Source organism: Acidianus brierleyi (genome assembly GCF_003201835.2).
GTDB classification, from domain to species: Archaea; Thermoproteota; Thermoprotei_A; order Sulfolobales; family Sulfolobaceae; genus Aramenus; species Aramenus brierleyi.
Map to the genome: position 1 here is coordinate 634386 of NZ_CP029289.2, position 461373 is coordinate 1095758.

440 protein-coding genes and 50 pseudogenes (1 of these 490 cut by a window edge) are annotated in these 461373 nt (G+C 32.1%); 250 read left to right on the forward strand and 240 right to left on the reverse strand.

What is annotated here, in order from left to right; genetic code table 11:
* The first annotated feature begins 81 nt into the window (after positions 1 to 81).
* Positions 82 to 300, forward strand: coding sequence for a helix-turn-helix transcriptional regulator (locus DFR85_RS19105; protein WP_110269666.1), 219 nt, complete (start codon positions 82 to 84; stop codon positions 298 to 300).
* A gap of 74 nt (positions 301 to 374) precedes the next feature.
* Positions 375 to 836 carry a hypothetical protein gene (locus tag DFR85_RS19110; protein ID WP_110269667.1) on the forward strand — a complete coding sequence of 154 codons (462 nt, stop codon included), beginning with the start codon at positions 375 to 377 and terminating at the stop codon, positions 834 to 836.
* Positions 837 to 1274: 438 nt separating this feature from the next.
* On the opposite strand, the pseudogene DFR85_RS19120 reads toward DFR85_RS19110, so the two are convergent.
* Positions 1275 to 1577, reverse strand: a pseudogene (locus DFR85_RS19120) (type II toxin-antitoxin system RelE family toxin).
* Positions 1578 to 1904: 327 nt separating this feature from the next.
* Complete coding sequence (locus DFR85_RS19125; protein ID WP_210433954.1) at positions 1905 to 2186, reverse strand: type II toxin-antitoxin system RelE family toxin; 282 nt, start codon at positions 2184 to 2186, stop codon at positions 1905 to 1907.
* A gap of 204 nt (positions 2187 to 2390) precedes the next feature.
* On the opposite strand from DFR85_RS19125, the gene DFR85_RS19130 reads away from it, so the two are divergent.
* Together DFR85_RS19130 and DFR85_RS19135 are read left to right on the forward strand one after the other, a co-directional pair.
* The gene (locus DFR85_RS19130) at positions 2391 to 3575 is read left to right on the forward strand and encodes an Nre family DNA repair protein (RefSeq protein WP_110271770.1); all 1185 of its coding nucleotides are present in this window, start codon (positions 2391 to 2393) and stop codon (positions 3573 to 3575) included.
* Positions 3572 to 4342, forward strand: a complete 771-nt coding sequence (locus tag DFR85_RS19135) for an SPL family radical SAM protein (RefSeq protein ID WP_432417923.1) — start codon at positions 3572 to 3574, stop codon at positions 4340 to 4342. The genes DFR85_RS19130 and DFR85_RS19135 overlap by 4 nt, the downstream gene beginning before the upstream one ends.
* Here DFR85_RS19135 and DFR85_RS19140 read toward each other — a convergent pair.
* Complete coding sequence (locus tag DFR85_RS19140; RefSeq protein ID WP_110269670.1) at positions 4334 to 5170, reverse strand: hypothetical protein; 837 nt, start codon at positions 5168 to 5170, stop codon at positions 4334 to 4336. The genes DFR85_RS19135 and DFR85_RS19140 overlap by 9 nt on opposite strands.
* Before the next feature lie 450 nt (positions 5171 to 5620).
* On the opposite strand from DFR85_RS19140, the gene DFR85_RS19145 reads away from it, so the two are divergent.
* On the forward strand, positions 5621 to 6265 hold the full coding sequence (locus DFR85_RS19145; RefSeq protein WP_110269671.1) for a helix-turn-helix domain-containing protein: 645 nt from the start codon (positions 5621 to 5623) through the stop codon (positions 6263 to 6265).
* Here the strand turns inward: DFR85_RS19145 and DFR85_RS19150 are convergent.
* A complete protein-coding gene (locus DFR85_RS19150) occupies positions 6253 to 7665 on the reverse strand; it encodes an APC family permease (protein WP_110269672.1) in 1413 nt (470 codons plus the stop codon). The genes DFR85_RS19145 and DFR85_RS19150 overlap by 13 nt on opposite strands.
* 87 nt (positions 7666 to 7752) lie before the next feature.
* Between DFR85_RS19150 and DFR85_RS19155 the strand changes: the two genes are divergently transcribed.
* The 5 genes from DFR85_RS19155 (at position 7753) to DFR85_RS19175 (ending at position 11791) form a co-directional block, all read left to right on the forward strand.
* Positions 7753 to 8970, forward strand: a complete 1218-nt coding sequence (locus tag DFR85_RS19155; RefSeq protein ID WP_110269673.1) for an FAD-binding oxidoreductase — start codon at positions 7753 to 7755, stop codon at positions 8968 to 8970.
* Complete coding sequence (locus tag DFR85_RS19160; protein WP_110269674.1) at positions 8967 to 9842, forward strand: DUF1177 family protein; 876 nt, start codon at positions 8967 to 8969, stop codon at positions 9840 to 9842. Before DFR85_RS19155 ends, DFR85_RS19160 begins: the two co-directional genes overlap by 4 nt.
* A 124-nt stretch (positions 9843 to 9966) precedes the next feature.
* Positions 9967 to 10314 carry an adenine nucleotide alpha hydrolase family protein gene (locus tag DFR85_RS19165; protein WP_110269675.1) on the forward strand — a complete coding sequence of 116 codons (348 nt, stop codon included), beginning with the start codon at positions 9967 to 9969 and terminating at the stop codon, positions 10312 to 10314.
* Positions 10311 to 11525 carry an FAD-dependent oxidoreductase gene (locus DFR85_RS19170; protein WP_110269676.1) on the forward strand — a complete coding sequence of 405 codons (1215 nt, stop codon included), beginning with the start codon at positions 10311 to 10313 and terminating at the stop codon, positions 11523 to 11525. The genes DFR85_RS19165 and DFR85_RS19170 overlap by 4 nt, the downstream gene beginning before the upstream one ends.
* Positions 11522 to 11791, forward strand: a complete 270-nt coding sequence (locus DFR85_RS19175) for a ferredoxin family protein (protein WP_110271771.1) — start codon at positions 11522 to 11524, stop codon at positions 11789 to 11791. Before DFR85_RS19170 ends, DFR85_RS19175 begins: the two co-directional genes overlap by 4 nt.
* 3 nt (positions 11792 to 11794) lie before the next feature.
* On the opposite strand, the gene DFR85_RS19180 is transcribed toward DFR85_RS19175, so the two are convergent.
* A complete protein-coding gene (locus tag DFR85_RS19180; protein ID WP_110269677.1) occupies positions 11795 to 14059 on the reverse strand; it encodes an MMPL family transporter in 2265 nt (754 codons plus the stop codon).
* Between the two features lie 279 nt (positions 14060 to 14338).
* On the opposite strand from DFR85_RS19180, the gene DFR85_RS19185 reads away from it, so the two are divergent.
* The 5 genes from DFR85_RS19185 (at position 14339) to DFR85_RS19205 (ending at position 19661) form a co-directional block, all read left to right on the forward strand.
* The gene (locus DFR85_RS19185) at positions 14339 to 15910 is read left to right on the forward strand and encodes a thiamine pyrophosphate-requiring protein (RefSeq protein WP_110269678.1); all 1572 of its coding nucleotides are present in this window, start codon (positions 14339 to 14341) and stop codon (positions 15908 to 15910) included.
* A 24-nt stretch (positions 15911 to 15934) separates the two neighbouring features.
* A complete protein-coding gene (locus DFR85_RS19190; protein WP_110269679.1) occupies positions 15935 to 16291 on the forward strand; it encodes a HEPN domain-containing protein in 357 nt (118 codons plus the stop codon).
* Positions 16254 to 16661, forward strand: coding sequence for a nucleotidyltransferase domain-containing protein (locus tag DFR85_RS19195; protein WP_110269680.1), 408 nt, complete (start codon positions 16254 to 16256; stop codon positions 16659 to 16661). The genes DFR85_RS19190 and DFR85_RS19195 overlap by 38 nt, the downstream gene beginning before the upstream one ends.
* Before the next feature lie 360 nt (positions 16662 to 17021).
* The gene (locus DFR85_RS19200) at positions 17022 to 18395 is read left to right on the forward strand and encodes a TldD/PmbA family protein (RefSeq protein ID WP_110269681.1); all 1374 of its coding nucleotides are present in this window, start codon (positions 17022 to 17024) and stop codon (positions 18393 to 18395) included.
* Positions 18396 to 19661 carry a TldD/PmbA family protein gene (locus DFR85_RS19205; protein ID WP_110269682.1) on the forward strand — a complete coding sequence of 422 codons (1266 nt, stop codon included), beginning with the start codon at positions 18396 to 18398 and terminating at the stop codon, positions 19659 to 19661.
* Positions 19662 to 19678: 17 nt separating this feature from the next.
* Here the strand turns inward: DFR85_RS19205 and DFR85_RS19210 are convergent, their stop codons facing one another.
* The 3 genes from DFR85_RS19210 to DFR85_RS19220 all read right to left on the reverse strand — a co-directional run bounded on the left by DFR85_RS19210 (position 19679) and on the right by DFR85_RS19220 (position 22353).
* The gene (locus DFR85_RS19210) at positions 19679 to 20176 is read right to left on the reverse strand and encodes a TQO small subunit DoxA domain-containing protein (RefSeq protein ID WP_110269683.1); all 498 of its coding nucleotides are present in this window, start codon (positions 20174 to 20176) and stop codon (positions 19679 to 19681) included.
* A gap of 5 nt (positions 20177 to 20181) precedes the next feature.
* Entirely contained in the window at positions 20182 to 20709 is a 528-nt protein-coding gene (locus DFR85_RS19215; RefSeq protein ID WP_110269684.1) for a TQO small subunit DoxD, read from the reverse strand.
* Positions 20710 to 20922: 213 nt separating this feature from the next.
* Positions 20923 to 22353: an APC family permease gene (locus DFR85_RS19220; protein WP_110269685.1), complete on the reverse strand. Its 1431-nt coding sequence runs from the start codon at positions 22351 to 22353 to the stop codon at positions 20923 to 20925.
* Positions 22354 to 22459: 106 nt separating this feature from the next.
* On the opposite strand from DFR85_RS19220, the pseudogene DFR85_RS19225 reads away from it, so the two are divergent.
* Positions 22460 to 23350 (forward strand): annotated as a pseudogene (locus DFR85_RS19225) (IS5 family transposase).
* Positions 23351 to 23669: 319 nt separating this feature from the next.
* On the opposite strand, the gene DFR85_RS31765 reads toward DFR85_RS19225, so the two are convergent.
* The gene (locus tag DFR85_RS31765; RefSeq protein ID WP_246252989.1) at positions 23670 to 23906 is read right to left on the reverse strand and encodes a hypothetical protein; all 237 of its coding nucleotides are present in this window, start codon (positions 23904 to 23906) and stop codon (positions 23670 to 23672) included.
* Between the two features lie 616 nt (positions 23907 to 24522).
* Between DFR85_RS31765 and DFR85_RS19235 the strand changes: the two are divergent.
* Positions 24523 to 25570: pseudogene (locus tag DFR85_RS19235) on the forward strand (IS110 family RNA-guided transposase).
* A 96-nt stretch (positions 25571 to 25666) separates the two neighbouring features.
* On the opposite strand, the gene DFR85_RS19240 reads toward DFR85_RS19235, so the two are convergent.
* The 6 genes from DFR85_RS19240 to DFR85_RS19265 form a co-directional block, all read right to left on the reverse strand.
* Entirely contained in the window at positions 25667 to 25873 is a 207-nt protein-coding gene (locus DFR85_RS19240) for an AbrB/MazE/SpoVT family DNA-binding domain-containing protein (protein WP_110269686.1), read from the reverse strand.
* A 142-nt stretch (positions 25874 to 26015) separates the two neighbouring features.
* Positions 26016 to 26552, reverse strand: coding sequence for a TorD/DmsD family molecular chaperone (locus DFR85_RS19245; protein ID WP_110269687.1), 537 nt, complete (start codon positions 26550 to 26552; stop codon positions 26016 to 26018).
* A gap of 2 nt (positions 26553 to 26554) precedes the next feature.
* Positions 26555 to 27985 (reverse strand): 4Fe-4S binding protein, encoded by a 1431-nt coding sequence (locus tag DFR85_RS19250; RefSeq protein WP_110269688.1) that lies wholly within the window; start codon positions 27983 to 27985, stop codon positions 26555 to 26557.
* 6 nt (positions 27986 to 27991) lie between these two features.
* Positions 27992 to 29389 carry an NrfD/PsrC family molybdoenzyme membrane anchor subunit gene (nrfD, locus tag DFR85_RS19255; RefSeq protein WP_110269689.1) on the reverse strand — a complete coding sequence of 466 codons (1398 nt, stop codon included), beginning with the start codon at positions 29387 to 29389 and terminating at the stop codon, positions 27992 to 27994.
* Positions 29386 to 30105 carry a 4Fe-4S dicluster domain-containing protein gene (locus tag DFR85_RS19260; RefSeq protein ID WP_110271772.1) on the reverse strand — a complete coding sequence of 240 codons (720 nt, stop codon included), beginning with the start codon at positions 30103 to 30105 and terminating at the stop codon, positions 29386 to 29388. Before DFR85_RS19260 ends, nrfD begins: the two co-directional genes overlap by 4 nt.
* A gap of 36 nt (positions 30106 to 30141) precedes the next feature.
* Positions 30142 to 33249, reverse strand: coding sequence for a molybdopterin-dependent oxidoreductase (locus DFR85_RS19265; protein ID WP_110269690.1), 3108 nt, complete (start codon positions 33247 to 33249; stop codon positions 30142 to 30144).
* 609 nt (positions 33250 to 33858) lie between these two features.
* On the opposite strand from DFR85_RS19265, the gene DFR85_RS19270 reads away from it, so the two are divergent.
* The gene (locus tag DFR85_RS19270; RefSeq protein WP_162582616.1) at positions 33859 to 34479 is read left to right on the forward strand and encodes an SAM-dependent methyltransferase; all 621 of its coding nucleotides are present in this window, start codon (positions 33859 to 33861) and stop codon (positions 34477 to 34479) included.
* A gap of 8 nt (positions 34480 to 34487) precedes the next feature.
* Here DFR85_RS19270 and DFR85_RS19275 read toward each other — a convergent pair whose 3' ends face one another.
* Positions 34488 to 35435: a radical SAM protein gene (locus tag DFR85_RS19275; RefSeq protein WP_110269692.1), complete on the reverse strand. Its 948-nt coding sequence runs from the start codon at positions 35433 to 35435 to the stop codon at positions 34488 to 34490.
* 407 nt (positions 35436 to 35842) lie between these two features.
* On the opposite strand from DFR85_RS19275, the gene DFR85_RS19280 reads away from it, so the two are divergent.
* The gene (locus tag DFR85_RS19280) at positions 35843 to 36280 is read left to right on the forward strand and encodes an aldose 1-epimerase (RefSeq protein ID WP_281351084.1); all 438 of its coding nucleotides are present in this window, start codon (positions 35843 to 35845) and stop codon (positions 36278 to 36280) included.
* On the opposite strand, the gene DFR85_RS19285 is transcribed toward DFR85_RS19280, so the two are convergent.
* Positions 36277 to 37410, reverse strand: a complete 1134-nt coding sequence (locus tag DFR85_RS19285; protein WP_110269693.1) for an SLAC1 family transporter — start codon at positions 37408 to 37410, stop codon at positions 36277 to 36279. The two genes, DFR85_RS19280 and DFR85_RS19285, sit on opposite strands and share 4 nt — an antisense overlap.
* Positions 37411 to 37602: 192 nt before the next feature.
* On the opposite strand from DFR85_RS19285, the pseudogene DFR85_RS19290 reads away from it, so the two are divergent.
* From DFR85_RS19290 to DFR85_RS19325, 8 genes and pseudogenes are all read left to right on the forward strand, one after another.
* Positions 37603 to 38479, forward strand: a pseudogene (locus DFR85_RS19290) (IS5 family transposase).
* A gap of 735 nt (positions 38480 to 39214) precedes the next feature.
* Positions 39215 to 39484: a PqqD family protein gene (locus DFR85_RS19295; RefSeq protein WP_110269694.1), complete on the forward strand. Its 270-nt coding sequence runs from the start codon at positions 39215 to 39217 to the stop codon at positions 39482 to 39484.
* Positions 39481 to 40452 (forward strand): radical SAM protein, encoded by a 972-nt coding sequence (locus DFR85_RS19300; RefSeq protein ID WP_110269695.1) that lies wholly within the window; start codon positions 39481 to 39483, stop codon positions 40450 to 40452. The genes DFR85_RS19295 and DFR85_RS19300 overlap by 4 nt, the downstream gene beginning before the upstream one ends.
* Before the next feature lies 1 nt (position 40453).
* Positions 40454 to 41305: a prenyltransferase gene (locus tag DFR85_RS19305; RefSeq protein ID WP_162582618.1), complete on the forward strand. Its 852-nt coding sequence runs from the start codon at positions 40454 to 40456 to the stop codon at positions 41303 to 41305.
* A gap of 89 nt (positions 41306 to 41394) precedes the next feature.
* Positions 41395 to 42306 (forward strand): radical SAM protein, encoded by a 912-nt coding sequence (locus tag DFR85_RS19310; RefSeq protein ID WP_281351085.1) that lies wholly within the window; start codon positions 41395 to 41397, stop codon positions 42304 to 42306.
* 75 nt (positions 42307 to 42381) lie between these two features.
* On the forward strand, positions 42382 to 43512 hold the full coding sequence (locus DFR85_RS19315) for an ABC transporter substrate-binding protein (RefSeq protein WP_162582620.1): 1131 nt from the start codon (positions 42382 to 42384) through the stop codon (positions 43510 to 43512).
* Positions 43506 to 44555 carry a FecCD family ABC transporter permease gene (locus DFR85_RS19320; protein ID WP_110269699.1) on the forward strand — a complete coding sequence of 350 codons (1050 nt, stop codon included), beginning with the start codon at positions 43506 to 43508 and terminating at the stop codon, positions 44553 to 44555. The genes DFR85_RS19315 and DFR85_RS19320 overlap by 7 nt, the downstream gene beginning before the upstream one ends.
* Positions 44527 to 45282 carry an ABC transporter ATP-binding protein gene (locus tag DFR85_RS19325; protein ID WP_110269700.1) on the forward strand — a complete coding sequence of 252 codons (756 nt, stop codon included), beginning with the start codon at positions 44527 to 44529 and terminating at the stop codon, positions 45280 to 45282. The genes DFR85_RS19320 and DFR85_RS19325 overlap by 29 nt, the downstream gene beginning before the upstream one ends.
* A 4-nt stretch (positions 45283 to 45286) precedes the next feature.
* Here DFR85_RS19325 and DFR85_RS19330 read toward each other — a convergent pair.
* Positions 45287 to 46369, reverse strand: a pseudogene (locus DFR85_RS19330) (HoxN/HupN/NixA family nickel/cobalt transporter).
* Between the two features lie 166 nt (positions 46370 to 46535).
* Here DFR85_RS19330 and DFR85_RS19335 point away from each other — a divergent pair.
* The gene (locus DFR85_RS19335; protein WP_110269701.1) at positions 46536 to 47207 is read left to right on the forward strand and encodes a class I SAM-dependent methyltransferase; all 672 of its coding nucleotides are present in this window, start codon (positions 46536 to 46538) and stop codon (positions 47205 to 47207) included.
* Here DFR85_RS19335 and DFR85_RS19340 read toward each other — a convergent pair.
* Entirely contained in the window at positions 47200 to 47904 is a 705-nt protein-coding gene (locus DFR85_RS19340; protein ID WP_110269702.1) for an SRPBCC family protein, read from the reverse strand. The two genes, DFR85_RS19335 and DFR85_RS19340, sit on opposite strands and share 8 nt — an antisense overlap.
* Before the next feature lie 223 nt (positions 47905 to 48127).
* Here DFR85_RS19340 and DFR85_RS19345 point away from each other — a divergent pair, with 223 nt between their 5' ends.
* On the forward strand, positions 48128 to 48373 hold the full coding sequence (locus DFR85_RS19345) for a hypothetical protein (protein ID WP_162582622.1): 246 nt from the start codon (positions 48128 to 48130) through the stop codon (positions 48371 to 48373).
* On the opposite strand, the gene DFR85_RS19350 is transcribed toward DFR85_RS19345, so the two are convergent.
* From DFR85_RS19350 to DFR85_RS19360, 3 genes are all read right to left on the reverse strand, one after another.
* Positions 48313 to 49116, reverse strand: coding sequence for a Rossmann-like domain-containing protein (locus DFR85_RS19350; protein WP_110269703.1), 804 nt, complete (start codon positions 49114 to 49116; stop codon positions 48313 to 48315). The genes DFR85_RS19345 and DFR85_RS19350 overlap by 61 nt on opposite strands.
* Positions 49113 to 49733 carry a hypothetical protein gene (locus DFR85_RS19355; RefSeq protein ID WP_110269704.1) on the reverse strand — a complete coding sequence of 207 codons (621 nt, stop codon included), beginning with the start codon at positions 49731 to 49733 and terminating at the stop codon, positions 49113 to 49115. Before DFR85_RS19355 ends, DFR85_RS19350 begins: the two co-directional genes overlap by 4 nt.
* Positions 49734 to 49802: 69 nt before the next feature.
* A complete protein-coding gene (locus DFR85_RS19360) occupies positions 49803 to 50579 on the reverse strand; it encodes an alpha/beta fold hydrolase (RefSeq protein ID WP_110269705.1) in 777 nt (258 codons plus the stop codon).
* Between the two features lie 73 nt (positions 50580 to 50652).
* On the opposite strand from DFR85_RS19360, the gene tsaA (DFR85_RS19365) reads away from it, so the two are divergent.
* The 3 genes from tsaA (DFR85_RS19365) to DFR85_RS19375 all read left to right on the forward strand — a co-directional run bounded on the left by tsaA (DFR85_RS19365) (position 50653) and on the right by DFR85_RS19375 (position 52986).
* The gene (gene tsaA, locus DFR85_RS19365) at positions 50653 to 51069 is read left to right on the forward strand and encodes a tRNA (N6-threonylcarbamoyladenosine(37)-N6)-methyltransferase TrmO (RefSeq protein WP_210433934.1); all 417 of its coding nucleotides are present in this window, start codon (positions 50653 to 50655) and stop codon (positions 51067 to 51069) included.
* A gap of 490 nt (positions 51070 to 51559) precedes the next feature.
* Positions 51560 to 52306, forward strand: coding sequence for a DUF364 domain-containing protein (locus DFR85_RS19370; RefSeq protein ID WP_110269706.1), 747 nt, complete (start codon positions 51560 to 51562; stop codon positions 52304 to 52306).
* A gap of 248 nt (positions 52307 to 52554) precedes the next feature.
* Positions 52555 to 52986 (forward strand): hypothetical protein, encoded by a 432-nt coding sequence (locus DFR85_RS19375; RefSeq protein ID WP_110269707.1) that lies wholly within the window; start codon positions 52555 to 52557, stop codon positions 52984 to 52986.
* Here the strand turns inward: DFR85_RS19375 and DFR85_RS19380 are convergent.
* Both DFR85_RS19380 and DFR85_RS19385 read right to left on the reverse strand, forming a co-directional pair.
* Positions 52983 to 53681 carry a class I SAM-dependent methyltransferase gene (locus tag DFR85_RS19380; RefSeq protein ID WP_110269708.1) on the reverse strand — a complete coding sequence of 233 codons (699 nt, stop codon included), beginning with the start codon at positions 53679 to 53681 and terminating at the stop codon, positions 52983 to 52985. The two genes, DFR85_RS19375 and DFR85_RS19380, sit on opposite strands and share 4 nt — an antisense overlap.
* A gap of 98 nt (positions 53682 to 53779) precedes the next feature.
* Complete coding sequence (locus tag DFR85_RS19385; RefSeq protein WP_246252992.1) at positions 53780 to 54295, reverse strand: hypothetical protein; 516 nt, start codon at positions 54293 to 54295, stop codon at positions 53780 to 53782.
* 200 nt (positions 54296 to 54495) lie between these two features.
* Between DFR85_RS19385 and sdhB the strand changes: the two genes are divergently transcribed.
* From sdhB to DFR85_RS19400, 3 genes are read left to right on the forward strand one after another with little or no spacing between them, the layout of a single operon-like run.
* Positions 54496 to 55212, forward strand: a complete 717-nt coding sequence (gene sdhB / locus DFR85_RS19390) for a succinate dehydrogenase iron-sulfur subunit (protein WP_110269710.1) — start codon at positions 54496 to 54498, stop codon at positions 55210 to 55212.
* The gene (locus DFR85_RS19395) at positions 55196 to 55558 is read left to right on the forward strand and encodes a succinate dehydrogenase/fumarate reductase transmembrane subunit (protein WP_110269711.1); all 363 of its coding nucleotides are present in this window, start codon (positions 55196 to 55198) and stop codon (positions 55556 to 55558) included. The genes sdhB and DFR85_RS19395 overlap by 17 nt, the downstream gene beginning before the upstream one ends.
* Entirely contained in the window at positions 55555 to 55878 is a 324-nt protein-coding gene (locus DFR85_RS19400; RefSeq protein WP_110269712.1) for a hypothetical protein, read from the forward strand. The genes DFR85_RS19395 and DFR85_RS19400 overlap by 4 nt, the downstream gene beginning before the upstream one ends.
* Here DFR85_RS19400 and DFR85_RS19405 read toward each other — a convergent pair.
* Positions 55862 to 56383, reverse strand: a complete 522-nt coding sequence (locus tag DFR85_RS19405; RefSeq protein WP_110269713.1) for a DUF996 domain-containing protein — start codon at positions 56381 to 56383, stop codon at positions 55862 to 55864. The two genes, DFR85_RS19400 and DFR85_RS19405, sit on opposite strands and share 17 nt — an antisense overlap.
* A gap of 108 nt (positions 56384 to 56491) precedes the next feature.
* Between DFR85_RS19405 and DFR85_RS19410 the strand changes: the two genes are divergently transcribed.
* Together DFR85_RS19410 and DFR85_RS19415 are read left to right on the forward strand one after the other, a co-directional pair.
* On the forward strand, positions 56492 to 56983 hold the full coding sequence (locus DFR85_RS19410; RefSeq protein WP_110269714.1) for an NADH-quinone oxidoreductase subunit B family protein: 492 nt from the start codon (positions 56492 to 56494) through the stop codon (positions 56981 to 56983).
* Between the two features lies 1 nt (position 56984).
* Entirely contained in the window at positions 56985 to 58511 is a 1527-nt protein-coding gene (locus DFR85_RS19415) for a nickel-dependent hydrogenase large subunit (RefSeq protein ID WP_110271773.1), read from the forward strand.
* Here the strand turns inward: DFR85_RS19415 and DFR85_RS19420 are convergent.
* The 3 genes from DFR85_RS19420 to DFR85_RS19430 are packed head-to-tail and all read right to left on the reverse strand — an operon-like array spanning position 58494 to position 61536.
* On the reverse strand, positions 58494 to 59294 hold the full coding sequence (locus tag DFR85_RS19420) for a Rossmann-like domain-containing protein (RefSeq protein ID WP_110269715.1): 801 nt from the start codon (positions 59292 to 59294) through the stop codon (positions 58494 to 58496). The genes DFR85_RS19415 and DFR85_RS19420 overlap by 18 nt on opposite strands.
* A gap of 51 nt (positions 59295 to 59345) precedes the next feature.
* Entirely contained in the window at positions 59346 to 59618 is a 273-nt protein-coding gene (locus DFR85_RS19425) for a hypothetical protein (protein ID WP_162582624.1), read from the reverse strand.
* Positions 59619 to 59655: 37 nt separating this feature from the next.
* Complete coding sequence (locus tag DFR85_RS19430; RefSeq protein ID WP_110269717.1) at positions 59656 to 61536, reverse strand: V-type ATPase 116kDa subunit family protein; 1881 nt, start codon at positions 61534 to 61536, stop codon at positions 59656 to 59658.
* 300 nt (positions 61537 to 61836) lie between these two features.
* Here DFR85_RS19430 and DFR85_RS19435 point away from each other — a divergent pair, with 300 nt between their 5' ends.
* Entirely contained in the window at positions 61837 to 62841 is a 1005-nt protein-coding gene (locus tag DFR85_RS19435) for a molybdopterin-binding protein (RefSeq protein WP_110269718.1), read from the forward strand.
* On the opposite strand, the gene DFR85_RS19440 is transcribed toward DFR85_RS19435, so the two are convergent.
* Complete coding sequence (locus DFR85_RS19440; protein ID WP_110269719.1) at positions 62836 to 63351, reverse strand: hypothetical protein; 516 nt, start codon at positions 63349 to 63351, stop codon at positions 62836 to 62838. The genes DFR85_RS19435 and DFR85_RS19440 overlap by 6 nt on opposite strands.
* Before the next feature lie 193 nt (positions 63352 to 63544).
* On the reverse strand, positions 63545 to 63820 hold the full coding sequence (locus DFR85_RS19445) for a hypothetical protein (RefSeq protein WP_110269720.1): 276 nt from the start codon (positions 63818 to 63820) through the stop codon (positions 63545 to 63547).
* 191 nt (positions 63821 to 64011) lie between these two features.
* Here DFR85_RS19445 and DFR85_RS19450 point away from each other — a divergent pair, with 191 nt between their 5' ends.
* Positions 64012 to 64404, forward strand: coding sequence for a CBS domain-containing protein (locus DFR85_RS19450; protein WP_110269721.1), 393 nt, complete (start codon positions 64012 to 64014; stop codon positions 64402 to 64404).
* Positions 64405 to 64407: 3 nt separating this feature from the next.
* On the opposite strand, the gene DFR85_RS19455 is transcribed toward DFR85_RS19450, so the two are convergent.
* The 3 genes from DFR85_RS19455 to DFR85_RS19465 all read right to left on the reverse strand — a co-directional run bounded on the left by DFR85_RS19455 (position 64408) and on the right by DFR85_RS19465 (position 66417).
* The gene (locus tag DFR85_RS19455; RefSeq protein WP_110269722.1) at positions 64408 to 64812 is read right to left on the reverse strand and encodes a hypothetical protein; all 405 of its coding nucleotides are present in this window, start codon (positions 64810 to 64812) and stop codon (positions 64408 to 64410) included.
* On the reverse strand, positions 64796 to 65359 hold the full coding sequence (locus tag DFR85_RS19460) for a hypothetical protein (RefSeq protein ID WP_110269723.1): 564 nt from the start codon (positions 65357 to 65359) through the stop codon (positions 64796 to 64798). Before DFR85_RS19460 ends, DFR85_RS19455 begins: the two co-directional genes overlap by 17 nt.
* 83 nt (positions 65360 to 65442) lie before the next feature.
* A complete protein-coding gene (locus DFR85_RS19465) occupies positions 65443 to 66417 on the reverse strand; it encodes a hypothetical protein (RefSeq protein ID WP_110269724.1) in 975 nt (324 codons plus the stop codon).
* Between the two features lie 284 nt (positions 66418 to 66701).
* Between DFR85_RS19465 and DFR85_RS19470 the strand changes: the two genes are divergently transcribed.
* Complete coding sequence (locus tag DFR85_RS19470; RefSeq protein ID WP_110269725.1) at positions 66702 to 67559, forward strand: sulfite exporter TauE/SafE family protein; 858 nt, start codon at positions 66702 to 66704, stop codon at positions 67557 to 67559.
* Entirely contained in the window at positions 67550 to 67915 is a 366-nt protein-coding gene (locus DFR85_RS19475) for a DUF1634 domain-containing protein (RefSeq protein WP_110269726.1), read from the forward strand. The genes DFR85_RS19470 and DFR85_RS19475 overlap by 10 nt, the downstream gene beginning before the upstream one ends.
* Here DFR85_RS19475 and DFR85_RS19480 read toward each other — a convergent pair.
* The 7 genes from DFR85_RS19480 to DFR85_RS19510 form a co-directional block, all read right to left on the reverse strand.
* The gene (locus tag DFR85_RS19480) at positions 67908 to 68846 is read right to left on the reverse strand and encodes an NAD-dependent epimerase/dehydratase family protein (RefSeq protein WP_110269727.1); all 939 of its coding nucleotides are present in this window, start codon (positions 68844 to 68846) and stop codon (positions 67908 to 67910) included. The two genes, DFR85_RS19475 and DFR85_RS19480, sit on opposite strands and share 8 nt — an antisense overlap.
* 199 nt (positions 68847 to 69045) lie before the next feature.
* Positions 69046 to 69588: a HEPN domain-containing protein gene (locus DFR85_RS31770; RefSeq protein ID WP_246252993.1), complete on the reverse strand. Its 543-nt coding sequence runs from the start codon at positions 69586 to 69588 to the stop codon at positions 69046 to 69048.
* A gap of 157 nt (positions 69589 to 69745) precedes the next feature.
* Complete coding sequence (locus tag DFR85_RS19490; RefSeq protein ID WP_110269728.1) at positions 69746 to 70945, reverse strand: MFS transporter; 1200 nt, start codon at positions 70943 to 70945, stop codon at positions 69746 to 69748.
* Positions 70932 to 72215, reverse strand: coding sequence for a radical SAM/SPASM domain-containing protein (locus tag DFR85_RS19495; protein ID WP_110269729.1), 1284 nt, complete (start codon positions 72213 to 72215; stop codon positions 70932 to 70934). Before DFR85_RS19495 ends, DFR85_RS19490 begins: the two co-directional genes overlap by 14 nt.
* 51 nt (positions 72216 to 72266) lie before the next feature.
* Positions 72267 to 72407 (reverse strand): hypothetical protein, encoded by a 141-nt coding sequence (locus DFR85_RS19500; RefSeq protein WP_162582626.1) that lies wholly within the window; start codon positions 72405 to 72407, stop codon positions 72267 to 72269.
* Between the two features lie 245 nt (positions 72408 to 72652).
* Positions 72653 to 73405, reverse strand: coding sequence for an MFS transporter (locus DFR85_RS19505; protein ID WP_110269730.1), 753 nt, complete (start codon positions 73403 to 73405; stop codon positions 72653 to 72655).
* A gap of 48 nt (positions 73406 to 73453) precedes the next feature.
* Positions 73454 to 73831 (reverse strand): hypothetical protein, encoded by a 378-nt coding sequence (locus DFR85_RS19510; RefSeq protein ID WP_162582628.1) that lies wholly within the window; start codon positions 73829 to 73831, stop codon positions 73454 to 73456.
* A gap of 110 nt (positions 73832 to 73941) precedes the next feature.
* Between DFR85_RS19510 and sufB the strand changes: the two genes are divergently transcribed.
* The 3 genes from sufB to DFR85_RS19525 all read left to right on the forward strand — a co-directional run bounded on the left by sufB (position 73942) and on the right by DFR85_RS19525 (position 75942).
* Positions 73942 to 75345 carry a Fe-S cluster assembly protein SufB gene (gene sufB / locus DFR85_RS19515; protein ID WP_110269732.1) on the forward strand — a complete coding sequence of 468 codons (1404 nt, stop codon included), beginning with the start codon at positions 73942 to 73944 and terminating at the stop codon, positions 75343 to 75345.
* A gap of 104 nt (positions 75346 to 75449) precedes the next feature.
* On the forward strand, positions 75450 to 75590 hold the full coding sequence (locus DFR85_RS19520; RefSeq protein WP_162582630.1) for a hypothetical protein: 141 nt from the start codon (positions 75450 to 75452) through the stop codon (positions 75588 to 75590).
* Between the two features lie 19 nt (positions 75591 to 75609).
* Positions 75610 to 75942, forward strand: coding sequence for a TrmO family methyltransferase domain-containing protein (locus tag DFR85_RS19525; protein WP_246253059.1), 333 nt, complete (start codon positions 75610 to 75612; stop codon positions 75940 to 75942).
* Here DFR85_RS19525 and DFR85_RS19530 read toward each other — a convergent pair.
* Positions 75910 to 76917, reverse strand: a complete 1008-nt coding sequence (locus tag DFR85_RS19530) for a glycosyltransferase (RefSeq protein ID WP_110269734.1) — start codon at positions 76915 to 76917, stop codon at positions 75910 to 75912. The two genes, DFR85_RS19525 and DFR85_RS19530, sit on opposite strands and share 33 nt — an antisense overlap.
* Before the next feature lie 89 nt (positions 76918 to 77006).
* Here DFR85_RS19530 and DFR85_RS19535 point away from each other — a divergent pair, with 89 nt between their 5' ends.
* The 4 genes from DFR85_RS19535 (at position 77007) to agl3 (ending at position 80295) form a co-directional block, all read left to right on the forward strand.
* The gene (locus DFR85_RS19535; RefSeq protein WP_110269735.1) at positions 77007 to 77624 is read left to right on the forward strand and encodes an FmdE family protein; all 618 of its coding nucleotides are present in this window, start codon (positions 77007 to 77009) and stop codon (positions 77622 to 77624) included.
* A 6-nt stretch (positions 77625 to 77630) separates the two neighbouring features.
* Positions 77631 to 78386, forward strand: a complete 756-nt coding sequence (locus DFR85_RS19540; RefSeq protein WP_110269736.1) for a sulfite exporter TauE/SafE family protein — start codon at positions 77631 to 77633, stop codon at positions 78384 to 78386.
* A gap of 31 nt (positions 78387 to 78417) precedes the next feature.
* The gene (locus DFR85_RS19545; protein WP_110269737.1) at positions 78418 to 78957 is read left to right on the forward strand and encodes a TetR/AcrR family transcriptional regulator; all 540 of its coding nucleotides are present in this window, start codon (positions 78418 to 78420) and stop codon (positions 78955 to 78957) included.
* Between the two features lie 117 nt (positions 78958 to 79074).
* A complete protein-coding gene (gene agl3, locus DFR85_RS19550; RefSeq protein ID WP_110269738.1) occupies positions 79075 to 80295 on the forward strand; it encodes a UDP-sulfoquinovose synthase in 1221 nt (406 codons plus the stop codon).
* 47 nt (positions 80296 to 80342) lie between these two features.
* On the opposite strand, the gene DFR85_RS19555 is transcribed toward agl3, so the two are convergent.
* Together DFR85_RS19555 and DFR85_RS19560 are read right to left on the reverse strand one after the other, a co-directional pair.
* Positions 80343 to 80606 (reverse strand): HoxN/HupN/NixA family nickel/cobalt transporter, encoded by a 264-nt coding sequence (locus DFR85_RS19555; RefSeq protein WP_110269739.1) that lies wholly within the window; start codon positions 80604 to 80606, stop codon positions 80343 to 80345.
* A gap of 45 nt (positions 80607 to 80651) precedes the next feature.
* Positions 80652 to 81152: pseudogene (locus DFR85_RS19560) on the reverse strand (hypothetical protein); the annotation flags it as partial.
* Here DFR85_RS19560 and DFR85_RS19565 point away from each other — a divergent pair.
* A complete protein-coding gene (locus tag DFR85_RS19565) occupies positions 81146 to 81985 on the forward strand; it encodes an MBL fold metallo-hydrolase (RefSeq protein WP_110269740.1) in 840 nt (279 codons plus the stop codon). The pseudogene DFR85_RS19560 and the gene DFR85_RS19565 overlap by 7 nt on opposite strands.
* On the opposite strand, the gene tsaA (DFR85_RS19570) is transcribed toward DFR85_RS19565, so the two are convergent.
* The 4 genes from tsaA (DFR85_RS19570) to DFR85_RS19585 form a co-directional block, all read right to left on the reverse strand.
* Entirely contained in the window at positions 81977 to 82405 is a 429-nt protein-coding gene (gene tsaA / locus DFR85_RS19570) for a tRNA (N6-threonylcarbamoyladenosine(37)-N6)-methyltransferase TrmO (protein WP_110269741.1), read from the reverse strand. The genes DFR85_RS19565 and tsaA (DFR85_RS19570) overlap by 9 nt on opposite strands.
* A 70-nt stretch (positions 82406 to 82475) precedes the next feature.
* Positions 82476 to 83441 carry a CBS domain-containing protein gene (locus DFR85_RS19575; protein WP_110269742.1) on the reverse strand — a complete coding sequence of 322 codons (966 nt, stop codon included), beginning with the start codon at positions 83439 to 83441 and terminating at the stop codon, positions 82476 to 82478.
* A 297-nt stretch (positions 83442 to 83738) separates the two neighbouring features.
* Positions 83739 to 84806: a hypothetical protein gene (locus DFR85_RS19580; protein WP_110269743.1), complete on the reverse strand. Its 1068-nt coding sequence runs from the start codon at positions 84804 to 84806 to the stop codon at positions 83739 to 83741.
* A complete protein-coding gene (locus DFR85_RS19585) occupies positions 84807 to 86297 on the reverse strand; it encodes a cytochrome ubiquinol oxidase subunit I (RefSeq protein ID WP_110269744.1) in 1491 nt (496 codons plus the stop codon). It lies immediately after the preceding gene.
* Positions 86298 to 86570: 273 nt separating this feature from the next.
* Between DFR85_RS19585 and DFR85_RS19590 the strand changes: the two genes are divergently transcribed.
* On the forward strand, positions 86571 to 87044 hold the full coding sequence (locus tag DFR85_RS19590) for a hypothetical protein (protein WP_110269745.1): 474 nt from the start codon (positions 86571 to 86573) through the stop codon (positions 87042 to 87044).
* Positions 87034 to 87342, forward strand: a complete 309-nt coding sequence (locus DFR85_RS19595) for a hypothetical protein (RefSeq protein WP_110269746.1) — start codon at positions 87034 to 87036, stop codon at positions 87340 to 87342. Before DFR85_RS19590 ends, DFR85_RS19595 begins: the two co-directional genes overlap by 11 nt.
* Before the next feature lie 90 nt (positions 87343 to 87432).
* Here DFR85_RS19595 and DFR85_RS19600 read toward each other — a convergent pair whose 3' ends face one another.
* Complete coding sequence (locus tag DFR85_RS19600) at positions 87433 to 87987, reverse strand: hypothetical protein (protein ID WP_110269747.1); 555 nt, start codon at positions 87985 to 87987, stop codon at positions 87433 to 87435.
* Positions 87988 to 88290: 303 nt separating this feature from the next.
* On the opposite strand from DFR85_RS19600, the gene DFR85_RS19605 reads away from it, so the two are divergent.
* Both DFR85_RS19605 and DFR85_RS19610 read left to right on the forward strand, forming a co-directional pair.
* Entirely contained in the window at positions 88291 to 88581 is a 291-nt protein-coding gene (locus tag DFR85_RS19605) for an antibiotic biosynthesis monooxygenase family protein (RefSeq protein WP_110271774.1), read from the forward strand.
* Positions 88582 to 88655: 74 nt separating this feature from the next.
* Complete coding sequence (locus tag DFR85_RS19610; protein WP_110269748.1) at positions 88656 to 89537, forward strand: UbiA family prenyltransferase; 882 nt, start codon at positions 88656 to 88658, stop codon at positions 89535 to 89537.
* On the opposite strand, the gene DFR85_RS19615 is transcribed toward DFR85_RS19610, so the two are convergent.
* The gene (locus DFR85_RS19615) at positions 89504 to 90058 is read right to left on the reverse strand and encodes a tetratricopeptide repeat protein (RefSeq protein ID WP_110269749.1); all 555 of its coding nucleotides are present in this window, start codon (positions 90056 to 90058) and stop codon (positions 89504 to 89506) included. The genes DFR85_RS19610 and DFR85_RS19615 overlap by 34 nt on opposite strands.
* A 136-nt stretch (positions 90059 to 90194) precedes the next feature.
* Here DFR85_RS19615 and DFR85_RS19620 point away from each other — a divergent pair, with 136 nt between their 5' ends.
* From DFR85_RS19620 to DFR85_RS19680, 13 genes are all read left to right on the forward strand, one after another.
* Positions 90195 to 91451 (forward strand): NADH-quinone oxidoreductase subunit B family protein, encoded by a 1257-nt coding sequence (locus DFR85_RS19620; RefSeq protein WP_110269750.1) that lies wholly within the window; start codon positions 90195 to 90197, stop codon positions 91449 to 91451.
* 1 nt (position 91452) lies between these two features.
* Positions 91453 to 92271: a hypothetical protein gene (locus DFR85_RS19625; RefSeq protein ID WP_110269751.1), complete on the forward strand. Its 819-nt coding sequence runs from the start codon at positions 91453 to 91455 to the stop codon at positions 92269 to 92271.
* Positions 92271 to 93632 (forward strand): (Fe-S)-binding protein, encoded by a 1362-nt coding sequence (locus DFR85_RS19630; protein WP_110269752.1) that lies wholly within the window; start codon positions 92271 to 92273, stop codon positions 93630 to 93632. The genes DFR85_RS19625 and DFR85_RS19630 overlap by 1 nt, the downstream gene beginning before the upstream one ends.
* A gap of 55 nt (positions 93633 to 93687) precedes the next feature.
* Entirely contained in the window at positions 93688 to 95577 is a 1890-nt protein-coding gene (locus DFR85_RS19635) for a nickel-dependent hydrogenase large subunit (RefSeq protein WP_110269753.1), read from the forward strand.
* The gene (locus DFR85_RS19640; RefSeq protein ID WP_110269754.1) at positions 95574 to 95897 is read left to right on the forward strand and encodes a Rieske (2Fe-2S) protein; all 324 of its coding nucleotides are present in this window, start codon (positions 95574 to 95576) and stop codon (positions 95895 to 95897) included. Before DFR85_RS19635 ends, DFR85_RS19640 begins: the two co-directional genes overlap by 4 nt.
* Positions 95890 to 96525, forward strand: a complete 636-nt coding sequence (locus tag DFR85_RS19645; RefSeq protein WP_110269755.1) for a hypothetical protein — start codon at positions 95890 to 95892, stop codon at positions 96523 to 96525. Before DFR85_RS19640 ends, DFR85_RS19645 begins: the two co-directional genes overlap by 8 nt.
* The gene (gene hypD, locus DFR85_RS19650; RefSeq protein ID WP_110269756.1) at positions 96512 to 97699 is read left to right on the forward strand and encodes a hydrogenase formation protein HypD; all 1188 of its coding nucleotides are present in this window, start codon (positions 96512 to 96514) and stop codon (positions 97697 to 97699) included. Before DFR85_RS19645 ends, hypD begins: the two co-directional genes overlap by 14 nt.
* 1 nt (position 97700) lies before the next feature.
* Complete coding sequence (locus DFR85_RS19655; RefSeq protein WP_110269757.1) at positions 97701 to 98012, forward strand: HypC/HybG/HupF family hydrogenase formation chaperone; 312 nt, start codon at positions 97701 to 97703, stop codon at positions 98010 to 98012.
* A complete protein-coding gene (gene hypE / locus DFR85_RS19660) occupies positions 98012 to 99028 on the forward strand; it encodes a hydrogenase expression/formation protein HypE (protein WP_110269758.1) in 1017 nt (338 codons plus the stop codon). The genes DFR85_RS19655 and hypE overlap by 1 nt, the downstream gene beginning before the upstream one ends.
* Before the next feature lie 11 nt (positions 99029 to 99039).
* On the forward strand, positions 99040 to 99255 hold the full coding sequence (locus tag DFR85_RS19665) for a hypothetical protein (protein ID WP_110271775.1): 216 nt from the start codon (positions 99040 to 99042) through the stop codon (positions 99253 to 99255).
* On the forward strand, positions 99252 to 99686 hold the full coding sequence (locus tag DFR85_RS19670; RefSeq protein ID WP_246252994.1) for a hypothetical protein: 435 nt from the start codon (positions 99252 to 99254) through the stop codon (positions 99684 to 99686). Before DFR85_RS19665 ends, DFR85_RS19670 begins: the two co-directional genes overlap by 4 nt.
* A complete protein-coding gene (locus tag DFR85_RS19675; protein ID WP_110269759.1) occupies positions 99668 to 100144 on the forward strand; it encodes a hydrogenase maturation protease in 477 nt (158 codons plus the stop codon). The genes DFR85_RS19670 and DFR85_RS19675 overlap by 19 nt, the downstream gene beginning before the upstream one ends.
* A 99-nt stretch (positions 100145 to 100243) precedes the next feature.
* Positions 100244 to 100861, forward strand: a complete 618-nt coding sequence (locus tag DFR85_RS19680; protein ID WP_110269760.1) for a hypothetical protein — start codon at positions 100244 to 100246, stop codon at positions 100859 to 100861.
* Positions 100862 to 100874: 13 nt separating this feature from the next.
* Here the strand turns inward: DFR85_RS19680 and DFR85_RS19685 are convergent, their stop codons facing one another.
* On the reverse strand, positions 100875 to 102206 hold the full coding sequence (locus tag DFR85_RS19685; RefSeq protein WP_110269761.1) for an nSTAND3 domain-containing NTPase: 1332 nt from the start codon (positions 102204 to 102206) through the stop codon (positions 100875 to 100877).
* 5 nt (positions 102207 to 102211) lie between these two features.
* Entirely contained in the window at positions 102212 to 102718 is a 507-nt protein-coding gene (locus DFR85_RS19690) for a hypothetical protein (protein WP_110269762.1), read from the reverse strand.
* A 448-nt stretch (positions 102719 to 103166) separates the two neighbouring features.
* On the opposite strand from DFR85_RS19690, the gene DFR85_RS19695 reads away from it, so the two are divergent.
* Positions 103167 to 103658: a hypothetical protein gene (locus DFR85_RS19695; RefSeq protein ID WP_110269763.1), complete on the forward strand. Its 492-nt coding sequence runs from the start codon at positions 103167 to 103169 to the stop codon at positions 103656 to 103658.
* On the opposite strand, the gene DFR85_RS19700 is transcribed toward DFR85_RS19695, so the two are convergent.
* The 3 genes and pseudogenes from DFR85_RS19700 to DFR85_RS19710 form a co-directional block, all read right to left on the reverse strand.
* Complete coding sequence (locus DFR85_RS19700; RefSeq protein WP_110269764.1) at positions 103599 to 104078, reverse strand: hypothetical protein; 480 nt, start codon at positions 104076 to 104078, stop codon at positions 103599 to 103601. The two genes, DFR85_RS19695 and DFR85_RS19700, sit on opposite strands and share 60 nt — an antisense overlap.
* Entirely contained in the window at positions 104050 to 105279 is a 1230-nt protein-coding gene (locus tag DFR85_RS19705; RefSeq protein WP_168367105.1) for an ATP-binding protein, read from the reverse strand. Before DFR85_RS19705 ends, DFR85_RS19700 begins: the two co-directional genes overlap by 29 nt.
* Before the next feature lie 161 nt (positions 105280 to 105440).
* Positions 105441 to 105587: pseudogene (locus DFR85_RS19710) on the reverse strand (ISNCY family transposase); the annotation flags it as partial.
* A gap of 145 nt (positions 105588 to 105732) precedes the next feature.
* On the opposite strand from DFR85_RS19710, the gene DFR85_RS19715 reads away from it, so the two are divergent.
* Entirely contained in the window at positions 105733 to 107529 is a 1797-nt protein-coding gene (locus DFR85_RS19715) for a DEAD/DEAH box helicase (RefSeq protein WP_110269766.1), read from the forward strand.
* Between the two features lies 1 nt (position 107530).
* On the opposite strand, the gene DFR85_RS19720 is transcribed toward DFR85_RS19715, so the two are convergent.
* Positions 107531 to 108466, reverse strand: a complete 936-nt coding sequence (locus tag DFR85_RS19720; RefSeq protein ID WP_110269767.1) for a GH12 family glycosyl hydrolase domain-containing protein — start codon at positions 108464 to 108466, stop codon at positions 107531 to 107533.
* Between the two features lie 108 nt (positions 108467 to 108574).
* Here DFR85_RS19720 and DFR85_RS19725 point away from each other — a divergent pair.
* The 7 genes and pseudogenes from DFR85_RS19725 (at position 108575) to DFR85_RS19755 (ending at position 114998) form a co-directional block, all read left to right on the forward strand.
* Positions 108575 to 109428: pseudogene (locus DFR85_RS19725) on the forward strand (transposase).
* A 330-nt stretch (positions 109429 to 109758) separates the two neighbouring features.
* Positions 109759 to 110319, forward strand: coding sequence for an ATP cone domain-containing protein (locus DFR85_RS19730; protein WP_110269768.1), 561 nt, complete (start codon positions 109759 to 109761; stop codon positions 110317 to 110319).
* A 378-nt stretch (positions 110320 to 110697) separates the two neighbouring features.
* The gene (locus DFR85_RS19735; RefSeq protein ID WP_110269769.1) at positions 110698 to 111183 is read left to right on the forward strand and encodes a PaREP1 family protein; all 486 of its coding nucleotides are present in this window, start codon (positions 110698 to 110700) and stop codon (positions 111181 to 111183) included.
* A 606-nt stretch (positions 111184 to 111789) separates the two neighbouring features.
* Positions 111790 to 111933, forward strand: a complete 144-nt coding sequence (locus tag DFR85_RS19740; RefSeq protein WP_162582634.1) for a hypothetical protein — start codon at positions 111790 to 111792, stop codon at positions 111931 to 111933.
* Between the two features lie 4 nt (positions 111934 to 111937).
* On the forward strand, positions 111938 to 113482 hold the full coding sequence (locus DFR85_RS19745) for a radical SAM protein (RefSeq protein ID WP_162582636.1): 1545 nt from the start codon (positions 111938 to 111940) through the stop codon (positions 113480 to 113482).
* Between the two features lie 9 nt (positions 113483 to 113491).
* The gene (locus DFR85_RS19750; RefSeq protein ID WP_281351086.1) at positions 113492 to 114286 is read left to right on the forward strand and encodes an ABC transporter ATP-binding protein; all 795 of its coding nucleotides are present in this window, start codon (positions 113492 to 113494) and stop codon (positions 114284 to 114286) included.
* Positions 114261 to 114998, forward strand: a complete 738-nt coding sequence (locus DFR85_RS19755) for a hypothetical protein (protein ID WP_110269772.1) — start codon at positions 114261 to 114263, stop codon at positions 114996 to 114998. Before DFR85_RS19750 ends, DFR85_RS19755 begins: the two co-directional genes overlap by 26 nt.
* A gap of 205 nt (positions 114999 to 115203) precedes the next feature.
* Here DFR85_RS19755 and DFR85_RS19765 read toward each other — a convergent pair whose 3' ends face one another.
* Positions 115204 to 115851: a plastocyanin/azurin family copper-binding protein gene (locus DFR85_RS19765; protein WP_110269773.1), complete on the reverse strand. Its 648-nt coding sequence runs from the start codon at positions 115849 to 115851 to the stop codon at positions 115204 to 115206.
* A gap of 216 nt (positions 115852 to 116067) precedes the next feature.
* Between DFR85_RS19765 and DFR85_RS19770 the strand changes: the two genes are divergently transcribed.
* Positions 116068 to 116295, forward strand: a complete 228-nt coding sequence (locus DFR85_RS19770) for a hypothetical protein (RefSeq protein ID WP_110269774.1) — start codon at positions 116068 to 116070, stop codon at positions 116293 to 116295.
* Here DFR85_RS19770 and DFR85_RS19775 read toward each other — a convergent pair.
* From DFR85_RS19775 to DFR85_RS32295, 8 genes and pseudogenes are all read right to left on the reverse strand, one after another.
* On the reverse strand, positions 116281 to 117021 hold the full coding sequence (locus tag DFR85_RS19775) for a P-loop NTPase (RefSeq protein ID WP_110269775.1): 741 nt from the start codon (positions 117019 to 117021) through the stop codon (positions 116281 to 116283). The two genes, DFR85_RS19770 and DFR85_RS19775, sit on opposite strands and share 15 nt — an antisense overlap.
* Entirely contained in the window at positions 116996 to 117439 is a 444-nt protein-coding gene (locus DFR85_RS19780; protein ID WP_110269776.1) for a hydrogenase/urease maturation nickel metallochaperone HypA, read from the reverse strand. The genes DFR85_RS19775 and DFR85_RS19780 overlap by 26 nt, the downstream gene beginning before the upstream one ends.
* 91 nt (positions 117440 to 117530) lie before the next feature.
* Positions 117531 to 117818: a hypothetical protein gene (locus tag DFR85_RS19785; RefSeq protein ID WP_110269777.1), complete on the reverse strand. Its 288-nt coding sequence runs from the start codon at positions 117816 to 117818 to the stop codon at positions 117531 to 117533.
* A gap of 394 nt (positions 117819 to 118212) precedes the next feature.
* Positions 118213 to 119385 carry a metal-dependent hydrolase family protein gene (locus DFR85_RS19790; protein ID WP_110269778.1) on the reverse strand — a complete coding sequence of 391 codons (1173 nt, stop codon included), beginning with the start codon at positions 119383 to 119385 and terminating at the stop codon, positions 118213 to 118215.
* 342 nt (positions 119386 to 119727) lie between these two features.
* Positions 119728 to 120072 (reverse strand): nucleotidyltransferase domain-containing protein, encoded by a 345-nt coding sequence (locus DFR85_RS19795; protein WP_110269779.1) that lies wholly within the window; start codon positions 120070 to 120072, stop codon positions 119728 to 119730.
* Complete coding sequence (locus DFR85_RS19800) at positions 120048 to 120434, reverse strand: HEPN domain-containing protein (protein ID WP_110269780.1); 387 nt, start codon at positions 120432 to 120434, stop codon at positions 120048 to 120050. Before DFR85_RS19800 ends, DFR85_RS19795 begins: the two co-directional genes overlap by 25 nt.
* A 461-nt stretch (positions 120435 to 120895) precedes the next feature.
* Positions 120896 to 121943: pseudogene (locus DFR85_RS19805) on the reverse strand (IS110 family RNA-guided transposase).
* 124 nt (positions 121944 to 122067) lie between these two features.
* Positions 122068 to 123195: pseudogene (locus DFR85_RS32295) on the reverse strand (IS110 family RNA-guided transposase).
* A 327-nt stretch (positions 123196 to 123522) separates the two neighbouring features.
* On the opposite strand from DFR85_RS32295, the gene DFR85_RS19815 reads away from it, so the two are divergent.
* Genes DFR85_RS19815 through DFR85_RS19825 form a run of 3 tightly spaced genes read left to right on the forward strand, consistent with a single transcriptional unit; the run spans position 123523 to position 125097 of the window.
* Entirely contained in the window at positions 123523 to 123930 is a 408-nt protein-coding gene (locus DFR85_RS19815; RefSeq protein WP_110269781.1) for a radical SAM protein, read from the forward strand.
* A gap of 8 nt (positions 123931 to 123938) precedes the next feature.
* The gene (locus tag DFR85_RS19820) at positions 123939 to 124283 is read left to right on the forward strand and encodes a hypothetical protein (protein ID WP_162582638.1); all 345 of its coding nucleotides are present in this window, start codon (positions 123939 to 123941) and stop codon (positions 124281 to 124283) included.
* Positions 124240 to 125097, forward strand: a complete 858-nt coding sequence (locus DFR85_RS19825) for an MFS transporter (RefSeq protein ID WP_110269783.1) — start codon at positions 124240 to 124242, stop codon at positions 125095 to 125097. Before DFR85_RS19820 ends, DFR85_RS19825 begins: the two co-directional genes overlap by 44 nt.
* A gap of 8 nt (positions 125098 to 125105) precedes the next feature.
* Here the strand turns inward: DFR85_RS19825 and DFR85_RS19830 are convergent, their stop codons facing one another.
* The 3 genes from DFR85_RS19830 to thsA form a co-directional block, all read right to left on the reverse strand.
* Positions 125106 to 125315 (reverse strand): hypothetical protein, encoded by a 210-nt coding sequence (locus tag DFR85_RS19830; RefSeq protein WP_162582640.1) that lies wholly within the window; start codon positions 125313 to 125315, stop codon positions 125106 to 125108.
* 151 nt (positions 125316 to 125466) lie between these two features.
* Positions 125467 to 126678 carry an ATP-binding protein gene (locus tag DFR85_RS19835; RefSeq protein ID WP_110269785.1) on the reverse strand — a complete coding sequence of 404 codons (1212 nt, stop codon included), beginning with the start codon at positions 126676 to 126678 and terminating at the stop codon, positions 125467 to 125469.
* 332 nt (positions 126679 to 127010) lie between these two features.
* A complete protein-coding gene (gene thsA, locus DFR85_RS19840; protein ID WP_110269786.1) occupies positions 127011 to 128654 on the reverse strand; it encodes a thermosome subunit alpha in 1644 nt (547 codons plus the stop codon).
* 274 nt (positions 128655 to 128928) lie between these two features.
* Between thsA and DFR85_RS19845 the strand changes: the two genes are divergently transcribed.
* A complete protein-coding gene (locus DFR85_RS19845; RefSeq protein ID WP_110269787.1) occupies positions 128929 to 129294 on the forward strand; it encodes a DUF302 domain-containing protein in 366 nt (121 codons plus the stop codon).
* A 241-nt stretch (positions 129295 to 129535) separates the two neighbouring features.
* Positions 129536 to 130498 (forward strand): Gfo/Idh/MocA family protein, encoded by a 963-nt coding sequence (locus tag DFR85_RS19850; RefSeq protein ID WP_110269788.1) that lies wholly within the window; start codon positions 129536 to 129538, stop codon positions 130496 to 130498.
* A 263-nt stretch (positions 130499 to 130761) separates the two neighbouring features.
* On the opposite strand, the pseudogene DFR85_RS32300 reads toward DFR85_RS19850, so the two are convergent.
* Positions 130762 to 131798, reverse strand: a pseudogene (locus tag DFR85_RS32300) (IS110 family RNA-guided transposase).
* Positions 131799 to 131946: 148 nt separating this feature from the next.
* Between DFR85_RS32300 and DFR85_RS19860 the strand changes: the two are divergent.
* Positions 131947 to 133152, forward strand: coding sequence for an RNA-guided endonuclease InsQ/TnpB family protein (locus DFR85_RS19860; protein WP_110269789.1), 1206 nt, complete (start codon positions 131947 to 131949; stop codon positions 133150 to 133152).
* A gap of 121 nt (positions 133153 to 133273) precedes the next feature.
* Positions 133274 to 134251, forward strand: a complete 978-nt coding sequence (locus DFR85_RS19865; protein WP_110269790.1) for a hypothetical protein — start codon at positions 133274 to 133276, stop codon at positions 134249 to 134251.
* Between the two features lie 80 nt (positions 134252 to 134331).
* On the opposite strand, the gene DFR85_RS19870 is transcribed toward DFR85_RS19865, so the two are convergent.
* Positions 134332 to 134712 (reverse strand): nucleotidyltransferase domain-containing protein, encoded by a 381-nt coding sequence (locus DFR85_RS19870; RefSeq protein WP_110269791.1) that lies wholly within the window; start codon positions 134710 to 134712, stop codon positions 134332 to 134334.
* Positions 134693 to 135085, reverse strand: coding sequence for a HEPN domain-containing protein (locus DFR85_RS19875; protein WP_110269792.1), 393 nt, complete (start codon positions 135083 to 135085; stop codon positions 134693 to 134695). Before DFR85_RS19875 ends, DFR85_RS19870 begins: the two co-directional genes overlap by 20 nt.
* Before the next feature lie 719 nt (positions 135086 to 135804).
* On the opposite strand from DFR85_RS19875, the gene DFR85_RS19880 reads away from it, so the two are divergent.
* From DFR85_RS19880 to DFR85_RS19895, 4 genes are all read left to right on the forward strand, one after another.
* The gene (locus DFR85_RS19880; protein ID WP_110269794.1) at positions 135805 to 136158 is read left to right on the forward strand and encodes a hypothetical protein; all 354 of its coding nucleotides are present in this window, start codon (positions 135805 to 135807) and stop codon (positions 136156 to 136158) included.
* Positions 136158 to 136484 (forward strand): DsrE family protein, encoded by a 327-nt coding sequence (locus DFR85_RS19885; RefSeq protein WP_110269795.1) that lies wholly within the window; start codon positions 136158 to 136160, stop codon positions 136482 to 136484. The genes DFR85_RS19880 and DFR85_RS19885 overlap by 1 nt, the downstream gene beginning before the upstream one ends.
* A 227-nt stretch (positions 136485 to 136711) precedes the next feature.
* Positions 136712 to 137242 carry a hypothetical protein gene (locus DFR85_RS19890; RefSeq protein ID WP_110269796.1) on the forward strand — a complete coding sequence of 177 codons (531 nt, stop codon included), beginning with the start codon at positions 136712 to 136714 and terminating at the stop codon, positions 137240 to 137242.
* A gap of 131 nt (positions 137243 to 137373) precedes the next feature.
* A complete protein-coding gene (locus DFR85_RS19895) occupies positions 137374 to 137691 on the forward strand; it encodes a helix-turn-helix transcriptional regulator (RefSeq protein WP_110269797.1) in 318 nt (105 codons plus the stop codon).
* On the opposite strand, the gene DFR85_RS19900 is transcribed toward DFR85_RS19895, so the two are convergent.
* Both DFR85_RS19900 and DFR85_RS19905 read right to left on the reverse strand, forming a co-directional pair.
* Positions 137686 to 138708, reverse strand: coding sequence for an AsnC family protein (locus tag DFR85_RS19900; RefSeq protein WP_110269798.1), 1023 nt, complete (start codon positions 138706 to 138708; stop codon positions 137686 to 137688). The genes DFR85_RS19895 and DFR85_RS19900 overlap by 6 nt on opposite strands.
* A 56-nt stretch (positions 138709 to 138764) precedes the next feature.
* Positions 138765 to 138902, reverse strand: a complete 138-nt coding sequence (locus tag DFR85_RS19905; protein WP_168367106.1) for a hypothetical protein — start codon at positions 138900 to 138902, stop codon at positions 138765 to 138767.
* Positions 138903 to 139171: 269 nt separating this feature from the next.
* Here DFR85_RS19905 and DFR85_RS19910 point away from each other — a divergent pair, with 269 nt between their 5' ends.
* On the forward strand, positions 139172 to 139954 hold the full coding sequence (locus DFR85_RS19910; RefSeq protein WP_110269799.1) for an aldo/keto reductase: 783 nt from the start codon (positions 139172 to 139174) through the stop codon (positions 139952 to 139954).
* A 310-nt stretch (positions 139955 to 140264) separates the two neighbouring features.
* On the opposite strand, the gene DFR85_RS19915 is transcribed toward DFR85_RS19910, so the two are convergent.
* Positions 140265 to 141140 carry a hypothetical protein gene (locus DFR85_RS19915; protein ID WP_110269800.1) on the reverse strand — a complete coding sequence of 292 codons (876 nt, stop codon included), beginning with the start codon at positions 141138 to 141140 and terminating at the stop codon, positions 140265 to 140267.
* 451 nt (positions 141141 to 141591) lie between these two features.
* On the opposite strand from DFR85_RS19915, the pseudogene DFR85_RS19920 reads away from it, so the two are divergent.
* Positions 141592 to 141849, forward strand: a pseudogene (locus tag DFR85_RS19920) (IS5/IS1182 family transposase); the annotation flags it as partial.
* 227 nt (positions 141850 to 142076) lie between these two features.
* Here DFR85_RS19920 and DFR85_RS19930 read toward each other — a convergent pair.
* From DFR85_RS19930 to DFR85_RS19945, 4 genes are all read right to left on the reverse strand, one after another.
* On the reverse strand, positions 142077 to 142577 hold the full coding sequence (locus tag DFR85_RS19930) for a PaREP1 family protein (protein ID WP_246252997.1): 501 nt from the start codon (positions 142575 to 142577) through the stop codon (positions 142077 to 142079).
* A gap of 82 nt (positions 142578 to 142659) precedes the next feature.
* On the reverse strand, positions 142660 to 142872 hold the full coding sequence (locus DFR85_RS19935) for a hypothetical protein (protein ID WP_110269801.1): 213 nt from the start codon (positions 142870 to 142872) through the stop codon (positions 142660 to 142662).
* Between the two features lie 551 nt (positions 142873 to 143423).
* Entirely contained in the window at positions 143424 to 144092 is a 669-nt protein-coding gene (locus DFR85_RS19940; protein ID WP_168367107.1) for a hypothetical protein, read from the reverse strand.
* Positions 144076 to 145494, reverse strand: a complete 1419-nt coding sequence (locus tag DFR85_RS19945) for an AAA family ATPase (protein ID WP_168367108.1) — start codon at positions 145492 to 145494, stop codon at positions 144076 to 144078. The genes DFR85_RS19940 and DFR85_RS19945 overlap by 17 nt, the downstream gene beginning before the upstream one ends.
* Positions 145495 to 145672: 178 nt before the next feature.
* Between DFR85_RS19945 and DFR85_RS19950 the strand changes: the two genes are divergently transcribed.
* The 4 genes and pseudogenes from DFR85_RS19950 (at position 145673) to DFR85_RS31795 (ending at position 148990) form a co-directional block, all read left to right on the forward strand.
* Entirely contained in the window at positions 145673 to 147610 is a 1938-nt protein-coding gene (locus tag DFR85_RS19950) for a Sip1-related alpha-galactosidase (RefSeq protein WP_168367109.1), read from the forward strand.
* A 71-nt stretch (positions 147611 to 147681) separates the two neighbouring features.
* Positions 147682 to 148065, forward strand: coding sequence for an AAA family ATPase (locus DFR85_RS31790; RefSeq protein ID WP_281351068.1), 384 nt, complete (start codon positions 147682 to 147684; stop codon positions 148063 to 148065).
* Positions 148022 to 148141, forward strand: a pseudogene (locus tag DFR85_RS32120) (AAA family ATPase); the annotation flags it as partial. The gene DFR85_RS31790 and the pseudogene DFR85_RS32120, both read left to right, overlap by 44 nt.
* Positions 148142 to 148144: 3 nt before the next feature.
* Positions 148145 to 148990 carry an ATP-binding protein gene (locus DFR85_RS31795; RefSeq protein ID WP_246253060.1) on the forward strand — a complete coding sequence of 282 codons (846 nt, stop codon included), beginning with the start codon at positions 148145 to 148147 and terminating at the stop codon, positions 148988 to 148990.
* A 28-nt stretch (positions 148991 to 149018) separates the two neighbouring features.
* Here DFR85_RS31795 and bgaS read toward each other — a convergent pair whose 3' ends face one another.
* From bgaS to DFR85_RS19975, 4 genes are all read right to left on the reverse strand, one after another.
* Positions 149019 to 150476, reverse strand: a complete 1458-nt coding sequence (gene bgaS, locus DFR85_RS19960; protein ID WP_168367110.1) for a beta-galactosidase BgaS — start codon at positions 150474 to 150476, stop codon at positions 149019 to 149021.
* Between the two features lie 67 nt (positions 150477 to 150543).
* Positions 150544 to 153126, reverse strand: coding sequence for a GH116 family glycosyl hydrolase (locus DFR85_RS19965; protein ID WP_110269806.1), 2583 nt, complete (start codon positions 153124 to 153126; stop codon positions 150544 to 150546).
* Positions 153127 to 153157: 31 nt separating this feature from the next.
* Complete coding sequence (locus DFR85_RS19970; RefSeq protein WP_110269807.1) at positions 153158 to 154285, reverse strand: hypothetical protein; 1128 nt, start codon at positions 154283 to 154285, stop codon at positions 153158 to 153160.
* A gap of 72 nt (positions 154286 to 154357) precedes the next feature.
* Positions 154358 to 156328: an ABC transporter substrate-binding protein gene (locus DFR85_RS19975; RefSeq protein WP_246252998.1), complete on the reverse strand. Its 1971-nt coding sequence runs from the start codon at positions 156326 to 156328 to the stop codon at positions 154358 to 154360.
* Positions 156329 to 156451: 123 nt separating this feature from the next.
* Here DFR85_RS19975 and DFR85_RS19980 point away from each other — a divergent pair, with 123 nt between their 5' ends.
* The gene (locus DFR85_RS19980) at positions 156452 to 157486 is read left to right on the forward strand and encodes a MupG family TIM beta-alpha barrel fold protein (protein ID WP_110269809.1); all 1035 of its coding nucleotides are present in this window, start codon (positions 156452 to 156454) and stop codon (positions 157484 to 157486) included.
* 5 nt (positions 157487 to 157491) lie between these two features.
* On the opposite strand, the gene DFR85_RS19985 is transcribed toward DFR85_RS19980, so the two are convergent.
* On the reverse strand, positions 157492 to 159456 hold the full coding sequence (locus DFR85_RS19985; RefSeq protein WP_246252999.1) for an ABC transporter substrate-binding protein: 1965 nt from the start codon (positions 159454 to 159456) through the stop codon (positions 157492 to 157494).
* Between the two features lie 195 nt (positions 159457 to 159651).
* On the opposite strand from DFR85_RS19985, the gene DFR85_RS19990 reads away from it, so the two are divergent.
* The 4 genes from DFR85_RS19990 to DFR85_RS20005 are packed head-to-tail and all read left to right on the forward strand — an operon-like array spanning position 159652 to position 163037.
* Positions 159652 to 160653, forward strand: coding sequence for an ABC transporter permease (locus tag DFR85_RS19990; protein WP_110271778.1), 1002 nt, complete (start codon positions 159652 to 159654; stop codon positions 160651 to 160653).
* 6 nt (positions 160654 to 160659) lie between these two features.
* On the forward strand, positions 160660 to 161628 hold the full coding sequence (locus tag DFR85_RS19995) for an ABC transporter ATP-binding protein (protein WP_110269811.1): 969 nt from the start codon (positions 160660 to 160662) through the stop codon (positions 161626 to 161628).
* Positions 161606 to 162559, forward strand: coding sequence for an ABC transporter ATP-binding protein (locus DFR85_RS20000; protein WP_168367111.1), 954 nt, complete (start codon positions 161606 to 161608; stop codon positions 162557 to 162559). Before DFR85_RS19995 ends, DFR85_RS20000 begins: the two co-directional genes overlap by 23 nt.
* A 1-nt stretch (position 162560) precedes the next feature.
* Positions 162561 to 163037, forward strand: coding sequence for a hypothetical protein (locus tag DFR85_RS20005; RefSeq protein WP_162582643.1), 477 nt, complete (start codon positions 162561 to 162563; stop codon positions 163035 to 163037).
* Here the strand turns inward: DFR85_RS20005 and DFR85_RS20010 are convergent.
* Positions 163032 to 163214 carry a hypothetical protein gene (locus DFR85_RS20010; RefSeq protein WP_110269815.1) on the reverse strand — a complete coding sequence of 61 codons (183 nt, stop codon included), beginning with the start codon at positions 163212 to 163214 and terminating at the stop codon, positions 163032 to 163034. The two genes, DFR85_RS20005 and DFR85_RS20010, sit on opposite strands and share 6 nt — an antisense overlap.
* A 122-nt stretch (positions 163215 to 163336) precedes the next feature.
* Here DFR85_RS20010 and DFR85_RS20015 point away from each other — a divergent pair, with 122 nt between their 5' ends.
* From DFR85_RS20015 to DFR85_RS20025, 3 genes are read left to right on the forward strand one after another with little or no spacing between them, the layout of a single operon-like run.
* Positions 163337 to 164197, forward strand: a complete 861-nt coding sequence (locus DFR85_RS20015) for an ABC transporter permease (protein ID WP_110269816.1) — start codon at positions 163337 to 163339, stop codon at positions 164195 to 164197.
* The gene (locus DFR85_RS20020; protein ID WP_110269817.1) at positions 164198 to 164686 is read left to right on the forward strand and encodes a hypothetical protein; all 489 of its coding nucleotides are present in this window, start codon (positions 164198 to 164200) and stop codon (positions 164684 to 164686) included. It begins immediately after the preceding gene.
* Between the two features lie 32 nt (positions 164687 to 164718).
* Positions 164719 to 167580 carry an alpha-mannosidase gene (locus DFR85_RS20025; RefSeq protein ID WP_110269818.1) on the forward strand — a complete coding sequence of 954 codons (2862 nt, stop codon included), beginning with the start codon at positions 164719 to 164721 and terminating at the stop codon, positions 167578 to 167580.
* On the opposite strand, the gene DFR85_RS20030 is transcribed toward DFR85_RS20025, so the two are convergent.
* Entirely contained in the window at positions 167550 to 168227 is a 678-nt protein-coding gene (locus tag DFR85_RS20030; protein WP_110269819.1) for a PIG-L deacetylase family protein, read from the reverse strand. The genes DFR85_RS20025 and DFR85_RS20030 overlap by 31 nt on opposite strands.
* Entirely contained in the window at positions 168224 to 170281 is a 2058-nt protein-coding gene (locus DFR85_RS20035) for a GH116 family glycosyl hydrolase (RefSeq protein WP_110269820.1), read from the reverse strand. The genes DFR85_RS20030 and DFR85_RS20035 overlap by 4 nt, the downstream gene beginning before the upstream one ends.
* A gap of 278 nt (positions 170282 to 170559) precedes the next feature.
* On the opposite strand from DFR85_RS20035, the gene malA reads away from it, so the two are divergent.
* Positions 170560 to 172599, forward strand: coding sequence for an alpha-glucosidase MalA (malA, locus tag DFR85_RS20040; RefSeq protein WP_110269821.1), 2040 nt, complete (start codon positions 170560 to 170562; stop codon positions 172597 to 172599).
* On the forward strand, positions 172600 to 174549 hold the full coding sequence (locus DFR85_RS20045; RefSeq protein ID WP_110269822.1) for a GH116 family glycosyl hydrolase: 1950 nt from the start codon (positions 172600 to 172602) through the stop codon (positions 174547 to 174549).
* Here the strand turns inward: DFR85_RS20045 and nagA are convergent.
* Positions 174527 to 175633, reverse strand: a complete 1107-nt coding sequence (gene nagA / locus DFR85_RS20050; RefSeq protein ID WP_110269823.1) for an N-acetylglucosamine-6-phosphate deacetylase — start codon at positions 175631 to 175633, stop codon at positions 174527 to 174529. The two genes, DFR85_RS20045 and nagA, sit on opposite strands and share 23 nt — an antisense overlap.
* A gap of 34 nt (positions 175634 to 175667) precedes the next feature.
* On the opposite strand from nagA, the gene glmS reads away from it, so the two are divergent.
* Complete coding sequence (glmS, locus tag DFR85_RS20055) at positions 175668 to 177422, forward strand: glutamine--fructose-6-phosphate transaminase (isomerizing) (protein WP_110269824.1); 1755 nt, start codon at positions 175668 to 175670, stop codon at positions 177420 to 177422.
* Between the two features lie 31 nt (positions 177423 to 177453).
* On the forward strand, positions 177454 to 178161 hold the full coding sequence (locus DFR85_RS20060) for a MupG family TIM beta-alpha barrel fold protein (RefSeq protein WP_110269825.1): 708 nt from the start codon (positions 177454 to 177456) through the stop codon (positions 178159 to 178161).
* A gap of 148 nt (positions 178162 to 178309) precedes the next feature.
* Here the strand turns inward: DFR85_RS20060 and DFR85_RS20065 are convergent.
* Positions 178310 to 179312, reverse strand: a pseudogene (locus DFR85_RS20065) (transposase).
* Between the two features lie 961 nt (positions 179313 to 180273).
* Here DFR85_RS20065 and DFR85_RS20070 point away from each other — a divergent pair.
* The 7 genes from DFR85_RS20070 (at position 180274) to DFR85_RS20100 (ending at position 187410) form a co-directional block, all read left to right on the forward strand.
* Complete coding sequence (locus DFR85_RS20070) at positions 180274 to 180678, forward strand: glycine zipper 2TM domain-containing protein (RefSeq protein WP_110269826.1); 405 nt, start codon at positions 180274 to 180276, stop codon at positions 180676 to 180678.
* Entirely contained in the window at positions 180668 to 181144 is a 477-nt protein-coding gene (locus DFR85_RS20075) for a type II toxin-antitoxin system VapC family toxin (RefSeq protein ID WP_110269827.1), read from the forward strand. The genes DFR85_RS20070 and DFR85_RS20075 overlap by 11 nt, the downstream gene beginning before the upstream one ends.
* A gap of 473 nt (positions 181145 to 181617) precedes the next feature.
* Entirely contained in the window at positions 181618 to 183135 is a 1518-nt protein-coding gene (locus tag DFR85_RS20080) for an APC family permease (RefSeq protein WP_110269828.1), read from the forward strand.
* Between the two features lie 21 nt (positions 183136 to 183156).
* On the forward strand, positions 183157 to 184128 hold the full coding sequence (locus DFR85_RS20085; protein ID WP_110269829.1) for a glycosyltransferase family A protein: 972 nt from the start codon (positions 183157 to 183159) through the stop codon (positions 184126 to 184128).
* A 195-nt stretch (positions 184129 to 184323) separates the two neighbouring features.
* Complete coding sequence (locus tag DFR85_RS20090) at positions 184324 to 185478, forward strand: LamG-like jellyroll fold domain-containing protein (protein ID WP_110269830.1); 1155 nt, start codon at positions 184324 to 184326, stop codon at positions 185476 to 185478.
* Position 185479: 1 nt separating this feature from the next.
* Positions 185480 to 186949 carry a hypothetical protein gene (locus DFR85_RS20095; protein ID WP_110269831.1) on the forward strand — a complete coding sequence of 490 codons (1470 nt, stop codon included), beginning with the start codon at positions 185480 to 185482 and terminating at the stop codon, positions 186947 to 186949.
* A gap of 5 nt (positions 186950 to 186954) precedes the next feature.
* A complete protein-coding gene (locus DFR85_RS20100; RefSeq protein ID WP_110271779.1) occupies positions 186955 to 187410 on the forward strand; it encodes a hypothetical protein in 456 nt (151 codons plus the stop codon).
* 1 nt (position 187411) lies between these two features.
* Here DFR85_RS20100 and DFR85_RS20105 read toward each other — a convergent pair whose 3' ends face one another.
* Entirely contained in the window at positions 187412 to 188380 is a 969-nt protein-coding gene (locus tag DFR85_RS20105) for a glycosyltransferase family 2 protein (protein WP_110269832.1), read from the reverse strand.
* A 115-nt stretch (positions 188381 to 188495) separates the two neighbouring features.
* Positions 188496 to 189629: a glycosyltransferase family 4 protein gene (locus DFR85_RS20110; RefSeq protein ID WP_246253000.1), complete on the reverse strand. Its 1134-nt coding sequence runs from the start codon at positions 189627 to 189629 to the stop codon at positions 188496 to 188498.
* Positions 189630 to 189742: 113 nt separating this feature from the next.
* Between DFR85_RS20110 and DFR85_RS20115 the strand changes: the two genes are divergently transcribed.
* Positions 189743 to 190750, forward strand: a complete 1008-nt coding sequence (locus tag DFR85_RS20115) for a glycosyltransferase family 2 protein (protein ID WP_110269833.1) — start codon at positions 189743 to 189745, stop codon at positions 190748 to 190750.
* Here DFR85_RS20115 and DFR85_RS20120 read toward each other — a convergent pair.
* The 5 genes from DFR85_RS20120 to DFR85_RS20140 form a co-directional block, all read right to left on the reverse strand.
* Positions 190747 to 192384 (reverse strand): phospholipase C, encoded by a 1638-nt coding sequence (locus DFR85_RS20120; protein ID WP_110269834.1) that lies wholly within the window; start codon positions 192382 to 192384, stop codon positions 190747 to 190749. The genes DFR85_RS20115 and DFR85_RS20120 overlap by 4 nt on opposite strands.
* Positions 192385 to 192440: 56 nt before the next feature.
* On the reverse strand, positions 192441 to 193199 hold the full coding sequence (locus DFR85_RS20125) for a sugar phosphate nucleotidyltransferase (protein WP_110269835.1): 759 nt from the start codon (positions 193197 to 193199) through the stop codon (positions 192441 to 192443).
* 1 nt (position 193200) lies between these two features.
* Positions 193201 to 194415 (reverse strand): UDP-glucose dehydrogenase family protein, encoded by a 1215-nt coding sequence (locus DFR85_RS20130; RefSeq protein ID WP_110269836.1) that lies wholly within the window; start codon positions 194413 to 194415, stop codon positions 193201 to 193203.
* Entirely contained in the window at positions 194412 to 195320 is a 909-nt protein-coding gene (locus tag DFR85_RS20135; protein ID WP_110269837.1) for an NAD-dependent epimerase/dehydratase family protein, read from the reverse strand. Before DFR85_RS20135 ends, DFR85_RS20130 begins: the two co-directional genes overlap by 4 nt.
* A 153-nt stretch (positions 195321 to 195473) precedes the next feature.
* Entirely contained in the window at positions 195474 to 196496 is a 1023-nt protein-coding gene (locus tag DFR85_RS20140; protein ID WP_110269838.1) for a glycosyltransferase family 2 protein, read from the reverse strand.
* A 171-nt stretch (positions 196497 to 196667) separates the two neighbouring features.
* On the opposite strand from DFR85_RS20140, the gene DFR85_RS20145 reads away from it, so the two are divergent.
* Positions 196668 to 197531 (forward strand): glycosyltransferase family 2 protein, encoded by an 864-nt coding sequence (locus DFR85_RS20145; RefSeq protein ID WP_110269839.1) that lies wholly within the window; start codon positions 196668 to 196670, stop codon positions 197529 to 197531.
* Between the two features lie 6 nt (positions 197532 to 197537).
* Positions 197538 to 198623 carry a glycosyltransferase family 4 protein gene (locus DFR85_RS20150; RefSeq protein WP_110269840.1) on the forward strand — a complete coding sequence of 362 codons (1086 nt, stop codon included), beginning with the start codon at positions 197538 to 197540 and terminating at the stop codon, positions 198621 to 198623.
* On the opposite strand, the gene DFR85_RS20155 is transcribed toward DFR85_RS20150, so the two are convergent.
* Both DFR85_RS20155 and DFR85_RS20160 read right to left on the reverse strand, forming a co-directional pair.
* A complete protein-coding gene (locus DFR85_RS20155) occupies positions 198604 to 200115 on the reverse strand; it encodes an oligosaccharide flippase family protein (RefSeq protein ID WP_110269841.1) in 1512 nt (503 codons plus the stop codon). The two genes, DFR85_RS20150 and DFR85_RS20155, sit on opposite strands and share 20 nt — an antisense overlap.
* Position 200116: 1 nt before the next feature.
* On the reverse strand, positions 200117 to 201208 hold the full coding sequence (locus DFR85_RS20160) for a glycosyltransferase family 4 protein (protein WP_110269842.1): 1092 nt from the start codon (positions 201206 to 201208) through the stop codon (positions 200117 to 200119).
* Positions 201209 to 201308: 100 nt separating this feature from the next.
* Between DFR85_RS20160 and DFR85_RS20165 the strand changes: the two genes are divergently transcribed.
* Genes DFR85_RS20165 through DFR85_RS20185 form a run of 5 tightly spaced genes read left to right on the forward strand, consistent with a single transcriptional unit; the run spans position 201309 to position 205315 of the window.
* Entirely contained in the window at positions 201309 to 202241 is a 933-nt protein-coding gene (locus DFR85_RS20165; protein ID WP_110269843.1) for a glycosyltransferase, read from the forward strand.
* Positions 202242 to 202907 carry a DUF1616 domain-containing protein gene (locus DFR85_RS20170; protein WP_246253001.1) on the forward strand — a complete coding sequence of 222 codons (666 nt, stop codon included), beginning with the start codon at positions 202242 to 202244 and terminating at the stop codon, positions 202905 to 202907.
* Between the two features lie 33 nt (positions 202908 to 202940).
* Complete coding sequence (locus DFR85_RS20175) at positions 202941 to 203417, forward strand: hypothetical protein (protein WP_110269844.1); 477 nt, start codon at positions 202941 to 202943, stop codon at positions 203415 to 203417.
* The gene (locus tag DFR85_RS20180) at positions 203407 to 203649 is read left to right on the forward strand and encodes a hypothetical protein (RefSeq protein ID WP_110269845.1); all 243 of its coding nucleotides are present in this window, start codon (positions 203407 to 203409) and stop codon (positions 203647 to 203649) included. The genes DFR85_RS20175 and DFR85_RS20180 overlap by 11 nt, the downstream gene beginning before the upstream one ends.
* A gap of 4 nt (positions 203650 to 203653) precedes the next feature.
* Positions 203654 to 205315, forward strand: a complete 1662-nt coding sequence (locus DFR85_RS20185; protein WP_110269846.1) for a hypothetical protein — start codon at positions 203654 to 203656, stop codon at positions 205313 to 205315.
* Here the strand turns inward: DFR85_RS20185 and DFR85_RS20190 are convergent.
* The 4 genes from DFR85_RS20190 to DFR85_RS20205 all read right to left on the reverse strand — a co-directional run bounded on the left by DFR85_RS20190 (position 205307) and on the right by DFR85_RS20205 (position 209888).
* Positions 205307 to 206416 carry a glycosyltransferase family 4 protein gene (locus DFR85_RS20190; protein WP_110269847.1) on the reverse strand — a complete coding sequence of 370 codons (1110 nt, stop codon included), beginning with the start codon at positions 206414 to 206416 and terminating at the stop codon, positions 205307 to 205309. The two genes, DFR85_RS20185 and DFR85_RS20190, sit on opposite strands and share 9 nt — an antisense overlap.
* Positions 206417 to 206515: 99 nt before the next feature.
* The gene (locus tag DFR85_RS20195) at positions 206516 to 207553 is read right to left on the reverse strand and encodes a glycosyltransferase family 4 protein (RefSeq protein WP_110269848.1); all 1038 of its coding nucleotides are present in this window, start codon (positions 207551 to 207553) and stop codon (positions 206516 to 206518) included.
* A gap of 1 nt (position 207554) precedes the next feature.
* Positions 207555 to 208751 carry a glycosyltransferase family 4 protein gene (locus tag DFR85_RS20200; RefSeq protein WP_110269849.1) on the reverse strand — a complete coding sequence of 399 codons (1197 nt, stop codon included), beginning with the start codon at positions 208749 to 208751 and terminating at the stop codon, positions 207555 to 207557.
* Between the two features lie 69 nt (positions 208752 to 208820).
* Positions 208821 to 209888, reverse strand: coding sequence for a glycosyltransferase (locus tag DFR85_RS20205; RefSeq protein ID WP_110269850.1), 1068 nt, complete (start codon positions 209886 to 209888; stop codon positions 208821 to 208823).
* Positions 209889 to 210059: 171 nt separating this feature from the next.
* On the opposite strand from DFR85_RS20205, the gene DFR85_RS20210 reads away from it, so the two are divergent.
* Complete coding sequence (locus tag DFR85_RS20210) at positions 210060 to 211166, forward strand: glycosyltransferase (RefSeq protein WP_110269851.1); 1107 nt, start codon at positions 210060 to 210062, stop codon at positions 211164 to 211166.
* A gap of 113 nt (positions 211167 to 211279) precedes the next feature.
* Here DFR85_RS20210 and DFR85_RS20215 read toward each other — a convergent pair whose 3' ends face one another.
* The 4 genes from DFR85_RS20215 to DFR85_RS20230 all read right to left on the reverse strand — a co-directional run bounded on the left by DFR85_RS20215 (position 211280) and on the right by DFR85_RS20230 (position 215796).
* Positions 211280 to 211915: a class I SAM-dependent methyltransferase gene (locus DFR85_RS20215; protein ID WP_246253002.1), complete on the reverse strand. Its 636-nt coding sequence runs from the start codon at positions 211913 to 211915 to the stop codon at positions 211280 to 211282.
* Between the two features lie 327 nt (positions 211916 to 212242).
* Entirely contained in the window at positions 212243 to 213295 is a 1053-nt protein-coding gene (locus tag DFR85_RS20220) for a hypothetical protein (protein WP_110269853.1), read from the reverse strand.
* Between the two features lie 113 nt (positions 213296 to 213408).
* Positions 213409 to 214329 carry a glycosyltransferase gene (locus tag DFR85_RS20225; RefSeq protein WP_110269854.1) on the reverse strand — a complete coding sequence of 307 codons (921 nt, stop codon included), beginning with the start codon at positions 214327 to 214329 and terminating at the stop codon, positions 213409 to 213411.
* A 543-nt stretch (positions 214330 to 214872) separates the two neighbouring features.
* Positions 214873 to 215796, reverse strand: a complete 924-nt coding sequence (locus DFR85_RS20230) for an FkbM family methyltransferase (protein ID WP_246253003.1) — start codon at positions 215794 to 215796, stop codon at positions 214873 to 214875.
* Between the two features lie 187 nt (positions 215797 to 215983).
* Here DFR85_RS20230 and DFR85_RS20235 point away from each other — a divergent pair, with 187 nt between their 5' ends.
* Positions 215984 to 216907: a glycosyltransferase family 2 protein gene (locus DFR85_RS20235; protein ID WP_110269856.1), complete on the forward strand. Its 924-nt coding sequence runs from the start codon at positions 215984 to 215986 to the stop codon at positions 216905 to 216907.
* Here DFR85_RS20235 and DFR85_RS20240 read toward each other — a convergent pair.
* Positions 216899 to 217735, reverse strand: a complete 837-nt coding sequence (locus DFR85_RS20240) for a glycosyltransferase family 2 protein (protein ID WP_110269857.1) — start codon at positions 217733 to 217735, stop codon at positions 216899 to 216901. The two genes, DFR85_RS20235 and DFR85_RS20240, sit on opposite strands and share 9 nt — an antisense overlap.
* 112 nt (positions 217736 to 217847) lie before the next feature.
* The gene (locus DFR85_RS20245; protein ID WP_110269858.1) at positions 217848 to 218873 is read right to left on the reverse strand and encodes a glycosyltransferase family 2 protein; all 1026 of its coding nucleotides are present in this window, start codon (positions 218871 to 218873) and stop codon (positions 217848 to 217850) included.
* A gap of 307 nt (positions 218874 to 219180) precedes the next feature.
* Between DFR85_RS20245 and DFR85_RS31800 the strand changes: the two genes are divergently transcribed.
* The 6 genes from DFR85_RS31800 to DFR85_RS20270 all read left to right on the forward strand — a co-directional run bounded on the left by DFR85_RS31800 (position 219181) and on the right by DFR85_RS20270 (position 225050).
* Positions 219181 to 219708: a glycosyltransferase family 2 protein gene (locus tag DFR85_RS31800; protein WP_246253004.1), complete on the forward strand. Its 528-nt coding sequence runs from the start codon at positions 219181 to 219183 to the stop codon at positions 219706 to 219708.
* Entirely contained in the window at positions 219683 to 220120 is a 438-nt protein-coding gene (locus tag DFR85_RS31805) for a glycosyltransferase family 2 protein (protein WP_246253005.1), read from the forward strand. Before DFR85_RS31800 ends, DFR85_RS31805 begins: the two co-directional genes overlap by 26 nt.
* Before the next feature lie 77 nt (positions 220121 to 220197).
* The gene (locus DFR85_RS20255) at positions 220198 to 221259 is read left to right on the forward strand and encodes a glycosyltransferase (protein WP_110269859.1); all 1062 of its coding nucleotides are present in this window, start codon (positions 220198 to 220200) and stop codon (positions 221257 to 221259) included.
* The gene (locus DFR85_RS20260; protein WP_110269860.1) at positions 221238 to 222308 is read left to right on the forward strand and encodes a glycosyltransferase family 4 protein; all 1071 of its coding nucleotides are present in this window, start codon (positions 221238 to 221240) and stop codon (positions 222306 to 222308) included. Before DFR85_RS20255 ends, DFR85_RS20260 begins: the two co-directional genes overlap by 22 nt.
* A 3-nt stretch (positions 222309 to 222311) precedes the next feature.
* A complete protein-coding gene (locus DFR85_RS20265; protein WP_110269861.1) occupies positions 222312 to 222992 on the forward strand; it encodes a hypothetical protein in 681 nt (226 codons plus the stop codon).
* A 39-nt stretch (positions 222993 to 223031) separates the two neighbouring features.
* On the forward strand, positions 223032 to 225050 hold the full coding sequence (locus tag DFR85_RS20270) for a GH116 family glycosyl hydrolase (protein WP_110269862.1): 2019 nt from the start codon (positions 223032 to 223034) through the stop codon (positions 225048 to 225050).
* Here DFR85_RS20270 and lrs14 read toward each other — a convergent pair.
* From lrs14 to DFR85_RS20285, 3 genes are all read right to left on the reverse strand, one after another.
* Positions 225047 to 225412 carry an Lrs14 family HTH-type transcriptional regulator gene (gene lrs14, locus DFR85_RS20275; protein ID WP_246253006.1) on the reverse strand — a complete coding sequence of 122 codons (366 nt, stop codon included), beginning with the start codon at positions 225410 to 225412 and terminating at the stop codon, positions 225047 to 225049. The two genes, DFR85_RS20270 and lrs14, sit on opposite strands and share 4 nt — an antisense overlap.
* A 198-nt stretch (positions 225413 to 225610) precedes the next feature.
* A complete protein-coding gene (locus DFR85_RS20280) occupies positions 225611 to 226108 on the reverse strand; it encodes a ribbon-helix-helix domain-containing protein (protein ID WP_110269864.1) in 498 nt (165 codons plus the stop codon).
* 54 nt (positions 226109 to 226162) lie between these two features.
* Positions 226163 to 227131 (reverse strand): glycosyltransferase family 4 protein, encoded by a 969-nt coding sequence (locus tag DFR85_RS20285; RefSeq protein WP_110271782.1) that lies wholly within the window; start codon positions 227129 to 227131, stop codon positions 226163 to 226165.
* 223 nt (positions 227132 to 227354) lie between these two features.
* On the opposite strand from DFR85_RS20285, the gene DFR85_RS20290 reads away from it, so the two are divergent.
* From DFR85_RS20290 to DFR85_RS20305, 4 genes are all read left to right on the forward strand, one after another.
* Positions 227355 to 227567, forward strand: coding sequence for a hypothetical protein (locus tag DFR85_RS20290; RefSeq protein ID WP_110269865.1), 213 nt, complete (start codon positions 227355 to 227357; stop codon positions 227565 to 227567).
* A 312-nt stretch (positions 227568 to 227879) separates the two neighbouring features.
* Positions 227880 to 228998 (forward strand): glycosyltransferase family 2 protein, encoded by a 1119-nt coding sequence (locus DFR85_RS20295; RefSeq protein WP_162582645.1) that lies wholly within the window; start codon positions 227880 to 227882, stop codon positions 228996 to 228998.
* Positions 228998 to 229663: a hypothetical protein gene (locus DFR85_RS20300; RefSeq protein WP_110269867.1), complete on the forward strand. Its 666-nt coding sequence runs from the start codon at positions 228998 to 229000 to the stop codon at positions 229661 to 229663. The genes DFR85_RS20295 and DFR85_RS20300 overlap by 1 nt, the downstream gene beginning before the upstream one ends.
* Positions 229664 to 229724: 61 nt before the next feature.
* A complete protein-coding gene (locus DFR85_RS20305) occupies positions 229725 to 229958 on the forward strand; it encodes a DUF504 domain-containing protein (RefSeq protein ID WP_110269868.1) in 234 nt (77 codons plus the stop codon).
* 1 nt (position 229959) lies between these two features.
* Here the strand turns inward: DFR85_RS20305 and DFR85_RS20310 are convergent, their stop codons facing one another.
* The 4 genes from DFR85_RS20310 to DFR85_RS20325 all read right to left on the reverse strand — a co-directional run bounded on the left by DFR85_RS20310 (position 229960) and on the right by DFR85_RS20325 (position 235200).
* Positions 229960 to 230217, reverse strand: a complete 258-nt coding sequence (locus tag DFR85_RS20310) for a DsrE family protein (RefSeq protein ID WP_110269869.1) — start codon at positions 230215 to 230217, stop codon at positions 229960 to 229962.
* A 151-nt stretch (positions 230218 to 230368) separates the two neighbouring features.
* On the reverse strand, positions 230369 to 230773 hold the full coding sequence (locus tag DFR85_RS20315; RefSeq protein ID WP_110269870.1) for a hypothetical protein: 405 nt from the start codon (positions 230771 to 230773) through the stop codon (positions 230369 to 230371).
* 151 nt (positions 230774 to 230924) lie between these two features.
* The gene (locus DFR85_RS20320; RefSeq protein ID WP_110269871.1) at positions 230925 to 232676 is read right to left on the reverse strand and encodes an APC family permease; all 1752 of its coding nucleotides are present in this window, start codon (positions 232674 to 232676) and stop codon (positions 230925 to 230927) included.
* A gap of 484 nt (positions 232677 to 233160) precedes the next feature.
* Positions 233161 to 235200, reverse strand: coding sequence for a restriction endonuclease (locus DFR85_RS20325; RefSeq protein WP_110269872.1), 2040 nt, complete (start codon positions 235198 to 235200; stop codon positions 233161 to 233163).
* A 588-nt stretch (positions 235201 to 235788) separates the two neighbouring features.
* Here DFR85_RS20325 and DFR85_RS20330 point away from each other — a divergent pair.
* A pseudogene (locus DFR85_RS20330) lies at positions 235789 to 236699 on the forward strand (IS5/IS1182 family transposase).
* A 306-nt stretch (positions 236700 to 237005) separates the two neighbouring features.
* On the opposite strand, the gene DFR85_RS20335 reads toward DFR85_RS20330, so the two are convergent.
* On the reverse strand, positions 237006 to 238328 hold the full coding sequence (locus tag DFR85_RS20335; protein WP_210433935.1) for a hypothetical protein: 1323 nt from the start codon (positions 238326 to 238328) through the stop codon (positions 237006 to 237008).
* Between the two features lie 308 nt (positions 238329 to 238636).
* Between DFR85_RS20335 and DFR85_RS20340 the strand changes: the two genes are divergently transcribed.
* Positions 238637 to 239821: a hypothetical protein gene (locus tag DFR85_RS20340; protein WP_110269873.1), complete on the forward strand. Its 1185-nt coding sequence runs from the start codon at positions 238637 to 238639 to the stop codon at positions 239819 to 239821.
* 42 nt (positions 239822 to 239863) lie between these two features.
* On the opposite strand, the gene DFR85_RS20345 is transcribed toward DFR85_RS20340, so the two are convergent.
* From DFR85_RS20345 to DFR85_RS20355, 3 genes are all read right to left on the reverse strand, one after another.
* Positions 239864 to 240421 carry a metallophosphoesterase family protein gene (locus DFR85_RS20345; protein WP_110271784.1) on the reverse strand — a complete coding sequence of 186 codons (558 nt, stop codon included), beginning with the start codon at positions 240419 to 240421 and terminating at the stop codon, positions 239864 to 239866.
* Between the two features lie 118 nt (positions 240422 to 240539).
* Complete coding sequence (locus tag DFR85_RS20350) at positions 240540 to 242381, reverse strand: hypothetical protein (protein WP_110269874.1); 1842 nt, start codon at positions 242379 to 242381, stop codon at positions 240540 to 240542.
* Positions 242378 to 242881, reverse strand: coding sequence for a hypothetical protein (locus DFR85_RS20355; protein WP_168367112.1), 504 nt, complete (start codon positions 242879 to 242881; stop codon positions 242378 to 242380). Before DFR85_RS20355 ends, DFR85_RS20350 begins: the two co-directional genes overlap by 4 nt.
* A 135-nt stretch (positions 242882 to 243016) precedes the next feature.
* Here DFR85_RS20355 and DFR85_RS20360 point away from each other — a divergent pair, with 135 nt between their 5' ends.
* Genes DFR85_RS20360 through DFR85_RS20375 form a run of 4 tightly spaced genes read left to right on the forward strand, consistent with a single transcriptional unit; the run spans position 243017 to position 246886 of the window.
* Positions 243017 to 243607 (forward strand): hypothetical protein, encoded by a 591-nt coding sequence (locus DFR85_RS20360; RefSeq protein WP_110269876.1) that lies wholly within the window; start codon positions 243017 to 243019, stop codon positions 243605 to 243607.
* 9 nt (positions 243608 to 243616) lie between these two features.
* On the forward strand, positions 243617 to 244723 hold the full coding sequence (locus DFR85_RS20365; RefSeq protein WP_110269877.1) for an ATP-binding protein: 1107 nt from the start codon (positions 243617 to 243619) through the stop codon (positions 244721 to 244723).
* 5 nt (positions 244724 to 244728) lie between these two features.
* Positions 244729 to 245331 (forward strand): hypothetical protein, encoded by a 603-nt coding sequence (locus DFR85_RS20370; RefSeq protein ID WP_162582647.1) that lies wholly within the window; start codon positions 244729 to 244731, stop codon positions 245329 to 245331.
* 10 nt (positions 245332 to 245341) lie between these two features.
* The gene (locus DFR85_RS20375; protein ID WP_110269879.1) at positions 245342 to 246886 is read left to right on the forward strand and encodes a serine/threonine-protein kinase; all 1545 of its coding nucleotides are present in this window, start codon (positions 245342 to 245344) and stop codon (positions 246884 to 246886) included.
* A 127-nt stretch (positions 246887 to 247013) separates the two neighbouring features.
* On the opposite strand, the gene DFR85_RS20380 is transcribed toward DFR85_RS20375, so the two are convergent.
* Positions 247014 to 247163, reverse strand: a complete 150-nt coding sequence (locus DFR85_RS20380; RefSeq protein ID WP_162582649.1) for a hypothetical protein — start codon at positions 247161 to 247163, stop codon at positions 247014 to 247016.
* A gap of 213 nt (positions 247164 to 247376) precedes the next feature.
* Here DFR85_RS20380 and DFR85_RS20385 point away from each other — a divergent pair, with 213 nt between their 5' ends.
* Both DFR85_RS20385 and DFR85_RS20390 read left to right on the forward strand, forming a co-directional pair.
* Complete coding sequence (locus tag DFR85_RS20385) at positions 247377 to 247751, forward strand: PaREP1 family protein (RefSeq protein WP_110269880.1); 375 nt, start codon at positions 247377 to 247379, stop codon at positions 247749 to 247751.
* A 294-nt stretch (positions 247752 to 248045) separates the two neighbouring features.
* Positions 248046 to 249101 (forward strand): ISH3 family transposase, encoded by a 1056-nt coding sequence (locus DFR85_RS20390; RefSeq protein WP_110269881.1) that lies wholly within the window; start codon positions 248046 to 248048, stop codon positions 249099 to 249101.
* Positions 249102 to 249305: 204 nt separating this feature from the next.
* Here the strand turns inward: DFR85_RS20390 and DFR85_RS20395 are convergent, their stop codons facing one another.
* The 6 genes and pseudogenes from DFR85_RS20395 to DFR85_RS20420 form a co-directional block, all read right to left on the reverse strand.
* Entirely contained in the window at positions 249306 to 249497 is a 192-nt protein-coding gene (locus DFR85_RS20395) for a hypothetical protein (RefSeq protein ID WP_246253007.1), read from the reverse strand.
* A gap of 398 nt (positions 249498 to 249895) precedes the next feature.
* Positions 249896 to 250339, reverse strand: a pseudogene (locus DFR85_RS20400) (IS607-like element ISC1913 family transposase); the annotation flags it as partial.
* A 7-nt stretch (positions 250340 to 250346) separates the two neighbouring features.
* A pseudogene (locus DFR85_RS20405) lies at positions 250347 to 251398 on the reverse strand (ISH3 family transposase).
* Positions 251399 to 251546: 148 nt separating this feature from the next.
* Positions 251547 to 251753: pseudogene (locus DFR85_RS20410) on the reverse strand (excisionase family DNA-binding protein); the annotation flags it as partial.
* 356 nt (positions 251754 to 252109) lie between these two features.
* The gene (locus tag DFR85_RS20415; RefSeq protein WP_246253008.1) at positions 252110 to 252562 is read right to left on the reverse strand and encodes a methyltransferase domain-containing protein; all 453 of its coding nucleotides are present in this window, start codon (positions 252560 to 252562) and stop codon (positions 252110 to 252112) included.
* Between the two features lie 111 nt (positions 252563 to 252673).
* Positions 252674 to 253330 carry a hypothetical protein gene (locus DFR85_RS20420; RefSeq protein ID WP_110269882.1) on the reverse strand — a complete coding sequence of 219 codons (657 nt, stop codon included), beginning with the start codon at positions 253328 to 253330 and terminating at the stop codon, positions 252674 to 252676.
* A gap of 203 nt (positions 253331 to 253533) precedes the next feature.
* Between DFR85_RS20420 and DFR85_RS31810 the strand changes: the two are divergent.
* The 5 genes and pseudogenes from DFR85_RS31810 to DFR85_RS20440 all read left to right on the forward strand — a co-directional run.
* Positions 253534 to 254118: pseudogene (locus DFR85_RS31810) on the forward strand (PhoH family protein); the annotation flags it as partial.
* Between the two features lie 66 nt (positions 254119 to 254184).
* The gene (locus tag DFR85_RS31815) at positions 254185 to 254448 is read left to right on the forward strand and encodes a KH domain-containing protein (RefSeq protein WP_246253061.1); all 264 of its coding nucleotides are present in this window, start codon (positions 254185 to 254187) and stop codon (positions 254446 to 254448) included.
* A gap of 295 nt (positions 254449 to 254743) precedes the next feature.
* The gene (locus DFR85_RS20430) at positions 254744 to 254989 is read left to right on the forward strand and encodes a PaREP1 family protein (RefSeq protein ID WP_110269883.1); all 246 of its coding nucleotides are present in this window, start codon (positions 254744 to 254746) and stop codon (positions 254987 to 254989) included.
* Between the two features lie 152 nt (positions 254990 to 255141).
* Positions 255142 to 255354 carry a hypothetical protein gene (locus DFR85_RS20435; RefSeq protein WP_110269884.1) on the forward strand — a complete coding sequence of 71 codons (213 nt, stop codon included), beginning with the start codon at positions 255142 to 255144 and terminating at the stop codon, positions 255352 to 255354.
* Entirely contained in the window at positions 255351 to 255656 is a 306-nt protein-coding gene (locus DFR85_RS20440; RefSeq protein ID WP_246253009.1) for a hypothetical protein, read from the forward strand. The genes DFR85_RS20435 and DFR85_RS20440 overlap by 4 nt, the downstream gene beginning before the upstream one ends.
* On the opposite strand, the gene DFR85_RS20445 is transcribed toward DFR85_RS20440, so the two are convergent.
* Positions 255640 to 256290: a hypothetical protein gene (locus DFR85_RS20445; protein ID WP_246253010.1), complete on the reverse strand. Its 651-nt coding sequence runs from the start codon at positions 256288 to 256290 to the stop codon at positions 255640 to 255642. The two genes, DFR85_RS20440 and DFR85_RS20445, sit on opposite strands and share 17 nt — an antisense overlap.
* 280 nt (positions 256291 to 256570) lie before the next feature.
* Here DFR85_RS20445 and DFR85_RS20450 point away from each other — a divergent pair, with 280 nt between their 5' ends.
* Positions 256571 to 257809, forward strand: coding sequence for a serine/threonine-protein kinase (locus tag DFR85_RS20450; RefSeq protein WP_162582651.1), 1239 nt, complete (start codon positions 256571 to 256573; stop codon positions 257807 to 257809).
* Between the two features lie 329 nt (positions 257810 to 258138).
* On the opposite strand, the gene nucS is transcribed toward DFR85_RS20450, so the two are convergent.
* Positions 258139 to 258864, reverse strand: coding sequence for an endonuclease NucS (gene nucS, locus DFR85_RS20455; protein ID WP_110269886.1), 726 nt, complete (start codon positions 258862 to 258864; stop codon positions 258139 to 258141).
* Between the two features lie 170 nt (positions 258865 to 259034).
* Between nucS and DFR85_RS20460 the strand changes: the two genes are divergently transcribed.
* A complete protein-coding gene (locus DFR85_RS20460) occupies positions 259035 to 259685 on the forward strand; it encodes a hypothetical protein (RefSeq protein WP_110269887.1) in 651 nt (216 codons plus the stop codon).
* A gap of 279 nt (positions 259686 to 259964) precedes the next feature.
* Here DFR85_RS20460 and DFR85_RS20465 read toward each other — a convergent pair whose 3' ends face one another.
* From DFR85_RS20465 to DFR85_RS20480, 4 genes and pseudogenes are all read right to left on the reverse strand, one after another.
* Positions 259965 to 261014 carry an AAA family ATPase gene (locus DFR85_RS20465; protein WP_110269888.1) on the reverse strand — a complete coding sequence of 350 codons (1050 nt, stop codon included), beginning with the start codon at positions 261012 to 261014 and terminating at the stop codon, positions 259965 to 259967.
* A gap of 151 nt (positions 261015 to 261165) precedes the next feature.
* A pseudogene (locus tag DFR85_RS32305) lies at positions 261166 to 262209 on the reverse strand (IS110 family RNA-guided transposase).
* A gap of 473 nt (positions 262210 to 262682) precedes the next feature.
* Positions 262683 to 262829: a hypothetical protein gene (locus DFR85_RS20475; RefSeq protein WP_162582653.1), complete on the reverse strand. Its 147-nt coding sequence runs from the start codon at positions 262827 to 262829 to the stop codon at positions 262683 to 262685.
* Positions 262830 to 263569: 740 nt separating this feature from the next.
* A complete protein-coding gene (locus DFR85_RS20480; RefSeq protein ID WP_162582655.1) occupies positions 263570 to 263941 on the reverse strand; it encodes a hypothetical protein in 372 nt (123 codons plus the stop codon).
* 329 nt (positions 263942 to 264270) lie between these two features.
* On the opposite strand from DFR85_RS20480, the gene DFR85_RS20485 reads away from it, so the two are divergent.
* Positions 264271 to 265332 (forward strand): IS110 family RNA-guided transposase, encoded by a 1062-nt coding sequence (locus DFR85_RS20485; protein WP_110269890.1) that lies wholly within the window; start codon positions 264271 to 264273, stop codon positions 265330 to 265332.
* A 64-nt stretch (positions 265333 to 265396) separates the two neighbouring features.
* On the opposite strand, the gene DFR85_RS20490 is transcribed toward DFR85_RS20485, so the two are convergent.
* Together DFR85_RS20490 and DFR85_RS20495 are read right to left on the reverse strand one after the other, a co-directional pair.
* Positions 265397 to 265759, reverse strand: a complete 363-nt coding sequence (locus DFR85_RS20490) for a hypothetical protein (protein ID WP_110269891.1) — start codon at positions 265757 to 265759, stop codon at positions 265397 to 265399.
* A gap of 15 nt (positions 265760 to 265774) precedes the next feature.
* Positions 265775 to 266584 (reverse strand): hypothetical protein, encoded by an 810-nt coding sequence (locus DFR85_RS20495; protein WP_110269892.1) that lies wholly within the window; start codon positions 266582 to 266584, stop codon positions 265775 to 265777.
* A gap of 93 nt (positions 266585 to 266677) precedes the next feature.
* Between DFR85_RS20495 and DFR85_RS20500 the strand changes: the two genes are divergently transcribed.
* The gene (locus tag DFR85_RS20500) at positions 266678 to 267331 is read left to right on the forward strand and encodes a hypothetical protein (protein ID WP_210433936.1); all 654 of its coding nucleotides are present in this window, start codon (positions 266678 to 266680) and stop codon (positions 267329 to 267331) included.
* 94 nt (positions 267332 to 267425) lie between these two features.
* On the opposite strand, the gene DFR85_RS20505 is transcribed toward DFR85_RS20500, so the two are convergent.
* The 3 genes and pseudogenes from DFR85_RS20505 to DFR85_RS20515 all read right to left on the reverse strand — a co-directional run bounded on the left by DFR85_RS20505 (position 267426) and on the right by DFR85_RS20515 (position 269122).
* Complete coding sequence (locus DFR85_RS20505) at positions 267426 to 267572, reverse strand: GNAT family N-acetyltransferase (protein WP_162582657.1); 147 nt, start codon at positions 267570 to 267572, stop codon at positions 267426 to 267428.
* Positions 267550 to 267936, reverse strand: a complete 387-nt coding sequence (locus DFR85_RS20510; protein ID WP_110269893.1) for a GNAT family N-acetyltransferase — start codon at positions 267934 to 267936, stop codon at positions 267550 to 267552. Before DFR85_RS20510 ends, DFR85_RS20505 begins: the two co-directional genes overlap by 23 nt.
* 134 nt (positions 267937 to 268070) lie before the next feature.
* A pseudogene (locus tag DFR85_RS20515) lies at positions 268071 to 269122 on the reverse strand (ISH3 family transposase).
* Positions 269123 to 269632: 510 nt separating this feature from the next.
* Here DFR85_RS20515 and DFR85_RS20520 point away from each other — a divergent pair.
* On the forward strand, positions 269633 to 269773 hold the full coding sequence (locus DFR85_RS20520; RefSeq protein ID WP_110269894.1) for a PaREP1 family protein: 141 nt from the start codon (positions 269633 to 269635) through the stop codon (positions 269771 to 269773).
* A gap of 294 nt (positions 269774 to 270067) precedes the next feature.
* Entirely contained in the window at positions 270068 to 271066 is a 999-nt protein-coding gene (locus tag DFR85_RS20525) for an AAA family ATPase (RefSeq protein ID WP_110269895.1), read from the forward strand.
* 174 nt (positions 271067 to 271240) lie between these two features.
* Here DFR85_RS20525 and DFR85_RS31820 read toward each other — a convergent pair.
* Together DFR85_RS31820 and DFR85_RS20535 are read right to left on the reverse strand one after the other, a co-directional pair.
* Positions 271241 to 271348 (reverse strand): annotated as a pseudogene (locus DFR85_RS31820) (clan AA aspartic protease); the annotation flags it as partial.
* A 5-nt stretch (positions 271349 to 271353) separates the two neighbouring features.
* Positions 271354 to 272550, reverse strand: coding sequence for an RNA-guided endonuclease InsQ/TnpB family protein (locus DFR85_RS20535; protein WP_110269896.1), 1197 nt, complete (start codon positions 272548 to 272550; stop codon positions 271354 to 271356).
* 136 nt (positions 272551 to 272686) lie between these two features.
* Between DFR85_RS20535 and DFR85_RS20540 the strand changes: the two are divergent.
* Positions 272687 to 273729, forward strand: a pseudogene (locus DFR85_RS20540) (IS110 family RNA-guided transposase).
* A gap of 105 nt (positions 273730 to 273834) precedes the next feature.
* Here DFR85_RS20540 and DFR85_RS20545 read toward each other — a convergent pair.
* The 4 genes and pseudogenes from DFR85_RS20545 to DFR85_RS20560 all read right to left on the reverse strand — a co-directional run.
* Positions 273835 to 273981: pseudogene (locus tag DFR85_RS20545) on the reverse strand (clan AA aspartic protease); the annotation flags it as partial.
* Positions 273959 to 274291, reverse strand: coding sequence for a hypothetical protein (locus DFR85_RS20550; protein WP_110269897.1), 333 nt, complete (start codon positions 274289 to 274291; stop codon positions 273959 to 273961). The gene DFR85_RS20550 and the pseudogene DFR85_RS20545, both read right to left, overlap by 23 nt.
* A 275-nt stretch (positions 274292 to 274566) precedes the next feature.
* Positions 274567 to 274725, reverse strand: coding sequence for a hypothetical protein (locus DFR85_RS20555; protein ID WP_162582661.1), 159 nt, complete (start codon positions 274723 to 274725; stop codon positions 274567 to 274569).
* 63 nt (positions 274726 to 274788) lie between these two features.
* On the reverse strand, positions 274789 to 275016 hold the full coding sequence (locus DFR85_RS20560; protein WP_110269898.1) for an AbrB/MazE/SpoVT family DNA-binding domain-containing protein: 228 nt from the start codon (positions 275014 to 275016) through the stop codon (positions 274789 to 274791).
* A gap of 738 nt (positions 275017 to 275754) precedes the next feature.
* Here DFR85_RS20560 and DFR85_RS20565 point away from each other — a divergent pair.
* Both DFR85_RS20565 and DFR85_RS20570 read left to right on the forward strand, forming a co-directional pair.
* Complete coding sequence (locus DFR85_RS20565; protein WP_110269899.1) at positions 275755 to 276012, forward strand: VapB-type antitoxin; 258 nt, start codon at positions 275755 to 275757, stop codon at positions 276010 to 276012.
* Positions 275996 to 276412 carry a type II toxin-antitoxin system VapC family toxin gene (locus tag DFR85_RS20570; RefSeq protein WP_054837592.1) on the forward strand — a complete coding sequence of 139 codons (417 nt, stop codon included), beginning with the start codon at positions 275996 to 275998 and terminating at the stop codon, positions 276410 to 276412. Before DFR85_RS20565 ends, DFR85_RS20570 begins: the two co-directional genes overlap by 17 nt.
* Positions 276413 to 276558: 146 nt before the next feature.
* Here DFR85_RS20570 and DFR85_RS20575 read toward each other — a convergent pair.
* A pseudogene (locus DFR85_RS20575) lies at positions 276559 to 277610 on the reverse strand (ISH3 family transposase).
* 493 nt (positions 277611 to 278103) lie between these two features.
* Between DFR85_RS20575 and DFR85_RS20580 the strand changes: the two are divergent.
* Positions 278104 to 278334, forward strand: coding sequence for a type II toxin-antitoxin system CcdA family antitoxin (locus DFR85_RS20580; protein WP_110269900.1), 231 nt, complete (start codon positions 278104 to 278106; stop codon positions 278332 to 278334).
* Positions 278316 to 278705, forward strand: coding sequence for a type II toxin-antitoxin system VapC family toxin (locus tag DFR85_RS20585; protein ID WP_110269901.1), 390 nt, complete (start codon positions 278316 to 278318; stop codon positions 278703 to 278705). Before DFR85_RS20580 ends, DFR85_RS20585 begins: the two co-directional genes overlap by 19 nt.
* Positions 278706 to 279021: 316 nt before the next feature.
* Here the strand turns inward: DFR85_RS20585 and DFR85_RS31825 are convergent.
* Positions 279022 to 279685, reverse strand: a pseudogene (locus tag DFR85_RS31825) (hypothetical protein).
* A gap of 270 nt (positions 279686 to 279955) precedes the next feature.
* Here DFR85_RS31825 and DFR85_RS20605 point away from each other — a divergent pair.
* Positions 279956 to 280324: pseudogene (locus DFR85_RS20605) on the forward strand (ISNCY family transposase); the annotation flags it as partial.
* Positions 280325 to 280343: 19 nt separating this feature from the next.
* On the opposite strand, the pseudogene DFR85_RS20610 reads toward DFR85_RS20605, so the two are convergent.
* The 3 genes and pseudogenes from DFR85_RS20610 to DFR85_RS20620 form a co-directional block, all read right to left on the reverse strand.
* Positions 280344 to 280541 (reverse strand): annotated as a pseudogene (locus DFR85_RS20610) (HEPN domain-containing protein); the annotation flags it as partial.
* A 111-nt stretch (positions 280542 to 280652) separates the two neighbouring features.
* A complete protein-coding gene (locus tag DFR85_RS20615; protein WP_246253012.1) occupies positions 280653 to 281153 on the reverse strand; it encodes a type II toxin-antitoxin system VapC family toxin in 501 nt (166 codons plus the stop codon).
* Complete coding sequence (locus DFR85_RS20620) at positions 281138 to 281554, reverse strand: VapB-like antitoxin (protein ID WP_110269904.1); 417 nt, start codon at positions 281552 to 281554, stop codon at positions 281138 to 281140. Before DFR85_RS20620 ends, DFR85_RS20615 begins: the two co-directional genes overlap by 16 nt.
* Positions 281555 to 281641: 87 nt before the next feature.
* Here DFR85_RS20620 and DFR85_RS20625 point away from each other — a divergent pair, with 87 nt between their 5' ends.
* Positions 281642 to 281791: a hypothetical protein gene (locus DFR85_RS20625; protein WP_162582665.1), complete on the forward strand. Its 150-nt coding sequence runs from the start codon at positions 281642 to 281644 to the stop codon at positions 281789 to 281791.
* Between the two features lie 26 nt (positions 281792 to 281817).
* Here DFR85_RS20625 and DFR85_RS20630 read toward each other — a convergent pair.
* Positions 281818 to 282462: pseudogene (locus tag DFR85_RS20630) on the reverse strand (DUF4322 domain-containing protein); the annotation flags it as partial.
* A gap of 471 nt (positions 282463 to 282933) precedes the next feature.
* Between DFR85_RS20630 and DFR85_RS20635 the strand changes: the two are divergent.
* The 4 genes and pseudogenes from DFR85_RS20635 to DFR85_RS20645 all read left to right on the forward strand — a co-directional run bounded on the left by DFR85_RS20635 (position 282934) and on the right by DFR85_RS20645 (position 284925).
* Positions 282934 to 283770, forward strand: a complete 837-nt coding sequence (locus DFR85_RS20635) for a DUF3800 domain-containing protein (protein WP_162582667.1) — start codon at positions 282934 to 282936, stop codon at positions 283768 to 283770.
* Between the two features lie 120 nt (positions 283771 to 283890).
* Positions 283891 to 284039 (forward strand): annotated as a pseudogene (locus DFR85_RS32310) (IS110 family transposase); the annotation flags it as partial.
* 13 nt (positions 284040 to 284052) lie between these two features.
* Positions 284053 to 284314: pseudogene (locus DFR85_RS20640) on the forward strand (IS5/IS1182 family transposase); the annotation flags it as partial.
* 149 nt (positions 284315 to 284463) lie between these two features.
* Positions 284464 to 284925, forward strand: a complete 462-nt coding sequence (locus DFR85_RS20645) for a hypothetical protein (protein WP_246253013.1) — start codon at positions 284464 to 284466, stop codon at positions 284923 to 284925.
* A gap of 91 nt (positions 284926 to 285016) precedes the next feature.
* Here DFR85_RS20645 and DFR85_RS20650 read toward each other — a convergent pair whose 3' ends face one another.
* Positions 285017 to 285355 carry a hypothetical protein gene (locus DFR85_RS20650; RefSeq protein WP_110269906.1) on the reverse strand — a complete coding sequence of 113 codons (339 nt, stop codon included), beginning with the start codon at positions 285353 to 285355 and terminating at the stop codon, positions 285017 to 285019.
* A 173-nt stretch (positions 285356 to 285528) separates the two neighbouring features.
* Between DFR85_RS20650 and DFR85_RS20655 the strand changes: the two genes are divergently transcribed.
* From DFR85_RS20655 to DFR85_RS20685, 7 genes are all read left to right on the forward strand, one after another.
* Positions 285529 to 285972 carry a conjugal transfer protein gene (locus DFR85_RS20655; protein WP_246253014.1) on the forward strand — a complete coding sequence of 148 codons (444 nt, stop codon included), beginning with the start codon at positions 285529 to 285531 and terminating at the stop codon, positions 285970 to 285972.
* A 12-nt stretch (positions 285973 to 285984) separates the two neighbouring features.
* Positions 285985 to 286962, forward strand: coding sequence for a hypothetical protein (locus tag DFR85_RS20660; RefSeq protein WP_110269908.1), 978 nt, complete (start codon positions 285985 to 285987; stop codon positions 286960 to 286962).
* An 809-nt stretch (positions 286963 to 287771) separates the two neighbouring features.
* Positions 287772 to 289001 (forward strand): ATP-binding protein, encoded by a 1230-nt coding sequence (locus DFR85_RS20665; protein WP_110269910.1) that lies wholly within the window; start codon positions 287772 to 287774, stop codon positions 288999 to 289001.
* Positions 289002 to 289241: 240 nt separating this feature from the next.
* Positions 289242 to 289487: a hypothetical protein gene (locus DFR85_RS20670; RefSeq protein WP_012716426.1), complete on the forward strand. Its 246-nt coding sequence runs from the start codon at positions 289242 to 289244 to the stop codon at positions 289485 to 289487.
* Positions 289471 to 289866, forward strand: coding sequence for a PIN domain-containing protein (locus DFR85_RS20675; RefSeq protein WP_012716427.1), 396 nt, complete (start codon positions 289471 to 289473; stop codon positions 289864 to 289866). Before DFR85_RS20670 ends, DFR85_RS20675 begins: the two co-directional genes overlap by 17 nt.
* Positions 289867 to 290379: 513 nt before the next feature.
* Positions 290380 to 290544, forward strand: a complete 165-nt coding sequence (locus DFR85_RS20680) for a hypothetical protein (RefSeq protein ID WP_009990129.1) — start codon at positions 290380 to 290382, stop codon at positions 290542 to 290544.
* The gene (locus DFR85_RS20685; RefSeq protein ID WP_110269911.1) at positions 290531 to 291622 is read left to right on the forward strand and encodes a hypothetical protein; all 1092 of its coding nucleotides are present in this window, start codon (positions 290531 to 290533) and stop codon (positions 291620 to 291622) included. Before DFR85_RS20680 ends, DFR85_RS20685 begins: the two co-directional genes overlap by 14 nt.
* Before the next feature lie 355 nt (positions 291623 to 291977).
* On the opposite strand, the gene DFR85_RS20690 is transcribed toward DFR85_RS20685, so the two are convergent.
* The 3 genes from DFR85_RS20690 to DFR85_RS20700 form a co-directional block, all read right to left on the reverse strand.
* Positions 291978 to 292166, reverse strand: a complete 189-nt coding sequence (locus tag DFR85_RS20690; protein ID WP_110269912.1) for a VapB-type antitoxin — start codon at positions 292164 to 292166, stop codon at positions 291978 to 291980.
* A 363-nt stretch (positions 292167 to 292529) separates the two neighbouring features.
* Positions 292530 to 293063, reverse strand: a complete 534-nt coding sequence (locus tag DFR85_RS20695; RefSeq protein ID WP_110269913.1) for a hypothetical protein — start codon at positions 293061 to 293063, stop codon at positions 292530 to 292532.
* 58 nt (positions 293064 to 293121) lie between these two features.
* Positions 293122 to 294534, reverse strand: coding sequence for an AAA family ATPase (locus tag DFR85_RS20700; protein WP_168367113.1), 1413 nt, complete (start codon positions 294532 to 294534; stop codon positions 293122 to 293124).
* A gap of 264 nt (positions 294535 to 294798) precedes the next feature.
* On the opposite strand from DFR85_RS20700, the pseudogene DFR85_RS20705 reads away from it, so the two are divergent.
* Both DFR85_RS20705 and DFR85_RS20710 read left to right on the forward strand, forming a co-directional pair.
* Positions 294799 to 295713 (forward strand): annotated as a pseudogene (locus DFR85_RS20705) (IS5/IS1182 family transposase).
* A gap of 149 nt (positions 295714 to 295862) precedes the next feature.
* Positions 295863 to 296210, forward strand: a complete 348-nt coding sequence (locus DFR85_RS20710) for a GDP-mannose 4,6-dehydratase (RefSeq protein ID WP_168367114.1) — start codon at positions 295863 to 295865, stop codon at positions 296208 to 296210.
* A gap of 410 nt (positions 296211 to 296620) precedes the next feature.
* On the opposite strand, the gene DFR85_RS20715 is transcribed toward DFR85_RS20710, so the two are convergent.
* The 7 genes from DFR85_RS20715 to cmr4 form a co-directional block, all read right to left on the reverse strand.
* Positions 296621 to 297088 (reverse strand): FkbM family methyltransferase, encoded by a 468-nt coding sequence (locus DFR85_RS20715; RefSeq protein WP_246253015.1) that lies wholly within the window; start codon positions 297086 to 297088, stop codon positions 296621 to 296623.
* Positions 297089 to 297323: 235 nt separating this feature from the next.
* Entirely contained in the window at positions 297324 to 298247 is a 924-nt protein-coding gene (cmr3, locus tag DFR85_RS20720) for a type III-B CRISPR module-associated protein Cmr3 (protein ID WP_110269916.1), read from the reverse strand.
* Complete coding sequence (gene cas10, locus DFR85_RS20725) at positions 298244 to 301402, reverse strand: type III-B CRISPR-associated protein Cas10/Cmr2 (RefSeq protein WP_246253016.1); 3159 nt, start codon at positions 301400 to 301402, stop codon at positions 298244 to 298246. Before cas10 ends, cmr3 begins: the two co-directional genes overlap by 4 nt.
* Positions 301389 to 302285 carry a type III-B CRISPR module RAMP protein Cmr6 gene (gene cmr6 / locus DFR85_RS20730; RefSeq protein WP_110269917.1) on the reverse strand — a complete coding sequence of 299 codons (897 nt, stop codon included), beginning with the start codon at positions 302283 to 302285 and terminating at the stop codon, positions 301389 to 301391. The genes cas10 and cmr6 overlap by 14 nt, the downstream gene beginning before the upstream one ends.
* Entirely contained in the window at positions 302275 to 303732 is a 1458-nt protein-coding gene (locus DFR85_RS31830) for a hypothetical protein (protein WP_246253017.1), read from the reverse strand. Before DFR85_RS31830 ends, cmr6 begins: the two co-directional genes overlap by 11 nt.
* Positions 303732 to 304262: a type III-B CRISPR module-associated protein Cmr5 gene (locus tag DFR85_RS20740; protein WP_246253018.1), complete on the reverse strand. Its 531-nt coding sequence runs from the start codon at positions 304260 to 304262 to the stop codon at positions 303732 to 303734. Before DFR85_RS20740 ends, DFR85_RS31830 begins: the two co-directional genes overlap by 1 nt.
* Position 304263: 1 nt before the next feature.
* Positions 304264 to 305178, reverse strand: a complete 915-nt coding sequence (cmr4, locus tag DFR85_RS20745) for a type III-B CRISPR module RAMP protein Cmr4 (protein ID WP_110269919.1) — start codon at positions 305176 to 305178, stop codon at positions 304264 to 304266.
* Positions 305179 to 305248: 70 nt separating this feature from the next.
* Between cmr4 and DFR85_RS20750 the strand changes: the two genes are divergently transcribed.
* On the forward strand, positions 305249 to 305818 hold the full coding sequence (locus tag DFR85_RS20750; protein WP_110269920.1) for a hypothetical protein: 570 nt from the start codon (positions 305249 to 305251) through the stop codon (positions 305816 to 305818).
* A 575-nt stretch (positions 305819 to 306393) separates the two neighbouring features.
* On the opposite strand, the pseudogene DFR85_RS20755 reads toward DFR85_RS20750, so the two are convergent.
* Positions 306394 to 307272, reverse strand: a pseudogene (locus tag DFR85_RS20755) (MATE family efflux transporter); the annotation flags it as partial.
* A gap of 73 nt (positions 307273 to 307345) precedes the next feature.
* Here DFR85_RS20755 and DFR85_RS20760 point away from each other — a divergent pair.
* From DFR85_RS20760 to DFR85_RS20775, 4 genes and pseudogenes are all read left to right on the forward strand, one after another.
* The gene (locus DFR85_RS20760) at positions 307346 to 309556 is read left to right on the forward strand and encodes a hypothetical protein (RefSeq protein ID WP_110269921.1); all 2211 of its coding nucleotides are present in this window, start codon (positions 307346 to 307348) and stop codon (positions 309554 to 309556) included.
* A gap of 23 nt (positions 309557 to 309579) precedes the next feature.
* Positions 309580 to 309849 carry a hypothetical protein gene (locus DFR85_RS20765; RefSeq protein ID WP_110269922.1) on the forward strand — a complete coding sequence of 90 codons (270 nt, stop codon included), beginning with the start codon at positions 309580 to 309582 and terminating at the stop codon, positions 309847 to 309849.
* 495 nt (positions 309850 to 310344) lie between these two features.
* Positions 310345 to 310464, forward strand: a pseudogene (locus tag DFR85_RS20770) (IS110 family transposase); the annotation flags it as partial.
* A gap of 188 nt (positions 310465 to 310652) precedes the next feature.
* Positions 310653 to 311219 (forward strand): 3'-5' exonuclease, encoded by a 567-nt coding sequence (locus DFR85_RS20775; RefSeq protein ID WP_246253062.1) that lies wholly within the window; start codon positions 310653 to 310655, stop codon positions 311217 to 311219.
* Here the strand turns inward: DFR85_RS20775 and DFR85_RS32315 are convergent.
* From DFR85_RS32315 to DFR85_RS20795, 5 genes and pseudogenes are all read right to left on the reverse strand, one after another.
* Positions 311170 to 311286: pseudogene (locus DFR85_RS32315) on the reverse strand (IS110 family transposase); the annotation flags it as partial. The gene DFR85_RS20775 and the pseudogene DFR85_RS32315 sit on opposite strands and share 50 nt — an antisense overlap.
* Positions 311287 to 311568: 282 nt before the next feature.
* Positions 311569 to 312948, reverse strand: coding sequence for an oligosaccharide flippase family protein (locus tag DFR85_RS20780; RefSeq protein WP_110269924.1), 1380 nt, complete (start codon positions 312946 to 312948; stop codon positions 311569 to 311571).
* A gap of 174 nt (positions 312949 to 313122) precedes the next feature.
* Entirely contained in the window at positions 313123 to 314046 is a 924-nt protein-coding gene (locus tag DFR85_RS31690) for an FkbM family methyltransferase (RefSeq protein WP_210433937.1), read from the reverse strand.
* Positions 314047 to 314699: 653 nt separating this feature from the next.
* On the reverse strand, positions 314700 to 315608 hold the full coding sequence (locus DFR85_RS20790) for a hypothetical protein (RefSeq protein ID WP_162582675.1): 909 nt from the start codon (positions 315606 to 315608) through the stop codon (positions 314700 to 314702).
* Entirely contained in the window at positions 315577 to 317907 is a 2331-nt protein-coding gene (locus tag DFR85_RS20795) for a hypothetical protein (protein ID WP_110269926.1), read from the reverse strand. The genes DFR85_RS20790 and DFR85_RS20795 overlap by 32 nt, the downstream gene beginning before the upstream one ends.
* A 53-nt stretch (positions 317908 to 317960) precedes the next feature.
* Here DFR85_RS20795 and DFR85_RS20800 point away from each other — a divergent pair, with 53 nt between their 5' ends.
* The 6 genes from DFR85_RS20800 (at position 317961) to DFR85_RS20820 (ending at position 323241) form a co-directional block, all read left to right on the forward strand.
* Positions 317961 to 318857 carry a glycosyltransferase gene (locus DFR85_RS20800; protein ID WP_246253063.1) on the forward strand — a complete coding sequence of 299 codons (897 nt, stop codon included), beginning with the start codon at positions 317961 to 317963 and terminating at the stop codon, positions 318855 to 318857.
* A gap of 11 nt (positions 318858 to 318868) precedes the next feature.
* Positions 318869 to 319903 (forward strand): glycosyltransferase family 4 protein, encoded by a 1035-nt coding sequence (locus DFR85_RS20805; protein WP_110269928.1) that lies wholly within the window; start codon positions 318869 to 318871, stop codon positions 319901 to 319903.
* A gap of 306 nt (positions 319904 to 320209) precedes the next feature.
* Positions 320210 to 320932 carry a glycosyltransferase family 2 protein gene (locus DFR85_RS20810; RefSeq protein WP_210433938.1) on the forward strand — a complete coding sequence of 241 codons (723 nt, stop codon included), beginning with the start codon at positions 320210 to 320212 and terminating at the stop codon, positions 320930 to 320932.
* A gap of 400 nt (positions 320933 to 321332) precedes the next feature.
* Positions 321333 to 321599, forward strand: a complete 267-nt coding sequence (locus DFR85_RS31835; RefSeq protein WP_246253019.1) for a hypothetical protein — start codon at positions 321333 to 321335, stop codon at positions 321597 to 321599.
* Positions 321580 to 322200 carry an FkbM family methyltransferase gene (locus DFR85_RS20815; RefSeq protein WP_246253020.1) on the forward strand — a complete coding sequence of 207 codons (621 nt, stop codon included), beginning with the start codon at positions 321580 to 321582 and terminating at the stop codon, positions 322198 to 322200. The genes DFR85_RS31835 and DFR85_RS20815 overlap by 20 nt, the downstream gene beginning before the upstream one ends.
* Positions 322201 to 322464: 264 nt before the next feature.
* Entirely contained in the window at positions 322465 to 323241 is a 777-nt protein-coding gene (locus DFR85_RS20820; RefSeq protein ID WP_110269929.1) for a class I SAM-dependent methyltransferase, read from the forward strand.
* Between the two features lie 99 nt (positions 323242 to 323340).
* On the opposite strand, the gene DFR85_RS20825 is transcribed toward DFR85_RS20820, so the two are convergent.
* Together DFR85_RS20825 and DFR85_RS32240 are read right to left on the reverse strand one after the other, a co-directional pair.
* Positions 323341 to 324237, reverse strand: coding sequence for a glycosyltransferase family 2 protein (locus DFR85_RS20825; RefSeq protein ID WP_110269930.1), 897 nt, complete (start codon positions 324235 to 324237; stop codon positions 323341 to 323343).
* A gap of 53 nt (positions 324238 to 324290) precedes the next feature.
* Positions 324291 to 325018: pseudogene (locus tag DFR85_RS32240) on the reverse strand (class I SAM-dependent methyltransferase).
* 578 nt (positions 325019 to 325596) lie between these two features.
* On the opposite strand from DFR85_RS32240, the gene DFR85_RS31845 reads away from it, so the two are divergent.
* The 7 genes from DFR85_RS31845 to DFR85_RS20860 all read left to right on the forward strand — a co-directional run bounded on the left by DFR85_RS31845 (position 325597) and on the right by DFR85_RS20860 (position 330434).
* Positions 325597 to 325806, forward strand: a complete 210-nt coding sequence (locus DFR85_RS31845) for a class I SAM-dependent methyltransferase (RefSeq protein ID WP_246253022.1) — start codon at positions 325597 to 325599, stop codon at positions 325804 to 325806.
* Between the two features lie 54 nt (positions 325807 to 325860).
* Complete coding sequence (locus DFR85_RS31850) at positions 325861 to 326223, forward strand: class I SAM-dependent methyltransferase (protein WP_246253064.1); 363 nt, start codon at positions 325861 to 325863, stop codon at positions 326221 to 326223.
* Between the two features lie 516 nt (positions 326224 to 326739).
* Entirely contained in the window at positions 326740 to 327216 is a 477-nt protein-coding gene (locus DFR85_RS20840; RefSeq protein WP_110269931.1) for a hypothetical protein, read from the forward strand.
* 44 nt (positions 327217 to 327260) lie between these two features.
* Positions 327261 to 327656: a HEPN domain-containing protein gene (locus tag DFR85_RS20845; RefSeq protein ID WP_110269932.1), complete on the forward strand. Its 396-nt coding sequence runs from the start codon at positions 327261 to 327263 to the stop codon at positions 327654 to 327656.
* A gap of 89 nt (positions 327657 to 327745) precedes the next feature.
* Positions 327746 to 328351 carry a hypothetical protein gene (locus DFR85_RS20850; protein WP_168367115.1) on the forward strand — a complete coding sequence of 202 codons (606 nt, stop codon included), beginning with the start codon at positions 327746 to 327748 and terminating at the stop codon, positions 328349 to 328351.
* A gap of 330 nt (positions 328352 to 328681) precedes the next feature.
* Complete coding sequence (locus DFR85_RS20855; RefSeq protein WP_110269934.1) at positions 328682 to 329494, forward strand: hypothetical protein; 813 nt, start codon at positions 328682 to 328684, stop codon at positions 329492 to 329494.
* Positions 329495 to 329645: 151 nt separating this feature from the next.
* Positions 329646 to 330434 carry a glycosyltransferase family A protein gene (locus tag DFR85_RS20860; RefSeq protein WP_110269935.1) on the forward strand — a complete coding sequence of 263 codons (789 nt, stop codon included), beginning with the start codon at positions 329646 to 329648 and terminating at the stop codon, positions 330432 to 330434.
* Positions 330435 to 331114: 680 nt separating this feature from the next.
* Here the strand turns inward: DFR85_RS20860 and DFR85_RS20865 are convergent.
* The 4 genes and pseudogenes from DFR85_RS20865 to DFR85_RS20880 all read right to left on the reverse strand — a co-directional run.
* Positions 331115 to 331207 (reverse strand): annotated as a pseudogene (locus DFR85_RS20865) (IS1 family transposase); the annotation flags it as partial.
* Between the two features lie 372 nt (positions 331208 to 331579).
* Positions 331580 to 332320: a hypothetical protein gene (locus DFR85_RS20870; protein WP_110269936.1), complete on the reverse strand. Its 741-nt coding sequence runs from the start codon at positions 332318 to 332320 to the stop codon at positions 331580 to 331582.
* Positions 332307 to 332906 carry a hypothetical protein gene (locus DFR85_RS20875; RefSeq protein WP_110269937.1) on the reverse strand — a complete coding sequence of 200 codons (600 nt, stop codon included), beginning with the start codon at positions 332904 to 332906 and terminating at the stop codon, positions 332307 to 332309. The genes DFR85_RS20870 and DFR85_RS20875 overlap by 14 nt, the downstream gene beginning before the upstream one ends.
* A gap of 10 nt (positions 332907 to 332916) precedes the next feature.
* Positions 332917 to 333429 carry a hypothetical protein gene (locus tag DFR85_RS20880; protein ID WP_110269938.1) on the reverse strand — a complete coding sequence of 171 codons (513 nt, stop codon included), beginning with the start codon at positions 333427 to 333429 and terminating at the stop codon, positions 332917 to 332919.
* Between the two features lie 227 nt (positions 333430 to 333656).
* On the opposite strand from DFR85_RS20880, the pseudogene DFR85_RS20885 reads away from it, so the two are divergent.
* Positions 333657 to 334458 (forward strand): annotated as a pseudogene (locus tag DFR85_RS20885) (hypothetical protein).
* Here the strand turns inward: DFR85_RS20885 and DFR85_RS20895 are convergent.
* Both DFR85_RS20895 and DFR85_RS20900 read right to left on the reverse strand, forming a co-directional pair.
* Positions 334419 to 335237, reverse strand: coding sequence for a transposase (locus tag DFR85_RS20895; RefSeq protein WP_246253023.1), 819 nt, complete (start codon positions 335235 to 335237; stop codon positions 334419 to 334421). The pseudogene DFR85_RS20885 and the gene DFR85_RS20895 sit on opposite strands and share 40 nt — an antisense overlap.
* A 107-nt stretch (positions 335238 to 335344) precedes the next feature.
* Positions 335345 to 335437, reverse strand: a pseudogene (locus DFR85_RS20900) (IS1 family transposase); the annotation flags it as partial.
* 130 nt (positions 335438 to 335567) lie between these two features.
* Between DFR85_RS20900 and DFR85_RS20905 the strand changes: the two are divergent.
* Together DFR85_RS20905 and DFR85_RS20910 are read left to right on the forward strand one after the other, a co-directional pair.
* Positions 335568 to 336467: an AAA family ATPase gene (locus DFR85_RS20905; RefSeq protein WP_110269941.1), complete on the forward strand. Its 900-nt coding sequence runs from the start codon at positions 335568 to 335570 to the stop codon at positions 336465 to 336467.
* A 5-nt stretch (positions 336468 to 336472) separates the two neighbouring features.
* Positions 336473 to 337081, forward strand: a complete 609-nt coding sequence (locus DFR85_RS20910; protein WP_110271789.1) for a hypothetical protein — start codon at positions 336473 to 336475, stop codon at positions 337079 to 337081.
* 64 nt (positions 337082 to 337145) lie between these two features.
* On the opposite strand, the pseudogene DFR85_RS32245 reads toward DFR85_RS20910, so the two are convergent.
* From DFR85_RS32245 to DFR85_RS20935, 5 genes and pseudogenes are all read right to left on the reverse strand, one after another.
* Positions 337146 to 337279: pseudogene (locus tag DFR85_RS32245) on the reverse strand (RNA-guided endonuclease TnpB family protein); the annotation flags it as partial.
* 362 nt (positions 337280 to 337641) lie between these two features.
* The gene (locus DFR85_RS20920; protein WP_110269942.1) at positions 337642 to 338052 is read right to left on the reverse strand and encodes a type II toxin-antitoxin system VapC family toxin; all 411 of its coding nucleotides are present in this window, start codon (positions 338050 to 338052) and stop codon (positions 337642 to 337644) included.
* A 2-nt stretch (positions 338053 to 338054) separates the two neighbouring features.
* Positions 338055 to 338567, reverse strand: a complete 513-nt coding sequence (locus tag DFR85_RS20925; RefSeq protein ID WP_110269943.1) for a hypothetical protein — start codon at positions 338565 to 338567, stop codon at positions 338055 to 338057.
* A 2-nt stretch (positions 338568 to 338569) separates the two neighbouring features.
* Positions 338570 to 339169: a hypothetical protein gene (locus tag DFR85_RS20930; RefSeq protein WP_110269944.1), complete on the reverse strand. Its 600-nt coding sequence runs from the start codon at positions 339167 to 339169 to the stop codon at positions 338570 to 338572.
* 202 nt (positions 339170 to 339371) lie between these two features.
* Positions 339372 to 340423 (reverse strand): annotated as a pseudogene (locus DFR85_RS20935) (ISH3 family transposase).
* Positions 340424 to 340566: 143 nt separating this feature from the next.
* On the opposite strand from DFR85_RS20935, the pseudogene DFR85_RS20940 reads away from it, so the two are divergent.
* Positions 340567 to 341106: pseudogene (locus tag DFR85_RS20940) on the forward strand (NAD-dependent epimerase/dehydratase family protein); the annotation flags it as partial.
* Between the two features lie 148 nt (positions 341107 to 341254).
* On the opposite strand, the gene DFR85_RS20945 reads toward DFR85_RS20940, so the two are convergent.
* Positions 341255 to 341722 (reverse strand): hypothetical protein, encoded by a 468-nt coding sequence (locus DFR85_RS20945; RefSeq protein WP_162582677.1) that lies wholly within the window; start codon positions 341720 to 341722, stop codon positions 341255 to 341257.
* Positions 341723 to 341882: 160 nt separating this feature from the next.
* Here DFR85_RS20945 and DFR85_RS20950 point away from each other — a divergent pair, with 160 nt between their 5' ends.
* Together DFR85_RS20950 and DFR85_RS20955 are read left to right on the forward strand one after the other, a co-directional pair.
* On the forward strand, positions 341883 to 342095 hold the full coding sequence (locus DFR85_RS20950; RefSeq protein ID WP_110269946.1) for a hypothetical protein: 213 nt from the start codon (positions 341883 to 341885) through the stop codon (positions 342093 to 342095).
* A gap of 550 nt (positions 342096 to 342645) precedes the next feature.
* A complete protein-coding gene (locus DFR85_RS20955) occupies positions 342646 to 343116 on the forward strand; it encodes a PaREP1 family protein (protein WP_110269947.1) in 471 nt (156 codons plus the stop codon).
* 891 nt (positions 343117 to 344007) lie between these two features.
* Here DFR85_RS20955 and DFR85_RS20960 read toward each other — a convergent pair.
* Together DFR85_RS20960 and DFR85_RS20965 are read right to left on the reverse strand one after the other, a co-directional pair.
* A pseudogene (locus tag DFR85_RS20960) lies at positions 344008 to 344922 on the reverse strand (IS5/IS1182 family transposase).
* 175 nt (positions 344923 to 345097) lie between these two features.
* On the reverse strand, positions 345098 to 345244 hold the full coding sequence (locus DFR85_RS20965) for a hypothetical protein (protein WP_162582679.1): 147 nt from the start codon (positions 345242 to 345244) through the stop codon (positions 345098 to 345100).
* Between the two features lie 355 nt (positions 345245 to 345599).
* Between DFR85_RS20965 and DFR85_RS20970 the strand changes: the two genes are divergently transcribed.
* The 3 genes from DFR85_RS20970 (at position 345600) to DFR85_RS20980 (ending at position 349757) form a co-directional block, all read left to right on the forward strand.
* Complete coding sequence (locus tag DFR85_RS20970) at positions 345600 to 346328, forward strand: hypothetical protein (protein ID WP_110269948.1); 729 nt, start codon at positions 345600 to 345602, stop codon at positions 346326 to 346328.
* 650 nt (positions 346329 to 346978) lie between these two features.
* Entirely contained in the window at positions 346979 to 349120 is a 2142-nt protein-coding gene (locus DFR85_RS20975; protein WP_110269949.1) for a thermopsin, read from the forward strand.
* A 70-nt stretch (positions 349121 to 349190) separates the two neighbouring features.
* The gene (locus DFR85_RS20980; protein WP_110269950.1) at positions 349191 to 349757 is read left to right on the forward strand and encodes an MFS transporter; all 567 of its coding nucleotides are present in this window, start codon (positions 349191 to 349193) and stop codon (positions 349755 to 349757) included.
* 379 nt (positions 349758 to 350136) lie between these two features.
* Here the strand turns inward: DFR85_RS20980 and DFR85_RS31865 are convergent, their stop codons facing one another.
* Positions 350137 to 350322 (reverse strand): hypothetical protein, encoded by a 186-nt coding sequence (locus DFR85_RS31865; RefSeq protein ID WP_110269951.1) that lies wholly within the window; start codon positions 350320 to 350322, stop codon positions 350137 to 350139.
* A 248-nt stretch (positions 350323 to 350570) separates the two neighbouring features.
* On the opposite strand from DFR85_RS31865, the gene DFR85_RS20990 reads away from it, so the two are divergent.
* The 5 genes from DFR85_RS20990 (at position 350571) to DFR85_RS21010 (ending at position 353703) form a co-directional block, all read left to right on the forward strand.
* Positions 350571 to 350843, forward strand: coding sequence for a hypothetical protein (locus tag DFR85_RS20990; protein ID WP_110269952.1), 273 nt, complete (start codon positions 350571 to 350573; stop codon positions 350841 to 350843).
* The gene (locus DFR85_RS20995; RefSeq protein ID WP_110269953.1) at positions 350830 to 351210 is read left to right on the forward strand and encodes a type II toxin-antitoxin system VapC family toxin; all 381 of its coding nucleotides are present in this window, start codon (positions 350830 to 350832) and stop codon (positions 351208 to 351210) included. Before DFR85_RS20990 ends, DFR85_RS20995 begins: the two co-directional genes overlap by 14 nt.
* 648 nt (positions 351211 to 351858) lie before the next feature.
* Positions 351859 to 352104 (forward strand): VapB-type antitoxin, encoded by a 246-nt coding sequence (locus DFR85_RS21000; protein WP_110269954.1) that lies wholly within the window; start codon positions 351859 to 351861, stop codon positions 352102 to 352104.
* The gene (locus DFR85_RS21005; RefSeq protein WP_110269955.1) at positions 352088 to 352492 is read left to right on the forward strand and encodes a PIN domain-containing protein; all 405 of its coding nucleotides are present in this window, start codon (positions 352088 to 352090) and stop codon (positions 352490 to 352492) included. The genes DFR85_RS21000 and DFR85_RS21005 overlap by 17 nt, the downstream gene beginning before the upstream one ends.
* Before the next feature lie 170 nt (positions 352493 to 352662).
* Positions 352663 to 353703, forward strand: coding sequence for a glycosyltransferase family 4 protein (locus DFR85_RS21010; protein ID WP_110269956.1), 1041 nt, complete (start codon positions 352663 to 352665; stop codon positions 353701 to 353703).
* Positions 353704 to 354117: 414 nt separating this feature from the next.
* Here DFR85_RS21010 and DFR85_RS21015 read toward each other — a convergent pair.
* Positions 354118 to 354947, reverse strand: a pseudogene (locus DFR85_RS21015) (transposase).
* Positions 354948 to 355096: 149 nt separating this feature from the next.
* On the opposite strand from DFR85_RS21015, the gene DFR85_RS21020 reads away from it, so the two are divergent.
* The gene (locus DFR85_RS21020; protein WP_110269958.1) at positions 355097 to 355276 is read left to right on the forward strand and encodes a hypothetical protein; all 180 of its coding nucleotides are present in this window, start codon (positions 355097 to 355099) and stop codon (positions 355274 to 355276) included.
* A gap of 3 nt (positions 355277 to 355279) precedes the next feature.
* Here DFR85_RS21020 and DFR85_RS21025 read toward each other — a convergent pair whose 3' ends face one another.
* The 3 genes and pseudogenes from DFR85_RS21025 to DFR85_RS32320 form a co-directional block, all read right to left on the reverse strand.
* On the reverse strand, positions 355280 to 356332 hold the full coding sequence (locus DFR85_RS21025; protein WP_110269959.1) for a glycosyltransferase family 4 protein: 1053 nt from the start codon (positions 356330 to 356332) through the stop codon (positions 355280 to 355282).
* An 88-nt stretch (positions 356333 to 356420) separates the two neighbouring features.
* Entirely contained in the window at positions 356421 to 356600 is a 180-nt protein-coding gene (locus DFR85_RS21030; protein ID WP_110269960.1) for a hypothetical protein, read from the reverse strand.
* 614 nt (positions 356601 to 357214) lie between these two features.
* A pseudogene (locus DFR85_RS32320) lies at positions 357215 to 358342 on the reverse strand (IS110 family RNA-guided transposase).
* A 504-nt stretch (positions 358343 to 358846) separates the two neighbouring features.
* Here DFR85_RS32320 and DFR85_RS21040 point away from each other — a divergent pair.
* Complete coding sequence (locus DFR85_RS21040) at positions 358847 to 359041, forward strand: ribbon-helix-helix domain-containing protein (protein WP_110271790.1); 195 nt, start codon at positions 358847 to 358849, stop codon at positions 359039 to 359041.
* On the opposite strand, the gene DFR85_RS21045 is transcribed toward DFR85_RS21040, so the two are convergent.
* The 3 genes from DFR85_RS21045 to DFR85_RS21055 form a co-directional block, all read right to left on the reverse strand.
* The gene (locus DFR85_RS21045) at positions 359027 to 361291 is read right to left on the reverse strand and encodes a heavy metal translocating P-type ATPase (protein WP_110269961.1); all 2265 of its coding nucleotides are present in this window, start codon (positions 361289 to 361291) and stop codon (positions 359027 to 359029) included. The two genes, DFR85_RS21040 and DFR85_RS21045, sit on opposite strands and share 15 nt — an antisense overlap.
* 98 nt (positions 361292 to 361389) lie before the next feature.
* Positions 361390 to 363024 (reverse strand): hypothetical protein, encoded by a 1635-nt coding sequence (locus DFR85_RS21050; protein ID WP_110269962.1) that lies wholly within the window; start codon positions 363022 to 363024, stop codon positions 361390 to 361392.
* 89 nt (positions 363025 to 363113) lie between these two features.
* A complete protein-coding gene (locus tag DFR85_RS21055) occupies positions 363114 to 365060 on the reverse strand; it encodes a CARDB domain-containing protein (protein WP_110269963.1) in 1947 nt (648 codons plus the stop codon).
* An 836-nt stretch (positions 365061 to 365896) separates the two neighbouring features.
* On the opposite strand from DFR85_RS21055, the gene DFR85_RS21060 reads away from it, so the two are divergent.
* The 3 genes from DFR85_RS21060 to DFR85_RS21070 all read left to right on the forward strand — a co-directional run bounded on the left by DFR85_RS21060 (position 365897) and on the right by DFR85_RS21070 (position 369025).
* A complete protein-coding gene (locus DFR85_RS21060; RefSeq protein ID WP_110269964.1) occupies positions 365897 to 366100 on the forward strand; it encodes a hypothetical protein in 204 nt (67 codons plus the stop codon).
* A gap of 77 nt (positions 366101 to 366177) precedes the next feature.
* A complete protein-coding gene (locus tag DFR85_RS21065; RefSeq protein WP_168367116.1) occupies positions 366178 to 367431 on the forward strand; it encodes a hypothetical protein in 1254 nt (417 codons plus the stop codon).
* Positions 367432 to 367561: 130 nt separating this feature from the next.
* Positions 367562 to 369025, forward strand: coding sequence for a hypothetical protein (locus DFR85_RS21070; protein ID WP_168367117.1), 1464 nt, complete (start codon positions 367562 to 367564; stop codon positions 369023 to 369025).
* On the opposite strand, the gene DFR85_RS21075 is transcribed toward DFR85_RS21070, so the two are convergent.
* Together DFR85_RS21075 and DFR85_RS21080 are read right to left on the reverse strand one after the other, a co-directional pair.
* Positions 369008 to 369742 carry a glycosyltransferase gene (locus DFR85_RS21075; protein WP_110269967.1) on the reverse strand — a complete coding sequence of 245 codons (735 nt, stop codon included), beginning with the start codon at positions 369740 to 369742 and terminating at the stop codon, positions 369008 to 369010. The two genes, DFR85_RS21070 and DFR85_RS21075, sit on opposite strands and share 18 nt — an antisense overlap.
* Before the next feature lie 655 nt (positions 369743 to 370397).
* Positions 370398 to 371093, reverse strand: a complete 696-nt coding sequence (locus DFR85_RS21080) for a hypothetical protein (RefSeq protein WP_168367118.1) — start codon at positions 371091 to 371093, stop codon at positions 370398 to 370400.
* A 240-nt stretch (positions 371094 to 371333) separates the two neighbouring features.
* Here DFR85_RS21080 and DFR85_RS21085 point away from each other — a divergent pair, with 240 nt between their 5' ends.
* Together DFR85_RS21085 and DFR85_RS21090 are read left to right on the forward strand one after the other, a co-directional pair.
* On the forward strand, positions 371334 to 372305 hold the full coding sequence (locus DFR85_RS21085; RefSeq protein ID WP_168367119.1) for a stage II sporulation protein M: 972 nt from the start codon (positions 371334 to 371336) through the stop codon (positions 372303 to 372305).
* A gap of 46 nt (positions 372306 to 372351) precedes the next feature.
* Complete coding sequence (locus DFR85_RS21090; protein WP_110269970.1) at positions 372352 to 373155, forward strand: DUF973 family protein; 804 nt, start codon at positions 372352 to 372354, stop codon at positions 373153 to 373155.
* A gap of 505 nt (positions 373156 to 373660) precedes the next feature.
* On the opposite strand, the gene DFR85_RS21095 is transcribed toward DFR85_RS21090, so the two are convergent.
* The gene (locus DFR85_RS21095; protein ID WP_168367120.1) at positions 373661 to 375040 is read right to left on the reverse strand and encodes an MFS transporter; all 1380 of its coding nucleotides are present in this window, start codon (positions 375038 to 375040) and stop codon (positions 373661 to 373663) included.
* A 162-nt stretch (positions 375041 to 375202) separates the two neighbouring features.
* Between DFR85_RS21095 and DFR85_RS21100 the strand changes: the two genes are divergently transcribed.
* The gene (locus tag DFR85_RS21100) at positions 375203 to 376042 is read left to right on the forward strand and encodes an undecaprenyl-diphosphate phosphatase (protein WP_110269971.1); all 840 of its coding nucleotides are present in this window, start codon (positions 375203 to 375205) and stop codon (positions 376040 to 376042) included.
* 46 nt (positions 376043 to 376088) lie between these two features.
* Here DFR85_RS21100 and DFR85_RS21105 read toward each other — a convergent pair whose 3' ends face one another.
* The 3 genes from DFR85_RS21105 to DFR85_RS21115 all read right to left on the reverse strand — a co-directional run bounded on the left by DFR85_RS21105 (position 376089) and on the right by DFR85_RS21115 (position 379282).
* Positions 376089 to 377249, reverse strand: a complete 1161-nt coding sequence (locus tag DFR85_RS21105) for an MFS transporter (protein ID WP_110269972.1) — start codon at positions 377247 to 377249, stop codon at positions 376089 to 376091.
* A gap of 167 nt (positions 377250 to 377416) precedes the next feature.
* Entirely contained in the window at positions 377417 to 378049 is a 633-nt protein-coding gene (locus DFR85_RS21110; RefSeq protein ID WP_210433940.1) for an APC family permease, read from the reverse strand.
* Positions 378050 to 378076: 27 nt separating this feature from the next.
* Positions 378077 to 379282 carry an RNA-guided endonuclease InsQ/TnpB family protein gene (locus DFR85_RS21115; RefSeq protein WP_110269973.1) on the reverse strand — a complete coding sequence of 402 codons (1206 nt, stop codon included), beginning with the start codon at positions 379280 to 379282 and terminating at the stop codon, positions 378077 to 378079.
* Positions 379283 to 379821: 539 nt separating this feature from the next.
* Here DFR85_RS21115 and DFR85_RS21120 point away from each other — a divergent pair.
* A pseudogene (locus DFR85_RS21120) lies at positions 379822 to 380863 on the forward strand (IS110 family RNA-guided transposase).
* 51 nt (positions 380864 to 380914) lie between these two features.
* Here DFR85_RS21120 and DFR85_RS21125 read toward each other — a convergent pair.
* The gene (locus DFR85_RS21125) at positions 380915 to 381820 is read right to left on the reverse strand and encodes an APC family permease (protein ID WP_246253027.1); all 906 of its coding nucleotides are present in this window, start codon (positions 381818 to 381820) and stop codon (positions 380915 to 380917) included.
* A 268-nt stretch (positions 381821 to 382088) separates the two neighbouring features.
* Here DFR85_RS21125 and DFR85_RS21130 point away from each other — a divergent pair, with 268 nt between their 5' ends.
* The gene (locus DFR85_RS21130) at positions 382089 to 383858 is read left to right on the forward strand and encodes a chloride channel protein (RefSeq protein WP_110269974.1); all 1770 of its coding nucleotides are present in this window, start codon (positions 382089 to 382091) and stop codon (positions 383856 to 383858) included.
* Between the two features lie 87 nt (positions 383859 to 383945).
* Here DFR85_RS21130 and DFR85_RS21135 read toward each other — a convergent pair whose 3' ends face one another.
* The 3 genes and pseudogenes from DFR85_RS21135 to DFR85_RS21145 form a co-directional block, all read right to left on the reverse strand.
* Complete coding sequence (locus tag DFR85_RS21135; protein ID WP_110269975.1) at positions 383946 to 385175, reverse strand: NAD(P)/FAD-dependent oxidoreductase; 1230 nt, start codon at positions 385173 to 385175, stop codon at positions 383946 to 383948.
* A gap of 131 nt (positions 385176 to 385306) precedes the next feature.
* Positions 385307 to 386196: pseudogene (locus DFR85_RS21140) on the reverse strand (hypothetical protein).
* 197 nt (positions 386197 to 386393) lie between these two features.
* The gene (locus DFR85_RS21145) at positions 386394 to 388379 is read right to left on the reverse strand and encodes an acetate--CoA ligase family protein (RefSeq protein ID WP_168367121.1); all 1986 of its coding nucleotides are present in this window, start codon (positions 388377 to 388379) and stop codon (positions 386394 to 386396) included.
* A 27-nt stretch (positions 388380 to 388406) separates the two neighbouring features.
* Between DFR85_RS21145 and DFR85_RS21150 the strand changes: the two genes are divergently transcribed.
* Complete coding sequence (locus DFR85_RS21150) at positions 388407 to 389423, forward strand: pyridoxal-phosphate dependent enzyme (RefSeq protein WP_110269976.1); 1017 nt, start codon at positions 388407 to 388409, stop codon at positions 389421 to 389423.
* Here the strand turns inward: DFR85_RS21150 and DFR85_RS21155 are convergent.
* Positions 389409 to 390677: a M20/M25/M40 family metallo-hydrolase gene (locus DFR85_RS21155; protein ID WP_168367122.1), complete on the reverse strand. Its 1269-nt coding sequence runs from the start codon at positions 390675 to 390677 to the stop codon at positions 389409 to 389411. The genes DFR85_RS21150 and DFR85_RS21155 overlap by 15 nt on opposite strands.
* Positions 390678 to 390711: 34 nt before the next feature.
* Here DFR85_RS21155 and DFR85_RS21160 point away from each other — a divergent pair, with 34 nt between their 5' ends.
* Entirely contained in the window at positions 390712 to 391035 is a 324-nt protein-coding gene (locus DFR85_RS21160; protein ID WP_110269978.1) for a hypothetical protein, read from the forward strand.
* A 94-nt stretch (positions 391036 to 391129) separates the two neighbouring features.
* Positions 391130 to 391552, forward strand: a complete 423-nt coding sequence (locus tag DFR85_RS21165) for a hypothetical protein (protein WP_168367123.1) — start codon at positions 391130 to 391132, stop codon at positions 391550 to 391552.
* Between the two features lie 95 nt (positions 391553 to 391647).
* On the opposite strand, the gene DFR85_RS21170 is transcribed toward DFR85_RS21165, so the two are convergent.
* The 3 genes from DFR85_RS21170 to DFR85_RS21180 form a co-directional block, all read right to left on the reverse strand.
* Entirely contained in the window at positions 391648 to 391878 is a 231-nt protein-coding gene (locus DFR85_RS21170; protein WP_110269980.1) for a hypothetical protein, read from the reverse strand.
* Between the two features lie 90 nt (positions 391879 to 391968).
* Positions 391969 to 392427, reverse strand: a complete 459-nt coding sequence (gene priX / locus DFR85_RS21175; RefSeq protein WP_110269981.1) for a DNA primase noncatalytic subunit PriX — start codon at positions 392425 to 392427, stop codon at positions 391969 to 391971.
* The gene (locus DFR85_RS21180; RefSeq protein WP_110269982.1) at positions 392414 to 393376 is read right to left on the reverse strand and encodes a PP-loop family protein; all 963 of its coding nucleotides are present in this window, start codon (positions 393374 to 393376) and stop codon (positions 392414 to 392416) included. Before DFR85_RS21180 ends, priX begins: the two co-directional genes overlap by 14 nt.
* Before the next feature lie 40 nt (positions 393377 to 393416).
* On the opposite strand from DFR85_RS21180, the gene DFR85_RS21185 reads away from it, so the two are divergent.
* A complete protein-coding gene (locus DFR85_RS21185) occupies positions 393417 to 394085 on the forward strand; it encodes a hypothetical protein (protein WP_168367124.1) in 669 nt (222 codons plus the stop codon).
* Here DFR85_RS21185 and DFR85_RS21190 read toward each other — a convergent pair.
* Positions 394082 to 394630: a zinc ribbon domain-containing protein gene (locus tag DFR85_RS21190; RefSeq protein WP_110269983.1), complete on the reverse strand. Its 549-nt coding sequence runs from the start codon at positions 394628 to 394630 to the stop codon at positions 394082 to 394084. The genes DFR85_RS21185 and DFR85_RS21190 overlap by 4 nt on opposite strands.
* Before the next feature lie 413 nt (positions 394631 to 395043).
* On the opposite strand from DFR85_RS21190, the gene DFR85_RS21195 reads away from it, so the two are divergent.
* From DFR85_RS21195 to DFR85_RS21205, 3 genes are all read left to right on the forward strand, one after another.
* A complete protein-coding gene (locus tag DFR85_RS21195; protein WP_168367125.1) occupies positions 395044 to 395988 on the forward strand; it encodes a hypothetical protein in 945 nt (314 codons plus the stop codon).
* A 211-nt stretch (positions 395989 to 396199) separates the two neighbouring features.
* Positions 396200 to 397240 carry a DEAD/DEAH box helicase gene (locus tag DFR85_RS21200; RefSeq protein WP_110269985.1) on the forward strand — a complete coding sequence of 347 codons (1041 nt, stop codon included), beginning with the start codon at positions 396200 to 396202 and terminating at the stop codon, positions 397238 to 397240.
* A gap of 33 nt (positions 397241 to 397273) precedes the next feature.
* Entirely contained in the window at positions 397274 to 397657 is a 384-nt protein-coding gene (locus tag DFR85_RS21205; protein WP_168367126.1) for a helix-turn-helix domain-containing protein, read from the forward strand.
* A 19-nt stretch (positions 397658 to 397676) separates the two neighbouring features.
* Here the strand turns inward: DFR85_RS21205 and DFR85_RS21210 are convergent, their stop codons facing one another.
* The gene (locus DFR85_RS21210; protein ID WP_210433941.1) at positions 397677 to 399242 is read right to left on the reverse strand and encodes a sodium:solute symporter family protein; all 1566 of its coding nucleotides are present in this window, start codon (positions 399240 to 399242) and stop codon (positions 397677 to 397679) included.
* Positions 399242 to 399442 (reverse strand): DUF3311 domain-containing protein, encoded by a 201-nt coding sequence (locus DFR85_RS21215; RefSeq protein ID WP_110269987.1) that lies wholly within the window; start codon positions 399440 to 399442, stop codon positions 399242 to 399244. Before DFR85_RS21215 ends, DFR85_RS21210 begins: the two co-directional genes overlap by 1 nt.
* Positions 399443 to 399797: 355 nt before the next feature.
* Between DFR85_RS21215 and DFR85_RS21220 the strand changes: the two genes are divergently transcribed.
* Positions 399798 to 400394, forward strand: coding sequence for a hypothetical protein (locus tag DFR85_RS21220; RefSeq protein ID WP_110269988.1), 597 nt, complete (start codon positions 399798 to 399800; stop codon positions 400392 to 400394).
* Between the two features lie 60 nt (positions 400395 to 400454).
* Entirely contained in the window at positions 400455 to 401270 is an 816-nt protein-coding gene (locus DFR85_RS21225; RefSeq protein WP_110269989.1) for a DUF929 domain-containing protein, read from the forward strand.
* On the opposite strand, the gene DFR85_RS21230 is transcribed toward DFR85_RS21225, so the two are convergent.
* On the reverse strand, positions 401254 to 402273 hold the full coding sequence (locus tag DFR85_RS21230; protein WP_110269990.1) for a hypothetical protein: 1020 nt from the start codon (positions 402271 to 402273) through the stop codon (positions 401254 to 401256). The two genes, DFR85_RS21225 and DFR85_RS21230, sit on opposite strands and share 17 nt — an antisense overlap.
* A 42-nt stretch (positions 402274 to 402315) precedes the next feature.
* Between DFR85_RS21230 and DFR85_RS21235 the strand changes: the two genes are divergently transcribed.
* The 3 genes and pseudogenes from DFR85_RS21235 to DFR85_RS21245 all read left to right on the forward strand — a co-directional run bounded on the left by DFR85_RS21235 (position 402316) and on the right by DFR85_RS21245 (position 406159).
* Positions 402316 to 403512, forward strand: a complete 1197-nt coding sequence (locus tag DFR85_RS21235; RefSeq protein WP_246253028.1) for a cation:proton antiporter — start codon at positions 402316 to 402318, stop codon at positions 403510 to 403512.
* A gap of 443 nt (positions 403513 to 403955) precedes the next feature.
* Positions 403956 to 405007: pseudogene (locus DFR85_RS21240) on the forward strand (ISH3 family transposase).
* A gap of 94 nt (positions 405008 to 405101) precedes the next feature.
* Positions 405102 to 406159: pseudogene (locus tag DFR85_RS21245) on the forward strand (IS110 family RNA-guided transposase).
* A 227-nt stretch (positions 406160 to 406386) separates the two neighbouring features.
* On the opposite strand, the gene DFR85_RS21250 reads toward DFR85_RS21245, so the two are convergent.
* Entirely contained in the window at positions 406387 to 406947 is a 561-nt protein-coding gene (locus tag DFR85_RS21250) for a DUF1404 domain-containing protein (RefSeq protein WP_110269992.1), read from the reverse strand.
* Between the two features lie 32 nt (positions 406948 to 406979).
* Complete coding sequence (locus tag DFR85_RS21255) at positions 406980 to 408542, reverse strand: APC family permease (protein ID WP_246253029.1); 1563 nt, start codon at positions 408540 to 408542, stop codon at positions 406980 to 406982.
* 189 nt (positions 408543 to 408731) lie between these two features.
* Between DFR85_RS21255 and sul7d the strand changes: the two genes are divergently transcribed.
* Positions 408732 to 408917 (forward strand): Sul7d family chromatin protein, encoded by a 186-nt coding sequence (gene sul7d, locus DFR85_RS21260; RefSeq protein WP_110269993.1) that lies wholly within the window; start codon positions 408732 to 408734, stop codon positions 408915 to 408917.
* A gap of 3 nt (positions 408918 to 408920) precedes the next feature.
* Here the strand turns inward: sul7d and DFR85_RS21265 are convergent, their stop codons facing one another.
* Positions 408921 to 411986: a S41 family peptidase gene (locus tag DFR85_RS21265; protein WP_110269994.1), complete on the reverse strand. Its 3066-nt coding sequence runs from the start codon at positions 411984 to 411986 to the stop codon at positions 408921 to 408923.
* A gap of 153 nt (positions 411987 to 412139) precedes the next feature.
* On the opposite strand from DFR85_RS21265, the gene DFR85_RS21270 reads away from it, so the two are divergent.
* Positions 412140 to 412292 carry a hypothetical protein gene (locus DFR85_RS21270; RefSeq protein ID WP_162582685.1) on the forward strand — a complete coding sequence of 51 codons (153 nt, stop codon included), beginning with the start codon at positions 412140 to 412142 and terminating at the stop codon, positions 412290 to 412292.
* Between the two features lie 746 nt (positions 412293 to 413038).
* Here the strand turns inward: DFR85_RS21270 and DFR85_RS21275 are convergent.
* Positions 413039 to 413371: a type II toxin-antitoxin system RelE family toxin gene (locus DFR85_RS21275; protein ID WP_210433942.1), complete on the reverse strand. Its 333-nt coding sequence runs from the start codon at positions 413369 to 413371 to the stop codon at positions 413039 to 413041.
* Positions 413372 to 413406: 35 nt separating this feature from the next.
* Positions 413407 to 413928 (reverse strand): DUF1286 domain-containing protein, encoded by a 522-nt coding sequence (locus DFR85_RS21280; RefSeq protein ID WP_110271792.1) that lies wholly within the window; start codon positions 413926 to 413928, stop codon positions 413407 to 413409.
* A 115-nt stretch (positions 413929 to 414043) separates the two neighbouring features.
* On the opposite strand from DFR85_RS21280, the gene DFR85_RS21285 reads away from it, so the two are divergent.
* Positions 414044 to 414484, forward strand: coding sequence for an EVE domain-containing protein (locus tag DFR85_RS21285; RefSeq protein WP_110269996.1), 441 nt, complete (start codon positions 414044 to 414046; stop codon positions 414482 to 414484).
* Between the two features lie 12 nt (positions 414485 to 414496).
* Here the strand turns inward: DFR85_RS21285 and DFR85_RS21290 are convergent, their stop codons facing one another.
* From DFR85_RS21290 to DFR85_RS21310, 5 genes are read right to left on the reverse strand one after another with little or no spacing between them, the layout of a single operon-like run.
* On the reverse strand, positions 414497 to 414721 hold the full coding sequence (locus DFR85_RS21290) for a lipoate protein ligase C-terminal domain-containing protein (protein WP_162582687.1): 225 nt from the start codon (positions 414719 to 414721) through the stop codon (positions 414497 to 414499).
* A 5-nt stretch (positions 414722 to 414726) separates the two neighbouring features.
* A complete protein-coding gene (locus DFR85_RS21295) occupies positions 414727 to 415449 on the reverse strand; it encodes a lipoate--protein ligase family protein (RefSeq protein ID WP_110269998.1) in 723 nt (240 codons plus the stop codon).
* A complete protein-coding gene (lipS1, locus tag DFR85_RS21300) occupies positions 415433 to 416290 on the reverse strand; it encodes a LipS1 family lipoyl synthase (protein ID WP_110269999.1) in 858 nt (285 codons plus the stop codon). Before lipS1 ends, DFR85_RS21295 begins: the two co-directional genes overlap by 17 nt.
* Positions 416287 to 417090: a radical SAM protein gene (locus tag DFR85_RS21305; RefSeq protein WP_110270000.1), complete on the reverse strand. Its 804-nt coding sequence runs from the start codon at positions 417088 to 417090 to the stop codon at positions 416287 to 416289. The genes lipS1 and DFR85_RS21305 overlap by 4 nt, the downstream gene beginning before the upstream one ends.
* 19 nt (positions 417091 to 417109) lie before the next feature.
* Positions 417110 to 418102 carry an NAD(P)/FAD-dependent oxidoreductase gene (locus DFR85_RS21310; RefSeq protein ID WP_110270001.1) on the reverse strand — a complete coding sequence of 331 codons (993 nt, stop codon included), beginning with the start codon at positions 418100 to 418102 and terminating at the stop codon, positions 417110 to 417112.
* Between the two features lie 161 nt (positions 418103 to 418263).
* On the opposite strand from DFR85_RS21310, the gene DFR85_RS21315 reads away from it, so the two are divergent.
* Complete coding sequence (locus DFR85_RS21315; RefSeq protein ID WP_110270002.1) at positions 418264 to 418581, forward strand: hypothetical protein; 318 nt, start codon at positions 418264 to 418266, stop codon at positions 418579 to 418581.
* Here DFR85_RS21315 and DFR85_RS21320 read toward each other — a convergent pair.
* Both DFR85_RS21320 and DFR85_RS21325 read right to left on the reverse strand, forming a co-directional pair.
* Positions 418578 to 419075 carry a hypothetical protein gene (locus DFR85_RS21320; protein WP_246253030.1) on the reverse strand — a complete coding sequence of 166 codons (498 nt, stop codon included), beginning with the start codon at positions 419073 to 419075 and terminating at the stop codon, positions 418578 to 418580. The two genes, DFR85_RS21315 and DFR85_RS21320, sit on opposite strands and share 4 nt — an antisense overlap.
* A gap of 85 nt (positions 419076 to 419160) precedes the next feature.
* Complete coding sequence (locus tag DFR85_RS21325; RefSeq protein ID WP_110270003.1) at positions 419161 to 419433, reverse strand: hypothetical protein; 273 nt, start codon at positions 419431 to 419433, stop codon at positions 419161 to 419163.
* A 69-nt stretch (positions 419434 to 419502) separates the two neighbouring features.
* On the opposite strand from DFR85_RS21325, the gene cbsA reads away from it, so the two are divergent.
* Genes cbsA through DFR85_RS21355 form a run of 6 tightly spaced genes read left to right on the forward strand, consistent with a single transcriptional unit; the run spans position 419503 to position 425783 of the window.
* Positions 419503 to 420861: a cytochrome b558/566 subunit A gene (cbsA, locus tag DFR85_RS21330; protein WP_110270004.1), complete on the forward strand. Its 1359-nt coding sequence runs from the start codon at positions 419503 to 419505 to the stop codon at positions 420859 to 420861.
* 5 nt (positions 420862 to 420866) lie between these two features.
* Positions 420867 to 421805 (forward strand): cytochrome b558/566 subunit B, encoded by a 939-nt coding sequence (gene cbsB / locus DFR85_RS21335; protein WP_110270005.1) that lies wholly within the window; start codon positions 420867 to 420869, stop codon positions 421803 to 421805.
* 46 nt (positions 421806 to 421851) lie between these two features.
* Entirely contained in the window at positions 421852 to 422829 is a 978-nt protein-coding gene (gene soxL2, locus DFR85_RS21340) for a Rieske iron-sulfur protein SoxL2 (RefSeq protein WP_110270006.1), read from the forward strand.
* A 45-nt stretch (positions 422830 to 422874) separates the two neighbouring features.
* Positions 422875 to 424512 carry a proton pump complex cytochrome B SoxC gene (gene soxC, locus DFR85_RS21345; protein ID WP_432417924.1) on the forward strand — a complete coding sequence of 546 codons (1638 nt, stop codon included), beginning with the start codon at positions 422875 to 422877 and terminating at the stop codon, positions 424510 to 424512.
* A gap of 31 nt (positions 424513 to 424543) precedes the next feature.
* The gene (locus tag DFR85_RS21350; RefSeq protein ID WP_110270007.1) at positions 424544 to 424837 is read left to right on the forward strand and encodes an antibiotic biosynthesis monooxygenase family protein; all 294 of its coding nucleotides are present in this window, start codon (positions 424544 to 424546) and stop codon (positions 424835 to 424837) included.
* A 43-nt stretch (positions 424838 to 424880) separates the two neighbouring features.
* Complete coding sequence (locus DFR85_RS21355) at positions 424881 to 425783, forward strand: glycosyltransferase family A protein (RefSeq protein WP_110270008.1); 903 nt, start codon at positions 424881 to 424883, stop codon at positions 425781 to 425783.
* Here DFR85_RS21355 and DFR85_RS21360 read toward each other — a convergent pair.
* The 6 genes from DFR85_RS21360 to DFR85_RS21385 form a co-directional block, all read right to left on the reverse strand.
* Complete coding sequence (locus DFR85_RS21360) at positions 425767 to 426180, reverse strand: hypothetical protein (protein ID WP_110270009.1); 414 nt, start codon at positions 426178 to 426180, stop codon at positions 425767 to 425769. The genes DFR85_RS21355 and DFR85_RS21360 overlap by 17 nt on opposite strands.
* On the reverse strand, positions 426180 to 427046 hold the full coding sequence (locus tag DFR85_RS21365) for an SPFH domain-containing protein (RefSeq protein WP_110270010.1): 867 nt from the start codon (positions 427044 to 427046) through the stop codon (positions 426180 to 426182). The genes DFR85_RS21360 and DFR85_RS21365 overlap by 1 nt, the downstream gene beginning before the upstream one ends.
* Positions 427047 to 427050: 4 nt before the next feature.
* The gene (locus DFR85_RS21370) at positions 427051 to 427524 is read right to left on the reverse strand and encodes a hypothetical protein (protein ID WP_110270011.1); all 474 of its coding nucleotides are present in this window, start codon (positions 427522 to 427524) and stop codon (positions 427051 to 427053) included.
* 90 nt (positions 427525 to 427614) lie between these two features.
* Positions 427615 to 428742, reverse strand: a complete 1128-nt coding sequence (locus tag DFR85_RS21375) for an MFS transporter (protein WP_110270012.1) — start codon at positions 428740 to 428742, stop codon at positions 427615 to 427617.
* A 43-nt stretch (positions 428743 to 428785) separates the two neighbouring features.
* Positions 428786 to 429127, reverse strand: coding sequence for a hypothetical protein (locus DFR85_RS21380; RefSeq protein WP_110270013.1), 342 nt, complete (start codon positions 429125 to 429127; stop codon positions 428786 to 428788).
* Between the two features lie 21 nt (positions 429128 to 429148).
* Positions 429149 to 430939, reverse strand: a complete 1791-nt coding sequence (locus DFR85_RS21385) for a glycoside hydrolase family 15 protein (protein WP_110270014.1) — start codon at positions 430937 to 430939, stop codon at positions 429149 to 429151.
* Positions 430940 to 431116: 177 nt separating this feature from the next.
* Here DFR85_RS21385 and DFR85_RS21390 point away from each other — a divergent pair, with 177 nt between their 5' ends.
* The 4 genes from DFR85_RS21390 (at position 431117) to DFR85_RS21405 (ending at position 434694) form a co-directional block, all read left to right on the forward strand.
* Positions 431117 to 431659 (forward strand): hypothetical protein, encoded by a 543-nt coding sequence (locus tag DFR85_RS21390; RefSeq protein ID WP_110271795.1) that lies wholly within the window; start codon positions 431117 to 431119, stop codon positions 431657 to 431659.
* A 77-nt stretch (positions 431660 to 431736) separates the two neighbouring features.
* A complete protein-coding gene (locus DFR85_RS21395; protein ID WP_110270015.1) occupies positions 431737 to 432669 on the forward strand; it encodes a mechanosensitive ion channel family protein in 933 nt (310 codons plus the stop codon).
* Positions 432670 to 432748: 79 nt separating this feature from the next.
* Complete coding sequence (locus tag DFR85_RS21400) at positions 432749 to 433966, forward strand: hypothetical protein (RefSeq protein WP_168367127.1); 1218 nt, start codon at positions 432749 to 432751, stop codon at positions 433964 to 433966.
* Positions 433967 to 434118: 152 nt separating this feature from the next.
* The gene (locus DFR85_RS21405) at positions 434119 to 434694 is read left to right on the forward strand and encodes a hypothetical protein (protein ID WP_110270018.1); all 576 of its coding nucleotides are present in this window, start codon (positions 434119 to 434121) and stop codon (positions 434692 to 434694) included.
* On the opposite strand, the gene DFR85_RS21410 is transcribed toward DFR85_RS21405, so the two are convergent.
* From DFR85_RS21410 to DFR85_RS21420, 3 genes are all read right to left on the reverse strand, one after another.
* Positions 434679 to 435674, reverse strand: coding sequence for a zinc ribbon domain-containing protein (locus tag DFR85_RS21410; protein ID WP_110270019.1), 996 nt, complete (start codon positions 435672 to 435674; stop codon positions 434679 to 434681). The two genes, DFR85_RS21405 and DFR85_RS21410, sit on opposite strands and share 16 nt — an antisense overlap.
* Before the next feature lie 48 nt (positions 435675 to 435722).
* Complete coding sequence (gene sepP / locus DFR85_RS21415; protein WP_110270020.1) at positions 435723 to 436334, reverse strand: undecaprenyl-diphosphatase SepP; 612 nt, start codon at positions 436332 to 436334, stop codon at positions 435723 to 435725.
* A 476-nt stretch (positions 436335 to 436810) separates the two neighbouring features.
* Positions 436811 to 436957: a hypothetical protein gene (locus tag DFR85_RS21420; RefSeq protein WP_162582689.1), complete on the reverse strand. Its 147-nt coding sequence runs from the start codon at positions 436955 to 436957 to the stop codon at positions 436811 to 436813.
* Positions 436958 to 437141: 184 nt separating this feature from the next.
* On the opposite strand from DFR85_RS21420, the gene DFR85_RS21425 reads away from it, so the two are divergent.
* The 4 genes and pseudogenes from DFR85_RS21425 (at position 437142) to DFR85_RS21440 (ending at position 441723) form a co-directional block, all read left to right on the forward strand.
* Positions 437142 to 437858 (forward strand): hypothetical protein, encoded by a 717-nt coding sequence (locus DFR85_RS21425; RefSeq protein WP_110270021.1) that lies wholly within the window; start codon positions 437142 to 437144, stop codon positions 437856 to 437858.
* 5 nt (positions 437859 to 437863) lie between these two features.
* Positions 437864 to 439440 (forward strand): annotated as a pseudogene (locus tag DFR85_RS32250) (ABC transporter ATP-binding protein).
* Position 439441: 1 nt separating this feature from the next.
* Positions 439442 to 440428 carry an energy-coupling factor transporter transmembrane component T family protein gene (locus DFR85_RS21435; protein WP_110270022.1) on the forward strand — a complete coding sequence of 329 codons (987 nt, stop codon included), beginning with the start codon at positions 439442 to 439444 and terminating at the stop codon, positions 440426 to 440428.
* A gap of 128 nt (positions 440429 to 440556) precedes the next feature.
* Entirely contained in the window at positions 440557 to 441723 is a 1167-nt protein-coding gene (locus DFR85_RS21440) for a pyridoxal-phosphate-dependent aminotransferase family protein (RefSeq protein WP_210433943.1), read from the forward strand.
* Here DFR85_RS21440 and tenA read toward each other — a convergent pair.
* From tenA to DFR85_RS32130, 6 genes are all read right to left on the reverse strand, one after another.
* Positions 441690 to 442331: a thiaminase II gene (tenA, locus tag DFR85_RS21445; protein ID WP_110270023.1), complete on the reverse strand. Its 642-nt coding sequence runs from the start codon at positions 442329 to 442331 to the stop codon at positions 441690 to 441692. The genes DFR85_RS21440 and tenA overlap by 34 nt on opposite strands.
* 84 nt (positions 442332 to 442415) lie before the next feature.
* The gene (locus tag DFR85_RS21450) at positions 442416 to 442883 is read right to left on the reverse strand and encodes a PaREP1 family protein (RefSeq protein ID WP_168367128.1); all 468 of its coding nucleotides are present in this window, start codon (positions 442881 to 442883) and stop codon (positions 442416 to 442418) included.
* A gap of 73 nt (positions 442884 to 442956) precedes the next feature.
* Positions 442957 to 443787: a carboxylating nicotinate-nucleotide diphosphorylase gene (gene nadC / locus DFR85_RS21455; RefSeq protein WP_168367129.1), complete on the reverse strand. Its 831-nt coding sequence runs from the start codon at positions 443785 to 443787 to the stop codon at positions 442957 to 442959.
* Entirely contained in the window at positions 443784 to 444350 is a 567-nt protein-coding gene (locus DFR85_RS21460; RefSeq protein WP_110270024.1) for a GMP synthase subunit A, read from the reverse strand. The genes nadC and DFR85_RS21460 overlap by 4 nt, the downstream gene beginning before the upstream one ends.
* 22 nt (positions 444351 to 444372) lie before the next feature.
* Positions 444373 to 444921, reverse strand: a complete 549-nt coding sequence (locus tag DFR85_RS21465; protein ID WP_110270025.1) for a DUF3834 domain-containing protein — start codon at positions 444919 to 444921, stop codon at positions 444373 to 444375.
* Entirely contained in the window at positions 444906 to 445040 is a 135-nt protein-coding gene (locus tag DFR85_RS32130; RefSeq protein WP_110270026.1) for a DUF3834 domain-containing protein, read from the reverse strand. The genes DFR85_RS21465 and DFR85_RS32130 overlap by 16 nt, the downstream gene beginning before the upstream one ends.
* Positions 445041 to 445148: 108 nt before the next feature.
* Between DFR85_RS32130 and DFR85_RS21475 the strand changes: the two genes are divergently transcribed.
* Positions 445149 to 445718 carry a hypothetical protein gene (locus DFR85_RS21475; protein WP_110270027.1) on the forward strand — a complete coding sequence of 190 codons (570 nt, stop codon included), beginning with the start codon at positions 445149 to 445151 and terminating at the stop codon, positions 445716 to 445718.
* On the opposite strand, the gene DFR85_RS21480 is transcribed toward DFR85_RS21475, so the two are convergent.
* Positions 445719 to 446726, reverse strand: coding sequence for an AIR synthase family protein (locus DFR85_RS21480; protein ID WP_110270028.1), 1008 nt, complete (start codon positions 446724 to 446726; stop codon positions 445719 to 445721).
* Between the two features lie 61 nt (positions 446727 to 446787).
* Here DFR85_RS21480 and DFR85_RS21485 point away from each other — a divergent pair, with 61 nt between their 5' ends.
* Positions 446788 to 447135, forward strand: coding sequence for a hypothetical protein (locus DFR85_RS21485; protein ID WP_110270029.1), 348 nt, complete (start codon positions 446788 to 446790; stop codon positions 447133 to 447135).
* Here the strand turns inward: DFR85_RS21485 and DFR85_RS21490 are convergent.
* Both DFR85_RS21490 and DFR85_RS21495 read right to left on the reverse strand, forming a co-directional pair.
* Positions 447095 to 448942 carry a peptide-N4-asparagine amidase gene (locus DFR85_RS21490; protein ID WP_168367130.1) on the reverse strand — a complete coding sequence of 616 codons (1848 nt, stop codon included), beginning with the start codon at positions 448940 to 448942 and terminating at the stop codon, positions 447095 to 447097. The two genes, DFR85_RS21485 and DFR85_RS21490, sit on opposite strands and share 41 nt — an antisense overlap.
* A 6-nt stretch (positions 448943 to 448948) precedes the next feature.
* The gene (locus DFR85_RS21495) at positions 448949 to 452875 is read right to left on the reverse strand and encodes a S53 family peptidase (protein WP_246253033.1); all 3927 of its coding nucleotides are present in this window, start codon (positions 452873 to 452875) and stop codon (positions 448949 to 448951) included.
* A gap of 157 nt (positions 452876 to 453032) precedes the next feature.
* On the opposite strand from DFR85_RS21495, the gene DFR85_RS21500 reads away from it, so the two are divergent.
* Both DFR85_RS21500 and DFR85_RS21505 read left to right on the forward strand, forming a co-directional pair.
* A complete protein-coding gene (locus tag DFR85_RS21500) occupies positions 453033 to 453776 on the forward strand; it encodes an exodeoxyribonuclease III (RefSeq protein ID WP_110270031.1) in 744 nt (247 codons plus the stop codon).
* Positions 453777 to 453823: 47 nt separating this feature from the next.
* Entirely contained in the window at positions 453824 to 454879 is a 1056-nt protein-coding gene (locus tag DFR85_RS21505; RefSeq protein WP_110270032.1) for a hypothetical protein, read from the forward strand.
* 6 nt (positions 454880 to 454885) lie between these two features.
* Here DFR85_RS21505 and DFR85_RS21510 read toward each other — a convergent pair whose 3' ends face one another.
* From DFR85_RS21510 to DFR85_RS21525, 4 genes are read right to left on the reverse strand one after another with little or no spacing between them, the layout of a single operon-like run.
* The gene (locus tag DFR85_RS21510) at positions 454886 to 455233 is read right to left on the reverse strand and encodes a DsrE family protein (protein WP_168367132.1); all 348 of its coding nucleotides are present in this window, start codon (positions 455231 to 455233) and stop codon (positions 454886 to 454888) included.
* Between the two features lie 30 nt (positions 455234 to 455263).
* Positions 455264 to 455623: a NifB/NifX family molybdenum-iron cluster-binding protein gene (locus tag DFR85_RS21515; protein ID WP_110270034.1), complete on the reverse strand. Its 360-nt coding sequence runs from the start codon at positions 455621 to 455623 to the stop codon at positions 455264 to 455266.
* Between the two features lie 23 nt (positions 455624 to 455646).
* Positions 455647 to 456393 carry an ion channel gene (locus DFR85_RS21520; RefSeq protein ID WP_110270035.1) on the reverse strand — a complete coding sequence of 249 codons (747 nt, stop codon included), beginning with the start codon at positions 456391 to 456393 and terminating at the stop codon, positions 455647 to 455649.
* 31 nt (positions 456394 to 456424) lie between these two features.
* Entirely contained in the window at positions 456425 to 457762 is a 1338-nt protein-coding gene (locus tag DFR85_RS21525; protein ID WP_110270036.1) for an APC family permease, read from the reverse strand.
* A 122-nt stretch (positions 457763 to 457884) separates the two neighbouring features.
* Between DFR85_RS21525 and treH1 the strand changes: the two genes are divergently transcribed.
* The 3 genes from treH1 to DFR85_RS21540 form a co-directional block, all read left to right on the forward strand.
* Positions 457885 to 459600 (forward strand): alpha,alpha-trehalase TreH1, encoded by a 1716-nt coding sequence (gene treH1 / locus DFR85_RS21530; protein ID WP_110270037.1) that lies wholly within the window; start codon positions 457885 to 457887, stop codon positions 459598 to 459600.
* 16 nt (positions 459601 to 459616) lie between these two features.
* On the forward strand, positions 459617 to 460777 hold the full coding sequence (locus DFR85_RS21535) for an MFS transporter (protein ID WP_110270038.1): 1161 nt from the start codon (positions 459617 to 459619) through the stop codon (positions 460775 to 460777).
* Between the two features lie 103 nt (positions 460778 to 460880).
* Positions 460881 to 461373 carry the start of a protein kinase domain-containing protein gene (locus tag DFR85_RS21540; protein ID WP_168367133.1) on the forward strand. 1931 nt of this gene lie beyond the right edge of the window, so only the first 493 of its 2424 coding nucleotides appear in the window; it begins with the start codon at positions 460881 to 460883; the stop codon falls past the right edge of the window.

Consider the following 461373-nt stretch of genomic DNA (forward strand, 5'->3'; position numbering starts at 1 on the left):
TTTAGTATCCATTTCAGGTTTACAGGGTAAAATTTTGTTACGTCAACGCCTAATGTAAATAGGTTAGATAATGAAACGAGTGTGAAACTTCCAAAGGATTATCGGCTTAATGATAGAGATTTGTTAGTATTAAAAGCAATAAAAGATGGTAAAATAATTTTATCTGAAATTATGAAATATACTAATTTACCTAAAACTACTGCATATAGGAGAGTAAAGAAATTGGTTAGTCTTGGTTATGTAAAAGAAGTTAAAAAAGAAGGGAAAATATTCTATATCGCCAATGAGGAAAACCAATAACTCTAGACGTTCCACATTGTTCCGCTACTTGTTCCTTTAATATAGGAATAGACAATTAGTTTTTTGGTGAAAATATGAATAAACTAATCTTAGCCGCAGTATTAATACCTTTAGTAGGATTAGGAGTAGTAATAGGAGATTCCTTCTTAGGTACTTTAGCTAATATAAGCTACTCAATCCATACAACTAATAATAACTATGAAATATTATCGGCAAATATTAATTTAGGTAATTTAACCGCCGGTGAACAAGGAAATTATTCGTCTACTGCAACAATGAAAATAAATTCAGGATATTACACGTTTAAGCTAAATAATGGAGCATTAGAGGGAGAATTCTCTAATTTTACAGTAATATTAAAATTTGCTAACCATACTATAATTCTTAGTAAAGAACATCATGAAAGTAAAAAGATATTCCTACAGTCTGGAGAGTATAATGTTACAATTTTAATTTACTACGTAGTTTCTATGAAGGCTCATAATGCAACTGTATCTAATACTCAGCTAATAACTGTAAAAGAAGAGAATTCATAATTCTTTATAGAAATATTTTTTATAACAATTATAATCTGGATATGATGGTTAAGTTAAAATATCTTTTTTGTATTAAAATTATTATATGATAAAAAATTCATCAAATCTAAACATGATAAAATTTTTCAAAAATAACTAACATAAATTGTATTCATACTCGTAGTTACAGCCTTAGTTTTCCCTAAACCAGTTCTACACAACAGAGAAACTATAGAGTGCGAGATTATAAAGATGAGGACTAACTACTTTGAATTTTTAATCAGTAAACTGTAGAGTTTATTCTAGATTATATCTTTAATAAACTTTATTATAAGTTTATATATATGAAGACTGTGAAGAAAGAAGAAGACATTTTTATTGAATTCAGTGACTTTAATGAAGTAAAGGAAGTATTTGAGGAGGCTATTAAAGAAATGAAAGACGAAGAAAAGGCTAAGGCTAGTAAGCCTTCTTATGAGACCCGATCTCTCAAATGAAACTATACAATTTTTTGAATTTACACTGTAAAGAATTCTTATATCACCATGTAACTTCTATGGAGAACGTAGGATTACCGTATTTATCTTTTCCAAGCTTCTCTCTAGCGTACTTAAATGGATCTTCATTTATCAATCCCAATTTTTCAAGAATCAGTCTTAGAAGTTTTGACTGAGGGAAATTTCTTTTTAACCATTCTATGAACTCTCTTCTATCCATCTCACCCTTAACCAAAAATCTAAAAACCCACTTCTCACAAACCACAATAGAAAGAGAAAGAAAATAAATTTAAAAATCTTTCTACTCATTTATTATCTCATTAGTGATAATAGTTGTAATAATACAATAATAATCATAGTAAAATAAAGTGAATTCGCAAAGGAAACCTGAATCGCCCTAGAGATGAGTAAACTTTGATTTTTTAGTAAACTGGAAAGTTCACTTAGACTACATCTTTAATAACCTCTGTGAGAAATTTATATTATATGAGAATTGAAGATAAGGATGAAAAAGGAGAAGGTTACCTAGTAATTGAGAGTAAAGAGGATTTGGAAGAATTTAGGAAAATGTTAATTGAGGCTTATTATGAGCTTAATCCCGACCGTAAGCCTTCTTGTGAGACCCAATCTCCCAAATAAAGATTATGCAGTTTTTTGAATCTACACTGTAAAGAATTCTTATATCTCCAGTTACTTCAATAGAGAACATCTGATTTCCATATGTATCCTTACCCAGTTTCTCTCTAGAGTACTTAAATGGATCTCCTTTCAACAATTCTAGTTTATCAACAACTAACATTAAATATTCCAAATTAGAAAACTCTCTAGCAACAAATCTAGCTAAATCTCTAGCTTCCTTGACTTTCTTCATCATGAACTTTATTTCCCACTTTTCACAAACCACATAAAGAGAAAAAGAAAATAAATTTAAAAATCTTTTTACTTATTTATTATCTCATTAGTGATAATAGTTGTAATAATACAATAATAATAACAATAGTAGAATTAACGTAAAAATAACGTCGTAAATTTAACCATTAGATATTAATATTCTATCAAGATATTTTATAATGTGAATATTGATCCTAAACTTTGCATTCTTTGTCGAGGTACCAAATATCTTTGTGGTCTTTCCTATTGTCCTGTATTCATTAAGAGTAGGATGAGGATAGATATTCCAAAAGATTTAGATGGCTCTTCTCCTCCCTCGGTTTTCGTGGGAAGAATAGGCTATCCTAAAATAAGTGTATTTGCTTCTTCTCCACCAATTAAAGGAAATACCTCAGTCTATGAAAATCCTAAAGAATGGATTAAAATGAATTTAGATGATTTCCTCTCTTTAAGGTTAAGTATGGCAAGAGGAGGAGATAGATTTCATGTTAATGAAGCTAAAAATCCTTCAAAGTTACTTGAAGATATTAAAGTTCTTTCCTTGTCTCCAAATCCTGCAGAAATAGAAATGAAATTTAAGTATGAACCAAAAAATGTAATTTTTGATGAAGATCATCCTCCTCTTGGTCCTTCAGCTCCTGTAGAGAAAATAAGATTAGGTACTTTACCACCTCCTGAAAAAACTGTAGAGAAAGTGTTTGAGGACAAGGACTTAAAGTCCTCTGAAGGTATAATGTATTTATATAAGTCAGGCATAGACGTTGAAAGAATTTCTAGAATACTTAGTGTAGGTAATATAGGGATAAAAAGGAAATTGGTTCCAACACGATGGAGCATAACTGCCGTAGATAAAATAATCTCAGATAATTTAGTAAATGAAATAAAGAAATATGAAACAATAGACAAGGTCGAGGTTTATGTTAGAGAATTTAATAAAAATCTTTTTGTAGCTATACTTATTCCAAATAAATGGTCATTTGAATGGGGAGAGGCATGGTTTCCTGGAAGTACATGGAACAAGTTTGGAAATAAAGTTGGAATAGAAGTGGATAACGAAGGATATTTTGGAAGGAAAGACTATCCAGAAATAGGAGGTTGTTATTATGCGTCAAGAATTGGAGTTTCGGAATTTCTTCTTTCAAGAAAAAAGCAAGCTACTGCAATTTTATGGAGGGAAATATATTCTGGATTTAATCTTCCTATAGGCGTATGGTTTGTTAGGGAAAACGTAAGAGAGTTATTTAAAACTAAACCTATGGTTTTTGATAGCGTAGATGATGCCTTATTATCTCTTAAATTAAGATCAGGATTAGGTTCATGGATTAAAAGAAGTTTCATAAAGAGAGAAAGTATTGAGAGATGGTTACGATGATAAAACATATTAGAGTTAAATCTGCGCTCTCAAAATCAGGGTTAAAGGAACTTGATTATAGCTTAAATCCTTACATGGGATGTAAGTTTAAGTGCCAGTATTGTTATGCACCCAATTTTACTAGGGATGTAGACGCATCAAAAAATTGGGGAGAAGTAATAGTAATTAAGGATAATATCCTGGATATTCTGAAAGAAGAGGTTCTTGCAAAGAAGAAAGGTACTGTAGGGATTTCAACAATCACTGACCCTTATCAACCTGTTGAAGCTGAATATAAATTAACTAGGGGAAGTCTAGATATATTACTTTCTCATGGTTTTAGGGTATCTATTCAAACTAAATCTCCTTTAGTTTTGAGAGATATCGATATTCTTAAGAAGTTTAAGGAAAAAGTAGACGTTGGTTTCACAATAACTTCTATGGAAGGAAAATTAGAGAATGCACCTTTACCTAGATCTAGAATAACTGCTTTAGAAAAACTTAGTGAAGAAGGAATAGAAACTTGGGTATTTCTAGGGCCTATTATTCCTAATTTTACTGATAATGTTGAAGAAGTTATTAGGGAAGTATCTAAAATAAAAACTAGGATAGTTTTTGATAAATTTCGATACTATAAGGGTTTGAATTTTTCAGAAGGTAACTCAGTTTGGTGGGAAAATATAAGGGATAGAATACTGTCTTTATGTAAAAAATATAACGTGGAATGTCATGAGGAAAGTGAAGATTGGATATTTGAAAAAAGAAGAAAATACAAGATTTTATGGTGAATCTACGCATATTTTTATTTTAGCTCCCTTAGCAAAGGGTGCTCTAAATATATTTATTATCCAATCTTCTGTATCTCCATGTGCATTAGGTATTAATTCCCTATGATGAAGAATGTACTCTTCTATCTTTTTGAAATCTTTAGGATCTATTTCATATTTTACAGTAAACTTAATTTTATCATATGCATAAGTTATTTCTTCTTCGTTCTCTTTGATGTAAAAATTTCCTAGCTTACCTGGAATTTGAGTTCCCTCAAGTTCTATGTCATTAACTATATAATCCTTTAATACATCTTTCAGTCCTTTAGCGTAATCCTTTATAGATTCTGCTTCTGCATAATGATAAATTGAATAGTATATCTTTTTGCCATCGTCTCCATGCATTTTAATAAAATAATCTTTTAGTTCTTCCAAAATTAATTCTGTCTTTGATTTTATGATAGATAATTTTATTCCAGATGGAGGATAATTAAGTATTTTAGATATCATTAGCCATTCTTGATATCCATCATTATCAGATTTTATCTCGTCTATTTCTGAAGAATCGGAATAATTATTTTCTATTGCTAAATCTTTATAAAGATAAACTAATCTTTTATTAATTCTGTCAATGAAAAAACTTCCGTATTTACCTGCTATTTTCTCTCTAGGAATTTTAATTTTAGAGAAAAGTGAGCTTAGACTTTTCTCAAAAGAAACGCCTGACTTAGAATACGATTCATACTCCAGTGAATGGTAAGTGTAGTAAAAACTAAGTCTTCCTTTTTCTTTTCCCAACATATCTTCATGAAATTCTTTAACTCTTTTGATCGCCCTTTTAGAATTCATGTTGATTTACTTATATTTCATTAATATATAGAACTATTCTTTTTAGCTTTACGAAGTTAAGTACATTTAGGAGTATATAATTCCTATAATAATTCATTCAATATAAATAATATTAGATTTATGGAATTATTTATAAAAGATATATAATAATTAAGATAGCTTACATAGCTCAGAATGAGAATAGGATTTTACTATTTATGATTCTAATAATAGATAGAGAGTTAAAGGTATTAATGGACTATATTTTCAAAGATTTCTATAAAAATAATATATTTAACTATGAAGTTATTTTGAAACTTCTCATTTTCATAATAACTGTTTAACGTATTTTATATAAGAAATTTAAAACTCTGTTAATAATGCTTATAATTTGTTCATATAGTTAGCTAATTATGAAATATTTTATTTCTGGTGATAAAGTTGAGGGGTAGGCTTCCTGAGATCGTATATATGGAAGTGGAACATTCCAATTGTTGGACTCATTTAACTGATAAAACTAATTTAGAAATAAGACTGATCAATCAAAATTTTAGTAATGAAGCCCCTCTATTTAATTCATATATTATAGGGAAAAGTAATTATTTATCAGATATTAAAGAATTTGTGAAAGGTATAAAACATCATGAGAGTGTTAATGATGTACTTAAATTGGAAGCAGACGAGAATGCTTTCGCTACTAACCTTTCATTAATAAAAAAAGGTAGTATCTCCAATATAATTCATAAAGACGATGGCATAATAATGGAGCATGAAATAAGAGATGGTATAGAAGCATGGAGTATTATAATTGACAAAGAAAATATACCATTATTAAAAGAGGATATTGAAAATAATGAATCTTCCGTTTTGTTAAAATTTAGAATATTAGAAAGGGAGAAATTATTTAACATTCTAAGTTCATTAACTCCCAATGAGGCTCTTTCCCTTTATCTGGCTGTTGATAAAGGTTTCTTAGATTTCCCCCATAAGGTATCTACAAAAGATTTAGCAGAAATTATGGGAGTTAGTTCAGCAACGTTTGTTACTCATCTTAGAAAAGCTATTAAAAAGATAGCGTTAAAAAATTATCATGAAATAATATCTTATAAGGAATAATCTCCGAACTTCTTTATTTTCTCTGGGTTTCTCCTCTTTTCTATAAGGTAAATTATAGAACCTAATATGAACCATGAAAGCGCAAATAGTCCTGCATAATCTAAAGGAGGCGGTGCCATTGCTGATAACACAATTGCAGCTCCTAATGCTATTACTACTATTCCTCCTACAATTATATGAGTTAATCTAAGAGTTCCCTGTTTTTTATTGTATCTTATTAGGCCTATAGCTCCTAATAAATGATTTAGAAAACTATAGAATGCATTAGCAGTTATAAGAAATATACTAGCGTTTAAAGGTCCCATTATTAGACCTGCGGTAATAGCTAATACTGCGTTTATTACAGCCATTATTATGATATTTTTACCAGGTACACCGTACTTATTTATTTCAGAGAAGTGCTTTGGGAAAACTACTCCGTCCCTAGCCATCCCATAAACCGTCCTTACTTGGCCGTTTCCAAATCCTATCGTTGATGAATTAAAGCTATTCACTATAAATATTGCAAATATTATTCCAAATACAGAACCTAGAACTGCATCGTATATTATAATTCCTGGATCTGGGAGATTAGCATAGTTAAACATATTTGATACTCCATAAGTTACTTCTTGAGCATACGAATTTAGAATTATAGGTATACCTAAAATTAAGGCTAACATTACTAATGATTTAGGTATATTCTTCTTTGGATCTGCAGTTTCTTCTGCAACTGGAATAGAAGAGTTCATTCCTCCAAAGGTAGTTATTCCAAATATCATAGATGTAAATATGACTGCCCAACCAGCTCCTAGCGGTAGAGGAGTAAAAGGTATTACTGTATTATGAGGACCCGCCTTAATTATAAGAATTATTGATGTTATTAATAGAAAAGCTATTTCTCCTAAACCGGCGTACAAATTGTATTTACTATTAGTTTTAATTCCTAAGTACATTAATGTTGATGTCTCGGCTATTATTCCCAATGATATAGGTATCCATATCCAAGGATATGTGGAATAAAGTGTAGGGAATAGTAAAGGTAAAAATGTAGATAATCCCAAAACTCCAAAACCGGCAGAAGCTAACATATAATAAAACCAGTATCCCCAACCTCCTGCAACGAAAGAGATGTAACTACTATTAAATCCCTTCTTCTGTATTGCTGCCCAACCATAAGAGGCTGCAATGTGCTTACTCCAATTGTAAACCACATAAGTCATTGAAAGGTATATTAACCATGCCAATACAACTACTAATGGTAAAGATCCTCCTACTAAACCTGCTAATCCTACGAAATATAATGCGGTAACTGCTGAAGGTGCATTACTTGCTAAACCGTTAGCCATAGCTAACCATGGAGATAGAACACCTTTTGATAATCCTTCTTCCTTTTTAAAACTTTCATTTTCGGACTTCATTTGTCATTAACACTATTTTTTTATATAAAAGCAAAACATCTAACTGATTATATGAAGAAGTTAAAAATATAAAAAATAGTTATCTTTATGTCACAGCTTTTGAGCTTTGAGAAGGAATTTGGTAAAAATTTTATAACAGATGAAAAAGAGTTGGAAAAAGCTAGTGAAGATCAATATTTAGTTTCTCCCATTATTAAAAATCTTTCAAAAAAAGCTATAGGCCTTTTAAAAATAGACAATGAAAACGATATAAGGACTGCGATTGATATATCTTACAAGCATAATATACCATTAGTTGCTAGGGGAGCTGGTACTTCTACCATAGGTCAAGTAATTCTTTTAAAACCGTCAGTAGTTTTGGATTTTAACAATATGAAAGGTATTGAATATGATAAATATGTTAGTGTAAAGCCTGGAACTAAAGTCCTAGAAACTCTGAATTATTTAAGGAAAAGAGGTAAAGATCTAATGGTCTATCCAAGTAGTTTCTATATCTCTAGTGTTGGAGGTTATGTAGCTGGAGGAGATGTTGGAATAGGTTCTTTTCAATATGGATATTACTTTGATGAGAGTTTAGTTCAATTAAAAGTAATAGGATTTAACAAAGAAGAAGAAGTTAAAGGAAAATATGTTTGGGGTTTTGCTCAAGCTGCAGGTACTACTGGGTTTATAGTAGATTCAAGTTTTAAGCTTACAGATTTTCAGGATTGGAAAGATTATATTATTGAAGGAGACGATTTATTATCTCTTCTTGTAAATATTAAAAAATTAGACAGGAAAAGAGTGAGAAGAGTTGTAATAGAAGATCACGATGCATTTTCAGTTGTGGCTAAAGGTAGAGCAACGTCCAATAAACAATGGATAACTATAGTTTCTTCTACAGAACCTTTAGGTAGCGAGATTAACCTTAATTTTATGGACGAATTGGCTTTTGCAGCAGTTTATGTTACGATGAGTAAAATATCTCCTTTTAAAAACTATTTTTACGAAGTTAGACTCTTCCCAATAGAGAGATTCTTAAGTATAGTAACAAAAGTCAAAAGCGTTTTAGGAAATAAAGTTCTTATTCATGGAGACGTCATGACGTTAAAAGGAGAGATTATAATATATACTGTTTTCATATCAGATAGGGAAAATTTTGAATTAATAGACGAAATAATGAGAAGTGAAGGAATACCTTTCGAAATACATTCGGTGGAAGTAAATGATAGAGTAGATGATCCAGAAAGGTTATCTTTAATGAAAAGGTATAAAGCATTGATGGATCCTAAAGATCTTATAAATCCTGGAAAGTTGAGAATATGATACTAAAAACTCTAATGGAAGTAATAGAAATTCTAGAGAGTAAAAATCCTTTTTCTTATTTAGAAGAGGAGTGTAAAAAGTATGGTATAGAGTTACAAGAAAAAAAGATAGGCGACGTAACGTTTGTTAAAGCTAAAATTGGCAAGGGAAAAAGAAAAGCCGAAATATTAGGAAGATTGGGTGCAATAAGAGTCTCAAACCATTATGGTATAGTTTCTGATGCTGATGGAGCTATAATATCACTAACTTCAATGATAGAGTGGGCAAAAAACTATTCTGAAATAGAGGGTGAAGCAATATTTTCTACAAACATTTCTCTAGACGCCAAGTTAATTCCTCATAAACCTTTCAATTTTATGGTTCCTCTTGTAGGATTAGACGATGCGCTAAGATTGGAAGTGGATAAAGAAGCCCAATTCTTAATTTCCGTTGATTCTACTAAAGGTAATAGAATAGCAAAGTATAATGATTTTGCTATTTCTCACATAATAAAAGACGGCTATATATTGAAAATTCCAGACGAAATAATAGATATTTATGAAAAAGTAACTGAACATGAACCATACTTTGTAGCGTTAACTTCGGGGGATCTAACACCAATGGAAATAAATGCTTACCATATAAGCACTTTCCTTTCTCCATGGCTCTATACAGAATCTCCAATATTAGGTTTAGCTACTGTATCAAAGTATCCCATTCCAGGTTATGAAACTGGAGTACAGAACGTTACAATGCTAGAAAGAGCTAGTAGATTTAGTATTGAAGTTTTAAAATACTATTTCTCTGGAGGCGATATATATTCTGAAGAAGAATTAAGTTCACTTAAAAATGTTTTAGGGGAATCCCAATTTATGAAGTTAAAGAAAAATTAATTTTGAAATGATATATTAGATATTATGAAACTATATATCACTCTGAAAAATTAAACGATTTATAATAAAAATCTATATGAAAATAAAGGTTAAACGTTTAAATTGTTCAGATATATTCTAAATTATGAACATAGTTTCTTTATTTAAGATAGTTCCCAACGATACTTTAATTAAGATTCTAGAAAAACCTTTGAGTCTTAATGTTCTGCTTAACATAAGCAGTTATAAGAACGCTATTGAAGAATCAATAATGTTAAAAGAAAAATTATTATCTAGAAGAGACTCAAAGAAAATAGTTATGATAGGTAGTGATAATGATTATAATTTAAGAAATCTTTTGTATTATTCTTCGTTGTTTTACATTCTCCTAATTTATAAGAATTTTATGAAATTACTAGAACAAATAATCGGTAGCATCAATTATGTTACATTAAGAGGCAAAATAGAATTCTATAAGGTGAATAGAAAATGAGTTTTGATGCAGACGTTATAATAGTAGGTGGAGGATTGTCTGGACTTTCAGCCGGAATTACTGCAGTAAGAGAAGGACTTAATGTAATCCTTTTAGAGAGGGGAGAGTATAGTGGAGCTAAGAACTTGTCTGGAGGTAGAATGTACGTCCATTCCTTACTTAAACTTATTCCAGACGCGTTAGATAAGGCGCCTTTTGAAAGACCCATAACCAAAGAGACTTTTGAATTCTTTTGCGAGAATAAGAAACTTTCATTTTCCTTAGAAGAAAAGGATAAAAAGAATAGCTTTTCTGTCTTAAGATCTAAATTTGATAGATGGTTAGCTGGAGAAGCCGAAAACCTAGGTTTACTAATATCTTACTCTACTCTAGTTACAGACGCTCATAGAGAAGGTAACGGTATTACTCTGGAGACTAATAGAGGAGCATTGAAAGCCCCCTTAGTTATCGATGCTTCAGGAGTTACTTCTGTAGTATTTAGATATTTAGGACTTAGGAATTTTTCTCCGAGCAAGTGGATGTTAGGTGTTAAAGAAATAGTAAAGACCGATATCAAGATGAATGATAATGAGGGAGAAGTAAGAACTATAGTAGGTACAATAAAGGGCGTTAAAGGAGGAGGTTTCGTTTACACGAATAAGGACTCTTTATCGGTAGGTATGGCAGTTACGTTTGATTCATTACCTAAATCCGAATATCCTGCAAAGGATCTGGTAGAAGGTTTTAGGGAAAAATTAGGAATAGATGGAGAAATTCTTGAATATTCAGCTCACGCAATTCCTTATTACGGTTATAAAAATCTCCCATCTATATATACTGACAACTTAATAGCTGTTGGAGATTCTGCAGGATTTCTGATTAATGATGGGTTTACAATAAGGGGAATGGATCTAGCTATAGCTTCTGGGATGATAGCTGGATTATCAGCAAAGAAGATTAAGGATAATGGATATAAGACTGAAATATATTATGATATGCTAAAGGAAAGCTTTATTCTGAAGCACCTAGAATTGGCATATAATAGATTCGAACTCATGAACAAGGCTTACACATTAAATTCATATCCTGAGATTTTATGCAATGTACTTTCTGATATGTTTACTGTTAGTGAGAATAGAAATACTCTGATTGATGACGCTATATTAAGATTAAAAGAGAAAGGTATATCATTAACTCAAGCCATAAATGATATGTGGAGAATGTTAAAATGATCCCTCTCTTAAAAAGATTAGGATTAAATAAATACAACGTAGATAAAACATCTCATATTGAAGTAAATACTGATATTTGTCTAACGTGTAGAGATAAGCCTTGCACATTATCCTGTCCTGCGGGAACTTATGAAGCACTTCCTAATGGAAGGATAGAGGTACATTATGAAAGATGCTTAGAATGTGGTGGAGCATTAGTTATATGTCCTTATAATGCTATAAAATTTAGATTTCCAGAAGGAGGAGTCTCGTTTAGATACGGCTAAAAATTATTTTATTTTAAGTGCAATTTTAAGTAAAGCTGGATATATAAATACCCTTATTATAAATGTATCGAGGAGAGCTGCTATTGCTATTCCTGCTCCTAATTCTGCAATTGGTTTTATAGGGTCTATAGCTAAAACTCCGAAGGAAGCAGCTAAGATAACGCCTAAAGCAGTAACAGCTCCTGCTGATATTGAGACTGCTCTTATTATACTTTCAATATCCCTTTCCTTATCAACTTCTTCCTTAACTCTTATTAATATAAACGTACTGTAATCATTACCTAAACCCATCATTAAAACGAAGATCGTTATAGGGATGAAGAAAAGTATGCCCTCTGGTGACCTAAATATGGCATATATAATTGATAAGGAGAATATTATGCTTAATACTATAGTTCCTACAGCACCTAAAGATATCCTTACTGATTTAAGCAAGAAACTAAGAGTTATTATTAAAACTGCTGGTAAAAGAATTGTTAATATCTCATAAAATGGTAATAAATAGTCTAATGCGTCCATAGCAGTAGCAGTTGTACCTCCTACATACCCATTAGGTTTTACTATATTCTGAATTTTACTTACAAGAGCCTCAGCTTGTGAGCTGTAAGGATTATAAGAAGTTATAACGGTAATTAATAATGTTTTATTATTAGTACCTATATTTTCTTTTAGGCTAGTAATAACTTGAGGCGTATAAGTTCCATTAAAATTAGTAGGTACTGGACCTATAACTTGAGTTACACCATTAAAGGTAGATATATTTCTCTCTATTTGTGCCAAATGAATTAATACTGACGTATTAATTTGAGACTCATTGAATACAATTAAAATAGGATTTACGAAAGAATTGCCGAAAGCATTTTCTAGAATTTTTAATCCTTCTACTGCAGGAAGATTAGGTAAACCAGATGTAAAATCTAAAGATAGTGGGACGCTTACGACGAAAATTAGAGACATTACTCCTATAATTGTAGCTATAATTAGTGTAGTTTTAGGCTTCCTTATGCTTAGCCTAGCTATATTCCCTAGTGTATTGCTCATTTTGAATTTAGGTTTTGATGGCCAAAATATTTTATCTCCAATTTTACCGTAAATTATAGGAAGTAAAGTAAAAGATAAGGCTACAGTAATTGGGACTGAAAAACCTATAGTTAGACCCCATGTATGTAAATAAGGTATAAAGGAAAGAGATAAAAATACTAATGAAACTGCAGTTCCACTTATCAATATAGCTTTGCCAGAAGTTTTAATTGAAATTAATGCAGATTCTTCCTTATTTTTTCCTTTAGCTAATTCTTCTTTAAATCTGCTTAAGAGAAAAACGCTATAATCCGCACCTATACCTAATAATATTGATATCATCGGTTCAATAACTTGGAAATCTACTGGATGATAGAATTTTCCCACTAGTGTTACTATTGCCATTCCAAAAATTACTGAAAGCCCTATGATACCCATTGTTACAAGAGGTGCTACAATACTTCTAAAATATATTCCAGTTACCAATATTAATGCGATAAAAACTAATATAAATGTAATGTCCTGTCTCTGAGCCTCAGAACTACTTAATTCTTGAACTAGAGGAGCCGGTCCAGTTAAATAATATTTTAATGGTAAAGTTTTAAGAGAGTTTTGTATATTATTTGAAATGATACCGGCAGGATATGTTCCATTCTTTAGATTATAATTCGGTCCATACTTAGTATAAACGAACAAGACAGAGACGTTTTTAGATACGTATAATGATGTTAAACTAGAAGGAGGTTTAATTAAAAAGAAGAGGCTCTCGTTATTTTCTAAAATTTTTTCTGGAGTGGTATTAAATAGCTGTGTATAGTAAAATGGAATATGAAGAGTTTTAGATATATCCAGTCTAACTTGAAATAAAGAGATATTTTCTCCCTTTTCCTTTGTATAGTTAATTATTTGATTTCCAGTAGAATTTATTACCTTACCTAGCTCATTTTGATATTCTAAATAAGCTGTTACTATACTATCTATTTTTGTGACGCCTGAAATGTTCTGAATAATTTTCTGTACTTCATAATTTTCTTGTGGTGTAGCATTTATCAAAACTACATCGATTGTATTATTTTCATTCGCTCCATGAAAGTATTTATCTAAAAACATTTGCGCTTTAGCTGAAGGATAATTAGGCGGTATTGATGTATTTTCATTATAGTTTAGATATTTTGAAGACTGTGAAGATAACCCTAAAGCAATTATTATGGCTATAACCCATAAGATTATGAGTAACCTTTTATTCATAAAGGCATTTAGCTCTTTGATTTTAAAACACTTTCTATTCACATTATCACTTTATCATTTTAAATATAAAGTTAATAATTTAAGAATAATACTTATACATATTTAATTTACAAATTGACTTATAAGATCAGAATTTAATAATGATTATATTAGTATTAAAGAAAATTTGTTAACATTATAAATTATGTTTAAATATACAGTAGTAGTTTGGAGCTCTTCTTTACATTCTTTAACTTGTTAGACGCCACCTTTATTTAAAGCCTAAAGATATTTATATTCATGAACACAGCAGAATTAATACTTGAGGCAATTTCAAAATACACAGATAAAGTATTCATAGTTTCTGGAACTGATTATCCTGCATTTATAAAAGCCGAATTGAAAATCAAAAATCCAGAATTTGTTGTAATACCTCATGAAATCACTGCAGCAAGTGCTGCAATAGGATATTCTTTAGGAAATAAACTAGGAGTTTTAATGGTTCATACGGTTCCTGGAACTCTGAATGCTCTAGGAATAATCGCTAATGCTTATACTTCAAGAATACCTTTGCTTGTTATTGCAGGTAAAAGTCCTTATACTGATAAGGGAAATCTCGCAAGCAGAGATCTAAGAATTCATTGGACTCAAGACGCAGATCAAGAGGAAATAGTTAGGAAATACGTCAAATGGGAATTCGAAATTAGAGATCCGTCTCAAGTTTCATCATCAATTTCACGTGCTATACAGATAGCATTAAGTGAACCTCAAGGTCCAGTATATATTGCAATACCCAGAGAAGTAAGTATAGCCGATGTAAATAACAAAAAAGTAAATATGGATCCTTTCTATCCTGGAATTCCAGACTACTATCTGGAAAAAGCAAAAGAAATGATATTACGAGCATCTAATCCAGTAATATTAACATGGAGAGCTGGAAGAAAAGAGCCTTGGTTTAATTCATTAAGAAACTTTGCGGATAATGCTGAAATTCCAGTAGTAAATTACGTAGGAGAAAGGGTTAACTATCCATCTTCAGGCAAAATGGCTATAGATCATTATAATCTTAAAGATTCTGATTTAATAATAGAAGTAGAAACTGAAGTTCCTTGGATTCCAAAATATACTGACGTTGATGCAAAGATAATAAAGGTAGATGTAGATCCTTCATATTCTTATATTCCATATTATGAGTTTCCATGTGACTTATGTATTCAGTCATCTGTAGACGAATTTTTCAATAAACTTAAAATACAAAGAAAAGCTGAGAAGGATCTTTTAGAGGAGATTGAGAAGCAAAAAGAAGAAAAAATTGAAAGAATAAAGAAATTATCAGATTTAAAAGAAATACATCCTGATTATCTATCTTATGAAATCGGTAAAATAAAATGGAGCGTCTTTAATGAATATGACTTAAATCAGAAATACGGAGGATTTGATGAATTTAACTCGTATTTTGGCGATCCTGCTATGGGACATCTAGGATGGGCTTTAGGAGCTAGTGTAGGCTACAAAATGTCTACAGGAAAGGATGTTATAGCTACGGTAGGTGATGGATCATTTATTTTTGGTGTTCCTACAGCGTTTTATTATATAAGTAAAAAATATCCAATATTGACAGTAATTTTCGATAATAAGAGTTGGAATGCAGTAGAAAAGGCTGTAAAAGAAGTCTATCCAGAGGAAAAATTTAGCAGTTATCCTGGATCTGATATAGATATAGACAATTTACCTAAAACCATAGAAAGCATAGGTGGATTTTACGAGTATATTGAAAGACCTAGTGAAGTAGAAGATGCTCTAAGGAAAGGTAAAGAAAAAGTAAAATCTGGTATTCCATCTATTATTCATGCTAAAGTTATAAAAGAATAAAAACTTTTTACTGAAAACAATTATATGGCAAAATGGTTTGAGAAAAGCAATAGGGATAGAGAAGTTGCTAAAAGGCTGCTGCAAGAAGGTTTTTTTCCTGAGGCATGTTTTCATTCCCATATGGCTGTAGAACTTAAGCTTAAAGGAATTCTTATAGAGAGCACTGGAGCTATAATCTATACGCATTCTTTAAAAAGGCTTTTGAAAGAATTAGAGAAAATAAAGCGTATTACTATTGACGAAAAACTAATAGAGTGTGCAGACTATTTGTCTTCACTATACACTGGTTCAAGATATCCTGAAGAATCATTAATAGATTTGGAGAAAGAAGAAGGTGAAAGATGTGTCAAATGCATGGAAGAATTACTCTCTATTCTCTGATTTATTGGAAATATATAAAGAGGAGGAAAAAGATTTCAATAATTACGTATCTAAACTATGTACTAAATATTCTGTAATTCTTTTTGGTTCTCGAGCGAGGAAAGATAATAAAATATATAGTGATTACGATATATTAGTAATAGGTAATGAAAGGCCTCCTTTACCGCCAACTGATGCTATAGATGTACACTTTATTAAAGTATCGTTAATAGATAGTGAAATAAAAGACTTCAATACTATAGTAATAGATGCGTTCTATGAGGGAATTATATTATGTGATACACTAAATATCTATGAGAAAGCTAAAAATATGGTAATAGAAAGAATACGCGGTTTAAAAAGAATTAAAGACGGTTGGGAAAAAATATGAATTAAATAGAAGGACTTTAGTTACTGTTAAATTTATCTATATCTAAATATTTTAACATATTTTTGCGATAATTTATTTGAAATGTCCTACAAGTCTTTCCTTTAAATTAATTCTCCTTAAGCTCACGGACTATTGAAAATAATAAATTAAGATTTGTGATAAACTTCAATAAATTTAATAACTTCTAGTTTTTCCATTATAAACATGTAAGATTTCTATGTGAATTCTATATATTAAGAAATCACGAATTAATTATTAAAAATAAGCAAAAATATGTGTTTAAGTTACTATAAAGAAATTTAGTGAAAGGGTTCTAATATTTAACAAAAGGATTAAAACGGAATTAATTCATTCTAAAATATGGACTTAGAAAATGTAATAAAAAGATTCGATACATATAACTACTTAGAAGCTAGGTTTCATAAAAATGACTCATTATCTATATTTCTAATGGATGGGCAACTATTAGGAGTAACTAAAGAAACTTATTCAGGATATTCAGTAAGAGCATACGATAAGGGCATTCTTTATTTTGCGTCCTCTACTACACCAGAAAATCTTGAATTGAAAAAAGTAGAAAGTAACGGGTGGGAAGAATTAGGAGAAGAAGAAACTACGTCAGGCAAGTATACTGTTAATCAAAGGAAGACCTTCGACTCATTACCTATAGATGAGAAAATAAAATATCTTAAAGATATTTACACTAGGATGAAACAACTTGATATCAAATCTAAATTATTAAATTTCAATATGTATTACGTAGAATCAACAGAAGATAAAAGAATAATGTTTAAAGACGGTTCTATAGTAGAAGGTAACGTACCTAGAATAGGAATATATTATTCTCTTGTTATGAAATACATGGATAAGACAGTAACAGTTTGGTCTGACGAATATGGTGGTAGTGGAGGATTAGAGTGGCTAGATCGTTGGAATATTGGAGAAGAACTAGAAAATAAAATAAGAGAAGTAGATAATGTATTAACTAAAGGGAAAAGTCCTAAGGAAGGAAAAACAGACATAGTGCTGAGTTCAATGTTAGCTGGTATAATGGCTCATGAGTCTGTAGGTCATCCATTTGAGGCTGATAGAGTTTTAGGAAGAGAAGCTGCACAAGCAGGAATGAGTTACTTAAGAGATTTAAATACAAAGAAAATAGGCAGTGAAGCTGTAAGTGTAATAGACGATCCTACATTGCCTAATAGTAATGGATTTTTCCAAATAGACGATGAAGGTATTAAGGCAAGACCTAAATATTTAATAAAGAACGGTGAAGTTACGGAATTATTGCAGGATAGATTTTCATCACCTAAATATAATACAAAAAGTAATGGTTCAGCCAGGGCAATGAGCTACAATAGAGAGCCTATAATAAGAATGTCTAACACTTTCTTCCAGCCTGGGAACATGACTTTTGATGAACTTTTAGAGGATATTAAAGAAGGAATATATTTCAAAAGTTACATGGAATGGAATATAGACGATATGAGATTAGGTGAACGATACGTGGGTCTAGAAGCATATGAAATAAAGAACGGTGAAATAGGCGATCCGTTACTTTTCCCTGTGTTAGAAGGGAAAACTACAGAATTCCTTCCATCAATAGATGCTGCAGATAATGAAATTCATTTTTACGCTGGGCTTTGCGGTAAAGGAGATCCTGATCAGGCAGTTCCAGTATGGTTAGGAGGACCAGATCTAAGATTAAGAAATGTTAGAGTGAAGGTGATGTAAATGAATGATGATCTATTAGCGTTAAAAGAAAAAATTAGAGGATTTGAGGAATTTGCAATTTTTAAAACTAAGAATGAGAACACTGTCGTAAAATTTGTAACTGGAAAAGTTTCTACTGTCCAAAGATTAAATGATGAGGTTTATTACGTCCTTTTAAAGAGCAATAAAAAATATATTATAACTACATTAAGAGGAAATGTGGAAATAGATAATTTCAATAATTTAATAAAAATAATGGACGAACCAAAGCTTTCACCAAAGATTTCTGATAATGATAGGGAATACAGGTTTATAAAATTAGATGATGAAATAGAAAAAATAAGAGAAGATCCTAGCAATGTGATCTCTCTGGTTCTAAGTTCAGAATACCCAATTTCTGGAATAATAAATATCAGAAAAGTATCAATTTCCTTATTAACATCAAAAGGATTTAACGGTAATGATACAAGAAATTCTATAGATGGATATTTTAGAGCGTTCAACGGAGATTTTTCAGGCCAATGGGCATTCGCTTCTTCCAAATATTCGGATTCTATAATAAAGGACAGCGTAAATACTGCATGTGAATTTGCTTCCATAAATAAGAAAATAGACATAGATGATGGAAAATACGACGTTGTGCTTTCTCCCTTAGTTTTTGGTAACCTCATGAATTATCTAGCAGGTATGTCTTCTGGATTATCCATAATGATGGGAGAATCCATATTTGCCAAATATAAGCCTGGAAATAAGATAGCAAACGAAAAATTTACTTTCTCAGACGTTCCTAAAGAAGATAGACCGTCTGCATTAGAATTTGATCAAGAGGCTACTTTTACTAGGAATAAAAAGATTATAGATCATGGAGTTTACAATACACCGTTACTTAATAACGAAATAGCTGAAATAATGAATCTTGAAACTACTGGAAATGCAGGTTGGATATCTCCAACTCCTTGGACATTAGATGTTGAACAAGGAACAATAAGTAAGGATTCATTACTATCTGGAAACGTTATAATGTTTAATAATAATTGGTATACTAGGTTCCAAAATTACGTCGAAGGAAACTTTTCTACTGTGGGTAGAGACGCAGTAGTCGTCTATAAGAACGGAAATATAGAAGGAGTAGCAGGAAGGTTAAGAATTGCAGACAGTCTTAATAATATAATAGGAAATATCGAAGAACTATCTAAGGAAAGGTACTTAGTAAAATGGTGGGACGCTCCTCTTCCTGTTCTTTCTCCATATGTACTAATAAAAGACGTAAAAATAACTAAAGCATAATTTTTTTTAAAAAAAAATTAAATTACTTGAACGGTTACTTGGAATTTTATTCCATAGGATTCGTAATCTCCGTCTACATCATACGCTCTTACTATATATTTACCCGGTTGTATATGGAAAGGTGCTTGTAGTATTACAGTGGCATTTTGTCCTAACGGTACAACTAACGCAAACTTATTAGAATGTACTGGATGAAGTGGAAACTCGTTTATTATATCGGAACTTGGTATATGGGATAACTGTGAAGGTCCCCATTCATATAATACTGATCCATTAGGATAAAGTATTTGCACTAAAACTACGAAACCGCCATATGTATCAGAACCTGCAGTATTTGCTATTTGTAAGAATAGAGTTCCATTTGAATATAGTTTTGTACCAGTTAGAACATATGCAGGGATTTTAGAATAGTTAGTTAAATGAGTAAATCCTTGGTAATTAATTTGATAAAGTCCGAAAGTTACTCCTGTAACTAAAATCATTAATAATATTGCAATTAGACCTATTCTATCCATGATTATCACCATAATGGAATTTTATATTTCCATATCTTTATCCCATCAGGATATTTCTTATATAGGTACTGATCAATAGATAACCATCTACTCCCTGTAAATACGAACATGAAAGCAGCAGCTCCTTCGGTAGCAGCTATTTGCCATTCATCAACACAAGTTGACCCTAACCATCCTCCAGCTGCACCTATACCCCATGCTAATCCAGCTATTACTAGTCCAGATAATCTAGTTAAAAGTCCTAGCATTAGAAATAAACCGAAAATCGCCTCTAAACTTGTGAACAAAATTAAAAAGTAGTAAAGAAACGCTGGATGCATTAAGCTGTATATTAAAACGCCCTTAACAGGAGGCCATGCATGCGGTAAGAACGTAATTAATTTCCCTCCTACATATGCTGGCGAATTAGGATCAAGCTTAGTTGGAACGTTGACAGTTCTTCTTAGAAATGCAGAGAAATACATCCAACCCAACGTTATTCTCAAAATGGGCAAAAACTTCTGAGTATTATCTACAACTTTACTTTGTGCCATTTTTTCTCAAAATAATATATTGCAGTTTAAACGTTTTAATTTATTTTATGAAAATCTATTCTAAGTCATTTTAACTCAGTTTAACTTAATTATTATAAAATCTATTATAGACTTAATTAATTTTACCAGTTTTTACTGAATATTTTTAATCGTTTCAATATCACATAAACTTAGTCAGAATATGGACTATAGAAAATATTAGAAAAAATGTTTTTAGATAAAATCTCTTACTTTTATTTTCCTAGAAAGATATACAAAGACTATAGAGAATGATATGAGTCCCAAAAAAATATAGATAAATGATTGTCCTATAGTCTGTGGGCTGAAATATAACCCTAAAATTATTATTAATCCTAAACCTACTGATGCTAAAATAGATATTATTCTATATATCCAGTGAATATGTTCCTTAGAATTTTCTTTACCCATAGGTCTATGTTTTAACCAGAAAAATACTATTCCTGATATACTATCAAGAAAGAACTCCATAGCTAAAAATATTCCTGCAGCACTAAGTACCATTGTGAAGAAAGACTGAACTGATGGTGAAAGTAACATTAAAACATTAAGAAGAATGTTTAACCCTGAAATGATGAATATATTCATCCAAGGGCTACCAAATCCTTCATGTACCCAGCCAAAGAATGAAGGTAAAAGATTATCTCTAGCCATAGCATACCATGCTCTACTTAATATAAAAGCAGTTAACCAAAGGGAGCTTGCGGTTGAAAGCAGAACTGCTAGATCTATTAACCAGGAGTATGACGGAATTATACCTTGAGCCCACGTAAATAGTGGATCTACACTTTGCGACAATAAGTTCAATGGAGTTTCTATCGTCATTAAAGGCATAGTTATTCCATATATCATAAGAACACTAAGCAACCCTATTATTCCACTTAAACCTGGCCATTGTTTAGGCTTTTTAGATTCTTCAGAAGAGTAACTATCTATTTCCCATCCATCTACTATGGTTGAAGCTACTATCATTGCTAGTATTACTCCACTCCAGTTTACCTTAGTGTCAAAAAACCAGTTAAAACTGAAAGGATTTACAACCTTAAAGTGTGTAAGTCCAAAACCGAGGAAAAGGGATAAAATAACTATCTCTATCACGAGGAAAGCCTCAGTAAATCTGGCTGTAGGTTTTGCACCTAGTATAAGAGGAATCGTTGCTATAATTACCCATATTATTCCCATTATAGCCACATATAATTGGCTTGAATATACGTTATATGATATTAATCCTAGAGAATAAAGTAAAGCAAGTGTGTATTCTCCTGCAGGAACTACTATGGGTGGAATAGAGAAGAAGTAGGCTAGAGTTATTATCCATGCTTGAAAAGATCCGAATTTTCTTCCTATAATTTTAGTTCCCCAATGATACGATGCTCCTGCATTAGGGTAATGAATATTGAATTGTCTGAAAATGAATGCTGTCAATAAAAAAGGTAAAGCAGTTAAAAAGGTAGCCATTATAGCTTGAGAACCTGCCAATGATACCATTACACCGTATGCTGCTGCAATACTGAATGTTGGAGCTACGGAAGAAGTTGAAAGAGGTATTAAATCTAGAATATGTAACACGTCTCTTTTAAGATCTGATATCTCGGTATGAATACCATGGCTGGATTTTCCTACCATAAATATAAGAGCTCTTAAATATTTTAAAAGTTTTCTGAAGTTTCTACGTTGTGGATCGCCTCAGAATTATACAAAAATTTTTAAGTAATTATGCAGAGCATTACCCATGGAAAAGAAGAACACTAGGGATTGGAGCAAGTACGATGAGAACGTGGTAACAAGATATAAGCTAATGTTCCCCTTCTACGTCTTCGAACACTGGTGGGAATTACTCCAGGAAGAGAACAGGTATGCTAAGACCAAGTACAAGGCACCAAAGGAGTTCAACGACTTCCTAGCATTCCTACACTTATTCTTACCTTACAGAGCAATAGAAGGAGTACTAAGCGCACTAGCAGAAATGAAGATAATACCGACAAGCCTAGATTATTCAACAATATGGGAAAGGGTAAGAAACATGAATATTAATTTCCCTGAAGCGAGTGACGAACTTGAAGTAATAGCTGATGGTACTGGAATAAGCACAACAAGAGGAGGACAATAGTAGCAAAGTGGGGCAAAAGGAGGGATTCAAAATTCCTTAAGATTGAAGTAGTTATGGAGAAGGACGAGTTCAAGATAGTAAGCGCTGAGGTGACGAGTAATGAGGCCGAATCTGCTTCAAAGTAAAGGACTTGAAGGAAAAGGGTAAGGAAGTTAAGAGGTTCTATGGCGATAAGGCTTATGATACTAACGAGATTTATAATCTTGGTGTTGATGTTGTTGTTCCTCCTAGGAAAGACGCTTTAGGCGTGGTCATCCTGCTAGGCGTAAGGCTGTGCGCGAGTTCAAGAAGTTGGGTTATGAACGTTGGCGGGATGAGAAGGGTTATGGTAATAGGTGGTTGGTTGAATCCTTGTTCTCAGCGGTTAAGCGTACTTTTGGTGAGTCTGTTAGGGCTACGAGTTTTGCTGGTCAAGTTGTTGAGGCTAAGCTCAAGTTTTGGGCTTATGCTTGGATGATGTACATGGCCAACCTTGTTGTTGGTCGAGCTAAGGGCTTTGAGGTCAAGAAGTAGTATAGTAAATTATTTAGGAGAGATATTATTTTCTATAGAAAACATATTTTTACTGTATCATCCTATTGAAATATATTGAACGAATCCACAAAGCATGAAGTTTCAATATTATTCTCTATACCTAAAGGACATTCTTGATGTTATAGAGATGATACAATTTCATTTAAATATTCTCTAGCTTAATAATGATTTTATTTTCATTTAATCGACTTTTAAGTAATAGAGGATTTAGATCATTAGAAGAAATTAAATATATATGTTAATTTTTACTAAAAATTAGGAGCTAAAAACTTTAAATAAATGAAAATATCTGCCTTTGTTAAAAGAATGATGGATCTTCTAACCTTATCCGTTTAATTCCGAGATTATCATATACATGGTCTGAACTTATTATTTCGCCCTCTGAAAAAGAATCATGATATGCGTCAAATCCTCCAATACCTTTTCTTATTAGCCATGCTGCTCTTAAAATCTTCTCGTCAAAGGTTCTTGTAATCTCCATTACCGATAAAGAGACTTTTATAGGATCTAATCCAAATTTCTTACATAATAGCATTAATTCAATATATGTTGTTTAGAGACGTTGTTATGTTACGTGTATTCTCCTTTAATAGTAGCATAGCTTTTTCTTTCAGCCAATATTTAGATTTTAGTAGAGCAAGAAAAAATCCGTATCAGCGTAAATTAACTTCTTTTTCAGCCTCTTTTCTTATACTCTTCTTTAAATCTGTAATACTGAGATCTGGTAATTTTTTCCCTTCCTCCTCTAAGATCTTAACAGGATCTTCGATTTTGGGAATCAGTGAACTACCCCGCCCTAACGGACGTGGCTTCCTGCTTCAAAGCCGAGGCTTGCCAAAGGTAGAGGTCTCAGCTCCACAGGCACTAAGGGTCGTTCCGACCCCGAGCACTAATGTGAACCCACAGTATCCCAATATGGGACTGTTGAATGGAGCAGAGGCGTACCACATAGACCCTCGCTTTAACCAAGGCGTCTCGGTGACGCTTACTCCGTCAGTGACTGCCATTAATAGAATATTTGAAAAAGAAGTATTTAAATGTAACTACAAAGGGGGCTATTCATCTCCACCCTTACGGATGGAGTCTTCCGCCCCTTTGAACCCTATATAGATTAATTAGTTGGGGAGAGTAATAGTCTCCAACTGGGAAACATGGTCGACCCTTTGACTGAAGCAAAGTCTTCGAACGGGGGCGTGACAAACCCCTACCATCGGACTGAACATTGTGATAATATGCACGGATATAGGTGTGATAAAGAGGTAGGGATCCTAGGAATAGACATATCAAAAGATCATCTAGTATCGAGTGAGGGGAGGGTCTACACAACAAGAAGGGTTATGAAGAAATACTAAAAGTGAAACTAAACACAATAGTGGTCGAACCGACAGGAGCATCAATAAAACCATGTCAATACTTCAAGGAAAAAGGGATCAAGATACTACAAGTAAGCCCAAATATACTATGGAAGGAGAAGGACTTGAGAGGAAAGAAAACAGATTTTTACGACGCACAAAAACTAATAAACATGGCAAACAAGGCAAAGGAGTACAACTACAACCCATTGAAAGAACTAGTAACACTATATATCTTCCTAAAAGACCTTGAAGTAAAGTACAAGAACAGGGTAAAAAGAGCACTATTCCTAAGTGACGAGGAAAAAATAAGCAAGGAAATGCTTGAAGAATTCTCTAAAGGAAACTTCAAAATACAATTATACAACTTGGAACAAAGATCGTACTTGAAGAAATCGAAGTATTATCTAAAGCACTACTGGAAACAAGTGAGAAAATAAAAGAAGTAGAGAAAATGATACAATCACAGTCTGAAAATCACGTTCTATTAACTATACCGGGAATAGGAAAACTTTCTTCGGGAATAATAATAGGCATTGTTGGGGACATTAAACGCTTTCCTAACCCTGAGTCCTTCGTAGCCTACTGTGGTTTAGACCCAATAGTTGAGAGGAGCGGTAAAGCTACTGTAAGTAAGGGAATATCGAAGAAGGGTAATAAGTACTTGCGCAGCTTGTTCTACTTCCTCGCTGAGATGAATTACTCTCGTAATCCTACATTACTAGAATTTTACGAGAACCATAAGGAAAAGTTGAAGGGAAAGAAGTTGTACACTGCTTTAGCCAGGAAATTGGCTAGAATAGTTTGGAGTGTTTGGTATAATAATAAGCCTTATGAGCCTAAGTGACCATAAATCGCCACGTGGATTGAAAGGTACACGTGGCAATCTTAGTTGACATTATGCTTGAAGTTCAACCGAAATATTTATTACTGAACGCCCTTGTTAAGATAAAATACCGTCCGGAACTTCTGTTATGTAAAAATCTTTAGATTTAATCTTTTCTCTTATTTCTTTTGGTAAATAAATTATTCCCTTATCGTCCAACTTTACTATCATAAAGGTATATTTGTGGAAAAAATATATATTTTTCACATCATAGTTACTATATGTTACTATAATAGCTTTTGTAGGAGAAATTGACCAATCCATAGATGTAGCAAAACTTTTAAAATACCTTATATGTTTTAAAGGGTAAGACATAGTTGTAAAACTTGTCTAATTCGGTACTATAGACTGACAATGATGAATAACGATCTTCTTTAGAGTCTAAGAAAGTATTATCTATTTGAAATTAATTATTGGAGAAAATTCTCTTTTTTTCTTCATTGACGAAAGCTAATAAAGCCTTGCCTAGTTCCCTCGTATATTCTCCGTACGCATTATTAATTATGTCTTGAGCTAGTTGTGGAACCCAATTTAGTATATGAGTTTTTATGAAATCGTTAGCGTCATTTTCCTCGTTTATAAAAAATAGAAATGATACAAATTCAAACTCAGTTGAAATGTGATCTGGAACTTGTTTCTGTGGAATAATCTTGTATTTTGTATAGTATTCTAAAACTTCTTGAGTAGATTTTCCATAGAGCGTTTTTTCTCTATACCATGACTCATAAGGAGGGCACTTTAAATGTTTATAGTCGTTAACTAGGCACGAAGTATATTCTGTCTTCAAAATATTATCATCTCTTGTATTAAGAATATTTACTATTTCTGCTACTTTTTCATAGTATGGTTTTCCTTCTAACGCATTATATAGGGATTTTACTTCGTAAATATACCTAGGACCTAGCATTAAGTATGAAAATATTTTGTAGTCAACCCATAACATTTTTACTCACCGAGAGTTCTTCTTGGTTTAAATTTTGCATTCATCCCAAATTTCTTTTGAAATGAATATTCGGCTCTATGTTTCGGACATCTTTCTAGCCATTCGTCATCGCACTCAGCTCCTTTATCTTTCATAATTTTCTTAATAAGATTTAAACTTTTTCTAGATCCAATAGGAGTACCGCAAACTTTACATCTTACTAACTCATCTTCAAAGATTACCTTTTGTTTTAGATTTGTTTCTTTCATACTATGAATATTTATGGCTTTTTTTCCTGGAACATTAGGAATAGAACCGCAAGTGCTACCCTCTGGACATACATTTATACAAATATTACAACCCATACACTTTAAAGGATCAAATATCAAATTTTCCTTGTTCTCTCCACGTTGAATAGATATAGCAGATGTAGGACACCATTTAGCACAACTTTCGCATAAAGTGCACATATCACTATTAATATCAATATCAAAGATTATATCAGGTAAATTTTCACTACTAGCTATGTTTTTCCTGGCTTCGCTTCTTTTGAAGAAAGTATCATTTTTTATTTTTATTTCCTTCAGAGCTTTAGATTCAATTTTTATGTCTGGTGAAATAAATTCTATACCACCTATTTTGTTATTTAAATCGGTTAAGGTCATTATGAAATTACTCAAATTCCTGCTGAGTTCACATTCCGGACACTCAAATGTAATAGAACCATTACTTCTTAGAAGTGCAATATCTACAGCTGAGAGCATTGCTAAACAAGGTATTTTAATTGAATTGTCATGATTCTTATAGCACGAAATTTTTTTATCTCCGTTAAGTTTTGCTATTTCGAAAATAGCTTGTTGAGAAACTGATGGAAATTGTATTGCACTCACTGGACAAGCACTCACGCATATTCCGCACGCTGTACATTTCTCATAATTAATGCTAACACCTGATTTTTTGTCAACCTTAATTGCATCGTATGGGCATGTAGCTTCGCATAAATTACATGCTCTATATAGGTATCCACACATTGATTGAATATACACAGGTTTGTCTACTCTGTCTTTAACTGTTTTTATATTTCCGGAGATTAGATCTCTTCTGGATATATTAACACCTTTTTCCTCTATTTTGGCCAAATCTGCTGTCCATCCATTTTCCAATATAACCATGTTCTGTTTTATTGCGGCCTCTCCCCATCTATAGTCTACTATTCTTACCAATAACGGATTTAATCCTGATTTTAATATTGCTTCTCTATATAATTTTAAATGTTCATCATCATAAATTCCTACTATTATTATTGCCTTAGTTTGAAACTCTCTTAGTTTTTTTGCTATTTCATCAGGATCACATGACTGAAAACTTTCTGAAGGATTATGCTGACAATGATGATAAAAAATACTTACCTTAAATTTAATAAGAGGATTTGATTCTGTTAAGAAATTAGACATTATCTTTCACTTGAATATCCACACATGTTTAGGTTTTTCATCACTTTCAAGAGGGAGTAGTAATACACCTAACGTATAAACCCCAAGTAGTAGTAACGCTGAACCAGTAAACCAAACCATATCGTATTTGCTTATTTCGAATGGCAATAACGTCCATAATGGCCCATTATTGAATATACTCCTTAGTTCGTAAACCCAGTTAGAACCAGAAGCTGTTATAGGACTTACGCTATAGTACCATGTTATTGACTGCGGTATTATTGTTACTAAAGTAATAATGACAAACATGCCAATTAGTGTTATGATAGCTGATGTAAAGAGAAGCTTTTTGCTTTCTGTCTTATACGCTATGGAATATAGAGTAATAGGTAAAAGTATGCCTATCAGAACTAACCCTATCCAGAATTGTGGAGCATATGTGCCAGTAATTAGTAGTGAAGCCCATGGGCTACTTTCTTGATTTGTAGCTGTTAACCATATCCACCATAACATTAAGAAACCTATAGATATTACAGAAAGAAGTCCATCCCTAGCTAAAACTTTATATATAGAATCTTTATCATCGCTTGGATCTATATAATTTTTGCCGTAAGCCTTTGTTGATTGAGGTACTGGCGTAGGCATAACAATAGAGGTCGGTCTTTTTATCCAATCATAAAGTATGGTCATGAATGATATCATAGCAATTCCTCCATAAAACGATAGAACTACAAACAGAATTGGTGTAAATGCTCCAAATTCTTCTACCCATGTAGATAAATAGCCAAATACAGAACCTAAATTAGCATCTAAAATTAATTCAGCTAAGATAGCATATCCAACTATTAATGCATCTATATCTACCACTATTTTTAACATTCCAGGTATTTCAAACTGTGTTTTACCAGACAACCATTCTAGAAACCGATTTATCGGACCTCCCTTGTTTTCTTCTTTAATCTTTTCTCCAATGAGTGCTAATATCTCAGCTATAATTCCTATACCTACTAACGCATATAATACACCGTTCCATGCTATTCTTGATGTATCTCTAAAGCTTAGATATATGAACATAGCAGCTGCAGGCTTGTATGTTGATGAAAATACCATTATCCAGCCAGGAATTAGTACCGCCAACGCTAGCCATTCAGTTCTTAATTTAATTTTATTGAAAGGGTTTCTTTCCTGGTGATTCTTATTAAATAATTCGTAAAGCGAGTTATATGTACTAACTCCTGTTCCAATTACTCCAAAGAACATATATCCTATTACTAGTAATCCCCACGGTATCGGAGCGTTATTTGGTTCTGTAAACGTTACATTACCGTTAAACCATGCCATTGGGTTCATACTAGTTCCATATAATAGTATTCCTCCACCTATTAGTATAAATATTATAGTCCATGTAATTAAAATCTTATTCATGAATTATCACCACCATTTTGAGACACATATCTTTGAGTCTGCTTATTAAATACATAAAATACCTTTGGTTGTACATTAAGTTGTGGATTAAGTACAACCGCTTGTCCTGTATTTACAAGGATACTAACCTCACTATTAGGATCATCAAGGCATCCAAATACTCTAGCTCCTCCTGGGCAAGTTCTTACACAAGCTGGCGTATGTGTGTTATCTGGAGCAGTACCATAACAAAATGTACATTTATCGACATGAGGAACTACATGAATTTCATTGTCTCCATATACTTCCTTTGCTTTTTGAATATCCTCATATGTATAGAAATATCTAGCTCCATATGGACAAGCTTCAACACAATATAGGCAGCCCATACATTTGTACTCGTCTACAACAACTATTCCTCCATCTACTATTTGTGTAGCTCCAGTAGGACATACATAATAACAAGGAGGATTTTCACATTGCATACATAATCTTGGTACAAACATTCTTTGTGAGTTTGGATACTCTCCTATTTCTAAATCCTCTACATGAGTTCTCCATAGATCTTCCCAAAACGGTGTTTCGTTTTCTATAGTGCATGCTGCCACACAAGCATCACATCCTAGACATTGATCTACTCTAACTACGAATCCCCAATGTTCACACGATCTTGTATTTCCGAATTTAGAATATGGATTTATTAATTGATTTTTTTCAAGTATATTTGAATTGGACATTTTTATCACCATGTATTAAAAATTGAATAAAAACAATTAACTTTGTTCATATTTATCCCAATCTGTAGAATTAATTTTCGTATTTGGTGTAACTACAACTTCTGAAGGTAAAGTATTAGGAGTTTGCGCGGTGGCTATTGTAGTAGCTTCTTGTATTTCATCAGGAGTTGCTTTCCTAACATATACTGTATATTGTTCTGCTTGTCTAAATCCTCCTAACGGATTATAACTTTCTGGCCACAGCTCGCTTACCGGTTTATTTCCTGTATTTTCTATTGCATTTATTGCAGTAGTTAATGCTGGATTTCTTTGACCATAAGGTTCTGGTACTCCTATAGTATCTGGCCTTATCCATTGCGTAATATGTGCCCTTATAGTTAACTGTGGATATTTCCCATCGGAATCAGGTAATTTCCATCTAACTATAGTTATCCAATCCCCTTCATTTATACCTAATTGAGACGCTGTAATAGGATTAATCCATGCCATCTGTGAAATATTTTTATGGTAGCTACTACTTGATATTGCCATTAGGAGCGGATTATCTGTACTTGATGTATATGCAAATTGAGGTACTTTATATTCTATAAAGAACATCTCTGGAGGTGTCGGTTTAAATGCAGGATCATTATATGGTGGTGTAGGTTCTACAAATATTCCAGGCGTTACCGCATAACCACCATTCCAATATGGCGGAATATATGCTATTAATGGATCCCATATAGGATTATAACCAAATGTTTTGATAACGTAATAATACAGTGTTGTAGAATAAATTTCTATTCTTCCAGTAGGAGAGGCTACAGGTAAATTCCAAGGTATTCTTTCGTTATTATTAAAATATTCGTCTACAGTAGTTACAATGAATACTCCATTATTTCTTAAAGTTTCAGTAATCTGTTCTGATGGAATATTTAATTTCTTTGACAAATAGTTTACTTTAGCTTCTCTCCAAGCCTTAGCTGTAAAGCTACCCCATGGTGGATAACCATTATTTTTAATTAGATAATTCTGATATTCTGGCATTTCGGATGCTATAATTTGCTTGAAAACTTCTTTATCGATGGATTTTGAGTTGGCCATCCATTCCACATAGCCATCCCCAGCTTCTTTCCCTAGCATGTATGCAAACATAACAAATAAATCTAATCCGTTAGCGGTATTTGGATAGACCACTGGTATAGCTTGCCATCTTCCTCTCAAAGCGTAATCCATAGCTGGACCGTCTGCTCTGAAATCTTCATCTCTTTCTAGATATGTCACATCAGGTAATATTACATCAGCATAAAGTGTATCTTCGGTTGGCAAAATATTAATATCTATATAGAATGTATTTTCAAGAATGTTCCTGTATTGTTTCCAGAGAAAATTGAAAGGTGTACCTCCCCATGACATTACAGCCTTTGGCGTATAAGGCTTGCCGTTCCACATTACTTGTCCTTTCAATGCCTCATAAGCACCAGTATCTAAATACATCCCAAAAGTAGCTACCGGTGTTTTTCCTTGTTGCATAAGTGTTTGAGCATATGCGTATGATAATGCAGGATAACCAGTCTTCCAGAACTGCGGATTATTATAAGCATAAATTATTGCAAATATTGTAAGTAATTCTCCTGGCAAATCCACTAATGGTACGGATCCCAAGATTTCAGGTCTCTGCAAAAGTATTCCAGGTTTAGATGTTCCAGATTGTATGGCAGAGTTATATGCATTTATAACCTCTTTTACTCCTTCTCGGTATTGCCCAGAATATACCCATCCTCCTCTTATATCTATGTTTCCTGTTAGTGCCATTATTATGGCTGTAGCTCTTCTAAACTGTGGAGATAAATCAGACCAGAATCCTTTTAGACCACTAACTATATCCATGGGTTTAATTGTTGCTATTCTATATGCTACTTCTTTGATTAAATCCAAGGGGACGTCAGTTATTTGAGACGCATATTCTAGTGTATAATTGCTAACTCGATTAGCTAAGTGTTGAAACACTGTAGTAACTTGTTTATCATTATATTTGATTTGAGATAATTTTAGTGCAGGTCTTATCTGATTTCCGTTTACATCAAATTGATTTGTGTTAGAAAATGGAGGAATCTCTCTTACCTGGCCACTTATTTCATCGTATACATAAAAACCTCTTACTGTTCCGTCGGGCCAATCATCTTCAAGAAGTTTGAGAACTCCGTTTTCTTCATATGCTAAGAACGATGCATTAGTATAGTATCTTACAAAGTTATCATCATAATATCCATTCTGAATTATATAATTAATTATTGCCATAGCTAATGTAAGATCTGAACCGGGCTTGACTGGAACCCATAAATCAGATTTAGAAGCAGATTCACTCATTCTAGGATCAATAGTTATCATATATGCGCCATTAGCCAATCCTTCGCCTAATCTTACAGCTCTATTGACGAAAATCCCAGTAGGGAATCCGTTATTTCCCCAGACTGTTATAAGTGAAGAATGACTCATATCATCCATAAGATCTGAGGCGTGAAGATCAAATCCTCCAATTACAGTTCCGATAGGTTGTTGTTCAGAAAACATGCAAGATTGCATAGGCGTTCCATTAATATTGGGAATTTGAGTTCCTAGAGTAAATGGTATAAAATACCTTTTATAGTTAGCACATGGTAATGCTCCACCAACTAATAAAAATTCCCAAGGCTGTACGTTAAGCTCTTGAAGCTTTTGCATAATATAGTTAAATGCCTCTTCCCATGTGGCTTCCTTAAAAGCCCATGTTCCTTTAGGTCCTGTTCTTATTAACGGTGTCTTTATTCTATCTACGTTATATGTCCTAAATATTCCAGATCTTCCTCTTGGGCATATTTTTCCTTTATTCAGTGGAGAGAGAGGATTTCCATCTATTTCCATCGCTCTGATGTACCCATTTTTACTCTCTGTTGTGACTAGAACATCGCATGTTGATGAGCAAAATGCGCATACATTAGGAACATAAGAATACTGCCATCCCGGTTGAAGTATTTCGTCATCGATTGAATCTTGTGAAAATATATTAAATACAAAATTCTTTGACGCTGCGTACGCAGCACCTGCCGCTACAGCAACAGCTGCTGATATCTTTATAAAATCTCTTCTTGAAATTCTCACTCCATGGCTATTCTTACTCTGCATGTAGTTATCTACCTTTTTCGCATATAAGTTCTTTTTTATGTAAAATTTTTCGTTATTCACTTTAACCGAGTTAATTTTTTTATAAAAACAAAAAGAAGAATAATAAAGAAAACTGCTATAGTTACCTACTCAGAAAATTAAGGTATATAAAAATAAGTATTGTTAACAGTTAGAATATATAAATAAAATTAAGGAGATAAGAACTTTTGTTATTTATGTACACTCTTAAGTATGTGTTCTTTTCGACTGAATTATCCTTCATGGAAATGGAAACTTTTGAGATTTTAGTAGATTAACTATACCCAATCATCCTAATTTTGTTTTGCAAGAAATTTGATAATCTTTACCTAAGAAGGTTTTCATAAAGTAAGTAATTTTTTATATATTTCTAATAATTATACATCTAGGTATAGCATAGTCGTATAAGAACATACTTTCAATATCTTATGAGTAAGTTGTTTTTATCACTATGTTTATAATTTTTTAAACATGAATTTCTAGCACTTAAACATAATCTCTAAGAAAACTGAAGTAATTCATAAGACGACTCTTTGCTCAAGACTATATATGAATAGAAAAAAATATTTCTTATCTATATCTCTTTTACTTATGAGAAAAATATACGCAGTTGGAATATCCCCTTCCATTGAATTAATCACACTTAAAGCACTAGAGCTAATAAAGAAAGCACCAGTAGTACTAACTTATGATAGTGACTTTCCATTTTCCATGGAGGAAATATTAAAGGATAAAAAGATAGTTAAACTCAAGCCTAGCTTCAATGAACCTGACGTTATAGAGGAAAATATAAGAGTTTTGAAATCATTAGAGGAAGAATGGGGCGTATTTTTGGAGATAGGAGATCCAAGTATAAGGAATCCATTGTTTTACCACATTTTAGGCGGATATAAGGATTTTGAAATAGAAACCGTACCAGGCGTAAGTTCAATTACGGCAGTATTTAGTAAATTGGGAACTCATGTAAGACACTTCTGCATGTTGGGGAGTGAAGAAGAAGAACTATTAGAAAGCTTGATAGATAAATGCGATCTATTCGTGATAGTTAATATACATAAAGATCACTTAAAAATATTTGATAAGCTAAAGGAACATTCATATGACATAACTTTCGTTAAAAATTGTTGCAATAAAGATGAAGAAATATCCAATGAATATAAAGGAGATACGTATTGGATAATAGCCGTAGCAAGAAAGGAAATAAGTAGGTAAGTTTCTGACTAAAGACTTAGATCCTCTAAAAGAATTGCTCTAGAAATCAATCTAGGATTTTTTGATACTTCTTCTACCCATTCTTTTACCTTTGGATGTCTCCATCCTTTCTTGTACCTCTCCCATATTTCCTCCATTGAATGCTTCCTAACGTCAGCAACAACATAAGGAACAGAATTTAATAATCTGATTTTTCCATTAGCCATCATAAGTATTGACGAAGGTGGATCTTCTAATCTCATTCTCAATTCTTCAATTAAATCTGAAGGATAAAATACTATTTTAATATCGTTATATTTAATACTTTTACTTTTTATGACTCCTTTAATATACTCATAGTCTTCATCATTAAGCGATAAAATATTCCAATAAGTTACCGCATTTCCTAGATACATTATTTTTCCAGTGTATATTGCTTTTGCACCAAATTTGACTATATTATCTATAGCATCTCCTAATTCTTTGTAATTAATTCTTGTTGGTACAAATTCAACTTCAACATATATTCCTCTCTCGTTAAGGTATTTTATTGCGTTTAGTGCTTTTTCTAGTACTCCTCTTGGTCTCATTGTTGAGTAAGTTTTTTGTGTAGCACCGTCAATACTTATTTGTACCGATCTAGGTTCTAATCTTGCAATCCTATCTGCTACACTCTCTGAAATTAAATTACCATTAGTTTCAATCTTAACCTCAATATCATTATTCCTAAAACAAGTAAAAAGATCCCAAAAACCAGGATAAAGAAGAGGCTCCCCACCAGATAATGCTGCATAAGGTATTCCGAAATCGGCTATCTTTTTGCATAAATTCATTGACTCTTTAGGAGACAATTCATAAGGATAAGCAGCATTAGGACCTGACATCTCTAGACAATGTATGCACTCAAGGTTACACCTATTTGTTAACTGCCAAGACCAATACGTGGGAGCCGTTAAAAAGTCTAAAGTGAAACTCATGCTATACTATATTCTCTTAAACGATTAAAAGTTATATTCTTCTTTTTAAGAACATGCTTCAAAGTTCGTTAAACGTATCTTGTAATTAATACAAATTAATTGAAATATATACTCTCTTATCCCCTCTGGCTAACGCCAAGTTAATATGCTGTAAGTCGAGCTGAACGTTTATTATATCATATTTCTTTAGTAATTTGGAAAGTATCTTACTTAAATCGAGTAAATCTATTGACCTCAAAGTAACGTTGGCCTCAATACCGTAAAGTGTCACATCAAACTTAGATTTAGAGAGCACGACATTTAAAATTCTAAAATCAACACCTATAAATGAAATAGGTAGAACTGATTAAAAAGGAATAATATATATGAATTTAAATATAATTTATTAACAGTGTTAAAGCTTCTATATAAACTTTAGGTTAAATTCTTCATTGACCACCGCGATCAGTGTGAAAAACGAGGGCGAAGAAGCTCCCTTAGTCGTAGGAGCTCATCCTTACTTCATAGTTAAGGGCAATTGGAGGATCTTTCCTGAGAAAGCTAAAAGGCTCATAATGAAGGATAAAATACCTACCGGAGAAATGGAAGATTTTACAATAACTCAAGGAGAATACGACGATTGTTTTCTACTTAAAGGAAATGTAACTTTAATTTCTGATTATTCAAAAGTAACGATAGAAAAGGAAAATATGGATTTTATTCAAATATACACCGGGCAACCTTCTGCAGTAGCCGTAGAGCCTATGAGCGGTGCTCCAGATGCATTTCATAACGGCATAGGGCTAATAACTCTGAAGGAAGGAGAAACTGCAACTTTTACTTTCAAGATTTCTGTAAGGCTTTAGACCTTATTCTTTAAAACAAGGATAGTATTCCTTAAAGAGTAAGCATAAAGTAAGACGATAGCCAAGGAGAAGGCGACTGCTATAGCTTCAAACACCGGAAGCGACGTTTCTTGGTAAAGCATAAGGTCTAAGAAGGAAGATATTCCTAAAGGAAATACGTAGGCCCAGCTAGTTAGCGAAGGTTTATCTTTATCTTTTATGTGCTTCACTGCAATTATGAGTGCAACTAGTGAATTCCATATTTCGAAGCCCCAGAGCATTATTGCTAGTGTTAAGGCAGACTTTGGAGGGAAATAAAAGAGGTGAAGGTAATTATAACTCGGAAATACTAACACGTTGATAGCTAATACGCTTGCTGCACCAACGGGAAGCATTATAATGGCTGAACTTTCCTTATTTATTATGTGAGATAGGAAGGCTATACTACCTATAAATATCAGTTGAAAGAAAGATATCCCAACTGAGAATAACATAATGAAGTACACGATTTTAGCAAAGTAAGTTGATATGAAAGGGAGGGAAGGAGGTAATAGCGCAGAACTTAAAAAAACGTTAGCAGAAAGTGCTAATCCTGGAACTAATAGTGCGTAAGATATTTCGTTCTGTCTAACGCCCTTTGTAAATAATTTGTATCCTAAAAACACGTTAACTAAAAACACAATGGAATAACCCAAGAAGTAAAGAACTAGTAATGCGTAAGCTATTTCATAATTTATTTCGACATAGGTCATGAAAAAGAAGCCTGCAACGAATAATATTACTCCTAAGAAGGCAGTAAAGCTTATCCTATTCAAGTTCTCCATGTCTTCTCTCCAGTTAGTCATTATCCTAGATATCCAGCCAAAAAATATTATGGCAAAAATTACCAGATCTAGAAAGTATATTACTTTTCCTACATCAAATAGAACTTGTGACTTAAAGAATATAGAATTCATCCAACTTACCATAGTTAATGCGAAGGTTCCTATAACCACGGAGAACCATTCTGAGCCTAACTTCTTATGGGTAACTTTGTTACATAATATATAAATCTTTTTATGAATACTCCTTAGCTGAGATATCTTTACTGGGCCGTTCTTTAGGGCTTCAAGCACTTGGTATCCACCGAATTTTTTTAATCCGCCAAACATTTTTTCACCGATATCTAATTCGATATCGAAATTAATAAATCTTTCCAGTAATAGGCCAATCTACTGCATTTAAACATTTTACAGTCTTAATTAAGGACAGTCATATCTTTCGTAAATTTTAGTATTTTAGTGTATTGTGGGCTACTTCAGTATTATACAAAAATTTATAAATAATTATACCGAGTATTACCCATGGGAAAGAGTGAGTACAAGAGGGATTGGAGCAAGTACGACGAGAACGTTATAACGAGATACAAGCTAATGTTCCCCTTCTACGTCTTCGAACACTGGTGGGATATACTAGCAGAGGAGAATAGCAAAGAAAACCTACAAGGCACCGAAGGAGTTCAACGAGTTCCTAGCATTCCTCCACTTGTTCTTACCCTACAGGGCAATGGAAGGAGTATTGAGAGCACTGGAGGGACTGAAGATCGTCCCGACAAGCCTAGACTACTCGACAATATGGGAAAGGGTGAGGAACATGGACATAACGTTCCCTGAAGCGGGTGACCAACTTGAAGTAATAGCAGACGCGACGGGGATAAGCACAACAAGGGGAGGACAATACATCATTGCAAAGTGGGGCAAAAGGAGGGACTCAAAATTCCTCAAGATAGTAATTGACAAGGACGAGCTCAACGTGATAAACGCTGAAGTAACCAGCAACGAGGTCGAGACTGCAGTCAAGACTGTTAAGGATTTACAAGATAGGGGAAAGAAGGTCAAGAGGTTTTACGGAGATAAAGCTTATGACGCCAACGAGGTTTACAATACTGGGGTTGAGGTCGTCGTCCCACCTAGGGAGAACGCCTCCACTAGATGCGGTCATCCCGCTAGGCTGTGAGGGAGTTCAAGGAGTTACGATCGTTGGAGGGAGGAGAGGGGTTACGGTGTTAGGTGGAGGGTTGAGTCCCTGTTCTCTGCCGTGAAGCGCACCTTTGGTGAATCTGTTAGGGCTACAAGTTTTCTAGGACAAGTGGTTGAGGCTAAGCTCAAGTTCTGGGCTTATGCTTGGATGGCTTACTTGGCTAATTCTTTAGTCGGTAGGGCTCCGGGTATTAAGGTTTGAGCCTGAGAATAACGTTGAAATAAATATTAATTACTGAAAAACCCTCAGTGTATCATATTATGTTTATGAAATAAACTGAAGAGATCCACAAAGCAGAAAGAAGTGAAGATTTTTTAAAGAAATCTTCTTAGATGTGTCACAAAATATTTTCTAGATATTCAAATAAAGCCAGTAAATCTTACACAATTATTTTTTATTCAAAAAAATTGACTTCACGTCAAGAAAGTACATCTTGAGCATTATTTAAATCGTAATAGCTACATATTTGAAGTGTAAGTTATGATCTTGGAAATACTATAGTTTCTTATATTGATATTTAAAAAGCTAGAGATAAGAATAAGTTAAGAGCTAAAATGTCCTTCTTGTAATTTCAGCAATAATAATGTCAAGAGAAAAGGGAAATATAACTGGATAATGAAGAATACTTTACTGTTCATCTAACGAGAGAATGAGCAAATAAGAAGAGATTAATGAAGTACATAAAAATAGATATATTATCTTCCTATTCTAATATCTAAAAAATTATATACTTTATTAAAAATGATATTAAACAAACTTAACATAGAGTAAATTCCAAAAGGCTTATATTATACTAAATGCGGATATTTATCTAAGTGAATGTAAATGCAAGAAATCTCTAAATCAAAGAAAACATGGGAAAAACCAGAAATGATAGACGTGTCACAAAAAGTTATGGCACAACCCTTTATTAGATTCACGTAAAGGGATAAAGCTATGTTATTTTTTAATATTAAAAACAAAGTTAAATTAAGAAAAGAAAAAAATGGAACTGTAATGTTCGACATCGAGAACGAAAAGGTTTATACATTAAATCCAACTGCAGAAAAAATAATAAATAAGATTAAAGAAGGTAAATCCGCAGAAGAGATAATAAAGGATTTGAAAGAAGAATACCAAGATCCAGAAAATAAAATTGAAGAAGATGTAATGAATTTTATAAATAATTTAAGAGAGGCAGGAATTCTAATAGATGACAAAAAATGAAGTCAATTTCTAATTTTTCTATAGATGACCTAAATGTTCCTACTTATTGGATTTGGCAGTTAACTAATAGATGTAACTTAGAATGCATCCATTGTTTATGGGAATCAGGACCTAATGCCGCCTATCCTGATGAACTATCTCCTAAAGAATCCTTAGAACTATGCAAAAAAATCGTTAATATACAAATACCTTATACTACCCTTTCTGGTGGCGAACCTCTTCTTTATCCTGGTTTTTGGGATCTTTTTACTTGTTTTAGGAATAATGATATTGAGGTTAAGATTGAAACTAATGGTAATTTAATTTCAGAGAGTGTAGCAGATAGGATTGCAAGATTAGAACCTAGATCGGTACAAATAAGTATTGACGGTGCTACACAAAAAACTTACTCAACAATGAGACCAAGAGGAGTACTAGAAAAAGCACTAAACGCAATAAAATACCTTAACGAGAGAGGAATATATATGGAGGCGGTATTTGTACCAACAAGATTTAATTATAAGGAGTTCGAAGAGGTTGTCGAGATCTTACATTCTTTAGGAGTTAAGACTCTTTATACTGGAATTACTATGTATTTGGGTAGAGCCGTTAAGAACTGGAATATTGTGAATCCTACTAGCGAAGAGTACAAGTATGTGATAGATATTGCAAGAAGTAAAGCAAAGGAATATAAAGACATGAATATCGTATTTTATCCTTTTGGACTTATAGAAGAGTTAAAATTCAGACTTGAAAATCCTCCAGCCAGTCCGCTACTTCTATCCAACGGTAAAGTGAAACTACTTGGACCAATTCCGTATGTTGTTGCTGACGTTAGGAAGCATTCAATGGAGGAAATATGGGAGAGGTACAAGAAAGGATGGAGACATCCAAAGGTAAAAGAATGGGTAGAAGAAGTATCAAAAAACCCAGAAAAAGTGAAAATAACTACTCAACGCAGTAAATTCATAGATTTGTGGTGTGAATAAAATGTTTAGGAAAGTCATACAATTATTAAGATATAGATTTTTTCTCACTTCCGGACTTCTTCCGTATTTGCTAGGCTCTGCAATAGGATATCATGTAATGCGCAGTTTTAATGCAAGTAATTTTATTCTAGGTATTCTAGGTATTTTCATGTTACTGGGTACCGTAGAATCATTCAATGAATATTTTGATCCTGCAGATAGAGTATTCATGCTTGATAATGAAAAAAGTAAGCCACCTTTAAAATGGCTACTCTTTGGTATAGTCAGTCTAGTTATCGCAAGCTTAATTGCTCTTTACTTTACATTAACAATAGGTTATATTGTACTTTTGATCTCACTTTTGGGGGTCATATTAGCCGTGTTCTATGTAGGACCACCTCTAAGGTTAGCGTTTAGAGGATTTGGTGAATTAGCTATATTTTTAGCTTACGGACCTTTTATGACTCTTGGTGCTTTTCTATTACAAACGTACTCAATAAGCTTCACTCCAATAATTCCTTCAATTATAACTGGTATAGTTATAGTTTCTCTAGATCTAGCCAATGAAATTCCAGACTACTATCAGGATAAACTTTCTGGTAAAAATACAATTACTGTAAGAATAGGAGTAAATAATAGCAGAAAACTCATTTTCTACCTTATTTTGCTTTCCTTCATATTTTTAGTGCTGGGAGTAATACTATTCTCTATGCCGGAATTCAGTTTACTATACTTAGCATTACTCCCTATTATTATTAAATCAGTCCCGAAGAGAAATTATGAAGAGACAATGCAATACATTCCGCTAATAAAAACGTTAGCCGTAACGTACACCCTTGTCAACGTAATATTCATTGTATCATATATCCTATAACTATGCTCATATTGATATAACAAAGCATATTTATTTTACACCTAAGATAACTTATATTCATGAATATATTCGAATTAGATTCTCCGTTAATGTGGGCATGGCATCTAACAAATGAGTGTAATATGCTATGTATACACTGTCTCTGGCCATCCGGGCCAAGGATGAAGTTCCAAGAAGAATTATCAACTGCAGAGTCCCTAGATTTATGCAAGAAGATAGCGGATTTTGGAATTCCTTATGTGGCACTATCAGGAGGAGAACCTCTTCTTTATCCTAGTTTTTGGGAGGTAAGCAGGTGTATTTCAGATAATGCTATGCAACTAAAAATAGAAAGCAATGGACAATTCATAGATAAAAAAAATGCAGTCAGATTGTCTAAATTAAATCTTAAATCTGTACAAATAAGCATAGACGGTGCCTCGTCAAGGACGTTTTCATTAGTTAGACAAGGTGGTAGTTTTGAAAAGGCAGTTAGCGCTGTCAAATACTTGGTAGAAGAAGGAGTTGATGTTGAAATAGTATTTGTCCCCACACAATTAAATATAAACGAAATTGAAAAAACTATAGATTTAGCCTACTCTTTAGGAGCTAAAGCGTTTTTGACACAAAAAACTATGTACTTAGGCAGAGCAATTAGTAATTGGAAAAATATAGGACTAAATAATGAAGATTATGCATATATTTCCACTGTCATTAATAAAAAAATAAAGGAATATAAAAACATGAAGATCCTTTTTTATCCGTATGATTCAATTGAGGAATTACAGCACTATATTCAATATCCTCCAGCAAGCCCTCTTATGATGTCTAATGGCAAAGTAATTCTAACAACGTCAATTCCGTATGTTGTTGCTGACGTTAGGAAGCATTCAATGGAGGAAATATGGGAGAGGTACAAGAAAGGATGGAGACATCCAAAGGTAAAAGAATGGGTAGAAGAAGTATCAAAAAACCCAGAAAAACTATCCTTAGCACATAATTTCATAGATTTACTTAACTAATTAACAATGTTTAACGTTAGATAAGTAGCTATTATTATGAACATTTTTAAATATATCTATCTATTCATATTTTCTATGAAAAGACGGGATTTTATTATAGCTATAACTTCGTTAGCCTTAGCATCTATTGCAGGTGGGGTTATATATTTTGATAATGAAGGCAACAAGTACTGTGGAGAGGTTAAAATAATCGACTCTATGGGAAGGACTGTATACGTTCCTAAAGAAATCAATAAAGTAGTAGCATTAGGACCAGGTACGTTAGGGATGATAATTTATGCAGGAGGCTTAGATAAAATTTCTGGAATAGAACAAATAGAGCTTAGGAACATGTGGGGGCAAGATTGCTGGTTAGCATACCATGATAAGTTTAAAGGATTACCTATAGTAGGACAAGGAGGACCAAACGCAACTCCTGATCCTTCTGCAATACTGACAGCTAAACCACAAGTGATAATAGAAGATCAACTTTATGCCCAAGTTATGGATCCTAATCAACTACAAGAAGAAACAAAAATTCCAGTTATAGTCGTATACACTTTTTCTCCTAAACGTATTGGAGAACTTGGCCCTAACACGTTTAAATCTTCAATGTCATTGCTCGGAGAATTACTAGGAACAACAGATAGGACAAACGAATTGAACGAATACGTTAATAGCTTAGTGAATGACCTTAATAGCAGAACAAGTAATATTTCCTATAGGCCTTCGGTCTATGTAGGAGGATTGCCTTATAAAACTGGATCCGAAGGATTCCTAGGCACTGACGTCGATTTTGAAGTACTAAACTTAATTAATACGAAGAGCGTAGTCGATAACTTAGGATGGTCTCCAGGCTTTTATAATATAGATTTTAGTTACTTATTACGAACACAACCTGAATTTGTATTTATAGACGAAGGAAATCTTGAGACAGTCATTTCAGAATTTTCTCAAAATAAACAACAGTTTTGCTCGTTAAATGCTTTTAAAAACGGGAACGTATATGGGCTTTTACCGTATAGATGGTACCAGGTTAATGTAACTAACCAATTCCTATCCGCATATTACATTGGCAAAAATCTGTACCCAGATAATTTCACCGATGTAGATATTTTTTCATTAGCTAATGAAATTTATATAAAGTTCCTAGGAATTAACATTTACTCTAATTATTTAAAATATGCTCCTGGATATGTTAATATTTCAGGGAATTTCCAATGTTAAAAACTGAAATTATATTAAAACATAGAAAGAAGTTAATTTTTGTTCTAGTTTTCTTGCTTATTATCACATTTTTTGCTTACCTTAATTTAGGTTATTATCCTACAACACTTTCTGAAGTATCAGACTACTTAACTAACAAGATCCCATATGGTAGCCCTTTATCTGCTGTTCTAAGTTTAAGGCTCAGAAGATCACTTCTAGCAATATTTGCTGGTGCGCTCATGGGAGTTGGAGGAGCAGTATTACAAGGGACAATGAGAAATCCTTTAGCTTCACCATTCACTTTAGGTATACCTCAAGCTTCTGCATTAGGTGTTGCATTAGTACTTATAATTTCATCCAATCTCTCTTTCTTCTTATTGCAATCCCCATTTATCTTGCCTTTATTTGCGTTTTTAATGGCATTGCTTCAAGTTTTCTTTATAATATTACTATCTAGAGCTCTTGGAATGTCTTCTGGAGCATTAATATTATCTGCCATAGCTTTGAGCTTTGTTTATCAAGCTATCCTATCTCTGAGTGAGTATTTATTCCTTAACGATCTACAAGTAGATATAATTGTTTTCTGGACTTTCGGAGATCTTAGTAGGGCAGGATGGCAACAAGCTTATATAATAGGCATTTCTGCACTAATCCTATTACCTTTATTCTATTATTTTTCAATAGATCTAGATCTTATCATTTTAGGCGACGAGATAGCTGAATCCTCTGGGTTAAACGCCAAGAAATTCAGGCTAATTAGCACTTTGCTGGTTGCGTTAGCAGAGGCAGTGCCAACGTCTTTCATAGGCGTAATACCATTTCTAGGATTAGTGGCTCCGCATTTAGGAAGATTAATAGTAGGTGGAAGTCATAAATATCTGATACCTACATCCGCTCTAGTTGGTTCGGAATTGCTCCTCGTAGCAGATTTGCTAGGAAGGATTATAATAATGCCAATTACCATACCTGTTGGTATAATTTTATCATTCATAGGAACACCTATTCTTATAATCTTAGCGGTGGTGAGGATGGGTGGTAACGCTAAAAGTCTCCAACGTTAGCTTAAGTTACTCGAGTGTAAAAGTTCTCAACAATATAACTTTTTCTCTTGAAGAGAACTCTGTAGTATCTTTATTAGGTCCTAACGGGTCCGGGAAAACTACACTGCTAAAGACTATTGATGGGCTCTTAAGACCTAATAACGGGTCTGTATATGTCAATTGTAAGTTAGTACATAAGCTTAGTAGAAAAGATGTTGCGAAGGTCTTGGGTTATGTGCCACAAAAGTTGGAAGTTTCAGAACTTGCAGCGTTTGAGTTTGTGCTTACTGCTAGAAGGCCTTATGTGGATTTTGATTATTCTAAAGAGGATAAGAGAATTGCTCTCGATGCATTAAAAGAGGTTGGGATGTTACAATTTAAGGACAGATTGCTGACCGAGCTTAGCGGGGGACAGTTGCAAAAAATATACATTGCGAGAGCTTTAGCTTCTGGGGCAAATGTTCTGCTTTTCGATGAACCTACCTCAAATTTAGATCCAAAGGCTTCATCTGAAGCAATGAGATTATTAAAGAGAATAAGTCTGCTCTCAAATAAAACAATTATTATTTCTATACATGATCTAAGTTTGGCTTATAGATACTCTGATATTTCAATTTTTCTTAAGGATGGAAAAATTGTAGCGATAGGCAGGACGGACGAAGTGTTCAATGCAGATATAATAAAACTTGTATACGAAATTGATACAGAAGTAGATAAAAATAAGAAAATAGTTATCTTCTACTATTAATGTCCTAGAACTGTTGTCTTTTAATTTTATATTTATATAGAATCCCAGATATAATCCAAGTAATGGCAAAAGTTCCTATTATATAATATCCTATGGTTTCCCAATATACGTTATTTAAGGCAATAATTTGGTCCCAGAAGAATCCACTGAAGCCGAATTCACAAGCTATCAATCCCAGCAGTTCTATAGTGCCTATACCATAAGCTATGATTATAGAAATTAAGGTCATGGTTAAGTTATACCATATCTTTCCTAACGTGTTCCTAAACACCCAACCGTAGGCCATCCTCATGAATATCCCATCCGCTGTATCTACTAGCGTCATACCAAGCGTGAACAATATTGGCAAAACCAAAATAGTAGTTAGCGGTATGCTGGCAAAAGCTCCTGCCAAGGTAGCGGAAATCGCCAAGATAGCGACCTCGGTAGCAGTATCGAAGCCTAAGCCAAATAGAAACCCTATTATGTACATTTGCCACTGTTTAGTGACTATTTTAAAAAGTTTGCCAAAAAAATCTGTTCATAAAGCCTCTCTTTAATAATATCTCATTAAGCTTCTGATCGTCAATTGTTCTTTCCTTTTTTACAGTCTTATATATATTATAAAGTTCTAATACAACTAATAAATTCAAGAATCCTATTATATAGAGAAAACCTCCACTTATCAACGTACCGATTATGCTGCCTATATTTTCTATATTACTCAAATTGCTTACCACATATCTTGTGGCAACCATTAGCATAACACTTAAAAGGATTACGACTGTCGAGTGCCCAAGAGAGAAGAAAGTACCTATGAAAAATGGATTTTTACCTTCTTGCAATAGCTTTCTAGTAGTATTATCTATTGCCGCAAGATGGTCTGCATCTACGGCATGTCTTAGCCCAAATGTGTAGGCCAAAACTCCTAACGTTATAAACGTACCTACAATTTCTCCGTTATCAGTTTGTACTTTTATGCTCGTCTTAGGTAAGTTAAATAGAAAATAAAATAAACTGAAAGAGCTATATTTATTATGTAGAATAAAGCTATGAAGAACAGATTTTTATTACCTATAGATTTTAAAGGATTATTATTGCTTTTCATACCTTTCACCTTACTAATTCATACCAACGTAAATTTTTAAGCATTTCTAATAAGGAAACGCAATGCCAATACGTTAAATATTGTTAAATTTAACGTAATTTTACAGGGATATTAGAGCTAAGAGAGAAGAAAATAATTTAGATAAAGATTAACGTTAAGATTTCGAATGAAAGAAAATAAATGGAAGAAGATAATTGAGGCTTACGACATAATAGCCCCGGTATATGAGAGAGGAAATAAATTCGTTACATTGGGTAACATAGAAAAATGGAGAAAAGTAACGATAAAAATGCTACTACAAGATTGTAAGAATATGCATAAGGTTCTAGATGCAGGATCTGGACCAGGTAACATGACTAAGACGTTATTAAAATATAAGAATGCAAAAGTAGTGCTTCTAGATCAATCAGAAATTATGATAAAAGAGGCTAAATTACCAGTAGATAAAGTAATAGGAACATTTGAATATATGCCTTTTAGGGATAACTCTTTTGATACAGTAATAATGGGTTTTTCCTTTCATGCGTCTACAAATATGAGAATGACCGTAGAGGAATTGAAAAGAATTTCGAGATGCGTCGGGATAGTAAGTATAGGTAAACCTAAGAATATTATTAAAAGGAGTTTATTATACATTTATATGAAGTATTTTGTTCCATTTTTATCATTCTTATCTACAGGAGCTAAATATTATAAAGGGTATTCTAGAATATTTGATATATATACGAGTGTACCGAATAATAATGATGTAGAAAAAATTATATCAAGTGAATTCAAAGTAAAGAGATTTAAGGAAGTAGGATTAGGCTCTGTATATATCATCATTGGTACTAAGTAGATTTAACTAGAACTTTTAAGGTATTTCCCAGGGCATCTAAGTTACCTTCTTTTTCAACTAGATCACCATTTGAGAAATGAAACCTTACGATCCCATTACCGTTCTCTATTATTACCACAACGTCCTTATCTATACTATCTATAAGAGCTTGGTCTAAGATTTTATCCAATTCAGATTTTTGGATTTCTTTCTTTAATACAGTTTTCATTTCATAAATTTTTAATCCTTTAATAGATACGTTATTAAATACTTTCTCATTATGATCCTTCTCTTTACTGTAACACTTATTGTCTTCACAGTACTTTTTTATATCAGCATTTAAATTAATAGCAATAGTTTTATACGCCTCCTCCATTTCCTTTTTAGAAGTGCCTTCTAATGGACCATCATAAATGAATTCGGTCCTAACCTTAGTCATGTTTCCCGATGGTAAAACATAAGTCTTTAAAGCCATTTTAAATTTTGGCCAACCTAATGAGGTTATTATGAACTCACTCTCATTATTACTTATCACTCTAGTTAGCTTAGATTTTACAGTTTTAAACCAATGAAGGTAAAGTATCCACTCATCTGGTCCTATTTTTTCCATCTTTTTTGCAGGTTTAAAATACTTCACCCAGTTTTCAGGATTGCTTAAATATTCCATTAGCACACTTGGGCTCTCGTTGTATTCGAATTCGTAGCTTACATCTATCATTATAGATCACTATAAATGTGTATCCTTTTCTATTTAAACTTTTTAATTATCTATGATTCTTAGTTTAATATTGGATAATATTATTTTTTGCGAATTCTAATCTCATTAGTTCAATATTAATGCTATGAGATTTCTATTTTTAGAACAAATATAAAATAAGGTTTAATTAATTAAGTAATCTTATCGTAAGGAATATATAATCTTAAATACAATCTAATATTGTATGAAGAAGTTAGACTGTAGAATAGACGATTGCAGGGATATCTCAAATATAGTTTTTATATACGCAAACGAATTAGATTTTGGAGAATATTTAATAATAGATATACCTAGAGAATATATGGATATAATATTAAACATTTGTGAAGCAATGTGCCTAAAACCATTGTCGGTGAGACTTTGTAAAGATTATTGCTCAATATTAGTAATAAAAGAACCGTCTGTTGGTACAAAGTATTGTACTGAATAATTAGAGTCATAAAATATTCCCCTAGTGTAACCTATTTTTAACAGTCGTATAGCCTCCTCTTTATTATTTACAATTGCAGTGCTTCCTAAGTAGTTTATTTTTAAACCTTTAACAAACATAGGATGGAGCTGAGCTGAAGGACCTATTATCAAGTTTAATCTAGAGTTACTCGAATATTTAAGGATCTCATCAATACTTTCGTTTATTATAACTGCTCCGCTCATTATAACAGCATCAATTTGAGGAAGAATTCTTTTCTCAAGTGATTCAGACATGACTTTTCCGCATAATTTCTTATCAAATGTGTAAGCTAAAAAGTATTTATCTAACTCGTTTACAATAGGAGGCATATTTCCTATTATTGCTACCTTGCTAGCACTTATATCGTATAATTTCCTAATAATCCATTCAGTAGTATTATTTACTTGTTGAAAACGCAAAAGTTTTTGACTTAAAGAATTTATAGTTGCCAAAGCAAGTGATCTCTCTATCCAACTCTCAGACGTCACTAGTTCAATTTCTTCTTGAAGAGAAGGATAGAACTTCGGATTATTTCTTCTTTCAGCGATATCCGAAATTTCAAAAGAAGGCGTTATATTAAGCCCTATATATTTCTCTCCGTTCTCGTCTTCTGTAACTACTATAGTATAAAAATACCCTACCACTGCATCTACTATTTTTAGTGCTAACTCATTCTTTTGTAAATATTCAGTTACATTCCTTTTTATTATGTCGAGTATCACTTTAATAACCTCTCCTTAAGTCTTGATAAGGATTCTAATACTTTGGGCTTGAGCGCAACAACGTTAGCAAAAACTAACGTATATGTGTGCTCAAAATAAATGTGAAATAGTAACGCTCCAGTAAAATATAGTCCTGGAGGTCCTGCTGGGCCCATTAACTGTGCCAACGAATTTAGCTTAGGAAGTGAAAAAGCTAACATTAGTATTAACAAAAATATCATAATATAAACTATGTTTTTGTTTATTTTATTATAATAAAAAACAATTAGTGGAAGTAAAATCGCGAACGAAACAGAAGAGATGACTCCGCTTAATTCACCAGCGAAATTTCTTGGAGCAAAGAATATTTCTACTGTGCTGATCATATATATGACAAAAAGGATTATTGCACCTCTAATTATCTTACCGTATTTCTCTTTAGTAAATAAAGCATATAATTTATCGGGTGTCAAAGCACTTGTTAATGCAATTGTACCACCTAAAAATAAACCTCCTGGACCTGCAAATCTAACAAACAAAGGAGCAGGAAAGGGAACCAGAAAAGTGTGAATAAAACTGTATATTGTTATTAAACCTATTGCTCCATTAAATATCCTAAACAAGTATTTATAGTCCATGAGAAATATTTCTAATTATATATATTTAAAAGTACCGTCTTAGCAGTACCGAGATTCTTAGAATAAATTTCAACTTAATATGAATTTCTCCACTTCTTTCGCAGTATTCTTAGGATCTTCTGCCGGAACGTAATGCCCAACGCCCTTAAATTCAAGGCTTTTACACTTATTTATATATTTGCAAGTATCTTCAATCATCTTTTTTGAAACCAAAGGATCGTACTCACCTCTTATAATTAACACGTTTATTTCTCTTTCCAGTTTTTTAGTGTAATCAAAATTATTCCAGGCATAAAGATCCCATCTTAGCATCTCAAGACTATTTGTGCTCCTAATCCATGTTAGTTCTTCAACAAGCTTTCTATCAACATTAGGTCCTGCAAAACGCATTATCCTTTGAGGATCAGAATTACTCGCGTTTTCTATATCCTTTTCTGTAAAAGTACTACGTGTATTGATAGAACTGCTGATCATTATTATGTTTTCAGCATTTCCTCTCATTCCGACATCTAATGCTATATCTCCTCCCAATGACGTACCTAGCACGGAAAATTTAGTTAATCCAAGGTTTTTTATAAATTGAATTATGTAATCACCATAAAATTCCACTTTCGCACTTCCTTTTCCACTTAATTGAATCGGATCTACATCTGATTTCCCATGACCAGGTAAATCGACTATTATAGTAGTTATATCTCTTGTTATAAAATTCAATAATTTATGGTAAAATCTGTCATCAAAGCCAGAAGGATGAATCATAACTAATGGCTTTCCGTTACCAATTTTTTCATAATATATTTTTATGCCTTTCACCTCTGCGTATTTGCCCATTAATTCTTCTAGCATAGAATTAATGATAGAAACATGAATTTATGCTTTACATCGTTAGAATTATATATTATTACACATATTTCTATATATGGAACTTAGACCAATAGGAGTAGTTATAGGACCATCAGAAGGCGAAGTTAATAAGAACATGTGGAAGGGTGGAGTAAAAGGAATAATAAAGATTCATGAAGAATTTAAAGAAGGTCTATTAGGTATAGAAAATTTCTCTCATATAATAGTAGTCTCTTGGCTACATAAAATTACCGAAGATCAAAGGAAAATCCTTATTGTAAAACCTTTAAGAATGACGGATCTAGGTTTTAAGCTTAACGAATTACCTAGTCTAGGAGTTTTTGCGTTACATTCGCCCATAAGGCCAAATCCAATAGGGATAACAATAGTGAAGTTAATAGAAAGGAAAGATTGCTTACTTTATGTTGAAGGTCTGGATTTATACGATGGTACACCAATCTTAGATATCAAAGGCTATTATCCATATGTTTAAAAGACATAAAAATTCCGAAATGGAGCGAGAAATTACATAGAATTTTTTAATTTCAAAATTGATTATTAAACTATTATTAGTATCATCAGTCATCATGTTATGTGGATTCTGTGTATAGAACAACTCTGAATCATATATGGACTATAACTTCAATAATACCGATAGATTTTAACCAATTATCGTAATAATAATCCAATAATTTAATTAAATGATAAAAATTAACAGGAATATAGATGTATTAATTGAATAAACTAAAGTTTCTATGGAACTTAAAATCATTTTTTGAAGTTACTAAAAAACTCAGCAAAGAACAGCCAAGAATAATTATCGAGTACTCAAAAACGTTTTACAAATGTTCAAGTAAAAAGGACTTTAAGGTATTTCAGAATTATTGTAAAACATGCTTCGCTCTTTATATTAACGGGGATAAATAAGTTTAATGAAAAATATTTATATCAAAACATAAATTAGCCTTACTGTAAAATTTGTTATGCAAAATAAAGTTATAGATTCTCTAATCTCTTATGCTAAAGAAAACGATAATGAAGTAAAAAACGTAACAATGGGCAAAACATGGACGTGTGTCCTTTCAAGCTATTGTGGAGTTTCAATGACTTATAGCATCAATAATGAGGATCTAGATGTTAGAGATTTCGGTCATTTGGAGGAGAAAAATGTAGGTGAACTTTCGGAATATCTTAGATCGTGGAACCTTTTAGAGGCAAGTATAGGTTTAGCTTCAATAAATTCGATTATAGAGCCTAAAGGTAATGCTGAGGCTAATGGTCTTGATGTAGCTTTAGACTACGGAAAAGGAAAGAAAATAGTAATGATAGGTAAGTTTCCAGGAATACAGAAATTTAAATATGTTGCAAAGAAATTTATAGTTTTGGAACTTAATCCTTTTTTGATAAATCCTTCAGAAGGAATCTTGCCATCTACAGCTGCAGAGACAGTAATAGAGGATAGCCAAGTAGTGATAATAACCGCAACTGCGATCATTAATAAGTCGATAGACAGAATTTTAGAGCTGTCAAGAAAAGCGAAAGCTTACGTAATTCTTATTGGTCCAAGTACTCCTATGTTGGATTTAATGTTTGATTTTGGAGTTGACGTATTAGCTGGAATGAAAGTAAATAGACCTTATTCCTTTATAAATAAAATACGTCAAGGATGTGGAATGGTTAATCCAAGTAAGTTAGAGGGTGATATCTCATTTATTATAAGAACTCGATAAGACTTTATTAGTAACTTTTTTAGTAGTAAGAAATCTATCCGTATTGTTAAACACTAGATTCCTCATTAAAATTTTGTTTAAATTTATGTAAAGAAATTAAATTAGAATAGTTATAATAAATTTATGGAATATAAGGATTATAAGGTAATCTAACAAATATATTTTAATATTATTGAATAAATCATAAATAAAGAAATAATTAGAAAAAAATAAATAGCATTTTTCCAGAAAGATATTACGGTGTTTATATGAAAAATGAAAATAAGGGAGCTTATTCCCTGATAAAATTTTTAAGATTTTCATTAGCTTTTGCTGCGTTGCTGAACATAGCTGCACATCTTTATGCAGTTCCTGCAGCAACACCCATAGCGACTATGTATCTTGATAGCGAGGTAGCACTTTACATTTTTGTAGCAATGATATATACTTTCGGATTAAGAATGTGGTATTGGCCAGCATTATTATATTCAGTATTAAATATTTCGCTGTTTTTTATTTCGGGCATAACAGCAGTTCCAGGGGTAACTCCGCAGCCATTAGTTGGGCATATAGAATTTTTACAATATTCTTTTGGGAGAGCTGGATCAGTAATAGCCTGGTTATATTTAATAATAGTCGGGTACATAGCCATAAAATACGATAAAGGATCTAAAATAAACGACCTGCTAAAAGAAAGTTAAGTTGTAGTGATTATCTTATTTTCCTCTTTTTTTACACCTATAAATATATATACCGATCCAAGTGCTTTTACTTTGAATATCTTTAAATCCATATTTCTCCTTAGTATTTCTTTTAGTTGGGAATTTGTAGGTATTTTCCTATATATATAATAAATATATTTGTAGTCAAGTGGTTTTGCTCCAACTAGCGCGGCTAGATAAGGCTGAACGAATCTCAAATAGAATGCTACATAATTTCTTAAAAGGAAGTTATCAGACTTTCCCATTGCAATAACTCCAACAGCTTTTCTTGAGACTCTTACCATTTCTTTTACTACTTCTTCTATGTTATCTGCTGCATGTAAAGCAAAGCTGCTTACTACAGCATCAAATGCTCTATCTCTAAACGGAAGATTATAAAAAGATCCTAATACCTTATCTCCGTTGACCATACAAGTTTTTAGCATGTTTTCTGCGTAATCAAGCATTACAATATTTGCGTTCATTAATTTTGACACTACGTAAGATAATTCACCTTTACCGCTGGCAACGTCTAATATTCTCTTAGGTTTAGGACAGTATTCCTCAACTGTATCTATTAACTCAGCCCTCCATTTTACGTCTTGGAAAAAAGATATCATTGCATTTGCTCTATCGTAAAATTCTGGGATATCGTTATAAATTTCTCTGAGTTCCTCGTTTGTAGCTTTCCTCATAATAGGTTAAGACTTATTAATTTAATTTAAAAAAGTTCTTATTATATATTAATCTAATTCTATATTAACGGCGTTTAATTTATATTTTCACGATAATATTACTGATAACTATTTTTTATCATAAATTTTATAAAATATGATAATCCGATTATCTTTATTGAATCGCCAATGATAGCTATTTCAGGAATATTAATCAAGTAAAATGGAAGTCCTATAGTATATATTACTGCTCCATAGAAGAATAAGTATGCGGAAAATTTTTGTATATCCTTTATACTCAAGTAAATGGAAATTCCTGAAATTGGTTCTAAAATATAACCTAGAACTATTGTCTCTAATCCTAAGAATTTTCCTTCCATAAGTAGAACTAATCCTATAAATGTTATTAAGATAGCTATGGGCGGAAGATAGTTTATAAGGTAAGACGCTTTTAGAGAAGACTTTCTATATTCCACATATGCTGGAAATGCGAAAATCCACACTATCCACATTAATATTTTAGTTATATTATTGAATGCGAAATCCAATCCATATATCCCTAAGAGAAATAAGATTGAAAGTATGAAGAAAGCAGCTATCAAACTTATTATGTTACCTAAAATTAATGGTTTCATACTTATCTTATATATTCTTTTGAAATACTAATCTTTACGTTTTTCTTCTAATTTTATCCTTATATATTTTTAAAGAAAAAGTAAAAGAAGGTATAAAATCTATATTATAGTGACAATTTATTGTTAATGGATGAAAAATAATCAGTTTTATGAAAAATCTATAGGAAATCTTTTAAAAATAATCAATTCAAATAATTGTGATGTCTGAAAAAGTAAAAGTACGCTTTAAGGTAAGGAGATTTTTAAATGGTAAAAGTTGGTTGCAGGAATATGAAGCAGAGGTAGACAGATTTACTACAGTGGTTCAAGTATTAAGGCAAATAAAGGAAACACAAGATCCTACTTTATCTTTTAGAGCTTCTTGCCATATGGGAGTATGCGGAAGCTGTGGGATGAAAATAAATGGAAAACCTAAATTAGCGTGCAAGACAATAGTTTTGAAAGAAGCCAAAAACGGAGAAATAAAATTGGAACCATTAGATATGAAAGTAGTTAAAGATCTTATAGTGGATATGGATGAGTTTTACGTAAAGATGGAAAAAATAGATCCTAGATTAAGACCTGAGGAAAACGTCTTAAGCGGAGATAAAGAACACAGATTAAAACCAGAGGATCAAAGAGAGCTGTGGAGTTTTGAACAGTGCATATGGTGTGGCCTTTGTTACTCCGCATGTCCAGTTACTAAATATGATAAGAATTTTTTAGGTCCTGCAGCTTTAGCTAAAGCCTATAGATTTATCTCAGATCCAAGAGATACTGAAACAGAAAAAAGAATAGAGTGCGTAAATTCTCTAGACGGAATTTGGGCATGTAGAGTTGTTGGGTCATGCTCTGTAGTATGCCCTAGAGGAGTTGATCCTTCCTTGGCTATTCAAAAAACAAAAATGTTGGTGTTAAGAAATGAAAGAGTGGTTTGAATTCGGTTGGAATTTTGAAAGATATCTTTCTCTATTGCAAATAATAACAGGTTGGATAATTTTAGCGTATCTTATTTTCCATGTTATATATGCTAATAGATTAGCTCATGGAGTTACTATTAATGACACCTTCCTAATGCCTATTCTAGTCATCTTTGGTATAGTTTTGACTTTTCATATTTCTAATGGTATAAGAATACTATTGATTGAATATGGATATTTGACTCCAAGAGGCCACATTAATGAGAATTGGCTTAGATATAAGAAACATAGAAATTATGAAATGATAATGATGATAGTATTGGCTGTGTCCTTATTTATTTCCTTTTGGGCGATCTACAAATGAATGAGGCTAAATTAAGATTCTGGTTCTATGTTGCTGGAATTCTCACTGCTATATTCTTGGCAGTTCATCTTAGTATGCTTTTCATTACACCTCTAAATTTTGTAGAGAGAACCTCAACTACTACTGTAGATTATTATCTAAGAAATTATTTCTATGATACCGCTCTTAGTCTCTTGCTAATATTCGCCTTTATCCACGCAACTTTAGGAGTCAGGAGAACATTACACGATTACGGTATAAAAAACACTAAAGGAGTAGTAATAACAATGTTTGCCATACTCTTTATTCTTCTATATTTTCTATTTACTTCATTTGTGTAAAACTTATTCCTACTAAAATCCATGCTATTAGTGAAAGAACTAGTCCTGCAGATCCTATTACTACAGTGAACAGCATCAAACCAGATATTCCTATAAGATAAGCAGATATGGAAAATGTTCTTATTTCGCTTAGAGCTGTTATAGAATTGAATGTTTTTATAAAATATACTGCGGATGATATGTAGAATATTCCAGATAGAATATACGTGTAAACTAGTAACGCTAATGAATAAAGAGAAAAAGATGGAATTAATACGAAGAAAACTTTTAGACCAAAAGCCATGAACATGCCTATCGAAAGAACTAACATTGAGGCATAAAATAAGCCATCTGCTAGAACAAAATATTTCATTAATTTTTTCTCCTTATACTCTTTATATACAATGTTTATAGAAAGATAAAGTAAGATCGCTCCTAAAGTAGATGTTATTATTCCAAAAATATTTAAAAATGGAGTTATAGCAAAAAATAAAGAACCTAAAATTCCAAAGGATTTATGATCCATATATTAAATGAAAGTTCTATAGAATAAAAATATTCCTTTTCAATATAAGTAAACATTTATAAGGTATTATTTAGAAAACATTTTTATGATTTGAATATAGATGAGTTTATGGATTATTGCCAAGCACTAAAAGAAGTTCTTAAACATAATATTATTTGGTTAGAGGCTCAATCATGTTCTGGAGAAACAATAATGATGTTAAAAGAAGGATGTGAAGGTGTTGATGATCTATTTTTCCATTCTTCACCTGTGAAATTGATATCAATGATTTCAGAGGAGAAATCTGGTCCAGATATGATGAAAGATATTTTGAATTCAGATAATTATCTTCTTGTTGTAGAGGGAGCAATACCTAAAGACGATAAACTGTGTAATTTTGGTGGAATGACCTGTAGCGAAATCCTAAAGAAACTTTCTGAAAAAGCTATAGGTATTGTTGCAGTAGGCTCTTGTGCGGTAAATGGTGGAATAATTAGGGAAGTTGGAGGACTTGGAGTAGGTGAAGTTTTAAAAAAGAAAGTTTATGAAGTACCTGGTTGTCCTGCATCTGACAAGACAATGGTAGCAATGCTTTATTCTGTACTACAAGGTGGAAAATAAATTGGTAGATCTTTCCTTAGATCCTATAAGTAGAATAGAAGGTCATTTAGGGATTCACGTTAAAGTAGAGAATGGAGAATATACAGATTCTAAAGTAGAAGTCTCAATGTTTAGAGGTTTTGAAAACTTACTTAAAGGAAAAGAATTGCATTTAGCACCTAATATAACGGCTAAAATTTGTGGAGTTTGCGGAGCAACTCATACTTTAGTTTCTACTGAGGCATTGGAAATGGCTTCAGGGTTATATCCTTCAGAAAGAGCTATAGCTTTTAGAAACGTGGCTTATTCTTTAGCGGACATTATGTATAATAATGTGACTGTCACATATTTATTCCAGTCTATTGATTACTCTACTGAAATAGTTGGAAAACAAACTCCAAAAGAATATGAAAGGGCTAAGAATACACCTTGTAAATTTAAAGACGTTCATGGTTTTTCTAAAATTTCTGATATATTAGATAACTTATATTTCGGTAAGAGTATATACAGGGAAGCTTTCAAACTTCAAACAAACCTAAGAGATTTAGCTACTGCAATCTGGTTAAGATATCCGCAACCTCTTAGTATGAAAGCTGGTTCAATAACAGTAAGAGATCCTTCAATTATAGATAAAGTAAAAAAATTCATGAAAGAGGATAAAACTATAGACAAATTGTTTTACATAATGGCTGACCTTAGAGATTTTATAGATTATTATAATAATATTGATGAGGATTTCGTAACATATGGCTTACTAGAAGGGGGAGAATATAACGCCGATTATGAGGAAATGGATAGTTGGGCAGAAGAAAGACTTTTTCCACCAGCCTTAATAAGAAAAGGTGAAGTTATAGAAACTAATTTGAGCAAGATCCTTCTTGGAGTACGCGTATATATAGGAGGGACACCGTACGAAAAATGGGATAGAGAATATGATAAAGACGAACTAGGTAATGAAATAGATGAGAAACATCCATGGAATAAAGAAACTAAAATAAAATCATTGATAAATACCAACTTTGTGCCTACTGTAAAACAATTTCATGGAGAAGAATTTATGCCTACAACTGGAGATATAGCTAGGCTGTACTCTATGAGGCTTAGAAGAGGAAAAATATCCGCATTAAATTATGAGTGGGAACCTAGAGGTAATAATGTTATTGAAAGAACTTTTGCAAGAATTTTTACTGTAGCGTTTTTAAAGGAATTTCTAGAAAATGTAGAAGTTCCACAAGGTTCTTTAGATCCAATTAGTGGAAAGAAAGCATATGTAATGGCTGTTGGGGCTCATGATGCTCCAAGAGGCGCTAATGCACATTGGTTGATAAGGGACGAAAATAAAATAAAGAGATATCAAATAATAACTCCGAGTGATAGGAATTTTAGTCCATTAGGCGGACCAGTAGAAAGGTCAATAATTCATCAAAAAGTAACTGAAGAAACAATAACAGGGTTGGACGCATTAAGGATAGTTAGAAGTTTTGATCCATGCTCTGCATGTGCTGTTCATCTAGAATATAAGGATTCAAAATTAATGATTCCAGTCTGAGATTACGCTTTTTCCTAACCACGTCCATTTTTGAACATAACGTGTAAGAGCCTTAAAACCAAATCCTGCCTTAATTAACTTGGAGACTTTTTCTATATCCACTATTTTTGATCCTCCTAGAACATTTATGTTAAGCTCGTCTGCTATACAAGGGAAAAAGCTACTTGTAGGTCCTATCATAACTTTATATGAATTATTTTTTAATATAGGTAAAATCTCAGGATAGACTAATGACGCTCCTGTTATTACAAATGCGTCGTATTTATTGACATCTATAGGTAATTGATATCCATATTTAACCTTAATACCTTCTTTCATAGCATCACGTAAATGATCTCTATCAAATTCATAAACCGTTACCTCAGATCCCTTGTCTATCAGTTTTTTAACTTCTTTCTCTAAGTATCCAATAACAGCAATATTCCCAGAAGGTATTAGCTTAGTTATATCCGCGTTCCATAGAACTTTATCCTTATTATCTTCAAGCCATAAAGAAGAAGCCGCATTGATTGCAGCTAATGCTATACTGCTTAAAGTAGGGTGAGACCAAACTAAACATACTAGGTCTTCAATAGTCTTATCTTCTAGAATTAAGGAAGAATCTGGAGGTTCAAGTAATGGATTAAAAGCTATTCCTAAACTTTCTTCTGTCATTACGTAAGTAAATTTTCTTCCTAAGACGATCTCTTTGACTTTTAAATTATATTTTTTATTTTTTCTTATGGCACGTAGAAAGATTCTCGATAATAAGTTATCTTCTCCCTTCTTAGCTTCACAATACATAAATATAAAATACTAAAACTAAATTTAAGAATTTCTGAAAAGAACTACTTTTTATAACGATACTGTTTCTTGAACTTTTTCATTACCAACCTTGTAGATTACTGTAACCTCAGATACGTCAGGAAAATGTATAGGCATTTCATAAAATCCTATAATTTCTTGATTTATTGGAATTTTCTGTGTTACATATTTTACTGCACTGCCATCTTCTATCGTTGATACATGCACTCTATACTTAATGATAACATCCAATAATTTTAACGGTGTATCCGAAAGATTACTTATTTCTAACCTACTATCCTTTACTCTTACCTTTACTTTCATAATTATAAATTCTCTTGGAAGATTATAAAGATTCTCTTTAATTAAATGAAACTTTAACATATGATACTGAGGGGCTAAATGGCCTTCCATTGCATAAACAGAATTTTCCTCCTAATTCGTATAGATTTAACCTAAGTGATTGAATAAATGCCATAGATCCCTCTAAACCTATTGCAAGTAAATTACCAACAATGATAATTGTTAATGATGAAGGATTTACAAGAATTGCATTGGTATTTAATGTATTTGCGGACATAAGCGCAAAATATGAAAAGGCATATAATAAGAAATAATGTGCCATACCTAATACTAGCAACCTTATAAATGATATTGTGTTAGACATTAAGAGTAATAAAGGTTCAAAGACTCCTTCCATAAATGCTTCAGATGCAGAACTTCGTTTTCTCTTAGTTCTTGTTAATATATGGAAATGCGCATACCCCGAATATAACAGTCCGAAAATTACTAAAAGTACTGATATAAACGAAATAAAATTTTGAGGAGATTGAAACGGATTATTTGGGAAATGAAGAATTACATAAAGAAGAGAAGATAAGATTGATATCGTTTCACCAAAGTAATTTCTTGGATCTGTAAAACCGTATAAAAATAAAATCACAATTGAAGAATATATAATAAAAATTGGTATATTTTCCAATAATACGGCTCTTATTCCGCTTTTATGTAGAGTATTATATATGCCTAAGCTGTTGCCTGTTAACATAAAAAGTATTCCTATTAAAATTGCTATTATCATAGTGTCAATTAAGCCAAACACTGGTTCAGAATAATTTCCAAACGGTATAATGAAAGATAATTTACTAGCTATGCTAGGAGAAATAGGCCATACATAATACAGAGGACCTACTGTAGTCTGAGGGACTGATGGTAAAAGTTCTCTTGTACCTTCAATTAGTAACGGGCCAAAGAATTCTCTTATGAACATACCTATAATAATTGAAAGAAAGCTCGATATACCAAGAACTTCTGAAATCTGAGCTAATTGATCATTATTTTTCCTTTTAGAATATCTGTATAAAAATATAGAGAATATGAGAACAATAATGCCGTCTCCAGAATCGGGAAACATTAATGCGAAAAATATTGGAAAAGTAAAAGCAAAAAGGACAGTAGGATTTATTTCCCAATAAGACGGTGTACCATAAATTCCTGCTATTATTTCAAAGGGCTTTAGTACTCTTGGAAGTGAGAAAGCCGTAGGTGGTTCTTCCTTCATTTCATATTTACTAGGCTTTTCTCTTTCGATTAACACCTTATGTGGATATTTTTTGTTAAATATTTCAATTAATTTAGGTATAGATTTACTTCGTATATATCCTTCTAGAAAGAAGAAATATTCACTACGTCTAGCTTTACTCATTATTTTAAAATAGTTTTCCATTGTAAGCAATTTATTATAAAGACTTATTATGCTAATCTCTACATCTTTTCTTATATTTTTTAGATAATTACTAATTTCCTTTTCTTCTGATAAAATTTTATCTAAATAAACTAGTTTTTCTTCTACTCTGTTTTCTTCCAATTCTTCGTAGGTTTTTATAATTTCCTCCTTAAGTTCTCTTTCTTGTGAGATTTTTTCATAAACATTTTTTACATATTTTTCACTCTCATCAAAAATTTCCTTTAACACATTCTCTAAGCTAGAGAAGATTATTTCACCGCATTTCTTATACGGAATTCCGTAGAAATCTATTATTTCTTTAATTTTAAATGTGTAATCATGAACTATACCTAGGTATTCGTCAGTATGCTCAATTCTAGGAAAAGTAGAAGAGTAGACTGGATCTTCTGGTTGAAAATCACCAAATACTAAAATATCCATTATCATTTTTTCTGAAGAATCAATATTGCTCAATATAAATACTCTTTCCATATCGTCAGGAAATATTAGTCCCATTCAGAATATCTTTATTTTTAGAGAATATAAGTATTATGTTAAACTAATTTCATTTTAATAATCATTAATAATTTACTATCTATATTTTCGATCATTATACTTATTTTAATGTCTATAATATTCCACATTATATAATGAAGAAACATATTTGAACATAAATCATGATAATTTATTTGGAAGAATCTTACAGTTACTTTTCACTTTTATAGCAAGATATATAAATATATTTTTCTGTAAAATGCTTATTTTACTAAGGAAGTTAGCATCATTTTTATATATGTATATATTAACATATTTCCTATGAAGTATGTTGCAACTAAAGACGCAATAGGCAAAAAACTAGGTTACGATACAACATACGTAGGCCTTAACGGAGCTACAACTCTATTTGAAAGAGGGCATATAATTCAAGAAGACGATGTAAATAAATTAATGGATTCTGGAGTTTATTATGTATGGATAGATGATGGGACACATGAAGAGAATATAATGTATGAATGGGAAATAACTCCTTATTTAGCTTCTAAAATAGTTGATGAAAATATTGACATAGTTTCCGGAAAACAAGGAATAACTTTACTTTACTCAAAAATTCCAGGTTTACTTAAAGTAGATGTTGAAGGATTAATTAACTTCAATCAAAACCAACGTGTTTTACTTATCACAAAAAGGAATAATGAAGCATTAGGTAAAGGAGATTTTTTAGGCAGTGTTGAAGTAATCCCATTCTCAATGAGAAAAGACGAAGTAGAAAGTATAATTCCAGGAAAGAAGTTAGTTAGTGTAATTCCTTTTAAATACAAAAAAGTAGGAGTAGTAATAACTGGAACTGAAATTTTTGAAGGTAGGAAAAAAGATCTATATCTTCCAATTATAGAGGAAAAAACTAAAAAATATGGATGGGACATAGTCCAGACAGAATTTGCACCAGACAATGAGGATATGATCTCAAAAGCAATATTGAAGGTAAGAGATAATGGTGCAGAAGCTATCATAGTAACTGGCGGAACTTCTGTAGATCCTACAGATAGAACGCTTTTTGCAATTAGAAAACTTAACGCAAATGTTATTTCATACGGGATACCGATGAAGCCTACCACAATGTCAATAATAGCCATTTTAGAGAATATTCCAATTTTTGCAGTATCTGCTGGTGGGATTTATTATAAAGACTATAATTCCATAGATGTTATGTTCACTAGGTTAATGACTGGAAGAATTCCAACTATAAGGGAAATAGCTGAACTTGGAAATGGTGGAATAATGTGGAATTTCGAACCAAAAATGAAATTAAAAACCTTATAAATGAGATATTTTTCTTATAACTTTCCCTAGGTTAGAGAATATTTTTGGATATACACCTAACGAGAATCCTAAAATTCCTCCAAGCCAATGTTCAAAAAATACATGGATAAAAAGCCCTCCAGGGAAGTAAAGTCCCGGTGCAGTAGCAATAGCTAAGAAATCAACTTTCCCTTGTAAAATAAAGCTTATTTCTATTAACATAGGATTTATCATTACTATTGATGAGAATATTGCCAGGAGTCTTATAATTATGGGTAATATTTCCTTTTTCGAAAGGTATAACGTAAAAAGAGGTCTTAGGCCTACTATAAGGATAATTAATCCATTAAATAAGAAAGCAAATTCCATTAACCAAAAAGGTAAAGGTATTAGAGGTTTAACTTTGGCAAGCATCATTATATCCTTAATTTCAAGTTTACTCGATAATATTAATATTATTCCAGAGTAAATTAAAAGAATACCTACTATAACGAGAATACTTCTTAAAGCTATCTTTAGTTTGTCATTCATATTTCATATTAGAAATATTTCTATATTTAAACATATCCGAGTCTAATGCTTTGTGGATCTGTTCAATTTTTCTAAGAGACTACATTAAACTTACTTTTAATTCTACTGCAGATTTAGAATTTATACTGAAGAAGTGAGTTTAGAGCCTAAGAAAATTCAACTAGCCCACAAAGCATGAGTCTAAGAAAAAAATTTAGATTATACTTTTATGCTGATAGAGAACTTCTTCTGCTATAGGCTTAACTTTCCATGTTACATTAAATTGTTTTGCAGCCTGCATTAACATATCCATATTTTCTACATCCCATTCACATACAGCAGTATTAGCATCTTGAGATACGCTCACTTTTTCTAATTTCATACCTTTAGGTAATTTCTTTTCCTTTGCCATACTAACTATTTGTTTCAGAAAATTATTTACTGTATCTTTTTGATCATTTTCCCATTCGTGGATTACGAGTACTTTCATATTTATATTTTACAGTTGTAAATAATAAAATCTTTCTTTCTTCTCTCTTTTATTTTCTATAAAAGATTTACTATAATTAAACTTGATTCATCTTTTTAAATAAATACATGTTCTTAGATAGAGATTGCGAAGAGTTCCTTATACTAATAAGTGTGAAAAAGGTTTTATTCGATAATATATTTAATTAAACTATGTCACTTAAATCAAAAATGGACTATAAGGACGTTATTACTTTAAATGAGAATTTGACATTAAATGATGCTCTAAATGAAATGAATAACTCTGGAATCAATGTTTTAATAGTTACGAATAAACATGGAAAACCTATTGGTTTAGTTACTAAGGAAGATATAATAAAAGCAAGAAGTAACGGAATTTCCATGAGTGAACATATAGATTCAATAATGAGAAAAACAATAATAACAATAACTGGAAAAGAAGATCCATTAGAATTACTAAATCTAATGATAAGGAACAATCTAGATTATTTAGTTGTTGTAAATGATAAAGGCATAGTAAACGGAATAATAAGTATAAATGATATTTTTAAAACAGTTAAAAAAATGGCAAAAGTGAACGATTAATTTTTATCTGAAGCATGTCCTATAAAAACAGTAAAGATATCCTATTAGCATTGAAGATACTCCAAAAGCTATTTCAAAAGAATAAAGCATTACCATAGTAAATGTGTCATTATCTGTTAGTAAGTACGAAATTCCGGCTATACCTGCCGTCGATATTACAGCTAGATTTATACTTGCAAGAATCTTTGGAAATATAAGCCCAGTATTTTTAGCTAAATAAAATAAAAATAATGAAAGAGCTCCGGTTGATAATGCGAATGCTATATGAAGATAAAGGAAGTCTATTGGCATATGTAATTTTATTTTTCCAGAATCTATCATAGCTCTCACTAATCCTAATGTGAACGTTCCAAATAAAAGGAAGAAAGTTAGCAGAGATGCCTTAAATGTTTTATTTAATCCATTCATTGTTTCTCACCTTGATTCTTTCTTTTATGTCTATTTTCCCTATTTCTGCTTTAGCTCTAACGTATCTTATATTGGAAAGAAATTCGGATTTTATTCCATCTATAACCGATAACCATGCATCATCCAGATATTCATTTCTTACTTTTATATCAACCTCTTTTACGACAGATTTTAATCCTTTTAAACACTCTGAATTTACTGGACAACCTCCGCAAGTATAAGTATCATTATCTGAGTTATAGTAAATGAGTTTCTTATCATCAGTTATAAACATTATGCTATCTGATATGGAGATATGTTGAGAAGAAATCGTAAAAGGAAATACTGCTTTAAAACTTATTGCATTATCTAGTAATAATCCTATAGCTCTAAGCTTATTTACTATAAAATAGTAGTAACTTTTACTTATATCCTTTCCTCTTTTGTCAGAAGCTAATATTCTTAGATAAGTATCTTCACCTAGATGCGCAAAATCATCGTGCTTAACCATAACAACGTCATTGGAAATTATAGGTCTTTCAACGTCAACAGTCTTAAGTAGACACATAATTTATATGTCATATCAATAATTTTTATTTTTTTGGTAAGTAAGTATAAGGGTTTAACTATATAATCTAAAAATTTTAAAAATTATTCTTTTTGAACTGTTTTATTTGTATAGCCCAGTTTTATTGCAGTTTTTATTCCGTCTTTATATCCATAGATTCCGAATATTATGACGCTAATTATAACTAGGAAAAATCCTATACCTAACGAATGAAGGTTATGAACTTTTATAGGCGTTATTATATTATAAGTCAATAACGGTGGATAAAGTAATATAGCAATTCCACCAATTATAAACGCTAATCCTCCATATTCTAATACAGTCTTAGTTATGGTTTTTCCTACTACTGCTATTCCTTGGTATGTTAAATTCTTCATCCTAGTTAACCAAGTTGCAAATATTGTACCAAACATTACCTGTGCAGTCATAGTTCCAAGTCCAAATAGAGCTCCAGGTAACCATCCGATGTACATATTAGGCATCGTAGGTGCTAATACAGTATAGACTATTAGAGCGAATGCTCCAAATCCAAATCCGGCAATGAATCCATGCAAAAACGCAAGTTTTACTGGAACTGGCTTAGTGAGATCTTGTTCATTAACATAAGCAGGGTTTATTTTATGCTCAAGCTCTTCCTGTTGTAGTTGACTTCCTTTCTTATGGATCCCTGTAGCTTCTCCTATTTTTTTCTCTAAATAATGCCAATGTAAATATCCGCCTTTTCTAGAAATGTATATACCAGCACCAAACATTGCTATGCCTACAAAAATGTACGTTATTCCGAACGCTGCAGTAGTCATGAAAATTCCTGCTAGTGCTAAATAAGCTAATTCTGACAAAATTGATCTTTGAATTGTAAAACCTGATGAAAATATTAATCCTGTTTTAGCTCCACCTTTACTGCTAAAAGTTCCTACAGAATAGGAAAAAGTTATTGGCCATGTATGCTCGTCTGGAGTTACACCGTGAACTATTCCAAGGAGATAAGCTATTACTAAAGCGCTAATAACGTCAACGTTTTGCGGATTCCATAAATTTATAACTAACCAGTCAATCATTTAATTCACCATATCTATTATTTAGGGTATACCTAAAGTATAAATATTTTTCCATAATCATTTATGAGTAATATGTATAAAAAGGAAACTAAATAAACATAACTATTAATAACGTAGTCTTCCATTATTATCTTATAGATTCTAAAAACGGAATCATACGAGTTCTCATATAGAACTCATAAATATTAATAACGTTATTAGTACAATTTTAACAGTCTATAACTAATTTAATGGAATATTTAGAATCCTCAAATTTTTAAATGTTAAAGTAAAAGTGTTGTCCTATGATAGATCCCACATTTTTACTTGAACTACTTATTGCAAGTATAATAGCAGGTTTTATAGGAGCTTTGACCGGTCTAGGAGGAGCGACTGTACTTGTTCCTATATATACATTATTTCTAGCAATTCCTATAGCTTACGCTACAGGAGCCAGCTTAATCTCTACAATAGCTACTTCAAGTGGCGCAGCTAGCGCTTACATAAAAGATCGTATAACTAACGTTAGAATTGGTATGTCTTTAGAAATAGCTACAACTGCAGGTGCAATAATAGGATCTTTAATAGCACATATAGTATATGAAGATCATTTAGAATTTATTCTTTTCATAATATTTGGAATAGTCATTTTATCGTCTTTATATCCTCAAATAGAAAAAGCTTCTCTTGAATTACCGCGTAATATGAAACCAGATTGGAGTACAAGATTATTTCAATTGTATGGTAAATATTATGATGCTACTTTACGTCAAATTGTAGAATATCAAGGAGTTAGATGGTGGTTAGGGGAAATAGTAATGTTTTTTGCGGGAATGGTATCTGGACTTTTAGGTATAGGTTCTGGCGCTTTGAAAGTTGTAGGAATGGATTGGGCAATGAATCTCCCGCTGAAAGTTAGTACTACGACAAGTAACTTTATGATAGGAGTTACGGCGGCAACTAGTAGTTCTTTATACTGGATATTTGGATATATAGAACCCGTTTTAGCAGGGGTTACCGCAATAGGAGTTCTAATTGGTTCATATTTAGGAAGTAAAGCGTTAGTCAGAATAAGAAATGTTAGACTTAGACTCATATTTATTGCAATTTTGTTATTCCTTGGAATAGATATGATAATAAGAGGTGTTACTTTATGGATTTAAACGATGTTATAGGATATGCCTTAAGGATAGGGGTAATAATTAGTGTTATTCTCATAATAATAGGATTTATCTTATTAATCCCTAATCCTAAATTTTCGGAATTAGAATCTCCCCATTCTCGCTTTAACACTTCAGTAATTAAACCTGAACAAGTCCTTTATGGATCATTTAAAGGTAACGGATTAGATTTGATACTTCTCGGCTTAATGGTATTAATAGCAACTCCAGTTTTACGAGTTATCTTAGGAGTAATTCAATTCACTCTAGAAAAAAATAAAATATATACAGTCATCACAATAATAGTACTTTTTAATTTATTGTTGGCTATATTTATAATCCCACTAATAGTTAAGTAGCAAATAACATCGCCTTCTTCCTTAATTCGTCCATAAACAATGCGTTTTCCTTAACTTCGTTTTCATCAAAATCTAAATCTTTTATTAGTTCTTTTCCTTTAGAACAATCATACGTTGTTCCAGCATATTTTAATGCGCATTTAAGGCTTGAAGGAATCAATTCCGTCCCTTTTATTGGAATTTTTATAGACTTTCTACCTAAAGCTTCAGCCATTAATTCAAAGAATTTATCTAATTTCACAAGTTTACATTCACTTGCGTACATATAGAATTCCTTAGGTTTAGACTCTGACAGCACTTTCACAAACATTGCAATATGTTTTGCACTTATTGTAGACATAGATAGGTCAAAAGAAGGTATTATTCCAAATTTTGCTAACCAGTACATTAAAACGAAGTGTATGTGTGCGGAATATTTGCCATATATGAAAGTTGGTCTTATTATTGCTAAAGGGAAATTATTTTCTCTAGCTTTAGAGAAAACTATTTTTTCTCCCTCACATTTTGTAATTTCATAAGGCAATTTTGGAGATACTCCTTCACAATGCTTATCTTCTTCCTTTACGTTACCCGTTAATCCGGTAGCGGATGCAGCGCTTATATGAATTAATGCAGGTTTTGAAGTTTCTGAAACAATTTCTGAAATTTTTCTTGGAATTTCTACATGAGCTATCTTTAGTTCACTTTCATTATTTCCTATAACTCCTACAGTATTTATGACAACGTCAGAAGAAGATATGAGTTGTCTTAAATTATCTATGTCACTTAAAGGATTAAGTTTTACTAACTTTACTTTATTCTGAAGTATTTCTGAGTAAGTTTTCTTTACTCTTTCTAGATTCCTGTATGTAACTACTACTTCTCCATAATTTGATAAGTATTCGGCTATATGCGTAGAAAGGAATCCCAAACCTATAATTGTATATTTCATGTTAAATAATATCTTCTAAACATTTATAAATACCATTTAATATTATCAGGAAATAAAAACTAAATATCGTATAGAACTTATTTTTAAATATTAAAATTTATTAATATAACTTTCAAAAATTTTAACATAAGATTAAGCCAGGTGAATTTTCAATAGGAGCCATTGTCATTGTTTATTGCAGATAAAAATTGCTGTATGATTACTGTCTTAGCATTCTTAAGTATACCCATCCACTTATTGCTTGTAATAATCCTCCAATAATGAGGGGCATAGGTAAATAGATTTCCATTAAATATCCACTAGCACCTGCAGTAGCTTGAGAAGTTCTTGAAGCTATACCTTGAATACTTGAGGCAGCACCGAAATCTTCAGTAGATATCTCTTTCATGTTTACTGTAGATCTACTCGGAGAACCAAAACCAGCTATGAGACTTCTGAGTATGTAAATAAAACTTCCTATAAAATACGGAGAAAACGGAATTAAAATTAATAAAGCACCGCTTAATATTCTAGTCCAAGAAGCTATATTCAATATGCTTATCCATTTAGATAAATTAGATGCAAAGAATGAGCCCAATGCAGTAGCTAAATATGATATGCTATAAATTATTCCTATGTCATAAGATGATATTTTATACATTAATTCAAACCATGCTGAAGCGTAATATTTTCCATTTTCTAGAAGTACTTTAGCGGTATCCAGGTCTTCTAAAGCTTGCTCAATCCATTCCTTATAATCCATTATGAAGATTATTTGGAAAAAGAAGTCATATAGCTTTCTATAGTGTTTCATAAGGTCTTAGATTCTGATTTCGGCAAACGATTTGAAAGTTAGAATAAAACCATTTTATGTCTTACTTTATCAAATTATAAATATATAGATAATAAATATGAATCAGTTATTTTATTTCTAGGTTATAATATTCCTTGAAAGTATATTTAAGGAAAGTAAATATAAGCATAACTACACTAACTAATACGTAAGTCCATCCAACTCCAATAATTTCTATTAAAATGCCCCCCAAAGGGCCGGAAAGTGTAGATAATCCGTTGGCTATTACTCCAATAAATCCAGTAGTCCTTCCCCAATATTCTTTATCTATATATCTTAGTAATGTGGCCGACGTTAATGTTGAATTGACTCCAGAAGAGAATAATATGAGGAAAGTAGGAATTAATGCAAGAAATATATTATTAATAAGGATGTATGATGCCAATGACGCTGATATTATTAGTCTAAATATTATTTGATAAAAGCCTAATTTTCCTTTATTTATTCTTAATGCAAATATCGATCCTACTACTATTCCTATTTCAGCTGATATAAGTAGTGCACTAAAATAAATTGGCCCTTGATGTAAGACGTCTTCAACGTAAAATAATAGTAGTAATCCCTGCATTTCGAAGAATAAATTATCCGTTGTAAGTATTGTAAACTGAGTTAACACTTTACTTCTCCTCACATAGTAAAACCCGTCAATAAGACTTTTCTTAAAACTATGCATCCTTTTTTCTTCAACATTCTCTGTAATATTCATAGGTAATAAAAGAAATCCTACTACTACTAAAATAATTAATGATGGAGTTATTGAATATTTAAAGCTAATAGCAAGAAATATTCCTGCCAAAGCCTCCGCTAAAATCCTTAATGACCTAAGAGTAACTCTATTAATAGATGAGACCTTCCTATAATCCTTTTCATTCACATTTTCCTTAATCCATATACTTAAAATGATGCTTGCTATATCAGAGGTAAAACCGGTTAATATAGCAAAAGTGTAAAATAGTAAAATAATAGTGAAAATATCGTTGTTAGCAAGTAAGGCAATTTGAGATAGGAATAAGATGGTAAAAAGCGGTATTATTAATCCCAAAAGTATTGTCTTCTTTTTCCTAGTTAAATCCATAAATGCTCCGGTAAAATAACTGAAAAAGTAAGCTAATGAAGAGAGACCTATTAGAATTCCAGTGAGTAAACTTGAACAAGTTAGCTTTGATATTATCCATTCCATCGTAAATATTGCAAGCGTTATATTGAAATTAATTAAATTAATTGACATTATATTATACAGAGCATTTTTCCAATTAGTTTTCGACATATTCTACTATCTCTTTCATTTTTCTAAGATTTTCCTTAAAGCTTTTCCATTTAATATCATTAAGCATTATATCATTTAATTCAACTAAAAATCCTTCGTATAAACCTAAGTAATAATTACAAGCATAATTATCTATGATAACTTTTCCATTTTCGCCAAACTTTAAATCGCCAAGGCACGCATTGCAAATTTTCATTATATCACATGTTCTACATTGGTCTATATTAGTTTTTACATTCACGTACTTAAGAAAATTTTGAACTTTAAACAATCTATAATTATTTAATCCATTAATAATATTACCCATATAAAATCTGTTATCGTATGAGAGCATATAACATGGGTATATATCACCATTTGGCATAATAGTTATATTACTAAATCCTGCACTGCAGTGGGAATTTAGAAGTCTCTTTTGAGTAACCTTTTTCATAAAATTATATATTTCAGTAATTTTTGCGCCATTAATAAATGAACGCATCATATACCTTCCTAGCTCAAAGGACATTTCGTATATTTTCTCTTCATATGAACGTAGTAATTCATCTAAAAAATTTTTAAGAAATTCGTTACCTTGTCCAATTTTAGTAAGTGGATGAATGGATATATTAAATATATTATAATTATTATTAAAAAATTTATATATATCAAGTATACTTATATTATATTGAATATGTACAGGAGAATATACTGTTTCTATACTGATATAATCTGTATCTAAATTATTTATTAATTTACGTAAATTTTTGTCTACTATTTTAAAAGAACCTAAATTATTTCTAAACGTTCTGACCTTATCGTTTATAGTCTCAGGTCCATCAAGACTTACGACTATTCTAAATTCATTTTTCTTTAAAAAATCTATTATTTTATCATTAAGAATAGTTAAATTAGTTATTACAAGAAACTTAGGTAAATATTTCATTTTACCATTTTCCTTTAATTCCATAAAATAATTTACAACTTGCTCTATTAACTTAAAATTGAGTAAAGGCTCTCCTCCAAAAAATTTTATTAATAGCTTAGTATCGTTATATTTACTTAAAATTTCGTCTATTACTCTCTTAGCAGTCTCAAAGGTCATATTTCCTAGTTTATCATAACCATAAAGACCAGTAGATGCAAAACAATATTTACATGCTAAATTACAATTGCCAGATACATTAAGAGTTATTTCTGTAATATATGAAGTACTTAAGAAATCTAATTTAATATCTTTTGTTAAATAATTAAAAAAATTAACAATTCCTTTAGTTCTAAATTTAGGCATTTCTACACCACCACTATTTCTTGAATATTATACGAGACTACTTATCTCTATTTAGAAGCCAGTTTTGTCTCCATCTCCGCATCCAACACCACAGCTGCTTACTGGCTGTATGTTTTCTGGCACTTCTGGTAGTATTTTCTTTAGTTCATTGAATCTATTCTCTATTTTGAGTTCTAATGTCTTTTCACTCATTTCTTTTCCTAAATCTTAGTCTGTTTACTATTATTTTTTTTTTAACTCTACACAATCATGAACATTTTTTAGTTAAAAATTCCTCTATATGAACATGGATTAAATATTTTTGAAATTAACGCCTTTTTAACTAAAAATTATTAAACTAGATTACGACTAAATAGGAGTAGAATTACGAATAACCCTTATTTAAAATGGAAAGCGAAAAGATAATTAAAATTATATTATATAAGATAGAAAATATTTTATTTATTCCATATTTTTCTAACTTTTTCTACTAACTCTTCAAACCATAGTGGCAATAATGGCACTGCTAATCCTACTCCCATTCCGGAGAGAGAATTAGACAGCATTACTTTTCCACTATATTTTAAGCTAGATAATTTCATTATTTTTGAATTCTTTTTAGGTCTAGCTACTTCGTTCACTGCAGACAGGCTTAATATAGATAATGCAAGAAGTATTGCCGATATTAAGAAGAGGAATCTAAATTTCAGTTCTGGAGAGAAAGGTAAAAATGATTTTATTGATAACATTGAACTTCCTCCTATACTGGAAAATGCTGCTGCAGAAGTTAAAATTCCAAGTCTTCTTACTCTTTCAAGATCATTCTTCCAGTTACTTGCTACTAGTGCAGTTAAACCTGGAGAAAATACTCCTCTCATTCCTCCTGCAGTACCTCCTATACCTCCTATGAGGAGAGAAATAATGATAACTATTTTTAATGAACTAGAAAAAAGTAAAAACGCTGCTAGAAAAGGAAATAAATCCCCTATTATAAGTGTCTTTTTGTAGCCTACTCTATCTCCTAAAAGTCCTAATGCAAAGACTAAGATAGTATTAAAGAGAATTATAAAGAGGAATATAATACCTATCGATACTAAGGAAAATCCTATGAATTTAAGATATAGGGGAGCTACTAATGTAATATAAATTATTCCTATGCTTCTAAAAATTCTTGAAAAAACTAAATATTTAAATCCCATATCAGATTTCATAATTATTCACTATAAATTAAAACTTAAAAAAATAAGAAAATTAACTTTTTACCACCAGTTTCCGTGATGTCCATGATGATGTGGTCCGCATCCGTAATAAGGTCCGAAACCTTGATATGGTCCGTATCCCCACTGATATGGGAAGTTTCTTCCTAGTTCTGTGATTTCTACGTATTCTTCTCCATCTTTCTCAAATTTTCTTACTAATCCTGTTACCATTAATTGACTTAGTACGAAATCGAATGCACTTCCATATAATGGTACACTATTCCTTAATTGAGATATTTTTACTGGACCGTTTTTTAGACTTTCGAGTATTTGGTATCCGCCTATTCCCATTAGTCTTCCATACATTTTATCACCGATATCTATTTCGATATCGGAATTAATAAATCTTTCGATATTATAGTAACAGATATAATCCAAAGAAATAATAAAAGTTTAAACGATATTAAGGAATAGTTAGTAAATTAAATTAATTTTTATGCAGACTAACTATAAAAATTCTTAAATACTTCTTTAACAGAGTTAAAGATATGGAAGAGAGCAAAAACATAACACAACTAATCTCAAGAGAAGATGACGACATTAGTTTAGAATTTGATAAGGAAATTAAATCCGAACTCACTAGAAGTACAATAGAAGAAATTTCTAAATCTAAAAAAGAGCCGGATTGGATGCTAAAATTAAGAATAAAATATTTTGAAAAAGCTATGAAACTTCCAAAATCTAATTGGATACCTAACAATATAGATCTTGATCTTTCAAATTTTGACATATACAGTAAACCCAAATTAGATCATATAAGTAGTTGGGAGGAATTGCCAGCTTCACTTAAGAAATATTATGAATATTTAGGAATTCCAGAATCAGAAAGAAATATTCTTGCAGGAGCAGTATCAATACTTGACTCAGAATCAATTTACTCCAAGGTTGGAGAAGAATTAAAGAAACGTGGAATAATAATGATGCCTATGGATGAGGCTGTAAAAAAGTATGACATACTTAAAGACTATTTCATGAATGTATTAGATTCAGAATATCAAATAGCTGCGCTACACGGTGCTATATGGAGTGGTGGAGTATTTGTCTATGTTCCTAAGGGAGTAAGATTTCAGACACCAATAGAAGGAATATTTATCATAGGGAGCGATAAAGTAATTCAAGCAGAACATACAATTATTATAGCAGATGAAGGATCTTCAATTAATTATATTGAAGGATGTTTTGCACCTAGATTAAATGCTACAGCTATGCATAATGGAGGAGTAGAAGTTTATGTTAAAAATCATGCCAGTGTAAAATACGTTACTATACAGAATTGGAGTAAAAACGTAATTAATTTGAGCAATAAAAGAGGAATTACCGGAGAAAATGCTAATTTAGAATGGGTCGAAGGTTCTGTAGGGTCTAAACATACATTTAGTTATCCATCAACCATACTCGACGGTGAAAATTCATCATCAACTAGTTTATTACTAACTATAGCAGGCGAAGAAGGTGATTGGAAAGAAGGAGGATCTAAAATGATTCATAAAGCACCATATACCAAGAGTAAGATAGTAAGCAAGAGTGTAAGTTTTAATGGAGGCAACGTATCGTATAGAGGATTAGTGAAAGTAAACAAAGGAGCTCTTAATTCAAAAGCTTATGTAAAATGCGATTCTCTCATACTTGACGATAAGAGCAAAGCATATACATTTCCTCAAAACCAAGTTTTAGAAGAAAGTGCAGAAGTTGCACACGAAGCTTTTACTACGAAAATGAGTCTAGACCAGCTTTTCTATTTAGAAAATAGAGGTTTCAAGGAAAAAGAAGGTATATCATTACTGGTATTAGGTTTTATGGACGAAATAACTAAAGAACTACCTTTCCAGTACGCTACAATGCTAAATAATCTTATGACCTTAGAATTAGATAAAATAGGTGCATTAGCTTAATTGTTTTTTAGATTTTTTATTTTTTGTTTTTCTAAACTTAGAACTATTTTAACTATAAATATTTCCCTTAAGACATATATATCACTGTATATATCTAGGTATTTATGTCAACAATTGAGTTAAAACCTATAGGATATATTGAACATAATATTTCCGACGAGTTAATTGCAAAAACTTTCAAAAAATTTATGGCTAAAGTAGTCATTTATAGGGAATACAAGGATGGGTTAAAAGGGATTAGATGAATTCAGCCATATAGTTTTAATATCTTATTTACCTAGAGCTAAAAGCGAATCATTACAAATTAAACCGCTTGAACCTAAAATAAAAGCTAATAATTTGAAAATTGAAACCAATATTCCAATAGTAGGTATTTTTAGTACGTGTGCTCCTTATAGACCTAACCCTATAGGCTTATCCGTAGTTAAACTTCTTAAAATTCAAGACAATACAATAATTATTGACGATTGCGATTTATACAATAAGACACTAATTTTAGACATTAAACCTTATATTTACACTGTATCTGAAGAAGTTAGAATAGCTGAGTGGAGAAAAAGGATGTTAGAGTATATTAGAACTCTTAACTTGGAATGATCTAACTTTTTTCGTTCTATTATATTGATCTTTTATATACAAGTTTCTTAGAAAAGTTGGAAGTAATGAAAGCAGATAATAGTTGATAAGATGTATGTTAAATTTAGTTTTTATTAAAATATTATTTCCTGAAAATATCTTATAAAGTAATTTATATCTTAATAATTCTTCATTTACTGTTTCATTAATATTTTTATTTATTTTATCATTTAACATTTCCATAATAATATAAAAATCTTCTACGGCCTTCTTAAAAAGATTAGAAAATGAATCTTTGTATTCTCTTATATTTTTAGTATTTCCTGAGCTTGTTTGAAGAGTATGAATTCTATAGGAAGTTAATCTTGCAGGATCAAGCAAAATATTTCCTTCTGATAATAAGGAAGAATAAAAGATGAAAGAATCGATAACTGCCTTTATTTTTTTAAGATATTGAGCATTATTTTCAAGAATTTCCCTCTTTACGCATATTGAACTTGAATTAAAATTGACATTTAATTTAAGAAGGTTTCTAATGTCAGTTTTACGATTGTCTTCTATAGTTAATGTAAACTCCGGCAAATTAAACGATGCATATGGAGGAATCTTAAGATAATCTTCAATGATTTTTATTTCATTACCCTTATCATCAATAGTAACAAAGTTGTTATGATAATAAATTGGATGAAATACTTTGAAAAAGGAAGTTACTCTTTCTAACTTATCTTCTCTATAGATATCATCATCGTCTAACAGACAAATAATATCTCCCTTACTTTCATGCAAGCCTTTGTAGATTTTTTCACCTAAATATTCTTGATTATCATAAATATCTATTATATTTCTATTATTTATCTCACCTAATTCAAAATTTTTAATTACAACTATTTCAAATTTATCCTTATCTAATGTCTGATTTAGAACTGAATTTAATGCGTTGTCTAAATATTTTTGCCTATTATAGGCTGTTATTATTACTGAAACGAAATCCTTCATTATTAATATATCTATGTATAACGAACTTTAAATCTTTTAATAGAAAGATTTAAATAATTGACTGACTAGTCAATTTATTGTGACTTAAAATGGAACAGAAAAGAATCCACGAAATACCTGAATGGGCATTTGAATTTCATGGGCATAGATGTCCTGCAATGCCATTAGGTTATTTAGCAGGCAAATATGCTCTGAAACTACTAGGAATAGAAAAGGAAAAAGATACTAATACTTACGTTTTTTCGGAAACTGGTGATGAGCATCATCAAGGATGTTTTGACGACGGAGTTCAGGCAGCAACTGGATGTACTTATGGTAAAGGAAATTACAAAAGACTTCAATACGGCAAGATGGCTATAATTGTTTATAAACCAGGTAAAGGAGCAGTTAGAATAAGACCAAAGCCAGAAATACTTGATGGATGTAGCAAATTTGAATTTTTCAAATATAGAAAATCTGGAATACCTGCATCTCAAGTTCCTAGAGAAGTTTCGGACGAGGTTATAAATTACGTACTTTCAAAAGATTTCGAAGAATTATTCTATTATGAATTTCTCAAAGACTTTACATACAGTTCTCCAAAGAAGACAATGGCAAGAATAGTATGCGACGACTGCGGAGAGCCTACATATGAGAACTACATAAAAATCTTCAACGGTAAAAGGCTCTGTCCACGTTGCTATGAAATTGAAAGAAATAAAAGGTGATAATCTATGAATTCAATTTTTTTATCTATCATATTCATTTTAACCTGGATACTTTCTGCGTTATTTGCAATAGCGGGTGTAGGTGCAGCTAACACATTAATTCCTATATATTACTCCTTGGGTATACCATTTTCAATAGCAGCAGCCGCTGGGCTTTTATTAAACGTATTTTCATTGTCGTCTGCCACGGTAAACAATGGAAAAAGGGGTAGAGTATTATGGAAATTAGGAACGATCTTCCTTATACCTGCAGTTATAATGGCTCCAATAGGGGCATTCATAGGAATTCACACTCCAAGGAAAATATTGCTCTGGATATTCGTGGCATTCTTAGGCTACACATTGTATAATTTGATAAGAGGAAGAGCAAAAGAGGAAACAAACAAATTTTCTGGAAATATTAAAGGGTACATACTTGGTATAACAGTAGGAGCTATTGCTGGATTTCTTGGCGGTTTATTAGGCGTAGGAGGCGGAATGATAATTTTACCTGTTTTAGCTCTAATAGAAAAAGATTATAAGAAAGTTTCAGCTACTGCAGGCTATGTAGCTTTATTTAGTTCTGCAAGTGGTTTTACTAGCTATCTGTTCTTATTACGAGGAATAAGTTATGATCTATGGTTAGTAATATTAATAGGCGGAATTTTAGGAGGATTCAGTGGATCATATTTAATGAACAAGATGAAGACTCTTTACGTAAAATATACTATAGTATCCATAATAACGTTCGTGCTAATAAAAATACTTATAGGAGTAATTTAAACATTTAAACTATGAGAGGCATAATTAAATTATGAGACAGAGAAATGAAGAAGTGACGAAGGAAAAGATATTGCAAGCTGCTACCGAAGTTTTTGCTGAGGAAGACTTTTTTAAAGCTTCAGTAGACCAAGTGTGTAAAAAAGCAGGAGTTTCTAAGGGAATAATATTTTGGCACTTTAAGACTAAAGATCAGTTAATCTTAGAGGTAGCTAAGAAAAGTCTACCTTTAGATATTGTAGAGAGCTGTTTAAAAGAAAAAGAAAATACTCTTGAATGTATTGGGAATAAATATCTAGAAAAATACGATGATCCTATTATGAGGAAACTTTTCTTGCATACTATATCTGCAATGAATATATATAAGGAACTGGGAGATGACATTAGAGAATTATGTGATTCACTAGTGAAAAAAATAAGTAAATGTGCTTTAAATAGCGAAAGTAATGAGGATATTATAAGAATAAGGTCGTTCATGGGAGGACTTCTTTGTTACGTAGTAAATCCTCCTAATATAGACAAGAAAACATACGTTAATACTCTTATTAAGATAGCTTTAGCGAAAGAAACTTAATAACAATATTAAAATAGATTCACCTAATTTATAAATATTTGATTTTTTGCCAATATATAATTTTTTCTAAATAAATTCGTAAATAATTTTTAAATACCTATATCCTTCATTATATTTATGGAAACTAAGAAAGTCCTAATTTTAGGAATAGACGGATACATAGGCTGGGCTCTAGCGTTAAGGCTAGGAAAGAAAGGGCACGAAGTATATGGTATAGATAATCTAATAACTAGAGTACAAGCAATGGAAGTTGGTGGAGATTCTGCGTTTCCCTTGCCATCAGTAGAAGAAAGAAGGAATATATTTAAGGAATATATTGGCCCAATAGATTTCATTGTCAATGATATAACTAAACCTTATGTTTTAAGAGATTACATTAGTAAAATAAAACCAGACGCTATAATACATTTTGCAGAACAAAGAACAGCTCCTTATTCTATGATAGACGAGGAACACGCTATATATACAATGCATAATAATATAGAAGGAACAATAAGGCTAATTTACGCAGTTAAGGATAATCCCGAAATTCATGTACTAAAAATGGGAACCATGGGTGAGTATGGTACTCCAAATTACGATATACCAGAGTCTCCTTATGTGAAATTTGAGTATAAAGGAAAGAGCGACATGGTTCCTGTTCCAAAATTCGCCGGATCATGGTATCATTGGACTAAAGTTCATGATTCGCATAATTTACTATTTGCAAATAAAGTATGGGGTATAACGATCACTGATATAAATCAAGGACCAGTATACGGTACTAGAACTACAGATATGTTAGACGGAGATAGTATAATAGAGGGTCTAAGAACTAGAATAGACGTTGATGAGGCTTGGGGAACAGTTGTAAATAGAAATGCCGTTAGAGCAGTTTTAGGATTACCTTTATTAGTATATGGAAAAGGAGGTCAAACTAGAGGTTTTATTTCTCTTGAAGATAGCGTAAACGCTCTAGAGATTTTAATTAATAATCCACCTAAAGAAGGAGAATTCAGAGTCGTTAATCAGTTTATGGAGCTATATAGTGTGGAAAAGATAGCAACGTTAATTGCTGATGCGACAGAAGAATTATTTGGATATAGGCCAAAGATCCATTATGTTAGAAATCCAAGAATAGAAAAAGAGGAACATTATTACAATCCGGAAAGAAAGATTCTTCCAGATCTCGGTTATAAACAAAAAAGATTTCTAAAAGATGAGATATATTCTATACTTACTGATCTATACCAATATAAGGATAGATTAAAGAATTTTAGTGAATGGACTAACGTTAAAACAGACTGGAAAAACGGAAGGAACGATAAAAATAGATTCGATTTAATAAAAGAGTTATGATTTTTTATAATATTGTTCCTTTTTAATCTTTTAATCATAGATTTACTTTATTTTGTATTTTTCTTCATATTTCTTATTTTTACTTTATAGATAGTTATAGATAATATCCATACTGACGCAAAAGTAGTTATAATTATCATTCCTATATTTCCCCACCATACATCTCCATTTATTAGCGATATTATATTCCAAAATCCTCCATTTAGGCTAAACTCTGATTGTATTAACCCCAGAAGTTCTAGGCTACCCACTACATATGCAACTAAAATTGATATTGTAGTCATTGTTAAGTTATACCAAATTTTCCTCATAGGATTGCCGTTGTCAGCAGTTTCCGATAAGCCGTAAAATTTAGATTATTTACCATCATTTAAAATTCCTAAACCTTTTAATGCTATTAAGTAAGCTGAGGCTGTGTGTCTGTCAAATCCCTTCTCCCTCATCACCTTTTCATGTTCTTCCGAGTTTGTAGTACCCTTAGGATTAACTAAAATAACGTTAAAACCCAACCTTAACGCTTTAATAACACCGTGAATTAACAACTGCTTCTTAGCGAAACGTGAAACCTTCCTATTACCGCTTTTGCTCCTAGTGAACCTCCTCCTCTTAACTAGGAATAAGTCCTCAAAAACTACGTAATCAACACCAATCCTTGATAGGAAAATGAGAGCTTGTGATAGAGCATTCAAACGTAAAGCCCTAGCTTCCCCTTTAGGAAAACCGTGGGAAACAACCTCAGAACACCACCACGTTTTGGTAGTAACAATACTACTCTCCTTATTAATTACAACATTCAACCTATCAGTGTTCAAATCGAAACCAGCAATTAAACCGTAACCGTTAGGTTTTGGTGAAGAGCATAGACAATCTAAAAATAACGATTTTAAGTGATAATTTTGTTTCAACACTAATTCCTCCTCTAATCGGAGAATGGGGATTTTCTGCCCTTGTAGAAGCTGATGATGTAAAGATACTTTACGATGTAGGAAATTCAGGTTATCCGTTAATTTATAATTCTGAAAAATTAGGTATAAAATTGGAAGATATAGATTTCATAGTATTGAGTCATGGACACAGTGACCATACTGGCGGATTTTCAAACAACGATGTTGTAACGAAACTAAAGGGTAAAATGTTAATCGCACATCCCTCAGTCTTTGAAAAGAAAGTTCTTAATTGGTCTGGAAAATTGGAATATATTGGAATGCCGTTAACTAGAGATGAAACTGAGAAGAAATTTAACCTAATACTATCGTCAGAACCCTTGGAAATTTCTAATGGGGTAATGTTTAGCGGAGAGGTAAAAAGATATGGATACAACGAATATACTTCAGGCTTATACACATCCTCAAATTCCTCTCTACTAAAAGACAGTATGAAAGACGATGTCGCACTTTATATTAATACCAAAAAAGGCCTAGTTATTTTGACAGGCTGTGGACATTCTGGAATTCTTAATATAATTACGCATGCTAAAGAAGTTACAAATCAGAACGTTTATGCAGCATTAGGAGGATTTCATCTTCTTTCTTCCCCAAAGGAGCATGTAGAAAAAGTAGCAGATGAGTTAACGAAGAATTTACAGAAAATAGGTCCAGCTCATTGCAGTGGAAATATGATAAAATCAATAATTTCAGAAAATAAAGAAAAATGGTTAGATGTAAGCGTAGGGAAATCTATATCATTCTGATTTTTTATGAAATTTTGAAAGTTCATTATTCCAATGTGGTACTTTTACATCTTTAGGACAAAATGCTAGAGAGAATGCCTTTATATCTAATATAGGAGTTCCAACGAATAAGTCCAAATTATCTACATAGAGAAGATTCTCTTTTCTTTCTATTAATTTAACAATAGATAAAGCTATTGGATTAGGTCTATGCGGAGAATGAGTACAAAACACTCCAACTGTTGGTAGATTATCTAATCTCATAGGTTTAACTTTCAAAATTTTTCTTTGGTCATTAGATACTTTATTTAACCATGCCAAGAGAATTATATGAGAGAATTCTTCTATTCCATCAAGTCCTTCTTTATATTCATTAAATATTTCTATAATTCCTCTATTTTCTTCTTTAGATTTTACGACTCCTATTTCCTTTAGGTACATTAAATAGAAAATACATAATCATAAATATATATTTAAATGCCTCAAAGACGAAAAATGGATTTTAAAAAAATTAAATTTGCTCTGCTTCTATTAATGTTAAAGTATCCTTTACTCCTGGCAACGAAGCTATAGAATTTACTATAAAAGTCCCTAACTGTTCTATGTCTTCCACGTCTATACTCACTAACAGATCATAAGGTCCATAGGTTATTGCTACATTAGATACCCTGGGTATTGCAAAAAGCGTTGTTAACAAAGTTCTTATTTTAGAAGGATCTGCCTTAATAAGAACATGAGCTCTTTCCATATTAGCGTAAGTCCTTACTAGATCCCACTCCGTAACTATTCCTCTCAATGACGAGGCTTTTAATTCATTTTCCTCAAGTAATAAAACAGAGCCTACATTTTTTGTAGCTATTAAATCAGCTACATCTCCTACTGTAGCATCTAAATCTTCAGATACTATATTCTTTGAGGCTATATCTGATAACTTAGAGGAAGAATTGCCTTCATAGTAAGCCTTAAGCACATCTCGTAATGAAACTATACCTATTATATCAGCTCCAGAAACTATTGGAATATGAGACATTCCAAGTGATACCATTGCATTTGCTGCATCCCAAACTGTTTGATCACTATTGAGTGTAATAACGCCTTGTGTGCCTACAGCTATTGCAGGAATTGTCACTCTTGGTATTACTTTCGCAAGATCTCTTTCAGTTACTATTCCTTGTCCTTTTATTAATAAGGAACCAACTCCGTACTTTAACATTAACTTAGCTGCAGTTCTATTCGAAGTATCAGCATCTACTGAGATCGCAGGTCTTGTTACATCTCCTATTTTCTTTGATGCCCAGTTCTGATTATTTAATGCTTCCCTTACTACTGTCCTAGCAGATACTACTCCTATTATATTCCCTGCAGCGCTTACTGCCACACGTCTTATACCAGATTTTACCATTAATTCAGCTGCATCTTTAAGGGTCGAGTCTATATCTAGCGTTTTAATATTTTGAGACATTATAGTTTTTAACATAAAGTAAAATTAGATCCTAAGATTATAACCCTTCTATTTATAGAGTTATTATATACAAACTAACTACTGTTAAAGAGAATTACTAGAACATTTATAATCATAGACTATAGTAATTTGCATAATAATGCTCTATCTACTTCATTACTTAATAATTTTTAACGTATAATCTATTAATTACGGAATTAAAATATTCTAATTTTAATTAGAAACACATAACCTAAAAATATATAAAAATACTAAAAAGATTAACTTTTCTTTAACAGGGTTTAAGCGAAACAAACTGTCTCTATTCTAAATTTATTTTACAGAAGCTTTCCTAGCTTCGGCTTTCTCTACAGCAGTCTTATAAAGTACTTTATAGGATACAGCAGTTACTCCTCCTAATACCAATACTCCTGCTAGACCTACTAATACTGAGCCTGCGGCAAGTGTAGCTGGATTAGTTAATAATAATGTTGCAGGTATTCCACTTGGTGGTACAGCATCTACTAGGATGTTTCCTTGAGTAAATACACCAAACATCATTCCGCCTAAGAACGTAAAGAAGAATACCCAGGCTTGTCTCCATGGTAAATTCTTATGAGTTGACAGATATAGTATTCCGTATAATATTGCAAGATATACCCAGAAGCCTGCATTTCCTACTGCACTATTAAATACTGTAGGTAACCATAAGTCCGTACTAACTAATAGTAAGATGTTAGCTAACGTTAATGCTAATACACCTACTAAGAATCTTTCTTTTATTCCATAGAATGCCACAGTAAAGAATACTACATACATTACTATACCTATGAAGAATACCCAGTTAAACGCATTGAATATCATGCTCATGTATTCCGGATAGAATACTTGTAAATTAGGTATTTCATGCATAGCTACAGATAATTCATGTTTTTCTAATACTGTAGCAACTGTAGATAATGGAAGTTTTAATCCTATTCCATATCCACTAAATACTGACGTGAATATTGTAGTTCCTATAAAGGCAACTATTAACGCGAAAGGTGCTGCAAGTATGAGGAATGTCTTAGAACTCATATGTCTACCTAAAGAATCTGCACCTTCTGCTGATCCTATGAAATAATGGTGAAATGCTAAGATTACAATCAACGTCATTAATAGTCCGAATAGTGCTTCTCCAGTAGCGAACATTATCGGAGCGAAGATCCCATCTAATGAAACTACTAAGTATACTAAAGACGTGGCTATTATAGCCCATAGAGATCCTAAAACTAACATCATTTTCTCCTTATAATTCTCGTACTTGCATATAGGCAACATTACTAGTGATCCTGCTTCTATCATAAACATTGTTACGAACCAAGATAATGGGATAAAGAATAATAGGATGTAGGGATTCATTTACATCACCTTTTTCTTACCCTGATCGTTAGAATTTACAGATTTTAATGAGGGAATGTTAGGAGACTGAGCAGAAGTGCTTCCGAAAGTAGTAGTTAATGATGCTACGTCTTGAGCCACTTCTTTTCCACTGAATAATCTTCTTAATATGTATAATGTGCCTACAACTGCTATTACTATTGCAGTCATTATAGCAATTCCTATAGGTAAAACGTCTGGATTATTGTTAAATCCTTGACTTGTAAGCATTCCTGCTTCTATTGTATATAGTCCGCTAGATGTTGCTACCATAGGTCCCCATATAACGAATGGTTGTCTTCCTGTTTCAGCAGCTACCCAACCGGATTCCCACGCTATTAATTGTAACCATCCTATTAATAATGTAACGTATAATGGAACTTTCTTATCTAATGGAGCATCTAAACCTAAGAATTTGAAAGCATTTTTCAATGATGGTAATTTAAAAAATGTAAATGCTGCCAATATCCAGAATACTAAGGCACCTAATATACCTAGCGTAGCATGAAGATCGTATGCATTGTGAGCTACCCACCATATTGGATCTTGTACACTCTGTACAAAACTAGAATATCCTAATACTAACGCATTAGGATTAGGAGGCCATGTAGATAGTAGTGCTAAACCGCCGGGAATTGATATTGGACCAACAGACATTGGTGCTCCTTTAGCAGTTTGCATTACGCCTTCTAATGTTGCAAGCTTTAATGGTTGTATTGCATAAAGGGTCTTTCCTGCATTATCTCCTGCCCAACCTAAGAATATTGCGTCTATTGCTGCAAGGAATATCGCTAATTTTAATCCTCTATTATAGTATTCTACTTCGTCGTGTGTTAAATTCTTCTTAAATAATTTCCTGAATGAGAAGTATCCGGCCAAACTTCCGAAACCTACAAACCATGCTCCTGCAACTCCCATAGGTACTTCAGCATTTGCTGCTGGAGGCCATAATGATCCTAATGGATCAACATTAGTTATTGCACCAGTTTGTGCAAATTGAACTATATTAAATCCTACAGGCGTATTCATCCAAGAGTTTACTAGGATTATAAGAAGAGCAGACGCTGTAGATCCTACACCTACTAATAGCCCTAACATCATGTGTGCATTTCTGCTTACTCTATCCCAGCCGTATAGATATAAACTAAGGAATATCACTTCCGAGAAGAACGCTAATACTTCTATTTCAAAAGGTAGTATATCTACCTCGTTTACTACATACATCCATTTATACCAAACTGTTATGAATTCTACTGCTATTGCTGCACCTAATGCTGAACCTACTGCAAAAAGTACTGCCATAACTATTGAAAATCTTTTTGCTATTGCTAAATAGTAGGGATCGTTCCTTTTGTATCCTAAGTATTCTGCAGTTACTATAAAAAATGGAAGAGATATTGCCCAATATGTAAAGAGCATATGTCCGCCCATAGTAAACGCTGCAAGTACTCTATCGAAAACGAATAGACTCATATTTTTCACCTAATCTAAATTTATTTAAAATGGATTGATCATTATAAACTTTAATAAGTAGTATATATTGGACTAAAACGTGTTTTTTACGTTATAAGTTCTACAAAAATTTTAGGAATTACCAATTGAAATCTATAAAAATGTCAGTTCTGTTAAATCAGGGAAAAATAATTAATAAAATAAACTTTATCATAAGTTCAATAATACTTATACCCTTATTCAATATTAATAAGATAGAAAGTAATAAAAAATCAGAATGAGAGTTATGTAATAATGGGAAATAGCTTATGCTTTGAAGTTAAGAGAGAAATAACTGAAAAACCTACTTTAATTATGCTAAATAGAGATCTTTTTAGAAAAATTACGGAAAACGAAATTTATCTTAAAGTATTATCTTATCCAGACTTTAAAGTAGCAGGAGTTAGCAAAAGTTATTATTATTATGCGTTAGAAAAATTAAAGGAAATTAATTTAATTAGAGATAGGAAAATTAATTTTAAACTTGTTGTTTCATATTTTTATGATAATAAAAATCAATTAATCAAAATAGACCCTGCATTTATCTTTATAGGGAAGAACCTTATGTACGTCTTCGATTCAAGAAGGAGATGTAATATGGATTATGAATTATTAGTAGATTTAGGAATAGAAGATGGTAGAAATACAAATTTATGCAAAAAAGTTAAAAAGGCGCTTTCTAATATGATAAATGAATATCTAACAACAGGTGTAATTAATGTTATCTAAAAATTCTTTATTATGGTTTTTGGGAGGTTTATTAGCAGGAATTGGTTATATATTTGGAGTGTTTTATTTAATGATTACTAAGAAAGATCCTAGTAGATGGCTTGGATTAATGCTATTTTTAGGTCCTTTTGGTTCAATAATGCTATACTTCCTTTGCAGAAACGAACATAAAGATATAGCTACGTTGTCCATGTATTTATTCTATGGATTTTTAGTATGGATACCAATAGCATTGTTACTAGGAATAAATCCACTATATCAGATCTTCGGTTACATACACGGATGGTTAGGAAGCTAAAATATTAAAAAAAGTACATTTTTAGTATAACAATATAGAATTATGTGTTGATTAAGCTAAATACTAGTTTTTTAAGAAAAACTCTTGAATTTAAATAGGAACGTCTCTGAAAGTAGGTATTTTAATACTCTTGAGATTTTTTAGATATTTATGTAAAATTTCATCTACTATTGTATTCCATAGTTTAGCAGGAAGCTTAGAATATCTTCCTTCATCCCCTATTTCCCCTACTTTTGCTCCTATACTATTCGCTATTCTTCGTAATCCGAAAACACACTCCGTATAAACTGGACATTCTGGACAGCCATACTTTGATGATCTCATATCTATAAAGATAAGCATCTTATTGTTTTTATCAATATATGCTATGCTATTATCAAATTCTATTCCCTTTTCATTGATTACTATTGGAATTATAGCTTTAAACGATATTGCATTATCTTCTATCAGTTCTAATTTTTTTAATTGAGATAATATATAATAATAGTAACTTTTACTTAAATGTAAACTTTCTCTATTATCGTTAACCAAAACTTTTGAATAAATATCCTCAGAAAGTTTATTAAAATACTCTCTAGGCAAAAGTACAAGATTTTCCGTCTCACCTATAACTCTATTAATCTTAACTAGTCTGTAATCGCACATAGGAATCTATGTAAATATTTATGATTTATAATTATATATAAATCTAAATCTAGAGTTTATATAGTACTTTTAGACTGAGATACCCTAAAATAAACGTAAAAAGAAGAACATTCTAACGTAAAATTACGTGAGTATTATATTATCTTATGTAACATTTAAAATAATTCGCTATCATTTTTTAAATTTTTGTCGAAAAGAGCAGAAAAAGGTAAAAATAATTTTTTAATGAATTGGACTTTTTCTATAGGATATTATCCTATTTTCCTAGATAAATATATTAAACACTTAGGAAAAGATTACTTTATGATAAACGTAGGTTTGTATTATAGGGTAAAAAAAGGTCATGAGGAAGATTTTGAGAAGGCATTTCAAGGGGTAATAAATTTCCTAAAAACTTTTCCTGGTTTTATTGACGCTAAGCTATATAAGAGAGTCGATGATCCACAAGAATACTTGATTTATAGTGAATGGGATTCACTTGATACTTTTAGAAGATTTATTTCTAGTAGAGAATACAAAGATACTACAGGATACGGAAAGAGTATATTAGAAGGCATGCCAAAACATAAGGTCTTACAAGAGATAAACACATAGTTAACTAAGTTAAAGTATTTATTGATTATTTTTACATAATACAATTTAAATTTTTGTCTAAGAAGATAGTACTAATGAAGAATATTTATCAAATGATATTAATAACTAGACCTTGGGGTTTTATTTTACCGATAGTCTGTGTAAGTTTTTCTTTCTCTCTTGGATATTATATTTATAGAATATTTAATATTCAATTTTTCATTTTAACAATTTTGGGTACTGTTCTTTTTAATGCGTCAGTTGACGTTTTAAACGATTATTTTGATTATAAGAAAGGTTTAGATTCGGAAAATTCAGGCACAGTTAAATATAGACTTCATCCAATAGTCCAAGGAGTATTAACTTCTACTAATACACTATTATACGGACTTATTTTAGGGATGATAGGTATGGCAATAGCGATATATTTAACTTTATTTAGATTTTATGCAATAATATTTGCCTTAATAGGCTTCTTTATGGTCTACGCTTATAATGGACCACCTTTTTCTTGTAAATATAAGGCTTTAGGAGAAATAGAAGTTTTTATAACATATTCATTTCTTATTATAGCAAGTTATTATATTACAACAAGTCATATTTCAATAATATCTTTCTTCGATTCCTTACCTCTAGCATCAATAATAACTGCAATTCTTGTAGCCAATAATATGAGAGATGCCAATACTGATAAATTAAACAAAATAAAGACTTTAGCAACAATTTTTCCAGATAAAATAAAGAAGATTTATTTATTCCTTTTGATAATTCTTCCTTATTCACTTATACCATTACTAATATTATTTGGATACTTACCTTATCTAGATATATTGATATTGCTTACGTTACCACTCTCTACCAAGATAGGAAAATATGTATACATAAATTTACCTATAGATTCTGATCCGCAAACAGCTAAAGTTCTAATAATATTTGGATTAACTTACGTATTCTTGACGCTTCTAAGTTCATTTTGATTAATTTTAACTATTTTTTCTCTGAGCATTATTAAATCTTTGAAATTTTTAGCTTTTAATATATTATCTATTTCATTTAAAGCTTCAGTAACTAATCCGAGTTCCACCATATCCAATAACTTTGATTCAATAATCCAGACATTGTTAGGATCTTTTTCTATAGCCTTTTCATACTCTTTTATAGCCTCGTCATATTTTCCTTTTTCATCAAGAAAATTTCCCTTAAGATAGTGATACATTGAAAAATTTTTATAATCAATGATTGATGCTTTTTCAAGACACTCTAATGCTTCGTCTATTTTTCCTAAATTAAAAAGTAGTAAGGCTTTCTTATAATGGAAATCTATTACATGAGGATCCAATTTAATAGCCTCATTATATTCTTTCAATGCCTCTTCAGGATTTAATGTACTATATATTTCTCCAAGCATAAAGTGAGGCCACGGATCTAAGGGATTTATTTGTGAAAGCTTTCTTAATTCCTCAACTTTTAGTCTAGTGCCTTGTGGTGATTCAACCATTATTAAAGTATAATAGAACTTAACATATAAAAGTTCATTATTTTAATTAAGTTATGACAATACTAACAGTGTTAATAAGAAAAAGGCCTTCTTTTCATAAAATTTACTTATTTTCTTGTTTTCGAGAAATAGTAGTATGTCATTCAAAATTTCTAGACGGGATTTTCTAAAGTTAGCGCTAACGGCTACTATGCTTGCAGCACCAGAATGGGATAAGGCAATAGGAAAAGCAGTAGACATGATAAAAAATGGTGACGTAAATATAGTATGGTTTGAAGCACAGGCATGTGAAGGAAATACAACAGCTATAATACAAGCTACAGATCCTACAGTAGTTCAAGTTCTTTTTGGAGCAAGTCCACTAATAGGACCTGGCAGCGTAAAAATATCTTTTTGGCCAAGTCTAATGCCACAACAAGGAGAACAAGCAATAGATATATTAAATGACGTAATTGCTGGGAAATATAATCCTTATGTACTAGTATTAGAAGGAAGTTTCCCTGATGAGAAAACTGCACAGCAATATAATTCTGGAGGATTTTGGGGAATGTTAGGTCCAAAGACTCTAAATGAATGGGTAGCAGAACTATTACCTAATGCAGTTGCAGTTCTATCAGTAGGAAATTGTGCATCCTATGGAGGGTTAATAGGCGATAAAGTATATCAACCACCGCCTAAATTCATAACGCCAACATGGTCTCCATCACCCACTGGTGCAGTTGGATTTTTCGACGATCCGTTAAGAGGATATAAAGGACTGTTAAGCAGATTATATGAGGATAATTACTTAAATGGACAAGCCGGCGCAGCACCATTCTATACTTTCGTTAAGAATCCTAATTCTTACCTTGATATAACTCCATCTCCTTCTGCTTCTGTGAAACCGGCAATAGCAGTGCCTGGTTGTCCAGCCAATGGAAACGGTATAATGAGGACATTAGCTAATTTAGTGCTATGGGCAGGAGGTTTAGCTCCATTACCAGAAGTTGATCAATACTGGAGACCGATGTACTTTTTCCAATATACAGTTCATGAACAATGTCCCAGAGCTGCATGGTATGCTGCAGGAGAATTTAGGACTCAGCCAGGTCAGCCTAACGCTGCATGCTTATTTGAGGTTGGATGTAAAGGTCCAGTATCTAATTGTCCGTGGAATAAATACGGTTGGGTTGGAGGTATAGGAGGGCCGACGAGAACTGGCGCAGTATGTATTGGATGTACTATGCCTGGTTTTTCTGATCTATACGAACCGTTCTATAAGCCTTTACAGGTTCCAACCCCGTCTTCTACTCTAACAACTGCAGGATTAATAGGCGCAGGTATAGCGATCGGTGCTGCGGTAGGATTAGCTGAAAAGAAAATGGTACAAAAAGGAGGGTTGAGGTCGAAATAGCATGCAGTTACCTTTTGGGGATTATTTAGTAGGCAATTCATTATATCCTTTAGCATTAGATTTGTTCATTCCTACAATAGTATTTTTCTTCTTTGGTGCATCATATAGAGTATTTAGATACTTTGCAGTTTATAAGAAACCGTTTATACCTTACGCTACGTCTGTTATGAGAGAAACGTCTTCAACAGAAAAAGTTAAGAAATTAGTTGATACTTTTGCTAACTCCAGTAAAGTGGGAATGAAAAGAAAACCAGTAACTACTGCCGCAGGTCTTCTTATGCACTTATCATTAATTGTTATAATATTTCTTCTAGCTCAGCATATGGTATTTTGGGCTTATTATATTCCTCCTTATAAAATTCTATTTCCTTTTGCTATTCCTGAAAGTTCTGCAGATGGTGCATTAGCCTTTACATTAGCTACTTCGCCTTATACTTCCACATCATATCCTTTTGTTCATGATATATGGGGACCTTTAACTATAATTCTGAACGGTCAATATATAACATATATCCTAATGATACTTTTAGGAATATATTTGGGTCATAAGTTTCATGCTTTAGCTGAAGGATTAACGTTAAGATCTGGGGATTGGTGGTTCTTCTTACTACTTTATATTGATATAATATTAGGATTCTTAGCAACTTCCCATATACCTAATAGTGTAGTATATTACGATGATTTACTAGGAGCCCATATAATAGTCGCAGAGGTTTTAATAGCCACATTACCCTTCACTAGAGGTTTTCATATGTTTGAATTCTATCTTGGTAAAGTTAGGGAATGGTATTTTATGACATATAGAAGAGGTGAAAAATAATGGCAATAGCAGAAACTAAAGTAGATATGGAAGCATTAAATAAGGCAATAGACGAAGTATTTTATGGCCAGCTAGACTCTACTATGCTTTATTATTTCCAATCATGTGTTAATTGTAAGGCCTGCGAAGCAGCTTGTCCATTTACTCCAACATCATTACATTATTCTCCCGTAAATAAAGCAGAAGTATCTAGAGAACTTTATAGATATAGATTTAGTGTATGGGGAAAGACTATAGGCAGATTCATAGGTGGAAGTAAAAAGTATCTTTCTCTAGAAGAAGCAGAAACTATGGTAGATTACGTGTGGCATTGTACTAATTGTGGAGCATGTATGTTTGTCTGCCCAATGGCAATTGATAGCGGAGCTATGATAGATCTACTTAAGCAGGTTGCGTTTAAAGCCGGAATGGTACCTAAAATTTATAGGGATATAGCAGATTTAGAGATTTCTGGAAAATACTGGGAAATAGATTTCTTTAAGAATTCATGGAATTCTTTAATTTCAAAAATTAAAGACGCTATAGGGAAAGAAGTACCTTTAGATAAGAAAGGAAGCGAAGTGTTATTTTATACCAGCATTTATGAAGCATTAGCTTATCCTGATGTTTTAGTAAAAGTGGCAAAAATTCTCGATATGCTTAATAAAGACTGGACATTTATGTCAAAACCGCTTGGAATAAGACCTCCAATTGGATTAGTAATAGGAGATAAGGAAGGAGCTGCAGAAGTTATGCAAAGAGTTTATTCGTACTTTACTGATATTTCTCCAAAATATGTTATGTTAACTGCAGGAGGTTTTGAATATCCTTCCCTAAGGTATACTATGCACGAAACATTTAAAGTGAAACCTAAATACGAAGTTGTTCATGTAACAGAACTTTTAGCAAAATGGTACGAAAATAAGGAGTTTGAGATAGAACCATTAGATGAGACTATAACGTGGCACGATCCATGTCAGTTAGGCAGAAGGGGAGGAGTTTTTGAAGCACCTAGAGTTCTCATGAAAGCTTTATCTAAAAAATTCAAGGAGTTACCTAGTCATGGCGTAAATAGTTTTTGCTGTAGTAGAGGAGGTGGTGGATGCGGAGTTCCTTCTATGGTTGAAAATATGGCAAAAACATTAGGTATTCCTGTAAGTGATGACGATAAGAAGTTCCTAGATAGCACATTAGAACCACTAATAAAAGCTGGTAAGATTAAAGTAAATGAAATCAATAAGATAAAGGCTAAAGAAGTTCTTACTGGATGTCCAGTCTGCATAGAAAGTATAGGTTTCTCAATAGATTACTATCATGCTAGTTCGAAAGTTAATCATATAGTAGATATATTAGCTGATAGAATAAAGGTGAATAAAAAATGAAAGTTAATTATGTTTTTTATTTTATCTTAATTAATAATATAAAAGGTGAAAATATATGTCTTCAATAAAATTAACCGTAGATCCTGTAACTAGAGTTGCGGGACATTTAGGTATGACCGCAACTGTAGATACAAATACAAGGCAAGTAATAAACAATCAAGGGTATACATATGTAACTATGTTTAGAGGCTTTGAAGTATTCCTCAGAGGTAGGCAACCGCCAGACGCTGTTCACATAACCTCTAGATCATGCGGAGTCTGCGGTGCTGCACACGCTAACGCTTCAGTAAGAGCTAACGATATGGCTTTAGGAGCAGTACCGTATCCTCTAGGGCAAACTTTGAGAAATTTAGCATATGCTATGACAGACATGATTTATGACCATTTAATAATACTTAACGTCTTGGAAGGTCCAGATTTTTCAGCTCAAGTTATGCAAACGTATTATCCATCATGTTGGCAAACAGCTCAGCAAACTCAAGCAGAATATAGCGACATACATGGATTTTCTACTATAGCAGACATAATGACAGCATTAAATCCTTTTGCAGGATGGCTATGGGTTCATGCAGTAAAGGCTCAAATACTAGCTAGAGAAGCGGGAGTTCTAATATATGGTAGGCATTCTCATCCACCAATGCTAATACCTGGAGGAATAGGTACAGATCTATCTGTAGGCGAATCATTATTTACACAGTACATGTATAGACTAACAACTCTAACTGCAATGGCTAAAGTAGTAATAGCAGCATGGATGGACTTAGCTAATTTCCTTATAAATAACTGTAATTATCAATATCAAGGATTAACATATAGTGCTCCTACCTATATATCAAGCTATGGCTATGAGAGTCCAGAACTATATAGTAACCTAGGCGATACATATGAGGATATTTATAAGAATTATGATACTTTAGCCCAACAAGCTTCCGAAGGACCTCAGACAGTATTTAGAGCTACTATTGTGAGAAATGGTGAATTATTAAGTAAAAGTTTCATAGATCTTAATGTAGGCCAACTTGAATTTGTCAATTCTTCTTACTATCATAATTGGGCTCATATAACTTCGCCTTTTACTGAGACTGATCCTATAGGGAATAAATTAGCGTGGGGATTAACAGAAAGTGATGGAACACCTCTATATATGTATCATCCATGGAATAAGACTACAATACCTAATCCTCAAGCCATGAACTTTATGGATAAATACAGTTGGGATGCAGAACCTAGATTAAGCTGGAATGACGGAACTATATGGCCATACGAAACGGGTCCGTGGGCAAGACTTCACGCTGTTGCTCATTATCATCCAAATAGTCCTATAGTCAAAAACGGTAAAATAACGATAACTTTACCTACAATAAGTGAAATTCCTGCGTGGTTACCGTCAGGTTCTTCTGCAGAATGGACAGTAGAATGGGAACCTCCGAATCATTCTACTACATTAAGTAGAATAGTAGGAAGAGCTGTGGATATAGCAGCTGCAATATTTACTGCATGGGATAACTTACAATATGGATTAGAAACATTTATGAAAAATCAAACTAGTCCAAAGACCTCTAGACCTTGGAAGCAACCATCATTCTCAGTAGGTGTTGGACAATATGAAGTTCCTAGAGGAACAAGTAGACATTGGTTAGTTAATAGTAATTATAGCATAGCTAATTACCAATATCAAGCTCCGACTACAGCAAATGTAAGTCCAAGAGATAATAGATGTAATGGACCTTGGTGTATAAACGGACAAGCTATAGGCGCCTTCGAGATGTCAGTTATAAATACTAAAGTTATGGAAGAAGTACCACCAGATCAATGGGTAGGATATGATTTCCTTAGAGCTATAAGGAGTTTTGATCCGTGTTTAGTCTGTGCAGCTCATTTCGAAATTAAGGGAAAAACAAATAGGAGTATAGATCATTTAATAACACCAGTGTGTAATACATGACATGCCTTAAGGTGAAATCTAAAGAAATCCCTAAAAACTCCATGGTAGAGTTTTATTTTCCTGCGGAAAGACCTTGGGAAAGGAAACCCGTTCTTTTAATAAATTTTGATGAAGAAATTTATGCACTAGAAGCATTCTGCACTCATAATGGATTATCATTAGAAGATGGATTTCTGACTGAGGATGGAAGAATTGTTTGCCCATGGCACGGTTCAGTATTTGATGTTAAAACTGGGAAAGTACTTGATGGACCTGCAAAAAGAGATCTTAAGAAGTATAATGTTAAAATTGAAGGAGAAGAGGTGATAGTAAGTGAGTGAAATCTCGGCTTCGGGTTTTACTGGAGTATTTACAGTTAGATCTTTTTCAGATCCTGATTTGTATGCTTTTGCGGGTAGATTAGCCGGTTTAGGTTATTCAGTAGCTCAAATAAAGTTGAGTGGATCTACTGGATACATATATATTCCTTTAGATGAAAGCGGAGCCTTTGCTAAGAAGAATCTGGGAGAAATATTTTACCAACCAAGAACGTTTACTGTAGTGTCAGACGATTTAGGTAATTTTCAATTAGCTTCAGGAGAAATGATGAGAGCTTTAAAAGAGAGCGGTTCCAGTAGTATAGATTATGCAGAATTGTCTATAAGCTATGAAAGAGTTCTAACTTTACATAGGACTTCTTTTGAAGGTTGGGACTTGAGAGGTTTTACAATATCGAGAAACCTATTAAACTCAAAGGATTATGAACAGATTTCTATATCCAAAGTTAATGATGATCTATCGAGATACCTAATTACTATATATAACAGGGGAGATTACGAGACTATAGCTAAGATAGTATCAATGCTTAGACCTAAAATGGACGAAACTATAGATTTTTTGGATAAATATATAAAAAATCTTTTTAAAGTAGAAGGAGAAATTAAAGGTGAAAGTTATGGATCTACCTAAACAGATTGAATTAATTTTCAGAGAGAATTCTCCTTTAGCTACAAAATTATCTGAAGAAATCACTAAATTAGCTCCCAAAGTTACAGAAAAAACCGGATTAGAAAAAATAAAGGTTATGAATTTCTGCGGCTCTCACGAATGGACTACTACACATTACGGATTAAGATCTTTGATGCCAAGAGAGGTAGAATTAATTCCTGGTCCAGGTTGTCCAGTCTGTGTTACTCCATCAAGTGATATTGAAAATGTAATAAAATTAGCAATGGATGGCTATAGAGTTTACACTTTTGGCGACGTATTTAAATTACCTACAGTAAATCATTATAAGAAAGATCAAATAGGTAGCCTAGCTATGGCTAAAGCTGCTGGTGCAGACGTTAGAATTGCGTATAGTTTTGTTGATGCTATAGAAGATGCTAAAAAAGACAATAAACCGTCAGTATTCTTTGGAGTAGGTTTTGAAACTACTATTCCTAGCTACGCAGTTCTATTTGCTAAAGAAAAAATACCTAAGAACGTAATGTTTTACTCTGCTACAAAATTAACAGCTCCTGCAGCTGAATATGCAGTAAAAATACATAAGGCAAGCAAGAGAAGTCCTGTCTCTGGAGTTATAGGTCCTGGTCACGTTTCGACAATTATAGGAGCAATAGGTTGGGATTTCTTTCCAAAAGAATATAAGATACCTGCAGTAGTAACAGGATTTGAACCAATAGATGTATTAACTGGAATTTTAACAATTCTAAAAGATCTTTATACTGGTGACATAAAATATACTAACCTAGAATATAAAAGAGTTGTGAAACCAGAAGGAAATCTTTATGCTCAAGAAGAAATTAGGGAAGTATTTGACGTTGTTGACGCAATATGGAGAGGAATAGGTGCGATTCCTAAGAGTGGATTGGATTTGAATGAGAAATATTCAGAGTACAATGCTAGACTTCAATTAGGATTGAAAGAAAAACCATGGGATTACGATCTTCCTCCTGGATGCAAATGTAATGAAGTCACATTAGGCACTGCATATCCAGACGAATGTCCATTATTTATGAAGGCATGTACTCCTGCTAGACCTTGGGGACCTTGTATGGTATCAATGGAAGGAGCATGTGCGGTATGGGCAAGATTTGGATCTTCCCAGAAAGTTTTGGATGCATTAAAAGAGGTGAAATAGCATGTGTTGGGCAGTTCCAGCTAAAGTTATTTCAATAGATTCTGACGTTATGGCAACTGTAGATTTAGGAGGAAATACATTAAAGAAGGTTGCTATAGGAGTAGACAATCTAAACAAAGGAGATTACGTAATGGTTCACGCTGGTGTGATAATAGCTAAGTTAAGTAAAGAAGAGGTCATAGAAAATATAAAATTTATAGCAGAACAAATTAAAGAAACTGCAGAAATAGAAGGAGATAATCCGGATGAGGCAGTAAAATCTTTCATGGATTCTGTTTCGGGTATTCTAAAAGACGTTGGAAGTGAGAGTTAATGGACAGAATTTTAATATCTCATGGTAATGGCGGTAAAGATACACAGAACATTTTACAAAAATACATATTTTCAAAATTACCTGAAGATTTGAAAAAAACTAACAATGGTTTAGGTTTGGATTACCCAGATGACGGTGCAGTAATTAGTTCTGGAGATAAAATTATAGTTTCCACTGATTCCCATACAATAGATCCTTATTTCTTTCCTGGAGGAAGCATAGGAAAACTAGCAGTTTCTGGGACTATAAACGACGTTATAATGATGGGAGGAAAACCTATAGCAATATTAGATTCTATAATAGTAGCAGAAGGTTTTCCTTTAGACGATTTAGATAAAATAACTACTGATATGATATCCATACTGAAAGAGTTTAACATTTCATTAATAGGTGGAGATTTCAAAGTTATCCCTTCAGATTCTATGAAAGGAATTGCTATAAATACTGTAGGAATTGGAGTAAGTAAAAATCCTATAATAGACAGAGTAAGTGAGGGGGATTCCATAATAGTTACTGGGCCTATAGGAGTTCATGGTTCAGTAATAGCTGCATTACAATATGGTATTGAAACTCAGCTTAAAAGCGACGTTAAGCCATTAATGAAACTTCTGGAAATATTTGATAAATTTCAAGGAGATATTCACGCCGCTAGAGATCCTACTAGAGGAGGATTAGCAGCTACTTTGAACGAATGGGTTCAATTATCTGGCAAAATGATAAGTATAGATGAGAAAGATATACCAATTCCTGATGAGGTTAAATCTATAACAGAAGTAACGGGATTAGATCCTTTAGTTCTAGCTAACGAGGGCGTTGCAGTACTTTCAGTATCTTCAGATAAAGCAGAAAATATTGTTGAAGAGTTAAAAAAATTGGGCTTCGAGCCTAGCATCATAGGTAAGGTTATTGAGCCTAAAAATAAGGATAATAAAGGTTTAGTAATTATAAGGACAGAGGTAGGAGGAGCTAAAATTCTTGAAATGCCTTCTGGTGACATAGTACCAAGAATATGTTAGAGGCGATAAATATGAGTTCAATTTTAGATATAATTCAAGAAATACTAGCTCTTAAGGATACAATAAAAAACGAAATCCAGAAACCATTAAAACAAGAATTGCTAAGCCCATTATATGAAATAAAAACTACTAAAGAAGATATTAACTTAGACGAATTATTGAAAAAATATGACGCAAAAGACGTTGTTGACTTAGTAAATAAGATAAGAAAAAGTATGGTGAAATGATGAATATCGTAGTAGGCTTTATTCCTTTTTTCTCTACTCCAGATGGTCAAGTAGTCGAAGAAGTTTTTAACTTATGGAAAAATAAGAAGAACGTTATAGACCTTGAAACAGACCCAGTAGACGCTGCAGATCAAGTTAAACGATTGTCTGCAGATAAAGTTCTCCTAGTAGGAAGCAGTCGTTATGCGCCAGAAGGTATATCAGAAAAGGAATTCACTTTAGAGACTAACGATCCTTGGGAAATGATGGAGCTTATAAGACCCGGCCTAGATGGAAGATATTACGTTGAAGACATAGCTTACGGCGTTTTAATTTTCGGAGGATACAAGAAAGTTTACGCAATATACTACAAGGGAGAATACTCAGAAGAAAAAGTCAAAGAACTAAATAAGAAAGTAGAGGAAAAACTAGAATGGCTGTCAAAGTTATAGGCATGGGAAATAGGCTTTACGGAGACGATGCTATAGGATCTTTGACTGCAGAATGTATGAACGCTTTTGATGCAGAAGCTAATGGTTTCCAAGCTTTAACTTTCATAGAAAAAGGAGATATAGTGTTTTTTATTGACGCGGTTATAATGGAAGAGGAATTTAACTTATTCAAAGTAGATATAGAAAAGGATAACTTTGTAGAAATCTCAGATCCTCATAGACTTTCCCCAGTTCAAGTTATTTCACTCTCAAAAAAATCAGGTAATGTACCTAAAGAAGCTTACATTTTAGCTATTAAGCCTGAAAAATTGGATTGGCCTGGTGTATCAGATAAGGCTATTGAAAGAATCAAAGAATTGTTAACTAAATATCAAGATTTTTTGAAAAAATTTGGTATAGACGTAAATGTAGAGAATGTTGTTAATTGTCTAAAGGAGAGAAGTAATACTCCATGGTAAATATTTAATTAAATAAATTTTGTTTCCTAATATTAACTTAGAATCTAGCAATAGAGAATTAAAGAAAAATTTTTTATTTAAATTCATTAATTTTCATCTATGAACATTGAGGAAGAAGCATTAATTTGGGCATCAATAACTCTTGTATTAAGTATTTTACTAACATTTTTTGCAGGAAGACATTATTTTAAATCAAAGAATATAATGTGGCTCTTCTGGTTTTTAGGATTCGTTTTGTTTGTTGTAGCTGCAATTTGCCAAGAATTCTTTGCTTTCGGAATAGGGGGATATTTATTAAGTGCAATTTATGTTTTTTCAGTAGCTGAGTTAGTAGTAATTCTTTCATTAGGTTCAATACAACAAGCACCAAAGAATTGGATTAAGGTTTATTATTGGTACTCATTTTTCGTTACAATAGCTATAATTGGCTCTATCCTTCTTCAAAGATTTAACGTTCTTGAAAATTACCTTCCTATGAATTTTCCTCCAGTAGTCATGGGAACCTCGTCTATGGGAACAATTGTTGGCTCAGGCGTAATTCTATTTTTTGCTGCAAAAGCGTTACTTTTTAAAGGTAATAAAATAAAGATGTCTTCAGTAATTTTAGGTATAGTTATATTAGGGTTCGGAGGAACTTTAGTTTCAGGCGGATTTATAGAGGCACTATACATTTCAGAATTTATTGGGATGTCATTATTTTTATATGGAATCTCTTAATTACATACTATATTCAGGATTTTAATATTATTCTAAGTTCTTCTTCTAGCATTTTCCTTAAATCCTCAGTACACTGTTTTTTCCTTAGAGCGTTTTTAACTATCCTACTCGGAATAGTAATAGTTTTACCGGGAAAATCTCTTGTCTCACCATTAGAAATTATAAAAACTCCTCCAACTGGATATTTTAATCCTTCTAATTCCTGCTCTTTTGTAGACACTACGTCCACTATATTTTCTATAGATGAATTTTTCAAAATTTCTCCATTAGTCAATTTCACATCCCCAAGAAATACCTTACCGTGAGATATTAGCACAATATCAATATTTCTGAATTTTCCTAAGCCTTTTACTCTTTTTGCTGTATCATAAATTTTATCAACTTCCAAATTTTCCTTGGATTTCCTTATACATTCCCTAATGATATCTTCTAATTCTTTAGATTTTTCTTGAATATCTTTTATTTCTCCTAAATTTTTAGCGTTATTTTTAACGCATTCCAAATCATGTTTGCATTCATATTCTAATTCTTGATATAGAGTTTTAGCTTGAATTATAAGTTGAGCTATTGTCATACCATGATCGTAAACTTCTTGAGCAATATTTTCTCCTATATCTTTACACATCTGAGAGAGAATTTCTTTAGCGTCGTCAAGTGTGAGTTGTTCTAATATGATAGAATTTTCCCTTATTCTTCTTATTGTCGCTTCATCTTTAATTGAGGAAAGAACTCCTGAAGGTGAGGCAACAGCCAAAAAAGATGAACCAGAATTTATTATTTTATGAATATAAGGATAATAATGTTCTGCTCTGGCTTCATCCAGTAGGAGAACAGATTTTAATCCTATTTTCTTCATATCATCAAGAAATGTTATTAATCCGTCCAAACCCTCATATGTCTTACAATCGGGAAAATTTAATGAATATATCCTAACGAAAGGATTATCAACTCTTTTCTTGCATTGAGATTTAATCCATGTATAGAAATCCTTTTTTAGCCAAGTTAACTTTCCGTATCCAATTTCCTTTCTTCTATTAAAAATCTCATTAGATAAATTATTTATAATTCTTGAATTTTTGGCAAAAGACCAAAATTCATCAACGAAGGGTGTGTCTGAAGATAAATCCATATAAATTGGAAGATATCCAGAAGAACTTAGATCTTTACTTAAGTTAAGAAGAATGGTAGTTTTACCCATTCCTGGATCTCCGAAGATGAAAACTTTTCCATTTTGCAAGAGTCTATTTTTTATATCAGTGTAATATTTTTTATATTTAGATCCAAATATTTCTCTATTGTTGCTAGACCAAGTAGTTACGGTATCTGAGGGAAAATTACAAGACATAAAAGTCACCTTTTTATTATTCCAAAAATTGTTCCGTTCTTGACTATTCCTTCATCTCCACCTCTAAACATTTGATAGTGCAATTCAATGTAAGAAGAATATTTAGAGTAAAATTCTTCCTTTGATAAACCCATTCTCTCCCTTATGTCTTTCAAAACTGCAATACCCATAGGATTCTTAACTTCCTCAAATATCTTATCAAAATCTATGTTTGAAAATCCCAATTTCTGAAGAATTATATCTAATTTTTTATTTATTTCGTTTAATATTGTTATAATATCTCCATTTTCTTTAGTTTCTTTTTTCACTTCTTTATTTAATGACGATTCTTCCGTTCTAGCTTCATTATCTAATAGTTCTATAGTATAACCATTTCCCTTTTTTGTAATTTTTATCTTACCTTCATTTTCTAGGTCATCTAATACATCAGAGGCCCATTTTACTTTTGATTTAGCTATGCTACCGCCATGATTTCGTAGATATTCAATGAGTTTACTCTTCTTGTTTTCCATAATAATAAGTATTACATCAGAGTTTTTTTATTTTAATGGTGGTAAATCACTAGTCTTTTTGAAAAATTTATAGGTAGTATTATCAAATTGAATTATACGAGATTTAGTTAAAGCTTACAAGAATGGGAATAACGTATTAAAGAGAGAATTATTGCAGTTAAGCAGCACATAGCTAACGGGAGAGATAGAAGTTGCATGAGTCCTGAACAAAAGTATATTCAGCACTAATGCCTTTACGTTCTGGAAGGGCGAAAGTTACCTCCCAGAGGGCTCATCATTCCCCTCATCGATTCGTTAGTATTTTGGAAAAGTTCTTGGACTATGATTTAGTGGTATATCCTTAGATTAGGGCTATAAACTTTTGAAAGTACTAACAAAGCACTCAGTCCGTCTTTAATTCTACTCACAAGTTAGGAGTATTTTTAATCATACAATCCTATAAGAGAATATGATTAGACTGGTAGCTATCTACGGTAGTCTTGAAAGGGATATTGACGTTTTAATAGTTGTAGATAAGTTAGACGAGTTGTTTAACGTATTTGAATCTATTTTACCTTTAAAACCATTAGATCTTCACATCCTAACTACAGAAACATTTAATTACTTAATTCACGAAGATCCATTTTACGTAAATGTCGTAGTCAACGGAAAGATACTTGTAAAAAATATGAAAATAAACGTAAACGAGCTTAAACAAGAGGCTATTAAGAAAGCAAAAGAATTAGTCGAAAAATTTTGCGAGGAGGACACTTATAAATCCTTTATGTCCTTAGTTTACTATTACCTTATATCGTTGGGCATCTTTCCTAAGGATGTCTACGAAGCATCTAAAATTTTAGGGTATAAAAATATTAAATATGCACAAATATCTAAAGAGGCATTATGTAGTAAGTTCTCTGCAGGAAAAAATTTCAGCTCCACATCCACAAAGATAAATTGATGAATATTTTCCTTTTCTCTTTCTTAATTGAATTAATAGATTCTTAGCTCCTAGAATAGCCGATGTTATTTCCTTCGGTATTACTAAGTAAAAACTTCTTTCTTTCTCATTATTATTCTCATTAAATCTTAATAATTCAATCAATTTCTTATGTTTATCATTCTTAGGATCAGCAATTAGCGGAATATAACCGTCTATTTTACCAATAATTTCTTCACATATCGAGTTATTATCCTTAATTTCGTTTATATTTTTTAATTCTACAACTCCTATTTTATTATCATTTATAAATATAAAATCTCCATGTTTTAACCTCGATTTTACTTTCAACTCTCCTTTTTCGATATCAATTATCGCGTTAGCATTATCTATTTTTAAGCAACATTTATTTTCACATATTTCTACGAATCTGCTGCTCATCTAATAATCTCCCAATAATTGATATAATTTTATAACCGACTTCGCTTATGGTAGGAATATTTTCAAGTAAATCCACTCCTTTCTTTTCAGTAACCTTTCCGTCTTTAACCAGGTAAATTCTTATATTCACGCTCTTCTCGTGAGGTACTTTAGCCTCTTCCTCGAAAACGTTACTCCAGCCAAAATATTGAAGCGCTGAAAGAATGAGAAGTATAACATCACTATGAGTGGTTATTACAACTTGATGCTTTTGGGCAAGACCGTAAAGATAAAGTGCAACTTTTATCTGTTGTTCTATATTAAGTTGAGATTCTGGCTCTTCAATTAAAATTAAACTCTTCTTTCCGTCAGCTACCATTAATTTAATTACTGCTAGGTCATTAAGACTAGATGAGGATTTTTCTGGAGTGTACTCATCTATTAAGATTTTATCTTTTTCACTTTTTTTAATATTTACGTCTATAAAGGATAGAAACGAATCCTCTGCCTTACTCTCTAACCCTTTCATTAACCAATAGTATAAACTTCTGATACTGGGATTGAATGAAGTAACATCATTTAAAGTAAGCAAAGCTAATGCCCTTCCGTAGGCTGCATACTTTACTAGAGGTATATTTAAAGTCTTTGCTGATAAGTTTAGGATTTTTGTAAACAATTTAATAGAGTAATTAGTCAGAGATGAAATAAGTTCTGAAGCCAATATAGTTTGGCAAGTTCTATCTTCTTTTTTTGCGGAAACCCTAATATTTATCTTACCAGTCTGAAAAGATATTTTTATTACATTAACGCAACTAGTGGAATACGGATAATAAGTTTCTTCATTCAAAGTTTGGTCTCTTAAAATCTCTTTTACGATATCTTCCATTTTGAGAGGAATATCTACTTCAGCGTTACTAGTTAAGTAACTTAAATAATATTGTGATAGAGTTTTAATAGAAATCAAAAACTCTTTCTCAACGTCTAGAGTAAGAGTTTCTCCCTTTTCTTCACTTGCAAAGGATATCAACTTATCTTGAAGTTGACGTACAAAGATTTTTGACAATTCTAGATTATTGGCCTCGTCAAAAAAGGCCAACTTAGAATAAATAGCCTTAAGGATGTAAGACTTGCCTGCCTTTGGAGGTCCAAATAACACCGTTAGATCAGAAATCGCAACCTTAGAATCAGTTATAGGACCTAAACTTTTTATTAACAGTTCCATTACAAGAATTATTAAAAATCTAAGTAATATTTTTAATGACTTATTCATGGACAATTAAGGCTCCATTATGAATTGGAATAATTAGCATTTATCGGGGAAATATTCAATTAAATTATCGCGTAAACAAAACTGTATTATGTGTAGCAGTTTACGTATTTCCCTCATCGTTTAAATAACTTTTTGATTCCTCCACCTCTTTGATAAATTCTTTTTATCAACCTAGAGAGCCTCTTAGCTCCTAGGTTCAAACCTAAGGAATACTTGAAGAAAAAGATGAAAAAGAAAGAAAAGGTCTTCAAGGTCACAAATTAGAATTTATTGAAAAAATTAAGTAAGTGTATTTCCTCAACACTTAACGGTAATTAATCCGAACGTTTCAAATGAAATTATTGACCTACTCATTTCATGAACTAAGAAAATTCTTAAATCCTAAAATATCTTTTCTAAACATACATGAGCTTTGTTAAAATTGACGTTAATTCACTTAACTCTTATCAACCATTAATGGTCATTTCTCCTACAGGATCCGGAAAGACATCTTCCATTATAAAGTATGCATTAAAGCAGAACGTTTATAGCAGAGTAGTCTTTGCTTTACCTACTAAAGCTGCAATTAGAGAGATCTTTAATAAAATTAAAATGTACACTGAAGATGTAGGAAGAGACGATAGTGATGCTAGGTTAGAAGAGAATTTTAATTCTTCAGAAGTTTGGAAGAGGAGAATTGTAGTAACTAGTTATGAAAGACTCTTATCAGAATTAATTTCAGATCAGGATAATTTTATGAATAATCTCATAGTTATTGATGAAGCACATTTACTTTTGAGTGAAGGGAGAAATTGTACTCTCCAAGAGATCCTAGCTTATTATACCTATTTAAAGGAAAAAATGAGAATTAATGTAGTTCTTTTGAGTGCTACAATGCCTGAAGTTGATGAACTCTCACAATATTTAGGAGCTAAAGTTATATGCATGAAGGAAAGACCAGTAGATCTTGAAATAAGAAGAATTAGACTTAAGAAACAAGGTAGGGAGAATTACTATTTAAGCAAGGCACATGCGTTCATTGATTACGTTAAAGAAGGAAATTTAGATTTAAATAAATATAAACAAATTCTAGTTTATACAAATACTAGGAAATCTGCAGAAGAAATAAGTCTTCTTCTTGAGAAATATTTAGGTTTTCCTTCTACTTATCATCATGCAGGTTTGCCTTTGGAAAGGAGAAAAGAAATAGAAAACGATATGAGAAGTGAAAATAATAAGTATAAAATAATAGTTTCAACAGATACTCTAGCAGTAAGTATAAACACTAATGTTGACGTAGTAGTAATGTTAGCTTTAAAGAGATTTGCAGGAACAAAAACTTTTGTTGAACCTTCTACAATAAGTCAAGTAATTGGAAGGGCGGGAAGACCAGGATATTCTGAAAAAGGTTTAGCTATAATATTTGAAGAGAACGACGAAGCAAAAGTTGTGGATAAGGCATTAAAGAAAGATTACGGTAGAGTAGATGAACCAATAGATTACGCTCAAACAGTATTGAGATGGATATATACTAGGAAAGATCCTTATTTACTTTCAAAATACGGATTTAGGTATAGTCAAGGAAAAGTTAAAGATGCTATGGTTTTTCTTGAAAATATAGGAGCTATAGAAAATCATGAAGTTACATTGATTGGTAAGATATTTGCTACGGAAATGGTATCTAAAATAGGAATGAATTTACTTAAGATTATCATGAAATTTGATAAAAAAATGGAAAAGGAAAATCCTCTTTCAAGATCAATACTTTACTCTTTTTCTTATTCTTTCATTGTTGATGGATATTATAATAAAAGAGTAAACTTAGAAATTTTAAGGGAAAGATCTCCAATAATTTTAAGTTATCTAGGCAGAATAAAAGGAAAATTAAACGATTATTCCTTCCAAAGAATAGGAATAAAAGTAGAACCAGAAGAATGGTTTTATTACGCATTAACTACGCCTCAAAAAATTTTTACTGACGATATAGCCGAGAGTTTAAGGAAATCGTCTGAAATAATTTCTAGATTAGCCGAAAATTCTCTAATAGATAGAAAACTAGTAGAACCCTCGAATTTTATAATGAGGCTAATGCGGTCTTATAGGCGTTTAATAAGAAATAAAGGAGACGTAAACGAATTTTTGTATTTTGCTCTTTCTAATTATAAAAAACTATCAAACGATGAATTCTTAGATAGAATATGGATAAGTAGTAAAGGAATATGATTCAGTTTATTAATTTTTGAGAATCTATTTCCCATAAATATAAAGTATACCCTAGATTTGCCGTTCCATTTATATCGTTAAATTCCATTCCTACTTGGATTCCATCAAGATAGTATTCACAGCTAGTAATATTGTTAAAGATTTTTCTTATCCACGAAAATTCATTCTTAATAATAAAAGATAATGGAATACTTACATTCCCTTCTAATTCTTTTTGAGAAACATAGTAAACTCCTATCCATCCATCTGCAGATCCAGTATGAGGTAAAATATAGACGTTAAAGTTATCAATAATCTTCGTTCCGTTAACTATTAATGTTAATGGAATATTCCCAACTCTAATGAAGGGAGACGTTAAATTCTCCTCGTGGTAAAGCCATATCATTAGTTCTATGTCAGGATATTCTAGGTATGTGGTATTTGGATTTTGAGATAACCATATGTCGTAAGAGAAGTCATCAATAATTCCTATATTATTATATAGATGAAAACTCAGTGTTGATGAGAAATTAGATAATGAACTCACTCCTATAGGTAAATAAATGCTATTTTCAATTGTTTTTCCAGCAAAAGGAAACCAGCACTCCTGACCATACATTAATCCAGGATATCCATCAACTCCTATTTTAGGATTTATTTTCTCAAAACTATTTAATGCAACATTAACGTAAAGAAACTTGTTATAAGTCATATTTACTAAACCTTTAGCGTATTTCATATTCCATAAGAAAGGAGAAATGAAAACAGAAGAATTTGAATAATAAATTTCACCGATGGAATACGCTGAATCACTTTGATATTTACCTATAATGCTCATAGAATATATCTTAGAAAAATTATCTTGAGCAATGGATTGAGCAGTCCTAGAAATTTCATAAAAAATAGGAAAACTAAGAATTATTAATATAATAATTAATGTGCCGAATATTTTCCTCATAATATAATGTCCGTAATAATGTCTATTTAAAGTTTTCTTTAAATAATACGTTGTGGATCGCTTCAGAATTATACAAAAATTTTTAAGTAATTATGCAGAGTATTACCCATGGAAAAGAAGAACACTAGGGATTGGAGCAAGTACGATGAGAACGTGGTAACTAGATACAAGCTAATGTTCCCCTTCTACGTCTTCGAACACCTGTGGGAATTACTCCAGGAAGAGAACAGGTATGCTAAGACCAAGTACAAGGCACCAAAGGAGTTCAACGACTAGCATTCCTACACTTGTTCTTACCTTACAGAGTAGAAGGAGTATTAAGTGCTAGTTGAAATGAAGATAATACCGACAAGCCTAGATTAACAATATGGGAAAGGGTAAGAAACATGAATATTAATTTCCCTGAAGCGAGTGACGAACTTGAAGTAGCTGATGGTACTGGAATAAGCACAACAAGGGGAGGACAATAGTAGCAAAGTGGGGCAAAAGGAGGGATTCAAAATTCATTAAGATTGAAGTAGTTATGGAGAAGGACGAGTTCAAGATAGTAAGCGCTGAGGTGACGAGTAATGAGGCCGAATCTGCTTCAAAGTAAAGGACTTGAAGGAAAAGGGTAAGGAAGTTAAGAGGTTCTAGGTAAGGCTTATGATACTAACGAGATTTATAATCTTGGTGTTGTTGTTCCTCCTAGGAAGAACGCTTTAGGCGTGGTCATCCTGCTAGGCGTAAGGCTGTGCGCGAGTTCAAGAAGTTGGGTTATGAACGTTGGCGGGATGAGAAGGGTTAGTTAAGGTGGTTGGTTGAGTCCTTGTTCTCAGCGGTTAAGCATTTGGTGAGTCTGTTAGGGCTACGAGTTTTGCTGGTCAAGTTGTTGAGGCTAAGCTAGTTTGGCTTATGCTTGGATGATGTACATGGCCAACCTTGTTGTTGGTCGAGCTAAGGGCTTTGAGGTCAAGAAGTAGTATAGTAAATTATTTAGGAGAGATATTATTTTCTATAGAAAACATATTTTTACTGTATCATCCTATTGAAATATATTGAACGAACCCACAAAGCAATGTATATAAAAGTATTTTTAAGCACTATTCTCATTCTAGTGCAGATTAATGTATCATTTACCTTCCTTTTCCTTATTTTTCCTTGTTCTTTGATAGGTATTATTATAATATCAATCTCATAATACTAACAATATTAAAGATAATATCTTTTTAAATTTATATAATTTTAATGAAAGTGGTAAATAGGATAAAATCTCCAAAATACTTTTAACTTACAATTATAAGGAAATTATCATGGTAAGAATAAAGAAAAGCGATGGAACTTACGAAGATTTCAACGAAAATAAGTTATATAATTCTATTATAGCCTCTGGAGCTTCTCCAGAGATAGCACATGACATAGTAGAAGAAGTGAAGAAAAAATTGAAGGAAGGAATGTCAACAGACGAAATTAGAAGAGTTGTTCTAACTAAATTGAAAGATCTTGATCCTAATGCTACAGAAGCGTGGAAATTCTATGATAGAGTAGCTAAGGGAAGAATAACTTTTGAAGATGGTAAAGCAATAGTAGTAGATAAGGGGCACTTATACTTAGGTAAGAAGGTTAAGGAAGTAAATGGAAAAGGACTTTCCTCTTCCGAAGAGGTTAAAGATATTATAGAAGAGCTAAAGGACGATTTAGACTATGGTATAAGCAGAGCTACGATAAACGCTAGATTATATGCTCTATTTATGGCGGTTTTAAAAACTACTCATATGCAAAAGGACGAAAAAGAAAAATCTATACAATTAATAAATAATTTTAGAGAAGAATTAGGATGGAAACCTTATGAACTTAAGTATCCATTAACATAAATACCTTAAACCAAAGATTTCTATGCTAACCTAATTTTATCCCTTAAAAAAATTGTTAATGAATATCTTATTTTCTTATGTTTATAATTACGTTTATTTAAAAATTAAACTTACTTGAAATATATATTACTGAAATATTAAGCTATTCAAGTTCTATTGTTAATTGCGATATCCTAGATTTTAATTAAGTTAATTTGATAGAATAACTTCCAGTGTATAGAAAGTCTAAAATTAGTAAATATAATTTAATTAGAAAATATTTAATATTAAATTCATAAACCAACATATTTATGCTATTAAAATACTATATGAGACGTTTATTATCTAAGAATATAATAGAGAAAGAAGATTTTAATTACTAAATACGGTTATTTAAATGTGCAAGAACTTCCTAAACCGTGGTTCAATCTAGAAGCTTATAAGAAAACCAGACTTGAAGAGGCTAAATTTGAGGCTAATTTAGCTGAAGAATTTGTTAAAGAAGGACTCTTGAGAAATGCTGCAGGTAAGGCTTTTCAAGCGTGGAAAGCGTTATTGGGAGCCTTATTAACTGACAAAAGAGAAGATTTAATCAAAAAATATTCTGGTAAAAAGAGACTAAAAGGAAGAAAAGAAGTAGCATACGCTGATTGGTTAATAGCTATAGTTCCTACTTCTTATATGGAGGAATTATCATTAATGCTAGGTCGCGATATAAATTTGGTAAACAAGTTAGCTTTAGCAATTCATGAATATCAATATAATGGTACCGATAAGGATGCAATACTTAGCCCATTTAGAAATGATGATATAGCGAAAGAAAACATACTTAACCTAATAGGTGAAATTAAGTCAATACTCGGAAAAATAGAGGAGAAGATTTAGTTTTATTAAACACGTTATAATTAGTGCGAATTTATTTTAAATATAAATTTTAAAGTTAATTCTAAAAAACTTTTTGTTAATACTAATATTCCGGCAATCAGAAGTAAAATGAACGATATACCGAAAAATCCAAATAGATTGTCCACGAAAATCCTTGCAATTCTACGCTACCTTAAAAAGTTTAAAAATTATCTTAACAAGAACGAAGATATTATGACAATAAAGAATATCTCTTAGATACAGATAATATTCAATCATGGAAAAATAACTAACAAAGCTTTCACAATAGACATATCACAAAGCAAATTAACACAATAAGGAGAACTAACAAAACAAGGAAAATCTATATCAATAAAAGAAGTGAAAGAATTCTTCAACAACGAATAGAATAACTAGTAAAATTCCTTGGAGATTACAAGGGATAATGGAGGCAACTAGTTCATACTTCTACTATATGAAAAACGCAAAAAGGATATACAACCACCGAGTCTAATGAATTTGAACTTTAGGATAGTAATTTATAATCTTTATACTTTCTCTATATAAGGATTTTTAAAAAATATTTAAAAATATGTTTAAAAAAATATTTATATTAGGAATTTCAATATGAAAAACGAAGTTTCAATAGAACAAATTTCAATAATAGTAAGAGAAATTTTAGGTAAAGAGGAATTAATAAAGCTGTTACCAAGAATAGATCCTACTACTCTCACTATAAATACAAACTCACCAGAAGCCGATGGTGGCTAAAATTATGATTTATATAGTTGATGCCGATAGTCTAAGAAGTAATTCTATTCCTAATGATTTCAAATTGATAGCTATAAATATAGAAAATTTCATAAACTATAGTAATGAAATGGAAGAATTACTAAAAAATAATAGAATATTTAAGTTATATATATTGTTTGATGATAATAATATTATTAATTTTAATACTTATGATAATTTATCAAAATTAAAAGATACATTAATTAAAATTTCAAAAATAAAAACTTTAAGTGGATTTAAAAATGAATTTGTTTTTATAATTTCGCAGAAATATGATATTGAAGTCATTAGAAGAATATTGTTCTTATCGGAATTTAGATTATATAATTTCGCTATTTTTGTAATTAATCTGAAATCAATAAAACAATATGATCTAGAAATGCTCCTAACTTCAGATATAATAAACAATAATCTATCCGAAGTTGTACTAGTAGACGACAAGACATTTTGGCCAGGCAGATATTTCAGGTTTATGAAACAAATATCTAACGAGGAATATCTTTTCTATAAGAATCCATTTTATGCTGAATTTAAGGGTAGACTCTCAGATATAATTTCATTAGAAACTCTTAAAAAAGTTTATCAATATTATGATTCAGTAGGACTTATTGATAGTTTTAGATATTGGAACTTTAAGGGAATAGTAATAGAACTTACCTACAAATGTAATTTCTCTTGTGATCATTGCTATGTAAGTTCGTCTCCGCAAAGAAGTGAGATATTAGAACTTAATAAAATTTATAAAATTCTAGAAGAAGCCTTAAACTTACCATTTATAGATAAGAAAGTTCATATAGCTGGAGGAGAAGTAACATTATTTTGGAATAAATTAGTAGAGTTAATTAAGTTTTCAAAGTCTTTGGGATATATTGTAACATTGGTAACCAATGGAAGCTGGGCTCTAAATGAAAGTAGAGTTAGGGAATTAAAAGAATTGAAAGTCGATGAGATCGAGTTAAGCCTTACACCATATCATTTAAAATTCTGGAATAGCAAAGATAATATTTTAAAAATATTATATAACTTAAAGAAATATAATCTAAATTTTTTCATTAGATATCTTACGAGTAAATCAAATAATATAAATGATTTATATAAACTTCTAGGGAATGAGCTTTTAGGAATATCTGTAATTTCTTCTCCAGTATTAAGATTAGGAAACGCCTTATCAAAACTTCCAGCCAATGAGTTTTACGGCAATGATAAACTGCCTATTGGAGCTTGTTTTGACTCCTTAAATTTAAGTATAACTCCTAATGGAGTATATCCTTGTTGTAATGGCTCTGAGATCACCAAATATGGCAGACTAGGTTCTCTAGACGAATCCTTAAAAAACATTCTGAATAGAAACTATTTCTTGAGACTGCTTACATTAATAGGGCCTTCGAGGTTATTAAAAGAATTGAAACTGGATTATAAATATAGAAACAAAGAATATACTAGCATTTGTGAATTATGTAATGAAATATTAAATAATGACGAAGTTTATAATAAATCATTAGAGTTAATTAAAGGAAGATTGAGGTGATTTAAAATAATTGAAGTTAACCACGTTTTTAAGTCCTTTGATGGTAACGTAGTTAACGAAGATATGAATTTCAGATTTAATCGAGGAATCTTAGTTATTCTAGGGCCTAACGGTGCAGGTAAAACTACATTATTAAGGCAAATTTATGATGACCTGAAGCCAGATAGAGGAGAAATCCTTATAGATGGCTTTAAACCTAGCGATAAAAGGGCTAAGAGGCTTTTAGGGATAATGCCTCAAAACGCGGAGCCGATTTTTAACCTCACGGTATATGACCACATTAAGTTCTTTGCAAAAATAAGAGGAATTAAAGATGTTGATAGAACGACTAAGGAGATAGTCAAACTTTTCGATCTCGATCCTAGGAAGAGGGTTAACGGTTTATCTGGAGGACAGAAGAGGAGAGTAATGTTAGCATCCGTTCTAGCCCTAAACCCAAAATACTTGATCCTGGACGAGCCCACTGTAGGGCTAGATCTAGAATCAAGACACATAACTCACGATATATTTAGGGAGTTGGCTAGTGAAGGGAAAGGCATAATCTTCACCACGCATTATCTGGAGGAGGCTGAAAAACTGGCGGAGAGAGTGATTCTTTTCAGCAGAAAGGTTCTCTTTGACGGTTCAAAGGAAGAGCTTATGAGGAAAGTATTTAGTGAAGATATTTACGTAGTTAAAGTAGGGGATAAAGAGCTCTTCATAAAGAAGGAGGAGATAAGCAAGTATATTTGCTTTAATGATATAGAGATAAGGAGGCCTACGTTAGAGGAGTTATATCATGAGTTTCTCAGAAAGAGCAACTGAATTTAAAACACTAATAGAACTCTTCCTTAAAAGGAACGGAAGGGTTAGGAATGTAATTAACATGCTCTTTAGTGACGTGATATACCCCTTAGGCCTTTACTTCAGTATTTCAAAGCTCATTTCACCTAATGAGCTAAGCTACTTTTTATCGGGTCTTTTAGTTCTCTTCACTACGACATATATTATGAATTTCGTTTCCGCTTGGCTTGGAATGGATAAGGCATATCAATACTATCCTATAATACGTTCTTTAGGGCCTTCAATACTGGAATATAGCTTGGCTTTGATAGTCGTGATATTAATCACTTCAATGCCCGGTGTAATAGTAGTAGCTTTGATCATATTTAAGACTATATCCTTACTTTTACCAGCTCTTCTCGTAGTTTTGACCTCTGCACTTGTGTCTGGATTTATTTCAGCCTTTCTTGTTATAACAATTAACGAGTACACAGTAACTACTGTGTTTACCGGTATATTCTCCTACGTAATTTCTGTCTTCCCGCCAATATTTTATCCATCATCACTACTTCCCTCACCTTGGAATTTAGTTCTTAACTACATTTATACTGCTAAGGCTGCAGATTCTTTAAGAGCATTATTACAAGGTGACTTAGTAGCGTTCTTCTCTTCTTACTATGTTCTGTTAATATATCTATTAGTGTTAATTTTAGCCTTCGTTACATATCTAAATAACAGAAATTATAGATTATAAAATTAGTTTTTAATAAAAAATTATCTTTTTGTTAATGCCAATATTCCAGCAATCAAGAGTAAAATAAACGATATACCGAAAAATCCGAACATAATCGGTAATGAAAATAGGGCTGCCAAAATTAATAATATTCCAGCAATTAGTCTACTGCAATTATTAACAATAATGAACCGATTATACCTAAAACTTGATAAGTTTCCATTTTTTATCCCTCTACTATTATTTTACCATACATTCCCATCTGTGCATGACCTGGGTAAGTGCATATGTACCAATATGTTCCTTCTTGATTTAGAGTAAAAGAATATCCGTATTCATAAGCATAACCAGCTGAATAATTTGCATAATGTAACAACGGCATCATAGTAATGAATCTTCCAGACGTGCCGGACCCCATCATTCCAGGTCCCATATTTGACATCATGACATTATAAGGGTACGGAGGAGGAACGTTAGTTACTACAAAATTATGAAGCATATTATCGTCCAAGTTTATAACAGTTACGTGAATTGAAGCTCCTGCAGGTATTACTAAAGTAGGATTAATTAAACCGAAAATTACGAAAACATCATGATGAGCATACGAAGGAGGAAATTTTCCAGTAAGATTCTCTGCTCTTATATGTCCCATAGTATATACTACCAAATTAATATTGCTAGAAGTAAAAACTATGGTGTTATTAGAAATACGAGCATAAGACGGAATATCATGAATCTCATTATCTGCATTATTTATGCTAATTTGAGCGTAACCATTAACCACGTTCCTATTATAGATCAAGGATCCTGCAAAATAATATGCTACAAGAAAACCTACAATAATTAAAATAACAATAATATACGCTTTTTTCATATTTTCCTACTATATTTTCAGCATCTTCTTTTATAAACTTTTCTTGTTTTTAATAAAATCTATATATAATATCTTAGAAATTCAATACAATCATTTTTACTAAATCATGTAAATTATCCATATTTTTTAAGTTAAACATAGAGATAGTATTTTTCATAAATTACGACCTTAAATAATTTGAAAAAGTTATATACTTGTTCTTACATAATATAAATAATGGAACCAAAACCACAACTACCAGCTTCAAATCTGAGTGCTCCTGAAGGTTCTGTAGTAGTTGTTGTAGATGTCATGTTAAGATGTAAATTAGATAATGAGGTTATGCCTGCATCTGTCGCTCTTGAACATCAACAAATGCATATTAAGAAAGGAGAAGAACCATGCTTTATTGTAGAAAGCTCGCCAATACAGCCTAAAAAACCAGAAGGTTCAGGATTCATATAGAGAAGTTAATTCTTTTATTTTTTCCATTAATATTCCTCTATAGTTTTGTATATTTCCTATATAATTTTCAATATTGGGATCTATTGGCATTTCTACGAATTTTATATTATATTTCTCAGATAAAGACTTTACATTCTCTATTTCACCAAAAGGATGGACTATTTTTCCGCAGTCAAAATAAGACATGTTTACAGCAAGTAATGGTTTATTATTTCTTTCACTAAGATATTTAACTAAATATTCTACTACCTTTACAGAAACTTTTGAAGGTGTAGTTACTACTATTGGATAATATTTAGTTAACCTTTCTAATACTAATACTTCGTCTCCTAAGCCAGGCGGTAAATCGAAAATTATTCTCTTAGTGTTTTTCATGTTTGTATAGGCAATCAGAGATTCCATTACTTCTTCGTTATTTCCTCCAGGTAAAAGAACGTAATTATCCTTAACTATTCCACCCAAGCTAACTATACCTAAAGAATTTGCTTTAAATGGTTCTATTCCGTCTTTCCCTACATCGTGCAGTTTTCCTTCAAATCCAAACAATTTGGTGGTAGCCATTGTATGAATATCCATGTCTATAAGGATAGTATTTTCCACATTAGAAAACGATAAAGCCAAAAGTGACGATATTATACTTTTTCCTACACCACCTTTAGCGCTCATTACAGCAATTACTTTTTTCCCATCTAATTTTTCTTTAGCTAACTGCCTCAGTGGTTCCACTTTCTTTCACCTCTATTCCATCTATTGTGATATCTTGAGTTTGTGTAATTATATCATGAGAACCGCATTTTGGACACTTAAGAAATGATGGGGCTAATGCAGGCATGAGATGTAATGGATATTCCTCTCCAAATTCCGATCTTACAGAATCAAGCTGGTCTTTAACGTCAGAGGAAGTGAAAGTAAATCCACAGTTTCTGCACTTAAAAGTAGGTTCCTTAAACTCTACGTCTAATTCTGCATTATCTAAAACTGAATCCTTCTTCATTGTATCAAAAGCTTCCTTTAATATCTCTAAATCTAAAAAAGAATAAGAAGGAATTCCAACCTTCACTTTAACAATTTCCTTTACGTGGTTCTCACTAGCCCAATTTATGACAGTCCTAATAATTGCGTCTGCTACGGACCATTCATGCATAATACTAATATAAAATTTATAATTAAAAATCTTGTTAGGGGAATCATGAAGTGATAATAGTTTTTAAAGATTTTACAGTATCACTGGTTAGTCAGAAATTTTTAATAGTTTCGTAATTATGGTCTATAAAATCCTTCAACTCCACGTGGTCTTCTTCTATATTTTTCAACATTTCCTCAAAGGATATATTTCCATTTTTAGAGTATTCTGTAATTAATTCTGATATAACTGAAGACAATTTTGTCTTGTCCACTTTTATCTTTTTTGTTTTAATCTCTTCTATTAACTGATTAACAAAAGGCTTATATTTAAACGCTAACATATTGAAATTTCTAGCCTTTCTAAAGGGAAGTTCCCCATTATCGTAAATTTTTACCATTATTCCCTCCTTACTTTTCAGCCAAGATAATATCCTCTTCGAATCTATATCTTCTAGCCTTCTAATCTCCGTAAAATCTACAGGATGAGGAACGTTAAAACAGCTAATAAGGTACGGTTACGTTGAAAGGGAGGATAGAGGTATCTACAAGATAATAGATCCAATGGTTACATATTACTTAAGTGCTAGAGGAAAGTGAACTTGTATGTCTAATTATTTCTTATAATTTAGATTATTTTCAAATATCTTATATTCTCAAATAATTTTACAAAAAATAATATTTATATGACATTCCTATCTTTTACTATTATAAATAATAAGACTTTTCGTCCTTAATATTAAAATTTTGTAAATATAGATCATTATATCTAAACACGAAAGAAGTAATAGAAATTTAGCTGAATATTGCCTTAAGATTCTGCGGATCGTAGAGCTTTCCTTTTCTTACAACATAAACAACATTTTCTGGATTTAGATCATCCGCATTCCTAATTTTTCTGAACATAACTAAATTTGCCTCATATCCTTCTGCTATTCTTCCCATTTTCAGACCTAAACAGTCAGCAGCTATAGACGTTGCTGATGCTAATGCTTTATCTAAACTCATAAATCTGGATAAGAGCACTATTTCCTTATAATTATCTCCATGTCTTCTCTCGGGAGATCCTACGTAATCAGTACCGGCAACTATTTTTAATCCTTTCTCTACTGCAATCTTAACATCTTCATTAAGGTGCTTATCTATCAATTCTTTTCTTTTAACTGCAACTTCTTCGTCCAATTCCCTAATTTTTATTTCCTTAGAATATGTAGCTAAAGTAGGAACGTAAAAAATTCCTTTCCTCTTTATTTCCTCAGCTAGTTCTTCAGTTAAACCCAGACCATGTTCTATTGAATCTACTCCTCCTTCTATGGAGTTTGCTATGGCTTCTTCACCATATGCATGAGATGCTACCTTTAATCCAGATCTATGTGCCTCATCAACTATAGCCTTAATGTCCTCAACTGTTAAGGCAGGTTTCGGATATCCTCTTTGTGAGAAAGCTCCAGATGAGTAAATTTTAATTACTTCAGCTCCTTGTCTCATTGCCAATCTAACTGCCTTTCTACATTCCCACGGAGAATCGCAGTAAAAGGAATATGAAAGCCTCTGGGCCATATCAAGGGGCAAATCCGTAGGATCATCGTTTCCTCCTGTCTCTGCTATAGAATATCCAGAAGCTATTATTCTAGGTCCAGGAATATAACCTTCTTTTTCTGCTTTGCTTAAGAAAATAGCTGATTTACTTCCTAGATCCCTGACCGCCGTGAATCCTGAGGCTAGAAGATTTATCATATCTTTAAAACTTCTTGCTACAGAAAGACCTTCTGGAGTAAGATTCCAAGAAATTAAATTATCTTCTTTTACTCCAAAAAAATGAATATGTGCATCTATTAGGCCAGGAAGGATTATTCCTTTACTTTCTTCTTCTTGATCTCTTATTTCTTTTATCTTATTTTCTTCTATTACTATACTTTTTGTACCTATAAATTTCTCCCCATCAAATACTTCTCCCGTAAGGATCATAAGGAGAAGAAAGAGAACTAGATAAAATTTCTAACTTCAAACTCATTTATCTTAACGGAAGTTAAAGAGGCGGAAGACCCCATCCGTGAGGATGGAGATGAAGAGCTCCATTATATACTTCTTTTTCAAATTTTCCAATTTCACTTTCTGGTCAATTAGCACTTGTTTTATTTATATATTAATTCCTTAACTTTTTATAAACTTATGCGGTATAGTTAATAAGTTTATTATTAATCTTACGCTATAAATGTATAAAATGACATAATAAAAAAACTGAATAATGTATATAATTAAAAGCAATTTATATCTAAATAAGGTTAAAAACGAATAATGAAGCGTGGATTATAGAAATTCCTTTATATCTACAAATCCCTTATTCTTCTTCCAAAATAATTTCTTCTCTTTTATTCTATTCTTTTCGTCTTCGTCTAATACTATATAATCTACATTTCCTTTTATGTATTTACTTACCATATACATCCTATCAAATACGTTCATTTCCTTTATGCCCTTGAAAACGAAGATAACATCTATATCACTAGTATCTAAATAATTTCCTTTAGCTCTAGAGCCAAAGATATAAACTTCGTCTAACTGCTGGAAGTCCTTAGCCATTTCTTCCACTATCTCCTTTACTAGATTTATTATCTTTATTTGGCTCTCTATTGCAGATTTTCCTTTACCCATTCAACCACCTCTTTTGCTCTATTATAAAGGTCCTCAGAAATTGATTTACTATATTGCTTAAAAGGAACTCCATTTGCAGCCTCTGGATATCTTGAAATTATAAAATGAGGAGAAAGAACCATTAGATTCTCTTTAATATTTGTTGGTACAGTAACTCCTTCCTTCTCTATCATTTCAATAAGCTCAATAAGTGAATGCGTCTTGCCAGGATCTTTTCCAAGATAAATTATAATGGACTTTAATGATTTCTCTACCGCTTGCTGAGAATAGAAGGCAGAAGCGTAATATTTCCCATTAGTTAAAAGAACTTTTGCAGTATCGAGATCTTCCAAAGCTTGCTCTATCCATTCCTTATAGTTCATTAAACTGAATATTTGAAATATAACTCATATATCTTTTGTCCTTTTTAGTTACTCTTCAAGTATTTGTTTATTATTTATGGGGTAGTATTTTACGTTAGTTGTTTCATAAAGTTCTTAGTCATTTAAATAGCGTAAAATAGGGTGAAAACTTATTGGAAATACACGGTTTTTCTTCCATTTAAACTTTTTAATATTTTCTACCTCTTGGTAAATTCTTTTCATCAATCTAGATAGTATCTTTAGTTCCAAAGAAGTTAAAGTTTTAGAGATTAATAATAAATTATGTTTGACGAAATGATTAAGGCTGAAAAAGAGGCTAGGGAAATTAGGAGGAGTACTGCTAATTGGAGTTTTATCTTAACAAGGGCGTTCAGTAATAAATATTTCGGTTGAACTTCAAGCATAATGTCAACTAAGATTGCCACGTGTACCTTTCAATCCACGTGGCGATTTGGGGAGGATCACTTAGGCTCATAAGGCTTATTATTATACCAAACACTCCAAACTATTCTAGCCAATTTCCTGGCTAAAGCAGTGTACAACTTCTTTCCCTTCAACTTTTCCTTATGGTTCTCGTAAAATTCTAGTAATGTAGGATTACGAGAGTAATTCATCTCAGCGAGGAAGTAGAACAAGCTGCGCAAGTACTTATTACCCTTCTTCGATATTCCCTTACTTACAGTAGCTTTACCGCTCCTCTCAACTATTGGGTCTAAACCACAGTAGGCTACGAAGGACTCAGGGTTAGGAAAGCGTTTAATGTCTCCAACAATGCCTATTATTATTCCCGAAGAAAGTTTTCCTATTCCCGGTATAGTTAATAGAACGTGATTTTCAGACTGTAATTGTATCATTTTCTCTACTTCTTTTATTTTCTCGCTTGTTTCCAGTAGTGCTTTAGATAATACTTCGATTTCTTCAAGTACGATCTTTGTGTACTCTAAGTTGTATAATTGTATTTTGAAGTTTCCTTTAGAGAATTCTTCAATTTCCTTGCTTATTTTTTCCTCGTCACTTAGGAATAGTGCTCTTTTTACCCTGTTCTTGTACTTTACTTCAAGGTCTTTTAGGAAGACGTATAGTGTTACTAGTTCTTTCAATGGGTTGTAGTTGTACTCCTTTGCCTTGTTTGCCATGTTTATTAGTTTTTGTAGTAAAAATCTGTTTTCTTTCCTCTCAAGTCCTTCTCCTTCCATAGTTTTGGCTTACTTGTAGTATCTTGATCCCTTTTTCCTTGAAGTATTGACATGGTTTTATTGAGTATGCTCCTGTCGGTTCGACCACTATTGTGTTTAGTTTCACTTTTAGTATTTCTTCATAACCCTTCTTGTTGTTCTCGTAGACCCTCCCCTCACTCGTTACTAGATGATCTTTTGATATGTCTATTCCTAGGATCCCTACCTCTTTATCACACCTATATCCGTGCATATTATCACAATGTTCAGTCCGATGGTAGGGGTTTGTCACGCCCCCGTTCGAAGACTTTGCTTCAGTCAAAGGGTCGACCATGTTTCCCAGTTGGAGAGTATTACTCTCCCCAACTAATTAATCTATATAGGGTTCAAAGGGGGCGGAAGACTCCATCCGTAAGGGTGGAGATGGATAGGCTCCATATGCTTTGCCTCTAACATGGCTAGGCGATGGCTTGAAGAGCCGAAGGAACTACTTGATTGGGGTCAACTTGGGGGCCTTCACCACCTCCTCCCCTATACCTAGTCTTCTTAGTCTCACCCTTGTATTCCCCATCCTTGAGTACGTGATAAACTATCCTACATATCTTGTTGGCCAAGGCTAATGTAGCCTTTTTGGAATTGCTTGTCCTCTTCAACAAGGCTTGATAGAAGCCATTAAATTGGGCCGTGTTCTTAGCGGACCTTGCAACAAGGAATAGAACGCGGGATAAGTGCTTATTCCCCTTGATGAGACCGTTGTGAAATTCGGTCTTCCCGCTCTGCTTAGTCCAGAAACTCCAGCATAAGCAGCTTGTTTCGAAGACTCAAACCTGCTCACGTCTCCAAGCTCAGCGTAAATTGTGGCTGCAGAGATTGGGCCTATTCCAAGTATCTTAGTCACTACTGCTTCCTCGGGTAGGAACTTCATTATCTCGTTCTCCACTTCCTTGATTTGTTCTTCTATAATGTTCAGTAGGTCCAGGAGTTGTTTTAGGATGAACGCTTCTATTCTAGTTAATTTTCTTCCCAATAATTTGGAGTACTCCTTGATCTCTTCGTCAGTTAGCTTCTCCTCATTTAGTTTTCTCACTATTTCCTTTGTCTTCTTTTCGAAGGTAGCTTGTATCCTGCTGTTTCTAGAACTTTCCTTATCTCGTTCTTTACTTGTGTCTTTCTCTCTACTAGTCCTTCTCTGTGTCTTGTCATTTCTCTTAGTTCTTGCATTTCTCCCGTTGGTACGATCCTTTTACTGTGCCTGCAGCGTAGGCTATTGCGAGTCTTATGGAGTCGTTCTTGTCTGTCTTCTTGCCTAGGACTTCAACTGTTTCAGGGTTTATCACGTTTACTTTTAGTCCCTTGTCTCTCAGTACGTTGTATACGTGGTAGAAGTATACTCCTGTTGCTTCCATTATTCCTTCTTCGTATCCTTCTAGGAATTTTATAAGTTCTTTGAGTCCTTCTTCGTTGTATTTGAATTCTCTCGTATCAGCTTCTTTTACTGTGTTGTTGTTTATTTCCATCTTGGTTGCAACAAGTCTTGATTCCCCCACATCTATTGCAAATACTTTAGGCTTTATCTTCCTTTCCATGTGTAATACTCTTTTTCTAATTCTTGAATTTTTCTATAATAATACGCGTTATATTGTTAATTTTGTTAGGAGATAGTGTAGAGTAAGTATGAGAACGTCCCCTTAAATTTTTGCACACTCCTACTCGGGATGTTGTCCCACATGTTAGATCGCGGGGGACGTATAGCCAGCCTATCCAACGGGGTTTTATCCCCATGTTCACTTTCGGCTTGTGTTATTTTCTTGTTCTCTTTATAAAAGTTTTACTCTTGTAAAGCTTGTCTTCTTGTTTAGGAGTGTTGTTCGTGAAAATCGCCGTAGGAGTTCACGGTTACTAATGGATATCTATTGGATTTTAAAAAGGCTGAAAAGCTTGCGGAGCTTAATGTTAATGAATTTCAAATTACATTAGACGGTAATGAAGATATTCATGACATAAGAAGGATCAATATAGGTAAAAGAGGTACTTTTAAAATAATATGGAATAACGTTAAATCTTTAATTAACTCCAATATTCCATTAAAAATATATTTACGCATTCACTTATCTTTGGATAACATAAATTCTGTAAAGTCGTTGTTAAACAGAATAAAAAACGAAATTGGCTTTTCTAATAAATTAATAATATCATTTGCACGATTAGGGAAATATGGAAGCGATTATGATAAATACTTAAATACAGTTAATGATAGCTCATATTTTAAAGAAATAATTAATTATGCTAAAGCGCTTAATTTAAATATTGGTTATTGGTGATTTGGAAAATGAAGTTTCTCGATCCTCTCAGAAATTCTAAGGCTAGAAAAGTTGTTATAGCAGAAGTCCTTTATCAAGAGACTCCTCTCATTGAAGCAGTTACAATGCTAATATATTATGTTTCTAAAGATTTACTTTTAGTTGGTGTATTAATCTCTTTACTGTCAACAGTTACTTTAACAATGCCTATTAAAGGTATTTTATTTGATAAGTATAATCCAAATTTTATAAGTAAGACGTCTAAATTATTTGCTAATACTTTTTATTTACTCGTGGCGTTGTTATCCTTTTTATATGTGGTCTTATTCCTTGTTTCTAATTATAATATTTCTAATTTTAGGGTTAAATATTGAATCTTTAGCTGGTTTTATATTAGGAGAATGGATGAAAGAAAATATTAATGAAGAAGATATTAATGCAGTATTTTCATTAACTTTCACATTACTAACCTTAGTTGCAACAGCTATTATGTTTCTTATAGGTTTTCTAGCAGAAATTTATGGTTTAGTCGTTATTCAAATATATCTTGTAATTTATACTATTTTACAATACAATAGATTCGCTATAATATCTACTGTGAAAATAAACAATCGTAAAGTAGAGATTAATAAGATATACTTTAGGAACGCAGTAAAAGATAATAAATTACTTCTATTAACGCTTTCTGCAGTAATATTTTATTTTATATTTTCAGGGATGTCTACGGTTATTATAGACATTATAGGGAAAATAGGGAATTTCTTTGAAATATATGCTACTTATAGTTCAGTATCTTACTTAATAGCTTCGTTCGGAGGATACATATCTTCTCTAACATTTACCAAAAGAATTTCTAATTTATTTATTTTTCCATTAATTTACTCTGGAATAAGCTTTTTATTAGTTTACTCACCTTCTATTCTCTCTATAGGAGTTTTTACATTAGTCTCGGCATTTTCAGGAGCTGTGTTTAGTTTAAACTATTACTCTTTACTAAATATTACAGTTAAACAAGAACAGTACGGAATACAGACTGGTTTTAGCAATGCTATGACAAGTATTGGAGAATTAATTGCGCCACTATTGTTTTCCTTTACTCTAGAGTTCTCACTATTTAGCTTAGAAACTATGATCGTATTATTTGCTATATTCTCAATAGCAATACTTGTAGCCTTGTATAAATATTGATAATAAACTTAGTAAAATTTCCTAATTATTAGAATAGCAAATGCTAAGTCATTATGAATGTGTCTTCCTGGTTCAAAGTCTAATATTACTAACGGTAGGAGGTGGAAATTCAGAGGCCTAAGAATTTTCCTTATCATTGCCTCCACAGAATATTTAAGAGAAAAATTATAGACTATATCTACTATCAAATTAGATTTAGGACAAAAGGGTAGTGTCAAATACTCTTTCAGTAACACTTCTATAAAGTTTTTTATTAATAGAGAAAACAAAACTGATAATATGAAATTTTACTGGAAGTTATAGTCATCAAGGACTTTCGAATAGTTTGCTTAGTTAAGTCTCCTTTACTTAAAACTAGTGTAGAGACGCTCAAATAGTCAGTAAAAATTTCCATATAGGTATAAATTTTATTTCTCCCAGCTTGTCTTCATAATCCCAAGTTATTACAATCTTTTCCTTAGTCTTTATTTTATTTAATCCTTCAATTTCTCTCTTAGGTATTTCGTCCTTTCCTGAGGCGTAAGTAACTTGTATTGCCTTATCTCTAGTTAAAAAGTCTATTTCGTAATTATTACCCTTTAAATAAAACAACTTTTCTCCCATTCTAGAAAGTTGTAACGCAACTAAATTTTCCATTATCCTACCTTTTGAGCTATCTAAAGCAATTGAAGTTATAAAACTAGGATCTATTACATATACTTTCTTTGGTGAAGTCATCCCTTCTCTCGGTCTATTGGTAAATCTTTCTGAGGTTATTACTACATAAGCGTTTATGAGCCCATTAAACCATTCTTCAACAGTGTTATTACTGAGCTTTAACGTTTTAGATAGTTTAGATAAAGAAACCTCATTGGAATAGTATTTTATAATATTTACAGTAAATACTTTAAATAATTCAATTCGTTTAATTTTTAACCTTTGTACGACATCCTTATAAACTATGTCTGAAAATATTGAGAATATTAAATCGTCAGAAATTTTTAATACTTCTGGAAAACCTCCTTCTCTCATGTAATTTCCTAGTTCTCTCTTAATCACTCCCTCTGAGGAAGTAGTAAACGTATCCTTTACTTTTTCTATTTTAACTCCTTTAAATCTCAGATATTCAGAGAATGAGAATGGAAATAAAGTAAAGTTTACATGTCTTCCAGTTAGCGCAGTTGCTAGTTCTCCAGAGAGCATTTTTGAATTACTTCCGGTGATTATTATCTTTTCTCCTTCTTCCCTCAATCTCGAAACGAACAGCTCCCAGCCTTTTACGTTATGAATTTCATCAAAAAGGAAATACTCTACTTCTCCGAATAATTCATAAATGATCTTTTCTAATTTATATAAATCATCAACTTTGATTCCAGCTAACCTATCGTCGTCAAAGTTTACGTAACCAAAATTTTCTCCTCTTAATAACATTTCAGCCAAAGTTGATTTACCGCTTCTCCTAACCCCAAGTATGGCTAACACATTAGGATGCGAAAGATATTTCTTCAAATCCGGAATATCTCTCTCTATAATCTTTTCTTTTTCAAATTTCCTTTCTAATCTTGCCTTTTGGTCAACTAACACTTGTTTTATTTCATTCACAATATATTATTCCCTTAACTTTTTATAAACTTATGCAGTAGAGTGAATAAGTTAATCTGGAATCTTATGCAGTGAAGTGAATAAGATAAATTGAATAAAAAAATGAAAATATATAATGAGTAGAAAAAATAATTAATGATTATTCAAACATGGAAAAAATCCATAAAAACTATAGCCTATTTTTAGAGAGATGATTTTAAGATTATCATTGAGAGTGAAATAACTCATGGTACATCTTGAAATTTTCCATCAATATCATAAATAACTAACAAAAAAGTATAAAAGAATATTTTAAATATAAAAAAGATATCAAGAGTAAACTTAATAATTGATTATCCCATCATTGGTGGATATCCTCCTCCGTATCCACCGCCATATCCTGGATATCCTCCTTGTTGTTGAGGTGGTTGTCTAGAAGGTGCAGCAGCTATTAAATCATCGATCTTAAGTATTGCACTAGCAGCCTCAGTAGCTCCTTTTAGTACTTGTTCCTTAACTCTTAACGGATCTATAACATTAAGTTTCGTAATATCCTCCACAACTTTTCCTTCCATTACATCTATTCCGCTGTTAATTAATCCTTTGGCGTGTAAAGATCTTAAGTTAACCATAGAGTTTGTAGGATCTAATCCAGCGGTTTCTGCTAAAGTAGTAGGTATTTCCTCTAATGCGTTTGCAAAAGCTTCTAAAGCTAATTGTTCCTTTCCTGATACGCTTTTTTCTCTTAATTTCATTGCTAATTCTTCCTCAAAGGCTCCTCCTCCAGGCACAATGTAAGGATCAATTATTACATTTCTTATTGCACTTAAAACGTCAGTAAGGCTTCTTTCCATCTCATCCATAGAAACGTCCGTTGAACCTCTTATTAATATAGTTACAACTTTACTGTTCTTTACTCCTTCTATGAATATTGCCTTTTCCTTCCCTACATCCTTCTGTTCGACAGTCTTTGCGTAACCTAAGGAGGTTGAATCTATATCCCTAAATGTACTTATAATTGTTGCTCCAGTAGTTTTTGCAATTTTTTCTATATCGCTTCTGGCAACGTTCTTTATTCCCATTATTCCTTTCTTAGCCAAGAAGTATTGTCCTATGTCATCCATTCCTTTTTGAGATATAACTACTTTGGCTCCAGCGGCAGCCAGTTTATCTACCATTTCCTTTATATGTTTAGCTTGTTCATCCAAAGCCGCCTTTATTTGATCAGGAGAATTTATACTAAGTTTAGCTGATATTTCTCCTTTTTCAGTTTCTAATGGAAAATCTATAACAGCTATTTTGGCATCTTCAATGTATTTTGGCATACCACTATGAGCTACCTCCTTATCTAAAACGTATCCCTTTATTAATTGTATATCATCTATTGATTCTCCTCTTTTCTTAACAAATTTTATGTTTCCTAGGTCAATCCTATATTCTCCGTTCTTCTCCATTACTGAAAGAATCGCATCTATTGCAATATCAATAATCTTATCCAGCTCTTTCCCCGATGAGAAGAATTTACTGGATAATGTTGTGTAAGCTACCTTCTTTAGGTAATCTCTGTCTTCTGGATTTATTTTTGTAGCAATGTTTTTAGATATTTGTAAAGAAAACTCCAAGGCCTCTTTAAAGCCGTCAATTATTACTGTAGGATGAACGTTTTGCTCCAATAATTTTTCTGCTTGTTCCAATAAAAATCCGGCAAAAACTACTGCTGTTGTAGTTCCGTCTCCCACTTCAGTGTCCTGAGTTTTTGCCGCTTCTACTACTATTTTAGCGGCAGGATGTTGAACGTCTATCTCTTTTACTATCGTAGCTCCATCGTTGGTAACAACTATGTCACTAGTCCCTGAAATAAGCATTTTGTCTAAGCCTCTAGGACCTAAGCTACTTTTTAGCATTTCTGATAAAGTTCTCACTGCAGTTATGTTAGAAATTATAACGTCTTTCCCTGTTCGCCTACTCGTATTCTCTCTAAACAATATATTTTCCATTATTTCACTCTATAACACTATGAGTCATGGTATAAATTAGTATCCATAGATCTATTTTCCTTTTATATCTATTAAAAAGAATAGAAAAAATGGAATTTTAAAAGCTTTTTCGATAACGAGATAAATCTCAAGATAAAGAAAAATATTTAGTATGAGACTAGCCAAATTAATTTTAGCTACTTAATAATTTTTTAATAAAAATGTCTTAACCTATAAAAAATACTATAAAGTAATCTTGGGAAAAAAATTTAAGTAAGAGTAATAAAGAGCGTTTATGATAGGGAAATGCAAGTTAGATTTTGAGAAATGTATAGAAGAAATAAAATCAAGAATTTTAAAAAATGGAGGGATTATATTTGCTGAAGTAGATCATTCTAAAAATGCAAAAGATGTTGGACTTCCTCTTGATGACGATAAGGTAATATTTTTTGGAAATCCAAAAGCCGGAACAGTATTGATGCAAATAAATAAGAAAATTAGTTATGAACTGCCTTTAAGAATAGCAATATGGAAAGAAAATAATGAGGTATATATAGAATTTAAAATGCCTAGTGAAATAGCTAAAGAATACGGAATTACTCACGATATAGTAAAAAAGATGGATGAATTCATGAACAACGTTATAAAGGGATTAATTTAGAGCGAGTTATTTTTCAATTTTTAAAAACTTTTGATCGTATGTCATCACTATCTTAATAAAAACTCGCTTAATTTTCTGACTGATTTAAAACTAAATTTACTGACTTAAATCCATTTGAGTTCGAGAATATAGAAGAGATAATTAATAAATAAAGTACAGAATATTGTAAAATACTAAAAAATGATTAATTATGTAAGACATTGAAGTTAACATTAATATACTAGGGAAAAGAATACTTGATATGAAAATAGCTTTAGTAGGTTGTAGAGGTTTCGGAAGAATTCACCTTGATGCATACAAGGAAATAAGGAAGGAAATAGATCTAGAACTCTACGTATTCAGTAGGACAGAAGAATACGCTAAACAGTGTATGAAAGAGTTTGAAGCTAACGGATACTTTACGTCTTATAACGACGTAATAAATTCGAAAATAGATGTAATAGACCTGGTTGTAAGTCATGATGCTCATGAGCCTATGGGAATAGCGGCCATGAAGTCTGGAAAACATCTAATGCTTGAGAAACCTATTGGAAGAACTGAAGAAGAAGGAGAAAGGCTGATTTCTATATCAAAATCCACAAGAAAGAAGTTCATGGTCTTGGAAAATCATTATTTTGATCCTTCGGTTTGGAAAGCTAAAGAACTCATGGAAAAACTTGGAGAGATTTCCCTAATAATATTAAGGAATACAAGATTTAATTCACCTCCAGGATGGAGAAGAAATAAGGAACTTATGGGAGGAGGAGCACTAATAGATGGAGGAATACATTATGTCGATACTCTCCTAAATTTAGGAGGAGAATATAAGGAAGTAAGAGGTATGTGTAAATCTACTTTTTCTGGATTAGAAGGAGAAGATACGAGTGAAGGAATATTCACGTTTAACGGACCCCTAGGAGTTTTAATATATTCCTGGGCAACAAAAGGAGATAATTTCCCTCATTTTGAAATTTATGGAGAAAAAGGTTCAATTATAGAGGATTATCATTCTAGAGTTCCTGGCAAACCTTACGGTGATTTAATAGTTGAAATAGAAGGCAAAAAGGAAATTGTAAAGACTGAAAAAATTAATGCAGTAAAAGAAGAAATAAAGGGATTTCTTAATTCAATAATTCAAGATAAAGAAGTTCCCATGGATCCTCAAATTGCATTAAGGGATTTAAGAGCTGTTAGGGACATTTATAGAAGTTGTGGAGAATTTTAATGTTGAATTCATAAACATTTGAGTTTTATTAAAATCTTTTCACTATTAATGAGAAAGAAGTTATAAATAAGAAGTACCATGCATAAAAGAAGTTATTTCGCTATAAACAGTTTAAACGTATTATATTAGTCAAAAAAAATACTGAATATTTTAAGATTTTATCTTAACAAGGGCGTTCAGTAATAAATATTTTGGTTGAACTTCAAGCATAATGTCAACTAAGATTGCCACGTGTACCTTTCAATCCACGTGGCGATTTATGGTCACTTAGGCTCATAAGGCTTATTATTATACCAAACACTCCAAATTATTCTAGCCAATTTCCTGGCTAAAGCAGACAACTTCTTTCCCTTCAACTTTTCCTTATGGTTCTCGTAAAATTCTAGTAATGTAGGATTACGAGAGTAATTCATCTCAGCGAGGAAGTAGAACAAGCTGCGCAAGTACTTATTACCCTTCTTCGATATTCCCTTACTTACAGTAGCTTTACCGCTCCTCTCAACTATTGGGTCTAAACCGCAGATACGAAGGACTCAGGGTTAGGAAAGCGTTTAATGTCTCCAACAATGCCTATTATTATTCCCGAAGAAAGTTTTCCTATTCCCGGTATAGTTAATAGAACGTGATTTTCAGACTGTAATTGTATCATTTTCTCTACTTCTTTTATTTTCTCGCTTGTTTCCAGTAGTGCTTTAGATAATACTTCGATTTCTTCAAGTACGATCTTTGTGTACTCTAAGTTGTATAATTGTATTTTGAAGTTTCCTTTAGAGAATTCTTCAATTTCCTTGCTTATTTTTTCCTCGTCACTTAGGAATAGTGCTCTTTTTACCCTGTTCTTGTACTTTACTTTCAACTTTTAGGAAGACGTATAGTGTTACTAGTTCTTTCAATGGGTTGTAGTTGTACTCCTTTGCCTTGTTTGCCATGTTTATTAGTTTTTGTGCGTCGTAAAAATCTGTTTTCCTCTCAAGTCCTTCTCCTTCCATAGTATATTTGGGCTTACCTGTAGTATCTTGATCCCTTTTTCCTTGAAGTATTGACATGGTTTTATTGATGCTCCTGTCGGTTCGACCACTATTGTGTTTAGTTTCACTTTTAGTATTTCTTCATAACCCTTCTTGTTGTTCTCGTAGACCCTCCCCTCACTCGTCACATGATCTTTTGATATGTCTATTCCTAGGATCCCTACCTCTTTATCACACCTATATCCGTGCATATTATCACAATGTTCAGTCCGATGGTAGGGGTTTGTCACGCCCCCGTTCGAAGACTTTGCTTCAGTCAAAGGGTCGACCATGTTTCCCAGTTGGAGAGTATTACTCTCCCCAACTAATTAATCTATATAGGAGGGTTCAAAGGGGGCGGAAGACTCCATCCGTAAGGGTGGAGATGGATAGCCCCCTTTGTAGTTACATTTAAATGCGTATTTTTCAAATATTCTATTAATGTCTGACGTAGGGTTACGCTTCAGAGCTTACGCTGACGAACAAACATTGAGGGCGTTAAAAGCCCAGTTGAGGTTAGCGTCAGAAGTATACAACACCCTACGTTGGGCAGATGCGTATTTTCATGAAAGAGATGGAAAAGGACTCACTAAGACGGAGTTGAGGCAACTAGCTCTTGACCTGAGAAAACAGGATGGGCAATACAAACAACTTTACTCACAAACTGTCCAACAAATTGCAGACCGCTTCTACGACGCTAGACAGAGGTTCTTCGATGGGTTAGCACGTTACCCAAAGGAAAAGAAAGCACACAAGTGGTACTCCCTCGTCTACCCTCAATCAGGTTGGAAAGTCCTGAAGGTGAGAGAAATAAGGACGAAGAGCAAGAAGAACAAGAAGAAGGTAATAACGCTTCAGCTGTCAAACCTAGGGATCTTCAACGTTATTGTTCATAGGGACTTCCCACTGGAAAAAGTAAAGAGGGTAGTAATCAAGTTAACACCATCAGGGAGAGTTTACGTCACGTTCGTTGTGGATCAAGAGTATCCTCAACTCCCCAAGACAAACAAAGTTGTTGCTGTGGATGTTGGTGTAGAGAAACTTCTCACTACCTCTGACGGGGAATATGTCCCCAACCAGAGGCCTTATGAGAAGGCACTCAACAAGATGAAGAAGCTTCATAAAGCTCTCTCACGGAAGAAGTTCTTGTCACACAACTGGTTTAAGGCAAAGATTCGTCTAGCGAGGGCTCACGAACACTTGAAGAACCTTAGGAAGGACATGTACATGAAACTTGGTAAGTATTTTGCTGAGCATTATGATGTTCTCGTAATGGAGGACATTCGCGTTAAGCAACTTGTTGGTAAGTCTCTCAGAAGGCTGAGGATGAGGTTACACGATGTTGCTATTCATGAGCTTAGGAGTATCATGGAGTATCAACTTGGGAAGTACGGTAAGAAACTTACTCTAGTGGATCCTGCTTTTACTTCAATGACTTGTGCTAGGTGCGGGCATGTTAAGAAAGATTTGACGTTGGCTGATCGTGTGTTTGTCTGTCCCAAGTGCGGTTGGGTCGTTGATCGTGATTATAATGCTTCCCTCAACATACTGAGAAGATCGGGGTCGGAACGACCCTTAGTGCCTGTGGAGCTGAGACCTCTACCTTTGGCAAGCCTCGGCTTTGAAGCAGGAAGCCACGTCCGTTAGGGCGCGGTAGTTCACAGCGTCAATAATTATCTCTCTCCTATCATATGTCCCATTAATTCATCAATCTATAGCGTTCATTATAGATCATATACGTAACGTTCGAGGTGCATGAATTTTATTTATGATTGCTTTTTTCTTAATTTCCGTCTTTGAGACTTTCCTCTTCTATAAGATAACAATTTTATCATTATTATTAATTTTATTTCTTACAATTACATTATATATAATTTCCTCACTTGATGGAATATTCCTTTACCTTACTTATAAAGATAAGTTAAACGAAGACGGTTACGTTTCACTTTCTCAATTTAGAGAAATAAGAGATCTTGTTTCTCTAGGTCTAGTATCTCTTTTATCTTTCTTGGTTGAAGAGTACGGTATAAGAGTCCTTTCATTTTTATTTTTCTTAGGCGGAATATATTATCTAATTTCTCATACAGTATTATTGAGATTAAATGTACAGAAAAATCAAAAATTCTCCAGTATGAAACTTACGAGAGAGGCCTTTAGGAAATACATGGAGATCATTAAAACTAACGCACGATATTTTTATGTAGTATTTATATCTATATTTATTTTAATTTTTACTTACGGAACGGATTTATTTTTCTTTGCAATATTCAAAAATTCTCAATATCTATACGAATTTTATGCTATATTAAATATTATGCTTATACTTGTAAGCGTTACAAATTCATTGTTTTTAAATAAAATTATTAATATTATTAAAAATAAAATTTCTAATTACTTTTTATTTTTACTAATTTCTCTTAGTCTATATTTGATCGTTCTGCCTATTATTCTGTTTAAATTTCCTGCATATCTTTTCTTTATAGGATATTTTATAACTAGCATAGTTCAAGGTGCTTCTTCAGCATATATTGGCTCCATATTCAATACTTCAATTCCGTCAGAATATGCAGGATACCTTATATCTATAGAGAGTTTAAGAGAATTAGTAAGCAAATTAATCGTAATAATATTTCTCGTAGGTTACGTCACGCAATATATAGGAATTATACAATCATCTGTTATTATAATATTTGTAGTTTCTCTTTCATCTATTTTCTTCTACTTCAAAACCAGAAAAATTAAATAATCATATCTAGTTCAACGCCAACGCGTCATAAAAGGTCACTTCATATTAAGTATACAATTTTTAGTATTTTTTAGAAAATTCTATAATTGAATTCGCTCCCATACTTTTCCTTTTCTCTTAAATCTTTTCCTAACTTCATTATATTTTTCAAGAACTCCTTTCATAAATACCTCGTCACCGCATAATATTTTTCCGTCCTCAATAATTTCTAAAATGAACGTAGAACCTTCTTCTAATTTCTTTAGAAAAACCTGAGTATTCATAGCCACAGGCATAACTTTAGGATATTCTATGTTATAAGCCATAGCAAAACCTTCTCTAGGATCACGTGGGAAAACATCAGAAACTATCAGCACATCAATATCGCTTTGATCGGTATAATCTCCCCTAGCATAAGAGCCAAAGAGAACAACTATTTTTGGATTAAACTTAGAATATGCGCTACACAGTTGCTCCAACAATACCCTTCACCCATGTTAAGATTTTCTTACCACAATTCAAACAAGACATTGCATCGTCTTTACTATAATAATCTACTGGAGCACCTTGATCGTATGCGTCAGGGTAGCGAGATGGAATATAATTCTTATCGAGTTCTTGTGCACATTTTAATACCTCTTCTGGAACAGAAATAGATAAAGATTGTAAAAGAAAAGTAATAGAATGTCCTCTCATTTCTTTATGAAAATAATTTAACAAAGATTTAACAGATTTTTCTGCAACTTGCTGCGCTTCATAGCAAGTTTCTTCATAAAGTCCATTCTCAAAGTTAATTTCTGCAGACTTAAGGTTTCTCTCTGCTTGTCTTAGCCAATCATAATATCTGCTTACCACTAGATAATATCATAACTTGAGAGATTATTAAGTTAATACAGAGAAGCTCTTAACACTTCTGTGCAGAACTCGATTATATAGTGTTCTTATTTCCTTAGTCTAAACTTCTCTGCTCTAAATGTAAAGAAGTCATTTTATGATGTAGTTCGTAAGCTCTTGAAAGAAGTTTTACCTGACTTTGAGACTTGAAGAGAGTCTTTTGATTATTTCTAAATCTAATATGAATACTCTTAAATTAAAAACACAAAACGAATTATTAATTTTTAAATATACCTATATTCATTTTTTTATTCATTTTTTCCTTATTCAGTATACTGCTAAGTTTTACGTAAGAATTCTTCAGTATACTAAAAAAGTTTATTTGACTGAAGGAGAATATTCTCTAGTGGATGAAATAAAACAAGTCCTTTTAGATCGGAGAACTAGGTTAGAGAGAAAATTTGAAAAAGAAAAACTTATAGAAAGAGATACACTAAATCTAAAGAAATACCTAAATTAACCTAACGTATTAGCAATACTTTTAGAAGATCAAGAAAATTAAAATAAAACACTTAGGCTATTGGAAAGCTTTTAGTTAAACTAGCTAAAATACACATTAATTATATCCCTTTCCTATTCTCTATACTTATTGAATTGATTTTTTAACTAAAATAAAAGATTTATTAAACTATTTTAAGAAAAGTTTTTATACCTTAAAGTAATATTTAGGGTGACCCTAAATGAAAAAATTTGATGATTGTTGTAATCCAAAAAGAGAATCAGCCTCAGATTTCCTAATGAGTCAAAAATATGTAGGAAGAAACCTAGAAGGATACAAATACGAAGTAATAAAAACACAAAAAGGTAATGTCCAAATATTTTGGAAAAAAGAAGGAGAAAAAATTGATTTAAGATACTATTCTCCCTCCTGCTTTACTACAAAAATAGCTTTAGAAGCACTTTGCGAATGGATAAACAATGGTGAAGTGAAAAACGCTAAAGAAGCTATAGAAAAATTATCCAAAATTAAAGGATACAAAATAACAGAAGATGTAAAAAATTTGGTTTATGAAATTTTTACGAGGGTTATTTAATGAAGAAAGTAGCGTATATTGCGTTAACCAATTTAGCACAATATATCCTAGTGAATATGGTAATTCCTCAATTAGAGGAAGGGAGACATAACGTAGAAGTTAAAGGAATATTCTTTGTTCATGATAACGTATACATGCTAACAAAGAATACTGACACTGCTGAAAGATTGAGAAAACTTCATGAGAAAGGAATATATTTGCAAGCTTGCGACCAGTGTACTTATATGAGGAACTTAGCTAACTCCCTAATTGATGAAGCGAAGATAGGCTGTTTTCCAGATTTCTATTCCGCAGTAGGTGATGCAGACTTAATAATAACTATTTAGTATCTAATAACTTTTTAGAATAATAGTTATATTATGATTAAATTAATATTTAGAAAATAATTAAAATCAAATTAGAAAGTAATATGAACATATTTGTATATAGATAAATTGTTAAAAAGACAAATTAGAAAAATTATGTTAAAAATATTTACATTAATTATGGTTAAATTACTATGAAACGGCAGTTTCACAAGTTTCATTATAGAAAATTTTTAAAAGAGTTTTTATTGGGAAAAAGTGTTCTTTATAAGAAACTTCATTTTAACTTAATATCAATGAATAAAAATATTTTAGTACCCCTCATAGTAGGGGTTCTAGTAGCTACAACTGCACTAGCAGCAGAAGAGCTAACTGGATATCTAGCAAACCTACAGTTCAATGTAGAAAATAATCCATCTGAAGTATATACTGCTAATATAGATCTTGGCACTATATATCCTAATGAGTTTAATAATTATACTGAATCCACTTCAATGACTATAAGACAGGCAGGCGTATATTCTATAACTGTTCTAAATAATTCTGTAATTCAAAACGTATTTACTTGGTTCAATATAACTATTAGTATACTAAATGGTACAGCACAAATGAAATATCATATAATAGACGGTAACGGTATAAATTATCCTAATAACGTTACTATATACTTAAACCCTGGAACATATAATGTTGAAGTTAGTATTAGATACCAAGTATTACCATATCCAGAAACAATAAGCTATGATAATCCAATACTGGCAGTATACTATCAATACTAATTTTTTATCTACTTGAAGAATAATCTGGTAAATAATTCATAGTAAGAATTTTTTTATTAAAAATAAAATTCGATATTTCATCAAGTTACTTGATACTAAAAAATAAATATTGAGAAATTTTAAAGTAGTGTATGTTAGCACTGCTAATAGCCTTCGACGTCACATTAGGAGGAATAGCTTTCCTAATTACTAAAGATTTAATGGAGAAGAGATCTAAAAAAGAAACAAAAGCTAATGACATAATAATAACAGAAGGACTTAATGAAAGAGATAATAAAGTACTGGAAGCTATAAAAGAAGGAGCAAGAAATCTTTCAGAAGTAATAAAATATACAGGACTACCTAAATCTACAGCATATAGAGCAGTTCAAAAACTAGTCAAAGAAGGATATATTACAATAAAAAGAGAAAATGGAGAAAACGTATATTTATTAAAAGAAAAATCATGAAGCTATCTTTTCAGCCCTCATAATCATAACTTCTGGATTAAATTCCCACTTTCCATTTTCATAATGCTCATAAGGAATTGAGGCAGTATAAATATGGTCCTTATCTGCAGGATGAATATTCACAGTTATATCATCGTCAAATTTCCTTCTAGCTTCAGATATGAACTCTAAATATTTTATTAGCGTGGAGTTTCTTCCACGTATATGACCAATATAACTATCGTCATCCAACTTAAATGCCGAATAAAATTCTGGAATTCTGGTAAGGTAATTTAAAACATCTTCATCCCTAAATTTCACTATTAACCTATAATCTGGAATTGTTAACATTACGATATAGGCTGATATAAGACCTTTACCTATAACGTGACTTTGATAATGTTTTAATGCCTCTTTAAATGGTATCTTAAGAAATGAAGATATGTCCTTTAATGAAAAATCAGTTCTTGCTTGTTTCTTTCCTAAAATTACTATATCGTAATAGTCAGGTTTAAAATCATCTGACAAATCAACTAGCTCAAAGGGAACTATCTCATTTTCTCCAATTCCTTCGAATTCTTTTAAATCATAGTTAAACTGAGAATAGTCAAAGGGATAAATTGAAATATCTTCTACTTTATTTAACTCGTAATAATATATTAAACCTTGATCTATCAAATTCTCTAATACCCGGATAAAATTGACATTGGAATTATAGTATATTGATAAGTTCAAAACATTAGGTTTCAGTAAATCTCTCATTGCGTAATTCAAAGTACCGTCAAAGATATAATTAATATCTTTCAACGAAATATATTTTTTAAAATATAATGTTGCAACATATTTTTTCAAACCAAGTATACTTTCTCTAATGACGGGATAAGCTCTAAAGGTATACTTAGACTTTAATTCTGAAATGAGTTTTTGAGAATTTTTAATTCCAGATATTGCTCCTATTATGGAAGGATTAAGATCACCAAATCGCTGAATGTAATAAAGAAGCTTTGAAAATTCATTTCTATATTGAAGCAATTGCACAGCCAAAATTTGTTGAACATATTAAAAAACACTGTTATCCGATAATTGATAACTTTTCATACACCTTCGTACGCGTTACTTTCTTCTCCTGCATGAACTAAGACGTGTGACATTCCTAATGCTGCTAGAGCTAGTCCTGCTCCTATTATGCTTAACTTTATAAAGAGGTTTAATTTGATTGGTTCTAACATCATTTTTCTTCAAATATATGACATGCTAAAGCAAAGAAAAGTTTTTTATAAGTATCATGAAAAAAATCTAAAATTCATAATTTTAAACTTTAAAACTTTTTAAATATCCCCCTTTTTCATGTGTAGTACTCTTAAAAATTTTTACTATACTTTTCAATTTTATGGACGGTATTATGATATTCCAATTATTATAAGACTTTCATTCCTCACTTTAATTCCTTATTATCTTTATCAACGACATAAATATAAATAAATGCATGCAAGTTTAAAGTATGAAACTATGTGGTAAGGAAGCAAGTCCAGTAGGTTTGGGGACATGGAAAATGGGTGGAGGATATTGGACTCCAGATTATTCTAAAGACGACTTATATGTTTCTATAATAAAATACGCTATCGAGAAGGGAATTAACGTTATAGATACTGCTGAAATGTACGGTGGAGGACACACTGAAGAATTAGTTGGGAGGGCAATAAAGGATTTTGATAGAGAGAAAATTATAATAATAACTAAGGTTTGGCCTTCACACTTAAAATTTCACGACGTTATAGAATCTGTAAAGGCGAGTTTAAAAAGGCTAAACAGTGAATATATTGATCTCTATTTAATTCATTGGCCTAATCCTGAAGTTGAAATTGAAGAGACAATGAGAGCTATGGAAAAACTTGTTAACGAAGGGATAGTAAGATGCGTTGGAGTTAGTAATTTTTCAGTTGAATTAATGAAGGAGGCTCAGAGTTTTTACAAAATTGAGGCTAATGAAATAGAATATAATCTTCATCATTTAGAGCCTGAAAAGGACGTTATTCCGTATTGTGAAAGTAATGGAATTAAGGTTATAGCTTACTCTCCATTAGCTCAGGGAAGAGTACTCTCCGATAAAAGGGTAATAGATCTAGCTAAAAAATATGGAAGAACCCCTGCACAGATAGCGTTAAATTACCTCATAAGGAGATCTATACCTATACCAAAAGCTTCTAAGCCTGAACATGTAGATGAAATAGTTTCTTCTTGGAATTTTCAATTAGATAAAAAGGACATTGAAGCTCTTAAATGAATGTTAATATTTTACTGTTGACATTTTTCCGATTTTGATTTAATAATTTATCTTTTAAAATTGTTTGTAATATTTGGTTGTTATAAGTCATTACTACTTGGTCTATAGTAAAAAATCTGTAATTCAATTATATTTTGAGTACTAGTTATAGGAGAATTTGGTAGAATTATGTTAGTCCAAAATTTTATATTTTTATGTCAAAAATAAAGTGTTCTATATTTAACGAAATATTAGAAAAGTATTTTCTACGCGCAGAATCATTAATGTATTTAAGGTAAAAATATCCTTAAAATACTGTAGATTTCTAATTTTAATTCCCTTTAATTATTTCCGGATTCATTAGAAAGGCTATAACGAATAATGATGTCGTTTCAGTATTAACGTTTCCTTGTGGCATTATAGTATTATTAATTACAGTGTAACCCGTGAAATATCCTCCTATTGGTGACTGTAAATGAGATGCTACATTATACATTTCTTCTATATCTTTAAGGTATTTTAATGCAAAGGTTTCATTATGGGCGTAGATATATTTCCAAGCTATTATAGCTAAAGCTATTTTGTACGATGAGTATACTCCATTAAACGATTCGTCTACGAAACCGTATCCGTTCCAGAAATCTTTCATAGTAATTGAAAAGACTTTCATTGCAGTATAGTTACCATTTTCCATAAGATAAATTGAATATAGGAATGATAAATCGGCGAATTCATACCATGAGAGGTATGACATAGATTTGTTAGTGAAGTTAGTTATGTAGATGTTTTTCCAAATTTTATCATTTACTGGATCTCTAAAATTCCAAGAAAAATTATGAACACCAATAAGGACTAGATAAGGACTCAGTGTTAGATTTCCTTTAATGTTACTAAAGACAGGATAGGATAGATTAAGATATTTCAATGCTATTGAAGCTAATAAATTGTCGCTTTCTACAAAATAAGTATTGGCGTAAGGACACTCCATGAATAGTTTCAGTGAAGAATTATACGTTACATAATAATAATTTTTAGCTAAATCTATTGAAATTGGAGGAGATATTTCATTATCTTGAGAATATTGTAAAGTTGATGATTTATTAGAAGGCAGTGTTTCATTAACTTGTAAAGGATGTAAAGTTAATTCTACGTATACAACTGAAAGGATTAAAATGGAAATTATTGCTATAACTATTTTCCTATCCATAGAGATAAAAAGAGGATTAGAAATAAAAATTTTTCCAAGACTAATGGCTTAAATAAATGTTTATCTTAACAAGGGGTTCAAGGTGGAGGAAGACTCCATCCGTAACGGTAGACCCAAAATCATTTTAAAAATACAAATTCAACATTAAACCTCATATTTTTTCTTCATAAGTAAAGGAACATACTTCATTATACTCATAATCAAGAGCATTAAGAATAATGTATTAAATAATCAATGTAAATAAAACAGATTCTATCATACGCATCTCATCATTTTCTAATATTATAATAATATTTCTCAGTTAATTGTGTGGAAATATAAAAAATCTAATATGGTACTTAGAAATTTATAAAAATTATCATATAATTATCTAACTAATTACATTAAATCGTTACGAACCACTAATAACAAATAAAAATTATTTTTACTAATTAGATTTTGGGTCTACCGTACTAGGCGTGGTCATCCTGCTAGGCGTAAGGCTGTGCGCGAGTTCAAGAAGTTGGGTTATGAACGTTGGCGTGATAGGAAGGGTTAGTTAAGGTGGTTGGTTGAGTCCTTGTTCTCTGCTGTTAAGCATTTGGTGAGTCTGTTAGGGCTACGAGTTTTGCTGGTCAAGTTGTTGAGGCTAAGCTAGTTTGGCTTATGCTTGGATGACATGGCCAACCTTGTTGTTGGTCGAGCTAAGGGAGTTGAGGTCAAGAAGTAGTATAGTAAAATCTTGGAAAGATCTATTATTTTCTACAGAAAGCATATTTTTGCTGTATCATTCTAATGAAATATATTGAACGAACCCACAAAGCAAGCTGAACGTTAATATTTATTAAGGAGACTATTCATATCCTCTCTTATTAGTAGTCCTAGTAAGTTTCTATCGTATAATTTCATTTTCGTCAATAGGAATTTTGATGAAAAATACTAATTAAACTGTATCACTTATACTATTTTCTTTGATTCCATAAGCATTTCTTCTATCTTCTTTAAAGAAACCTTAATGTCTTCTATGGAATACTTCCTCTCGTGAAATCCCCATACGTGCAAATCGTAACCTGCATTCCAGCCATCTAAAATCCAATAACCAAGCTTTTTAGAAAGCGATTTACTTGCCTTACCTAGTAAGTAAGTATACCATCTTCCTTCTTTCAGGAATTCTTCATATTCCTCAGTCCTAAATTTTTCAGCTAAAGCTTTTACGATCTCTTCAGCAACCTTGTAAGCCTTTTCCGATGCTTGAACTGCATCACCTTTTTCTATGTAATCTTCACTCTCTTTCATGTATTTTTCAGCTAAATTTATCCTTTCTTTACTGCTCTCCTCTGGATCTTCCTTACTCAAAATGTCGAGCAAGGCTTCTGTGACATTAATACCTTTTTTCTCCAATTTCTTAATTACCTCGTCTAGCGACATACTATTGTTTTCCATTTTTTGCTTCTTCATTATTAGCTTTTTCCATTAGTATTTAATGATTAGCTCAAAATTATACAAAAATTTTAGACTATCATAAAAAACTATGTAGTTTTTAGAATTCTCCGCAACTTCTATAAATGTCCCTAACAGCTCTTAAATCCCTTAATGCAATTTGAGGATCCATTGGAACTTCTTTATCTTGAATTATTGAATTAAGAAATCCCTTTATTTCTTCTTTTACTGCATTAATTTTTTCAGTCTTTACAATTTCCTTTTTGCCTTCTATTTCAACTATTAAATCACCGTAAGGTTTCGGTAGACCCAAAATCTTATTAGTAAAAATAATTTTTATTTGTTATTAGTTATTTATGTGAATTTAATGTAATTAGATAATTGATTTTGCAATATTTTTTAGGGAATTTTTAAGTGTTATATTAGATCTTTTATTTTCTGAAAGTAAACTAAGAAATATTATTATAATATTAGAAAATGATGAGATGCGTATGATAGAATCCGTTTTATTTACATTGATTATTTAATACATTGTTCTTAATGCTCCTGATTATAAGTATAATGAAATATGTTCCTTATGAAGAAAAAAATATGAGATTTAGTATTGAATTCATATTTGTAAAATGATTTTGGGTCTACTGGTTAGGGCGTGGTAGGCTCCACATGCTTCGCCTCTAACATGGCTAGGCGATGGCTTGAAGAGCCGAAGGAGTTCACATGATGGGAAGTAGCTCTTAAGACCTTTTTAGGAAATTTTTATCCAAACTAAATATTAGCGCTTTCAGAAAGTTTATAGCTTATAAGGATTTACATTTAAACCCTAGTCTAAGAATTTTTCGAAAATACTAATGAACGAAATAAATGCTAACAATATTTTTCTATAAACTCCATTGCTTCCCATATTTGAGGAAAAAAATTTTTATTCAATTTTTTAATCAGATATTCTAAAGTATCTTCAAAGTTACTAAAATATCTTCTTACTTCATTATTTTTCTTTATGATACCTTTTATTTCATTGCAATTTTTAATCTCGTTCAGCTTATCTAGGTCTTTTATTTCGTTAGTATTTCTTAAGTAAAGTAGTATTTGTTCCTCTAGACATAACTTTTCTCCTAAGAAAACTAAAATTATTAATTTGTGATTACTATTTTTAAGTATAACCGTTCCATTATCCAACTTGAGAAAATTTTCAAATCCAAATTCTTTTATTGCATTTTCCATTTCTTCCTTGTGTTCTATATCTGCTATTATTAAGTACGCTTTAATTATTTTGCCTTCTTTCTCGTCTATATATTTTATCGCTCTAAACGTAGCTTTAAGACTACCAGTAGGTGAAATTTGTTCTTTAATAGCTGAATATTTAGGTTGTATAAAAACAGTTTGATACAATAAGAACTTACTAATTCCATTTACTTTCTCGGCTATCTTTTTTAAAAGTATTATGTCTCTACTTTTTGACGTATTACCGTTAGTTACAATTAGTCTAATAATCACCTTACTCATCGGATTTTCAAGCTTATTGCTTACCTTCACTTAGAATCTCCTCTAAGCTCTGTGAAATTAGCCTAGGATCCTCATTAGACTCTATTCTTACCTTAGCTTCGTCATTATTCATTTCATATATTTTCCCAGAGCCCATAATGAAAACCTTGGCTCCAGCTTTCACAAGACTGTATAATACGTCGAAAGATTGCGTAGTAACTAATATTTTAACTCCGTCTTGTTCAATTATTTTTAAAAGAAAATTCATAAGTATTTCCAATTTATTGACATATAATCCCATGGCCTCCATATCATCTATTAATAGTATTTTAGGTGAATAAATAGAATAAAGTAAAATTAAAACTATGAGATTCTTTATTCCTTCTCCTAAATCATCTAGCCTTATTACACTGCTGTCTTCTTTTTCTATCATCAACTGTTGAACTCCGTTAAAAGGTTCATTTAAAACATTTCTAAACGATTTATCTATAGTCTTTAGGAGAAGACTCAGTTCTTTTCTTTTGTTAAAGATATTTTCCCAATTACTTATCACGTATTTCTCATATTCTGTGAGTCTTCTAGAATTAATGAAAATGATATCTGAGCTTACACGATAAAGTCTACTTTTCGCTATAAAATATTTCATATCGTTAATGTATTCTACAGTAAAGGTTCTTCCATAATTCTTACTTATAATCATTGCAAGAGCGTCATCGAAATTTGTTTGTAATAAATTTCTTGAGTATGTTATTCCATCTATTGAAATATTATTATTGCTAAACAAAGAGATTGCTTCCAATATTGTTGTTTTTCCAGCAGCATTATCACCTATTATTACATTCATTTTGTCAAATTTCAGCACTAAATCTTCCAAGTTTCTAACATTAAGTTTTATTGCAAAGGTCTTCTTTAGTTCTTCAAATTTCTCTGGAAAAGAAAAGAGATAGTCCTCGTTTACTTCACCTATATCAAAAAGTCTTATAAAGTATCCGTTTCCCTTTTTTAGTATCCAGGCTGTAGGTTTTCCTTCAGAAGTCACTGAAATAGGAATAATATCAGAAATATTGTTTATAGGTCTAAGACCTTTATTCCTAGGATATTCTAAAAGATTACCTACTAAAGTATTTTTTGTATCGACTTCAGAAGGCAAAATTTCAGTATTAAAGATATCAATTCCAGTAACTTGTTTAGAACCTTTGTATAAGAAAGGAACATCTCCGGCCCAAATTATAGTACCACCTCTATTTATATAATCAAAGATGAGTAACGGTGAATTGGATTTAGAGTCCCATAAACATGAAGGAATTATGTCAGTACCAAATATTAGGTAACTTGAACTACCATGAGAGTATAACCATTCAACTAACTCCTTGTCACTTATAATTAACTTTCCTCTACTCTTAGTAGCTTTAAACCACGACCATTGTTCACCTTTGAATGTTGCTATCTCCATTGAGATACTTTGTGTTCTAAAAATTAAATGCTTACCTTAATTTGGATCTAAATCTTTATCGTAAATTTGACTAACATTAAAGACGCTTTGATATTTAAAGTCAGAAGAAGGATTATTCTTATAAGTAAAAAATCCACCATATATAAAAAGTTTTAAGCGTTAGACGAAGTATCAAGTGATGCAGAACATATCTTTAGATAAAGTAATTTTCAAGGAAAATAATTGTAAACCTTCATTATTACATAAATCTGAAAATTATTTTGAATATGATGCTTGTGGAAGCAATTTTCTTGTTCTTAACTTTAAGGAAAGAATAGGAATACAATCTTTTTCTTCTTTTAATTTTGCGGAGTTGACTATAGATATTCCTAAGGGAGATTTCTTAGCTTTAACTATCTCGCCTTTAGTTAATTATAGTTCTGGATATAAATATTATAACGAAATTTATACTTATGGTAAAACTGAAGCTAAAGAGCCTGAGAGAATAGAATATCCAGTAATTAGAGAGTATGAAAATTATAAGGAAATTAACAAGATCACTCCGTGTTGGAGTTATTCTTACGTATCAAAGGACGTTAAAGATATAATTTATCCTACAATTGCTCTACTTATAAAAGGAGAAAAATATACTACTTATTTAGTAAATAGTAGTAATGGAATATTTTCCTCTTTAAAGGGAAATAAAATACTGTTGGAAGGATCATATAATTCAGGTAAAGTTTCATGGAACTTATTTATAGGAGAAGGAGAAAATCCTTATGAATCTATCTCAAGGGCATTTCATGAAATGAGTAAATGGAGTAATGTCAAGTTTAGAGATGATAAGAAAAAACCTTTGATTTTAGGTAAATTGGGTTGGTGTTCATGGAACGCTTTTCTTACTAACTTAAATGAGGAAAAAATGGTTAGTGTGATAGAAGGCATAATTAAAAGAGGAGTAAAATTAGGTTATGTTATTATTGACGATGGATGGCAGGAACTTAACGATAAAAGAGCGTTAGATTCTCTTGACCCTGACAAGAAGAAATTCCCTAAAGGGTTTGATGTAAAGCGTATAAAGGATTTAGGAATAGAAGACGTAGGATTATGGCACACTATCAACCTTTATTGGAACGGTTTTAGTGAAAACGTTAAAAACGATTTAAGCGAAGGAGAAAAAGTAGATAATTCATATCAGTTGCCGCAAGACGTTAATAAGGCATTAAAAGCTTACATTAAATTTCATCAGAAACTAAAGGCCGATGGATTTTCTTTCATAAAAGTGGATAATCAGTGGGTATTGAGAAAGCTTTATACTTTAACAGAAAATATTCAGACAGCACTTCAATTTTCTGGGTATGTTAATGATCTTGATATATTAAATTGTATGTCCATGGTTCCTGAATGCTATACAAACTATTCCATAAGTAACGTTATGAGAACTTCTAACGATTATATACCTAACTGGAAAGATGCTGGAAAGCTTCATCTTCTTTTCAATGCATACAATTCTCTATTCTTTAGCAACATAGTTTATCCAGATTACGATATGTTTGTAAGTTATGATCCTTATGCCTTATCTCATCTGATAATGAGAATTTTTAGTGGAGGTCCGGTTTATATTACAGATAAAGATCCAGAGAAAACAAATGTTGAACTTCTCAATAAGGCTATGATATCTGGAAAATTGCTTACTGTTGATTATCCAGGTTTAATTACCAAGGATATAATTTTTTCAAATCCCTTTGTAGAAGATAAACTACTTAAGATTGCATCAAAGGCAAATGGAATTCCAGTAATTGCTGCAGTAAATGTTAATAAAGATGGAAAAAGAATAGTGGACACATTAAGGGCTGAGGATCTTCCTTATACCGTTGATAAATCTATGATGTATTATAAGGTCATCAAGGAGGAACATGGATACTTGGAAGACCTTAAGATAGATTTAGGGGAAATGGAATCTGAGATTATAGTTCTAGGTAAGAAAGGTACGCCAATTGGGTTGAAGGAATATTTGTTACCTCCTTCCACGATGAAAGATGGGCAAACGCTAGCTTCTGGTACTCTAATTATTCTTAACGACGAAGTTAAGGAGGTTAAAGTTAGAGAGGGTACTAAAATAGACTTTGTCATATAAGACAAACTTTTTATGAATTTACTTGTCACTTGTGACAAGCTTTTATAATTCTAGCGTATAATATATACTAGATGGATGACAACGAATTAATGTCCATAATATCGGATTGGAATTTCTGGGGTAATCTAAGTAGAAAAAATTGGATAAAAAGAAATGAATATGTTAATTATATAGTCAATTTATTGAAAGGTATAAATATCATAGCAATATCAGGAATAAGAAGGAGCGGTAAATCAATAATTTCGTTACAAGTTATAGAAGAATTAATAAATCGAGGAATTGATCCAAAGGATACACTTATTATAAAACTTGACGATGAAAGGCTAATTAATCCAGATTATGAGTTACTTTTACGAATTTTTGATCTATATTTAAATAACATTAAAGCTAACTCTAATTCTCCTATTAGTTATAGACGAAGCACAGGAAGTAGTAGGATGGGAAAGATTTACTAGAGGATTATCAGAAAAAGGAAATAAGATAATTGTAACAGGTTCCTCAGCTAAACTATTAAGTTCAGAATTTACTACACTATTGTCGGGAAGACACGTAGAAGTTAGAGTATTTCCATTGGATCTTAAAGAATATTTAAAATTCAATAGTATAAATTTTGATGATAACCTTGACATTATCAAGAATATGAAAGAAATTAATAAGGGAATTGAAAATTTAATGAGTAATGGAGGATTTCCAGACATAGTACTTCATACTGATATTTCAAACGAACTAATTTCAAGTCATTTTGATACTATAATTCTAAAGGACGTTATAGGTAGATATAAGATTAGAGATGAGGGAAAAATTAGAGCTTTAGCAAAATTTTACATCTCATCTACTTCAACAAGGATAACTTACAATAGCATTTCAAAATTTCTAAAAATTCCAGTAAAAACAGTAGAAAGGTATTCATCATATTTAGAGAAGGTATATTTAATTTTCTTTTTAAATAATTATTCATTATCTATAAAAACTATCGAGAATTCTCCTAGAAAGGTTCACGTTATTGACAATGGATTTACTAAGATATTTAATCCTAAAATTTCCAGAGGAAGACTATTTGAATCTTTAGTTGCACAGTTCTTATATAAATACTCTTTGACAAAGAGAATGGAGACATATTACTGGTATGATAACGTGGAAGTTGACCTTGTCGTAGTTAATAATGATAGGATATTACCTATTCAAGTAGTTTACGATCTAAGTGAAGAAGATACTTTTCAAAGAGAATTTAAAGCGTTAAAGAAATTCATGGAAAAAATGGGCGTAAATAATGGAATAATAGTAATATATAGAGGAGAAGAGAGGGAAGTAGAAGGAATTAAAATTATTCATGCCTATAAATTTTTCTTGAGTGAAATATTAAAAACGTATCTAGAATAAAAATTACAAAATAATACTTTGAATAAGCCTATCTTCTTAACTGATTAATTGGAGGAACTCTATTAAGGTGTTCTATTCTATCAGTTATTCCATTATTTTCAGCGATTTCCTTATAAATAAACGCTGAAGGTCTCCAATAGAGCTTTTTAGTATCATAATCTACTTGAAGTAATCCGAATTTTTTACTAAATCCTAATGCCCACTCGTAATTATCAGCCAATGACCAGTGTAAGTATCCTCTAACGTCTATTCCTGCTTGAATAGCTCTGTAAACTTGGTAAATGTGAGTTACAAGATAATAAGGTCTCAAATAGTCTCCTTCATCAGCAATGCCGTTTTCGGTAACATAAATAGGTAATTTGTACCTATTCCAATAATGTTCTATTACATCGCGAAGCCCTTCTGGATAAAATTCCCATCCCACGTCACTACAAGGCCTGCCATCTAAGCTTATAGAATCTTTTTCACATAGACCGCCATAGCCTGGCATATATTTATAACCATCACCCGTGGATCTGACAACAACTCTGCTATAGTAATTTACTCCTATCCAATCTAATTTATTTTTTAGATCTTCTCTAACTTCATTACCTATTTTCCCAGAAGTTATTGCATCAAAAAATATCCATCTAGCATTATATTCTGCCTTTTCTGCAGCTTCCTTATCCTTTTCACTAAAAGGAACAAATGCAGTATTGCCGTAAATCATTCCTATAATCCCATTATATCTCTTTATTAAATCGTAAGCTCTTGCATGAGCTTGAATTAAGTTGTATCTTACTATTTCGGAATATTCAGAATTTAGATAAGCTGGAGGGAATCCGCTTTTAACTCCGACATAGCCGTTATTATGGTAAACATTTGGTTCGTTCATAGTAGAATATATATCTACTAAATCAGAAAATTTCCAAGCTACATATGCAGAAAACTTAGCAAATTCTATTACAGTTCTCTTATTTAGCCAACCGCTTTTCTCTGTTTTTTCGCCTTTTCTTATTGCTATGGGATCATGAAGCCATAAAGGTAAGGGCCAGTGATAAAGATTGAGAATTAATTTTATTCCTCTATTTTTAATATCTTTGAATATTTCTCTATAATGCTCTACTGCTTCCTTATTGGCAATCTTATCAAGCTCCTCTAGATTCCTCTCTTTAATATCGACATAAGTTATTTTATTACCATTAATTTCTGTATCTACATTAACTTCAAATGTTGATTTAGGAAATATTCTAGACCATTCTATTCCAGCTCTGTAGATTTTAAGTCCCATTCTTTCAGCATTATCATGAAATACTTTGTAATTATGCCAGTAAGCAGGCCCATTCTCTGGAAGATCACCGCTTACCAATCCTGAAGAAATATTCTCTTTATCATGTACCCATACAAACCAGTCACTATTTGGATCTTCGCTTCCCTTTAGTCCCATTTCAGTTTGAAAACCACTTTGAGACCAACCAAAAACAAAATCTTTAGGAAATCGAATCATAACTATACCGTAAAATTTAGGTATATAAGAATTTCTATTATAAAAGAAGATATTTACTTTAAAAAAATTAAAAATGTATCTCTAAGAAATCGTTTTCCTGTAATATTATTTCTTTACTCAACTTTATCTCGGTATCGGAAGTATAATTTATCTCCTCATTATTTACTATTATTTTTCTTGGTATCTTTGGTAATTTCAATTTAGATAAGGAGAGCATACCGTGATAAAGTCTTATGTTAATTTTATCCTTGTTTATTTCCATTTTTCCCCAACCAGTAGGCAGGAATATTATCCATATTAATTCGTCTACTGCAGGATCTATAGTTAAAGTAGATGTAAATCCATCGTATCTTAATCCTTGATAAGCAGGGATAATAGTCATTGAAGATAAAGGTCTCAAATAATGGGAACCCCACTCTAAATGATTCCAGAAATTTCCAGCTAATTTGTACCTATCATAGATATTTTTAAGTACTTCTTCAGCCTCCTTTAACATCTTCTCATAGATTAAATGAGACACTACGTAAAATTCAACTCCAGACCAAGGAGTATCAACTTGAGTAGTAGCAGGCAAATTAAGAGGATTTTGATATTTTCCTTTTAAAGGTCTATATCCATCCGGGTATGCACCATTAATAAGACCCTCTTCGTCTTTTAAATTATATTTTATTATTGCTTTTAATGAACTCTTAACTACACTGTCATCCAAAAATCTTGAACCTAATAGAGTAGAATACCAGTGTCCCAAAAGCTGGGACGCATTGCATGCCTTATCCCTAAAGTTTGAGATTGGATCGTACCAAAGATCAAAGTATTCTCCATTCCATAAGTACTCTAACAATTTCTTTACTGATTGCTCATAATCATATTTATCGTTAACATTAAGGATCTTAGATGCTTCATTAAAAGCTTGAAGAGAAGCTATCCATTGTATTGACGTTAAAGAGGTTATACCTATCATACTCCAATCATCGTACGTTTGAATAGATAATGGTATAGTATCTTTGCCTAAAATATGTGAAATGTTTGTATCTCCTCTAGGTAAATTAAACATTGAATTTACGTATCTTAGCCATTCTAATCCTGCTGGAAGTGTATGGTAAATTAATCCGTCTAAACTTTGTGTTCTCATTGTAGATTCTAATGCTTCTTTAGCTTCTGGGAAAATGTTATTAAGAAAATCTTTATCTCCAGTCATTTTCGCTATTAAGTACCACATTAGAGTAAATTCCGGATTTAAGTCAGCTCTATGATATTCGTCAACCTTTAACGTATCAGTAAAAAAGTGGGGTACTCTTCCTTTTGGATCTTTTCCTGTCTCCTTAACTATTTCATTTATAGTAGAAGACAGTTTTTCATAGTCAGTAGGAATAGATGGATCCTTCGATATCTTTTCTAAGAATTTTTGTCTATTTTCGTTAAAGGCTAGCGAATAAATCACATGTTCTGGACTTCCTTCCTTAATTGTTTTATCTTTAAATTGTAAAATTAATTTTTTAGCTAGGTCAGGGAATAGATTAAGGATAGTATAAATGGAATAAGTAAGGACATCAATTGTATTTAATGCTGTATGCATAGGTCCATCACTATATGGGAAATTAGGTGGTAGAGCATATTCGTCATGTTTTCTTTTATCTGCCGTATTAAAATATCCTTCCCAGATTCCGAAGAATCCTTCCCTGCTTAACCAAGTAGATTTTATTAACGTAGTAAGTTGTGAACCTATTAAATCGGCTATCCAGCTTTCTATTCCCTTTACATTATAAAGCAAATCATGGAAAAGAGTAGTCTTGGATTCTAAATAGTCCATTTTAGACTGGACATAATCTGCTACTTCCTCACAATTTTTAAAATAATTTTCATAGAAATGACCAATTTTCTCTCCATTACTTAATACATGATTAGGGAAATACCAAGATAAGATAAAAATTACGTTCTTACCTTTTCCTCCTATCAGACCGTAATTACCTTTCCCTGATTTAGTTTCTAATCTTCCTTCTTCTCTGAACTTATTCCACAATTCATATTCAATTATTGGAGTTTTTTCAAGATATCTACCAAAAGTATTCTCTCCAATAACTCTTACGCATAAATTACCATTATATCTTGGATCATTAGAATCTATTTTACCACTAAAGATAAGCGTACTATTTTTAAATTCTACATCACCATTAGGGAATGGATTTTTAATACCCAACATAAAATCGGTAACTTCGTCTGAATTAAGTTTCAAAATAGCTACTGGAAGAGATGAATTCTTTAAATCTAAAGGAATAAATGGTGAAAAAGCTTTCATTGACAACTTAAAGTCGTCGATGAAATTTAGATAAGCTATTGGTGGTTCTCCATTAAATTCTACTTGTTTAACTGGTCTAAGCCAAGGTAATGTATATGGACTTCCACCAAAATAGTAATCATAAGCTTGAAGTACTCTTACTTTTACCTTATCTTTCTTTTGCCTAGCTACAATAAAGCTATCCATTTCATCTATGTAATACACATATCTTATGTCTTGTCTCTCTGCGTATCCTCCATTATTGAAAATTGTCCAATCATAAAACCTTCCATCCGCTCTTATTTCTATAGATCCGGAGCCTATTCCTCCTAACGTAATTCCAGAATCAAGGTTATAAGAATACGAATATTTCATGTAGTTTAGTAAAGAACTTAACATAAAAGATTTACGCTTCAATAACTTCCTCTTTAGAATTACTCCTAGCAAATATTAATGACGCAATAACAACTACTGGAAGTAGTGGGATTATTTCTTCTCCAGTAGATAGGTTAGCTAGAAATATTTCAGTCACTGAGGATAGAATTCTTCCTAAATTTAGAAATATTTGCCTATTTACCAAGTAACTTGTCAAAAATCTTCTATCCATATTATTCCAATTAAATACATCAATTACAGGGTAGATTAATGGTGAAGCTATATTGAAGCTTGCAAGATAAATTAAAGGAACTCCAGATATTATGAATAAACTGGAAATTCCTATGATTATTGATCCTGTAAGAACTAGCTTATATGGTTTAATTCTATTTACTAACCTATCTCTTAGTATATATATTGAAAAAATAGATAATGCAGTCATTAAATAGTTTATTATCATGAAATTAAAATAAGTCTTAGCTATACTGTAAATAAGTATAGTATTCAAATTTCCTAGAATGTAATTTACTCCGCTTATTATAGCTAACGATGTCATGGAGTTTTTATATATTTTATTCTCATTAAATACAGAAATTGATTTCCTAATATCAAATTTAAAAGAATCTACTTCTATATTTTCAACAAGCAATACACTTAATAGTAAAAAGAAAGAAGTTATAGTAAATAGAATTTCATAACCGTTTCCATGAAATATAGATAAAAGAGAGCCGTAAACACCTGGTGCTACTACGCTTGTTATAAATCCTAAATATGCCGATTTATTGAAGAAGTTTAGTTTTTTCGGAGTATTATAAAATAATATATCCCATCCTGACCAATAAAACCCTTGTGCGATACCGTATAATGCTCCTATGAAATCAATAACCTTAGGAGCATTAACGTTGATTATAAACAAAGTTATATAAAAAACAATATACAAAAATATACCTAGCCTATAATATATTATAGATTTCTTCCATATCGTAGTCAAATATCCTACAGCCATGTAGCCAATTAATATGAACAAGGAATTAATCATAAGGAAATCAAGCGTATAAAAAATAGAAGAATTAATGTAAATGTAAAGGCCAATTAGGGGAGCGGAAAAACTATTTCCCAAACCAAAAAGCCACGAAGCTATCAAAAAGTTTTTCTTCATTGTTCATTAGCTATTTTGAGAATAAAATAAGCTTTTCTCCTTATATATAATAGAAAAAAATTAAAAAAATGTTTATCTTCTCCTCAAGAAGAATATTGCGGCTGCCACTATTATAATAACAACTATAACTATTCCAGCTATTGCCGCTGCACTGATTGATGGCGGATGGGTTGTTGTCGTAGTTGTAGTTACTGGTGGATGCGTAGTAATTATCGATATAGGTTGCATATAATCTGCCGTAATTCCTAGTTGGTTAATTGCAGTTCCACCTATTCCATAGAAGTATTCTTCCCAGAACCAAGAGTTGGATGGAGGAGCTACTAAATCTTTAGTATTAACTATTATTTGCTGAGATTGTAAAACTAAAGGCAACGCAGGTAGATAGTAGTTTAATGCATATGCCATCTCATCGTTTGCAGAGGTCAACTGAGAAGTTGAGTTAGGAGCTACCGTTTCACCATATAATTTTGATATATTGTATATTGTGCCATTAGGCGCCTTTACTATGCCATCCCATTGCGTCACATTATACGGTACTCCGTTGAAATACATTGCCTCGAGATACCAGTCTACAGTAACAGGATAATATCCTCCCCACGCGTTGAAGGCAATATCATAATTATCACCAGTAGCCCAATCTTGTAGTTGAACTTTTCCTACAGTTTCTATATAATATGTAGTAGGTATGCCAAATGATGATAACTCGTCCTTTATCGTATTTAGAATATTGGTTTCGCCAGGCCCAGGAGTGTTTGTAACTATTATGTTTAATGTGAATGGACTTCCATTAGGAGCGTACCATTGCCCGTTCTTCAGCGTAAATCCGGCACTCTCAAGTAATTTTGTAGCCTCTTGTAAATTAGTTAAATATGGATTGAGATTAGCTACTGCAGGAGTAATGTATTGTCTATAGTATGTAAAGTTAGGAATTCCATTAGGGATGGCAACTGGAGAATATTTAGATCCTCCTGCTAGAGCAATTGATGTTCTATTAAGTACATAAGCTATAGCCTGCCTTACTGGTAACATAGCTAACCATGGATCTTTAAAGTTAAAGTATAACGCCCATCCTCCAGGATTAGGTATATTGACAACTCTATAATATGACGGTAGGCTAGATATTAATGTAGATGGAAGTGACATGAATGCGCTATATTCTATTGAAACTTGTCCAGATAAAATACCAGATTCTGCTGTGGAAGATGAAGAATATTGATATATAACTACTTGGTTGAATTTCACATTATTTGCTGCGAAATAATACGGATTCTTGTCAAGTATTATTTCGCTAGGAGTTATTTGAGCTACATAGTAAGGTCCATTATAGTTTGCTGACAATGGTCCTGATGGTGTATAGCTGTGTAATTCTTTTCTAAACTGATTTATTAGTGTTTTATTATCATGTTGTAATGCAATCCAATTATTCTCTATTTGTTGAACTAATGGCTTGTATTCTTGGTAGCTTGTTATTAGCGCAACTTCTCCCAAACCTATGGCACAAATTTCAGTGAATGGTAATAAATATGGAGACATTGTCCCAGGAGGATGAGAGATTACTATAGTATGATTATTTACTACTGTATAGTTGGGGAAAGGAGGTGCTCCTAAGATATCTAATATTAAACAAGTAGCTAATATATCGTTAGCAGTTACTGGAGCACCGTTAGCCCATCCAGAATTTCTTAGAGTTATAGTAACATTTACAGTCTCATTTTGCCAAACTTGTTCCCAGTTAGCAGGAGATATACTCCAGTTTGATATTAAACAAGGAATTATTCCGTTATCAGAAACGTTCAGCAATGCCGTATAGCTATAAATAAGTCCATAAAATGAACCTCCCATACCACCGTCAAATAGATTCGGATTGAATGTAGATAGGCTAGTGTATGGATGAGATGTTACCCAGCCAATGTAGAGAGTGTTGGAGGAACTTGAAGAAGCAAATACGGTAGCGGAATTTATCATTGGTATCAATAATATTAAAATAATACCTAACGTTGCATATTTTAACAATATATGCGTATTCATATTTATTCTAATCAAACTTCAACCACAATTATATTTAAACTTTTAACGCCATTAGATTCTTTCAATAATATATTTTAACATATTATGTGAAGTTCGAAATTCCAGAAATAATTTAATCTAACATGATTCTCTATATTCATGAGATCTGTAGGTATTCTTTCTCAAGCGTGGAGAAAGGACAAAATAAACGAGTTAAAAGAAATTGCTGAAAAAGCTGGTAAGTTAGGCTTTAACGAAATCTGGTCTGGAGTAGATCCAAATTATATAGATGGAATAAAAGAAATAGCCGAAATAGCGGAAAAATACGGAATGTATTTCTTTATTGATATAAACCCAGAAATATTAAGAGGTTTCGGAGTTACTCCAAGTAATCTAGAGATTTTTAAAAAATTGAAAATAGGTGGATTAAGGGCAGATTATGGATTCTCAATAGAAGATATAATTAAAATGGCAAACAACGATTTAGGATTAAAAATAGAGCTTAACGCTAGTATTTTTCCATTGGATAAACTCGATTATGTAGTTAAGAAAGTTAAAGACATAGAATCACTGAAGGCTAGTCATGATTTTTATCCTATAAAATATACTGCTTTGTCTCTTGAAGACGCGATAAGAAAATCAAAGGAATTTAAAGAAAGAGGAATACCAGTAGCTGCGTTCATTCCTACACCTAGGGAAATTGAAGGAAGAACTACTGTCGAAATGTTAAGGGGTAAAAATCCAGGTAAATCTGCATCAATATTATTTAATTCTGGGTATATTGATAGAGTAATTATTGGAGATCCCTTCCCTACTGAAGAAGAATTAAAAGAAGTAAAAGAGTCAAAAGATTATACAAAAATTAGGGTCCTAGTATACCCTGGGCTAACTGAAGAGGAAAATAAAATGTTCAATATAAGATTCTCTGATGTCAGAGTTAAAGAGTATGCTTTGGCATTAAATCAAATTATTGAGAACGGTATAAAGCAAAGAAATATAGTAAAGAGATTTAGGGGAGCTGTCACTGTAATGAATGGAAGAAAAGATGTAGTAGAAGTATGGATATTTAAGAAGGAAGTAGAAGCAGATCCTAGATTTAACGTTATTGGCGAAGTATTACCCGAAGATATGGATATGCTAGATTACATAGGAGAAAGAATTGATGTAAAATTAATACCAATAGGAATGAAATAAAAAAATTAATGTCTTTTTCTTAATAAAAATATTACTCCAGCAATTATAATTATAGCTATAATTACTCCAGCAATGTATATTACGCTAGTACTTGAAGTTGTTGTTGTAGTAGTAGGCGGTACTGTAGTGTGAATAATTGGTTCGAAATATCCATAATAAAATCCTTCTTGTAAGAAAGCATTGCCTCCTACTCCATATAATGCCTCACTCCATATCCACGAATTGTTAGTTGGAATATTAGAAACCTGATTAGTGTTTATTACAATTACATAATCTTCTTTAACTAATGGTAAGACAGGCAAATAATAGTTCATAGTATAAGCTATTTCATTATTTACGTCTATTAATTGAGACGTAGAATTTGGTGCAGTAGATAGGAATCCTAGTTCATGTAAATTCACTGTGGTTCCATTTGGAAGAGTTACAATTTGGTTCCAATGAGTTACATTAAATGGATATCCTCCAAAATAAAACAATGGAAGATACCAGTCTATAGTACCAGGGAAATATCCTCCCCAATTTCCAAAGTCCATAGTATATGCGCCAGATTTGTAGGTATTATGCAGTTGTGTTAACGACGTTATATCTATGTAATGTGTTGGTATACCGAAACTCGATAGTTCACTATCTATTACATCCAACATGTTAGAAATTCCAGGTGTTATAGGTCCTCCATAAAGTATAGTAAAAGATAAAGGAGTTCCGTTAGGAGCGTACCATTGCCCGTTCTTTATCGTAAATCCTGCAGATTCCATTAATCTTTGAGCTTTTGTAAGATTTACTGAATATGTATTTAAATTACTTACTGCAGGCGTAATAAATTCTTTGTACGCAGGGAACGATGGTATCCCGTTTGGTACACTAACTGGAGAGTACTTTATTCCACCTGCAAGGCTTATTGCAGTTCTATTGAGTACGTAAGCTATAGCTTGTCTAACTTTTAAGTTAGAAACCCAGGGATTTTGCAAATTGAAATAAAGTCCCCAACCGAAAGGCTGATTCACGTCAATTACTTTATAATACGAAGGTAAGGAAGAGAGTACTTGAGAGGATAGTGAAAGTTCACCAGAATACACTAATGAAACTTCACCAGATTTTATAGCCGCTAACGCTGGAGACTCCGAAGTATATTGATATATTATAACTTTATTCCATTTGATTTCGTTACTAGCGTAATAGTAAGGATTCTTATTCAGAATTAATTCGTTTGGCGTAATCTGACTCAAATAGAATGGGCCGTTATAGTTTCCAGATAATGGACCAGATGGTAAATAAGAATGTATTATTTTCCTAAAATGATCTATTACAGTAGTATTTTGACTTCTTATAGCTGATAAATTACCTAAAATCTCGTTTATTACTGGCTTCCATTCTTGATAAGGAATTATTGTAGCAACTTGAGTTAATCCAGCAGTATAACGTAAAGTGTATGGCATAAGATAAGGAGATAAACAATCAGGAGCAAAAGTTAAAGTTAATGTGTAATTATTTATTATAGTATATTTAACAGGATTGGGATTTAGATAAGATGCTTGAAGAATGAGATCGGTAGCCATAATATCGTAAGCTGTTACTGGTGTTCCATCTCCCCATCCAGTGTTATGTCTCACGTAAAGCGTGACGTTAATAGGCTCCTTTTGCCATACTTGTTCCCAATTAGATGGCGAGAAGGACCAATTCTCTATTAAGCCTGGTAACATTACGTTATTTGAGACATTTAGAATTGTACTGTAAGCGTAAGCTATGCCGTAAAAAGATCCTCCTAGTCCACCAGCGAAAATGTTAGGATTATAGGTACTTAAACTTTCATAAGGCGTGGGATTTATCCATGCTATGTATAAGGTTGATGAACTTGACTGTGCTGTAACTACAAAACTCCCAATGCTTCCTAAAGGTGTAACCAGTATTAATAACGATATCAATAAAGAGATATATTTTAAAAGGCTAGATTTTTTAATGTATACTTTCATACATATCATTTTGTGTATATAAAATTTAAACTTTATGTATAGCTTACAAGTTGTGAGAGATAATTGTTTAATACGTTAATTTTCATTTTTTAACTATTTCTCAATTGTATAGAAATTAATTAAATATAGATTATCCTTCTAATATATATGTTCCTTCTCAAAAGACTTAAAAAGTTATATTACATAAAAGCTATTATGAACAAAATCTGGTTAATCAGAAGGTTTGCTATGGCATTTATAACAATTATTGTAACCATTATTATTAGCTGGGCTCTAATTGAGTATTCTCCAGATAGTCCGGCAAACGCTCTTCTCAGCAATGTGAGATTAAACGAAGCTAGCAACCCAAAATTTGCTCAAATTTATGCGTCTGAATTGCAATTTTATAATAGTTTAGTACCCCATGGTAATCCAATAGTAGGAGCTTTAAGTTATCTTATGAATGTGCTCCATGGCAATATGGGTTTAGATGTTATATCTGAGGTACCTGTTACAACTATAATAGCTACTGCATTACCATGGACTATTTTTATTGTATCCACGTCTTTGATAATAAGCTTCTTCATAGGGATAAGAATAGGACAAAAGATGGGATACAAAAGAGGAACTAAAACGGACTCCTCTTTGACAACGTTCTTTACTGTATTAAGATCTATTCCGCTATATATAAGCGGAGCTCTTTTACTCTTTCTCTTGGGATTTGAGTTTCATTTATTCCCTAGCGGTGGAGCATATTCCGCTAATGTAACAATAGGTCCCAATCTCGGTTTCATAATAAGCGTATTATATCATTCTACCCTTCCCATATTGACCCTAACATTGGCTAATCTAGCAGGTTGGGCATTGCACATGAGAGCAAATACTATTTATACATTAGGGGAAGATTACGTAAGCTTTGCAGAGGTAAGAGGCATAAAAGATAAGCTAATAGAGACTAAGTATGTAGGGAGAAACGCTTTACTTCCCTTATATACTAGTTTAATTATAGGAATAGGATTCTCTTTTGGAGGATCGGTATTTGTAGAGGAAATATTTAGTTATCCTGGAGTAGGAAATTTGCTCTATTATGCCATAACTAATAATGACTATACTTTGGAAATGGGAATCTTTATCATAATAATTACTGCAGTAGTTGTTGGAGTTCTCTTAGCTGATTTGACTTACTCCCTTATTGATCCCAGAGTAAGACACGAGTGAGAAACAATGAGCTTCTCTACTTTTTTGGAAACAAGGAATTTATCTGTTTCCTATTATATGGAGAGAACAAAAATTCCTGCAGTTAAGGATGTAAGCTTTAGTATGGAAAAAGGAGAGATTTTAGGAATTATAGGAGAAAGCGGATCAGGAAAGTCAACCTTAGCTAAGGCAATTTTAAGAGCAATAAAGCCTCCTGGAAAAATAGAGCCTAGTTCCAAAATATTTTTTAAGGGAAGAGAATTACTTTCAATGAAGGAAACAGACTTCAAAAAGGAAATTCTTTGGAAATCTATATCCTATGTTCCTCAAGCTTCTCAGAATTCTTTAAATAATACTATGAGGGTTATTGATCATTTTTATGACACAGCGTATTCTCACGGCTTAAGCAAAGAAAAGGTTACTGAAAAAGCGTTAGAACTTCTTAAAATGGTAAAACTCGATCCAGAAAGAGTAGCTAGGGCTTATCCTTTTCAATTAAGTGGAGGAATGAAACAAAGGGTTCTCATAGCTTTAAGCCTCTTACTTGATCCAGATCTAGTAATAATGGATGAAGCAGTAAGTTCTTTAGACGTGGCAACTCAAAGGTATATCCTTGAAATAATTAAGGACATTAATAAGAACATAGGAACGTCAATAATTTTTATTACGCACGATATTTCAATTTCTGCGTATCTCTCAACTGATATTCTAGTTTTATATGCAGGAGAATTAATGGAAGAAGGTAAGGCTGAAGCTGTAATAAAAACTCCTTTACATCCTTATACTGCTGATCTCATAAGTTCAGTTCCTTCGATAGGGGGATCTATGCAAAATATTAGACCAATAAAGGAAGGTCAACCTTCACTAGTCGGATGTCCTTTTAATGCTAGATGTAATAAATTAATGGATTATTGTAAGTTAAACCATCCGGAAGTATATGACGTAAATGGAAGAAAGGTAAGGTGTTTCCTTTATGGAAATAATAAGGATAAATAATTTAAGCGTAAAATTTACCCAAGGTAGTTTTACTAGAAGAGTTATTTACGCCTTAAGAGACGTTAACCTTGGAATAGACGATAGAGAAACAGTAACTATTATAGGTGAGAGCGGTGCAGGGAAAACAACTTTAGCCAGAGTTTTGATAGCCCTTGAGAAACCAACTTCTGGAGTATATCTTTATAAAGGAAAAAATGTATGGAAAGATAGAAAAACTAAAAAAATTCTAAGGGAAGAAATCCAGTATATTTATCAAGATCCTATAAGTTCTTTGAATCCTTCTAAAACAATAGGAGAATCTCTTTCATATCCTATAAAGAAACATCTTAAATTGAAGGGAGAAAAATTACATGCTAAGATTTCTGAATTGCTCAATTCAGTAGGTTTAGATAATTCGGTTATTAATAGATATCCTAATCAATTATCTGGAGGTCAGTTACAAAGAATAAATATAGCTAGAGCCATCTCAGTTAATCCGAAAGTTTTGATAGCCGACGAACCCGTGACAATGCTTGACGCTTCATATAGAATAGGAATTATAGATTTATTAGTTAATTTAAAGAACGAAAGAAATATGACATTAATAATGATAACTCACGATCTAGCTATAGCAAAATATTTAGATTATAAAGCAGGGGGGGTTAAGAGTTTCGTATTTTATGGTGGTAGGCTGATAGAAGAAGGATACATTAATGAAATAATAAAGAATCCTTTACATCCTTATTCAAAGTTTCTTGTAAGCTCTTACATAGATATAAACAACGAAGGAGAAAATATGGAGTTCCTAAAATATAAGGAAGAAGGAATAGCTAAAGAAGGGTGTCCATTCAGTTTAAGATGTCCATATGTAATGGAAAAGTGCAAAAAAGATTTTCCTAGATATACTCTAGATGGCGATAGAAAAGTAGCTTGTTATCTTTACGGTGGATAATTTGAAGTTGCTCCTTATCTCAGTTTTATTTCTCTTGGTAGGAATTATAATGATTCCTTTCACAATATATTATTCTAATACAACCGTCTATTCAAATCATTTCCATCTTTCATTATCAGATCTCGGAGGAAGTACGGTATCATATAAAGGTTCTACTGGAGATAAAGTTATAATTTGTGGATATTCTACATCTTCCATAAAGATAATTGTATTAAATCCACCTTTAGGTGGAATATATTTAGGACAATTTAATGGGAATTTTACTACAAGTTTTGACGCTACACCTTTTAAACAAATTGTAATAGAAGGAGGAAATTATCCTGCCAATGTTACTGCTAGTATTGAGACATATAATACTAATTTTTCCGGGATAGGATATACAATAGCTGGGATCTTCTTAGTTTTAGGTCTAATACTCTTATGGTATAGTTATGCACTTTCATTAAATAAATCCAAAATTCATAAATCAAAATTATAATTCTCTACTTTCTTTTCTAATTTTATATATAGAAAATACTATTGCAAATATAGAAATGGCTAAAGTGAATGATAGTACAATGTCTAATGAGATTATTCTATAATCAAAAACAAGGGAAAATATCGATAAGAAAAGGAAAATGTAACCAAAAGCCAAAAGACCTCTATACTCGCTCATAATATAAATATGAAAGTAGTTTCAAATAAACTTTATGTTATAAATTTCGAAATTATTTAATCTATAATTGAGTCAAGATTTCCATATATAAGTTTTTTAACTTTTGAGACAAATCAATCCATATGAGGCTTCTTGATTACCTAAAGCTTGTATGGAGAAATAAGAAGGGCAGAGTAGGTCTATTAATCACAATATTCTACGTTCTTTTAGGAACAATAGGTCCATTAGTTGTTCCTAAGCCTGTCATAGTTAATATAAATCCTAGCATGATATTTAGACCTCCCATGTTGAACCCTTACTATATCCTAGGTACTGGGCCAATTGGTGACAGTATTCTAGGAGATATAGTTTGGGGAGCTCCATTCATTCTAGAGGTAAGCTTTCTAGCTGGATTATTCACAACTTTGATAGGAATAGCTGTAGGAATGATAGCTGGATACAAAGGTGGTATACTCGATAATTTACTCATGTCAGTTAACGATATAGTAATGACAATGCCAAGTCTAATATTAATATTAATTATTGCAACTTCTTTAAGGACGTCAAATCCATTTATATTAGCTGCCATATTGAGTATTAGCGGATGGACAGGATTAGCTAGAGCTATTAGATCTCAAATACTTTTAATGAAAAACCTTCCTTACGTCGAAGTAGCTAGAACTCTAGGATTAGGAAGTCTACATATAATCTTTAGGGAAATAATGCCTACAGTAGCTTCCTATATAGCAATACATTTTATTTTTAATGTGGAAAACGCACTTTATGCAGCAATAGGATTATATTTCTTAGGAGTACTACCGGTTAGCCAATATAACTGGGGAGTTATGATTAACGAAGCGTTACAAGATGGAGCAATTTACGGCAATTCTGCAATTTGGTTCCTATTATGGCCTTCTCTGTTTGTTGTCATGTTTATGACAGGATTAATAATGTTAAGTTATGGTATAGACGAAATATCAAATCCGAGATTAAGGAGGGTCTAAATGCAGATCCCTTTTTACGTAATAAATAACATAATGATAGACGGATATTTCATGAATAAATTGTCACAAAAGGAAGATAGGATTCTTCTTGTTAGAAATAAGAGGCTAGGATATCCTTCAGGAAAAATAGAACCTTTACCTTATACATTAGTAATTTCTTTGCTGGAAGAAGGATATTCAGAAACCTTGAAAACTACTTCTAAAGAATTAAGAGCTTCAGAAGTTTTAGAGAGTATATTTTACAATCCGTCAATATACATGAAAAATAGGGAAAAAGAAGTCATAGAGAAGACTCTTAGTAAGATGTATGGAGAGCTTTATTCAAGACTCTTGAAGCTTATAAAAGATGCTAGTTATGAGATTACATGGCATAATATTGAACTCATAGAAGACCAGATTATCTTTAACAGTGTTCCCGATAAGATATATACTAAGTTATACTTGAATGATGAGAAGTTTAAGAACGAATTCCTTAAATTATCGTATTGAATATTTATTAACGTAAAATACACTGCAATGTTATGAGAAAAGAAAACGAGATTTTCTCGAGAATCTCATATATTTTGGCGAATTCTTTTTATGATATAAAATATCTAAACTGGGTAAATAATAACGGATATGTTATAGATCTAGAAACTAATGAACCAAGACATTTAATTGTTATTGACTATCAAGGATCTGCATTGGTGAAAATAAATTCCAAACCGTATTATGCTTTGGACGGTTACCATAATACTTTTCCTTTACCATTAGGTAAAATAAAAATAGAGGCTATATTTTCTCCATACAAGGCGTTTGGTGATAAGGTTCAGATAGATCCAGGAAAACCTGCTATCTTTAAAAGAAACTCTTCAGCATATTTATTATGGAGTTACGCTAACGCTACTCTTCAATTAGCTAAAAATTCTCAAGGATATTTAAGGGAAAAATTATTAACAATTCTTACAGAGGCACTGTCTTTATCTCCTTTTGTTTCAGTATCTAGAGACCAATTATTTCTAGCGTCCAAATACTGGAAAGAATTTCCTAATTATTTATTAGAATTTTCACAAGAAATGAAATACGAAGAATACACAGGAAATTACGATAACGCATTAAGATATTTAAGGGAAAAATTATCGGAACTGAGAGAAACCTTTGGAAAGGCTGGAATAGTTCAAGGTATTGCTCATGCTCATACTGATACTGCTTGGCTATGGAATTTCGATGAAACTAGGAGGAAAATAGCTAGAACATTTTCTACTGTAATTAGCTTAATGTCGAAGTACGATTTTCATTTTATGCAAAGCATGGCAATATATTATGAATGGATAAAGGAGGACTATCCAGAACTCTTCGAAAAAATAAAGGAAAAGGTAAATGAGGGTAAGTGGATTTTAGGTGCAGGTTGGGTGGAGTTTGACGCAAATTTACCTTCTGGAGAATCATTGTCAAGGCAATTGCTCTACTCTCAGGAATTTTACCTACAGAATTTTGGTAAAATGTCTGAAATATTATGGTTACCTGACACTTTCGGATTTTCTGGTCAGCTTCCTCAAATAATGAAATTATCAGGAATAAAGATGTTTGCGACCCATAAAGTTTTTTGGAACGACACTAACAAGTTCCCTTATTCCTTGTTTAATTGGATAGGAATTGACGGAACGTCAATAAATGCCGTAGCTTTTGGTAATGGAAAAGGAGGATATAACTCAGATTTTAGCGTGGATAGTGTAATAGATCAATGGAATAACTGGAAAGATAAGGATCAACCTATGCTTTATTCTTACGGCTATGGAGACGGAGGTGGAGGACCAACTGAAGATATGTTAAACGAAGCAAAAGCTATAGACGAATTACCTTCAGTACCTAGAATTAAACTAGACGGTATTCCACAATATGAATCTGAAAATTCATGGAATGGAGAACTTTACCTTGAAACGCATAGAGGAGTTTACACTTCGCATTCTAAGATGAAATATCTTCATAGAAAGGCAGAAGTTGCTTTAAGAGATGCAGAAATATGGTCTACAATTTCTGGGAAATATGATCAGAAAATCAAATCGTTATGGAAAATACTATTAAAGGATGAGTTTCATGATGTTTTACCTGGCTCTGCTATAAATGAAGTCTACAAGACTGTTTACCCAGAATTGGAGAATATTATTCAAGAAAGTGATAAAATTTCCTTAGATTCTCTTAAGAAAATTGCAGGAGAAGGAGAAAAAACAATGATATTTAATTCCTTGTCGTGGGAAAGAGAAGATTATGCAATAATAAATGAAGAAGTTAACGGGTCCCAAAAGATTGATGAAGGATATTTGATAATGGTAAAGGTACCTTCATTAGGATTTACTGAATATAAAGAATCTCCAGTATCTCCAGTGTCTATTAATGGTCTAACAATGGAAAACGAGTATTTAAGAATACAACTTACTCCAGAAGGTTCAGTAGTTTCAATTTATGATAAGGAAACAGGAAGAGAAGTTTTACGATCTCCTTCAAAATTAATATTCTATGAAAACATACCAGGCTGGGCCGATGCGTGGGATATAGAGTCATCATATAAGGATACTTACTTTGAAATTAATGCTGAAAAATATGAAATAAGGGAAAAAGGTCCCTTGAGGGCTTGCATTAGATTTTACTATAAATTCAGAAACTCCGAAATAATTCAAGATGTATATTTATATGCAAAAAGTAGAAGAATAGATTTCAAGACGACTACGAAAATGATAGATAGAGAACTACTGTTGAAATCTTGGTTCTTCTTCGATCTAAATTCAAACGAAGCAGTCTTTGAAATACCTTATGGAATTATAAAAAGACAAACTAACAAGAACACCAGTTGGGAAAAAGCTAAATTTGAGGTACCAATGGAAAAGTGGCTAGATATTTCTGAAGATAATTACGGTGTGGCTTTACTTAACGATGGGAAATACGGTGTATCTGTAGAAGGAAGTAATGTAGGTCTTTCAATAGCTAGATCGCCTATGTATCCAGATTATGCTACAGATTTAGAGACTAATACATTCACTTATTCAATATATCCGCATAAAGGAAACTGGAAGGAAGCAGAAGTTTTCAAAAGAGCTTATGAGCTTAACTATCCATTAAGATCTATTAAAGGGAAAGGAGGGGAAAAGAGTTTTCTGAAGCTATCTCCTCAGAATCTAATTCTAGAAGCAATTAAGGAGGCAGAGGACGGAAGAGGCATCATAATAAGGCTTTATAACGTAGAAAATAGCAGGGGAAGAGGAGAAATAGAATTATGGTATTCGCCTAAGAAAGTATCTTTAACCAATATCTTAGAAAACGAAAACAATAAGGAACTAGAGACTAACAATAATAAAATCCAGTTAAATTATAAGAACTATGAGATAATTTCTTTAAGATTAGAATAACTTTTTTCCACATAAAATCTCTCATATTTAGATTTGAAGAATTTTTCCATATACTGATCGTCAAAATATTTTATTTGTGATTCATGTTTCTTTGTTGCTTCAAACTTCACATCCATAAATTCCTCAATATTCACATAAATTGCCTTTTTCATGGAGATTTTCCATTCTAAGTACCTTAATGTTATTTTAAGATTTCTAGAAATCTTAGGTTCCCAATTTAAATATGATAACTGATCTGCTTGAATTCTTGCTTCATGTATAGCTTCCTTCATTATCTTTCCTGCAGCCCAATGATCTGGATGTGCTTCAAAAGTTGAAGGATAAAAAACAACGTTTGGTGAGATGTTCTGGAGGATTGGAATAGTCTTCTTAACTGCATCAGAAATAAACTTACTTAGTTCTCCATCAGGATATTCTAAAAAATATGCCTTATTAGGATCTATACCAAGAACTTTCAATCCTTCCATAGCTTCTTTCTTTCTTATTAATGCTAATTTATCTCCTCTTTCTTCAGGATATGGCGAACCTAATCTTCCATCAGTAAAATAAATTATGTAAATATCATTATGTTTAGATAATTTAGCTAATGTTCCACCAGCATTATCACATTCGTCATCAGGATGGGCAGATACGTAAAGAATCTTCATTTTTTATCACTTAAATGTTCTAATGTATATTTATATGTGAAACTCCACAATGCTGCGCTTCCTGCATAATGATCCAAGAAAGGTTTATCTGGTTTACCGTCTTCTCCATGAATTATGGAAGGATGATTCCACGTTAAGCCTTGATTAACTAAATTATCCCATTCCTTTTTTGCTAGACTTAACCACTCTTTCTTACCTAAAGAGTAAGCTAAGGCTGATAGGCTGAAAACAAGTCTGGGCCAAGATGAAGTTAATTGACTATCTATATCAACTGGACCGCCATCTTCTCTTGCCATATTGGGTGTACAATATTTTGAAGAATTCCCATTAACTCTATATATAGTATCTAAGGAAGAAATTATCTTATCTTTATCTGTTATATCTTCTATCCCAAGAATGAGGGACCACCACTCTCCGAATATCTGAGCTGCAAATGACGCATTATTGTGCTGAGGCTTTCCGGTCCATGCTATGAATTTTTTCCCATCAAATAGTCTATTAAAGGAATCCTTAGCTTTTTGAAGCAATAATCTCATTCTCTCGCTATTTTTTGAGTCTCCTAAAATTTGGGAAATTTCGATCATAGAGATTAAAGATGCTATATATAATGAAGAAGTATAACTCGAAGTACCTTCCATTGGCACACAATCATAGCCTGTATCACAAGATCCGTCTAGGTCTGGCAATCCATCATTGTCCTTATCCTGCTTTATTATCCACTCCATAGCTTTCAAGACTGTAGGATACATTTCCATAAGGAAATCCTTATCCTTAGTCCTTATGTAATATCTATAAACAAGAAGAATAAACGTCGTATTAGTATCCTTCCATTTAGGAGGAGCAGTAGTCCCATCTGAGGGAGAATCCAAAGAGTAAGTACCTAAATCATGTGGTACATATCCGTCTTCTCTTATGCTTAGAGAAATCATTTTAAGGAAAGACTTCTCTAGCTCTGGAAACATTAAAATTATAGGCAAAGATCCAGTCTCATAAACTACTCCACCTATTGTACCTAACATAGGACCTATCTCTGGAGCCTCATATATTGAGAATCTTCCTTTTTCGTCTAACCACGTGCTAGACGATAATATGTAAGTACTGTTTATCACGGCATCTTTTAGCCATTCTGGTAAACTTGGGTCAATAAGATTTTCCTGCCATTCAAAGGTTTTCTTCCTGAGAATATCGAAATTATCTAAGAAATAATTAGCGACCTCTAGAGAACTTGAGAAATAATTAGCATAATAATGTCTATAAGGATAGTAAACCCAAGGTTTATTAAAATACCAAGATAATACGAATTTTAATTCTTCTCCTTTATCATATCTGTTTGAGATTAATCCTGCTGGTAAATAATAAGACCCTTGAGATTCTCCATCATCTGAAGGATAATCCTTATCATTAAGTAAAGCGTCCCACGGTGCCTCATTTTCTATTAACCTATGAAGATTTAGAGTCTTTTCCAATCCTCTATTTACATGAAAATTATATTGCGTTATTATTTTACTAGGCGAAAGAGAAATTAAGGACATTTCTCCATTATATGGGTCGTATTCATTACTTCTCGAATTTTTTGTTCTTATCCCTCCCTTAACTCTCTCATTATATCTCCCTATTTTATTTAGACCACAAATGTTAGAAATTGAAACTGCTATTGTTCCACTACTACTTCCTTTAACTTTAATCGAGATTCCTATAGAAGGTAATGAAGAGTCTAAAACATCCGAAGGAATTATTGGCGAAAATGCTTCCATAACCGCATTAACTTTTCCACCACTTATTCTTACAAAAGGGTATTTTCCTTCATACGTTAAGTTAGTAGCTAATTTATTTAAACTAAGAAATCTTAATTCTTTTTGAAGAAAAAAAGGTTCAGAATCGTCAGGCTTTATGAATATATGAAATCCCAACATTTCCTTTATCGGAAATGTCCAATTATTTGCTATTGTTAAATTTACCATTTTGCCTTTATTATCAATCTCTATTTTACCCGCTCCTATTCCTCCTAGAGGAACTCCGGAGCCTATTCCCTGATCTGAAGTATAGGTTACCATTTTATAGAAAATTATGTAAGAGAATTAAAAAGATGAACTATAACGCTGAACCAAATTAACTATATTAGTTATGTGTTTTTACGTTTAATTACCTAATAGAATTATATTTATTTTCACTAAGTTCGACCTTTTGCTATAGTTTTAGTTTTTTTCTATGATGTTACATTAACCATATAGGAAATATTTAGTATTTATATAATAATTACATAATACTGCTTCGATTAACGTATTTTAGGGATTTAGATTAGCTTTAAATTATCATATCAAAACAACTTTCAATGCAGATAAGCATAGAAGAAAAAGACGGTATTTATAAGGTAAAAGTTAATGAACCTTTTCCTCCAGTAGATTACGGATTTAAGGGAAGAGAGTCAAGTAAAAGAATCTCAGATTTTTCCTTAGAAATAAAGGAGGAAGACTACATAGTCATAGAAAAACCTTTGGAATTGAAAGAACACATATTAGGATTAGGTGAAAAGGCAGTAGAACTTGATAGGAAGAGAAAGAGGTATATCATGTATAATGTTGATCCTGGAGCGTATCAGAAGTTCCAAGATCCACTTTATATTAATATTCCTTTTATGATATCGGTTTATGAAGGAAAAGCTATTGGCTATTTCGTAAATTCTGCTTCTAAGCTTATTTTTGATATAGGTTTTGAGGATTACGGTAAAGTAAGGATAAAAGTTCCCGAAAAATCCTTCGAATTTTACGTAATTGAAGGACCTACTTTGGAAAAAGTCTTAGAAAGATATTCTGAACTTACCGGTAAACCTTATCTTCCACCTTACTGGGCTTTTGGATACATGATTTCAAGATATACTTACTATCCTCAGGAAAAAATAATAGAGCTTTTAGATCTAATGAAAAAAGAAGGTTTTAAGGTAACAGGAGTTTTCCTCGATATAGATTTCATGGATTCCTTTAAATTATTTACATGGCATAAAGAGAGATTTCATGACCCTAAGAAATTTTTGGAAGAAGCGCATGCTAGAGACGTTAAGGTGATTACAATAGTTGATCATAGCGTTAGAGCAGATCAGAGCTACAACGTATTTACTTCCGGTATAGGAAAATTCTGTGAAACTTCTAAGGGAGAGTTATTTGTAGGAAAGTTATGGCCAGGGAATTCAGTTTATCCAGATTTCTTTAGGGAAGAAACTAGAGAATGGTGGAGCAATTTAATAAATGAATGGGTATCGCAAGGTATTGATGGTATTTGGTTAGATATGAATGAACCAACAGACTTCTCTAAAGTATTTGAAATAAATGATATCTTTAAAGATACTCCAATAAAAGTTAAGGACGACAGATTTTATACAACTTTCCCTGATGACGTAATACACTATTTAAACGGCAAGAAAGTTAAACATTCTATGGTTAGAAATGCTTATCCTTACTATCAGGCTATGGCAACTTCTACAGGTTTACAAAAGGCTGGAAAATCTTTTGTATTAAGCAGATCTGGTTATGCTGGAATTCAAAAATACGCCGGAGTATGGACTGGAGATAGTACTTCTTCGTGGGATCAATTGAAGTTACAGATACAGATGGTTCTTGGTATTTCTATCTCAGGAATCCCATATGTAGGAATAGACATAGGAGGATTTCAAGGTAGAGGGTTAAAGGAAATAGATAATTCTCCCGAAATGCTTATGAGACAATTCCAGCTGGCTCTATTCTTCCCATTTTATAGAACACATAAGGCTACAGATGGAATAGATACTGAACCAATATTCTTACCGTCCTACTATAAGGAAAAAGTCAAGGAAGCCATTGATACAAGATATAGGTTCCTTCCTTACCTTTATTATTTAGCTAAAGAAGCTCACGAAACTGGACACCCAATAGTGAGACCACTATTTTACGAATTTACTGAAGACGAAGATACATTTAGAATAGACGACGAATACATGGTAGGCAAATCCATTCTTTTTGCGCCAATAGTTTCACAAACTGAAAAAAGAAAAGTATACTTACCTAAAGGTAAGTGGTTAGACTACTGGACAGGAGAAATTGTTGAAGGCTGGATAGATTCTTCAACAGATCTTCCTATATATATTAGAGAAGGGTCAATAATACCACTTTCAGAGGGAGATATGATAGTTTACGGAAATGGAAAAATAGATTATGATGATACAGCCATTCAGAGTAACGGAGATATAACTTTCTCTAAGCCTTTCTTTATTAGAAACCTCACAGTAGTATCTTCAGCATCTAAGGTTATAGTAGACGGTAAGGAATTCTCATTCTCTAAAAAAGGAAAAAGTATAATAATCAATGTAAATAAGGAAGTAAAAGAAATAAAGATGATGTAATTGAAGTTTCCGAATAATTGCGGAATACCAATAGGCTCTATGGGTACTGGAAAGATAGATTTCTTCAGCGATCTGACTATAGGGAATTTAACTATAATGAATAATTGGAGCACTCCTCTAAAGATAGTTAGAGGATTTCACATTGTAGATCTTGCAACAGGGACTTTCCTACAAGGAAATCCATCAAAAAATTCAGAAATTAAATTTCAAACTAAGACAGCCAAGATAGAGGCAGACGCTTTCTTCCCTCAAGTGGAGTATAAAACAGAAGACCCAAATTTTACAATAAAGGTTTATTCTCCTTTTATTCCAGGTAATCTAAAAGATTCTTCATTACCCTCAATAATTTTTAACATTAAAGGAAACGGGATAATAGCTATCTCCTTCCCTAACTTAACTGGTAGTAGAAGATGGGGAAGAGCTAACTATAAGGTAAAAGGAAAAGTTAACGGCGTTCTAATGACGAATTTAAGGGCATTACAATCTGATCCAGCTTACGGAGAAATATTTCTAGGATGTGAAGGTTGCAAAGTTCATGTAGGTCATCCATATTGGGTTCCAGCATTAAAGGAAGGGATGACTGAAGATGTCAGTATCTTTGATTTAAATAAACTAAATGAGTCAGAAGATAAATATTACATAAAACCCTTTGCTAGAGAAGAAATATCTGGTATAGTATGGAAGGAAGTTAAGGGAGAAGAGAATTTCTACATTACTTGGTATTTTAATGGAAGACCTCATCATTATCCTTATGGCCATTATTACGAAAATTGGTTCCAAAACGCTATAGATATAGCTGAGTACATAAATGAGAGAAAACCTGGAATAGAGCTTGACGAAAGTAGGGACTGGTTAAACGAAGGTTTTAGGAATAGTTTATACGTAATAACTCATAGTTGGTTAACAAAAGACGGAAGATTTGCAATATATGAAGATTCCAAGATATCTCTTTTAATGAATACTATAGGAGGAATGACATGGGACGTAGCGTCTTTTGCACTCTTAGAATATTTCCCTGATCTAATCAAAAGAATGGACGAATATTTTGCCAATTATATTATTGATGGAGAAGTTCCTCATGATATAGGAGAAGAATCAATAGAAAATCCGATTTACGGAGCTTCTTTTCCTTATTCATGGAACGATTTAGGTCCTACATGGATTTTAATGATTTATAGAGACTATAAATTGACTGAGGATAAAGATTTTCTCAAAAGAAATTATCCTTATATGAAAAAAGTTATGGATTGGTTAATAAAGAGGGACGAAGATGGAGACGGAATACCTGATTCAAAGGGCGGTTTTGATAATTCTTATGATGGAACATATATGTACGGAACTTCGTCTTATGTAGCATCGTTATTTTTATGCTCTCTTAAGGCGTTCATCTCAGCATCTGAGATTTTAGGTTATGAATACTCTGAGTATTTAAGAATCTTAGATAAAGCTAGGGCATCAATGAATTCCCTGTGGAATGGAAAATATTTCGTAAATTGGAAATATAAAGACAATGAAAAGGATTCTTGCTTGAATACTCAAATATTAGGAGAATTCTGGTGTGACATCTTAGGTTTAGGTAACGTCTTAGATGAGGACAAAGTAATTTCTGCTTTAAAATCCATATATGAACTTAATGGAAAAGCTTCCAAATTCTGTCTAGTAAATTCAGTAAATCCTGATGGAAGTATAGACGAAACTACTGACCAGATGAAATCATGCTGGCCAAGAATTTCGTTCGCTATTGCGTCTCACATGATATTAAAGGGAATGAAAAAAGAAGGAATAGAAATAGCACAAAAAGAATGGAACACAATATCTAGTAGATATCCTTGGAATCAACCATCGAAAATTAACGCGTTTAATGGAGATCATTTCGGTCTTCCGTATTATATAGGTAGCCTATCGATATACTTGGTGAAATATGCCCTCAAAAATAGTTCTCACCATTAAGATATACTTTTTCAACTTTCAGATCTTCATCTAGGATAACTATGTCTGCTTTTTTCCCTGGTTCCAATGAACCTCTATCCTTAAGATCTACTGCCATAGCAGGATTTTGAGATGTCATTACTACAGCTTCGCTCAAGCTCCTAAGAGAACTTAAATTCCTAAAAGCTTTATCCATTGTTAGCGTACTTCCAGCTAATCTCCCTTCCCTTGTTAACGCTTTACCGTCTTTTACAGTTATTGTAGTCTTACCCAAAGTGTAATTACCATCCTTCAAATCTGTAGCTATTATTGAATCAGTAACAGCTACTATCCTATTTATTCCTACGGAGTTTAACAGAAATTTTATAACCTCTCTGTCAACATGTATAAAATCGGAAATTATCTCAATATATCTAGAAAAATTTATACTAGCTAAGATAACTCCAGGATCTCTATGATGAAAAGGCCTCATAGCGTTAAACATGTGAGTAGTTCTATCTGCTCCAGAGAAAAAGGCCTTTACTGCAGTATCGTAATCTGCATCGGTATGCCCAACAGAAGGATGAATTCCAAGTTTTGAAAGAACACTTATAAAATCTAGGTCTTTTTCCGGAGCAACAGTAATAGTCTTTATTTTACCCTTACTTAATTCTAAACATTCCTTTATTTCTTTAACGTCAGGATTTCTTATATATCTAGTATCCTGTGCGCCTGCATGTTTCTCGCTTATGTAAGGACCTTCCAAATGTATTCCGGGAATAGATTCGTCTTCAATTTCTCCAATAGCCTTACAGGCTTCCATTAAATTTTCTTTAGGTATTGTAACAGTTGTAGGAAGAAAAGTTGTTACACCGTGCTTTAAATATATTTTTTTCATTTCTAACATATTTTTTATAAAATCTTCTTTATTGTCCCATGACGTAAAATCGTATCCACCAATACCGTGAGTATGAATGTCCACAAAGCCTGGAATAGCTATCATTCCTTCTAAATTTTCTCCTTCTTCTTTACCTTCCTTAATTCTCTTAATTTTACCTTCTTCAATTTCTATGGTACCTATAAATTCTCTATATGGAGCGATTATTCTAACGTTTGTAAGCTTCACAATATTTAAGAACTACTAACAAGCAAAAAAATGTATGGGAGGAATTTTCGGTTTTGTATGCAAAAATCCGAACGACGTTTCGATTGTAGTCAACGGATTAAAAAGATTAGTATATAGAGGATACGATAGTGCAGGCATAGCATTTTTAGATGGAGAAATTTCTGTCAAAAAAATTGTAGGAAACATATCAAAGAATTCCATTACGTTAAAGGAAAAATCTAAAGTAGCGTTAGGCCATACAAGATACGCAAGTAGAGGATGGCCAACGTTAGAGAACGCACATCCGTTAATGGATTGTAATAGAAAGATAGCTGTAGTAATGGACGGAGTAATAGACGATTATGAGGAAATAAGAGATAAGTTGACAAAAGAAGGGCACAAGTTCGTCTCAACTACAGATACTGAAATAATACCTCATCTACTGGAGAACAGTAAAGACTACATAGATTCTGCTATAGATATTATCAAAAATGTTAGAGGAATATATTCCTTTGCGTTCATAGTAGAAGGAATAAATAAAATATTTGCTGCATCGTCTGGACAGCCAATTGTAATAGGAGTATCAGACTGTAAATATGTTTCAAGTGATTTGCCTTCATTAACTGGTTTTGCAGAAAATGCATTAATATTGCCAGAAAATTCTGTAGCAGAAATATCTTCAGACGATGTTAAAGTTTACGATCTACAAAGAAATCAAATAAACGCAGTAAGTAAGAGAATAAAGTATCAGGAAGAAATAATTGAAAAAGGGGGATTTCCCCATTTTATGTTGAAGGAAATATATGATATCCCATCTTCCCTTATAAGTTCATACACGTCACTAATGGAAAAATACCTAAGCTTAGCTGCTATGATTGTTTACGGTGCTAAAAATGTTTATGTTATAGGTAATGGAACCAGTTTACATGCAGGACTGATTTCCTCGTATTATTTCTCAGAAGTAGGAATAAACGTTAACGTAGTTAGCGCAGCAGAATTTCCTTATTATGCATTACAAAACATAGGTACTGGATCAGTAATAATAGCTATAAGTCAAAGCGGAGAAACTTCGGACGTAATAAGAAGCGTTAAAATGGCAAAGCAAAGGGGATCAGTTATTGTGGGAATTACTAATTCAGTAGGCTCTAGGTTAGCCCTAGAATCTAACATATACTTGCCCATAACTGCAGGACCAGAATTAGCAGTACCTGCAACTAAGACTTTCACATCAACCTTGGTAGTGCTAAGAACATTATCGCTTTATACTGGATTAAATTCAGGTAAAAAAGAAAGATATGATCTAGATCAGTTCAAGACAGATTTAGAGAAACTTTCTTCATCATTATCTTCATCATTACCTCAAATAGAAAGACAAGCAGAAGATGCAGTATCAAAAATAACTAAGGAGAGTATCTACGTAACAAGTAGCGGAATAAATTTCCCAGTAGCTATGGAAGGAGCTTTAAAATTCAAAGAAGCTTCAATGATTCATGCTGAAGGTATACAATTGGGAGAATTACTTCACGGTCCTATTGCACTAACTAATAAAGGATATCCTATAGTTATAGTAAAACCTGCAGAGGAACAAGCATACGACTTGTATAATAAGGTTATAAAATCGATTTCAGATAGAGGAAGTCCAATAATTTCAGTCTCAGTTGACGGGATGGTAAAAAGCGTAGAAACAACTAGGGAACTGAGTCCAATTGCTAACGTAGTTCCCTTACAGCTTATGGCATACAAACTAGGAGTAAAGAGATCTTTACCAATAGATACACCTCCAGGATTAGTAAAAGCAGTAGTAAGCTAAACCTTATTTTCTTAGTTCCTATCATTATAGTATGAAGTCCATAGGATTTGCCATTTTTCCAGGTTGGAAGGAAATTTTCGAAAGACAAAAAGAGATGATTATAAAAGGAGAAGATTTAGGTTTTTCAGAAATATTCTTCGGAATAGGAAGAGGAGTTCATACAAAATCTACTCTTGAAGCTATTAAAAATGCAAAAGAATTGTTAAAAATAGCGAACAAATTAGGATATTACTCATTCGTAGACATAAACCCTGAAATACTTGCTGAACTTAACGCAAGTCCAGATAATTTAGGCATATTCAAGGCTGTAGGCTTTTCTGCAGTTAGGATAGATTACGGGTTTAGCATAGAAAAGATATTAAGAATGAAGGATATAGGAATAGAGTTAAACGCATTTGATTTTCCCCAGGATAAAATAGAGTACTTGCTAGATCACATAGATCCAGAGAGAGTTAAGGCTACGCATAATTATTATCCTGTTAAAGGTAGCGGAATAACAATTTCACAATTAGTTGAAAAAAGTAAACCGTTCGTCAATGCAGAAATTCCTGTAGGAGCTTTCGTTTCAGTACCTTCAGTCAAAAGCGATACTACTGTAGAAGAATTGAGAGAAAAAATGCCAGGCGAGGCTGCAAAAGTTCTCTTTTCCACAAAAGTCATCAGCAGAGTATTAATAGGGGATGCTAATCCTACAGATGAAGAAATGAAAGATCTTTCCATGGCATTACGAACGTATTAATTGATAAGTTAAAGACGAAACTTATTGATATTTTGAAAATCTTTATCTTAACAAGGGGCGTTCAGTAATAAATATTTCGGTTGAACTTCAAGCATAATGTCAACTAAGATTGCCACGTGTACCTTTCAATCCACGTGGCGATTTATGGTCACTTAGGCTCATAAGGCTTATTATTATACCAAACACTCCAAACTATCCTCAATTTCCTGGCTAAAGCAGACAACTTCTTTCCCTTCAACTTTTCCTTATGGTTCTCGTAAAATTTTAGTTTAGGATTACGAGAGTAATTCATCTCAGCTAGGAAAACAAGCTGCGCAAGTACTTATTACCCTTCTTTGGTATTCCCTTACAGTAGCTTTACCGCTCCTCTCATTGGGTCTAAACCGCAGATACGAAGGACTCAGGGTTAGGAAAGCGTTTAATGTCTCCAACAATGCCTATTATTATCCAGAAAGTTTTCCTATTCCCGGTATAGTTAATAGAAAGTGATTTTCAGACTGTAATTTTATCACTTTCTCTACTTCTTTTATTTTCTCGCTTGTTTCCAGTAGTGCTTTAGATAATACTTCGATTTCTTCAAGTACGATCTTTGTTCCAAGTTGTATAATTGTATTTTGAAGTTTCCTTTAGAGAATTCTTCAATTTCCTTGCTTATTTTTTCCTCGTCACTTAGGAATAGTGCTCTTTTTACCCTGTTCTTGTACTTTACTTTCAACTTTTAGGAAGATATATAGTGTTACTAGTTCTTTCAATGGGTTGTAGTTGTACTCCTTTGCCTTGTTTGCCATGTTTACTAGTTTTTGTAGTAAAAATCTGTTTTCCTCTCAAGTCCTTCTCCTTCCATAGTATATTTGGGCTTACTTGTAGTATCTTGATCCCTTTTTCCTTGAAGTATTGACATGGTTTTATTGATGCTCCTGTCGGTTCGACCACTATTGTGTTTAGTTTCACTTTTAGTATTTCTTCATAACCCTTGTTGTTGTGTAGACCCTCCCCTCACTCGTCACATGATCTTTTGATATGTCTATTCCTAGGATCCCTACCTCTTTATCACACCTATATCCGTGCATATTATCACAATGTTCAGTCCGATGGTAGGGGTTTGTCACGCCCCCGTTCGAAGACTTTGCTTCAGTCAAAGGGTCGACCATGTTTCCCAGTTGGAGAGTATTACTCTCCCCAACTAATTAATCTATATAGGTTCAAGGGAGCGGAAGACTCCATCCGTAAGGGTGGAGATGGATTGCCCCCTTTGTGGTTACATTTAAATACGTATTTTTCAAATATTCTATTAATGGCAGTCACTGACGGAGTAAGCGTCACTGAGACGCCTTGGTTAAAGCGAGGGTCTATGTGGTACGCCTCTGCTCCATTCAACAGTCCCATATTGGGATACTGTGGGTTCACATTAGTGCTCGGGGTCGGAACGACCCTTAGTGCCTGTGGAGCTGAGACCTCTACCTTTGGCAAGCCTCGGCTTTGAAGCAGGAAGCCCCGTCCGTTAGGGCGGAGTAGTTCACAAATGCGAAAACCTTATCTTTAAACATTATAAAAAGATTCTTAAATTTATTATAACTTTCTTAGACATTAAAGTATAAGGTTACAGAATAAGATAATAATCCATAATCAACCATATTAAATCGTTTCCTTGGCCTTTGGAGTCTAATGAAGTATAACATAACGTATACATTAAATAATACGCCTATATTTTATCTTAACAAGGAGTTAAAAGGGGACAGAAGACTCCGTAAGAGTGGAGATGGATACCCTCCTTTGTAGTAAAAATTAAATATGGAAAAAATCCACACCTATACTAATGATAGTCACTGACGGAGTAAGCACCTCTGAGACGCCTTGATGCGAGGGTCTATGTGGTACGCTTCTGCTCCAAAGTCCCATTTGGGACATCGATGGCATTCATGATCGGAGTCGGAACGACCCTCACTGTGGAACCCCACCCTCTGCATTGCAAGGTGGAGGCTTTGAAGCAGGAAGCCTTGTCCGTTAAGGCGTGGTGGTTCGCACTATATATTTTGCTATTAATACGCAAGAAATGGCTAGATTCTTTCTGCTCAAACAAAGCTTATTAGCTAACTATTAGATTATATATTTATGGCTGAGTATATTGCTAAATACATTGTGTCTAAGGGTTACAGAAAAATTGGAGAGATAAATACTAGGTATACTGCTAATGACGATGATGAGAGCATTAAAATTGCTAAATCTGCTTGCGAGAAGTTAGGTGAGGAGGACGTTGAGGAGATAGTTATAGGGAAGATAATAGGTGCAGTAAGTGGTGCGGTAATTGGTAATTCACTAGATAAGTCCGACGATGATAAATTGCTTGGGACTATAGCTGGTGCAATAATAGGCACGTTGACTGGTCACATTATAGATTCTATAATAACTAAAGTGATATATTCCAAGAAATATCCTTGTATTAGAGCAAGATCATTAGACGATTTAGATAAATATATTGATACTAAGAGATTAGAAGAGATAGTTAATGAACGTTGACGAGTTTATCAACTTATGCGATAGTTCATACGTAATTTTGGATACAAGTATAATTTTGGATTATACTAGGCTTTTAAAATCTCGTAAATCATATGAACAAAAAATGGAAATTCTATCTAGAATAATGAACTGTAATAAAAAGACTATAAGCAGTTTAATATACGAAGAAATATTAGCAGGAGCTTCTCAAAACGAAGATGAATTAAAGAGAAAAATATTATATTCATTCGAAATATTTAATATATCTGTAAACGAAGCGGAAGTAGCATCACATTTGGAAAGAGAACTAAAAGATAGAGGATGTAAGCCTAAAGGAGAAAATTGGAGAATAGATTTGTTTACTGCAGCCTTTGTATATACTCAACAATGTTATATCTTGGCTAAGGATAGAGATTTTACCAAGATATTAAATTGTGAGAAATTGGATGAAGTAGAATATTATGTTTGCAAAAGAAGTGAATTTTAAACATAGTCATCGCGATACTTTACTTATCGATAATATATTTAATCTTGAAAATTATCCATCTTGATATAGTTGCGTATTGATACTGATTTATTTTTGTTGAGATGATTTTAGGTCTACTGTATAGTTAACAATCTTATGAATTTAATTATCTATACACATAAAATTGGAGACTGGACATAAAGTTAGATTTGTAAAGAATCTTTATTTTATGTTGAAAACTTTTTAAAAATTTACGTTATATTTTAGGATATCAAAATAATACTTCCTTATATTCTTCAATAAATTAAAAATAATTTATTTTATCCCATGATATATAATACAACTATTTAAGGTGATAGAAAATCCATAAAATATCTAGAAATTCCAAATTAAATTCTAGAACTTTCATATAAAGTAGAGCCAAGTTATCAAGTATATTGAAGTCCTAACCTATTTAATAAAATCCTTAAATACGATGATTTTTATGATCGATTATGGGAGACCTCTCAAAAGATTCCGTTTCTTTTTGGAAAACAACAGCATGGGCAATAGCAGGAATATTGCCAATAGGAGCACTACTAGGTTCTATTTCAGCCACAGGAGGATATGCAAGTCCATTTGTAGTATTGTTAGCTTTCCTCTTGGTAATTTTCCTTACAATACCTATTTTAGAATATACTAGATTAGCTAAATTTGCTGGAGGATATTACGGCGCAGCAGAATTAGGATTCGGAAAAGCTGTAGGTAAATTTGTAGCATTAACAAATTATTTTTACTATATTGGATGGCAAGTGGCTAATGCGACTTACGTAGGTTCTCTTCTAGCTGTAGGATATTACGCTATTTACGGAACCTATCCACCAGAATATTCATATTTTTTAATTGGCGCGGCAGCTTTAGTAGTACCTTTCCTCTCTTCAATTCTTCATGTTAAGCAAGTTTCATCAATAATATGGTATTTAACTATTGCCGGTTTCATAATGAATATAATAGCATTTTCAATACTCCTTTATCGTTCTCATTATCTAAGTTTAAACGAATTCAATCCTTCATATTCTCCAGGAGGAATACATGGAGCTTTTCTAAGTTTGATAGCCTACGGTTTCTTTACGTTCGCAGGTTACGGATTTCTTCTTTTTTACACAGAGGAAGGAAAACAACCCTTTAAAAATACATGGAGAGCAGCAATAATAGCCTTAGCAGTTTCTACTATATTCTGGATGCTAGGAGCTATTTCAGTTAACAGCGTTTTCGGTCCTCAAGGAATACAGAAAGCGATTTCTTTCCCACAACCAGGACTTTTACTTTATGTAAAATACTTGGGTTCAGTAGGAGAATTAACAATCGTTGGAATACTTCTTATCTTAGTTGTGTTCTCTTTTGCCTCTGGAGTAGGAGGACAAGGAAGAATCTTATATTCTTTAGCTAGAGACGATTTTCTAAAATGGAAATGGATAGAAAAACTGAACAAGAATAATGTCCCAATGAATGCTATGCTATTCAACTTTATTGTTTCTCTCTCACTTTTCATTATATTAGGTGTAATTTTTATTCCAATCTATGGATACTTTAATGCGATATTCTACATGTCATACGTTCCTACGACTATAGCAACAATTCTATGGTATTTTCATCATTTAATTCCAGACCTTAGTTTATCAATGTTCTATAGAAGAAATAGAATAAGTCTAACAAAAATGAGAACATTTATTATTGCTGTACTAGTTCCGACAATATCAACAGGAGTTTTCGTTTACTCACTGTACGAAAGCGTTATTTCAGACCTCGTAGAGCCTTATTTTGCAGGATTTGTAATTTCAGTGATAACCTTAATATTCTCAGCAATTTACGTTGTAATAAAAAGAAACTCCTTAGGAACATCAATAGTTCTTCAAAATTTAAATGAGGAAGCATTAAAGGAACTAAGAAATCCAATAGAAACCCGCAATATAGAAAATTCACCGAGATTGTTATATAGAATATATAAATATTTTACAAATAAAAATTTATAGAGAGTTATCAGTCTATTCCAAATGGAAGTAACTGTTGCATTACCAACATACAAAAATAACGGAACTACAATTAGAGATCTCTTAGAGTCATTGTCTCATCAAACATACGCAAATTTTAGGCTTCTTGTTGTTTATAAGCCTTCTGATGGTGATGTTACTGAGGATGTTATTTCTAAGTATAAGAATTTGGATATTGAAGTTATTTATCAGAAGGAGGGTTACATTGAGGAGGCTATGAATTTAATTTTCTCCAATGCTAATGCTGATATTCTCATAACTACTGACGATGACGCAATACCATCAAAAGACTGGATAAGGAATCACGTAAATTTGCACGAAAAATTTCCTGAAGTCGGAATGGTAGGACCTTATTTCGGTAACGGTCATAAGATAAACGTCTTTAAAAAAATATACTCCTTTTTAATGGAAAGACCATTAGACGAAAGAATGAAAGATTATTTAACTTATTTTTCAAAAACAGGAATATTTGTAGGAAATCCCTTTTTCAATAACTATAATTTACCTTATATAAAGTCATTTAGTTTCATGGGAGTAAACATGAGTGTAAAGAAAGAAGTGTATAAAGATTTTAGATTATTACAAATGACATTAAGAGGAATAGGATATGAACCATATTTATGTTTTCATTCTTTTATAAAAGGATTGTATCCTGCAACGTTTAAGGACTGTTGTAAATTATTTCATAATGAGAGAGATTCTTTAAGTAGACCGAAGTCTTTATCTGGAATAAAAGAAAGATATGCGGAACTTATGCTTTCAGTTTATTATCTAAACAAATTCTATAAATTAGATCTAACTAAATTAAAAATTGATATGCTAATAAAGACTTTATCTTGGAAGCTTCATAAAAAGACAAAAGAAGATGAGGCTATGTTGGATGGAATAAGATTAGGTTTAAAAATATCTTTGGAAGCTATACAAAATAATTACGATTCTATGTGGATAAGAAGTAAACTAAAAGAAATTCAATAATTATTGTTTTATTATATTCTATATAATTAAAAGTTTTTAAGATCGTTTTCATTTTAGTCAACTAGAAATTTATTCTGATAATAAAAGCGAAGATTTATATAAAAAATATATCCTTAAAAATTTTTCATTTTTAATTATCTAAATCTTTAAATATAGTCGAAAAGGTTTAATATATAAAGAGAGGTATAGAAAATTATGGGGAAATTAAATAGAAGACAATTCCTAGATCTTCTATTAAAAAGTGGTGTAATAGCTGGAGCTGGAGCACTGTCAACAGGAGTACTAGTAAAAAAAGATACACCTACAAAGGGCTCAACTCAAGGATATCCTCTATTAGGTCAATTTTTAGCCACAGTAGTTCAATCTTCTAATGAATACACTGCGTATGATGCAGGAGGAAATGTATTGTTTAATGGATCATGTGCAGACGGTTCTGGAACATGCGGAATATATGAAGCTGTAAATTTTGTTCAACAAAACTATAGATACGGTAAAGTAGGATTAATAGGATCCTTTTATCCGGTGAATTCGCCGGATGGCCAGTTTAATGTAGAATTAGACGGTAGTGCAATAGTATACTTAAATTCTGCTAGTAGCAATTTCATGATATCAATTCCAAAATCAAAAAGCGTAACATACTTATGGTATCAAAGTGCTGGCATGGTAAATAGTATACTAACAAGAAAACAATCTTTTTCTCTGCAACCATACGTACTATTCCCTGGTACAGTAACAAGCATGTTCTTAGGTAATAATGACCAGTATCTAGGCACTCCATCAGCATTCACAATTTCTGCATGGGTAAACGGTTTCGGAGTAAATACTTACGGGACTGGTTATGTAATATCTTATGGATCCACAGAAAAGGGAATAATCTGGGCTATACAAAACACTAACGGAAGGTTATGCTTTAGAGTCTCATCAAGAGGAGTATGCGTTGCTGGTCCATCATCTTCACCTTGGCATGTAGCAGCAGTATATAATGGCGGTAATCTACAATTATATCTTAATGGTAACCTAGCTGGTAATTGGTCTGGAGTAAACGTAGAATATTACCCAAGTAAATACCCTGCTTACCTATGGATAGGTAACATTCCTATTGCAACACAGCAGGGAGGACTTATTCCAGCTAACGGTCCATTCGCGTGGCTTGAAAACATTCAGTTTTACAATACTGCACTTTCATCTTCTCAAGTCTCTCAATTAGCGTCGTCTCCTGCTCAAGATCCCGTAGATTACTCTGCATTAGTATCTTGGTCTCTCTACCGTTACATATTCTTCGTTGGAGATCTAATTACTGGTGTAGGATATCAGAGAATGTATGGATTCTCTGAAAGTGGGGTGTTCTAAAATGGCTTTCGTAATTTCTGATCATATGGATCCAGACGTAGATTTTTACGTTCCACCAGGCAGTGACGCTACTCAAGCCATACAACAAGCTTTAGAATTATCAAAAATCTACGGCGTTGCACACATAATTATTAGAGGAAGGCTTTACGTATATGCAACAACTAACGTTCCATTCCCGCTCGAACAATCATTAAACTACGTTTTCGAAGGCGACGGTCTAGGAGAAATAATTTACTTACAGACAGACAAATCAATTTCCCCACCTTCAATGATAACTACTGCAGGAACAGCTAATGCTGAAATGCAACAAGGAATATCCACACATAATTCTGTAATTTCATTGCCAATGTTAGAATATAGCATGGCTGGATGGTACATAGCCTTCAAAAACTTAAAGTTAGATAATTACACTAATCAAAGATGGGCTATAGCAAACGGTTATTCTAATTACCATTCAATAGTAATGTATTTCGACGGAGTAGAGTTCAATATTAACATATGGATAAACGAGACTACTGAAGTATTGGTAATAAATTGCTATGCTACTGGGGAACTGCTTTTCGATTCCAGATCTAGGGATGTAATGGTTATAGGTTCCAGATTCGAAAATGAGGGAGGGTTTGCAGTGTCTTCAAGAGGTTGGACTGTTGTAGGCTGCGTATTCGTAGGTCCTCATGCTTTCCTTAATCCTGGTAACGATGGTAACGACGGAATGGTAGTAGGCTGCGTATTCGACTCTGGTACCATAGTAACTCAAGGTGCTTCTGGATTAAGAGTAGTAGCTTGCACTCTTCATAATGTCACATTCCCTGGAGGATATTACGGTTCAATGAACTACACGTATGGGCAAAACTTCGCTTTAATAGGTTGCGTAATTTCGAATTATACAATAGCTCTAAATCAATTAACTGGTAGAGGATCGTACCTCATTGCATTTAATACATTTAATCCATCATCTGACTTAATAATAGCTGTAGCAGACAATGCAGTAGTACAATCAATACTTATAATAGGGAATACATTCAGCAGTATAGAGACCCATAACAGTTTCATATTCATAGGAGGTACAAACGCCCCTGGGTCTAGTGAGACGCAATTAACTGGAAAGGTTCTAATGCTTTACATAGCATTCAATACTTTCAATAATCCAAATCAAACACCAGGAGCAACATACGGTGCACATTTTGGTTCATACTATATACATGGAATAGCTTACGTTAATATAGGAATAACAGTAACTTACGCATACATAGTTTTCAACTACTTCGAAAACACTTACGGACTATATGATAACAGCACAAGAAAACCAGTAGGATACTTCCAATTCGTCCAACTAAACAGCAACGTTCAATTAATACAGTATCTGAACTTCTACTTTAACGTGGTAGAAAACAATATACCTATTTACATACCATCAAACCAGACATACAATGCACAATTTAACGTAGGAATAGCAAATAGCACAGCGTGAAACAAATGAAACTACAAATAATTTATGATGACGGAACAATAGAAGAAGTAACACCAAAAAAAGTAGAAGTAATACAATCACAAAAACAAAACCTAGCACATTATAAATACGTAGATGAGGAAAAACACATAATATTCCACGCATATCTCCCCACAGACGAAGAACCGACAGTAAGACCAGCAGAAATAACAAAAAGAATAGCACACGAAATGGAAAGCAAAAAAGTTGTAGCAAAATCCTACACAATGCAGGCAGACGAACTAATGACAAAAGCAAAAATGATGACAATGATGGGAGGAACAATGATGACAAAATGCTATTATTGTGGAGACCCAGCAACAAACGAATACCAAGGAAAAAAAGTATGCTCCTCATGCTTCAGAATGTTGTCACAGTACAAAGAAAACTCACAAGAATTCCAAAAATACCTCAAAAGCAAAGTAATAGATAGATGGAAATAGTTTATTTTATTTCAAGTAATCTTTTCCTTATTTGTTCCCCTGAATAACCTTTTTTTATTGCGTCTAAAGTTATTTTTAATCCCAATCTAAGACCTTCAATAGCAGCTAAAGATAATAGAGATCTGTCTTTTAAATACCACTTCCATGTTTTTATTAATATATCAGTTTTTAATTTTTCAAGATTTATCTTATATATTCTAGAAAAATAATATGCGGATAGAACGCTTTCAGCGTAAAGTTCTTTTATGACGCTAGGATTTTTAGATCTACTTATTGATTCTCTATTTAGATGTTCAGTTTTACAGCAATTTTGAACAAAAACGCTATGAAATCCTTTCCTTATAGCGTTAACACCAACATAATTTTCGTAATAAGCACCTCTTAGCGTCATTTGCTCTAACTTGAAATTTTTGTAGACTTCCTTTTTTAAACTCATATTATAACCAGAAAGCCCTAACGTCTTTATTATCCTACCATTTTTTCTAAAAGATTTATTATAAGTCCATAATCCTGTTTCGGCAATGTAAATAGCATAGTCAGACATTGCTTTATCTATAGGTTTTTCAAATAATTTAGCGTAAGATCTTTCCAATAAACTAAAATTAATCAGCCTAACAGTGCTATTATTTCCTACTACTCCAAATTCTGGATTGGAATGCATTTCTATATGGTCTTTTACCCAGTCTTTTGATGGTATTGCGTCATCGTCAGTAGTTATGAGAATATCAGCATTAGCATTGGAGAAAATTAAATTCATAGCCTCCTCAATGTAACCCTCCTTCTGATAAATAACTTCAATATCCAAATTCTTATACTTAGAAATAACATCCTCAGTAACATCACCATCAGAAGGCTTATAAACAACAAGAAGCCTAAAATTTTTATAAGATTGATTCTGAAGAGCCTCTAACAGTTTTCCAATAGTTGAACCATTATTCTTGTATGTAGGAATAGCAACAGTTATTTCCATATAAACTTACTTTACATAAAGCATTTAAATCTATATGAAAAAACTGAAATCGTATTATAGTAAATTATATTTTTCTAGATTATAATTTAAATTATCCCAAGTATATTTAGCATAACTATTTTAATCCAATTGCCTCTTTAAATCTTCTCATAAAATCCTTAAACTGAAATTGTTTTGCTGTCTCCAGGCCATTTATAGATATTTTATCTGCAATAGGAGGATTATCTAATAAAAACTCTATATTTTTAGCTATGGCTTTGTAATCATTTATTGGAACTATAATGGCATTTACACCGTCCACAGCATACTCTTTGGATCCCTCAGTATTAGTCATTATAACTGGCGTTCCACATGCCATAGCTTCTAATCCTACTAAACCGAAACTTTCACGTGTTGATGGATATATAATAATATATGAACTAGCGTAAAAATTCTTTAATTCGTCTACTCTTAACCTTTTTACTTCTTTATACGGAAAATTAAGATTTAATTTAATGTCATCTTTATTTAAGATTTTTACTGAGAAATCATTTCTTCTGCTATATACTTCTTCTATAGCTTTTACAAATACATCAAATCCTTTATGAGCCTCATGTCTAGCTATTGTCGATATCACTCTTGGCCTTGATGATGGAGGCAAATATTCACAATTAAAAAAGTCATCAGCGATGAAATTTCCTATGTTAATAATTTTATTTGTATTAGAAAATTTTCTTAAATATGAAGTAGTGTAATTAGATATGCTTAACATAGTCATAGGTAATGAAAATGACTTAGAAATTGCGTTTTTTACACCTTTCCATTGATCTTCTTCATACCAAGATTCTATAACATCTTGACAAAAACAATATTTCCCACCTGCTTTATATACTGCAGGTATAGTATACCATACAGTAGCTATGATTATATCACCTTTATTTTTCTTAATAAGATATTCTAAAATTTTTAAATTTATCTTATATGGTATTTTTGTTAGAAAACTGAATTTATGAAATTTTTTATTAAATTCTAATAGATATTGTATGGAAAATATTGGACGTAATATTTTAGGTTGTGTAATAATCTTAGCATTTTTAACGGGATTATATCCAGAATAACCCCAGCCTACAAGCGTCACTATGTTTACTTCGTGTCCGTCTTCACTTAATCTATTTGCAATCCTATATATTTCTTGATCACCACCAGTACCTCCTAGCCCATACATTACAAATGTTATATTAACCATATCTAGTTCAATTAAGTATTTCATAAATAAATATATAAATTTTTATTTGCACAACTAATTTTTATAATATTTATGGTAAAATATTTAAGTAAGAACTACCTTATATATTTATATATTTCTTTTTTTCAATTTTATTTATGCCTTTCATTTCTGTTATTGTTACTGCTCATAATAGGAGGGAATATTTGAGGGATGCTGTTGATTCCGTTTTGAATCAAACAATTGATGATTATGAGATTATTGTTGTTAAGAATTTTAAGGACGAGATTGACGATTACTTGAAGGAGAACGGTGTTAAGAGCGTTCTAGTTGGTGACCAAACTCAAGGAATGGACGTTATATCAGGATTAAAGGAAGCTAGGGGTGAAGTAATATCCTTCCTTGACGACGATGACTTATTCTTGCCCAGGAAGCTGGAGAAGGTTAAGGAAGTATTCCAAGACGAAGAAGTAGGATACTATCATAACGCTTTTGAGAATTTTCTTGAAAGGACTCCCAATAATCTTGAGAAAATACATATTAAGAAAGATTACGATTATACTATAATAGACAACCAAGAAAAAGTAAAAAAATTCGGATTCATGTTCAATACCGAGACTGAAATAAATAGTAGTTCTATTAGTATTAGGAGAAGTCTTTTTAATAATAGTTTCTCTTATTTGGAGAAAATAAATCATGCAGTCGATGTTTTCATGTTTTATTTAGCTCTTATGAGTGAGAAGAAGATTGTTGTTGATCCTGAAGTTCTTACTCTTTATAGAATTCATTCTAATAATACCTGGTTTTACATGAACGATGATTTTGAGAATTGGCTTGAACATAAGAAATCTTACATGGAGAAGGAAATTGAGGATTATATAACCATGCTGAATATGATAAAATCATCTTCTTTTGAAATATTTATAAAAGAATATATTTTAGATTTAAAATTAAGATTGGCTAGGTTACCATCACCATATAATAATTCAAAATATAAAGCAACAATCAAAGACTATATAAAATTCTCTAAAAAAGATAAAAATATACGTTCTTTATTATCTAATTTAACTGCTTTTACTCCTAGTTTCATAAGACGAAAATTAGTTAAAAAATGGTATCAGGATGAAATTTCTAGAGCAAAGAATGTTAGTTCTATAAATAACTAATGTTTCCTGATGATTAGAATAGCTACTATAATGGCAATACCTATTAGAATAGCTAGTGCTATTATGAAATAATGATGAGGCTGTGAAGAGTGACTGTAAGTACAAGTAATACAGCTAGTAGTGGTTTGAGTTTGTGAAGTACTAGTTTGTGTAATTTGAGTAGTAGAAGTACTACTTTGAGTAATTTGACTAGTAGAAGAAATCTGTGTAGACGTTGTTACAGAACTTGTTGTTAAATTTTGAAATTGCATAACATAATTCAGTGTATTCTCATTTATATAGCCTTTCTCATAAAGTAGATAATAAGCAGTATAGTTTCCTTTAACATTAGCAACATAACCGTAATGAATAGGATATTGTAATGGAATAGGATAGCTCCAATTATTTGGATAAAGTATTATTGGTTCCCTTTGAACTGAGAAGTTAAATGACTGCAATAATCCGTATACGTTAGAATTAGCAACTATTTTAGTTAGATATGGTAGATGCCAATTATAGTCTATAAATCCCAAAAGTGTGTATCCAGATATTGAATAATTATTTATCCAACCTTCTTTAGCATATGGAGAAATTATTAAGAGAGGAGTTCTTTGCCCAAGAATAGAATAATTATATATTCCCAATCCTTCTAAGTAATGATCGCATCCTTCACCGTAAGTATAGATTATTGGGGGAGGAACTTGGTCGTAAAAACCTCCTCCTTCGTCAAAAGTTATGAAGATTACAGTAGAATTCCAATATTTACTTTCCATTATAGCATTTATGTACTTTACCAGATTAACTTGACCTTCGGTTAAATTGAAAGGTGGATGTAAATCTAAAGCTGAATGAGTATCGTGACCATCTCCGCCAGTAAACATTAGCCATGAAACATCTGGTAGGCGGCCGTTTTTAAGATCTTGCAGAAAGACACTAGTATTAAAATAATGTGAAGAATAGTTTTGTGCTCCTGAAAATACTACTAGAGGAAAAGGTGGAAGAGATTGCCCTTGATAATAGCCATAGTCAAAATATGCCCATGATACTCCGTATTCACTTAATTGATACATTATAGTATTCTGAAAAGGAATTACTGAGGATGCATACCCGTCTCCTAAAATTTTTGTAGGATAACCAGTTAAGTATGCTACCCTATTTGGTTGAGTAGAAACTAAAACTGGAGAGAAATAATTATCTGAAAGAACGTATTCTTCAGCATAGTCCCACAGTAGTGGAACTTGTTCATAGGATACATAAGCTAGGGATTGCTTTCCTGAGCCCACTATGAAACCGTTCATTGCTCCCCTATTCCAATCTGTATGATAAGCAGTATATCCCTCTGTAGGATCAGCTAAAATAACTGAATTTGCATAATATGGTTTCATTCCTCCCTTACTAATATTGTCAGGATTATATGGTATTATTACACTTAAATTAAGTCCAAGAGGTCTCATTACGGATTCAGTTACATTATTATATATTGGTGGATTACCGAAAGGATAGGTTCCAAAAAGATTATCGAAAGCATGATTCTCGAGAATTATAATAACTACGTGCTTTATTGGTGTTGCAGTCTGCCCTTGAGATGGAATTAAAGGTAAAAACGCAAATATAAACGAAAAAAGTAGCACAAAGATAAGTATTTTCTTTATCATGGGATATAATATAATAAAGCATTATTTAAACTGGAATGTAAATTCCAATGAAGTTTTTACATTAAAATTTTTCTCAATGACGTAATATAATTTTCCACGTTGCCTAAATCGTATACATCGTTAACTTTTATAGCACGAAATTCTCTTCCTTTCCTCATTAAATACTTAATACCATCAGTTAATTGTAATTCTCCTTCCCATTTTATTTCTCTTAATGCTGGAAAAATTTCTTCATTAAAATGATAGTATGGAACAATAATTAAATTAGATTTTGGATAAGCTGGCTTTTCTTCTACGTCCAATACCTTTTCTCCTTCAACAACAACTACACCGTAAGGTCTTGGATCCTCTACTTCAGTAGTTAAAAAAGAATTTATTTTCATTTTTTCTAGTGGTATTTTTCCTAAAATAGTGTCTGCTGCAACTAGTATGAAATCTTCTTCAACGAAAGGTTCTGCTCTAAGAACAGCATCTCCAAAGCCTCTTGGTTCTGATTGATTTACAAATGCTATGTTACTTCCCTCAATTTTTTGGTAAAAACTTCTTAGGTCTTCTGCTTGTTTAGTCTTTCCTTTATCCTCTAAATAAGAAATGAAATCGTAATCTGGAGTGAAATGATCTTCTATTACTCTTTTTCCTTTTCCTACTACTATTACGAAATCTCTAATTCCTGAATCAAATAATTGCTCAAAAATTATTTGAATAACAGGCTTAAAATTGCCTTGAAAAGGAATGGGAAACATTTCTTTAGGAATTTCTTTAGAAGCTGGAAGCATTCTAGTACCTAATCCAGCTGCAGTAATTACAGCATGCATTCTATTCACCCAGGCCTATAGCTCTAAAACGCGTCCTATCCATTTTCGATGGATCTAGAATTCTTCTCCCATCTACTACATATTTACCTTTTAATAAGTCCTCAATACCATAAAACTCTTTCCACTCTGTTGCTATTATTATACCATCAGAATCTCTTATACACTCTTCTTTGCTTACCATTTCTGCCTTATTAGTCCTAGCTTTTGGATCATAAGCTAAAACAATAGCACCTCTAGATTTAAGTATATCAATAATTTTTAACGCAATACTCTCTCTAGTGTCGTCAGTATCAGGCTTAAATGCTACACCCAAAACACATACCCTCTTATCCTTAATAGATCCTAGTAGTCCCTCAAGAAGGTTAACTACTCTCTTAGGTCTCTCCTCATTTACTTCAATGGCAGCTTCTATTATTCTCAACCTTTCGCCTACTTCTCTAGCAAAGGAAGTTATTGCTAAAGTATCCTTAGGGAAACAAGAACCTCCCCAACCTATTCCAGCCTTTAGGAAATAAGGAGAAATCCTCTTATCCATTCCGATAGCGTTAGCAATTACATTAACGTCGCATCCTATCCTTTCGCAAAGATTGGCAATTTCGTTAATAAAAGATATCTTAACTGCAAGAAAAGAATTAGCTGCATATTTTATCATTTCTGCTTCCTCCAAAGAAGTTCTCAAAATTGTAGACCCCGTGAATCTCCATAATCCTTCTACAATATCTCCAGCCTTTTCGTTTTCACTTCCTATAACTATCCTATCCGGAGATTTTGTATCTAGGATAGCAGAACCTTCCTTTAAAAACTCTGGGTTAACAACTACGTTTTCTCCTACTATATCCTTAACTTTCCTTGCTGTACCTGGAACCACTGTACTCTTTATTACTACTATGGAATCTGATAAGTACTCCTTCATCTTCTTAGCTGCATCAAAAACGTATCCTAAGTAAATCTTACCGTTAACAGTAGGTGTAGAGACAGTTATGAATACTACATCAACATCAGATAGGGAAGAATAGTCAGTCGTGAATTTAAGATTATTAAAGTTCTTCTCTATCATCTCTTGAAGTCCTGGATCATAAATGGGTGACCTCTTACAATTTAATCCTTGAACTCTGTTCTCATCTATGTCAATTCCAACAACCTTATGACCTTGTTCTGCTAAAACGACTCCAGTAGATAATCCTACGATGCCTAGTCCTACTATGCCTATTTTCACGATAAAACACCTTTAAACCATTCTATTGTTTTCATTAATCCATCGTCTAGCGAAATTTTAGGTTCCCAACCTAATTTTTCCTTAATTTTAGTAATGTCTGCTGCCCTCCTAGGTGGGTCATCTTGTCTTGGTGGGAGGAATTTTATTCTTGAAGATGATCCAGTAAGTGAGATTATCTTTTTTGCTAAATCAATTATCTTTACTTCCTTGTTTGATCCTATGTTGAATATTTCTCCTTTTAACCCTTTTCCTAACATTTTTAATGTTCCTTCTACCCAATCGTCAACGTATAGGAATGCTCTAGTTTGGTTACCGTCTCCGAAGATTGTTATGTCTTCTCCTTTTAGTGCTTGGTAAATAAAACGGGAAACTACTCTACCGTAAGTCCCGTCTTCTCTTAGTCTTGGTCCGTAAACGTTAAAAGGCCTTTGTATTCTCACGTCTAGTCCGTATTCCCTATAGTATGACATTATTAGTGCTTCTGAGAATCTCTTGCTCTCGTCGTAACAGCTTCTTATTCCTGTTGGGTTTACTTTTCCCCAGTAGTCTTCCGGTGTTGGTACTATTTCCGCGTGTCCGTAAATTTCAGAAGAAGACGTGTACAAGAAGGTTGCGTCGCTTTTTCTCGCTATTTCTAGTGCGTTGCGTGTTCCTAATGAGTTTGATAATGCTGTTTCTACAGGGTGTTGAATGTAGTCTTCTGGTGATGGTCTTGCTGCTAGGTGAATTACGTAGTCGAATTTTTCTTGAGTATCAAAGTTTTCTATTCTTTCTTTAATTATTTTGATTCCTTTTGGTACGAATTTTGTTGTTGATAAGTCATCAACTACTGTAATTTCACCGTTCAAGGATTCGATAAGGTGTGATCCAAGAAATCCAGCTCCACCACTAATTAAATATTTCATGAAAACTAATATAGAGAGATATAAATTAAGCTTTATTAATAATCTATGGAATATTTTCTATATTTTGCCTTTTGAATACTATAGAAAATAAAGAAGATTTAATTAAATGAATGTAAAGATTACTCACATAAATATAGCTAAAGCCTTTCAAATCTATGTAGAATTTTTAATCTTGGATACTTGTACAATTTTTTCTTGACTCGATCTTTCGTCTTGGTACCATTTTTTAACTAATTTGCGTCTTATGAAACTAGGAGTAAAAGCAGTTAAATTAGATAATAAAGAACGCAAACTTTTGTATCGATTATAATAGGCTATATAGTCTTTGATTGTTGCTTTATATTTTGAATTATTATATGGTGATGGTAACCTAGCCAATCTTAATTTTAAATCTAAAATATATTCTTTTATAAATATTTCAAAAGAAGATGATTTTATCATATTCAGCATGGTTATATAATCCTCAATTTCCTTCTCCATGTAAGATTTCTTATGTTCAAGCCAATTCTCAAAATCATCGTTCATGTAAAACCAGGTATTATTAGAATGAATTCTATAAAGAGTAAGAACTTCAGGATCAACAACAATCTTCTTCTCACTCATAAGAGCTAAATAAAACATGAAAACATCGACTGCATGATTTATTTTCTCCAAATAAGAGAAACTATTATTAAAAAGACTTCTCCTAATACTAATAGAACTACTATTTATTTCAGTCTCGGTATTCATCATGAATTTGAATTTTTTTACTTTTTCTTGGTTGTCTATTATAGTATAATCGTAATCCTTCTTAATATGTATTTTATCAAGATTATTGGGAGTTTTATCCAGAAAATTCTCGTAAGCGTTATGGTAGTGGCCAACATTATCGTCTTGGAATACTTCCTTAACCTTCTCCAGCTTCCTGGGCAAGAATAAGTCATCGTCGTCAAGGAAGGATATTACTTCACCCCTAGCTTCCTTTAATCCTGATATAACGTCCATTCCTTGAGTTTGGTCACCAACTAGAACGCTCTTAACACCGTTCTCCTTCAAGTAATCGTCAATCTCGTCCTTAAAATTCTTAACAACAATAATCTCATAATCATCAATTGTTTGATTCAAAACGGAATCAACAGCATCCCTCAAATATTCCCTCCTATTATGAGCAGTAACAATAACAGAAATGAAAGGCATAAATAAAATTGAAAAAAAGAAATATATAAAATAAAATGAAACAACACTCTAGTTTCTAAATTATGGCATAAACTTTGAAACTTTGTAGAAGATAATACATACGACTTATATAAAATATTGTTTAAATATAAAGGAAAGCTTATTATAAAAAGACGTATTTACAATTTTTATATGGTTAGCCTTAGTGTTAATATGATTTTTAGGAATGAGGAGCCTGTTGTTAAGAAAGTATTAGATAATATTTTCCAACAAATAGACGATGATACTGAAGTGATTCTTATTGATAATATGAGTAGGGATAGGACTTTTGATATTCTTAAGAGTTATGAGAGGGATAACGTTATAGTTGATCGTTATAATGGACCTAAAGGAGGAGCTAGGAATAAAGCATTAACTCTCTCACATGGTAAGTACATATTATGTTTAGACGGAGACCAAATATATTATAACCTACAAAAATTAATTGATGAATACCTAAATAATTATAGTAACTATGGGCTAAAGGTTGGCAAAAGTTCTTTTCCTATTTTGGCTCCTAGGGAACTCCTGCTTAAAGTAGGAGGATGGAGAAACTTAGTACATATTGAAGACTGGGATCTATGGTTCAGACTAACGGATAGCTGCAAGTTTTTGTATCTTGCCAATAAGGATTACATTTTCGGCAAACATATGAGGGATCATAAGAAACATCATACTAAATGGCAAACAGCAAAAGGATTAATAGAAAGATATCGAGATTGGACTCTTACTGGTCTACCAGGCTATCCAGTTAGGAATGATCCAAAAGTTATTCCGTTTTATATAATCGGAAAATTGTTGGTTATTCCAAAATATAAAATGCTTGCTCACTATAAATGCACTAAAATCCTTAAGGACGATCTACCTAAAGAATTTCAAGGAATTGATTGGGATCTGAAGAGGTTTTACAACTTGCTAAAGTATGAAAAGATATATTGTAATGATCCTATCTTTGATAAAGCTATGAAAATCTTCGAGGAAAAATACGCTAAAAAGCCTGAAGCTTCTTTCCGATGAGCAAATATGACTAGTCTACTTTACGTAAGTCTTGGAGAAAGGCCTACTTCTGGAGCCACAACCACAATAATTGAGTTACTTACTAGATTGCCAAAATTTCAAGTTAATGTAGATTTAGTAGAATTACTGTTTAAGGATGAAGAAAGTCTAGTAAGCAAATGCCCTAAAATTAAAGAAAGTATATCAAACTATAAAGTAATAAGACTACCTTACTCCAAGTCATTCTTAGGAAAAGTTATTCGTTTTATATTAGTAAATTCCATATTAAAACTGAATATTTCTAAAATATCAAATAACTATGATTTTGTTATAGGGTTTAATACTAAAAATTCAATTTATATCTATTATTTAACTCCGTATATAACTTTCCCTCTGTATAAGCATTATATTAAATTAGTAAAAAGAACCAACTTGATAGAGGGAACAGTATGGTTTATCAAATCTATAAATACTCTAAATAGAAATAGGAAAAGAGCTTGGAATATTTGTGCTGGTGTTGTTCTTCAAGAAAAACTAAAAGAATACGGTATTTCTTGTTTTGCTTTGGAGCCTCCTGCTGGAGTAGATCTTGAACTTATTGATTCTTCTCCCACATTAAATGGTTTTGACGTTATTCACGTTGCTAGGCAAGGTTTTATGAAGGGTACTCTGGACGCTGTTAAAGTTATTAGTGAACTTAATTTATCTCACGCTTTTATTGGTCCTGTTGATCAAGGTTTCTCGATGCCTCAAGTTAACTACCTTGGTGAGATTCTCGATAAGAGGAGATTGTACGGTATTATGAAGGGTTCAAGGGTCTTCCTCTACCCTTCACGCGTTGATTCCTTTGGAATAGTAGTAGCTGAGGCTTTAGCCTCAGGATTACCAGTAGTAGCTTACAATATTCCAGCAATAAAATATTATTTTGGGGATTGCGAAGCAGTAAAATTGGTTGAAGTTTGTGACATTCAAGGGCTAGTGAAGGGAGTAAAAGAAATGATTAACGGAGATTATAAGAATGTAGCAAGAGAATGCGCAAAAAAATACTCATGGGAAGAAGTAACAAAATCATTCACAAACATACTACAAAAACTCAAGAAAGAAAAAACTTAAGGAACTTTGATAGGAATCTTAGATTAGATTCGTTTAATGCAGAAATCAAAATTTCGACTTCTTTTTCCCTTATTATCTTCATTTTTACATAGATTTTAAATAATATAAGGACAAGTATTACACCTAATATAAGTGAAAATTCTGATTTTATAAAAACTAATGGAAATAGTAATAGAAATGATATTAAGTACACTTTCCCTACCATATAAAGTGGTAATTTATAGTCTTTATACATACTTTTTACTACAGAATATGACATAATATAACTTGGAATCCAACTAATCCATCCAGTAAGGAAATATCCAAAGTAACCTAAAGTTGGCAAGAATATTGTCAGTAAAACTGAATTTATAACAACGCCTATAAGGTTTATTTTTGCCGTAATCTTTGTATATCCTTTAAATAATATGAGAGAGCCTAAAATGCCACTTCCAGAAGCGGTAGAAATTAACGGTCCTATTAATGAGAGTCTTAATAGTAATGGAGCTAGAGTATATTCCTTGCCGGCTAACAAGTATATTATTTGGTTTGATAAGAAAATAACTGCAAAGAGTATTGGAACTTGAATTATCATACCTATTTTATATAATTCGTTTACTACATTTATAACATTTTGTTTATTATTATAATCTAATTTAGAAAATATAGGTTGAAGAGCAAAACCTAAAGGATTAAATATAGTATCAAAAAGAAAGCCTATTTTTGAAGATGCAGTAAGATTTGATATTTCAAAAATAGTTAAAATTCTATTTACTATCGAACTGTTGTAGAATCCAGCTACTGTGCCTCCTACACCGGGTAAGACTAATGGAAATCCAAAACTTACTAATTCTTTTATTGTAGATATTGATGGGAAAGAACGTAACATTGAATATTTGCTTAAAACATATACACCGTATACTATAGCACCTGCATAAGCTAGGGAGTAACCTATTATGACACCATATACTTTAAGGAAAGTTATTCCTAAACCCACGCTAAGAATTGTTTGAAGAGAATAATGCACTATCCATATTCCGCTATTATGCTTAGTCATTTCAAATCCTAAAAGACCAGAAAATATTGAGCTTAAACCCCAGTAAGGTATAGTATATAAACTGGCCAATTGACCATATGGAATTATTTCAGGTTTATTATAAATATACGTAAAAATAAATGGAGCAGCAAAGTATCCTATAATAGCTAACAGTGTACCATAAGAAAAATCGAATAGCATACCAGAAGTTATGACATTATATGCCTTGTTAATATCAACTTCCTTATATTTTGCGCTAAAACGTGTTACTGCAGTATTAACTCCTAAATTGCCAAATAATCCAACCATGTAAGGTACTGTCATTGCTATGCTCAAGATTCCATAGTCTATAGGCTGTAGAATTCTAATAATTAGAATTGAACCTATAAATCCTATAACATGAGAAAGAAATCTACCTTGAAGCAGATTTATATAATTTAACATGAGACTTTTTCCTAATTTTTCAAAATCAGACATTTTATACCTCTCTATATACTTTTAATAATTTTTCTGAGATAGTGATATAATTGAACTCTTTTGCTTTTTCTAAACCTTTTATTCTTAACTCGCTTTGTAATGATGGAGTAGATATAACTTTGCATGTTTTTTCAGCTATATCTTCTGGGTCCTCCGGATTAACTAGAATACCATTTCCTTCAGCTAATTCTTTCATAGACCATCTATCTGAGGTTATTACGGGTGCTCCCGATGCCATGGCCTCTATTATTGGCATACCAAAACCTTCGTAAAGTGAAGGGAACAGGAAAGCCTGACTAGCATTATATAATTTTACAAGTTCTTCATTATTTAGCCATTCTAGAATTATTACGTTTTTTGAATATTCTCCCAATTCCTTTTTAATCATGTCTATTCCATGTTTCCAATAAGCTCCGACTATGACGAGTTTTATGTTATCTGTGCACTTAGAAATAAGTCTAAATGACTTAATGAGATTTTTAGGATTCTTTAGCTCATCATATCTTGAAACGTTAAGTATGAAATTACCGTATTTCTCTTTAATACCAGAAATTTCTTCGTTGTTTAATCTTCGAAATATAGGATCTACGGGGTTGTAAACTACAAATACTTTATTTTCATCAATATCTAACATACTAATTATTTGGTCTCTTGTACTTTCGGATATAGCTATAGTTCCGTCTATTCTCTTCAATGTGTATTTTAATATTGAAATATTTAATTTCTCACTTCTATTCATGAATTGTCTTAATATTAATGGTTTTAGGTCATGTACAGTCATTATTTTTTTGTATCTGGAAGGAAGAGTAAGCATTAGACTGGCGCTAACATGAGGATAGATGAAATGATAAATATCTGGATTGAGTCTCCTTACTGTAAAATAATTTGAAAATAGATCAGTAATTATATCTTTTCCAAAAATTTTTCTATATTCTTTAAGTTTCACATATTTAAACTGTGGATCTAAGTTTTTTTTGGAAATTATGTATACATCTTGATTCAGAGATGTTAGTCCATTATAGAAAAGATAAGTTAGTCTTCCAAGACTCCATTCTCTACTAGTGCCAGCAAAACCCATTAGAGCAATCTTCATTAGACATAAGTATAATTAAAAGATTATAAATGGTTTTTCATAGATTTTTGATAATAGATTTTCCATTAATAATTTTAAGCTCAAAATGTTTCATAACAGTGTGCAAGAACCATTAGTATCTATAGTCATACCAACGCTAAATTCTGGAAAAACCGTTAGAGGTACTTTAGAATCATTAAGTATCCTTGATTATGAGAATTTCGAGATTATTGTGGTTGATGGAAAGTCAACAGATAACACACTAGAGATTGTAAAGGAATATCAATCCAGGTATAATATAAGGATAGTAATAGAGGAAAAGAGAGGCAGGGGAGTCGCATACAATAGAGGAATCTTAGAAGGAAAAGGAAAGTATATAGCTTTTCTAGATAGTGATGCTAAATTAGGTAGCAAAGGATGGGTAAAAAATGCAGTAAAAATGATGGAAGAAAACGAAAAAATAGGCGTAGTTTTTACTAAAGTCTTTGCTCCTCCTGATTCTAAGTACATTCAAAAATCAATAGATACTTTTCTATGCAAGGGATATACTACTGCCAATGGCGCTATTTATAGAAGAGACGCAGTGATCAAAGTAGGTGGATTTAACGAAAAAATGAATTATATGCAAGAAGATGAGCTCTTATATAAGTTAACTAAAGCTGGCTATGAATTTAGAGTTAATTATGAAGATAAAATATATCATTATCACAGACAATCAGTAAGGTCTTATATAAAGCAGAACTCTGAGGCGGCTGTAGGTGCTAGGCTTTACTATTCATTTACTGGTCAAAGTTGGATAGTTAAGGATTCGCTAATTAGAATTTTCATTCTTATATTTTCTGTACTAATTGTCGCATTTCTTGCAGTTAATTTCCCTTTATTGTTAATTCCTATAATAATTCTCTTTTATACTGGGCTTTTTGTAAAAGTAAATATGGAAACATGTTCGCAATATAAATGGTCTAAATATACTCTATTTGCTCCTGTACTTATCTATCTTTCCATGATAGGTTATTCATTAGGTTTTTTAACCAATGCAATAAAACAAAAATAGATGACTCAGGATATTCAATCTTTAATGTCACAGTATAAGGTTATTTATTCACAGTATCTTCACTCACTCTTTATTAGTCAGTTAGTTCTTTATATAATGTTAACCATACCAATTATTCTATTTTTAATAATTTATTTAAATAGAGGAAAATTGTCGACGTTCTATTATAGATTATGGTATAGACTTAATAAAAACGGGTTTATTTCATCCTCCAAAAGGAATCATGATGAATTATTTAACGGAATCGTAATAGGAATGATACTCCTTGTTTTAATATTCTCCTTTGGTGTTTATGTTCTTAATACTACAGCTAAAGAAGGTTTTTCTGAAATGTTATTACTTAATGTAGAGGGATCTATAGGAAATTATCCTACACATGTATTGGTAGGTCAGAACTCTTCAGTTTATGTTTTAGTAGAGAACCACGAGGGAAAGCCAGAGCTTTATGAAATTAAGGCCATTCTTATAAATAATGTAACTAATTCTACTGTTGAAGAGAATTTTGCTATAATAAAAAATAATGGGCAATGGAAAGTTCCTGTAAGTTTTATTGTAAATAATCCTGGTGAATATAAACTAAAAATAATGCTCTATTATTACAGTATGGGAACAAACTCATTTATATATTCAAATATATTTACTCAACTTCTTGTGAACGCTACTTAAAATATTAATATTTGTTCCACACTATTTATATAGATGACTGTAGAGATCTTTGTAGGTAAGAGAATAATAGATGCAGTTGAGGAACTGAAAAAAGAAGGTTATAGCGAAATAGATGCTATCAAGATGATACATGATAGTTATGAAGTAGATTCTATGGATGGTATAAGCATTGTAACTCATTTTGCGTCAATAGTTCTTATAGCATCACTGTTTATCAATTCTCCTGTTTTAGATGCATTTAAAATTCCTCTTGGAACACTATATTCTATCTTTTTGGTAGGATATGTAGTTCTTCACACATTTTATAGAAATGGCCTTAAGGATATTTCTAATTTTTCCATGATTGGTTTAAGCCTCGGTGTTAGTTTTGCTACAATAGTGCTTATAGGTTTTCTACTTAATTTCACTCTTGGAATAACGCCTTTCACTGTAATTCTTTCGGTAGTTTCAATTACTGAAATTTTTAATATAATAAATAATATTATGTGGTGGAAGAGGAATGAATTATAAGAATTATCCCATTTCTTTAGTATTATCATATACAATAGTTACTTTTATTTTATCAGTAGTAGGAGTTAAAGATTTTAGAATATACGTCCTACTATTTGCTGTAGCAAGTATACTTAATGAGATTGCGTTTTATCCTTTCCCTAGACCTTCTAATTACGTTATAAGCGGAATAACCTTAATATGGATTATAGCTAGTGTTTACTATATTCTAGGAATACTAGGAGTGGTGTGATACAATGAGGAAGCTAGAATTAGTAACAATATCAATGCTTTTAGCATCAATAGAACTAACGCTAGTAAGCATATTAAATATTTCAATCTCAAATTATGATCTCTTAAAATATCCCTTCGGTCTTACTGAAGAGTTACCACCTCTATACTGGATAACTGAATTTTTAACAGCGTTATCCTTCGTAATTCCTCTTCTACTTTATAAGAACTTTAATAAAAGGATATATAGCCTTCTAATGCCGATATCTTTTCTTCTTTTACTCTTCAACACTTTCTTTATTTTCTATTTTATTAATCCAGTATTTGTTCTTTCAAGAGATGAGATGGGGCATTCGACAGAGGTCATGTATCTTTTACTTAGACATACGACGTTATTAAATCCTGGAACTTATCAGGCTCATTATCCTTTGGGATTTATATACGGAGCTATTTCCTACATATTCTCTGGAATAACTCCTACTTACTTTTTCATATATTTTGGACCAATGTTCTTCCCAATAATTCAGACTTTAGCAGTTTACGGTTTAATAAGACTATTTTTTAAATCGCCTTATTCAGAACTTGGAATTCTTATCTACATATTCAGTTCAATGCCATTTTATGTTGCAGAATGGTCTCCACAACTCATGTCCTATAATCTACTCTTCCCAATTTTCCTTATTGTAGGGTTAATAGTTAAGAAAGGAGGATTAAGATTCACTCCCCTTCTAGTAGTTTTATCTGGATTGACTGGATTGACTGATATAGGAACTTTTGGAAGTGCAGTAACTATAGCTATAGGCGCTTTAGTGTTCGCTAAAAAAATAGGGAAATTAAATATAAAGTTCATAGCATATTCTGGTATTCTTACAGCTTCAATCTACATGTATTGGGTATATTTTGATCCTATAGCTTCCGGCGCACTAGGTGGGGATTACGTTCTTTTAGGAGATTTTATAGACGTAATAAAATCAATATTTATTCCACAATCTACTAAAAACTTAGTTCTACCTACAAGTACTTTAATATATACTTTCCTACCGCCTTCCCCTTATCACTTTATTTCAGTGGCAAGTAAATTACTTGATGGAGGAATATTTCTACTATTTTCTTTAATTTCATTTTTAATACTCGTAATAAGAAGGAAAAGCGACAAATATGTATGGCTTACTTTTGCTCTAGGTAGTGCACTACTTGTAATGCAAACAGGGATAGGCCTGGCAGACAACGTTAGTAACGTTTTGACGAGAATGATACCTCAAGCCATGGCTTTTTATACAATTCTCATAGTCTATTTCCTTTATAATAAGAACTTGTTAACTAAAGCATTTTCAATATTTCTTGTTATTCTGATTCCGCTTTCTATTCTAGGCTACGCAATGATCGCTACGTCTGAGCATTCTCCAGAAGCGGCGTTTTTTGGCGGAAAACTACTAGGAGAGTACGGTCTCTCCTCCGATCCGACTTATGGATTTTATCAAGGAGTTTATCAATATGAGGGAAAAATGGTACCAACAATAGGTATAACATATGGCGATATAAACTTTGCAGGACCATATATAGAGACATTAGCTTTGTATTTTGGAGGTCCTTCTGCAGCGAAAGGTTTTGAAGAATATAATAATTATGTGATGCAGAATGAGTCTGTAATTTTTAATTCTGGGGAAATGATAGTAGGATTAAAGTAAAGTTTTGTATTTTTGTATTATTTCATCTGCAATTATATCCCAATCAAATTTTTTTGCTATCTCCAATGAATTCTTTCCAAAAACTTCTTTATTTTCTATTGAAGTTAAGATTGCTGATGCTACCTCGTCGTATTTTTGTGGATCCACGGTAAAACCGTTATATCCATCCTTAACTACTACTATGTTAGAGCTATTTTTAGATACTATAATCGGTAGTCCAGTTCCAAGCGCGTCCATTACTGCGGAACTTATTCCTCCATCTCCAAATGAGTCTCCGAGCATTACAAATACATCAGCTATATTGTAAACATATTTTCTCATTTCATACTCAACCGGGTTCATGAAAAATATCTTATTTTCTATCTTTAACTGTCTAGCTAATTCTTTTAATTGATCTTTTAAATATCCCCATGCTACAAATAATAGCTTTATGTTATCTGATTTTTCTGAAGCTACCTTGAACGATCTTATTAATTCAAAAAGTCTCTTACCGTTGACTAATTGACCTAAATAAAGAACTATTTTATCTGTCTCGTTAAAACCATATTTAGCCTTTATATCATCTTTTTTTTCATTTATTTTTAATCCATTAATATCTATCCCTATTGGAATAACAACTGGATTTATTCTATAATATTTTTTTACTTCATTCTTTATTATTTCATTTGGAACTATATATAAGGAAGCAAACCTATAGATAAGCGAACCATAAATTCTTCTAAGACTCTTCCTTAAGATTGACTTTTCCCTCAAGCTACTTGCGCCTATTATTGTAGCGACTTTTTTGCTTGAAGGAAAGAACTCTATTGATGCATAATATCCTCCTATAGCGTGAATAATATCTGAATCTATAAGAATTCTTGATTTTTTGATTACCATTTCTAAAGTTCTAATATGGTATCCCAATCCTCCTTGTAGTTCTGATGTCTTAACGTAGTCGACTTCAAAGTTCTTATTGTATTGAAAAACGTCATCTTTGGAACTTATTCGAAGACCTATAACATAAATTCCTTTATTGCTTAACCTTTTGGCAAGTTCGAATGAGTAGACTTCAATCCCATCCCAAGGTTTAGCATTACCTGGTAATAGAGTTACTTGCATTAAACTTCATCTCTTATTTTAATATTTAAGGCTTTAGGATCTATTTTGTTAAAAACTTATATATTTTTATAATTTCGAAATTTGCTGATAAATAATCCTTTAAAATTTGTTAATAATGTCTAATAAATTCTTTTCATAATTCTCTAATGAAAATCTTTCAGAAATTTTTTTCATTTCTTCCATTTCTTTCGCATTCCAATCTTCCATAGCTCTTTTCACTTTTTCGATCGCTTTAGAGAACTCCTTAAATCTATATTTTTCAGGAACAAAATCTATTACTCCTCCCCTATTACTGGTAACAGGAATTAGGCCTGCACTCATTCCCTCAACTACTGAGGTACCAAATCCTTCAATATAAGGAGTAGGATTAAAATAAACCTTAGAAGAAGATAACAGTTTCATTTTAGTCTCTTCATCAATATTAGGATATAGCTGTATATTTTTGGTTTTTTTATCTTTTATCTCATTAAAATATTCTTGATCTTGTAAATAACCTGCAATAATAAAATTATAATCTGTTTCTTTAGCTATTTTTATTATATTATCTAATCCTCTATCTCTAGAGAATCTAGATATAGTAATTACTGTATTATTTCTATTTAAGTTATTTATATTTCTAAACCTCTCAAGATGGACTGGAGGATATAAGATCTCTGCATTTATGTTCCAAAAATATTTAGCCTCTGCCTTAGTCCATCTACTATTTACTAGAACTAATTTTTCTTTCCTTATTTTTTCCATAAAACCTTTCCTTATTATATACTGTGGAATCAAAATTAGCTTTTCCTTGAAGGGTGATCTTATTCTATAGTCTATGTTAAATTGATGAAAATATACAATATCTGAAGCTATAGGTTGTATATCTCCATGCATATTAATGCTGAAATCTTTTTCCCTATAAAATAGTCTGGAATATAACATCTGTAATGTTATATTCGAAATTTTTGGTAACATTTTTATTTTAACATTTTTAAGATCATATTTTTTTAAATAATTATATATTCTATCGGATATTTTCATTGTAACAAAATTTACGTTATACCCATTTTTTGATAGGATACCAATAGTATCTACTGTCATAAGTTGTATTCCGCCTAAAACTGTAGCATCAAATAAAATTACTGAAATATTCTTCATTTTACTCGCTTATTTCTTTATATAAGTCTATTAATTGATTCATAATTATTTCATTATCAAATTTTTGGAACGCATTATCTCTTGCAATTTCTCCCATTTTTCTTACTTCTTCCCTAGATATAAGTGAAATTTTATATAATGCCTCACCAAACTCTTTTATATCATATGTATTTACATGAAAGCCATCTACTCTGTCAGATACTTGCTCTATAAGTCCACCATTACCTTTAGTAACTATGGTAGGCCTTCCGGCTAACATAGATTCTATAACCACTCTTCCCCATGTATCTATATATAAACTTGGCACTACAACAAAATCAACGTCATAAAGTATATCTCTAAGAGATTTGAGATACTGATCATAAGGAACTCTCTTAGTCAGAATAACATGATCTTCTATTCCTAGTTTTTTTACGGTTTCGATAACTTGATGAGATTCTAGACCACCCGGAACTTTTAATCTTATTTTTTTATTCTTTTTAAGAGCTAGAGAGAAAGCGTAAAGTAATTGAAATATTCCCTTTTCTCTATCTGGATAACTTAAATATGCAAAAGTAAAATATTCTCCAGGATTATACGGTACATAGTCTATGTTAAAAGTCAAAGCGTTTATATTAATTACCTTTATTTTTTCCTCAGGATAGCCTCTGCTAATTAAGACGTCTTTAACTACCTTACTTACAGCTATTATGGCCGAAGCACTTGAAACGTTTTTCTTGATTTTATCCAATTTCCTTATAGCGTATAAAGCTTCTGCTGGAGATGTAAGTTTCCTTATTCCATTTTTCTTATATCGTATACACTTACTAACCTTCGAAATACTTTTACAATCACAGCCATCCTTTTCCATTGAATTAAAATAACATGTAGGCCACCAGTATTGCACATTAATAACGGTTCTAATTCCTCTTTTTTCTGCGATGGGTATTATTCCATGCCACGCGTTAGCTAGGTGTATAATAGAATTCTTCTCTGGAGAAATTATGTCGAGAATTCTTTTTGAATATTCCTCAGAATTGAGCATACTTTCTTCTCCAAAAATTTTGCTCTTTGGAGGTGGAGGTAAAACATTATATGGAGATTTAAAAGTTGTATAAAATTCAGTGTCAATTCCTTTTTCCTTCAATTTCTCATATGCAATCAAAATAGTTGCATAGGTTCCCCTCTGTTGAGTCTCAGTGAGTATCCTAACTTTCATTATTCTCTTATTCTTTATAAGTTAACACGCAATTAAAAACTTTATAATAGCCTTTTCCTATTTCTTCAGTTATTTTTCGAGATATATGTTTAAATATTTCATAATATTTTCCCTAAATGAATTAAAAGAGAATTGTGTTGCTCTTTGTTTTGCTTTTTCACTGTATTCTTTGTATGTTTTTTCGTCTTCTATTATTTTTATTATTTCTTCTTTTGCTTCTTCTATTGTTTTATAACCTATTCCGTATTTTCCTTCTTGTATTGTGTCTTCCCAAGTTCCTGATGACTTGTAAACTATAGGTACTGCTCCAGCATACATTGCCTCAGCAACACCAAGACCAAAATTATCATAACGCATACAGTGTAAGACTAATTTAGATTCCGCAAATATTCTCCATTTTTCTTCTTCGTTAACGTCAGTAAGCAATTCAACATCATTACCTGCTATATCCTTTAATCCTTTATAGTACTTTAAAGATGCTGGCGCATTGTTTAGTCCTCCTATTATTTTGAATTTTATTGTTGGGTTTTTTTGTCTTACTTTTTTTGCTATTTCTATGAATTCTTCCCAGTGTTTTGATGGTATGAATTTTCCTATTCCTACTACAATGTTTTGTTTTTCTCTTGTTTCGTAGTTTTCTGGTGGTATTACTGGAGGATAAACAACATCACAATCAAAGCCAATATTATTCTTCATAATATTTTTAACATAAATTGAACTGCATAAATTAACTTTAGATTTAGCTAATTTTTTTATAAATGGATAAATAGATTTGAAATATATTTTTTTAATTCCATAATATGGAGGAATTCTATCATTCCTAAAAATGCCTGGAGGGTATATAATGTAATCAAGGTCTAAGCCTAAATGAAGATGCGAGTAAAATAAGTTTGCAGAGAAATCTATCCTTCTTAAAAAGGAGTTAAACCTAATTAAAGGCAAATCCACTAATGGAGATATTATTGGACCTAAGAGTATTTTCATAGAAATTTTATTAACGTTTAAGTTGAGCTTACCTAATCCTTTTGGAAAAACTGCATAAACTTCGTTATTTTCTGTCAATATTTTTAAGAAAGAAGTAGCAAATAGTGACTCGCTAGTTAAAGATACCGGCGGCATTATCACCAAAGTTTTCATTACATGGTTTTTCGTATTCGTAGTATAAAAAGATAAATAGAAAATAGTAATGAGTAGCCCTGAATTTATTTCCAAAAAAAATTATAGTATAAAAAGATAATGAAATGGTTAATAAAGACGTAACAAACGCTTATGGAATAGATATATATTTTTAAAATCAAATAACTAATAATGAAAAGCCTAGTACTAATGCCACCCTTAAGGTATACTAGTGAGTCAGCAGCTGCTTTAGGAGTCCTTTACTCCTTATATGAGTACGGATCAGAAATTCATTACGTTATGACTGAAAAGGTTTATGATAACTATTTTACTACTTTTCCTGAAAAAATAGTGAAACCTTTTCTGAAATCCAAAGAGGAAAAAATTAAATTAATTAGAGGTCCTTTATATTCACCGTTTTTAGATTTAATCAGAATAAAAAATTATACTAAGAAAAATCATATAGACAGAGTTTTCAATATGTATTATGTTGAATATCCAATAGGAATGGATGTAAGTTATGTTGTCTATCCTCATTCAATAATTGGATATTTTAAGGACTTTAAGTTAACATACTCCAGAGTCAAATACCCTTATCTTTATACTAGTAGATTACTTACCAAAAGAATAGCTAGAAGTAAAAATTTACTTTGTAGTTCAAATTATATAAAAAATCTGATGAAAAATATTGGCTTTGATTGTGATGTTGTTTATCCTCCAGTAATACCACCAGAAAACTACGAAACAAGAGAAAAACAAAACATTGTAGTAGGAATAGGAAAATTCATACCATCAAAACACTGGGAAGAATTCATAGAAATAGCAAAAAAAGTAAGACAAAAAAACCCAACAATAAAATTCAAAATAATAGGAGGACTAAACATGATAATGTACCCTTCTAATGAGTATTACGAAAAACTAGTAAAACTAGCAGGTAATGATGTTGAATTGCTTACTGACGTTAACGAAGAAGAAAAATGGAGAGCATTATCTTCGGCCAAGATTATTCTGCATTGTATGAGAGAAGATAATTTTGGTCTTGGTGTTGCTGAGGCAATGTATGCTGGAGCAGTACCTATAGTTTACAAGTCATCAGGAACTTGGGAAGACACAATACAAGAAGGAAAATACGGAATAGGTTATAAAACAATAGAAGAAGCAAAAGAAGAAATAATAAAAATAATAGAAGACGAAAAAACATACAAAGAATACAGTGAAAAAGCAAAACAAAGAGCAACAAAATTTGTAATAGACGAGTTTAAATCAAAAATTATTGGCATTATGGATAGATTCAATTAGTGTACTATTATTATAATAAATTTAGATAATTATGAATTTTAAAGCTCAAAAACAATAATTATGAATATATATATTATAATTTTATTAAATGATTATGAACGATAAGTAAAAACTTATATTTGTGTTCTAATTTTCATCCTTAGTCTTTGATATAACGAGATCTTTTTTCTAGGTGTTGGTAATTTATCTGGAATCTGTCTTGTCCTTTCATTAGTAATCATTGAGTATAATGCTATATATGATAAGTCTATTAGTTTGAAATTAAGAGGTTTTCTAGCTTTAAGGAAGACTCCTGGCTTTAATGGATCTTTTGTCAATTTTATTATTTCAAAATCACTGAAAATCTTTTCCATATCCTCAATTTCATAGCGCCAAAAATCATAAGGATATCCGTGATAAGGAAAACCAAAAGACCTAGTGGTTATGTATATGTATCCCATTGGTTTGACAATTAGCTTCATATTGTTTATAATAGTTCTCCAATCTTTAACATGTTCTAATGTCTCTGTAGAGACTAATACATCGAAGGAATTCTCACCGAACTTTTCGACAAGCTTATCTGCTGGAAGAACAACATCAACAAATTTTCCTTCTTCAATATCTACACCTGTATATTCCTTAGGTTTACAAAACTTCTCTATAAAAGGCCTAACGCTCCCATTTACGTACTTACTTCCCACCTCTATAACCCTCTTACCTTGAAATTCTTCGCATTGAATCTCATTTACAACAAATTCGATAACACTCATATGGCACATTTAGAAAATATTAAAGTAAGAATATCCTTAAATACTTTATGATTTGACTTAGTTTTTCTTCTATCTTTAACTTTCAAATAAACTTTATAATTTTTAAATGTTAACACTCATTTGTTTGTAAGAAAATTAAAAAAATTCGTAAGCAACAAAATCTAGTTACCATATTATAGTCATAGAAAGAATTACCTTCCCATTAAATCATACAGATCCGTATTACAGATGAAGCAGAATGTTCAATTATTATTTTGATTTCAAAATAAGTTATATGAATATCCATCTTCTTACTAAGATTTCCAATCAAACTATAATCAGCGTAGACTATAAGGAATCGATAGCATCTTTTTTGACTAAGTTATCAAGATTCTTGTATGCCATATAGATAAAATTGCTAAAACTTCTTATAGTCCTAGAAACTCCTTTATTATTTAATCCTAAACCTAAACTTCTGCCCTTGTACGAACCTTTCCTATAGTTTATTATATTGACAGGTATTTTTTTCCATAATAATTGCAGAGAAAGATCATAGTTTTCTACTCCGTTTATGAAAGTTTCGTCAAATATATTAGTGCCAAACTTGTTTAAATAACCTCTGCTAAAACCTCCGAAATCTCCAAATTTTTTAATATAAAAGTTATTTATGTACTCTCCTAATGCTCTTTCCATTAAATATCTTGCTTTATATGATATAGTATCAGTTGATGCTACTCTTAAATCCAGGAAAGGTAAATTGAATTTTCTTAGTAAACTATTATAATATATCTGTGCTCTAGCTAAAAACCAAATTAGTGAAATATCAAAATTTTTAGGATACCTACCAGAGAACTTTCCTTTCAATAAGGATAATCCTCCTAATAGGCAGTTCCTATATCCTTTTATTATAGTAGGTTTTAAAACTCTAATTTCACTCTTTACGAATTTGTAATTTTTTCCTACAGGAAGAATTGTATTTGGGTCTTTATAATCAAATTTTCCTAATTCTTTTTTCAAAACACTAGGCTCGTCTATTTTATAAACGTCATCATTAGAAAATATGATCCATTCGGGATTATATTTCATTGCTTCTTTTACACAAGTATTTACACTTGTTGCGTAATTAAAATATTTTCCAGAACTTTCGCAAAATATTATATGAAGTCCATTATACATCTCCAGATCTCCTTTGGCGTACTTGTTGTTTACATCTGCTGTCGGTATAACTACGATAACGTCAGTATCTCCTTCTATTTCATGGAAAGAGATTGGAGCTCTTGGTCGGGTTTTCATCCATTTTACAAGTTCCTCTGCAGAGTTGAATTTAGTGTAAAATTTTAACACATCGTAAGGATTATCTGAATAATAAAAATCTTCAATATCGACGAGTTTACTCTGCATTATCTTTATATAGCCATATCTATAATATAAACATTTCCTAAAAAACATAATTAAAATATCATATTTCAAATGATGTAAAAATTCTTCATTTTATAGTTATCTATATGATAATATTAAAAATGTTTAATTAACTTCTTATTATCATTTTTAAGATCACCTAATATGCCGTGAAATAGTGCTAAACTTACTAGTTTAAGCGTTATAATCAAATTAGTTTGCTCATATAGAGAAAGTACCCATGAAGGTAAAGTTTTTAGGTAAAATAAATCTATCTTCCCTCTAGAGCATAAATATACAGTATTTCTAATTATAGTATAATACCTATAATAATTGTTATATACCACATAAAAAGCTCTATAATGCATCACTTTCTTAAATTCTCGAATTCCATGCCTAATACTCAGAATTTTTAATAAAAATATTATAATCTTAGAAATCTGTTTATTATATAATCTTGAATAATCTCCTATACTATGATAAATAAGCTGATAACGATATACTAATATGTAAAAACCATTCTTACGTAACCTACTGCAGTAGTCGTTATCTATTCTATCTATAAAAAGATCTTCATTATATCTAAACCTAGAACATATCTTAACATTAAGAATGCTTCCACTATTTACCACACTTTTACATAGCTTAAAATTACCTATTTCGTTCTTTGTAGTATGCGCGTATATTCTGTTTAGAGAAATTATAGCTACCTTACCCATTATAGGCAATTTATTGTATTCATCAAAGATTTTCTGTATATCTAAATTTTCATAAATCTCAGTATCTTGATCTAACAATAATATCCAGTCTTCATTTAAGTATGAAGCTATTTTTATAGCATAATTGTAAGCTTTAGCAAGACCTTCATTGGTATTGTTTTGCACGAAATAATCACATAGCTTACGGATCTTTGATAAATCAATACTTGATGCATTATCTATTATTAATATTTTAGAATTTGTTATATTCTTTATCGCTATTATATTCTTATATAAAATGTTAGTATTTGGATTTCTAGTTACTATTACTGTCAGCATTATCTCACTGAATAACTGTGTTACATATAATAATAGTATATTTAGTAATAAAAATTTCTATCTTTCAATTTTACATGAAATATACTTAATAGCTTTAAAAAATTATATATGGGAAAAGTACTTTTATTTTCAAAAGTACAGTTTATAGGAATTATTAAATAAAATTAAAAATATGAGATCTATTATAGTAGAATTAAGTATAATTCACAAATAATAATATATATTACTATAAATTTATTTAGCTATTAATTCAATAGATTTTTCTAAAGCTAATATTTGTAAAGCAAACTGACACTAGATTGTTAAACTTTTGGTGAGTCTGTTAAGGCTACAGATTTTGCTGGTCAAGTTGTTGAGGCTAAGCTTAAGTTTTAAGCTAACTATTTATGATTCATATGATCAATCGTTAGCCGAGCTAAGACTGTTAAAGTCAAAAGTTAGCGTTGGAATAAATTAGAAATACTGTTTATTTCAAGAAATTATCATAACACATTTCACTTATTTGATAAAAAATTAAACTACTCTATACATAAACAATAGATATTAGAAAATTTTTGAGCAATAAAATAACTCTGCTCTACCAACTTTTATTCTCTCCTCACATTTGTATTTAAGTTCTCTTAATTTTGATATTAGTCTTTTATGCGAAACTTTAGTTATGTAAGGATGAGATTCTACAAAAATCTTCTCAAATGGTAAGCTATTACAGTTTAGGATTATATCAGCCTCACATCCTTCACAATCCATTTTAAGCAAATAAGGATCTTTAGCCATTTCTATAACTTTTTGAAAAGAGATTAAAGGAACTTCCACGTCCCCTTTACTTGAGATCGCAGAATAAACTCCAGAATCTTTAACCCTTATTGATGACGGAACTTTAATTTTTCCATCCTTTGAAGAAACACCAGCATTTATTAGAGTTATTTTATCTTCTAAGTTGTTTAATTTTACGTTTCTTAAGGCTACCTCATAAATTGATGGTAAAGGTTCGAAAGCATAAACGTGCGAAGCGCCTTTCACTGCAAAATAGATCGCCGAATCCCCAATATTAGCCCCAATATCTATAACCTCACCTTGAACGTCAGTATCATATTGATTTTGTATAAAAACTTCAAATAATGGATAACCTATTCTTTCATCAAACTTTAAGTTATATTTTGGAAGATACCATTCATTCCCTTTTTTGATAAAAAATGATAAAAACGATACATTATATTGAACTATTAAGTTACCGTCATAAAATATTTTTCCATCTTCGAAATAGAATTTAGTTATATCAAAATTGAATTCAGTAATTAGGGCAATAAGTAGTCTAACACAAGATAATGTACATACGCCTTTATTATTCTTATCTGTTCTTAAAATAACTGGAATTTGTTGTTCTCCTTTTCTAACTTTAGATATCACATCAATCCAATTCTTGTAAACTTTCCTATAGCTGTTAGCTCTCTTTAGTGCATGAAACATTTTCATTAATTATTAATTATAGAGTATAAATCTTTTTTAGGTTAAATATAATGCTCTAAGTACTTCATCTCTGATAGTCCTAAAGCTTATTACTGTAGGAGAAGTAATAGTAAAAAGATTTCCTTAAGTCAAAGGAAGTATAAAAATACCCTAAAATTTTTAAATGTGAACGAGTTACAGAATAGAAATGGATGAAATTCCTATAGTTATACTCAATTATAATGGATTGAATTTATTAAAATTATATCTGGATAGTGTTCTTAATACAGAATATCCTAACGAAGTTATAGTTGTTGATAACGGTTCTAAAGACGGAAGCTTAGATTACTTAAAAAGTAAAGGAGTAAAAACAATAGCGTTAGAAAAGAATTATGGCCCTGCATATGCTAGAAATGTTGCTATAAAGAGGTATAATACGAAATATATGGCTTTTTTAGATAATGATGTCTTAGTTCCAAGAGATTGGCTAAATCCATTGGTTGATACTATAAAAAATAAGGAAAATATAGCTGCAGTACAGAGTGTTTATACTGAATGGAAATGGGGAGATCAACCTTCTGAGATTCCTTGGTTTTCTACAGCGGCAGCATTAACCAAGAGAGATATTTTAGAAAAAATTGGCGGATTTGACGAACATTATTTCTTCTATTGGGAAGATATAGAGCTATCCTGGAGACTATATAGAGCAGGGTATAAGATTTTAATGGTTCCTAAATCTAAGGTAATTCATGAAGCTCATGGTACAGCTAAGAAATTACCATCGGCTTTTACATCATATCTTATGATGAGAAATCAGTTAATACTTTTGTTATCGTTTTATAATAAAAAACAAATATTTACAAATTTCGTTCCTTTAGTTCTAATTAGATTTTTCCAGGCTTTCAGACCTCCTAATAGGAAAGCTAAACTAAAAGCAATATTTTCATTAGTTGGTGAAATAAACTATGTAAGGAAGAAGAGGGCACAACTTAAAGAAATATCAAGAACATACGACGACGTATTTATGGAATATTTAGGTAGAGATCCCTTCGGCTATATAGAATTTAGATCAGTGTTTGAAGGAATAAGAACAAAAATTCATAGAAATGAACAAATATCAGTATCATCTTGAATATTTCTCTTCAAAGATTTTTATTGCTTCATCAAAGATGAGATCATTACAATGTGTCTTCTCATATTTCAAAAGATTATAATGTCTTTTTAAATCCCAATCTATTCCTTCTAGCTTTGGCGGTAACTTTTCTCTTAAATGTTTGGTGCATTTATAGTGAGCAAGCATCTTATATTTTGGAATAACCAACAATTTTCCAATCACATAAAAAGGAAGAAGTTCAGGATTGTCCTTAAGATAAGGAGAAGGTAAACCAGTAAGTGTCCTATCCCTATATCTTTCTATTAAGCCTTTTGCTGTTTGCCATTTAGTATGATGCATCTTATGATCGTGAAGATGATCTCCAAAAATATAATCCTTATTAGCCAAATAGAGATATTTGCAGCTGTCCGTTAGTCTGAACCATAAATCCCAGTCTTCAATGTGTACTAAGTTTCTCCATCCTCCTACTTTAATCAGGAGTTCCCTAGGAGCTAAAATAGGAAAAGAACTTCTTCCTACTTTTAATCCATATCCGTCATAATTATTTAGGTATTCATCAATTAATTTTTGTAGGTTATAGTATATTTGGTCTCCGTCTAAACATAATATGTACTTACCATGTGAGAGAATTAATGCCTTATTCCTAGCTCCTCCTTTAGGTCCATTATAACGATCAACTATAACGTTATCCCTCTCATAACTCTTAAGAATATCAAAAGTCCTATCCCTACTCATATTATCAATAAGTACAAATTCACCGTCTATTTGTTGGAAAATATTATCTAGCACTTTCTTAACAACAGGCTCCTCATTCCTAAAAATCATATTAACACTAAGGCTAACCATCTAATTTATTCTTATATAGATAATAATAAAAGTCTTTCCTAACAGAAAATTTTCTAGTAATTATTAACATTTATATAAATTTTTTAAATATTTTGAAATAGTAGAACTAGAATTATTTGTAAAATAGCTTATTTCCTCTCTCTATTTTCTCCTTTAACCTCCTTTGTTCTAAATCATACAATTTCCTTATAAGTTTCCATTTAACGAAATCTGGAGCGTAAATGCTAATTCCAGATAATATTGCCCTTAAACTCTTTTTATTAAGCTTAAAATAATAGTATAAATCCTCTAATGTAGGTCTATATTTTTTATCTATAGGAATAGAAGGAAGTCTAGCTAAAGTAATTTTATCGTTAGCTAATTCAGTTCTTATATTTCTCTCGTAAGCCGTATTTCGTGCCATATTATGAAGTATTATGAAGTCATTTATATGATGTTCTTTAAAATTCTTTTTCCCTTTTATCCACTCAATAATATTTGTATTATTTAATACACTTGAGTTAGTATAATGTATCCTTCTAAGAGATAATACACATGGATCAACTATCATCTTCTTGTTACTGATTAATCCTAAATAAAACATGAACATATCAATAGAATAATCTATTTTCTCCAGATATGATATAGAATTAGTAATCAAAGTTTTTCTTATGCTTATTGAACTGTTGTTAATTCTTGCATCCTTACTTAACATAAATCCGAATTTTTTTACTTTTTCCTGGTTGTCTATTATAGTATAATCGTAATCCTTCTTAATATGTATTTTATCAAGATTATTGGGAGTCCTTTCAAGAAAATTCTCAAAAGCGTTATGATAGTATCCTACTTCTTCGTCTTGGAATACTTCCTTAACCTTCTCCAACTTCCTGGGCAAGAATAAGTCATCGTCGTCAAGGAAGGATATTACTTCACCCCTAGCTTCCCTCAAACCATTCACAATATCCATACCGCACATCTCCTCACCAACAAGAACGCTCTTAACACTGTTCTCCTTCAAGTAATCGTCAATCTCGTCCTTAAAATTCTTAACAACAATAATCTCATAATCATCAATTGTTTGATTCAAAACGGAATCAACAGCATCCCTCAAATATTCCCTCCTATTATGAGCAGTAACAATAACAGAAATGAAAGGCATAAATAAAATTGAAAAAAGAATATTTAAGAATTGCTTTATGCATTAGTTGAAATTTTTAGGTCTTAAGCTAGAAGCGAAATAAATTCTAAATCTTGAGTCTAGTTAAAAATTAGCTATACGTTTCTATTGAGAAAAACTGAAGAATTTCACAAAGCATTCAAGAATTTGTAGTATTCAATGTATTATTCTATCACCTTTTTCTTGATTTAAATAATAAGTGGTATAGAACTCTTCCATAATTTTATCTATACATTTTAGCCGAATTATTAAGAAACCTTTTAATTATTAAACATTTAGGAAGGCAATTGTGAAATTGCTAAGTATAATAATAGTTAATGTAAAGGGTAAGGAAAATCTTTCTAGACTTTTACAGTCATTATCTTTATCTACTTTTAAGGACTTTGAAATTATTGTAATAGACAATGTAAAAAACGAGTCTTTAAATAATGTAAAAACAGTTTATATTAATGAAGATAAGGGTCCTGCTTATTGCCGTAATATTGGAGCTAGAAACTCAGAAGGTAAATTTTTACTATTTTTAGACAATGATACTAAAGTCCCAGAAGATTCCTTGGGACATTTAATTAATTTTTTATCATCCAATCAATATAAAATAGTTCAACTAAAATTAATAAGAGAGGATGGAACAATAGATAGTGCTGGAGGTTTTATAGACGATCTAGGCTATCCTTATGAGAAATACAGAGGAGAAAGATCAAAGAACGTCAACTCTATTTATCCAATTCTCTATGCTAAAGGCGCTGCATTAATAATTTCACGTGATGTTTTTGAAAAATTAGGAGGATTTGATGAGGATTATTTTTTTCGGATATGAGGAAACTGATCTTTGTTTTAGAGCATGGAAACTAGGATATGAGGTAGTATTTCTTCCCGTAAATATAATCCACTATGAGCACGGTTCTTATTCCAATAACGATGTTAAAAAGGAAAGGAGACTAGTATACTTTTTAGAAAGTAGGAGATTATATTTTATTCATAAGAATTATAATGCAAAATTTCTCTTAAAGAAGTTACCTTTCGTTTATTATTATTTTTTAGGATCTATGGTCATGGATATAGTCAAAAGGAAAAATACTAATCTTTGTCTAGGAAGACTCAAAGCATTATTATGGTTTTTTACTAAAATTCCAGAAATAATAAGAAAAAGAATGATAAAAAAGAATTATATACGGAGTGAAAATGATTTGGAAAATTTAGGACTTATAATTTCACATAAAAATAGATAATCCAAGTTACAAGATACAGAACTTTCCTAAGTTTCTATAAAAAGCTTTTTATTTATCTTCTAGAACAACAATGCATAATGTTAGAATTTCTAATAGCAGGATTATTATTGTTAATTATCCATTTCGGAGAGCCTGTATATTACTTTATGTACGTAAAAGGAAATAAATTGAATATTTCTCCCGTTTATTCAGAACCTCCAAAAGTGAGTATAATAATACCAACATATAACGAGGGGGACAAAATAAGGGAGAAAATAAAAAATGTGCTTGATAGCTATCCTAATGATTATATGGAAATCTTAGTAGTAGATTCAAGTAATGATGGAACGGACGAAATAGTAAAAACTATGGGAATTCCACAAATAAGGATAATAAAGGAAGAAAAAAGAAAAGGGAAAATATTTGCAGTAAAAGAAGGAATAAGAAATGCTAAAAATAACCTTGTAATAATAACAGATGCTGACGCTATATGGGAAAATCCCTTAATTAATGCTGTGAAATTCTTGGGGGGAGAAATAGGAGCAGTTAGCTGTATAAAGTCAGCTAATAGTGAAACAGAAAATGCTTACAGGAATTTTTATAATGTAATAAGACTTGGGGAATCAGCTATTTTTGCTACACCAATATTTCATGGGGAAATGACAGCATTTAGAAAAGATATTATAAATGATAAAGATTTACCCAACGTTGGTGCAGACGATAGTACAATAGCCACTCTAACAGCTATAAAAGGGTTTAGGGCTATATGTGTTAAAGACTTTCTTGCTAAGGAAATAGCTCCTAAAGGATTGGATTACGTAAGCTGGAAAATGAGGAGAGGTTCTCATCTAGTAAGACACTTTTTTAGGAATCTTTCGAAAGTTTTAAAATCTAACAACCAATACTTTAAAAAAATTTTTGTTGAAGAATTCTATCTCCATATTATTAATCCCTGGCTTCTAGTGCTAGGTATATTATTTTTAGCTATAGGTAATATAGAGGTATTCTCAATACTTTTAATTCTACTTTTAATATCGTTAGTATCCAGCAAAACTAGGGAAGCAATAAGAGCATGGATTCCAAATCAATTCTTTCTAATTTTGGCTCAATTGTTTGCTACAAAAGGTGAGGTTTTGGCATGGAAAAAGGAGAAAAAATAATCCATGTTGTACACTCTTTTTATCCAGTAGTAGGCGGAATAGAGAAAGCCGTTTATGAGGTTGCTAAGAGACAATCTAAGAAATATGACGTTACAATTATAACATCCTCACAAGTGCCTAACGGAAAGGATGATCTTCATGTGGTAAGAATAAGAAGTGTAAGGCCTTTCGGAATGCCAGATTTAACTATACCTTTGATAATCCCAGATTTATCTGAAGCAAAGGTAGTTCATTATCATTCTCAAAATTCATTTTTCTCATATAGAATATTGTCAAAACATGATAATAACGTATTTACTATAATGGCGCTAAATTCTCTAAAAAGTCATCCTAATCCAGTAATTAAGATTCTATCACCAATATATTCGCAAATTTTAATAAAAAGGGTTTTAAAATACTCGAAAAGACTTATAGTTAAGAATGAGAGAGATAAAGTAATGCTTGAAGAAATATACGGTAAGGAATCTTATATTATACCTGACGGTGTTGATGATATGTTCTTTACTGTACCTAAAACCTCTTCCTTTAAAGAAAAAATAGGAGGAGATTATGTATTATATATTGGAAGACTTCATCCTTTGAAGGGAGTTAATGTTCTTATTAAAGCATCTAAGAAAATTAACTCAAAGGTAGTCTTTATTGGCCCAGGAGATGTGAATAAATATGAAAAAATTGCTCAAAAAGAAGGTGTTAAGGATAAGTGTATATTCATGAATTATGTTGATGATTTAACAAAAATAGCGGCAATTGATTCTTCAAAAGCTGTAATAATACCCAGTATTTCGGACTATGTAGAAGCGTTTTCAATAGTTTTGAGCGAGGCTTGGAGTAGAGAAAAAACAGTAATAGCAAGTAGTGTTGGAAGCTTGCCTTACAGAATAAGCAATGGAATCGATGGTATATTAGTACGACCTAACGATCCAGAAATACTAGCTGAAACTGTAAATCAAGTAGTTGAGAATGATATAAATCTTGGTAAAGAAGGAAGAAGAAAGGTACTAAATTGGGATAATGTAACCGAAATGTTGGAAAAAGTATATGAGGAATGAGCCATGAATGTTGTTTGGGCATATATTATAATAATTGGAATTGCACTACTTATACCCAGTCTTTTTATAATAGGCTATCCTCCATTCATTATACTCTCTATAGGACTAATTATTTCCGGCTCAACAGCTTATGCTATAGATATTAGCAATAATATAGATGATACTATTAACGTTACTTTAGATTCTCTATATGAGAATTTAGAACTCATTTTCAGATATTATAATAAACAGCATTATCATAGATTATTTGTTCCTTCTTCATACGGATGTAACGGAGTTTTACTTATAGATAAATACCCTATAAAAATAGATAAAATAAATAAAGAATTAGTAAACAAATTCGACGATTCTCTAGGTATCTTCTTGGAAACTCCAGGCTCAATAATAATTAATGAAATGAAAGGTAAAGGTATAAATTTTACAGAAAACCTCGATTACTTAATGAAAAAAGCCTTATCAGAATTGTATAAATTTTCGGACAATGTAAATATAAATTATATTAGAAACGACCTAATTAGAGTTTCCCTAATAAACCCTAAACCTGGAAAGAATTACGGAATATTAGGATACGTACAATCGCTAATAGCTGCAGCAGTTCTAGCTGAAAAAGAATCAAAATTAGTTTATGTTGATAAACAAGAAAAACATAGAAATACACTAAATATAGATCTCGTTTTACTATAAGCAATTAAGTTTTAAATTATTTATTAATTATCCTTTATAATGGTATTTTATACTTGGAAAGACGACATAAAGGCAGGAGTTCCTCTAGGAGGAATAGGAACAGGGAAAATAGAAATTAATAATAAAGGGAAACTCGTAAATCTCACTATCTTTGGAAATATGGGAAGTCCAATTGAAGAAACTAGAGGCTTCCACATATTTATTTTACCGAAGGATGCAAAACCTTTCTTCCTAGAAAAGAATTTAACAATTTATGGAATGGAAAAGTATGAAAGTGAATTAACCTATGAGGGAAGATATCCTTTTATGTATTTAAAAGGAAAAAAAGATAAGGTAACTGCTGAACTACAAGGATTCTCTCCAATTATACCTAAAAATCTTAGAGATTCTAATCTTCCTGCAGCAGGATTTAAAATTAAGATTAATGGAAGCAAAGAAGGCATAGTAGCAATATCTTTTCCTAATATTGTAGGAAGTAATCAAATAGGGAGAATAAATGAAAAGGTAAAAGGAGGAATAACTTTTAAGAATAATCATTTGCTTGATTTCGATCCGAAAAAGGGGGAAATATCCCTCTTATCTGATATAAAAGGTACCAAAGTTATACCTCAATATAATATAAATGTTAAACCAGAAATTGCATTAAGTAGTTTTGTCTGGAAAAATAGATATGAAACGAATGAGCCTTGGAATTATATAATAAATGGAAAAGATTTTCAAGAGGAGGAGCATGAAGTCACTGGTTTCTGGGACGATCCTGCTGGAATATTAATACTGCCATATGAGGAAAACGAGGTGAAATTTGTAATAAGCTGGTATGCTACCGGTAAATGGATACAATATCCATATGGATACAATTACCATAAAAATTTCTCTAATTCCCTTGAAGTGGGAGAGTATTTTTTAAAAGAATTTGATAGGTTAATGAAAGAAACGTTTTCTATAGAAAAAAGTATTCCAGACTGGCTCAAGGACGCAATTATCAATAGTTCATATATTCTTAGCAGTAGTACTATACTTGATGATAAGGGTAGATTCGGCATTTATGAGGCACCAGAAGTTTGTCCTTGCGTGAGTACAATAGCAGCGTTATGTTATGAAGGTGGATCATTACCAGTTGTTATGTTTTTCCCAGAAATAGAGAAAGAATATCTAAATTATCTTGGAAGTAAAATGAGAAATGATGGATATGTACCTCATGATTTAGGGCTCTATTCTCTAGATCTTCCAATTGATGGAACAACTTCACCACCTAAATGGAAGGATACTAATCCAACGTTTATTCTTCTTATATATAGATATTATAAATTTACTGGAGATATTAATTTTCTTAAAGAAATGTACTCAAAACTTTTGAAAGCTTTCAATTGGGAGTTAGAACAAGATAAGGATGGTGATGGAGTTCCTGAAACTGAAGGTGCTGGTGATACCGGGTTTGATACTACTCCGATAAAAGGAATTGATAGTTATACTACTTCGCTTTATATAGCTTCAATATTGGCAATGAAGGAAATCGCCTCAATTTTAAACGATAAAGATACTCAAGAAAAAATGAAAGATCTCCTCGAGAAATCCAGGAAAGTTTACTCCTCATTATTTAATGGAAAATATTTTATAGCATGGAGGAATGAGAAGGAAGAAAAAGATTTCCTTTTCATGGGTCAGTTATTCGGAGAATGGTGGGCAGAAATCTTAGGTCTAGAGAAAATAATAGAAGAAGAAAAGATTTCTTCAGCTTTGAAATATCTTTTAAATATAAACGGTCAAGCATCTGAGTACTGTACTCCTAATATGGTGAAGGAAAATGGTGAGATCGTAAACATGGGACCTCAAAGTTACTCTTCGTGGCCTAGATTAGTTTTTGCTATAGGTTGGTTAGGATATAAAAGAGATAAAAAATGGCTAGACGTGGTTAAAAAGGAATGGGATAATCTGGTAAAAAACGGCTTAGTATGGAATCAACCATCTAGGATAAATAGTAAAAATGGAAAACCGGAACCAGATAGATATTTGGATCATTATATAGGAAACGCATCTATCTGGTCTTTTCTTTTTTAAACCTTATGAACATGTACTTTATATGCTTCCTCATATTTCTTTATAATATCCTCAAGATCTTGAATTATCTTGTTATAAATCTCGACTTTGTCAGTATAGTATACATATTTCGGTTTTCTTACTTTTCCTTCACATTGTTTTTCTCTTTTCACTAGATTTTTCGATAAAAGGGCATTTATAGGTTTGTTTATTGAAGTTCTAGCTAAGTTTAATCTTAGTGCTATATCTTCTTCAGACAATTTTTCTCCTGAAGTAAGAAGAAGATGAAGAATATTTGTTTCACTCTCACAAAGACCATAAATAAAACCAATTAACTTATGTATTTCAACTTGTCTCCCATCTGGGAACTCTACTTTACTCATGATTTATTTTCTAACAAACGAAAATAAAAATTCACATTATAATTTGAATTGTTACCTTTCTTTCACGGAGTTGAATTTCTGTAAAATAGTTTAATTAGGATTTTTACTAAAAACATTAAAATATCTTATTTAACATTCTCGATTATATATAATACTTTAAAACTTTTATTTACAATAAAAAATATAAGAATTAAAGAGTTAAGATTTAGTTTCTATTTTTTTAACGAACTTACATTTTTCTAGAAGAGATATTTTATTTAATGTAGACGGTATTATTAAATCATCAACTCCTATGATTGAATCTATGTAGTTTAATGTATTCTGATCTATATCTAATGTAAGTTTCTTTATATTTCTGAAAGAAAGTGTCTTTCCACTTTGCATTATTTCTTCCTTAGTCACCGTGAGTTCCTCTAAATCGGAAATTATAGTAACATTTTTCTTAGCGTCCTCATATCCCATCATAAAAGACTTTCCCGTATCTTTTGCACCCTGTATTATTTGATCTATTGTCCTACTTGCTTTATTAGTTATACCTAAAAACGATGTCAATGCTTGATTTATTACTTCCCCTACAGTCCTACCAGTTTCTCTTGCAGTTAAAACTGCCTTTTCGTAGAGATCTTTATCTACTCCTCTAACTGTTACTGTTTTCTTCTTTTCATCATCATTTTGGTTATTATTTTCGTTAGACATATATAACTTGTCAGCATTGTCAAATATAAGTTTTACTGTTATACATGTAAAACATCATTTCTTTATAACTTCCAAAAATTTTTGAACTGCAGATTTAGGACTGTGATTATTCATTACTATTTCTTTATTTTCTTCAAAATTAATATTAGTCTTATCCTCTAATATATTTATTATAGCAGTTGCAAAATCTTCTTCAGTTTCAGCATTTACGTAATTAATTTTTTCAATTCCTTCTACAGCTTTTTTAGTAGCTATAATAGGTTTTCCAGAACCCATATATTCAAGAACTTTTAATTTTACACCTCCTCCTCTCTTAAGAGGAGCCACACAAATATCTGCACCCAAAATATATGGGATTGTGGATCTAACGTAGCCTGTAGCGTAAATAGGAGGACTAACTTGAGGAGGAGATGGGCCAACCAGGTAAAAATTAACGTTCCTGCCCATTTCTTGAACTCTTTTGGACACTCTTATTAAAAATTCTGCAGCTTCCCTATTAGGTGGATAACCCATTCCTCCGACAAAAACTACCGCTGGCTTTTTTAGATCTTGAGGTTTTTCATTAAAGGCGTCTGTATCTATAATATTTGGAAAAATTATTGCTTTCTTTTTAAGAAGCTTAGCGTCATTTTCTGAAGGTACTAATATTGTATTACAATAATCTGAGAAACTTTCTAAAAATCTAATTATATTTCTTCCAAACATTCCTAATCCAACATCTTGCTTCGATTCTATTGAATGTAGATGAAGAATGCAATCTGCTTTAGATAACTTACTCGAAATTAATGTAGGTAAAATTGCCCATGCTGTTTCAGAAACTAATACATCATATTTTCCTTTTATAATTCTATCTATAAAAAAGGGAGACATCTCCCTTAACCACAATAACGATTTTCCTTTTTCTTCCACGTTTCTTTTAGAATATGCAATTATTTCTGCATCTTCGTACTTTTTAAGTTCTCTCAATAACAAATAAACTTGCTCGTGAATTCCTCCTCTTTGAGGATAAATTGTTTCCATCATAACAAATCCTATTTTCACAAACTAAACTACAATCAAAGCCCTAAAAACATTTTGAAAAAGATATCTAAGATGTTATATATTAAAATATGTATATAGTATAGGAAAGAAGAAAATAATATAAAAAATCTTTTACAACGATATAGAAAAATCATAGAACATTTTCTATATTTACGTGCGTAATAGTTCGATAAAATATTTAAAATCGTTCCCAAAATTAACAGTGATGGAAAAAGTGGACATAAGACACAGACAGTTAACTAAAACTTTTCCAATATATGTATTTATAGAAGTCTTTTACTTTTATGAAATGTTTGAGAATGACGGAATAAGTTTTATTACAAAGATAATTATACTATTAGCAATAATATTTGGAATTAATTTGCTCGTGCTAGTAGACTATAATAATTACACCAGTAAAAAGATAAAGGGATATTGAACAATATTAGAAATATTAAAACTAAAATTCTTGATTTAGAGTGTAATTTATTTTTAAAAAAATAGAATAATATTTTGGAAATAAACAAATTCAGGGTTAATTTCTTAAAAATCAATCCATTTAGTCTTAATTTTACGCCGTATAAAACACAATTATTATACAGAAAAAGTATTTTATTTATCTCGAATAAACTTTTAAAGGAATTGCACGATAATATGAAAGATCTCGATGACATTTATCCCAGAAATTGATACAATATTTGTTGTAATCTTAAGTGTCTATTTAAGCTTTTTTGCATCAATTAATCTTCTCATGTTAAGTCTAGGGAAAAGAAAAGATGAGGAAAAAATTAAGGATTATAATGATAAGGTAGCTATAATTATTCCAGTAAAAGACGATGAATCCATACTAAATTCCTTACCATATTATAAGAATATTGATTATAAGAACTATTTCGTTGTAATAGTGGACGATTCGGATTCTGTAGAAATTTCAAGAAAAATATCTTCAGAATGTGAAAACTGGGAATGTATTCATATTATTAGACCTAAAGAAGAAAGAAAAGGGAGAAAAGGGGCTGCAATAAACTACGCTCTAGATAAAATAAGCAATCTTAATCCAAAGTATGTTGTCATAATGGATGCAGATCATAGACCACCTAGAGATTTCCTAAAGCTAGGTGTAACATTAATCAAAGAAAAGAAAGTTGATGCAGTAATAGGATATCAAAAACATGATCTAGGAGATTACGGAATTTTCGGGCACTATTATAGAATTTCTCAAGCTTCATCAATATATACGTTAATAGCTAGGCATAAGCTTAATTTGACTCCAATATTTACTGGTTCTGTAGCTATCTTTGATTATAAGTGGTTAAAGGAAAGAAGATTTGATGAAACTTCAATAACTGAGGATTGGGAATTATCATTAAGAGGATATATAAAAGGAAAATTCACTACTTATGTCACTGATAAATTATATGCCCATTGCGCAATTCCTAAAGATATAAAGTGGTTCATAAATCAACAAATGAGATGGGCAGAAGGAACGATTTCAGATTTAAAGAAACATCTTATCTCAATATTAAAAGATAGGAAAATAAGTATAAAATATAAAATAGGTTTATTGTATCAAGGTTTATTGTATTCTCAGGCCCTGGTCATTCTTTTATCATTTATCTTATATTTCGTATTTCCATTTCCTCAAGGACTAATTTCTGTAATACTAACAGTTCTAGTAGCTATTGATACAATATCATGGATAGGACTAATTATTAGAGGTGCACAAGTAGAAAAAATGAAAATAAACCTACAACTTATAATATTCTCATTTATGATGATTTATACAATGTCCATCTTCTATGCGTATAGTACATTAAGAGGGTTAATTTTCCATAAGGGTAGATGGATAGTTACTAAGAGGAGATCATAATGGATCTAAATAAACTAAAATATTCTATAGGAAGTGCAATGTTCTTTTTTGGTTCTCTAGTATTCCTTATAATATTTACAGAAATATTTATAATGAATTACTCTTTTAATTTCGATAATTTTCATTTGATGTCTTTTGGATATCCGTGGGCAAGCGAAAGAGTAATGAAATATACTGGATTTATAAAAATGCCTGATTTTTCTAACAGTAATCCTGACGTTTATTTCCTAAATTATGGAGAGGCAATGTTTATTTCTCTGATATTTGGAGTATACGGAGTATTTCTTTCAGAAAAGTACATGACTGAAATAAAGAATAAAGAAAATAAGATATTATCTAGAACGTTCTTTACTCTTTTCTTAATATCTTTTATAGTTACGCTCATAGCTTTTATTAGAATTCAAGTTTTAAGTTCTTTCTATTTTATCGGAAATACTCTTCTAGTTCCAGATGATAGATATTCAATATTAAACAGAATTATAGTAAATTATAACATAGATCCCTCTAATATTATTAGGTACAATGGAGGAGTTTTTGGTACTCAAAAAATATGGATAATAGATTGGGATATACTCCTTTTACTGTCTTCCGGTATATCTTTTGTATCTTATATCTTATGGAAATACTTTAGTCAAATTATAGTTAATAAGCATGAAATTCAATAATTACGAGCATAAGTAGGTACTTTATATCTATATTTTTATTTCTACAAAAGCATATTACCTAGTGAGAATTAAAGAAGCAATTAATATGGTATTCTGGAAGTATAAGGACCTTTCTCAATTTAAACTAGTTATTTATGATAGATTTACTATAACTTCCGAAATTCCTTTTGAGGAAATAGAAAGAGTAGATAATAATTATATTTATTTAAAAGACGGCGAAACTGTAATTCCAATACATAGAGTTTTAGAGATAAAGAAAGGAAATTATTCAATTTGGAAAAGAAAAAATGGTTAGCTTATAATCTTAAATAGATATATCCTTCTTTTTGCCACTTTGCTATTTCGTAGAAACTTATTGGTGCTACTTTAACTCCTTTAGCAAGGTCATTCTCAGTCAAATTATTCATTTTCATAGCTACTCCACAAGCATATACTTGGATTTTAGGATCTGATGAAACGTCTTCTACGTTCTTTTCTTCATTCTTCAAAACTCCAAAAATTCCAGTTTCAGAATATACTGCTATAACGCTTTCAACGTCTTTTTGATTAGCCATATTTTTACTGCAACAAACGATAAAGGGATCTTTTCGCTTTCAGATATCTGAAATAATATTTTCATATCATGCTATATACATTGAAAAAATATGAAGTTATCTATAAGAATAAGGAAAAATATAGATAGAAAGTTAAATAAATAAAAACTTATTAAAATGAATATAATGTTGTAAAATCAGTACTTTCAAGTAATACTCCGGAAGAAATTTTAGCTAAAAGATATCTTAAAAGATCAAGATATCCATACGGTAAACTTATTTCGGTTCCACCATTCAAGTAGATATCTATCCTTTTCTTAGAATGATCTACAAATAATAGATAATTATATTGAACTATAAAATTTATAATGTTAGCTAAATTGTATTCTCCTACTTGAAGATTACCGTAATTAACTATAAAATAATCTAAGTTTACGTTATCAACATCGTAAACTATCATCGGCATGGAAAACTTAATTTCAACATTAGTAAGATCAGTTATAGATTCTACCTTATGAACATCTCCGTCGTAATAAAACTTACCTTCTTTAGTTATAAATAAAACCTTAGAGACCATAAAATGAAACTCGTTTTTTACTGTTTTAAACTTTTCTTAAAAAGATTTTATATAGTTTAAGAATCTATATAGAGAAGATTATGATACTTGAAATAGTAATAAAAATAAAACATAAATTTATCTTTAATCAAATAAAATTTTATTTTAAAATTTAGACTGCGTTAGCGTTTATAATCTCCTCTAATTCTGAAGTTCTTATTGAAGATTTAACAGCAGCGTAATGAATTCCTATTAATATTAAAGAGACAATAATAAGGTCATACGGAAAAGGTATAAGATCTACTAGACCAAATGGACTAAAATATGATAACGGCATAATACCCAACATAAATATTAATAACCATAAACTAGCTTTAATTTCTTTTATTGGAATATTAATGAAAAGTGATTGAAGAATTATTGTAGATGTAATCATTAGAAGAAATAATAGAAGACCTATATTATTGGAATAATTAAGTCCATTAGTGGCCATATAGAAAAGATAAGATGAAAATAATATGATAATTCCTGATGTTATATTAATAATCTTCATTTTAGAGTTTAATGCAAAAAATACGGTCAATCCAAGAAGTCCCATTACTATAATATAGAAAAGCGTAGAAAATCCTGACCAATATACAAGTAATCCAGCAGTTATTGTTGATATTGGGGCTATTATTTTCCATAGCTTTAATTCATAAGGTCTCCTTAAATCAGAAGCTACATGTCTTAAAGAGTGCAATCCTATTCCACCCATTATATAAGTCAATACTGTAGCTGAAGACGAAATACTCACTATGGCATACCATGACGGTAGTGGTAAAAGGAAAATTGCTGCAGCTATTATTGATACTATTAACGAAAATTCAGGGATTCCAGTTTTTTTAATTTCAGAAAATATTCTTGGTAAGTATCCATTGGTTGCTGAACCGTAAAAAGTCCTTGCTGTAGTTCCAGTATATATTATCCCAGTTCCAGCTGGAGATATGATAGCGTCAAATATTAAGATTGAAAGCCATATATCTAGAAAAAGAGATACACCATTAATCTCAAATACAGAATATATTGGCGCATTACTTAATGGAGATGAGAGAAGTGATCCCCAATCTCCCGGACTTAAACCTATTTTAGACCAATTAATTGAACCTATAAAGCCTATCTGGAGTATTGTAAAGATTAACATAGCTATTAGTAACGATGAGATTATTGCAAAAGGTATGTCTTTCTGAGGATTTTTTCCTTCACCTCCATATTCTATGGCTTGCCTAAATCCTAGATAGGAAAATATTATCCCTGAAGAAGGTATAGCATAAAGTATGCCATTTATTCCGCCATATCCTTCTACATTATTAGAAATAAAATTTGAAAAATTCTGAGGATTAAAATAAATGAAGAGTAATATTGCAGTTACTGTGGGAATTATTAATTTCCACCAGCCTATACCATGACTTATTCTTCCTAGAATTTTAACTCCAAAATAATTAGCAAAAAAGAATATTAGTAACAAGACGTAAGTTACTAAAATACCTTGTAGCGTTAAACTATCTTCTTGAACATTATATAATGAAGGAACAAAATGAGAGAGATAAGTTGTAGTAGCTATTGCCTCAATTGAAACCGTAGATACGGCAGAAATCAAATAAACCCATGCCATAGTAAATCCTACTATTCTACCATGAGTATAATGAGGATACCTTATTATTCCTCCTGATTTTGGAATAGCTGAAGAAATTTCTGCATAAGAAAGCGCAATAAATATCATTAATATTCCTCCTAAAATCCATGAGATAATGGAAGCTCCTCCAGCATATGCTGCAGCAGCTAAAGGAGCAAATAACCATCCAGAACCTATTATACCTCCTAAAGAGAGATAGGTTAATTCCCATCTAGTAAGGGTTTTTCTTAACCTATTATCGGACTGCACAAAAAGATAAGGGAAAGTACTCTGCTTAAAAGTTTAAAATTAAATAATAGTTTCAAATATTGCTTCTTTATTGTAGAAATAGTTCTAGCTTAGTACTTATTCTTAGTGTTAGATTTAAAAGATATAACTAAGAATTAAACGAAAGATATATTTGAATATTGATGTTTAACTATATTAAATAGTATTCTTAAATTAAAAATTTTATATCTATATATTAAAAATTATTAATGAAATATCTACTTATTCATATTCTTAAGAGCTACAAGTATCTTTTAATTTCATATAATATTTTTAATAGCTCAACTGTTAATTTATATATAGTGAAACCTAAGTTTCTTATACTTTTAGTATTTATTGCGTTTCATAAATGATTACCTGATATATTTAAAGTAATTATATTAAAAACATCTACCATACTTCTTGGTTAAGTTAGAAAACTATGGTTAATTTTTATTATTTATTTCATAATTATAAAACATAAATATTATAATAATTCTAATGGATTTTTTGTTTTAGGCTTATATTCACTATCTAATTTTAAACATTTTAGCTTATTCAGTATACCTTTATTGCATTCATCTTTCCTAATAATTGAACCCTCATAATTTAGCATAATGTATTCAAATTTATTTCCATTATCGGTTTTTATCGTTATACCGTCTTCTTTATACCCTATGAAAATAATGTTATTCATTTTTATGGAAGCAATGTCTGGAACTTTCTTTAATGATAAGATTTTCCCACTATCAGAAATTTTAGTTAGATAGTGCATATTGTTACACATTAAATCCACATTTACACTTTCTTTTTCTCTCATTAAATTTTCCTTACAGTTACCTTGCATATTGAATGCCGAATACGCTATTTTTATAGCGTAAGAATCATTTACTTTAGATTTTTGATAAATTAATTCTCCGCTAGTTTTCCATGCAAATTCATAGTTAAAATTAGAATCATATGCAAACGCAAAAATTTTTTTATCTTGATTTTTTATAGATTGTAAATTATAACCGTGGTTAGCTATAAATATTTTTACATAGTTCTCATTTATATCTTTATTTAAACTTTTTATAGTCCCATCTAAAGATATTTCGTATTTTACAGATCCAGTTACTCCAGATTCTAATATTATCCATGAATCTCTAAGTTCATATTCAGTTTTCATGGGTTTTGAAAACATGCTATTTATAAAATTTTCAAGAGCAATTTTTTGAGCTGAGATCAAAGATATTCCAATCTTATTACATGAAACGTTTTTAGAACTAGAGTCAACATGACATTTATAGAGATAATCTCCAGATAAAAATACGTCATAATTGCCCTCTACTTTAACTATATTTCCATTTATTTTACTTTGTGCTAGTTTTATTGCATAATCTTTAGTTATTCTGACATTCTTTCGTATTATTTTACCTACTTCATTAAGTTCAATCTGTATTTCGACTTTATCATCTTGATAATCAATGATATAGCCATCCTTATTTCTTGATATCTTAGGAGAATTTTTTAATTCTGTTTCCCTTTTAATTTCCATCAAAGCTAATTTTTCTAGCTTGTCATTATCTATAGGCTTAAAGCTAACATTCAACTTATTCCTATTGATACTAACTATAGCTTCAGTCAATTCAACTTGAAATATGATATTATAGGTATCTAGAAACCATGCCTTTTTCTTTAGTTCTTTAGAAATATCTATTATTTGACTATAATTAGGTAATCTTCTTTTTAATAATTCTACTGCTAAATTAGCTATTTTAGGATATTCAATGTTAAGTTTCTCATACTTAACTTCAGAGGCCATTATTGTTCTCTGCATTGGAGTTTCCAGAAGTTCAGAAACATCTTCTCCTGCTCCATCTAATGCTATTTGCGATGAAAGAACTTTTCTTCTTCTATCATTTTGTAAATTATAGCCTATTTTTACTTGGAATACATATAATCTCTTTAATATAGCTTCTGTCCTTTTAATCTTGTAATTTCCATATTTTCCAACTAAGTTTTCCGCTTTATTTATTACATTTTCTATATCTATATCTAAATATACTCCTTCATTAACTTTGATTTCCTTAATATCCTCCTTTTCATTTTCGATTATTTGTGAATCTTCTGAAATTTTAGTAGGTGAAACCATGGGAACTCTTACTTGATTTTGTTGAATTAATTTAGCTAATTGAAAACCATTAATTAGAAGAATATTAAGTTTGCTTGCTACTTCAGTAGCATCTACAGTAAAATCAGACGTTGTTATTATTATTCCCTTATCGCAGTCTTGTAATTTCATGGACGTATAAAGATCTCTTACTGTTTTCTCTCCTATTTTAGTACTAGTATATCTTTTTATTTGAATTGCGTATTTATGTATACCATCCAGTTCTTCTTTCCATGCTAAAATATCTACACCTCTATCTCCGGAACCTCCTACCCATTTTATGTTCTTAAAACCTAATTTTGGTAAAAATTCGTCTGCTATGAACTTTTCAAACGATGTAGGGTCAAGACTAGCTATATATTCAGTAATACCCATGGAAATTATTATATCATAGTGAAATATAAAGATTAATATTCTTTATAAGTCTATTTAGAAACAATGTTTTGTAGACTAGTTCAATTTTCTTGGATGTTAAGCTCATTAAATTTTCTTAAATTCAAAATCAAGCGTTGATTTAAAAGTAAGTTTAACGTTAGCTTTAATAAAAATTGAAGCAATCTACAAAGCATCGAAACAGTACTATTTATCCTTTTGATCATTTATAATTTGTGTAAAACTTAAAAGAGCTATAGTAATCATCCTATTTTTACGAAAAATTAATATCGGCTAGAAGATTTTAAGTATTGCTTGTTAATTGGTGTAAATACCAAAAATAAATATTTTATACATAAAAACATTTTTATAGGAAAAATCTTTTTATTGTAGATTCTTTGTTAGTAGGAAATAATATTATGACTTTTCTAGAGACTGTCCCAAGCGCAAATAATTGAATAAATCTATGTACAAGTTTATAGATAATTGTTCAAAAGTAAATATAATTAACTGAGAAATTTTGAATTTTCCCTTGAAGCTAAAAGTCGCGTAATACTTAAAGGGAACCGGGACGATGTAGTACCGATTCACATGGAACATTGGATAGAATACTACAACGGTCCGGTTCTCTATAAAGAATTATCATCAAAGCATAAAACACTTGTAAAAATGAACTACGTACTAATCACGTCAGAAGTATTATCGCGTCTAGATGACCTCTTCATATTGAGGGCTTTAATAGTGATGGTCGTGTGGACGTGTTCTTACAGGAATGTGTGGAGCTACTACCGAACCGACGTGGTAGTAAGATGGTTCCTAGGAGAATGCAAGTCTAAGTCAGAGATCCACAGAAGGGCCAAGAAGTTTAGGTTAGAGATCAAGACGGTTTTCAAGGAGTTCTCCAAGGAGCTGGAGGGGAAGTTGAGTGGGCGGACTACTTACCTAGCAGCACGTTATACGGCAAGGTTGGGAAGTTGTGGATCGTGGATTCCTTCCTAATCGAGGTACCCTTCGGGAAGAGGAACAAGGAAACATTGGAGAAGAAGTTTGAGCTAGACCTAAGGCAGAGGAAGTACAGGGAGGCGGCTAACACGCTCTTCTTTTACATTAAGTGCAAAGTGAGGAGGAGGTTCAAGGGAGAGTTTACAAAGAAGAGGAACAGGAGTTCGGCTTCAAGGTCTTCAACCTCATGTCGCCTACAATGATAGTTCACGAGATTCAAGTGGAACTGGCCAATTTTCCGGACAATAAGGTTGGCTTCTCCCGCAGCGGTTATAAGGTAGTGGATAGGGGCTTCGTGGGGAAGTCCTCGACCTGGTTGATAGGTTTCTCTAGTTTCAGGAGTGGAGTTCTTTGGGATCTTCTTGAGGAGGTATTGGAGGCCTTACGCTACTGAAAAGGGTATGGTCGAGTTCTTTGTCTACGTTATCGCGTTGATTTACAACTCCTACATCTACACTTCTGTGTTATCGCGTGTTCCGGAGAGTCAACTCGCCCACTAACTTGTACCGCGAGAGTTGATCAAGGTAGTGTGGACTATGTTGGAAATTCTGTTTTTCTCTATACTTGATTATTTTCCATTACAATATAAGCTTAATCTCTCGTTATACTGAAAGATATAATTATATTTTATTCTTAATTAATTATAAAATTGTTTTTCTATCATACTATATTTATTCAATTATTTGCGCTTGGGACACTCTCTAGACTATATTCACTCAGTTCCATACATACTATTTATTCTTCCCCATTTATATTATTTCATGTATATATTGAATCTAGAGTAGAACCGTAAAGCTGAAAAATAATTAACTAGAGAAAAACGCATCTAAACCACTTTTTCTATTTATGACTTTTTCTATAAATTTATCTCTAATAGGTAAATATACTTTTTCAAAGAATTCTCTTTGATTTTCGAGAACTTCTTTAGGAAAAGACGAAACGTATTTTATAGTAGCATCCCATGCTTTATCGTAAGAGATTATAGGTTCTATTTTGTCTTTTATTTCCCTATCATAGTCTTCTGGAGTTTGCATTTTATCTCCTATTATATAATATCCTTTTTCAGTATCTTGATATACTTGTTCTCCTGCAACATTAGCTAACACTCTATCTTTTCTAAACTCAGAAGGTACCGTAGTTTTAGAATATTTAGGCGCATATCCTTTACCATAATACTTTGCCCAGGCATAGAAAATTGCTCTATTTAATCCAAAAGACTTAGCCTTATCCATATTGCCATAAAGTACGTAATATCTTGCAGCCTGTACTATTCCCATAACTTGGAATCTCCCTATTTTAGCTTCATTCATACTCTCTCCCGTATTTTCTCTTGTCTTAGTAACTTTCCTTTTACGAGGTTTAACTCCTTCATGTGAAGGTTTGTATGATTGAATAGCCTTAGTCAATAAATCTTCAGTCTCGTTTTCTTCATATCTTTCATAAATTCCTTCTTCATGAATAAAATTTTGAGGATTCGCCCAGTCTAAACTAAATTTACTCAGTTTATCAGGAGAAAAGCAAACAGCGACGTAATTAAGTTCCCTATGAAATGAGAGAGGAGCAGTAAATATTCTTTTTGAATCTATTAATTCGTCTACCTTCAGTACTCCTCCAGAACTTTCTGAAAGCTTTTGTAAATCATTCCTACTTTTTTCAATTATATACTGTACTATTGCGTGGGCAGCAGTTAATGGGTAATAATCTTTAGGTATAGAATTCTCATTTATCCTTACATGTATTCCTTCACCACTCCACAAAAGATAAATGGATTTTTCTACTCCTTCTTTTTCAAGTTGTGAAACTATTACTTCAGCAGCTTTTACAGCATATTCCCATTTGTCTATCTTTGTGTCTATGTCAAAAAAAGGAGTATAGTAAAGAAGATTATCCTTTTCTATATTATCCTTTGTAACCTCTTCATATTTTCCTGCAGTAGCGTAAACTGTTCTAGCCTTAAATTCAGAAATTTTCTTTGCAACTGAATCTTCATTTTCAAAAACCAAAGGATTACCTTGTTTATCATACCTAAACATTGTACTTCCATAAAGGGCTATCCATCTCTGTTTAGAAAAATTGTAAATTTCTCTCTTAACTATTTCCTTATTATAATGAGAAAATAGTAAACTCATAATATGAATATTTTATGTTTTTAATATTAAGGATTTGCCATTTTAGATTATAGAAGTTAGTAGAGCATTAAAAACTGAATCCATATCTTTTTCAAGGCTTTCAGCGAGTATCTTTTAATCCTTTAAACTATTTCCTAGCAGACTTAAGGATCTAATTATGAGTATCTGAGTTTGGCTTAACTGTTTTAATTTTTCTTTTTTATAATTTTGTAAATATATTCTTAAACTATTATAAAACTAAAGCTTGCTTTTTACAAGATAGCATATATAGTAATACCTTATAAATACTTTGGCTAATAATCTAATATATGGAAAGATTAAAGGATGTTTATAGTATCGACAAATTTGGGAAGAACGTTCCGGAGTGGACTGAGGAGGTAAAGTATGAGTTTGTAGACTATATTATGGGAGAAAAAATTAAAGGAAGTGAAGAATGGATCAAGAACTTTCAAAATATAATGAATATAGCTAAAGAAAAACTAGGATTGAAAGATTTTATTTTAAGTAAAGAAATGAGAAGTTTTCTGGAAGATCCGAGAAGACATCTTGTGAAAAAGCTTTTCCTTTATTTTCACGATCTAATTAGAGGAAGGATAACTCCAGAAGAATTTTCTACTAAGGGTAGACAAGCTATAAACAGTTCTTTTGGTTCTAATTTAAGAGGTATATATCAATCTTGGGGACTTCTTTCCATTATGATTCTTCTTTCTGATAAAGGATTTAGAATAGCTTATCCAGAACATAAGGTGATAAATTTAGATAGAACCGGAATGCAAAAAGCTGGAAGCATTCCTCCAAATGCAATAATGGAGGACGTTATTGGTAGGTCCTTTAGCTTTTTTGTTGAAGCCCCAAGACCTATAGGATGGGAAGATGGTGGAGATTTGGAAAAAGTTTGGAAATTATACTCTACATTAAGGCCTGACATGTTAATTTATAAAGGATTTTATACAGATATAGTGGATCTTTCTGGCAATATACCAATAAAGAGACCTAATTACATTGTAGAATTTAAGGAGCTGGACGATTGGTGGAAGAGATGGAGATATTTAAAAGGATATAAGCCTTTTACTGTAAATGAATGGAGGGCTAGGTGGATTAATGGACTTTATGAAGGACTTGCTGATGTCTTGGGGAAGAAACCTGAAGATTTACCTAAATTTGAAAAAGAAGAAGGTAAAAAAATAAGAGAATATAAAATAATTGAATTATACATGGGAGTTTATAATCCAGATCAAGGTGTTTTGATAAGTAGGAAAAGCGTAGGTAATGAGGTAAAGGAAGAATTAAAGAACGTAATGGTGATAGACGACGTAGAATTTAACTACAATAAACTTGAGGAACTTACCAATTCCATGATAAAAGGTATTGGAATTAATCTAAACATAAAGGACCTAGCTTATAAATATGCTATGGAAAATCTTGATGATTTTAGAAAATGGCTAAGAGAAAAAATAGGTATAGAAATTAGTAAGGAAATGCTAAATTTTTAGATTATTTGAAGAAAATTACTAAAGTCTTTTTACATCTTGAAATCAGATCTTAATTAGTTCTACATTATTGTCTATCTTGATGTATCCCTTGTCCATATAAATATTGTGATTATCTGAAAGAGTTCCAGCATTAGCACATTTAATATTATCAAATTTTACTAAAGCATGTGAATGTCCTAAAATTAGGTAATCTGTTGTTCTTAATAATATTTTAAAAGATAGGCAGAAAAGTAATGGAGGAAGATTTCTGTTAATCTTCTTCAATATCTTTGCAAATCTATATTCTGCTCTTTCGTTAAAGTATTGATTTCCATGTAGAAGTATATAATTTCTATTTTTAACATTAAGAAAAAGAATATCTGTATCACCGTTAATTACATCTTCGTCCCCTCTAATGTAAATTATTTTTCTCTTATAATTTAATTCTTTTAAAAATTTTTTATAATCGTTCTCTTTTTCTACTATTATATCCCCCAATAAGACGACTAGATCTGGGTTCTCTTTGTTTAATATTTCAACAATTTTTTCTACATCGCAATGCGGATAATGGATATCTGAAAGAATAAGAGAATTTTTAGCCTTTGCTGAAAGTTTCCTCACACATGTTGTTAAAGCTTTTAATATAATTAATATTATTTCTCTTAATAAACAATAGATTTGGATACTGTTTATTCTCTTTTCATACATAATTTTAATTAACTCAATGAATATAGTCTATTTAGTTTTTCTTTAAAATTATTTCTCCCTTTATATTATAGATTTTTCCTATATTCTCTATTTGTAACTCATAAAATGCCTTTTTAGCTATCAATTCTGTTAAATTATATTCTCGTACTACTGATGATAATGTAACAGCGTCTGATAACATGAGTTTTCTTTTAATTATATCTTTAGCTTTAAATATTTTTTCAGTATCTAGCTCTTGATCAAAAATATCGATATAACTATTTATTCTGTTATCTAGCTTATTATAGATTAATTCGCCAGATAATAGATCTATCAAACATACTGATAAATAATAGTCCGTAAAGTTCTTCTTAAAATCGTCAGAGAATATATATTCCTTTACTTTTTTATCGAAACCTGTTGGTGAAGCTATTCCTATAACATGTAATACCTTTCCTTGCTCAGCAGCATCAATTGATTTATCTAGATATTCTAGAATATCTGCTAATGAAATAGTCTTATCGTCTGCTAGTTTCTTTACGTAATTTTCAATATGAGAAAGGAATTTAGCTTTAATTATTATACTCAAATCGTCTTTTAACAATCTCCGTTTCCTTATTATATATGTAACTTCAGTATTATGTGGATATAAATGTAGTTCTTTTGGATTAATATTTAACGAATTTATTTCATCGCTTCTTTCTATTATATAGTTATTGGATTTATCTATATTTATTTCCCCTTTTCTTATAGGGTCTAAAAACTTTCTAGGAAATGTATTCATTTTCATTTCTAATCTTCCAATAAAATTGACTTCCATTATTCTAGCTTCGGTATTACTTATAACAATGCTTGATTCTGAAATATTTTTATATTCGTTTATTTTTTCTTGAAGTTCCAAATTATCGATCTGAAGCTTAGAAACCGTATTCTGATAGTTTTGGATTTTCTCGGTTAATTCTCTTATAGTATCTTCATATCTTCTTATTTCTGATTCTATAATAGTTTTACTCTCATTTTTTATTTTAATTGCAAAATTTTCGAGTTCAGCCTTTTGTGATTCAAGAATTTTTTTCTGCTCAATAAGTTCCCTAACTTTTCCTTGTAAAAAGGTTATCATATTTTTTATTTTATCTTCTAAGGTTACACCTTTTACTCCATAATTATTTAGATATTTATCTATTTTTTCCTTTTCTTCTCTTAACATTTCTATTTCCTTTTCAAGTTCGTCAATTTTCTCTTCTGCTATTTTCCTCATATTTTCCTCAATTTTTCTCCTTTCAATTTCAGCATCGTATTGTTTTCTTATAACATATTCATATTCATTAAATAACTGTCTAGGAGCCCCTGGGTCTTTAGAGAAGTAAGCTATTATACCAGATTTTATTTTATCGAACCTATTGATATATTCATGCCTTAAAGCTATTCCTAATGTTTGTCTAATTTTATATTCTCCTGGTTCTAGAAGTTTTTCATACTCGTACATTTCCTCATCGTACCATTTCTTTATAATATCATAAATCTTCCCTGTTTTGTTAAATAAGGCTGAAGCTATTTCAGTATCTTTTATGTAATCTAAAAGGAGAAAATTATCTAATTTTAAAAAAGCTGTATACTCATCGTCTGTAAAGTCTTTGGATATGAGGGCTACTATAGAGTCCTTGCAATCTTTCAAACTTGAAGCTATTCTAATCATGGCTAAATCAAAAAATCCTAATTTCAAGTTTTTCTCATCAAACGAAAGGTCTTTAATACAATTATTTTCATAATATAATCTGTTCTTTTTTAGCTCATTGTAAACTTGAATTCTAGATTCAAGGGGCTCATTTTTTAAACTAATTAAATCCTTTCTAGCATAATTCATAACGTAATCAAATATGTCTTGGCAATTCATTTCGAATCACCAAATATTTTTATCTCTTCTGTTAATTCTTCGAGAAGTTTTCTTACTGCTTCTTGGCCTCCTGTTAAAGATATGAATACCGAGGTTGAAGAATCTCCTTTAATGTTCATATACAATCGTACTATTCCTTTTCTAGTATAAATATCGTATATTTCCATTTCTCCAGAATTTCCTAGGAAAATACCCTTCCTTTTTGATATTAAATATGACATGAAAGACTTAACTTCCTTTAGTTCTCTTTGTAACTTAAATGTTCTGCTTTCGCTATATTTTTCCTCATTTAAGTCTATTTTTGATATTTTATAGATAGAAATTACATCTATTGGAAATTTATTAACTATCTCGGAAATTACATCGGAATATATATCATCATTAACTTGAAGTAAATATCCCTCTGGTTTACTTATCTTATTAGGCCATTTACTTACAATGTAATCTAATCTTTTTCTTTCATTGTCGTTCCTGTACTTCACTTCAATTAAATACATCATATAATTCTTCTTCTGAGATTATTTTAATTTTTCCATAAAGGAGTTTGTTATCAGTTGGTTATATGGAAAAAAAAATCTTTCTCCAGTATGGAGAAAAATATATATAATAGTTATGCGAATTAATACTAGATAAATATGGGATTATTTGACAAGTTAATTAAGAACAAAGGAGTTAAGGACGTTTTAAAGAACGTTGACATTAAAGAAATAAAGGAGGAAATAGGTTATTTGGAATTACAGGAAAAGAAGCTTGAAACACAGAGACAAGAACTAGAAAAGGAAGCAGAAAAACTTTTCCAAGATTCAATAGGAAAAAGTGAGGCTACTAAAAGACTAAATGCTACAAAAATAAAGAACTTGAAAGATAGAATAGCAGACATAGATAAGGACCTAAGGGAAATTAATTTAAGATTAGGAGTTCTGTACAAAGTTCAAAGGTTAAAGGAAAAGGCACAGAAAACATATAATTCGAAAGTGTGGGAAGAACTGGTAAATAACGTTGATAGCGAAACCTTAGAGAAATGGTTAGTTGATCAAAAAATTGGTGACGATGAAATAATGAATAAGTTAAGACAACTATATAATGCTCAAGGTCCAGAGGAAGAGGCTGAGGAGATTTCGCCAGACGAAAGAGAAATACTTGAGGCCATGGAAGCAGTAGAAAAGGGTGAGAAAAAGCCTGAAGAGGCTACAAAGGAAGTTACTAAGGAAAAGGAAACACAATAGGGAATTTTAATGTCAATTGATTTTTTAATATTGAATCAAATAAAAAAGCTTGAAACTGAAGCAGAATATTATGAAAAAAATGGAGAGAAAGATAAGGCATATAAGGTTTATGAAAAAATAGCTTATCTTTATGAAGAAGCCGCTTCCAAGGCATTATTGCAGAGTACTAGGGAACTTTATCTAATGAAAGCAGGAGAATATAGAAGTAGAATAAACGCAACTAAAGAGAAAATTAATGGAGACGAACCCGACTATACGCAAATAGCTAAAAGCATGATAGAAAAAACTAATTTAACTTGGGATAATATTAGCGGATTGGAAAAAATAAAGTCTTTATTAAGACAGGCTGTAGGCATAGCAATTTCAAAACCAGAAAAACCAGTAAAAATAGATCCTCCTAGATCTATTCTTCTTTTCGGTCCTCCCGGAACGGGGAAAACATTGCTTGCTTCTGCAGCTTCAAACTCTATTAATGCAACTTTTTTTAACGCAGATATTTCAAGGATCCTCTCAAGGTATGTAGGTGATTCCCCGAAAACCATAGATTCATTATTCCTGTTAGCGAGAAAGATGTCTCCTTCAATTATATTCTTTGACGAGTTCGATTCTGTCTCTTTAAATAGAGAAGAAAAAGAGAATATAGGCGCTGGATTAATTCAAAAAATTTTAACGGAAATGGATGGTTTTAGAAAATCAAGAGATTTCGTTATGGTTATAGGCAGTACTAATAGACCATGGGCCTTGGATGAGGCAATATTAAACAGATTTGATTACAGAATATATGTCCCTCTTCCAGATTTTGAGGCAAGAAGGGGAATATTTGAAATTGAATTAGGAAAAAATAACTTTGAAATAGAAGCCGATTATGATGATTTAGCAAAGAAAACAGAAGGATATAGCGGAAGAGAAATTTCACATATATGTAAAAAAGCAATAATGTCAATGATAAAGAGAATGAATCCAGATATAGAAAACGCTAAACCTGGATATAAACTAAGGATAGGTAAAATCACTAAAGAAGAACTCTATAAATCTATAGATGACACAAAACCGTCTGTAAGTAAAGAAATAATCAAAAAATATGAAGAATGGAATAAAGAATACGGTTCAGAGTGAAGAAAATGGAAGACATTATTCAATATTTAAATGAGAAAATGGGAATACCTAGTAATGTAATCTCAGTAGTAAGTTCAATAACTAAGGTACCACTAGTTTCGACTACAGTAACTGCACTTACATTCTTTTCAATATTTGCGATATTATGGGGATATTATTACAGGAAAAAATCTATAGACTCTTTAAAAGAAGATGAACTAGAGAAAAACGAAGTTGAATTAATAGTCAATAATGATAAAATCGAGAGAGATCTTAAATACCAATACGATAGAAAGAAAATTCTAGAGGAAGAAATAAGAAAAACAGAAGGAATATTCAAAGACAAATATTCTAAGGAGCTGGAATACGTTAATAATAAGATAAAAGTTCTTGAGTCAGAGTATGAGGATAATTTAGATAGATTATCCTTCGTAAGAAACTTGAAAATGATAATATCCCATAAGAAATTTCTAAAAGAGAAAGGAATATGGAAACAATTTGAAGAATTATCTAGAAAGATCGAAAAGGAAAATATAAACATAGACAAATCAATTTTGAAACGCAAAGAAATGAGAGAATTTCTTTCCTCGTTAAATAATGAATACGAATTAATGAGGATCTTTGAATAAGGGGAAATAAATGGATTTTAATGAGAAGTTCTTAAAATTAGGATTTTTAATAATATTTATTCTACTTTTGGCTTTCCTACTTTTACCTTTTGTTAAAATTTTGATTCTACTATTCTTTGTATTTCTTATATTTATTTTCGGAATGGCCAGAATATTCCCTGAATTACATGGTCATAAAAAGATGAAATATAAAAAACACTATAGCTCGATGATCAAATGTCCTTATTGCGGGACGTTAAATCAAAAAGGAGCTAAGTATTGCAGTAGATGCGGTGCAAGGTTAACAAAACCTACTATAGATGATCTGATCAACGAACTATTTTCTAGAAATATTAATGAAGTCATGACTGCAATAAACGAATTAAAACAGATCGCTAATACTAATATAAATGATTTAGAGAGATATGTAAAAAAATTAAGAAAAGCAGAAAGAAAGATAAAAAATCCTCAAGTTCAACAAACTATTACTCAGATATTAACTACTATTGAAAGAAATGAAGTAATAAAATATAATAAAAATGAAAAATTACCTATAGAAAAACAATCAGTAATAAAAAACCATGACGTAATGCAAATCCCCAACTACGAGATCTTGGAAACTATAGGTGAAGGTGGTTACGCTAAAGTTTACAAAGCAAAGAGGAAAAAAGATTCATTACTAGTCGCAATAAAAGTTCCTAAAGTTCCTAATAAGGATTTTGTTAAAGAGATAGCAGTATGGCTAAACTTAAATCATCCAAATATAGTAAAACTCTTAGATTATGATATAAATCCTAGACCTTACATAGTAATGGAACTAATGAATGGAACACTTCATGGAAAGACTTTTGATAAGGATACAGCTACTAGGATAATTTTAGATGTTCTTTCTGGATTAAAATATGCTCATGAAAAGGGAATAATTCATAGGGACATAAAACCGTCTAACATACTTTTAGATACTAACGGTAGGGCAAAGATTAGTGATTGGGGAATAGCAAAATTTTCAGATATAACCACATCTACAAACGTAGCATTTACCTTTGCTTATGCGGCTCCGGAACAATTAGATACACACTTAGGTTCAATTGACGAAAAAACGGATGTATATCAAGTATGTGAAGTATTTTATGAGATTCTTACTGGTAGGCCGGCTTTCCAAGGTAGTATAACAGAAGTAGATCATAAAAAACTCAATATGCAAATGACTCTACCGTCTGGCATTAATCCAGACCTAAAGGATTATGACGAAATATTTTTGAAGTGTTTATCTCCCAAGAAAGAAAACAGATATTCTACTAAAGAACTTATATCCATTTTATCTAATAAGCAATATACTAGACTTACAACTGAAAATAATGCGTATGCCTTTGTAGAGTTAGCATATCTAAATGTTCAATTAGATAATTACGAGCAAGCGCTACTTTGGGTAAAGAAAATTAACACTGTATATACAAAGGATGTTATACTCAGTTTAGAGAACAAAATTAAATATAATATAGGCACAAAAGAAGATATTTTGAAGAGAATAGAACTTTTAAAAAATCAAATTAGTTCATCAAAAAATAGATATTGAAATAATTTTAATATATATATAACTAATATGCTAGAAATTTTTGGTAGATTAGGCAATTCTTACATACCCCTATATTTTAATCTGCTACTGATAAATATCCAAATATATTACCAATAACATGATCTATTTAGTCTCTCTTTAAAACTATTTCTCCCTTTACATTATAGATTTTTCCTATATTCTCTATTTGTAACTCATAAAATGCCTTTTTAGCTATCAATTCTGTTAAATTATATTCTCGTACTACTGATGATAATGTAACATGGCCTGATTTCATGAGTTCTCTTTTAATTATATCTTTAGCTTTAAATATTTTTTCAGTTTCCAGCTCTTGTTCAAAAATATCGATATAACTATTTATTCTGTTATCTAGCTTATTATAGATTTAGACTTTCTTAGATTTCGCACAAAATTATGTTTTGTTTATTTTTAAGGCTTCACTTTTCTTTTGGTGAAAGATTAAATACTAATCTTTCTTAGCTAATATAGGATGAGCATAACTATAAGTGCTGAAGTATACTACGAGGAAGCAGAAGAATTACTTTCAAAGGGTGACCTTGTTCAAGCTTGTGAGAAGTATTATAAGGCTGCCGAGGAAGCAATAAAGCTTCTGGTTATAGAAAATAACCTAAAAGAAATAATTAAAGAGGTCGAAAATAAGGGAAGATGGGAAAGTGAAAGTTTATTTAAAGCCTCTAAGTTATTACGAAATAAATATCCCGAAATTGCCATTCAATGGAGAAATGCATGGACTCTTCATGTTGAGGGATTTCATGAAATTAGCCTAAATGAGAAAGAAGTTACAAAATTGAAAGAAGATGTTAGAAAACTGGTTGTAATAGCCGTTGTCAGCAGTTTCCGATAAACTGTGAAGTTTATATTACTTTGATGGAAAATATAAAGCAGTCACACCAGATGGGTGGATATATCACGATGAGGTGTGACGGTGAATAAAAGATATGCGGGTTTCCCCACATCCGTGATGAGTGTAGGCTGGGGTTATCCCGCTAAAGCGGTAGACCCAAAATCATATTAGAAAAAATATTTCTGGTAGGATAATATCGAATTTATAAAAGATAAAGAAATTTATAAGAGTGTAAAGAATTGAAGAAAAGGTTTAAGGTGAGGGAGATGGAGTATTACTACGTGAGATAGGAAGATGGTAACACCCGGTCTCCCTCACCAAAATAACATTCAACAAATAGGATATAAATTACTTTCCATGTTGAACTTCCAAGGAGAAAAGGTAGATGAGGTAGCAAAAACTCTCATCTCCGCGTGTTTGTGGAACGATTCAGTAGAGAACAAGTCCAGAGCGTATGACGTATCCCCACAGACCGTGAGGAATTACGTAGAGAAACAAGGGATGGAAGTGATTGAAAAGCTATTGGAAAGAGCTAGGAAAATATCCTTGGAGACATTAAAGGGAGTGAATGAGATAGATCTTTCAATAGACTGGACAACCAAGACGTGGTATGGGAAACCAGTGAAAGGGCTCGGGAGCTCTGAAAAAGGAAACTCGTGGAACTACGCAACTGCAACAACCAAGTATAAGGGGAAAGTACTTTTACTTGCCTTTATTCCGCAAGTGAACGGTATGACTAAGGACGAGATAGTGAAGGTTCTTGTGGAGCAAGTTGTTGCGATGGGATTCAAGATAAGGTTGATAACTCTTGACGCTGGTTTCTACACAGTTGATGTGCTCAATTTCATTTCACAGTTTAAGTATATAATTGCTGTCCCAGCTGGGGACGTGAAGGTGTTTGAGGAGTTTGACGGGGATTACAAGACTAATAGTAAGAGGCATAGGAGGGATGAGCAGGTCAAGTTCAGGCTTCTCGTGTATAGCAAGGAAAAAGTGAGGAGAAAGAAGAAGAGTCTTGTTTATTTTGCTAGGGCTACTAATCTAGATCTGCCCAAGAGGGAAGTGTTGGATTTGTACAATAAGGTAAGAGGTCCTATAGAGACCTCTTATAGGAACATTAAGGCTTTTCTTCCATTTACTAGTTCTACTAAGTTTGTTTTCCGCACGTTGATCTTCGTGCTGGCCCTTGTACTCTACTCCTTATATACCATATTCAAGGGGGAGGTGGGGAGAGAGGAATTTAGATTATTATTAATTCTTTTATTTCCTGATTTATTCAATCCAGAGAATTTTACATTTAATGTAATTGAAACACTTATTTACACTATAGATTTATTTTTAAGGAGGTGATTTTGGGTCTACCGAAAGGGGCGGAGGGGTAACGGAAGTGACTCTGTTGAAGCCCAAGGGCTGAGGATTGGATACAATTTCATGAAAATTCAATGAAGTCCAAACCCTCAAAAATCTTGCTTATGTTATTTCTTATCTCCTCTATAAGGTAATTTCACCTTTAATGGATATTCTAACGATAGGTTAAATTCTGACAGCAAATCCCTAATTCTTTTTACTCAGTTTTAAAAGCCCAGAGTAGAGTTCCTCGTAAAGCTTTTCAGCAGGAACTTTTTTAGATACGTCGTCGTAGATTTTCCTTACGTCTATGAAAATGCAATTCACGTTTAAAGAGTTAAGAGTTGAGAGTACTAAACTGGATTTTCCAGTCCTCTTTAAGCCGAGAACTACTATCATTCTCTCGTTTAAACTCCTTTTAACTTATCTATTTCAGTTTCGCGATCGAATAAGTGTCTTTAATGGAATCTTTAGGTTCTGTTGAAAATAGCAAGTATCACCCCTGATACTTAGTATCACCGTTTGTCCCTACACTTTCATTTCACTCATTTTATGTTCATTCATGATCGAGTGTAGGGACTTAGCCCTCGACCACAGGTGGGTCATGGGACTCCAACGGCACGGGACTCACATCTCTGCAATCACTCCCACTCTTTTGGGCATAGCCCACATCGGTGTGAGAGATCATTATTTATCAACAAAAATTTGTTATAAACAGACAAAAAGATTTCTATTAACGTGAAAAAGGATTCAGCCCCTCAACTTCCTTAAGTGCTGAGTATGTAGCATAGTCAACCCTAACCCTTAACTTCACTGTCCTCTCCACTCAACTCACCTATCAACTTTTTTACACCTTGAACTAGGAGTGTTTTCTTATGACTCCTAATACCGTAAATTTTCCCTGCGAATGAGGTAATGATTGAGATTAAGTCCTCAACTAGCTCTTGTGCGTCATCTTTGGGCTCCTCACCGAAAACCACTTCAATCTTAACTCCCATGGTTGAGAAGAACTCTTCAATGTACTCAAACCCAAAACGCGTTAGTCTATCTTTGTATGTTATTAATACGACGTCTACACTCCTTCCCTCAACAAGTTTGAATAGTTTGAGCAATCCTTTTCTTTGTGTGTTTAACCCGCTGGCAATATCTTTCAGTACTTCAACTACCTTGTAACCTTTTGCTGTTGCGTAATTCGTGAGGTAGTTTATTTGCCTTTCCAAGTCTTCTCTCTGATCGGTAGACCCAAAATCACCTCCTTAAAAATAAATCTATAGTGTAAATAAGTGTTTCAATTATATTAAATGTAAAATTCTCTGGATTGAATAAATCAGGAAATAAAAGAATTAATAATAATCTAAATTCCTCCCTCCCCACCTCCCCCTTGAATATGGTATATAAGGAGTAGAGCACAAGGGCCAGCACGAAGATCAACGTGCGGAAAACAAACTTAGTAGAACTAGTAAATGGAAGAAAAGCCTTAATGTTCCTATAAGAGGTCTCTATGGGACCTCTTACCTTATTGTACAAATCCAACACCTCTTGGGCAGATCTAGATTAGTAGCCCTAGCAAAATAAACAAGACTCTTCTTCTTTCTCCTCACTTTTTCCTTGCCATACACGAGAAGCCTGAACTTGACCTGCTCATCCCTCCTATGCCTCTTACTATTAGTCTTGTAATCCCCGTCAAACTCCTCAAACACCTTCACGTCCCCAACTGGGACAGCAATTATATACTTAAACTGTGAAATGAAATTGAGCACATCAACTGTGTAGAAACCAGCGTCAAGAGTTATCAACCTTATCTTGAATCCCATCGCAACAACTTGCTCCACAAGAACCTTCACTATCTCGTCCTTAGTCATACCGTTCACTTGCGGAATAAAGGCAAGTAAAAGTACTTTCCCCTTATACTTGGTTGTTGCAGTTGCGTAGTTCCACGAGTTTCCTTTTTCAGAGCTCCCGAGCCCTTTCACTGGTTTCCCATACCACGTCTTGGTTGTCCAGTCTATTGAAAGATCTATCTCATTCACTCCCTTTAATGTCTCCAAGGATATTTTCCTAGCTCTTTCCAATAGCTTTTCAATCACTTCCATCCCTTGTTTCTCTACGTAATTCCTCACGGTCTGTGGGGATACGTCATACGCTCTGGACTTGTTCTCTACTGAATCGTTCCACAAACACGCGGAGATGAGAGTTTTTGCTACCTCATCTACCTTTTCTCCTTGGAAGTTCAACATGGAAAGTAATTTATATCCTATTTGTTGAATGTTATTTTGGTGAGGGAGACCGGGTGTTACCATCTTCCTATCTCACGTAGTAATACTCCATCTCCCTCACCTTAAACCTTTTCTTCAATTCTTTACACTCTTATAAATTTCTTTATCTTTTATAAATTCGATATTATCCTACCAGAAATATTTTTTCTAATATGATTTTGGGTCTACCGTGATCGGTAGAGGAGACCATAGCGTAAATTACAGCCCTCGTCTCTTCCCTCCTTTCTAAGTACTTCTTAATCTCGCTGTAAGGTATCCTATACTTCCCTCCTTCAGTCGTTACCACCCTTATTTTTCCTTCTCTAATCCACCGTAGGAGTGTTGAGTATGAAATGCTGAGTAGTTGGCAAGCCTCCTTAGGTCTCAGTAGTCTCTCCACAAAATTGGTTGATAATAAATGAATATAAAAAGATTTCTATTAACGTGAGAAAGGATTCAGCCCCGATTAAAATGCTGGAAAAGTGGAAATAGTACTTTGCAATGAGCGGTAAAGTCGTAATTATCATATTATTTGAAGCCCTTAATGAGAAAGTTATAATAACTATTATAACTGCATAGATAAGCGTTCTTCTGTTCATAAAGATATATCATAGAATAAAAGATATATCGTTTTCCCAGTCTATTTATGGTTATTGCCTAATGTGTGAATGCGGGGAATATCAAGACCTGATCACGTAATGCTCCTTTGAATGTTAGTATCGACTTTCTTCATTAATGAGAAGAATATTCCTTGGTCTACATGATATTCGACTTCAGAAACCCTGCATTAAAGAAATCTTTCCTCATGTTTCTAACAATCTCCGGTTCAATAAGTATAAAATATCCGTTATCCTTTATTACTTTGCTTACCTCATTGGCTAAGTCGCTTCTTTCCTTTCTTATTTTATTATAAAAATAAAGGACAGAATAAGCTAAATCGAAGCTTTTCTCTTTAAAAGGTAAAGGAAACATGTTCTCCACTAAATTATAATCCTCATCTCTTAAATAATCCTTAACTTCCTTGTCTGTAATTTCCTCGTTCCATACTTCTATTGAAATTAGAGAAGGAAGTCTAGTTTCCTTCTCGACGCTTAACGTAACTAAACAGTTACCGCAACCTATTTCCAAGACTTTTTTAGGATTGATCCTCTTTATTATTGATGAAACGAGTTTACCTATCCTCAGCTCTTCGCAAATTGTGACTCCCATTCTCCTGAAAGGTTTATAATTCCAGGAATTTATACTGTCAAAAATAGATTACATAGTTAATTATGATATCTTAAATTTATAAATTATGATAAATACTACGTCACTTTCTGACTACTCATAATCTTTAATGTTTACCTCCTTTATTTTGAAATTTTTGATTACAACATTAAAATATTCTTCCACTTTTTGTCTATATTCTTCTTTAAGTTCATCCTTCCTTACATGCTCTCTTACTATACTTGAGATATAATCTGCCGAATGAATTAATTCGCATTTATCATGTCCGGTAAAATCGACTCCAAGGACTTTAGCTAAAGTCCATTTAGGAAAATTAATGATAATGTATTGTTTATCGCTTTCTCTCAATATCGGAGTTCTATCATAATGAACAACGACGCTCTTGCTTGCTACGTATTTCCTTAAATGTAAGCCCAATATCTCTCCGTAAATTTTCGCCGAGCAATTACTTAATTTTGTTTCATTTACCTTCCTTATAATTAATGAGATTCCCGTCAGGTTCTTTAATACCTTGTTTACAAAAATTCCTTTAACGTCCTTTCCTAACTTGAATTGTTTAGGTGAATCTTCCGACCATTTAAAATATTTTATATTCTTGCCCGTGAGCCTTTGTGCATCCTTTATTGCTTCCTCGTATAAATTTAGGTAACAGTTTATATCGTTAATTAAAACTGCTGAAATTATAAACGGTTTTTCATCATTTGGATTTCCTGCCTCATCAATTGCTATGTGAATCTCATTTTTAGTCATTATTTAAAGAATTCAACTACGAGTAAAAAAGAAATCGATCACGTGTAAGCTTAAATATTTCTCCACACAAGTTATTAATTGGGAGTGCACGGGGATACGTGCACGATGATCAAAATTCACGAGTGCACGGGGATACGTGCACGATGAGTTAACCTCAAAAATCCTTCTTCAAAAATTATCATATGCTTGAGTCAATTAAACCTATGAGTAAGGGCCAGGAGGAATTACTTAACGCACTTACTAACTCCAATTATAATATTATAGGTATATTTGGTCCCACAGGAACTGGGAAAAGCTTATTTTCATTAGCTTACAGTATCGATTCAGTATCCACTGGAAAATTTAGGAAATTAATTGTAGCAAAGCCTATAGTTGACGTAGTAACTCAGGAAGAATTAACAAGAAAAGAATATGACAAGTATGAAGATATGGTAAAGGATTATATAAAGGACGTTCTTGGCGATTTTGCTGAAGAGAAAACTATAGATGATCTGTTCTCTTCTGGGAAAATAGAAGTGTTAGATTAAAGGTACTTAAGAGGGAGGTCTTTCAATGATTCGATAATATTTTTAGATGATGTTCAGCTAATGAAGCCCGAAAGCGTACTAGAGCTGTTCATAAGGGCAGGTAAGAACTCAAGGTTAATTATAGCCGGAAATCCCGTTTTCCAGACTTTAAGTAATGAGGCAGATCCTTCTGAAATTATAAGGGAAGTGTTACTAAATGAGAAAGATGCAAAGGTTGTGGACCTAGGAATAAAAGATATCGTTAGGGCAGGGACCAAGAGAGGAATTAGGCTTTTGTTAGAGTATAAATTAAGGTCCAGAAAGCTCAGCGAAGCCGAAAAGAAGGTAATGGATTCTGCAAAAATTCGCGCTCCAGATGCAGATATAATAACTGTCGTTGAATTCTCAGAAGAAAAGAAAAAGCTTAATATAACCTCAGAGCACGTCCCAGACGCATTGATAGTAGTAAAGGAAGGCAACGCGGGTAGACTAATAGGTAAAAGCGGAGAAAGGATTAACGGAATAGAGAGCGATACTAAGATGAAGGTTAGAGTAGTGGAGTTAAAACTAGACTTTAAGGATATAATAAGGGCGGTGCATCTTTTACCTTAGGTAGTTAAGCACGTTGATAATGTAGATTTTCAAGGTAACGAGCTCGTAGTGAGATTAAAGAAAGAGTCCGGAGACTTCATAGGCCAGAAAGGTGTAAATATCAGGCTAGTTGAATACGTAATTAAACAAATGTTTAATGTAGGGGTTAGAGTAATCCAGCCTAGCGAAGAAAATCAATCATAAAGGCTTTGCGATATCATGAATTGTCCATCTTAACGGTAACTCTTATTTTTGCAATCCTAGATTGTCGATCTCCATTATTTATTTTAAGGTAAGTAGGCAAATATACTACTTGATGTTAATTAGAACTTCAGCAGAAATATATTTGGAGGAGGCTGATGAGTTTTTGAATAAGGGAGATTTAGTTGATGCTTGTGAAAAATATTACAAAGCTACAGAGGATTTTCTAAAGTATATAGCTATTGTAGATAATATGAGTGAAATATTAAATCAGGTAAACGCAAAAAACTATTGGGAATCTGAACTTTTGTTTAAAGTCGTTAAAAAGAAAGTTGAGCTAATAGATATCTGGAAACCCTAAAAAGCTTAGGATTTGAGCCTGCAAGCATTGGATATGTAGTTGAACCTAAAAGCGAGAAAGGAATAGTTGTTGCAAAGACTGCAGTAGGGGGAGCAAAAATATTAGAAATGCCCACAGGGGATATCGTACCTAGAATATGCTAGTGATGTAAAATGAGCGAAATAATAAAACTTGTCCAAGAATTGTTAGCTTTTAAGGACGCAATTAAAGAAGAAATAACAAGGCCCATAAAACAAGAATTACTCTCAACAATTTACGACATAAAGACAACCCCTGAGGAGGTTAATTTGGATAAAATGCTTAAGGAATATGAGGCAAAAGACCTCTTAGATTTGATAAGAAAAATACGGGCTGGTAATAAATGAAGTTAGTTGTGGGTTTTATTCCTTTTTCTGCTACACCCGATGGGTTAGTTGTAGAGAAAGTTTACGAGATGTGGAAAGGCAAGGATTTTGTCCTAGACCTCGGTACGGATCCTATAGCCGCAGCAGAGGAGGTAAGGAAGTTATCTCCAGAAAAAGTATTATTGGTAGGAAGTAGTAGATATGCCCCAGAAGGTATAAGTGAGAAGGAAATAATTCTTGAGACTACAGATAGGTGGGAAATGTTAGAATTATTAAGACCTGGATTAGATGGCAGGTATTATAGTGTTAGTTGGAAAAAATAACATACATATAGAGTTGAAAATTGATTGTTGATTTTTTATGATATAAAAAGTTATTTTTTACCTTATTTAATATATATATTATCGGGATGATGTATTGTAACAATCCTCCTGCTAAACCAGAGTAGACGAGATATTGATGCACCGGCAACCTCAATATTAATATTATAGTCCCTAATATTATATCTATTAGTATTGTTATTAGTATTGTCACGATTATTAATATAGTTTTACTATCAATTTGTCTTATACTCATGGTTATTCTATTAAATAGGATTTTTATTATACTTATGCTCTTTATTAAAGGCATAACCCTTGTTCTCAAATCTTGCTGAACATTTTCTGATTTTCCTTTCTCGTTTATGTGCTTTTTAATAAGATGATAAATGAGATCTGCAAAGGATGTAGAGAAGGCTAAATAAGCTATCAATCCATTTATCCCTACTAATAGTTTGCCTATTTTAGGATTTATGTTTAGTACAAGATTAAAATGACCAATTAAAATACATAATATAATAATTACAGTTATCACTAAAAAACCCATTATCACACCATATATGAATTCCTTCCTTTCATCTGGGGAATTCAAGTATTTTTTCTCCCTTAATTTATTAAATATAGGTGTAAAGCCTACCATCGCAAATAACGTTAAACCTATCCAGTCTATTTCAGTTATCTGTATTTTATCACCTGTACCTAAGAGTGGGATGAGTAGGATTAGTGATGATGTATAATAGTATTAATATTATCTCGCAAAATATAGTAGATAGATTATTCTAATTCAAGAATATCTTATATATGATGATATCATTAATTTACAAACGAAAATGCGTATAAAAATAAGGAAAATATTTGGAATTGCTATTATGATTATTACTGCTCCTTTAATCTATATCTATTTAAAAATATTTTTAAATATGTCTAATAATCCTTCAATATCGCTTTCCACCGTAATTATAAATTCAATATTATTAGGACTTTTCATTGGAACTTTTATAGACGGTGGAATATTATTATCAAATTACGGCATACCAAAAAATATTTCTCAAGCTATAACTAAAACCGTGAATACTCTCAGAACTAATTTTACAAAAAGTTATACACAGACTGTTACACAAAACAGTATAAAAACTCAAAACAATGCTACAAATCCAAATAAATTATTAGGAAAATATGAAATAATTGAATTAATTGGAGAAGGAGGATATGCTAAAGTATATAAGGCAAGAAACGTTAATGATTCATCACTAGTCGCAATAAAAGTTCCTAATATAGCGGATAAGGATTTCGTTAAGGAAATAGCAGTATGGCTAAACTTAAATCATCCAAATATAGTAAAACTCTTAGATTATGATATAAATCCTAGACCTTACATAGTAATGGAACTAATGAATGGAACACTAGAAGGGAAAGTATTAGAACCAATAACTGCTACTAGGATAATTTTAGATGTTCTTTCTGGATTAAAATATGCTCATGAAAAGGGAATAATTCATAGGGACATAAAACCGTCTAACATACTTTTAGATACTAACGGTAGGGCAAAGATTAGTGATTGGGGAATAGCTAAATTAGGGAATACAAAAACAACTACTAAAGATCTAACTTTCACTTTATTATATGCCTCTCCTGAGCAATTGGATCCAAGATTAGGAAACGTAGATGAAAAAAGCGATATTTATCAAACATGTGAAGTACTTTATGAAATCCTTACTGGTGTTCAGGCTTTTCAAGGTAGTATAACAGAAATTACCTTTAAGAAAATAAATGAACAGTTTAAATTACCTTCAACAATAAATCCTAACTTAAAATATTATGACCATTTGTTTCAAAAATGTTTTTCAGTTAAAAAAGAAAATAGATATACTACAACAGATTTAATGAAAGAACTTAGTCAAAAACAGACTCAAGATTTAACTAATTCAAGAACTGGAGCATATGCTATCGTAGAGTTAGCATATATGTACGCACAAAACGATGATTTTGAAGAAGCTTTATTCTGGATTAATAGATTAAGGAATAAGAATAATGTTAAGGAATTGGACGATGCTGTAGCAATTCTAGAGGAAAAAATAAAAAACAATGTAGGAACTAAAGAACAAATAATCGAAGAACTAGAAAAACTAAGAAAATTAGTTGCGCTAGGAAAAATTTGAGATATTTAACTAATTTAATAGTTTTAAGATTATGTATGGAATTATATGCGGATCATGTAATATTTACAATTAATACAAATAATTTTTATCGGAAAATTCATCTGCAGTATTACGTAATGTTAAAAATAATTTAATATAATAAAACATAAGTTAAATAATTTATCATAAAACCTAGAATTCTATTGCCTTAAAACAAATAAGATTTATTTTATTGCATGAGGAAATGAAAATATTTAAGTGACTAAAAATCTCTCTACTACTAATCAAAATAGAGTTTAGTCTTGTTAACTAATTCCATAGTTAAGTAAAATGGTTTTACTAAATTGCTATTAGCGTAAAAGTTCTACGTATTTTTTCCTGTTTAAGGGAAAATTAAAATATTCTAATTCGTATTTTATTAATAGGTTATATGCACTTTTCGAAATGGCAGGAGCTACTATTCCTCCTCTAACGTTAGGATAAGTTTCTCTAATGAAATCTACATATCTCTTAACTTGCGAAACTGCGTCTAATCCAGCTTGTGCTCTTTTGAATTCTAAAACTAACAAGCCTCTAGAAGTTTTACCCAACAAATCAATTTTTCCATATGGCGTATTATATTCTCTAGCTATGGGTGAAAAATCTTCTTCTATTAATGATGGATTTTCTATAACGTCTTTTACCATTTCAGCCTCGCTTCCATAGAGACGAAATTCTCCTTCTTCTAAAGAGGAAAGAGTTATATAATACGCTATAGGAATTACTATCTTTAATACTTCCTTAGGTCTTCTTCTTATTACGCTAATTATTAATTCTTCATTAATATCAACTTTTATCCTGGATCCGGACGGTTGCCAATTAACTGGTTTCATTTTTTTATTATTATGAATAAAGACCGTTCCATCAGGTTTTATACTTATCAACCTTTTACTATAGGTTGCTATAGAAGAAGCTCTACCGTCATAAAAAACTGAGCATAAACCAAAAATATTGATAACCATGTTTTTCTCGTTTTCTAGAATATTTTTAACAGTATCGAAGTCTGGCATTTCAATGATCTTGTAAGGTAATACCATAAATTTAGTAATACTTCGATAATATAAATAGTTACCCGAAACTTTCGTTCTAGAATCTAAAAAGCATAACACTTTTTATATTAATAAAAAGTTTTAAACATTAATATGATACTATATACGTAGGATAAAGATAATATCTTTTATAGGATAAAGTATCTATTTTATAAGAAATGGAGATTTGGGAACTAGCTGCCTACGACATAGAAAATAAAAAAGCTAAACCGATTATCTTTACATTGTTTAGCAATAAATTGTCTAAATGGTCTGAACGTAAATTACATAATAAGCTAGTTTCCATATTCTATAAACCTTCAGATTATTTAAGAATGCTAGATTATTTAACTTATTATAAGTTAGCTCACAATATTGAACTAGATCACTATCCTTATTATCGCAATCAGGTAGACGAATCAATATGTGTTTATTCTCTTACTTTATTATCACTTTATTTTCCTAAAATTCTTAGTATAAAGACTGATATATGCCCAATTTTAAAGGATGCAGAAATAATTAGCAGAGAAGAGAAATGGATACTGGACTTCATGAATGACGAAATAGAAGATATAGGTTATGATAATGCTCACTTAGAACTTTTAATTTTATTAGATATAATAAAAAGAATAAAAAATGTAAGACCAGATTATTTTCTCGGATTATGGCTAAACAGTAATGTAAACTCGCAAGATAGGGCTAACCTTGAGAACGAAATAATTAGGAAGTATAATTATTTAGCTAATAGAAACACAAAAAAATATGTAAAAAGAGTTATAAATCTTATAATATCCTTTGACAATATAATAAATTACATAAAAGGTAAATGAAATATCAATAGATTCATTTTTACGCAATACACAGCGTATTGTTAATTATTAATATCTTAAAAATGGTAAATAATCTCCTAATATTATACTATGTTAAAGTGCAAATAATCATTAAATGGAACAAAAAGTTCCTCATATAGGGCTATATTAAATAGATTTAGAATACTTCAGTATTGTATAATCCAATAAAGATTTTATTTATAAACATTTAGATTTATTATATAGAGTATTAGTATATAGAAAATTTATGTCGATTTTTAAATGTTTATTAAAATATCTTTATGGTTTAATCCTAATTGATGCTTCCTTATATATAGGATCTAAAAATTTGTAGTCCTTTATTAAGCTCATTTTTTCTAAATTTCCTAAAATATTGCTTAGTATACTTGATGAAATTGTTGATTTTTCTTCTAATTCTAAGCACTCTTTCACTTTGCTCCAGCTCTCATTACCTTTAGCTATGCATTTCATAACAGTTTTATATCTTCTACTTGCAGGACTTTTCCCAGTAAGTTTCTCTATCTCGTTTAAAGCAATGCTAATAGCAGTTTCTTTTATTTCATTAAAATCTCTCTTATTAAAATATTGCAATCCAGCAAATACTAGCCAACCAGGTATTCCATCGAATTCATTAACTATGGAATTTATTATATCGTCCTTAATCGAAAAGGAAAGTTCTTCAAATCCCTTCTTTAGCATTTCTATACTTTTCTCTTTATCGAATCTTTCAAGTTCTATCTCATTATAATATCTACCATAAAGAGGAGATTCTACATCGTTTACACCTAAAAAATCGTAAAGCAAACCAACTTCAGATCCAGTAAGGATAAAAGTAATATTTTTATCATAATCATAAGCGTGAGCAATTGCATCCTTTACTTCCTTTGATAAGGGCCCTCTAAGCTTTTGCGCTTCGTCTATAGCTATTATTATTCTTCTTTCATTCAAATGATCTAGTAAATCTGCTATACTTATATAATCTTTTCCAGACCATTTTAATTCGACGTAATTTCCAAAAATACTTACTCCGTTGATCTTTCTTAATATATCCTTTAGTTTATCTAATCTTGAGGTCAGAGATTGAGAAAATAATGAGTATAAATCTCTTCTTCCATAATTCTCCTTTAGTTTTCTGCAATCTATTATTAATGAAGTTTCATTTATCTCATTTAACGCGGTTTGAAGAACTGAAGTTTTTCCAATTCTTCTTACACCTACTAGTAATAATAACGGTTTCTTTGCTATTATGTTATTTTCAATTTTTTCCAATTCTTTTTCTCTATCGAATAAATCTCTTCTATTATCTTTTGGCCTTTCATCAAATATCAACTTCTGCCCCAGAAGTAATATTCTGCCCCAGAAGTAATAAATTTATCTTAACAAGGGCGTTCAGTAATAAATATTTCGGTTGAACTTCAAGCATAATGTCAACTAAGATTGCCACGTGTACCTTTCAATCCACGTGGCGATTTGGGGAGGATCACTTAGGCTCATAAGGCTTATTATTATACCAAACACTCCAAACTATTCTAGCCAATTTCCTGGCTAAAGCAGACAACTTCTTTCCCTTCAACTTTTCCTTATGATTCTCGTAAAATTCTAGTAATGTAGGATTACGAGAGTAATTCATCTCAGCGAGGAAGTAGAACAAGCTGCGCAAGTACTTATTACCCTTCTTCGATATTCCCTTACTTACAGTAGCTTTACCGCTCCTCTCAACTATTGGGTCTAAACCGCAGATACGAAGGACTCAGGGTTAGGAAAGCGTTTAATGTCTCCAACAATGCCTATTATTATTCCCGAAGAAAGTTTTCCTATTCCCGGTATAGTTAATAGAACGTGATTTTCAGACTGTAATTGTATCATTTTCTCTACTTCTTTTATTTTCTCGCTTGTTTCCAGTAGTGCTTTAGATAATACTTCGATTTCTTCAAGTACGATCTTTGTTCCAAGTTGTATAATTGTATTTTGAAGTTTCCTTTAGAGAATTCTTCAAGCATTTCCTTGCTTATTTTTTCCTCGTCACTTAGGAATAGTGCTCTTTTTACCCTGTTCTTGTACTTTACTTCAAGGTCTTTTAGGAAGATATATAGTGTTACTAGTTCTTTCAATGGGTTGTAGTTGTACTCCTTTGCCTTGTTTGCCATGTTTATTAGTTTTTGTGCGTCGTAAAAATCTGTTTTCTTTCCTCTCAAGTCCTTCTCCTTCCATAGTTTTGGCTTACTTGTAGTATCTTGATCCCTTTTTCCTTGAAGTATTGACATGGTTTTATTGAGTATGCTCCTGTCGGTTCGACCACTATTGTGTTTAGTTTCACTTTTAGTATTTCTTCATAACCCTTCTTGTTGTTCTCGTAGACCCTCCCCTCACTCGTTACTAGATGATCTTTTGATATGTCTATTCCTAGGATCCCTACCTCTTTATCACACCTATATCCGTGCATATTATCACAATGTTCAGTCCGATGGTAGGGGTTTGTCACGCCCCCGATCGAAGACTTTGCTTCAGTCAAAGGGTCGACCATGTTTCCCAGTTGGAGAGTATTACTCTCCCCAACTAATTAATCTATATAGGGTTCAAAGGGGGCGTAAGACCCCTTCCGTTCGGTAGACCCAAAATCGTTTTACAAATATAAATTTGGCATTAAGCCTCATATTTTTTCTTAATAAATAAAAGAATATATTTTATTATACTCATAATCAAGAGCATTAAGAATAATGTATTAAATAATCGATGTAAATAAAACAGATTTTATCATAAATATCTTTATCATTTCCTAATTTACAATAATATTCCTCACTCTATCTTTGTAGAAATATAAAAAATCTAATATGGTACTTGGAAATTTATAAAAATTATCATATAATTATCTAACTAATTACATTAAATCTTTACGAACTACTAATAATGAATAAAAATTATTTTTACTAATTAGATTTTGGGTCTACCGGTTAGGTAGGGGATGGATAGGCTCCACATGCTTTGCCTCTAACATGGCTAGGCGATGGCTTGAAGAGCCGAAGGAACTACTTGATTGGGGTCAACTTGAGGGCCTTCACCACCCCCTCTCCTATACCTAGTCTTCTTAGTCTCACCCTTGTAAGGCTTGTCTTCTTGTTTAGGAGTGTTGTTCGTGAAAATCACCGTAGGAGTTCACCAATTAAAAATCAAATGGAAATTCTATGTCGTTTCTTAACAAGTTTTTAGCATAGTTAACTACTTTAAGATAGTTCAAGTATTTTACAAATAATATTTATTAAAAATTTCTATTTAATATACCATTTTATTAAAGAATATTTTAAAACATACATACTCTTAATCATATCTACGTATATTGAACTAAATATTTTTAGTCTGAAGAAGTGCTTTGTTGATTACTTCAATTTTCTCAGAAATAACATTAAACTTACTTAAATAACATTAAACTTACTTTTAATCAAATGTTAAATTTATAACTTACCTTGATTTAGTTCAATACCTAATAAAATTCAACCATTCCGCAAAGCATAACGCATTCTTTCTAATTAGTGACAATGAAATATATAGACTTATAGACGTATTAATTGAAAAGATATTTTAATAATCCATGATATTTGAATTTTGTATTGTATCCTTTATAACTGCTTTAAAATAAATAATTTTCTACTTAAGGCAATAGACTTTTAAAGTATTATATAACTTTTTAATTTATCAACTAAAGTATTTTAAACACTATATAGAGTAGCAAGGATTTTAATAGAAAGTATATACATGATTTTAAATTATTAGTAATATAATTCTGCTTATATTATCTTAATAATTCTAAAGAAAAATTATTTAGTAAAAAGATTTCTAGAAATATAGACAATAAAATACAGTATATATAAAAGTCTTTGTGATGTAAGTTATATTAAATTAACTATATAGAGTAAAGAAAAGGCTAGACTAATTTCATATATTAATCCAATAAAGTATACTTTTCTTCCTATCAAATATCCAGAGCTTACTGCTAATAAGGAAAGTAATACTCCTGTTAAATCTGGAGAGAAAATTATTGTTATAGGAGGAATATAGGAGAATATTTTAGGTATTCTAAAGTTTTGCATTAAATAAGCTACTGATGCAGATAATGCAACTAATGAGTAAACTAAGTTAATATGAAATATTGCTATCATTAAAGTTAATATTATTACAGCAATATTTACTTCATCTTTTAGCTTGTATCCACTCAATGGTGTGAACTGCCACGCCCTAACGGGCGTGGCTTCCTGCTTCAAAGCCGAGGCTTGCCAAAGGTAGAGGTCTCAGCTCCACAGGCACTAAGGGTCGTTCCGACCCCGAGCACTAATGTGAACCCACAGTATCCCAATATGGGACTGTTGAATGGAGCAGAGGCGTACCACATAGACCCTCGCTTTAACCAAGGCGTCTCAGTGACGCTTACTCCGTCAGTGACTGCCATTAATAGAATATTTGAAAAATACGTATTTAAATGTAACCACAAAGGGGGCAATCCATCTCCACCCTTACGGATGGAGTCTTCCGCCCCCTTTGAACCTATATAGATTAATTAGTTGGGGAGAGTAATACTCTCCAACTGGGAAACATGGTCGACCCTTTGACTGAAGCAAAGTCTTCGAACGGGGGCGTGACAAACCCCTACCATCGGACTGAACATTGTGATAATATGCACGGATATAGGTGTGATAAAGAGGTAGGGATCCTAGGAATAGACATATCAAAAGATCATCTAGTATCGAGTGAGGGGAGGGTCTACGAGAACAACAAGAAGGGTTATGAAGAAATACTAAAAGTGAAACTAAACACAATAGTGGTCGAACCGACAGGAGCATACTCAATAAAACCATGTCAATACTTCAAGGAAAAAGGGATCAAGATACTACAAGTAAGCCCAAATATACTATGGAAGGAGAAGGACTTGAGAGGAAAGAAAACAGATTTTTACGACGCACAAAAACTAATAAACATGGCAAACAAGGCAAAGGAGTACAACTACAACCCATTGAAAGAACTAGTAACACTATATATCTTCCTAAAAGACCTTGAAGCAAAGTACAAGAACAGGGTAAAAAGAGCACTATTCCTAGTCAGTGACGAGGAAAAAATAAGCAAGGAAATGCTTGAAGAATTCTCTAAAGGAAACTTCAAAATACAATTATACAACTTAGAGTACACAAAGATCGTACTTGAAGAAATCGAAGTATTATCTAAAGCACTACTGGAAACAAGCGAGAAAATAAAAGAAGTAGAGAAAATGATACAATTACAGTCTGAAAATCACGTTCTATTAACTATACCGGGAATAGGAAAACTTTCTTCGGGAATAATAATAGGCATTGTTGGAGACATTAAACGCTTTCCTAACCCTGAGTCCTTCGTAGCCTACTGTGGTTTAGACCCAATAGTTGAGAGGAGCGGTAAAGCTACTGTAAGTAAGGGAATATCGAAGAAGGGTAATAAGTACTTGCGCAGCTTGTTCTACTTCCTCGCTGAGATGAATTACTCTCGTAATCCTACATTACTAGAATTTTACGAGAACCATAAGGAAAAGTTGAAGGGAAAGAAGTTGTACACTGCTTTAGCCAGGAAATTGGCTAGAATAGTTTGGAGTGTTTGGTATAATAATAAGCCTTATGAGCCTAAGTGACCATAAATCGCCACGTGGATTGAAAGGTACACGTGGCAATCTTAGTTGACATTATGCTTGAAGTTCAACCGAAATATTTATTACTGAACGCCCTTGTTAAGATAAAAGGATATTTTGATATAAAGGATAACGCAATTAAGAGAAAGAATTGTAAAAATTTCCTTTCATAAGATACATAAGAGAAGTAGATAGATGAAGTTAACAACGCTATATATGCAAATGTATAATTATAAAACTCAATACTTAGTATTGAAGATATTGCAACTATTCCTATAATACCAAATAGTATTAAGTTCCGAATACTTATTTTAGTATGAAAACTATTTATGAATCTTGAAGATATTAGGACTGTTGAGGGTATTATTGATGAAATTATTGAATATAGTAATATATTATAAATTCCAGAAAATATAAAATATAATGACAAAAATAGCAATGAAACTTAAGAAATTATCAGACTTCTCTTTTCTATTCTATAAATAGGGAAAAGAAATAACAATAAAGGAGGAAAAATCGCTGAGAACCAACTTATTCCTGCAGATATTAACGAAAAGGTAATAAGATTCTTCCATTTTTTAAGAACATAAGGAAGAATAATTATTGGTATTAAAAATAATCCATATTTTACTCCTTCTGTGAAAAACATAATTGCAGAAAAGACTATAGAAAAAGGAAAGAACATTCCAAATCCCAATGAAAGAAGAATTGAAGGTATGATGTAATGATACAGTAATGGAAAGAGTACCGCACCCAATGATAAATAATATTCCTTCTTTATGGTAATCTTATCTTGAAGTACTGCAGATATTACTCCAAATATTAAATAAAAATATGCAAAATTAGAATAAGGATATCCAAATGCCGAAATAACAAGAAGGAAAATTCCAGAAATTATTGTTCCTCTGTAGTTTACACCTATCAAAAGGATAGAAGTTAAGAAGAGGATAATATAATCTTCAGTCCCAAAAGGTAAAAAGGCTATACTTAATGAAAAGAATATTGATGAAATCAATTTATCATACCTAACAGAAATTAAGATTAAAGGTAGACTCAAAGTCAAAAGAACTGCATTTCCCCTTGTATAATCAAAGAAAAACGAAATAGTGAAAGTAAGAATTGATACAACTGGAAGAATTTTCCATTCCTTCTCTAACGAAATAAATCCTAGCAATATTAATGCCAGAGGAATGAAATCGTTAAACGGAAGTAAAGATGTTAAGAAAAGCGCTATTGCAAGTATTTCTCTCTTCATCTGATTCCATTCTAAATATAAATAATGTATATTTAACCTTATCTAAGGTAAAATTAAGCAAGAGTTATAACGACAGTACTCTTTTTAAAATATATGAAAAAACTCACATTAAAGGAATACTTTAATTACTTACCGAAATTAAATACAGAAGAATTATATTTATTCTATTTGATTTCTAGAGATAGAGAAGCTAAACAAATGGGTTTATCTATAGATAAGATTCTTTTTAGGATAAAGGAAGAAGATCCTGAAAAGGCCACAAGAATATTGGAAGCAATAAGACAAAACGTTGAATTCCAAGTTAAAGGAATTAAATTAAAGAAAGAATGGATAAAAATAATGCATGTCCTAAATCCAGTCAATTTTGTTAAGGCATCCCATAAGGCTGCCATAAGATATGTTGAACAATGCAAAGAAAATCTAAACATTGAAAAGCTCTACAATTCAGAATTGCCAAGAAATGTTGACTTTAGAATATTTATGATAGATATAGATACAAAAGACAAGAAAATTCTTGAAAAATTAATAGATATAAGACCTAGACTTGTTATAACTACTAAAAGAGGATATCATTTTCATGTTTGGAAAGAAGACTTAGAAAATCCACAGACTTTATTTAAGATTGCTGATAAAGAGATAGAAATTAAGACTAGAAATTCAATAGAATATGTACCATTTATACTTCAAGGAAATTTTACACCAGAAGCATATGAGATTAATAACGTAGAAGAAGTTAAAGATCTATAATATTTGGATATTAATTGGGTTTTTAACAACTATTTAATTGAATTTTAAGAGACATTAAGATAAACAGCTCTTTTCCAAAAAATAAGATATTTTATTATAAATAATATTCCATGACTATAACATCAAAGTATTTTTCTCCTCTTTTTATTTCGTTTTTAAGTACTCCTACTTCTTTAAATCCAATCTTTTTATATAATTTTATTGCAATATAATTTCCCTTAAAAACATATAATCTTCTCAAATATTCCTTTACTATTTTCTATACTACTACGTAGTAACGCTGTTCCAAACCCTTTACCTCTATATTCTTTCTTTATAAGAATTCCAAGAATGCCTACATGTGCAGATTCAGAATCAGGCCTAGCAGATAAAATTCCACAATATCCTGCTATTTTATTATTATCCTCTGCAACCATTAATATTCCTTCCTTTTTTAACACTCGTATATATGTATCGGTAAACCATTTTATTTCGCTTTTTATATCCGGTTTGTTTTTTAAGAAAACTATTCCTAAAGTTTCTGTATCTCTATTTTCTTCATATGTAGAAGTATAAATTTCTTGAATTTGCATAAAGTCTTTCCATTGAACGTTTCTTATTAACATATGAAAATATTACTACCTAAGACCTCCTTAATAATATTAACTTATATAAATATAGAGATAGAAATATAATTTATATTTAACTTTCTGAGGGTTTAAGGGGGCGGAAGTCCCCTCCGTAAGCGGTAGACCCAAAATCACCTCCTTAAAAATAAATCTATAGTGTAAATAAGTGTTTCAATTACATTAAATGTAAAATTCTCTGGATTGAATAAATCAGGAAATAAAAGAATTAATAATAATCTAAATTCCTCTCTCCCCACCTCCCCCTTGAATATGGTATATAAGGAGTAGAGCACAAGGGCCAGCACGAAGATCAACGTGCGGAAAACAAACTTAGTAGAACTAGTAAATGGAAGAAAAGCCTTAATGTTCCTATAAGAGGTCTCTATGGGACCTCTTACCTTATTGTACAAATCCAACACCTCTTGGGCAGATCTAGATTAGTAGCCCTAGCAAAATAAACAAGACTCTTCTTCTTTCTCCTCACTTTTTCCTTGCCATACACGAGAAGCCTGAACTTGACCTGCTCATCCCTCCTATGCCTCTTACTATTAGTTGTGTAATCCCCGTCAAACTCCTCAAACACCTTCACGTCCCCAGCTGGGACAGCAATTATATACTTAAACTGTGAAATGAAATTGAGCACATCAACTGTGTAGAAACCAGCGTCAAGAGTTATCAACCTTATCTTGAATCCCATTGCCATTACTTGCTCCACGAGGATCTTCACTATCTCGTCCTTAGTCATACCGTTCACTTGCGGAATAAAGGCAAGTAAAAGTACTTTCCCCTTATACTTGGTTGTTGCAGTTGCGTAGTTCCACGAGTTTCCTTTTTCAGAGCTCCCGAGCCCTTTCACTGGTTTCCCATACCACGTCTTGGTTGTCCAGTCTATTGAAAGATCTATCTCATTCACTCCCTTCAGTACTTCTAAGGATATTTTCCTAGCTCTTTCCAATAGCTTTTCAATCACTTCCATCCCTTGTTTCTCTACGTAATTCCTCACGGTCTGTGGGGATACGTCATACGCTCTGGACTTGTTCTCTACAGAGTCGTTCCACAAACACGCGGAGATGAGAGTTTTCGCTACCTCATCTACCTTTTCCCCTTGGAAGTTCAACATGGAAAGTAATTTATATCCTATTTGTTGAATGTTATTTTGGTGAGGGAGACCGGGTATTATCATCTCACTTACTCACGTGGTAATACTCCATCTCCCTCACCTTAAACCCTTTCTTCAATTCTTTACACTCTTATAAATTTCTTTATCTTTTATAAATTCGATATTATCCTACCAGAAATATTTTTTCTAATATGATTTTGGGTCTACCGTAAGAGATAGACCCAAAATCTAATTAGTAAAAATAATTTTTATTTGTTATTAGTGGTTCGTAAAGATTTAATGTAATTAGTTAGATAATTATATGATAATTTTTATAAATTTCCAAGTACCATATTAGATTTTTTATATTTCTACAAAGATAGAGTGAGGAATATTATTGTAAATTAGGAAATGATAAAGATGTATATGATAAAATCTGCTTTATTTACATCGATTATTTAATACATTATTCTTAATGCTCTTGATTATGAGTATAATAAAATATATTCTTTTATTTATTAAGAAAAAATATGAGGCTTAATGCCAAATTTATATTTGTAAAACGATTTTGGGTCTACCGTAAAAAAGCGAGGTTTGTCGTCCTTTTTATCATGGAAAGCTGCATGGTTTCTTCATGTTTACGGATTTCATGAAATGAGCTTAAACAAAGAGACTATAGTTAACGAATCTAAGATTGTTAGAGAAAAATTATTTGAAATATTTAAAACTAAATAATAACTAACTCCAACGTGGATAAGATTTGTCGCTGTGGGTACTGCTTTAACCTCAGTCCTTAGTAATTTAGCTGAAAATTTATAACGAAACAAATTAGATCTTAATTTATCCATACTGATAATTAAATTTAGGAATATTTAGTGAGAAATTATATTTTGGCCTGTTAGTAACTAATAGGGCTATATTTTATCGTGAAATAACGCAGAAGATTATCGCTTATAAAATAGTCTAACGTAAAATTCATCCTTATATATTAGTTAAGTATTTAAATTAATAGGCCTATTAGTTACTAATATGCCTATATGTAAGATATTTGATCCTTATCCTAAGTCTGATAGGAAAGATTTCTTTGACGATGAAGAAGTTATAGAGGAAGTAGAGAAGCTTATTGAAGGAAAAATTTGGCCTTTAATATTAGGTCCAAAAAGAACTGGTAAGACTTCAATATTAAAAATAGTTAGCAAGGAAATTAACGGAATTTACTTGGATGCTTCTGGAGTTAATACTTTAAAAGAATTAGGCAATTTATTAATCAATTCAATATCTCAACTAAAGTTAGAAATTGACCTTAAAATTATAAGGTTACAAATTGAAAAGAAACCAGTTAACGGTTTACAAAATCTTCTAAATAAACTAGATAACACAGTAATCTTAATAGATGAGGTTCAGAACATTATAACTCCTTGGTTTATAACTTTACTTTCAAATTCATATAATAATTCTCAAGTTAGATTCGCTTTCACGGGCTCAATGATAGGCTTATCTAAGACTCTTACAGGAGAAGGTAAAGGAAAGCTTGGTAGTTCTTTCAAAGGCAGGCCAATAATTGAGATTGAAGTTAATCCTTTTACTGAGGAAAAAGGCAAGGAGTTTTTACAATACGGTTCAGAGTTATGCGGATTTCAAATTAAGTCTTCTGAAATAGAAGATGCTGTAAGAACTTATAGGGGAATTCAAGGTTGGTTAACATATTACGGAAATTTCAGAAGTTTAGGATATTCTCACGAAAAGGCTAAGGAATTTGTTCTTAACATAGCTAAAAACATAATAAGAGATGAATTGAAACAATTAAGTGTAACTCAAAGATATATAATCAATGCATTAAGTCTGATAGACGAAATTGAGTGGAAGGATTTAAAGAGATTAACTGAGAGTCTAAACAAAATAGAATTGAAAGATAGTATTTTTAATAACGCATTAAAACATCTGGTTGACTCTAGACTTGTAAAGAAAAATAATAATAAATATGGTTTAATAGATCCAATCTATAAAATATTGAATAAAAAATCCTAATTTTATATATCCGCGACGTTCAGCAATAGGGGAATATAAGTCTAACTCCTAGAACAGTATTATTCTCTTCTTAGGTATGCCTATTGGGCCTTTTTTGGTCCATCTATTTACCCTCTGTTTGGATTGAAACTAACATTATAAATACTCATTACAGTAAAAACGAACTAATAATTTTTAAAGTGAAATACATATTTTGTTCATTCTATAGAAGCATATATTTAGTTTCTTCAATATTTCTCTCCCTAATAGGTTCATTTCTACGTAAGGAGAGGATTCAGTGAACTACCCTAACGGACGGAGCTTCCTGCTTCAAAGCCGAGGCTTGCCAAAGGTAGAGGTCTCAGCTCCACAGGCACTAAGGATCGTTCCGACCCCGATCTTCTTAGGATGTTGAGGGAAGCATTATAATCACGATCAGCGACCCAACCGCACTTGGGACAGACAAACACACGATCAGCCAACGTCAAATCTTTCTTAACATGCCCGCACCTAGCACAAGTCATTGAAGTAAAAGCAGGATCCACTAGAGTGAGTTTCTTACCATACTTCCCAAGTTGATACTCCATGATACTCCTAAGCTCATGAATAGCAACATCGTGTAACCTCATCCTCAGCCTTCTGAGAGACTTACCAACAAGTTGCTTAACATGAATATCCTCCATTACGAGAACATCATAATGCTCAGCAAAATACTTACCAAGTTTCATGTACATGTCCTTCCTAAGGTTCTTCAAGTGTTCGTGAGCCCTCGCTAGACGAATCTTTGCCTTAAACCAGTTGTGTGACAAGAACTTCTTCCTTGAAAGAGCTTTATGAAGCCTCTTCATCTTATTGAGTGCCTTCTCATAAGGCCTCTGGTTGGGGACATATTCCCCGTCAGAGGTAGTGAGAAGTTTCTCTACACCAACATCCACAGCAACAACTTTGTTTGTCTTGGGGAGTTGAGGATACTCTTGATCCACAACGAAAGTAATGTAAACTCTCCCTGATGGTGTTAACTTGATTACTACCCTCTTTACTTTTTCCAGCGGGAAGTCCCTATGGACAACGACGTTGAAGATCCCTAGGTTTGACAGCTGAAGCGTTATTACCTTCTTCTTGCTCTTCGTCCTTATTCCTCTTACCCTCAGTATTTTCCAACCTGATTGAGGGTAGACGAGGGAGTACCACTTGTGTGCTTTCTTTTCCTTTGGGAAACGTGCTAACCCATAGAAGAACCTCTGTCTAGCGTCGTAGAAGCGGTCTGCAATTTGTTGGACAGTTTGTGAGTAAAGTTGTTTGTATTGCCCATCCTGTTTTCTCAGATCGAGAGCTAGTTGCCTCAACTCCGTCTTAGTGAGTCCTTTTCCATCTCTTTCATGAAAATAGATGTCTGCCCAACGTAGGGTGTTGTATACTTCTGACGCTAACCTCAACTGGGCTTTTAACGCCCTCAATGTTTGTTCGTTGGTGTACGCTCTGAAGCGTAACCCTACGTCGGGCATTAATAGGGTATTTGAAAAGAATTATTTAAGCTTTACAAAAGGGTGCTATCCATCCCCACCCTTACGGGGTCTTTCGCCCCTTTGAACCTATATAGATTAATTAGTTGGGGAGAGTAATACTCTCCAACTGGGAAACATGGTCGACCCTTTGACTGAAGCAAAGTCTTCGAACGGGGGCGTGACAAACCCCTACCATCGGACTGAACATTGTGATAATATGCACGGATATAGGTGTGATAAAGAGGTAGGGATCCTAGGAATAGACATATCAAAAGATCATCTAGTATCGAGTGAGGGGAGGGTCTACGAGAACAACAAGAAGGGTTATGAAGAAATACTAAAAGTGAAACTAAACACAATAGTGGTCGAACCGACAGGAGCATACTCAATAAAACCATGTCAATACTTCAAGGAAAAAGGGATCAAGATACTACAAGTAAGCCCAAATATACTATGGAAGGAGAAGGACTTGAGAGGAAAGAAAACAGATTTTTACGACGCACAAAAACTAATAAACATGGCAAACAAGGCAAAGGAGTACAACTACAACCCATTGAAAGAACTAGTAACACTATACGTCTTCCTAAAAGTTGAAAGTAAAGTACAAGAACAGGGTAAAAAGAGCACTATTCCTAAGTGACGAGGAAAAAATAAGCAAGGAAATTGAAGAATTCTCTAAAGGAAACTTCAAAATACAATTATACAACTTGGAACAAAGATCGTACTTGAAGAAATCGAAGTATTATCTAAAGCACTACTGGAAACAAGCGAGAAAATAAAAGAAGTAGAGAAAATGATACAATCACAGTCTGAAAATCACGTTCTATTAACTATACCGGGAATAGGAAAACTTTCTTCGGGAATAATAATAGGCATTGTTGGAGACATTAAACGCTTTCCTAACCCTGAGTCCTTCGTAGCCTACTGTGGTTTAGACCCAATAGTTGAGAGGAGCGGTAAAGCTACTGTAAGGGAATATCGAAGAAGGGTAATAAGTACTTGCGCAGCTTGTTCTACTTCCTCGCTGAGATGAATTACTCTCGTAATCCTACATTACTAGAATTTTACGAGAACCATAAGGAAAAGTTGAAGGGAAAGAAGTTGTCTGCTTTAGCCAGGAAATTGGCTAGAATAATTTGGAGTGTTTGGTATAATAATAAGCCTTATGAGCCTAAGTGACCCTCCCCAAATCGCCACGTGGATTGAAAGGTACACGTGGCAATCTTAGTTGACATTATGCTTGAAGTTCAACCGAAATATTTATTACTGAACGCCCTTGTTAAGATAAATTTCATAGTTGAGGAGTAACCAACCAGAAAATCCAGTGTCAACTAGTACATCTACTTCAGCAGAATTTTCCTTCTTAAGATCAGATAATTTTACGTGCAATATAGGCTTTTCGTTTATATCAAAACACTCCAGGGAGTTCACCCTCTCCAATTAGCCACTTTTTGCTTAAAGCGTAACACTTATTGTATTTCCTAGCTTCTTTTATCATTTCATCTTCGTTTTTAAAACCGCCTATGAAATTACTATCACAGAATAACGCATACTTCCCCTCATTTACAGCGTCCCAAAAGTCCTTGCTCTTTATTACCATAATTCTGTCTAAATCTTTATTTATCAACCAAAGTTTTATTGCCTCATTTATTGCCTCACTTACGGAAATGCCTTCAATTGACGCTTTAGCCTTTAACATTCTGTAAAGCTTTTCATCAACATCTTTGATAAGTACTTTTATAGAGTTTAACTAGTTAAAATATTTAATGTCAATGTATATACTTATGAGTATAAACTCCAAGGTTAAGTAAATTGCCTTAACATTTTATATGTCTCGTTTTCCTTAAACTCTATAAATGATTTGCAACATTACTACTGAAGTCACAAGGATCAATTCTTTCTGTAAAGTCCTTATCTGCTGATATTATTTTAGCATTGAAATTATGTAATGTAACGAGTCATATAGTGAAAGTGATAAATCTCTTACAGCTTCCACTATATCTTCTTGCTTACTATTTATAATACGCATGGGCAACGATAATATAGCAAGATCTCATCTTCAATATCTTTAATTCCTAATTTCTTCAGCGCATTAGCTACTTCCAGTAAAATTACATTATCTATAATTGCTGAGATTTTTCTATCATAAATTCCCTTTATTATGTCTCTTGACAACACTCACCATTTTTTTATCATTTATTTTAGCATAAACAAAAACGTTGCTATCTATAAAATAAGTCATTCTTCACCTAACTCGTCTATTTTCTCTGAAGGAATTTCTTCCTCCATTTCTTCATTACTGATGAGGACTTTTAAGGGATTTTTAACTTTTTTAACCTTTCTTTTCAATAGGATCTCATTATCATTTAGTGCAATAACCTCGAATTCCTCATTGGGCTTTAAACTAATCTTCTCTCTGACCTCTTTCGATATAATTATCTGGAATTTCTCAGTGACCTTAACCATAATAAAGTATACGTATACGAAATATTTAGAACTTTTACTGCGTAGTTTAACGGTTAAAATTATTCTAATTATATTTATATACTAATTGACATTTAATCTAACTAATATTCTATAATTTTTAATTATTAACTCAATTAGTTAGAATTTCAGTATACTACAAGCGATCTGAATCAAAAAATGCATACCTGCTATTACATAAGCCAATAAGATTATCAACGTTCATTAGCTATCTCTTCCAATTTATCAAGATCAACATAATTAATAATTTCTTCAAAAGGTCTAGTTTGGATTCAGGTTTCCTTTGTGAATCCACTTTGTTTTTATAATCTGAGATAAAATATTATGACTTTAGTCGTCAAATATGTTTTGTTCATATAATAATTTAGTCGAATATTTTCTCACAATAGTCAATTATTCCAATTCGCGATAGAGCCGTGAGTTGCTCTCTAGTTTAATATAAGAATATTTCTTAGACTGTAGATCTAAAATCACTTTCTTGAAAATAAAAATAAACAACAATCTGAAAACTTCTCTCTTAACTACATTCAAGTGCAACGTTAGTATCTTCAAAAAGTTTCTAGATCTTTATTTAAGGATTTTATTGAATTATAGTATAAGAATTTTATGAAATACTAACGAAGAGGGCTCATATTAAACATAGCCAATAAGAAGATTAATAGACTAGAGATGAACTTAATGTGGGAAATATTTATATTTAGTGGGATATAACATAGTAATATGGGATATGTAGTAAAGGTTGATAATAAAGGTAGAATTAAGTTACCAAAAGGATTAGATGAGGCTAGCTCAGTTATAATTATTGATGCTGGAACGTTTTTCGTTGGGATTCCAGTTCCTAAAGATCCTTTAGCTAAAACCTCTGGAATCATAAAGACTGACTTAAGTGTGAGAGAACTAAAGGAGTTGGCAGAAAAGGAAGCAGAAAAAGATGCGTTAGAAAGATATCAGAGGAGACAGCATGCTGATCGAAAGTGACGTTCTAATAGCTCATCTTAAAACTGAAGATAGGTTAAAGGAAGAATCAGAAAAACTCCTTTTAAAGATTGCTAAAGGAGAACTAAGCGTAATAGTTAGTAGGGAAGCAATACACGAGATATATTACGTTTTACGCAATATGAACCTTTCAGTTCAAGAAATATTAGATAAGATAGGTGCATTAAAGAGCATACCGAATATTGAATGGATTCCTACCACTATCGATATTGATCTTTTAGCCTTAGCATTAATGAGCCAATATAATATAACATCGATCTTTGATGCCTATCATGCTGCAACTTGTTTAATCTACGATAAGGAGAAAGCAATTATATCAACAGATCACATTTATGATAAGATTCCAGGTATTAAGAGAATCGACCCTAAAGATATCGTATGAAATGGAAATCTCGTCTTCAATAGTATGCTAAGATCTCACAGTTATTAAGGGAATACTAAGATGCTGATTAGGAAGCTTAAGGTTTTTTATCTTAACAAGGGGTTCAAAGAGGGCGGAAGACTCCATCCGTAACGGTAGACCCAAAATCACCTCCTTAAAAATAAATCTATAGTGTAAATAAGTGTTTCAATTACATTAAATGTAAAATTCTCTGGATTGAATAAATCAGGAAATAAAAGAATTAATAATAATCTAAATTCCTCTCTCCCCACCTCCCCCTTGAATATGGCATATAAGGAGTAGAGCACAAGGGCCAGCACGAAGATCAACGTGCGGAAAACAAACTTAGTAGAACTAGTAAATGGAAGAAAAGCCTTAATGTTCCTATAAGAGGTCTCTATGGGACCTCTTACCTTATTGTACAAATCCAACACCTCTTGGGCAGATCTAGATTAGTAGCCCTAGCAAAATAAACAAGACTCTTCTTCTTTCTCCTCACTTTTTCCTTGCCATACACGAGAAGCCTGAACTTGACCTGCTCATCCCTCCTATGCCTCTTACTATTAGTTGTGTAATCCCCGTCAAACTCCTCAAACACCTTCACGTCCCCAGCTGGGACAGCAATTATATACTTAAACTGTGAAATGAAATTGAGCACATCAACTGTGTAGAAACCAGCGTCAAGAGTTATCAACCTTATCTTGAATCCCATCGCAACAACTTGCTCCACGAGGATCTTCACTATCTCGTCCTTAGTCATACCGTTCACTTGCGGAATAAAGGCAAGTAAAAGTACTTTCCCCTTATACTTGGTTGTTGCAGTTGCGTAGTTCCACGAGTTTCCTTTTTCAGAGCTCCCGAGCCCTTTCACTGGTTTCCCATACCACGTCTTGGTTGTCCAGTCTATTGAAAGATCTATCTCATTCACTCCCTTTAATATCTCCAAGGATATTTTCCTAGCTCTTTCCAATAGCTTTTCAATCACTTCCATCCCTTGCTTCTCTACGTAATTCCTCACGGTCTGTGGGGATACGTCATACGCTCTGGACTTGTTCTCTACTGAATCGTTCCACAAACACGCGGAGATGAGAGTTTTTGCTACCTCATCTACCTTTTCCCCTTGGAAGTTCAACATGGAAAGTAATTTATATCCTATTTGTTGAATGTTATTTTGGTGAGGGAGACCGGGTATTATCATCTCACTTACTCACGTGGTAATACTCCATCTCCCTCACCTTAAACCCTTTCTTCAATTCTTTACACTCTTATAAATTTCTTTATCTTTTATAAATTCGATATTATCCTACCAGAAATATTTTTTCTAATATGATTTTGGGTCTACCGGTTAGGGCGGAGTAGTTCACTTGAAAATCCGTGCAAACGCTAACCTTAAAAACTTTTAAAAAAATTATCTTAACAAGATTACGTATGAGTAAAAATCTAATCAATGAGTACTATGAAGCCTTAACGCAATTCACATAGATACAACATCACTAAACTAAGAAAAGACACAGCAACACATAGGAGAAATAAGTAAAGCATTAGAACAAACATGAACTACGAGACAGTACTAAAAAACCTATACTAGGCTTGTTAGAGACATAGCATGTGGAACCTCCACACCTATATTTATAGGTAAGAAAATCTCATACTACAAAATATTTATTACCTTATAATTCAAGAATGTAATTATGGGCGAATGGGTTACTACATCAACGAAGGTTAGGAGAGAAATTTTAGAAAAAGCAAAAGAGTATAACATTAATGTAAGTGAGGTTTTAAGAAAAGCTTTGGAAGAAGAGGTTAAAAAGAAGGAAGAAGAGCATGCAAGAAGATTATTAGACTTAGCATCCAAGGAGGTAGCAAAAATCAATACTGACGAAGTAGTTGAGGAGTTGAAGAAATGGAGGAAAGAAAGATAAAATACCTTTTTGACTCTAGCGCAATCTTCGATCTGACAAAATTGGGAGGAAAAGCGCTAGATTTCCTAAAGAATAATTATACAATAACATTAGCGTATTATGAACTAGGAAACATACTATGGAAATACAAAGACAAATTAGGTATAGAAGCTGTTTTTAATGCGCTTTCCGCTGCATTATCTTTCGTCAATATAATTGAAGTTAAACTCGATAAAGAAATAGTAGAAGAGGCTATAAAAAATAATCTAACTTACTATGATTCAGCTTACCTAGTCACAGCTAAAAGAATAGGAGCTAAATTGGTAAGCTTAGATAAGGATTTAATAAATAACGGTGCTATAACTATGAAGGATTTATTAAAAATGAACTGAAATTAAACGAAATACTACCTCTTTAGTTTAGGATTTCGAGCTAATACTTAATGAAAAGAGTATTCATAAATTTGCAACACTTGTATATTTTTGAGCTATCTAAGTTAGTTTTGTCTCAAAAATTAGGTACGATTAGACTTTATCGGTAGACTTCAAAATTACTCCTTTTAAAATAAGTCTAATATATTAAAAAATGATTAAGATCTATTAAACAAATATTCATAGAAACAACTAATATTATCGAATAAAAATATAATAATTAAGAATAAACGAAAGTTCTCCCTAGATATTCTACTAGGTACTCCCCTTGGGGGAACTAGCCAACAGGCACGTGTCTGCCACCCGCGACAACACGCGCGTTGGCCTTGAGTTCCCTCACAGTATCCTCTAACAGCGTTTTAGAGTTAACATACCAAGAGTCGAAGACCTTGCCCACAACATTGAACTCTTCCTCAAGAATAGGTAGTATTTCCAAGTATGCTTGTATTTTTGTCTTGAATTCTACTTTTTCTCCCCTTTCCTTTAATATTTCTACTACCTTTTGTAGTATGTATGGTATTATTGAGACTATGTATGTTTCGTTTGTTTTCAAGTCCTTTACTGCAATTAGTAGTATTTGCTGGCTCGTATCTCTTGTGTACTTTGCAGTAGTATACTTATGTTGCGTTTCTTGATACTGGTATTGCTCTTGCGTATTGTTTGTGATCGTGTGTGTCGTCTATTATGAGTATGACTGGGTGGTCTTTTACTATGTTTTTTACTGCTTTCATTAGGTTTGCTATCTTGTCTAAGTTTTTGAGTAGTGTCATGTAGTCCATGTTCATCTCTTGTGATATTTCGTATGTTCCCTTGCCTATTATTCCTCCTAGTAGTAGTCTTATTGCACTGTCTTTTCTTATGTCCTCTAGTGGGGCAAGTGCAGCATATATTGCATCATTTAAAGCTTGGTGATACGCGTCGTTGCTGGGGTTTTTATTCACACGATATTTTCTAGGGATGTTTTTAAAAAGTTTTCAAGCTTCCCTCAGACTACAAGGATTTTCCAATAAATGCTACTTTAGATAAAAATTTTGTCGAATTTGTTGTTACTCATCTTAAAATTCCACTTGATGATTTGCTTAAATACGTTTATGTAAAATATCCAGAGTATACTGTAAATTCAGTAATAAAAGACAGGATTTTTTAAGGCGAAATTTTCGTGTCCAAGTCTCCTCAATTTTTTCTGGAAACACTAGTGTCAGTTAATGGAAAGATATCTAGGTATTCCCGTAAAGTTACTCGTTGTTGATGATTATAAGGGTTATGGTAGGAGGTATTTCTTCTCTACAAACGTTAATGATACTGCTGAGGATATTATAACTACTTGGGAGAATAGGTGGGATATGGAGGTTTTGATTAGGGAGCTTAAGGTCTTGGGTTTGGAGAAGGGTTCCTTCCTAACTTGGCTTAGGAATAAGGGTTTTATAGTGTTGAAGGCTTTTTCCTTGTTTGTTGTTCTTTTGTTCAAGTATTTTACGGGTTTGAACCTTGGAGCTAAGAGAATAACAAGGTTGATAAAAAGTATTTATCAAGCATCTGGAGGGATAAAGAAATTGTTTAAACGTAAGAGAAAAACGTAAACTGCTATTAGAATATTCCTTACAAAGTTCCTCCCACAACGTCCTTCACCCATGATAAAATTTTTCTACCGCAATCTAAGCATCTAGTTGCGTCGTCTTTATTGTAATAATCTGCAGGAGCACCTTGATCGTAAGCGTCAGGGTAACGTGAAGGTATGTAATGTTTATCAAGTTCTTGTGCACATCTTAATATTTCACCTGGAATTTGAATATTAGAAATAATTAAAAATAACTAGTAGTTACGTAGAAGCGTTACAGTCTCGGAAATTTAATAATTTTGTACACAACGGTTATACATTAAATCTAAATCCGGATAACGACTATCTCTCTATAATATTTTCTTTAGATTTAGTATTTTATCGCTAGATAGTGCATAAATTCCGTATTCAATTTTCTCCAATATACCATCAAAACCGGAGTCAAAGCTAGCTAGATAAAAAATATCATTTTGAATCATCGCAAATAATATAGCACAGTCAGTAAAACTCAATTTCTTTTTTCTATTTGGATCTTCATTTATTTTCTTAAATAATCTAATAATATCATGAAGGGAATTTTCTCGATCAGTTAAAATAATTATCTGAAAGATATTCTTTTCAACGTCTTGTAAGATTAAATCAATAACTTTCTCTATATAGCTAAAAGGTTGCTTATTAATCATTAAAGTAAATAATTCATCAATTACATATTCGAAGATTATTGGCTTTCCAAATTTCCTAGAAATAATTTTATTCATTAGCTCTACAGCTTTGTTATGGTTTGCGTCGTTCTTATTAAGAAATGAGTAAAGAAATGATGTATCTAGGATTATCATTATTGCTCTTTCCATTCAGTTATTGCTTGAAATATGCTAGGCTCCTTCCTTTCACAAGGGTTTTTTATATCTATTACTTTTTCCTCTCTTGAGATAGAGGAATCTATTAAATGGCCTGCAACTAATCCTATTTTAGTACCTAGTAGCGTCTTTATTATAAAATTTAAATTATCGTCGTCAGAAAACTTTATGTCAGATGAATGTAAAGTTACATTTGTAGCTATTGGCATTATAATCTTGCCCAAGGGAAGTTCTTCCACAATTTTACTTGCGCTATACTCCTCCACCTCACCATTGAATTTTTCACAGATTTCTTTTAGTACATTATCTAATTCCTCGTAAACTTTGAGCTTCTCTGCATTAATAACAAGTCTATAACTAGTTCCTTTCACTATATAATTAATTGCTAGCTTCATAAGATAAAATCGTAAGGATAGTATTTAAAGTGTATAGCTAAGCGTTACTATTGATGAATATGTTCAACAATTTTTGAGTGAACTCCTATGGTGATTTTCACGAACAACACTCCTAAACAAGAAGACAAGCTTTACAAGGGTGAGACTAAGAAGACTAGGTATAGGGGAGGAGGTGGTGAAGGTCCTCAAGTTAACCCCAATCAAGTAGTTCCTTCGGCTCTTCAAGCCATCGCCTAGCCATGTTAGAGGCAAAGCATGTGGAGCCTCCTATGCCTCTTACTATTAGTCTTGTAATCCCCGTCAAACTCCTCAAACACCTTCACGTCCCCAACAGGCACAGCAATTATATACTTAAACTGTGAAATGAAATTGAGCACATCAACTGTGTAGAAACCAGCGTCAAGAGTTATCAACCTTATCTTGAATCCCATTGCCATTACTTGCTCCACGAGGATCTTCACTATCTCGTCCTTAGTCGTTCACTTGCGGAATAAAGGCAAGTAAAAGTACTTTCCCCTTATACTTGGTTGTTGCAGTTGCGTAGTTCCACGAGTTTCCTTTTTCAGAGCTCCCGAGCCCTTTCACTGGTTTCCCATACCACGTCTTGGTTGTCCAGTCTATTGAAAGATCTATCTCACTCCCTTCAGTACTTCTAAGGATATTTTCCTAGCTCTTTCCAATAGCTTTTCAATCACTTCCATCCCTTGTTTCTCTACGTAATTCCTCACGGTCTGTGGGGATACGTCATACGCTCTGGACTTGTTCTCTACTGAATCGTTCCACAAACACGCGGAGATGAGAGTTTTTGCTACCTCATCTACCTTTTCCCCTTGGAAGTTCAACATGGAAAGTAATTTATATCCTATTTGTTGAATGTTATTTTGGTGAGGGAGACCGGGTGTTACCATCTTCCTGTGTCACGTGGTAATACTCCATCTCCCTCACCTTAAACCCTTTCTTCAATTCTTTACACTCTTATAAATTTCTTTATCTTTTATAAATTCGATATTATCCTACCAGAAATATTTTTTCTAATATGATTTTGGGTCTACCGCTGGCGGAAGGAAATCAGCTATTTCCGATAATCTAGGGATTTTGCAGTATTTTTCCAAATACTTCGTATAATTTACTCATATTTTCCACAAATTCGTCATTTTTTACAAGATTCTTAACAATTTGTACCTTCGTTTCTAGAATTATCATTGTTACTCATTCCATTCACTTATTGCTTGAAATATGCTAGGCTTCTTTCACAAGGATTATTCACTTCTATTACCTTCTCCTCTTTTGAGGCTACAGAATTTATTAAATGACTTGTAATTAATCCTATAGAAGTACCTAGTAAAATATTTAAAAACTCTCTTGTTCATATAATTTTTGTGCTAATTGCTTTTATTGATGAAAACGGTAAGGGAACTTTCAAAGAACTTAACAAAAAAACGAACAAGCCTTATCCATTTATTGTTACTTCTACTATAACTACTGACAGAGAGCTTGATAATATAAGGAATAATATCAGTGAACTAAAGGCTAATTACGGATTACCTACCAATATGGAAATTCATGCAAGTGATCTTTTCCATCCAAGAAAAAATTTTCCTCTTTCTGAAGCTCAAATACGCGATTTTGCAAACGAATTTGCCAAAATAATCAGAAGCTTAAATTTAAGAATAATATCTAGTGTTGTATTTAAAGATTATATAATAAAGAAAAGAATTGGAGAAAGATTTACGGTTACTCCTAGATTGATAAAAGATGATAAGGATTTAAGCGTCGATGTAATGGGAATAGCTTATAAACATCTATTTGAGAGACTACTAAAACTAGCTGATAGAGAATATTCAAAGGACTGGATACTTATTGTACATGATCAGATAAATGTAGATAAGGATTATCAAATGGCAAAAGATCAAATGAACATAGTTAAAATTGTAGAGGGCGAATTGGTGAATAATGCGTTTATAACAAGGACGTCTGCAATAGGTAGAATCTTTAAACCTATTTTATTCGCAAATTCTGCTAATTATGAGGCTTTACAAATATCGGATTTTGTAGGATACATTATAAGAAAACATATACTTAACGAGAATAGCGAAAAATTTCCTTACGAAAAATTATTTGAGATAATTAGTGACAAGCTGGATAAAGATCCAAAATCAGGAAAGATAGAAGGATGGGGAATTAAGATCTGGACGTATTTTGCAGAAGTTAAATGATCGGGAACACGTGGCCGCTACGCCAGGTGCTCCCTCATCTATAGCGCTACGCTACTCAATTAGCTTCTATTTAATAGTGCCTATTTAAAGTTTTCTTTAAATAATTCTTAGTTGACTTTAATGGCTAACCTTTTTGTTGACATATCACAGAGCAAATTAACACAAAGGGAGAACTACTAGTAGAACAAGGGAAATCCACAGTATCAATTAAGGAAGTGAAAGAATTCAAGTACAACAATAAGGGGATAGAAGAACTCGTAAAATTCCTAGGAAAGACGCTTTAGGCGTGGTCATCCTGCTAGGCGTAAGGCTGTGCGCGAGTTCAAGAAGTTGGGTTATGAACGTTGGCGGGATGAGAAGGGTTATGATAATAGGTGGTTGGTTGAATCCTTGTTCTCAGCGGTTAAGCATTTGGTGAGTCTGTTAGGGCTACGAGTTTTGCTGGTCAAGTTGTTGAGGCTAAGCTAGTTTGGCTTATGCTTGAATGATGTACATGGCCAACCTTGTTGTTGGTCGAGCTAAGGGCTTTGAGGTCAAGAAGTAGTATAGTAAATTATTTAGGAGAGATATTATTTTCTATAGGAAACATATTTTTACTGTATCATCCTATTGAAATATATTGAACGAACCCACAAAGCAAATGTAATACGACTTAATAAAAGCTTATTTTATTTCTTGTTAGAATATAATGAAATGATTGAAGAGAACATTAGGTATATTATAGAAGGTTACAGTACCAACAGTCTTGAAAATGTAAAGTCTTCCTTAAAGAATTCTTTCAAACTTGATGCTGACGTCATAATTAAGAAAAGGAGTAAGTACAAGGTCTCAATATCCTTTAGGACTTCTCCAGAAGAGAAGATAAGGGATTGTAGCGATTTAGATGAGTTCTTCTCAAGACTTGGAATTATGATAACTAGAATAATAATAGCCAGAGTAGTAACTTATGCACTCGAAAGTACGTTAGATAGTGCAGCTACAGGAGGAGTAACAGGAGGTGCAGCATTTAAGAGGCTTGACGTAGGATCATTAATTGCCGCTCTTTCAGGTTTAGCTGGATATACTGTAGGAAATATAGTAGAGAAAACGGAAGAGATAATTCTTTTCTGTGAGAAAAGGAACGGAAAATGTATAAAAATTGGAAAAACAATATAGTAGTGAATATTACAAGTCATCTTAATCCTTTATTCTCAAGTTCTTGAATATCTCTTTTTATTTCTTCAGTGATGTTATCTAGATCTTTAATTTAGTTTAATTTATAAGTAATTAGCACGGAATAGGAGTTAGCCATTGCCATGTAAGAGTTAATTCTAACGTTCTTCCTCTCTGACGATACCTCCATACCTACAACTTCTCCTCCTAGCATGTTTATATTTAAATTTAATTTTCCATTTAATATTATTTCTAATGATAATTCTATGTAATCTATCTTGCCCAAGTTTAAATTACCAACAATCCTACGTAAGTCTTCCTCAACTAAGTCTATTTTATCTAGGGATTGAATAAAGAAACTTATAGTACCAATAATGTTATTGAATTCTACTATTAAATCATCTTTTAATGCAGTTACACTTCCTAATATCATAGACCCTGGAGGAGTTAATGGTAAATTATCAGAAATAACGTAGCTTAAGTCCTTGAGTAGCTTTTGTCGGAAAATCCCTGCAGTGTAACGCGATCTTTAATTAGAACTACGCAATGTAGAAGCTGAAGCGACTTCTAGAAAGATTAATTAGAAAGTATATGATAAAAATAGATGTGAACAGCAAGTACTTTTACGTAATGGGCATATTAAAGATCGCTAAGGACTTAGGAGTTTCAGTTAGTGCAACAAAGTTGCAGAAGTTAGTATTTCTTATCGAGAAAGAATTAAATTTTAATTTAGGTTACGAGTTTATTCCCTATTATTTTGGCCCTTTTTCTAAAGAATTGCAAGACGATGTGTACAGGCTTAAAAATTTAGGTTATGTAGAGGTTAAAGAAGAAGCTGTGGAAGATTTTGTTTCTGGTGCAATTATAGGATTTAAGAAGGCCTACAAAATTTCGGATAAAGTTACCTTTGACTTTAGTTCTTTAGATAAAAATTTTGTCGAATTTGTTGTTACTCATCTTAAAATTCCACTTGATGATTTGCTTAAATACGTTTATGTAAAGTATCCAGAGTATACTGTAAATTCAGTAATAAAAGACAGGGTTTTTTAAGGCGAAATTTTCGTGTCCAAGTCTCCTCAATTTTTTCTGGAATATATAGAAGATGGAATAGTAGATTGGGATTATGCATTAGATGCTAGAGAAAATATAAGGAATAAATATGAGAAATTACTTAAGGAAGGTTCAATTACTAAGGAAGAATTTGAAAAATACGAAAATAGAAAGATAAATTATTTGCAACAAGCCGTTGAGAAGTTATCAAAGGGATTACTTTTGATATATGCAGGGATTATATTATTGCCCTTTATGATTGTTGCAGAAATGAGCAATTTTGGAATAAAGCATCCAAGGGAAATGCAAGAGATTATTAATAATGCGAGAAATCACATAAAAAAGAGCGTGAGCCTTAATGAGATTGAGAAATTAGGACACGAGCCGATAAAGGAATCTAATCTTAAAGAGCTACTTGAATTGACTCAACGAAACTATAGAAGATATCTAGGAAATGAAGGAATAGCAAAGTGCTTAAAATCAGTTGAGAATTTCATTACAAGTTCCATTAAGAACAGGAAATGGGAAACTCTTTGGGAAATTGTTAAAAAATGTGAAAAATTATTTAATTTAAGTCAGTTAATGAAAGAGAATTTACAATTATTTGTAAAATGTATTAATAACGATAAAGAATCGTGTAGAAAACTTAATTTAAGCGATGCTGTTCTTGATCAATTGGCGAAAAATCCTTATATTATTAATTTCTCATTTGCCATGACAGAGATGTCGATAAAGGAATTTATTGATATGAGTATATTAGCCTCTTATTTAGAGCCTTTATCGACTATTACAAGATATAGTATATCATCCAATCCTGCATATATTACAAGGAAGGAATTATTAGAAGACGTTAGGGAACATCAAGACGATATAATTTCTTTTCTAGAAATGAAGGTACAAATTGTTAAGAATCTTGTAAAAAATGACGAATTTGTGGAAAATATGAGTAAATTATACGAAGTATTTGGAAAAATACTGCAAAATCCCTAGATTATCGGAAATAGCTGATTTCCTTCCGCCAGCGGGGAGTTCCCACCATCAACTCAGCAGCCAGAGAGCCCTCCAAGAGGGGACTATCATCCAGGTCTAGTCCCTTGAAAGAAGGGATAGTGATTGCCCCTCCCATAGTCCGGTAGACCCAAAATCGTACTACAAATATAAATTCAACACTAAACCTCATATTTTTCTTCATAAGGAACATATTTTATTATACTTATAATAGAGAGCATTAAGAATAATGTATTAAATAAATGATACAAATAAAGCAGATTTTATCATAAATATCTTTATCATTTCCTAATTTACAATAATATTCCTCACTCTATCTTTGTAGAAATATAAAAAATCTAATATGGTACTTGGAAATTTATAAAAATTATCATATAATTATCTAACTAATTACATTAAATCTTTATGAACCACTAATAACAAATAAAAATTATTTTTACTAATTAGATTTTGGGTCTACCGTTCTAGGGGCGGGAGAAGTCAGTTGCTAGCACTTCTTACCTAACAGTCCTACAGGTTAAGCATACTCCTTAAAATCGAATAACATGTACACCTCTTGAAATGATCGTATTTAGAAATATTACTTCTCTAATAGGAATGAAAATCCTACCCTCGATTCTAAAACTGCGTGCACTGCTTACCGTACGCCATGTCATTATAACTTAAAAGAAAGAGTATTAATTAAATGGTATTACTCTCAGATTTAGTTTTGGAGTATACTCCATAAGTTAATCGGAAGAGTTTTGGAGTATACTCCAAAAGTTTAAAAATGCAAAAAACTCCTATTATGCGTGAACGTTGAGGAAATAAAAAGCGTTCTGAAGGAACAAAGAGAAGACGCAGAAAACTTAATGAGTAGGGCAATACCCAGAGATGTGCCTAAGGAGGAGTTGCTAACAAATCTATCAATCCCAAATGTTTTAGCAATATTAGGAGTTAGGAGGAGCGGGAAATCTACTCTATCACTCCTATTATTAAAAGACAAAAACTTAGCTTATGTTGACTTTGATGATGAGAGATTGAGAAATTTAAAATCTGAGGATCTGCATATGGTTGAACAAGCAATTTACGAACTTTACGGTAACGTGGATTACATCCTGTTTGACGAAATACAGAACATTCAAGGTTGGGAGCCCTTCGTGAGCAGGCTGAGGAAGACTAAAAGGATAATATTAACCGGGAGTAATTCTAAGTTACTTTCCGGCGAGCTGGCCACAAGCCTAACCGGAAGGCATGTGGACTTCACGCTCTTTCCCTTTTCCTTCAAGGAGTTTCTAAGGTTTAAGGGAGTTAATTACTCCGAACCGCTTACGACAAGGGAGAGGGCTGAGATCAAGAATTACTTAAGGGAGCACATGAGCATAGGAGGTTTTCCTGAAGCGTTGCTGCTAAACAGTAGGCAAATAGTCAACAGCATTTATAATGATATACTGTTTAAAGACGTAGTACAGAGGCTTAAGATAAAGAGGATATCTAAGTTTAAGGACTTTTCCTCAGCAGTAATTTCCCTTTACTCTTCTGAAGTTTCTCTAAATAGAATTGCTAGAATGCTCAGAATTGATTATAAAACTGTTGACGAGTGGTTTTACGGCCTGACCACAAGTTACTTAATTTATTCCGTGGAAAGGTATACCGGAAAGTTGAGCAGAATTGCAGAAAACAAGAAGGTTTACGTAGTTGACATGGGTATTATTCAAGAAGTCTCTATAAAAAAGGATATGGGGAGATTAATGGAGAATTTAGTCGCAATACATTTGCTTAGGAAAAATCAGAACAAGGGAGTTTATTTCGTTAAAGGAGAGGAGTACGAGGTAAACTTTTTAGATGAGAAAAACGGGGAGTTAATACAGGTAACTTATGATGAGGAGGGGATAAAGGAGAGGGAGTTAAGTGCTTTAACTAAAGCCTCCTCATTATTGGGTTTCAAACCCAAAATCGTAACGTGGGACATGGAGGAAATAATGGATTATAACGGTAAGAAAATAGAGTTAGAGCCCTTGTGGAAGTTTTTATTGAGATGACACGGCCTCTTCAGTTTTCGCTTAATTGCGTCAAAGGTACTAGTACTGACTACTTATATCACAAATTTTTGTGACATCTTTTTGACTTCTTTCATATTAGGTCTATCCTTTGGGTTAGGAGATGTCATTTTTACCTAACATATTCTTACTCTCAAGAACTGTGTTGTTTACATAAGATAAACACTATATTTAAAGTATATAAAGTAAACTTTATATACACACTTTTCCTATTCTTACGTTATGAGTGAAATTATTAGAGTTAGTAAAGATGTGAAGGAGAAGTTAGTTAAGATTGCTGCTGAACTGCAGTTGAATAAGGGTAAGAGAGTTAGCTTAAATGATGCGGTAGAATATTTAATAACTTTTTATGAGGAGAATAAAAAATCTCAAAAGAATGTTCAATTACTGTTTTCCCTTTTAGGTTCTGCAAAAGGGATTAGAGAGGAATTAGAGAGGTCGAGAAGAGAAGATGAGGGTAGTAGTTGATACTGGAGTACTAGTTGAGGTTTTAGAAGGATCGGATTTAGGAGAAAAATTCCTTAAGCTTGTTAATAGTAGTAAACTAGAGCCAATAATTACTAATCTGACATTAATTGAGTTAACTTATATAATATGTAGGAAATATGGAATAAATAAGGCTAGAGAATTAGTTAAGAAGTTGCTAGACTCAGGTTATTTTGAAGTAGTTAATGCGTTAGAGTTTGCTGACCATATAATAGAGACGAAGTGCAATAATTCCATTTCTATAATTGATGCTTCTGTTATCGCAACAGCTAAAGGACTAGGAATTCAAGCATTGTTTAAATTAGAGAAAGAATTGAAAGATAAAAAGTTAGAAAATGTCATATTTATAGAGAATATCTAGCTTAAGAGCTCTTAGTTGAAGTGTAACTACAACAAAACGGCCTACATCCCAGTCAGATCTGACTAAAATGTTTTATATAAGGAGGCCAGTTATTAAGTTCCAGTTAGTAACAGCACGCGTACAATATAGAATTAAGCACTAAACCCTTTTCCTTAAGTTAATTTCTACTCCACATAGAAATAGCTGATACGACAGAATATAATAATAAAGTGTACAGTATTGTGTCATAGTTGACATAAGGTAATCTTACTCCTGAAATTTCATTATACGCAATCCTTGCCTGGGGGTCGGACTTTCATTGAGGTTTCATGAATTTGTATTCAACCTCTCGTCCTCATGCCCCTTATTTCCCTTCCCATGCCGTCTACGGGAGCTAAACCACTCCCTTCAAGGACATGGGGAGTTTCATTGGGTGCCTTCCTCCCCCTCACATTGCTCATCGAGTTCATTGTGGCATCCTCCAATTAAATATTAGCACAAAAATTTATAAATTTTATTGCTTCTAACACTCTTATGGAGCAAATAGTTTTCAGATCAACGGTCTCAAGTTATGGCACAGATAAGTATGGGAATAAGAGATATGGTATAACTATACCTTCAAAACTAAGGGATAAGGGTGAGAAATTATACGGTAAGGAGGTGATCGTAATTGTTATCTTACCAGATGATGAGGAATAAATTGATAGGGTCTAGGGAAGCACTAGATAACTTCCAATTCGTTACGATAAATAGTAGAGTCTTATTTAACGAGAAAGAGAGGGTTGTTAGGATTGCTAGGGCTTACTCACAAGTAGTTAAGAGTGCTATTAAACAATTGTTTGACGGGAAGAGTATTGACGAGTTAACCAAGGAGTTTTACAACGTTTTACCAAACTACATTTACCTCGAAACTGCTTTAAAGCAAGCTAAGACAATCACTGACGGTTTATTGGATAGGGAGGATGAAAAGGGTGAGATAATACACGCAAGGATAAGGAGGTTCTGGTTCGGTAGTAGGGGGAATAAAAGCGATAAAGGGAACAGAAATATTAAGTTCCACGTTTTGGAAGACCACGTTTTAATTAAGGTTAAGGATCCTTGGGGTAAGTGGGTTTTTGGTAAAGCTTATTTCGGCAAGGAGTACTTACCATTGCTTAAAGAGTTAGAGGATTTAGCGAGTAAAAAGGTGGAGGGTTACGGTGCTGTAGTAAGTTTCAAGGATTACCCTATGATCCACCTCCAAGTACCGCTCTGGCTTTATCTGAAGCACTTCTCTTCACTAAAACCTAACGGTTACGGTTTAATTGCCGGTTTTGATTTGAACAGTGATAGGTTGAACGTTGTTGTGATTAGCAAGGATGGTGAAATTATTGCTAATAAGACGTGGTGGTATTCAGATGTTACTAGACCAGGTTTTACTAAAGGGAAAGCTATGGCTTTGCGTTTGAATGCTCTATCAGAGTCCCTCAATTTCCTATCAAGGGTTGGCGTTGATTATGTTGTTTTTGAAGACTTGTTTCTAGTGAAAAGGAGGAGGTTCACTAGGAGTAAGAGCGGTAATAGGAAGGTTTCGCGTTTTGCTAAGAGGCAAATGTTAGCTCACGGTGTTATTAAATCACTTAGGTTATGTTTCAACGTTGTGTTAGTTAATCCTAAGGGTACTACAAACTCGGAAGAGCATGAAAAGGTGATGAGGGAGAAGGGTTTTGATAGGCATACAGCCTCAGCTTATTTAATAGCCTTAAAAGGATTAGGAATGTTAAATGATATCAAATGAGATAAAATTCACGGTTTATCGAAAACTGTTGTCAACGGCGTATATTTCATCCCAGTTGTATAATGTCGTAAGTAAACATATCGATAACGTAAATAAGACGTAAGGTGTGATGTTTGTAGCGTATTTTACTAGATAATAGCCGGCCATAAATATGTTAATGAAAAAGTATAATGCTATGGAGAAAAGTAAGCTGACTTTTGATCAGAAATGAAGCTAGTAAATACAGTCGTTGATGTTATTGGTATTGTATATAATAAAAGGAGCAATATTAATAGTCTTTCATAATCGTTCACAGTAAAATACTCCTCTACTGATGACGAAATTATAGTAAATGAGAGCAGCGATAAAATTGTGGCTAAAATTGTTCTCTATCACTTATGACGTCGTTAGATGTAGGTAACTCGAAAGGTAAACCTCCTTTTAACCATTTTTCGGTCAATTCTTTAACTTTCTTTTTCCTTTCTATTTCTTCTACAGTCCTATTTATGCTGTATAGTATAATTAAGTTAAATGCCTCGTTTTTAGCCAAACCCATTTCAACCATCTGCTCGGCTATTTCATAGTACTCATCTTTTACTTTTAATGTACTATCTTCATACTTTTATCTTACTAACAAAGTAATATGAAGCTTACTTCAGTAAAATGCAATATAAGCTAATTACAGGAAAAAGGAGGATTAGGGGTGGAAAGCCTCTTCAAGGGATGGATAGCCACCTTATACTTCTTTTTCTAATTTCTTTTAATGGCTAGGAGGGTTAAAGCGATCAGAGCTACTGTTTCAATGAAGATAGCAACTATCAATAGAGAGATAAAGGATTAATCCCTGAGTAGCTCAATTATCATGCTATGGACATAATATCTATTTTCTCTTTAGCTGAACAAACTTTAGGCTAGGCCGATAAACTTCCTAATTTAGTTGGACAGTTTTTCCACATGGTATCACTTCCGGTACTAACGTGTTGGTAAAATAATATAACCAGCGATAGGTGTTAGTTATGATATCCCTATTTCTCTCGATAAATTCCTTGACCTTGTCAACGTCATTAGGGTTAACCACAAATACAGTTACGTATCTCACATTATTAGCACTTAAATACAAAGACCTCCTCACTAGAGTGTTTATAAATGCTATGCAAAAATTCATCTTGTTTAGTAACGTGTGAAGATCCCTGCCCTGCATTGATGTTAATTCAATGATTTTAATTATCAGTTCGCCTTTTGCATCTCTCACTATTTCGATAGCATCGCAGTGCTCACGTGAATTAATGCCAATCTCCTCTAAGTTACCAGTGTAAAATTTTCTTAAATCCTCATCTTCTACTTTATTTAGTCCCCTAAAAACCTCTTCCATGTCTATAAAAAGTAACACATTATCGTCTTTTATGAAAAACTTGCAGCAATTTTCCTCAAGTACTCCCTTCTCGACCTTTAAACTTACCATAATCTCTCACCTTTGTTCGAACGCCTCTAATAGGATTTCTTAACTCAAGTAAACTACGTCACTTTTGCCCGAACAGTCTCTTCGAATGAAGTGATGAAAACCACCTAAACTCCTTTTCCAATACGTCCTTAGTACCAGGCAAACCCCTCACGACATAGTCGATACTCACATCCTTAACCTCTCCCTCGGTAAAGTGATATACTTTAACCTTAACTTTTTCATTAGCCTTTTCTACAGCTTCTGCTAACGCCTCGTAATCCTTCACTTCCAAGTCCTCAAACAAGTCCTTTAACTCCTCCTTAGTGGGCTTTAACATACTCAGGTGGGCGATAGTGGAAACTATAGTCTGGCTGTGAGTAGAAATCACGATACGGTTAATTGAGGATAAAGCGTAAAGAACCATACCCATTAGTAGTTGTAATTCCTCGTGTAGTTGTGTTTCAGGTTCTTCAAACAATATCAGACTCCCCACCTTTACCGAGAGCAAAAAACTTACGATCTCTAGTATTGAAGCTGAAACGTACTCCCACGGTATTTTCTTATTTTCCTCAGTGTAAACTAAGTTCCCGCCATCATTTGCTATCTGTCCTTTCAATAGCGGTTTTATTAAGTTGAATACTTTCTCGTTGTATGTAGTTAAGCCCTTGAAGTATTCCGTCAGATAATTAGGTCTTGTAATTTTAAACGGGGGGTTTATTGCCATTACCAATCCTCTAATTATATTAGATATAACTTCTCCCAACAACGAAAAGGGGGAAGGCAATGCCGACGTGGGAGAGTTCAAAATTTCTTGTAATATAAACTTCTGAAGCACTAGGAAAGACCTACCGTAAGGAATGTAAACAACGCCGTTGATTCCATTTTTGCTTAGAGACTCGTTAAACCCTATGCAGTACTGGGAGTTTACTGGCTGTTCTGCAATATTCAACATAATGGTGGAAATAGATGAAAGAGTTTCGTTATCCTTTAAGCAGGTTTCACTTACATCAGAGACATCAACCTTAACTTCTCCTTTATCACCGTTGACGCTGATTTTGTAAATTGTGTTACTAAGGGAAAACCTTAAACGTTCTATATCCTTGTCACTACACGTTTTCGAAAAATACATTGGAGGTAACGTTGATGGTCTGTACTCCTCTTCATAACTCAGTTTTTGAGTAAGTATGAAATCCAAAACGTTTATAGGTTCTAGTTTAAACTCTCCTTCTGGTAATGAATCACTTATGAAACTCTTGTAGTTTTCCTTCGTTCCCTCTCTGTCGATAGTGAAGCGTAGGAGAAACAAATTATCCTTTACCTCAAAGCTGTCCTGCTTTAGCTTAATGAGATTACCTGGACAGTAAAGGGAATAAAATAACGCTTTCATAGCAGTGCTTTTGCCGGTGTTAGGCTTTCCAACGAAAAGCGTGATGTCACCTAACTCGATTTCACCGTGCTTTATGGGACCTAGATTAGATAAGTGTAACTTCATAATAATACAAGCTCCGTGAAGGATTATAAACCTTGGCTATTACTGACTCATAAATTTTTGTTAATGTAGCCGTGATGGGGCATTAAGGAGATAACTGGTGTCAAGAGAGTGTCCCAAGTGCAAATAATTGAATAAATCTATGTAAAGGTTTATAGATAATAATTCAAAAGATATTGTGAATTACTGAGAAATTTTGAATTTTCGCTTGAAGCAAAAAGTCGCGTAATACTTAAAGGGAACCGGGACGATGTAGTACCGATTCACATGAAGCATTGGATAGAATACTACAACGGCCCGGTCCCCTATGAACATTTATCAGCAAGGCATAAAACACTTGTGAAAATGAACTACATGCTGATCACGTCTGAAGTGCTGTCGCGTCTCTCTGACCTCTTCATATCGAGAGCGTTAATAGTTATGATTGTGTGGACGTGCTCCTACAGGGACGTGCGGAGCTACTACGAGTCAGACGTGGTGGTAAGGTGGTTCCTAGGCGAGTACAAGTCTAAGTCGGAGATCCATAGGAGGGCAAAGAAATTTAGGGGAGAGATAAAGACTCTGTTCAAGGAGTACGCCAAGGAGTTGGAGGGGAAGATGAGTAGACTTGCTGACTACTTACCTAGCAGTGCGTTATACGGAAAGGTTGGAAAGCTGTGGATCGTGGATTCCTTCCTAATCGAGGTACCCTTCGGGAAGAGGAACAAGGAAACATTGAAGAAGAAGTTTGAGCTAGAGCTAAGGCAGAGGAAGTACAGGGAGGCGGCTAACACGCTCTTCTTTTACATTAAGTGCAAAGTGAGGAGGAGGTTCAAGGGAGAGTTTACAAAGAAGAGGAACAGGAGTTCGGCTTCAAGGTCTTCAACCTCATGTCGCCTACAATGATAGTTCACGAGATTCAAGTGGAACTGGCCAATTTTCCGGACAATAAGGTTGGCTTCTCTCGCAGCGGTTATAAGGTAGTGGATAGGGGCTTCGTGGGGAAGTCCTCGACCTGGTTGATAGGTTTCTCTAGTTTCAGGAGTGGAGTTCTTTGGGATCTTCTTGAGGAGGTATTGGAGGCCTTACGCTACTGAAAAGGGTATGGTCGAGTTCTTTGTCTACGTTATCGCGTTGATTTACAACTCCTACATCTACACTTCTGTGTTATCGCGTGTTCCGGAGAGTCAACTCGCCCACTAACTTGTACCGCGAGAGTTGATCAAGGTAGTGTGGACTATGTTGGAAATTCTGTTTTTCTCTATACTTGATTATTTTCCATTACAATATAAGCTTAATCTCTCGTTATACTGAAAGATATAATTATATTTTATTCTTAATTAATTATAAAATTGTTTTTCTATCATACTATATTTATTCAATTATTTGCGCTTGGGACACTCTCTAGAGACTATATTTATATCGAAGATGTAATAAATGTAATGCTTAAGGTTATTGAAAAAGGTATAACTGGGACTTATAACGTAGGCACGGGAGTCGGCATTACTAATCTTAAATTGCTTGAGATCATTGAGAAGGTATTGGGCAAAAAAGCCAAGGTGATTTATGAAAAAGAAAGACCCGGTGATTCAAAGTATAGAGTAGCTAATGTAAAGAAGTTAAAGGAGATAATAGGATATACTCCTAGAATCGGTCTAGAAGAAGGAATAAGAAAGCTAAAACAATACTTCGGATATTAATCGCCACTATAAAGAACATAAATGACGATAATTGGTGTATTTAAGTTTAAGACAAAATTTTTATTAAATACTAGCACTAAAATTAATCACTTAGATATAATATTATGATTCATGACTATAAATTAAGCAGATGTCTCTCATGACTTAATTAATTTATGAAAACACTTTTTGGTTCATCTCCAAGAATATATAATCTATTTTAAACTTATGACTAGTTGAATAATAATAATCAGGCTTTGAACACTTAGATTTATTGAAACACTTGGGCTTATTTAATGTTGTAGTCAGTTATTTAACTGCGTGTATTGTTCCATGTTCAGAAAGATCGTATATCAACTCATTATGTTTATAAACTCTAATTTTATTAAAGCCATATTCTCTCAACTTATTTATTATATTATCCACATTACCTAGTTTTTGCCTTCTATCTCAGTTGTGTATTCTATTCTTATTATCTTAAATTTCTCTAAACTTTTATCATATATAACTTTAAACTCCTCACCTTTAATATCTATATCAAGTATATCTGGATTATTTATCTTGAATTCTTTTAAAATCGTAGAAATACTTACGCTTCTAACTTTAACTTTATCCTTAACATTACTGTAAACGCTGGCAGCTCCACTGCATTTTATCTTCGGAAATTCTACGTAATCATCCTCACCTATAGCATAATTCTTAAGAGCTATATTTTTAGCTAATTCATGGTTAAGTTTGAGGTTTAAGTCCGCTACCTTGTAACAATCTGGATTTGGTTCAAAAGCGTAAACTATAGCTCCTTTCTTAGCATAATATAGTGCAGTTTCTCTGACATAAGCACCGGCGTGGATTACAGTCCTTCCGGTAAGATCAAAGTCCACGAAGTGAGAATCGTACAAAAAGGTTTCAGCAAATATTAGTGCTAGTATTTTCGAAAAGTTCTTAGACTAGGATTTAAATGAAAATCCTTAAGACTAAGGCTATAAACTTTCTGAAAGTACTAACGTAAACTGCTATTCGTAGAAAATCTATTCTGTCAAGCTAAAGTAATCTCTTGAAGCTCATTGCTCTCGTTTCTTTTAACAAGTTTAACTCAATAAAAATTGATAAAACTTTCTAATACTATTACATTCCTTAAGTATTTTTTATTCGGTAAATAGCTCCAAAGCCTAACTGGCTTAAAATTCCTAAAGCTTTAGCTTCCTTACACTCTTCCTTCACTTTAATAAGAGTACCTGGTGGTAAAGCTTGAAGCATAGGTCTCCTTTCATTGCCATAACCCAAAGCATAATATGTCGTCTTAACCTTAAAGTCCACTCTATTACCTTTTTCTACCAAAATGCCATAAATTTCATCAATGCATTTAAATCCCTTAACTTTATCAAACTTAACGAAATAATCATCTCCTGCTTCAAATAATAAAGGTTGCAATAATACTGCGTAATTACCTTCACTATAGTTGTATTTACTAGATATGATATCTATTTTTGAATATCTATTTTCACCCCCTAATTTCACTACTTTATCATCGTTAACATTGACATTTACGCAGTACTCTAATATATATTCATTTGAAAAGAATTTCTGATAAAACAAATGAATAGTATCCTTACTATCTCTATTTATTTGATTCATCCTTCTACGTTGTATATGTAAATCCTTCACTATCTCCATATAATTTATGTCTGATGGATTTAACGCTAGGTTTAGATATTTCTCCACGTTAAGGATTACTTTATTAAAGAGTAAGGGATAGTATACTGAGAGGTTAGTAGTATCATCTTTCTTAATTATCGGTCCCCAAATTAATGGATCCTCTGCATTATACTTATTCTTGTCTAATTCATTAGAAGTTAACGACTTGTAAGCCTCCTTTAAGTCCTGTATTTCATGTTTATCGGAAGGCTTACTATTACCTAACTTTCCTATAATTCCCAATATCGTAGTGGGGGAAGGAAAAGCCGATACTACATCTACGTTTTCTATTACGATTCCGCTACTTTGTCTTAATCCTATTCTGTATTCTTCTAAAGGTTTTAAAATAAGCTTATAATTCAAAGTATACCCCTCATTAACCTAAAAGTTTTGAATATTTCATCAAAAATATTACTTTTTTTATAATCTCTAGCAGTCACATGCATGATATTTATTTTGAAATCTCTTTTCAAATCTTTCCCGTTATTTCTTATCAACACATAATTAATTAACCTATTAATTAGCTGTGCATTTTCTTTATCAGATAATGGGTCTACTAATTTCTTGAATCCCATTTCATAGTCTTCAAATACTGAAGAGCTTAATATACCACTTAAATTAAGTAACCACATTTTCTTTAATAACTCTAAATTCTTGAAATCTCCCATGGGTAATATACTCACATAGTTAGACCTTGAGGAAGATATAATAACTGAGAACTTTTTCTTATAATCTCCATTACTACACCACTCTACAGTTTTTACCTCATTAAGTAATTCAGTCGCAGTTTGTATTTCATTAGTCATAAAATCTGCTATGTTTGAAATTCTAACAGAGAACGATCTTCCATGAGGAGACATTGAAGGAATATACCAATTCCTAACCTTAAAGAAACCATCTTCACTTACAAAATTCTTCTCTAAACCTATCAACGTATCAATTAATCTGTCTATAGGAACTAAGGCTACAACGTCATCACCGCCTGCATAAATTATTTGACCGTAATTATCAACTTCTACAGTCTTTATATCCCTAAGTAACGTTATCATCATTGCTGTGGATAACGCTACTCTATACGTTGGAGACATTAAGATATATCCATTATTAATAATTTCAGCTAAACTACAAGCGTAATCGTAAGATTTTTCTATATTATTAGTTTTAATATTATTAGTTATTTTGATATATTTTACTGCATTTATTTCAGCCCTTGCTAATTCCGTCATATCGTCAGCGTCTGCCTTAATTATTGCATAAGAGTCTCTATAACCTTTTATAGTATTTACGAAAGATTTAGTTGCCCTATCTATGTCATACTCCTTGGTTAGACAGCTTAAGCTCTTTTCTGTTATTGAAGAGCATTTATTAATTACCTTCCTAGCAGTTATGGGATTTCCGAATGTGGCATAAACGTTTGTTTCCTCACTATTCAAGAATTCCTCAAATTTCTCACAACCTTCTATGTTCTCAACTTCTGGATTGATGGCTTCCTTATAATAACTGTAAGCAATATCATCCGTGCTCATGAATACTTTAAGCCCAGCGTAATGTAGTGAATAATATAAGCCTCTCTTTAATATGCATAGAGGACCTAATTTTTCTCCAGGCTTAAACCAAACCTTTAGTCTACTCAATCCTTCATCATTCTCTTCTAGCCGATTAGAATCATAATTAACGAGATTTTTTAATTCACATTTGGTTTCCTTAGAATAATCATCTTCTCTTTCTTTTTTCCTAAAATTAAATATTGCAGGCTCATTACCACATACCGTACAGTATTCCCAATCCTTCCCTCCGTTTTTATAATCGAATTTGCGTTCCAAGTTGTTAAACCATTCCGGCTTAGGCAGTACCTCGCGTTTATATATCTCCTTAATCTTTTCTCTGTATAATTTAGTTGATATGTAATGAAATAGATAATATGAGCTAAAATACGGACTAAGTTCACAAGGATCATTTTCCATTTTATGATTCCACTTATATTTACTAGGCTGCTTGTATATACTAGGCTGAATTTTATGCAAATCCTCATGATTATTAATATCTTTCTCTATTTCACTTTTTACTTCATCAATATCTATAATATATATAGCAGGTCTAATTAGTAGCATATCAGTATATCTCTCAGCCTCCTTAACTAGTGCTCTAACAAAAGGTTCTTCATTTTTACCTGAATTAAGTTTTTCAATTCCAAAAGCCGTAATAAACTCTTTACACAGCCCGCTTTCAATTTTACCTCTAGGAATTTCTTTCGCAATACAATTATATGCATCTCTATAATACTTGAGAATTTTAGTCTTAATTTCGCAACTCCTCTCTTCTTTAGCTAATATTAAGCTTATCGTAGCAGGAATTATAGGTTCTCTCAAAAAATTCTTATAATCATATATTCCGCTAAGATCTCCTAACACAGAATTCAAAATCTCATCAATTTCTTTTCTAGTAGAGTCGTCAATAACGCCCTTTGTTTTAAGGTAATTCATTACCATAGCATAATAAAGTGGATTAAATCTAGCAGTAGGGGCTAGCAAAACGTCTGGCCCATATTCCTTAATTAATTGCCACGCTGTTAACCAAATTATCATCGATAACATCCAGCTTCCAGCCCAATAATCGCTAGCCTTCCTCGCAGAATTTATAATTCCTTGTACTCCAGGAATATCTATTACAACATAAAATCCGCTTGGTTTTACAGGCTTAGTCTTTTTGGGTTTTCCATTAAAATATGTCCAGTTTACCATTGCTGCAGAAGCATACAGATGGTCGAATATAGTAAAATATGGAGCCCTAGAATCTTCAACCTCCACTGGCAGATTATAATATATCCACAAAGGTTCATATATTGTATAAATAAGGAAATATAAATCCCCGATTGAAGATATATTATTAGTATTAATTATACTTTTAAATTTATTACTAAATTTTTCTAAATTATTCTTATTTATATCATAATTTGATTCTGAAAATTTTTCTGGATTAAATATATTATGAAAATTAAAATATTTAACCATACCTCCCGATACATGGCTTAAATAAAGGTAGTTAAGCACCCACCTATTAAACTCTGACGCGTAGATATCCGCACTATGAACTATTTGCTTAGCCTTTTTTGCTTCATTATTTTTTAACATAGGTAGAGCTAATGATCCAACAGTCTGTTTCATAGAATTAAAAAAATTGGTATCCCAAACAAGGTATGATAGAAATAATAAAGCCTCTATTTCATGTGCTTTTATATATCTATTTTTTACTTTTTTGTGTCTTGAATTTTCCTCTTTATGTTTTGAATTATTTAATTCTTCATTCTTGTCAGCCTCACATATATTATATATCCGATCTCTATTGTTTAGTCCCAACTCTGAGTATATTTTTACCGTAAGGCATTCACATAATTTCTGCTCTTTAACGAGATCTCTGAAAAACTCGTACCCTGTCTGTCTAAGATTAACAGTCATTTTATGTGGAGGATCGTGAAATAATGCATAAATTTTATACAAAAAGAAGTTATCGTCTACCATTAACTCTCACCCTCGCTTTCCCTAACTTTTTAGGTCTAGTGAAATTGAAACTGACGAGAGAAAAGTCTTCAAAGTCAAATTCACCATAACCCCTTGTAGTTTTAGCACCAATACCTTGTTTAAACGCGTAAAGTATTGGAACAAAAAATGATAAACCGCCTCCATTATAACCTATGCTATTTGTCCATTCTTGAAACAGAGGAATTACATCTCGATGAATTCCTATAGCAAATCTAAAAGTTATGCCCTCATTTATAGCAACCCTCGGTATAGGAGTTGGATTAGCTTGATATTCATTCTTTACCACCTTACCCTCTTTAAAATAGTGCGGAGTAATTATATCTCCGGCAAGCAATTTATCTCCACTTATAGGATAAGAGTCTAAAGCTACCAACAAAGAGGATGAAGAGTCTAAACCGGTTACGTAAATCTCTACATTTTCGCTCCTATGTCTCTCATTCTCTGGGATACCGAAAATCTGATAAACGTAACTTATACACTCCTCATTTTCTCTACATAGATCTATCATATAACTCCTTAGAGTTCCCTTAATTATAGACCCGGGAATGTAAGGCAAGTCTAATGCTAAATTCCACGTTAATCCGGTCTCGAAAAAGAGATAGAAAGGAGAAATCTCAGAAATACCAACGTAAAGTTTCTTTGTAGTCCTCGCTTTAATATCTATTGCACAATAGCCTAAACTTCTTAAGGCGTTCACTCCTTCCTCTAACGATTTATTAGCTATATCCATCTTTTCAGAAAAAGAGCACGAAACTAAGTTCTTTAATAACTCTCTTTTTATTTCCTCTTTCTTGTAAGGATTATTAAGCATGTTACTAACATAATATTGAATAGCATTGAATATGCAGTTATTAGCTTGCATTATCACCACCGCTTAAAATATATCTTAACCAACTTAAGGCTATATAAACGTGATCTCTTACAGCGTTTACCGGATATTCTTTTTTATCTGGTGTAATTGCTTTATTGTAAATGCTTTTGGGTTGTCTATCATGACCTCCTTTATATCTTAATTTTTTGAATTCTTCTTTTTCTTCGTATATAAACGGTATAAGGTAGATTTTATCGCAAGTATTCCCATCACAAATAGGCGATATCGTGATATATGATATTCTTCTACCTTCTTCCTCATCAATCAAGTACCCTGTTTTATGTTGACTTCTTGGTAATCCTAAAGTCCAAGTATGATATGCAGCACCTTTATCTTTATAGTTTTTTTTAATAGCTATCTTCCATGCTACCTTAAGCGTAGCGTTACCTATTGCAATCAGATAAGTTATAGGATCTTTGCCGGTTATTTTCTCAAATCTTTTTACTTTAAAGAAAAATATCTGTGGGTTATCTATTCTAATTATTGGAATATCAAAATTTGGCTTACACGCTTCTTTACAGACTAATTGTGTTCCTATTTTTAATAAGCTGTTAAACTCTGTTTGAAAGTCACTTGTTTGCTGATCCGTAAGGATAAACCTACCAAAGCCCCTAGTAGCAGCTTTCCCTATTCCCATATATTTCATCGTAAAGATTAATGAAGTAACAAAAAAATTAAAGAAGTCTTCGTCTGCACCATTATTTATTACCTCTACCTTAATCTTAACGCTTTTGGGCTTTGCTGGTTGCATGTAATAATATTCTTCTGGACTGTCAACTCTAATGTGAGCTAAGATGAATCTAGGTATGAGAAAATATCTAAAATATTCCTTTGCTGATTCAGATAAATAACATAGCGCTACCTCTAGAGAACTTTTATGTTCCTGAAATATGCTATTATAATTATTAAATATACCTTCTTTAGAATATTTGTTTTTTATTTTTTCATTATCGTCTTGTGTAAAATTCATAATATTTTTAATAATATCTATTTTATTTCCAATCGATTCTCTAATTAGATTTTTACTAGAAATAGCACGTTGTTTATTTTTTATAGTGGGCCAATTTTCTAATAATTTAGCAGTTTTAAATATATAACTAGCCTCATTTTTAGAGAAGTAGTATGAAGGATTAGCATTACCTTCACATCTTGTAACCCTCACGGCAATTTTAGACCTGCTGTTTAACGTTCCCAAATCCTTCAGAAACCTTTCATCTATTCCATCAAAACTATTAAGTCCTAAAATTTGGACAATGATATTCCTCATCAACCATCTGGTCTTTCCCACGATCGTATTAGCAGAGGGAACAGTAACATTTCCCTCATCACCAAAAGTATATCCGAACTCATTACCACCCCACCACGGTGTAGAATTAATAAATATAAACTCAACTTTGTTTTTATTAATTAGTTGATCTACTATATCAAAGATCTCCATTAATCTTCACCGCTATAAATACCGTCTACTATTTTCTTTATCTCTATGGAAAGATTAAGTACAGAATCTTCAACTTCCGACAAGAGTTCTACGTTATCCTTCAGAGTTTTTAATACTGAAATTAAATCGTTCTTTATATAACTATTTAATAAATCGGAAGCTATCTCTTCAATTGATTTAGAAGACTTAATGCATTTATCGATAAATTGGATATCTTGAAGCTTAAACTTTATCCACTCAAAGTTTACTATTAAATATGAAGTATAACCTTCTTCTTTAAATTCATTACACAATTTCTCTGTAACGTTTTCCTCAGCTTGACTAAAATACATTATTGAAGGAATTAAAATTGAATCATCGATTTTTGATAATAGGAAAGTCATTGAAGGAATTAAGTCCATTTGCTGCATCATTTGAGGAAATTCTCTAGCCCTACTCCTAAAACCTCTTATTGAATCCTTACCTCTACATTTTTTACTTAAATTAAGAACTTTTTCCCCGATCTCTAGTGCATAATCTACTTCATCCACTTCAAACACCTAAGAAAACTTTTACTAATCCTTTACCAATACTCTCCTTACCTCCTATGTTAAGATAAAAGGAATAAATGTCATCAGAAATTTTACTCGCATGAAATACTTTAGAAAGATAAGATAAAAAGCGTAAGTTATCACAAGTTAGCTTACCCATTTCGCCTCCACAAAAGTTATTCTGGACATTCTCATCAATAATTAACCCTCCTATGAAAAATGAACCCATAGGAATGTACTCCTCGCTCCATAATCCTCCTTCCGTAACTACCTTAGTCAAAAGATTTAATCTATTCCTAGTATAAATTATTAAAGACTTATCAATAACCTTCTTATCTTTAGAAACAGCGAGTTTACCATTAAACAAAGGTAAAGAACTTAAGATCCTAAATCCTTTTATGTTGAACAATTTAGCCTTGCTATTATAAACTTCTCTTTCCTCACCACTCTCATGCTCATGTAAAAGTAAGGAAATTTCATTTCCTAAACTTCCTACATACTCATTTATTTCACTTATTATATTAAAAATGTTATTAGTTCTAGAAATTAAATAATCTACACTTAATTGTGTAAAACCGTCATGTATAGGTGCTGGGACCGAAAACAATGGTAAGTCCAATACGTTAAGTATACCTTTACTGCTCTCTTCATCATCAGGTTCACTTCCAAACAAACAGCAACATTCCGGTTTTCTCTTGCAATTTATTCTTCCAGAATCATTAATTGCGTCACTTGCACACAAAGCCTTCAAAGGACCTTTAAAAGCCGAAGAATAAATTATAGGATAGCCCAGCTGATCTTTCTGTACTGACAAATCTACTATTCCGTAACCTCTTCCTGCACCAGGATGTAAGTTAGTGACCGCATAAGCTAAAATGAAAAGACCTTTCATTAGTAAAGAATAGCCATTTACCATTTAATAAATCTTCATACTCTTAACAATAACGCTTATAATTAGGAAATTAGTAAATAAAATAGGTGTAACATTGAGTGGTACAAAAACTCCTTCGAAATGGATTTTTATACCAATAATTGATGGTATAACTTACGAATTTAATACAAATAATAATGATATAAATTCTATTAAGATTAATTCTCAGGAACTACAACTAGTAGATAGTAAGAAAGAAGAACTGTATTATGATAATAGAAATAATGAAATTAAAAAAATTAATAATGTATTTGTATTGTTTGGTACAATAGCAACTAGTTATAGCAATAAAATTAAAATAGAACTCACTTTAAATCCTTGCGATTATATAAGAGGATTTATTTTTAGTGTTAATGAAAACGGCTTAAATAACCTAGCAGATATATTTGAAAATTATATAGAACTTAACGTAAGCAATAAATCATTTGCAATACTTAATAGAGAAAATAAATTAAATATACCTAGCACTATCACAATTTACGTAGCTAAGTGCGATGCTACAGTTTGTATAAATAGAAATGAAACTGAGATAAAAAACGTAAATAGTGGCGTGATAAAAATTAATGGTAATGATGTTTCACAAGATTTATTAAGAATATTTAGATATTCTACTCAAAAAGTATAAAGATTGCTCAACAACGCAAATATGAATATATGTATTTTATCATATACTTCTACCTAAAAAGTGGAGTAGCTTGATTTTTTAAAAATCTATACGCTAACTAAACTTACCAACTAAGAATGGGACGCCTCTAGCTAAATAAAGAGAATATAAAGTCAAACGACCATAAAATCTACTCATACAGACATTCCTCTTCTTTCTACTTATAGATAACATGAAAGAATAAGACTACTATCTAGAACTTTTAAGCTCTTCCTGTGGACTTTCTACGAATAGCAGTTTACGTAAATTTCTCTTACTTAAATATTTTCATTCTTTTATGCAATGAAATAATTCAATGAAATAAGTTTTATCTATTCTAGATGATAGTATTTTAGGCTTTACAGTAAATAATTTTACTCCTCTTATGTTGTATTAAATTATTTTTAACGCTATGTAATACTGCAAAAGGATTTTCGTAGAAAGTCTACTCGTTATTTTATGTGAGTCAGAGAAGATTAATCAAACAAAATAGTCAAAAAATTATGAAAATACAAGTTGGTATTTTCAATAAATTGTTTAATGTTACTAAGTTCGTCTTAACTAATAATCTTCAATATCAAAGCTACGAATTTTAACTTAGAAGGTAAAAATGACTGTATTAATTTCATATCATCAACAGTAATTATTTTAAAAAACTTAAAAAGGAAGAGAATGGATAATAGTAAAAGAAGGTCTAAATAAGGAGGATCAATGAAAACCTCATATATCCCTATTAAAGGCATCACAGTTAACAATGTAGTTTCCTTTCTACCTAAAATGAATGTTGAAGTCCTTAAAGCATAAATTAAGACGAAAGAAGAGGAGATTGTCGATACGATAATCTGAGAAATCGCTCCACCCATTATTCCTATTCTAGGAATTAAGAGGAAAGAAGTTAATAAAACCAGACCTCCGTTAAGTAGTGAAAGCATGAGGAAAGGCCTCAACGACTTCCTAGCTGCTATAATGAAATTCGTTAAAGAGATTATGGGGAAAGGCAAAGTCGTAGCTAAAAGGAGGAGGATCAGAACTTTAATTCCGGAAGTATAAGCCGAGAAGAATTTCTCAACGACCAAAACGGCTGTAGGTATTGAAATAATGACGGCAAGAAAAGTAATTAAAGACAGCACGCGGAAGGAGATAGAAGACATCTTCTTTTCATCCTTTCCCAAAGCCTTGTAAAATGATGCTGTAGGTAAGAGAACTCCTCCTAAAGCTCCTAAAACCATTGAAGGTACTCCAGCTACTAAAGCAGAAAATTGATACAAACCCAGGTAGTATGAGCCTAATAAATAAGCAGTAGTTACTCTGTCACCTTGTGAAGAGAGGAAAGTTGCTGAAGAAGATAGATAAAGAGGTAAACCTTCCTCGAAGTGCTTAAAGAGAAAAGCAAAGTCAAAAGATGACAAAATTAATCCTACTCTATGGTTCCTAAACTTAATATGAATAAATTTTCAATTAATACAATAAAGGGGATTCCGATACATAAAGGGAATGATCTTAACTTATATGGAAAAATTTAAAAAAGAGGGATTTATAATAACTTATGAGAGCATGAAAATAAGTAAATTCGTGCAAAGAAAACTAGAGGCGTTGTTAGCTTTAGATATTATTGAAGCTAGAGATATTGATCTAGATTTAGAACAAATCATATTAAGGTATGTAACTAATAGCGATGTTACCGCTTATAGAATTATTTATCGCTTATTGAACGAAAAACTCATCGAAACTGAAGATAAGGAACTTTATAGTGAAGTTATAAACAAAGTTAAAGAAGCACTGAATAGAGCTAAGGTCAAGAAAGGTCCTTATGTAGGCTTCACTATTGGTAACACGACGAAGTTAGTATTTAAGTCTTACAAAGAGCAAAGAGGTAAGAATTACATACGCTGGAAATTAACGGAAAAAGGTAAAAAGACACTTATTGATGGACTTAGGAAACTTGGTTTTAGTAAAGATGAGATAAAGTCACTTTTAAATAGTAACCCTCTAGCGGCAGTAAGGGACATTAGATTACGTATAGTACAGTATTTAGACGAAACATCTGAAATCGAAAGTCTTCAGCGTTATTCGCATCTATTAGGAGATACTACTAAATTAACCACCGATGTTTCTGCTGGAAAGATATTTGTAAAAACGGCCTTAAAAGTGTTAAGACCCGATGAAACATACGAACCTAAGGCTGGTTTCGCTATTTCTTTTGCAAGAGATGAAGATCTTCTAGCTAACGAACTTATTAAGATAAATCTTTGGAAGGACTTGAATGTCAATTATCTCAATCCTTTGATAACGAATTTCAGAGACTATTTAGTGAAATTTAGTATCGCAATGCTAAATCCAGTGAGCTATAACGAAATAACTGAACATTTGAAGAGAATTGTTAATTGGCCATCTTTAGCTGAAAGGGGAAATGCGCAAAAAGTAGATGCATATTTAGATAGTGCAATAAAGAGCGGATATATTATAAGAAAAGGTAACTTGCTTGAATTTGTTGATCCGTTTATAGCGAATGCTCATAGCCCACGTAGCATTTTAGAGTATTTGAATGAAGCATATTTCGCAGGAACCATTTTATACAGTGGAATGTTGAGCATTCCTATTAATGAAAAACAACTTAAAATAAGAGGTTTTGAAATAAATTTCTATAGATCTATTTACACGATTACCGCAACACTACTATGGCAAACAACATATTCCTATCCGTTACCCATAATAGCTGAGAAACGTGATAATGGTTTAGAAATTAAAACCGATGAATGGTATAAGGAACTTGAAAATATTCCAGGCGACTTAGTTAATAAGTCAGCATTTGTTAAAACGATATTAGATATGGATAAGTCCATAGCTAAAAGGGTAATTAGCTCCTATGTAACTGAGTTTATTAAAAAACTAGAAAATGGACATTTACTAAGGTTGATAGGATCTAAGCCTCCTTACTATTTAGTACCATATGGGATCTATACTAAACTTACAAATGTATTTAGAGACGAAACCAGTAATACCGTAGTAGAAACAGTTAAAGCAATAGCTAAGGTTATTGCTCAATACAGTAGAAAAACTGGTAATCCCTATATGATAACTAAAGAGGAGCTCATAAAGGTATTTAAGGAATACTCAATATATGAACCTTTAATTCAGAAATTACAGCAAGAAGGAATACTACTTAATGTGGGCGGAAGTTATATAATAACACCATATAGCTTACCTGGAATTTATTTGGATTTACTAAAAGGACCCTCAAATATAATTCATGCGCAAAAATTCTCTATTCCATTATTAGAGTTATTATACAAAGTACCTAACGAGGATAGACAAGTTTTCCAACAATTCTTAGAGGAGCTAATTAAACATGAAAAAATAGGCGTGAGTGACTTTTCGAAAGATATTGTATCTAAGTCCTCGAATCCTATAAAATTAATAGAAGCGTATAAATTTATACAAGGTTGGGGCTTAATAGAAGATAAAAATAATGAAATATATGTCTCACCTAATTTTGATAATGGGAATTTTGGTGCTAAAACAATCTTAGTAATTCTTAAAGAACTATTAGGTTGGAAAGAAGAATTAGAAGGATTAAGCAATAACGAAATAAAGCTTATAAAAGATTTCTCTAGTGCAGAAACAAATAATGAAATAGAGCAAATTATTCATGATTATCAGAAGAAAAGTCAGTATACAGAAGAAGTATACGATAAAAAGAACTATGACTCGAAAGAGTAATTCCTTAATGGGGGTGAGATTAATTGAAGATAGATAATATTCATAAAACAAATTCTTCTTCAGAAGGTAATACATCTAACTCGGAAGAGTCCCAACAAGTAACCCAACAGACAACTACGACTCCCACTAATAAGTATATAGGTAAGGTTATAATATCTGATCGTGCTAAGCATAACAAATTTTACGTTTGTGTAACAAAAGATGAAAACATAGAAGTTGGATCTACAATACTAGTTGCAGAAGATGTGCTTTGTGGAATTCTTCAGTTTTTCTCAATAGGAACGTATAGCTAACTTTTAACTCAACGCAAGATTTAGAATTTATTTTTACCTCTCTAGTTTAAGACCTAAGAAAATTCAACTAATCCACAAAGCACAGAAGATGATAAAAATAAAATAGTGGGACTGGTAGTGGACTCGTATTCTAGGCCCAGCTGCTTTCCTGCTTTTAATATGTAAAAAGCCTTCCTTTTCTCCTTATAAAAAATTTCTAAAAATGAAACAAAATATTAGATATTTAACGGGTATTATGAGAGGCTTATTGCTAGGGGGAAGAGCGCTACTAAGGCTACTTGTGCTCTTGCTGGCAAGCTTTCCGGCATTTGTTATCACGTTAGCATTTTATGGAAAATTCTAGAGTTAAATAATTTTCAAAATTATGTGGAGATAAATTTTGAAGTTCCATTATATACACATTAGATTTTTATGATATATCATAAAAAATTAAATATAAATATTAATGGAGTCCTTTATAAGAATATTATAATGCAAGGATTTTCCAATAAATGCTATCACGTTATAAAGGATGGTGTTTACAAGGTTAGGAAGAGTTTTAGAGTACCTAGGGGTAAGGAAGTTAACGTCAAGGACTTCGATGTGGGAGACACGCTAGACTCTTTATCCCCGTAGGTTTGTTAGAGGCGTTAGCATATGGTGCCTATATAGGTAATATTAAGTATTAAGGTACTACACAATTCATGTATTGATAATTATATAAAGCTTGAATCGAATATCTTTTTATGATTAAAATTTACTTAGATTTAGAAACTTATAGGCCTAATGATGCATTTTTGGACGAGAAGATAATAGCATTAGGAATGTTAATAGACTTTGGGTCCAGCAATTCTATAGATCCTAAAGATGAAGTTAAAGAATATAATTGGGGTGACCCTATCCCGTCATCTGGAATTTGGAAATACATAGAAACCGACGAGAATACCACCGAGGAAGAGATTATCTCAAGGTTCTATCAATTACTTGAAAAACTTAATGATATTAAGATGATAATAGGTTTTAATATACTTAGGTTTGACATTCCATTGCTAGTACAGAGGGGTAAGGAATTAGGCGTAAAGGACGTTAAAGATGCTAACTTCTTATTTTATAATACCTTCACTGTAGACTATTTCCAAGTTTGCTTAGCATTGAACAACATGAGATTTAAAGGAAATAAACTAGAGGACTGCGCTTCTAAATTGGAACAGATATCCGGTCAACAGATACCGAAAAGAGTAGGTAAGGGTTCGGATATAGCACAACTTTATAAACAGAAAAAATACGATGAAATTAAGGATCATTTATACTCAGATCTGTTAGTCATAAGGGCAATAGACTTAATATTTGTTGATAAATGCCGGAAAGCTTGCCAGCAAGAGCACAAGTAGCCTTAGTAGCGCTCTTCCCCCTAGCAATAAGCCTCTCATAATACCCGTTAAAAGGCTCAAGACTCCTATCAACCTAATTTTTGTAAAGGAAAATGTAAGGTATTGCTAACTTAACGTAATTTGAGAAGAGGAGGACTAAGAAAAATTGTAAGGCGAGGAAAGAGAATGAGAGGAATTTCCCTATGACCTCCTTATTAATCTTATAACAGAGTGTATAAACTGTAAAATATCAAAGGAGTTTTGTCTACTCTTATTTGTCGTATAATGTTCTCTTTTGATTTTAATATTTAACAAAGCTCACTATATAGCAGCTGTTGGCTAGTAGAAACTTAATTATCAAACTCTTTCACTATCTCGCGATTAAATAAAGAATCCTAGTTATCCTCTTTAAACTATAGGGAGTAAAGCCTTCAATTACCTTAACTTCTTCATTACTTATTATTCCTAACAATTTGAAACTCAAAAGAACTACTATTAATACTACTTCCCAATTTATGAAAGCTAAAAAAGATAAACCTATTAACGCAAGGCCTGCAATTTCCCTCCTTTCCAGTTTGAATACACCTTGGAAATGAGAAAAGAGTAAGTAGAGAAGTGAAGTAATAATCGCGTTAAAAGCTTGAGCAATCGCCGCTCCGTAGATACCTATCCTAGGAATAAGATAATAAGACACTCCTACAACCTCTGCTGCGCTAATTATGCCTATAATTATGAAAGGTCTATAATCCTTTTTTACGGTAATCATAAAAGTGGATAAGAGCTGTAACGGCATCGTTGAAGTTAAGGACAGAATTAACAACTGCATTGAAGGAATTCCTAAAACGTACTGTGGGAAAAACTTCGAAATGAAAAGAGGGGAAATAGCGTAACCTAAAATAGCTAAAGGTAGAGAAATTAGAGTAACAATTCTAAAACTCACGGAAGAAATCTCTTTCATGTCCTTCCCTTTAGCGTAATAATACGTCGAGGAAGGGAGAAGAGAAGAAGAGAAAGATGAGATAAGCATTGATGGAACAACCGCAGCTAAGGCTACTAACTGGTATATACCCAAGTAATAGGAGCCTAAAAGGAAAGCAGTAACTACCCTGTCCCCTTGACCAGAAATGAAATAAACGATACCGGTTAAGTATATAGGAAAACCTACCTTTGCAATTTCCTTAAACGTAGTCTTGTCAAGAGAGAACTTGAATGGGAGGTAAATTTGATAGTACACAACTTTCATTACAGCCCCCAGAGTCCAAATCAATATTAGGAGCTCTACACTATGGTAGAAAATTGCTATGATTGAAAAACCCCACCTGGAAATAGTGAAAACTGCATTACCTACATTAACTTCAGTAAACTTACCTAAACCTGTTAACAATTGGCCTTGATAGTTTGTGAAAAGATAGATCACGAAATAGGGGATAGACATCCATAAATATGACGGAAAGAACAAGAGGAAAAGGAGGAGGGGAGATACTAGGAGAGAATAAGAAAGGGATGTGTAGACGAGCTTATCATAACCTTGAGAGGAAGCGTAAGAATGTGAAACTTCTCTGGTAACCAGTGAAAATGGAAGGATAGAGAAAAATGCTCCAGTAATGGTCTCCATAAGTTGAATTATTGCCACTTTTCCTACAAAGGATGGAGTAGCTAAGTGTCCCGCTACAAGGAAGAATGCTAATGCAAGAACTGAGTTAAATAACGTTGTGGAAAGGAATTTGAGTGCCCCACTTAATGGATTCACATAGTGTAAATACTGTGGAAATTTTTAAAGGTTTAGGTATAAAAAGTAGTTAAGCTTTGTGTTTAAAGATAGATTTTATATGGCTATTTACTCAATTAAAAACTATATTGAGGTGTTAAATAAAATAATTTTTATCATTTATAATTATATACATTTTACTATTAGTACCAAAAATTAGCTAAATTGAATAATAAGTTTATCATTTTTGTATGCCTTTAAAATCCCTATAGGTTTATCCTCATAGTCTACATTAAACCCTGATTTTCTCAAAATGTCTGGAAGATCCTTAGGGTAATCATGAAACTCTAAGATTATATTTTCTATCCTATTTAATATGTCTGCGGGAAGATCTCTTAACACGGTGTATTCGCATCCTTCGCAGTCCATCTTAAATAAGAATATAGTATCAATATTATATTTTTTAATTATAGATATAAGAGATATTGTAGGCACTTTAATCTTTTGCTCAAATTTCATTCCAGATCCAATAATGTAAGGAGAAGGGTTGGCAGTATTTACATTAGGTTTGTCTGAAGAAATAATAAATTCTGTATATCCCTCATAATTAGCTAATGCATAAGGTAATAAAAATACCTTATTTTCTAGATTATTAATTTTTATATTGTATTTTCCAAGTTCATAAGACTCGGGAAAAGGTTCTAGTGCAATAACTTTTTCTGCCCCGTTAATTGCGAAAAAAATAGAAGAGTCTGCATTAGAAGCACCTACATCTATAATAACTCCTCTAAATGATTTGCCGTAGATCTTCCGTTCATATATTTCGTCTAAATGTATAATATCCGCTCCTTTCGTAGTTCTGATATTTAAACATATTTCTTTACATAAAATAATGTTATTCTCATATGCTTCCTTAACTTTCCATCCTCTTTCTAAAAAGTTAAGAAGAACATATAGATCGTAAACACTCCTTAAAAATATCTTATGATTGTCTTTCAGCTCGACTTCTAGAGTATTAACTCTTTTATTGGTCACTGTAAGATACAAAATATCAAACCAATTGTTAACAAATCGTAATAATAATCGCGTAAACCTCATAGAATTGCCTAGTTTGCTAATTAATCCCATTGATCTTTTCATATAATTTTCTTTATTTAAGCCTTTTGTTAGTATTTTTACTTTTAGTGTTGGGCTTTATCTATGTGTCTACAGTATTCTCATTAATCTATTAAATAATGGGTATCACACGTTTCGCCTCTAACAGAGGTGGGAAATTGGAATCTATGAGTGTCAACTTTGTGCCTCTACATATTTCTTTGTGATCATAATACCCTGTTTTTCTTTGTATACTGTTAACTAAGTTTAGAACCTAGAGTAATTTGGTTAAAATCATCCACACGGGATTTTTAGCTCCTCTCTTATTAGATCGTTCTAGGGGCTTCATAGCGAGCTTACATTAGGGTTTTATCCCATTGAAAGCCTTGGGCTTATCTTGTTTCTTCCATTACTTGTTTATTTCTTTTACTTTATTCTCGTAATACTTAGTTTTGTTAGTTCTCTAGTTTTGCATTGATTCCTCGTTGGAGAAGGCTACTAAGGCTGTTAATAGAAGTTTGGAGATAATCGAGTATTCTCTAGTAATAGTCTTATGATGAGGAAGCAAATTCCAGGATTTGTAGCTTAATGACAATACTTTCCATGCGTCAAATAATTCATTCTTTAAAAACTTGGTTCAAATTTCCCTAAATCCTCTTTCATTAAATATATAAATATTTAATAAAAATTAAATAAAATTATAATATTATATTATTCTTATTAATTTTTATAATATTCTTTTCAATTTTATAGTTTAAATATATAATATTAATATAATTTCTAAGATATCTTTTATCATTATTTCCTAACGTTCTCCCATGCAAGTGTTCTATATTAAAATATATAGGTTTATATGAACTCGTATTTAATATATTTAAAAATACATCCATATCTTCTACTCCATTAATATAGGTCTCATCAAACAACATCCCATTATTTCTTAAAATGTAATATGGACTTATGATTAGAAATTCTCCGAAGAAAGCAATATTTTTTACGCATATTAATGGTCTACAAATTAGATCGAAAAAATTTCTATATTGATAAAAATAAAATTTTGAATTAAATTTTTTTAGAATAGCAAATTTTTGTTTATATTTTGATAAAAATAATAAATTTGATAAGAAAGTAAATTTACATAATTTGAATACATGTGACCCTCCAGCGCCTACAACTGAATTAACCTTCTTATTGTCAATATTTAGGAGCTTTAAATATAATTTTATTATATCATCTCTAATAATTATATCATTATTAGAAATAATTATCCATCTTGGATTGTATTTTAATGCTATCGCCATACCCTTATTAACACTTCTTGCATAATTAAAATATTTACCCTTACTCTCAACTAATATTGCGTGAAAATTTTTAATAGACTCCAGTAGATTTATTGTTAGTTTGTCTTTAATATCTGGCGTAGGAACTATAAATACTATTTCTGAGTCTCCTTCTTTTTCAACTATGTTTATTTCAGCTGAAGGTCTAGATCTAGACCATTTAATTAAATCGCCAGCGTCGTTAAAACAATAATAGAATTTTATTATATCAATAATATTATCACTGAAATAGAGTCTATCTGGATCTTCTTTGCAAGTCATTTGCATCAAAAAATCTAGTAATAAAACAATACTTAAAAACGTTGTTCTTCATTAGAATTAATATGAATGCTATAATTATTAACAAGTAAAAGTAAATTAGATACATATATTGTGAAACATTTTTCCCGTTATAACTGATTATGATAGTAGACGAGTTACTCATTATGATAAATGACTCATTCGAATAAGCTGGTATTACTTTATTATAACTACTTATATACTCATTTATTCCAGATTGATAATTTTCTCGTATCAGAACAGGTATAAGTGAATTATAATCATCTTTAGCTATTTTTATAATGATCACGCTGGGATTTTCATTCTCTACTTCTAGTCTGGGAACGTTATTTAGCTTTATAACTGTAATATCGCTAGAACTATATAATATTGTATAATTCTGTAAGGACTCAGTGATTTCTTTTTCATAGCTAGAGCTTACCAAAGCAGCTGAGGAGTAATTAACAAAACTTAAGTTTAAGGCAGAAAGTAATATATGAAATTCCGAAACATTAATCCATAAAGGTTTAGAAATATTTACAAAAATAATATATTTAGGGATAACTGCTATAGTTTCGGATGAGAAATTATATACCAATATTTGTGAATTATTATAAATAATTGAGGAGGAAGGAAGTGTGCTAGTTAGCTTTTTTATCTCCACTTTATTTATGTAATTAGTAGTGAAGTAGTATTTTGGAATAAAATTTTTGGTAATAACGATATAGTTTATTCCTAATAATCTTGCGGCATTTAAAAATGGTTGATAAGAAGATAAATTAAACGATGGATAAATAGTAATAAACCATTCTAATGAATAACAGTTATATGGGAAATATGACGCATATACATTCCCATTAAATAATGTTTGCCAAAATCCTGCTCCTACGTACGTATTATTAGAAGAAAAATTATATGCAACATAAACTCCACTTGTGGGAAAAACTAAGATTCGTGGATTCTTATATGGACCATCATTTATGATGTTTGAGACTTCCCATAAGTAATTGGGCGGATCCCATGCATAACTTGTATGGGTGGCGGAATTTGTTAACACTTGACCATTATAATAAGGATAAGTTTGTGCAAAAAGAATTAGCAATAATAAAACTACTGATATTATTCTGAGTAGCTTGTTTTTGATAGAGATTAGTCCGTTTCCCAATGCTATAGATAGAGAAACAAATATCAAATATGTAAAGGAAAGCCACGGAATATCTAAACTCCATAAATAGGGTATACTCGAATATAATTTAATATAAGATGGGAAGAGATAAGGGGCAGCTAACCAAGCTGACAGTAAAAGAAAAGTCATTAAACTAATATAATAGATCTTAGGTATATTTCTATCTTGACTGATAGCTGGTAATACTAGTAACGTTACAAATAAACCACTAATGAAAATATAGTAATAGGGAATTAGGGAAATAGTATTAGAAGGTAAATATGTTAAAGTTAGTACATTAAAAATTGAGCCATTAAATGACTGCATGTAGAATTTTAATGCGTTCACATAGTATGCTTCTCCTACGTGGGAAGAAAAATAACTCACTGCACCGTAATAAGAAGGAAGTAATGATATGATATTCAGTGAAACTAGAATTATCACACTAACTACTAAAAGAATCAGCTTTCTCTTTACCCTGAGATTTGATGAGAATAATAACCCTATAAAAAATATCCCAATAATCACATAAGTTGTAACTACTAAAGTTAATACAGATCCTATAAAAATTATAAGTAGTAATGAGGCTGCAAGTATTTCCAGAAATTTTACTATTAGGTTGTCATTATCCATTATTATTGAATCTATAAAATAAATTATCCATGGGAATATTGCATGAATGGGTATAAATGTACTAGGTAGTAGGAGAAGTTCATAATAGAGATTCAGTCCAGAATTTAGAAATATCTCCGCTCCTATTGTCGCAATAAATGAAAATATGCTAATATTAATATTATATCTTTGAATATTTTTATATATCAATAGAGATAGCGCAGAGTTACCTATGAATGTGGTTACTAAAAAACTTACCATTTCTCCATATTTATTAAAAAAAGGAAAATAAAAGAAACCATATATTATTAATATAATATTATTTCCAATCGATCCGCCATTAACATTAGTAAAGAAGGGCTGATAATTGTAAAAAAAGGACATGCTAAGCGGAAATGCGTTATCTCCTACACTGTAAAACACATATTTATGGAATAAAATAAGTTCAGTTATTAATGCGGAAAATGTACTTGACAGAAGAACGAAATAATACTTATTGTGAATCAGCCTATACATACTGTTGATGTTCATTTTTCTACCCTTAACTTTTTAAGTAGTTCTAATAAGTTTTGTTGTTAGATACGTTGTCTATCTCTGTATGCATAGTTACATATAATCCTGATACTGAAATAGTATTCAAGATTATTCATATCCTAAAAAACGCTCGTCTCCCCATAATTCTAATTGATAATAACTCCTCTGATAAAAACTTTTTAAGCTTATTACAAAGCGTGAACACTATAATACCTTTAGAAAACAATGTTGGTTTAGGTAAAGCATATAATATCTGCTGTAAAGTTTCTAAAGAATTAGGGGCAGAATGGGTATTGTTTCTTGATCAAGATTCATTACCCTTAGAACCTTTTAGTGTTAATGAGGTTATAGAAAAGTTAAAAAATGATGCTCAACTTTATTATAATACAGCAATAGTTTCAATTAATAGCGATACTGCGACTAAAACCATTAGTATCAATGAGGATTTCTATTTAGCTAAGTATATAGTAGGAAGTGGTATGATTGTTAAAAATAGTGTTTGTGAGAAATATAAGTTTCTTGAAAATTTATTTCTATATAGTATAGACATAGAATATGCCACTAGATTACGACGAGCTGGATATTACATACTTGCCTACAAAAAACAAATGCTTAAGTACAGGATTGGAGAGACCTATAAAAAATATAGGAGAAGAATTCCTAGATATCTTAGTTATTTGTTGTCTAAGCTAACTGGAAAAGACTTGATAAATTATCCCTTTTATTCTAATCCAATGAGATATTATATAATTCTGAGGAATAATATATATCTACTAACTCGCCGCAAGGTCGAGATAACTTATTCCAAGTACTTACCCTTCTTTGTATTATATTTGTACGAGAGTTTAGGGTTAAAAGAGACGTTAAAATATGTTTTAAGAGCAATAAAGTATGGAATTTTTGGCGACTTAGATAACGACAACAAAAGAATATTTAATTTGAAGTAGAGGTAATTGGCATGGCAGTAGAGGTAGTATTCTTTAATATTCCTCATTTAAGTGTGGGAAGAGGAGGAGAGGTATGGGAATCTCAAGTTATTGAATACTTAAATAGAAGTAGTGAATTTAAGGCAAAACTTATAACCACAAATTGTTGTCACATAAAAGACGTAGTAACAAGTTTCGAATATAAAGTTATACCCTTAAAAAAATATTTTGGTTTACATTTATTTAACTATATCGATATAAAAAATGATCTTGAAGAAGCTGAGATAGTTTACTATTTTAATTCATTTATTGGTAGTCAATTGCCTATTCTTAAGAATATCAAGAATATTAACAAAATCATATTTGGTTATCATGCGAAAAACGATTGGAACTATATTCAACGCGTTTATTATAGACTTCTAAGCTATAAAATAAGAAATATTGGTTATCACCACGTACTTACAAGATTTTATTACGAAATACTCATAAAGAGAGGATTCAATAACGTGTTCATAATACCTAATTTCGTAGATTTAAGTGAGTTCAAAAGAGTTGAAAAAGACAAAAATTTAATTGTAGCGCTTGGTGCAGTAACCAGGGAAAAAGGTATAAACACATTATTAAATATTGCCAAAGTAAAAAAGGATTTAACGATATATATTACTGGAAATAAACCATCTATGAAGTTACCTAAAAATTTGAAATATCTAGGCAAGTTAAATAGAGAAGAATATACTAAACTCTTGGCAAAATCTTCAATTTGCATCTTACCTACGTACGGGGAAACGTTTTCGATAACATTTCTGGAATGTCTTGCGTCAGGTAATTTGGTACTAGCAAGAGATTTACCAGTTCTAAGAGAGATTTCTGGAGGTATAGAAAGCGTTGATTTTGCCTCTAGTGATAATGAATTTATTATAAAACTTGAGAATCTTATGAACATATTAGATAATATGTATAAGTTCGACATTCTTTCAAATAAATCTATAGAGAGAGCTAAATTATTTGATAAAAATATAATTTTAGAAAAGTTTAAAAATAAATTGCTCGAAATCGCTAAGGAATAACATAATGTCGTCACTGGACTAGAAATTATGTTACTAAAGTTAATTCGAATAAAAACTGTAAACTAACTAACATTTTTAGTATAATTAATCGCTTATAGCTTAATGTTGATACTGTGAAGAATAATAACTATAGAGCAGATTTTGTAATCGCTTTAAAAATAGGCTAAAGTGTGTAATTTTTATCGAATTCATAAGCAGTCTAACTCAGTCTGCTTGCAGAGAATCTTATCAACTCAACTAGGTATTAACGCAATAGTTAATATGGAAGAGAATATAAAGTTTAAAGTACTCTAGCTAGTAGTTAAAATGGATGTTAATAAAATTTCCGTAATAATTACAGCACATAATAGGAAAAAATATATTCTAGAAGCTTTAAGCTCAGTTATAAATAATAATTTATCGAAAGATAAATTAGAAATAATAATAGTAAAAAATTATAAAGATAGCGTTATAGATTCTGAAATTGAGAGGCTTTCTAAACAATACAATATAATTTCAATAATAGAGAATGATTTTAGATTAGGGGCGAAAATATCTAAAGGAGTTAAAAGCAGTTCGGGTGACGTTATAACTTTTCTTGAGGATGACGACATATATTTGCCCGCTAGGCTTTCTAATATTTTTCAGATATTTGAAAAAGATAGCAATATAATTTTTTATCATAATATGTTTGAAATTGTTGGTGATAAAAAAATAAATGAGATTGTTTCTGACTATAGGCATAATATAATATTAGCTTGTAATGATAAGCGAAAGATATGGAAGCAAATAGCTAAGACAGAAGCTAAGTTTAATCTTTCATCAATGGCGATAAGAGCTAGTGTATTAAGATCATGGATGGATTTAATTTCTAGAATTAATCTTGCAGTAGATAATACGTTATTTTACATTTCATTAACCGAAAAGGGATACCTAGTGATAGATCCTAGAATATTTACTAAGTTTAGAGTATCTGACAAAAAAGATTGTACTAAAAACGAGAAAGAGCTCTATCCTTTTGTGCAATCTATGACCAAGAAATTCTACTAAGACTTCATTTTATTACATTCTGTATTCAGAGATAGCTATTTCGATTACAGCCTAAGAGAAGGTTTATTATTTTGGTATTTAAAACATAGAATTCTCTGTGAAAAGAATAGTACAAACTATGATATACATATTACAAAATTTTTAGATTTAATCCTTAGAAATAGGTTGCTTATAATATTATATTTTGTATCTTAATTACCTTATAGTATAAGAAAATATTTTATAAATAGATATTTTATTCGATGATATATACATTTAATTATTTGATAAGCACTTAAAGTTGAAATTTAAACATTATCAACTAACATTATTATTTATATATTAGCTTCAAATAAACCTTTGAAGGTAGAAAGTAATGTCGAGAGAATTATTTTATAAATTGTCTTATTTTTTTCTTATTTTGAGCAATAAATATGGATTTACAAATAATTTACATTTCTTGATTAAGAAGGGTAAGATAAGGTTTCCAAGCGGTCATAGTATTAGAGTAGATAGAGAGAACTTTAGGGATATACTATCTCTTTATCTTTTCTCAATTAAATACGGTGTGGATATAGGAAATGACTGGAAAATAGATGAAAATAATTATACACTAACTACACCAGATGGAATAAAATTTTCGCTTAAGGGATTTGATAATATAATATTTGCGGAAACATTTCTGTAGGATATCCATTTTATATGATACTCATTTTATAGATTATAATTTAGAAGGTAAAAACGTAATACATGCTGGAGCATATGTGGGCGAGACTGCATTATATTATGCTAAAAAAGGTGCTTACGTATACGCTTTTGAACCTCAGCTAGACTGTTATAATATGGCTATGCAAAATCTTAGATTAAACCATGAATTATCTAGTCGAATAGTATTAAAAAATTGGGCTATAGGAGAAGATGGTGAAATAGAATTTCCACAAACAAAATGTAATGGAGGTATATCTGCTTATGATAATTACAAGGAGAAGGTAAAGGTAAGAAGTGTAAGCATTTCTACGATTTTAGATGAGTTTAACATTGCCAATCCAGATATATTAGATTTAGATATAAAAGGGGCAGAATTCCAAGTTATTAACGATAAAGCTATACAAAAATTTCAGACTGTTAGAATAGAATATCTTACAGTAATCAACGGTAAGAGGATTGGGGATTTAAATTATTTGATTGAGAAACTTGAGGCTTATGGATTTACCAAAATTAGAATTTATAAGCATAATGAGTTGCCGTTAAATATTTCAGTTAATGGTACAATTCTTGCATCAAAATAAAATTAATTATTGTTTATATTTATTGAGAAAACCCTAAATCACTAAATTTCGTATATTAGAATTATATTTAATAATATAAAGTAAATTCTATTATTCTATTAATTGAAAGTCGATAATCTAAAAGATATATTGTCTACATACTTATCTCCAATGAATACCTAAAATTCTAAGATATCAGGTAGATTAAGGAGTTATTATAAAAACATAATTTAACAGGAATGATAAACAGAAATGCTTTTAGATTATTTTTTTTAATGATAAGTAATGGACGAATCATTTAGGGATTTTTACTCAAGGGAGCGTAGAGTTTATGAGGGTACATTAGAAGAAGAACTAGGAATACGTAAATTCGAAATAGAAAATAAGAGGATGCTATATTATATAATGAGAGAATTAAAATTGTTGTTTCCAAGCGGTATTAATAATGTCCTAGACGTAGGAGGGGGAATTGGAGCGACCTTGTATTCTATAAGCCAATATGTGAAGATAAGTAACGCTTATAGTGTGGATTTATATATACCCCCTGAGTATATACAAAAAGTTTTACATAATATAAAATTTGTAAATGCTACTGTATATGATTTAAGCAAAATATTCAATGAGAATTTTTTTGATGTTGTATTACTAATAGACGTAATAGAACATTTATTTGATACGGATAAAGCAATAGCCGAAATAAGGAAGGTTTTAAGGAAGGATGGCTTCTTAGTAATATCTACTCCTAATCTTTCCTCGTTAGCAAATAGACTATTATTACTTTTTGGGTATCAACCTCTTGGTACAGAAGTATCTACCAATAAACACTATGGGAGACCAAAGAAATACAATTTAAGAGAAGGTGTTGCTGGTCATATAAGGGTGTTTAGTTATAAAGCGTTACTTGAGTTCTTGAAAGATAATGGATTTGAAGTCATAAAAGCATATACTGTAATAAATAATTGGCCTAAAGAGTATAGCCTTTTAAACCACATAGAAAAATTCCTTATAACCATTGATAAATCATTAGGATCAAGAATATTGGTTATAGGAAAGAAAGTATAAACAAGTTTGAAAATCAGTAACATGTTTGGCAGTAAGTAATAATTTAAGGAAAATTGACGGACCGAAATAAGCCTTATATTATTAGAAGCTAAAATAGGCTTAGATATACCTATTTTTCTCGACGTTAAAGAGCCCATCAACCATACCCTGCACTACTGCCTTAACTCCTCTTATTCCTCTTCCTGCTTTGTTTGCGACGTATATCCAATACGTTAAATAGATTGGAAGAGACATGAAGAAAGTCGCCTTTTTGGGTAAAGGATCAAGATCTCTGTGAAAAACTATTTTTGATTTAATTGCATAATACAATCTCATCTCATTATACCTTCTAACCCCCTCCTTTATATCCACGTCATGATAAACCCTTGCAGATCCTAAAGTCGCGTTCTTGTATCCTAGTTTCTTTATCTTATATTGTAAATACCCATCCTCCCCATTCCAAGGTATTCTCCTCCACGGAATTAAACCGGCTTTCTTTATTGCTTCCTTTCTAAACATGTAACTGTTAGCAAATATATCTACTTCTATCACTTTCCCCTCTAAGCTCTTGCAAGGGAAGCCAGAATATAAGGAAATTGTCCTTCTCATAAACTTAGAGAAGACTGCGCCAGCATACATAACCTTATCTGGAGACGAGTAATAGCAAGTGACTGGGGCTATCGTTCCAACTTCCTCATGCTTTTCAATATAATTTAAAAACTTTTCAATTGTATCTCTTTCTACTACATTATCATCGTCTATAAAGAATATGTAATCCCCTTCAGAAGCTTCTATAGCGTCATTTCTGGACTTAGCTACTAACGTAGGTTTCTCATGTCTAATGTATTTTACGTAATGGAATTCATTTTTTATCATTTCCTCAGTACCGTCAGTAGAAGCGTCGTCCACAACTATAACTTCAAAATCCTTAAAGGTAGATTCTTTAAGTGAGTTTAATAGCCTTCTGAGTTTTTCCTTCCTATTGTACGTAGGAATTGCAACACTTACTTTTACCATCAACTTTACATGGAATTCTAGTTTAATATAGTTTATCACGTATGTTAAAGATATTATTTTATCACATATATAAATCCTAAGTTCTTTAACGTATGTTCAACCTTAACTTTATACCATTTCTGTGTAAGTTATTAACCAAATCTGTATATTCTTTATCCCATTCTATAAATGCCTCTGGAATTTCCTTTTATTATAAGGAGCTATAACTCTTTCATGGCCGTCACAATTAATTTTTGCCGTATCAAAGGAACCGTAAGTTTTAGTTAAACTTTCCCAACTAATTGTATTTTCGTCATCCTTTGCTCCAACACCTTTATCTACAATAATTACATTATTAACGCCGTTTATCTTTAAATCCTCGCATAATTTCAACTTTCCTTTTATTTATTTCTACTGCTACAATTTCTTTAGCTCCTGCCAGTGAGAAGTAAATTAGGGAATCACCAATACCAGCTCTTATATCTAACACTTTTTTCTTAACATTTATCCTCCAATAATCTGGGAAAGAATCTCCTGGGTAACTTAATTTCTAACCCCTCAAATAAATTTCCCTTCCTTTAAATTGAAATTTCACACTATCTTCATTGAGCTCAGTGATCCTTAGTCCGGCTAACAAAACTACTTCATTAGGTTTTAAATATAAGACTTGTCCATTTCTTAATTTACATTTTATTTTCTCTCTATGAAAATAAATGTCGAGCATTACTGAATATCAGTTTGCGAAAGTTATACTATACTGTCTTATTAATTCAAGTAGTCGTTTAGGCGGGATATACTCCATATTCTCTAATATAAGTTTTTAATTATTAAACTTCTGGTAAAAGACACAATATAGGAGTTTTACGAGTAGCATTTTAGGGAAAATTCTAGAGTTAAATAATTTTCAAAATTATGTGGAGATAAATTTTGAAGTTCCATTATATACATATTAGATTTTTATGGTATATCATAAAATTAAATATAAATATTAATGGAGCCCTTTATAAGAATATTATAATAAGGATTTTCCAATAAATGCTATACGAGTAGCATTATATTAGGTTAAAGTAGCTTAACATATACTAAAAAGTTTTAAGACTAAAACAGCGGTTATTAGATTTTGCCTTGACTTCAAGGCTACACTTAACGAGAAATCTCATAACTGCTGACTAAAAGAAGAAGTTTAGGATCGTAAAACAAGGAGACAATCTTAGATATACGTTGCAGTGATTATCCAATTACATTAGCAAGCCCTACATAGCTAACAAAAATGGATATGTCTTTTCTAGACGGGAATTGAAAAAGAGTTTAAAGTTTAGTTTGTCGTCTGATTTTATTTTTATCTTATAGCTTTAAATCTCACTTTTCCTATTTCATACTGTGAGTTTATTCCGTTACGGAGGTTTAAGGATAGAGATACCTATAGGATACGAGTACGTTTATTACTCAACGTTCATAGTAGGTGAGTACGATTTCTTAAGGTTCAAGAAAGAAGACACTGTACTAGATGCCGGAGCTTTTATAGGCGATTTTACAGTGAAAATTGCTAGGAAAGTTAAGGAAGTAGTAGCTGTAGAGCCGTTACCTTGAGCTTTCGAAATTCTGAAGAGGAACGTTGAGGTTAACGAGTTAAAAAACGTTATCCTGGTCAATAAGGCACTTTACGATGAAGATGGGATAAAAATTAGGATATCCGATGAGAGGGTAGGGAGTAAGGTATCAAATGAGGGGGTAGAGGTTATTACGACTACCATAGAGTCACTAGGTAAGTTTTCTGTGGTTAAGATGGATATTGAAGGTACAGAAGGTAGGTTAATTAAAGGTAATTGGTTGAATTCTGTTAGGGAAACTGCCATGGAATTACACGGTAATGAAAACGTTATTAGTATACCGGCAACGTTAAGGGATAAAGGGTTTAATGTAAGGTTTATGAAATGGAGTGATGTAGTAAAAAATTCGGTAAAGAAATCTCTTTACACTTTCTGGACTTTCTTAAAGCAGAAATGAAAACATAGATTATGAGCAACGCAATTAAGGAGTTCTAATAATATTTTCAATATAACATTAAAAAGGCAAATTCTTATAGCCACAGCTTTATATAACCCATGAGAGGTAGTGAAGGACAATAATTTCAGATAAGTTCTTTAAAGAAGATTATCCGGAAGTAGTATTTATATTTTTAATATGTCAGTAAATTAATAAGCTTTAGAAAAGATATAAAGTTATAAGAGTTTTACAATAGATTGAACTGTAAAGTAAATTTAAAGATTATTTGTAAAGTGTCAGGACGTTAACTTAACAAAAATTATGTACTGTTAAATTCAGTTTTTAAGTAGGTTTTTCTATACTCATCTATCTTTCAAAATTTTGAAATTTATTATATAGTAAGGTTTAATTATTAAGGAAGTTATGCATATTGTTGAGAGTCTAGTTTATAGTAATACTATTTTTTAAGTCTCTCTACAGTAATACCTTATTATTAAGAAGAGAAGTCATATATATTATACAAACAAAGGATAACGTATGTCAGTAATAAATAATCTTTTGAATTACTTCGAAAAACATCGGGAAATAATACAAAAAATAAAAGTGGAAGAAATAACAGAAAATTTTCGGTATACTGACAATCAATCAAATAACTCAAAATTTTCCTTGGAAGGGCCTAGTTTAGTATTTGTCGGAAATCAAGCACCTGGGGAACCTAATGATCTTAGACAAGCGTTAATGACTTCATGGGCTTTCATGGAAACTTATAATCAAGATTTCAATATAGAAATCTTAATTACAATATGGGGACCTATGTGGAATGTAGGAAAAGATGCTGAAGAAACTTATAATTTTGAATTTAGTGTAGTTGGAGATAACCCTATGAAGATAATATATGATAACCAAGAATTAGGAGTCATTTCAAAGAAGTATTGTGGTTTTAAAGCTAAAATAACCGATATAAATGATATCAAGAGTCATTTTAAAGAAGTTTGTGAAAAGAAGGCTACATAAGTATTTTCAAATAATTTCTAAGATCTAAAATTCATGGGATAAAAATGACCAACGCTTACGTTTCTTGTGCTGACTTGCTTTTAGAGGAGGCTAAAAGAGATCTGGAAGCTTCAAGATTACTTTATGCTGGGAAATATATAGAACAATCCTTATTTTACTTACAGCAAGCTACTGAGAAAGCTCATAAAACTTTCAGATGTGCTATGCAATATTTATTTCAAAGCGTTCCTGAAAAGATAGGAGAGTGCATGGAAAGTAAGCTAACTCAATCATCTCCCTACTATCCCTTAGTATATACCGTAACTTATTACATTAAGCAGCTGAAGATTGACGATATTGAAAAGTTTTTAAAAGAAAAATATTCTCATGACACAATAAGTGGATTTTTTGAAGAATTTGAAGAGTTTGATAAGGAGTTTAAGTTTTTAAAAAAATATTAATATATACATTAAATACTATATCACAGAATTTAGGTACTTTAATAGACGATATGACCAATATTGTCATAAAAAATATAATATATGTTAAAATGAAAGAATTAAAAAATTACTTGGGTCAAAAACATGCTGAAGAAGAACATATAAAACGGATCATTGAGTATTATAATCTTAAAAATCCTATCGTATCTAATATATTATCTATATATTTATATGATTCTCTTAAGAATATTTTGCAAAACTCTTTAAATAATATAATGACAATTTTTGATGAGAAAACTAAAGAAGAATACGATAAATATTTACGTAGTATGGTTAATAGTGTTTCCTCTGCGATTATTTCTTATGAAATATTAGTATTATTAAATTTGGTGCTAAGTAATTATGCAGAAGCTTCAAGATACCCCGATCTTAAGAATTTTAAACCTATAAAAGATAGGATACCACAGTATATATTACAGAATTTAGAACAACTCATGAATTCTGCTATGCTTTCATTAGACTTTATAGAAAAATTAGTGGTATTTATAAAAAATATAGATAATAATTTTAGTTATATATGTGATAAAATTGAGAAAAATAGCATCGTTGAAGTAATAAACATAATAGATAAAACATTATCTATTTATGGAAAAGATCTTTCATCAATGTTAAAGGATATTAATAAATTAATTCATGAAAAGAAGAACAATAAATAATTAACATTAAATATATGTTATAATGTCTAGAGAGTCTTACAGAAGTACTAACTTTGAATAACGAGTCGAGCGTAAGTTTAGTTTATATTATATTTCTAGTTTGAGCTATTTAAATCTCAGATGTTCTTATGAGAATTTTAGGGCATATTAGCTAAGATTAGGCTTTTATTTTTTAATTACCGTTTTAATTTACATGGAGTCAATATTTTCCAATTTGAATATTTTAAATTTTCTAGAAGGTCTTTTTAACAAATTATAGCTGGAATTATACTTGGTGTTATATCGGGAATCATAGCCTCATTACTTTTCACTAAATTAACCAAGCCTAATTTGAAAATTGACATAGATGAGACTGAATTAGATATAAAGGATGGTCAAACTCTACACGTAAGGGTAAGAAATGATAAAAGGTGCCATATAATTGATACTAATACTGCTTACGAATGTTATGGGCGCATGTGGATATTTTGGAGAGATTCAAATAAAAACGAAATAAATTATTATTGCCGTGAAAAGGACAGAGTAGATGTATGTAAGCTAGAAGAAAAGAAATCCCCTTTAGGTCCTTATACCCTTAAATGGTCCAATCTACCTTCATCTAAATATAAGAGATTTGAGACTATTATAAACATTCCATGCGGTGTTAAGGAAAATTGCAAGCTTGGTAGACAGTTAGATTTATTTGGAGTAAAAGTAATAAATAATGAGCCTTATATTATAATTCAAGATACTCAACAGCAAGCTAGTAGGGATGATATTTGGAAAGATATTTCTAGTAAATATAAGCAGCAACTTCCACCTAATATATCTAATCTACCTCCTTACGAGGCAGTAGATATATGTCTCTTTAAGGTTAATGAATGTCAAGAAGATATTAAGAAAGAAATTCTCCAAGGAGGGAATATTTTAAGAATACTTTTCAATTTTCCTTCTCAAAGGATTTACTACATGGCAGTTAAAGTAATATGTGCAAACGCGAAATCAAAGATTGAAGTGTTTAAAATTGCTATAAATAATAATAAAATAAGAATTGAAAAATGCAATGATAGAAATATTTTAAAAAAGATCAAAATTGTTGTGAAGAGACACAATGAACCTCGTAATCCTTGCACAATCACTTCTAACTCTAAGAATAAATCTTAAGCCTAGAAAGTACAAGTTAGAAGACCTTACACTCGCAGTATATCTTCCAGGAGTGCAAATAACGAAATAGGAATGCCACAATCAACACTATACTACAAAAAACTGGGAAATTGTAAAAATCTATTTATCTCTGATTCCTTATTCTTCTCATGTGTTCTCAATTCAGATTCCTTCACTTCACGGTAAGTACTTAAGGGAAGTCTTTGAGTCTATTAGGCTCCAAACCTTTCAAGATTATGAAGTAGTTGTAGTTAACTCTGGAGGGGATGAGATAAGTGATTTGATTAGAGAATACGGTTTCAAAGAAGTGAGGAAAGATGTTAAACTTTTGGAAGCCCGTTATTTAGCAAATAAGGAAAGTAAAGGAGATTATGCCCTTTTACTTGATGAGACAAGGCCTTTGAGGAAGGATGCACTAGAACTACTCTCTAAAAACCTCCACGACATGGTTATAATTGGTGAGAGGGAGTTAGGGGAGTCGGTATGGGTTAGGGCAGCTCAGCTCGATAAGGATAACATAATGTACTGTAACTCACCGGAGGCAATTAAGGGATTTGCTTTACCCAGGGTCTTTAAAAGGGAGCTATTAACGCTAGCGTTGGAAACATTGAGGGTAAACTTGGGTGATGTATTTAGTCAAGTAGTGTTCCCAGACCATGAATTGATTTACTATGAGGCTTCGAAGCTTTCTAACGACGTAACGATTGTTAGGGACGAGTTAATTTACCATTACGGTGACGTTAAGCTGAGTGATATTATGAGGAAGTATTATCGTTATGGTAAGAGTTTAAAAGTGCTGAAGGGCACTCCTTATTCTTTCATGACTTCGGTTAGTAGAAAAAGGAGGAACATTTGTAAGGGTGGAATTTACGATAGGATTGTCTTATATACCCTTTACTCTGCGAGAGGGATTCCTTTCTTATTGGGAGAAATTCTATAAACAAAGGGAAGTGAAAAGAGTTAGAGACATCAGTTTAGTACTCTTTATAGTGGCAACAATACCTACATCCCTATTTTTCTGATAAAATTAAATAAAAATTCAGAGGATATTGCGGGTATTTATGTAAAGTTTGGAAGCCCGGTAAGTTTCTGTTAGCGTACTAAACATTTAAAAGTCTTATGAATGTAGATTTATAAACTCGCAAGGAACGGAAACGCTCATAAACTCAAGGCTTAATGGAATGACGACTTCAGAATCGAGGAGGGTGTAATTCATTATGATGGTGAAGTTGTATAAGAAGCGTGAAAGCTAGTGTTTACCCGCGGTTTAATTAAAAGTGATTAGTTACGCCACTGGTAAACACATACTACAAGAAGATAATATGCTTTTTATTAATTAATGTTTTTCTATATGATAGAATATAAAAATAACTTCTTCTTTAGTTTTACTAAAATCTTTTACTCTTTTCCTGCTCACTCAAAGCTACGATAAGGTGTATTGTACTAATTGTGATATGAAGAATTGCCAATATTACTAAAATATCTTTTTTTGTCATAAATAAAAAATCTGTTTTTTGATTTATAAATTTTTCTCAACAAAATTTTATATTATCTAGGCTGAGAATACTACATGGAGGCCAAGGTACTAGGTTAAGCCTAACTCATTTTTGACCTAAACAATTAACCTGGAACTAACCTTCTCTTCCAAAAGACTAAGGCTATCGAATACTTAATCATCTCTAAACTCCTGTTGACAGCCTTAGTAGCCCTCTTAACGAGCCTACAATGAGGAGTGTAGAGACTGTAACGCTTCTACGTAACTACTCGTTATTTTTAATCACTTCTAAATATCGTTTTGACAAGTTGTGTTTATATAGTATTACAAATGGTTTTTATTGATGATCTCCCTAACTGATGACGGGCACTGCTCACGAGGGTGGGAGTGATAAAAGTGTGGATGGGAGGGTATTGGCGTTTCCCTCGACCAGCCCCAAGGACTTAAGGGTGAATGCGTATGATCCCTTGAGAGGGGTGCCCGTGGTGGAATTAGAGGATAAGTTACGCCACGGGTAAACACAGTTTTTGCATAGTATCTAATAAATGACGAAATAAGAAATTGTGCTGAGAACAACGATAAATTATTTCCTAGTCATCGAAAATATTATAGCTCATGTCACACTCGATTTGCTCACATAGATCTTTCATGTCTTTATCAAGAATATAACAAATATCTGAACTAGAATTTTTATTTTGTAACCTCTCTAAGACTCTATTTAACATCTCGTCGTTCGAGTTAAACTCTGTTAAGAGTTGTAAAAAATTGTTAAGCAACCGCGTAGTGCATTCGTTTTTGCAGTTGCCTAAAAGCTTTAGATATATTGAAGCCCAAAACGCATACCCCTTAGAATATCCTAATCGCTGTTTGATGCTGCATGGAGTATTACTTTTACGTAACATACATGTAAATGCTTTATTGGCATATTCGTTTTCACTCTTCTTAGTATACAATATTAATGCGGAAATAAACTCAATGAGCCCTTCCTTTATCACTAAATTCACATGATCCCATTTCTCATTTTGTATGGAGTGAAGAAACTCGTGAAGAGCAATTTGTATACAAACATCGTCTGAAAAATATATAGTACCTCCAATATAACAAGCCTTTACGTTTTCAAGCTCTTCCTTAGCTATTTTGTAATTACTTATAAGATAAGCAGCCACACGTTCACGCTTACTTATTTCAAATTTAAGGTTTGATAACCTATTCAATAGGTTTTTATCACTGGTAACGTTTCTGAGAATAGCTTCTATTATTTTTCTAACTTCATTTATGCGTTGCCTATTAGATTTAGAGTTGAGATCAGCATGAAAATCACATTCCTTCAAAAAATTTCACCAAAGTACTAATCCTCTTTCTTGTATTCTCGATGCAGATGTTATGGTCTTTACAATTCGCAATATAATTGACATAAACCGCGTTTCTTAAACTCGCATAAGGTTCCACTACTAAATTCTCATTTAAATAACTGTCGCTTTTATATAACCTAATGGAAAAAGGTGACATATCGTCAAATAATTGCTTTATATCTACGTGCTTCTTAATAATTTCATAAATATTCCCGTCTATACTATAAACGCCCACATATGACGTCTCCGTGACCTCGTTACGCTTTTCAAATTTTTCAGATATGATATTCTCCACAATATCTACTACCTTATATACATCGTCATCATACTGGTTGAAATTCAAAATCACGGCCGGGTAAGAAGTTATTGTTATGTTAACATTTATATTATTATTAATTGCATTAATCTGCACTTCGTTATCCTCACTTATATCCTTTATAACTATTTCTTTATCTGAAGAATCTTTAATGATGAGCGATAAATAGTCGCGTAAAGCTGAAGAAAATACGCTTAACCCTTTTTGCCATGCTAATACAACGGCGAAACTTTGACTTAATATCTTCAACCCGGTTACCTCATCTATAAGCTGTTATTAATTCGGGCTTAAGAGTCTGTACTTCAGTACTTAACAGATAGCTTAATTTATTGGACGGAATTGTATAGAAGAATAGTTTTATATCGGAGGCATACTTGTGCTCCTCTATACTCCGATATTGTTCAATATTAGGTATTTTCTCTATGCCTATATCGTTGTAATTTTTCAAAATCTCTTCTTTAGTCTCATCTTTTGCAACCTCAAGTATATCCCTAATAACCCTACCATAAATTGCTCTAATATCGTAAAATATTTCGAGTAGGACTTCCTCAGGGTCTAGCACCTCAAACGCCTTTTCCAATATTTTCCTCTTAGCATCTTCACCTAGTGGTTTGTAAATAGTCCCAGTACTCATACCCATTTCCTTCATTACTTCCCTTAAGCTCTTACCCTCTTTTTCAGCAATACGGTGAACTAATTCCTTCATAAGCCCTCCGGAAAAGTATTGTGCATATACTAAGACGTATTCGTAAATACGTGCGTTATTTAACATATTGCGCCACTACTATATCTTCTTTTATGGAAGACATATATAAGCTTTGCTATCATCGGTGCTGAATTAGTTGAATTTTCTTAGATCTTAAGTTAGAGAGATAAAAATAAAATCTAAATCTTATGTTGGGTTAAAAGTTAGTTATACGTTCCTTTTAAGAAAAACTCAAGAACTCCACAAAGCACCTCCCACCATAACCCTTATAATCATCCACAACCAGTAACTTTATGGAAATACCTAGAAAATATCGTGTGAATAAAAATCTCAGCAACGACGCGTATTACCAAGCTTCAAATGATGCTGCACTTGCCCCACTAGAGGACATAAGAAAAGACAGTGCAATAAGACTACTACTAGGAGGAATAATAGGCAAGGGAACATACGAAATATCACAAGAGATAAACATGGACTACATGACACTACTCAAAAACTTAGACAAGATAGCAAACCTAATGAAAGCAGTAAAAAACATAGTAAAAGACCACCCAATCATACTCATAATAGACGACACACACGATCACAAACAATACGCAATACCAGTATCAAGAAACGCAACACAAGTATACTACCGCAAAGTACACAACGAGCCAGCAGATACTAATAATTGCAGTAAAGGACTTGAAAACAAACGAAACATACATACTCTCAATAATACCATACATACCACAAAAGGTAGTAGAAATATTAAAGGAAAGGGGAGAAAAAGTAGAATTCAAGACAAAAATACAAGCATACTTGAAAATACTACCAAAACTTGAGGAAGAGTTCAATGTCGTGGGCAAGGTCTTTAACTCCTGGTATGTTAACTCTAAAACGCTGTTAGAGGATACTGTGGGGGAACTCAAGGCCAACGCGCGTGTTGTCGAGGGTGGCAGACACGTGCCTGTTGGCGAGTTCCCCCAAGGGGAATACCTAGTGGAATATCTAGGGATGTTTTTAAAAAGTTTTCAAGCTTCCCTCAGACTACAAGGCCCTAGACCCCAAATTCATCACCACGAAAATAATTCAAGGGAGTTAAAAAGTGGATAAAATAATTTAACTAAATATTCTTGCAAAATAGTAATATTATCTTGCAAGAGCAAGATAGTTAGGAGTAAGCGGAAGTCTTCCTTGCTCGTTGTCCCCTTGAGGAGCAAGTATAGTGTATAGATTAACATTGCTAGTACGAAGATGAACAAGCGGAATAGCCAACTCCTTGATGAGGTAAAGATTAAGAAAGACTTAATCAACTTGTACGATGTTTCTATTGGCGTCCTAACCTTGTCATACCATTTCACAACAATACTCCTATTTACATCTAGATTTGTCCCCTTTGCCAAGTACTCCTTTTCCCTACCTTGATGCACTATTAGCCTAAATGTCGCTTTCTTACCATTTAACTTTACAGTATAATCTCCATCAAAATTCCTATGTATCCCTACCCACGGGTACTCCAATGATGAAGTTGACAAGTAGTTGATCACATCTACCGAATAGAAACCGGCATCTAGTGTTACTAATTCTATTTCTAGGCCCAATGCTAGTATTTGTTGTATTAGGCTTTCAACTATCTTTAGTCTAGTCATTCCTTTTTCTACGCGTGTGAATGCTAGTATTAGTGTTTTTCCCTTTACTCTTGTGGTTGCTGTTGCGTAATTCCACGCGTAGCCTTTTTCTGACCCTCCTAGTCCTTCTACGGGTTTTCCCTTGTATTCTATTGATGTCCAGTCTATTGATATTTTTACACGTTTTCTTCCACCTAGTTCCTTAACGGAAATTGTTTTGATCACGTTTAGCATTTGGTCTATTACTTGTGGTTGTTCTTCCACGTAGTTTCTAACTGTTTTTGGTAATATGCCAAGCTCTTTTGCCTTGTTTTCTACTGAATCTTTTGTTAGTGCTGCTGTTACAAGTGTTTTCTTGACTTCTTCTGCCCCTGCCTACCCAAAGGCCTACCACACTTAACAACATGATGAGAACCACAAGAGGGACAAGAAACGTCTTGCCTAAATACAGGCTTCCTACCCATAAGTAATACTCATAATACAAATATAAATAGCTTAATGCCGACACTATCAGATAATTTTCCAATTTTGCTCATGTTGGATAACGTCATAATCTTTCAAAACATTTTAAAACTCCTAGAAAAGATATAAAGTATGAATATAAGTGAGGTAGTTGTAGAGGGTTTTAGGGGACTTAAAATTGCTACTAGGCTTAAGAGGGTTAATATTGTCGTTGGGGAGAACGGTAGCGGTAAGACTTCTTTTCTTGAATCAATTTTTATGTCAACTCTTTTCCAATCAGATATAAATGATAATGATATACACACTTCTCTCATTTATATGCTAAACAGTAGGGGAGATATTCTTTCAGCATTTTCCACTCTGTCTGACTCTAAAGTTGGACTTGATGATGTAACAACGCAATTTAAGAAGATTGACCCTAACAGTATTGATGTTAAAATAAATAATGAAAAAGTAGCTGAAATTAGAATAAAATCTGGAATCTTAACAACTAAGAATTTATCTGGACCGTTCTTTTTGCCAACTGTAAGGAATATAAAAAGGGTCAATACTAAATATTCTCCTCTTTACATTTCTACATTCTTTGATTCCTCAGGTAATCCGGAAAGAATTTATAGTATTGCGAAAAGAAAAAATAAAAAAATAGAATCCAATTTTGAAATATTACAGGATGAATATGGTCAGTTTAAGCTATATTATGATAGATTACCCGCCTATGTTATGGGCAGAGGGCTCTTAAAGAGGGAATTAATAGAACTAGCCCTAATGTCATCTGACATCCTCTTAATCGATGAAATTGAAAATTCCCTTCATCCCGATCTTGTAATGGAAGTATTGAATGATATAAAGCGGGAAGAGGGAGTTCAAGTAATTTTCACTACTCACGTAAATGAAGTTGTAAAAATGGCGGGAAAAGTACTTAACGATTCTGAGGCTCAAGTAATTTATCTATCAAAAGCAGGTTATAAAACGTACAAGCTTTCAGAAATTTCTGAATTTGAGAAACCCCTTAGTTGGTTAGGATACGTGTGAAACCTATGGCTATAAGTTGTGATAGAATATTTGTAGAAGGTGCTACTGAAAAGATCATTCTTAGTAAGCTAGGTTTTAATGAAGGCAATGTAGAAGTAGTAAAATTTGGAAAGGAAGAGGTGATTAAGGAATTTAAAAAGTACTTGTCTTCCTCTATGTCTATCTTGAAAAAGGGAAATGTATGTTTTGTAATAGATGGAGACGAGGAAGGATATAAAGGTGTTTATGATAGACTCAAGAAGGATATAGAAGTACTAGATTATTCTCCACCGTATATAAAAATGTGTAAGGATAACTTATGTTATGTTTTAGTAGTCATAGGCGATAAAAATAATGATTTTAAAGGTTGTATTGAAACAATATTGTTGGAAAAACTAAGGATAGACGAGAAAATTAATGATGTAATACTCAGAGTATTAGAATATGAACAACAGAAAGTAGGTCATCTTTCAATGTGTGATAGAGGCAAAATACGTTTTTATTTATCGATATTTTTACTTTCTGGAGAACCTACATTGCTTTATCTATCTAAAAGGTTTACAGAAGAATTATTTAGAATAGTTGAAGAGGATGTCATAAGAAATATTATCGCCGATTTCATAGAAATCAAATAGAATTACCAAAAAGCTTTTATCGCTTACGTGAAAAAAGAGAGGTTCACATACCGGGGTTTGGACTTCATTGAATTTTCATGAAATTATATCTAATCCTCAGCCCTTGGGCTTCACCAGAGTCACTTCCGTTACCCCTCCGCCCCTTTAGCGGGATAACCCCAACCCACACCCGTGAATGTGGGGAAACCCGCAAATCTTTTAGCCACACCTTTCGGGAAAACCATGTCTGGTGTGACTTTACTCATATTAACCATTAAAGTAATATAAACTTCACGGTTTATCGAAAACTGTTGACTACGGCGAGGCTTTACACCCCTTAACCCTCAAATTTGTAATATAATTAATACCCAATGATGGAGGAACTTTACCTTGAATTTTTACACTTTGAAATTCACAAAAATTGCGAGAATTAAAAGGTAAGAGTTATTAATATTATATAAACCATACTAGTATAGATAACCTTATTAATTTTTATATAGATTTTTGTGACTAAAGAGATAAAAGAGTTATTATTTTCAAATAAAGTAGTTATTGACAGTTATCTTGCCCTACATATATTATTAAACGTTTACGCGCTTCGCGTAATCCTTTAGCCTATCCCAATCCTTATCGTTAGATAGAACATTAACTCCTTGCCTTTTAGCAATTACAGCAAGGATCGCATCAACTGCATCAACGTCTTTATCTTTCATTACTTCAAATGCCTCAACAAAATCCTTTATGTTCGGATATTCCAATTGAACGTTTTGCTGATATAATATCTTCAAAAATTCTCGACCAAACGCAAAATATTTATTTGCAACTTCCCGTTTATTTTTCTTCAGAAATTCAAGTGCATTTTTCCTTATTACCTCCATAACTTCTGCAAGAACAAGATCCGAATATATTGGATCATAGCTCCCAAGTAAGTTAAATAGCTTATTTCTCTTTTCTATAATTATATTAGTATCAACGAGTACTTTCAATTTCACCACTACTTAGAAAGCCAATACAGTTGTTGTGAGAGGTGCTCCTTGTATTTATCCATTGTGAACTCTCCGCATACTGGAATAATTTCTTCACCTAAGCCGTTAATCAGAGTCAATGAAAGAACAACGTACTCTACTCTCTTTACCAATCTACAGTCGCTTAAATAAAGGATCTTTGTCTCTCGGTCTACAGGAGTCAGGTTATGCTTTATTTCTATTTTATATTCCCAACCAAGGTCTTTCATCACTTCTTCCAGGTCTAATGACTTAATGTCAGGTAAAACTATCTCCTCTAAGTCGGAGTCCCTCACGTATTTCAACCAGTCGTCGAATGTGGTAAAATATATTGGATTCCCTTCATTATCATAATCTATACGCAACACTCTGAAAGGTGGAGCATATACACTACTAATAGGATATGAAGATTGTAAATATGTAGTAGCCGTTAATAATATATTATTTAGTATTTCAGTTGTAGATCTTAAAGACTCTATCTCGCGCAACTTTTCTCTAGTCAAGCTTAAGCTAATTTTTCATCACCTCTTACTATCTTCTCTATCTCATGTATTAGACTTTTAATTACATCTACGCTTACTTGCCTATTCCTATAAATTATTTCGACTAAGGATTTCCTCGAGTCGAGAACATAAGGCAAAACATTTATTGACGATAAGTATTCTGACTCTCTTAAGTCGCCTTCGTTACTATAGTCCAATAACACGTAGCCTGCCTTTTTATATTTAGATAATCCGCGTAATTCTACGTCCAAGACGTAAATTAACATAACCTCAATTAAATAGTCTATATTTAACAATTTTCCTAGCTCAGATAACTTCAAAATAGCGTCCTCAACTTTCTCATCAGTAGTTTTACCTAATGCTGCCTGCAAAATAATTTTCTTCTTTTCTGTAAAGGAAACCTCATATATCAGTAATTGCAAGTCATCATAAGTTATGGTAGTAAGAAGGGAAGAAGGAACAGGGACATTAGGATACAACGACTCACTTACAGAAATTAAAGGCAATTTTAGGTTTACTTTATCATTAGACAGTACCTTCAAAATCGCATCCTTACTAGAATTAGTAATAAGCGAGGCGGAAGCGTAACGAAACTCAGTCATAATTAAAGTTTAGAGTCAATTCTAATAAAGGTTAATTAATAATTAGATCCTAGTGTCGCCATTTTAAATGAATTTGCCTTTACAAAAGATTGAAAGCCTCGAGAATGGGCTGGGATGATGAAAGTTTAAATATCTCTTTATGAAACTTTCTCTTAGTGACGCTAACGACGCTCCTCCCCAGCTAGACTCGGTAGACCCAAAATCACCTCCTTAAAAATAAATCTATAGTGTAAATAAGTGTTTCAATTACATTAAATGTAAAATTCTCTGGATTGAATAAATCAGGAAATAAAAGAATTAATAATAATCTAAACTCCTCTCTCCCCACCTCCCCCTTGAATATGGTATATAAGGAGTAGAGTACAAGGGCCAGCACGAAGATCAACGTGCGGAAAACAAACTTAGTAGAACTAGTAAATGGAAGAAAAGCCTTAATGTTCCTATAAGAGGTCTCTATAGGACCTCTTACCTTATTGTACAAATCCAACACTTCCCTCTTGGGCAGATCTAGATTAGTAGCCCTAGCAAAATAAACAAGACTCTTCTTCTTTCTCCTCACTTTTTCCTTGCCATACACGAGAAGCCTGAACTTGACCTGCTCATCCCTCCTATGCCTCTTACTATTAGTTGTGTAATCCCCGTCAAACTCCTCAAACACCTTCACGTCCCCAGATGGAACAGCAATTATATACTTAAACTGTGAAATGAAATTGAGCACATCAACTGTGTAGAAACCAGCGTCAAGAGTTATCAACCTTATCTTGAATCCCATTGCCATTACTTGCTCCACGAGGATCTTCACTATCTCGTCCTTAGTCATACCGTTCACTTGCGGAATAAAGGCAAGTAAAAGTACTTTCCCCTTATACTTGGTTGTTGCAGTTGCGTAGTTCCACGAGTTTCCTTTTTCAGAGCTCCCGAGCCCTTTCACTGGTTTCCCATACCACGTCTTGGTTGTCCAGTCTATTGAAAGATCTATCTCATTCACTCCCTTCAGTACTTCTAAGGATATTTTCCTAGCTCTTTCCAATAGCTTTTCAATCACTTCCATCCCTTGTTTCTCTACGTAATTCCTCACGGTCTGTGGGGATACGTCATACGCTCTGGACTTGTTCTCTACAGAGTCGTTCCACAAACACGCGGAGATGAGAGTTCTCGCTACCTCATCTACCTTTTCCCCTTGGAAGTTCAACATGGAAAGTAATTTATATCCTATTTGTTGAATGTTTGGTGAGGGAGACCGGGTGTTACCATCTTCCTATCTCACGTGGTAATACTCCATCTCCCTCACCTTAAACCCTTTCTTCAATTCTTTACACTATTATAAATTTCTTTATCTTTTATAAATTCGATATTATCCTACCAGAAATATTTTTTCTAATATGATTTTGGGTCTACCGTACAGTGCAGCTAAGGCTTCTGCAGACCTTTTCGTTAAGACTTACGTTAGGACTTATAACGTTAATGCTATAATTGTGAGGCCTTCTAATAATTACGGACCTAGGCAGTTTCCTGAGAAGTTTATTCCAAAGGCAATTATTAGGACTTTGCTAGGTTTGCACGTTCCCGTTTACGGCGACGGGAAGGCAGAGAGAGATTAGATATTCGTAGAAGATACTGCGAGGATAATAGCTGACTTACTAGATAGGGCTGAGTGGAAGGGGGAAGTTTATAATATTCCTGGGAAACAGCGGGTTACCAATCTTGATTTACTTAAATTGTTAGGGGAAGTCATAGGAAGGGAGGTTAGGATTAGGTTTGTTTCCGATAGGTCGGGGCATGATAGGAGGTATTGTATGAATACTTCCCTTTCTTACGAAACGACTCCTCTGAAGGATGGTTTGAGGAAGACCTATGAGTGGTATGTTAGTAATGAGTGGTGGTGGAGGCCACTGATAGACGATAAGTTCTTTAAGGAAGATGAGCCGTGGAAGTAAAGAGGTACTTGATAGGCAGATTTCTTCCAATAAGTGTAGAAATTGCAAAGGTTAAAATTGTGAGTTTTCTTATGAGGTACCTTATATTATGATACTTACATTTAACATGTTCTTCAACTATATGTAAAATTTTCTGTCTTAATAACCTTTAATGGAGACTTAGCGAAAGAAGACTGCTATTTGTTGTCTTGTTATAATTGGACGAACAATCCGAGTAGGCTGGAGTAGAGTTTGGGATAACTACTTCTCCTCCTGATACTTTATCGTCTTTTATTATTACTTCCAGTTTTCTCTTTTCTTCTTCGTTTAGTCCCTCTCTCATTAGTTCTAGTAGGATTTGGATGTAGGAGTACCTTTTTACCCCAGCTATCGTCATTAGTCCTTCTTTATCGTATTTGTTTAGAATGAAGTAGATTAGCTTTTCTTTAGTTTCTCTGCTAATTTCTCCTACTTTTCCTTTCTTCCAATTATATAGTGTTTTTCTACTTATTCCGCATTCTCTTTCCAATTCGCTGTCATTTTCTTTAAGTTTTCCTAAGAGGTTAAGTATCTCTGAGTCGCTTAAAGAGGCTGAAAGAACTTTTGCTAACACTTGTTTTTCTATCATGTGTAACATATTACACATACAAGGTAATAGATGATAAAAATTTGAGCATAGATGTGATGAGAATAGCTTATAGACATTTATTTGAGAGAGTACTTAAACTAGCAGACAGAGAATATTCAAATGGATACTTATTGTACACGATCAGATAAATGTAGATAAGGATTATCAAATGGCAAAGGATCAAATGAACGTAGTTAAAATTATGGAGGATGAGCTACTCAATAATGCGTTCATAACAAGGACGTCAGCTATAGGGAGAATCTTTAAACCTATTTTATTTGCAAATTCTGCTAATTATGATGCTTTACAAATATCAGATTTTGCTGGCTACATTATAAGGAAACATGTACTTAACGAAAATAGTGAAAAATTTCCTTACTAAAAAATATTTGAGATAATTAGCAGTAAACTAGATAAAAATCCAAAGACAGGAAAGATAGAAGGATGGGGAATTAAGACCTGGACATATTTTGCGGAAGTTGAATAATCGGGAACACGTGGCCGCTACGCCAGGTGTCCCCTCATCTATAGCGCTACGCTACTCAATTAACTTCTAATTAAAAGTACCTATTTAAAATTTTCTAGAATTAATACGCCATAGTTCAGCTTAATTTTATTAAATTAACACGAGAAGGACGAACTCCAAGTTCAACGTTTAATTTAAAAAGTTTATAATGCTATCGTTAACAAATTAAACACAAGCTCAATTGCCTACTCAACTAGCAGTTTGCATAAATTTCTAATAATTCCTTTCAATAGAGTAAACTCATTTATTTTACACAAAATATTTAGTGAATAGTTAAATAATTGAATCAACAGGCGAGAGTTTCAAACTTTTAGACGGCTCTGAAGGCTTCTCTTTATTTGTACTAATTATGTAAGCAATTATTAGAATAAAATAATTTATTAATTATCCATCACAATTCTCACATATGGAGGAGCTAATAAAGAAGGCCGAAGATATAGGAATTAACGTTGAAGACGTGTTGATAAGCTTGATAAGCAAGAACGACCCTAAAGAGGAGATAAAGCTTAGGCTTGATCTTGCTAAGAAGTATATGAAAGAATGTGAGGAGTACTTAAAGAAGGGTGATGCTATTCAGGCTTCTGAGAAGGCTTATAAAGTTGCGGAAGAGCTAATTAAGGCTTTGTCTGAGAAGTTCAATCTTGAAGAATATCAAAAAACCTTGAAGGAAGGCAGATGGTATACTTACCTCCTAGTGTCAGCTTCTAGTAAGCTCTCTCAGAAATTGGGGGACTGGGTATTGTCAGGCTGGGACGCTGGGTACTCACTTCACGTATGGGGTTTTCATGAGGCAAAGCTTTCAGTAAGTGACATTATACCGAGAGTAGAAAAGGTAAGAAAAATGCTTGAAGAAAGTGAAAAAATACTTACCAATTAATCATTGGTTCTCTATAAAAGAAATTTCCTAAGTTTATAATCTTATGATTTTGAAACAAGATATTTAAATATTTTGTCCCCATTTGCTTTGTGGATCTGTTCAATTTTTCTAAGAGACTACATTAAACTTACTTTTAATTCTACTGCGGATTTAGAATTTATACTGAAGAAGTGAGTTTAGAGCCTAAGAAAATTCAACTAGCCCACAAATCAGTCCCCATTACCTTGTTATGCAGAGAGAGAATAACGTTCAGACTATTATTAATGCAAAAATATTATTTCTAATAGAGTTCAAGACGAAATTGCTAGAATATGTATAAGTAGCCTATTCTGGGAATTGGCAATATTTATTACTTATAATTCAAGTAATCCTAGGAATTTCCTGAGTATTAACCGTCCTGGAAAATCCTTAACGCTAAAAGTTGAGGAATACTCCTTACTGCTTTGTTGAATTCTTCAGTTTTCTCAACTCGTTAATTTTCCTTAAATTCAAAATCAAGCGCAGATTTAAAAGTAAGTTTAACGTAAACGTGATAAAAATTGAAGTAACCCACAAAGATCTAGTAATGTTGTTAAGGCAGCACAGTCATAAGGTAGTTTTTTGATCAGTCATTTTTTGTTAATTTCTGCAAACGCATTCGACAATGCTTGATCAAAAGTCACTAGCCTCTTAATTTTTAGCCTCTTCGAGAGAGTGTCCCAAGCGCAAATAATTGAATAAATATATTATGATAGAAAAACAATTTTATAATTAATTAAGAATAAAATATAATTATATCTTTCAGTATAACGAGAGATTAAGCTTATATTGTAATGGAAAATAATCAAGTATAGAGAAAAACAGAATTTCCAACATAGTCCACACTACCTTGATCAACTCTCGCGGTACAAGTTAGTGGGCGAGTTGACTCTCCGGAACACGCGATAACACAGAAGTGTAGATGTAGGAGTTGTAAATCAACGCGATAACGTAGACAAAGAACTCGACCATACCCTTTTCAGTAGCGTAAGGCCTCCAATACCTCCTCAAGAAGATCCCAAAGAACTCCACTGCTGAAACTAGAGAAACCTATCAACCAAGTTGAGGACTTCCCCACGAAGCCCCTATCCACTACCTTATAACCGCTGCGAGAGAAGCCAACCTTATTGTCCGGAAAATTGGCCAGTTCCACTTGAATCTCGTGAACTATCATTGTAGGCGACATGAGGTTGAAGACCTTGAAGCCGAACTCCTGTTCCTCTTCTTTGTAAACTCTCCCTTGAACCTCCTCCTCGCTTTGCACTTAATGTAAAAGAAGAGCGTGTTAGCCGCCTCCCTGTACTTCCTCTGCCTTAGGTCTAGCTCAAACTTCTTCTCCAATGTTTCCTTGTTCCTCTTCCCGAAGGGTACCTCGATTAGGAAGGAATCCACGATCCACAGCTTTCCAACCTTTCCGTATAACGCACTGCTAGGTAAGTAGTCAGCAAGTCTACTCATCTTCCCCTCCAACTCCTTGGCGTACTCCTTGAACAGAGTCTTTACCTCTCCCCTAAATTTCTTTGCCCTCCTATGGATCTCCGACTTAGACTTGTACTCGCCTAGGAACCACCTTACCACCACGTCTGACTCGTAGTAGCTCCGCACGTCCCTGTAGGAGCACGTCCACACAATCATAACTATTAACGCTCTCGATATGAAGAGGTCAGAGAGACGCGACAGCACTTCAGACGTGATCAGCATGTAGTTCATTTTCACAAGTGTTTTATGCCTTGCTGATAAATGTTCATAGGGGACCGGGCCGTTGTAGTATTCTATCCAATGCTTCATGTGAATCGGTACTACATCGTCCCGGTTCCCTTTAAGTATTACGCGACTTTTTGCTTCAAGCGAAAATTCAAAATTTCTCAGTAATTCACAATATCTTTTGAATTATTATCTATAAACCTTTACATAGATTTATTCAATTATTTGCACTTGGGACACTCTCTCTACTAATCTCTATTCAGTTCCTAAAGAACATATCTGAAATGCTTGTAACAGATTTTACAAATAATAATGTAATTATTTTACTTAGATAATTATTGCCTACTTCCTTTTTACCATAATTATTTTTTGGTACATGTTTTCTTCTGCTAATAAGTCCCATCACTGTTAGAAGACGTAGAAGGGGAACATTAGCTTGTATCTAGTTTAGACTTTCATGAAAATCTTAGCAGCATTACATAACATAAAAAAATAATTTAATATGACATAAGAAAAGTTGAATAATTTATCATAAAAATCTAAAATATTATTATCTTAAAACTAATAAAATTTATCTCGTTATATATTAAAATGAAATGTTTAAGTAATAGAAATTTACGTAAAACTGCTAATTTAAGGCAAATAGAAATTATTAAAGATTAAGTAAAAATTAAGTATATGCATAATTCAGAATCTTAGAATATGCATTATAAATATATAATGAAAAATTAAATATGAGAATTTAATGTATATCTGTAGTTATGGATTTTTGGAAAATCGCCATAGATCTAAGCTTTAGCAATAGTATTACAGTTATTAGTATTGTTGGTCTAAAAGAATCTTGTAATCCCGCATATTGTATTCCTATTACTTATCATTTCTCTTCATCGGGTCATCTTAAAAGATATAATGATATAAGTTACAAAAATAGTAAAAAATTATATTTAAGAAAAATATTTAAATATTATGAATATAGAGAATACAACTATACACAAATATTAAATGGTGGAATATTCAGCGAATTTTTAGGACGGGGAGGCTTTGCTGCATCTCTGATTTTTTACGGTAATTCTATTAATCTGAGTGAAATAGACGGAGTTAAAAAAGATTACTATAACCTTATAATAAAACATAAGAAGGTAAAATATAAAGATGAAAGAAAATCTTCACTCGTTTATAAGCCAATTTATAACTTAATAAATAAAAAATTTTACTCCAGTGAAAAAGAATTATATGAAATTAAGGAACTAATTATAGACGACATGTTACACGCTAAGATTTACTTTCCAGTATTATCTAGAATGTTTAAAAAGGAAAATAAACGCAATAGGCATAATATCTTAGGAAATAGAAAAACATTACTAGAAAATAATGCTAAAAGCATGGATAAAAAGGATGTAGAATACATTTTGATAACATTAGCAGATAATTTAGCAAATTATATACGAATAAAATCACTGCCGCCAACTACACATCCCCTTCCCGCGTAGAAGGGGATTCGGTCTGCGGCTCTTATTTAATAATTTCTATCTTATAGTTTTTAAAGTTTCTCTATCTATTAAAGATAGGCACATCTACACAGAATACTATATATAGACGTAAACTAATAGGTAGGAAACTAATTTCATTTACCTTTAAGCCCTAAAGAAGTATAAAGTTGAGAATATTTATCCTAATAAGATCCAATGAAAAAAGGATTTAGAGAGTATATAGAAAGGAAATATTAGTAATATTTCAGTATTTTTACTGAAAATGACTAAATTCCTTTGAAAGAGATAAATTGCTATTGTGAGAGTAAAAATAGTTTATTTTATAGAATATCTAGAAAAACTATGAATAAACACTTGAAGAACAGAAAAGAGAGTTTGTCTATACAAGATACTTTACGTTTAGTATTGCCAGGTCAAGAAGAAAGGTAAAAACGAGACGAACAAGAAATAATTATTAATTAAAAATATATTGCCCATATGACAAGCATCCTCTACAATCAAACTAAGTTAAGGGCCCATCGCAAAATAACCACACAAGAACTTAAAATTATTTCTCCACAAGACTCCTAGAAGCAGCAAAATAACAATACAAAACAGAAAATGCAGTTTGCTAAGAAAACTTTATATAAAAAATCACTAAGTAAAGATCGATGAAGTTTCAATGTATATTTCTACTATCAATTATTCTATTTTCTATAATACCTCAATTTTCTTTAACTCTACAAAGTGCAGTTCATGACACATTTATACCCGAATTTAATGAAAATACCATTCCTCCTTCACCGTCTCCATTATATTATTATTCAAATATAACGCTTAAAGCAGACTATATGATCGTAGTTGATTCTGATCTCTCACAACCTTGTACATTGATAGTTTTTACTCCCAGCCAATATAATGCTTGGCATAATGGAGAACAAACATATGCAGTTTATGTTAAAAATATAACTAGCGGAAAATATTATATTCCATTACCTCCAGGTAATTACATAGTTGTTCTTAATGGACCAATAGCCGTAGGTGTTAGTATTTATACTTTAGCAGAAAACGCTATACCGTTCTTGGAAAATGAGATGAATTCTTCTTATAACCCAACAGGCATAGCTTCTTATGGAATTTACAATAATAGTGGTGAGCTAAGTGAGTATACAGTGAAAACTCACGAGATTTTAGGATTCTATAATATAACTTCTATAAAAGCATATAATTCTACATTTTCTGACCCTTATGGTGCGTCGTTACAACTTAATGTTGTTTTACAGTTAATAACTAAAAATGGAAATCAGAGCTTATGGTTGCAAAATGTTATATCTTTCATAACAAATGAAAGTACAGCATTTTATGTAGATAATATTTGGAATGACTCTGCAGTGAATGCGTCAATTAATCCGTCATTAATTAGTGGTAATGGATCCATCAATATTTATAATGGACGATCTTACTATGCTTACGCTACTCCATATTTTTCCTACAATTATCCTTTTGCAGGATATTTGATAATTAATACTACTAACGTTAAAGGTGGAGTTGAAGTAACGTTTGGCTACGTTAGTGTGCAAAATGGATTTTTAATTCCTCCTAACGTAATATATTACGATAGAGTTTTTATTTCAGTACCTAATCTAGTAAATTCCTATATTCTGGTTGACCCTAATCTATTGACAGGTAGTGAGAATTTATATGATGCTGAACTAGTATTCGGAGGACAATATAATGGGGAAATAACTAATTATACTTCACTTAACGCTAACCTTGCGTTAATGTATAATAATTCTGGAGTTAAAACTTTTCCATCAGTTTACACGTTTGGTTCTGATACTGCAGAGGCAGCAGGCAATCTTCATGTTTCATTACAAAATAATAATGCTATAGTTACTGTAGGAGAGAGAGATTATGGATTATTAACAAATAATTTTACTCCTTCAATTCCCGGATTTACATATCTTCAGTTTGAAAATGTTGTGAATAATTTAGGAATAGTGAAAGTATATGGATTTTATATAAATAGTCGTTTCCCTATAAATGTGCCTTTATATATTATTCCTAATGATACAGTAAACTACACACTTTATAAAATAACGTTAACAATCAACGGAGTGAATGAAACTATTCCTGTTAATTATGATTTACCAAGTTTCCAATATTTTGATAACATTACAATAATATGCGAATACAATGAAAACATATTAGTTACAATAAATTATCCTAATGGGACAGTTAGTCAATGGTATCTAAGAGGCGAATATACTAATTTTCCTAGAATTATTCAAATAAACCAGACTGTAAGATATTTATTAACGCAGAATCAATTCCTTGTAAATTCTCCAATGAATATTCATCCCTCTTATGTTGAGCAGTATCTCATTTCTGTCCAATATCCTAATGGTACAATTACTGGATGGTACAACGCTAGTTCATCAATTATTTTACCAAACACAATATACATAAATAATTCAACGAGGTATGTTGCAGACGAAAATTCAATAACTATAACTCACTCTGGAGATTATTCCCCTGCATATACAGAGGAATTCTTAGTTACAATAAAATATACTAATGGATCAGTTAGCCAATGGTATACTAAAGGGTCTGAAATCTACCTTAAAGCTAATGTAAACTTCTTCCAAACAGCTAAATGGGTAGGAACTTACAATGAGACTAATGGGGGTTCAATATTAGTGAATGAACCAATTAGTGAAGATGAAGTATTAGGTATAAACTATATTCCTATTATAGGGATAATATCTATAATAATAGTAGTAGGAATTATTGTTTTCTTAAGGAAAAAATAAATTTTTTTAGTAAAAACAGAAAGTATTATATCCATATTTTTTAAATATATGTTATTTCTCTTAAGATAGTATGCCGTCTCCTTTTGATTACATGGAATTCAGAAGGCTTTTGATTCAATATGGCATTTCTGACTTTGGTTTTCCGCTTATAGAAATGAGTTTATTATGGACGTTTTACCTTTATCTTCATAATCCTTTACTTTTTTCTGTAATAGCTGTAGGAAGGCCTTTGGTAAGAACTTTTTCAGCACCAATAGGCGGAATGATAAGTGACAAGTATGAAAAATGGAAAGGGTTAATGATATTCAAAAATTTGACAGTAATTGCAGTGTTAGGTGTTATATTTTTCTTAATAACTAATAATATAATTCTTGCTATTATAATCTTTTATCTTAGAATAATAGTTGCAGAAATTTCCAATACTATTGGACATGTTTCGTTCAGTAGTCTTTTACCTAGAAATATGCTTAAAGATGCATACTTTTATGCTAAGGTTGTGGGACATACTTCAAGTATTATTTCGCAATTGTCTTGGTTTATACTTTATCAGATTCAGGTGTTCAAAGGGGACGGAAGACTCCATCCGTGGAGATGGATAGGCTCCACATGCTTCGCCTCTAACATGGCTAGGCGATAGCTTGAAGAGCCGAGGAAACCACTTGATAGAGGTTAACTTTAGGATCTTCACTTTGTATGTGTAATACTCTTTTTCTAGTTCTTGAATTTTTCTATAATACGCGTTGTATTGTTAATTTTGTTAGGAGATAGTACGAACTAACTATGAGAACGTCTCCTTAAATTTTTGCACACTCCTACTCGGGATATTGTCCCACATGTTAGATCGCGGGGACGTATAGCCAGCCTACCCCATGGGGTTTTATCCCCATGTTCACTTTTGGCTTGTGTTATTTTCTTGTTCTCTTTATAAAAGTTTTACTCTTGTAAGGCTTGTCTTCTTGTTTAGGAGTGTTGTTCGTGAAAATCGCCGTAGGAGTTCTAAGCGTTTCCGTTTGCCCCTACACTTTCATTTCACTCATTTTATGTTCAATCATGATCGAGTGTAGGGACTTAGCCCTCAACCACCTACCAAACTTAACGGTAGATGGGTCATGGGACTCCTTTGAGCCCAACGGCACGGGCCTCACATCTCCGTAATCACTCCCACCCTTTTGGGCATAGCCCACATCGGCGTGAGAGATCATTATTTATCAACAAAAATTTATTATAAACAGACAAAAAGATTTCTATTAACGTGAAAAAGGATTCAGCCTCCATTAGTTACTTCCTCTTAGTTTACAATCAATTATTCTAATCTTATAGAAATAAAGTGAATTACTAGGGGTACCTGAATCGCTATCTGGAGCTATCACAAAGCATGTTGCTCAAAATCTCGAGCACTGTTGAAAGTAAGGTGGAAAAGTATATTTAGTAGAAAAGTATACTTTAATTTATGGCTACTACAATAAAAGTTAAGGACAAAACCAAGCTTGATCTTGAGAGTTTGAGGGCTGAGATCTTGCTGAAGTCAAATATTAAGCTAACTATGGAGGAATTGCAAGATTACCTCATATCCTTTGCCATTGATAATAAGGAGTCGTTTTTTGATTATGTAATGAAGAAGTTTAAAATGAAAAATTATGAAAAAATGAAGGAAGCTATAAAAGATTGGGGTATTGATACTAGTAATATTGACGTCGACAGTGTAATATATGATAATCCTTGATACGAGCTTCCTAATAGCTTTTTATAATAAGAGGGATTCCAGGCACGAAGAGGCTCTGAAGATCTTCGACGATACTAACGACAAGCTGGTAATTTCAGACTATATCTTTGACGAGATAGTGACATTTTTAAGGGCTAAGGTTCCGTGGACAGCCATAGAGGTGGGTGAGAATATTTTAGAGAACTTGGACATTATAAGAGTTAATGATGAGGACTTTAGAACAGCGTGGGAGCTGTTCAACAAGTTTAATAAATTAAGTTTTACCGATTGTACTACCTTATCCCTCTCGAAGAGGCTAAAAATTAAGAGGCTAGTGACTTTTGATCAAGCATTGTCGAATGCGTTTGCAGAAATTAACAAAAAATGACTGATCAAAAAACTACCTTATGACTGTGCTGCCTTAACAACATTACTAGATCTTTGTGGGTTACTTCAATTTTTATCACGTTTACGTTAAACTTACTTTTAAATCTGCGCTTGATTTTGAATTTAAGGAAAATTAACGAGTTGAGAAAACTGAAGAATTCAACAAAGCAGTAAGGAGTATTCCTCAACTTTTAGCGTTAAGGATTTTCCAGGACGGTTAATACTCAGGAAATTCCTAGGATTACTTGAATTATAAGTAATAAATATTGCCAATTCCCAGAATAGGCTACTTATACATATTCTAGCAATTTCGTCTTGAACTCTATTAGAAATAATATTTTTGCATTAATAATAGTCTGAACGTTATTCTCTCTCTGCATAACAAGGTAATGGGGACTGATTTGTGGGCTAGTTGAATTTTCTTAGGCTCTAAACTCACTTCTTCAGTATAAATTCTAAATCCGCAGTAGAATTAAAAGTAAGTTTAACGTTAGAGAAAAATTGAAGCAATCCACAAAGCGTCTTTTACACCATTATTTAACTAAGTACTCTTTCTACCTTCTTTTAAAATATTTCAGTGGCACATTCTAGGCTTTCTCACCAAGTATACAAAGTAAACTTTATATACATTCTCTCTAAGTTTTTATTTATGAGCGAAATTATAAGAGTAAGTAAAGACGTGAAAGAAAAGTTAGTTAAAATCTCTGCCGAGTTGCAGTTGAGTAAAGGTAAAAAGGTTAGTTTAAACGAGACAATAGGATATTTAATAACTCTTTACGAAGAGAATAAAAAAGGTAATAAGAATTCACAGTTGCTTTTATCTCTTTTAGGCTCTGCCAGAGGAATTAGGGAAGAGTTTGAGAGGTCTAGAATAGAGGATGAAAGTAGTAGCTGATACAGGAGTATTAGTTGAAGTTTTAGAAGACTCTAAATTAGGAGAAAAGTTTATACAACTAGTTAATAGTGGAAAATTAGAGCCAATAATTACTAATTTAACATTAATTGAATTAACATACATAGTATGTAGAAAATATGGAATAGACAAGGCTAGAGAACTTGTTAAGAAACTATTAGATTCAGGATACTTTGAGATAGTGAACGCACTTGATTTTGCGGACGAGATAGTCGAAATAAAGTGTAATAATTCTCTGTCTATAATTGATGCATCTGCCATTGCAACGGCTAAAGGACTAGGAATTTCTGCATTATTTAAAATGGAAAAGGAGTTAAAGGATAAAAATTTGAATAACTTGATATTTATCGATAACATAGATGATATTTAACATATTAAAAATATTGATCTAATATTAAATTCAATATAAATGTTATAGTTGAAAACTTGTTATTTTCTAGAAAATTATTTTCTTATAATACTATTCTAATAAAATTGAAGCTTTACATAAAGCAGACGTAGTGAGAAAACATTAAAATGTATTCTACAGTAAAGTCCATGATGGACTTACTCTTCATTAATCATAGGGATATTTACCATCCCCAAGCAGGTGGAGCTGAAGAGGTTATTTATGAAATAGGTAAAAGATTAGCTAAAAATAATAAGGTAACTTGGCTATCGGAAAATGTTAATGGAAGACCTAATTCTGAGGAACTTGACGGAATGAAAATAAAAAGAACTGGTAATAAATTTACTATTCACTTATTTTCGTTTCTTGAAGCTGGGAAACATGATATAGTTATTGATAGCGTAGCTCATGCAGTACCTTTCTTTTCCTATATAGTTAATAAAAGGAATATAGCGTTAGTTCATCATGTTCACCAAGACGTATTGAAATTTGAATTGAACCCTATAATGGCTTATATTGTTAGGAATATGGAGAAAAATATTAAAAATTATGATAATATAATTGCAGTTTCATATACTACTAAAAATGATCTAATAAACAAACTTCACGTTGAGGAAAATAAGATAAAGGTAATACATAATGGAGTAGATCATAAAAAGTACAAGCCTGGAGAAAAATCAAGAGCGCCTTTAATCTTATGGATAGGTAGAATGAAAAACTACAAAAATCCATTTGATTCTCTAGAAATATTCAAAAGATTGAAAAATAAGGCGGAAATGATAGTTGTTGGTGGAGGAGATCTAGCAGAGGATTTTAATGAAGCTGCAAAAACTTTGGGAGTAAAATATTTGGGTAGAGTAAATGAGGAGAAGAAAATCGAACTTTATCAGAAGTCGTGGGTTATTTTGTCAACTTCTTTTATAGAAGGTTGGGGAATGACTATAGTTGAGGCAAATGCTTGTGGGACTCCCGCAGTTGCTTATAAGACTGGTTCTATGCCAGAAATAATAAAGGAAGGTAAAAATGGTTTTTTGGTTGATTATAAGGATTATGATAAGGCTGCAGAGGTCATTGATTATATTTTGGATGAAAGTGTAATGAATAAGCTTTCTAAAAGTTCTTTAGAGGAGTCATTAAAGTATGATTGGGATAAGACTGCTAAGGAATATGAGGATTACTTACGTACTATCTAGTTCTTATTAACCTTTTAGTGAATATCCAGAGGGCCGCATATGTTATGCTTAATAGAGGAAACAGGAAAACGGAAAAAAGTAATATTATAGAAAGTCTCTTGTATAGATCGCTATTGAAAATTTCACCTAAATCATGAATTCCTATGCTGAGGTATACATAACCTAAAAATTCTGTTATGAATGATATTCCAAAATCTATGAAAAGTATAATATCAAGAGATGATGAAAATAGTGATATAACGTTATTAGTAATTATAAGCACTAAAAATGTTATAAATCCAACTATTAACCCCGTAAAAATAAGATTTATCCCATTAATTGCTTTGTGGGTTCGTTCAATATATTTCAATAGGATGATACAGTAAAAATATGTTTTCTATAGAAAATAATATCTCTCCTAAATAATTTACTATACTACTTCTTGACCTCAAAGCCCTTAGCTCGACCAACAACAAGGTTGGCCATGTACATCATCCAAGCATAAGCCAAACTAGCTTAGCATCAACAACTTAACCAGCAAAACTCGTAGCCCTAACAGACTCACCAAATGCTTAACAGCAGAGAACAAGGACTCAACCAACCACCTTAACTAACCCTTCTCATCCCGCCAACGTTCATAACCCAACTTCTTGAACTCGCGCACAGCCTTACGCCTAGCAGGATGACCACGCCTAAAGCGTTCTTCCTAGGAGGAACAACAACACCAAGATTATAAATCTCGCCATCATAAGCCTTACCTAGAACCTCTTAACTTCCTTACCCTTTTCCTTCAAGTCCTTTACTTTGAAGCAGATTCGGCCTCATTACTCGTCACCTCAGCGCTTACTATCTTGAACTCGTCCTTCTCCATAACTACTTCAATCTTAAGGAATTTTGAATCCCTCCTTTTGCCCCACTTTGCTACTACTGTCCTCCCCTTGTTGTGCTTATTCCAGTACCGTCAGCTACTTCAAGTTCGTCACTCGCTTCAGGGAAATTAATGTTCATGTTTCTTACCCTTTCCCATATTGTTAATCTAGGCTTGTCGGTATTATCTTCATTTCTGCTAGTGCGCTTAGTACTCCTTCTACTCTGTAAGGTAAGAACAAGTGCAGGAATGCTAGGAAGTCGTTGAACTCCTTTGGTGCCTTGTACTTGGTCTTAGCATACCTGTTCTCCTCCTGGAGTAATTCCCACCAGTGTTCGAAGACGTAGAAGGGGAACATTAGCTTGTATCTTGTTACCACGTTCTCGTCGTACTCCAATCCCTAGTGTTCTTCTTTTCCATGGGTAATACTCTGCATAATTACTTAAAAATTTTTGTATAATTCTGAAGCGATCCACAACGTACAGTCTTAATGCTAACATCAGTTCTTGTAATTAGTTTTTATGTAATTTTTAGGAGATTGAGAGAATGATATTTAGAGAAATATTAGCCTTAGGTAAATCCTTTGTATCAACAGGAATTTTATTAATAATATTATCCGCAATATTTTCCTCGTCTATTCATGTTTTATCTAACACTTTAGGAGACTATGCGTATTTTACAATATTAATAGGGATTATTTTAACAATTGTAGGAAGCAAAAAATAAAGCTCAGTAATTATGAAGAATTTCGATAAGTTTCTTTGAATGATTTTCCCAAGATAAAGATTTTGCTGTCTCCCACGCATTTTTACTTAATTGATAAGGATTCTCTAAGATTTGATTTATTCTATCTATAGCTTCATTCTCGTCTTTTACTACATATCCATTTTCTCCTTGTTTTATAAGTTCTTTACTTCCTAACCCTTCGTTAACTACAACTGGGACTCCATATCCCATAGCCTCTAAAACGCCCATTCCAGGCCCTCTTTCATTGAATCCGAACCTTACTAAAACTGAAGCCTTTGAATAAAGCTCAATCAATTTTTCTTCACTTACTTTTCCTGTAACTTCAACGTATTTACCATACCTAGCAATAAAATCGTCCATAGTATCTTTTCTAGCCCATGAGCCTGCCATAATAAATTTTCCATTTATTTTTTTGGCAATTTCACCATATAATTCTGGCTTTCTTCCAGAATCCCATGTAGAAACGCTAAGGACTATTTTATCTCTATTATAGCTTATTTTGTTAGCGGGATAACAGCCTGGGTATATGACTTCTGATTTGTATCCTTTTTCTTCTAAAACTTGCTTATTCCAATAGGAATTAGTTATTATAACTTTTGAATGATCTAAAATCTTCTTTTCAAGCTGTCTTGGTAACAGATATTTTAATCCTTTTATTGTTAACGAAGTTTCGTGTAAATAAATAGCGTAATCTTCATCGTAAAATATTTTCCTCAAATATCCAGTTATTCCAGCAAATTGGTCATGAAACAAAGTAAAACCTTTTATTATCCTTGTTGCGTGGACTATCAAATCAAGATCTATTGTTGCATCTTTACCTCTATGACTGGCGTAAAGTGATGTTAAATATGAAAATAATGGAGTAAGAAACCCTCTTTCCCCCTTTCTCCTTAATATTTCATAATCCACTCCATTTAAATCATAATTACCTCCAGCGTCCCTGTATATGAAGAGCTTATATTTGGTCAGCCTGGCCTCCTCAATAGCCATCTTTGGTACTGCGCTATTCCAAAGGAGCCTTACTGCAATATTCATATGTTTAGTATATAGACTTATTTTTTAAAAGTTTGAAGTAGGAATTCATACGTTAATATCTGATTGGCCTAGTTTAAATTATTCAATGTTAAGTGATATCCGTAGAATCTTTCTTAAGTTCTAGATCTATTTGAGCCTCTATTTCTTCTAATGTCATATGCCTCGGCATACTAAGTATCTCATATATTAACCATGCAATGACTAAGATGACTAACAACTCTAAGCTAAGATCTATTACTAGATCTAAAACGTTAACAGTTATTGGCATATAATAACATTTAATATCTGGCTAAAATAGTTTCTGCGGAATCTAACATTAAATTATTTGTTTTTAACATTATCAATAAATACTATTTTATTATTGTCTAGGTGCTAACTATTTCTCACTAGTAATTATTAATATTCTTAGATAAAAGATCTATGAGGAAACTTCTATCTATAAAACTACTGCTATTTTATCTTAACAGGGGATTCAAAGAGGACGGAAGACTCCATCCGTGACGGTAGACCCAAAATCTTATTAGTAAAAATAATTTTTATTTGTTATTAGTTATTTATGTGAATTTAATGTAATTAGATAATTGATTTTGCAATATTTTTTAGAAATTTTTAAGTGTTATATTAGATCTTTTATATTTCTAAAAGTAAACTGAGAAATATTATCATAATATTAGAAAATGATGAGATGCGTATGATAGAATCCGTTTTATTTACATTGATTATTTAATACATTGTTCTTAATGCTCTTGATTATGAGTATAATGAAATATATTCCTTATGAAGAAAAAATATGAGGCTTAATACTGAGTTTGTATTTGTAATATGATTTTGGGTCTACCGGTTAGGGCGTGGTAGGCTCCACATGCTTTGCCTCTAACATGGCTAGGCGATAGCTTGAAGAGCCGAAGGAACTACTTGATTGGGGTCAACTTGAGGGCCTTCACCACCTCCTCTCCTATACCTAGTCTTCTTAGTCTCACCCTTGTATTCCCCATCCTTGAGTACGTGATAAACTATCCTACATATCTTGTTGGCCAAGGCTAATGTAGCCTTTTTGGAATTGCTTGTCCTCTTCAACAAGGCTTGATAGAAGCCATTAAATTGGGCCGTGTTCTTAGCGGACCTTGCAACAAGGAATAGAACGCGGGATAAGTGCTTATTCCCCTTGATGAGACCGTTGTGAAATTCGGTCTTCCCGCTCTGCTTAGTCCAGAAACTCCAGCATAAGCAGCTTGTTTCGAAGACTCAAACCTGCTCACGTCTCCAAGCTCAGCGTAAATTGTGGCTGCAGAGATTGGGCCTATTCCGGGTATCTTAGTCACTACTGCTTCCTCGGGTAGGAACTTCATTATCTCGTTCTCCACTTCCTTGATTTGTTCTTCTATAATGTTCAGTAGGTCCAGGAGTTGTTTTAGGATGAACGCTTCTATTCTAGTTAATTTTCTTCCCAATAATTTGGAGTACTCCTTGATCTCTTCGTCAGTTAGCTTCTCATCATTTAGTTTTCTCACTATTTCCTTTGTCTTCTTTTCGAAGGTAGCTTGTATCCTGCTGTTTCTAGAACTTTCCTTATCTCGTTCTTTACTTGTGTCTTTCTCTCTACTAGTCCTTCTCTGTGTCTTGTCATTTCTCTTAGTTCTTGCATTTCTCCCGTTGGTACGATCCTTTTACTGTGCCTGCAGCGTAGGCTATTGTGAGTCTTATGGAGTCGTTCTTGTCTGTCTTCTTGCCTAGGACTTCAACTGTTTCAGGGTTTATCACGTTTACTTTTAGTCCCTTGTCTCTCAGTACGTTGTATACGTGGTAGAAGTATACTCCTGTTGCTTCCATTATTCCTTCTTCGTATCCTTCTAGGAATTTTATAAGTTCTTTGAGTCCTTCCTCGTTGTATTTGAATTCTCTCGTATCAGCTTCTTTTACTGTGTTGTTGTTTATTTCCATCTTGGTTGCAACAAGTCTTGATTCCCCCACATCTATTGCAAATACTTTAGGCTTTATCTTCCTTTCCATATGTAATACTCTTTTTCTAATTCTTGAATTTTTCTATAATACGCGTTGTATTGTTAATTTTGTTAGGAGATAGTGCGAGCTAACTATGAGAACGTCCCCTTAAATTTTTGCACACTCCTACTCGGGATATTGTCCCACATGTTAGATCGCGGGGGACGTATAGCCAGCCTACCACATGGGGTTTTATCCCCATGCCCACTTTCGGCTTGTGTTATTTTCTTGTTCTCTTTATAAAAGTTTTACTCTTGTAAGGCTTGTCTTCTTGTTTAGGAGTGTTGTTCGTGAAAATCGCCGTAGGAGTTCACTTATTAATAGTATTCATTGTTAAGGCTTTAGAAATGAAATTCGTTAATATAAACAAATTAGAGGACGCTCTACTTAGCTTTTTTAGTCTTAAATTTCAATGAACGTTCTGTAACTCTTTTAGTCTAAAAACTTAAGTTAAAAAATCTCATAGACTTGTCTATATAAAATTTATTAATGCTTTTATACATTATATTTGCTATGTACGAGGTAAAAAAACTCAAGGATAATACATACGAAATTAATCTTGATGGAATAAGGACTATTTCCTTCAAACTTGAAGAGGACATGATAAAAGAAATAGAAATTGCTTGTAAAAAACTAGGATACAAAAACAAGAGTGAACTTATTAAGGATGCAATAAAGGAATATCTTAATTATTTATCTAATCATTGACCACAAAACTACTGATACACTGTCCATGCTCATGGCTAAAGCTGCATATTCTGGAGGAAGATAAATTGGGTAAAGGACACCTGCTGCTATAGAAACTAGGACTGAGTTGTATGCAAATGCCCATATAAGGTTCTGTTTTATCTTACTTACTGCCCTTTTTCCATATCTAAATACAGTTAATAATGAATTAATGGAAGGTATTATTATATCGCCTGCATATTTAGCTATTTCAGTCCCTGAAGATATTGCTATACCTATGTCTGCTTCTTTTATAGCCTCCGCATCATTTACTCCGTCCCCTATAAATACTGTAACTCCTCTTTTTCTTAATTCCTTAACGATATCAACTTTATCTTCAGGAGACAAACCTTTGTATACCTTGACGCCTAATTCTTTTCCAGCCTCTTCTGCCGAACTGCTTGGATCTCCAGTTGCAATATAAATTTCCTTTTCCATATCTTTCAATTTACTTATAACTTCTTTTGCATCGTCCCTTATTTTATCTTCCACCCAGATAGATCCTTCTACTTTGCCGTTTACACAGATTAATATATCCCCATCAGCATTTCCTTCACAGTTCTTAAGCACAAACTCCCTCTTACCTACTATTATCTCCTTTCCGTCAACTCTCCCATAAACTCCTTCCCCTGGAAAATCGTTAAAACCTTCTACTTTATGTTTATCCCGGTATAATGAAGATATGGCTTTGGCTATGGGATGTGAACTATAGCTTTCTAAGGAAGAGGCTAACCTTATGGTCTCTTCAGAACCTTGGTACTTTGTAACTGTAAATTTTCCTTCAGTTAATGTACCGGTCTTATCGAAGATTATTATTTTAGCTTTTTCAATTTTCTCTAAGCTATCACCATTTCTGACTATAATCCCTTTTTTTGCTAATTTATTTACAGTAGTTAAAACTGCCATTGGAGTTGCTAATCCTAAAGGACAAGGACAAGCTGCTGCTAATACTGCTACTGAAAAAAGTATTGACATATAAAGAGGAAAACCTATTACATACCTCCATATTAGGAAAGTTAATAATGATATTCCTATTATCACTGGTACAAATATTGATGATACTTTATCTACAATTTTCTGAATTGGAAATTTAACGTTTTGTGATTCTCTCAATGATTGTATAACTTGAGATATGTAAGTATTGTCGCCAGATCTTGTAACATAGATATTCAATTTCCCATTTAGTAAAATTGTACCACCAATTACTGGGGATCCCTTAGATTTTTTAGAAGGAGTTATTTCTCCAGTGAAAATTGATTCATTCACTTCTCCTTCTCCTTCATCCACTACTCCATCTGCAGGTATTATTTCTCCTGACCTAACTACCACTATATCTCCCACTTTTAATTCAGAAGAGTTCACTTTCTCTTCTTTTCCATTTTTCAGAACATTCGCCTTTATTGAGAGTAAACCAACTATGGAATTAGCTGACCTGGCCTTTAGATAGGCTTCTATAGTTTTACCTATTAGAACAAATGTAATTAGTAATGATGCGGCATCAAAGAATACTTGTCCATGAGTAAATACGGAATATAAACTATAGAACCATGCAACATTCGAAGCTAGTGAAACGAGTGTATCCATATTTGAAGTTTTATTTTTTAGTGCCCTTATTGCTCCAGAATGAAATTTCAGACCAGAATAGAACTGCACGGGAATTGAAAATATTAATGAAAGAAAGACTATGTCTGTATATTGAAAAACAATCGTTATTGAAGAAAATATAATGGCTATAATCAAACTACGTAAATAGCTATTAAATTCCTTTTTAGCCGCAACTATTTCAGGTATTTCTCTTTCCCCTTTTATTTCACTTACTTTATACCCTTCTTTTTCCAAATTGTCCCTTATTTTCTCAGCATTAGTTGTTACTGGATTAATTTCTAAATAGACTAAACCATTAACGTTCACTATGGCCTTTATTACTCCGTTAAAGGATTCTAACTTACTCCTCAAAATATCAACTTCTTCTGGATTAATTGATACTTTCAGAGTAATTTTTTGAGTTAAAACATCATATCCAGCTTTTCTTACCGCCTCAACTATGTCTTTTAATTTAGCATTTTCTACCTCAACCTTAACTTGTCCCGTAGCTAAGTTTACATTTACATTCGAAACACCTTTTACTGACGATATAGATTTGGATACAGTTGTTACACAAGTAGCACAATGCATTCCGACAACTTTCAGATCCTCTTCTATACGAAAGTCTTTCTTTTTATTCTCCATAATTATATAGTTACACTGTTAAATGATTTATGCTTTATTTTTAACATATGTTTCTGAATATATATGAAAAAACTGTATTTATATATATTTTAATATATTTGTTAGTGATTATTTCTATTTAAAGAATATCTAAACACTTTAATAAGAATATTACTTAATTTTTTATATATCAATAACACAACCTCAATAATTACTGGTATAAGACTAATATAGAAAAGCATTTCTGGTATAATCAAATTCAGGTATGCATGACCTATTCCATTCTTCATATTAATCTCTAGAAACCCTTGATAATTTTTAGCATTAGTCCAAAATTGAGAGTAAGGAATAAATATTATTGCTTTAGAGTAATTTCCGTATACTGTTATTTCATAATTTTTGAAAGTAAAATTTAGCGGTTTAGTATTTGGAGAAACTGTTAATCCCTTATAATTATCGTTTTTATATATGTATAAATGATCATGGAACATTAAGGAAAGATTTTCGTTCGTTAAGTGATATTGACTTACAACATACTTAACATAATAGTGAGGCTCATACTTATTTGAAATATTTATTAGATAAGGAAGACCTTGTAAGGTTGAATTACATGGATTACCTACGCCTTCTGTGTAAATACCTTGATGATCTAATATGTATTTATCAATAGTAAAAGACCATTGAGGATAAACATCATAATACGCACTACTTTTTAAATTCAACAGATCATAAGTATTGTTAAGCAACGGGAAATAACTAGGAGCTAGAGTCCCTGCTATTACAACTAATAATAATAGAAAGGTTCCCATATAATCTTTTTTATTAATGAATATGAAGCTAAGTAATAATAATCCTATTGTAAATAATATTATTTTCTGTTCATAGGTCGTTAGAGTTAAGAGTAGATCTCCTATTAAAGGTACATTCACCGGTATGTTCGAGAAGAAAGTCGTAATGAATAATAATAATGACGCAGTTGCTACTATAGAAATGGATATCCTATTTCTCTTCATTACTGCACTCCAAGAGGCCAAAATAAGTGATAATATTAAGAAAAACAAGGCATTTCCGTATAAATAATATCCAAACTTATATTGTGCTGCCCCTATGCTGCTAGCAGTAATATAGCTGCCTATTTCGACTCCTATTTCTGAGATAAAAGCCATAGAATCTGCAGCTATTATATAAGCTAAAAATTTTGGAAATTCTTTTATTTTACTTGATATGGCGAATAGAATTAAAGGAAACTGAAATATAAATGCTATGAAGAACATTTCAAAATATATGGCTTGGCCTATAATTAGTAACCCAGTTAAATATAGAAAATCTATTAAATTAAACTTTTTATAAATTTTATATGAAAAATAAAATATAAAAGGAAGCAAAGAATAATCAAATATAATCTCAGGATTAGTTATAAGTATTGAAGAAGATCCAGGATTAAGCATAAAGAAAAACGGTGCAATATACTTTACAATAAAGTTATTTGAAAATTGTTTTGCTAAAAAGTGAAATCCTAATGATCCTAAAATGAATGGAAAAATGTAGAGGAATTTTTCTCCGTTTCCTCCACCTAAAACATATATAAGAAAATATAAATAATTACCAGGACCTAGAAACGTAACTCCTAGAGATCCAATAGAAAAGTAAGAAGGAACTTCAGTAATAACATGAATATTGACTAAAAGTAAATTTCTAAATATTATTAGGTAAATGGAAATTACAATAATGGCATAAATTAGTTCCTTATTCCTCATACATTTAGATTTTAAGGTGCTGATTAAAAGCATAGCTTTCATTCCTGCGATGAATTATGATCAATAAAAAATAATAACTTTTTGAAAAATTATTTTCTTCTAATCAGGAATATTGCAGCTATTATAATAATTACAATAACTATAGCTATTATTATGTATAGCGTTGAAGATGAACTCGGTTTTGTAGTAGAAACAGTTGTCGTAGGAGGAACAGTTGAAGTTGTAGGCGTTACTGTGTGTAATACTTGACTTGGTAAAGAAACTGCTTTTGTAACATATAATTGATGAGTAGTGCTATATATTGTTGAATTAATTAAATATTTCCCTGATTCGGTAGGAGTGAAATTGATGGATAGAGTTTTAGTTTCTTTAGGCATTAATGTCAACGTAAAGTTCTTTTCAACTACTATAGCATTATTATATGAAACATAAACTTCTACTATAAAAGACGCTTCTAGATTACCTTCATTACTTACATTTATACTAACCATATACGGTTTACCTTGATAGAGAACTTCAGTCGGTTGCAAGGAAGAATTTAGAATATTAAGCGTAATTACCGGTTTTAATATCTCTGTGAATTGTATAGTTATAGTTTTATTACTGATTATAAACATAGATCCACTAGAAATTGACTGCGTGAAACCATTTACTGGACCTATTACATACGAATATGAACCTGGTGGTTCATAAAATATTATTTCATCTGTATTAGAATACTTGGTAACGCCATTTAATGTAACGTTCCATATTTGCCCTTCTGGTAATCCGATTTCTTTAAATATTATTTCTAAGCCCTTTAATACACTGAAATTATACACATACTTAGAGATATAGGCAGTAGAATTATAGGAGGTTACCATTATACTATAATTCCCTGAAACTCTTGGGACAAAAGGTAATTCTATCGTCCGAGATTGACCCGGAGCTAGTAATACATCTTCGTATTTAGTAGTTACAATTTGATGAGAAGAATTAAGTATTTCTACTATGGTATAAATATATCCTGTTTCATTTCCATTATTGGTTAATACAAACGATATATTGTATTGACCATTTACGAAGAATGTAATTGCAGGAACTCCCGAAGAATTAACTATCTTAAATTCAGATATTTCGGGAATAATTACTAATGGTTTAAATACTAGATTGATAGTTAAACCTGCATTATTGACTGTAAACGTTCCCTCATACTCCGATATTTGATAACCAGTAATATTCGTTACTTCATATGTATAAGTGCCGTCAGGGAGATATACTGTTAAATTTTGTTCATTAGATGTGTATACAGAACCGTTAATATTTACTTTCCATTGTGTCCCAATAGGAAGTCCATTTTCCTTAAATACTACAGGATATACATTTCCTACGAATATCTTTTCAATAACTGAGGGAATATAGACTTCCTTAGTTTCAAGATTTTTATAGAGAGTTAAATTGACGTAATATATTCCATTAGTGTTGGGAATCCATTGAATACCTATTTGTTGTGTTAACCCTGGAGAAATGTTTGAAAATGATGTCAATTGACTTACTATAACGTTTGATGATGAGATTATCTGAATACTAGCGAAAACTGGTGCGTAAATATTTCCATAATTTTTAATGTAGAAAAGCAAATAATATGGAGTACCCTTTGTTAGGTAAGATACTGTAGCTCCAGTATTCGAGTTTTCCATTTTAAACTGCGTAACATTTAATTCTGCCACAGGTTTGGAAAAGGTAATATTTTCAGTAATGGACGAATTATATACTTCAAGATATCCAGATGATGGAGACGGTACATACGAAGTATTAGAAGAAACTTTAAAGCTATAGAACCCTTTTGTTAGCGTAAATACTATCTCGTTACTGGAAGAATTCTGTGTAAAAGTTTTATCATTACTGGTATTAGTTACAGTTACGGACCATTCTGAGTTAGTTGGCAAACCATGTTCTACAAATGTCACTGTATACGTTGGAAGTGGCGTATTAGCTTGAGATATGTAAATAAACGGAGTTAAAATAACAAGTAGTAGCAATAATATATACTTCATATAGGTTAAGTGGATAGTACATATATAAACTTTATCGAACGTATTACCTCATACAGCATTTGCAAACATTAAGACCATTTCAGCTCTATTTTGCAATAGATTAGAGAAATTAAATTAATACTGGAAAAAAGTAACGTCGATAATGAGAAAGAAACTAGAGTTATCTCTTACTCATAAGTGTCTAATCCAAAATGTTATAGATAAGAATAATTTTATACTATTAATAACTATTTCAAACCTTCAGATAAAAAATGATTAACAAAAATAGCTATATCTTTTAAATTTGTTAATTATATAAATATATAAAATATGATTCAATCACTTTATTGCTCTAAATGAAATTGGATAATTTTCAATATAAATCTAATTTTTTATATTATGTTCCTAAATAGATTAAGTTGAACATTGTTAGTGTCATATTAAGATATATATTTTATCATGATCAGGGGTTGAAGGGGACGGAAGACTCCATGGAGATGGATAAACCCCTTTGTAAAGCTTATATACGTCTTTTTCGAATATTCTCTTAATTACAATCACTGACGGAGTAAGCGTCACCGCCTTGGTTAAAGCGAGGGTCCATGTGGTACGCCTCTACTCTATTCAACAGTCACATAAGGGGACACTATAGGCTCACTGCTCGGGGTCGGAACGACACTCACTGTGGGGCTCCGCTCTCTGGCAAGCCTCGGCTTTGAAGCAGGAAGCCACGTTAGTTAGGGCATGGCAGTTCACGCAAAAAATGTTTATCATAAATAGATTTTAGCTCTATTCGAAACTATGAGTGTTTGTTTCTTTTGCAAAGATTTTATACCATAATTATTGATTAGTTATTAATGAATTATAATAATATAATACTTTCTCTCTTTATAGTGATATCGATAGCTGTTTTTATATTAAATCTTTATAATCTAGGATATTTAGAGATTTCAATAAAATATATGAAAATAGGACTATTAATTTTTTCTATATCCATTATCTCCACATTATTCTTAAGTGACAAAGCTAAGGAAAAAACTAGAAAAAAAGGAAAAAAGTGACCTAGTACTATTATACTTTTACGTAAACTTTAACGTCGCGGAAAAATATTTTATTCATAAAATTTACATCTAACAAGATGGAAAAGGATTCAGTATATTTACTGATCTTACTTGGAATAATACCTATTATCTTATCCTCTTATTTTAATATAGATTTTATATATTTTCTCAGTATAGTTCTAATAGACTTATCATTTTTTGCTATATTGAAAATATACAAATTCACGTTCATAATACCTTTCGCCATGATTTTTAGTTTAAAGGAAGATCCTTATATAGTAATATTATCCATATTCCTTTCTCTTTTTACATACTACTTCCCTAAATATATTCCATCGCTTTTTGTTCCGTTTTCTCTAGGTATTTCGCTTTTACATGAAAATATAGGATTAGAGCTTTTTTCAATTATTATATTAATATCTATATTTTATGTGCTAAAACTAGATTCTAGAGGTATTATAGTAGACGGTATAATATTTCTCATAGTCTCTGCCTTACTGAATAGAAACGGACTTTTACAATATTTCTCTAATATAGCCTATTTTTATTTAATTTTTGGTATAATATCAATAATTATTGAAAATCATAGTTTTAATAAACTCAAATATTCTAAATTAAAAATACTTCTGATCTATCTTCCTTTTTCAATTTTATTATTTATTCTGGGGATACCTCATAATTACTATTGGTGGAACTACGAATCTTTCATTTTTAGAATGAACGCATTATCTTTAGGAGTTCCAGGATTATATTATCCTCAGATAAACCAAATAATAGGATTGTATCCTATTTCACATTTCCTAATAAGCAAATTCAATATATATGGAATAAAAATATATTACGCTATATTTTCATATATATCAGGAATTTTTGCATTTTTGTTTTTTAATAGAATAAAGGCTAAATATAGCACAATTTTTTCCTTAATTTATGAAATAATGTCCCCATATTACGATCCACAGATCATGCTCGGATATGCATTATTACCTCTAATATTATATATCATTACTCTAAATATTTCAAATTATTTTAAATATCCTACAGCAATGTTACTTTCATCAGTAGCATCGTCTTTCTATCTATTTCCATTAACATTCATAATAATTAGCCCATTTCTTATAAAGAACTCTTGGAAAGTATCTATAGCTATACTGGGAAGTAATTTGTTTTGGATAATTCCTATAGTAATATCAGGACCACCGTCTTTACCTATTATAAGGATAAATTTCATATATTTGCTCGTAGCCCTTACAATTTTTATCGCGGCTTATGCAAGGGGGACAGGAAATTTATTTTTTCTGGAATGTTTAGCCTATTTTATATTTATTTAGCCTTACCATATAATCAACTTTTCTATCCAATTTTGATTATAACAGCTATACTTTCAGTTGAGTCCATAAAAATAGAGCAAATAAGAAGCATAGCTAGTGGAGTCCTCGTATTCCTTTTTTGCTTTCTGCAATGTATAACATTACTACATTACATACTATCTCCATTTCTGAAATAAATGATTATACTAAAAAAATTTCGAACATAACTAATATATCTTCCCCTGAACTCGTATTCTGGAATACGAGCTATCCAAAAATTTCTCCTATACCCTTTAATAATACTAATGTAAATATTAGCAGCATTAGATTTATTATTAATAAGAATTTTACATATTCTAATAATACGATATACAAAGGATATCCGTTCTATATTGAAAAAATATATTCTATTTCAAATAAGATTGTTAAAGGAAATTGGACAGAAACGCCTTATACTATATTTAATATAAACTATTCTGATTTCTATTATAATTATAAGTCCGATAATATGTCATTTAATATAAAAAGTAACTATATCCTTATTAAATCGAATCTTTCCTATCAATTCTTAATATGGAATATATCTAAATTATTAAATAATTTTACTATAAATCTTATAGGTCGATTTTCACAAGATAATCTAGCGCCGTCCATTTTATTAGGATATAATATAAACAATAAAACTAGCCTAGTGTTTTACAATTACAACTCTATTCTAGTAAATTTAGGCAAAGATAATTTCGTCTTTTCTGATACTCAAAAAGGTATAGGATATATAGGAAAAGATGCACAATTCAATCCTCAAAACGAATTTAATGTAAGCATTGAATTCTATAACAATAACAACAGTCTCGAAATAACTAAGGAGATAATAAATGATACTGAATATAATATTGACCTGGATACTCATTTTAACTGGAATGACATAAAAGAGATTGGTATTGTATTACCTTTAGGAACGTACTTGGATCTATATAATATGTCAATAGATATATATAATCCAGTTTATATTAACAAAACTTATATAAATTGGGATACAATAATACATCCTTCAACTCTGGTTTTCACTCCTATTGAGCCTTTAACAGGAAATATTACTGTTAATTCTTCAGTACCGCTAAATATTTACGTTCAACTTCCTGATGGAAAAATAGAGAAATATGTTAGTGGACCTATAACCTTTTCAAAGTTATTTTTAAAGGAAGAAAATCAACTAAACGTTACAATAAACTCGATTTACGTCAAAAATGATTTTAAAACATTTATAATTATAGGGAAAGAAATATATACTATAAATAAATACAGTTATAACGAATCATATATATTGGGAGGTATTAAAATAATATTTAACTCAAATTCTGCAATAAAAATATTAATATATGATTTTCCTTATACAATAATTGAGTTAAACGGTAAAGAAACTCATAACAATACATTAATTCTCTACCCAGGAGATAATACTCTTTACATTATATACTCCGATCAAAGCATAATACCATACTCTATATTTCTTAGTATAATGTCTTATATTGTCTTATCTATAGCTATAACTATTTATAAATTTAAAAACTATTTTTTAGCAAATAAAATCTTTAAATTAACGAAGAAGTCTTAAAATTATATTCTGTACCTTTAGGTAGAAACGAGTATCTAGAATTTTTCTTAATGGAGAATAATAAACGCGGAGTTTAATTATAGATAGAAACATTAGAATTATTATGTTAAAAATTTTAATGGAAATTTTACTGTACTTGTTATCATTCAGATAACTTGAAAAAAATTCCTTAATTCTGAATCCATTTCTAACGAAAGAATAGATTAAATTTACATCAATAAGATAGTCATTTATGATCAATTCATCCAATATTTTGAGTGCCTTATCCCTACGTAAAAGTTTAACTCCCGCTTGAAAGTCTTTAATTTTTATTAAACTAGGAAAGAACAATTTTACAATAATTCTAAAGGACTTGCTTAGTATGATCCTTAATTTTGGGGAATTAACAAATTTTCTATTAAGTATCAACAAGTCTGAATCTCTGCCAAGCTCGACTATCTTTTTAAGTTCGTTTACTGTTATAGGCATATCGGCGTCAAGTAACAATACAAATTCTCCCTTTGATTCGATTATTCCTTTTTTAATAGCTCCTCCTTTTCCTAACCTTTCCTTACTAACTATGAGATTTACTGGAAATTTTTTTACTATATCTGGTGTTTTATCATTTCCATCAAACACGACAACTATATCGACGTTCTTAAAGTACGAAGTTAAGGCTCTTAATGTTCTTTCTATCCTTTTCTCCTCATTGAATGCTGGAATAACTATTGAAAGCATTTTGATATTAATGTTTGAAAAAAGTTTTTAAGTATTCATAATCTCAAACTATGACCCTTTACGTCTTCTAAACTTTTTAGTTATACTATTACTTGTGATAGATCTTTAGATTAAAAATTAAAGACAAAAAATTAATTTAAAACTATAATACGCCATGATCCTTCTAAGCAGATAGGATAAGAGTTAGTTTCAGAATTTTGACTCACGTTTCTTTAACAATGAAGAAATTGTCGATATAAACTCGGAATTTTAATAATAATCTTCATGAATTCGAATTAATAGGGTTAGTGTTTGCAAATTAATGTTAGAAAATATGATTTGTATGTTTACTTCAATACTAAAATTCTCTATTTAATTCTTGTAGACTTTCTACGAAAATCCTTCGCAGTATTACGCAACGTTAAAAATAATTTAATGTAACATAATAGAAGTTAAATAATTTACTGTAAAGCCTAAAATACTATCATCTAAAATAGATAAAATTTATTTTATTGCATATTAGAATGAAAATATTTAAGTAAGAGAAATTTCCGTAAACTACTATTCCTGTTAAGAAAAATCAAATTTTTGAGATTTAATATAGATAGATTACAAAAACTCCTTTTTAAATCAAAAAATCTATAATATGATATTAATAAATTTAATAATAGAATAACTAAGTAGATCCATAAGATACTCCTTCTCCTACAACATCACTGTAATATAAATCAGCATAAGCGTATGTTAAATTAACAAAGGATGCCGAAGTAGAATAACTATACCCTGGAAAGAACCATGAATTTATACTCACATAGTCTGAGACCCAATTATAATACCAGAAAGATTGATTACATACTATTATACAACAGAACTCTACTCCTGTTATAATAATATACTGATAATATACAGGTATATTTCCACAATTTTTTGCAGTAACGTATACTTCGTTTCCACTACTCCAAACGTTTAATTTCTCATTAACGATAAGTGGTTTTAGCGGAGATTCTCCTATTACATATCCTTGAGTGTTACCAATTTTAGCGTAAAGTAAAGTTTTCTCTTCATAGCTAGGTATCTTTGTGACGTTCCAATAACAATTAGTGTAGTCGTTTATTTGAATTAGTGGAATTCCATTCGTAGAAACTATATCTTCAAGAGATACTGGGATAGAAGAATTTATAGTGTAAAAATTATAATAATTACCATTATAGTAAAGCATTGAAGGATTATAGTGTACGTAATCTCGAAGTATTAAGTTATTTTCTACATATTCTGTTGAATATATATCGGATTGAAAAACATAATATAAGAAATCTAAACTACCTAACATAACAATTATCATCAATATTCCGCCTAAGAGATATTTTATCATACTTCGAATTCAAAATTTATAAGATTCAGACGTAACTGAAAATGAAGAATAAGTTCTATGATTTAACTGCATATTTACCTTATTTTTTAATATAGGATACTTTATTATGTTATTTTAGAACATATCTTCTTTATTGAACTTCCTCCTTAAACAATATAATTTCATTTTAAGTTTGGAAATACTACAATTTACAGAGTGTCATGAAAAAGAATATTAAACTTCTACTCAATAAGTTATAATATGAGACTTCTTAGTAAGTTAATATTAATATTCTTTGGAATGGAATTAGCGATATTTTTAGGAGTTTCCTCAATTCCCTTCTATATGCCTGCCGTAGCACAGAAGTTTAACAGTACAGCTGGAGCAGTAGATTCAGAGCCTTACGTACCAATGGTTATAACTATATTTAGTCATAATTTGATGATAGCTTTATCTGAGTTTATACCAATAATAGGTATAGGAATGCTAATTTACACTACTTATAGTACAGGAATGGTATTATCTGCATTTACAACTACAGTTTATCATATTCCAGGAATTGCGGCCGCAGTAATACTATTAACATTGCCACATTCATGGCTAGAATTACCTTCGTATGCTGTTGCAGCTGGTAGTGGACTATATGTAATATTAACAAGAGACTGGAGAAGATTCGTTATGATGATACCTTTTGTAGCCTTAGAATTGCTTATGGCAGCTAGTGTTGAATCTGCTGAAATATATTTCAGAAGTGTAAATTCATATTATTTCTGGCTTGCAGGTGCTCCTTTGCTCGTTATGCTGTATCTTGTATACGAATATTTACAGAAAAAAGCCGACATACTTGCACCTAAACCTCAGACAACTACATCTGTTTTTATTCAAGGACAACCTATTCAAAATCAATACGTTCCAGAACAGAATATTGTAGATCAAGATTTAAACGCCGCTTCCGTTATGGAGAATCAAGGAAATTATTTTACTGCATCACAATATTATTGGAACGCTATAATAACCCTTATAGGCATAGTTAGCAAAAAAACTGGATTTATGCCTATAACACTCGATGATTATTTTAATGCCGCAAGGTTATTGGGTGAAAAATATTCTTCAGAAATACCTTCTTTATTTGATCAAGCTTACAAGGAAAGAACTGAAGGAAACTTTAACGAATTTAGGAATACTGCGCTATCTCTAATAACTAAGTTAAAGGCCATTGATAATACACATTAAATCTTAATTAGTTACTCATTTTTATTTCTAAAAATAAATTATATTTATGGAATCTGAGATTCAAGCATTAAAAAACATAAAGATCGGTTCACTTTATTATTTCATAGCCATAGTTCTTGCATTAGTCACTGAAAGTCTTGCCATAACTATAAAATCTTTAAGTACGAGCGCAGCATTCTTAGTATTGGAATTAATAGCTTATGTAATATTAATACTTGGATTTTCAAAGTTGCGTGTAGGTTTTTTTACAATCTCTAAGGAGATTAATACCAATATAGGAATAACTGGAATAAACATTTTCATTTTTGGAGTAATAGCGTTGCTGTTTAGTGATATTTTTTCAATCTTACTTTACCTTGGAGCTTTCCTGATAGTTTTAGGCAACGTAATGATAGGACTTAATATTTATAAAATTGGACAAAATTTTGAAGGAAATATGGAAAAAGTTGCAGGAATTCTAATAATGATAACAGTAACTTCGTTTATAGGTTATATCATATCATATTTTGCCTCTGACGAACTCATAAAGAAAGTATCTCAAACTCCAGAGGAAAAACCATTGCAGATAGTTACTACTGATAAGAATGTAGGTTATGGAATTTTAAAAAGTAATGGAGATGCAAACTTTACAGTCTATTCTAAAGGAGTATCTGAAATAGTTTCAGCACAAATTATAGGTTACAATTTCCAAGTATTGCAAATTAGCCCAAAAACTGTTGGACCTGGAGAGAATAAAATATATATAAAATTCAATTTATCGGGATTGCTATCTCCGGGAAATATTTATAATGTTGAAATATTACTTGCCAATAATGAAAAGTTGTTAGCTTCCCTAGTATATGAGATATAGTATATACAAAAATTTAACGCTGACTACTAAATTCTTTATTTAAACAACTAATTCCCTATCAAAGTCAAAGGTATTATACATCATAAAGATTACTTTAACTGGTAAAAGTAATTGTCCATAACTTTAAAAAGTTGTAGGGATATAATATATTTGTGAAAGAATATGAAAGCAGTACTTTTGAGTAAAAAAAGAACAAACAGTGCCGAGGTACCAGTAAACTATACTGACATGCCTCTAGAATACTTAAAAACCGAATTCCCTGAAGTATACGAAAGTATAATGAGATCACGCAGAGTTGTTGATGGCTATATTTATATGAGAAATATGTAAATTTTTGTATAACGTAAATTATTAAAAATAGTATTATTGTTTGCAAATTATTCGGTATTATTTTACATATTTTCATTTAATTATTTTTATTATCAATTATAAAACTAACTACAACTTAGACTTTTACATTATTTCAAAAAGATTTGTCTTTTAAAGGATAATAAAATATTAAAAATTATTGCGTTTGTAGTTCTTCTACTTCCTTAGACGATACTTCTAGAGGTCTATCCTTAGTCTCAGGAATTAGTGCTAAGGTTATTATTGCTGCTACTATTGCTAACGCCCCTAAAAACCCCACAGCAAAAGATTCACCATAAGCTTTAAACAATGCTGGAAATACGAAAGCAGTTAAACTTGCTCCTATTCTTCCAGAGGTCACAGTTAATGCTTGTACTGTACCTCTCACCTTAGTAGGTGCTAATTCTACACCCAACATTCCAGAAGCACTTATAGATCCAGGTCCTGCTTGTTGTGCTAAATTCATTCCGCCATATAATATTAAAGCTAAAACAGGAGAGAAAGCTAATCCTGCTAAGTCTTTATATGCAGCGAATGCTAGTAGAGATAATGCCATTCCTATAAAGCCTAAGACCTGTAATGGCTTTCTCCCAGCCCTATCTATTAATGATAAGGCAATTATACCACCAGGTACTACGAAAGCTCCTTCCATTATTAATTGGAATACTCCAGAATTTACTCCTAAACTAGATGCTATTAATGATGGACCAAATAATATTCCAGAATAAGATACAATATCAAAGAGGAACCATAATATGCAAGCAGCTAAGAATTGTCTCCAGTATTTAGCAAAGTAAAAAGAGAATGAATTAGTATCTTTCAAATTTGAAGTTATATCAATAGTATTTCCTGAAACTTGTTTTACTACATTTCTTAATCCTTCCATATCACCTTTAATTCTCCCTAAGAATCTTGCAGTTTCTGGAATCTTTCTTCTTAAGTATATTACAGAGACTGCTGGTATTGCACCTGCTGCTAGAACTATTTTCCAAACAATCATAGGACTTAATCCCAATGCTGAAAGACCTAAGTATATTAGTGCAGCAGTAGTAGCTCCAAATCCCCAGAATAATCCAAAACCTAATGCTATTATTTTTCCTCTGTCTTTAGCATTGGAATGCTCAGCCATTATCATTGGTGAAAGAACGTAATCTGCGCCTACACCAAGTCCTAGTAAAAATCTTACAATTATTAACTCTACTGGAGAAGAAACGAAGGCTTGAAGAAACGCGCCTATAGTCATTAATGATACATCTATTCCATAAAACGTCTTTCTTCCTTTGTTTGCTAGAATTCCAAATATAATAGCTCCAATCGCTGCACCTATTAGTGCTGAACCGCTTATCAAAGAGGTGTACAAAGTATAAGAAGGACTAGTTTTTGTTATTCCAAAAGTTGAAAGTACTGTTAATAGTACTATACCTATTGATGATAAATCGTATCCATCAGTAAAAACCCCCATCCCTGTAGTTATCATTGATTTTAAATGAAACCAACCTAGTTTCTTATCGTCTAAAGGTTTAAATGGACTGTTCATTTTAGTTCAAGCTAAATTTTATTGTAAATATATATGTATTTTCGACTATTATCTATATAGATATATATAATGAAAATAATATTTAGTCTAATATGTAGTACTATATAGATTATATAGATAAAAATACGAAAGATTTTTATAAAATTCTAAATTAGAATACTTATGGACGCGTTAATCTTAGGAATTATCTTAGGACTAATTCAGGGAATAAGCGAATGGATTCCTATAAGTAGTAAAACTCAAATTTTATTAGCTTCCACTTTTATTCTAGGTCTAGGATTTTCTGAGGGATACGTATTTGGTCTATTCATGGAAATTGGTACAATTTTTGCTGCTATAATATATTTTAGAAGAGAAATTTATAGAGTTATTATAGCGCTAATAGGAAAGGGAACTGAAGAAGATGTAGTTTTATTAAAATACGTAGTAATATCAACAATTATTACTGGAATAATGGGAGTTCCAATTTATCTATTTATTATAAATCTCATTAAGGGACCAGTTATTGGGATTCCCATGTCGATTTTAGGACTTATTTTAATAACTGATGGAATAGTAATATATTTTTCAAGGAAATCTTATATACCTAGGAAATCCTTAAAGGATCTCACTATAAAAGACTTTGCAATAGTAGGATTTGCTCAAGGTCTAGCAGCATTACCAGGCGTAAGTAGATCAGGGATGACTACTTCTGCATTACTACTTTTGGGAGTTAAACCAGAGGAAGCTTTTAGATTATCTTTCATAGAACTTATTCCTGCAGCTTTAGGAGCAATAGGTGTAACTTTGATTTTCTCTAAACATACAGTAGAAACTACTTTACACCTTATCAGTTTTGGAGCATTAGGTATATCTATAATCGTTGCCACTATAGTAAGCATATTCCTAATAAGTGCTTTGCTTAGATTTGCGAGAAGTAATAGAATATTGTTAATAGTGTTTACATTAGGTGCATTAGCGTTAATTAGCGGGATAATAAGTTCTATAACTGGATTAGGCTAACTTGTATGTTAAGAAAGGTAATAGTTTTTTTATAAAAACGATGAGGTTAAGTTGATACTTCATCTACAGCCTTTACATATCTCCTTAGCAAACCTAGCAAGAAGAGAACAACAGGGATAAGAACTCCGAACATTAACCTTATACCAATAACTTGAGCTATAAATCCAGCAACGGTAGGAGTTACAACACCTATTAGCATCATTATTGCAAAGAATTGACTATTTGCTGCGTTTCTGTTTTCCGGAGTGAAAGTCCTACTAATGGATATTACGGACATGGGATAAGTAATTCCGTGAGGGAATCCTAAAATAAATAATGCTAATAGAAATAGTGGAAAACTTTTTGTTAACGCTATTATTGATAAACCTACTGCGGTAGTTAATATTGAAAATGTTGTAAATCTCGAAATTAATTGAGCGGGTCTTATAGATAAATATAACCTAGCAATAAATGACGTTAAGAAGAATAAAGAGAATAATGCTGTAACTTGAGAATAACTTATCCCAAAAGCTTGTTTTGCGTAAACTCCTGCAAATGCCGTGAATGCTGCAAATGGAATATTATAAGATAATATATTTATTACAGCTACTTTAAATCCAGGATTAGAAAATACCTTTATTGACGTTTTTGCTACATTTTTCTCTTCAGGAAACTGTATGAAAAAGGAAAGAATAGCACCCAAAATTGCAAATGGCTCAAACCATAAGAACACCGTTTTCAAAACGTAATATCTTAAAATAAGGGATTCTATAGCTGGACCTGCAACTAAACTTATACTTAATGCCAACGTATATATTGACAATAATCTTTCTCTAGCTTTTCTATCCTTTAATAAGCCTGCTGCGTTTATTATATTTGGCATTATGGCACCTAATGAAATTCCTGCTAAAGCTGAAAACAGCCAAATTAAAAGAGGAGAAGACAAGTAAAACAACGGTAACACTATAGCGTACGAAATTGATGACGCTATAAAGATTTTCCTTCTAACAGGAGATTTTAGTCTTGCATTAATTATTCCGCTGGTTATAAATGTGCCTAGTGAAATTAAGGCAGATATAAGTCCTATTTCTGTATTGTTAAACAAAAAATCATACCTTGCAATTAAAGGTATTGTAGTTATTAGCATATTATTTGATGCCCTAATAGCAAAGGTCATAGGAACTATAATTAGAAGTGCTTCTAAAAAAGAGAGATTCTTGTTATTCATAAGTATAGGTAACAATGTTACCTATTTAAATTTTTCTTAAAAACAATATTAATAGTCTAATCAAAATTAAAAGACTCAAAGCATTATATTATTCTATAATTAGGGATTTCGCTTTATAGATTCGCAAACGATGAAAAATTTTCTTTAGCGTAAAATATACAGAAAAATTATAATTTAGCTGATTTTACTCCCCAGAAGTAGAAAATCAAAGAACCTATAGCAGATATTGCAGAAGCCTCGTAGAAATTCAATATAGCTAAAGCTCCATTATCTCCTATGTACGTCATTAGAGTAAGAAAACCTATGAAAAATATGTACCAAAGAGAATTTCTTACGTCTTCTTTTACCTTATAAACTACTGAAAAAACAGTAGACGCTATTGCCAACAATAAAACAGCATAAGGTACTGATGGCCATCCGCTCCAATATATTATTAAAGACGCAAAAATGAAAGCCAATACTGAAACTATACTTGAAAATGGTATTACAGATTTTATCTTACCTTTGGAAATTAAGGATTGCATAGCAACTGGATTTGCGGAAAAACCTATGTATCCAGCTACTACAGAATCGCTTATTAGATTATAAATAGTTGGTAGAGGAGCGGCTATATAAGCTACTATAGCTCCGATTATGACGAAAACTATTAGGGACCACAATGGGACAGAGTATTTATTTAATTCTTGAATCTTATCAGAAACATAATTAGATCTACTCATAGAAAATAATACCCTTATTCCTCCCCCTTGGTAAATGTAACCAGTAACAAAAGGACCTATTATGCCTATTATTGCAGTCAAAACTAGTAATGAGTGAACTACCGCGCCCTAACGGACGTGGCTTCCTGCTTCAAAGCCGAGGCTTGCCAAAGGTAGAGGTCTCAGCTCCACAGGCACTAAGGGTCGTTCCGACCCCGATCTTCTTAGGATGTTGAGGGAAGCATTATAATCACGATCAGCGACCCAACCGCACTTCGGACAGACAAACACACGATCAGCCAACGTCAAATCTTTCTTAATATGTCCGCACCTAGCACAAGTCATTGAAGTAAAAGCAGGATCCACTAGAGTGAGTTTCTTACCATACTTCCCAAGTTGATACTCCATGACACTCCTAAGCTCATGAATAGCAACATCGTGTAACCTCATCCTCAGCCTTCTGAGAGACTTACCAACAAGTTGCTTAACATGAATATCCTCCATTACGAGAACATCATAATGCTCAGCAAAATACTTACCAAGTTTCATGTACATGTCCTTCCTAAGGTTCTTCAAGTGTTCGTGAGCCCTCGCTAGACGAATCTTTGCCTTAAACCAGTTGTGTGACAAGAACTTCTTCCTTGAAAGAGCTTTATGAAGCCTCTTCATCTTATTGAGTGCCTTCTCGTAAGGTCTCTGGTTGGGGACATATTCCCCGTCAGAGGTAGTGAGAAGTTTCTCTACACCAACGTCCACAGCAACAACTTTGTTTGTCTTGGGGAGTTGAGGATACTCTTGATCCACAACGAAAGTAATGTACACTCTCCCTGATGATGTTAACTTGATTACTACCCTCTTTACCTTGTCTAGCGGGAAGTCCCTATGAACAATAACGTTGAAGATCCCTAGGTTTGACAGCTGAAGCGTTATTACCTTCTTCTTGTTCTTCTTGCTCTTCGTCCTTATTTCTCTCACCTTCAGGACTTTCCAACCTGATTGAGGGTAGACGAGGGAGTACCACTTGTGTGCTTTCTTTTCCTTTGGGAAACGTGCTAACCCATCGAAGAACCTCTGTCTAGCGTCGTAGAATCTGTCTGCAATCTGCTGCAGTGTTTGGGAATATAGATGTTGATATTGTTCATCCTGTTTTCTCAGATCGAGAGCTAGTTGCCTCAACTCCGTCTTAGTGAGTCCTTTTCCATCTCTTTCATGAAAATAGATGTCTGCCCAACGTAGGGTGTTGTATACTTCTGACGCTAACCTCAACTGGGCTTTTAACGCCCTCAATGTTTGTTCGTTAGTGTACGCTCTGAAGCGTAACCCTACGTCTGGCATTAATAGGATATTTGAAAAATACGCATTTAAATGTAACTACAAAGGGGGCTCCTACGGCGATTTTCACGAACAACACTCCTAAACAAGAAGACAAGCTTTACAAGAGTAAAACTTTTATAAAGAGAACAAGAAAATAACACAAGCCGAAAGTGGGCATGGGGATAAAACCCCGTTGGATAGGCTGGCTATACGTCCCCGCGATCTAACATGTGGGACAACATCCCGAGTAGGAGCGTGCAAAAATTTAAGGGGACGTTCTCATAGTTAGTTCGCACTATCTCCTAACAAAATTAACAATACAACGCGTATTATAGAAAAATTCAAGAATCAGAAAAAGAGTATTACACATACAAAGTGAAGGTCCTAAAGTTAACCTCTATCGAGTGGTTTCCTCGGCTCTTCAAGCTATCGCCTAGCCATGTTAGAGGCAAAGCATGTGGAGCCTATCCATCTCCACCCTTACGGATGGAGTCTTCCGCCCCCTTTGAACCTATATAGATTAATTAGTTGGGGAGAGTAATACTCTCCAACTGGGAAACATGGTCGACCCTTTGACTGAAGCAAAGTCTTCGAACGGGGGCGTGACAAACCCCTACCATCGGACTGAACATTGTGATAATATGCACGGATATAGGTGTGATAAAGAGGTAGGGATCCTAGGAATAGACATATCAAAAGATCATCTAGTATCGAGTGAGGGGAGGGTCTACACAACAAGAAGGGTTATGAAGAAATACTAAAAGTGAAACTAAACACAATAGTGGTCGAACCGACAGGAGCATCAATAAAACCATGTCAATACTTCAAGGAAAAAGGGATCAAGATACTACAAGTAAGCCCAAATATACTATGGAAGGAGAAGGACTTGAGAGGAAAGAAAACAGATTTTTACGACGCACAAAAACTAATAAACATGGCAAACAAGGCAAAGGAGTACAACTACAACCCATTGAAAGAACTAGTAACACTATACGTCTTCCTAAAAGTTGAAAGTAAAGTACAAGAACAGGGTAAAAAGAGCACTATTCCTAAGTGACGAGGAAAAAATAAGCAAGGAAATGCTTGAAGAATTCTCTAAAGGAAACTTCAAAATACAATTATACAACTTGGAACAAAGATCGTACTTGAAGAAATCGAAGTATTATCTAAAGCACTACTGGAAACAAGCGAGAAAATAAAAGAAGTAGAGAAAATGATACAATCACAGTCTGAAAATCACGTTCTATTAACTATACCGGGAATAGGGAAACTTTCTTCGGGAATAATAATAGGCATTGTTGGAGACATTAAACGCTTTCCTAACCCTGAGTCCTTCGTAGCCTACTGCGGTTTAGACCCAATAGTTGAGAGGAGCGGTAAAGCTACTGTAAGGGAATATCGAAGAAGGGTAATAAGTACTTGCGCAGCTTGTTCTACTTCCTCGCTGAGATGAATTACTCTCGTAATCCTACATTACTAGAATTTTACGAGAACCATAAGGAAAAGTTGAAGGGAAAGAAGTTGTACACTGCTTTAGCCAGGAAATTGGCTAGAATAGTTTGGAGTGTTTGGTATAATAATAAGCCTTATGAGCCTAAGTGACCATAAATCGCCACGTGGATTGAAAGGTACACGTGGCAATCTTAGTTGACATTATGCTTGAAGTTCAACCAAAATATTTATTACTGAACGCCCCCTTGTTAAGATAAATGGATTTCCTGCAAGATTACTTAAAGCTCCCCAGTTTCCTATAGATATTCCTAGACCGCTCCAGTCTAAGGAAGCTATAAAAGCTATTGCGAAGGCAACGTAAATAGTTGTTTGTCCTAAAACCGTATAGAGTATAGCCTTACCTAGCACTTTATGATCTTTAGTTTCTTCCGCATAATCTGGAATTACCCTTATTCCACCAAATGCAAACATTGCTAATGGTATAGCAGAAAATATACCTGCAAATCCAAATGGAGAAAATCCACCATACGCAGTAAAATTCTGATAATGAAATAAATAAATTAGAAATCCAAAAAGTACTGCTAAATACAGAATCATTTTTATAGTTCCAAAGGCAGTTGTGGATTTTCCAAAGAATTTTACCGAAAAGTAATTAAATGGAATAAAAAGAAGCATAAATGATACTCCTAAAAGAGCTCCTAGTGTAGTTGGAGCGCCAGAACTATTAATAAGGACAATGTTATATCCAGTAGTAAAATAATTGAGTCCCTCAACTACAGCCAATGCTTCAATGGGAGGAATAAATAAATACCAAATTAAATCAGAAAACGCATTTATCATATTAGTAACCCTACCATGTGAATATAATGGATATCTGGATGGACCTCCGGCTTCTGGAAAATTAGTTCCAAGCTGAACGTATGTAAGACCTATAAATAAGTAAAAAATTCCTCCTAATAACCATGATATTACTATAGCCGGACCAGCCACAGCTGCCATACCTGCTGAACTAAATAGTACTCCAGTCCCTACAGCACCCGATATCCCTATTAAAATAAGGTTTATCAAATTAAGTTCCTTTCTTAAAGAACCTATTTTTTTCTCCATATAAGGTGAAACTATTATTTGGTTTAAAAATCTACTATACACTAATGTATACAGTTTTTAATTACTTATATATTTTGAATGGTATTATGAAATAACAATGATGATTTACGTAGGAGAATAATATACTAATAGCATATGTTCATTATATTAACGCTATAATTAAAAACTTTTAAAAAGACAGATTAATTAAAGTATAATTAATAATATTATTACATATTTTCAGTCAAGCAAGATAGAGTTTTTTTTCTATAATTAATTGTTATTATCTATGAAGATATCCTCATGGCCTTACTTTGAGAAATGGATATTTTTAGGTTTTATTATAGGAATTCTCATAGGCGTATTCTCCATTTCATTTACACTACTACTTAATTTTTTGGAAACTATTTTTTTGAAAGATATTTTACAAACTACAATACCTAAACCACTTGGAGAAGGAGGGAATTTAAATTATACTTTTGTTTCTGGAAGATTCATTTTCTTTCCATTAATTGTAGGATTAGGCGGATTAATTTCTGGCATTCTTATCTATAAATTATCTCCAGAAACTGCAGGTGGAGGTGTAGACTTTGCTATTGAATCTTATCATAAACTCCAAGGTAAAATAAGAAAAAGGGTACCTTTTGTAGAGCTTTTCTCTTCTACTTTTATATTGGGAAGCGGTGGAAGCGCAGGAGATTTAGGTCCTATGGGACTTATAGGAGGAGGTTTAGGTTCAGTTATTTCTCAATACTTCGGACTGACTCCTGAGGATACAAGAAAAGCAGTAGCTGTAGGAATAGGAGCAGGCGTAGGTTCAATATTTAAAGCCCCTATAGGCGGAGCCCTACTTTCAGCAGAAATACTTTATAGAAGAGATTTAGAACCAGACGTAATCTTGCCATCAATGATAGCCTCTGCTACAGCATACTCTATATATGGCTCAGTTGTAGGTTTTGAGCCATTATTTGGAATTTATCCATTTCATTTCTCACCTCTAAGATTACCGCTATATGCGTTATTAGGAATTATAATAGGAATTTTATCTATTTTGTTTGTAAAAATATATAAGAGTATTTCAGCTTTCTTTAAAAAAATGAAAATAAAAAGTATATTTAAACCAGCTATCGGAGGATTAATTACAGGCGGATTGATATTAATATTTCCAGAAGTCATAGGAACTGGATATGGTTGGGATGATATTTTAGAATTTGGAAATTTTAGTCCTATAAAAACTTATGGAATACCAATAATAATATTTTTATTTATTTTAGCTATAGCCAAAATGGTTTCGTCCTCATTAACTATTGGATCCGGAGGATCAGGAGGAATAGAGGCACCAGCGTTCGAAATAGGAGCTTTTATAGGAGCAGGCGTAGGAATGATTTTCCATAATTTATTACCATCCCTAGTCCCTTACGTTGCTCCTTTCGTAGTAATAGGAATGCTTACAATGTTTGGAGGACCGGCTAAAGCTCCAATTTCAGTAATGATAATAATTACTGAAATGACAAGCTCCCTTCAACTATTACCTGGAGAAATGATAGCTGTGGCTCTAGCATATGTTATAACTGGGAAATATACACTTTATCCTGCCCAATATCCTACAAGAAAAGATTCTCCAGCACATAAAAGTGAATACGAAATACCTGTAATGCTAAGTATAAAAATTGATGAATGTCCCCTTACAGAATTAAAGGCTTATTCCACTGACGATATAAAAGAGGTAAGTAAAAGAATGGAAGAAGAAGGTTACTTATCCTTACCAGTAGTAGACAAGAATAATACGTTTATAGGTATAGTATATTACAGAGATATAGCAGATAAGAAAGGAGAAGTAATAAATTACACTATTAGAGGTGTACCTTATGTGTCACCTAATGCTAATTTAGAAGACGCATGGGAAGTTATAAGTAGAACTAAATCAAGATGGGTTGCCGTTGTCGAAAACGGTAAATTAAAAGGTGTTGTTACTGTAGAATCTTTACTTGATAGATATGAGAAAGAAGTAATGAAAATAAAAGGAAAAAGTGAAAATAACGAAGAGTATAATTCATAAATTAACTGCATTATTTAAAAATTATATTAACTCAACTATATTAAATCATGAAAGAATTAAAATTAAAAAATATTAAAAAGCTTTGATTTACCATTCTCCCATAAACTTCTCTAACGCTATGTCTCCCTTAGACCACATGAAATATTTTACAAACAATTCTTTTTTCAATGAATTTGTAGGAGATGGAACTGCATCTGATCTAGTTCCGCCATAGAATGTTTCATCATGTACTGCTACTCCGTATCCCTCTAATGGATCATCGGCTATGCATACTACTGCAGGAACATATGTCTCTATCTTTGTAGGTACACCTAATCTAGTAGCTAAATGTTCAGCGGCTATTCTTCCAGTCTTTACTGCTAGATAAGCTAATTTAGGAACTGTCATTGCATTTGCGTCTCCAGAAGCGTATATATTATCATATTTTAATGATACCATATTTAGATCTGTTGGTATGAATCCTCCATCATCAACTAGATCTGGAGTAGAATTCTTTAACGCTGGATTACCAACGTAAGGTGGTAAAATTAAACTCAAATCTGAGGGAATACTATTTCCCTTTTCGTCAATAACTTCGTGTTCTGTTATTTTCTCTACTTTAAAATTATTTATTAAAGTTATGCCCATTTGTTTATACATTTCCCCCACTGCTTTCCTGGCTGCAGAAGATAAATCAGATAAATATTCACCCGGAGAGTACACAGTCATTTTTACTTTATCTAATATTCCCATTTTCTTAAAGTAACCATGTAACATTAATGACATTTCAAATACTGGCCCTTCGCATGCAGCATCAGAAAACGGTGCTAGATTTTCAGGAACCTTAGGTCTTGGATTTCTTCCCTGGTAAAAGTATCCAGAACCTATGGTTACGTTTCCACCTTTAAATTGCCTTAATCTGTCTCTTAGTTTTACGGCATAATCTGGCTCACAAACACTATATCCATAAGCATCAAATCCTTTTATGAGTTCTGGAGCTAACCTAGCTCCTATTCCAACTATTAGGTAATCATAATCTTCCTCTTCTGTTGAACCATCGGGCTTTACATAAATAACTTTATTGTTTTTTGCATCCACTTTTGTTATTTTTCCTTCTTCGAAAGCTATTCCTTTTTGAGGTAAAGCTTCAGATAAATCTAATTTCCATTCATCAACATCTTTAACTCCTATAGAAACATGCGGCATGTCAAGCCTTAACCAGCTATACCTACTTTCATTAATGAGTTTTATATCAGCTTTACTTCCCACTAATCTTTTTAGCGTATATGCAGGCGTCAAAGCTCCGAATCTTCCTCCTATAACTAAAACCTTAGTCATTTTATATCAAAATATCTATTGTTCTTCATACTTTAAAAACCTTTTTTATAAAAAACATATAAATTTCTAAAATATTTATTTCAATTCAATCACATTTATAAAATAAATTATCATTATTAAAAATACTATATTTACAAGACCTTCTTTAATGGCTTATTTTGTTTTCTTCTTTTTTCTACTTCCCTAAAACTCATTATTATACTTGATATACCTATTAGACCTACAACAGAAACCACTAGAAGGAATCCTATATTTATAGCGTCTAAATTAGGTATCGGATTACCAGTTGAAATCGAAAAATTATCTATTATAGGGAATGCTATTATTAGTAAACCAACTATTACAAACGCCAAACCTCCATAATAAAGAGTTCTTCCAGCACTTTTCCCTGCAATTATCCTCATTTCGTCTTCGTTTAATTTTTTCAATTTCATAATATTTGCAAACATTCCTCCAAAGATTATTTGCATAGTCATTGTGCCTAAACCAAACATTAACCCAGGTAAAGGTGCATATATTAGACCAGGAACTTGGGGTGCTAATATGAATGTTATAATTGTAGCATATGCTCCAAAACCGAAACCTGCAATTAAGCCATGAACTATAGTCATCTTTAATGGAACATCTCTTATATCTTCGTTTTCATTTCTTCCTAGAAGTCTATCTATAGGAGATGAATATATCTTCCGTGTAGTATATAACTGCCTGCTATTGCCATTACAATTCCTACAATGAAATACACTGGACCATCAAGATTGTATTCTTTATATATAGCAGCTAATCCAAGGAATCCTAAAGTTGTTAAAAATGCCCTTTGTATTGTAAATCCTAAAGAGAACAAGAATCCTGCTTTCATGCCTTTCTTAGTAGAATACTTACCTATGGCGTAGCTGAAGGTAATTGGCCATGTATGTTCATCTGGCGTAGCACCGTGTAATAATCCTAGAATGTATGAAAAAAGTAATATAGTACTTAATGTTAGCCCACTTGATGGGTTAAGCAACTCTTCTATCGATATCATAATAATATTTTAGGGTTACCCTAAATATATAAATTTTTCTATTTAGATGATTATAATGTTAGAAATGAAAAGAATTAAAAGATACAATTGATTTATCATTTTATATTAAAATAAATCTATCCTATAAAGTAAGAAGAACATGAAAATTAAATAAAAGATAGATACCACCATATTAAACAAATATTATGAAAAAATTATTAAAATACTACTCTAACGTCTACTGCATAAGCTCCTTTTTCATTTACTATTAAGGGATTTATATCCATCTCCTTAACGTTAAGATCCACTAGTAACCTAGAAACTGAAACTATTGTCCTAATTAAGGAACCTTCGTCATAGTTCCTTTTTCTTGCATTAAGCATATCATGAACCTTACTTTCCTGAAGCATCTCTAATGCTTCGTCTTCATATACTGGAGCTAAACCATAGCTTACATTTTTTAATACTTCGACATATATTCCTCCGCTCCCTACCAATACAGTATGTCCGAATACTGGATCTTTTAGCCCACCTACAAAGATTTCTAGTCCAGGCAATTGCTCTTGAATCATAACCCTCTTTGTAATTTTTGATAAATCTTTATACGTAGATTTTATCTGATCCTTTTCTACGTTCATTATAACTCCTTTCATTTCAGTTTTATGTACTGGAGTATCTGCAGAGATTTTCATGACAACTGGATATCCTATATTATCTGCAACTCTTTGCGCCTCATCTTCGCTTTCAGCTATTCCCCATTTTGGAGTTCTAATTCCATAAACTTCCATTAATTTGAGAGCCTCATAATCTTTAAGAAACTGCTTACCTTTTACAATCTCTACTGCAGAATTTATAGGTTGGGCTACTCTTATTTTCTTTCTAGGATTAGGCTTTGTAGTTAAATATCTAATAGCTCTTACTGCACTTTCAGGCATGTTAAAAGCTGGTATTGATGCAGATTCCAATATTCTCATAGCAGAATCTTCATCAACTCCCATTACAACTCCTACTATGCCTTTCCCCTTAAAATTAAGTAAAACCTTAGCTACCTCACTATCACTAACTACAGGAAGTGATTGAACTATTACCAGTTTAGTACAACTTAGATCTTGAACAATTTTTAACGCTTCCATATATCTATCTCTTCCAGCGTCTCCAGAGAGATCAAGTGGATTCTTAGGTAAGCTGGTATCAGGCAATATTTTCCTTAAGTCATCCTTTATTCTTTCTGGTATCTCTATCATATTGAGGTTGTTTCGTGATATAGCGTCAGAAGTAAGAACTCCATGTCCTCCAGAATTTGTCACTACAAGTATATCCTCACTAATTGGTTCCGATGACGTTGTAAATCTTGATAGGTTTAAGAAGTCGCTAAGATCTTCAACAAATATTCCTCCTACTGTCTTTATTGCGGATCTAAAGACTTCATAAGAACCTGCTAAACTTCCAGTATGCGTCTTTACTGCTTCTGCACCTTTAGATGTAGCTCCTCCTTTTATGAAAATTACTGGTTTTCTTTGAGTAGCGTCTGGTAATGTGTCAATAAATTTTTCTCCATCTGAAACTCCTTCTAAATAGACAAATATTGCCTTTGTTTCAGGATCTTTTGATAAATAATCTATAACTTCATATTCTTTTACATCAGCTTGATTTCCCATACTTACAAGAAAACTTATCCCTGTTCTTGTTCTTTGAGCCCAATCTAACATATAAGCTCCTATTCCACCGCTCTGAACAACTAACGCTATGTTCCCCCTATTGATATTTGCGTAAGCAAAGGTTCCATTGTAATCGGGGGAAACTATACCCATAGTATTTGGCCCTAAGAATCGTATTCCTCCCTTTTTAGCAGTATTTATAAGATCTTCTTCTAGTTTTACTCCTTCACCTCCCACTTCTTTAAATCCTGCAGTTATCACTATTGCTGATTTTACTCCTTTAGCTATGGCATCCTCCATGACGGAAATAGCAAATTGCCTAGGAACAGAAATTATAGCTAGATCTACATCTCCAGGTATATCTTTCAAAGTTTTATATGCTGTTAATCCCTCTATCTTATCTGTAGCTTTATTATTTACCGGATAGATTTTCCCTCTAAAAGTTGATATTAAATTTCTTGTTATAATATTTCCAATCTTTTCTCTATTTCTTGAAGCTCCCACTACTGCTATTGACGATGGTCTAAACAGATAATTTAAACTCATAGCATAATTTAAGAAATGGTCATTTAAATGTTTAGAGAAGTCTGCGCTCGTTGCAATAAGGAAAGAGAAGGTTTAGAATTAAGATGTAAAAGATGTGGTGGACCATTTAAAATAGAAATAGATTTCCCATTTTCAAAAAATCTTAGAGAAAACTTTCCTTATATAAGCGAATGGACAAGCTTAGGGGAGTGGAATACACCAACAATAAAAAGCAACGTTTATTATAAACTAGACTTCCTAAATCCAACTGGTTCATATAAAGATAGGGGATCTGTAACTCTAATTTCTTTTCTAAGACAAAAGGGAATAAAGAAAATATCTGAAGATTCCTCAGGAAACGCAGGAGCTTCTATAGCTGCATATGGAGCTGCAGCGGGAATGAAAGTAGCAATATTTGTACCGTCTAATGCACGTGGTGGAAAATTAAAACAGATAGAAAGTTATGGTGCAAAAGTAAACAAGATAGAAGGAAATAGAGAAGATGTAGCAAAAGCTGCTGAAAGTTCAGAATATTATTATGCCTCTCACGTCTTACAACCCCAATTTAGAGATGGAATAAGATCATTAGCCTATGAAATTGTAAGAGATTTAAATTGGGAAACTCCAGACAGTGTTTATTTACCCACTTCTGCTGGAACTCTACTTTTAGGAGTATATGAGGGCTTTAATCATCTTCTTAATAACGGAATGATAGAAAAGATGCCTAGACTAGTCTCTATACAAACAGAACAAGTTATGCCTTTATGCTCAAAAATTAATGGAGTTCTTTACTCTCCTCCAGAAAAAGTGACCTCTATTGCTGACGCATTAGTTTCTACCAAACCTTTCCTCCTTCAAGAAATGGAAGAAGTAATAAGAAGATTTGGTGATTGTATTGTTGTTTCAGACGATGAAATACTTACCGCATGGAAGGAATTAGCTAGGAAAGGTTTATTAGTAGAGTATAGTTCTGCTACTACACTTGCAGCATATAAAAAAGATAAAAGAAAAGAAGGAGAAAAAAACGTCCTAGTTCTAACAGGATCAGGATTAAAAATTCTCTAATTCAAAAAGTAATTCTTTCATCCATTCTTTTGCTTTGAAATAATCCTCCTTGTTTATATTTTCATTAAACGAATGTATATTTGATCCTGCATTGTCTACTCCTACACCATCAGCAATTTGATTGTTATTTAAAATTCTAGCAAAAGCTTCCATTGGACCTGTACCAGGACTATTAGGAAGAACAGTAGGATCTTCGCCATAAACTTTCTTGGCAGAATTTATAATAGCCTTAGCTATTTCGCTCTTTAAAGACGTTCTATAAGGTTTGACTTTTCCCAAAACCTTAATTTCAAAATTACTAGGAATTATTGAATTTAATTTATCTAGTATTTCTATGGGATCTTGATCTGGCACAAGTCTGAAATCAAGTTTTACAAAAGCGTAAGAAGGAATAACAGTTTTTGACCCTTCTCCAGTATATCCGGAATTAATACCGTCTATATTACATGTTGGATTTTCTACTACTCTTATCATAAAATCATCAGGGACTTCCTGGCCTAGTGCTTTTTCCATTCCTTTCTTATCTCCTTTTAGATACTTCTTTTCCTCGTTAGATAACCACTTAACCTTATCGTAAAATCCTTTAATATTCACCTTACCTTCAGGAGTTCTTAATGTGTTTAAAAAGTGCACTAATTCCCATGCAGGATTTCTCACTATAGGAGCATACATTGAGTGAAGATCTTTTTCGGTCCTTACTCTTAACTCAACATAAAGCAGCCCTTTAACTCCTAATACTATTTCTGGAGAATCGTCTGGACCTCTACCAGAACCTTCCCATAAAACATAATTTGAGCTCAACCTATCTTTATAATCACTAAGGAAATCTTCAATGTAAGGACTTCCTATTTCTTCTACTCCTTCGTATACAAATTTTATATTAATCTTTAGTTTTCTTTCTTTCATAAGCTCTATTATAGCTTGCAACCTTGCCATTAATGAGCCTTTGTCGTCTGCTATACCTCTAGCGAAGATTTTTCCATCCTTTTCTACTGGTCTAAATGGATCAGTGTTCCATTTATCTAAAGGTTCTACCGGCTGCACGTCATAATGATTATAAATCAATAGAGTTTTGTTTGAATTGACGTCAATTTCTCCAATTATATATGGGTTTATAGCCTTATGTTTAACAAGTTCAGCTTCTATCCCATTGTCTTTCATGTAATCTAAGATAAATTTCGCACCTTCCTCTCCTTTTCCCTTAGCAGAAGTAGTATCTATTTTTAGAAATTCGTAAAGATCTTCCAAATCCATTACGTTTTTATTATAGATAAAGATTAATTAATTTATGATAAAATACGCAGAATATACAAGGCATTCTTTAACTGAACCTTTACTCTTAGTATACCTTTATAAAAAGGTGGAAGATGGTAAAATTGTTTCTGCTTTCAGGATACAAATGTATAAGAACATGACTATATCGATTTTTGAGGATGATAAATTACAAGGCGGAGATGTAGTAGATATATTGACTGGAAATGTAGATAATGTAAAGAAAATAATTGATAAATATTATGAAGAAAGCATTGATGACTTAGTGATTTATGGAGAACAAAGATATGTTGACGAATTATTAGATAAATTGGAAGATAAAGAGACGCAAAGCGCTTAATATTTTCAATAATTATTTAATTTTAATTAATCTAGCGTAAAAGTTAATAAATATTCTAGATGTTCTTATATATTACTTTTCACTATATTTTATAATGTACCGATACAGATCTATAAGTTATCTTAGTTACGTAATACTTGCAATACTAGTGATCCAATTCTTAGATGGTATGTGGTTAAACCTTTTTGCAGTATTTCCTCAAGTTTCTTCGTCTTTTAATGCTATGAATATGATGAGTTTCATGTTCAATTATGGACCTATTTTTATGTTACATATGATGTCTGGGTTTCTTCTACTTATTTTAGGCTTTATAATTCTAGCGTTTAGTTTTATGTCAAAAAACTCTAATATCGTAATTTTTTCTTCTATAGGACTATTAGCCATAATTCTTGCCGGAATTTCTGGATTACTCTTTATGTTCTCTGATTTTTCAAACAATATATTCTCTTACATGATGTCACTAGGATTTATAATAAGTATAGCGTCATATACAATAATTATAGGTCAAAGAAAATAGAATTTACCTATATAGGTTGAAAGACCATTAGTACCTATGGGCTCTACCGTCGACAAGATGTAGCTTTGAAGCATGAAGCCCATCGTTAGAGTAATTCACAACATTAATCTTCCGAATTTACTTCTCAAAAATACACCAGCTATGAAGAATGCTACGGCAAACAATATTATTACTGGAACAACTTCTCTCCAAGGACCAAAATCTTCTAAGAAATCTGCTACCCACATAGTTAAGCCAAAGAAGAATAATAGAGGACCTACAACTACTACCCAAGTAAATCTGCTATATAACTTACTATCTTTTTTCTGTTCTTCTTTTTCTGACATAGGATTAGATATATCGAGCTTAGTTATAAATTTTTACCATAAAAACTAGAATATGTTTCTTTAACCTAATACTAGTTGAATATTACAAGATTATCTTTTTTCTAAAATCTTTGTAATCTCTTCATATAATTCCTTATCTCTATCTTGAATATTTTTAAGAGAAGGAGGAAGAAGCTTTTTCTCCTGAACTCCTCTTATTACAGATCTTAACCATGCATCATATATTTTTCCTGAACCGTTCTTATAGTAAAAATCTTTCAGTTCTTTTAACGCTTCTTCTTCATCAACTTTCTTTACATTAACTAGATACCTTGAAGCCACATATAATATGAACCTTTTTCTTCCATCGGATAACCCAGAATTTAATATTTTCTCTATCCAAGAATAGTTTCTTGTAGTTATCCTGGGAGGAAATAATCCATTAACCTCAAAGAGTAATTCTCCCTTTTCATCATATACTTTTGAAAAAATTCCGTCATATATAGAGTATCCAGCAGGAGTATCGTCAGGATAGTTAAGCAAAATCTTTATCTTTTTACTCTGAACCATTAATTGTAGTATTTGTAGAAATTTTATTAAGCTTTATCCTTATCGCACAAAATGAGCATATATCCCTATCATTATTAGTAGGTCTTCCACATATCTTACATTTACCTAAAGTTAGCTTTGGTACATCGTTTATCCATGGTCTTATTTTATCTTCAAAATTTTGGACTAAATTCAGCATAAAACCAGGAATTTTGTCTTCCATTTCTTCTAATGATCTTCTTATCTTATCTTGTGTTGGACCGCCCACCCTGAAAGTATGTGGACAAGAATCATAAATAAACGGTATATTATTAATTAATGCATACGTCATTATTTCCTTCTCTGGAGTTAAGAACAAAGGCTTAACCTTTTTTATGTAACCTAATTCTGCAGGAGAGACTACTCTTAATCTTGCTAAGCTATTTACGTCTCCATTAAAGTATCCTATAAAAACATATTGTGCTACATCGTTTAAATTGTGAGCTGTAGCTAGAGTATCCGCTCCTTCTTTACTAGCCACTTCGTCTAAAACATATCTTTTAGTTAAACCACATGTGCTACAAATTGGCCTCCTTATTTTATGCTTAGCTTCGTCTATTGTAAATCCATATTCTTCATTAAGCTTAACTATCCTATATCTTACACCTAGAGCCTCATAATTTTTAATAGCAAATTCTACACTTTTTGATGAATAACCTTTACCCATATCAATTCCAAGATCTATTGTTATTCCAAATATCTCGAATCCTAATTTCTTTGAAAGTTTATTCAAAAGATGAAGAAGTGTAGTACTATCTTTGCCTCCAGATACTGCTACTGCTACTTTTTTGCTTCCCTCAAATATTTTGTATTTTTTAACTATTCTTTCGAATCTATTTTCAAACCATTCGTTAAAATGCTCTTTACATAAATAAATATTAGCGTATGGAATTTTTATAATAGCTTTTTCGTCACACTTTGAGCATTTCACAGGAAAAGTATATAAATACTGGTATTAAGACTTTGTTACCATGCAGATTTTAGCAGAGGTACATCCTAAATCTAAGAGGGAAAAACTGAAAGGTGAAATAAACGCTTTGCAGTCCTTTGATGGTTTCGATATTCCAGACTCTCCTTTAGGATTACCTTCAGTTTTACCATCTTCAATTGGGGTAATGATAAGAGAAGAGCTAGGAGATAACAAGAGGATAATAGTAAATCAAAGACTTTTAGACGTGAACGAATTATTTGTTAACTCTTTATCATACACGGCTAGAGCTTTCAATTTTGATATAGCGTTCACAAAGGGTGATAAACCAAAAATAGGTAAAGAGGTAGGTTATTTATCTTCAGAGGAAGCAGTTAACATTGCAAAAAACATTGGAATTAAAGCTGGCATGATGTTAAGCTTAAGAAAATCAGAAAACGAAATATCCGCAAGAATTGAATCCAACGCAGATTTTTTCTTAGCGCTACACTTTTCCGAGGATAAAATAAAAACTCTAAGAAGAAATGTTATACCGTATATAATAGTAAAAACTGAAAAAAATAAAGAAATAATTAAGGAAATAACTCAACCCACTATAGATGAAAACAAAGTTTATGATGTGTTAGCTGAACTAGATGGTTATTGTGACGCCGTACTTTTATCTTCTCCTGGAGATCTAGAATTCTTAAAAAGATTTTCAAAAAAATCTTAAGCTAAATTATATCCACAGTTCATGCAAAATCTAGCATTACTGGGATTCTCATATCCACAAGCTGGGCATCTCTTTGTCATTTGAGGAGATTGTGGAACTGGATATGTTTGTGGATAAGGATATGATTGATAAGGTTGAGAAGAAAATTGCTGAGGGAACTGTTGACTAGACATAATTAGTCTTTCTACTTCTTTCATTGTGTCTTCTTCTATTCTTAAATCATAGATCTCTTCTATACCTTGAAAAGCTGCTAATGGCCAAAAAACTAACGCAGTTATCACGTCTTCAGTAGCATCTGCAGCCTTAACCCAATTTGACATTCCAATATCCACGTTTAAATAACCTTGTCCTCCCATTAATCTAACCGTGAAAGCTCTATCTGCACCTACTAAAGCTCTAAAAAACCCTTCCTTTTTAGCTTGTACAATAACAGAACTTCCTGAACCTAGAACTTGTGTCTTATAACCCTTAGAAGAAAACCAATTTTCTAGAAAATAAGCTATTTGCTGAGGGTTAACATAGACGCCTTGAAAGCTTTTATTCATGAAAGTAGGACTTCCTTCTGGATTTTAAAGATTTTTCATTATTGTACTTTGTAGACTAGCTGAATTCTCTTAAGTCTGTACTCACTAGTTCAATGTAAATTCTAAATTCGATGTTTGATTAAAAGTAAGTTTAACATTAGAGAATAATTGAAGTAAACCATAAAGCATCATAATTATAGTTTAGTGAATTCTTCAGTCACCATAGTCCATTATGTATTAAGAGTTCCAAAGTTTACTTGAAAAGTTAATTTTTAAGAAAAATTTAATTTGAGTATTTATAATTAAGAGTTTAAATAACTGTAGCTTGTTATATTACCTTCTTTGATTAACAATACATAACAATTTTAACCTTCTTATGTTTATACCTTAAATCAGGCAATACACTTAAACATGTAAAAGTAATTCTTAAGTCTATGAATGTAGTCTCAGAAATTATCAGCTATGCTTCAGGTTTAAGCTCTGCAATATCTACTGCTGCACTTATTGCTACAATATATTATTACAGGAAACAAACTCAACTTCAACAAACTCAGATCGTAGAATTAAAAAAACAATCTTCAATCCAAGAATGTCTACAAATGAGGGATTCAACTATAAGATTACATGAAGTTTTAACGCCTTTAATGCTAGAAGAAATAAACAATATTATTAATTTTAGAGAAAAAATTAACGAAACTTGCAAAGATCCAATTAAATGTATTGTATATATTCATAATTTATTAGCGAATTCTATAGAAAATCCTGAAGAATCTGAGACTATCAACTTTCTTGAAGAAAATGTTTCGAAATTAATTAGAGATTTAAATTCGTTAAAAATAGAAGATCCTCGTTTTGAAAGATATGAAAATTATATTGAAAGTATAATTAATTCTATTTGTAATTCTTACTCTTTAACCGAAGTAAAGAAGGAAAATTGTCAAGTACTTGATGAGATTCATTTTCTCCAAAAACACTATGGTAATATAAGAGATTCTGAACTTTATAATTACATTGATTTACCTATTTCTCAAGACATAAAAGGCTCAAAACTTGAAGAAAATTCAACTAGAATAGAACTTAAAAATTTATTCAAAATTGATAATTGGGATGAAATTTCAGACATACTAGATAAATTTGATTTCCTTATAGATTCTAAGTGTGGAAATTCAGAATGTTCAGAAAAATTCCCTATTAAAGAAATCTTTGATGGAAAAATTAATCCGTTAAAAGACATGCTTAATAATCCAGAAGAATTCTGTAAACTTAACGAAATAAATCTATGTTGTAAAGAATTTGAACCAATACTAAGAAAACTCTCAAGTGCAATATATGATGAGGAGAAGTCTAAAATTCTTTATTCATTCATATATCTTAATTAGTTATCTACAAAGATTAGAGGAATACTTAATACTATTCAGTTACCGTTTGAAGTAGATTTAAGGGTAAGAATGCGAGCTGAATTAGAAAGAATAACGTGTACAGAAAAATAACTATATTATTTTAGATTTAACATCGAGTGATAGTTTAAGTATTAGTTCGTATATTTTTAAAAAAGGAAAATTTATAATCTAGAGAGACAAGTAACGTGTTATGTTCAGTAATTTGAGCGATGAACTCAAGAAGGCTTTGAATGAAATACATTATGACAAGCCTACTAAGGTTCAAGAAATAGCTATTCCTCCTTTCTTAGCAGGAGAGAGTGTAATAGTTCAGGCTAAGACTGGTTCAGGTAAGACTGCATCTTACCTTATTCCTATAATTGAAAGAGGAGAGCAAACAATAATATTAGCTCCTACTAGAGAACTTGCAGAACAAGTTCTCTATGAGGGAAAAAGAATTGCAAAATATAAAGGAACTACCTTTGGTTTAGTTATTGGAGGAGTAGGATACGAAAAACAAGAAAAAGAAGCTAATAATGACGTTATAATTGGAACTCCAGGAAGAATTCTAGATTTATGGGGTAAAGGTATACTTGACCTCTCTAGGTTTTCTATAGCTGTAGTAGATGAAGTAGATAGAATGTTTGACATGGGTTTTATAGACGACGTAAGAATGATACTTTCTCACACTAGCGCAAAGAATTTCGGATTCTATTCAGCTACAGTACCTAAAGAAGTAGAAGATCTGGCATTTGAGTTTGCACCTAATGCTAAAATGTTAAAAGTAGATGAATATAAACCTGTAGAAATAGAACATAAATTCCTTTTAGTAAGAGGATGGAGAGAGAAAGTAGAGAAAACTCAAGAAGAAATAAAAGGAAAAGCTATTGTTTTTGTTAATACTAAAGCTAAAGTCGATGATTTGGCTAGAGAATTATCAGATGAGTTTGATATTACAGTGCTTCATGGCGATTTGCCTCAGTCTGCAAGAAACAGGAATTTAACTAAATTTAGGAAAAATGAAGCCTCAGTATTAATTTCTACTGATTTAGCCGCAAGAGGAATAGATGTAATAGATGTAGACGAGGTAATAAACTTTGACGCGCCAAGGGATATAGAAACTTATATTCATAGAGTAGGAAGAACTGGAAGAATGGGAAGAAAAGGTTTTGCTATAACTTTCTACACTAGGAGAGAAGAACAGCTAATTAAGAGAATAAAAGGAGTAATTAAGACCGTTGAATACGATTAATATTTTTATATTTCGTTCTTCTTATTATATCTTATGAACACAAGAGACAGCATTCTAGTTTTACTTTATGAGAGAGGAGAATTAAGCAAGGAAGAATTAGCTAACATGTTAAGACAAGAAGTAGATGAAATCGAGGCCCTACTTAAAGGATTAGAAAGAGAAGGATTAGTAATGCAGAAAGAGAAAGGTTTGATCTTTAAGAGGAAGGTCTATGGATTAACACCCTCTGGTTTAGAAGAAGCCAAAAAAGCTAAGGAAGACCTTGAGAACAAAGCGAATAAACTGATTCAAGCTATACAGAATGGAGACTATAGTCAAATTCAAAGCTTTGAAAGCGACATTCCTTTAATGTTAGCACTATCAATGATAGATATGATGATGTTACAAGGATTAATGTTTGATATGTTTCAATTCTAAAAAATTATTTTCAAAAAAATTATTTTCTTTGCATAACAGTAGCTATTTCTTCTTCTTTTATGTTGCTCTTAGGTCTCCATCCCATAGCATAAGCAATAGCTGTTCCCAATAACGTTACTGCAAGGTTCACAGCTAACGAAATTATAGCCATATAAATCAATTGTCCAAGTATAGGATATAGAGATGTTGTGAATGACGTTAAATGTAGGAATATAAAATTCCTATAATATGCTAATCCAACGCTAGTAGCTATTCCAGCAATCCATCCTACTAATAGAGATTTTGGTTCTAATTTACGTGTATATAAACCTAAAAATACTGCAGGCAAAGTTTGAGTTACTAACATTCCTCCTAATAGTTGTAATTGAATAGCGTAAGTTGCTGGCACTATAAATACAAAACCTAATGCTAAAAACTTGAATATTGTTGACGTCCATTTAGCTATTCTAGCCTCAGAATATGAAGGTAAATTAGGCTTCAATTCTTTAACAATGTTTCTTGTGAACAAGTTAGCTACTGCTATTGCCATTATAGATGCTGGAACTAATCCTCCAACAAATATTGCTGTCATAGCTATTCCTATGAACCAGTTAGGCATAGTATAGGAAATTAAAGCTGGAACTGCTAATGCACCATTCCCTGTTACCTTTAATAAACTTAAAGCATGTGGTACTGCGTAAACTAATATACCAAATAACGAGATAAAGGCTAAACCTATTCCGTATATAGGTAACATGGAAGTACTATATTTTAGTTTTTCTCTATCTTGAGAACTTAATGAACCGTTTATTGCATGTGGATATAGGTATAGTGCAAATGAACTTCCTAGAGCTAAGGAGAAATATGCTGAAATCTCTCCTGCAGGCAAAGTGTCAAATATAGGCTTTAGAGTTTGAGCCGCAGTAAATGCCTTTGAAAAACCTCCTACTTCTAACGGTACTGCTATTATTACTGTAATAACTGTTATCCATACTAATACATCCTTAAAAACTCCAGTTAATACTGCTCCCCTTAGTCCGCTAACAAAAGTGAAAGCGGCTAGCACTAGAAAGGCTAAAAGCAAAGAAATTTCCTCAGTGAATTTACTAGCAATTCCTAAACCTAAAAACATCATTTCAATTACTGCTTCCATACCTACTATTTGAAGAGCTATATAAGGAAGTTCTGCAGCGATTCCAGTAGCGGCAACTACTATTCCTAGAGTTTTGCTATTGAATCTTTCCTTAACAAAATCAGCTGCAGTTATATAGCCTTTATTTCTCGACACTGTCCATAATCTAGGCATTGTAAGCAATGCTACACCGAAACCCCAAGCAACATAAGGTACTGCAAAGAAGTAAAGGGAACCTGCTGCAAATATACCAGCTGGTACTGCAATAAAAGTATATGCGGTAAACAAGTCAGCACCTAATAAGAACCAAATTAAAAACGTTCCTAATTTTCTTCCTCCTAACCCCCATTCCATTAATGATTTTAAGTCTCCACTCCTAAATCTAGATCCATAGAATCCTAAGAAAGCGAAGAATCCGAACAATAATAGAAATATACCTAATGTAACATAATCTATATTTGAATGTGGTATCATTATTTCTCACCTTTTGATTCTTTTATAAATGATACTCCCAAGAATGCTAGGCTAGTTATTACCAGCAATATTGTTTGATACCAGTAAAAGAAAGGTATACCGAATAGCTCTGGAGTAATCTTATTAAATAGAGGATAGAGAGAGTATATTATTATATCAATAAGTAATACTATTCCGAGAGTAAGATAGAACTTATTCATTGCAAAAATAGTGTGTAAAAAATTTTCTTATATTCCTTTTTTAGAATAGGAGATAGATTTAGTTTTTATTAAAATATAGTTTTAATGATATCTAGACAATTCTTTAATCTTAACTCGAAATATATAGACTTTTATATCTGATTTATAGAAGTTTCAAACGATATCAATTTTCAATAATATCAATCTCGTCTTAAGTTGAAATTTAAAACTTTTCAAAAACTACTAAAATATATTATTGAATCAGAGTAGCTAGCAGTAGGAAAAATATCTTTCAAAAAAAGTATAAATACGCATTAATATCTTAACTAGTTTTTAACCTCAATTTTTAATTACGACATAATCAATACTAATTAAAGTGTATATCATAGTAGAATCTCCTGAAGATGTAATAATACCTCCTCTCCAAGAGCTAACTTTTATATGCAAAAATATAATGACGGAAACCAAATGTCAAGGTCCTAGCATATTTAGAGATCCAGATGTACTGTCCGCTATGCCATCAGACATAATATCATTAATGAGTATTCATAGCCTTGTAAAATATAAGGCCAGAGGAAGAAAATTGGAGAGATGGGAAAATTACATTAATAAATATAAAATTAATATAAGTAGGGAAGAATTCTCTTTAATTCTAAAATTAGATGCATTATTGACATTATATGTGGATGGATATGATTTTAATGGAGTGAGTGGCGATGCTGTTATAAAAGAGTTCAGGTTAGCTAAGACTATGGTTAACGATGAGCTAATCATTGAATTAAGCAAAATAAAACCTAAACTTATAGTTATAAGAAATAAGCCAAATTACTGGAATTTAATATCTGCATATAAAGTAGAATATATTGATAAAAATCTGGCTAAAGCGTTTTCAAAGCTTAATGGTGTAAGAAGAATAGAATGTAATGACATAAGGAGTATAGATTCAACTAAAGTTTGTACTATAGAAAATTGAAATTGAAAAAAATTTGTACATATGATAAAGTTTTTTAAAAAGAAGACAAAAAATATATTGATGGCTAGGTCATCAAAAAGTAAAAAGAAGACAAAAAATAACGATAGTAAACTGATTTACGTTCCTTTCGTAATATTAGCTATAATAGTAGGGTTATTTATAGCACTACCTTATGTACATTCTTCTAATACTCCTTCTAGTATATCATCTACACAAAATAATGGTCCATTATCTGATTTAGTTAAAATATCCAACGTTGGTTACGCTAATACTACTCAAGTATATTTTATTAGCTGGTACGGTTGTCCATTTGGTGCTGCATTATCATGGCCATTATACATTGCATTACAAGACTATGGAAACGTATCCGTAGTTACGCACTATTCTATTACTGAACCAGATATAGATAATGGGCTTCAAGGAGTACCTGGATTAATATTTACTAAATTTAATTCTACTTCCAACGTTGCATTTCATTTCCTGTATATATATAATCAAAACTTGACTGCAACACCTTCTGGAGTTCCATTAAATAATAATGCAGTTTCGATAGGTTTACAAGAAATAAAGGATAATGAACCATATTTTGTATATAATATCATTTACCAATACGAAGTAAATGAAACATTCCCAGGCTTACTTGCTCCAATAGCTTATGAAGGACACCCATCGCATATAGCTACAGCATTAATAATTACAGGACCTAAGGGTACATGGCTCCTGATAGGATATCCTAATCCATTAACACCAAGCACTATAATCTCGATAAATAACTCTTCATCACAACTATTATCAGAGATAAAAAGTGGACATGTTCCTTCTCTTATAAATGATATAGCTAAAGAGATAATTGAAGCCATTAATGAAGCTCAATAACTTTTACAAATTCATTGTCAATAGTAGCTTTTTTGCCTATTTCTAAGAAATCGTCTCTGTCTAATGGATGCATTTTCTTGTCTGAAAGAATTATAAGAGTGTTTACGTTATTTTTTGCCTCTTGAACTATTTCCTTTAGTTTTATATAATTAAATAAAATAGGAAGTACATTAACGTCATAGAATCTTCCTTGTCGAATCATAGTAGAGTATTCTTCACTCTTATTCCAAACCTCTCTTATATTTCCATTAAGTAGTCTCATATTAGTGGGAAGAACGAAAAGCGGAAGTATAGCAATGTCTCCTTCTATTTTATTAGTCCTATATTTTCCAGATTCCTGATCTATAACCTCGAATAATCTTTTCATGTATGTTTTACCTAATTCCGGGTCATAGTCTTTCTCTTTATCATATCTTTCATGAAAAGTCTGGCTTAACCACATATACGCATCTACTATTTCATCTTGTCTATTGCTAACAAAATCGATATACTTTACACTCCTTGCTTTAGATAACGGAGAATTACCATTTGCAATATTTCCAGACAAAGCAGAGTTTAGTATTATTACGTCCTTATCTATTATCCTATCTTTTATTTCTCCTAATTTAAAGTCTCCTTCTGGAAGCGATGCTAAGGGATTAGCTCCAACCCCTACATCCATTCCTTCCTTAGGATCAGTGTAGGAATAAAAAGTAAATCTAAAATGCTCTATCTCTTTAGCTTGAGGATACCATTCTCTAAATTTCTCCATGGCTTCTTGTCTTCTAATTCTTAATTCAGATAATATAGCCTCAAAGGCTTCATGAGTATTCTTAAATTTCCCATTCAATTCACCATAAGGTACAAAAAATGGCTCACCAATTATTGGCGTCAAATATTTAAAACCATAAGCTTTTGCTACATCTGGTATCGAAGAATCTATAAGAGTCTTTATCGCCCTTCTCATTGCTTCAGACAAATGATCAATATGGTAAATCTTCTCCTGCTTTTTGAATAGAGACATGTAAAGAAATAATTTTTAATGCTTAAAAATCTATTTTACGATGTGGATAATTCGGATCAGCTATTCCTTGCTTTTTTAGAAATTTCCATCTTTATCACTGTTGCACAAGCATTTCATTTAGCTTCTTTGAAGTATAAACTTCCTTCAATATTTGGTGAAATACTTACTGGAATAATTTTAGGTCCTTTTGCATTGGGTACTTTCTTAAACTCTATAATAGGACTAAACATATTTACGATAAACAATTATCTATTACTATTTTCTCAGTTTTCCGTTATATTACTGATATTTGCTGCTGGATTAGAGCATGGGTTTAGATCTTTAAGATCTTCTGGACTATATGCATTATTAGCAGCATCAATAGGCGCTATATTACCTTTTGTAGGAGTATATTATGTCATGACTTTTTTTACTAGTAAAGGTGTAGCGCTACTTATGGGAGCCGCTACTGGGGCAACAAGTTTGGCCGCTGTAAGTTCAATAATAGAGGGCATGGGAATCCAAAGAGAAAAATTCGTCAAAATCTTAACATCGTCGGCAGCAATAGACGACGTAGTTTCTTTCATAATTTTGTCTATTGCTCTTTCTCTAATAGAGGGAATTAAGGGAGGATATTTAGGATTATTAAAAACAGCTAGTTTTGTTGTAATATCATGGATAATCATACTTCTTGTCTCAGTATTAATAATTCCAAGATTACTCTCAGTTGTATCGGATAATTTGGTAGTAGAAACGTCTTTGATGATACTATTCATATTAACTGTAATAATGATAACTTTAGGATTTTCTCCAATAATTGCGGCATTTATAGCTGGGATTGCTATTGCTGAAAGTAGAAAAGCAGAAAGGATAAAGGGTATGGTAACTGCATTACTAAGCATTTTTGGATCAATATTTTTCGTCACAATAGGAGCTGAAACTAACGTCTTATCATTTGTTAATTTGCAAGTTTTAGAAATAGGTATACTTATAACAGCATTAGCTTCAATATTAAAATTCGTGGGAATTTTACCATTTGCTTTTCTTTATACTAGGAAAATGAAGCACGCAATAATGACATCGTTTGGCATGATACCTAGGGGAGAAATGGGACTAGTTATTGCATCATTAGCTTTTGCCGACAATATCTTTTCACAAAATAATCTTTCTGAGGTAGTATTTATGAGCCTACTCACTACTGTCATAGGAGGAATGTTCTTTAATTTATCTGTAAGGAAATGGCTATCTTCTACGCAATGAGCAGTGAACTGCCACGCCCTAACGGGCGTGGCTTCCTGCTTCAAAGCCGAGGCTTGCCAAAGGTAGAGGTCTCAGCTCCACAGGCACTAAGGGTCGTTCCGACCCCGAGCACTAATGTGAACCCACAGTATCCCAATATGGGACTGTTGAATGGAGCAGAGGCGTACCACATAGACCCTCGCTTTAACCAAGGCGTCTCAGTGACGCTTACTCCGTCAGTGACTGCCATTAATAGAATATTTGAAAAATACGTATTTAAATGTAACCACAAAGGGGACTATCCATCTCCACCCTTACCGGTAGACCCAAAATCATATTAGAAAAAATATTTCTGATAGGATAATATCGAATTTATAAAAGATAAAGAAATTTATAAGAGTGTAAAGAATTGAAGAAAGGGTTTAAGGCGAGGGAGATGGAGTATTACCACGTGAGATAGGAAGATGGTAACACCCGGTCTCCCTCACCAAACATTCAACAAATAGGATATAAATTACTTTCCATGTTGAACTTCCAAGGGGAAAAGGTAGATGAGGTAGCAAAAACTCTCATCTCCGCGTGTTTGTGGAACGATTCAGTAGAGAACAAGTCCAGAGCGTATGACGTATCCCCACAGACCGTGAGGAATTACGTAGAGAAACAAGGGATGGAAGTGATTGAAAAGCTATTGGAAAGAGCTAGGAAAATATCCTTAGAAGTACTGAAGGGAGTGAATGAGATAGATCTTTCAATAGACTGGACAACCAAGACGTGGTATGGGAAACCAGTGAAAGGGCTCGGGAGCTCTGAAAAAGGAAACTCGTGGAACTACGCAACTGCAACAACCAAGTATAAGGGGAAAGTACTTTTACTTGCCTTTATTCCGCAAGTGAACGGTATGACTAAGGACGAGATAGTGAAGATCCTCGTGGAGCAAGTAATGGCAATGGGATTCAAGATAAGGTTGATAACTCTTGACGCTGGTTTCTACACAGTTGATGTGCTCAATTTCATTTCACAGTTTAAGTATATAATTGCTGTGCCTGTTGGGGACGTGAAGGTGTTTGAGGAGTTTGACGGGGATTACACAACTAATAGTAAGAGGCATAGGAGGGATGAGCAGGTCAAGTTCAGGCTTCTCGTGTATGGCAAGGAAAAAGTGAGGAGAAAGAAGAAGAGTCTTGTTTATTTTGCTAGGGCTACTAATCTAGATCTGCCCAAGAGGGAAGTGTTGGATTTGTACAATAAGGTAAGAGGTCCCATAGAGACCTCTTATAGGAACATTAAGGCTTTTCTTCCATTTACTAGTTCTACTAAGTTTGTTTTCCGCACGTTGATCTTCGTGCTGGCCCTTGTACTCTACTCCTTATATACCATATTCAAGGGGGAGGTGGGGAGAGAGGAATTTAGATTATTATTAATTCTTTTATTTCCTGATTTATTCAATCCAGAGAATTTTACATTTAATATAATTGAAACACTTATTTACACTATAGATTTATTTTTAAGGAGGTGATTTTGGGTCTACCGTTACGGATGGAGTCTTCCGCCCCCTTTGAACCTATATAGATTAATTAGTTGGGGAGAGTAATACTCTCCAACTGGGAAACATGGTCGACCCTTTGACTGAAGCAAAGTCTTCGAACGGGGGCGTGACAAACCCCTACCATCGGACTGAACATTGTGATAATATGCACGGATATAGGTGTGATAAAGAGGTAGGGATCCTAGGAATAGACATATCAAAAGATCATCTAGTAACGAGTGAGGGGAGGGTCTACACAACAAGAAGGGTTATGAAGAAATACTAAAAGTGAAACTAAACACAATAGTGGTCGAACCGACAGGAGCATACTCAATAAAACCATGTCAATACTTCAAGGAAAAAGGGATCAAGATACTACAAGTAAGCCCAAATATACTATGGAAGGAGAAGGACTTGAGAGGAAAGAAAACAGATTTTTACGACGCAGAAAAACTAATAAACATGGCAAACAAGGCAAAGGAGTACAACTACAACCCATTGAAAGAACTAGTAACACTATATATCTTCCTAAAAGACCTTGAAGTAAAGTACAAGAACAGGGTAAAAAGAGCACTATTCCTAGTCAGTGACGAGGAAAAAATAAGCAAGGAAATGCTTGAAGAATTCTCTAAAGGAAACTTCAAAATACAATTATACAACTTAGAGTACACAAAGATCGTACTTGAAGAAATCGAAGTATTATCTAAAGCACTACTGGAAACAAGCGAGAAAATAAAAGAAGTAGAGAAAATGATACAATCACAGTCTGAAAATCACGTTCTATTAACTATACCGGGAATAGGAAAACTTTCTTCGGGAATAATAATAGGCATTGTTGGGGACATTAAACGCTTTCCTAACCCTGAGTCCTTCGTAGCCTACTGTGGTTTAGACCCAATAGTTGAGAGGAGCGGTAAAGCTACTGTAAGTAAGGGAATATCGAAGAAGGGTAATAAGTACTTGCGCAGCTTGTTCTACTTCCTCGCTGAGATGAATTACTCTCGTAATCCTACATTACTAGAATTTTACGAGAACCATAAGGAAAAGTTGAAGGGAAAGAAGTTGTACACTGCTTTAGCCAGGAAATTGGCTAGAATAATTTGGAGTGTTTGGTATAATAATAAGCCTTATGAGCCTAAGTGATCCTCCCCAAATCGCCACGTGGATTGAAAGGTACACGTGGCAATCTTAGTTGACATTATGCTTGAAGTTCAACCGAAATATTTATTACTGAACGCCCTTGTTAAGATAAAAAATGGAAACTTTTAGTTTAAAGCTTTAATTTTGGAATATAGTTTAAGAATTTCACTTAAAAGCGTTTTAGAATAATAAAAAATTTATTAGCTCTATTCTATAAATTCTCAGAGAGTTTATATTCTGAATACTGTTTTTATCAAATTAATTACAATATATACAAAAATTGCAGTCATTATACCGAACATAACTATTCCAGTGTATACTTCTTGAGATACTGAAAAGGGAGAGAAAGGATAGACTTCGTTAGAATACGGTGGCCAGCCTACTATTAGAATTACTGATAAAACACTATCTCCGCTCATCCATAAAACTAAGAGTAATATTTTTACTGCGTTTGATAATTTTGTAATAGTCATTCCTGCAAAAATTCCTCCAAGAAAAAGTGTACTATCATTAAGTATTCGCCATGATACGTAAGCACCAGCTAAAGCAAAAAATTGAGGAAGATGCCAGAATACTGGCAGTATAATACCTGGTATTAGATAAAGGATAGATCCTCTCATTATTTTATAGCTTAAAACAAATCCTGCAATGTATAGTAAGTAATGAGTTGTCATAAATAGCCATTGATATTTAAATTCCATAATTTCTGTATAAGGATTTACGGCTATTATTAGAAAGATTAATGGAACTATAAAATTTCGTTTTTTTAATTGGTCTCTTAATATCTCCATAAAATAGAGATGTATTTTAATAAAAAATAACTTTATTCTGGAGGAATTTCCTTAAATGACATGGATATATCTATTCCTTTTTTAGAATTAATATACTTCGAAAGCAAATATACTACTATCCCTGTAACTATTACTAAACCTACAAATATTTCAGTTATAGGTATACCGTCTACGGTGCTCGTAAATCCAAATACAGGGTTTATTCCAGCTTCATAAGTTAGAAATGCGAAGTAAATAGCAGAAATTATACCAGCTATGGATAATATTCTTATTTTATTCTTTACTCCATAGAATATTGATGCTATGCTTACTACTAAAAAGTATAAGGCTCCTAATATTGTAGCACCATAAAGTGAAGTAGCTGCAGCAGTTGAAAATACAGGGATTGATAGTAAAGATAACGTAAGGATTAAATCTAGTAGATGAGCATAGATAGGAGATCCATATTTATTTACTTCAGAAAACTTAGCAGGTAATACTCTATCAAAAGATAAAGCGAAAACATATCTAGAGAACACTATTACACCGTACGATAACACATAGAAATTCCATAATATTACGCCTAGACCTAAGAACCATTGAACTAGAGCATTTTGAGATAAAGCAATTGCCACATCCCAGAAGTTATAGATAAATGTACCATAAGCATAATAGTTAAAATAGTAGCCTGCTACAGCATCCATTTCTGCAAATCCTACTGTTACAAAAAACGCAGTAATAAGAATAGCTAATACTAGATTTAACTTAGCGATTTTCTGTGATTGCTTAAATTCTGCCGATACTGCTGGACCTGCTTGCATCCATGGATATGTATATAATGCAAATATAGGAAGAAGTAGAAGAGTATAATCCCAGTTTATTTTAGGTAAGAATGAATATCGTACAGAAGAAGGTATAGAAATGCCTTGTGATGACATAAATGGAGATATTTTAGCCATAAAGGGAGTTGAAATAGCTATTATTATCATAGCGGCTATTAAAGAAGCAAACGAGAATATACCTAATATTGTTACTATGTTATAACCCCATTTAGCTTTAAATATATTTAATAAAATAACTATCACAAAAAATATTGCGCCTATAGAGTAAAATATACCTTTTTGAATTAATGTCAGATTACCATAAGGGTTAACAAAAATGTTATTAGCTAAATTTAATAGGAAACTAGAATGATCTACTCCACCTATTGTAGATAGTACTGCGTTAATAGACGATGCTGAAAAGAAAGCTATTAATGCAAAATACGCAAGACTTTCTAGCATAAGAGCAATGGCCATTACGGAACCTATTCCTCCATTTATACTTCTAGATACCCAGACATAATCCCCACCAGTTCTCGAAATATGCCTAGTCATTACTGTATAGATTATTAGTTGTGGTATTGCAAATATTAGACCTAAGAGCGAAGCTATCCATAAAACTCCTCCTGGCCCACCAATAGTTGGATTATTTGACGAATTCAAATATGGTGATATTGACTCAAATAGAGCTACTCCTGCAGACATGTTTCCTAGATTCAGCATTACTGCATCTAATAAGTTAACTTGTTTAATTAAACCAGAACTTTCTCTTACAAAAACTTTTCTTTGAGACACGAGTGAGTATGAAGTATTTAGCTATTTAAGTTTTACGTAGTTAAGTAATATCGAGATTTATAAAGAATATGTTTTATTTACATAATCAAGTAAATACTATAACGCGGTATTAGTAATTATCTGTTAGCATATAGTATTACTCTGAATTCAATAGTAATATTAATTAATGCCATCTTGAGATTTAGAATTATGGCAACAAAAGTAAAATTCAAAATTAAAGGAGAAGAGAAGGAAGTAGATGTATCAAAAGTAAAGAAAGTATGGAAAGTAGGAAAAATGGTATCATTCACATACGACGACAATGGAAAAACAGGTAGAGGAGCAGTAAGCGAAAAAGACGCACCAAAAGAATTACTAGAAAAACTAGGAAAATAAGATCTAGTTTTTATTTTTTTCTTGAATTATATCTATCGCCTTATATAATTGGGTATCTTTATTGTGAGCATAGTCTTGTGGAGAAATTTCAACTTCTATATCTGGATCTACGCCATAATTTTCTACTCCTATACCTACATCATCAAAGAAGAATGCGAATTGAGGTTGCGTAACTATTGTTCCATCAACAAGCCTATACCTAGGATTTATTCCGATAACACCTCCCCATGTTCTTGTACCTATTATTTTTCCTAGATTATAGCTCTTGAATGCCTTACTAAAAATATCGCCATCGGAACCTGCATATTCATTGATTATTAGAACTAATTTTTCTGGAGAATATGAAGGATAAGGATATGCCTTACCTCGTCTTGGTACGTCCTTCCCTATTCTTTTAGGTAGCAATTTTTCAATAAGCAATTGAGAGACCATTCCGCCTCCGTTATATCGAATATCTATAATTACTTTACCATAGTTTAAAACCTCAAAAGGATATAATTTAAAGAACTCAATAAAACCTCTTGGTCCCATATCTGGAATGTGAACATATCCCACTTTACCATTAGTAATTTCATGTACATAACGTCTATTTTTCTCTACCCAGTCTCTATAAATAAGATATTTTTCGTCCTTTAAAGTTCTTACAGAAAATGTTAGAATTTTACCATCTTTCTTTCTAACTTCCAAAATTACTTGTTCTCCGGACTTATTTATAAGTAGATTTTGCGGTTTTATTGTCTTATTTAATTTTACACCGTCTATAGAAACTATACAGTCTCCTTCTTCAATATCCACCCCTGGATCTTTTAATGGCGATTTTTCTTCGACATAAGAAGGATCTCCCTCATATATTCTAGTTATTTCATAACATTCTCCAGAGTATCTAAACTCTGCTCCTAAACCGCCTATGGTATAAGGTTTTTCAACATCATAATCTCCACCCATTTCATATGCGTGCGATGTTCCAAGTTCACCTTGCATCTCCTTAATTAAATCAGAAAGTTCTGATCTAGAATTAATTTTACTAAGAAGTTTTGAATATTTTTCGTAAATATAAGACCAATCTATTCCGTTCATATCTTCCCTCCAATAATTTTCCCTCATTAGTCTCCATGCTTCTCTAAACATCTGAGACCATTCCCTGACTGGGTCTACAAAAATTTTCACTCTACTCATGTCTATTATTCCACTTTTCTTACCTGGTTCTTGAGAACTTAGATCAGGCTTAGTTTGAGTAGAAACTATTCTAAGAATTTTATTCTGTCTAACCAATAAATTCTTATTTTCAATATCAATATCAAAATCTGTAACATTAGTTAACCATTGATCTTTTGTTCTCAAATTAATATCATAAACCTCCAATATACCATCGCTTCTTATTCCACCGAATAGCCACGTGCTAAGAGCTCCCTTTATTGGATAAGATAATAGAAATATCTTTCCATCAGCAGCTACTAACTTAACGTAATTACTCTCTTCTATAGGCAACGACGATGTTTTTTCTTTCAAATTATTAAGGTATATATTATTAGTCTCATTATCAAAAAGTGTACTCTTATATAATGATTTTCCTTTTTTCAAAGGAATATAATACGGTTTTACACTTTTTAAAAATCCGAAATTGAAGTAGATTTGGTCAGATACTGGATCAAGATTTCGTGTTGACAAATAAAAAAGAAAATCCCCATTTGGATCAAAAGAAGGGGAAAAATCATTGTTTCCTAGATTTGTTACATCGTATTGTTTTGCAGATTGCATATCATATATTTTTATATGCTGAAAACCATAGCCGTCTGGATAAGTGTAAGCTATCATACTTTCGTTAGGATGCCATGCTACTTGGTATATTATATCTTCGGCTTTATCAATAATTTTGCTATTTTTATCTTTAATATTTATTAGCCAAATTTCAAATCTGTTATTAGTTACAACAATATAGTTACCTTTAGGTGAAGGAAATACTCCCTCAATCAAACCTAAATCTAAATCTAAAACGTCCTTATTTCCGTCTTTAATATTGTAAATTTCTAATCTCTCTTCTCCAGATTCATCTGAAACAGTAACAAGTGTAAACTTATCTATAAATTTGGTTAGTTTATATCTTACACCGTTCTTTAGTCCTATTTGAATAGCTGGACCTTCCCATGGATCCATTACAAAGCTTTTACCTCTTGAAGTGACAGATAAAACACCTTCCTTTATTCTAAATTCTGTAAAATAATTCCAGAATTCCACAAAATCAGGTCTTTTATGATTACCGCTTATGGGAACATTAATACTTATTTTATCAACATTATCATTGACTGGATTAAACACATAAATATCTCCAGCAGACTGAAAAACAATATTTTTACCATCAGAATTTCCATTTCTAACATAAAATTCTCTAAAAGAAGTATGTTTCTTAAGATCATTACCATAAAGATCTACAGAGTATATATTACCTATGCCTTCATGATCTGAAATAAAATAAAATCTATCATTGATCCACATTGGTGACGTTAAATTTCCATTTAGATCCAAAAATTTTTCAAATTCTCCTTTATAATAATCTATCCAGAATTTACCCCTAGTTCCTCCTTTATATCTCTTCCAATAAGGTAAATCCACTGTATTCCTTCCTATAACTACAGCCTTACTTCCAAAAGCTATTGAACTAGCTGAACCATAAGGAAGTCTTTCAAAATCCCCATTTAAATCTACATGGAAAAGTTCTCTCCAGCTGGCGAAAGGTTTATGATAATCAGAAGATACTATAACCTTACCATCTTTCCAGCCTACTACGTTAGTAAATGGGCTACCAAAGTAAGTTATCCTTTCTGGTTCTCCTCCTTCGGAAGAAATTATATAAACTTCTGAAAGTATCTGATCACCTCTTTGAGTTCTTGTAAAAGCTATCCATTTCCCATCCTCAGAAAATTTTGGATGAGAAATAATTCCAAAATCTGATGTTAATCTTTCTACCTTTTTTGAATTTAAATCCAATTTCCATAGATCATCTTCTGTAACAAATACTATTTGAGAATCTTTTATATCTGGATATTGTAGATATACAGAACTTGACTGCATAAAATTAATTGCAGAGAGTGATTTAAAGGTTTAGTAAAAATTCATAGCTTGATTCCATATCTTCCAGATATATTATTTGTAGTATATATTTCTCTTAAAGCTCTTAAAAATTCCAAAGTTCTATCACTAGCTCTAGCATAAAAAGGTTCTAATATGTATACATCGTTTTTCTTTACAGCATTTAAATCAGAAAAGCCAGGTAATGATGTAATTTTATTAGATTCAGGGGTTCAAGAGAGCGGAAGACTCCATCCGTGGAGATGGATAGGCTACACATGCTTCGCCTCTAACATGGCTAGGCGATAGCTTGAAGAGCCGAGGAAACCACTCGATAGAGGTTAACTTTAGGATCTTCACTTTGTATGTGTAATACTCTTTTTCTAATTCTTGAATTTTTCTATAATACGCGTTGTATTGTTAATTTTGTTAGGATATAGTGCGAACTAACTATGAGAACGTCCCCTTAAATTTTTGCACACTCCTACTCGGGATGTTGTCCCACATGTTAGATCGCGGGGGACGTATAGCCAGCCTATCCAACGGGGTTTTATTCCCATGCCCACTTTCGGCTTGTGTTATTTTCTTGTTCTCTTTATAAAAGTTTTACTCTTGTAAGGCTTGTCTTCTTGTTTAGGAGTGTTGTTCGTGAAAATCGCCGTAGGAGCCCCCTTTGTAAAGCTTATATACGTTAGTACTTTCAGAAAGTTTATAGCTTTTATCTTAAGGATTAACCTTTAAATTCTAGTCTAAGAACTTTCAGTAAATACTAGCCTGAGATCTTGGTAATTCAAGTAAAAAATCAGAGATCCAGTCAGGATTAATTACTTTGAATTTTTCTTCAGTAAACTGGGGAGTTAATTAATTTCTTTCACATTCTTAATTTTTCAAAATTCAATAAGAAGAAACTCTATTAGCAAATTGTTTTAATAACCTCTTTGCGGAGTTTATACATATGAAGACTGGTAAAGATGGAGAATATTATTATGCGGAGTTAAGTAAAGACGAAGTAATTAAGCTTAAGGAGATTGTGGAAAAGAAAGCTAAGGAGAGAACTAACGTCCGTAAACCTTCTTATGAGACCCAATCTCCCAAATGAAAACTATACAATTTTTTGAATCAACGCTGTAAAGTATTCTTATATCTCCAGTTACTTCTATGGAGAACATTGGATTGCCATGCTTATCCTTTCCTAACTTTTCCCTGGAATATTTGAAGGGATTATCTAGCAATAATAAAACCTTATCTAAGATAAGCATAACTAACTTATCACTTGCAAAACTATCTAGAAGGTAATCAGCTAACTCATCAAGATTATTTATCCTCTTACTGAACATTATCCTTAATTTCCATTCCTTACAAATCACGATAAAAGATATAGAAAACATATTTAAAAATCTTTTCCTTTTCGTATATTATCTCATTAGGAATAATAGTTGTAATAATGATAATAGTGATAATCATAGTAGTGAATGAAATGCATTGCGGCAAATAGCATTATAACTCCTAATAATATCGCTAAACCGTTGACAAAGGTATTATTATAAGAGAAGTGAGCAAAAGCTATCCTCCTCCACTTTCCGTTAACCTTGTGGTAAATGCCCCTCTCAGTGAAGACATCAAGGATCATGTGAGAAGGACCAACTAACAACCCGTCAAGAATAACGGAAAAGACAAAAAGAAAAGACGGAAAAACGAAATAAAGGAAAACGCCTATAGGCAAAGAAAGCAAAAGACCCCACAAGATAGACCTATAAACAGTGTGAGTCCTAGGAGTCCTAGAAATGTATTTTCCCTTAATCTCGTGACCAAAATAATCAATAAAAGAATTACCGATAAAAGAAATCAAACCAGCTAGAAAGACAGCGTAAAGAAAAGGAATAAAGAAAACAGTAATGAGAGAAAGAAGTCCAGAAGAAAAGATATAATGAGCCCTAAGCCTCATTTTTCCCACCTAAATTCATGAATCCTGCATAACTCATTACTAAAATCTTGGAACTTCAATTTAAATGAATTGTGGCGGGCAAGTTTTATAACCTTTTCAATATATATGGATTCTTGTGACCTACTGGCTAATACCAATTCAAGAGGATATGTGGGATGTTATATTAACGCAAGGGGTATATGGATACAAATCTAACCTAAAAGATTACATTAAAGTTGGAGATAAACTCATTATTTATGTTAGTAAGTATTACGCTAAAATATACGGAGGAAAAATAGTAGGAGTAGTAAGGGTTACTAGCGACTGGTACGTTGATGAAACTCCAGTATTTCCAGAAGAAACTGTAAGGAATAAGGGGTTCTATATTTATAGAGTAAAGGTAGAGCCTGAAATTACAGGAGTATGCGATATAAAAGCGATCCTTGATAAGATACACTTTATTGAAGATACTGCACAAATGGCTAAATATCTAAGAAATGCTCCAGCTAATTTAAAGAGACCAATACCAGATGATGACGGACACACGATAGAAAAATGCCTTAAGGGAGAATTATAACTTTAGAAGAATTTATAAGCAATCTTTTATTTTTTCTAATATTTCTTCTGGATCAAAGCCTATTATTTCTATTTTTGGTATTTTTAGATCTCTCAGATATTTTTCCAACATTTCGAGATCCTTCTCATCTGCAAAAAAATCTCCAGTTATTTCAACTTTTTCTATTTTTCCATCAAAATATACTCTCAATATAACAGTCTTTCCTTGTTTAGATCTAAAAACTTTTTCACATAACATTAAATTCACCTTAAATACGTCCATTTATCATTAGAATATTTGTACTTTAACTGTTCAGTGAATTCCTTCTCTATATCAGTAAGTTCTCCATCTTCTAAATTAAATATTTCTCTAAATCCTTGGATTAAACTTTCTATAGCTTCTCTGCGAGTAACTTCTCTTCCTAGCATTAGAGAAATATTACTTACTCTACCTTGAGGATTCCCTCTTTCCTTTATTTTTGGTTCTGGAGATTTTATTACAGTCATAAATCCAAGATAAGTAGAAAACATGAAAGTCCCATGTACTAATATAGCATTTTTCTTTTTAGCTCCAGCCATTCCTACTATCTTTTTACCTTGGACTATAATATCATTTATAGGAGAAAATTCTCCTTTTAATCCCAAAAGATTAAGAGATTTTATCAAAGCTATTGAAATTTTCTTGTAAGTTTCCATCATATCTACAGCTTTTAAGGATACACTCCATGTGACTTCTCCGTTTTCGTCATGCAAAGCAGGACCTCCGCCGGTGAACCTCCTTATTAACGGAATTCCTAATTTTTTTCTTTCTTCTTCATTAACCCAGTCATTTACTGCCAAAAATCTGCCTATACTTAATGTAGTAGGCGAAAAATGCCATAGTCTTAATGTTTCTTCCGACATATTATTTGATAATAGGATAAGCATAGTTTCATCCAATGCCATTTGCCTCTCCCCAGAATTTCCGCCTTCAATTATTAGTCTCATACTTAAAATCCTCCAAATATTTTTCAGGAAGACTACAACAAGCATCAAATAATTTCAAATTAAATTCCTTTATCACCTTATGATGTGGATTAGCTATTCTTTCAACTAAACCTCTTTTTATTACTTCCCTATCTAGTTGTTCTTTAATTTGATAAGGTCTCATACATCCCACACTAACATGTCCTTTCATTAATTTGGATCCCAATTCTATAAATCTAAGAGCTTTCTCTACATTCATGGGTTTTAATATTCTTGATGGTGTATTTGGAGTAGGGATAAGAATTAGAAAATTGATTAAGTATGGTTTATAGGAAGAGAGAATCTTTAATGAATTCTCAATTTCTTCATCAGTATCTGAAGGTATTCCTAACATTATATGAGGAACCACGTACTTAGGTCCAAAATCTATAAGATTTTCTAAAGTTTTTATGTAATCTTCTCTTTCTCTTTTTACGCCCTTTGATTTAAAAGCTCCTATAGAATATGGGAATTCATAATCCACCATATCTACTACGTCTTTTAGATCTTCTATTGTCTCCTTATCTAGAATTCCTGGATGTATATTAAATACTACACCCATTTCTTTTTTTACTTTTTTCATAATATGGATATAATTCCTAATAGGCAATTCTCCTTTTTCGTTAAATCCACCACTTATTAGAAATCCTTTTACACCGTTATTGTAAAGCTCAATTATTTTCTTATACATTTCGTCCGGTGTTAAAGCAGATTCCATACTGCTAATGTATTTAGTAGAACAATAGAAGCAATTTAAAGCGCAAGAACTACCAGTTACACTCAATACTGTGAATTTCCTTTTTATTATAAATCCACCTATCATTTTCCTTCCACATTAAATAATGGTATATTATACATTTTTTCTCTTGGATCTTCATTATAAAAAGGCCTATCACAATTAGGGCAACCAGACGTTATATAGGCTTTTTCGTTTGGATTACCATTAGTCGATAACTTGAACCTAATTTTTTGGATTTCCCTATATTCTTCTAACGGAGGTCTAGGAAAGTTCTCCATTGGAGTTCCTTTTACTGGAGTAAAAGCAAACAAAGCTACTTCAGCACCTAAAGAATATATTTTTTCCATTAGGGACACAAATTCTTCCTTTTTTTCTCCCAAACCAAAAACCAAATGAACATATACTTTCCTTTTCCCAAAGACTTCCACTGCGTTTTTAATGAACTCAACATACTTTTGGAATGTATAAGGCTTACCTATTTTATCCCATAGACTTTCTACCGTATCTAAACCAATTCCTAAATAATCTACTCCTAACTTTTTCATATTTTCCAATACTTCCTTACTAACAGGAGTTATAGTTACGGACTTAGGGATCTTAACATATTTTATGATCTCAATTACTTCATTTTCGAAATTTTTCTTTATAACTGTCTGCAAACAAAATCTTTTGAAATATGAAAGTTTATCTGCGATTTCTTCTATATTTACGGAATACCATCTTACTCTTGAAAGATATGATTTGTCTGATTTACTTAATGAAGACTGTGTACAAAAAGCGCATTTTCCTTCACACCCTCCAGTTTGAAGAGCGTATGCAGTATTACTATACTTTAACCCTTTCTTTATAAAAAAGTACGTACCAGCAGATAGTAAAATTTGCATATTATAAGATCTAGACAGATTAAATTAAACTTGCTTTCTGAACCATTCTAATAGATCTATATATTCCAATATTTTTTGCAAGTTCGGCCATTTTTCCCTTAACAAACTTACCAAAGATATCTCCAAAATATATATTCCCTATTCTAAGGATTATGGCTATTTGTTTATATTTGAATTTAGTATCTTTCCCTAATACGTTTAACATGGCAGTTTCTCCTGATTGTACTGCAACTTGAGCAGACATTGGAACAAATGAGTTCTTAATAGTCATGCAATCGCCAGCACCATATACATCATCATAATCTATCGATTTGAGATACTCGTCGACTAACATTCTTCCGTTAATATTACTTAATCCAATTTCAGAAATAATAGAAGGTCCTTTAAAGCCTGCAGTTAGAATAGTCAGATCTACTTTAATTTCACCACTGGAAGTTTCCACGGTATTCTTTACATCATAAACTTTCGTATTTAAAAGTACATTTACACCTAAATCTTTTAGAGTATCTAATGCAAAAGCTGAAGCATCCTTACTCATAAATGAAAGAAGTTTCTGTTGAGCTTCTATTAAATACACCTTCTTTCCCATAGAATTTAACGTTCCGGCTAATTCTACTCCTAGTGTTCCTCCGCCTAGGATAGCTACGCTATTTACTTTGCTTAACTGCTGCCTAATTTTTATAGCATCTTCAACATTTTCTAGCTTATACACATTTCCTCTTATCTTACTCAGATCTTGCTCATATCCTAATGATATAATTAACTTATCATAATCTATTTCGCCTCTGTCAGTTATAATTTTCTTTTTCTTGAAATCTACGTTCCTTATATACGCTTTTAAAAACCTATCAGGATATTTTATTTCAGCTATTGACGGATCTCCAGTTTCTATAACATCTACAAGTTTGTGAGTAAGAACAAAATAATCTTTATTATCTATAACGATAGAATTAGTGTTATTTAAAAATGCAGAAACACCAGCGAAACCTCCTCCTAAAATTACAGTCCTCATATGATTATATATATGTAGAAGTTTTTAAAAGAATCTATCTAGATATGTTTGAAAATTAGAAATAGAAATTTAAAAATTCAGCCCGCTGAAAGTCGATCATAAGTTTTCACTCCCCGAAAACTCATCATCCTTTTATAATAATACCACTTAAGATATATTATGTGATAACTCTTAATGATATAATTAACGTCTCAATAGTTAGAGAAAAATATGAATTTTATGAAAATCAAATAAAACACAAAGATGTTTCAACAATATATTCTGCCATAAAAGATCTCGTTTCGTTCATTAAGGAGATTAAAGGCTATGCATCAGAAGAATTGGCTATAATTCTTAAAGAACAAGAGAGAATCGCAAAGAGAATTATAACGGTAATAAGATTTAGATACATTATCATTTTTCTTTATAAAAGAATAATCGAAAAGCTAATTAATAGTCTTGAAATACTTATGACAAAATTTTTATCAAAACTGTCTTAATTGCTTATAACTAAATTTATAATTTTATTTTTTATTTGATCTTGTATCTCTTCTATGATAGAATTCCAGGCATCCCTAGGATTCTCCTTCGATATCTTTACACCATTTTCTTTGGCCACTTGTTTCATACTTACTATACAATCTCCCTTTATTGGACAGTAATCACATGAGTATTTGCTAGATTCTAAATTTATATAATAAAAAATATGGTCAGAAGAGACATAAGCTAGACCTTTTGAAAATTCTATTTTATCATTTGATTGAAATGGAATTATTATCTTAAACGCAATAGAATTATCTTTTACTATTTTTAAGGATTTGAGCTTATCAAAGAGAAAATAGAAATAACTCTTGCTAAAACCCTGTTTTTCATGTGATGAAATAACTCTAATAAGTCTATCGTCTGAAAGTCGTTGGAAAATATCGAATCTTAAAAACATTATTTTATGTTCACTAATAGGCCTTTCAATTTTAGTAAATTTAAATTCACACATAATATATATAATCATATAAATAGAATAAAAATATACCTAACAATCACAACTATAAAAAGACATTAACAGAGTTAACTTTCAATTTCTAACTAGATAAGCTAATTCTTAACTGATGACTTCTAGGAAATTCTAGGTCAATAGCTCTTCTCAAAATAACCTTCATTTCATCTTCCTTCACTTTATATGTAGTGTTATTATAACCGTGCTCATTTATTTCAAATTCATTAGAATTTAATTTTTTTATTTCTATCCATCTATCTCCCTTAAAGCTCTCAATCCTTAAAACCTTACCTTCCTTAAGTTTTAAAGCTTGACCAAGAATCATCTTATCTGCTGACCTAGCAGGAATCCAAGGCATTTTACCACAATATTAGTCCAACGTTTCACGTTTATTAAATTATATTTACCTTATTTTGCATGTGAGAAAATGAGTAAAAGAACTAGACCTACGTTTGTTATTTTGGGAGTTTTAGTTGCGTTATCACTTATTCTTGCATTCGTAAATGTTCCAATGGCACAGTCTTCATCGCAAATAACCGCATACAAAGTCGTAGGATCTGCAGATCTTTCTAATCCTGGCTCTGAGTCTTTCTGGAGTAAAATACCGTGGAATAATATATCTTTAACAGCAAATATTCCAAACGCTCCAACATCTGGATTAACTCATTATATTCTAGTGAAGGCTGCATGGAATGGAAGTGATATAATAATTCTAGTTAGTTGGCAGGCATCTAAACCTGCATTTGGTGCATGGTCTACTGCAGCAGCTGGTGTATATCCTCCTGCAAGCGGTCCTGGTTTATTTAGAATTATAGAAATTACTCCAGGATCTACGTATAAGTTATATACAAATTATACTAACTATTCAAGCATAATTAATGGACAAACTAAAGTCGGAAGAATAGTTCTTAATTATAGTGGAGTTCTTGTCCCATTGCCTAATGATAGTCAAATTCAGGTTTTGCCTAATGGAACAATATTGCTATATCACTCACCTAGACCTATAGAAAGGATACTATATGAATCCGGGCTATTTTACGGATACTATACAAATTCTACATGGTACTACCCTGATAGAGTAGCTATGATGTGGTACATGGGCAGTGGAACTCCTACTATGGACGGTATGCATATAGGAGGAAAATATATAGGGCAAGTTTATGATGGAGAAAAAATGCCAGCTGCTGGAGGTGCGCTAAAACAGCCTGGCGGTGCGGCTAATATATGGATGTGGGTATCTGGTGCTACTTGGAATAATAAGACAGAAGATCCGGCGTTCGCTGCTAATCTCTGGGATAACGAATCAGACACAGGACTACCATATATAGATTCTGGTAATAGCGGATTTGCTGTTCCCTTATATACAAATAATACTAACATGTATGAAGTAGACTGCTCTGGTATATGGTATGCGCCAGTTCAGTCTTCTGGACTTAATGGATCATTATTCTTTATTAAAACCGGAGCAAAATATCAAAATGGATATTGGACAGTAGAGTATGTTAGACCACTTTCAGTTCCTTCCAATTATGCTAAATATATGCCAAACATCTCCTTAGGGAATACATATTATGTAGCATTTGCAGTATGGCAGGGACCATTAGGTGAAACACTATTTGATAAGTCAATAACATCGTCTTTCTTACAGTTACAATTATCTACAGAGTCGTCTCCGCCTCCTCCACCTATAGTAACTATTAACCCTGTAGTATTAGATACTACAGTAGCCGGCGTAGTGATAGCTGTGGTAGCATTAGCGTTAATATTCTTCATGTATAGAAAGTGAATAAAATGAATATAACTGAATTTTTATATAAAGATATAAAGATATATTCAATTTTTTTGGCAATTTCTGCTTCTCTTGAGTTTATTTTTGAAACAATATTCCCAATATCATATTTACCTCTTTCCATCCCAAATAAACTATTTTTAGAATACATAGGAACTGCGGGTCTTTATATGGAATATGTAGCTATGAGTATTGTAGCTATTGCGCTCTCATATAAAATAAAATCGTTATTACCTTTAGGTATTATTCTATTCATATCTCCAGTTTTCACATTTATTCCTAATTATTCATTATCTTTTTTATGGATGTCAATTCAGGTAGCTATTATTGTAATAGGAATTGTTGCACTCTTTGAAAGTTTATTCAGAAGTAACATGCTTTCTCTTTTACTAACACCTACATTAGCTATGATAATACTTTCATTATATGCTGGATATATGATAAATTTTGAGCATTTAACATTTGATTTTAGTTTTACCTACCTTTTTTTATTTTCAATAATAGGTTTCATGGCTTATACTGTATTATGGGGAAAAATAGTATCTAAAAGAAGTATAGCGTCATATATAGCTGGCATTCCTGCGGCTTTCATTTTCTTGCCTTTATATTTCATTGTTAGCACTAACAGATTTATGGAAATGATAATGGATATGACTCTTCCTGCAATTTTTGGAATAATATTTAATAATCCATTTCATGTTGAACTTTTTATTTTGCTTCTAAGTCTTGCATTATACCTTATTATTACAATAGCAATTAAGGGAAATACTTACGCTGGACTAGGATATTTCCTTATAATGAGTACCGTTTTCTTAGGATTAACTGGGTTTCACCTAATTATGTATATGATAACGCCAGTTATAGGATTTGCATTACTAAATTTAAAAGAAAGTAAAGGTATAAAGATTCTTGAATTAAGGAAAAAATCAGTCCAACGTTAAATCCTTAAAACTAATCAAGATATATTCTTTTCTTAAGTGATTCTTAATGATTAAAATAAGAATAGGTAAAGACGAGAAGAAGATACTTTCGCCTCAAGATCTATATTTTATTCAAAAATTGCTCAGAAAAATGAGAGACCCAAAAACTAAATTTGATTCAAAAGAATTCGTTAAAAAAGGAGACGAATATCTATTTAATTACGTTAACAAAAACGTTGGAGGAGTAGATGAAGGAAGAAGAAACTTTCTTAAGGGAATTATTATTGGAATTTCTGCAGCTGCTGTAGCAAGCATAATCCCTGGATTAAGGGTAATAGTTCCGCCAAATGTATCTGCTATTTCAGCATTTCCTAAATCTCTCCTTGTTGATTCAAGTGGATCTCCAATAGAAGCATCCAAAATACCTGTAAATAGTCCTATAATAACAATTTATGAATATCCATTAAGTGGAGAACCAAACTTTTTAATAAATCTAGGAGATAGTAGCAATAAACCAGTTAAAGTTCCTGCGGGTACAGTAGTGGTACCACAAACTGGGGATAAATATACATTCCCAGGAGGAGTAGGTCCAAATAATTCTATAGTATCCTATAGTGCTATATGCCAGCATTTAGGTTGTACACCTCCATATATTCACTTCTATCCCCCTAATCACGTAAATTCTGCTCAGTTGAGCGCTCCAGAACCAGATACTTTAACGGGTGAGGCATTAGCTGCTGCCAAGAAGGCAAACATACCTACATTGATCCATTGTGATTGCCATGGATCTACTTACGATCCTTATCATGGTGCTGAACCTATAACTGGACCAACAGTTAGACCATTACCTACTACTATATTAGAATGGGATAGTTCTACTGATTACCTATATGCATTAGGATCTATAGGCGTAGGTATATATCCTACTGGAGCTAATGGTGTACCTTCAAAAGATCCAACTAGTGATTTGAGTAGTAGTTTTGGTTCCTCAGTAGGAGATAAAACCACTGTTACACAACCAGAAAATCCATTTTCGTCATCATAAGTCCAACGTTAAATATTTTTTTCCATTTTTTACGTTTTATCTTTTATGAGCATAACAAAAAGGATTTCTAATTGGTTTAACGAAAGGTTAGGTTTAGATGATTTACCGTTCTTTAGAACACCAGACTATATGTATCATGCAGATGAATGGTTAGGAGCCTTAGTAGCTGCAGCTTTTATGTATACTGTAATTTCTGGATTAATATTACTACTCTACTATAATCCAGATGAAGGATATGATTCTACTCAGTTTATAATTAATTCTGTACCATATGGCTCGGTATTTCTTTATAGCCATCTATACGGAGCTTATGCAATGATAATTCTGGCATACATCCACATGTTTAGAAATTATTTTGTTGGAGCATATAAAAAACCTAGAGAACTTTTATGGATACTCGGTGTATTAATGTTAGTATTAACTTTAGGAGCATCGTTCTTAGGTTATAGTTTAATTGGGGATGCATTAGCAACTAGTGCAGTAGATGTAGGAGCAGGCATAATATCTTCTATACCTCAATTATCTTTCCTACTCCCTATATTGTTCGGAAATTATGATAGCGGGCAATATGGTAGAGTACTAGCATGGCACATAATATTAGTGGCATTAATAGGGTTACTTTTTGTATTTCATTTCTTTATGGCAGAACACTACGGAATGATGCCATCAAGAAAAGTTAAAGCAAAAGCTCCTGCGGTATATACAAAAGAAGAATGGTCTAAGTTTAATCCATGGTGGCCAAGAAATTTTGTCTATATGATATCATTAGTTTTCTTGACATGGGGCTTTATTCTAGCAATACCCAACGCATTAGCATATCTTAACGGATTACCACAACAATTAAATCCATTTTTGAATCCTAAACCTGCACCTCCACCTAATAGTCCATTAGCAGCGCACATAACTACATATCCTCCATGGTTCTTCCTATTTGTATATAAAATAGCCGACTTTACTAGCGACGTAATAATATTCCTTCTAATAGGAGTAATAATTCCTTTAGTATATCTATTACTAGTACCATTTTTAGATAAATCTGAATATCTCCATCCAATGAGTAGAAAAATATTCGTTGGCTTTGGAATACTGATGATAACATATCTAATACAGACGTCAATATGGGGTGATCTAGCGCCAGGTATACCAGTTAGTATTACCGAACAAATAACTGTTTACTTACCGCCTGCAATAATAGTAGCCTTAGGTTTAGCTATCATAAGGGTGAAACCTAGCGGCGGAGGAATAACTAAAGCTCAGTTTAGTCCAATTTCGGCAATAGTGTTTACAGTAATAGCTTTACTAATGGCAGGTGCTTTTGTAGGATTTATGGATTATCCGTCAATAACTACTTTAGGAATCTTAATACCATTAGCTCTTGTTTTCTTAATAGGAGCTAGATCCTTAACTCCTAGAATATTCAAGGCAGATCAGACAATACCTACTACAACGTCTACTGTATCTGAAACCAATTTAGAAAGGAAAAAGAAAATTGCACAAGGAATAATGATATTACTATTAATCGTCTCAGTAATTTTAACTGCGACTATATGGACAATACCGCCTACTGGATATCAATCTAACATGTTTGGAGTAGATCTTGGACTTATCTTTATAATGTTAGGCGAAGCCATATCATTATATCACTACATTATATACAAGAAGCCTAATGAGTCCTACGAATAACGTTTTTTAAATCGATAACTATTTTTTATTTATGATAAATGTAGGTCTTTATTATAAGGTAAAGGAAGGTCATGAAAAAGAATTTGAAAATAAATTTAATGAAGTAGTGAATTTTTTGAAAAATAATTATCCTGGATTAAAACAAGCTAAGCTATATAAAAGTGTTGAAGAACCTAGAGAATATTTAATTTATACAGAATGGGACTCACTAGAGACTTTCAGAAAGTTTATTTCCAGTTATGAGTATAAAGGAACTGTAGATTATGGAAAAAGTATAATTGAAGGAAGACCATATCATAAGGTTTTCCAAGAGATAAATTCATAGTTTTTTAACTAGATTTTAAAAACGATATTGTTCTAGTTAATTCATGGACGTAACGATAGGAATTCCAACTATAGGAAGAAAATCTCTAGATTCATTATTATGGAAATTAAAAAAATATAAGGACGTTGAGATATTATTAGTATATAAAGGAGATTTAAAAACTAAAGATTACAATAGGGCAATAGAACAAAAAGAAGGATATTATGAAGAAGCAATAAATATAATTTTGAAAGAAAGTCATTCTTCTCTTTTACTTATTACTGACGACGATGCTATACCTTCAGAATCATGGATAGAAGATCATGCTCTCTTTCATGAAAAGAATGAAAAAATAGGAGTAGCTTCTGGAATAATTAAAGGAAAAAAATGGAAAAATTATCCAAATGCTCTCTTTCAACGATATAAAGACACAATTTATATGGAAGAATATGATTATAGATTTAAGGATTATATAGGGTTCTTAACTAAAACAGGATTATCAGTAGATAGAAGAGAACATAAGGAAGATATTGAAAAAACGTTAGCTATAGCTGGAGTAAACATGAGCATAAAGAAAGAGGTATATAGTAATTTGCAGATACCAGAGTATAGTCTTAGAGGAAGTTATAACGAAACGATAATAGCATTGGCTGGGATAAAAAAAGGATTTGATTCTGCTATTTTTAATTCAGGAGAAGTTACTCACCTAGGGGAAGAATCGCTATCAAGAACAAAAAATGATAAACTAGAAAGATATTTCGCTATAGAAAAATACTCATTTCCCTATGCTGTTAATCTTGAATTAAATCTAAACGTACTCCTATTGAAGGAATTTTCATTCCTCATCAACGGAGAAGCAAAAGTAGGTATAGATTTAGCTATAAGGGGAATTTCAGAAAAAATGTCTCCTCATAGATTTAGAGAAGAACTAAAAACAATATATTCTAAAATTATTTCTGAATTATAGAAGCTATAGATCCAGAAAATATTCCATTAATTATATTGAATGCTATAACTAATCCTATGAATGTCTGAATATATGGAGTCTTGATTGCATATGGAAGCATTGAGAAGAACAGGTAACTTATACTAGTTATTAATGATAAATATCTTATGCTTAACAATTGAATTCCAGCAATTTTAGTCCTTACCGGAAATGCAAATGCTATTAATGCTAATAAAATAAGTAACTGAACTATAGCTGTACCTAATGATGTAGAAAACAATAGAAAGGGAGAAATACCTAATGCATATGGTGGATAAAAGAATTTTACAATAGCCGATATTATAAAAGTTATAAAAGTTAAAATAAAGGAATATCCGATAGAAGCCGCAATGTTCCATCCTAAAGTTCTAGAATTCATTATCCTCCTCCTTGACCACTTTGTCCTTCATCTTTCTTTCCCATACTTAATCTTACCAGGCCATCTGGCAAATTAACTAAAGTAGAAAGCTGAGGATAATAAGGAACTCCTATAGCCATATTTACACTAGAAGGATCATTCTTTTCTGCTAGTACTCTAGCTAAACCAAGTCTTACTGCATCTCCTACTTGTATTCCTAGATCTCTTAACTGTATTATTCTTCGTAATTCTGGGTCTTGGGGTATTAATCTAGTGACTCTAACAGATATTAGCTCAACTCCTAACTCCCCTAGAAATGATTTTAAGGCAGCAGTTACTGCAGTAGAAATATCCATAAACTTCTTATATACATCTGTTAGTTTTACTTGATTCAAGACAGAACTTACTTCTTGGTCTATTACTGGAGCTATATATGTCGCTAAATCTGAATCTTTGAAGAATGCAGCTGAAAATTGTACATTTATAACTAAATTAGGAGGATTTTGTACCCTGAAATATACTGCCACTTCATATTCTAAAGGAACTAGATCATCAGTTTGACTTAATCCTACCACTCTAACTTCGTGTCTAGTAGTTGATACAAAATAAGCTACAGTATCGTATGGTAAAGCGTTATACCTAAATTTTGAAAGGAACCCAGAAAGTACGTTTGCTGGACTCTGAATATTGTGTGTACCAGGTGGTAAAACGCCTGCAACTTGACCTTGAATTATAACTACGCATTGTTCTTGAGGTTGAACTATAAATAAAGATTTTGAAGTTATATTTTCTCTAGGGAACCTAAATATCAGCACGTCGGGTGCCATTACTGAAGTTCCGTCTTCTCTTTCTGTTGAAATTACTTGCCCTCTTAAGGAAACTGACACTATCTCACCTCATCTCCATTGGATAAAATAATGTAGTCCTTTCTTTTATTATAGAATTTAGCTTATCTAACAAAGGGTTTATTTGCTCTACGTTTCCGTTACTTGCTAATGAATATATTTGATCAGCTATACTAATCATTTGAAGATCATGATTTACTATGCTATCTAATTCTTCAGAATTAATTTTATATCTAGCATAAATATCACTACCTCCTCCTTGCATGCCTATTAGTTCAGATATCATTGTCCTTATCTTTGATAATGTAAATTCTAGACTCTTAAGAACTGGGGAAAAAGGAGAAGTCGATGCTATATTTGATTCTAGCTCATTAATTTTTGAGATTGTAAACTCCAATTTGTCAGCCACTGCTTTTCTAATTAGGAAATCGTCTTGACGAATAAGATCTTTAACTTTGTACCCCCTATAGCCTGGAACAAGGAGTTGTAATTGTTCCAGAGGAGTTAATTGACTTGTCATATTATACTATAATGGTACAATAATTTAAAGATATCTATAATCTTAATGTGTTATTTTCTAAAATTATAAAATAATATATTATAGAGTATATTACAAAAGACTTATAGATGCTATTGCTAACAATGAAGTTATTATTAAATCAGTGCCTAAAGCATATGATAGACCTATAGGAATTAAAGAAACTAGTAATGGACCAAATCCACCACCAATTAGTCTCCCTATCAATAATGTAAAATTAGCTCCTGTTGCTCTTAGTTTTCCTGGGTATAGTTCACTCATCCATACGCCAAAAAATGCAAAAAAGGCAGAAGATGCGTAAACTAGGAAAACAGAAAACTCAATATAATCAGTATTTATTAGTAATATAAAAATTATGGATGAAATAAAGGCTAAAATTGCGAAATAAAGAGATGCTCTTTTTCTGCCTTTAATATCAGATAGATATCCTGCTATGCCATAAACTATCGCAGAAATTAAATCCGCAATAGCAATTACTATGTCATATGTAGGGACTCTAAGATTTTGAAGTATAGATGGCATGAGACTGAATGCTGGAATTAGATATAGAAAAGACGCAAGCGATAATATTGAGCCTATAATAGTTAGCCTTCTTAAATCCTTAGAGAAAATTTCTGAAATCTTCATTTGTACTCTGCCTTTCCATTTTTCCTCTGGTATCCATATCCAAAATAAGAAAGAAAGTAACGAAATTAAACCAGCAATAAGAAATAAATACCTCCAACCAAATGAAGGAACTATCAAAAACGCTGTAATAGCACCTATCAATGATCCTATTGAATATAACCCTTGCATTAAACCTCCTGCAAATCCTCTTAGATTAGTAAACTGTAATTCAGCTATTACAGCATAACTTATTCCGTTTTCTCCGTTTACACCTACACCTACTAAAAACCATATAATATATAGTTCATATATATTATTTATTATAAAAACTAATATTGTAAATATCGAATACAAAAAAATGGATATGAATAAACTCTTTTTTCTTCCGAATTTATCGGCTAAAATTCCAAAAATAAATCCTCCTAATGCTCCACCTATCCACGATAATGTAACAGCAACAATTACTGCTGAAAGACTAACTAAGAATGCTTTCGCTATATCTATAAGTACAAATGTTATTGAATACATGCAATATGCAGAAAGTAAGAAGATTATTAGAACGCTGATTAGACTCAAAGCGTTTCTAAAATTCATGACGAAAATTTAGGAACCGAACTATTAAAAAATTTTTTATAAACTATTCTTTTCTTAGGGAATTTTTCTTAACTTTCATATAACCTAAAAATAATGTTATAATAGTAAAAGAAAGCGTAGCTAAAAAGGAATAGAAGAAAATATTCAGTAATACTGATACTCTTGAGAATATAGATATTAGACCTATAGATAAAGAACCTATAGATAAATATAATATAATGGAAGACGCATAAGGCACGAAATAAGTATACTTCTTACCTCCACTTGCAAGAAAATAAAATAGTGAAATAAAACTACCAATTATTATTGAGTTAAATATGGAATTTGTTACAAAGTAAATAAGAAAAGGTAATACTAATAATATAATAGGAAATACTTTATTCATGAATTTATTACGTGCATGCTATTAAATAAATCTATTGAAACCATTCTTTATGTAGTAAAAAGTCCTTATAAGTTCTGCATGGCTCCAAACCAATGGAGATACAGAAGGATAATTACCAGTTGGAGATATTTGCTCTGGAATTATTCCAGTAGAAAGAGAGTTAGTTAAAACCCAATTGAGATATTTTATAGCATTCTCCATATTTCCCTCAAATACGTAGTGTTGAGCTAGCCATAAAGTTGTTATAAACCATGCATTTGGCTTATTATCTTCTTTCAAATACCAGTCATTTTCGTATCTAGCTATACCTCCGTTTACTAGTAATTTTTCTTCTACTGTTTTTCTATTAATCGACACTCTCTTATCATCTTTGTCTAATGCTAACATAGATCCAAGCAATGTACTCGAATCTACTGTTTTGTCATTTAAACTTCTAGCAAAATGGTCACCTACAAAAAACATGTCTAGTCCTTTTTTTATTTCTTCAGCAGCATTTAGGTACTTTTCCTTATAATTATCTTCTCCAAAAAATTCCGCAAATTTAGCTGCTGCCGTTAATCCTGCGTATACTGCGGCAGAAGTAAAAAAATGCACTCCTAATCTTTCTTCCCACAAATCATAAGAAGGCATAGGAAGACCCGTTTTTTCATCTCTATATTCTGCAAGGAAATCTGCGGCTGTTTTTATTGAAGGTCTATAAAATTGTTTTATGAAATCAACATCCCTAAATAATGAAAAATGAACCCACGCAGAATAAAGCGTTAATGCAGTTTCATCTTCTTGGATAGGTATATAGCCTGAAGTCCATGGATGCCAAGTGCTTCCCCAATGTCCGTCTGCAGTATATTTTTGAAATAAAAATCCTCTATAGAGAAGAGGCTTTGAAAAGATAAAAAGCATACGAGAGAAATCTTGATATCCCATTAAAGACATAGCTATAGACGAGAAAGCTGCATCTCTGTGCCAAACATAGTTATATGTATCTTTATTAAACCTCATAATATCTGTGTCTAGAGAAGCAGGTATTGCACCATTATTTTGCCAGTGTGCTGCTATAATAAGCATAGATCGTCTTATTTCTTTTTCATAGTTTCTTGCCTTAAATAACCACGCCTTCCAGTAGTTGTCTGTCCTTTCTATAAGAGTTTTTGGAGTTTTTCTTTGAATATATTCATGTAATTTTCTGACACTATCATAATCCCTAGACGCTGATAACCAACAATAAAACGTCTTATTTTTAACTTTTACACTCATAGCAGAGTCTACAGCACCTTGTGCTATAGGGTTCATAGAAAGAACTCCGTCTTCACAATCTTTCCAGGTACCTTGATATCCCATTACTTCTTTATACCCTGTTGCATATTGATATGTTGGAACATTACAACTGAAGAGAAACCACCTATCTCTTTTATAATGAATAATTGAATCCGTAAAAGGATCATAAAACGCAGTATCTCCTGCTTCATTGCCAAGAATGTTAAAGTCCCATGCAAAGAACACTACAACATCATCTTTTGAACTAATATTAACTTCCCTAGTCAATATTGGATATGCCATATCAACACTATCTTTTATTGCTAATTTTACACCTTGAAATTCGGAATTAACCTTAACTGAAAGTGAATCTTCCTCATATTCTATTTTTGGACTGAGGTCATGTAACCACGAAAATTTCCCATTAACCCATATTCCTATCCTACCCATTTGCATATGATTTTCAGTACTTAAAGGGAAATATAATTCCCTTATAGCGTAATTTTTATCGGCGAGAATTGTCAGTTGCCCATTACCTAAAATAGCATATCTTGTCATAGTTTCAATTTACTAGACTTAGTAAAAAGTATTTTTAAGATAACCGTTATAATCATACATTTATTCTTTATTTAATATTATTAATACTGTTACTGAAAAATCATACTACTAATGGTATTAAGTAGTAATAATATTGGTATCAACAGATCTTTTAAAATAATTGAAAAACTACCATATATGGATATAATATATTCATTTATAATAGTATTTATTTTAGGATTAACTCATGGATTAGATCCAGATCATATAGTCACCGCAAGAATTTTAAAGAAAGTTACAAAGATTTTTAAATTCTCATTATTTCATTCTGCAGGTTTTCTTATAATTGCATTACCAATTAGTTTACTCCTTTTTGTAAGAGGAGTAAAATTCATTATCATATTTGTTTCGTATATAATAGGTATCATTATTAGTTTACTATTACTTTATGGAAGTATAATTGGAAAAGAGTTTGAGATAGAACCAAAAAAATTTGGATTATTACAAGGTGCTCTAGTCCTAACTCCTTCTAAAATACTTACTATAGTCTTGGCAATAGCTTCCGGGAATGTAATAATTGGATTATTAATAATAGCTATTTTTATTCTAACATCAGTACTATCTATAACTATTTTTACAATAATAAATTTTATTCCTAAAAAATATGATAAAATTACCAATATCATGGTTTCTATATTTTCGTTAAGTTACATAATTTATAATCTTATATTTCTTTTTTAGCAGTATATAGTAATTTAAGGTGTAAATGTAATTAATACTATAAAACGTTTATTAGTTTTATTCCTATTTATTTCCTTATGGCTAAGTTCTCAGAAAGACAAATAATAGCTTTAGTAATTACGACGATTATATCTGCAATAGTAATTGGATTAGGAGTCTTTACATTAGCAGCGTTTAAAATAATTCCTAGTAATTTTACTTTATATTTCTATGCTACAATATGGTTTGGAGGAGTACTCCTAGTAACATATTTATTATCTTCACTAATAAAATTTAGATTCAGTAGACTTATTGGCGAAAGTAATGCTACTAGTGTATCTTTTATAACAAAGTTATTAGGATATATATTAGCATTTGTAGGTTTCTTCATATTAATAAGAGTAAGTATAGGGGCAGCATTAGCTGCTGGAGGTTTCGCTGGTATAGTTTTAGGTTTGGCCTCACAAACAGTGCTTTCTAATATATTTGGTGGAGTAATGTTACTCTTTTCAAGACCTTATAAAGTAGGGGATAGAATAACAATCTCAACATGGCAGTATGGATTATTAGCTCCTACTTATCCTCCAAAATTCTTTTCAAATGATTTTTTAATTCCTGGTTATACTGGCAAAGTCATAGATATTTCGCTTTTATATACAACAATATATACTGATGATAGTGTACCTGTAAAAATACCTAACAGCATAATGGTACAAGCAGCAATTTTTATACATAATGCAGAAGAAAAAAGAAATGTTAGAACTAAATACGAGGTTTCTAAAGATTTAGATCCGGAATTAGTTATCAATAGATTAAAAGATAAATTAAAAGGAATAGATTCAATAATTAGTGAACCGTCAATAAAGATTCTTGAAACTACAACGACTACGTATATTCTTGGAATAGATACAGTTTGTAAATCAATATACGAAGAACCAATAAGAGATCAAATTCTGCGAATTACAATGAAGACTATAAAAGAACTACAAAACGAAGTTAATAAAAATGGATCTCAAATAATAAAACAATAGAGCTAAAAAATTAATGATTACGGGCTAAAATTATTTAGATAATAAAAAGGTTTAATTTGATTTTATGATATTCATGTTTATGAATGCTTTTGAAACATTGACATACCTTATAGAGCATGCAGAAAATGGATCAGTTGCAGCATTAGTAACACAAGATAATACGCCAATTATAATTACAAAAGATGATGAATATTCCTTTTCAGCATATGTATGTACGAATACTGGAGATGTGAAGCGTATAAAGGAGGAATTTGATAAAACAACTTTCCATAAAGCTGTATTAGACTTCTTGGATGAAATTGGTGATTTTATAGGGAAAGAAGTAACTGAATTAAGTTTATCTAATATAGCCTTATTCCCTAACTGTATACCTAAAAAAGAAGAAAGAAAAGAACATAAAAGAGAAATAAATATTGCAGAGAAAATAAATGATTTTAAGAAAATAAATTCTCCTTATTATGCTATTCCATTACTAACAGATAATGGAAAACTCTTTGCTTTTATTCCAGAGATAGATGGAACAGCAGATCTTGATTTTATTATTAAAAGTATATCTAAAATAGAAGAAAAACCAAAGCCAGTCAACCTTGATTTAAATTCTGTTTATCCTATCTTATTTACTTCGAAGTTAGATCCCAAAATGGGTAATCCGTTTACCTCTGCAGGAAATTATACTTTCTTTACTGCAGTATATGTGTACCAAGATACCGAAGGATCCGAGAAATTTATGGGCCAAAATATGTTAAAAAGTTCTGGAAAATTCTTTTCCACTTCACCTCACGGTTCAATGAGAACAGAAAATTTAGAATTTTTATCATCCTCCCATAAAAAAGGCAATATATACGTAGGGTTCTTTGTAAAAGGCGAAAAAATTATAGAACTGCAAAGCTTAGATTTAGTGGATTTACATTTAGAAAATAAAATAAGAGTTAACGATTATATTTTTTCATCTTTTTCCTTAACTGCAAGGAATGGAATTATAGATTTTGAAAGCTACGACAAAGTTATGACTAATTTCATAAATTTTGCATTAGCTAAAAGCAATGGAAGAGAAGTACTTAAGGATGTAATAGAAATACATTCAATGGGTGGTATTGATTTACCTTTTGTTAAAAATTCTTCTGGACAAAACATTTCAGTAGTGGATCCAATATCTTATTGGTATTATAAGGTATATGAGAAAACAGACGAATTAAAAGATTGTAACGATTGTCCATTAGCCGAAAAAGTTAATGAGAGAAACTTTCTAATATCTATTTTAAGAAGAAAAGGTTGGATTTCGGCATTTTTACTGTGATGACTGACCATGCTTCTGATTAGTGAGGATAAAGTCAGCGTCTGATTTATTTTCCAGGCAAGTTAATTGTATATGATGATGAGTTTGCCGAGTATTGATATATGAAATAACTACAGTAACTGATTTATGAAATATTACCTATATAATATCTTATGGAAGTAGAAAAGATAATTGATGAGATAATGGAAAAAGCTAGGTCTAGTTTCATAAGTGAGGCAGAAACAAAATATCTAATTTCCATGATAATATGGGGATTAAATAAATATTCTAAAGATTCTTTGTTTGAAAATATAAAAAATACATTGAAAGAAGCATTTAAATCAAATGATTTGGAAATAATAATGATATTTGATGATCTAGAAAAATTACCTCCTTCAGATAAAATAATAAAAGGATACATCACAGCAGGTGATATTATTATTCAGACACTAAAAAATAAATGGTTTGAAAGAATAAGAGATGAAAGTTTGAGAAGAGCTATAGAAAATTGTAAAGAAACTATAGAAATTAAGGAAATTTCAAACGTAAATTCGTTCTTTAGAAACTTTATACCTCTATCTTGTGAAGAATTTGATAAAATTACGGGAAAGAAAGACTCATACAAAATAGCAGTTAGGCTATTGTTAGGAGTTTATGATAGTTCTCCTTTAAAATGTAAAATAAATATTTTCAATTTTGCACCAGATATTATAAAATCTAGCTTAAGATATTGTCATGAATCACTCTGAACTATTGGAACAAGTTTTGAACCACAATTTGAACAGAATTTAGAACCTGGCTGATTTATAGTTCCGCATTTAGGGCATTTCACTGGTTGTAATGAAGCCCCACAACTAGAACAGAATTTTGCGTCCTCGTCATTTTCTGTACCACATTTCCAGCATTTTATCTTCTTTACTACTGGAGCCTTAGTTTGCGATTGATTCTGAGGTTGAGGTACTGATTGCTGTACAGATTGTTGAGAAGGAGGCTGAGGATATTGGGAAGGTTGAGATTGAGGAGGATAAGGACCATACTGCTGAGGTGCTCCATAAGGTTGTGGATTACCTGCATATGGTTGGCCATATGGCTGTTGATAACCATATTGCTGTCCATATTGAGGATAAGGTTGTGGGCCCATAGGACCGGCTGGTGGTGCACTCATTATAGCCATTACTATCATATTCATTAGTTGGTCCTCTTGGGCAAAATCCTTGTATATGTTATACGCATCGTAAGCTGTAGCTCCGCCTCCTAAAATTTCCAAAAGTTTACTATGTAACATATCGTCTCCAATTAAATAGCTTCCACCTGCAGTAGCTCCTGCAACTAAAAGATCTTCCATTAGATTAGCTATTCCCGTTTCAACTACAACCATGTTCTGAGCTTGGCATAGTCTTATTGTATAAGCTTTATTCTTATCTGTTATCATACCTAAAACACTGTCATGCTTTGCTTGAATTACAGCCATATTTTGTCCTACCATTGGAAATGCCTGAAACCCTTGAGACATTAAATACATAGTAATTTGCTGAGAAACATATTGAAGATTTATAGGATAATTTATAGGAACCATCTGCGTTTTTCCGCCTAATCCTGTGGATTGTTCGCACATCATCGTGGTCATCATTGGATTATTTCCATATGGACCGTAAGGTTGCCCATATGGCTGCTGAGGTGCTCCGTAAGGCTGGCCATATGGATTATAAGGAGGAGGCTGATAACCCATAAATCTATTATTAAACTAAGATATATAAATAGTTATGTTCGAAATAATTTAGTTAGCTCTAAATATTTTTTCAAATTTACTTAATGTTCCTTTCTGTTCTAACTCAACAGTAAAAAAGGCTATCCAAGAGCCTAATAGCCAACCTCCCAATATATCTGCTGGCCAATGAACTCCCACATATACTCTAGAATAACTTACTATTATTGCTTCAATCATCATAATTATCCAAAGCCATTTAGGCGATGTTAAAGCTAAAACCATTGCGCCGTCACTTACTATTAAGGCATGACCAGAAGGATAACTAAAATCATGGGGTCTAGGTACCAATAAGAAGGAAGGAATATAGTAGAATGGTCGTAATTGTGCCATTAGGTATTTTGAGGCTTCGCCTAATATTATTGCCAATATAAATGAGGCAGCAAGAGTTATTGCAATTTTTCTAGTTTTTTTAAATATCAGAAGAATGGCAGTTAATGGTATCCATACATATTCTCTTCCGTATAGCGAGAAAAATATCATTGCTGGATTAATAAATGAAACTTGATGATAATTTATCAACTCAAAAATAACAATATTTAAGGGAACTTTAGGTTCTCCAAGAATTTTTACAATTATAGAAAATATTATATACAGAAATAATAGTACCCAGTATTTCTTCATCAGAAGTAAAAGCTAGAGTGTAGATAAAAATCTTTTGGATAGGAAAAATTTATCTTAACAGGGGATTCAAAGAGGACGGAAGACTCCATCCGTGACGGTAGACCCAAAATCTTATTAGTAAAAATAATTTTTATTTGTTATTAGTTATTTATGTGAATTTAATGTAATTAGATAATTGATTTTGCAATATTTTTTAGAAATTTTTAAGTGTTATATTAGATCTTTTATTTTCTGAAAGTAAACTGAGGAATATTATTATAATATTAGAAAATGATGAGATGTGTATGATAGAATCCGTTTTATTTACATCGATTATTTAATACATTATTCTTAATGCTCTTGATTATGAGTATAATGAAATATATTCCTTATGAAGAAAAAAATATGAGGTTTAATGTTGAATTCATATTTGTAAAATGATTTTGGGTCTACCGGTAAGGGCGTAGGAGGCTCCACATGCTTTGCCTCTAACATGGCTAGGCGATGGCTTGAAGAGCCGAAGGAACTACTTGATTGGGGTTAACTTGAGGGCCTTCACCACCCCCTCCCCTATACCTAGTCTTCTTAGTCTCACTCTTGTAAAGCTTGTCTTCTTGTTTAGGAGTGTTGTTCGTGAAAATCACCGTAGGAGGAGTTCACTATTCTAAGTTTATCTAACATACTTTTCTAGAGAAATATAATAAAATCCTATCCAGTATAAAAAGTTAAAAATTTTCAGTGTTACTATTAGCAATTATTTCTATATAGTTTACAAACGCTATATAGGAAAAGTTTATTTTGAGCTTATCAAAAGTTGAGTTGAGCAAAATGGGTTTTAACGGAATTGGATTTTATACAAGTATTCCAGGAGAAATACCAGTACCAATTGTAGTTGCTTATTTTGTTATTGCCTTTCTTGTTGCAATAATATTAGGGAAAAGAAACGGTGGGCTAAAGGCGTTTAGTACAATTGACTGGGTTTATATTGGAATAGGTGCTGCAGCAGCATATGTATGGGAATTTATTATTGGCGCAATTATAGGAAGAATTATTCCTTCAGGCATTTCAACCTTTGTTGATCCGTCTTTTTGGGGAAGAATGTTTATAGTTTTTATAGTAGCAGCCTTAGTTAGAAAAGTAGGCGTAGGTATGATAAGCCTTTTTCTTTTTGATATTCTTGGAGATTTATTTCATTACGGCTTCTCTGGAGAACCTATGTTCTTCATATACGAGTCTTTAACATACGGATTATTTGTAGATTTAGCTATAGCTGCAACTGGAGGAAAACTATTTGGCATAGGCATATCAAAGGGTTTAGGATATGTAGCCGCACTAGCGGCTATTGAAGGAGGAATAATTGGATTATTATGGGCAATTCCAGATCCAATATTTTATAGAGCTTTCTTCGATCCTTTAATTTATGGTGCAACTGTGAATTATGCTAGAGTTGTATATGATCTTATAGCATTTATACCTGGTGATGTCGCAATAGGAATTCTAGCAGGACTTTCGGCAAATAGAGTGGAGAAAGCAGTCCAGGTGTAAATAAAATGTATGCAATTGAAATAAAAGGTTTAAATTTTTCTTATTTAGGTTCTACTTCTCCTTCTATCTCTGTTGATGAGCTATACATTGAAAAAGGAGAATCTGTACTTATTACGGGTAGGTCAGGGTCAGGAAAATCTACTTTTGTAAGTTGTATTAATGGCATAATACCTCATATGGTATCTGGTAATTTGAAAGGAGAAGTAAATGTTTTGGGTAAAAGCGTAAAAGATACTCCGCTTTCTAAACTCTCCACGCTTGTGGGTACGGTTTTGCAAGATCCAGAAAGCCAAGTTATTAATTATACTGTAGAAGAAGAAATAGCTTTTGGACCAGAAAACCTAAATTTATCTCCAGATGATATAGAAGAAAGAGTAAAAGAATCAATGAAAATTGCTGGAATCCAGCACTTATGGGGAAAAGAGACTACTAAACTTTCTGGGGGAGAACTTCAAAGAACGATATTAGCCTCAGTCTTAGCTATGAGACCAGAAGTACTTATCTTAGACGAACCTACTTCTAATATAGATCCAGAAGGAACAGATCATATATTCTCGACATTGAGAAACCTTAGAGGACAGAAAACTATGTTAATAGTTGAACATAAGGTTGAAAGAGTACTTCCTTTTATTGATAGAGTTATACTTATAGATAAAGGAAGATAGCCCTAGATTTAAGGAAAGAAGAAATTTTAGATGGAGTAGATACACTTTATACTTCTGGCATAGAAATACCAGAATACTTTGTTTATTCTAAAAAACTTGGTCTCGAAGCTCCAGACTTAGAATCTGTTAAGAAAATAATAAAAGAGAAAAATATAATGATTTCTGATCCTCCTAGAAAATCTATCAATAAGGAAATTTTTACAGCAAATATTAAGGTATATGCAAAAAACAAGGAAATTTTAGATGTAAGTTTTGGACTAGGAGAAGGAGAAATAGTTGCAATGATGGGACAGAACGGAGCTGGAAAGACTACTATATTGAAAGGTATTTCTGGTATGTTAGATCCAAGCGAATACAAAGTTTATGGATCTATAAAGTATATGGAAGAAGAACTATCAAATAAACCTATATGGTATAGAGGAAAATACATGGTTTATTTGCCTCAAACATTTGATCTAATGCTAGTTACTAGTCAAGTGAAAAAAGAGATTGAGTATACATTAAAACATAGAAAGGTAAAGAATTATCATGAAATAGCTGAAAGATACATGAAAGAATTTGGACTTTTCGAATATAAGGATCAAGATCCGGTTATTCTAAGCATGGGACAAAGAAGAAGAGTGGCTATGGCGTCGATTTTAGCGTCAGGAGTTAAGATTATGCTCATGGACGAGCCGACTTCTGGTCAGGACTTTTATAATAAAATGATGTTAGGAAAAGAATTAAAAGATCTGGCTAGTAAAGGCTATACTATACTTATCGTAACTCATGATTCTAGATTTGTCTATGAGTACGCAGATAGATTGTTAATAATAGATCATGGGAAGAAAGTTCTCGAAGGAAAGCCCGAAGAAGTATTTAAGGAGTCATCTAAGTATGGAATATACCCACCAACAGATTTTCTATTAAGGTGGTAGTATGTTTATTTATCAAGAACCATCATTACCTCCTTGGTTATCATCTGGAATAAGCTGGTTCATTTTCTTTTTCGGTGCCGCTGGCCCAATTTTTATTATATTAGGGGCAATAGGTATTAGAGGATTTTTACAAATTACTAGATTCGAGAAAGGAAATGGAATACTTTACAAAATGAGTCCATTAACTAAGCTAGTATTAACTATAAGCTCTACAATAGTTGCGTCTTTAACTATATGGTGGTTTGGAGCTATTTTAACTTTAGTGTTTTTAGGCTTATTTTTTACTTTAAACGACGCTAAAAAGAAAGTCATGTATGTAAGCTATCTGCTATTTTCAACTATATTAGGAATAACAACAGGGTTTGCTTTCTATACCCCATTTAACTACCTATCTCAGGCGCTAAATACTAATACTTTTAATGTGATATGGGTATGGCCATCCTACTTTGCGTATATGGGCTATGAACCAGTTGTTACTACTCAAGCTTTATTCTATGCTTTTCAAATAGTATTTAGATTTTTAGCCCCAATGCTCGCAGGACTTCTTCTAATTATAACGACTACGCCGTCAGATTTATTAAGATATTTAGAAAAAATAAAATTTCCACTAGTTTTCATTTTTGCATTAACCGTAGCAATGCGAAGTATACCTAGAATTTTTGATACCTTAGATACTATAGTTAAATTAGAAATGATGAGAGGATTGGGATATGGAAAGCCTAGAATATTCAAGCCGCTTTATATTTTGATTGCAGCACTTAGTGCACTAGTACCGACATTAATTTTCCTTATGAGAGGAGCTAAATATACTGCAATAGCTGCAGATACTAGAGCTTTCAATTCTAATCCAAAAAGAACATATATGAAACAAGTTACATTCAATAAAATAGATTACATAACATGGATTTTTATAGCGTTACTATATGTCATTGCTATAATTCTAATTTTGACTGGATATGGAAGAGGAATACCATATGTCGGATATTAAGTTTTAATGTTATCAACAAAAAGCACGAATATTTTTTATTGCATAAACATTAATTAATAATTTTTTTCATTTTACCCTCAGCTATTTTATCCTTATAATTTTTTATATTTTATTTCATAATCTTTCGCATGACTAGAAAACTCTTAATGCATGTAGGTCCTGTAACAATAGATTATGATGTTCTAATTGAGGGAATGAAGGGAGATGTAGGATTCACATCAAAAGAATTCGTTGATGCTTTTCAATATTCATTGAAGTCTTTAAGGAAGATAATGGGAGCTCAAGAAAATTCACAACCTTTTATTATACCTGGAGGAGGTACATCTGCAATGGAAAGCGTAACATCGCTTCTTAGAAAAGACGATAAGATTCTAGTTATTTCCAATGGAGTATTTGGGGATCGATGGGAAAAAATTCTATCAAGATATCCAGTTCATGTGAAAACTATAAGAGCTAAACCTGGAGATTACGTAACTCCTGATGATATTGAAAAGGAAGTTTCAAAGGAGCATTATAATATGGTAACAATGACACATGTAGAAACTAGCACTGGAATAAGAGAACCAATATACGAGGTATCTAAAAAAATAAGAAACTATGTAGATCTAATAGTTGTTGACGGTGTATCAAGTGTAAGTGCAGAAGAAGTTAAAATGGATAACATAGATGTATTCTTAACTGCAAGTCAAAAAGCTATAGGAACTCCTCCTGGTGCAGGACTTTTAGTTCTTTCAGAAAACGCAGTTTCCAGATTATCTGATAATTCTATAGCAGGATATTATCTTAATCTAAAGAATTGGATTGATGTAATGAAATCTATGGAAGAAGGCAGGGCTGCGTATTTCTCAACTTTGCCTGTTCATTTAATATTAATGATAACGAAGGCATTTAAGTTAATTGAAAAAGAAGGAATAGAAAATAGAATTAGAAGACATGAAAAAGTAGCTGCTGCTATAAGAACTGGAATTGAAGGAATGGGATTATCAATAGTAGCTAAACATCCAGAAGCCTATAGCAATACAGTAACAGGAGTAATTGTGAATAAGGTTAATCCGAGTGAAGTGCTTAAGGAAATAGTAAATGAGGGAATAGAATTAGCTCCAGGCGTGCATCCAGATTTAGCAGGAAAATACTTTAGAATAGGACATATGGGATGGGTAAATGAAAATGATGCTATTTCTACTATAGCAGCATTAGAAAGAGTGCTCTCAAGACTAGGAGAGCCAATAAGATTAGGTGAAGGAGTAAGATCTACACAACTTTACCTATCAAAAGGAAACATTTCCAATCTATAGGCTGAGTCCCAAAACATATACTCCATTACGGAAGCAGTTCTGAAGTTTTTTATCATCTGATTTTTCTGCTCTTCAGTAATTTTAAAGGAATTAACTATAGATAAAACTTGATAAACTCCTTTTTCATATTCTTCTCCTCCATAAGTATCTATCCACTTTTGATACTCTTCCTTTGGAGATCCTTCTTTCTTTAGTTCCTTTCCTACTTCCATATATATCCAATAGCAAGGAAGTACTGCTGCAACTGACTCATAGTAGGGCTTAGAGTATACTGTAGATAGCAGAAAGGAAGTATATAAAAGATTAGTAGGAGATTCTTTAAATTCCGTTATATTAAGTCTTTTAATAAAATATTCATGTAATTCTCTTTCTACATTCATCACATGAGTAACATGAGTAGCAAATAGTAGGCTATCTTTATCTGGCGCCTTTGCTGAAAGGATTGAAAGAACTCTACTAAATTGTTTTAAATAAAGATAGTCTTGCGAGACATAATATTTGAACTTGACTACATCTAGTTTTCCATTTACTAACTCTCTTAAAAATGGATGAGATAATATGGAAGAATATATATCGCGTATAGAATTCCATAAATCATCAGATAACATTATTCATCAAAATATAATCGTCTTAAACTATATAATAATCTAACTTTCATATAGTTCGTAATTATTTCTTTGATACCAGAATAATTATGAGACCCTTTTAAGAATTTCTTCTATTAGAATCTTTATACTCTCCTTTGCGATATCATCGGCCCTAAACGGACTCAAAATACCCTCCTTATCTGGACCATTATACTGATAATCATGTATCAGAAGTGCTTTCTCTGTTAGTAGATTTATCTCTTTCCCGAGTAGGAGAGAGAGCTCTTCCAGATACGAAGTAGGAACTATAGCTATTATCCAATCTGCCTTCTCTATAGATTTGTTTCCTTTAAGTTTCTTTTTTCCATGATATTTTTTTATTATATCGCTTCTTTTATCGACTAACATAGAAGCAATAAGTGCTTTCCATGCTTGAAAAGCCTTACCTGCAGCATTCCTTATTAATCCTTCACCTAGAAATTTTTCAGCTATTGTAGCTTCAAATTTTGCTTCCTCTAATCTAATTTTTTTATAAGCATTAAGATCAAACCAAGGTTTAGGTAATTCTTGCATTATATACTTAATTATAATCTGCAGTTTAAAAATTGTTCATAGTATTTCAAAATAAAGTGGCATGAAATAGAGTCTAAACTCTAAATACATCCATAGAAAAGTCTAAGGATCTAGAAGAATGGGTTATGTACCCGCTTGAAATTATGTCTACTCCAGTCTTTGCATAATCTTTCACGTTTTCTGGCGTTATTTTTCCAGACGCTTCTAAAATAATTTTACCTTTAAGTTCTCTGACTATTGGAATTATTTCTTCAGGACTTAAATTATCTATTAGTATGGCATCTGCTCCTGCTTTATATGCCTTAATCGCGTTGGAAAAATTCGAGACTTCTATTTCTATTTTCTTAGTGAAACTAGCTATTCTTTTTGCCCTTTTTATAGCTTCTTCTACATCACCTATAATAGCAAGATGATTATCTTTAATGAGGATAGCATCACTTAAGTTAAATCTATGTGGATCGCCTCCACCAATTTCTATTGCGTATTTTTCGAAAATTCTAAGACCAGGAGTTGTCTTTCTTGTTCCTGCAATTCTTATTTCTCGATTAACTTCTCTTGCAATTTTAACCATTTGGTAAGTTGATGTTGAAATTCCAGATAACTTACCTAATAAATTCAATGCCAGTCTTTCGGCGCTAAGCAAAGTTTCGGCATCACCTTCTAATGCTATTATCCTATCTCCTTTCTTTACTTCCGTGCCATCTTTCATAAACTCCGATACTTTCAAACCTAAAAATTGTAGAAAAGGTACAATAAAAACCGTGCCTGACAAGATTCCTTCGTCTTTTGAAAAGATTACTCCTCTTGCTTTTTCTCCTGATACTATTCTACTAGTTATATCTTCCGGATATACATCTTCCTTTAAAAAATCCATTAATTTATCAATTATTATTTGATTAATCATTTCTTACACACTTTTATGAAATTCTTAAATACTTCCAAACCGTATTCTGTATTTTTAACTTCAGGATGAAATTGGACACTAAATATTGAATTATCCTTATTTACCATAGCTTGTATTTTTGCGTTCTCACTATACGCTAATACTCTAAAACCTTCCGGCTGAGCCTTCACTTCGTCGTTATGACTTTCCCATGCTACAAATTCCTTAGGAATATTTTGCAATATAGTATCATGGTCCTCTATTTTTATTCTAGCTAATCCAAATTCTGGATTCTCTGCCTTACCTACTTTTCCTCCTAAAACATAGGCTATGAGTTGATGACCTAAACATATTCCTAACATAGGAATTTTCAATTCCTTTATAAAAAGTGAAGAATTTCCCATTTTAGAAATCTCTTGCTCTACTGAATATGGCCCTCCACTAAATACTATGCAATCATATTTCTTCATGTTATCTAAAGACGTGCTTGGGTTAACTGCTTCTGCATCTTGTCCTAAATATTTAAGATTCTTTAGGATAAGATGATTATATTGACCTCCGTAATATATAAGTGCTATTTTCACATCTTTACTTAATAATGATAGATTAAAGGCTTTGATGATAAATATTCATTATAATTTCCTTAAACTTACTATAATCTTTAGCCTTTTCTATTTTTAATATTGATCTTTCCATTAATTTTTGAATAAATATAGATCCCCTAAATATTGGAAGATTATCAGAAACATATTCTGCAGTTTCTTCAGGATTTTCAATAAATAGATCTATTCCTTCTTGATAAATTGAAATAAAATCCTCTTCTCCTCTAGAAATGTGAGCACCACATATTCCAGGAATATAAATATTGAATTTTTCAAATAATTCATCAAGAGGTATACCTTTTTCATCAATAGAATTCGTTACTAACGCGGAATCAGCGTCACCCTTTTTATAAATAGCAAAAACTTGCATAGGATCTTCTGTATAAATAATTTGAGAATTCTTATTCAGAAGTTTTAGAATAGCTCTTAACATTAAATCATTAGCACTACCTTTTTTCCATATTACAATTTTATCTCCTATAAATGGAGTAACAATTAACATTTTTCTTATTAATGAGTAATTCACTTCTAAATCCTTTAGAATAAGTTCCACGCTAGCATTGACGTATGCGTCTGCACTATCAGCGTTAAAAGTAGTTCAAAATCATGCCTCTTCATTTGAGAAGCTATTAGAGGATATGAAACTGGACCTATAGGAGAAGAAATTTTCATAGTTATTTTATTGTCATATTTTCTAAAAAAGTTAATTATTTAAATAATTAGTCTTATATAAACAAAGCTAATGAATAATTTTTTGATAAAACACTGGAAAACACCATTATGAAAGTGAGTATAGAAGGAAGTAACGATTCAATATTTATAGATAATATGGAATTTAAGATAAAAAGAGAATTTTTCCCTAACTTAAAAATTATTGTTAATGATTTCGAGATAATTAGAGATAAAGGAACATATAAAATACTAAAGTCTGGACTTCTACGTGGAGAATACAGTAAAAATAAACTAGTATATGATGGAAACGAATACGTAATAGAGAATTTAAATATGCATGAATTTATTAAAAACAAATATCTCAATAAAAGAATATTAATGAATAATATCGTTATAGGATCAATAATATTGAATAAAGAAAAATTAAAAATAGATGGAGATTTCCCAAATGAAGATCCGGCTATTATTCTTGCAAGTATATTTACTCCGTATACGACTCTACAGAAAACAAGAATAATGAGAAGAAGATACAATAGAAGAATAGGAATCATGTTAGGAGTATTGGAAGCTTTTATAATAACTATAATACCGTTTAATATTATCTACATAGGAATAGCTGTTTTGATATTTGCTGTCATAGATTATCTAATTTTCAGAATTTATATTCGAAATAGATAGCTATACCTTACTTGTTAAGTCAAAGAAAGCTTTCCAGAACGGATCTTCTTTTGGTCTTTCTATCTTCTTCTCTCCTATAACTTCTGCTTCACCTTCTTCCACTATTCCAATAATTTCAGCTTCTATACCTTCTCTTTTTAGAGCACCTACTACCTCTTCTTTGTCAGTAACTATAACCATAGTTCCTTCGCTTATAGAGATGAAAGGATCTATATTCACTATGGAAGATACTTCTTTTACTGACCGATACATAGGAATTCTTTCCGGGAATATCCTGATTCTCTTATTACTTGCTTCTGCAACCTCAACTAACGCATTCCATAGACCTCCTTCAGTAGCGTCATGCATAGCATGAACGCCTATTTTAGATGCTATGAGACCATCCTTCCAGCAAGACATTTTCCAATACATTTCCATAGCTTCATTAAATACTTCTGGAGAAAGCCTTTTCTTAAAATACTCTGGATATGTATTAACTAGAAGCGCAGTTGCTTCTACTGCAGGACCTTTAGTTACTATAACCTTATCTCCTGGTTTAATTTTTGATGGATTTGCAAGTTTTTCTTTTTCTCCTATTCCAAACATTGCGAAACCCCCAAGCATCGGATAGTTAGTTCCCTCATATCTACCAGTATGTCCTCCAACAACCATTACTCCAATATCTTTTAGATAATCAGAAATTCCTTTCCACATTTCTTCAAACTCCTCGTCTGTCATAGAAGTAGGTAAATTAAGGTCAACCAGCGAATATTGAGGAGGAATACCAGAAGTCATTACATCACTTGCCAGAATATGAACTGCAAACCATGCTGCTTTTCTAAAACCGTACTGAGGAACAATAAATACAGGATCAGTTTTGGTAACTAAAACTCTCCCATCTCCTAAATCTATTACTCCAACATCTACACCATTTCTAGGTGGAACTATAACTTCTTCTCTCATTTTTCCTAAGTTTGGATAAATTATTTTATCAAAAACGTCTCTTCCTATCTTTCCTAAACTAGTCATGAGTAATTCCTTTGAACAAAAAGAAATAAGTATATTATAAGTTCTTACGGAATATCAAACTATGAAAAGAGTACTTAGAATTCCACGATTTACGAAAGATGGTAAAACAAAAACTTTAGAATTACTTATGGATTCCCCTACAACAAATGATAAAGGATTTCCTCAAGAGGCTAAGTTTCTTATCGTTATAGATGACGGTAATAATAGAGTTGGATTTCAATTAAGTCAGTCTGAAGCTGCATTACTTTACCATAGATTAGATTATATTTTAAACGAAGCATCAAAGGAATACATAGACCTTGAGGATAAATCCAGAAGAAGTTACGAGAAAAAAATGAATAAAGGAAAAGAAAAGGAGGATGAGGAATTTATAGACGAGCTGAACGATGAAGATCAAGAGTCGCAATAAATACACTGTTGAGCATTACTAAAGAATTTGTAGGATTTATATTAGTAAATGTTTCATGAATATAAATATAATAGCCGTTTAAATTAACAGTACTGTTCTGAATACCTTCAGCAGAAAATTCCTCATTAAATCCTTTACCATTAACTAAGTATGTAAGACTAAGATCTTTTACCGTATTTGCAGTATTTGATGTTAGAGCTACTAGAACTGCACCACCGTAAGAGTTAATTATCTCTATTATACCTCCAAAACCACCGTTAGAATACAGTTTCTCATTGGTTATAGTTGTTTTATTATAATTATCAAAAGTATATGAATAATAATAATGAAGTCCTAAATCAATATATCCTTCTTGTTCATAACTTAAATTGAATGGTATTACCTTGGGATTAGTTATAGGTACTGCGGCAGCATCAATATACATTGATATTGGATAATCACCTTGAATAATTAATGTGGAATTATAGAATCCAGTTTCTTTTGCTATTTCACTGAATGTTTCAGTTAAATTAGCTAATTCATAAATACTATTAAAAGTTTGATAAGCATAGAATCTTCCATACTGAATTACTGATGTATTTTCTATCCCATGTTCAAACATTAATTCTGATTTATAGGCAAGATAGTAATGTCCTCCTTCTTGGTAATATTCAGAATTTTGATATCCTCCAAAGAATAATGGAGATGAATCCATGTAATTTTGAAATTCCGTTATTATTTTAGCTCCTACTAAAGGATTAGATTGATTTACCCACAACATCATTACACCGGCTATATCCCAATCATAAGCTAATGAACCAGTTAACTGATATGCTTGAAGCAAATTGCTAACACTTACAGTTACATTTGCAGTAGTCCCGTATGCTATCATTGGAGTTAAGTCTATTATGTACGGATTATGGAAAGAGAGAGTATCTATTGACGTTAATGGTTTCCAGTAGAATAAATCTATTCCTCCAGTATAAATTGTCTCATAAGGATTGACTATACTAGCTAAATGAGAATCGTAATAGACCATTATACTCCTTGTAGCAGGCTCGTTAGTATACCAAAATTCATCGTTTCCTCCTCCTTCCTCATATATTAAAGCATCCATCTTATAAGTTCCATTAGGAATTTTTATTGAAGATGTTATACTATCAAATTTTGGATTAAGAATAACATATGAATAATTAAACGGAACTGTAACGTTAACAAACAATGGAATAAACTCGTTTGGCAAACCTTTTGGAGGAGTTCCAGGATACAAATAAAGTGTTATATTAAGTTCATATAATCCCGTAATGCCTACTTTTGCGTCATAGTAATTTTGTATTACTGGCTCAAATGTAACATTGCCCTTAAGTAAGTTTTCGAACATTGTCACATCGGCTTCTGCTGTAGAATTATTTATTTCTTGAGTAGATCCCCAAAATATTGGCACACCATTGACAAATATATACGCTTGCCTGTCATATTGCGTACCATTAAATTCTTTTATCGATACATTAAGGAGTTCCATTGAATAGTTTCCTGGAGGGACATAAGTTTTTATATAGAAAGGCCTCAACCCAGTGTCATTAAAAAGCAAATTAGTAGCTACATGAATAACTAATGGAGTAACATTAGGAGGAATTATGTGATATGCCTCAAAAGAGTAGTATGAAGGATCTTCAGTAAAAGGAATTTTTGATGAGACTGTAATGTTTGATATTAGTGGATGGACAAACGAAGATGGAGATACTTCAGTACCTTGTGTATATCCAAAAAATATAGAAAATTGAACTATAGTTAATATTAATAAAATTAAAATTGCAAATCTTTTCATTACTTTTCACCCCCTCTTTCTTAAAGAGAAAAATAATGCAATTAAGGCTATTATTATACCTATTATGCCTAAAGCATAAGCAACTGTTATAGAACTGCTCAGTGACGATATAGAATGACTCAATGTTGTTATCGAATGTTCAGCAGACTGTATTTGACCTTCACTTACTACTTCATGATAAGAATTATAAACACCAGATTGTAGACTATATTGTAAACCATCATTAACGTTTATAGTAAATATATAGAATCCTGAAGGTAGTAGACTAGCATCAAATGGAATAGTTATCTTTATTCCTGAAGATGTAGAAGATACAGAGTAGGAAATTGAGGACCCATCCATTTCAACACCAGTAACCTTAAGATTTTCTCCAGTAATGGTTATAGTTATATTTGTAGAAGACGTTGTAACGTTAGTTGGTGATATAGAAACTATTTTAGGTTCTGGTAAAGTTGACAATGAAGTCACATTAGTTATAGATACACCTTCTTGAGTTATTATGCTATCGCTCTGGTTAAATGCATAAGTAGAATCTTCAATTACACTACTTACTAGACTTATATTTGAATTTATAGAGTTAATAGCGAACTCTCTTCCGCCTATTGTATCCTTAATTAAACTTACTAAAGACGATTCCGAATTTATCTGAATTATTCTAGAATCTATTGCTATTAATGTTGAATTATATGAATCTATCTGACCTACTATAGAATTTAATAATATTACATTATGTAATCCTTCTACAGTTATAGAAGGTGAATATATGTCATCTAATTCATAAGTTGTCCCATTATATGTTAATAAAGGTATTTCGCTAACGTTTTCTGGCGTTATTATTAACGTATGCAGATACGTATAAGGCATTACTTGAGTATAACTTTTTGCTATTAAATTGGATCCAAATGGAGAAGTTCCAGTTATTACTACATCCCATGCTCCAGAGAGTTCGTACAGATTTCCGCCTTGATAGATTGTACCTTGATCTGTAAGTATAGAAGGTATCTTTGCTATGCCTACCCATTCTCCTAGAGTTGAATTATACTGTAAGAGAGTTTCAGTTTCAAATTCTAAGATTAAGGATTCAAAATTTAACTGAGATGGAAATAGAGTAGCAGAAAACTCGCCATACTTGACTTCCGTACCATTGGAATATGTTATATTCGCATAGATCTTTAGATTTTGGCCTTCATAAACTGTGGATACACTTCTCACTTGATAAGACAATTCAGAAGGCTCCACGTAAAATGCCGTAGTGAAATTAGAGTTTTCTATACCTACCGATGTAGATATAGTAGAATGAATTATTACAGTATAGAATCCAGGAGTAAAATTAGACGGTATAGTAAAATTAGCTTCATGATATCCAAATAAATTATATATTCCAAATTCTGTAATATCTGGAGCTAAGGACATAGGAATTGTAGCAACTAACTGATTCTGAGGATTATATACGAATGCAGTTACATTAGAAGTAAAAAGACCTAATCCAGCTTGATCATAAGTAAACGCTAATAAGGTTATATTTTGCCCCACATTAGCTGAAGGCATACCGTCGTTTATTGGAGTAAATAACAATCCATAAATTATACCTCCAAAATAATTGTACGTATATGCACTGCCATAGGTATTATTAATAACCATTATGTATGTTCCCTCTGGCATTGGAGATAATAATGTTCCTATTCCTTCATATTGACCAGGCGTAGAAGTAGGTAATAAACTTACGTTAAATATGGTCTTACCGTCCTTTATGAAATGAGCTACAAATGTAGTATTACTAACTGGAGTGCCATTAGGATAATATGCACATACTACTACAGGGAACGATTGATCTACTGGCAAAATTTGACCTACTGGAAATATTATGTTTATAGATTCCCCTACATCTATATCTGTTTGACCTATTCCAGTTAGACCATAAATTGAACCATTAACTACAATGCTCCAAACGTTTTGTGGTTCCCCTTTTTGAATTGTGTAACTACCTACCCAATAAGTTCCATTAAACGATAATGGAACACTAGCAAGATAGCCATTTAATGTATATATGTATGCATTAAAGTCTCCTGTGGTTACTGTAGTACCGTTAGGAGTTGAAATATAGGCCAATATCTTGAATGCGCTCCCATACATATACCATGGTTGCGTAATTTGAGGTTCGCATGTAGTTACTGATATTTTAAGACCCTGATTTATCATATAATTCTTTATAACATATTCAAGCATACCAACGTTAGGACTTCCTAATCCTGTAACTAAATTATACGTATAATTAGCAAAATATTTTCCATTATATCCAAAACTAACAGGATGAAAAGCTTCGTCATATAGTGTTGAGTTTTGATATATTCCATAAAGTAATGGATTAACTAATCCTAACGAATGACCTATGTAAGAGTCTATATCTGCTGCAGTTCCTGCCCATAAAGGTGTTGCTAAACTAGTCCCTCCGATAATACATTCTGCACCATCAACTATTGTAACAAAGCCAGTATATGGATTAGCGTCTGCGGCGACGTCTGGAGTTGTTCTAAAATTAGAATGTGTGATATCCCTCTGATACCAAGGAGATGGAAAAAGCGTGCTATACCCTCCTCCAGAGCTCACTGTACTAGTGCCTTCACTTTCATATTGCGGTTCTACACTCCATGCGGTTTCATAACCATAAGTTGCCGTAGAATTTAATGAAGTTAGATATCCCGATGTCACATTAACATAAAGTGATGTTCCGCCTACAGCTGTAACGAAGGGAGAAGATGAAGGGAATAGAACACCGCCATAAGTAGTTAGAGTGCCTTGATATGCTCCATCATCTCCAGACGCTGCAAAAAACGAAATACCCTCAGCAGTGCCTAATGCAAAGTAATAATCTAAATATGGATAGTTTGGAAAAGGTACCCCTTGATACCATGCGTAAAATCCTGATGCTGATGCTAAATTTTCTGGGAATCCCCAGCTCATACTAACTACTTGAGCTAAATCCTCACTTACTATAAGATCTATGGCCTCAAATAATGCTGCCCCGTTATTTGCAGCCACTACAAGGTCAATTTTAGCATAAGGAGACATACTATGAGCTGCTTCTACATCTAATGCAGTTTCTATGTTCCATCCAGTAAACAATCCAAATATAGGATGATAAGGACCTACTGGAATTACACTTAAATTTACTGGAGGCAAATGGAACATTTTGTCGAAAGTATGAATATCTTGGTAAATCTCTGGATCACCATAAGCGTCAACTACGGCTATAGTAACGTTTTTGCCCGGATTAGATCCAGACACGTTATATGCACCTTGTATATCTTGAGGGGTATAATACAAAGCAGAAAATTGTAAATAGCTCAACGGTAGACTTCTTGGAGCATTCGATGGTTCTATAACTCCATGTTCTAATTTACCGAGAACAAAATATTGTGGCTGAATTAGAGTGTAATTAGTTAATCCTCCAATTATTACGTTCTTCATTAATTGAGGAATTTGCGGTAATGAAGAAGGCTTATAATAAATTTCATTATTATCCTTATATAGATCTAAATTAACGGAAAACGTCTTTTCTACTATAGACGCAGGAGCTATGGCAAAAACTGAAAATGGACTTTCATACACTATTTCGTATCCATTATTTTCTAAGAAGCTAATTATTTTGTTAACTTTTTGTGATTGGCCAAATTCACTTACAAGTTGAGAATTGTTTAGAGGTTTCATTTGATGATTAGAGACTTCCTGAGCTACTAAATAAAGTTCATTTAGATTACTCGGTATAACAAAGAATTCTAAGCATATTTCTGTATTGGGATTGATTTTACCTATTTCATATCCAGATAAGGAAGGACCGCTATAAGAGACCTCTGATTGGGATGAGTAAGCTAGTATTGGAAACAAAAAACCTAAAATTAAAATAGTCAATACTAAACTCTTTATCTGTTGCATAAAATTCATACTGCACCTAACTTTATAAATATATATACAAATTTATGTGTAGGAAATTTTTAGATTTTATGACAATTTTTTTAGAAATGTGAAAAAATTATAATCTTTAAAACCTTGGGAATTGCCTTTAAATTTTGTTTCAAATGAATATTTATGCGTGAAATTACTATCCTGGAATGTTAATGGATTAAGGGCCGCTATAGGAAAAGGAATTGTAAATACTATAAAAAGCCTAGATTATGATGTACTGATGTTTCAAGAAGTGAGGTCAGATTCAATACCCTTAGACTTTCAAACATTACCCTATGAGATCTACATTTTTCCATCAAAAAAGAAGGGATACAGTGGCACTATGACGCTCACTAGGATAAAACCAATTAGTGTAAAGTATGGAATAGGAGTAGAGGATTTCGATGAAGAGGGAAGAACAATAACATTAGAATTTAACGATTTTTATGTAATAAACTCATATTTTCCAAATGCAGGTGAAGGTCTAAAAAGACTTGATTTTAAATTAAGATTTAATTCCGAATTTGAAAAATTCGTATTATCCCTAAATAAGCCTTGCATAATTTGTGGAGATTTTAACGTAGCCCACGAGGAAATAGATATAGCTAGACCAAAAGATAATGTAAATCATGCAGGATTTACACCTCAAGAGAGAGAATGGATGACCCATTTCCTTTCACTAGGATTCGTAGATACCTTTAGACTATTTGTAAAAGAAGGAGGGCATTATAGCTGGTGGTCTTATAGGTTTCACGCTAGAGAAAAAAATATAGGTTGGAGAATAGATTATTGTGTAGTTTCAGAGAAGCTAAAAAACAGAGTTAAAAGAGCTGAGATTCTAGAAAAAATCATGGGTTCTGATCATGCTCCTGTAATTTTGGAAATTGAATAAATAGTGTTTCGCAAAGTTTTATTATATTACCTAACTCTCTTTATCATATGAGAAAGAACATTATAATAGGTATAATAGCTATTGCACTTATTATTATAGGTGCTTTCGAGCTTTTACACATAACTACTCCATCTACGACAATAGTACAAAAACCGTCTAGTGTTCAAACAATTCGACCTCCTACTAGTTTCGTTTTAGATCCTAAAGACGCTGAAAATACTACAGGAATTTATCCATTTTATGTGGGAGCGTGGATTGAGATAAATAACTTTAATATGCCAAATTTCAGTTTTAAGAATTTTACAGCATCAAATATCTTTAATAAGCTTTTCATAGGTGTACTAATACATAATAGTTCTGTAAGATCTCTAGATTTTATAGCGCAAATAAATATAACAAAGAATTCACAATTTTCAGGATTCAATAAGAATTCTTTGTTATACGGAATCGTTGCAGCACTGAATTCTAACATCAGTATAAAAGGTTCTGGAGAATATAAGACATTCTACTATATATATGGCAATACCTCAAGATCAGGAATCGCTCTTGCGTATAATGGAACATATTTCATTGGTATTAGTTTGAATGGAACCTCTAATAACGTCTATTATGTTAAAAATTTATTATTAAAACAGATCGATTCTCTAATTATAAATGGAAGCATAACTCCAGCACCTCCAGATATTTTAGCAAATATTTCAATTCCATTAATAGGCTGGGGATACATAAATAACTCTATAATAAATAACTCTAGTTTCTATTTTATTAAAAATATTAATAAAATACCTTTAAATCAAGGATATGTCGGATTTTATTCTGACAACAACACTCTAGTAGAGATGGAAATAAGTCAATACAAAAATAGTACCGATGCTGAAAATGTATATGAACATATTTATAGCGTAATAAATACGTCTAATTTCCATACTAATATATCGCAAGGTAGTATAAGTGGAGCTAAATATTTCACACTAACAATTACTAATAATTCTACGATAACAATATCATATTATAACGAGTATGTAATAGAAATAGGAACGTATGGATACCTAAACTTAAATAATATAACACAAATACTAAAAAGCGAAATAAATATTTTATAAAAAAATTCAAAAACTTACTACAGAATATCCTTCTTCTACTTTCTTTACTGTTTCGACACCGCCCATTACTTCTTTTATTCCTTCAAAAATAAGATCCTTAGTTAATCCCATATTTTTTAATGAAATTCCGCAATAGCTAATTTCTATTCCCGAATTTTGCATATCTTCAATTACTTTTTTCATTTGAGCTGAATTTCCAGAATCTTTTAGTAATGTCTCTACTCCTCTACCCAAGAACATTAATGCTACAGTAGCTCCTGCATTTTTCCTTGCTCCAAGAGCAAAATTCATAGCCATCATTGCTCTATTTATATCATCTTTTCCTGCTGTAGAAATAACGAATATTTTGGCCATAGCAGTTTTTATATTTTAAAAAATAAAAAGTTATAGTTTGTGATGCTCACCGTGCTCATGAGTAGGCTTATCTGTTTCAATAAGTTCATTTTTAATTAATTTTTTTAAAGCTTCTTCAACTTTCATGTTCGGTGCTAGAAATATTTTTGCCTTACCTGATAATAGTCTTACTCCAGGTCCACCTATTTCTGCAACTACTACTGCATTTACTCCTTTATCTAGTGCAGACTTTAACATATGAGCTCCTGGTGCAGCAGTTGCCTTTAATGCAGGATTTTCGTATTCTTCTACTAATTCTATTTTATCTCCTTCCAAAAAATAAATTTGAACTTTTTCTCCTTCTCCAGGACCATCTACTAGTCCGTTTGTAACTGGTATAGCTACTTTCATATATTCGATATCGATTTCGATACTTAAATATTTTGCTGTATAAGATTCTTAGCTACTAGTTTACTTGGATTTATTATCGTTATGTCCTTAATTGTTCTTACACTCTCTAATCTCATTTCCAGATCTTCTGTATGTGCAATAACTATTGTCGGAATATCCTTTGCTATCTTTGCTAAAATCAACGTAATGTAAATTGTGTCAGAAGGATCTTTAACATCAATTATTATTTTCTTTGCTTTCTCTGGATTGAATTTTTCTATTTCTTTTTCTGACAATAAATTTATTGCACTAACTTTATATCCATCTTCAGATAATTTTTCTGCTGTAGTAATATCATTTATTATCATAATATACTTACTCTTGCTTTTCTTAAGATCTTCTATCATAGCCATGTTTACAGTACCACTTCCTATAAGAAGTATATGGCCCCTAAGCATCTCGCCTTCAATTGTAGCTAATCTTGATGTCAAGGAAAGTATTCTTTTACTGGCTAAATCACTAGAGATACTAGTTAATGCTGTTAAGAAAGCACCCATACCAAATACTATTAATGTAACTACAAACATCTTAGCTATTGGAGTTAAAGGCACTATATCGCCGTAGCCTACAGTAGAGAGTGTTATTATAGTGAAATAAATTGCGTTTATTAAATTAATATTTTCATTAAAATTATGTCCAGTATTTCCTAGAAAATATGTTCCTATAACCCCAAAGGCAACAACAGCGCCCAATATAAGGAGAGAAGCTATTGATCTTAAGGAGAGTAACATATATCTAACTCACTTTGTATTATAAAAATTATTACTCTTTATTCTCTTCTTCTTCTCCTCTATCCATATAAATTATTTCTGCAGCAAGAAACCCCATAATAATCATTGCCATAAATAAATAAACAAGAATTGGCTCTGAAGCTCCAATAGATGATACTAAATCATATCCTGTAAAAATTATAGCACCTATTGCTAAACTTATTTCAACAAGTCTTCTTCTCATCCTCTTTAGAGATATTTTGAATAGAGAGAAGTCTGAAGCTATATGCACAAATAGATTAGATAATACTGCAATTTCTCCAACATACTCAAAGGCTAGAAATGGCCTGCTATCAACAGATAATAGTCCAAAAACTACTGCTATTACATATAAAATTATGGCAAGAGCGATAGAAGCTATTGGTCCTCTTCCTGAATCAAACTTAGAGAATACTTTTGGCAAGAAATTATTTGTAGACATAGCATATGCAGTTCTAGACGTAGCTAACATAAAAGATAATGTAGCTAGTATACCGTCATTGGCGGCTGCAAAAAGCACAAATACGAATGTTATTAAACCTAGCCTATCTTCTATTAAACGTAGTAAATCTACACTTGATGCTGCAATATTAAAATACAATATATGATCTGCTATAGCATATACATCAAATGATGCAAGCAAACCGCCTAATAATATTACAGTAATTATCGCAGTTGGTACGGTTCGTTTTGGATTTTTTACCTCTCCTGACAATGGAGTTATAGAACCATAACCAGTAGGTATGCTAGATCCAAAAAGTATTGCCAATGCTAAAACTGCTAGAGATACATGATAATTAAAGGGATTATAAAAAGTGAATCCTGTCGATCTTAAAAATAGGAGCGCTATGACTGTCATTATGCCTATCTCAATAAGACTTGCTACTATTGCATATTTTGCTGTAGGTCTTATTCCAGATATTGCAAAAATTGATGATATTCCAAGAATTATGCCTACAGCTATCCAAGGGTTTATAGGAAGTACGTGAGAAATCACGTAGGCAGAGCCTAATACATAAGCAGCACCATAAAGTGTGGAGTAAACAAGGTAAATCCAACCAGTTTCAAAACCTAATCTTCTAGTTAATGAATAGTAAGCATATACATAATATCCACCAGATTTAGTAAACCTTGTAGAAAGTTTGTATATAACTAATCCATTCATTAAAACTAATAACGTACCTAAAATTATTGCTATTGGAGCAAAAGCTCCGGCTAATAGAAACGCATAAACACCGTATGTCAATACGCTAAGGAAAGGAGATTGACCGCCTAATGATAAAAACACTAAATCTCTAAGCCCAATGACACGCTTAGGTTCTTCATAATGTTTCTCTTCTTCTTTACTCATCAAGACGGAATATCAATGACTATTTTATTAAAATTTTCTTCAAACCTACAATTATCATAAATAAAATGTCTAATTACTAAAAATAATGGAAATTTTTTTACTTACTAACCATAGAATAACATATGAAACCACTAGGCTTTATAAGCAATGGAATCTCATCGGCTCTGATTGATTCTGGATCAATAGTATGGCTACCATTTCCTAGATTTGATTCTCCATCTGTTTTCGGAAAACTATTGGATATAGAAGGAGGAGAATTTTCAATATTCCCTTTAGAAGAGTTTAGTGCTTCCATAAGTTATTTGGCTCCAAATGTTCTTAGCACTAAATTTCACACCAAACTGGGGAATGCGGAAGTCATAGATATAATGCCATTAGGCGAGAACTCTATAATACGAAATATAAAAACAGATATACCTCTAATAATGAAAATTAAACCTGCTTTTTATTATGGGCTTTATAGAGCCATAGTTAAGGATGAAAAAGACGGTACTAGATTTTTAAATCCAAAAAGTAGAGAATGTTTAGCGTTATTTGTAGAAAATTCCAAAAGAATAGGAATTTATGAATGGGAAATATTACCTAAATCTTCCATTGTTTATCTTGCATATTCACCAGACTATCTTTATGGTCCTTTCCACAAAGGTAAGGAATTAAAAAGGGATCTAGAAAGGTCATTTAACTTTACTCTAAATCATTGGAAAAATAAAATAAACGATAAAAATAATGATGAATTAAGAAAAATATATTATACGTCGATAGGGGTTTTACTAGGACTTATGTACTCTCCTACCGGCGCACCAGTTGCTGCACCTACCACGTCATTACCGGAAGCTGTAGGATTAAGCAGAAATTGGGATTATAGATTTGCATGGGTTAGAGACTCAGCTATGATTGCAGAAGGTCTATTATATGCAGGATATGTAATTGAGGCTAGAAGAATAATAAATTTTATTTTAGGATTAGTTAATTTTACTACAAAACCGTTGGTTCATCCTTTATATACAGTAGATGGCGGAGATCCTCCGCCAGAGATAGAAATACCTTGGTTATCTGGATTTATGGATTCTCATCCAGTTAGAATAGGTAATGGAGCAGCTGCACAAATACAGTTAGATATTGAAGGATTTTTGCTTGACGTTATTTATAAGTATTATTTGAAAACTGAAGATAAAGTGTTTTTAGAAGAAAATTGGGAAAAAATTAATTATATAGCAGATTGGATCTCTAAGAATTGGAAATTAAGAGATGCAGGGATGTGGGAAGAGAGGGGTAAGACAATGCATTATACCCATTCTAAAGTAATGATGTGGGTTGCATTAGATAGGGCAGAAAAAATTAGCAATGAAATCGGAAAAAATGTTAACTGGAGTGAAAAAGATAAATTAAAGGAATGGATATTTAGTAATTGTATTAAGGACGAAAGTTTTGTAAAGACATCTGAAACTACTGACGTCGACGCTAATTTACTGACGTTACCTTTATATGATTTTATTGACGTTAAAGATAAGATATTTCTCAATACATTAAAGAGAATTGAAAATGAACTATATATAAATGGATACGTAAAAAGATATTCTAAGGATTTTTTAGGGCAAGCAATGCATCCGTTTACCTTAGCAGGGATATGGCTATCTAGAATTTATATAAGACTAGGAAGAACTAACGAGGCTATAGGATTAATTAAAAATGCGTATTTACCTTCTAATGGACTTTACTTAGCAGGAGAACATATTGATATTACAAAGAAAGAATATACTGGAAACTATCCTCAAGCTTTTGTTCACGCACAGACTATTTTAGCAATAAATGAATTAGATAACTCTAAAATAGGGTAACATACATACTTATCCAATGGAAAGGAACATTCTTTTTATTCTAATTTCTAGAATATTTAGAAGCTTACCATTAGGTTATATGGCCTTTTTAGTACCTTTATACCTGCACTATATAGGATTTCCTCCGTCTATAATAGGATTATATTTTCTGGTTGCTACATTATCAATATCCTTTTACCTTATAATTGGTGGATTTTTAGGAGATGCTTTTGGTAAAAGAAATATTCTTATAGTATTTTCAATTTTATTTTCAATTAACTTTGCCATATTCACTTTTTCTTACAATCCATATATAATATTTATAACATCATTACTAGGAGTAGGTGTAGGTTCTGGAGGAGGAGTAGGTGGGGGAGCTGGTGGTGGACCCTTCAATCCTTTGCAGACCTCATTAATAGCACAATTCACAAAAAAAGAAGAGCTAACTAAAGTATATTCCTATAATTTTGCAGCATCTACAATATCTGCTTTCGCAGGAAGTTTAATTGCGGATTGCGTTTCTAAAGTAGAAGCTCCATATCATATACTATTTTTGATTGGGCTGCTATTTTCCTTAGTATCACTAATTTTTACATATTTTATAGAAAAAGACTATGGAACAGGCAAAATTAGAATACCTAAAAATTCATACTCTTCTATTTCGAAGATCTCTATAGCAGGTAGTCTTGGTAGCCTTGGTTTAGGTATGATAATGCCATTAATTCCTCTATGGTTTAAACTTTATTTTCATGCAACAGAATTTCAAATATCTTTTTTATATTCCATAAGTTATGCATTAGTTGGTATAAGTTTCATCTTTGCAAGTAGAATAGAAAAAATGTTAGGTAGAGTAAAGGCTATAGCAATCATGAGAGGTCTATCTTCTATTATTTTAATAGCAATGGCATTCGTACCATCCTTCTTCATAGTAGAAATATTATTTCTTTCCAGAAGTATAATGTATACAGTAACAATTCCTATGAGGCAGTCATTATCTATGAACGTTTTCAGTGAAACTGAAAGAGCTACTGGAGTTTCTATAACTGGATTAGCTAGAAGATTACCTTATGGTGCAGGAAGTCTTGCATCAGGAATATTATTAGGTCTTGGATTATTTATATCCGCTTTATTTCTAGGTGGATTAATTTCAATACTTGACCCATTATTATACTATATATTTTTTAGAAAAATTCAATAATATTGTTATTTTTAATATTAATCGACATATACCTTTTCTTGAAAATATTCTAACATTATTAATTCTATATAAAATTTAATAGACTGATTTCTGATGAATCTTTATGAACCTAAGAATACTTAATCTGACTTCTAGAGCTATAAGAATCACAAGTACTCTAGTTTTGATTTTTATAGCTTATATACTATTTACGCAGATAAATCCTTTGAATATACAGCAAAGTAATTTAATTCAGTTTACGATATTGTATACACTATTCCTACTAGCAACAATCGCAATAGCTATTCCAATACCAAAAGCATTCGGATATTCCTTAGTTATAGGAACACTAATAATACCTATGTTAACATTAGCTATAATTTCATATGTAAAAAAGCTTGGAATATATGAAATTCTTGCACTTTTGATATTTTTTATTTTTAATGCAATATATCTCCCTATTTTAGGAAAAAAAGGAGGTTTGAAAATAGTAGTAACAACAATAATATTACTAATAATTATTGTATTTCCGAGCTTCACGCTTTCCTTGACAAAATTTCATTTATCAGTTATTTCTATCAATTCGATATATAACCTTCCAAAGCCATTTATTTCAT

What these genes read in the sequence shown, in the direction of transcription:
- DFR85_RS19110 (WP_110269667.1), top strand. Translation starts at nt 375, where the DNA reads ATGAATAAACTAATCTTAGCCGCAGTATTAATACCTTTAGTAGGATTA.
- DFR85_RS19125 (WP_210433954.1), bottom strand. Translation starts at nt 2,186, where the DNA reads ATGATGAAGAAAGTCAAGGAAGCTAGAGATTTAGCTAGATTTGTTGCT.
- DFR85_RS19135 (WP_432417923.1), top strand. Translation starts at nt 3,572, where the DNA reads ATGATAAAACATATTAGAGTTAAATCTGCGCTCTCAAAATCAGGGTTA.
- DFR85_RS19140 (WP_110269670.1), bottom strand. Translation starts at nt 5,170, where the DNA reads ATGAATTCTAAAAGGGCGATCAAAAGAGTTAAAGAATTTCATGAAGAT.
- DFR85_RS19145 (WP_110269671.1), top strand. Translation starts at nt 5,621, where the DNA reads ATGGAAGTGGAACATTCCAATTGTTGGACTCATTTAACTGATAAAACT.
- DFR85_RS19150 (WP_110269672.1), bottom strand. Translation starts at nt 7,665, where the DNA reads ATGAAGTCCGAAAATGAAAGTTTTAAAAAGGAAGAAGGATTATCAAAA.
- DFR85_RS19155 (WP_110269673.1), top strand. Translation starts at nt 7,753, where the DNA reads ATGTCACAGCTTTTGAGCTTTGAGAAGGAATTTGGTAAAAATTTTATA.
- DFR85_RS19160 (WP_110269674.1), top strand. Translation starts at nt 8,967, where the DNA reads ATGATACTAAAAACTCTAATGGAAGTAATAGAAATTCTAGAGAGTAAA.
- DFR85_RS19165 (WP_110269675.1), top strand. Translation starts at nt 9,967, where the DNA reads ATGAACATAGTTTCTTTATTTAAGATAGTTCCCAACGATACTTTAATT.
- DFR85_RS19170 (WP_110269676.1), top strand. Translation starts at nt 10,311, where the DNA reads ATGAGTTTTGATGCAGACGTTATAATAGTAGGTGGAGGATTGTCTGGA.
- DFR85_RS19175 (WP_110271771.1), top strand. Translation starts at nt 11,522, where the DNA reads ATGATCCCTCTCTTAAAAAGATTAGGATTAAATAAATACAACGTAGAT.
- DFR85_RS19180 (WP_110269677.1), bottom strand. Translation starts at nt 14,059, where the DNA reads ATGAATAAAAGGTTACTCATAATCTTATGGGTTATAGCCATAATAATT.
- DFR85_RS19185 (WP_110269678.1), top strand. Translation starts at nt 14,339, where the DNA reads ATGAACACAGCAGAATTAATACTTGAGGCAATTTCAAAATACACAGAT.
- DFR85_RS19190 (WP_110269679.1), top strand. Translation starts at nt 15,935, where the DNA reads ATGGCAAAATGGTTTGAGAAAAGCAATAGGGATAGAGAAGTTGCTAAA.
- DFR85_RS19200 (WP_110269681.1), top strand. Translation starts at nt 17,022, where the DNA reads ATGGACTTAGAAAATGTAATAAAAAGATTCGATACATATAACTACTTA.
- DFR85_RS19205 (WP_110269682.1), top strand. Translation starts at nt 18,396, where the DNA reads ATGAATGATGATCTATTAGCGTTAAAAGAAAAAATTAGAGGATTTGAG.
- DFR85_RS19210 (WP_110269683.1), bottom strand. Translation starts at nt 20,176, where the DNA reads ATGGATAGAATAGGTCTAATTGCAATATTATTAATGATTTTAGTTACA.
- DFR85_RS19215 (WP_110269684.1), bottom strand. Translation starts at nt 20,709, where the DNA reads ATGGCACAAAGTAAAGTTGTAGATAATACTCAGAAGTTTTTGCCCATT.
- DFR85_RS19220 (WP_110269685.1), bottom strand. Translation starts at nt 22,353, where the DNA reads ATGGTAGGAAAATCCAGCCATGGTATTCATACCGAGATATCAGATCTT.
- DFR85_RS31765 (WP_246252989.1), bottom strand. Translation starts at nt 23,906, where the DNA reads ATGCTATTATGTAAGAAATTTGGATTAGATCCTATAAAAGTCTCTTTA.
- DFR85_RS19240 (WP_110269686.1), bottom strand. Translation starts at nt 25,873, where the DNA reads ATGGATTGGTCAATTTCTCCTACAAAAGCTATTATAGTAACATATAGT.
- DFR85_RS19245 (WP_110269687.1), bottom strand. Translation starts at nt 26,552, where the DNA reads ATGTTATGGGTTGACTACAAAATATTTTCATACTTAATGCTAGGTCCT.
- DFR85_RS19250 (WP_110269688.1), bottom strand. Translation starts at nt 27,985, where the DNA reads ATGTCTAATTTCTTAACAGAATCAAATCCTCTTATTAAATTTAAGGTA.
- nrfD (WP_110269689.1), bottom strand. Translation starts at nt 29,389, where the DNA reads ATGAATAAGATTTTAATTACATGGACTATAATATTTATACTAATAGGT.
- DFR85_RS19260 (WP_110271772.1), bottom strand. Translation starts at nt 30,105, where the DNA reads ATGTCCAATTCAAATATACTTGAAAAAAATCAATTAATAAATCCATAT.
- DFR85_RS19265 (WP_110269690.1), bottom strand. Translation starts at nt 33,249, where the DNA reads ATGCAGAGTAAGAATAGCCATGGAGTGAGAATTTCAAGAAGAGATTTT.
- DFR85_RS19270 (WP_162582616.1), top strand. Translation starts at nt 33,859, where the DNA reads ATGAGAAAAATATACGCAGTTGGAATATCCCCTTCCATTGAATTAATC.
- DFR85_RS19275 (WP_110269692.1), bottom strand. Translation starts at nt 35,435, where the DNA reads ATGAGTTTCACTTTAGACTTTTTAACGGCTCCCACGTATTGGTCTTGG.
- DFR85_RS19285 (WP_110269693.1), bottom strand. Translation starts at nt 37,410, where the DNA reads ATGTTTGGCGGATTAAAAAAATTCGGTGGATACCAAGTGCTTGAAGCC.
- DFR85_RS19295 (WP_110269694.1), top strand. Translation starts at nt 39,215, where the DNA reads ATGTTATTTTTTAATATTAAAAACAAAGTTAAATTAAGAAAAGAAAAA.
- DFR85_RS19300 (WP_110269695.1), top strand. Translation starts at nt 39,481, where the DNA reads ATGAAGTCAATTTCTAATTTTTCTATAGATGACCTAAATGTTCCTACT.
- DFR85_RS19305 (WP_162582618.1), top strand. Translation starts at nt 40,454, where the DNA reads ATGTTTAGGAAAGTCATACAATTATTAAGATATAGATTTTTTCTCACT.
- DFR85_RS19310 (WP_281351085.1), top strand. Translation starts at nt 41,395, where the DNA reads ATGTGGGCATGGCATCTAACAAATGAGTGTAATATGCTATGTATACAC.
- DFR85_RS19315 (WP_162582620.1), top strand. Translation starts at nt 42,382, where the DNA reads ATGAAAAGACGGGATTTTATTATAGCTATAACTTCGTTAGCCTTAGCA.
- DFR85_RS19320 (WP_110269699.1), top strand. Translation starts at nt 43,506, where the DNA reads ATGTTAAAAACTGAAATTATATTAAAACATAGAAAGAAGTTAATTTTT.
- DFR85_RS19335 (WP_110269701.1), top strand. Translation starts at nt 46,536, where the DNA reads ATGAAAGAAAATAAATGGAAGAAGATAATTGAGGCTTACGACATAATA.
- DFR85_RS19340 (WP_110269702.1), bottom strand. Translation starts at nt 47,904, where the DNA reads ATGATAGATGTAAGCTACGAATTCGAATACAACGAGAGCCCAAGTGTG.
- DFR85_RS19345 (WP_162582622.1), top strand. Translation starts at nt 48,128, where the DNA reads ATGAAGAAGTTAGACTGTAGAATAGACGATTGCAGGGATATCTCAAAT.
- DFR85_RS19355 (WP_110269704.1), bottom strand. Translation starts at nt 49,733, where the DNA reads ATGGACTATAAATACTTGTTTAGGATATTTAATGGAGCAATAGGTTTA.
- DFR85_RS19360 (WP_110269705.1), bottom strand. Translation starts at nt 50,579, where the DNA reads ATGCTAGAAGAATTAATGGGCAAATACGCAGAGGTGAAAGGCATAAAA.
- tsaA (WP_210433934.1), top strand. Translation starts at nt 50,653, where the DNA reads ATGGAACTTAGACCAATAGGAGTAGTTATAGGACCATCAGAAGGCGAA.
- DFR85_RS19370 (WP_110269706.1), top strand. Translation starts at nt 51,560, where the DNA reads ATGCAAAATAAAGTTATAGATTCTCTAATCTCTTATGCTAAAGAAAAC.
- DFR85_RS19375 (WP_110269707.1), top strand. Translation starts at nt 52,555, where the DNA reads ATGAAAAATGAAAATAAGGGAGCTTATTCCCTGATAAAATTTTTAAGA.
- DFR85_RS19380 (WP_110269708.1), bottom strand. Translation starts at nt 53,681, where the DNA reads ATGAGGAAAGCTACAAACGAGGAACTCAGAGAAATTTATAACGATATC.
- DFR85_RS19385 (WP_246252992.1), bottom strand. Translation starts at nt 54,295, where the DNA reads ATGAAACCATTAATTTTAGGTAACATAATAAGTTTGATAGCTGCTTTC.
- sdhB (WP_110269710.1), top strand. Translation starts at nt 54,496, where the DNA reads ATGTCTGAAAAAGTAAAAGTACGCTTTAAGGTAAGGAGATTTTTAAAT.
- DFR85_RS19395 (WP_110269711.1), top strand. Translation starts at nt 55,196, where the DNA reads ATGAAAGAGTGGTTTGAATTCGGTTGGAATTTTGAAAGATATCTTTCT.
- DFR85_RS19400 (WP_110269712.1), top strand. Translation starts at nt 55,555, where the DNA reads ATGAATGAGGCTAAATTAAGATTCTGGTTCTATGTTGCTGGAATTCTC.
- DFR85_RS19405 (WP_110269713.1), bottom strand. Translation starts at nt 56,383, where the DNA reads ATGGATCATAAATCCTTTGGAATTTTAGGTTCTTTATTTTTTGCTATA.
- DFR85_RS19410 (WP_110269714.1), top strand. Translation starts at nt 56,492, where the DNA reads ATGGATTATTGCCAAGCACTAAAAGAAGTTCTTAAACATAATATTATT.
- DFR85_RS19420 (WP_110269715.1), bottom strand. Translation starts at nt 59,294, where the DNA reads ATGTATTGTGAAGCTAAGAAGGGAGAAGATAACTTATTATCGAGAATC.
- DFR85_RS19425 (WP_162582624.1), bottom strand. Translation starts at nt 59,618, where the DNA reads ATGAAAGTAAAGGTAAGAGTAAAGGATAGTAGGTTAGAAATAAGTAAT.
- DFR85_RS19430 (WP_110269717.1), bottom strand. Translation starts at nt 61,536, where the DNA reads ATGGGACTAATATTTCCTGACGATATGGAAAGAGTATTTATATTGAGC.
- DFR85_RS19435 (WP_110269718.1), top strand. Translation starts at nt 61,837, where the DNA reads ATGAAGTATGTTGCAACTAAAGACGCAATAGGCAAAAAACTAGGTTAC.
- DFR85_RS19440 (WP_110269719.1), bottom strand. Translation starts at nt 63,351, where the DNA reads ATGAATGACAAACTAAAGATAGCTTTAAGAAGTATTCTCGTTATAGTA.
- DFR85_RS19445 (WP_110269720.1), bottom strand. Translation starts at nt 63,820, where the DNA reads ATGAAAGTACTCGTAATCCACGAATGGGAAAATGATCAAAAAGATACA.
- DFR85_RS19450 (WP_110269721.1), top strand. Translation starts at nt 64,012, where the DNA reads ATGTCACTTAAATCAAAAATGGACTATAAGGACGTTATTACTTTAAAT.
- DFR85_RS19455 (WP_110269722.1), bottom strand. Translation starts at nt 64,812, where the DNA reads ATGAATGGATTAAATAAAACATTTAAGGCATCTCTGCTAACTTTCTTC.
- DFR85_RS19460 (WP_110269723.1), bottom strand. Translation starts at nt 65,359, where the DNA reads ATGTGTCTACTTAAGACTGTTGACGTTGAAAGACCTATAATTTCCAAT.
- DFR85_RS19465 (WP_110269724.1), bottom strand. Translation starts at nt 66,417, where the DNA reads ATGATTGACTGGTTAGTTATAAATTTATGGAATCCGCAAAACGTTGAC.
- DFR85_RS19470 (WP_110269725.1), top strand. Translation starts at nt 66,702, where the DNA reads ATGATAGATCCCACATTTTTACTTGAACTACTTATTGCAAGTATAATA.
- DFR85_RS19475 (WP_110269726.1), top strand. Translation starts at nt 67,550, where the DNA reads ATGGATTTAAACGATGTTATAGGATATGCCTTAAGGATAGGGGTAATA.
- DFR85_RS19480 (WP_110269727.1), bottom strand. Translation starts at nt 68,846, where the DNA reads ATGAAATATACAATTATAGGTTTGGGATTCCTTTCTACGCATATAGCC.
- DFR85_RS31770 (WP_246252993.1), bottom strand. Translation starts at nt 69,588, where the DNA reads ATGGATTATAAGGAATGGATTGAGCAAGCTTTAGAAGACCTGGATACC.
- DFR85_RS19490 (WP_110269728.1), bottom strand. Translation starts at nt 70,945, where the DNA reads ATGTCGAAAACTAATTGGAAAAATGCTCTGTATAATATAATGTCAATT.
- DFR85_RS19495 (WP_110269729.1), bottom strand. Translation starts at nt 72,215, where the DNA reads ATGCCTAAATTTAGAACTAAAGGAATTGTTAATTTTTTTAATTATTTA.
- DFR85_RS19500 (WP_162582626.1), bottom strand. Translation starts at nt 72,407, where the DNA reads ATGAGTGAAAAGACATTAGAACTCAAAATAGAGAATAGATTCAATGAA.
- DFR85_RS19505 (WP_110269730.1), bottom strand. Translation starts at nt 73,405, where the DNA reads ATGAAATCTGATATGGGATTTAAATATTTAGTTTTTTCAAGAATTTTT.
- sufB (WP_110269732.1), top strand. Translation starts at nt 73,942, where the DNA reads ATGGAAGAGAGCAAAAACATAACACAACTAATCTCAAGAGAAGATGAC.
- DFR85_RS19520 (WP_162582630.1), top strand. Translation starts at nt 75,450, where the DNA reads ATGTCAACAATTGAGTTAAAACCTATAGGATATATTGAACATAATATT.
- DFR85_RS19530 (WP_110269734.1), bottom strand. Translation starts at nt 76,917, where the DNA reads ATGAAGGATTTCGTTTCAGTAATAATAACAGCCTATAATAGGCAAAAA.
- DFR85_RS19535 (WP_110269735.1), top strand. Translation starts at nt 77,007, where the DNA reads ATGGAACAGAAAAGAATCCACGAAATACCTGAATGGGCATTTGAATTT.
- DFR85_RS19540 (WP_110269736.1), top strand. Translation starts at nt 77,631, where the DNA reads ATGAATTCAATTTTTTTATCTATCATATTCATTTTAACCTGGATACTT.
- DFR85_RS19545 (WP_110269737.1), top strand. Translation starts at nt 78,418, where the DNA reads ATGAGACAGAGAAATGAAGAAGTGACGAAGGAAAAGATATTGCAAGCT.
- agl3 (WP_110269738.1), top strand. Translation starts at nt 79,075, where the DNA reads ATGGAAACTAAGAAAGTCCTAATTTTAGGAATAGACGGATACATAGGC.
- DFR85_RS19555 (WP_110269739.1), bottom strand. Translation starts at nt 80,606, where the DNA reads ATGAGGAAAATTTGGTATAACTTAACAATGACTACAATATCAATTTTA.
- tsaA (WP_110269741.1), bottom strand. Translation starts at nt 82,405, where the DNA reads ATGTACCTAAAGGAAATAGGAGTCGTAAAATCTAAAGAAGAAAATAGA.
- DFR85_RS19575 (WP_110269742.1), bottom strand. Translation starts at nt 83,441, where the DNA reads ATGTTAAAAACTATAATGTCTCAAAATATTAAAACGCTAGATATAGAC.
- DFR85_RS19580 (WP_110269743.1), bottom strand. Translation starts at nt 84,806, where the DNA reads ATGAATCCCTACATCCTATTATTCTTTATCCCATTATCTTGGTTCGTA.
- DFR85_RS19585 (WP_110269744.1), bottom strand. Translation starts at nt 86,297, where the DNA reads ATGAGTCTATTCGTTTTCGATAGAGTACTTGCAGCGTTTACTATGGGC.
- DFR85_RS19590 (WP_110269745.1), top strand. Translation starts at nt 86,571, where the DNA reads ATGGGAAATAGCTTATGCTTTGAAGTTAAGAGAGAAATAACTGAAAAA.
- DFR85_RS19595 (WP_110269746.1), top strand. Translation starts at nt 87,034, where the DNA reads ATGTTATCTAAAAATTCTTTATTATGGTTTTTGGGAGGTTTATTAGCA.
- DFR85_RS19600 (WP_110269747.1), bottom strand. Translation starts at nt 87,987, where the DNA reads ATGTGCGATTACAGACTAGTTAAGATTAATAGAGTTATAGGTGAGACG.
- DFR85_RS19605 (WP_110271774.1), top strand. Translation starts at nt 88,291, where the DNA reads ATGATAAACGTAGGTTTGTATTATAGGGTAAAAAAAGGTCATGAGGAA.
- DFR85_RS19610 (WP_110269748.1), top strand. Translation starts at nt 88,656, where the DNA reads ATGAAGAATATTTATCAAATGATATTAATAACTAGACCTTGGGGTTTT.
- DFR85_RS19615 (WP_110269749.1), bottom strand. Translation starts at nt 90,058, where the DNA reads ATGGTTGAATCACCACAAGGCACTAGACTAAAAGTTGAGGAATTAAGA.
- DFR85_RS19620 (WP_110269750.1), top strand. Translation starts at nt 90,195, where the DNA reads ATGTCATTCAAAATTTCTAGACGGGATTTTCTAAAGTTAGCGCTAACG.
- DFR85_RS19625 (WP_110269751.1), top strand. Translation starts at nt 91,453, where the DNA reads ATGCAGTTACCTTTTGGGGATTATTTAGTAGGCAATTCATTATATCCT.
- DFR85_RS19630 (WP_110269752.1), top strand. Translation starts at nt 92,271, where the DNA reads ATGGCAATAGCAGAAACTAAAGTAGATATGGAAGCATTAAATAAGGCA.
- DFR85_RS19635 (WP_110269753.1), top strand. Translation starts at nt 93,688, where the DNA reads ATGTCTTCAATAAAATTAACCGTAGATCCTGTAACTAGAGTTGCGGGA.
- DFR85_RS19640 (WP_110269754.1), top strand. Translation starts at nt 95,574, where the DNA reads ATGACATGCCTTAAGGTGAAATCTAAAGAAATCCCTAAAAACTCCATG.
- hypD (WP_110269756.1), top strand. Translation starts at nt 96,512, where the DNA reads ATGGATCTACCTAAACAGATTGAATTAATTTTCAGAGAGAATTCTCCT.
- DFR85_RS19655 (WP_110269757.1), top strand. Translation starts at nt 97,701, where the DNA reads ATGTGTTGGGCAGTTCCAGCTAAAGTTATTTCAATAGATTCTGACGTT.
- hypE (WP_110269758.1), top strand. Translation starts at nt 98,012, where the DNA reads ATGGACAGAATTTTAATATCTCATGGTAATGGCGGTAAAGATACACAG.
- DFR85_RS19665 (WP_110271775.1), top strand. Translation starts at nt 99,040, where the DNA reads ATGAGTTCAATTTTAGATATAATTCAAGAAATACTAGCTCTTAAGGAT.
- DFR85_RS19670 (WP_246252994.1), top strand. Translation starts at nt 99,252, where the DNA reads ATGATGAATATCGTAGTAGGCTTTATTCCTTTTTTCTCTACTCCAGAT.
- DFR85_RS19675 (WP_110269759.1), top strand. Translation starts at nt 99,668, where the DNA reads ATGGCTGTCAAAGTTATAGGCATGGGAAATAGGCTTTACGGAGACGAT.
- DFR85_RS19680 (WP_110269760.1), top strand. Translation starts at nt 100,244, where the DNA reads ATGAACATTGAGGAAGAAGCATTAATTTGGGCATCAATAACTCTTGTA.
- DFR85_RS19685 (WP_110269761.1), bottom strand. Translation starts at nt 102,206, where the DNA reads ATGTCTTGTAATTTTCCCTCAGATACCGTAACTACTTGGTCTAGCAAC.
- DFR85_RS19690 (WP_110269762.1), bottom strand. Translation starts at nt 102,718, where the DNA reads ATGGAAAACAAGAAGAGTAAACTCATTGAATATCTACGAAATCATGGC.
- DFR85_RS19695 (WP_110269763.1), top strand. Translation starts at nt 103,167, where the DNA reads ATGATTAGACTGGTAGCTATCTACGGTAGTCTTGAAAGGGATATTGAC.
- DFR85_RS19700 (WP_110269764.1), bottom strand. Translation starts at nt 104,078, where the DNA reads ATGAGCAGCAGATTCGTAGAAATATGTGAAAATAAATGTTGCTTAAAA.
- DFR85_RS19705 (WP_168367105.1), bottom strand. Translation starts at nt 105,279, where the DNA reads ATGGAACTGTTAATAAAAAGTTTAGGTCCTATAACTGATTCTAAGGTT.
- DFR85_RS19715 (WP_110269766.1), top strand. Translation starts at nt 105,733, where the DNA reads ATGAGCTTTGTTAAAATTGACGTTAATTCACTTAACTCTTATCAACCA.
- DFR85_RS19720 (WP_110269767.1), bottom strand. Translation starts at nt 108,466, where the DNA reads ATGAGGAAAATATTCGGCACATTAATTATTATATTAATAATTCTTAGT.
- DFR85_RS19730 (WP_110269768.1), top strand. Translation starts at nt 109,759, where the DNA reads ATGGTAAGAATAAAGAAAAGCGATGGAACTTACGAAGATTTCAACGAA.
- DFR85_RS19740 (WP_162582634.1), top strand. Translation starts at nt 111,790, where the DNA reads ATGAAAAACGAAGTTTCAATAGAACAAATTTCAATAATAGTAAGAGAA.
- DFR85_RS19745 (WP_162582636.1), top strand. Translation starts at nt 111,938, where the DNA reads ATGATTTATATAGTTGATGCCGATAGTCTAAGAAGTAATTCTATTCCT.
- DFR85_RS19755 (WP_110269772.1), top strand. Translation starts at nt 114,261, where the DNA reads ATGAGTTTCTCAGAAAGAGCAACTGAATTTAAAACACTAATAGAACTC.
- DFR85_RS19765 (WP_110269773.1), bottom strand. Translation starts at nt 115,851, where the DNA reads ATGAAAAAAGCGTATATTATTGTTATTTTAATTATTGTAGGTTTTCTT.
- DFR85_RS19770 (WP_110269774.1), top strand. Translation starts at nt 116,068, where the DNA reads ATGGAACCAAAACCACAACTACCAGCTTCAAATCTGAGTGCTCCTGAA.
- DFR85_RS19780 (WP_110269776.1), bottom strand. Translation starts at nt 117,439, where the DNA reads ATGCATGAATGGTCCGTAGCAGACGCAATTATTAGGACTGTCATAAAT.
- DFR85_RS19785 (WP_110269777.1), bottom strand. Translation starts at nt 117,818, where the DNA reads ATGGTAAAAATTTACGATAATGGGGAACTTCCCTTTAGAAAGGCTAGA.
- DFR85_RS19790 (WP_110269778.1), bottom strand. Translation starts at nt 119,385, where the DNA reads ATGATCCTTACGGGAGAAGTATTTGATGGGGAGAAATTTATAGGTACA.
- DFR85_RS19795 (WP_110269779.1), bottom strand. Translation starts at nt 120,072, where the DNA reads ATGGGTAAAGGAAAATCTGCAATAGAGAGCCAAATAAAGATAATAAAT.
- DFR85_RS19800 (WP_110269780.1), bottom strand. Translation starts at nt 120,434, where the DNA reads ATGAACTATAAGGAATGGATAGAGCAAGCTTTGGAAGATCTCGATACT.
- DFR85_RS19820 (WP_162582638.1), top strand. Translation starts at nt 123,939, where the DNA reads ATGAAGTTTCTCGATCCTCTCAGAAATTCTAAGGCTAGAAAAGTTGTT.
- thsA (WP_110269786.1), bottom strand. Translation starts at nt 128,654, where the DNA reads ATGGAAAATATATTGTTTAGAGAGAATACGAGTAGGCGAACAGGGAAA.
- DFR85_RS19845 (WP_110269787.1), top strand. Translation starts at nt 128,929, where the DNA reads ATGATAGGGAAATGCAAGTTAGATTTTGAGAAATGTATAGAAGAAATA.
- DFR85_RS19850 (WP_110269788.1), top strand. Translation starts at nt 129,536, where the DNA reads ATGAAAATAGCTTTAGTAGGTTGTAGAGGTTTCGGAAGAATTCACCTT.
- DFR85_RS19860 (WP_110269789.1), top strand. Translation starts at nt 131,947, where the DNA reads ATGTCTGACGTAGGGTTACGCTTCAGAGCTTACGCTGACGAACAAACA.
- DFR85_RS19865 (WP_110269790.1), top strand. Translation starts at nt 133,274, where the DNA reads ATGATTGCTTTTTTCTTAATTTCCGTCTTTGAGACTTTCCTCTTCTAT.
- DFR85_RS19880 (WP_110269794.1), top strand. Translation starts at nt 135,805, where the DNA reads ATGAAAAAATTTGATGATTGTTGTAATCCAAAAAGAGAATCAGCCTCA.
- DFR85_RS19885 (WP_110269795.1), top strand. Translation starts at nt 136,158, where the DNA reads ATGAAGAAAGTAGCGTATATTGCGTTAACCAATTTAGCACAATATATC.
- DFR85_RS19895 (WP_110269797.1), top strand. Translation starts at nt 137,374, where the DNA reads ATGTTAGCACTGCTAATAGCCTTCGACGTCACATTAGGAGGAATAGCT.
- DFR85_RS19905 (WP_168367106.1), bottom strand. Translation starts at nt 138,902, where the DNA reads ATGATGTTAGAACCAATCAAATTAAACCTCTTTATAAAGTTAAGCATA.
- DFR85_RS19910 (WP_110269799.1), top strand. Translation starts at nt 139,172, where the DNA reads ATGAAACTATGTGGTAAGGAAGCAAGTCCAGTAGGTTTGGGGACATGG.
- DFR85_RS19915 (WP_110269800.1), bottom strand. Translation starts at nt 141,140, where the DNA reads ATGGATAGGAAAATAGTTATAGCAATAATTTCCATTTTAATCCTTTCA.
- DFR85_RS19930 (WP_246252997.1), bottom strand. Translation starts at nt 142,577, where the DNA reads ATGAAGAAGCAAAAAATGGAAAACAATAGTATGTCGCTAGACGAGGTA.
- DFR85_RS19945 (WP_168367108.1), bottom strand. Translation starts at nt 145,494, where the DNA reads ATGGAGATAGCAACATTCAAAGGTGAACAATGGTCGTGGTTTAAAGCT.
- DFR85_RS19950 (WP_168367109.1), top strand. Translation starts at nt 145,673, where the DNA reads ATGCAGAACATATCTTTAGATAAAGTAATTTTCAAGGAAAATAATTGT.
- DFR85_RS31790 (WP_281351068.1), top strand. Translation starts at nt 147,682, where the DNA reads ATGGATGACAACGAATTAATGTCCATAATATCGGATTGGAATTTCTGG.
- bgaS (WP_168367110.1), bottom strand. Translation starts at nt 150,476, where the DNA reads ATGATTCGATTTCCTAAAGATTTTGTTTTTGGTTGGTCTCAAAGTGGT.
- DFR85_RS19965 (WP_110269806.1), bottom strand. Translation starts at nt 153,126, where the DNA reads ATGAAATATTCGTATTCTTATAACCTTGATTCTGGAATTACGTTAGGA.
- DFR85_RS19970 (WP_110269807.1), bottom strand. Translation starts at nt 154,285, where the DNA reads ATGAAGAAAAACTTTTTGATAGCTTCGTGGCTTTTTGGTTTGGGAAAT.
- DFR85_RS19980 (WP_110269809.1), top strand. Translation starts at nt 156,452, where the DNA reads ATGAGATCTGTAGGTATTCTTTCTCAAGCGTGGAGAAAGGACAAAATA.
- DFR85_RS19985 (WP_246252999.1), bottom strand. Translation starts at nt 159,456, where the DNA reads ATGAAAGTATACATTAAAAAATCTAGCCTTTTAAAATATATCTCTTTA.
- DFR85_RS19990 (WP_110271778.1), top strand. Translation starts at nt 159,652, where the DNA reads ATGAACAAAATCTGGTTAATCAGAAGGTTTGCTATGGCATTTATAACA.
- DFR85_RS19995 (WP_110269811.1), top strand. Translation starts at nt 160,660, where the DNA reads ATGAGCTTCTCTACTTTTTTGGAAACAAGGAATTTATCTGTTTCCTAT.
- DFR85_RS20000 (WP_168367111.1), top strand. Translation starts at nt 161,606, where the DNA reads ATGGAAATAATAAGGATAAATAATTTAAGCGTAAAATTTACCCAAGGT.
- DFR85_RS20010 (WP_110269815.1), bottom strand. Translation starts at nt 163,214, where the DNA reads ATGAGCGAGTATAGAGGTCTTTTGGCTTTTGGTTACATTTTCCTTTTC.
- DFR85_RS20015 (WP_110269816.1), top strand. Translation starts at nt 163,337, where the DNA reads ATGAGGCTTCTTGATTACCTAAAGCTTGTATGGAGAAATAAGAAGGGC.
- DFR85_RS20020 (WP_110269817.1), top strand. Translation starts at nt 164,198, where the DNA reads ATGCAGATCCCTTTTTACGTAATAAATAACATAATGATAGACGGATAT.
- DFR85_RS20025 (WP_110269818.1), top strand. Translation starts at nt 164,719, where the DNA reads ATGAGAAAAGAAAACGAGATTTTCTCGAGAATCTCATATATTTTGGCG.
- DFR85_RS20030 (WP_110269819.1), bottom strand. Translation starts at nt 168,227, where the DNA reads ATGAAGATTCTTTACGTATCTGCCCATCCTGATGACGAATGTGATAAT.
- DFR85_RS20035 (WP_110269820.1), bottom strand. Translation starts at nt 170,281, where the DNA reads ATGGTAACCTATACTTCAGATCAGGGAATAGGCTCCGGAGTTCCTCTA.
- malA (WP_110269821.1), top strand. Translation starts at nt 170,560, where the DNA reads ATGCAGATAAGCATAGAAGAAAAAGACGGTATTTATAAGGTAAAAGTT.
- glmS (WP_110269824.1), top strand. Translation starts at nt 175,668, where the DNA reads ATGGGAGGAATTTTCGGTTTTGTATGCAAAAATCCGAACGACGTTTCG.
- DFR85_RS20060 (WP_110269825.1), top strand. Translation starts at nt 177,454, where the DNA reads ATGAAGTCCATAGGATTTGCCATTTTTCCAGGTTGGAAGGAAATTTTC.
- DFR85_RS20070 (WP_110269826.1), top strand. Translation starts at nt 180,274, where the DNA reads ATGGCTGAGTATATTGCTAAATACATTGTGTCTAAGGGTTACAGAAAA.
- DFR85_RS20075 (WP_110269827.1), top strand. Translation starts at nt 180,668, where the DNA reads ATGAACGTTGACGAGTTTATCAACTTATGCGATAGTTCATACGTAATT.
- DFR85_RS20080 (WP_110269828.1), top strand. Translation starts at nt 181,618, where the DNA reads ATGGGAGACCTCTCAAAAGATTCCGTTTCTTTTTGGAAAACAACAGCA.
- DFR85_RS20085 (WP_110269829.1), top strand. Translation starts at nt 183,157, where the DNA reads ATGGAAGTAACTGTTGCATTACCAACATACAAAAATAACGGAACTACA.
- DFR85_RS20090 (WP_110269830.1), top strand. Translation starts at nt 184,324, where the DNA reads ATGGGGAAATTAAATAGAAGACAATTCCTAGATCTTCTATTAAAAAGT.
- DFR85_RS20095 (WP_110269831.1), top strand. Translation starts at nt 185,480, where the DNA reads ATGGCTTTCGTAATTTCTGATCATATGGATCCAGACGTAGATTTTTAC.
- DFR85_RS20100 (WP_110271779.1), top strand. Translation starts at nt 186,955, where the DNA reads ATGAAACTACAAATAATTTATGATGACGGAACAATAGAAGAAGTAACA.
- DFR85_RS20105 (WP_110269832.1), bottom strand. Translation starts at nt 188,380, where the DNA reads ATGGAAATAACTGTTGCTATTCCTACATACAAGAATAATGGTTCAACT.
- DFR85_RS20110 (WP_246253000.1), bottom strand. Translation starts at nt 189,629, where the DNA reads ATGAAATACTTAATTGAACTAGATATGGTTAATATAACATTTGTAATG.
- DFR85_RS20115 (WP_110269833.1), top strand. Translation starts at nt 189,743, where the DNA reads ATGCCTTTCATTTCTGTTATTGTTACTGCTCATAATAGGAGGGAATAT.
- DFR85_RS20120 (WP_110269834.1), bottom strand. Translation starts at nt 192,384, where the DNA reads ATGATAAAGAAAATACTTATCTTTGTGCTACTTTTTTCGTTTATATTT.
- DFR85_RS20125 (WP_110269835.1), bottom strand. Translation starts at nt 193,199, where the DNA reads ATGCATGCTGTAATTACTGCAGCTGGATTAGGTACTAGAATGCTTCCA.
- DFR85_RS20135 (WP_110269837.1), bottom strand. Translation starts at nt 195,320, where the DNA reads ATGAAATATTTAATTAGTGGTGGAGCTGGATTTCTTGGATCACACCTT.
- DFR85_RS20140 (WP_110269838.1), bottom strand. Translation starts at nt 196,496, where the DNA reads ATGCCTTTCATTTCTGTTATTGTTACTGCTCATAATAGGAGGGAATAT.
- DFR85_RS20145 (WP_110269839.1), top strand. Translation starts at nt 196,668, where the DNA reads ATGGTTAGCCTTAGTGTTAATATGATTTTTAGGAATGAGGAGCCTGTT.
- DFR85_RS20150 (WP_110269840.1), top strand. Translation starts at nt 197,538, where the DNA reads ATGACTAGTCTACTTTACGTAAGTCTTGGAGAAAGGCCTACTTCTGGA.
- DFR85_RS20155 (WP_110269841.1), bottom strand. Translation starts at nt 200,115, where the DNA reads ATGTCTGATTTTGAAAAATTAGGAAAAAGTCTCATGTTAAATTATATA.
- DFR85_RS20160 (WP_110269842.1), bottom strand. Translation starts at nt 201,208, where the DNA reads ATGAAGATTGCTCTAATGGGTTTTGCTGGCACTAGTAGAGAATGGAGT.
- DFR85_RS20170 (WP_246253001.1), top strand. Translation starts at nt 202,242, where the DNA reads ATGACTCAGGATATTCAATCTTTAATGTCACAGTATAAGGTTATTTAT.
- DFR85_RS20175 (WP_110269844.1), top strand. Translation starts at nt 202,941, where the DNA reads ATGACTGTAGAGATCTTTGTAGGTAAGAGAATAATAGATGCAGTTGAG.
- DFR85_RS20180 (WP_110269845.1), top strand. Translation starts at nt 203,407, where the DNA reads ATGAATTATAAGAATTATCCCATTTCTTTAGTATTATCATATACAATA.
- DFR85_RS20185 (WP_110269846.1), top strand. Translation starts at nt 203,654, where the DNA reads ATGAGGAAGCTAGAATTAGTAACAATATCAATGCTTTTAGCATCAATA.
- DFR85_RS20190 (WP_110269847.1), bottom strand. Translation starts at nt 206,416, where the DNA reads ATGCAAGTAACTCTATTACCAGGTAATGCTAAACCTTGGGATGGGATT.
- DFR85_RS20195 (WP_110269848.1), bottom strand. Translation starts at nt 207,553, where the DNA reads ATGAAGAATATTTCAGTAATTTTATTTGATGCTACAGTTTTAGGCGGA.
- DFR85_RS20200 (WP_110269849.1), bottom strand. Translation starts at nt 208,751, where the DNA reads ATGAAAGTTAGGATACTCACTGAGACTCAACAGAGGGGAACCTATGCA.
- DFR85_RS20205 (WP_110269850.1), bottom strand. Translation starts at nt 209,888, where the DNA reads ATGAAAACTTTGGTGATAATGCCGCCGGTATCTTTAACTAGCGAGTCA.
- DFR85_RS20210 (WP_110269851.1), top strand. Translation starts at nt 210,060, where the DNA reads ATGAAAAGCCTAGTACTAATGCCACCCTTAAGGTATACTAGTGAGTCA.
- DFR85_RS20215 (WP_246253002.1), bottom strand. Translation starts at nt 211,915, where the DNA reads ATGAGTGTTATCGAATTTGTTGTAAATGAGATTCAATGCGAAGAATTT.
- DFR85_RS20220 (WP_110269853.1), bottom strand. Translation starts at nt 213,295, where the DNA reads ATGCAGAGTAAACTCGTCGATATTGAAGATTTTTATTATTCAGATAAT.
- DFR85_RS20225 (WP_110269854.1), bottom strand. Translation starts at nt 214,329, where the DNA reads ATGCTGACAGTAATAGTAACTAGAAATCCAAATACTAACATTTTATAT.
- DFR85_RS20230 (WP_246253003.1), bottom strand. Translation starts at nt 215,796, where the DNA reads ATGTTTCATGCACTAAAGAGAGCTAACAGCTATAGGAAAGTTTACAAG.
- DFR85_RS20235 (WP_110269856.1), top strand. Translation starts at nt 215,984, where the DNA reads ATGGATGAAATTCCTATAGTTATACTCAATTATAATGGATTGAATTTA.
- DFR85_RS20240 (WP_110269857.1), bottom strand. Translation starts at nt 217,735, where the DNA reads ATGGTTAGCCTTAGTGTTAATATGATTTTTAGGAATGAGGAGCCTGTT.
- DFR85_RS20245 (WP_110269858.1), bottom strand. Translation starts at nt 218,873, where the DNA reads ATGCCTTTCATTTCTGTTATTGTTACTGCTCATAATAGGAGGGAATAT.
- DFR85_RS31805 (WP_246253005.1), top strand. Translation starts at nt 219,683, where the DNA reads ATGAGGATTATTTTTTTCGGATATGAGGAAACTGATCTTTGTTTTAGA.
- DFR85_RS20255 (WP_110269859.1), top strand. Translation starts at nt 220,198, where the DNA reads ATGTTAGAATTTCTAATAGCAGGATTATTATTGTTAATTATCCATTTC.
- DFR85_RS20260 (WP_110269860.1), top strand. Translation starts at nt 221,238, where the DNA reads ATGGAAAAAGGAGAAAAAATAATCCATGTTGTACACTCTTTTTATCCA.
- DFR85_RS20265 (WP_110269861.1), top strand. Translation starts at nt 222,312, where the DNA reads ATGAATGTTGTTTGGGCATATATTATAATAATTGGAATTGCACTACTT.
- DFR85_RS20270 (WP_110269862.1), top strand. Translation starts at nt 223,032, where the DNA reads ATGGTATTTTATACTTGGAAAGACGACATAAAGGCAGGAGTTCCTCTA.
- lrs14 (WP_246253006.1), bottom strand. Translation starts at nt 225,412, where the DNA reads ATGAGTAAAGTAGAGTTCCCAGATGGGAGACAAGTTGAAATACATAAG.
- DFR85_RS20280 (WP_110269864.1), bottom strand. Translation starts at nt 226,108, where the DNA reads ATGTCTAACGAAAATAATAACCAAAATGATGATGAAAAGAAGAAAACA.
- DFR85_RS20285 (WP_110271782.1), bottom strand. Translation starts at nt 227,131, where the DNA reads ATGATGGAAACAATTTATCCTCAAAGAGGAGGAATTCACGAGCAAGTT.
- DFR85_RS20290 (WP_110269865.1), top strand. Translation starts at nt 227,355, where the DNA reads ATGGAAAAAGTGGACATAAGACACAGACAGTTAACTAAAACTTTTCCA.
- DFR85_RS20295 (WP_162582645.1), top strand. Translation starts at nt 227,880, where the DNA reads ATGTTAAGTCTAGGGAAAAGAAAAGATGAGGAAAAAATTAAGGATTAT.
- DFR85_RS20300 (WP_110269867.1), top strand. Translation starts at nt 228,998, where the DNA reads ATGGATCTAAATAAACTAAAATATTCTATAGGAAGTGCAATGTTCTTT.
- DFR85_RS20310 (WP_110269869.1), bottom strand. Translation starts at nt 230,217, where the DNA reads ATGGCTAATCAAAAAGACGTTGAAAGCGTTATAGCAGTATATTCTGAA.
- DFR85_RS20315 (WP_110269870.1), bottom strand. Translation starts at nt 230,773, where the DNA reads ATGGTCTCTAAGGTTTTATTTATAACTAAAGAAGGTAAGTTTTATTAC.
- DFR85_RS20325 (WP_110269872.1), bottom strand. Translation starts at nt 235,200, where the DNA reads ATGGGTATTACTGAATATATAGCTAGTCTTGACCCTACATCGTTTGAA.
- DFR85_RS20335 (WP_210433935.1), bottom strand. Translation starts at nt 238,328, where the DNA reads ATGAGTTTACTATTTTCTCATTATAATAAGGAAATAGTTAAGAGAGAA.
- DFR85_RS20340 (WP_110269873.1), top strand. Translation starts at nt 238,637, where the DNA reads ATGGAAAGATTAAAGGATGTTTATAGTATCGACAAATTTGGGAAGAAC.
- DFR85_RS20350 (WP_110269874.1), bottom strand. Translation starts at nt 242,381, where the DNA reads ATGAATTGCCAAGACATATTTGATTACGTTATGAATTATGCTAGAAAG.
- DFR85_RS20355 (WP_168367112.1), bottom strand. Translation starts at nt 242,881, where the DNA reads ATGATGTATTTAATTGAAGTGAAGTACAGGAACGACAATGAAAGAAAA.
- DFR85_RS20360 (WP_110269876.1), top strand. Translation starts at nt 243,017, where the DNA reads ATGGGATTATTTGACAAGTTAATTAAGAACAAAGGAGTTAAGGACGTT.
- DFR85_RS20365 (WP_110269877.1), top strand. Translation starts at nt 243,617, where the DNA reads ATGTCAATTGATTTTTTAATATTGAATCAAATAAAAAAGCTTGAAACT.
- DFR85_RS20370 (WP_162582647.1), top strand. Translation starts at nt 244,729, where the DNA reads ATGGAAGACATTATTCAATATTTAAATGAGAAAATGGGAATACCTAGT.
- DFR85_RS20375 (WP_110269879.1), top strand. Translation starts at nt 245,342, where the DNA reads ATGGATTTTAATGAGAAGTTCTTAAAATTAGGATTTTTAATAATATTT.
- DFR85_RS20380 (WP_162582649.1), bottom strand. Translation starts at nt 247,163, where the DNA reads ATGAAATCAGGCCATGTTACATTATCATCAGTAGTACGAGAATATAAT.
- DFR85_RS20385 (WP_110269880.1), top strand. Translation starts at nt 247,377, where the DNA reads ATGAGCATAACTATAAGTGCTGAAGTATACTACGAGGAAGCAGAAGAA.
- DFR85_RS20390 (WP_110269881.1), top strand. Translation starts at nt 248,046, where the DNA reads ATGGTAACACCCGGTCTCCCTCACCAAAATAACATTCAACAAATAGGA.
- DFR85_RS20395 (WP_246253007.1), bottom strand. Translation starts at nt 249,497, where the DNA reads ATGATAGTAGTTCTCGGCTTAAAGAGGACTGGAAAATCCAGTTTAGTA.
- DFR85_RS20415 (WP_246253008.1), bottom strand. Translation starts at nt 252,562, where the DNA reads ATGGGAGTCACAATTTGCGAAGAGCTGAGGATAGGTAAACTCGTTTCA.
- DFR85_RS20420 (WP_110269882.1), bottom strand. Translation starts at nt 253,330, where the DNA reads ATGACTAAAAATGAGATTCACATAGCAATTGATGAGGCAGGAAATCCA.
- DFR85_RS31815 (WP_246253061.1), top strand. Translation starts at nt 254,185, where the DNA reads ATGGATTCTGCAAAAATTCGCGCTCCAGATGCAGATATAATAACTGTC.
- DFR85_RS20430 (WP_110269883.1), top strand. Translation starts at nt 254,744, where the DNA reads ATGTTAATTAGAACTTCAGCAGAAATATATTTGGAGGAGGCTGATGAG.
- DFR85_RS20435 (WP_110269884.1), top strand. Translation starts at nt 255,142, where the DNA reads ATGAGCGAAATAATAAAACTTGTCCAAGAATTGTTAGCTTTTAAGGAC.
- DFR85_RS20440 (WP_246253009.1), top strand. Translation starts at nt 255,351, where the DNA reads ATGAAGTTAGTTGTGGGTTTTATTCCTTTTTCTGCTACACCCGATGGG.
- DFR85_RS20445 (WP_246253010.1), bottom strand. Translation starts at nt 256,290, where the DNA reads ATGGTAGGCTTTACACCTATATTTAATAAATTAAGGGAGAAAAAATAC.
- DFR85_RS20450 (WP_162582651.1), top strand. Translation starts at nt 256,571, where the DNA reads ATGTCTAATAATCCTTCAATATCGCTTTCCACCGTAATTATAAATTCA.
- nucS (WP_110269886.1), bottom strand. Translation starts at nt 258,864, where the DNA reads ATGGTATTACCTTACAAGATCATTGAAATGCCAGACTTCGATACTGTT.
- DFR85_RS20460 (WP_110269887.1), top strand. Translation starts at nt 259,035, where the DNA reads ATGGAGATTTGGGAACTAGCTGCCTACGACATAGAAAATAAAAAAGCT.
- DFR85_RS20485 (WP_110269890.1), top strand. Translation starts at nt 264,271, where the DNA reads ATGGTCGACCCTTTGACTGAAGCAAAGTCTTCGAACGGGGGCGTGACA.
- DFR85_RS20495 (WP_110269892.1), bottom strand. Translation starts at nt 266,584, where the DNA reads ATGAAGAGAGAAATACTTGCAATAGCGCTTTTCTTAACATCTTTACTT.
- DFR85_RS20500 (WP_210433936.1), top strand. Translation starts at nt 266,678, where the DNA reads ATGAAAAAACTCACATTAAAGGAATACTTTAATTACTTACCGAAATTA.
- DFR85_RS20510 (WP_110269893.1), bottom strand. Translation starts at nt 267,936, where the DNA reads ATGTTAATAAGAAACGTTCAATGGAAAGACTTTATGCAAATTCAAGAA.
- DFR85_RS20525 (WP_110269895.1), top strand. Translation starts at nt 270,068, where the DNA reads ATGCCTATATGTAAGATATTTGATCCTTATCCTAAGTCTGATAGGAAA.
- DFR85_RS20535 (WP_110269896.1), bottom strand. Translation starts at nt 272,550, where the DNA reads ATGCCCGACGTAGGGTTACGCTTCAGAGCGTACACCAACGAACAAACA.
- DFR85_RS20560 (WP_110269898.1), bottom strand. Translation starts at nt 275,016, where the DNA reads ATGGTTAAGGTCACTGAGAAATTCCAGATAATTATATCGAAAGAGGTC.
- DFR85_RS20565 (WP_110269899.1), top strand. Translation starts at nt 275,755, where the DNA reads ATGGGATATGTAGTAAAGGTTGATAATAAAGGTAGAATTAAGTTACCA.
- DFR85_RS20570 (WP_054837592.1), top strand. Translation starts at nt 275,996, where the DNA reads ATGCTGATCGAAAGTGACGTTCTAATAGCTCATCTTAAAACTGAAGAT.
- DFR85_RS20580 (WP_110269900.1), top strand. Translation starts at nt 278,104, where the DNA reads ATGGGCGAATGGGTTACTACATCAACGAAGGTTAGGAGAGAAATTTTA.
- DFR85_RS20585 (WP_110269901.1), top strand. Translation starts at nt 278,316, where the DNA reads ATGGAGGAAAGAAAGATAAAATACCTTTTTGACTCTAGCGCAATCTTC.
- DFR85_RS20615 (WP_246253012.1), bottom strand. Translation starts at nt 281,153, where the DNA reads ATGGAAAGAGCAATAATGATAATCCTAGATACATCATTTCTTTACTCA.
- DFR85_RS20620 (WP_110269904.1), bottom strand. Translation starts at nt 281,554, where the DNA reads ATGAAGCTAGCAATTAATTATATAGTGAAAGGAACTAGTTATAGACTT.
- DFR85_RS20625 (WP_162582665.1), top strand. Translation starts at nt 281,642, where the DNA reads ATGGTGATTTTCACGAACAACACTCCTAAACAAGAAGACAAGCTTTAC.
- DFR85_RS20645 (WP_246253013.1), top strand. Translation starts at nt 284,464, where the DNA reads ATGATTGAAGAGAACATTAGGTATATTATAGAAGGTTACAGTACCAAC.
- DFR85_RS20650 (WP_110269906.1), bottom strand. Translation starts at nt 285,355, where the DNA reads ATGATATTAGGAAGTGTAACTGCATTAAAAGATGATTTAATAGTAGAA.
- DFR85_RS20670 (WP_012716426.1), top strand. Translation starts at nt 289,242, where the DNA reads ATGAGTGAAATTATTAGAGTTAGTAAAGATGTGAAGGAGAAGTTAGTT.
- DFR85_RS20675 (WP_012716427.1), top strand. Translation starts at nt 289,471, where the DNA reads ATGAGGGTAGTAGTTGATACTGGAGTACTAGTTGAGGTTTTAGAAGGA.
- DFR85_RS20680 (WP_009990129.1), top strand. Translation starts at nt 290,380, where the DNA reads ATGGAGCAAATAGTTTTCAGATCAACGGTCTCAAGTTATGGCACAGAT.
- DFR85_RS20685 (WP_110269911.1), top strand. Translation starts at nt 290,531, where the DNA reads ATGATGAGGAATAAATTGATAGGGTCTAGGGAAGCACTAGATAACTTC.
- DFR85_RS20690 (WP_110269912.1), bottom strand. Translation starts at nt 292,166, where the DNA reads ATGGTTGAAATGGGTTTGGCTAAAAACGAGGCATTTAACTTAATTATA.
- DFR85_RS20695 (WP_110269913.1), bottom strand. Translation starts at nt 293,063, where the DNA reads ATGGTAAGTTTAAAGGTCGAGAAGGGAGTACTTGAGGAAAATTGCTGC.
- DFR85_RS20700 (WP_168367113.1), bottom strand. Translation starts at nt 294,534, where the DNA reads ATGAAGTTACACTTATCTAATCTAGGTCCCATAAAGCACGGTGAAATC.
- cas10 (WP_246253016.1), bottom strand. Translation starts at nt 301,402, where the DNA reads ATGGTAGACGATAACTTCTTTTTGTATAAAATTTATGCATTATTTCAC.
- cmr6 (WP_110269917.1), bottom strand. Translation starts at nt 302,285, where the DNA reads ATGCAAGCTAATAACTGCATATTCAATGCTATTCAATATTATGTTAGT.
- DFR85_RS31830 (WP_246253017.1), bottom strand. Translation starts at nt 303,732, where the DNA reads ATGGAGATCTTTGATATAGTAGATCAACTAATTAATAAAAACAAAGTT.
- cmr4 (WP_110269919.1), bottom strand. Translation starts at nt 305,178, where the DNA reads ATGGTAAATGGCTATTCTTTACTAATGAAAGGTCTTTTCATTTTAGCT.
- DFR85_RS20760 (WP_110269921.1), top strand. Translation starts at nt 307,346, where the DNA reads ATGGAAAAATTTAAAAAAGAGGGATTTATAATAACTTATGAGAGCATG.
- DFR85_RS20775 (WP_246253062.1), top strand. Translation starts at nt 310,653, where the DNA reads ATGTTAATAGACTTTGGGTCCAGCAATTCTATAGATCCTAAAGATGAA.
- DFR85_RS31690 (WP_210433937.1), bottom strand. Translation starts at nt 314,046, where the DNA reads ATGAAAAGATCAATGGGATTAATTAGCAAACTAGGCAATTCTATGAGG.
- DFR85_RS20790 (WP_162582675.1), bottom strand. Translation starts at nt 315,608, where the DNA reads ATGCAAATGACTTGCAAAGAAGATCCAGATAGACTCTATTTCAGTGAT.
- DFR85_RS20795 (WP_110269926.1), bottom strand. Translation starts at nt 317,907, where the DNA reads ATGAACATCAACAGTATGTATAGGCTGATTCACAATAAGTATTATTTC.
- DFR85_RS20805 (WP_110269928.1), top strand. Translation starts at nt 318,869, where the DNA reads ATGGCAGTAGAGGTAGTATTCTTTAATATTCCTCATTTAAGTGTGGGA.
- DFR85_RS20810 (WP_210433938.1), top strand. Translation starts at nt 320,210, where the DNA reads ATGGATGTTAATAAAATTTCCGTAATAATTACAGCACATAATAGGAAA.
- DFR85_RS20820 (WP_110269929.1), top strand. Translation starts at nt 322,465, where the DNA reads ATGGACGAATCATTTAGGGATTTTTACTCAAGGGAGCGTAGAGTTTAT.
- DFR85_RS20825 (WP_110269930.1), bottom strand. Translation starts at nt 324,237, where the DNA reads ATGGTAAAAGTAAGTGTTGCAATTCCTACGTACAATAGGAAGGAAAAA.
- DFR85_RS20840 (WP_110269931.1), top strand. Translation starts at nt 326,740, where the DNA reads ATGTCAGTAATAAATAATCTTTTGAATTACTTCGAAAAACATCGGGAA.
- DFR85_RS20845 (WP_110269932.1), top strand. Translation starts at nt 327,261, where the DNA reads ATGACCAACGCTTACGTTTCTTGTGCTGACTTGCTTTTAGAGGAGGCT.
- DFR85_RS20850 (WP_168367115.1), top strand. Translation starts at nt 327,746, where the DNA reads ATGAAAGAATTAAAAAATTACTTGGGTCAAAAACATGCTGAAGAAGAA.
- DFR85_RS20880 (WP_110269938.1), bottom strand. Translation starts at nt 333,429, where the DNA reads ATGTTAAATAACGCACGTATTTACGAATACGTCTTAGTATATGCACAA.
- DFR85_RS20905 (WP_110269941.1), top strand. Translation starts at nt 335,568, where the DNA reads ATGAATATAAGTGAGGTAGTTGTAGAGGGTTTTAGGGGACTTAAAATT.
- DFR85_RS20910 (WP_110271789.1), top strand. Translation starts at nt 336,473, where the DNA reads ATGGCTATAAGTTGTGATAGAATATTTGTAGAAGGTGCTACTGAAAAG.
- DFR85_RS20930 (WP_110269944.1), bottom strand. Translation starts at nt 339,169, where the DNA reads ATGACTGAGTTTCGTTACGCTTCCGCCTCGCTTATTACTAATTCTAGT.
- DFR85_RS20945 (WP_162582677.1), bottom strand. Translation starts at nt 341,722, where the DNA reads ATGTTACACATGATAGAAAAACAAGTGTTAGCAAAAGTTCTTTCAGCC.
- DFR85_RS20950 (WP_110269946.1), top strand. Translation starts at nt 341,883, where the DNA reads ATGGCAAAGGATCAAATGAACGTAGTTAAAATTATGGAGGATGAGCTA.
- DFR85_RS20955 (WP_110269947.1), top strand. Translation starts at nt 342,646, where the DNA reads ATGGAGGAGCTAATAAAGAAGGCCGAAGATATAGGAATTAACGTTGAA.
- DFR85_RS20970 (WP_110269948.1), top strand. Translation starts at nt 345,600, where the DNA reads ATGGATTTTTGGAAAATCGCCATAGATCTAAGCTTTAGCAATAGTATT.
- DFR85_RS20975 (WP_110269949.1), top strand. Translation starts at nt 346,979, where the DNA reads ATGAAGTTTCAATGTATATTTCTACTATCAATTATTCTATTTTCTATA.
- DFR85_RS20980 (WP_110269950.1), top strand. Translation starts at nt 349,191, where the DNA reads ATGCCGTCTCCTTTTGATTACATGGAATTCAGAAGGCTTTTGATTCAA.
- DFR85_RS31865 (WP_110269951.1), bottom strand. Translation starts at nt 350,322, where the DNA reads ATGATCTCTCACGCCGATGTGGGCTATGCCCAAAAGGGTGGGAGTGAT.
- DFR85_RS20990 (WP_110269952.1), top strand. Translation starts at nt 350,571, where the DNA reads ATGGCTACTACAATAAAAGTTAAGGACAAAACCAAGCTTGATCTTGAG.
- DFR85_RS20995 (WP_110269953.1), top strand. Translation starts at nt 350,830, where the DNA reads ATGATAATCCTTGATACGAGCTTCCTAATAGCTTTTTATAATAAGAGG.
- DFR85_RS21000 (WP_110269954.1), top strand. Translation starts at nt 351,859, where the DNA reads ATGAGCGAAATTATAAGAGTAAGTAAAGACGTGAAAGAAAAGTTAGTT.
- DFR85_RS21005 (WP_110269955.1), top strand. Translation starts at nt 352,088, where the DNA reads ATGAAAGTAGTAGCTGATACAGGAGTATTAGTTGAAGTTTTAGAAGAC.
- DFR85_RS21010 (WP_110269956.1), top strand. Translation starts at nt 352,663, where the DNA reads ATGGACTTACTCTTCATTAATCATAGGGATATTTACCATCCCCAAGCA.
- DFR85_RS21020 (WP_110269958.1), top strand. Translation starts at nt 355,097, where the DNA reads ATGATATTTAGAGAAATATTAGCCTTAGGTAAATCCTTTGTATCAACA.
- DFR85_RS21025 (WP_110269959.1), bottom strand. Translation starts at nt 356,332, where the DNA reads ATGAATATTGCAGTAAGGCTCCTTTGGAATAGCGCAGTACCAAAGATG.
- DFR85_RS21030 (WP_110269960.1), bottom strand. Translation starts at nt 356,600, where the DNA reads ATGCCAATAACTGTTAACGTTTTAGATCTAGTAATAGATCTTAGCTTA.
- DFR85_RS21040 (WP_110271790.1), top strand. Translation starts at nt 358,847, where the DNA reads ATGTACGAGGTAAAAAAACTCAAGGATAATACATACGAAATTAATCTT.
- DFR85_RS21050 (WP_110269962.1), bottom strand. Translation starts at nt 363,024, where the DNA reads ATGAGGAATAAGGAACTAATTTATGCCATTATTGTAATTTCCATTTAC.
- DFR85_RS21055 (WP_110269963.1), bottom strand. Translation starts at nt 365,060, where the DNA reads ATGAAGTATATATTATTGCTACTACTTGTTATTTTAACTCCGTTTATT.
- DFR85_RS21060 (WP_110269964.1), top strand. Translation starts at nt 365,897, where the DNA reads ATGAATTATAATAATATAATACTTTCTCTCTTTATAGTGATATCGATA.
- DFR85_RS21065 (WP_168367116.1), top strand. Translation starts at nt 366,178, where the DNA reads ATGGAAAAGGATTCAGTATATTTACTGATCTTACTTGGAATAATACCT.
- DFR85_RS21070 (WP_168367117.1), top strand. Translation starts at nt 367,562, where the DNA reads ATGTATAACATTACTACATTACATACTATCTCCATTTCTGAAATAAAT.
- DFR85_RS21075 (WP_110269967.1), bottom strand. Translation starts at nt 369,742, where the DNA reads ATGCTTTCAATAGTTATTCCAGCATTCAATGAGGAGAAAAGGATAGAA.
- DFR85_RS21080 (WP_168367118.1), bottom strand. Translation starts at nt 371,093, where the DNA reads ATGATAAAATATCTCTTAGGCGGAATATTGATGATAATTGTTATGTTA.
- DFR85_RS21085 (WP_168367119.1), top strand. Translation starts at nt 371,334, where the DNA reads ATGAGACTTCTTAGTAAGTTAATATTAATATTCTTTGGAATGGAATTA.
- DFR85_RS21090 (WP_110269970.1), top strand. Translation starts at nt 372,352, where the DNA reads ATGGAATCTGAGATTCAAGCATTAAAAAACATAAAGATCGGTTCACTT.
- DFR85_RS21095 (WP_168367120.1), bottom strand. Translation starts at nt 375,040, where the DNA reads ATGAACAGTCCATTTAAACCTTTAGACGATAAGAAACTAGGTTGGTTT.
- DFR85_RS21100 (WP_110269971.1), top strand. Translation starts at nt 375,203, where the DNA reads ATGGACGCGTTAATCTTAGGAATTATCTTAGGACTAATTCAGGGAATA.
- DFR85_RS21105 (WP_110269972.1), bottom strand. Translation starts at nt 377,249, where the DNA reads ATGAATAACAAGAATCTCTCTTTTTTAGAAGCACTTCTAATTATAGTT.
- DFR85_RS21115 (WP_110269973.1), bottom strand. Translation starts at nt 379,282, where the DNA reads ATGCCAGACGTAGGGTTACGCTTCAGAGCGTACACTAACGAACAAACA.
- DFR85_RS21125 (WP_246253027.1), bottom strand. Translation starts at nt 381,820, where the DNA reads ATGGAGAAAAAAATAGGTTCTTTAAGAAAGGAACTTAATTTGATAAAC.
- DFR85_RS21130 (WP_110269974.1), top strand. Translation starts at nt 382,089, where the DNA reads ATGAAGATATCCTCATGGCCTTACTTTGAGAAATGGATATTTTTAGGT.
- DFR85_RS21135 (WP_110269975.1), bottom strand. Translation starts at nt 385,175, where the DNA reads ATGACTAAGGTTTTAGTTATAGGAGGAAGATTCGGAGCTTTGACGCCT.
- DFR85_RS21145 (WP_168367121.1), bottom strand. Translation starts at nt 388,379, where the DNA reads ATGAGTTTAAATTATCTGTTTAGACCATCGTCAATAGCAGTAGTGGGA.
- DFR85_RS21150 (WP_110269976.1), top strand. Translation starts at nt 388,407, where the DNA reads ATGTTTAGAGAAGTCTGCGCTCGTTGCAATAAGGAAAGAGAAGGTTTA.
- DFR85_RS21155 (WP_168367122.1), bottom strand. Translation starts at nt 390,677, where the DNA reads ATGGATTTGGAAGATCTTTACGAATTTCTAAAAATAGATACTACTTCT.
- DFR85_RS21160 (WP_110269978.1), top strand. Translation starts at nt 390,712, where the DNA reads ATGATAAAATACGCAGAATATACAAGGCATTCTTTAACTGAACCTTTA.
- DFR85_RS21165 (WP_168367123.1), top strand. Translation starts at nt 391,130, where the DNA reads ATGTACCGATACAGATCTATAAGTTATCTTAGTTACGTAATACTTGCA.
- DFR85_RS21170 (WP_110269980.1), bottom strand. Translation starts at nt 391,878, where the DNA reads ATGTCAGAAAAAGAAGAACAGAAAAAAGATAGTAAGTTATATAGCAGA.
- priX (WP_110269981.1), bottom strand. Translation starts at nt 392,427, where the DNA reads ATGGTTCAGAGTAAAAAGATAAAGATTTTGCTTAACTATCCTGACGAT.
- DFR85_RS21185 (WP_168367124.1), top strand. Translation starts at nt 393,417, where the DNA reads ATGCAGATTTTAGCAGAGGTACATCCTAAATCTAAGAGGGAAAAACTG.
- DFR85_RS21190 (WP_110269983.1), bottom strand. Translation starts at nt 394,630, where the DNA reads ATGAATAAAAGCTTTCAAGGCGTCTATGTTAACCCTCAGCAAATAGCT.
- DFR85_RS21195 (WP_168367125.1), top strand. Translation starts at nt 395,044, where the DNA reads ATGAATGTAGTCTCAGAAATTATCAGCTATGCTTCAGGTTTAAGCTCT.
- DFR85_RS21200 (WP_110269985.1), top strand. Translation starts at nt 396,200, where the DNA reads ATGTTCAGTAATTTGAGCGATGAACTCAAGAAGGCTTTGAATGAAATA.
- DFR85_RS21205 (WP_168367126.1), top strand. Translation starts at nt 397,274, where the DNA reads ATGAACACAAGAGACAGCATTCTAGTTTTACTTTATGAGAGAGGAGAA.
- DFR85_RS21210 (WP_210433941.1), bottom strand. Translation starts at nt 399,242, where the DNA reads ATGATACCACATTCAAATATAGATTATGTTACATTAGGTATATTTCTA.
- DFR85_RS21215 (WP_110269987.1), bottom strand. Translation starts at nt 399,442, where the DNA reads ATGAATAAGTTCTATCTTACTCTCGGAATAGTATTACTTATTGATATA.
- DFR85_RS21225 (WP_110269989.1), top strand. Translation starts at nt 400,455, where the DNA reads ATGGCTAGGTCATCAAAAAGTAAAAAGAAGACAAAAAATAACGATAGT.
- DFR85_RS21230 (WP_110269990.1), bottom strand. Translation starts at nt 402,273, where the DNA reads ATGTCTCTATTCAAAAAGCAGGAGAAGATTTACCATATTGATCATTTG.
- DFR85_RS21250 (WP_110269992.1), bottom strand. Translation starts at nt 406,947, where the DNA reads ATGGAGATATTAAGAGACCAATTAAAAAAACGAAATTTTATAGTTCCA.
- sul7d (WP_110269993.1), top strand. Translation starts at nt 408,732, where the DNA reads ATGGCAACAAAAGTAAAATTCAAAATTAAAGGAGAAGAGAAGGAAGTA.
- DFR85_RS21265 (WP_110269994.1), bottom strand. Translation starts at nt 411,986, where the DNA reads ATGCAGTCAAGTTCTGTATATCTACAATATCCAGATATAAAAGATTCT.
- DFR85_RS21270 (WP_162582685.1), top strand. Translation starts at nt 412,140, where the DNA reads ATGTATACATCGTTTTTCTTTACAGCATTTAAATCAGAAAAGCCAGGT.
- DFR85_RS21275 (WP_210433942.1), bottom strand. Translation starts at nt 413,371, where the DNA reads ATGTTTTCTATATCTTTTATCGTGATTTGTAAGGAATGGAAATTAAGG.
- DFR85_RS21280 (WP_110271792.1), bottom strand. Translation starts at nt 413,928, where the DNA reads ATGAGGCTTAGGGCTCATTATATCTTTTCTTCTGGACTTCTTTCTCTC.
- DFR85_RS21290 (WP_162582687.1), bottom strand. Translation starts at nt 414,721, where the DNA reads ATGTTATGTGAAAAAGTTTTTAGATCTAAACAAGGAAAGACTGTTATA.
- DFR85_RS21295 (WP_110269998.1), bottom strand. Translation starts at nt 415,449, where the DNA reads ATGAGACTAATAATTGAAGGCGGAAATTCTGGGGAGAGGCAAATGGCA.
- lipS1 (WP_110269999.1), bottom strand. Translation starts at nt 416,290, where the DNA reads ATGATAGGTGGATTTATAATAAAAAGGAAATTCACAGTATTGAGTGTA.
- DFR85_RS21305 (WP_110270000.1), bottom strand. Translation starts at nt 417,090, where the DNA reads ATGCAAATTTTACTATCTGCTGGTACGTACTTTTTTATAAAGAAAGGG.
- DFR85_RS21310 (WP_110270001.1), bottom strand. Translation starts at nt 418,102, where the DNA reads ATGAGGACTGTAATTTTAGGAGGAGGTTTCGCTGGTGTTTCTGCATTT.
- DFR85_RS21320 (WP_246253030.1), bottom strand. Translation starts at nt 419,075, where the DNA reads ATGTGTGAATTTAAATTTACTAAAATTGAAAGGCCTATTAGTGAACAT.
- DFR85_RS21325 (WP_110270003.1), bottom strand. Translation starts at nt 419,433, where the DNA reads ATGCCTTGGATTCCTGCTAGGTCAGCAGATAAGATGATTCTTGGTCAA.
- cbsA (WP_110270004.1), top strand. Translation starts at nt 419,503, where the DNA reads ATGAGTAAAAGAACTAGACCTACGTTTGTTATTTTGGGAGTTTTAGTT.
- cbsB (WP_110270005.1), top strand. Translation starts at nt 420,867, where the DNA reads ATGAATATAACTGAATTTTTATATAAAGATATAAAGATATATTCAATT.
- soxL2 (WP_110270006.1), top strand. Translation starts at nt 421,852, where the DNA reads ATGATTAAAATAAGAATAGGTAAAGACGAGAAGAAGATACTTTCGCCT.
- soxC (WP_432417924.1), top strand. Translation starts at nt 422,875, where the DNA reads ATGAGCATAACAAAAAGGATTTCTAATTGGTTTAACGAAAGGTTAGGT.
- DFR85_RS21350 (WP_110270007.1), top strand. Translation starts at nt 424,544, where the DNA reads ATGATAAATGTAGGTCTTTATTATAAGGTAAAGGAAGGTCATGAAAAA.
- DFR85_RS21355 (WP_110270008.1), top strand. Translation starts at nt 424,881, where the DNA reads ATGGACGTAACGATAGGAATTCCAACTATAGGAAGAAAATCTCTAGAT.
- DFR85_RS21360 (WP_110270009.1), bottom strand. Translation starts at nt 426,180, where the DNA reads ATGAATTCTAGAACTTTAGGATGGAACATTGCGGCTTCTATCGGATAT.
- DFR85_RS21370 (WP_110270011.1), bottom strand. Translation starts at nt 427,524, where the DNA reads ATGACAAGTCAATTAACTCCTCTGGAACAATTACAACTCCTTGTTCCA.
- DFR85_RS21375 (WP_110270012.1), bottom strand. Translation starts at nt 428,742, where the DNA reads ATGAATTTTAGAAACGCTTTGAGTCTAATCAGCGTTCTAATAATCTTC.
- DFR85_RS21380 (WP_110270013.1), bottom strand. Translation starts at nt 429,127, where the DNA reads ATGAATAAAGTATTTCCTATTATATTATTAGTATTACCTTTTCTTATT.
- DFR85_RS21385 (WP_110270014.1), bottom strand. Translation starts at nt 430,939, where the DNA reads ATGACAAGATATGCTATTTTAGGTAATGGGCAACTGACAATTCTCGCC.
- DFR85_RS21390 (WP_110271795.1), top strand. Translation starts at nt 431,117, where the DNA reads ATGGATATAATATATTCATTTATAATAGTATTTATTTTAGGATTAACT.
- DFR85_RS21395 (WP_110270015.1), top strand. Translation starts at nt 431,737, where the DNA reads ATGGCTAAGTTCTCAGAAAGACAAATAATAGCTTTAGTAATTACGACG.
- DFR85_RS21400 (WP_168367127.1), top strand. Translation starts at nt 432,749, where the DNA reads ATGAATGCTTTTGAAACATTGACATACCTTATAGAGCATGCAGAAAAT.
- DFR85_RS21405 (WP_110270018.1), top strand. Translation starts at nt 434,119, where the DNA reads ATGGAAGTAGAAAAGATAATTGATGAGATAATGGAAAAAGCTAGGTCT.
- DFR85_RS21410 (WP_110270019.1), bottom strand. Translation starts at nt 435,674, where the DNA reads ATGGGTTATCAGCCTCCTCCTTATAATCCATATGGCCAGCCTTACGGA.
- sepP (WP_110270020.1), bottom strand. Translation starts at nt 436,334, where the DNA reads ATGAAGAAATACTGGGTACTATTATTTCTGTATATAATATTTTCTATA.
- DFR85_RS21425 (WP_110270021.1), top strand. Translation starts at nt 437,142, where the DNA reads ATGGGTTTTAACGGAATTGGATTTTATACAAGTATTCCAGGAGAAATA.
- DFR85_RS21435 (WP_110270022.1), top strand. Translation starts at nt 439,442, where the DNA reads ATGTTTATTTATCAAGAACCATCATTACCTCCTTGGTTATCATCTGGA.
- DFR85_RS21440 (WP_210433943.1), top strand. Translation starts at nt 440,557, where the DNA reads ATGACTAGAAAACTCTTAATGCATGTAGGTCCTGTAACAATAGATTAT.
- tenA (WP_110270023.1), bottom strand. Translation starts at nt 442,331, where the DNA reads ATGTTATCTGATGATTTATGGAATTCTATACGCGATATATATTCTTCC.
- DFR85_RS21450 (WP_168367128.1), bottom strand. Translation starts at nt 442,883, where the DNA reads ATGCAAGAATTACCTAAACCTTGGTTTGATCTTAATGCTTATAAAAAA.
- nadC (WP_168367129.1), bottom strand. Translation starts at nt 443,787, where the DNA reads ATGATTAATCAAATAATAATTGATAAATTAATGGATTTTTTAAAGGAA.
- DFR85_RS32130 (WP_110270026.1), bottom strand. Translation starts at nt 445,040, where the DNA reads ATGAAAATTTCTTCTCCTATAGGTCCAGTTTCATATCCTCTAATAGCT.
- DFR85_RS21475 (WP_110270027.1), top strand. Translation starts at nt 445,149, where the DNA reads ATGAAAGTGAGTATAGAAGGAAGTAACGATTCAATATTTATAGATAAT.
- DFR85_RS21480 (WP_110270028.1), bottom strand. Translation starts at nt 446,726, where the DNA reads ATGACTAGTTTAGGAAAGATAGGAAGAGACGTTTTTGATAAAATAATT.
- DFR85_RS21485 (WP_110270029.1), top strand. Translation starts at nt 446,788, where the DNA reads ATGAAAAGAGTACTTAGAATTCCACGATTTACGAAAGATGGTAAAACA.
- DFR85_RS21490 (WP_168367130.1), bottom strand. Translation starts at nt 448,942, where the DNA reads ATGAAAAGATTTGCAATTTTAATTTTATTAATATTAACTATAGTTCAA.
- DFR85_RS21495 (WP_246253033.1), bottom strand. Translation starts at nt 452,875, where the DNA reads ATGCAACAGATAAAGAGTTTAGTATTGACTATTTTAATTTTAGGTTTT.
- DFR85_RS21505 (WP_110270032.1), top strand. Translation starts at nt 453,824, where the DNA reads ATGAGAAAGAACATTATAATAGGTATAATAGCTATTGCACTTATTATT.
- DFR85_RS21510 (WP_168367132.1), bottom strand. Translation starts at nt 455,233, where the DNA reads ATGGCCAAAATATTCGTTATTTCTACAGCAGGAAAAGATGATATAAAT.
- DFR85_RS21515 (WP_110270034.1), bottom strand. Translation starts at nt 455,623, where the DNA reads ATGAAAGTAGCTATACCAGTTACAAACGGACTAGTAGATGGTCCTGGA.
- DFR85_RS21520 (WP_110270035.1), bottom strand. Translation starts at nt 456,393, where the DNA reads ATGTTACTCTCCTTAAGATCAATAGCTTCTCTCCTTATATTGGGCGCT.
- DFR85_RS21525 (WP_110270036.1), bottom strand. Translation starts at nt 457,762, where the DNA reads ATGAGTAAAGAAGAAGAGAAACATTATGAAGAACCTAAGCGTGTCATT.
- treH1 (WP_110270037.1), top strand. Translation starts at nt 457,885, where the DNA reads ATGAAACCACTAGGCTTTATAAGCAATGGAATCTCATCGGCTCTGATT.
- DFR85_RS21535 (WP_110270038.1), top strand. Translation starts at nt 459,617, where the DNA reads ATGGAAAGGAACATTCTTTTTATTCTAATTTCTAGAATATTTAGAAGC.